General features: G+C 59.8%; 320 protein-coding genes, 3 tRNA genes, 2 rRNA genes, 1 other RNA gene, 9 pseudogenes and 1 riboswitch (2 of these 336 running past the window's edge). Of the genes and pseudogenes, 159 read left to right on the forward strand and 176 right to left on the reverse strand.

Annotated features, from left to right (window positions below):
- The 6 genes from ACZ9BE_RS18270 to ACZ9BE_RS18295 all read left to right on the forward strand — a co-directional run.
- A protein-coding gene (locus ACZ9BE_RS18270) for a SpvB/TcaC N-terminal domain-containing protein (protein WP_476249774.1) crosses the window boundary here: on the forward strand, positions 1-3,197 show its 3' portion. The gene continues 1,285 nt to the left of window position 1, outside the view; 3,197 of the gene's 4,482 nt are visible here — the last part of the coding sequence; the start codon falls outside the window, past its left edge; the stop codon is at positions 3,195-3,197.
- Positions 3,194-5,830, forward strand: coding sequence for an RHS repeat domain-containing protein (locus ACZ9BE_RS18275; protein WP_476249775.1), 2,637 nt, complete (start codon positions 3,194-3,196; stop codon positions 5,828-5,830). Before ACZ9BE_RS18270 ends, ACZ9BE_RS18275 begins: the two co-directional genes overlap by 4 nt.
- 84 nt (positions 5,831-5,914) lie before the next feature.
- Positions 5,915-7,675, forward strand: a complete 1,761-nt coding sequence (locus ACZ9BE_RS18280) for an ATP-binding protein (RefSeq protein ID WP_476249776.1) — start codon at positions 5,915-5,917, stop codon at positions 7,673-7,675.
- Positions 7,675-9,003, forward strand: coding sequence for a sigma-54-dependent transcriptional regulator (locus ACZ9BE_RS18285; RefSeq protein WP_016773449.1), 1,329 nt, complete (start codon positions 7,675-7,677; stop codon positions 9,001-9,003). Before ACZ9BE_RS18280 ends, ACZ9BE_RS18285 begins: the two co-directional genes overlap by 1 nt.
- A gap of 377 nt (positions 9,004-9,380) precedes the next feature.
- Positions 9,381-10,700, forward strand: coding sequence for an MFS transporter (locus ACZ9BE_RS18290; RefSeq protein ID WP_024014128.1), 1,320 nt, complete (start codon positions 9,381-9,383; stop codon positions 10,698-10,700).
- 135 nt (positions 10,701-10,835) lie between these two features.
- Positions 10,836-11,465 (forward strand): flavin reductase family protein, encoded by a 630-nt coding sequence (locus tag ACZ9BE_RS18295; protein ID WP_071173402.1) that lies wholly within the window; start codon positions 10,836-10,838, stop codon positions 11,463-11,465.
- On the opposite strand, the gene ACZ9BE_RS18300 is transcribed toward ACZ9BE_RS18295, so the two are convergent.
- Both ACZ9BE_RS18300 and ACZ9BE_RS18305 read right to left on the reverse strand, forming a co-directional pair.
- Positions 11,466-11,708, reverse strand: a complete 243-nt coding sequence (locus ACZ9BE_RS18300) for a hypothetical protein (protein WP_041479831.1) — start codon at positions 11,706-11,708, stop codon at positions 11,466-11,468.
- A gap of 43 nt (positions 11,709-11,751) precedes the next feature.
- The gene (locus tag ACZ9BE_RS18305) at positions 11,752-12,105 is read right to left on the reverse strand and encodes a putative quinol monooxygenase (protein ID WP_041479832.1); all 354 of its coding nucleotides are present in this window, start codon (positions 12,103-12,105) and stop codon (positions 11,752-11,754) included.
- 396 nt (positions 12,106-12,501) lie between these two features.
- On the opposite strand from ACZ9BE_RS18305, the gene ACZ9BE_RS18310 reads away from it, so the two are divergent.
- Positions 12,502-13,431, forward strand: coding sequence for an AraC family transcriptional regulator (locus ACZ9BE_RS18310; protein WP_476249777.1), 930 nt, complete (start codon positions 12,502-12,504; stop codon positions 13,429-13,431).
- A gap of 617 nt (positions 13,432-14,048) precedes the next feature.
- On the opposite strand, the gene ACZ9BE_RS18315 is transcribed toward ACZ9BE_RS18310, so the two are convergent.
- Together ACZ9BE_RS18315 and ACZ9BE_RS18320 are read right to left on the reverse strand one after the other, a co-directional pair.
- Entirely contained in the window at positions 14,049-15,497 is a 1,449-nt protein-coding gene (locus tag ACZ9BE_RS18315; RefSeq protein ID WP_476250144.1) for an aldehyde dehydrogenase family protein, read from the reverse strand.
- A complete protein-coding gene (locus tag ACZ9BE_RS18320) occupies positions 15,497-17,134 on the reverse strand; it encodes a 5-guanidino-2-oxopentanoate decarboxylase (protein ID WP_476249778.1) in 1,638 nt (545 codons plus the stop codon). The genes ACZ9BE_RS18315 and ACZ9BE_RS18320 overlap by 1 nt, the downstream gene beginning before the upstream one ends.
- 218 nt (positions 17,135-17,352) lie before the next feature.
- Between ACZ9BE_RS18320 and ACZ9BE_RS18325 the strand changes: the two genes are divergently transcribed.
- Complete coding sequence (locus ACZ9BE_RS18325) at positions 17,353-18,234, forward strand: LysR substrate-binding domain-containing protein (RefSeq protein ID WP_460064966.1); 882 nt, start codon at positions 17,353-17,355, stop codon at positions 18,232-18,234.
- 452 nt (positions 18,235-18,686) lie between these two features.
- Here the strand turns inward: ACZ9BE_RS18325 and ACZ9BE_RS18330 are convergent, their stop codons facing one another.
- Both ACZ9BE_RS18330 and ACZ9BE_RS18335 read right to left on the reverse strand, forming a co-directional pair.
- Complete coding sequence (locus ACZ9BE_RS18330) at positions 18,687-19,301, reverse strand: NAD(P)-dependent oxidoreductase (protein ID WP_252876816.1); 615 nt, start codon at positions 19,299-19,301, stop codon at positions 18,687-18,689.
- Between the two features lie 45 nt (positions 19,302-19,346).
- The gene (locus tag ACZ9BE_RS18335) at positions 19,347-20,225 is read right to left on the reverse strand and encodes an MBL fold metallo-hydrolase (protein WP_056789950.1); all 879 of its coding nucleotides are present in this window, start codon (positions 20,223-20,225) and stop codon (positions 19,347-19,349) included.
- 113 nt (positions 20,226-20,338) lie between these two features.
- On the opposite strand from ACZ9BE_RS18335, the gene ACZ9BE_RS18340 reads away from it, so the two are divergent.
- Complete coding sequence (locus tag ACZ9BE_RS18340; protein ID WP_476249779.1) at positions 20,339-21,244, forward strand: LysR family transcriptional regulator; 906 nt, start codon at positions 20,339-20,341, stop codon at positions 21,242-21,244.
- 218 nt (positions 21,245-21,462) lie between these two features.
- Positions 21,463-21,639, forward strand: coding sequence for a hypothetical protein (locus ACZ9BE_RS18345; RefSeq protein ID WP_016773438.1), 177 nt, complete (start codon positions 21,463-21,465; stop codon positions 21,637-21,639).
- Positions 21,640-21,769: 130 nt separating this feature from the next.
- Here the strand turns inward: ACZ9BE_RS18345 and ACZ9BE_RS18350 are convergent, their stop codons facing one another.
- Positions 21,770-22,660, reverse strand: coding sequence for a helix-turn-helix domain-containing protein (locus ACZ9BE_RS18350; RefSeq protein WP_024014136.1), 891 nt, complete (start codon positions 22,658-22,660; stop codon positions 21,770-21,772).
- A gap of 175 nt (positions 22,661-22,835) precedes the next feature.
- Between ACZ9BE_RS18350 and pobA the strand changes: the two genes are divergently transcribed.
- Together pobA and ACZ9BE_RS18360 are read left to right on the forward strand one after the other, a co-directional pair.
- A complete protein-coding gene (gene pobA, locus ACZ9BE_RS18355; protein WP_476249780.1) occupies positions 22,836-24,029 on the forward strand; it encodes a 4-hydroxybenzoate 3-monooxygenase in 1,194 nt (397 codons plus the stop codon).
- Positions 24,030-24,107: 78 nt separating this feature from the next.
- On the forward strand, positions 24,108-25,625 hold the full coding sequence (locus tag ACZ9BE_RS18360) for an MDR family MFS transporter (protein ID WP_476249781.1): 1,518 nt from the start codon (positions 24,108-24,110) through the stop codon (positions 25,623-25,625).
- Positions 25,626-25,748: 123 nt separating this feature from the next.
- Here the strand turns inward: ACZ9BE_RS18360 and ACZ9BE_RS18365 are convergent, their stop codons facing one another.
- The 4 genes from ACZ9BE_RS18365 to ACZ9BE_RS18380 form a co-directional block, all read right to left on the reverse strand.
- Positions 25,749-26,597, reverse strand: coding sequence for a cache domain-containing protein (locus tag ACZ9BE_RS18365; RefSeq protein WP_095181439.1), 849 nt, complete (start codon positions 26,595-26,597; stop codon positions 25,749-25,751).
- 134 nt (positions 26,598-26,731) lie between these two features.
- Complete coding sequence (locus ACZ9BE_RS18370; protein WP_041479843.1) at positions 26,732-27,589, reverse strand: ATPase; 858 nt, start codon at positions 27,587-27,589, stop codon at positions 26,732-26,734.
- A 116-nt stretch (positions 27,590-27,705) separates the two neighbouring features.
- On the reverse strand, positions 27,706-28,698 hold the full coding sequence (locus ACZ9BE_RS18375; RefSeq protein WP_041479844.1) for an NAD-dependent epimerase/dehydratase family protein: 993 nt from the start codon (positions 28,696-28,698) through the stop codon (positions 27,706-27,708).
- A gap of 99 nt (positions 28,699-28,797) precedes the next feature.
- Positions 28,798-29,685, reverse strand: coding sequence for a LysR family transcriptional regulator ArgP (locus tag ACZ9BE_RS18380; RefSeq protein WP_056789967.1), 888 nt, complete (start codon positions 29,683-29,685; stop codon positions 28,798-28,800).
- A 96-nt stretch (positions 29,686-29,781) separates the two neighbouring features.
- On the opposite strand from ACZ9BE_RS18380, the gene ACZ9BE_RS18385 reads away from it, so the two are divergent.
- From ACZ9BE_RS18385 to ACZ9BE_RS18425, 9 genes are all read left to right on the forward strand, one after another.
- A complete protein-coding gene (locus ACZ9BE_RS18385; RefSeq protein WP_056789970.1) occupies positions 29,782-30,384 on the forward strand; it encodes a LysE/ArgO family amino acid transporter in 603 nt (200 codons plus the stop codon).
- Positions 30,385-30,560: 176 nt separating this feature from the next.
- Entirely contained in the window at positions 30,561-31,157 is a 597-nt protein-coding gene (locus ACZ9BE_RS18390; protein WP_016773431.1) for a superoxide dismutase, read from the forward strand.
- A 329-nt stretch (positions 31,158-31,486) separates the two neighbouring features.
- Positions 31,487-33,538 (forward strand): putative bifunctional diguanylate cyclase/phosphodiesterase, encoded by a 2,052-nt coding sequence (locus ACZ9BE_RS18395; protein WP_016773430.1) that lies wholly within the window; start codon positions 31,487-31,489, stop codon positions 33,536-33,538.
- A 210-nt stretch (positions 33,539-33,748) separates the two neighbouring features.
- Positions 33,749-35,101, forward strand: coding sequence for an imelysin family protein (locus tag ACZ9BE_RS18400; RefSeq protein ID WP_056789973.1), 1,353 nt, complete (start codon positions 33,749-33,751; stop codon positions 35,099-35,101).
- A 278-nt stretch (positions 35,102-35,379) separates the two neighbouring features.
- Positions 35,380-36,804, forward strand: coding sequence for a di-heme oxidoreductase family protein (locus ACZ9BE_RS18405; RefSeq protein ID WP_476250145.1), 1,425 nt, complete (start codon positions 35,380-35,382; stop codon positions 36,802-36,804).
- 27 nt (positions 36,805-36,831) lie between these two features.
- Positions 36,832-37,896 (forward strand): imelysin family protein, encoded by a 1,065-nt coding sequence (locus ACZ9BE_RS18410; RefSeq protein WP_252876822.1) that lies wholly within the window; start codon positions 36,832-36,834, stop codon positions 37,894-37,896.
- Between the two features lie 14 nt (positions 37,897-37,910).
- On the forward strand, positions 37,911-39,011 hold the full coding sequence (locus tag ACZ9BE_RS18415; RefSeq protein WP_056789981.1) for a DUF1513 domain-containing protein: 1,101 nt from the start codon (positions 37,911-37,913) through the stop codon (positions 39,009-39,011).
- A gap of 256 nt (positions 39,012-39,267) precedes the next feature.
- Positions 39,268-40,416, forward strand: coding sequence for an efflux RND transporter periplasmic adaptor subunit (locus ACZ9BE_RS18420; RefSeq protein WP_476249782.1), 1,149 nt, complete (start codon positions 39,268-39,270; stop codon positions 40,414-40,416).
- 13 nt (positions 40,417-40,429) lie between these two features.
- Positions 40,430-43,456 carry a multidrug efflux RND transporter permease subunit gene (locus ACZ9BE_RS18425; RefSeq protein ID WP_476249783.1) on the forward strand — a complete coding sequence of 1,009 codons (3,027 nt, stop codon included), beginning with the start codon at positions 40,430-40,432 and terminating at the stop codon, positions 43,454-43,456.
- Between the two features lie 177 nt (positions 43,457-43,633).
- On the opposite strand, the gene ACZ9BE_RS18430 is transcribed toward ACZ9BE_RS18425, so the two are convergent.
- The 5 genes from ACZ9BE_RS18430 to colR form a co-directional block, all read right to left on the reverse strand.
- Positions 43,634-43,861 carry a hypothetical protein gene (locus ACZ9BE_RS18430; protein WP_041479852.1) on the reverse strand — a complete coding sequence of 76 codons (228 nt, stop codon included), beginning with the start codon at positions 43,859-43,861 and terminating at the stop codon, positions 43,634-43,636.
- A gap of 2 nt (positions 43,862-43,863) precedes the next feature.
- A complete protein-coding gene (locus ACZ9BE_RS18435) occupies positions 43,864-44,580 on the reverse strand; it encodes a lipopolysaccharide kinase InaA family protein (RefSeq protein ID WP_041479853.1) in 717 nt (238 codons plus the stop codon).
- 3 nt (positions 44,581-44,583) lie between these two features.
- Positions 44,584-45,252, reverse strand: coding sequence for a class I SAM-dependent methyltransferase (locus ACZ9BE_RS18440; protein WP_041480029.1), 669 nt, complete (start codon positions 45,250-45,252; stop codon positions 44,584-44,586).
- Positions 45,253-45,401: 149 nt separating this feature from the next.
- On the reverse strand, positions 45,402-46,685 hold the full coding sequence (locus tag ACZ9BE_RS18445; RefSeq protein ID WP_041479854.1) for a sensor histidine kinase: 1,284 nt from the start codon (positions 46,683-46,685) through the stop codon (positions 45,402-45,404).
- Complete coding sequence (colR, locus tag ACZ9BE_RS18450) at positions 46,675-47,358, reverse strand: two-component system response regulator ColR (protein ID WP_041479855.1); 684 nt, start codon at positions 47,356-47,358, stop codon at positions 46,675-46,677. Before colR ends, ACZ9BE_RS18445 begins: the two co-directional genes overlap by 11 nt.
- Before the next feature lie 207 nt (positions 47,359-47,565).
- On the opposite strand from colR, the gene ACZ9BE_RS18455 reads away from it, so the two are divergent.
- Positions 47,566-48,309, forward strand: a complete 744-nt coding sequence (locus ACZ9BE_RS18455) for a phosphatase PAP2 family protein (protein WP_041479856.1) — start codon at positions 47,566-47,568, stop codon at positions 48,307-48,309.
- Positions 48,310-48,499: 190 nt separating this feature from the next.
- Here ACZ9BE_RS18455 and groL read toward each other — a convergent pair whose 3' ends face one another.
- The 4 genes from groL to ACZ9BE_RS18475 all read right to left on the reverse strand — a co-directional run bounded on the left by groL (position 48,500) and on the right by ACZ9BE_RS18475 (position 52,023).
- On the reverse strand, positions 48,500-50,146 hold the full coding sequence (groL, locus tag ACZ9BE_RS18460; protein WP_016773419.1) for a chaperonin GroEL: 1,647 nt from the start codon (positions 50,144-50,146) through the stop codon (positions 48,500-48,502).
- Positions 50,147-50,196: 50 nt separating this feature from the next.
- Positions 50,197-50,490: a co-chaperone GroES gene (locus tag ACZ9BE_RS18465; protein ID WP_007916610.1), complete on the reverse strand. Its 294-nt coding sequence runs from the start codon at positions 50,488-50,490 to the stop codon at positions 50,197-50,199.
- 259 nt (positions 50,491-50,749) lie between these two features.
- On the reverse strand, positions 50,750-51,226 hold the full coding sequence (locus ACZ9BE_RS18470) for an FxsA family protein (protein ID WP_016773418.1): 477 nt from the start codon (positions 51,224-51,226) through the stop codon (positions 50,750-50,752).
- A 71-nt stretch (positions 51,227-51,297) separates the two neighbouring features.
- Positions 51,298-52,023, reverse strand: coding sequence for a HugZ family pyridoxamine 5'-phosphate oxidase (locus tag ACZ9BE_RS18475; RefSeq protein ID WP_476249784.1), 726 nt, complete (start codon positions 52,021-52,023; stop codon positions 51,298-51,300).
- Positions 52,024-52,186: 163 nt separating this feature from the next.
- Here ACZ9BE_RS18475 and ACZ9BE_RS18480 point away from each other — a divergent pair, with 163 nt between their 5' ends.
- Positions 52,187-52,945, forward strand: a complete 759-nt coding sequence (locus ACZ9BE_RS18480) for an SDR family oxidoreductase (protein ID WP_095181795.1) — start codon at positions 52,187-52,189, stop codon at positions 52,943-52,945.
- A 132-nt stretch (positions 52,946-53,077) separates the two neighbouring features.
- Here the strand turns inward: ACZ9BE_RS18480 and apbC are convergent, their stop codons facing one another.
- A complete protein-coding gene (gene apbC / locus ACZ9BE_RS18485) occupies positions 53,078-54,172 on the reverse strand; it encodes an iron-sulfur cluster carrier protein ApbC (protein WP_024014150.1) in 1,095 nt (364 codons plus the stop codon).
- Between the two features lie 319 nt (positions 54,173-54,491).
- Here apbC and metG point away from each other — a divergent pair, with 319 nt between their 5' ends.
- The 8 genes from metG (at position 54,492) to ACZ9BE_RS18525 (ending at position 61,291) form a co-directional block, all read left to right on the forward strand.
- Positions 54,492-56,543, forward strand: a complete 2,052-nt coding sequence (gene metG / locus ACZ9BE_RS18490) for a methionine--tRNA ligase (protein WP_095181794.1) — start codon at positions 54,492-54,494, stop codon at positions 56,541-56,543.
- Positions 56,544-56,657: 114 nt separating this feature from the next.
- On the forward strand, positions 56,658-57,227 hold the full coding sequence (locus ACZ9BE_RS18495) for an Rnf-Nqr domain containing protein (protein ID WP_476249785.1): 570 nt from the start codon (positions 56,658-56,660) through the stop codon (positions 57,225-57,227).
- A complete protein-coding gene (rsxB, locus tag ACZ9BE_RS18500) occupies positions 57,224-58,228 on the forward strand; it encodes an electron transport complex subunit RsxB (RefSeq protein WP_476249786.1) in 1,005 nt (334 codons plus the stop codon). The genes ACZ9BE_RS18495 and rsxB overlap by 4 nt, the downstream gene beginning before the upstream one ends.
- A complete protein-coding gene (locus ACZ9BE_RS18505) occupies positions 58,215-59,198 on the forward strand; it encodes an RnfABCDGE type electron transport complex subunit D (protein WP_252878816.1) in 984 nt (327 codons plus the stop codon). Before rsxB ends, ACZ9BE_RS18505 begins: the two co-directional genes overlap by 14 nt.
- Positions 59,195-59,800, forward strand: a complete 606-nt coding sequence (locus tag ACZ9BE_RS18510) for an RnfABCDGE type electron transport complex subunit G (RefSeq protein ID WP_476249787.1) — start codon at positions 59,195-59,197, stop codon at positions 59,798-59,800. Before ACZ9BE_RS18505 ends, ACZ9BE_RS18510 begins: the two co-directional genes overlap by 4 nt.
- Complete coding sequence (locus ACZ9BE_RS18515) at positions 59,797-60,369, forward strand: Rnf-Nqr domain containing protein (protein ID WP_476249788.1); 573 nt, start codon at positions 59,797-59,799, stop codon at positions 60,367-60,369. Before ACZ9BE_RS18510 ends, ACZ9BE_RS18515 begins: the two co-directional genes overlap by 4 nt.
- Positions 60,366-61,004 (forward strand): endonuclease III, encoded by a 639-nt coding sequence (gene nth / locus ACZ9BE_RS18520; RefSeq protein ID WP_476249789.1) that lies wholly within the window; start codon positions 60,366-60,368, stop codon positions 61,002-61,004. The genes ACZ9BE_RS18515 and nth overlap by 4 nt, the downstream gene beginning before the upstream one ends.
- A gap of 107 nt (positions 61,005-61,111) precedes the next feature.
- Positions 61,112-61,291, forward strand: a complete 180-nt coding sequence (locus ACZ9BE_RS18525; RefSeq protein ID WP_041479865.1) for a PA3496 family putative envelope integrity protein — start codon at positions 61,112-61,114, stop codon at positions 61,289-61,291.
- Between the two features lie 88 nt (positions 61,292-61,379).
- Here the strand turns inward: ACZ9BE_RS18525 and ACZ9BE_RS18530 are convergent, their stop codons facing one another.
- On the reverse strand, positions 61,380-62,006 hold the full coding sequence (locus ACZ9BE_RS18530; RefSeq protein ID WP_016773408.1) for a response regulator transcription factor: 627 nt from the start codon (positions 62,004-62,006) through the stop codon (positions 61,380-61,382).
- Positions 62,007-62,472: 466 nt separating this feature from the next.
- On the opposite strand from ACZ9BE_RS18530, the gene ACZ9BE_RS18535 reads away from it, so the two are divergent.
- Positions 62,473-63,174: a hypothetical protein gene (locus ACZ9BE_RS18535; protein ID WP_095181788.1), complete on the forward strand. Its 702-nt coding sequence runs from the start codon at positions 62,473-62,475 to the stop codon at positions 63,172-63,174.
- Between the two features lie 116 nt (positions 63,175-63,290).
- Here ACZ9BE_RS18535 and ACZ9BE_RS18540 read toward each other — a convergent pair whose 3' ends face one another.
- Both ACZ9BE_RS18540 and ACZ9BE_RS18545 read right to left on the reverse strand, forming a co-directional pair.
- Positions 63,291-64,508, reverse strand: coding sequence for an argininosuccinate synthase (locus ACZ9BE_RS18540; protein ID WP_007953201.1), 1,218 nt, complete (start codon positions 64,506-64,508; stop codon positions 63,291-63,293).
- 129 nt (positions 64,509-64,637) lie between these two features.
- On the reverse strand, positions 64,638-65,552 hold the full coding sequence (locus tag ACZ9BE_RS18545) for a flagellar protein MotY (protein ID WP_016773406.1): 915 nt from the start codon (positions 65,550-65,552) through the stop codon (positions 64,638-64,640).
- Between the two features lie 160 nt (positions 65,553-65,712).
- Between ACZ9BE_RS18545 and pyrC the strand changes: the two genes are divergently transcribed.
- Together pyrC and rnt are read left to right on the forward strand one after the other, a co-directional pair.
- Positions 65,713-66,759 carry a dihydroorotase gene (pyrC, locus tag ACZ9BE_RS18550; protein ID WP_016773405.1) on the forward strand — a complete coding sequence of 349 codons (1,047 nt, stop codon included), beginning with the start codon at positions 65,713-65,715 and terminating at the stop codon, positions 66,757-66,759.
- Positions 66,756-67,433 (forward strand): ribonuclease T, encoded by a 678-nt coding sequence (rnt, locus tag ACZ9BE_RS18555; RefSeq protein ID WP_041479868.1) that lies wholly within the window; start codon positions 66,756-66,758, stop codon positions 67,431-67,433. The genes pyrC and rnt overlap by 4 nt, the downstream gene beginning before the upstream one ends.
- Before the next feature lie 74 nt (positions 67,434-67,507).
- Here the strand turns inward: rnt and ACZ9BE_RS18560 are convergent, their stop codons facing one another.
- Complete coding sequence (locus ACZ9BE_RS18560; protein ID WP_003227723.1) at positions 67,508-68,110, reverse strand: peroxiredoxin; 603 nt, start codon at positions 68,108-68,110, stop codon at positions 67,508-67,510.
- A 312-nt stretch (positions 68,111-68,422) separates the two neighbouring features.
- Between ACZ9BE_RS18560 and ACZ9BE_RS18565 the strand changes: the two genes are divergently transcribed.
- Both ACZ9BE_RS18565 and bfr read left to right on the forward strand, forming a co-directional pair.
- Positions 68,423-68,641, forward strand: a complete 219-nt coding sequence (locus ACZ9BE_RS18565) for a bacterioferritin-associated ferredoxin (RefSeq protein ID WP_003227725.1) — start codon at positions 68,423-68,425, stop codon at positions 68,639-68,641.
- Between the two features lie 201 nt (positions 68,642-68,842).
- Complete coding sequence (gene bfr, locus ACZ9BE_RS18570; protein ID WP_016773403.1) at positions 68,843-69,316, forward strand: bacterioferritin; 474 nt, start codon at positions 68,843-68,845, stop codon at positions 69,314-69,316.
- Positions 69,317-69,417: 101 nt separating this feature from the next.
- Here bfr and grxD read toward each other — a convergent pair whose 3' ends face one another.
- From grxD to ACZ9BE_RS18585, 3 genes are all read right to left on the reverse strand, one after another.
- A complete protein-coding gene (gene grxD, locus ACZ9BE_RS18575; protein ID WP_016773402.1) occupies positions 69,418-69,759 on the reverse strand; it encodes a Grx4 family monothiol glutaredoxin in 342 nt (113 codons plus the stop codon).
- Positions 69,760-69,856: 97 nt separating this feature from the next.
- Positions 69,857-71,962: a molybdopterin oxidoreductase family protein gene (locus ACZ9BE_RS18580; RefSeq protein WP_476249790.1), complete on the reverse strand. Its 2,106-nt coding sequence runs from the start codon at positions 71,960-71,962 to the stop codon at positions 69,857-69,859.
- A gap of 135 nt (positions 71,963-72,097) precedes the next feature.
- Complete coding sequence (locus tag ACZ9BE_RS18585) at positions 72,098-72,388, reverse strand: hypothetical protein (protein ID WP_041479870.1); 291 nt, start codon at positions 72,386-72,388, stop codon at positions 72,098-72,100.
- A gap of 406 nt (positions 72,389-72,794) precedes the next feature.
- Between ACZ9BE_RS18585 and argF the strand changes: the two genes are divergently transcribed.
- Positions 72,795-73,715 carry an ornithine carbamoyltransferase gene (argF, locus tag ACZ9BE_RS18590; protein WP_024014160.1) on the forward strand — a complete coding sequence of 307 codons (921 nt, stop codon included), beginning with the start codon at positions 72,795-72,797 and terminating at the stop codon, positions 73,713-73,715.
- Positions 73,712-74,821: an ABC transporter ATP-binding protein gene (locus ACZ9BE_RS18595; protein ID WP_095181785.1), complete on the forward strand. Its 1,110-nt coding sequence runs from the start codon at positions 73,712-73,714 to the stop codon at positions 74,819-74,821. Before argF ends, ACZ9BE_RS18595 begins: the two co-directional genes overlap by 4 nt.
- A 120-nt stretch (positions 74,822-74,941) precedes the next feature.
- Here ACZ9BE_RS18595 and ACZ9BE_RS18600 read toward each other — a convergent pair whose 3' ends face one another.
- Both ACZ9BE_RS18600 and ybaK read right to left on the reverse strand, forming a co-directional pair.
- On the reverse strand, positions 74,942-75,724 hold the full coding sequence (locus ACZ9BE_RS18600) for a PhzF family phenazine biosynthesis protein (protein WP_310218135.1): 783 nt from the start codon (positions 75,722-75,724) through the stop codon (positions 74,942-74,944).
- A gap of 99 nt (positions 75,725-75,823) precedes the next feature.
- Complete coding sequence (gene ybaK, locus ACZ9BE_RS18605; protein ID WP_095181783.1) at positions 75,824-76,294, reverse strand: Cys-tRNA(Pro) deacylase; 471 nt, start codon at positions 76,292-76,294, stop codon at positions 75,824-75,826.
- Positions 76,295-76,645: 351 nt separating this feature from the next.
- Here ybaK and ACZ9BE_RS18610 point away from each other — a divergent pair, with 351 nt between their 5' ends.
- The 4 genes from ACZ9BE_RS18610 (at position 76,646) to glpD (ending at position 81,754) form a co-directional block, all read left to right on the forward strand.
- Positions 76,646-77,497 (forward strand): MIP/aquaporin family protein, encoded by an 852-nt coding sequence (locus ACZ9BE_RS18610; RefSeq protein WP_041479875.1) that lies wholly within the window; start codon positions 76,646-76,648, stop codon positions 77,495-77,497.
- 77 nt (positions 77,498-77,574) lie between these two features.
- Positions 77,575-79,077 (forward strand): glycerol kinase GlpK, encoded by a 1,503-nt coding sequence (glpK, locus tag ACZ9BE_RS18615; RefSeq protein ID WP_024014162.1) that lies wholly within the window; start codon positions 77,575-77,577, stop codon positions 79,075-79,077.
- A 95-nt stretch (positions 79,078-79,172) separates the two neighbouring features.
- A complete protein-coding gene (locus ACZ9BE_RS18620; RefSeq protein ID WP_095181782.1) occupies positions 79,173-79,928 on the forward strand; it encodes a DeoR/GlpR family transcriptional regulator in 756 nt (251 codons plus the stop codon).
- A gap of 290 nt (positions 79,929-80,218) precedes the next feature.
- The gene (gene glpD, locus ACZ9BE_RS18625; protein WP_476249791.1) at positions 80,219-81,754 is read left to right on the forward strand and encodes a glycerol-3-phosphate dehydrogenase; all 1,536 of its coding nucleotides are present in this window, start codon (positions 80,219-80,221) and stop codon (positions 81,752-81,754) included.
- Positions 81,755-81,840: 86 nt separating this feature from the next.
- On the opposite strand, the gene ACZ9BE_RS18630 is transcribed toward glpD, so the two are convergent.
- The gene (locus ACZ9BE_RS18630; protein WP_056790359.1) at positions 81,841-82,728 is read right to left on the reverse strand and encodes a LysR family transcriptional regulator; all 888 of its coding nucleotides are present in this window, start codon (positions 82,726-82,728) and stop codon (positions 81,841-81,843) included.
- A gap of 105 nt (positions 82,729-82,833) precedes the next feature.
- Between ACZ9BE_RS18630 and ACZ9BE_RS18635 the strand changes: the two genes are divergently transcribed.
- The 9 genes from ACZ9BE_RS18635 (at position 82,834) to ACZ9BE_RS18675 (ending at position 91,918) form a co-directional block, all read left to right on the forward strand.
- Positions 82,834-84,186 carry an MFS transporter gene (locus ACZ9BE_RS18635; protein ID WP_476249792.1) on the forward strand — a complete coding sequence of 451 codons (1,353 nt, stop codon included), beginning with the start codon at positions 82,834-82,836 and terminating at the stop codon, positions 84,184-84,186.
- Positions 84,183-84,593, forward strand: coding sequence for a hypothetical protein (locus tag ACZ9BE_RS18640; RefSeq protein ID WP_056790039.1), 411 nt, complete (start codon positions 84,183-84,185; stop codon positions 84,591-84,593). The genes ACZ9BE_RS18635 and ACZ9BE_RS18640 overlap by 4 nt, the downstream gene beginning before the upstream one ends.
- Before the next feature lie 271 nt (positions 84,594-84,864).
- Complete coding sequence (locus ACZ9BE_RS18645; protein WP_476249793.1) at positions 84,865-85,779, forward strand: glutamate/aspartate ABC transporter substrate-binding protein; 915 nt, start codon at positions 84,865-84,867, stop codon at positions 85,777-85,779.
- A gap of 200 nt (positions 85,780-85,979) precedes the next feature.
- Positions 85,980-86,726 (forward strand): amino acid ABC transporter permease, encoded by a 747-nt coding sequence (locus ACZ9BE_RS18650; RefSeq protein ID WP_056790046.1) that lies wholly within the window; start codon positions 85,980-85,982, stop codon positions 86,724-86,726.
- The gene (locus ACZ9BE_RS18655) at positions 86,726-87,397 is read left to right on the forward strand and encodes an amino acid ABC transporter permease (protein WP_016773391.1); all 672 of its coding nucleotides are present in this window, start codon (positions 86,726-86,728) and stop codon (positions 87,395-87,397) included. Before ACZ9BE_RS18650 ends, ACZ9BE_RS18655 begins: the two co-directional genes overlap by 1 nt.
- Complete coding sequence (locus ACZ9BE_RS18660) at positions 87,394-88,128, forward strand: amino acid ABC transporter ATP-binding protein (protein WP_016773390.1); 735 nt, start codon at positions 87,394-87,396, stop codon at positions 88,126-88,128. The genes ACZ9BE_RS18655 and ACZ9BE_RS18660 overlap by 4 nt, the downstream gene beginning before the upstream one ends.
- 228 nt (positions 88,129-88,356) lie before the next feature.
- Complete coding sequence (gene aauS / locus ACZ9BE_RS18665; RefSeq protein ID WP_041479880.1) at positions 88,357-90,258, forward strand: two-component sensor histidine kinase AauS; 1,902 nt, start codon at positions 88,357-88,359, stop codon at positions 90,256-90,258.
- Positions 90,255-91,580, forward strand: coding sequence for a two-component response regulator AauR (gene aauR / locus ACZ9BE_RS18670; RefSeq protein ID WP_024014166.1), 1,326 nt, complete (start codon positions 90,255-90,257; stop codon positions 91,578-91,580). The genes aauS and aauR overlap by 4 nt, the downstream gene beginning before the upstream one ends.
- 8 nt (positions 91,581-91,588) lie before the next feature.
- A complete protein-coding gene (locus ACZ9BE_RS18675) occupies positions 91,589-91,918 on the forward strand; it encodes a GlpM family protein (RefSeq protein WP_177327026.1) in 330 nt (109 codons plus the stop codon).
- A gap of 18 nt (positions 91,919-91,936) precedes the next feature.
- Here ACZ9BE_RS18675 and ACZ9BE_RS18680 read toward each other — a convergent pair whose 3' ends face one another.
- The 3 genes from ACZ9BE_RS18680 to ACZ9BE_RS18690 form a co-directional block, all read right to left on the reverse strand.
- Positions 91,937-92,845, reverse strand: a complete 909-nt coding sequence (locus tag ACZ9BE_RS18680; protein ID WP_476249794.1) for a hypothetical protein — start codon at positions 92,843-92,845, stop codon at positions 91,937-91,939.
- A complete protein-coding gene (locus tag ACZ9BE_RS18685; RefSeq protein WP_024014168.1) occupies positions 92,842-93,537 on the reverse strand; it encodes a hypothetical protein in 696 nt (231 codons plus the stop codon). The genes ACZ9BE_RS18680 and ACZ9BE_RS18685 overlap by 4 nt, the downstream gene beginning before the upstream one ends.
- A gap of 107 nt (positions 93,538-93,644) precedes the next feature.
- A complete protein-coding gene (locus ACZ9BE_RS18690; RefSeq protein ID WP_056790057.1) occupies positions 93,645-94,679 on the reverse strand; it encodes an alpha/beta fold hydrolase in 1,035 nt (344 codons plus the stop codon).
- 217 nt (positions 94,680-94,896) lie between these two features.
- Between ACZ9BE_RS18690 and metR the strand changes: the two genes are divergently transcribed.
- Positions 94,897-95,814 carry a transcriptional regulator MetR gene (metR, locus tag ACZ9BE_RS18695; RefSeq protein ID WP_016773382.1) on the forward strand — a complete coding sequence of 306 codons (918 nt, stop codon included), beginning with the start codon at positions 94,897-94,899 and terminating at the stop codon, positions 95,812-95,814.
- 130 nt (positions 95,815-95,944) lie between these two features.
- Here metR and ACZ9BE_RS18700 read toward each other — a convergent pair whose 3' ends face one another.
- From ACZ9BE_RS18700 to ACZ9BE_RS18710, 3 genes are read right to left on the reverse strand one after another with little or no spacing between them, the layout of a single operon-like run.
- Complete coding sequence (locus ACZ9BE_RS18700) at positions 95,945-96,442, reverse strand: GNAT family N-acetyltransferase (protein ID WP_150638626.1); 498 nt, start codon at positions 96,440-96,442, stop codon at positions 95,945-95,947.
- 1 nt (position 96,443) lies between these two features.
- Positions 96,444-97,082, reverse strand: coding sequence for a LysE family translocator (locus tag ACZ9BE_RS18705; protein ID WP_476249795.1), 639 nt, complete (start codon positions 97,080-97,082; stop codon positions 96,444-96,446).
- Between the two features lie 23 nt (positions 97,083-97,105).
- Entirely contained in the window at positions 97,106-97,540 is a 435-nt protein-coding gene (locus ACZ9BE_RS18710; protein ID WP_095181775.1) for an NUDIX hydrolase, read from the reverse strand.
- A 214-nt stretch (positions 97,541-97,754) separates the two neighbouring features.
- Here ACZ9BE_RS18710 and ACZ9BE_RS18715 point away from each other — a divergent pair, with 214 nt between their 5' ends.
- Together ACZ9BE_RS18715 and ACZ9BE_RS18720 are read left to right on the forward strand one after the other, a co-directional pair.
- Positions 97,755-98,225 carry a DUF4234 domain-containing protein gene (locus ACZ9BE_RS18715; protein ID WP_150638622.1) on the forward strand — a complete coding sequence of 157 codons (471 nt, stop codon included), beginning with the start codon at positions 97,755-97,757 and terminating at the stop codon, positions 98,223-98,225.
- 275 nt (positions 98,226-98,500) lie between these two features.
- Positions 98,501-100,121 (forward strand): annotated as a pseudogene (locus tag ACZ9BE_RS18720) (FMN-binding glutamate synthase family protein).
- Between the two features lie 46 nt (positions 100,122-100,167).
- Here the strand turns inward: ACZ9BE_RS18720 and ACZ9BE_RS18725 are convergent.
- The 7 genes from ACZ9BE_RS18725 to ACZ9BE_RS18755 form a co-directional block, all read right to left on the reverse strand.
- Complete coding sequence (locus tag ACZ9BE_RS18725) at positions 100,168-101,586, reverse strand: glycosyltransferase family 39 protein (protein WP_476249796.1); 1,419 nt, start codon at positions 101,584-101,586, stop codon at positions 100,168-100,170.
- 21 nt (positions 101,587-101,607) lie between these two features.
- Entirely contained in the window at positions 101,608-102,543 is a 936-nt protein-coding gene (locus tag ACZ9BE_RS18730) for a lysylphosphatidylglycerol synthase transmembrane domain-containing protein (RefSeq protein ID WP_476249797.1), read from the reverse strand.
- 24 nt (positions 102,544-102,567) lie between these two features.
- Positions 102,568-103,308, reverse strand: a complete 741-nt coding sequence (locus tag ACZ9BE_RS18735; RefSeq protein WP_041479891.1) for an SDR family oxidoreductase — start codon at positions 103,306-103,308, stop codon at positions 102,568-102,570.
- Positions 103,305-104,621, reverse strand: a complete 1,317-nt coding sequence (locus ACZ9BE_RS18740) for an FAD-binding oxidoreductase (RefSeq protein ID WP_476249798.1) — start codon at positions 104,619-104,621, stop codon at positions 103,305-103,307. The genes ACZ9BE_RS18735 and ACZ9BE_RS18740 overlap by 4 nt, the downstream gene beginning before the upstream one ends.
- On the reverse strand, positions 104,618-106,057 hold the full coding sequence (locus tag ACZ9BE_RS18745; protein WP_056790362.1) for a UbiA family prenyltransferase: 1,440 nt from the start codon (positions 106,055-106,057) through the stop codon (positions 104,618-104,620). The genes ACZ9BE_RS18740 and ACZ9BE_RS18745 overlap by 4 nt, the downstream gene beginning before the upstream one ends.
- A 26-nt stretch (positions 106,058-106,083) precedes the next feature.
- Complete coding sequence (locus ACZ9BE_RS18750; protein WP_095181734.1) at positions 106,084-106,446, reverse strand: GtrA family protein; 363 nt, start codon at positions 106,444-106,446, stop codon at positions 106,084-106,086.
- A 237-nt stretch (positions 106,447-106,683) separates the two neighbouring features.
- On the reverse strand, positions 106,684-108,105 hold the full coding sequence (locus tag ACZ9BE_RS18755) for an amino acid permease (protein WP_095181733.1): 1,422 nt from the start codon (positions 108,103-108,105) through the stop codon (positions 106,684-106,686).
- Between the two features lie 474 nt (positions 108,106-108,579).
- Between ACZ9BE_RS18755 and ACZ9BE_RS18760 the strand changes: the two genes are divergently transcribed.
- The 3 genes from ACZ9BE_RS18760 to ACZ9BE_RS18770 all read left to right on the forward strand — a co-directional run bounded on the left by ACZ9BE_RS18760 (position 108,580) and on the right by ACZ9BE_RS18770 (position 120,036).
- Positions 108,580-109,038 (forward strand): REP-associated tyrosine transposase, encoded by a 459-nt coding sequence (locus ACZ9BE_RS18760; RefSeq protein WP_095181732.1) that lies wholly within the window; start codon positions 108,580-108,582, stop codon positions 109,036-109,038.
- Positions 109,039-111,738: 2,700 nt separating this feature from the next.
- Positions 111,739-114,858: a biosynthetic peptidoglycan transglycosylase gene (locus ACZ9BE_RS18765; RefSeq protein ID WP_476249799.1), complete on the forward strand. Its 3,120-nt coding sequence runs from the start codon at positions 111,739-111,741 to the stop codon at positions 114,856-114,858.
- Positions 114,859-115,044: 186 nt separating this feature from the next.
- The gene (locus ACZ9BE_RS18770; RefSeq protein WP_476249800.1) at positions 115,045-120,036 is read left to right on the forward strand and encodes a dermonecrotic toxin domain-containing protein; all 4,992 of its coding nucleotides are present in this window, start codon (positions 115,045-115,047) and stop codon (positions 120,034-120,036) included.
- Positions 120,037-120,127: 91 nt separating this feature from the next.
- On the opposite strand, the gene ACZ9BE_RS18775 is transcribed toward ACZ9BE_RS18770, so the two are convergent.
- From ACZ9BE_RS18775 to ACZ9BE_RS18795, 5 genes are all read right to left on the reverse strand, one after another.
- Complete coding sequence (locus tag ACZ9BE_RS18775) at positions 120,128-120,643, reverse strand: CS1 type fimbrial major subunit (RefSeq protein ID WP_056790095.1); 516 nt, start codon at positions 120,641-120,643, stop codon at positions 120,128-120,130.
- A 33-nt stretch (positions 120,644-120,676) separates the two neighbouring features.
- On the reverse strand, positions 120,677-121,420 hold the full coding sequence (locus ACZ9BE_RS18780) for a molecular chaperone (RefSeq protein ID WP_150638601.1): 744 nt from the start codon (positions 121,418-121,420) through the stop codon (positions 120,677-120,679).
- A gap of 44 nt (positions 121,421-121,464) precedes the next feature.
- Complete coding sequence (locus ACZ9BE_RS18785; protein WP_431078189.1) at positions 121,465-122,682, reverse strand: hypothetical protein; 1,218 nt, start codon at positions 122,680-122,682, stop codon at positions 121,465-121,467.
- A gap of 4 nt (positions 122,683-122,686) precedes the next feature.
- On the reverse strand, positions 122,687-125,209 hold the full coding sequence (locus tag ACZ9BE_RS18790; RefSeq protein WP_056790099.1) for a TcfC E-set like domain-containing protein: 2,523 nt from the start codon (positions 125,207-125,209) through the stop codon (positions 122,687-122,689).
- 113 nt (positions 125,210-125,322) lie between these two features.
- On the reverse strand, positions 125,323-125,811 hold the full coding sequence (locus ACZ9BE_RS18795) for a CS1 type fimbrial major subunit (RefSeq protein ID WP_041479903.1): 489 nt from the start codon (positions 125,809-125,811) through the stop codon (positions 125,323-125,325).
- Positions 125,812-126,306: 495 nt separating this feature from the next.
- On the opposite strand from ACZ9BE_RS18795, the gene ACZ9BE_RS18800 reads away from it, so the two are divergent.
- Together ACZ9BE_RS18800 and ACZ9BE_RS18805 are read left to right on the forward strand one after the other, a co-directional pair.
- The gene (locus ACZ9BE_RS18800) at positions 126,307-126,882 is read left to right on the forward strand and encodes a PadR family transcriptional regulator (RefSeq protein WP_016773362.1); all 576 of its coding nucleotides are present in this window, start codon (positions 126,307-126,309) and stop codon (positions 126,880-126,882) included.
- The gene (locus tag ACZ9BE_RS18805) at positions 126,879-127,664 is read left to right on the forward strand and encodes a siderophore-interacting protein (RefSeq protein WP_056790103.1); all 786 of its coding nucleotides are present in this window, start codon (positions 126,879-126,881) and stop codon (positions 127,662-127,664) included. Before ACZ9BE_RS18800 ends, ACZ9BE_RS18805 begins: the two co-directional genes overlap by 4 nt.
- 121 nt (positions 127,665-127,785) lie before the next feature.
- On the opposite strand, the gene ACZ9BE_RS18810 is transcribed toward ACZ9BE_RS18805, so the two are convergent.
- Together ACZ9BE_RS18810 and ACZ9BE_RS18815 are read right to left on the reverse strand one after the other, a co-directional pair.
- Complete coding sequence (locus ACZ9BE_RS18810; RefSeq protein WP_095181724.1) at positions 127,786-128,424, reverse strand: Pr6Pr family membrane protein; 639 nt, start codon at positions 128,422-128,424, stop codon at positions 127,786-127,788.
- A 1-nt stretch (position 128,425) separates the two neighbouring features.
- The gene (locus ACZ9BE_RS18815) at positions 128,426-128,656 is read right to left on the reverse strand and encodes a VF530 family protein (protein WP_016773359.1); all 231 of its coding nucleotides are present in this window, start codon (positions 128,654-128,656) and stop codon (positions 128,426-128,428) included.
- A gap of 298 nt (positions 128,657-128,954) precedes the next feature.
- Between ACZ9BE_RS18815 and ACZ9BE_RS18820 the strand changes: the two genes are divergently transcribed.
- On the forward strand, positions 128,955-130,316 hold the full coding sequence (locus tag ACZ9BE_RS18820; RefSeq protein ID WP_476249801.1) for a carbohydrate porin: 1,362 nt from the start codon (positions 128,955-128,957) through the stop codon (positions 130,314-130,316).
- 222 nt (positions 130,317-130,538) lie between these two features.
- Positions 130,539-132,950, forward strand: coding sequence for a glucose/quinate/shikimate family membrane-bound PQQ-dependent dehydrogenase (locus ACZ9BE_RS18825; protein WP_476249802.1), 2,412 nt, complete (start codon positions 130,539-130,541; stop codon positions 132,948-132,950).
- 205 nt (positions 132,951-133,155) lie between these two features.
- On the opposite strand, the gene ACZ9BE_RS18830 is transcribed toward ACZ9BE_RS18825, so the two are convergent.
- On the reverse strand, positions 133,156-133,344 hold the full coding sequence (locus ACZ9BE_RS18830; protein WP_041479908.1) for a hypothetical protein: 189 nt from the start codon (positions 133,342-133,344) through the stop codon (positions 133,156-133,158).
- 396 nt (positions 133,345-133,740) lie between these two features.
- On the opposite strand from ACZ9BE_RS18830, the gene lon reads away from it, so the two are divergent.
- The 4 genes from lon (at position 133,741) to cmoB (ending at position 138,656) form a co-directional block, all read left to right on the forward strand.
- Positions 133,741-136,155, forward strand: coding sequence for an endopeptidase La (gene lon / locus ACZ9BE_RS18835; RefSeq protein ID WP_122602379.1), 2,415 nt, complete (start codon positions 133,741-133,743; stop codon positions 136,153-136,155).
- Between the two features lie 216 nt (positions 136,156-136,371).
- Positions 136,372-136,764, forward strand: a complete 393-nt coding sequence (locus ACZ9BE_RS18840) for a protease inhibitor I42 family protein (protein WP_024014192.1) — start codon at positions 136,372-136,374, stop codon at positions 136,762-136,764.
- Between the two features lie 195 nt (positions 136,765-136,959).
- Positions 136,960-137,703 (forward strand): carboxy-S-adenosyl-L-methionine synthase CmoA, encoded by a 744-nt coding sequence (gene cmoA / locus ACZ9BE_RS18845; RefSeq protein WP_016773355.1) that lies wholly within the window; start codon positions 136,960-136,962, stop codon positions 137,701-137,703.
- Positions 137,700-138,656: a tRNA 5-methoxyuridine(34)/uridine 5-oxyacetic acid(34) synthase CmoB gene (gene cmoB / locus ACZ9BE_RS18850; protein ID WP_056790120.1), complete on the forward strand. Its 957-nt coding sequence runs from the start codon at positions 137,700-137,702 to the stop codon at positions 138,654-138,656. Before cmoA ends, cmoB begins: the two co-directional genes overlap by 4 nt.
- Positions 138,657-138,822: 166 nt before the next feature.
- Here cmoB and tadA read toward each other — a convergent pair whose 3' ends face one another.
- The 7 genes from tadA to treP all read right to left on the reverse strand — a co-directional run bounded on the left by tadA (position 138,823) and on the right by treP (position 148,227).
- Entirely contained in the window at positions 138,823-139,323 is a 501-nt protein-coding gene (gene tadA / locus ACZ9BE_RS18855; protein WP_056790123.1) for a tRNA adenosine(34) deaminase TadA, read from the reverse strand.
- Positions 139,323-140,699, reverse strand: a complete 1,377-nt coding sequence (locus tag ACZ9BE_RS18860) for a multicopper oxidase family protein (protein WP_252868226.1) — start codon at positions 140,697-140,699, stop codon at positions 139,323-139,325. Before ACZ9BE_RS18860 ends, tadA begins: the two co-directional genes overlap by 1 nt.
- Before the next feature lie 117 nt (positions 140,700-140,816).
- Entirely contained in the window at positions 140,817-141,107 is a 291-nt protein-coding gene (locus ACZ9BE_RS18865; RefSeq protein WP_056790130.1) for a PTS sugar transporter subunit IIB, read from the reverse strand.
- A 2-nt stretch (positions 141,108-141,109) separates the two neighbouring features.
- Complete coding sequence (ptsP, locus tag ACZ9BE_RS18870; RefSeq protein WP_476249803.1) at positions 141,110-143,638, reverse strand: phosphoenolpyruvate--protein phosphotransferase; 2,529 nt, start codon at positions 143,636-143,638, stop codon at positions 141,110-141,112.
- 50 nt (positions 143,639-143,688) lie between these two features.
- On the reverse strand, positions 143,689-144,912 hold the full coding sequence (locus ACZ9BE_RS18875) for a carbohydrate porin (RefSeq protein WP_476249804.1): 1,224 nt from the start codon (positions 144,910-144,912) through the stop codon (positions 143,689-143,691).
- Positions 144,913-145,019: 107 nt separating this feature from the next.
- Positions 145,020-146,666: an alpha,alpha-phosphotrehalase gene (gene treC, locus ACZ9BE_RS18880; protein WP_310218208.1), complete on the reverse strand. Its 1,647-nt coding sequence runs from the start codon at positions 146,664-146,666 to the stop codon at positions 145,020-145,022.
- Positions 146,667-146,784: 118 nt separating this feature from the next.
- Positions 146,785-148,227 (reverse strand): PTS system trehalose-specific EIIBC component, encoded by a 1,443-nt coding sequence (treP, locus tag ACZ9BE_RS18885; protein ID WP_041479919.1) that lies wholly within the window; start codon positions 148,225-148,227, stop codon positions 146,785-146,787.
- 235 nt (positions 148,228-148,462) lie between these two features.
- Between treP and treR the strand changes: the two genes are divergently transcribed.
- The 3 genes from treR to ACZ9BE_RS18900 all read left to right on the forward strand — a co-directional run bounded on the left by treR (position 148,463) and on the right by ACZ9BE_RS18900 (position 154,706).
- On the forward strand, positions 148,463-149,167 hold the full coding sequence (treR, locus tag ACZ9BE_RS18890) for a trehalose operon repressor (protein WP_056790138.1): 705 nt from the start codon (positions 148,463-148,465) through the stop codon (positions 149,165-149,167).
- 83 nt (positions 149,168-149,250) lie between these two features.
- Entirely contained in the window at positions 149,251-151,461 is a 2,211-nt protein-coding gene (locus tag ACZ9BE_RS18895; RefSeq protein ID WP_476250146.1) for a TerD family protein, read from the forward strand.
- Positions 151,462-151,577: 116 nt separating this feature from the next.
- A complete protein-coding gene (locus ACZ9BE_RS18900) occupies positions 151,578-154,706 on the forward strand; it encodes a membrane-targeted effector domain-containing toxin (protein WP_476249805.1) in 3,129 nt (1,042 codons plus the stop codon).
- A gap of 77 nt (positions 154,707-154,783) precedes the next feature.
- On the opposite strand, the gene guaA is transcribed toward ACZ9BE_RS18900, so the two are convergent.
- The 4 genes from guaA to ACZ9BE_RS18920 all read right to left on the reverse strand — a co-directional run bounded on the left by guaA (position 154,784) and on the right by ACZ9BE_RS18920 (position 159,496).
- On the reverse strand, positions 154,784-156,361 hold the full coding sequence (gene guaA, locus ACZ9BE_RS18905; RefSeq protein WP_016773344.1) for a glutamine-hydrolyzing GMP synthase: 1,578 nt from the start codon (positions 156,359-156,361) through the stop codon (positions 154,784-154,786).
- Positions 156,362-156,441: 80 nt separating this feature from the next.
- Positions 156,442-157,911 carry an IMP dehydrogenase gene (gene guaB, locus ACZ9BE_RS18910; protein WP_016773343.1) on the reverse strand — a complete coding sequence of 490 codons (1,470 nt, stop codon included), beginning with the start codon at positions 157,909-157,911 and terminating at the stop codon, positions 156,442-156,444.
- A 105-nt stretch (positions 157,912-158,016) separates the two neighbouring features.
- Positions 158,017-158,565 carry a sugar ABC transporter ATPase gene (locus ACZ9BE_RS18915; protein ID WP_041479923.1) on the reverse strand — a complete coding sequence of 183 codons (549 nt, stop codon included), beginning with the start codon at positions 158,563-158,565 and terminating at the stop codon, positions 158,017-158,019.
- Positions 158,566-158,728: 163 nt separating this feature from the next.
- Complete coding sequence (locus ACZ9BE_RS18920; RefSeq protein WP_476249806.1) at positions 158,729-159,496, reverse strand: sulfite exporter TauE/SafE family protein; 768 nt, start codon at positions 159,494-159,496, stop codon at positions 158,729-158,731.
- 219 nt (positions 159,497-159,715) lie between these two features.
- Here ACZ9BE_RS18920 and xseA point away from each other — a divergent pair, with 219 nt between their 5' ends.
- The 3 genes and pseudogenes from xseA (at position 159,716) to leuA (ending at position 164,064) form a co-directional block, all read left to right on the forward strand.
- Positions 159,716-161,095, forward strand: a complete 1,380-nt coding sequence (xseA, locus tag ACZ9BE_RS18925) for an exodeoxyribonuclease VII large subunit (RefSeq protein ID WP_252882629.1) — start codon at positions 159,716-159,718, stop codon at positions 161,093-161,095.
- A gap of 3 nt (positions 161,096-161,098) precedes the next feature.
- Positions 161,099-161,921, forward strand: a pseudogene (locus ACZ9BE_RS18930) (peptidoglycan DD-metalloendopeptidase family protein).
- A gap of 463 nt (positions 161,922-162,384) precedes the next feature.
- A complete protein-coding gene (gene leuA / locus ACZ9BE_RS18935) occupies positions 162,385-164,064 on the forward strand; it encodes a 2-isopropylmalate synthase (RefSeq protein ID WP_016773339.1) in 1,680 nt (559 codons plus the stop codon).
- 178 nt (positions 164,065-164,242) lie between these two features.
- On the opposite strand, the gene ACZ9BE_RS18940 is transcribed toward leuA, so the two are convergent.
- The 21 genes from ACZ9BE_RS18940 to trmJ form a co-directional block, all read right to left on the reverse strand.
- Positions 164,243-165,034: an amidohydrolase gene (locus ACZ9BE_RS18940; RefSeq protein ID WP_353188312.1), complete on the reverse strand. Its 792-nt coding sequence runs from the start codon at positions 165,032-165,034 to the stop codon at positions 164,243-164,245.
- Complete coding sequence (locus ACZ9BE_RS18945) at positions 165,022-166,170, reverse strand: pyridoxal phosphate-dependent aminotransferase (RefSeq protein WP_252878850.1); 1,149 nt, start codon at positions 166,168-166,170, stop codon at positions 165,022-165,024. Before ACZ9BE_RS18945 ends, ACZ9BE_RS18940 begins: the two co-directional genes overlap by 13 nt.
- Before the next feature lie 291 nt (positions 166,171-166,461).
- Complete coding sequence (gene der / locus ACZ9BE_RS18950; RefSeq protein ID WP_476249807.1) at positions 166,462-167,934, reverse strand: ribosome biogenesis GTPase Der; 1,473 nt, start codon at positions 167,932-167,934, stop codon at positions 166,462-166,464.
- Between the two features lie 135 nt (positions 167,935-168,069).
- Positions 168,070-169,221, reverse strand: coding sequence for an outer membrane protein assembly factor BamB (gene bamB / locus ACZ9BE_RS18955; protein ID WP_016773335.1), 1,152 nt, complete (start codon positions 169,219-169,221; stop codon positions 168,070-168,072).
- Positions 169,214-169,855, reverse strand: coding sequence for a tetratricopeptide repeat protein (locus ACZ9BE_RS18960; protein WP_056790153.1), 642 nt, complete (start codon positions 169,853-169,855; stop codon positions 169,214-169,216). Before ACZ9BE_RS18960 ends, bamB begins: the two co-directional genes overlap by 8 nt.
- A 41-nt stretch (positions 169,856-169,896) precedes the next feature.
- Positions 169,897-171,186: a histidine--tRNA ligase gene (hisS, locus tag ACZ9BE_RS18965; protein ID WP_310218227.1), complete on the reverse strand. Its 1,290-nt coding sequence runs from the start codon at positions 171,184-171,186 to the stop codon at positions 169,897-169,899.
- Between the two features lie 22 nt (positions 171,187-171,208).
- Positions 171,209-172,318 carry a flavodoxin-dependent (E)-4-hydroxy-3-methylbut-2-enyl-diphosphate synthase gene (gene ispG / locus ACZ9BE_RS18970; RefSeq protein ID WP_016773332.1) on the reverse strand — a complete coding sequence of 370 codons (1,110 nt, stop codon included), beginning with the start codon at positions 172,316-172,318 and terminating at the stop codon, positions 171,209-171,211.
- A 3-nt stretch (positions 172,319-172,321) separates the two neighbouring features.
- Positions 172,322-173,341 carry a RodZ domain-containing protein gene (locus ACZ9BE_RS18975; RefSeq protein WP_095181707.1) on the reverse strand — a complete coding sequence of 340 codons (1,020 nt, stop codon included), beginning with the start codon at positions 173,339-173,341 and terminating at the stop codon, positions 172,322-172,324.
- Complete coding sequence (pilW, locus tag ACZ9BE_RS18980; RefSeq protein WP_073473307.1) at positions 173,341-174,099, reverse strand: type IV pilus biogenesis/stability protein PilW; 759 nt, start codon at positions 174,097-174,099, stop codon at positions 173,341-173,343. The genes ACZ9BE_RS18975 and pilW overlap by 1 nt, the downstream gene beginning before the upstream one ends.
- Before the next feature lie 12 nt (positions 174,100-174,111).
- On the reverse strand, positions 174,112-175,260 hold the full coding sequence (gene rlmN / locus ACZ9BE_RS18985) for a dual-specificity RNA methyltransferase RlmN (RefSeq protein ID WP_024014215.1): 1,149 nt from the start codon (positions 175,258-175,260) through the stop codon (positions 174,112-174,114).
- Between the two features lie 28 nt (positions 175,261-175,288).
- The gene (gene ndk / locus ACZ9BE_RS18990) at positions 175,289-175,714 is read right to left on the reverse strand and encodes a nucleoside-diphosphate kinase (protein WP_024014216.1); all 426 of its coding nucleotides are present in this window, start codon (positions 175,712-175,714) and stop codon (positions 175,289-175,291) included.
- An 88-nt stretch (positions 175,715-175,802) separates the two neighbouring features.
- Positions 175,803-176,003: a Fe-S cluster assembly protein IscX gene (gene iscX / locus ACZ9BE_RS18995; RefSeq protein ID WP_315435904.1), complete on the reverse strand. Its 201-nt coding sequence runs from the start codon at positions 176,001-176,003 to the stop codon at positions 175,803-175,805.
- A gap of 14 nt (positions 176,004-176,017) precedes the next feature.
- The gene (gene fdx, locus ACZ9BE_RS19000; RefSeq protein ID WP_076564048.1) at positions 176,018-176,359 is read right to left on the reverse strand and encodes an ISC system 2Fe-2S type ferredoxin; all 342 of its coding nucleotides are present in this window, start codon (positions 176,357-176,359) and stop codon (positions 176,018-176,020) included.
- A complete protein-coding gene (gene hscA, locus ACZ9BE_RS19005) occupies positions 176,359-178,224 on the reverse strand; it encodes a Fe-S protein assembly chaperone HscA (RefSeq protein WP_457265365.1) in 1,866 nt (621 codons plus the stop codon). The genes fdx and hscA overlap by 1 nt, the downstream gene beginning before the upstream one ends.
- Before the next feature lie 50 nt (positions 178,225-178,274).
- Complete coding sequence (gene hscB, locus ACZ9BE_RS19010; RefSeq protein ID WP_056790165.1) at positions 178,275-178,796, reverse strand: co-chaperone HscB; 522 nt, start codon at positions 178,794-178,796, stop codon at positions 178,275-178,277.
- An 8-nt stretch (positions 178,797-178,804) separates the two neighbouring features.
- Entirely contained in the window at positions 178,805-179,128 is a 324-nt protein-coding gene (iscA, locus tag ACZ9BE_RS19015; RefSeq protein WP_003227904.1) for an iron-sulfur cluster assembly protein IscA, read from the reverse strand.
- A gap of 34 nt (positions 179,129-179,162) precedes the next feature.
- Positions 179,163-179,549, reverse strand: coding sequence for a Fe-S cluster assembly scaffold IscU (gene iscU / locus ACZ9BE_RS19020; protein WP_003227907.1), 387 nt, complete (start codon positions 179,547-179,549; stop codon positions 179,163-179,165).
- Between the two features lie 100 nt (positions 179,550-179,649).
- Entirely contained in the window at positions 179,650-180,864 is a 1,215-nt protein-coding gene (locus ACZ9BE_RS19025; RefSeq protein WP_016773324.1) for an IscS subfamily cysteine desulfurase, read from the reverse strand.
- Between the two features lie 50 nt (positions 180,865-180,914).
- Positions 180,915-181,406 (reverse strand): Fe-S cluster assembly transcriptional regulator IscR, encoded by a 492-nt coding sequence (gene iscR / locus ACZ9BE_RS19030; protein ID WP_016773323.1) that lies wholly within the window; start codon positions 181,404-181,406, stop codon positions 180,915-180,917.
- 240 nt (positions 181,407-181,646) lie between these two features.
- Positions 181,647-182,423: a serine O-acetyltransferase gene (gene cysE, locus ACZ9BE_RS19035; protein ID WP_024014221.1), complete on the reverse strand. Its 777-nt coding sequence runs from the start codon at positions 182,421-182,423 to the stop codon at positions 181,647-181,649.
- Positions 182,424-182,426: 3 nt separating this feature from the next.
- Positions 182,427-183,197 carry a tRNA (cytosine(32)/uridine(32)-2'-O)-methyltransferase TrmJ gene (trmJ, locus tag ACZ9BE_RS19040; RefSeq protein WP_041479930.1) on the reverse strand — a complete coding sequence of 257 codons (771 nt, stop codon included), beginning with the start codon at positions 183,195-183,197 and terminating at the stop codon, positions 182,427-182,429.
- Positions 183,198-183,342: 145 nt separating this feature from the next.
- On the opposite strand from trmJ, the gene suhB reads away from it, so the two are divergent.
- Entirely contained in the window at positions 183,343-184,161 is an 819-nt protein-coding gene (gene suhB, locus ACZ9BE_RS19045) for a type III secretion system regulator SuhB (protein ID WP_016773320.1), read from the forward strand.
- Positions 184,162-184,403: 242 nt separating this feature from the next.
- Here suhB and ACZ9BE_RS19050 read toward each other — a convergent pair whose 3' ends face one another.
- The 6 genes from ACZ9BE_RS19050 to queA all read right to left on the reverse strand — a co-directional run bounded on the left by ACZ9BE_RS19050 (position 184,404) and on the right by queA (position 190,508).
- On the reverse strand, positions 184,404-184,952 hold the full coding sequence (locus tag ACZ9BE_RS19050; RefSeq protein ID WP_039761427.1) for a glycine zipper 2TM domain-containing protein: 549 nt from the start codon (positions 184,950-184,952) through the stop codon (positions 184,404-184,406).
- A gap of 121 nt (positions 184,953-185,073) precedes the next feature.
- Positions 185,074-185,988: a protein translocase subunit SecF gene (gene secF / locus ACZ9BE_RS19055; protein WP_041479932.1), complete on the reverse strand. Its 915-nt coding sequence runs from the start codon at positions 185,986-185,988 to the stop codon at positions 185,074-185,076.
- A gap of 9 nt (positions 185,989-185,997) precedes the next feature.
- Complete coding sequence (gene secD, locus ACZ9BE_RS19060) at positions 185,998-187,866, reverse strand: protein translocase subunit SecD (protein WP_016773318.1); 1,869 nt, start codon at positions 187,864-187,866, stop codon at positions 185,998-186,000.
- 65 nt (positions 187,867-187,931) lie between these two features.
- Positions 187,932-188,270, reverse strand: coding sequence for a preprotein translocase subunit YajC (gene yajC / locus ACZ9BE_RS19065; RefSeq protein WP_016773317.1), 339 nt, complete (start codon positions 188,268-188,270; stop codon positions 187,932-187,934).
- A gap of 43 nt (positions 188,271-188,313) precedes the next feature.
- A complete protein-coding gene (gene tgt, locus ACZ9BE_RS19070) occupies positions 188,314-189,429 on the reverse strand; it encodes a tRNA guanosine(34) transglycosylase Tgt (RefSeq protein ID WP_160768392.1) in 1,116 nt (371 codons plus the stop codon).
- A gap of 14 nt (positions 189,430-189,443) precedes the next feature.
- Complete coding sequence (gene queA, locus ACZ9BE_RS19075) at positions 189,444-190,508, reverse strand: tRNA preQ1(34) S-adenosylmethionine ribosyltransferase-isomerase QueA (protein WP_016773315.1); 1,065 nt, start codon at positions 190,506-190,508, stop codon at positions 189,444-189,446.
- A gap of 108 nt (positions 190,509-190,616) precedes the next feature.
- Here queA and ACZ9BE_RS19080 point away from each other — a divergent pair.
- From ACZ9BE_RS19080 to ACZ9BE_RS19130, 11 genes are all read left to right on the forward strand, one after another.
- Positions 190,617-190,701 (forward strand) — tRNA-Leu (locus ACZ9BE_RS19080).
- A 164-nt stretch (positions 190,702-190,865) separates the two neighbouring features.
- Positions 190,866-192,107 (forward strand): tyrosine-type recombinase/integrase, encoded by a 1,242-nt coding sequence (locus ACZ9BE_RS19085; RefSeq protein ID WP_065895838.1) that lies wholly within the window; start codon positions 190,866-190,868, stop codon positions 192,105-192,107.
- Between the two features lie 265 nt (positions 192,108-192,372).
- On the forward strand, positions 192,373-193,221 hold the full coding sequence (locus ACZ9BE_RS19090; protein ID WP_476249808.1) for a hypothetical protein: 849 nt from the start codon (positions 192,373-192,375) through the stop codon (positions 193,219-193,221).
- A gap of 95 nt (positions 193,222-193,316) precedes the next feature.
- On the forward strand, positions 193,317-193,598 hold the full coding sequence (locus ACZ9BE_RS19095) for a helix-turn-helix transcriptional regulator (protein WP_476249809.1): 282 nt from the start codon (positions 193,317-193,319) through the stop codon (positions 193,596-193,598).
- Positions 193,595-193,900: a hypothetical protein gene (locus ACZ9BE_RS19100; protein WP_065895840.1), complete on the forward strand. Its 306-nt coding sequence runs from the start codon at positions 193,595-193,597 to the stop codon at positions 193,898-193,900. Before ACZ9BE_RS19095 ends, ACZ9BE_RS19100 begins: the two co-directional genes overlap by 4 nt.
- Before the next feature lie 528 nt (positions 193,901-194,428).
- Positions 194,429-194,713 (forward strand): hypothetical protein, encoded by a 285-nt coding sequence (locus ACZ9BE_RS19105; RefSeq protein WP_476249810.1) that lies wholly within the window; start codon positions 194,429-194,431, stop codon positions 194,711-194,713.
- Positions 194,710-194,982 (forward strand): DUF3077 domain-containing protein, encoded by a 273-nt coding sequence (locus tag ACZ9BE_RS19110; protein ID WP_476249811.1) that lies wholly within the window; start codon positions 194,710-194,712, stop codon positions 194,980-194,982. The genes ACZ9BE_RS19105 and ACZ9BE_RS19110 overlap by 4 nt, the downstream gene beginning before the upstream one ends.
- Positions 194,979-197,894 (forward strand): DUF927 domain-containing protein, encoded by a 2,916-nt coding sequence (locus tag ACZ9BE_RS19115; protein ID WP_476249812.1) that lies wholly within the window; start codon positions 194,979-194,981, stop codon positions 197,892-197,894. The genes ACZ9BE_RS19110 and ACZ9BE_RS19115 overlap by 4 nt, the downstream gene beginning before the upstream one ends.
- A gap of 227 nt (positions 197,895-198,121) precedes the next feature.
- A complete protein-coding gene (locus tag ACZ9BE_RS19120; protein WP_065895851.1) occupies positions 198,122-198,964 on the forward strand; it encodes a chromosome segregation protein SMC in 843 nt (280 codons plus the stop codon).
- Positions 198,965-199,029: 65 nt separating this feature from the next.
- Positions 199,030-199,218, forward strand: coding sequence for a hypothetical protein (locus ACZ9BE_RS19125; RefSeq protein WP_476249813.1), 189 nt, complete (start codon positions 199,030-199,032; stop codon positions 199,216-199,218).
- Between the two features lie 64 nt (positions 199,219-199,282).
- Positions 199,283-199,648, forward strand: a complete 366-nt coding sequence (locus ACZ9BE_RS19130; protein WP_476249814.1) for a histone-like nucleoid-structuring protein, MvaT/MvaU family — start codon at positions 199,283-199,285, stop codon at positions 199,646-199,648.
- 65 nt (positions 199,649-199,713) lie between these two features.
- Here ACZ9BE_RS19130 and ACZ9BE_RS19135 read toward each other — a convergent pair whose 3' ends face one another.
- On the reverse strand, positions 199,714-199,971 hold the full coding sequence (locus tag ACZ9BE_RS19135) for a bacteriocin immunity protein (RefSeq protein ID WP_476249815.1): 258 nt from the start codon (positions 199,969-199,971) through the stop codon (positions 199,714-199,716).
- Positions 199,968-200,084 (reverse strand): annotated as a pseudogene (locus tag ACZ9BE_RS19140) (HNH endonuclease signature motif containing protein); the annotation flags it as partial. The gene ACZ9BE_RS19135 and the pseudogene ACZ9BE_RS19140, both read right to left, overlap by 4 nt.
- Before the next feature lie 354 nt (positions 200,085-200,438).
- Between ACZ9BE_RS19140 and ACZ9BE_RS19145 the strand changes: the two are divergent.
- On the forward strand, positions 200,439-201,194 hold the full coding sequence (locus ACZ9BE_RS19145) for a Rab family GTPase (protein ID WP_476249816.1): 756 nt from the start codon (positions 200,439-200,441) through the stop codon (positions 201,192-201,194).
- A complete protein-coding gene (locus ACZ9BE_RS19150) occupies positions 201,191-201,808 on the forward strand; it encodes a hypothetical protein (protein ID WP_476249817.1) in 618 nt (205 codons plus the stop codon). Before ACZ9BE_RS19145 ends, ACZ9BE_RS19150 begins: the two co-directional genes overlap by 4 nt.
- 519 nt (positions 201,809-202,327) lie before the next feature.
- Here ACZ9BE_RS19150 and ACZ9BE_RS19155 read toward each other — a convergent pair.
- Positions 202,328-204,529, reverse strand: a complete 2,202-nt coding sequence (locus ACZ9BE_RS19155) for a S8 family peptidase (RefSeq protein WP_476249818.1) — start codon at positions 204,527-204,529, stop codon at positions 202,328-202,330.
- A complete protein-coding gene (locus ACZ9BE_RS19160) occupies positions 204,522-205,613 on the reverse strand; it encodes an AAA family ATPase (protein ID WP_476249819.1) in 1,092 nt (363 codons plus the stop codon). The genes ACZ9BE_RS19155 and ACZ9BE_RS19160 overlap by 8 nt, the downstream gene beginning before the upstream one ends.
- A gap of 1,090 nt (positions 205,614-206,703) precedes the next feature.
- On the opposite strand from ACZ9BE_RS19160, the gene ACZ9BE_RS19165 reads away from it, so the two are divergent.
- Positions 206,704-207,660 carry an HNH endonuclease gene (locus ACZ9BE_RS19165; protein ID WP_476249820.1) on the forward strand — a complete coding sequence of 319 codons (957 nt, stop codon included), beginning with the start codon at positions 206,704-206,706 and terminating at the stop codon, positions 207,658-207,660.
- Positions 207,661-207,928: 268 nt separating this feature from the next.
- On the opposite strand, the pseudogene ACZ9BE_RS19170 reads toward ACZ9BE_RS19165, so the two are convergent.
- Together ACZ9BE_RS19170 and ACZ9BE_RS19175 are read right to left on the reverse strand one after the other, a co-directional pair.
- Positions 207,929-208,286: pseudogene (locus ACZ9BE_RS19170) on the reverse strand (DUF7079 family protein).
- 170 nt (positions 208,287-208,456) lie between these two features.
- Positions 208,457-208,675, reverse strand: a complete 219-nt coding sequence (locus ACZ9BE_RS19175) for a DUF6429 family protein (RefSeq protein ID WP_460142324.1) — start codon at positions 208,673-208,675, stop codon at positions 208,457-208,459.
- Between the two features lie 221 nt (positions 208,676-208,896).
- Between ACZ9BE_RS19175 and ACZ9BE_RS19180 the strand changes: the two genes are divergently transcribed.
- Positions 208,897-209,226 (forward strand): hypothetical protein, encoded by a 330-nt coding sequence (locus ACZ9BE_RS19180; protein WP_016773313.1) that lies wholly within the window; start codon positions 208,897-208,899, stop codon positions 209,224-209,226.
- A 34-nt stretch (positions 209,227-209,260) separates the two neighbouring features.
- Here the strand turns inward: ACZ9BE_RS19180 and ACZ9BE_RS19185 are convergent, their stop codons facing one another.
- The gene (locus ACZ9BE_RS19185) at positions 209,261-210,010 is read right to left on the reverse strand and encodes a hypothetical protein (RefSeq protein ID WP_476249821.1); all 750 of its coding nucleotides are present in this window, start codon (positions 210,008-210,010) and stop codon (positions 209,261-209,263) included.
- 115 nt (positions 210,011-210,125) lie between these two features.
- Here ACZ9BE_RS19185 and ACZ9BE_RS19190 point away from each other — a divergent pair, with 115 nt between their 5' ends.
- From ACZ9BE_RS19190 to ACZ9BE_RS19200, 3 genes are all read left to right on the forward strand, one after another.
- Entirely contained in the window at positions 210,126-210,491 is a 366-nt protein-coding gene (locus ACZ9BE_RS19190) for a hypothetical protein (RefSeq protein WP_016773311.1), read from the forward strand.
- A gap of 100 nt (positions 210,492-210,591) precedes the next feature.
- Complete coding sequence (locus ACZ9BE_RS19195) at positions 210,592-211,326, forward strand: hypothetical protein (RefSeq protein WP_071173532.1); 735 nt, start codon at positions 210,592-210,594, stop codon at positions 211,324-211,326.
- 71 nt (positions 211,327-211,397) lie between these two features.
- Positions 211,398-213,317: an alkaline phosphatase D family protein gene (locus ACZ9BE_RS19200; protein ID WP_323620563.1), complete on the forward strand. Its 1,920-nt coding sequence runs from the start codon at positions 211,398-211,400 to the stop codon at positions 213,315-213,317.
- Positions 213,318-213,440: 123 nt separating this feature from the next.
- Here the strand turns inward: ACZ9BE_RS19200 and ACZ9BE_RS19205 are convergent, their stop codons facing one another.
- A complete protein-coding gene (locus ACZ9BE_RS19205) occupies positions 213,441-214,613 on the reverse strand; it encodes an aspartate aminotransferase family protein (RefSeq protein WP_095181696.1) in 1,173 nt (390 codons plus the stop codon).
- A gap of 102 nt (positions 214,614-214,715) precedes the next feature.
- Here ACZ9BE_RS19205 and ACZ9BE_RS19210 point away from each other — a divergent pair, with 102 nt between their 5' ends.
- Both ACZ9BE_RS19210 and ACZ9BE_RS19215 read left to right on the forward strand, forming a co-directional pair.
- On the forward strand, positions 214,716-215,642 hold the full coding sequence (locus ACZ9BE_RS19210; protein ID WP_476249822.1) for a LysR family transcriptional regulator: 927 nt from the start codon (positions 214,716-214,718) through the stop codon (positions 215,640-215,642).
- 134 nt (positions 215,643-215,776) lie between these two features.
- Entirely contained in the window at positions 215,777-216,478 is a 702-nt protein-coding gene (locus ACZ9BE_RS19215; RefSeq protein ID WP_016773307.1) for a hypothetical protein, read from the forward strand.
- Positions 216,479-216,950: 472 nt separating this feature from the next.
- Here the strand turns inward: ACZ9BE_RS19215 and ACZ9BE_RS19220 are convergent, their stop codons facing one another.
- From ACZ9BE_RS19220 to hmpA, 10 genes are all read right to left on the reverse strand, one after another.
- The gene (locus ACZ9BE_RS19220) at positions 216,951-217,442 is read right to left on the reverse strand and encodes a RidA family protein (protein ID WP_016773306.1); all 492 of its coding nucleotides are present in this window, start codon (positions 217,440-217,442) and stop codon (positions 216,951-216,953) included.
- A 186-nt stretch (positions 217,443-217,628) separates the two neighbouring features.
- Positions 217,629-217,943, reverse strand: a complete 315-nt coding sequence (locus ACZ9BE_RS19225; protein ID WP_041479944.1) for a helix-turn-helix domain-containing protein — start codon at positions 217,941-217,943, stop codon at positions 217,629-217,631.
- Entirely contained in the window at positions 217,940-218,284 is a 345-nt protein-coding gene (locus ACZ9BE_RS19230) for a toxin (RefSeq protein WP_476249823.1), read from the reverse strand. Before ACZ9BE_RS19230 ends, ACZ9BE_RS19225 begins: the two co-directional genes overlap by 4 nt.
- 115 nt (positions 218,285-218,399) lie before the next feature.
- Entirely contained in the window at positions 218,400-219,287 is an 888-nt protein-coding gene (cyoE, locus tag ACZ9BE_RS19235) for a heme o synthase (RefSeq protein ID WP_016773305.1), read from the reverse strand.
- A 10-nt stretch (positions 219,288-219,297) separates the two neighbouring features.
- A complete protein-coding gene (gene cyoD, locus ACZ9BE_RS19240) occupies positions 219,298-219,633 on the reverse strand; it encodes a cytochrome o ubiquinol oxidase subunit IV (RefSeq protein ID WP_011335842.1) in 336 nt (111 codons plus the stop codon).
- The gene (gene cyoC / locus ACZ9BE_RS19245) at positions 219,633-220,256 is read right to left on the reverse strand and encodes a cytochrome o ubiquinol oxidase subunit III (protein ID WP_016773303.1); all 624 of its coding nucleotides are present in this window, start codon (positions 220,254-220,256) and stop codon (positions 219,633-219,635) included. Before cyoC ends, cyoD begins: the two co-directional genes overlap by 1 nt.
- A 3-nt stretch (positions 220,257-220,259) precedes the next feature.
- Positions 220,260-222,290: a cytochrome o ubiquinol oxidase subunit I gene (gene cyoB / locus ACZ9BE_RS19250; RefSeq protein WP_041479948.1), complete on the reverse strand. Its 2,031-nt coding sequence runs from the start codon at positions 222,288-222,290 to the stop codon at positions 220,260-220,262.
- Between the two features lie 3 nt (positions 222,291-222,293).
- Positions 222,294-223,235 carry a ubiquinol oxidase subunit II gene (gene cyoA, locus ACZ9BE_RS19255; protein WP_024014231.1) on the reverse strand — a complete coding sequence of 314 codons (942 nt, stop codon included), beginning with the start codon at positions 223,233-223,235 and terminating at the stop codon, positions 222,294-222,296.
- Positions 223,236-224,062: 827 nt separating this feature from the next.
- Positions 224,063-224,572 carry a disulfide bond formation protein B gene (locus ACZ9BE_RS19260; protein WP_041479949.1) on the reverse strand — a complete coding sequence of 170 codons (510 nt, stop codon included), beginning with the start codon at positions 224,570-224,572 and terminating at the stop codon, positions 224,063-224,065.
- Between the two features lie 222 nt (positions 224,573-224,794).
- Positions 224,795-225,976, reverse strand: a complete 1,182-nt coding sequence (hmpA, locus tag ACZ9BE_RS19265) for an NO-inducible flavohemoprotein (RefSeq protein ID WP_460142328.1) — start codon at positions 225,974-225,976, stop codon at positions 224,795-224,797.
- Positions 225,977-226,140: 164 nt separating this feature from the next.
- On the opposite strand from hmpA, the gene norR reads away from it, so the two are divergent.
- The 5 genes from norR to ACZ9BE_RS19290 all read left to right on the forward strand — a co-directional run bounded on the left by norR (position 226,141) and on the right by ACZ9BE_RS19290 (position 231,106).
- Positions 226,141-227,703, forward strand: coding sequence for a nitric oxide reductase transcriptional regulator NorR (gene norR, locus ACZ9BE_RS19270; protein WP_056790187.1), 1,563 nt, complete (start codon positions 226,141-226,143; stop codon positions 227,701-227,703).
- Positions 227,704-228,413: 710 nt separating this feature from the next.
- Complete coding sequence (locus ACZ9BE_RS19275; RefSeq protein ID WP_016773296.1) at positions 228,414-229,316, forward strand: chemotaxis protein CheV; 903 nt, start codon at positions 228,414-228,416, stop codon at positions 229,314-229,316.
- A 3-nt stretch (positions 229,317-229,319) separates the two neighbouring features.
- Entirely contained in the window at positions 229,320-229,802 is a 483-nt protein-coding gene (locus tag ACZ9BE_RS19280; protein ID WP_476249824.1) for a GNAT family N-acetyltransferase, read from the forward strand.
- Positions 229,803-229,946: 144 nt separating this feature from the next.
- Positions 229,947-230,273 (forward strand): hypothetical protein, encoded by a 327-nt coding sequence (locus tag ACZ9BE_RS19285; RefSeq protein ID WP_056790191.1) that lies wholly within the window; start codon positions 229,947-229,949, stop codon positions 230,271-230,273.
- 83 nt (positions 230,274-230,356) lie between these two features.
- Positions 230,357-231,106 (forward strand): YkgJ family cysteine cluster protein, encoded by a 750-nt coding sequence (locus ACZ9BE_RS19290; RefSeq protein ID WP_476249825.1) that lies wholly within the window; start codon positions 230,357-230,359, stop codon positions 231,104-231,106.
- A gap of 135 nt (positions 231,107-231,241) precedes the next feature.
- Here ACZ9BE_RS19290 and ACZ9BE_RS19295 read toward each other — a convergent pair whose 3' ends face one another.
- Positions 231,242-231,481, reverse strand: a complete 240-nt coding sequence (locus ACZ9BE_RS19295) for a hypothetical protein (RefSeq protein WP_016773292.1) — start codon at positions 231,479-231,481, stop codon at positions 231,242-231,244.
- Positions 231,482-231,888: 407 nt separating this feature from the next.
- On the opposite strand from ACZ9BE_RS19295, the gene ACZ9BE_RS19300 reads away from it, so the two are divergent.
- The 7 genes from ACZ9BE_RS19300 to ACZ9BE_RS19330 all read left to right on the forward strand — a co-directional run bounded on the left by ACZ9BE_RS19300 (position 231,889) and on the right by ACZ9BE_RS19330 (position 241,924).
- Positions 231,889-233,049: an efflux RND transporter periplasmic adaptor subunit gene (locus ACZ9BE_RS19300; RefSeq protein WP_476249826.1), complete on the forward strand. Its 1,161-nt coding sequence runs from the start codon at positions 231,889-231,891 to the stop codon at positions 233,047-233,049.
- Complete coding sequence (locus ACZ9BE_RS19305; RefSeq protein ID WP_476249827.1) at positions 233,046-236,159, forward strand: multidrug efflux RND transporter permease subunit; 3,114 nt, start codon at positions 233,046-233,048, stop codon at positions 236,157-236,159. Before ACZ9BE_RS19300 ends, ACZ9BE_RS19305 begins: the two co-directional genes overlap by 4 nt.
- A gap of 7 nt (positions 236,160-236,166) precedes the next feature.
- Positions 236,167-236,844, forward strand: coding sequence for a heavy metal response regulator transcription factor (locus ACZ9BE_RS19310; protein WP_016773287.1), 678 nt, complete (start codon positions 236,167-236,169; stop codon positions 236,842-236,844).
- Positions 236,834-238,198 carry a heavy metal sensor histidine kinase gene (locus tag ACZ9BE_RS19315; RefSeq protein ID WP_423665217.1) on the forward strand — a complete coding sequence of 455 codons (1,365 nt, stop codon included), beginning with the start codon at positions 236,834-236,836 and terminating at the stop codon, positions 238,196-238,198. The genes ACZ9BE_RS19310 and ACZ9BE_RS19315 overlap by 11 nt, the downstream gene beginning before the upstream one ends.
- Before the next feature lie 299 nt (positions 238,199-238,497).
- Entirely contained in the window at positions 238,498-238,719 is a 222-nt protein-coding gene (locus tag ACZ9BE_RS19320) for a hypothetical protein (RefSeq protein ID WP_016773285.1), read from the forward strand.
- A gap of 152 nt (positions 238,720-238,871) precedes the next feature.
- The gene (locus ACZ9BE_RS19325; protein ID WP_476249828.1) at positions 238,872-240,230 is read left to right on the forward strand and encodes an OprD family porin; all 1,359 of its coding nucleotides are present in this window, start codon (positions 238,872-238,874) and stop codon (positions 240,228-240,230) included.
- Between the two features lie 185 nt (positions 240,231-240,415).
- The gene (locus ACZ9BE_RS19330; RefSeq protein ID WP_460142335.1) at positions 240,416-241,924 is read left to right on the forward strand and encodes a sensor domain-containing diguanylate cyclase; all 1,509 of its coding nucleotides are present in this window, start codon (positions 240,416-240,418) and stop codon (positions 241,922-241,924) included.
- Positions 241,925-242,073: 149 nt separating this feature from the next.
- Here ACZ9BE_RS19330 and lpxC read toward each other — a convergent pair whose 3' ends face one another.
- From lpxC to rsmI, 18 genes and pseudogenes are all read right to left on the reverse strand, one after another.
- A complete protein-coding gene (gene lpxC / locus ACZ9BE_RS19335) occupies positions 242,074-242,985 on the reverse strand; it encodes a UDP-3-O-acyl-N-acetylglucosamine deacetylase (protein ID WP_007916984.1) in 912 nt (303 codons plus the stop codon).
- Positions 242,986-243,097: 112 nt separating this feature from the next.
- Entirely contained in the window at positions 243,098-244,294 is a 1,197-nt protein-coding gene (ftsZ, locus tag ACZ9BE_RS19340) for a cell division protein FtsZ (RefSeq protein WP_016773283.1), read from the reverse strand.
- A 105-nt stretch (positions 244,295-244,399) separates the two neighbouring features.
- Positions 244,400-245,659 (reverse strand): cell division protein FtsA, encoded by a 1,260-nt coding sequence (gene ftsA / locus ACZ9BE_RS19345; RefSeq protein ID WP_016773282.1) that lies wholly within the window; start codon positions 245,657-245,659, stop codon positions 244,400-244,402.
- A 15-nt stretch (positions 245,660-245,674) separates the two neighbouring features.
- Entirely contained in the window at positions 245,675-246,541 is an 867-nt protein-coding gene (locus ACZ9BE_RS19350) for a cell division protein FtsQ/DivIB (RefSeq protein ID WP_039761388.1), read from the reverse strand.
- Between the two features lie 4 nt (positions 246,542-246,545).
- Positions 246,546-247,520 carry a D-alanine--D-alanine ligase gene (locus ACZ9BE_RS19355; RefSeq protein WP_476249829.1) on the reverse strand — a complete coding sequence of 325 codons (975 nt, stop codon included), beginning with the start codon at positions 247,518-247,520 and terminating at the stop codon, positions 246,546-246,548.
- Positions 247,517-248,977: a UDP-N-acetylmuramate--L-alanine ligase gene (gene murC / locus ACZ9BE_RS19360; protein WP_024014243.1), complete on the reverse strand. Its 1,461-nt coding sequence runs from the start codon at positions 248,975-248,977 to the stop codon at positions 247,517-247,519. The genes ACZ9BE_RS19355 and murC overlap by 4 nt, the downstream gene beginning before the upstream one ends.
- Positions 248,970-250,040, reverse strand: coding sequence for an undecaprenyldiphospho-muramoylpentapeptide beta-N-acetylglucosaminyltransferase (gene murG / locus ACZ9BE_RS19365; protein ID WP_353188635.1), 1,071 nt, complete (start codon positions 250,038-250,040; stop codon positions 248,970-248,972). The genes murC and murG overlap by 8 nt, the downstream gene beginning before the upstream one ends.
- A complete protein-coding gene (ftsW, locus tag ACZ9BE_RS19370; RefSeq protein WP_016773276.1) occupies positions 250,030-251,247 on the reverse strand; it encodes a putative lipid II flippase FtsW in 1,218 nt (405 codons plus the stop codon). The genes murG and ftsW overlap by 11 nt, the downstream gene beginning before the upstream one ends.
- Positions 251,244-252,590 (reverse strand): UDP-N-acetylmuramoyl-L-alanine--D-glutamate ligase, encoded by a 1,347-nt coding sequence (gene murD, locus ACZ9BE_RS19375; RefSeq protein WP_476249830.1) that lies wholly within the window; start codon positions 252,588-252,590, stop codon positions 251,244-251,246. Before murD ends, ftsW begins: the two co-directional genes overlap by 4 nt.
- Positions 252,591-252,595: 5 nt before the next feature.
- Positions 252,596-253,678 carry a phospho-N-acetylmuramoyl-pentapeptide-transferase gene (gene mraY / locus ACZ9BE_RS19380; protein ID WP_016773275.1) on the reverse strand — a complete coding sequence of 361 codons (1,083 nt, stop codon included), beginning with the start codon at positions 253,676-253,678 and terminating at the stop codon, positions 252,596-252,598.
- Positions 253,678-255,045, reverse strand: coding sequence for a UDP-N-acetylmuramoyl-tripeptide--D-alanyl-D-alanine ligase (locus ACZ9BE_RS19385; RefSeq protein WP_423665168.1), 1,368 nt, complete (start codon positions 255,043-255,045; stop codon positions 253,678-253,680). Before ACZ9BE_RS19385 ends, mraY begins: the two co-directional genes overlap by 1 nt.
- The gene (locus ACZ9BE_RS19390; protein ID WP_039761379.1) at positions 255,038-256,501 is read right to left on the reverse strand and encodes a UDP-N-acetylmuramoyl-L-alanyl-D-glutamate--2,6-diaminopimelate ligase; all 1,464 of its coding nucleotides are present in this window, start codon (positions 256,499-256,501) and stop codon (positions 255,038-255,040) included. The genes ACZ9BE_RS19385 and ACZ9BE_RS19390 overlap by 8 nt, the downstream gene beginning before the upstream one ends.
- Positions 256,501-258,240 carry a peptidoglycan D,D-transpeptidase FtsI family protein gene (locus ACZ9BE_RS19395; protein ID WP_174823877.1) on the reverse strand — a complete coding sequence of 580 codons (1,740 nt, stop codon included), beginning with the start codon at positions 258,238-258,240 and terminating at the stop codon, positions 256,501-256,503. Before ACZ9BE_RS19395 ends, ACZ9BE_RS19390 begins: the two co-directional genes overlap by 1 nt.
- Positions 258,240-258,533: a cell division protein FtsL gene (gene ftsL / locus ACZ9BE_RS19400; protein ID WP_016773269.1), complete on the reverse strand. Its 294-nt coding sequence runs from the start codon at positions 258,531-258,533 to the stop codon at positions 258,240-258,242. Before ftsL ends, ACZ9BE_RS19395 begins: the two co-directional genes overlap by 1 nt.
- Positions 258,530-259,478: pseudogene (gene rsmH, locus ACZ9BE_RS19405) on the reverse strand (16S rRNA (cytosine(1402)-N(4))-methyltransferase RsmH). Before rsmH ends, ftsL begins: the two are co-directional and overlap by 4 nt.
- A complete protein-coding gene (mraZ, locus tag ACZ9BE_RS19410; protein ID WP_007917012.1) occupies positions 259,475-259,930 on the reverse strand; it encodes a division/cell wall cluster transcriptional repressor MraZ in 456 nt (151 codons plus the stop codon). The pseudogene rsmH and the gene mraZ overlap by 4 nt, the downstream one beginning before the upstream one ends.
- A 402-nt stretch (positions 259,931-260,332) precedes the next feature.
- Positions 260,333-260,686: RNase P RNA component class A (gene rnpB, locus ACZ9BE_RS19415), an RNA gene on the reverse strand.
- 73 nt (positions 260,687-260,759) lie between these two features.
- Positions 260,760-261,665: a 16S rRNA (cytidine(1402)-2'-O)-methyltransferase gene (rsmI, locus tag ACZ9BE_RS19420; protein WP_016773267.1), complete on the reverse strand. Its 906-nt coding sequence runs from the start codon at positions 261,663-261,665 to the stop codon at positions 260,760-260,762.
- A gap of 177 nt (positions 261,666-261,842) precedes the next feature.
- Here rsmI and ACZ9BE_RS19425 point away from each other — a divergent pair, with 177 nt between their 5' ends.
- The 4 genes from ACZ9BE_RS19425 (at position 261,843) to ACZ9BE_RS19440 (ending at position 265,286) form a co-directional block, all read left to right on the forward strand.
- Positions 261,843-263,654 carry a penicillin-binding protein activator gene (locus ACZ9BE_RS19425; RefSeq protein WP_016773266.1) on the forward strand — a complete coding sequence of 604 codons (1,812 nt, stop codon included), beginning with the start codon at positions 261,843-261,845 and terminating at the stop codon, positions 263,652-263,654.
- Positions 263,654-264,016 carry a YraN family protein gene (locus ACZ9BE_RS19430; protein WP_122603711.1) on the forward strand — a complete coding sequence of 121 codons (363 nt, stop codon included), beginning with the start codon at positions 263,654-263,656 and terminating at the stop codon, positions 264,014-264,016. Before ACZ9BE_RS19425 ends, ACZ9BE_RS19430 begins: the two co-directional genes overlap by 1 nt.
- A gap of 101 nt (positions 264,017-264,117) precedes the next feature.
- The gene (locus ACZ9BE_RS19435; protein ID WP_008082788.1) at positions 264,118-264,711 is read left to right on the forward strand and encodes a phosphoheptose isomerase; all 594 of its coding nucleotides are present in this window, start codon (positions 264,118-264,120) and stop codon (positions 264,709-264,711) included.
- The gene (locus tag ACZ9BE_RS19440; RefSeq protein WP_024014250.1) at positions 264,708-265,286 is read left to right on the forward strand and encodes a BON domain-containing protein; all 579 of its coding nucleotides are present in this window, start codon (positions 264,708-264,710) and stop codon (positions 265,284-265,286) included. The genes ACZ9BE_RS19435 and ACZ9BE_RS19440 overlap by 4 nt, the downstream gene beginning before the upstream one ends.
- Positions 265,287-265,439: 153 nt before the next feature.
- Here the strand turns inward: ACZ9BE_RS19440 and ACZ9BE_RS19445 are convergent, their stop codons facing one another.
- From ACZ9BE_RS19445 to rplM, 7 genes are all read right to left on the reverse strand, one after another.
- Positions 265,440-265,853: a ClpXP protease specificity-enhancing factor gene (locus tag ACZ9BE_RS19445; protein WP_016773263.1), complete on the reverse strand. Its 414-nt coding sequence runs from the start codon at positions 265,851-265,853 to the stop codon at positions 265,440-265,442.
- 16 nt (positions 265,854-265,869) lie between these two features.
- Positions 265,870-266,487 (reverse strand): glutathione S-transferase N-terminal domain-containing protein, encoded by a 618-nt coding sequence (locus ACZ9BE_RS19450; RefSeq protein WP_007961620.1) that lies wholly within the window; start codon positions 266,485-266,487, stop codon positions 265,870-265,872.
- 146 nt (positions 266,488-266,633) lie between these two features.
- On the reverse strand, positions 266,634-267,416 hold the full coding sequence (locus ACZ9BE_RS19455; RefSeq protein ID WP_122747823.1) for a cytochrome c1: 783 nt from the start codon (positions 267,414-267,416) through the stop codon (positions 266,634-266,636).
- Entirely contained in the window at positions 267,416-268,627 is a 1,212-nt protein-coding gene (locus ACZ9BE_RS19460) for a cytochrome b (RefSeq protein WP_150741841.1), read from the reverse strand. The genes ACZ9BE_RS19455 and ACZ9BE_RS19460 overlap by 1 nt, the downstream gene beginning before the upstream one ends.
- Positions 268,627-269,220: a ubiquinol-cytochrome c reductase iron-sulfur subunit gene (petA, locus tag ACZ9BE_RS19465; RefSeq protein ID WP_041479967.1), complete on the reverse strand. Its 594-nt coding sequence runs from the start codon at positions 269,218-269,220 to the stop codon at positions 268,627-268,629. Before petA ends, ACZ9BE_RS19460 begins: the two co-directional genes overlap by 1 nt.
- Before the next feature lie 273 nt (positions 269,221-269,493).
- The gene (rpsI, locus tag ACZ9BE_RS19470; RefSeq protein ID WP_003228056.1) at positions 269,494-269,886 is read right to left on the reverse strand and encodes a 30S ribosomal protein S9; all 393 of its coding nucleotides are present in this window, start codon (positions 269,884-269,886) and stop codon (positions 269,494-269,496) included.
- Positions 269,887-269,900: 14 nt separating this feature from the next.
- The gene (gene rplM, locus ACZ9BE_RS19475; RefSeq protein WP_003228062.1) at positions 269,901-270,329 is read right to left on the reverse strand and encodes a 50S ribosomal protein L13; all 429 of its coding nucleotides are present in this window, start codon (positions 270,327-270,329) and stop codon (positions 269,901-269,903) included.
- Between the two features lie 244 nt (positions 270,330-270,573).
- Here rplM and ACZ9BE_RS19480 point away from each other — a divergent pair, with 244 nt between their 5' ends.
- On the forward strand, positions 270,574-271,614 hold the full coding sequence (locus tag ACZ9BE_RS19480; protein WP_056790225.1) for an NADP(H)-dependent aldo-keto reductase: 1,041 nt from the start codon (positions 270,574-270,576) through the stop codon (positions 271,612-271,614).
- Between the two features lie 156 nt (positions 271,615-271,770).
- Here the strand turns inward: ACZ9BE_RS19480 and ACZ9BE_RS19485 are convergent, their stop codons facing one another.
- Positions 271,771-272,907 (reverse strand): acyl-CoA dehydrogenase family protein, encoded by a 1,137-nt coding sequence (locus tag ACZ9BE_RS19485; RefSeq protein ID WP_476249831.1) that lies wholly within the window; start codon positions 272,905-272,907, stop codon positions 271,771-271,773.
- Between the two features lie 250 nt (positions 272,908-273,157).
- Between ACZ9BE_RS19485 and ACZ9BE_RS19490 the strand changes: the two genes are divergently transcribed.
- The 5 genes from ACZ9BE_RS19490 to ACZ9BE_RS19510 all read left to right on the forward strand — a co-directional run bounded on the left by ACZ9BE_RS19490 (position 273,158) and on the right by ACZ9BE_RS19510 (position 279,527).
- Complete coding sequence (locus tag ACZ9BE_RS19490; protein ID WP_163012735.1) at positions 273,158-274,054, forward strand: GlxA family transcriptional regulator; 897 nt, start codon at positions 273,158-273,160, stop codon at positions 274,052-274,054.
- Positions 274,055-274,237: 183 nt separating this feature from the next.
- Positions 274,238-276,187, forward strand: coding sequence for a flavin monoamine oxidase family protein (locus tag ACZ9BE_RS19495; RefSeq protein WP_476249832.1), 1,950 nt, complete (start codon positions 274,238-274,240; stop codon positions 276,185-276,187).
- A gap of 176 nt (positions 276,188-276,363) precedes the next feature.
- Positions 276,364-277,251: a nitrilase family protein gene (locus ACZ9BE_RS19500; protein ID WP_038860996.1), complete on the forward strand. Its 888-nt coding sequence runs from the start codon at positions 276,364-276,366 to the stop codon at positions 277,249-277,251.
- Positions 277,252-277,265: 14 nt separating this feature from the next.
- Positions 277,266-278,471, forward strand: coding sequence for a hypothetical protein (locus ACZ9BE_RS19505; protein WP_476249833.1), 1,206 nt, complete (start codon positions 277,266-277,268; stop codon positions 278,469-278,471).
- Between the two features lie 69 nt (positions 278,472-278,540).
- Entirely contained in the window at positions 278,541-279,527 is a 987-nt protein-coding gene (locus tag ACZ9BE_RS19510; protein ID WP_476249834.1) for an asparaginase, read from the forward strand.
- A gap of 44 nt (positions 279,528-279,571) precedes the next feature.
- Here the strand turns inward: ACZ9BE_RS19510 and zapE are convergent, their stop codons facing one another.
- The 3 genes from zapE to ACZ9BE_RS19525 form a co-directional block, all read right to left on the reverse strand.
- The gene (zapE, locus tag ACZ9BE_RS19515) at positions 279,572-280,666 is read right to left on the reverse strand and encodes a cell division protein ZapE (protein ID WP_016773254.1); all 1,095 of its coding nucleotides are present in this window, start codon (positions 280,664-280,666) and stop codon (positions 279,572-279,574) included.
- 90 nt (positions 280,667-280,756) lie between these two features.
- Complete coding sequence (locus tag ACZ9BE_RS19520) at positions 280,757-282,112, reverse strand: tryptophan--tRNA ligase (RefSeq protein ID WP_150638824.1); 1,356 nt, start codon at positions 282,110-282,112, stop codon at positions 280,757-280,759.
- 24 nt (positions 282,113-282,136) lie between these two features.
- Positions 282,137-282,766 (reverse strand): alpha/beta hydrolase, encoded by a 630-nt coding sequence (locus ACZ9BE_RS19525; RefSeq protein ID WP_160768466.1) that lies wholly within the window; start codon positions 282,764-282,766, stop codon positions 282,137-282,139.
- A 144-nt stretch (positions 282,767-282,910) separates the two neighbouring features.
- Between ACZ9BE_RS19525 and ACZ9BE_RS19530 the strand changes: the two genes are divergently transcribed.
- Positions 282,911-283,345, forward strand: coding sequence for a Z-ring associated ZapG family protein (locus ACZ9BE_RS19530; RefSeq protein WP_016773251.1), 435 nt, complete (start codon positions 282,911-282,913; stop codon positions 283,343-283,345).
- Between the two features lie 255 nt (positions 283,346-283,600).
- Here the strand turns inward: ACZ9BE_RS19530 and ACZ9BE_RS19535 are convergent, their stop codons facing one another.
- From ACZ9BE_RS19535 to ACZ9BE_RS19565, 7 genes are all read right to left on the reverse strand, one after another.
- Positions 283,601-284,335, reverse strand: a complete 735-nt coding sequence (locus ACZ9BE_RS19535; RefSeq protein ID WP_041479972.1) for a YiaD family glycine zipper/OmpA-like lipoprotein — start codon at positions 284,333-284,335, stop codon at positions 283,601-283,603.
- Positions 284,336-284,455: 120 nt separating this feature from the next.
- Complete coding sequence (locus ACZ9BE_RS19540; RefSeq protein ID WP_024014263.1) at positions 284,456-285,100, reverse strand: MBL fold metallo-hydrolase; 645 nt, start codon at positions 285,098-285,100, stop codon at positions 284,456-284,458.
- Positions 285,101-285,160: 60 nt separating this feature from the next.
- The gene (locus ACZ9BE_RS19545; protein ID WP_095181671.1) at positions 285,161-287,896 is read right to left on the reverse strand and encodes a winged helix-turn-helix domain-containing protein; all 2,736 of its coding nucleotides are present in this window, start codon (positions 287,894-287,896) and stop codon (positions 285,161-285,163) included.
- A gap of 253 nt (positions 287,897-288,149) precedes the next feature.
- Positions 288,150-289,514, reverse strand: coding sequence for a DUF1329 domain-containing protein (locus tag ACZ9BE_RS19550; RefSeq protein ID WP_024014265.1), 1,365 nt, complete (start codon positions 289,512-289,514; stop codon positions 288,150-288,152).
- Between the two features lie 27 nt (positions 289,515-289,541).
- Entirely contained in the window at positions 289,542-291,431 is a 1,890-nt protein-coding gene (locus ACZ9BE_RS19555) for a DUF1302 domain-containing protein (protein WP_056790239.1), read from the reverse strand.
- 337 nt (positions 291,432-291,768) lie between these two features.
- The gene (locus ACZ9BE_RS19560) at positions 291,769-293,451 is read right to left on the reverse strand and encodes a fatty acid--CoA ligase (RefSeq protein WP_476249835.1); all 1,683 of its coding nucleotides are present in this window, start codon (positions 293,449-293,451) and stop codon (positions 291,769-291,771) included.
- Between the two features lie 267 nt (positions 293,452-293,718).
- Entirely contained in the window at positions 293,719-294,348 is a 630-nt protein-coding gene (locus tag ACZ9BE_RS19565) for a LysE family translocator (protein WP_056790244.1), read from the reverse strand.
- A 286-nt stretch (positions 294,349-294,634) separates the two neighbouring features.
- Here ACZ9BE_RS19565 and ACZ9BE_RS19570 point away from each other — a divergent pair, with 286 nt between their 5' ends.
- The 3 genes from ACZ9BE_RS19570 to ACZ9BE_RS19580 all read left to right on the forward strand — a co-directional run bounded on the left by ACZ9BE_RS19570 (position 294,635) and on the right by ACZ9BE_RS19580 (position 297,469).
- Positions 294,635-295,600, forward strand: coding sequence for a 2-hydroxyacid dehydrogenase (locus ACZ9BE_RS19570; protein ID WP_460138348.1), 966 nt, complete (start codon positions 294,635-294,637; stop codon positions 295,598-295,600).
- Positions 295,601-295,633: 33 nt separating this feature from the next.
- On the forward strand, positions 295,634-296,632 hold the full coding sequence (locus tag ACZ9BE_RS19575; protein WP_056790248.1) for a class I SAM-dependent methyltransferase: 999 nt from the start codon (positions 295,634-295,636) through the stop codon (positions 296,630-296,632).
- A 39-nt stretch (positions 296,633-296,671) separates the two neighbouring features.
- Positions 296,672-296,796, forward strand: a riboswitch (yybP-ykoY riboswitch).
- A gap of 88 nt (positions 296,797-296,884) precedes the next feature.
- Positions 296,885-297,469: a TMEM165/GDT1 family protein gene (locus ACZ9BE_RS19580; protein ID WP_016773243.1), complete on the forward strand. Its 585-nt coding sequence runs from the start codon at positions 296,885-296,887 to the stop codon at positions 297,467-297,469.
- A 157-nt stretch (positions 297,470-297,626) separates the two neighbouring features.
- Here the strand turns inward: ACZ9BE_RS19580 and ACZ9BE_RS19585 are convergent, their stop codons facing one another.
- Positions 297,627-298,445 (reverse strand): M48 family metallopeptidase, encoded by an 819-nt coding sequence (locus ACZ9BE_RS19585; RefSeq protein ID WP_016773242.1) that lies wholly within the window; start codon positions 298,443-298,445, stop codon positions 297,627-297,629.
- A 1,340-nt stretch (positions 298,446-299,785) separates the two neighbouring features.
- Here ACZ9BE_RS19585 and ACZ9BE_RS19590 point away from each other — a divergent pair.
- Positions 299,786-299,983: pseudogene (locus tag ACZ9BE_RS19590) on the forward strand (HAMP domain-containing protein); the annotation flags it as partial.
- Between the two features lie 111 nt (positions 299,984-300,094).
- Positions 300,095-300,838: a methyl-accepting chemotaxis protein gene (locus ACZ9BE_RS19595; protein ID WP_371915155.1), complete on the forward strand. Its 744-nt coding sequence runs from the start codon at positions 300,095-300,097 to the stop codon at positions 300,836-300,838.
- A 205-nt stretch (positions 300,839-301,043) separates the two neighbouring features.
- Here ACZ9BE_RS19595 and ACZ9BE_RS19600 read toward each other — a convergent pair whose 3' ends face one another.
- Genes ACZ9BE_RS19600 through ACZ9BE_RS19610 form a run of 3 tightly spaced genes read right to left on the reverse strand, consistent with a single transcriptional unit; the run spans position 301,044 to position 302,155 of the window.
- A complete protein-coding gene (locus ACZ9BE_RS19600; protein WP_039761324.1) occupies positions 301,044-301,667 on the reverse strand; it encodes an SOS response-associated peptidase in 624 nt (207 codons plus the stop codon).
- A gap of 35 nt (positions 301,668-301,702) precedes the next feature.
- A complete protein-coding gene (locus tag ACZ9BE_RS19605) occupies positions 301,703-301,963 on the reverse strand; it encodes a putative signal transducing protein (protein WP_041479982.1) in 261 nt (86 codons plus the stop codon).
- A 9-nt stretch (positions 301,964-301,972) separates the two neighbouring features.
- Positions 301,973-302,155 carry a CPXCG motif-containing cysteine-rich protein gene (locus ACZ9BE_RS19610; protein ID WP_041479983.1) on the reverse strand — a complete coding sequence of 61 codons (183 nt, stop codon included), beginning with the start codon at positions 302,153-302,155 and terminating at the stop codon, positions 301,973-301,975.
- 138 nt (positions 302,156-302,293) lie between these two features.
- Here ACZ9BE_RS19610 and ACZ9BE_RS19615 point away from each other — a divergent pair, with 138 nt between their 5' ends.
- Positions 302,294-303,460 (forward strand): 1-acyl-sn-glycerol-3-phosphate acyltransferase, encoded by a 1,167-nt coding sequence (locus tag ACZ9BE_RS19615; protein WP_041479984.1) that lies wholly within the window; start codon positions 302,294-302,296, stop codon positions 303,458-303,460.
- Between the two features lie 132 nt (positions 303,461-303,592).
- On the opposite strand, the gene ACZ9BE_RS19620 is transcribed toward ACZ9BE_RS19615, so the two are convergent.
- Entirely contained in the window at positions 303,593-303,871 is a 279-nt protein-coding gene (locus tag ACZ9BE_RS19620; RefSeq protein ID WP_016770663.1) for a hypothetical protein, read from the reverse strand.
- Between the two features lie 193 nt (positions 303,872-304,064).
- Between ACZ9BE_RS19620 and ACZ9BE_RS19625 the strand changes: the two genes are divergently transcribed.
- Positions 304,065-304,271 carry a hypothetical protein gene (locus ACZ9BE_RS19625; RefSeq protein ID WP_095181665.1) on the forward strand — a complete coding sequence of 69 codons (207 nt, stop codon included), beginning with the start codon at positions 304,065-304,067 and terminating at the stop codon, positions 304,269-304,271.
- 349 nt (positions 304,272-304,620) lie between these two features.
- On the opposite strand, the gene ACZ9BE_RS19630 is transcribed toward ACZ9BE_RS19625, so the two are convergent.
- A complete protein-coding gene (locus ACZ9BE_RS19630) occupies positions 304,621-305,205 on the reverse strand; it encodes a YajG family lipoprotein (RefSeq protein WP_039761315.1) in 585 nt (194 codons plus the stop codon).
- A gap of 205 nt (positions 305,206-305,410) precedes the next feature.
- Here ACZ9BE_RS19630 and ACZ9BE_RS19635 point away from each other — a divergent pair, with 205 nt between their 5' ends.
- Positions 305,411-305,644 carry a hypothetical protein gene (locus ACZ9BE_RS19635; protein WP_039761314.1) on the forward strand — a complete coding sequence of 78 codons (234 nt, stop codon included), beginning with the start codon at positions 305,411-305,413 and terminating at the stop codon, positions 305,642-305,644.
- Between the two features lie 704 nt (positions 305,645-306,348).
- Positions 306,349-307,857, forward strand: coding sequence for a malate dehydrogenase (quinone) (mqo, locus tag ACZ9BE_RS19640; RefSeq protein WP_476249836.1), 1,509 nt, complete (start codon positions 306,349-306,351; stop codon positions 307,855-307,857).
- 137 nt (positions 307,858-307,994) lie between these two features.
- Here mqo and ACZ9BE_RS19645 read toward each other — a convergent pair whose 3' ends face one another.
- The 3 genes from ACZ9BE_RS19645 to ACZ9BE_RS19655 form a co-directional block, all read right to left on the reverse strand.
- Entirely contained in the window at positions 307,995-308,282 is a 288-nt protein-coding gene (locus ACZ9BE_RS19645; protein ID WP_041479985.1) for a PA4642 family protein, read from the reverse strand.
- Between the two features lie 63 nt (positions 308,283-308,345).
- Positions 308,346-308,825: a hypothetical protein gene (locus tag ACZ9BE_RS19650; RefSeq protein WP_236168902.1), complete on the reverse strand. Its 480-nt coding sequence runs from the start codon at positions 308,823-308,825 to the stop codon at positions 308,346-308,348.
- A 178-nt stretch (positions 308,826-309,003) separates the two neighbouring features.
- Positions 309,004-309,561, reverse strand: a complete 558-nt coding sequence (locus ACZ9BE_RS19655; protein WP_016773231.1) for a hypoxanthine-guanine phosphoribosyltransferase — start codon at positions 309,559-309,561, stop codon at positions 309,004-309,006.
- 165 nt (positions 309,562-309,726) lie between these two features.
- Between ACZ9BE_RS19655 and upp the strand changes: the two are divergent.
- Together upp and ACZ9BE_RS19665 are read left to right on the forward strand one after the other, a co-directional pair.
- A pseudogene (upp, locus tag ACZ9BE_RS19660) lies at positions 309,727-310,367 on the forward strand (uracil phosphoribosyltransferase).
- 2 nt (positions 310,368-310,369) lie between these two features.
- Positions 310,370-311,644, forward strand: coding sequence for a uracil-xanthine permease family protein (locus ACZ9BE_RS19665; RefSeq protein WP_016773229.1), 1,275 nt, complete (start codon positions 310,370-310,372; stop codon positions 311,642-311,644).
- A 106-nt stretch (positions 311,645-311,750) separates the two neighbouring features.
- Here the strand turns inward: ACZ9BE_RS19665 and hemH are convergent, their stop codons facing one another.
- Together hemH and ACZ9BE_RS19675 are read right to left on the reverse strand one after the other, a co-directional pair.
- Entirely contained in the window at positions 311,751-312,776 is a 1,026-nt protein-coding gene (gene hemH / locus ACZ9BE_RS19670) for a ferrochelatase (protein ID WP_476249837.1), read from the reverse strand.
- Positions 312,777-312,789: 13 nt separating this feature from the next.
- Entirely contained in the window at positions 312,790-313,692 is a 903-nt protein-coding gene (locus ACZ9BE_RS19675) for a TIGR01777 family oxidoreductase (protein ID WP_476249838.1), read from the reverse strand.
- A gap of 197 nt (positions 313,693-313,889) precedes the next feature.
- Between ACZ9BE_RS19675 and ACZ9BE_RS19680 the strand changes: the two genes are divergently transcribed.
- The 12 genes from ACZ9BE_RS19680 to ACZ9BE_RS19735 all read left to right on the forward strand — a co-directional run bounded on the left by ACZ9BE_RS19680 (position 313,890) and on the right by ACZ9BE_RS19735 (position 324,012).
- Positions 313,890-314,876 carry an NAD(P)/FAD-dependent oxidoreductase gene (locus tag ACZ9BE_RS19680; RefSeq protein WP_252884827.1) on the forward strand — a complete coding sequence of 329 codons (987 nt, stop codon included), beginning with the start codon at positions 313,890-313,892 and terminating at the stop codon, positions 314,874-314,876.
- Complete coding sequence (locus ACZ9BE_RS19685; protein WP_041479991.1) at positions 314,873-315,088, forward strand: TIGR02450 family Trp-rich protein; 216 nt, start codon at positions 314,873-314,875, stop codon at positions 315,086-315,088. The genes ACZ9BE_RS19680 and ACZ9BE_RS19685 overlap by 4 nt, the downstream gene beginning before the upstream one ends.
- A gap of 214 nt (positions 315,089-315,302) precedes the next feature.
- Positions 315,303-316,265, forward strand: coding sequence for a YbgA family protein (locus ACZ9BE_RS19690; protein ID WP_041479992.1), 963 nt, complete (start codon positions 315,303-315,305; stop codon positions 316,263-316,265).
- Positions 316,265-317,206 carry a MerR family transcriptional regulator gene (locus ACZ9BE_RS19695; RefSeq protein WP_056790272.1) on the forward strand — a complete coding sequence of 314 codons (942 nt, stop codon included), beginning with the start codon at positions 316,265-316,267 and terminating at the stop codon, positions 317,204-317,206. The genes ACZ9BE_RS19690 and ACZ9BE_RS19695 overlap by 1 nt, the downstream gene beginning before the upstream one ends.
- Positions 317,207-317,222: 16 nt before the next feature.
- Positions 317,223-318,668, forward strand: coding sequence for a deoxyribodipyrimidine photo-lyase (phrB, locus tag ACZ9BE_RS19700; protein WP_476249839.1), 1,446 nt, complete (start codon positions 317,223-317,225; stop codon positions 318,666-318,668).
- A complete protein-coding gene (locus ACZ9BE_RS19705) occupies positions 318,661-319,083 on the forward strand; it encodes a nuclear transport factor 2 family protein (RefSeq protein ID WP_476249840.1) in 423 nt (140 codons plus the stop codon). Before phrB ends, ACZ9BE_RS19705 begins: the two co-directional genes overlap by 8 nt.
- Positions 319,080-319,862 carry an SDR family NAD(P)-dependent oxidoreductase gene (locus ACZ9BE_RS19710; protein ID WP_016773219.1) on the forward strand — a complete coding sequence of 261 codons (783 nt, stop codon included), beginning with the start codon at positions 319,080-319,082 and terminating at the stop codon, positions 319,860-319,862. Before ACZ9BE_RS19705 ends, ACZ9BE_RS19710 begins: the two co-directional genes overlap by 4 nt.
- Entirely contained in the window at positions 319,859-321,106 is a 1,248-nt protein-coding gene (locus ACZ9BE_RS19715; RefSeq protein WP_016773218.1) for an NAD(P)/FAD-dependent oxidoreductase, read from the forward strand. Before ACZ9BE_RS19710 ends, ACZ9BE_RS19715 begins: the two co-directional genes overlap by 4 nt.
- Positions 321,103-321,918, forward strand: a complete 816-nt coding sequence (locus ACZ9BE_RS19720) for a DUF1365 domain-containing protein (RefSeq protein WP_476249841.1) — start codon at positions 321,103-321,105, stop codon at positions 321,916-321,918. Before ACZ9BE_RS19715 ends, ACZ9BE_RS19720 begins: the two co-directional genes overlap by 4 nt.
- Positions 321,905-323,170, forward strand: a complete 1,266-nt coding sequence (locus ACZ9BE_RS19725) for an SAM-dependent methyltransferase (protein WP_150638780.1) — start codon at positions 321,905-321,907, stop codon at positions 323,168-323,170. Before ACZ9BE_RS19720 ends, ACZ9BE_RS19725 begins: the two co-directional genes overlap by 14 nt.
- Complete coding sequence (locus ACZ9BE_RS19730; protein WP_041480000.1) at positions 323,163-323,654, forward strand: DUF2878 domain-containing protein; 492 nt, start codon at positions 323,163-323,165, stop codon at positions 323,652-323,654. Before ACZ9BE_RS19725 ends, ACZ9BE_RS19730 begins: the two co-directional genes overlap by 8 nt.
- A 52-nt stretch (positions 323,655-323,706) precedes the next feature.
- On the forward strand, positions 323,707-324,012 hold the full coding sequence (locus tag ACZ9BE_RS19735; protein WP_024014290.1) for a YkgJ family cysteine cluster protein: 306 nt from the start codon (positions 323,707-323,709) through the stop codon (positions 324,010-324,012).
- 133 nt (positions 324,013-324,145) lie between these two features.
- Here the strand turns inward: ACZ9BE_RS19735 and ACZ9BE_RS19740 are convergent, their stop codons facing one another.
- The 6 genes from ACZ9BE_RS19740 to hemA all read right to left on the reverse strand — a co-directional run bounded on the left by ACZ9BE_RS19740 (position 324,146) and on the right by hemA (position 329,505).
- Positions 324,146-324,664, reverse strand: a complete 519-nt coding sequence (locus ACZ9BE_RS19740; RefSeq protein WP_016773213.1) for an acyloxyacyl hydrolase — start codon at positions 324,662-324,664, stop codon at positions 324,146-324,148.
- A gap of 111 nt (positions 324,665-324,775) precedes the next feature.
- Positions 324,776-325,567: a glutamate racemase gene (murI, locus tag ACZ9BE_RS19745; protein ID WP_150638776.1), complete on the reverse strand. Its 792-nt coding sequence runs from the start codon at positions 325,565-325,567 to the stop codon at positions 324,776-324,778.
- Complete coding sequence (locus ACZ9BE_RS19750) at positions 325,560-326,315, reverse strand: molybdopterin-synthase adenylyltransferase MoeB (RefSeq protein WP_150638774.1); 756 nt, start codon at positions 326,313-326,315, stop codon at positions 325,560-325,562. Before ACZ9BE_RS19750 ends, murI begins: the two co-directional genes overlap by 8 nt.
- Positions 326,309-327,139: a peptide chain release factor N(5)-glutamine methyltransferase gene (gene prmC, locus ACZ9BE_RS19755; RefSeq protein ID WP_150638772.1), complete on the reverse strand. Its 831-nt coding sequence runs from the start codon at positions 327,137-327,139 to the stop codon at positions 326,309-326,311. Before prmC ends, ACZ9BE_RS19750 begins: the two co-directional genes overlap by 7 nt.
- Positions 327,140-328,222 carry a peptide chain release factor 1 gene (prfA, locus tag ACZ9BE_RS19760; RefSeq protein WP_016773210.1) on the reverse strand — a complete coding sequence of 361 codons (1,083 nt, stop codon included), beginning with the start codon at positions 328,220-328,222 and terminating at the stop codon, positions 327,140-327,142.
- A complete protein-coding gene (gene hemA / locus ACZ9BE_RS19765) occupies positions 328,219-329,505 on the reverse strand; it encodes a glutamyl-tRNA reductase (RefSeq protein ID WP_016773209.1) in 1,287 nt (428 codons plus the stop codon). Before hemA ends, prfA begins: the two co-directional genes overlap by 4 nt.
- Positions 329,506-329,687: 182 nt before the next feature.
- Here hemA and ACZ9BE_RS19770 point away from each other — a divergent pair, with 182 nt between their 5' ends.
- The 8 genes from ACZ9BE_RS19770 to ychF all read left to right on the forward strand — a co-directional run bounded on the left by ACZ9BE_RS19770 (position 329,688) and on the right by ychF (position 336,610).
- Complete coding sequence (locus tag ACZ9BE_RS19770; RefSeq protein WP_476249842.1) at positions 329,688-331,412, forward strand: tetratricopeptide repeat protein; 1,725 nt, start codon at positions 329,688-329,690, stop codon at positions 331,410-331,412.
- Between the two features lie 3 nt (positions 331,413-331,415).
- A complete protein-coding gene (gene lolB, locus ACZ9BE_RS19775; protein ID WP_016773207.1) occupies positions 331,416-332,033 on the forward strand; it encodes a lipoprotein insertase outer membrane protein LolB in 618 nt (205 codons plus the stop codon).
- A gap of 3 nt (positions 332,034-332,036) precedes the next feature.
- Complete coding sequence (ispE, locus tag ACZ9BE_RS19780) at positions 332,037-332,888, forward strand: 4-(cytidine 5'-diphospho)-2-C-methyl-D-erythritol kinase (RefSeq protein ID WP_122706695.1); 852 nt, start codon at positions 332,037-332,039, stop codon at positions 332,886-332,888.
- 37 nt (positions 332,889-332,925) lie between these two features.
- Positions 332,926-333,000 (forward strand) — tRNA-Gln (locus ACZ9BE_RS19785).
- Between the two features lie 45 nt (positions 333,001-333,045).
- A complete protein-coding gene (locus ACZ9BE_RS19790) occupies positions 333,046-333,987 on the forward strand; it encodes a ribose-phosphate pyrophosphokinase (RefSeq protein WP_003171603.1) in 942 nt (313 codons plus the stop codon).
- Positions 333,988-334,128: 141 nt separating this feature from the next.
- On the forward strand, positions 334,129-334,731 hold the full coding sequence (locus tag ACZ9BE_RS19795) for a 50S ribosomal protein L25/general stress protein Ctc (RefSeq protein ID WP_056790308.1): 603 nt from the start codon (positions 334,129-334,131) through the stop codon (positions 334,729-334,731).
- A 171-nt stretch (positions 334,732-334,902) separates the two neighbouring features.
- On the forward strand, positions 334,903-335,487 hold the full coding sequence (gene pth / locus ACZ9BE_RS19800; protein WP_016773203.1) for an aminoacyl-tRNA hydrolase: 585 nt from the start codon (positions 334,903-334,905) through the stop codon (positions 335,485-335,487).
- A gap of 22 nt (positions 335,488-335,509) precedes the next feature.
- Complete coding sequence (ychF, locus tag ACZ9BE_RS19805; protein ID WP_016773202.1) at positions 335,510-336,610, forward strand: redox-regulated ATPase YchF; 1,101 nt, start codon at positions 335,510-335,512, stop codon at positions 336,608-336,610.
- Positions 336,611-336,754: 144 nt separating this feature from the next.
- Here ychF and ACZ9BE_RS19810 read toward each other — a convergent pair whose 3' ends face one another.
- The gene (locus ACZ9BE_RS19810) at positions 336,755-337,972 is read right to left on the reverse strand and encodes an MFS transporter (protein ID WP_476249843.1); all 1,218 of its coding nucleotides are present in this window, start codon (positions 337,970-337,972) and stop codon (positions 336,755-336,757) included.
- A gap of 347 nt (positions 337,973-338,319) precedes the next feature.
- Here ACZ9BE_RS19810 and ACZ9BE_RS19815 point away from each other — a divergent pair.
- From ACZ9BE_RS19815 to ggt, 6 genes and pseudogenes are all read left to right on the forward strand, one after another.
- Positions 338,320-340,378: pseudogene (locus tag ACZ9BE_RS19815) on the forward strand (methyl-accepting chemotaxis protein).
- A gap of 115 nt (positions 340,379-340,493) precedes the next feature.
- Positions 340,494-340,570 (forward strand) — tRNA-Met (locus ACZ9BE_RS19820).
- Between the two features lie 226 nt (positions 340,571-340,796).
- Entirely contained in the window at positions 340,797-342,044 is a 1,248-nt protein-coding gene (locus ACZ9BE_RS19825) for an S-type pyocin domain-containing protein (protein ID WP_081932599.1), read from the forward strand.
- Between the two features lie 9 nt (positions 342,045-342,053).
- Positions 342,054-342,323, forward strand: a complete 270-nt coding sequence (locus ACZ9BE_RS19830) for a bacteriocin immunity protein (protein ID WP_130888171.1) — start codon at positions 342,054-342,056, stop codon at positions 342,321-342,323.
- A 50-nt stretch (positions 342,324-342,373) separates the two neighbouring features.
- On the forward strand, positions 342,374-342,622 hold the full coding sequence (locus ACZ9BE_RS19835; protein ID WP_056790321.1) for a bacteriocin immunity protein: 249 nt from the start codon (positions 342,374-342,376) through the stop codon (positions 342,620-342,622).
- A gap of 216 nt (positions 342,623-342,838) precedes the next feature.
- A complete protein-coding gene (ggt, locus tag ACZ9BE_RS19840; protein ID WP_252878889.1) occupies positions 342,839-344,671 on the forward strand; it encodes a gamma-glutamyltransferase in 1,833 nt (610 codons plus the stop codon).
- Positions 344,672-344,724: 53 nt separating this feature from the next.
- Here ggt and ACZ9BE_RS19845 read toward each other — a convergent pair whose 3' ends face one another.
- The 4 genes and pseudogenes from ACZ9BE_RS19845 to ACZ9BE_RS19860 all read right to left on the reverse strand — a co-directional run bounded on the left by ACZ9BE_RS19845 (position 344,725) and on the right by ACZ9BE_RS19860 (position 348,286).
- Positions 344,725-345,324 carry a flavin reductase family protein gene (locus ACZ9BE_RS19845; RefSeq protein ID WP_095181647.1) on the reverse strand — a complete coding sequence of 200 codons (600 nt, stop codon included), beginning with the start codon at positions 345,322-345,324 and terminating at the stop codon, positions 344,725-344,727.
- Positions 345,325-345,541: 217 nt separating this feature from the next.
- Positions 345,542-346,102, reverse strand: a complete 561-nt coding sequence (locus ACZ9BE_RS19850; protein ID WP_241663599.1) for a methyl-accepting chemotaxis protein — start codon at positions 346,100-346,102, stop codon at positions 345,542-345,544.
- Positions 346,082-346,858, reverse strand: a pseudogene (locus tag ACZ9BE_RS19855) (PAS domain-containing protein); the annotation flags it as partial. The gene ACZ9BE_RS19850 and the pseudogene ACZ9BE_RS19855, both read right to left, overlap by 21 nt.
- 114 nt (positions 346,859-346,972) lie before the next feature.
- Positions 346,973-348,286: an MFS transporter gene (locus ACZ9BE_RS19860; protein WP_315435708.1), complete on the reverse strand. Its 1,314-nt coding sequence runs from the start codon at positions 348,284-348,286 to the stop codon at positions 346,973-346,975.
- Positions 348,287-348,628: 342 nt separating this feature from the next.
- Between ACZ9BE_RS19860 and ACZ9BE_RS19865 the strand changes: the two genes are divergently transcribed.
- A complete protein-coding gene (locus ACZ9BE_RS19865; protein WP_476249844.1) occupies positions 348,629-350,047 on the forward strand; it encodes a short-chain fatty acid transporter in 1,419 nt (472 codons plus the stop codon).
- A 60-nt stretch (positions 350,048-350,107) separates the two neighbouring features.
- On the opposite strand, the gene ACZ9BE_RS19870 is transcribed toward ACZ9BE_RS19865, so the two are convergent.
- Positions 350,108-350,398 (reverse strand): nucleotidyltransferase family protein, encoded by a 291-nt coding sequence (locus tag ACZ9BE_RS19870; protein ID WP_042609686.1) that lies wholly within the window; start codon positions 350,396-350,398, stop codon positions 350,108-350,110.
- A 217-nt stretch (positions 350,399-350,615) separates the two neighbouring features.
- Here ACZ9BE_RS19870 and ACZ9BE_RS19875 point away from each other — a divergent pair, with 217 nt between their 5' ends.
- Positions 350,616-351,788: a hypothetical protein gene (locus ACZ9BE_RS19875; protein WP_252876898.1), complete on the forward strand. Its 1,173-nt coding sequence runs from the start codon at positions 350,616-350,618 to the stop codon at positions 351,786-351,788.
- A gap of 174 nt (positions 351,789-351,962) precedes the next feature.
- Positions 351,963-352,487: an SET domain-containing protein-lysine N-methyltransferase gene (locus ACZ9BE_RS19880; protein WP_110646141.1), complete on the forward strand. Its 525-nt coding sequence runs from the start codon at positions 351,963-351,965 to the stop codon at positions 352,485-352,487.
- A 9-nt stretch (positions 352,488-352,496) separates the two neighbouring features.
- On the opposite strand, the gene can is transcribed toward ACZ9BE_RS19880, so the two are convergent.
- Positions 352,497-353,141: a carbonate dehydratase gene (can, locus tag ACZ9BE_RS19885; RefSeq protein ID WP_252876899.1), complete on the reverse strand. Its 645-nt coding sequence runs from the start codon at positions 353,139-353,141 to the stop codon at positions 352,497-352,499.
- Positions 353,142-353,281: 140 nt separating this feature from the next.
- On the opposite strand from can, the gene ACZ9BE_RS19890 reads away from it, so the two are divergent.
- Positions 353,282-353,686, forward strand: coding sequence for a serine kinase/phosphatase (locus tag ACZ9BE_RS19890; protein WP_095181643.1), 405 nt, complete (start codon positions 353,282-353,284; stop codon positions 353,684-353,686).
- A 119-nt stretch (positions 353,687-353,805) separates the two neighbouring features.
- Here the strand turns inward: ACZ9BE_RS19890 and rimI are convergent, their stop codons facing one another.
- Both rimI and ACZ9BE_RS19900 read right to left on the reverse strand, forming a co-directional pair.
- Positions 353,806-354,258 carry a ribosomal protein S18-alanine N-acetyltransferase gene (gene rimI / locus ACZ9BE_RS19895; RefSeq protein WP_039761243.1) on the reverse strand — a complete coding sequence of 151 codons (453 nt, stop codon included), beginning with the start codon at positions 354,256-354,258 and terminating at the stop codon, positions 353,806-353,808.
- A complete protein-coding gene (locus ACZ9BE_RS19900) occupies positions 354,251-354,997 on the reverse strand; it encodes an energy transducer TonB (protein ID WP_252880174.1) in 747 nt (248 codons plus the stop codon). The genes rimI and ACZ9BE_RS19900 overlap by 8 nt, the downstream gene beginning before the upstream one ends.
- Before the next feature lie 242 nt (positions 354,998-355,239).
- Between ACZ9BE_RS19900 and mksB the strand changes: the two genes are divergently transcribed.
- From mksB to mksF, 3 genes are read left to right on the forward strand one after another with little or no spacing between them, the layout of a single operon-like run.
- Complete coding sequence (gene mksB / locus ACZ9BE_RS19905; RefSeq protein ID WP_160768349.1) at positions 355,240-356,520, forward strand: Mks condensin complex protein MksB; 1,281 nt, start codon at positions 355,240-355,242, stop codon at positions 356,518-356,520.
- Positions 356,510-357,211: an Mks condensin complex protein MksE gene (gene mksE, locus ACZ9BE_RS19910; RefSeq protein WP_016773189.1), complete on the forward strand. Its 702-nt coding sequence runs from the start codon at positions 356,510-356,512 to the stop codon at positions 357,209-357,211. The genes mksB and mksE overlap by 11 nt, the downstream gene beginning before the upstream one ends.
- Positions 357,208-360,048, forward strand: coding sequence for an Mks condensin complex protein MksF (gene mksF, locus ACZ9BE_RS19915; RefSeq protein ID WP_041480021.1), 2,841 nt, complete (start codon positions 357,208-357,210; stop codon positions 360,046-360,048). Before mksE ends, mksF begins: the two co-directional genes overlap by 4 nt.
- A 175-nt stretch (positions 360,049-360,223) precedes the next feature.
- Here mksF and ACZ9BE_RS19920 read toward each other — a convergent pair whose 3' ends face one another.
- The 5 genes from ACZ9BE_RS19920 to ACZ9BE_RS19940 all read right to left on the reverse strand — a co-directional run.
- Positions 360,224-362,527, reverse strand: a complete 2,304-nt coding sequence (locus tag ACZ9BE_RS19920) for a PqiB family protein (RefSeq protein WP_016773187.1) — start codon at positions 362,525-362,527, stop codon at positions 360,224-360,226.
- Positions 362,520-363,143: a paraquat-inducible protein A gene (locus tag ACZ9BE_RS19925; RefSeq protein ID WP_056790346.1), complete on the reverse strand. Its 624-nt coding sequence runs from the start codon at positions 363,141-363,143 to the stop codon at positions 362,520-362,522. Before ACZ9BE_RS19925 ends, ACZ9BE_RS19920 begins: the two co-directional genes overlap by 8 nt.
- Positions 363,130-363,789, reverse strand: a complete 660-nt coding sequence (locus ACZ9BE_RS19930; RefSeq protein ID WP_024014315.1) for a paraquat-inducible protein A — start codon at positions 363,787-363,789, stop codon at positions 363,130-363,132. The genes ACZ9BE_RS19925 and ACZ9BE_RS19930 overlap by 14 nt, the downstream gene beginning before the upstream one ends.
- A 146-nt stretch (positions 363,790-363,935) precedes the next feature.
- A 5S ribosomal RNA gene (rrf, locus tag ACZ9BE_RS19935) occupies positions 363,936-364,051 on the reverse strand.
- 154 nt (positions 364,052-364,205) lie between these two features.
- Positions 364,206-366,293, reverse strand: a 23S ribosomal RNA gene (locus ACZ9BE_RS19940) (it continues 806 nt past the right edge of the window).

The raw sequence follows: 366,293 nt of genomic DNA on the forward strand, positions 1-366,293 counted from the left end.
AACTGATCGGTTACGGCCCATGGGCTCTGCTGGACAAGATCCCGGTGGCAGATCGTAACCGCGCCGTGGCGCAACTGCTGGATCTGACCGGCGATGGGCGCCTGGACCTGATCATCGCCCGGTTGGGTTACTGCGGGTTCCATGCGCTGAATGCGCAGCGACAATTCGAATTGTTCAGCGCGTTCGACACGTTTCCCCGGGAACACCAGGATCTGACTTTGACCATGGGGGATTTCAGCGGGGACGGCCTGATGTCAGCGGCCAGCATCAGCCACGATCGTGTGAGGCTCTATGCCAGCCTGCGCGAAAAAGGCTTCGCCGCCGCACAGGAAATCCCCCATGCATACGAAGACGACCGTCTGCCGGTGTTCAGTAACTCGCGAACCGAGCTGGTGCTTCTGGGCAATCTGCTCGGCAGCGACATGCCCGAGCTGTGTCGCATCCGCCATGACGAAGTCCGCTGTTGGCCGAATCTTGGTCATGGCAAATTCGGTCAAGGTCGCAAGATCAGTGCCCTGCCCTTCACCTACGACGAATTCGACGCCGCACGAGTGCGTCTGGCCGACCTCGATGGCTCCGGCGCGCCCGCGCTGATCTATCTGCGATCCGAAGGATTCGACATTTACCTGAACCGGGGCGGCAACGGTCTGGAGCAGATTCCCGTCAGCGTGCCGTGGCCCGAAGAGGTGCACTATGACCGCTTGTGCCAGGTCAGTTTCGCCGACCTGCAAGGCCTCGGTTGCGCCAGCCTGATTCTGACGGTGCCGCATATCCAGCCTCGGCATTGGCGCTACGATTTTGTTGCAGCCAAGCCCTATCTGCTGGTCAACAGCAACAACAACATGGGTTACTCCAGCAGCGTGACTTATCGCAGTTCGGCTCAGGAATGGCTGGATGAAAAGGAGCGACTGCTGGCACTTGCGCGTGCACCGATATGTCATCTGCCGTTTCCGCTGCCCGTGGTGAAGAAACAGGAGCAACACGACGAGATCACCGACAACCGGTTGACCCAGTCATTCACCTGGCGCGAAGGGTTCTACGACGGCAGGGAACGGGAGTTTCGCGGGTTCGGCTATTTGCAGCAACTTGACTGCGAGATTGGAGCCGATCCTTCAGAGCCTGGCTTCAACGAGCCGGTGCAAACATGCACCTGGTTTCACAACGGGCAGGAAATGAATCGTTCCCGCGAGGATTATTTCAACGCGGACGTGGACGCCTGCCCGTTGGGCGAAACCCTGTTCAGTCGTTATCACCCCAAAGGTGAAATCGATGAGCCTGTCACCCCGGAAGATGCCGACAGTCGCTACCGGATTGCGCAGGCACTGGTCGGCTCGGTCGCCCGAACGGAGACCCTTGCCTACCAGGAAGATTCGCAGGTACCTGGCGCTGCCAAGCTGTATTCGGTAGAGGAAAAGCGTTATCTGGTGCGCGAGGTGCGGCCCCAGGGGCCATATGCCGCAGCCGTTCTGCTGCCCCTTCAGGTTGAAGCAATCAGCTATCAGTACGACGGCTTTATCAATGACCCGCTGTGCCGCCACGATGTCAGCCTGCGCTGGGACGCTTATGGCGCCGCGACCCATGCACTGACGGTGAGCTATGCGCGCAGGTTGACCGCCCAGAGCCCGCCACCCTTCACCGAGGACCACCTGAATCAATGGTGGTCCGACGCTCACGACGAGGCGCAGCAATACTTTTACATCAGTGAGACCCGTGCGCGTCTGATCAATCTGCCAGAGCCGCAGCAATGGCGACTGGGCTTGCCCTATCAGGAACGGGGCGACGCGCTGAAATTGGCCAAAGGTACGCTACCCGGCGAGCTGAACCCGGCACAGATATCTTTCGAATCGTTGAGAACGCTGCAGGATTCGCAAGAATGGGCCATCGAACGGGTACTGACTTCCCAATCCATACAGCACTATGTGGACGTAGAGGGTATTGAACTGGAAGACGGCGTCGCCGGATTCGAAGCCCTGTCGCATTCTCTGGAGCTTGCCCTGCTGGACAAGACCGCGCTGGAGGCTTACAGCATTGTGCCGGATCTGAACATTCGCGAAGCCCTAGAGGCAATTGGTTACTCACCCATGCCGCGGCTGTTCGAAGCGACGCCGAGTGAGGAACAAGATCTTTGGTCGTCGCGGTTCAATCTGGCTCGGTACGGCGACTTGCAAGCGTTCTATAAAGTGCTCGATTTCAACGAAACGCCAAGCCATGGCGTGACCAAAGCCGAATACGATCAACACTGGCTGACGGTCATGCGCATGGAGTTGCCCGACGGTTGCGCCGTGCAGGTCGCGGAATTCGATTACCACGCCCTGAAACCCAAGCGAATCACCGACGCCAACGACAACACTGAAGAAGTCATCCATGAGCCTTCCGGCCAGCCGCTGGTCATCAGCTTTCACGGTACCGAGAATGGCAAACCTGCCGGATTCGACAAGCTGACCGATGACTGGACCTTGCCGGCCCCCAGTCCGGAACAGGCCATCCAGTATCCGGAGGACACTGTAAAAAACGCAGCCAGCACCCTGCACAAAAACCTGTTCAGCTGGATGGGCCTGATACCCGCCTCCACGCTTCAAACCCTGTCAATCAAGCAGGGCGATCTGTTGCCCGGCGGGCAGATCCGCGCCAGCGCACGTCGCCGGCTCGCGCAAAGCCTCAATCTGACGCCTGAAGACCAGCAATTGCTCGAGGCCATTGAACTGGCGTACCGAGAGCCGGTACACACCGTGGTGCTCAGTGCCGACCGCTATCCCTACGACACCGTCAAGGCACAGATCCAGATCGTCAAAACCTGCATCGATGGCTTTGGTCGGGTACTGCAAACCCAGCAGAAGGTCGACCCCGGACTGGCTTATGTGGTGGGTGAGGATGGTCAATTGCTGATCGAAGAAGGTGAGCAACCGACGCAGACACGCTGGCGTATCAGCGAACGCGTCGAATACAACAACAAAGGTCTCGCGCAGCGCCAATACCGGCCGTTTTTCGCTAACACGCACCGCTACGTCAATGATCAATCGCTGCGCCAACTCGGGCTCTTCGATCAGCTGTTCTATGACGCAACGGGACGTCCGATCAAGCTGATCAACGCCAAGGGCGACTTTTCCCGCGAGACGTATCATCCCTGGTATCACACCAGCGAAGACTTCAACGACACCGCTGAAGAGGTGGTGTCTACGCGTGGGTCAGGCGCATGAGCGCCTCCACACATTGGCGCACGCCTTTGCTGACCGTCAGCGACGGACGTGGCCTGCCAGTCCGTCAGGTCGCTTATTTGCGTACCGTGGCAGAGGACGCGGTCACCGCTGTTGTGACGTTTCAGGAACACGATGTGGCCGGACATCCGGTCGCGCAACAGGATCCGCGCCTGCCCATTGCAAACACCACCACTGTTTATTCCATCAATGGCGATGCGGTGTTCACCGACAGTGTCGATAGCGGCTGGCGTTTGCTGCTGCCGGGGCCGGCCGGGGAGCCTCGGCAGCAATGGGACGCGCGCGGCCATGTCTGGCAATCGACCTTTGACGGGCAATTGCGCGTGGTGCAGCTCGAAGTGTCGGGAAACGGCGAAAATCAGCTCGATACCTTCACTTACGCTCCGGGCTCTGCCGGAGCAGACTCCAACCTGCGCGGCCGGTTGATCCAGCAGACAGATCCGTCAGGCTCGCTGGATATCACCAGCTATGCCCTCACCGGACAGGCACTGGTGGAAAAGCGCACATTTGATGATCACCAAGCGTTCACCAGCCATCAGGTGTTCAGTCCGCTTGGCGCCGTGCTTGAACAGACCGACGCCGGCGGCCATCGCAGAACCTCGCGCTATGGGCTTGCCGGGCAACTCAGGCAAATGCACTTGCAAGTGAAGGCGAACATCACGCAAGTCCTGGAGGATGCGCACTACAACGCCAATGGCCAGCTCATCGAGCAACAGGACGGCAACGGTGTGCTCAACGAATGGACCTACGATCCAGCCGACGGACGCTTGCGCACGCGGATCAGTCATAAGCCCGGCCAACCCGCATTGCAGGATCTGCAATATTTCTACGATCGCGTCGGCAATATCATCCGCATCGAAGACCACGCCTTCGAGCCCACCTGGTTCGCCAATCAACGGGTCGACGGCCACCGTGAATTCAGCTACGACTCCCTGTATCGCCTGATCCGTGCGACCGGTCATGACGACGCCCTGCCCCCGGACATTCCCGGCCTGCCGCGACCGCCCGACGAGCGAAACCGCCTCAATTACACCCAGACGTATAGCTACGACGATGGCGGCAATCTGACCGAGTTGCGTCATCAGCGCGACGGCAACAGTCGCACCCGCACGATGCGCATCGACGACAAAAGCAATCGCGGGGTGCGTTGGCAAACAGGTGACGAGCCGCCGGACTTCGACATCTGGTTCGACCCGCACGGCAATCAACGCAAGCTGCGCCACGGTCCGTCATTGCACTGGAACAGCCGTGACGAGCTGGAGCGCGTGGATCTGGTTATCCGTCAGGACAGCGATAACGATGCCGAGTATTACCAGTACAGCGCGGGCCAGCGGGTCCTCAAATGTCATGAATGGTTCACCGACAAGGTCCGCCACTTCCACCAGGTGCGTTACCTGCCAGGGCTGGAAATTCGCAGCAAGGACAACGGCGAAGTGCTGCACATCATCAGCCTCGGTAACGCGCGCTGCCTGCATTGGGCGCAACGTTCGACGCCGATAGACGACCAGATGCGCTACACCCTCGAAGACCACCTCGGCTCTTGCGTGATGGAGCTCAATGAAGACGCTGTGGTCACCAGCGCAGAAGGCTATTACCCGTTCGGCGAAACCGCATGGATGGCGCCGGAATCGGAAATCGAATACCGCTTTATCCGTTATTCCGGCAAGGAAATGGATGTCAGCGGTTTGTACTACTACGGCGCCCGTTATTACGCGCCGTGGTTGCAGCGCTGGGTCAGTGCTGATCCGGCGGGGGATGTGGACGGTTTGAATCTGTATGGTTTTGTCGGTAACAACCCGATCGTCCATGTCGACCAGACCGGTGCCTTCAAAGTGGTGTTTGACCTGGTCAGAAAAGCGGTCGGTATCTTTGATCAAGCGCAAACTGCGGCGGAGCAATTGCACAACCTGACCACCGAGTTCGATGGCCTGATTCCTGAAGGCCAGAACATCGAGGAGGTGCGCAAAAGCATGACGTTCGGCAAATTCATCACCTCCCGGGCCGGCATCAAATCGGTCTTTTACGGTATCGGCAAAGGCATCGCCATCGGCAGTGTCATCGGCACCGTGGTACCCGGAATCGGCAACGCCATCGGTTCCGGCGCAGGGGCAATCGCGGGGGCAATAGTGTTTCCGGTATTGCGTTACCACTTTTTCAAGAAGGGTTTGAAAGCAGCGCAGACACTGCACACCCAAGAGCTCAAGGACGGGCTGAAAACGCTGGGCGACGGCGCTGCAAAAGCCGTAGACGGCGCGAGGGCTCTTCTCGATGGAGGTGCTGCGCTTATCGACAGCATCAAGACTTTCACGGATAACCTCAACAGCTACTCCGAGCACATCCAGAAGATGTTCTACGCCCAACTGGACGCACTGGATGCAGAAAAACAGCGTCAGGTCATGAAGCTGTCCAGGAATGGTGTAGACCCGTTCGAAGCCATCGACAAGGTCATGCAAACCGCTCAGGCGACTATCGAAGCGCCAAGCGAGGCGCAAGGCGTGACAGAACGCCTGCAGCAACTGGAGCGCTCGCTCGCTGCCGAACCTCAGGCAAGACCGGTGCCGAAGCCGAGGTTGAATCTTGTGCATCGACGTCAGGTACAGGAGACAGCTGTCTAGCAGACACGGCCGGCGCGAACAGCGCGCCCGGCCACCTCGGCCCATGCTATCGTGCCCGCCCGTCCTGCCGACCTTTCATCCAGCATGCTGCCGACTTCCCGTACCCTGCGTCTGTCGTTGTATTCCCTGCTGATCATCGCCGGCACGGTCATTGCCGCGACGCTCGCGATGCGCCACGCGGAACGTCAGGCGCTGGAAGAAGACGCCGCCCGCGCCAATCAGCAACTGGGGTTGTACGCCAACTCCTTGCACACCCTGATCGACCGCTATCGCGCCCTGCCCGCCGTACTGGCGCTGGATCCGCAATTGCGTTCGGCCCTGGCCGGCCCGGTCGATGCTGCGCAGCAAGCGGCATTGAATGTGAAGCTGGAAAAGATCAATGGCGCCGCGCAATCCTCGACCCTTGAACTGCTCGATCACACCGGCCTGGCCGTGGCCGCCAGCAACTGGCGCTTGCCCAGCAGTTACGTTGGCCACAATTACGGCTTCCGCCCCTATTTCAGCCAGACCCGCACCCAAGGCACCGGGCGTTTTTACGCGGTAGGCGTGACCAGCGGCATTCCCGGGTATTTCCTTTCCAGCGCCGTACTTGGCGACAACGACGAGTTTCTCGGCGCGATGGTGGTCAAGCTGGAGTTTCCCGAACTGGAGCGCGAATGGAGCCAGGGCAGCGACACGCTGCTGGTCAGCGATGCACGCGGGATCATCTTTATCGCCAATCAGCCGCGCTGGCGTTATCGCGCCTTGCGAGCATTGAGCGCTGATGATCTGGCCGAGATCAAAACCACCCGCCAGTACGACAAGCAATCGCTGGTTCCGCTGACCCATTTGCCGCTGCGGCGCTTCGATGACAACAGCGATCTGCGCCGGGTCGAAGGTCCGCAGGGCACGGCGGATTATCTGTGGGAATCGCTGCCGCTGACGACCGAGGGCTGGACCCTGCATCTGCTGCGTCGTCCGCAAGTGGCCTTCGAGGATTTGCGCAACGCCGCGCTGGCCGCCGCTGGCGTGTGGCTGGCGCTGGTGTTCCTGTTGTTGTTCCTCAATCAGCGCTGGCGGCTGGCCAAGGTCCGTCAGCGCAATCGTGAAGAACTCGAGCGCTTGGTCGAGGAGCGCACCCGCGACTTGCGTACCGCGCAGGAAGGTCTGGTGCAGTCGGCCAAACTCGCCGCGCTGGGGCAGATGTCTGCGGCGCTGGCCCACGAAATCAATCAACCGCTGACCGCCCAGCGCATGCAACTGGCAACTCTGCGCCTGCTGCTCGAACATGGCCGCGTCGATGACGCCTACAAGGCGCTGAAACCGGTGGACGACATGCTCACGCGCATGGCCGCCCTCACCGGCCACCTCAAGACCTTCGCCCGCAAAAGCCCGAGCGGCTTGCGCGAACGTCTGGATCTGGCGACGGTGGTCGATCAATCGCTGCAACTTCTCGATGCGCGACTGCGTGACGAACAGGTCAGTCTGGTGCTGCATCTGACCCGGCCGGCGTGGGTACGCGGTGATGCGATTCGTCTGGAACAGGTGCTGATCAACCTGCTGCGCAATGCGCTGGATGCGATGCACGGCAAAGCCTGCAAGCGTCTGGAAATCCGTCTGGAGGCTGATGAACAATTGTGGCGGCTGAGCGTCAGCGACAACGGCGGCGGCATTGCCGAGGAACATGTCGGCCAGGTGTTCGATCCGTTCTTTACCACCAAACCGGTGGGTGACGGTCTGGGCCTGGGGCTGGCAGTATCCTTCGCCATCGTGCATGAATCCGGCGGACGCCTGAGCGTCGAGAATGGCGACCACGGCGCGGTGTTCAGCCTGACCCTGCCAATCGATCTGGAGGCACATATCTGATGCTCAATTCGGTGATGGTGGTCGACGACGAAAGCAGCATTCGCGACGCCGTTGAACAGTGGCTGAGCCTGTCGGGGTTTCAGGTGCAATTGTTCAGCCGTGCCGAAGAATGCCTTGCCGCGCTCCCGGAACATTTTGCCGGGGTGATCCTCAGCGACGTGCGCATGCCCGGCATGGACGGTTTGCAACTGCTCGCCGAAGTGCAAAAGCGCGACAGCGATCTGCCGGTGATTCTGCTCACCGGCCATGGCGATGTGCCGATGGCGGTCGAAGCCATGCGCGATGGCGCCTACGACTTTCTGGAAAAACCGTTCAGCCCGGAAACCCTGCTCGGCAGCCTGCGCCGGGCGCTGGACAAACGCCGCCTGGTCCTGGAAAACCGCGCCCTGCACGAACTGGCCGACAACCGCGCAAAGCTCGATGCGACGCTGCTTGGCGTGTCCCGCGGCTTGCAGACATTGCGTCGGCAAGTGCTGGATCTGGCGACGTTGCCGGTCAACGTGCTGATCCGTGGCGAAACCGGCAGCGGCAAGGAACTGGTCGCGCGTTGCCTGCATGATTTCGGCCCGCGCGCCGGCAAACCTTTCGTGGCGCTGAACTGCGCGGCGATCCCGGAGCAACTGTTCGAGGCCGAGCTGTTCGGCCATGAGAGCGGCGCGTTTACCGGCGCCTCGGGCAAACGCATCGGCAAGCTGGAATATGCCGATGGCGGCACGCTGTTTCTCGATGAGATCGAAAGCATGCCGCTGGCCCAGCAGGTGAAATTGCTGCGGGTCTTGCAGGAGCAGAAGCTTGAGCGGCTGGGGTCGAACCAGAGCATTCGCGTTGATTTGCGTATCGTCGCGGCGACCAAACCGGACCTGCTCGACGAAGCCCGCGCCGGACGTTTTCGTGAGGACCTGGCTTATCGCCTCAACGTCGCCGAACTGCGCCTGCCGCCGCTGCGCGATCGCCGCGAAGACATTCCGTTGCTGTTCGAGACCTTCGCGCAGAATGCCGCTCAGCGTCTGGGCCGGACCTTTCCGCCGTTGACCGGTGCGCAGCTCAGTCACCTGCTCAGCCATGACTGGCCGGGCAATGTGCGCGAACTGGCCAACGTCGCGGAACGTCAGGTATTGGGGCTGGATGAACCGGTCGCCGGAATCGATCCGGGGCAATCGCTGGCGGCGCAGCAGGAAGCGTTCGAAGCGCAATGTCTGCGCGCGGCGTTGACCCGGCACAAGGGTGATGTGAAAGCCGTGCTCGAAGAACTGCAACTGCCGCGCCGCACGTTCAATGAAAAGATGCAGCGGCATGGGTTGAGTCGGGAGATGTTTCTGGCGGAGTGAGGCAGAGATTTGTGGTGTAGCTGAAATCCATCCCCCTCACCCCAGCCCTCTCCCCCAGGGGGGCGAGGGGGGAGGGAGCCGATCTCCATGCTTTCCCGAATCTGTATTCGACTCGATATTGCAGGTCGATGTAACCCACGAGAACACCTCGGTCAGTCCCCTCTCCCTCTGGGAGAGGGCTAGGGTGAGGGGCTTTTGATTTCACGCGGTAAGCGGAAATCCGCTCACTCAGCCCAATCAGTCGGCACAAATCCGCTCACTCCTCCCCGCTACCCCCTCTAAACCGGCCCCTCACCCTTTGGCACACCTCCTGCTATAGCCCTGGCAGGCTGCGTTCCGACGCGCTCCACAAAAACAATTAAACGAAGGATCCTTCAATGGATAACTCCAACGCCCTGCCCCTTGGGTCGGCTGCCGTGCCGGCCAAACCGAGAACCACCGCCAGCCGGATCAAATCGATCTTCAGCGGCTCTGTCGGCAACATGGTCGAGTGGTACGACTGGTATGTGTATGCCGCCTTCTCCCTGTACTTCGCGAAAACCTTTTTCCCCGCCGGCTCCACCACTGCGCAACTGATGAACACCGCAGCGATCTTCGCCGTGGGTTTCCTGATGCGTCCGATCGGTGGCTGGCTGATGGGCATGTACGCCGACAAGGTCGGGCGCAAGAAAGCGCTGATGGCCTCGGTGTACCTGATGTGCTTCGGCTCGCTGCTGATCGCCCTGAGCCCGAATTATGAAACTATCGGCATCGGCGCGCCGATCCTGCTGGTGTTTGCCCGCCTGCTGCAAGGCCTGTCGGTCGGCGGCGAGTACGGCACCTCGGCGACTTATCTGTCCGAGATGGCGACCAAGGAACGTCGCGGCTTCTTCTCCAGCTTCCAGTACGTGACCCTGATCTCCGGGCAGCTCATCGCCCTCGGCGTATTGATCGTGCTGCAAAACATGCTGACCACCGAACAGCTCTACGCGTGGGGCTGGCGTATCCCGTTCGCCATCGGTGCGCTGTGTGCGGTCGTGGCGCTGTACCTGCGTCGCGGCATGGAAGAAACCGAGTCGTTCACCAAAAAAGAGAAATCCAAGGAAAGCGCAATGCGCACCTTGATGCGCCACCCGAAAGAGCTGTTGACCGTGGTCGGCCTGACCATGGGCGGCACCCTGGCGTTCTACACCTACACCACCTACATGCAGAAATACCTGGTGAACACGGTCGGCATGAGCATCTCCGACTCGACCACCATTTCCGCCGCCACGCTGTTCCTGTTCATGTGCCTGCAACCGATCATCGGTGGCCTGTCGGACAAGATCGGTCGTCGCCCGATCCTGATCGCCTTCGGTGTGCTCGGTACGATCTTCACCGTGCCGATCCTGATGACCCTGCACACCATCCAGACCTGGTGGGGCGCGTTCTTCCTGATCATGGCGGCGCTGATCATTGTCAGCGGCTACACCTCGATCAACGCGGTGGTCAAAGCCGAATTGTTCCCGACCGAAATCCGCGCCCTGGGCGTTGGCCTGCCGTACGCACTGACCGTGTCGATCTTCGGCGGTACCGCCGAATACATCGCGCTGTGGTTCAAGAGCATCGGCATGGAAACCGGTTACTACTGGTACGTCACCGCGTGCATTGCCGTGTCGCTGCTGGTGTACATCACCATGAAAGATACCCAGAAGCATTCGCGGATCGTCACTGACTGATCGCACCGCATCGCTGGCAGGCCACAAAATCTGTGTCCTGCCACGAACCCTACGGGGTCTCGCGTCTGGCTGGAAATATGCGCTGGGTCCTTGCACTATGGCTGCATCCGAATGCAGCTCAGGAATCCGCTCCCCATGCCCGATGACATCCACTTCTACGAACCCGCCAACGGCCACGGCCTGCCTCACGATCCGTTCAACGCCATCGTCGGCCCGCGCCCCATCGGCTGGATTTCCTCGCAGGATGCCGAAGGCCGACTCAATCTCGCGCCGTACAGTTTCTTCAACGCCTTCAACTACGTGCCGCCGATCATTGGTTTTTCCAGTGTCGGGCGCAAAGACAGTCTGAACAATATCGAGCAGACCGGTGAGTTCGTCTGGAACCTCGCCACCCGCCCGTTGGCCGAGCAGATGAACCAGAGCTGCGCGATGGTCGCGCCCGAGGTCAACGAGTTTGAACTGGCGGGGCTGACCACCGTGGCGTCAAAGGTGATTTCGGTCCCACGGGTCGCCGAGAGTCCAGTGTCCTTCGAGTGCAAGGTCACGCAGATCATCCAGCTGCAACGCGCCGATGGCGAAACCGTGCCGAGCTGGCTGATCCTCGGTGAAGTAGTCGCGGTGCACATCGCCAAATGGCTGCTGAAGGACGGCATCTATGACACCGCCGCCGCACAACCGATTCTGCGTGGCGGCGGGCCGGCGGATTATTTCCAGCTGGGGCCTGAGGCGCTGTTCAAAATGTGGCGCCCGGGGGCGCAGAAGTAATTACCAGATCAGCTCGGCGTCATCGGTGACGCCCTTGAGCTTGTCCAGTTCGTTGATGGCTGCATCATCGGCAGCAATGGCGCCGGGGAACACCTGCTCATTGAGCAATTTGTGAAAGCGTGGGGCGCCGCCATCGACCAGGGCTTTGACCGCGATCGCCGCGTAATAACCCTTGTTGCCGCCCAGCTCGACGGGGACGACTGCGGAGACTGCTTCGAAGCGTTCAAACTCTTTACGTGCCATGTCGCGGATCCTGGCTCAATCAAATAAGCCGGACATTAAACCCTCAACCGGCGAGTTTGTGTATCGGCGCCGCGCATTGACCGAGGGCCTGCGCGGCGGAAACGTCCCTGAACGTGTGGAAGTCGAGGCTGTTGACCACCAGGTCCTGCACCAGCTCGGCGAAGACTTCCATCGACGGACTGTTGAAATACGCCGTCATCATTTGCTGACTGCTCCAGTAGCCGCTGACCAGCCACAGGTCGGCGTCGCACTGCGATTGTTGCAGGGAAAAACTCAGGCAGCCGGGCGCCGCGCGCGAGACTTCGATCAATGCGCTCAGGCGCACACCGAGTTCCGCCGAGCGCCCGGGCTGGGCACGAACGAAGGCCATATGACTGACAGGCATCTGCTTGGACATGATCAACCCTCCATGAAATCGCGTGGCAGCCGGGGGACGGGCTGCGACTGAAGCAAAGATTAAGGGCCGGGCCGGCTGCGCCGTTAGTCGATTCCTGCCTTCGCGTTGCACAATCCTGCGAGACTGCGCAGACGACCTGTAACAACCTGTAAACCCGCGCAACACGTCTGTCATACGCGTTTTGTGTAGGAGCTGCCGAAGGCTGCGATCTTGTGCTTTTGCCTCGAAGATCAACGGATCGCAGCCTTCGGCAGCTCCTACGGAATCGTATGGCGGGAGGCATGTGCGCACCTGCGGGCAGAATCAGGCAAGCATTTGGCAGAATGTGTCTACCGCCGCCGCTTGCACAAACATATGCTCTGCTGCATTCCCCCTCACTTGCCGAGGATGCCGTGCATGACGTCATTCGATCGTTTTCAAGCCGAACCCAGCGCCGACATGGAAAAGCAGCGCGCGGAGCTGGCCGCGATCATCCGCCGCAACACCAGCGACGATGGCAGCTACCAGACCGCCATCGGCTCACTGGTGATGTCGCGTCACACCCAGTCCCATGACTTTGCCCCGGTGCTCGCGCAGCCGGCGCTGTGCATCATGGCGCAGGGGCGCAAAGAGGTCCGCCTGGCCGACGAGTTCTTCAACTACGACCCGCTGAATTATCTGGTGGTGTCGGTTTCGATGCCGCTCAGCGGGCGCGTGGTCAATGTCTCGCCGGAAGAACCGATCCTCGCCGTGCGCCTCGACATTGATCCGACCGAAATCACCGCGCTGATCGCCGACGCCGGCCCGATGGGCGTACCGACGCGGCCGACCGGACGCGGTCTGTACGTGGAAAAAATCGACAGCGCCATGCTCGACGCGGTGCTGCGGCTGGCGCGGCTGCTCGACGCGCCGAAAGACATCGCCATGCTCGCGCCGCTGATTCGCCGGGAGATTCTCTATCGCCTGCTGCGTAGTCCACAGGGTCATCGTTTGTATGAGATTGCGATTGCCAACAGCCAGAGCCATCGCATCAGCCAGGCAATCAAATGGCTCAACGGCAATTTCGAGCAACCGCTGCGCATCGATGATCTGGCGCGGGAAGTGAACCTCAGCGTGTCGACGTTGCATCATCGCTTCAAGGCGATGACCGCGATGAGTCCGTTGCAGTACCAGAAGCAGCTACGCCTGCAAGAAGCACGGCGGCTGATGTTGACCGAAGGCCTGGAAGCCTCGGCAGCAGGATATCGGGTGGGCTATGAAAGTCCGTCGCAATTCAGCCGCGAGTACAGCCGACTGTTTGGTGCGCCGCCGTTGCGGGATCTGGCGCGGTTGCGGCTTACGGTGTGACTCCATAGAAGCCCCTCACCCTAGCCCTCTCCCAGAGGGAGAGGGAACCGATTGGGGGATATTGGAGAGGTTCAGCGACTTGCGATATCGGTGCTGAATCCGGAATCAGCCAAGCCAGGCCAACCCGCCGTTGGATTGATGACCTTCAAATCCATAATCGACTCGGTTTTTCAGGTCGACGGAGAACGCAAGACACCTCGGTCAGCTCCCTCTCCCCCAGAGGGAGAGGGAACCGATTGTGGGATATTGGAGAGGTTCATCGACTTGCGATATCGGTGCTGAATCCGGAATCAGCCAAGCCAGGCCAACCCGCCGTTGGATTGATGACCTTCAAATCCATAATCGACTCGGTTTTTCAGGTCGACGGAGAACGCAAGACACCTCGGTCAGCTCCCTCTCCCCCAGAGGGAGAGGGAACCGATTGGGGGATATTGGAGAGGTTCAGCGACTTGCGATATCGGTGCTGAATCCGGAATCAGCCAAGCCAGGCCAACCCGGCGTTGGGTTGATGACCTTCAAATCCATAATCGACTCGGTTTTTCAGGTCGACGGAGAACGCAAGACACCTCGGTCAGCTCCCTCTCCCCCCGGGAGAGGGCTGGGGTGAGGGCAGGCTTCTACACCGCGCGCACGACGTGCTTGATCTCCAAAAACGCCGCCAACCCCCAAGGCCCCAGTTCGCGGCCGACACTGCTCTGCTTGTACCCACCCCAAGCCGTCTGCGGGAAGATCACCTGCGGAGCATTGATCCACACCAGCCCTGCCTGCAACGCATTGGCCACACGATCTGCTGCGGTGGCATCGCGTGTCACTACGCTCGCGACCAGGCCGAACTGGCTGTCGTTGGCCAAGGCAATCGCTTCAGCCTCGCTGCCGAAACCGCGCACACACACCACCGGGCCGAAAATCTCTTCACGCCATAACGCGCTGTCCAGAGGCACGTCGGTGAACACCGTCGGTTGCAGAAAATACCCGCGCGGCAAATGCGCCGGACGATTACCGCCGCACACCAACCTCGCCCCGGCGCTCAAACCGCGATCAATATGCCCAAGCACCCGTTGGTACTGCGCCTGATTGACCAGCGCGCCCATCTCCACGTCCGGATCGAACGGATCGGCCACTCGAATCGCCTCTGCGCGCTTTTGCAGACGCTGAAGAAATTCGTCCATCAATTCCTCGGCAACCAGCACCCGACTGGTGGCCGAGCACATTTGCCCGGCGTTGAAGAACGCCCCACCACAAGCCAGTTCCACCGCCAGCTGCAGATCGGCATCCGCCAGCACCAGCAACGATGATTTGCCACCCAGCTCCAGACTCACACCCTTCACGGTTTCAGCAGCGCGTTGCATTACCTGCACGCCAACCGCATTGCTGCCAGTGAAGGAAATCTTGGCGATGCGTGGATCGGCCGACAACGGCGCGCCCACCGCCAGACCAGTGCCGCAGACCAGATTGAACACGCCGTCGGGCAAACCGGATGCAGCGATGATCGCGGCCAGTTCCAGCTCCGGCAACGGCGTCACTTCAGAAGGTTTCAGCACCACGCAGCAACCGGCGGCGAGCGCCGGGGCGAGCTTCCAAGCGGTGGTGACCATGGGGAAATTCCACGGCACGATCAGCCCGACCACACCGCATGGCTCACGACGCAGGCGTGCGCTGAAGTCATCGCTGGGCAGCGGCACGTTGCTGTCCTGACCGGCGTCGAGGCCTTCGGCGAGTTCGGCGTAATAGTCGAAAGTGGCGATCACGTCATCGACATCGATGGCCGCTTCGAACTGCGGTTTACCGTTATTACTCGACTGCAGATTCATCAAGTGATCGCGACCGTTGCGCACGCCGTTGGCAATGTTGCGCAGGATCGCAGCGCGTTCGGCGCCGGTGGTTGTCGACCAGTGTTTGAACGCCTCGGTCGCCGCGCTGATCGCCTGGTCGACGGCCTGTTCGTCGCCGCCATTGACGGTGGTCAGCAGCGCTTCGGTAGCGGGGTTGATCACCCGCAGATGTTCGCGGCCCGACGACCATTGACCGTTGATGTAGAGCCCGTCGAGTGTGGTTGGAAAGCTGATCATTGGGCCACCGCCTGCATCCACTGGTTCTGGTCGATTTCAATCAGCGTCGGGCCTTGCCGGTCCGTCGCTTTACGCAGCGCTGCGCGCAATTCGTCGATATTGCTGATGGCTTGCGCGGCGCAACCGAGGCCCTTGGCCACGGCGACGAAGTCCGGGGTGTAGATGTCCACGCCAACCGGTTCGATGGCGCGGTTGACCATGTACTTTTTGATCTCCTCGTAACCCTGGTTATTCCACAGCAGCACGATCACCGGCACCCGTGCTTCAACGGCGCTGGCCAGTTCCGGCAGGGTGAATTGCAAGCCGCCGTCACCGATCAGGCACACCACCGGCGGGCGCGCGCCGTTATCGAGTTGTCCACCGAGCCACGCACCGATCGCCGCCGGCAACGCATAGCCGAGGGTGCCGTAACCGGTGGATGCGTTGAACCAGCGACGTGGACGCTCGGGGTTGAAAGTGAGGTTGCCGGTGTACACCGGTTGCGTGGAGTCGCCGACGAACACCGCGTCAGGCAGCTCGTGCAGCACGGTTTCGAGGAAACGCGTCTGCGCCAGCGTCGGCGCATCCCAGCTCGCCGCCAATTCATCACGCAGACGCGCGGCGCGAACCTGGCCCCAATCATTGCGGCGCTCGGCCAGAGGTTGGTGCGACAAGGCGCTGAGCAATGCTTGCGCGGCGTTGCGCGAATCAGCGACCAGTGCGACGTGCGGCGGGTAGTTGCGCACGGTCTGATCGGCATCGATGTCGATGCGCAGCAGCTTGCCGGGAATCTCGAAGCCGCCGGCGAAAGTGACGTCGTAATCGGTCTCGGCCAGCTCCGTGCCGATCGCCAGCACCACGTCGGCTTCAGCGACCAGTGCGCGAGTGGCGACCAGGCTTTGCGTCGAACCGATCAACAACGGATGGCTGGTCGGCAGCATGCCTTTGGCGTTGATGGTCAGCGCCACTGGAGCGTCGAGCAGTTCGGCGAGTCGGGTCAGCTCCGGCGCCGCGTCGATAGCACCGCCGCCAGCGAGAATCAGTGGACGTTGCGCACTGGCGAGCAGTTCGCTCATGCGGGCCACGGCTGCCGGTGCGGCGCCGGCGCGATCGATATTCACCGGCAGGCTGGCGAGCAACTCATCGGCCTCTTCCACCAGCACGTCCAACGGAATTTCGATGTGCACCGGACGCGGTCGCCCGGCCTGGAACAGCGCGAAAGCGCGAGCAAGCACCACCGGCAGTTCGGCAGCGGACATCAGCGTGTGCGAGAACGCTGCGACGCCGCCGACCAGTGCGCTCTGGTTCGGCAGCTCATGCAACTTGCCGCGGCCACCACCCAACTGGCTGCGCGACTGCACGCTGGAGATCACCAGCATCGGAATCGAATCGGCGTAAGCCTGGCCCATGGCCGTGGTGATATTGGTCATGCCCGGACCGGTGATGATGAAACACACACCGGGTTTGCCGCTGGTACGCGCATAGCCGTCAGCCATGAACCCGGCGCCCTGTTCGTGGCGAGGCGTGACGTGGTTGATGCTTGAACGCGCGAGGCCTCGGTACAGCTCGACGGTGTGCACACCGGGAATGCCGAACACCTGCTCGACCCCGTAATTTTCCAACAGCCTGACCAGTACTTCGCCGCACGTTGCCATATTGATTGCCCTTTCATTCACTGAACACTCCCTGTGGGAGCGAGCCTGCTCGCGAATAAGCGGTCCAGCCAACATCCGTGTCGAACCTTGAACCGTCTTCGCGAGCAGGCTCGCTCCCACAGGGTCCGTGGAGTGCCCATTGGAACGGTGCGCAACTGGCAGCAACAATCGATTAAAAGTCATACTAGCCATGTCGCCACGTCATACCTCGGATCGCCATGAAACGCCTGCCACCCCTGCCCGCCCTGCATACGTTCTGGATCACCGCGCAATGCTGCAATTTCACTCGCGCCGCCGAGCAGTTGCACATCACTCAGGGCGCGGTGAGCCGGCAGATCGCCGGGCTGGAAGAACAGCTCGGTTATCCGCTGTTCATCCGTCTGGCCCGAGGTCTGGCGCTGACGGCCGAAGGCCGCGAATGGCTGCCACAAGTGGAGAAGGTTTTCGGGCTGATCAGTGAAGCGACCGAGCAGATCGGGCTCAAACACCAGACGTTGCAACTCAAGGCCCCAAGCTGCGTGATGCGCTGGCTGCTGCCGCGCCTGCTGCAATGGCAGAAGGAACGCCCGGACGTGCCGGTGAAATTGACGGCCTCGCTGCAACACGGTGTGGATTTCCAGCGCGAGCAATTCGACGCCGCGGTGATCTACGGTCCGCCGCCGGACAATTCGCCAGGCGCACTGCATCTGTTCGACGAGCAACTGACACCGGTCTGCTCGCCGCAACTGCTCAAAGGTTCGCCGGCGCTGAATTCACCAAAGGACCTGCAGGAACACTTGTTATTGCACCCGACCCACGACATTCAGGACTGGTCGGTGTGGCTCGATGCGGCGGGTTTGCAACTGGCCAATCTAAGCAGCGGCCAGCATTTCGAAACGCTGGATCAGGCGATGTCGATGGCCTCCCATGGCACGGGCGTGGCGATCGGGGACTGGTCGCTGATTGGTGATGATCTGAACGCCGGGCGACTGGTGATGCCGTTTGCGTTGAAGGTGAAAACGGGGCTGGCGTATTACGTGGTGGTGCCTGCTGGAGCCGAACCCTCGCCGCAACTTGAGGAACTGATGCTCTGGCTGGTTGAGCAGGCTCATTTGCGCTGAAGCCTCTCCCCTCACCCTAGCCCTCTCCCCAGGGAGAGGGAACTGATTGGGGATACTCAAGAAATTCATCGACCTGACACAGCCACGCCGAATCCATAATCGACACGGCCGTTCAGGTCAATGCGTGACCCAAGACAACTCGGTCGGCTCCCTCTCCCCAGGGAGAGGGAACTGATTGGGGATACTCAAGAAATTCATCGACCTGACACAGCCACGCCGAATCCATAATCGACACGGTCGTTCAGGTCAATGCGTGACCCAAGACAACTCGGTCGGCTCCCTCTCCCCAGGGAGAGGGAACTGATTGGGGATACTCAAGAAATTCATCGACCTGACACAGCCACGCCGAATCCATAATCGACACGGTCGTTCAGGTCAATGTGTGACCCAAGACAACTCGGTCGGCTCCCTCTCCCCCGGGAGAGGGCTGGGGTGAGGGGAAAAGGCTTGACTCAATACCCGACGGTATAACGCTGGCGCGAATGCTTCGGCGTTTCCACTTCGTCAATCAGCGCAATCGCGTAATCGGCAAATGTGATCCAGCTGCGTCCTTCGGCACTGACCAACAGATGATCCTTGCCGACGCGGAATGTGCCACTGCGCTCACCCTCGACGAACTCCGCCGACGGCGACAAAAAGGTCCAGTCCAGTTCCTGCTCGTGACGCAACGCATCAAGAAACTCAGCACCTGCGCTCGCCTCGGCTTTGTATTCGGCCGGGAAACCGGCACTGTCGATCACCCGCGTGTCATCCGGCAGCAACAGCGAACCGGCGCCGCCGACCACCAGCAAGCGCTTCACGCCCGCCTGCTTCACCGGTCCGACAATCGCCGAGGCCGGGACGGTGGCGAAATGCGCTGCGCTGATCACTGCGTCGTGACCGGCCACCGCCGCTTGCAACGCTGCCGAATCCAGTACGTCGAGGCTCTTGCTGACGACACCGGCACGGCTGCCGATCTTCGAGGTATCGCGGGCAATGGCGGTGACGCTGTGGCCGCGACGCAGGGCTTCTTCCAGCAATTGGCTACCGGCACGGCCGGTGGCGCCAATGATTGCGATCTTGCTCATGACATTCTCCAGTTGGCTTGAAAATGCTGCGTGTTCAGGTTCGGCTTACCACTGCATCTCGCCCTTGGCGACTTTCGCGCTGAGCTCCAGCGAGCTTTCCTCGCCCAGCTGCGGGTAGCGTTTTTTCATCGCCGCGATCAGTGCAGCGGAGTCTTTGGCCTTGGCGGTTTCGGCATCGAAGGCCTTGATGTAATCGGCGGTGAATTTCACGCTGGCCAGCGAGCGGCTGCTGTCACCCAGGTAATGACCGGGCACCACGGTTTGCGGTTTCAGGCTTTCGATGGTGTGCAGGGTGTGCAGCCAATCGGCGTGGGATTGCGCGGTCTGGGTGTCGGCCATCCACACATGAATGTTCTCGGCGACCACTACGCCACCGACCACTGCTTTGAGCGACGGGATCCATACGAAGCTGCGATCCGGTTGCTTGCCGTCGAGGCCGATCACCTGCAATTGCTTGCCTTCAAGGGTTAGGCTGTCGCCCTTGAGCACGTCCGGGACGATGGTTTTCGCCGGCACATCGGCGCCCATTTTCGGCCCCCAGTAGGCCAGTTTGCCGTCGACGGTGTGCTTGATGTGATCGACGGTCGGCTGCGAAGCCAATACTTTGGCTTGCGGGAATGCCTTGGTCAGGGTGTCGAGGCCAAAGTAGTAATCCGGGTCACCATGGCTGATGTAGATGGTGGTCAATTGCTTGCCGCTGGCGCGGATCTTTTCCACCACTTGCTCGGCCTGGGATTTGCCGAATTGCGCGTCGACCAGAATCGCTTCTTTCTCACCGCTGACCAGCACCGAGCTGACCGGGAAAATCGCCTGGGTGCCCGGGTTGTAGACATCGAGGCTCAGCTCGGCGGCGGATGCATGGGCGGCAAAGCCGAAAAATGCTGCGGCGAGCAGAACGCGTTTGAAGGGGGTGAAGCCGATCATGTGTTGCTCCGGATTGCGAATGCCAGTCTGGCGATGCAACAGAGCTTAGTTGCCAGACTCAGTACAAAAAATGCGATGCTTGGACATAGTTTGTTTCTGAAAGCGGGCAAATCATGGATCGGCTTCAAGCAATGCGGGTATTCGTCACGGTCGTGGACCTGGGCAGCCAGTCGGCGGCGGCCGACCACCTCGACCTGTCGCGGCCGGTGGTGTCGCGCTATCTGGCGGAGCTGGAAGACTGGGTCGGTGCGCGACTGATGCACCGCACCACGCGCAAATTGAGCCTGACCGCCGCCGGCAGTGAAATCCTCCCGCGCTGCCGGCAGATGATCGACCTGTCGCACGACATGAAGGCCGCCGTCAGCGAACCCCATGACGCGCCGCGCGGATTGCTGCGGATCAGCGTCAGCACCTCGTTTGGCCAAGCGCAACTGGCCGATGCGGTCGCGGCGTACGTCAGGCTTTACCCCGGCGTGAGCATCGATCTGCAAATGCTCGACCGCACGGTGAATCTGGTCGATGAACGCATCGATCTGGCGATTCGCACCAGCAATGATCTTGATCCGAATCTGATCGCCAGACGCTTGACCGTGTGCCGTTCGGTGGTCTGCGCAGCACCGGCGTATCTGCTTGAGCATCCGGCGCCGTTGCGGGTGGAGGAACTGAGCCGACACAACTGCCTGACCCATTCCTATTTCGGCAAGAGCCTGTGGCATTTCGAGGAGGATGGCGAACCGGTTTCGGTGCCGGTGCAGGGCAATATCAGCGCCAACGAGGCCAGCACCCTCCTGCGCGCAACCCTGGCCGGCGCGGGCGTGGCGATGCTGCCGACCTACCAGGCTGGCGTGCATATTCACAGCGGCGAACTGCTGCGCTTGCTGCCACACGCAGAACCGCGCCAGATGAATATCTACGCGGTGTACGCCTCACGCAAACACATGCCGGCGGCACTGCGCATCATGCTCGACTTTCTTGTGCAGCGCTTTCCCGAGGCCCCGGCCTGGGATGCCGGCCTGTAAACCCGATCCCTTGTGGGAGCGAGCCTGCTCGCGAAGAGGCCAGTACATTCAACATTGATGTCGCTTGGACCACCGCCTTCGCGAGCAGGCTCGCTCCCACATAGGCATCAATTCGCTGAATGGCCGGCTAAATCCTCAAGCGCACTCGCTGGCAAGTACGCGCCGCTGACCTATGCTCAAAGTAATACCGCAAGGTAGACGTTCAGAGGTCGAACACCATGAACATCAAAACAAAAAGATACGCCGCCATCTTCATCACCTGCGCCGCCACGCTGGCGCTGTACGGCACCGCTGCCTGGCGGGTCGAGCAGTTGCGCCAGCTGCCGCGTGAGTATGCGAGCTGCAACTATGAGCGGTGTATTCCGCACAATGCCACGCTGAACGCATTGCGCTGATAGACCTGCGCTGGAATGCAACTGCTGTGGGAGCGAGCCTGCTCGCGAATGCGCTGTGTCAGCCAGCCTAGTTGCTGAATGAACGACCGTATTCGCGAGCAGGCTCGCTCCCACAGGGCTCATCAGCGCATCAGGATTGTTGCTCGGCCTTCAAGCGGTCGCGGAATGCCTTTGGCGAAATCCCCACCCGGCGACGGAACAGGCGCGTGAAGTTGGTCGGATCGGAAAACCCCAACAGCTCCGACATCTCGTAAATCGTCATGCTGGTGTAGGTCAGCAGGCGCTTGGCTTCCAGCAACTGGCGCTCGTGCATGATCTGCAACGCCGGTTGCCCGGCCAGTTCACGGCAGGTGCCGTTGAGGTGCGACACGGAGATGCCCAGGCGATGGGCGAGGTCTTCGACCTTGACGTGCTGGCGGTAAGTCTCTTCCACCAACTGAATGAAACCGTTGAGGTATTCGCGTTGGCGCTGCGGGCGCTGACTGGCCTTGTGGCGGACGATCGCCTGACGGCTGACCCAGACCATGATCACGCTGACCAGCGAATGCATGAGCATTTCCCGCGCCGGTTGATGACCGTTGTACTCGGCCTGCAAGGCTGAAAACAGGCTGTTGAGATAATCGCCATCCTTGCCGGCCGGGTAGTTCTCCGCCCGGGCCAACGCGTGTACCGAATCGCCCAATTGCGCCTGCAAATGATTGATCAGCGGCGTGGCCAAGGTGACGATGAAGCCTTCAACATCCTCGGAAAAACGAAACCCGTGCACCGATAACGGTGGCAGCACCTGTATCGCCGGAGTCTCAAGCTGCGTGCGCTGGCCTTCGATTTCGAGCTCTGCCTGACCTTTGAAAACGAACAGCAGCTGGCACAGATCCGCATGGCGGTGAGGTTTGATTTCCCATTGATGTTCGCGACTGCGCGAGGAAATGGTTTCACAGTGCAGCAAGTCCGGGGTCGGCCAGTCCAGGCTTTCACCGTAGAGCTTGAACACCGGAATAGAAGGCAGGGCAGGCTTGTTCATACTTCAATCCAGGCCTCTGGTTTTTGGGCGATAATCGCACCGATTGGCAGAATGTACAGGTATCGGCTCAGTTTTCACCTTCAATTGACAAACCCGCAAGGGAAAAATGCAAGCACTCGATCCATAAAATCATTCACCGGCTGTTGCTGCGTGAAGCTTGCGAGTCATAAAAACAATGAAAACCCTGAAAACCCAAGTCGCCATTATCGGCGCCGGTCCTTCCGGACTGCTCCTCGGCCAGTTGCTGCACAACGCTGGCATCGAAACCCTGATCCTCGAACGCCAGACGCCTGATTACATTCTTGGGCGCATCCGTGCCGGTGTGCTTGAACAAGGCATAGTAGAGCTGCTGCGTGAGGCCGGCGTCGGTCAGCGAATGGATGCCGAAGGCCTGGTTCATGGCGGCTTCGATCTGGCGCTGGACGGGCGTCAGGTGCACATCGATCTGCACGCGCTGACCGACGGTAAAACAGTAATGGTCTACGGTCAGACCGAGGTCACCCGCGACCTGATGGCCGCTCGTCGGGACGCGGGGGCACCGACAATTTATCAGGCGAGCAATGTCGTTCCCCACGGCATGAAAAGCGACGAAGCTTTCGTCACCTTCGAAAAGGACGGTGAAAGCTGGCGCGTCGATTGCTATTACATCGCCGGTTGCGATGGTTTCCACGGCGTCGCGCGGCAGTCGATTCCGGCCGATTGCCTGAAGATCTTCGAACGGGTCTACCCGTTCGGCTGGCTGGGCATTCTCGCCGACACGCCGCCGGTTCACGACGAATTGGTCTATGCCCGCCACGAGCGTGGCTTCGCTTTGTGCAGCATGCGTTCGGCCACCCGCACCCGCTATTACCTGCAAGTCCCGGCAGATGAAAACGTCGATGACTGGAGCGATCAGCGTTTCTGGGATGAGCTGAAAAAACGCCTGCCGGATGCCCTCGCGGAAAAACTGGTGACCGGCCCTTCGATCGAAAAAAGCATCGCGCCGCTGCGCAGTTTTGTCGTCGAACCGATGCAATACGGCCGGATGTTCCTGGTCGGCGACGCCGCCCACATCGTCCCGCCCACTGGCGCCAAGGGCTTGAACCTGGCGGCCAGCGATGTCAGCACGTTGTTCAATATTCTGCTGAAGGTGTATCGCGAAGGCCGCACTGATCTGCTGGAAAAATACTCGGAAATCTGCCTGCGCCGGGTGTGGAAAGCCGAACGGTTTTCCTGGTGGATGACGTCGATGCTGCATCGCTTCGACGATCACGATGAGTTCAGCCAGCGCATCAGCGCTTCGGAACTGGACTATTTTGTCAGCTCGCAAGCCGGGCAAAAAACCATTGCAGAAAATTACGTCGGGCTTCCGTACGAGGCTATCGAATAGCTTCCTACCGACTTACACTGCGAGCATCCACCCGCGCGCGATGGCCGCGCGGGTCCATCAATGCCCGCAGGCTCGCCCGTGACCACTCTCAATCAACCTGAAACGCCCAAACCGGCCATTCGCAGCGTGCTGGTCGCCTTGATGATGGCGATCTTCCTCGGTGCGCTGGACCAGACCATCGTCGCCGTGTCGATGCCGGCGATCTCCGCGCAATTCAAGGACGTCAGCCTGCTGGCCTGGGTGATTTCCGGTTACATGGTGGCGATGACCGTGGCGGTGCCGATCTACGGCAAACTCGGTGACCTGTACGGGCGACGCAAACTGATGTTGTTCGGCATGGGCCTGTTCACCCTCGCCTCGCTGTTCTGCGGCATGGCGCAGAGCATGGAACAACTGGTGCTGGCGCGGATCCTTCAGGGCATCGGCGCCGGCGGCATGATCTCGGTGAGTCAGGCGATCATCGGCGACATCGTCCCGCCACGTGAACGCGGGCGCTATCAGGGTTACTTCAGCAGCATGTACGCCGTGGCCAGCGTCGCCGGCCCGGTGCTCGGCGGCTACATGACCGAATACCTGTCGTGGCGCTGGGTGTTTCTGATCAACCTGCCGCTGGGGCTTGGCGCGTGGTGGGTGGCACGGCGCAACCTGCGCGGCTTGCCGATTCCGCAGCGCAAACCGGTGATCGATTATCTCGGTACGGTGTTGATGATCATCGGCCTGACCTCGTTGTTGCTCGGTATCACCGAAGTCGGCCAGGGCCATTCATGGCGTAGCAGCGAAGTGCTCGGCCTGTTCGCTGGTGCCGTGGTGGTATTGGCGCTGTTCGTCTGGCATGAACGCCGGGCGCGGGAGCCGTTGCTGCCGATGCACTTGTTCACCAATCGCAGCGCGCTGCTGTGCTGGTGCACGATTTTCTTCACCAGTTTCCAGGCCATCTCGCTGATCGTGCTGATGCCATTGCGTTTCCAAAGCGTCACCGGGGCTGGCGCCGACAGTGCGGCGTTGCACTTGCTGCCATTGGCGATGGGCTTGCCGATCGGCGCCTATTTCGCCGGTCGCCGCACCTCGATTACCGGACGCTACAAACCGCAGATTCTCACCGGGGCGATCCTCATGCCGATCTCGATTCTCGGCATGGCCTTCAGTCCGCCCCAAGCAACCTTGCTCAGCGGTTTGTTCATGTTGCTCAGCGGCATCGCCGGCGGCATGCAGTTCCCGACCTCGCTGGTCGGCACACAAAACTCGGTGGAACAACGCGACATCGGCGTCGCCACCAGCACCACCAACCTGTTCCGCTCACTGGGCGGCGCGGTGGGCGTGGCGTTGATGTCGGCGCTGCTGCTGGCGTTGCTGCACGATTCCAGTTTCGCCCATCTGGCGAACAGTTCGCTGATCAGCGAAGGGCATTCGGGCAACGTCCTGCTCGATGGCCTGAACGCCGCACCCGGCGAAGCGCAGAACGCTTTGCGCGCGGAACTGCTGGTGACCTTCCGCCACTTGCTCTGGGTCAGCACGGCAGTGTCGTTGCTGGGGCTGGCAGCGGCGATTGCCATGCCGAACAACCTGCTGCGCGGACGGGAGCACGGCGCGAAATAATTGCCGCAACAAATACCACTGTGGGAGCGAGCCTGCTCGCGAATGCGCGGTGTCAGCCGACACATAGCTGAATGACACACCGCTTCGCGAGCAGGCTCGCTCCCACAAGGGAACGGTGTTCTCTCAAGGGCTGTAGTAGCCCACCGCGACGAGGAAATGCCCGACCTTTTTCAGGTACGCATGCTTGTCCTCGATCTTGCCGGTCACCGGGTTTTTCCAGCGGTATTCGTATTCGCCTTCATCCTGCTTGCCGATCAGCGCCAGAATCGGCTCGCCCACTGGCTTGCCTTCCGGGTCCTTGACCTTGCCAAAATCAGTGTTGATCAAGCGCAGATTGGTGCCGTGGGCGACATAACGCTGGTTGTTCAGATCGACCACGAAGACATACAGGTCATCCTGCAGGTATCCGCCCTTGAGCGAGTTGATCGCAACCAGCGTGCCCTTCTCGTCCTTGCCCAGATCCGTCGCGGCTTTGTCCAGCAAGGCCTTGGCCTGCTCAGCCGACGCCCGTGGCAAGTAGTAACCCACCGCGAGAATCCGCTGCCCGACGCGCTGATAAAACACATGCTTGCGCTCGACCTTGCCGTCGGCCCAGTTCTGCCAGCGGTATTCGGCCTGCTGGATGCCGTTGCCTTCCGGCACTTTCAGCGCATCCTTGAACGCCTTCTGCAGATCCGGCCCGAGGACTTCGCTGACATCACGGCCGATCAGCGCCGATGACGGCCCGCCACTGGCAAGCATGACGCCTTTGGTGTCGAGGACGAACACGTAGCGATCCTTGTCGACGAACTCACCTTGGCGGCTGAAGGCGGCGAAGGCCTTGTCGCCATTGTCGTGGTAGTAGGCCAAGGCTTTTTCCAGCAGGGCGATGGCCGCCTGACTGTCATCCTTGGCGGCGGTGGCGGCGCTGGCCTGGCCGAAACCGGCCAGCAGAATCAGGCCGAGCCAGGCCACTTTATGCAAAAACCCCATAGCGCATCCCTCGTTCTTTTTGGTGTCTCAAGAGCGTAGACGGCTTGGGCTGATGTACGAGTATTCAGAATGATGCAGGGGATTACAGGCCGCTGTGGTGGGGGGACAAAGCCCTCCGGGCAACAGATCAGTCGCTACGGGCGGGAATTGATCTGCTGCTGGAGATTCTGGATCTGCGCCTGCAAGGTGTTGAGGTTGCGGGTCATCTGCGCGCGGAACGCATCGAACTCGGCGGTATTGCCGCCACCCTGTGGCGCTGCCGGGCGATTGTCCTGCTGACTTTTCAGCACCACGATGTCCTGCTCCAGACGATCGATCGCCGCGCTCGGGTTGCCCTGTTTCTTCAGCGCGGCGATATCGGCACCGAGGCTTTTGAACTGGGCGTCGAAGGCTTTCAACTGCGCATCGACCTTGCTGGTATCGGCCGGGGTGCTTTTGATGGTCGCCAGCTCGGCGCTCAAGGCTTTGACCTGAGCCTGCAACTGCGTATTGGCGTTCTGCTGTTCGGTGGTCTGCGCGGTCATTTGCGCCAGCCGCTTGTCCAGCTCACTGGCCTGCCCGGCCACGCCTTGCTGTTGCTTGCTCTGGTCGAGCAGCTTGCCTTCGAGTTGTTTGATCTGCAGCTTCAGCGCTTCGCTGTCACTGTTGACGTTGCTCTGGCTGGCGACAACCTTGCCGGAAATATCCTGCAGGCGCCCCGCCGCTTCTTCGCTGATGCGGGCGAAGCTCTCCTGGGTGGCGACCAGTTGCTGTTCCATCAGCGAGATCTGCTGGAAGCTCCACCAGGCCAGACCGATGAAGGCGAAAAACAACGCACCGACCAGCGCCCACAGCGGCCCGGTGCTGGCGGCCCTGACCTTGACCACTGGCGCCGTGCGCGAATGCACGGAAGTGCGGGGGCCGGGCGCGATGTCATCGTCGTCGAACGGGTCAGCGCGCAGGCTTGGCACGTTATCGAAATCGTCGTCGTGGGCATCGTTTCGCATGGACATTGAGGCAACCTTTGGCAAACGCGGTGATGGCTAAATGCTGCGAAGTATAACCGCCGCAGCCGCAGGCATTGACCCTCAACCCGCAAGGCGGTTCATTGCCGCCCGGCCGAATCGTTTCAACGGATGTCCTGGGCTTTCCACCACGCACAGAACTCATCGAGGGCAGCCCAGAGGCTGACTTTCGGATCGTAGTCGAGATAATGCCGGGCGCGGCTGATGTCGAGGGTGAAATTTTTTTTCATGACCTGCATGCCCAGGCGCGACAGGGTCGGCTCCGGGCGTCCCGGCCAGAGCATGCACGCGCCTTCGTTGAGCGCCGCGACGCTGTACGCGAGACCGTAGGAGCGATATTTGCGCACCTGATCGACGTCCATCCGCCGCATCACGTAATTGACCACGTCCCACAGCGGCACCGGCGTACCGTTGCTGATGTTGTAAGCCTTGCCGAGCGCAGAACCTTGCGCCAACAGGCTGCTGAGCATGGCTTCGTTGAGGTTCTGCACGCTGGTGAAATCGACCTTGTTCAAGCCATCGCCGATGATCGCCAGCCGGCCCTTGCGTTGCATCTTCAGCAGGCGCGGGAAGATGCTCATGTCGCCGGCACCGGTCACGAAACGCGGGCGCAGGGCGATGGTTTCCAGACCGAATTCCTGGGCACCGAAGACTTTCTGCTCGGCCAGATACTTGGTCGCGGCGTAGGGATGCTTGAAGCGTTTGGGCACTTGCTCTTCGGTCAGACCGAGATGGTCGCGGCCATCGAAATAGATCGACGGCGACGACAGATGCACCAGCCGCCGCACCCGCTGCTTGAGGCAGGCTTCGACGACGTTTTCGGTGACTTCGACGTTGCCCTGATGAAAGTCCTGATAACGCCCCCACACGCCAACCGCACCGGCGCAATGCACCACGGCCTCGACATCGCTGCACAGATCCCGCACCAGATCGGCGTCGCTCAGATCGCCCGGCACGAACTCCGCGCCCCGGCGCACCAGATGTTCGACGCTCTCGGCCCGGCGACCGTTGACCCGCACTTCAAGGCCCTGCTCCAGGGCGAAACGCGCAAAGCGCCCGCCAATAAAGCCACTGGCGCCGGTAACCAAAATCTTCATCAAAAACTCCAGGGAAGCAGCTGCAAGCTTCGAGCTTTCAGCTGCAAGTTGAAACGGTACGTGTTCTTGCCGCATGCAGCTTGACGCTTGTTGCTGCGTTCAAGCCACTAGCCATTGCTTTGAGGAGCGCAGCAGTTGTTCGGTCAGTAGATTGAGCAACTGGCCGCCATTGCGCCAATGATGCCAGTACAGCGGCACGTCGATCGGTTTATCTGGCAGCAATTCGCGCAGCACCCCGCGTTGCAACTGTTCGCGCACTTGCAGTTCCGGCACCAGCCCCCAACCCAGACCGGCTTCGGTCAGGCGGATGAAGCCTTCGGAGGACGGGCATAAATGGTGCTCGAACGCGCCGTCGACACCCAACAGCGCCAGATAGCGATGCTGAAGGAAATCGTCCGGACCAAACACCAGCGCCGGGGTGCGCGGCAGCTGTTCGGCGCGCACGCCATCGGGAAAATGCCGAGCGAGGAAGGCTGGACTGGCCAAGGCGCGATAACGCATGGCGCCGAGCAATACGCTGCGTGCGCCGGCCACCGGCCGCTCGCTGGCACACAGGCATGCGGCCACTTCACCGGCACGCATGCGCTTGAGGCCAACGGTCTGGTCTTCGACGATCAGGTCGAGCAGCAAATGCTGCTCGGCGCAGAAATCGCCGACGGCCTCGGCCCACCAAGTGGCGAGGCTGTCGGCGTTGAGGGCGATGCGCAGGCGATCGGGCAGGCCTTCTTCGTCCAGCGCCGGCACCACTGATTGCAAGTCGCGCTCGAGCAGACGCACCTGCTGCACATGGTTGAGCAAGCGTCGGCCGATCTCGGTCGGCGATGGCGGTGTTTCGCGCACCAGCACTGGCTGGCCGACCCGCGCTTCAAGCAATTTGATGCGCTGGGAAATCGCCGACTGCGACAGGCCGAGCACCTGTGCGGCGCGATCGAATCCGGCCTGCTCGACCACAGCGGCGAGCGCGGAAAGCAATTTATAGTCGAACATCAGTTTTCCTAATGGGCGATCAGCACTATTGGTTTTTCTTATACAGCGTCACACCGGAGAATAGCCAGCAAGCACTCTCTTTCAAGGATCTCTCCCATGTGGCAAAGCTACGTAAACGGCCTGTTGGTGGCGTTCGGCCTGATCATGGCGATCGGCACGCAAAACGCTTTTGTCTTGGCGCAAAGCCTGCGCCGTGAACACCATTTGCCGGTGGCGGCATTGTGCGTGGTGTGTGACGCAATTCTGGTCGCGGCCGGGGTGTTCGGCCTGGCGACGATCCTCGCGCAGAACCCGACCCTGCTGGCGATCGCCCGTTGGGGCGGTGCGACGTTTCTGATCTGGTACGGCAGCCAGGCACTGCGCCGGGCCTGCTCGAAACAGAGCCTTGAGCAAGGCGAAAACCAGAGCGTGCGTTCGCTGCGCGCAGTGATGCTCAGCGCGCTGGCGGTGACCTTGCTCAACCCCCACGTTTATCTCGATACGGTATTGCTGATCGGCTCGCTGGGCGCGCAGCAATCGGTGCCGGGCGCTTATGTGGTCGGCGCGGCGAGTGCATCGTTGCTGTGGTTTTTCACCCTGGCCCTCGGCGCGGCGTGGCTGGCACCGTGGTTGGCCCGCCCGAGCACGTGGCGCATTCTCGATCTGGTGGTGGCGTTGATGATGTTCGCCGTCGCCGCGCAGTTGATCATCGCCGGATGATTAATTCGCAAAGGCTCTGGAACCTCTATCCCACACAGTTGTTGCGTGGTTAAGGCGCGACCCCGGTGCTATGATCCGAACCCTGCGCCGCAAAGAGTAAAAACTCGCCGGTGCATTTCCGGCCGCCCGTGATCGGCCTTGCGCTCACCGCAACAGACCTGATTAGGAGAATCATCATGGCTTTCGAATTGCCGCCGCTGCCTTACGCACACGATGCCCTGCAGCCGCACATCTCCAAGGAAACCCTGGAGTTCCACCACGACAAGCACCACAACACCTATGTCGTGAACCTGAACAACCTGGTGCCAGGCACCGAGTTTGAAGGCAAGACCCTGGAAGAAATCGTCAAGACTTCTTCGGGCGGCATCTTCAACAACGCCGCTCAGGTCTGGAACCACACCTTCTACTGGAACTGCCTGGCGCCAAACGCCGGCGGTCAACCAACCGGCGCCCTGGCAGATGCCATCAACGCAGCGTTCGGTTCGTTCGACAAGTTCAAGGAAGAATTCAGCAAAACCTCGATCGGCACCTTCGGTTCCGGCTGGGGCTGGCTGGTGAAAAAGGCTGACGGTTCCCTGGCCCTGGCCAGCACCATCGGCGCCGGCAACCCGCTGACCAGCGGCGACACCCCGCTGCTGACCTGCGACGTCTGGGAACACGCTTACTACATCGACTACCGCAACCTGCGTCCGAAGTACGTTGAAGCGTTCTGGAACCTGGTCAACTGGAAGTTCGTTGCCGAGCAGTTCGAAGGCAAAACCTTCACCGCTTAAGCTGCGCGCCAGATGAAAAACCCGGCTTCTGCCGGGTTTTTTTATGCCCGGCGCATGGCGTTTCTCGCACGGTAAAAGCAGCTTCGCGCCGTTTGCCGCCAGCCCCCAGCGGTCTACCATCACAGACAGGAAAAAATCTTTGGCCCAGTGCTCAAGTTGAAGGCAATTGCAACCGACACAGTTAATTCAGAGCTATTACTCAAATGACGACATTGCGGCCAGGATCACGGCGACTTTTCCCGTGCCCGATTGTCCCTTTGACTGCCAACCCGGGATTGCCAATACTCATGGCAACTTGACGCTACCCGCACGGAACAAGGAATAACCCTTTGAAGCTGGAACTCAAGAACAGCTTGTCGGTGAAGTTGCTCCGGGTCGTGCTCCTGTCGGCATTGATCGTAGGCGTAGTCTTGAGCTGCGCGCAGATTGTCTTCGATGCCTACAAGACCCGTCAGGCGGTTGCCGGCGACGCCGAGCGCATCCTCGACATGTTCCGCGATCCATCGACCCAGGCCGTGTACAGCCTGGACCGGGAAATGGGCATGCAGGTGATCGAAGGGCTGTTCCAGGACGACGCCGTGCGTCAGGCCTCCATCGGCCACCCCAACGAAGCCATGCTGGCGCAAAAATCCCGCGAACTGCAGCATTCCAATAGCCGTTGGCTGACCGACCTGATTCTCGGTCAGGAACGCACCTTCACCACGCAACTGGTCGGCCGTGGCCCCTACAGCGAATATTACGGCGACCTGAGCATCACCCTCGACACCGCCACCTATGGCGAAGGGTTTATCGTCAGCTCAGTGATCATTTTCATTTCCGGCGTACTGCGTGCGCTGGCGTTGGGGCTGGTGCTGTATCTGGTCTATCACTGGCTGCTGACCAAACCGCTGTCACGAATCATCGAGCACCTCACCGAGATCAACCCGGATCGTCCCAGCGAGCACAAGATTCCGCAGATCAAGGGCCACGAAAAGAACGAACTGGGCCTGTGGATCAACACTGCCAACCAGTTGCTCGAGTCCATCGAACGCAACACCCACCTGCGCCACGAAGCGGAAAACAGCCTGCTGCGCATGGCCCAGTACGACTTCCTTACCGGTCTGCCGAACCGCCAGCAATTGCAGCAGCAACTGGACAAGATTCTCGTCGATGCCGGCAAATTGCAGCGCCGCGTCGCGGTGTTGTGCGTCGGCCTGGATGACTTCAAGGGCATCAACGAGCAATTCAGCTACCAGACCGGCGACCAATTGCTGCTGGCCCTGGCCGATCGCTTGCGCGCCCACAGCGGTCGCCTGGGCGCCCTCGCTCGCCTGGGCGGCGATCAGTTCGCGCTGGTGCAGGCCGATATTGAACAGCCTTACGAGGCAGCGGAACTGGCGCAGAGCATTCTCGATGACCTCGAGGCGCCCTTCGCCCTCGACGATCAGGAAATCCGCCTGCGCGCGACCATCGGCATCACCCTGTTCCCCGAGGACGGCGACAGCACCGAGAAGCTGTTGCAGAAAGCCGAGCAGACCATGACCCTGGCCAAGACCCGCTCGCGCAATCGCTATCAGTTCTACATCGCCAGCGTCGACAGCGAGATGCGCCGTCGTCGCGAGCTGGAAAAAGATTTGCGCGATGCGCTGATCCGCGACCAGTTCTACCTCGTCTATCAGCCGCAGATCAGCTATCGTGACCACCGCGTGGTCGGCGTCGAAGCGCTGATTCGCTGGCAACATCCGGAACACGGTCTGGTGCCGCCGGACCTGTTCATTCCGCTGGCGGAACAGAACGGCACGATCATCGCCATCGGCGAGTGGGTGCTCGATCAGGCCTGCAAGCAATTGCGCGAATGGCACGATCAAGGTTTTGTCGATTTGCGCATGGCGGTGAATCTGTCCACCGTGCAACTGCACCACGCCGAGCTGCCACGGGTGGTCAACAACCTGCTGCAAATGTACCGCCTGCCGCCGCGCAGTCTGGAACTGGAAGTCACCGAAACCGGCCTGATGGAAGACATCACCACCGCCGCCCAGCACTTGCTCAGCCTGCGCCGCTCCGGCGCGCTGATCGCGATCGACGACTTCGGCACCGGCTACTCGTCCCTCAGCTATCTGAAAAGCCTGCCGCTGGACAAGATCAAGATCGACAAGAGCTTCGTGCAGGACCTGCTCGATGACGACGATGACGCGACCATCGTTCGGGCGATCATTCAACTGGGCAAGAGCCTCGGCATGCAGGTGATTGCCGAGGGCGTGGAAACCGCCGAGCAGGAAACCTACATCATTTCCGAGGGTTGCCACGAAGGTCAGGGCTACCACTACAGCAAACCGCTGCCGGCGCGGGAGCTGGGTATTTACCTCAAGCAGGCGCAACGCAGCAACGCGGCTATTTTATAAGATCGCAGCCTTCGGCAGCTCCTACATTTGAAATGCGTTCCTCCTGTAGGAGCTGACGAGTGCAACGAGGCTGCGACTTTTGATTTTCATGCGCAAATAAGAAATATTTCCAAGCACGCCTTTACACATAATGCGAAAGATTTGCATTATGTCGCAGTTTTGCGCGCCCCCGGCGCCAGTCCATTCAACTACCGAAGCAGGATGTTCGCCATGATTCGTATGCCTCTGGCTACCGCCAGTCTGCTGGCCATCGCTATTTCCCTCGCCGGTTGCGGCGAAGGCAAGGACAAAGAAAAAGCCTCCGAAATGACTCCGGCTTCCAGCAGCGCTGCTCCAGCCCCTGCCGCTGCACCGGCTCCTGCTGCCGGTAAAGTTGACGATGCTGCCGCCAAGGCCGTGGTCGCGCACTACGCCGACATGGTCTTCGCCGTTTACAGCGATGCCGAATCCACCGCGAAAACCCTGCAAACTGCGGTCGACGCGTTCCTCGCCAAGCCGAATGCTGACACCCTGAAAGCCGCCAAGGCTGCCTGGGTTGCCGCGCGCGTGCCGTACCTGCAGAGCGAAGTGTTCCGCTTCGGCAACACCATCATTGACGATTGGGAAGGTCAGGTTAACGCCTGGCCGCTGGACGAAGGCCTGATCGACTACGTCGACAAATCCTACGAGCACGCACTGGGTAACCCGGGCGCCAGCGCCAATATCATTGCCAACACCGAAGTGCAGGTCGGCGAAGACAAAGTCGACGTGAAAGAGATCACCCCGGAAAAACTCGCCAGCCTCAACGAGCTGGGCGGTTCCGAAGCCAACGTCGCCACCGGCTACCACGCGATCGAATTCCTGCTCTGGGGCCAGGATCTGAACGGCACCGGCCCTGGCGCTGGCAACCGTCCGGCTTCGGACTACCTGGAAGGCGCCGGCGCCACCGGTGGTCACAACGAGCGTCGTCGCGCCTACCTGAAAGCCGTGACCCAACTGCTGGTCAGCGATCTGGAAGAAATGGTCGCCAACTGGAAGCCGAACGTCGCCGACAACTACCGCGCCACCCTGGAAGCCGAGCCAGGCGAAACCGGCCTGCGCAAAATGCTCTTCGGCATGGGCAGCCTGTCCCTGGGTGAACTGGCGGGCGAGCGCATGAAGGTTTCCCTGGAAGCCAACTCCCCTGAAGACGAGCAGGATTGCTTCAGCGACAACACCCACTACTCGCACTTCTACGACGCCAAAGGCGTGCGTAACGTTTACCTGGGCGAGTACACCCGTGTTGACGGCACCAAGATGACCGGCGCCAGCCTGTCGTCGCTGGTGGCCAAGGCCGATCCGGCTGCCGACACCGCGCTGAAAGCCGATCTGGCCGCGACCGAAGCGAAGATCCAGGTCATGGTCGATCACGCCAACAAGGGTGAGCACTACGACCAGTTGATCGCTGCCGGCAACACCGCTGGCAACCAGGTCGTTCGCGACGCCATCGCCGCGCTGGTCAAGCAGACCGGCTCGATCGAAGCCGCTGCGGGCAAACTGGGCATCAGCGACCTGAACCCGGACAGCGCCGATCACGAATTCTGATCGCAGCGTCCGCGTCAAAAAGAGGCGACCTTCGGGTCGCCTTTTTCATACCCCATGTTCACAGTCCCCTGTAGGAGCTGCCGAAGGCTGCGATCTGTTGATCTTGATTTTTGAAGATCAAAATCAAAAGATCGCAGCCTTCGGCAGCTCCTACAGGGGGTTTGCGTCGCTCTGCAGATTTGCGCTGTATCAAGCAAACGATAATTCCTCTTATTCAAACTCCCCCGCCCTGTTAGACTTTGCGCCTTTGTTTTCGCCCGTTTGCAGGATGTCTGATGCTGTCGTTGCCGCTTCGCTTGTCCGCACTGTTGCTGGCCCTGGGCCTGAGTGCCTGCGATGACGCCCCGCGTTTCACCAAGGCCGAGCCGGGGGAAGCGCGTTCGGGCGGTGCGGCGACCGTGCGCAAGAGCGATCAGAACGCCTTCTCCCTGCCATCGGCCAACTTGCCGCCCTCGCGGCGCGTGGACTTCAGTGTCGGCAACAGTTTCTTTCGCAGCCCGTGGGTGATCGCGCCGTCGACCACCACGGCGCGCGACGGTCTCGGCCCGTTGTTCAATACCAACGCCTGCCAGAATTGCCACATCAAGGACGGTCGCGGTCATCCGCCGGCACCTGATGCAAGCAATGCAGTGTCGATGCTGGTGCGCCTGTCGATTCCCGACGCGCCGCAATACGCCAAAGTCATCCAACAGCTCGGCGTAGTGCCGGAGCCGGTATATGGCGGGCAGTTCCAGGATATGGCCGTGCCCGGCGTTGCCCCGGAAGGCAAGGTGCGGGTGGATTACACGCCGGTGCCGGTACGCTTCAAGGACGGCACTGAAGTCGAGCTGCGCAAACCGACCTTGCAGATCACTCAACTCGGTTACGGGCCGATGCACCCGGACACGCGTTTTTCCGCGCGGGTGGCGCCGCCGATGATTGGTCTGGGCCTGCTCGAAGCGATCCCTGAAGAGGCGATCCTCGCCAACGCCGCCGCCCAGGCGAAAGAGAACAACGGCATCAATGGCCGACCCAACCAGGTCTGGGATGACCAGTTGCAGAAAACCGTCATCGGCCGGTTCGGCTGGAAAGCCGGGCAACCGAATCTCAATCAACAGAATGTTCACGCGTTCTCCGGTGACATGGGCCTGACCACCAGCCTGCGGCCGTTCGACGATTGCACCGAGGCGCAGACTGCCTGCAAACAGGCGCCGAACGGCAATGGCCCGGACGGTGAACCGGAGGTGAGCGACAACATTCTGCGGCTGGTGCTGTTCTACAGCCGCAATCTCGCAGTGCCGGCGCGCCGTGGCGTCAACGATCCACAGGTGCTGGCCGGCAAGAATCTGTTTTTCCAGGCCGGTTGCCAGTCGTGCCACACGCCGAAATACACCACGGCCGCCGATGCCGCCGAACTGGAATTGGCCAATCAGGTGATTCGTCCATACAGCGACTTGCTGCTGCATGACATGGGCGAAGGCCTGGCGGACAACCGCACGGAATTTCAGGCCTCCGGCCGCGACTGGCGCACCCCGCCGTTATGGGGGATTGGTCTGACGCAAGCGGTCAGCGGTCACACCCAGTTTTTGCATGACGGCCGCGCACGCAACCTGCTCGAAGCGGTGCTCTGGCATGGCGGCGAAGCGTCGGCGGCGCAGCAACAGGTTTTGTCTTTCAATGCCGAGCAGCGCGCTGCGTTGCTGGCTTTTCTGAACTCACTTTAAATACTGTAAAAGCATCGGGAGCCCGACATGTTCCGTCCCAAGTTACTGTTCACCAGCCTTGCCGCGCTCGCCCTCGGCGCCTGCTCGCCGCAGGACCCGCAAGCGGTCACTTCGGCGGCGATCGCCAAATCGGTGATCCTGCCGACCTACACTCGCTGGGTCGAAGCCGACCGGCAACTGGCGGTCAGCGCCCTCGCCTACTGCCAGGGCAAAGAGACCCTGGAAACCGCCCGTGCCGACTTCCTTCACGCGCAGAAAGCCTGGGCCGAGTTGCAACCGCTGTTGATCGGGCCGCTGGCCGAGGGCAATCGCTCGTGGCAAGTGCAGTTCTGGCCGGACAAGAAAAACCTCGTCGGCCGTCAGGTCGAGCAACTGGTCGTGGCCCAGCCGCAGATCGATGCCGCAGCGCTGGCCAAATCCAGCGTCGTGGTGCAGGGCCTGTCGGCTTACGAATACATCCTCTTCGACGCCAAGCCTGACGTCGCCAACGACGCGCAAAAAGCCAAATACTGCCCGCTGCTGATCGCCATCGGCGAACGCCAGAAGCAACTGGCGGAAGAAATCCTGCAGGGCTGGAACAACACCGACGGCATGCTCGCGCAGATGAGCAAGTTCCCTAACCAGCGCTACGCCGACTCCCACGAAGCGATCGCCGATCTGCTGCGCGTACAAGTGACGGCACTGGATACCCTGAAGAAAAAACTCGGCACGCCGATGGGCCGGCAAAGCAAAGGCGTGCCGCAGCCATTCCAGGCGGATGCGTGGCGCAGCCAGTCGTCGCTGTCGGCGTTGGAAGCCAGCCTTGCCGCAGCCAAAACCGTCTGGGAAGGCGTCGACAACAAAGGCCTGCGCGGTCTGCTGCCGGCCGAGCAGAAACCGTTGGCGGACAAGATCGACGCTGCTTATGCCGCCTCGCTTAAACTGTTCGACAGCACCCAGCGTTCGCTCGGCGAAATGCTCGAGGACGACGCCGGTCGACAGCAACTCAACGATATCTACGACAGCCTCAACGTCGTCCATCGCCTGCATGAAGGCGAGCTGGCCAAGGCGCTGGGCATCCAACTGGGCTTCAACGCCAACGACGGTGACTGATGAGGGCGAGTGCCATGCTGCGACGTCAGGTTCTGACTTTAGGTAGTGCACTGCTGGGAGCAGTGACGCTGGGCGGCTGGACGCTGTTCAAACGCAAGGATCAGAGCCCGCTGCTGCTGTCGGCGCGCGACGATACTGACGGCAAGCATTACGCCGTCGGCTATCGGCTCGACGGTACGCGAGTGTTCGCCACCCACGTCGGCCAGCGTTGTCACGACATCATCAATCATCCGACGCAGCCGCTGGCGCTGTTCGTCGCGCGGCGTCCGGGAACCGAGAGTTACCTGATCGACCTGCGCGACGGCAAGCTGCTGCAGACCGTGACCTCGCAGCCGGACCGGCACTTCTACGGCCACGCCGTGGTGCACAAGGACGGCGAATACCTGTACGCCACCGAGAATGACACGAGCGATCCCGGCCGTGGCCTGCTCGGCGTGTACAAGTTCGAAGGCGAACGGCTGGTGCACACGGGCGAGATTTCCACTCACGGTCTCGGCCCGCATCAGGTGTCCTGGATGCCCGACGGCGAGACGCTGGTAGTGGCCAACGGTGGGATTCGCACCGAGGCGGAAAGCCGCGTCGACATGAACCTTAACGCCATGGAACCGAGCCTGGTGTTGATGCAGCGCGACGGCACGTTGCTGAGCAAGGAAACCCTCGCCCAGCAGATGAACAGCGTCCGCCACCTGGGCATCGCCAGTGACGGCACCATCGTCGCCGGTCAGCAATTCATGGGGCCGTCCCACGAGCGTTCGGAGCTGTTGGCGATCAAGCGACCGGGACAAGCGTTCGTGGCGTTCCCGGTGGCCGAGCAGCAGTTGCAGGCGATGGGGCACTACACCGCCAGCGTCGCGGTGCACAGCGATCTGCGTCTGGTCGCGTTGACGGCGCCGCGCGGCAATCGTTTCTTTATCTGGGATCTGGACAGCGGCGAACTGCGCCTCGATGCGCCTTTGCCTGATTGTGCCGGCGTCGGTGCGGTAAAGGATGGCTTTGTCGTGACCTCGGGGCAGGGCCGTTGCCGTTACTACGATTGCCGCCAGGAACAACTGCTGGCCAAGCCGCTGGAATTGCCGGCGGGGCTCTGGGACAACCATCTTCATCTGATGGCCTGATACCCTCCCATTTTTGAGATGGCCCCCCATCCTGTGGCGAGGGGATTTATCCCCGTTGGGTGGCGCAGCCGCCCTTAAAACTGCAATTGCGGTATGACTGATGGATTCAGGGGGCCGCTTCGCAGCCCAACGGGGATAAATCCCCTCGCCACAGGGTTCATATCCGGCCTTCACGTAATAACTGCCAGTTGGAATCCCCACCTGACTCGGAGTAATGTGCCCGCCTGTCTCATGATTTATCCAAGGAACTGGAAATATGCTGCGTCGCCGCATGCTGATCATGTTGGGTGTTGTTTTGCTGATCGTCCTGGTACTGGGCGGATACAAAGCCTTTTCGATCTACACGATGATCCAGGGCTTTTCCAAGCCGAAGCCGCCGATCAGCGTCGCCGTGGCCACTGCCGGCGAACAGCCGTGGCAGATGCGCCTGCCCACCGTCGGCACGCTCAAGGCGCTGCAAGGTGTCGACTTGAGTCTGGAAGTCGCCGGCACCGTCACTGAACTCAAATTCGAATCCGGGCAGAAGGTCAAGGCCGGGCAACCGTTGCTGCAACTCGACAGCGCCGTCGAAACCGCCCTGCTCGAAACCGCCAAGGCTGATCTGGGTCTGGCGCAACTCGACTTCGGCCGTGGCGCGCAACTGGTCGACAGCCGTGCGATCTCCAAAGGCGAGTACGACCGCCTCTCCGCCGTGCTGCAAAAGAACAAGGCCACGGTCAACCAGCTCAACGCGTCGCTGGCGAAAAAGCGCATCCTCGCGCCGTTCAGCGGCACTATCGGCATCCGCCAGGTCGACGTCGGCGACTACCTCGCCAGTGGCACCAAAATCGCCACGTTGCAGGACTTGAGCAGCCTCTACGCCGACTTCTACGTGCCCGAACAAGCGGTGCCGAAACTCGCTATCGGCCAGCCCGTGCAGTTCACTGTCGCCGCTTATCCGGGACAGAACTTTGTCGGCAAGATCAGCGCGATCAACCCGATCGTCGAAAGCACCACGCGCAATATTCTGGTCCGTGCCACCCTCGCCAACCCCGACGGCAAGCTCCTGCCGGGGATGTTCGCCAGCCTTGAAGTGCTGCTGCCGAATCCGCAGAAGCACATCGTCGTGCCGGAAAGCGCGATCACCTACACCCTGTACGGCAACTCGGTTTACGTGGTCGGGCAGAAGAAGGCCGAGGACGGCAGCGTCGCCAAGGATGACAACGGCCAACCGCTGCTGATTGCCGAGCGGCGCTTCGTCGAGACCGGTGAACGCCGCGATGGCCTGGTGATGATCAACAAGGGCGTGCAGAGCGGCGAACAAGTGGTAACGGCGGGCCAGATCAAACTGGACAACGGCGCCCACATTGCCATCAGCGACGACAAGACCCTCGGCGAGCAGAACAGTCCGCCTCGCGCCGACTGATCAAGGAATCCCCATGGCTTTTACCGATCCGTTCATCCGCCGCCCGGTGCTCGCCACCGTGGTCAGCCTGCTGATTGTGCTGCTGGGCTTTCAGGCCTGGAGCAAGCTGCCGCTGCGCCAGTACCCGCAAATGGAAAACGCCCTGATCACGGTGACCACGGCTTATCCCGGGGCCAACGCCGAAACCATTCAGGGCTACATCACCCAGCCGATGCAACAGAGCCTGGCCAGCGCCGAAGGCATCGATTACATGACCTCGGTCAGCCGGCAGAACTTCTCGGTGATCTCGATCTACGCGCGCATCGGTGCCAACACCGACCGCTTGTTCACCGAACTGCTGGCCAAGGCCAACGAGGTAAAGAACAAGCTGCCGCAGGACGCAGAAGACCCGGTGCTGAGCAAGGAATCCGCCGACGCTTCGGCGCTGATGTACATCAGTTTCTTCAGCAAAGACCTGAGCAACCCGCAGATCACCGACTATCTGTCGCGGGTCATCCAGCCGAAACTGGCGACGCTGCCGGGCATGGCCGAAGCGGAGATCCTCGGCAATCAGGTGTTCGCCATGCGCCTGTGGCTCGACCCGGTGAAACTCGCCGGCTTCGGCCTCAGCGCCGCCGACGTGACTGCGGCGGTGCGCCAGTACAACTTCCTCTCCGCCGCCGGCGAAGTGAAAGGCGAGTACACCGTCACCAGCATCAACGCCAACACCGAACTGAAATCCGCCGAGGCCTTTTCGGCGATTCCGCTTAAGGTCGATGGTGACAGCCGCGTGCTGCTGCGTGATGTCGCGCGGGTGGAAATGGGCGCGGAAAACTACGACTCGATCAGCTCGTTCGGCGGCACGCCGTCGGTGTACATCGGCATCAAGGCCACCCCCGGCGCCAACCCGCTGGACGTGATCAAGGAAGTGCGCAAGCTGATGCCCGAGCTGGAAGCGCAGCTGCCGCCGAACCTGAAAAGCGAGATCGCCTACGACGCCACGCTGTTCATTCAGGCCTCGATCGATGAGGTGGTGAAGACCTTGTTCGAAGCGGTACTGATCGTCATCGTCGTGGTGTTCCTGTTCCTCGGCGCGTTGCGTTCGGTGGTGATCCCGGTGGTGACCATTCCGCTGTCGATGATCGGCGTGATGTTCTTCATGCAGATGATGGGTTACTCGATGAACCTGCTGACGCTGCTGGCGATGGTGCTGGCCATCGGTCTGGTGGTGGACGACGCGATCGTCGTGGTGGAAAACATCCACCGGCACATCGAGGAAGGCAAGACGCCGTTCGACGCAGCCCTGGAAGGCGCCCGGGAAATCGCCATGCCAGTGGTGTCGATGACCATCACCCTGGCGGCGGTGTATGCGCCGATCGGTTTCCTCACCGGGCTGACCGGAGCGCTGTTCAAGGAGTTCGCCCTGACCCTGGCCGGCGCAGTGGTGATTTCCGGCGTCGTCGCCCTGACGCTGTCGCCGATGATGTGCGCGTTTCTGCTGCGCCACGAAGAGAATCCCGGCGGCCTGGCCCATCGTCTCGACCGAGTCTTTGAAGGCCTCAAGCGCCGTTATCAAAGCATGCTGCATGGCACGCTGAATACTCGGCCGGTGGTGCTGGTGTTCGCGGTGATCGTGCTGTGCCTGATTCCGGTGTTTCTCAAGTTCACCAAGTCGGAACTGGCCCCGGACGAAGACCAGGGCATCATTTTCATGATGGCCAGCGCGCCGCAGCCGACCAACCTCGACTACCTGAGCACCTACACCGACGAATTCATCACCATCTTCAAGGAGTTTCCCGAGTACTACTCATCGTTCCAGATCAACGGCTACAACGGCGTGCAGGCCGGTATCGGCGGCTTCCTGCTCAAGCCGTGGAACGAGCGCAGCCGCACGCAGATGGAAATCCTTCCCGAGGTGCAGAGCAAACTGGAGAGCATTCCCGGCCTGCAGATCTTCGGTTTCAACCTGCCCTCCCTGCCCGGCACCGGTGAAGGCCTGCCCTTCGAATTCGTGGTCAACACCGCCAATGACTATGAACTGCTGCTGCAAGTCGCCGAGCGCATCGAGAAACGCGCCATGGAGTCAGGCAAGTTCGCCTTCGTCGACCTCGATCTGGCGTTCGACAAGCCGGAAGTAGTGGTCGATATCGACCGCGACAAGGCTGCGCAGATGGGCGTGTCGATGCTAGACCTCGGCAGCACGCTGGCGACCTTGCTGGGCGAGGCGGAGATCAACCGCTTCACCATCGACGGGCGCAGCTACAAGGTCATCGCCCAGGTCGAACGGGCCTACCGCGACAACCCGGACTGGCTGAACAATTACTACGTGAAAAACACCCAGGGCGAATTGCTGCCGCTGTCGACGCTGATCAAGGTCAGCGACCGCGCAAGGCCGCGCCAGCTCAATCAGTTCCAGCAGCTCAACGCGGCGAAGATTTCCGGTTTCCCGCTGGTGAGCATGGGCGAAGCCATCGATACCGTGCTGCAGATTGCCCGCGAAGAAGCACCGGCCGGGTTTGCCTTCGATTACGGTGGTGCCTCGCGCCAGTACGTGCAGGAAGGCAGCGCATTGTGGGTCACATTCGCTCTGGCGCTGGCGATCATCTTTCTGGTGCTGGCCGCACAGTTCGAAAGCTTCCGCGATCCGTTGGTGATTCTGATCACCGTACCGCTGTCGATCTGCGGCGCGCTGATCCCGTTGTTCCTCGGCTGGTCGAGCATGAACATCTACACCCAGGTGGGGCTGGTGACGCTGATCGGCCTGATCAGCAAGCACGGCATCCTGATCGTCGAATTCGCCAACCAGTTGCGCAAGGACAAGGGCCTGAGCGCCCGTGACGCGGTGGAGGAAGCGGCAGCAATTCGCTTGCGCCCGGTGCTGATGACGACGGCGGCAATGGTGTTCGGCATGGTGCCGCTGATTCTGGCCACCGGGGCGGGAGCCGTGAGCCGTTTTGATATCGGCATGGTGATTGCCACAGGGATGTCGATTGGCACGTTGTTTACGTTGTTCGTGCTGCCGTGTGTTTATACCTTCCTTGCTAAGCCAGATGCCAGATAAGCACATTTCCCTGTGGGAGCGAGCCTGCTCGCGAATGCGGTATTTCAGTTGCATTGATGTCGACTGACACACCTTCGCGAGCAGGCTCGCTCCCACAGAGGACGATATGTATCTTGAAAGTTGTGGAATAAAAAAGGCCTCGCAATTGCGAGGCCTTTTATTTGGGCTTGAATCGTTTCAACTGGCTGGCCTCATCCCTTGGGACAGTCCGAACATGAACAACAGCAGATCATGATCGGGCTGGGTCGCCACGGAAGCCTTGGCCACCCGTGGAACCGAACAATGAGCGTCGTTCCCGGACGCCCCTATGACCTGCATGCGCGGCTGCTCCCAGGCAGCCACCGCCAGTGAAGCAACTGCCAAGGCCCCGATCAGGAACAAACCTCGTGCAATTTCGAGTTTCATCGCTATAAACCTTTGATAGCGCTGCCAAACGCCGTCTCATAAAAGTAGACGAGTTTCTTCCAGTCGGCATCGCGGAACGACGAATGGCGACGCAGTTGCTTCATGTCATGCTGCGCGGCGCGATAGGGGGTCAGACGCTGGCGGCACTTCTCCAGATCGATCAACGCCACTTCAACCTTCGCCGCTTCGCCCTCGCCGGTGACCCGAACGAAAACGTGCTTGATGTAAATGCAGCTGTGCTGCCAGCGGCCCTTGTGCATGCGCGCCAAGTTTTCGGCGAGGTCCTTGAGGACTTTCTCGTAAACCACGTCGCCACACTGATCGCGACCACCGGCAGCGGCCAGCCAGTGTTCCAGTTCCTGGAAACCATCGAGCGATTTGGTGACAAGCAGCGCGCGCCATTTGTACTGCGGATCCGGCTGGGCGCCGCAAAAGACGATCTGCGGTACGCGCACGCCGAGTTTGCTAACGCCAGTCAGGGCGTCGAGTTCGCGCAATACGGTCGGGCGACCGAAGGGATGCAACCAACTGCGATAGATGTGCCCGGTCTGGCGCTTGGCGTACAAAAGCTGCCCGTCACGGTCGACGATGCGCTGCACCCCGCTTTCGCCACCACGGCGCACATTGGGCTCTTCAACCCATTCGCCGCGCTGGTTCCAGTAATAATCGAAACGATCCTGGGGAGCGACATCCGCTTCAACCGCTGCTTGCACTGCCATCCTCTACCTCTTGCGTAATACGTAAACTCGCCACATCGCATAGAGCGGTATGAAGTCCAGTTGTTCCTGAATGCGGAAACCCGCCTGTTCAAATTCTTTCTCGATCGTCGCCGCCGGAATCAGAAACCGATTCTGGTAATCATGACTTGGCCGATCCCGCTCGGCGCGCTTGCGCTTCCAGGCCTTGAAATTGCCGTCGACCCACAACGAAACAATCACGCTGTCGCGGGTCACCCGCTCGAACTCGCGCAGGATCACCCGACGGTGCTCGGCCTCGCCGATGTGGTGCAACAGACGCATGCAAAAGATGCTGTCGACCGAGTTATCCGGCAGAGCGATATCGAATGCCGAGGTGTGCAGCGGTTGTACACGCTTGACCACCTCGGCCGGTTGTCCCTGCATCGCGGTCTTGATCATCGACTCGGAATTGTCCGCGCCGATGATCACCCGGTTGGGCTTCTCCGCGAGCATTGGCCAGAAACGCCCGGCACCGCAGGGCAGATCCAGCACCAGCCCGGGATCTCCCGCCAGCGCCAAGGCCTTGCGACCGACTTGCTCATCGCGCAAGTGCGACAGGCGGCGACCGAGGCTTTGCTGGTGCTTGCGCAGATATCGTTGTGCGTGTTGGTCGTCGTACTTTTCGGAAAAATCGAGCTTGATCGGGCCGGCCATCATCTGGACTCCTGTTCTGATGACGCCACCTTAAACAGCGGCGTGTCAGCGTCAGGTCATCCAATTGTGAAAAATCTGTCAGGTAAATCCGTAAATTATTACAACGTTATACAGGATTCAGACAGGTGTACGGGAGTAGCCTCGAGCCACTATTTGCTGGCATTCACGCCAAGATCTACCTCGAATCGGCAGCCATTGGGGTCCATCGTGCTCAAGCTGACCGTCCAGCCCTGGTTTTCGCAGATACGCTGCACAAGCGACAAACCCAGGCCCAGCCCTTCGCCACGCTTCTCGCTGCCGCGCACAAAGGGCTCGAACATCGCCTCGCGTTTTTCCTCGGGAATGCCCACGCCCGAATCCTCAACGACGAAACCGTTGGCGGTGAGCGTCAGGCGAATGAAACCCTGTTCGGTGTAATGCAGTGCGTTACGCAGAAGGTTACCCATCACCGCGTTCAGCAAGGTCGCGTTGTAGCGAGTATCCGCTGGTGTGCCCGGCTCGAATATCAGTGTCAGCCCCTTGCGCTCGATCGGCTCACGCCACAGGCACAGCAGGCTCTCGGCCACTTGTGTGAGGTTCTGCTGGGGCGCCGCTGCGGCCTCTTCGTTCTGCGTGCGCGCCAGCATCAGGAAGGTCTGTACCAGTTCGCGCATCTCCTCGCTGGCCCGGGCAATGCGCTCGACCTGGGCGCGACCGCGCTGATCGATTCCGGGGTTTTCCAGCAGCAGTTCGCAGGAACTGGCCAGGACCATCAGCGGCGTGCGCAATTCATGGCTGACGTCGCTGGTGAACAGACGTTCGCGGGTCAGTGCCTGACGCAAGCGCCCCAAGGTGGCATCGAACGCCACCGCCAGTTCACCGACTTCATCCGCCGCGTAGTCCGGCGCCAAGGGTGGCGCCAGCCCGAGCAGCTGGTCGCGATGACGGACCTGCCGCGCCAGGCGCACCACCGGCGCCATCACCTTGCGCGCGAGCACCCAGCCAAGAAACACCGCCAGCGCCAGACTGAGCACGAAGCCCACCAGCACCACCGCAAACAGCACGCGCTCGCGCTCTTCGAAATCGCTCTGGTCCTGCAGCAAGACATAACGCCGACCATCCACCACTTCGACCATGGCGTGATAGGACAGCTGCTCGCGAAAGACCTCATGGAAACCGGCATCGAGGTGACGCAGATCCTTGGGCAGGTCGAAATCCCCAGGCCCGCCACTGAAATAGAACAACTGATCCGGCTCGGGCCGATGGCTCCAGTCGGAGACATTGTCCATCAGCAGCAAACGTTGCAGGTCGCCGCCCAATCCCGCCGAAATCAGTTTCTCTTCCACCAGGTGCACCGTCGCAACGATGCCCATGGCGAAAGCGCCGGCGACCAGTGCGCTCATCAGCGCAAAGGCGATGATGATCCGCTGGGAAAGACTCTGCTTAAACTCCATCTCGCCCCTCGGCCAAGCGATAACCGACACCGTGCACGGTGTGCAGCAGTGGCTTGGCGAATGGCTTGTCGATCACCTGGCGCAATTGGTGGACATGGCTGCGCAGGCTGTCGCTGTCCGGGCAGTCATCGCCCCACAGCGCTTCTTCAAGAATCTCCCGACGCAGCACGTGCGGGCTCTTCTGCATCAACACCGCGAGCAGCTTGAGGCCGACCGGGTTGAGCTTGAGCAGCTTGCCTTCGCGGGTCACTTCCAGGGTGTCGAGGTCGTAGCTCAGGTCACCGACCTGCAACGCCCGGCGACCGCCGCCCTGAGCACGGCGCATCACCGCTTCGACGCGGGCCGCTAGCTCAGACAGCGCAAACGGTTTGATCAGGTAATCGTCGGCGCCGGACTTGAAGCCTTGCAGCCGGTCGTCGAGTTGATCGCGGGCGGTGAGCATGATCACCGGCGTGTCACGCCGGGCGTCTTCGCGCAGGCGTTTGCACAAGGTGTAGCCGTCGATGCCGGGCAGCATGATGTCGAGCACGATCAGATCGTAATGCTCGGTCGCCGCCAGATGCAGACCGGACAGACCATCCTGGGCGCAATCGACGGTATAGCCCTTGAGGCCCAGGTAGTCGGCCAGATTGGCCAGGATGTCGCGGTTGTCTTCGACCAGCAGAATTCGCATGGGCACCTCCTCCGAACGGGGTAACGGCCGTCTTGGCCCGCGCAGCTTACGGCCAAGAGCGGCTGAGGGCTAGGGGCGTTTTTCGATAAACCTGCGCTGCGCGCTGCGACGTTTTTTTCACTTTCGGTTAACAAATCGCCGACGCCAGCGCGCGCAGACTCCGCGCGATTACGCTCTCTCCTCCGTTCATCGACCAAGGAACCTGCCATGGTGTCGACCTCTGCCCTTCCCGCTTCAAGACCGCTCAACTGGTGGTTGTGTCTGGGCATTCCCGCAGCGGCGGCGATCATTTTGCTGTTGCTCGAACTGACCGATCTGGACATGGTTCTGGCGCAAATGTTCTACGACCCGGTCGCGGGGGATTTCATCGGGCGGCACAGCTATGTGCTTGAAGACATCCTGCATGACCGGGCAAAACAGCTGGTGATCGGCTTCTCGGTGTTTGCCATTCTGGGTTTCATCGGTGCGTTTTTCATCGAACGGCTGAAACCGTTCAAGCGTGAATTGGGCTGTCTGGTGCTGTCGCTGGGGCTGGCGACTTCGTTTGTTACTCCAGTCAAAGCCGTCACCGCCGTGCAGTGCCCATGGAGCCTGGAGCAATTCGGCGGTCACGAGACCTACAGCAAACTCATGGAACATCGCCCCGCCACGGACAAGCCGGGACGTTGCTGGCCGGGTGGCCATGCGGCGACCGGGTTCACCCTGTTTGCACTGTTCTTCGTGCTGCGCGACCGCCGTCCACGACTGGCGCGGCAGGCGTTTGTGTTCGCCTTTGCGCTGGGTTCGGTGTTCTCGATCAGTCGCATGATGCAAGGCGCGCACTTCTTTTCGCACAACGTGTGGACGGCGATTTTCTGCTGGCTGATTTGCCTGGGGGCTTATTACTGGGTGCTGTATCGCCCGGCTGGCAAGACTTCGACGGCGATGAACACACAGCCGATCAATGCCTGAAATAAAGCACCTGTGGGAGCGAGCCTGCTCGCGAATTGTCGGCTCAACTGGCTTGCATGTCGGATGACAGACCGCTTTCGCGAGCAGGCTCGCTCCCACAGGGGGATACCAGTGAGCTTCGAAATTGGGGTAATAAAAAACCCCGCTGACTTTCGCCAGCGGGGTTTCGCGTTACAGGGCCAGGGCTGGCTTACATCATGCCGCCCATGCCACCCATGCCGCCCATGTCTGGCATACCGCCGCCAGCTGCACCTTCTTTCTTCGGTGCGTCGGCAACCGCTGCTTCGGTGGTCAGGATCAGACCGCCGATCGAGGCTGCAGCTTGCAGAGCCGAACGGGTTACCTTGGTTGGATCCAGGATGCCCATTTCGATCATGTCGCCGTATTCGCCGGAAGCAGCGTTGTAACCGAAGTTACCTTTGCCGTTCTTCACTTCGTTGACGACTACGCTTGGCTCGTCACCGGAGTTGGCAGCGATCTGACGCAGCGGCGCTTCAACAGCGCGACGCAGCACAGCAATACCAACGTTCTGGTCAGCGTTGTCGCCGGTCAGCTCGGTCAGTGCTTCCAGAGCACGGATCAGCGCCACGCCACCGCCAGGTACCACGCCTTCTTCAACGGCTGCGCGGGTTGCGTGCAGGGCGTCTTCAACGCGGGCTTTCTTCTCTTTCATTTCAACTTCGGAACCAGCGCCAACCTTGATCACTGCAACGCCGCCGGACAGCTTGGCCAGACGCTCTTGCAGTTTTTCACGGTCGTAGTCCGAGGAAGTTTCGGCAACCTGGGCGCGGATCTGGGCGATACGGCCTTCGATGTCTGCCTGCACGCCAGCACCGTCAACGATGATGGTGTTTTCCTTGGACAGGGTTACGCGCTTGGCGTTACCCAGGTGCTCCAGGGTGGTGCTTTCCAGGCTCAGACCGATCTCTTCGGAGATAACGGTACCGCCGGTCAGAACAGCGATGTCCTGCAGCATGGCCTTGCGACGGTCGCCGAAGCCCGGTGCCTTGACGGCAGCGACTTTGACGATGCCACGCATGTTGTTCACAACCAGAGTCGCCAGGGCTTCGCCTTCAACGTCTTCGGCCACGATCAGCAATGGACGGCCGGCTTTGGCAACGGCTTCCAGCACTGGCAGCATTTCGCGGATGTTCGAGATCTTCTTGTCGACCAGCAGGATCAGCGGGCCGTCGAGCTCGGCAACCATGGTGTCCGGCTTGTTGACGAAGTATGGCGACAGGTAGCCACGGTCGAACTGCATGCCTTCTACAACCGACAGTTCGTTTTCCAGGCCCGAGCCTTCTTCGACGGTGATCACGCCTTCTTTACCGACTTTTTCCATGGCTTCGGCAATGATGTCGCCGATGGAGTTGTCGGAGTTGGCCGAGATGGTGCCGACCTGAGCGATGGCTTTGAAGTCAGCGCATGGCTTGGACAGGGCTTTGAGCTCTTTGACAATGGCGATGGTCGCCTTGTCGATGCCGCGCTTAAGGTCCATCGGGTTCATGCCGGCAGCGACGGCTTTCAGGCCTTCGTTGACGATCGACTGAGCCAGAACGGTAGCGGTGGTAGTACCGTCACCAGCGTCATCGTTGGCACGGGAGGCAACGTCTTTGACCAGCTGCGCGCCCATGTTTTCGAAGCGGTCATCCAGTTCGATTTCTTTGGCGACGGAAACGCCGTCCTTGGTGATGGTCGGAGCGCCGAAGCTCTTCTCGATAACCACGTTACGGCCTTTCGGGCCCAGGGTCGCTTTTACCGCGTCAGCCAGAACGTTGACGCCTTTGAGCATCTTGGTGCGGGCGGCATCGCCGAACTTAACTTCTTTAGCAGCCATGATCGATATTCCTTAAATACTTTGTAGTAACGGGAAAATGAACGGGAGTATCAGCCTTCGATAACCGCGAGAATTTCGTTCTCGCTCATTACCAGCAGGTCTTCGCCATCGACTTTCACAGTGTTGCTGCCGGAGTAAGGACCGAACACAACCTTGTCGCCTTCCTTCACGGACAGTGCACGCACTTCACCGTTTTCCAGAGCTTTGCCCGGGCCTACAGCGAGAATCACACCGTGGTTGGCTTTTTCAGCAGCCGAACCTGGCAGGACGATACCGCCAGCGGTTTTCTTTTCTTCTTCGCTGCGACGGATGACGACGCGGTCATGCAGAGGACGAAGCTTCATTGTCGATCTCTCCTAATTGTGGTTTTCATCGGCCGGTGTAGTCCCGGCGGGTTTAACGAATCCGGCCTGCGCCGGTTGCGGTCCGTCGAGCGAACCGCGCAAGTCTGTCCGGTTTGAATACCGGAAACCTTTCGGTGACCGATACATAGGGGCGTACAAGCCGATTACAAGGGCTGGCGGAAAAAATTTTTCATCGCCACCCAGTAAAAAAGCGCCATAAACGAGCACGGCACCCGAGGGTGCCGTGTCGATGCTGATATCACTTGTTGTCGCGGTGTTCGAACTCGCCTTCGATCACATTCGGCTCTCGACCGAGCGGCTCGCGCGGGGCCGGGCCGCCACGGGGTTGCAGGTCGTCGGCGAAGGCGCGCTGACGCATGGCCTGATCTTCGGCGCGCTGGCGCATCTTGTTCGCCAGCAGACGACGGGTGACCGGCAACAGCATCACCAGACCGACGACGTCACTGATGAAGCCGGGAATGATCAACAGGCCACCGGCCAGTGCCAGCATCAGGCCTTCGAGCATGGTCTGCGCGGGCAACTCGCCGCGATTCAGGCTTTCCCGGGCACGCAATGCGGTGGCCAGACCGGCGACGCGCAGCACGAACACACCGAACATCGAGCCGAGAATGATCAGCAGCAGGGCCGGGAAGAACCCGATAGAGCCTGCCACTTTGACGAATACGAACAGCTCCAGCACTGGAAACAGCAGAAAGAGCAACAGAAAAGGGCGCATCAAAGTTTCCTCAACGCAAGAAATGCCTTGCAGTAAGCCCTAGATGACGTCGCCCTTGCGTGAATTCAAGCTTAAATTTGCGCTTTTTTCGGCCAGGACTGGGCGTGAGCCAGAGAAACCAAGGCCTCGCGCACTTGTGTCGGCGTATTACATGGCGCCGCGAAGGGCAACCAGTAGACGGCCTGACCGATGCGCAGGTGCATGCCCTCGCTGTCGATGCCGGCCAGTTGCGCCGGCACACTGTTCGGCAGCCCGGCCAGCTCGACGTAATGGGCGATGGCCTTGGCATGATCGCTGTTCATGTGCTCGACCATGCTGATTTCAGCCTTGCCGGCGAACGGGTTGGCCAAGGTCAGATCGTCGATCCAGTGGATCGCACCAAAGCCGCCGATGTAGCGATGGCGCACCGGATCGAGCACCCAGAAGTCGAAGTCGTGGGCCTGGTGATAATTCTGCGAGTCGGGGAAATAGCGGTAGTAGCGTTCGGCGGCAGCCTCAATCGCTGCCGGTTCTGCGAGCTTCTGCGCTTCGGCCAGATAAGTCAGCCGCCCGACCGCCTGCACATCGTCGGCCTCGCGCTCGCCCACCAGCATCGAACACTTCGGATCTTTCTGCAGGTTATGCGTGTGCTGGGCGATGCGGCTGATCAGGATCAGCGGCCGGCCCTGCTCGTCCAGGCAATACGGCACAACCGAGCCAAAGGGAAAACCCGGCATCGATTTGGAGTGGGTCGACAGCACTCCCCGGTATTCCTTGAGAAGCAATTCTCGGGCATTCTTCGCCACTTCAGCGCTCAATTTGTGACTCCTTAATTAGGTTCCGTCTAGAAAACGGACAGGCGCGCAGCGAAAAGTAACCGGCGCGCATCGGGCAAATGTTCGTGTGCTACCAGGCCTGACCGGTGCCGATCGAGCGTTGCCGACAACAAAAACAACTCAGACCTGCCAGCGGGACATGCGAATGCAACTCAACGACAAAGTAATCATTATCACCGGCGGTTGCCAGGGTTTGGGCCGTTCCATGGCCGAGTATTTCGCCGGCAAGGGCGCGAAGCTGGCCCTGGTCGATTTGAATCAGGAAAAACTCGACGCCGCCGTGGCCGCCTGTAAAGCCAAGGGTGTCGAAGCGCGCAGCTACCTGTGCAACGTCGCCAATGAAGAACAGGTCGAGCACATGGTCGCGCAAGTGGCCGCAGACTTCGGCGCCATCCACGGCCTGATCAACAACGCCGGGATTCTGCGCGATGGTCTGTTGTTGAAGGTCAAGGACGGTGAGATGACCAAGATGAGCCTGGCGCAGTGGCAGGCAGTGATCGACGTCAACCTGACCGGCGTGTTCCTCTGCACCCGTGAAGTCGCGGCGAAGATGGTCGAGCTGAAGAACAGCGGCGCGATCATCAATATTTCGTCGATCTCCCGCGCAGGCAACGTCGGGCAGACCAACTATTCCGCAGCCAAGGCCGGCGTCGCAGCGGCGACCGTGACCTGGGCGAAGGAGCTGGCGCGTTACGGCATTCGCGTGGCGGGCATCGCACCGGGCTTCATCGAAACCGAAATGACTTTGGGCATGAAACCGGAAGCGCTGGAGAAGATGACGTCGGGGATTCCGCTCAAGCGCATGGGCAAGCCCGAAGAGATCGCCCATTCGGCGGCGTATATCTTCGAGAACGACTACTACACCGGGCGGATTCTGGAGATGGATGGCGGGTTGCGTATCTAAGTCCCATTACACAAGCCAATGTGGGAGCGAGCCTGCTCGCGAAGGCGTCGTATCAGGCAACTGATGAGTTGGATGACACACCGCTTTCGCGAGCAGGCTCGCTCCCACAGGTTTTTCAGCGCTGCCGATGGATCAATCGTCGCTGATGGTGATGTTCGGCATCGCCGGTGTCGCCGCTTCCTGCAACACGATCCGCGCGCCGACGTGGCGGGCCAGTTCCTGATAGACCATGGCGATCTGGCTGTCCGGCTCGGCGATTACGGTTGGCTTGCCGCCATCGGCCTGTTCGCGGATCAGCATCGACAGCGGCAGCGAGGCCAGCAATTCGACGCCGTACTGGGTGGCCAGTTTCTCGCCACCACCTTCACCGAACAGATGCTCGGCATGCCCGCAGTTCGAGCAGATGTGCACGGCCATGTTTTCCACCACGCCGAGCACCGGAATGTTGACCTTGCGGAACATTTCCACGCCTTTGCGTGCGTCGAGCAGTGCCAGATCCTGCGGCGTGGTGACGATCACCGCACCCGCCACCGGGACTTTCTGCGCCAGAGTCAGCTGAATGTCGCCGGTGCCTGGCGGCATGTCGATGACCAGATAATCCAGATCGCCCCACGCGGTTTGCGTAACCAACTGCAGCAGCGCCCCGGAAACCATCGGCCCGCGCCAGACCATCGGCGTGTTGTCGTCGGTCAGGAAGGCCATCGACATGACTTCCACGCCGTGAGCCTTGAGCGGCACGAACCACTTCTGATCCTTGACCTCAGGACGGGTGCGCTCGGGAATGCCGAACATGATGCCCTGGCTCGGGCCGTAGATATCGGCGTCGAGGATGCCGACCTTGGCACCTTCCCGTGCCAGCGCCAGCGCGAGATTGGCAGCGGTGGTGGATTTGCCCACGCCGCCCTTGCCGGAAGCGACGGCGACGACGTTCTTGACGTTGGCCAGCCCCGGAATCTGAGCCTGGGCCTTGTGCGCGGCGATCACGCTGGTGACCTCGACACGGGCGATGACCACGCCGTCGAGGTTTTCGATGGCCAGTTGCAGCAATTGCGCCCAACCGCTCTTGAACAGTCCGGCGGCGTAGCCGATTTCCAGCTGCACATTGACGCGGTCACCGATGATCTCGATGTTTTTCACGCAACCGGCGCTGACCGGGTCCTGGTTCAGGTAAGGGTCGGTGTATTGGCTGAGGACGGCTTCCACCGCTGCGCGAGTGACGGCGCTCATGGGCAACTCCGATAACAAGACTGGAAAGAATGGCGGCTATCGTACGCTGGACACCGATTTGAGGCGAACAGATTACTTGCGCTGAAAAGCCACCGTGGTGAGGGGATTTATCCCCGTTCGGCTGCGCAGCAGTCGTAAAGCCATTGCACTCGGACTATCTGATACATCGAAGTTTGCGGTTTTCGGGCGGCTTCGCCACCCAGCGGGGATAAATCCCCTCGCCACAAGAACACTCAAAGTACCCAGTGGCGCAGGGGTGAAAAATATGCGCCGGCGCTTTATAGTGGCCGACCTCCGTTTCATCAAGTAGCGAAGCCCCATGTCCGAGCCACGCAAGATCCTCGTCACCAGCGCCCTGCCCTACGCCAATGGTTCGATTCACCTTGGCCACATGCTGGAATACATCCAGACCGATATGTGGGTGCGCTTCCAGAAGCATCGCGGCAACCAATGCATTTATGTCTGCGCCGACGACGCCCACGGTTCGGCGATCATGCTGCGCGCGGAAAAGGAAGGCATCACCCCGGAACAACTGATCGCCAACGTGCAGGCTGAACACAGCGCCGACTTTGCCGACTTCCTTGTCGATTTCGACAATTTCCACTCCACCCACGCCGAAGAAAACCGTGAGCTGTCGAGCCAGATCTACCTCAAGCTGCGCGACGCCGGGCACATCGCCCAGCGCTCGATCACCCAGTATTTCGACCCGGAAAAGAAAATGTTCCTGGCCGACCGCTTCATCAAGGGCACCTGCCCGAAATGCGGCACCGAAGACCAGTACGGCGACAACTGCGAAAAATGCGGCGCGACCTACGCACCGACCGACCTGAAGGATCCGAAGTCGGCGATCTCCGGCGCCACCCCGGTGCTCAAGGATTCCCAGCACTTCTTCTTCAAGCTGCCGGATTTCCAGGAAATGCTTCAGGCCTGGACCCGCAGCGGCACCCTGCAGGACGCCGTGGCCAACAAGATCGCCGAATGGCTGGATGCCGGCCTGCAGCAGTGGGACATCTCGCGCGATGCGCCGTACTTCGGCTTCGAGATCCCGGGCGAGCCGGGCAAGTATTTCTACGTCTGGCTGGATGCGCCGATCGGTTACATGGCCAGCTTCAAGAACCTCTGCAACCGTACGCCGGAGCTGGACTTCGACGCGTTCTGGGGCAAGGACTCGACCGCCGAGCTGTATCACTTCATCGGCAAGGACATCGTCAATTTCCACGCGCTGTTCTGGCCAGCCATGCTCGAAGGCGCCGGCTACCGCAAGCCGACCGGCATCAACGTGCACGGCTACCTGACCGTCAACGGCCAGAAAATGTCCAAGTCGCGCGGCACCTTCATCAAGGCCCGCACTTATCTGGATCATCTGTCGCCGGAATACCTGCGCTACTACTACGCGGCCAAGCTTGGCCGTGGCGTCGACGACCTCGACCTGAACCTCGAAGACTTCGTGCAGAAGGTCAACTCCGACCTGGTCGGCAAAGTGGTCAACATCGCCAGCCGTTGCGCCGGGTTTATCCACAAGGGCAACGGCGGCCTGCTGGTCGACAACAATGCCGCGCCGGAGCTGACCGAGGCTTTCCTCGCCGCCGCGCCGAGCATTGCCGACGCCTACGAGGCCCGCGACTTCGCCCGCGCCATGCGTGAAACCATGGCCCTGGCTGACCGTGCCAATGCGTGGATCGCCGACAAGGCGCCGTGGTCGCTGAACAAGCAGGAAGGCAAGCAGGATGAAGTCCAGGCGATCTGCGCCACCGGCATCAACCTGTTCCGCCAGTTGGTGATCTTCCTCAAACCGGTACTGCCGCTGCTGGCCGCTGATGCCGAGGCGTTCCTCAACGTCGCGCCGCTGACCTGGAATGACCACACCACCCTGCTGGCTAATCACCAGCTCAACGAATTCAAACCGTTGATGACCCGCATCGACCCGGTAAAAGTGCAAGCCATGACCGACGCATCGAAAGAAGACCTGACCGCCAGCCAGACCGACACCGGCGAAGCCAAGCCTGCGGGCAACGGCGAACTGGCCAAGGATCCGCTGTCGCCGGAAATCGATTTCGACGCCTTTGCCGCCATCGATTTGCGCGTCGCTTTGATCGTCAAGGCCGAACACGTCGAAGGCGCCGACAAGCTGCTGCGCCTGACCCTCGACATCGGTGACGAGCAACGCAACGTGTTCTCCGGGATCAAGAGCGCCTACCCGGACCCGTCCAAGCTCGACGGTCGCCTGACCATGATGATCGCCAACCTCAAGCCACGGAAAATGAAGTTCGGTATTTCCGAAGGCATGGTGATGGCGGCGGGCCCTGGTGGTGAAGAGATTTACCTGCTGAGCCCGGACAGCGGCGCCAAGCCGGGTCAGCGCATCAAGTAAGAGGTTGCCGTAAAACGATCCCACCGACGTGCTCTGCATGCCGGTGGGATTTTTCATATCTGGCCCGATAGTGCCTACCCTTAAGAGACACCCGCCCGTTTCGCTGGCAGAACCATGACCGAACTCGTGTTAACGCTGATCAGTGCTGCGCTGCTCAACAACTTCGTGTTGCACTGGCCGCTGGGCGTCGCTCCGTTGCTGGCGGGGAGCCGACGCCAGGTCCATGCGCTGGGGTTGGCGACGTTGTGCCTGATGGTGGTGGTCGGCGTTATCGGTCAGGCGATCTGGCAGTGGATATTGGTGCCGTTGCAGCTTGAAGCGCTGCGCCTGTTCGTGTTTCTGCCATTGAGTGTGTTGTTGATCGCGCCGCTGCTGAAACTGCTGGCGCGCGGCCTGCCCGATTGGCCGTTCGCTGGATTGTGGCCGCTGCTGCTGGGCAATGCCGGGGTACTCGGGCTGGCCTTGATCAATGCGCAAAACGATCATGACCTGCTGCACGCGACAGCTTTGAGTCTGGGTGCAGGGCTGGGTTTCTGGCTGGTATTGAGTGTGTTCTGCGACCTGCGCGAGCGTACGGTCGACAACGATATTCCCCTGCCCTTTCGCGGCCTGCCGATCGATCTGATCAGCGCCGGACTGGTCGCAGTGATTTTTCTCGGATTCAGTGGATTGATCAAAACATGAGTCTGATTCAACGCATCGATGCCCTGCTGCCGCAGACCCAATGCGGCAAGTGCGGCCATCCCGGATGCAAACCGTATGCGCAAGGCATTGTTGACGGCGAGCCGATCAACAAGTGCCCGCCGGGCGGCGAGGAGACCATCGTCGCCCTGGCCGAGCTGTTGAAAATACCGGTCCTGGAACTGGACATCAGCCGTGGCCCGGCACCGCCGCAAATCGCCTTCATCCGCGAGGCCGAATGCATCGGCTGCACCAAATGCATTCAGGCCTGCCCGGTCGACGCCATCGTCGGCGCGGCAAAACTCATGCACACGGTGCTGATCGACGAGTGCACCGGTTGTGATCTGTGCGTTGCGCCGTGCCCTGTCGACTGCATCGAAATGCATCCTTTGCCTGCGAACACGATCCCAGTGGTTGGCGGTCTCGCATTCGATCTCGAAGAACAGCGCGCCCGCGCTGAAAAGCGTGACCATGCGCGCCAGCGTTTCGAGCGACGCAACCAGCGCTTGCTGCATGAAGAACAGCAAAAGCAGGCTGAACGTGAAGCGCGAGCCGCGCGTGCGGCACAACCGCAAGTATCGACCGGCGACCCGGTGCAGGCTGCGCTGGAGCGGGTGCGTGCGCAAAAAGCCGCGAACGCAGATGCGGCGCTGAAGAAGGCCAAGGTCGATGTGGCGATGAGTCGCGCTCAATTGCACAAATCGCTGAAAGCCTTCGGTCACCCGCCGACGTTCGAGCAGCAGTCGCAACTGATCGTCCTGCAGCAACAATTCGAAGCCGCCGAGCAGGCGCTGGCGAATCTGGAAAGCAGCCAAACGGTGATTCCCGCCGTTCCCGCAACTACCAACGACGCCGAACTGAAGCGAGCCAAGATCCAATTGGCCATGCGCCGCGCCGAGTTGAAAAAAGCTCAGGCAGCGGAGGCTGCGCCGGAGCAGATCGCAGCACTGGAGCAAGCCGTGAGTGACGCCGAGCGCCGGGTGCAAGACCATGCCGCCCCTTGAGCCAGTGGACGATCGCCTGCAACAGGCGATGAACACCGTGCTGCTGGCCGCTGTGCCGGGTCTGCTCGCATTATTCTGGCTGTATGGCTGGGGCGTGTTGATCAACCTTTCCCTGGCGGTTGTCAGTGCTTTGCTCGTCGAAGCGGGCGTCGCCTGTCTGCGTAGGCAAGCGGTGCAAGCGGCAATGCGTGATGGCAGCGCGCTGGTCAGTGCGATGTTGCTGGCCGCCGCGCTGCCGGCTTATTGCCCTTGGTGGCTGACGGTCATTGCGACCGCTTCAGGTCTGTTGTTCGGCAAACATCTGTATGGCGGCGTCGGCAAAAACCCGTTCAACCCGGCGATGCTTGGCTTTGTCCTGAGCATGGTGCTGTTCCCGCAAGCGATGACCCATTGGCCCGCTCATGGCCTGGACTTTCTTGCGGCGCTGCAACAGGTTTTCAGTCCAGCGCAGGCGCCGGACGCGTGGGTGCAAGCCACGGCACTGGACAGTCTGCGCATCAATAAAAGCCTGACCATGCAGGAGCTGTTCGCCAGCAACCCGGCCTTCGGCCGCTTCGGCGGGCGCGGTGTGGAATGGGTGAATCTGGCGTTTCTGCTCGGCGGCCTGTGGCTGTTGCAGCGGCGGATCTTTTCCTGGCACGCACCGCTGGGGATGCTCGCCAGTCTGTTCGTCATCAGCCTGTTGTGCTGGAACGGCTCGGGGTCGGATTCCCATGGTTCGCCGCTGTTTCACCTGCTCAGCGGCGCGACCATGCTCGGTGCATTTTTTATTGTGACCGAGCCGGTGTCCGGCGCGAAAAGCGCCCTTGCCCGCCTGCTGTTCGGTGTTGGCGTCGGCCTGCTGACTTATCTGATTCGCACGTGGGGTGGTTACCCGGACGGCGTCGCGTTTGCGGTATTGCTGATGAATCTTCTGGTGCCGGCACTCGAACGCTTCGCCCTCAGCCGCCAGTCGAAGGTGAACGCGTGAATCGCTCAGCGAGTGTCGCGACGGTGGTGCTGCTGGCACTCGTTGGCGTGAGTGCGACATACGTGTTGCAGCGCAGCAGTGCACCGCAGATTGCCAGCGAGCAGCGCTTGCTCGACAGCCGAAAATTGCTTGATGTCATGCCTGCCGCGCTCTACGACAATCAGCCGCTGGAGCAACCGCTGACGCTCGCCGAGCCTGCTTTGCGCCATAGCACGCTGTCGGGCGGCTATCGAGCGACCCGCTCCGGTCAGACAGTCGCGGTGCTGTTGCGCAGTCGCAGAGAAGGTTACGCAGGTACTCTGGAACTGCTGATTGCCATTGATGCTAATGGCAAACTTTTAGGCGTGAAAACCCTTGAGCAGCGCGAAACGCCAGGATTGGGTGGTTACATCGGTGCATGGCCGAATGCCTGGCTTCAGGCCTTCGTCGGCAAATCCCGTACTGAGCCGACAGACGCCGGTTGGGCGCTGAAAAAGGATCAGGGGCAGTTCGATCAGATCGCTGGCGCGACCATTACCTCCCGTGCCGCCATTGACGCAATTCATGACGCACTGCGTTATTTCGATGAGCATCGGGCGCTGCTGTTGGGGACTGGCCCATGAAGCGCACGGTGAATTTATTGATGCTGGTGCCCCTACTGGGCGCCACACCAACATTCAGCGCTGCACTGGGGATAACCTTGATGCTCGGCGTGGTGCTCGGTGTATTTGCCGTCTGCATGTCGCCGCTGCGCGAGCGCCTCACGGGCACCCGTGCATTGCTCGCCAGCCTGATAATCGCCGCGACGTTGACCAGTTGCGCGGATATTGTGGCGCAACGCTGGTTTTTGCCATGGCAGCAGACGTCTGAGCTCTACATAGGGCTGATCGCCTTGCACTGCGTCGTGTTTGAATACCACGGTGCCTTCCGCGAGCCCGTCGCTGTCAGCTTCAAACGCTTCGCCATGTTCGGCGCGCTCATGCTGGTAGTCGGCGGGCTGCGCGAGATCATCGGTTATGGCAGCCTTGGCCGAGGCCTTTCGGAGCATTGGCCAGGTCTGGTTTTGTTCCCCGAAGGGCTGCGTCTGATTACGCTGGTTCCCGGCGCTTTGGTTTTACTGGGCCTGCTTCTCGCCGCCCGTCAGGCGTGGACACGCCGCAATTCTGTCATCAAGGAAACGCATCGCCCATGAATGCTGCAAAACGTCTTGAGATATTTCGCCGACTGCACGAAGACAATCCCGAGCCGAAAACCGAACTGGCCTACTCTTCGCCGTTCGAGCTCCTGATTGCGGTGATTCTTTCGGCGCAGTCCACCGATGTCGGCGTCAACAAGGCGACTGCCAAACTCTTTCCCGTCGCCAATACACCCGCCGCGATTCATGCGCTGGGTGTCGAGGGGCTGTCCGAGTACATCAAGACCATCGGCCTCTACAACAGCAAGGCGAAAAACGTCATTGAAACCTGCCGTTTGCTGGTTGAGCATCATGGCGGTGAAGTCCCGCAAACCCGGGAAGAACTGGAAGCCCTGCCGGGCGTCGGACGCAAGACCGCCAACGTGGTGCTCAACACCGCTTTCCGCCAATTGACCATGGCGGTCGACACGCACATTTTTCGCGTCAGCAATCGCACCGGCATCGCGCCGGGGAAAGATGTGGTGGAAGTAGAAATGAAGTTGATGAAGTTTGTACCGAAAGAATTCCTGCTCGACTCTCATCACTGGCTGATTTTGCACGGCCGTTATGTTTGCCTGGCGCGTAAACCGCGCTGCGGCAGCTGCCGCATCGAAGATCTATGCGAATACAAACATAAAACTTCTGACGATTGAGCGGTCATCGGCTTTTCGCATCCATCGATTGAAAAAATCTTTTTTACCCGCCGCAGTAATGTCGATATAAGGAGCGCCAAAGGCAGTCTTAGCCGGGAGTTGACTTCATGAGTACCGACACAGAGCAACTGGATGTAGAAGAGGATCTTATTGCCACCGACGCCGATGAGGTCGAACCGGTGGTTGAAGTGGCCAAGACCAACCTTAGCAAGCGTCGCACAATCGACAACCTGCTTGAGGAGCGCCGACTGCAAAGGCAATTGGCCGACTACGATTATGATCTGTGATATCTGAAGGCCTCCCTAGACGGAGGCTTTTCATTTTCTGCGACAACCGAGCTTGATCGGCCCATGACGTTCTCAGCTGTCGAATCGTTCAAACCAGGCCGTTGCGCTGCGCCAGCTCGATCAGATCAACCAGAGAACGCGCATTGAGTTTCAGCAACAGGCGAGTCTTGTAGGTACTCACAGTCTTGTTGCTCAAAAACATGCCATCGGCGATTTCCTTGTTGGTCTTGCCGCGCGCCAACTGCTGCAACACCATCATTTCCCGCCCGGACAGACGATCAACCATGTCCGCTTCACTCGCATTGCCCAGACTGGTGCGCACAGTGTGCAGCGCCTGATTGGGAAAATAACTGTAGCCGGACAGAACTGCCTTGATCGCACTGAGCAATTCGGTCAGATCCTGCTGTTTGCACACGTAACCCGCTGCGCCCGATTGCATGCAACGCATTGAAAAATGGCCGGGAGCCTGGGAAGTCAGCACCAGCACTTTCACCGGCATGGCAGTGGAGGTCAGGCGCGCAATAACTTCCAGTCCGTCGAGTTTGGGTATTCCAATATCCAGGATGACAAGATCGGGTATTTGTTCACGAGCAATTTGTAGTGCATCAACGCCATTATCCGTTTCTGCAATGACTTCGTAGCCATGCCGTTCCATCAGCATACGTACCGCAAGTCGAATGACGGGGTGGTCATCCACGATCAGCACTTTATTCATGGGCAAGTCCAGTTTTCGCTGTTCGAATTTTTAGAACACGCACGATATCCCAGTCACTTGCTTCAAGGCATGGCAACTTTTACACGCATTTGCATCCAGAGACATTCCCTACAGGCATTGAGGATAATTCCCACAAATTCGCTGCCCTTGCCCCATTGCAACCGCCTTCCGATCTTTCATACACCGGCGGAGTTTGATCTTCATGCAGTCGAGTCCTACGCCATGGTGGGTCGTTGGAAAACTTCAACAGGCGCAATTACGAACCTTCATACACGATGATTTACCTGTCAAATTGGCCTTGGGCAAGCACTGGGACATACGACGTAACGAACCGACACAACCACCTGTTCGACACAACATCGTTGATTCTATAAAACTTTAGTTAACAGCCGCGCACTTACACAAGCGCCTTTACTATCGCTGAAACAACCAACTTAAACTAGACAAACCATGTAGAAGCAGAACAATGCTAAAGATAAAAAACAAAATCACCAACCCCATGACAGTCATCGCCATATTTGCAATTCTTTCGGAAACCTCGGCGGCGGTATCGTTACCATTTCTCGATAACAAGGACCGGGAAATTTACGTCTGGTTTCTGATCAGTTTCCCCTTTTACTTGTTATTCCTGTTCTTTATCACTCTCAACTTCAATCATCGCTCGCTTTACTCGCCTTCAGACTTCGGCAAAGACAAAAGCTTTTTGAAAACCACTCAAAATAACCAGAGGGACGAATCCTTTCGCGAAGCAGGCGAGCGTTGTGCTTTTGAGCTGACCAGTTGCATCGTGTCGGGTAAAACCGGGCCAGGCCGAGTGCCGATTCCCTGCAGAGTTCACAACGCGCCGGACCCACCGCTCGGTCCACGCGACCCATCCCATCCGGTTATGCAGAATATCAAGCTGTCACCCTGGGTAAGTGAACTGAACATCATTGACGCAAGAGAAGTTGATGCAGCGAAGGAATTCGATGCCATCTTCGAAACGCTAAAAGGCGTCGATAAAAAGCACGCGCGGGTTCTCGTATTTCTTTGTAATCATGCGTCGGACGCGCTTGCCCACTCCGCATTGCAACAGATCAGGCAGGCCAAGAAAGGCTCAGGAGCCACACTGTGCATCGTATATAACCTGTGTTCGCAGACGGTGACATTACTGGGACGAACCAGCTGAACCGGGTCAAGACTGCGCGCAGATACACGAGGGAGCCTGATGAACCAGAAAAAAAAGATGAAAAAAAGGCGGCCCTCAACAGGCCGCCATTTTTATTGCGCGTCGGTCTGAGCCACTCAGAACAACTTGCGGCCCTTGTTGGCAGCAATGCGCATGCGCAGCGCGTTGAGCTTGATGAAGCCCGCCGCATCGGCTTGGTTGTAAGCGCCGCCATCTTCTTCGAAGGTGGCGATGTTGGCGTCGAACAGCGAATCGTCGGACTTGCGGCCGGTGACGATGACGTTGCCCTTGTACAGCTTCAGGCGCACTACGCCGTTCACGTTGACCTGCGAAGCGTCGATCATCTGTTGCAGCATCAGACGCTCAGGGCTCCACCAGTAGCCGGTGTAGATCAGGCTGGCGTACTTGGGCATCAGCTCGTCTTTGAGGTGAGCGACTTCGCGGTCCAGAGTGATCGATTCGATGGCGCGGTGAGCGCGCAGCATGATGGTGCCACCCGGGGTCTCGTAGCAGCCACGGGACTTCATGCCGACATAACGGTTTTCGACGATGTCGAGACGACCGATGCCGTGCTCGCCGCCGATCTTGTTCAGCGTCGCCAGTACGGTGGCCGGGGTCATTTCGACGCCGTCCAGCGCGACGATGTCGCCGTTGCGGTAAGTCAGTTCCAGGTATTGCGGGGTGTCGGGAGCCTTCTCCGGGGAGACGGTCCAGCGCCACATGTCTTCTTCGTGCTCGGTCCAGGTGTCTTCCAGCACGCCGCCTTCATAGGAGATGTGCAGCAGGTTGGCGTCCATCGAGTACGGGGATTTTTTCTTGCCGTGGCGTTCGATCGGGATCGCGTGCTTCTCGGCGTAGTCCATCAGCTTCTCGCGCGACAGCAGGTCCCACTCGCGCCAAGGGGCGATCACTTTCACGCCTGGCTTGAGCGCGTAGGCGCCCAGTTCGAAGCGCACCTGGTCGTTGCCCTTGCCGGTGGCGCCATGGGAAATGGCGTCGGCGCCGGTTTCGTTGGCGATTTCGATCAGGCGCTTGGCGATCAGCGGACGGGCGATGGAGGTACCCAGCAGGTACTCGCCTTCGTAAACGGTGTTGGCGCGGAACATCGGGAACACGAAATCACGCACGAACTCTTCGCGCAGATCGTCGATGTAGATTTCTTTGACGCCCATGGCCTGAGCCTTGGCGCGGGCCGGCTCGACCTCTTCGCCTTGACCGAGATCGGCGGTGAAAGTCACCACTTCACAGTTATAAGTATCCTGCAGCCACTTGAGGATCACCGAAGTGTCCAGGCCGCCGGAATACGCCAGAACGACCTTGTTTACGTCCGCCATGCCATCACTCCACGGGGTTCTACGGAAAGCCGGGGAGTCTACCGCTCAAACGCGATAATTTACAGAGGCGCGACAGCTTAAGACGACAAAGCGACAGAATCTGTCGAGAGCGCGACGATGACCGGCGAGTCAGGAAGTCGTTGCGGCGGTGGCTGGCGTACTCGCTTGCGGCGCTGGCGCAGGAGCTGTGGTCGGTGCCACACGCGACAGTTTCACGTTGACCCGGCGATTCTTCGCACGATTGGCCTTGCTGGTGTTCGGCACGATCGGATACTGCTCGCCGTGGAAACGCACGGTGATCTGCGATTCCTGAATGCCGTTGGCCTTGAAGAAATCCACCACCGCCAGCGCGCGGCGGCGCGACAATTCGCGGTTGGTCAGACGATTGCCGCTGTTGTCGGAATGGCCGTCGAGGTCAATGTGGTTCACCGTCGGGTCGGCCTTCATGTATTCGAGCATCACTTGCAGCTTGGCCTTGGCAGCCGGGTCCAGCTCAACGCCTTCGCCGGGAAAGCCTATCTGCGACTGCTTGATCTGGTCGAAATTCTGCGGCAGCAATTTCGCCACGCAGCCTTGATAGTCGTTGAACGCCTTGCTGAATTTCACCGGCAACAAACGCACTTCCGACACCCGGCCATCGCCAGACGCACGGCGAACTACCGGGCTACGGCCGTCCAGCAGACCGCTGATCAGCCCACCGGCCTGGGATTGCGAGCTGTTGAACAACACATTGCCACTGCCCAGCCGTACCGAGCCCAGATTGATATCGCCGCGCCCCGGCTGCCACGGTGCAGCGGCAGCGAGCAACGTCGCCGAGCCGCCACCAAGCATGGCGTTGTAGGCATTCAGGCGAAAGATCGCCTGCTCACCGGCCTTGCGCACGAACTCGCCCGAGCCGAAATCAGTGATCGGTTGCGTCAGGCGGCATTCGAACTGGTCGCCGGCGACCGTCCACTCAATGTTCTCCAGACGGGTCTGGTAAGTCAGCGCCATCGCGGGAAGGCTGGCAAACACACTGAGCAGGGCTAAATAACGCTGGCGCACGGGAGGCTCCATTGGCTTGTGAAACACAAACACCGATTCACACAATGTTTACGGCATACCTTCGGGATATCGGACGCTTGTGGCAAAACTTGATAGCGGGTGCCTGCAAGAGTCTTTTCCGGTAGCATTCGCCTCAGTTTGACCCGCCTGGAATCCCCTCATGTCCGACCGCCTGACCCTGCTGCGTCCCGACGACTGGCACATTCATCTTCGCGATGGTGCCGTGTTGACCAATACCGTTGCCGATGTGGCCCGCACCTTCGGGCGCGCGATCATCATGCCGAACCTGGTACCGCCGGTGCGCAACGCCGCTGAAGCCGACGGCTATCGTCAGCGCATTCTCGCTGCCCGCCCGGCCGGCAGTCAGTTCGAGCCGTTGATGGTGCTGTACCTCACCGACCGCACCCAACCGGAAGAAATTCGTCAGGCCAAGGCCAGCGGTTTCGTCTACGCCGCCAAGCTTTACCCGGCCGGCGCGACCACCAATTCCGATTCCGGCGTGACCAGCATCGACAAGATCTTCCCGGCGCTGGAAGCCATGGCCGAAGTCGGCATGCCGCTGTTGATCCACGGTGAAGTCACCCGTGGCGACGTCGATGTGTTCGACCGCGAAAAAATCTTCATCGATGAGCACATGCGCCGCGTGGTCGAGCGCTTCCCGACGCTGAAAGTGGTGTTCGAGCACATCACCACCGGTGACGCCGTGCAATTCGTCAACGAGGCTTCGGCCAACGTCGGCGCGACCATCACCGCGCACCACCTGTTGTACAACCGTAATCACATGCTGGTGGGCGGGATTCGGCCACATTTCTATTGCTTGCCGATCCTCAAGCGCAACACCCATCAGGAAGCCTTGCTCGATGCCGCCACCAGCGGCAGCGCCAAGTTCTTCCTCGGCACCGACTCGGCGCCCCACGCCCAGCACGCCAAGGAAGCCGCCTGCGGTTGCGCCGGTTGCTACACCGCCTACGCCGCCATCGAGATGTATGCCGAAGCGTTTGAACAGCGTAATGCGCTGGACAAGCTCGAAGCCTTCGCCAGCCTCAACGGCCCGCGTTTCTACGGCCTGCCGGCAAACACCGATCGCATCACCCTGGTTCGCGAAGAATGGACCGCCCCGACCAGCCTGCCATTTGGCGAGCTGACCGTTATCCCGCTGCGCGCCGGTGAAAAACTGCGCTGGCGCCTGCTGGAGGAACACGCGTGAGTGAAGAGCATTTCGACGATGAGCTGGACGGTCAAAGTGGTGGCGGCGGTTCCCGTCACCCGATGGCAGCGCGTTTTCGCGGCTACCTGCCGGTTGTCGTCGACGTAGAAACCGGTGGCTTCAACGCAGCCACCGATGCCCTGCTGGAGATTGCCGCGACCACCATCGCCATGGATGAAAAGGGTTTCGTCTACCCGGATCACACCTACTTCTTCCGCGTCGAGCCATTCGAAGGTGCGAACGTTGAAGCGGCAGCGCTGGAGTTCACCGGGATCAAGCTTGATCATCCGCTGCGCATGGCCGTCAGTGAAGAAACCGCGCTGACCGATATTTTCCGTGGCATCCGCAAGGCCCTCAAAGCCAACGGTTGCAAACGGGCGATTCTGGTCGGGCACAACAGCAGCTTCGATCTGGGCTTTCTCAACGCAGCAGTCGCGCGGCTGGACATGAAGCGCAACCCGTTCCACCCGTTCTCCAGTTTCGACACGGCGACTCTGGCGGGTCTGGCGTACGGTCAGACAGTGTTGGCGAAAGCCTGTCAGGCCGCCGGCATCGATTTCGACGGTCGTGAGGCGCACTCGGCGCGCTACGACACCGAAAAGACCGCTGAGCTGTTCTGCGGCATCGTCAATCGCTGGAAACAGATGGGCGGCTGGGAAGACTTCGACGACTGATCCTCGGCGAACAAATCCCGCGCATAAAAAAACCGGCCACATGGGCCGGTTTTTTTCTACCTCGACGTTGCGCCTTACAGGGCAGCAGCGTTTTCGGTCAGGTAAGCCGCAACGCCTTCTGGCGAAGCGTTCATGCCTTTGTCGCCTTTCTTCCAGTTGGCCGGGCAGACTTCGCCGTGCTCTTCGTGGAATTGCAGCGCGTCGACCAGACGGATCAGCTCTTCCATGTTACGGCCCAGCGGCAGGTCGTTGATGATCTGCGAGCGAACCACGCCTTTGTCGTCGATCAGGAACGCGCCGCGGAAAGCCACGCCGCCTTCGGATTCAACGTCGTAAGCCTTGGCGATGTCGTGCTTCATGTCGGCAGCCATGGTGTATTTCACCTGGCCGATGCCGCCATTGTTCACTGGAGTGTTGCGCCAGGCGTTGTGGGTGAAGTGCGAGTCGATCGACACAGCGATCACTTCAACGTTGCGCGCCTTGAAGTCAGCCATGCGGTTGTCCAGAGCGATCAGCTCGGACGGGCAGACGAAGGTGAAGTCCAGCGGGTAGAAGAACACCAGGCCGTATTTGCCTTTGATGGCCGAGGACAGGGTGAAGCTGTCAACGATCTCGCCATTGCCGAGTACGGCCGGGACGGTGAAGTCTGGGGCTTGTTTGCCTACGAGTACGCTCATTGATATCTCCTGGTGTAGAAACTTGAAGTTCAGGGTCCGGGCCAGCCTGTCACCCTCAGGCGACAGCCCTGTGACACGAACCCTCTTCGCAAGGGACGATCATCATACACTGCGTGTTTGGCCTGTCCGTAACGGATTTTCCCTGTTCGGTTATCCACTGCGTATTCATTGGGTAAAGCGAGTGCCTGGAAAATACCGTTCGTCAGGCGCAGGCAAATTGGCTGGGAAGCGTTCCGAAAGCACTTTGACAATCATTCTCGTTAACATTAAGATCCATCGCAATTGAGTCACAACCAGCGACGGTTCTTACTTATGTATGTTTGCCTCTGCACTGGCGTCACCGACGGACAGATCCGCGAAGCGATCTATGAAGGTTGCTGCAGCTACAAAGAAGTTCGCCAGGCCACCGGCGTCGCCAGCCAGTGCGGCAAATGCGCCTGCCTTGCCAAGGAAGTGGTCCGCGAAACTCTGACCAAGCTGCAAACCGCCCAGGCCGCGATCCCTTACCCGGTAGAATTTACTGCTGCGTAAATGCCCCCATTTCAAAGAACCGGACTTCGCGTCCGGTTTTTTTATGCCTGAAAATCAATTGCTTAGCGTCCAGACGCGGAACACAAACATTCTTATTCCGATTAATTTTCATTTATTATTCAATAACTTAGGTTTGACACTTATAAACACCAAGCTCAAACTCCGCCTTATATACAGTTAATACAGGGCAGGACTCCGATCATGAAAGGCGACATTACAGTCATCCAGCATCTCAACAAGATCCTTGCCAATGAGCTGGTCGCGATCAATCAGTACTTTCTGCATGCACGCATGTATGAAGATTGGGGTCTGAACAAGCTCGGCAAGCACGAATACCACGAATCCATCGACGAGATGAAACACGCGGACAAGCTGATCAAGCGCATCCTGTTCCTTGAAGGCCTGCCGAATGTGCAGGACCTGGGCAAGCTGCACATCGGCGAACACACCCGCGAAATGCTCGAATGCGACCTGCGCATTGAAAAGACCGGCCACGCCGACCTGAAAGCCGCCATCGCCCATTGCGAAACCGTTGGCGACTTCGGCAGCCGTGAACTGCTCGAAGACATTCTTGAGTCGGAAGAAGAACACATCGACTGGCTGGAAACCCAGCTCGGCCTGATCGACAAGATCGGCCTGGAAAACTATCTGCAGTCGCAGATGGGCGAAGAGTGATCTGACCCTCGCAAGATACTAAAAAGCCCCGCCCTCTTTCGAGGTGCGGGGCTTTTTTATCGCCGGGATTTCAGAGGTTGCGAAATCCCTGCAAGAGCGAATCAGGCTTCGGACTTGTTCGCCGCTGCCGCTTCGACAGCCGCCTTGATGGTGCTTTGCAGCGAACCGTCTGCAGCCATCTCGGTCATGATGTCGCTGCCGCCGACCAGCTCACCGCCGACCCACAGTTGCGGGAAAGTCGGCCAGTTGGCGTACTTCGGCAGGTTGGCGCGGATTTCCGGGTTCTGCAGGATGTCCACGTATGCGAACTTTTCACCACAGGCCATCACGGCTTGCGCAGCTTTTGCGGAGAAGCCGCACTGCGGGGCATTCGGCGAGCCTTTCATGTAAAGCAGAATGGTGTTGTTGGCAATCTGCTCTTTAATCGTTTCGATGATATCCATGGAGCACCTCGGCTGAACTTTCCGACTCAGAGGTCGGCACGGTGGCGCATTGTAACGGAATCCCGAGCGCCATGCTCGGTCTCCCCGACAGACCCGCTCAGGCCGCCGCCACGGTCACCGGCACACCGTTCAACGCCGCGTTGCCCGACAGTTCGTCAAGCTGACACTCGTCGGTCAGGTCGTTGGCGCTTGACCCCGGCTGGCCGCTGGCGATCGCCATCTGCACGCCCGGGCGCGCGTGGCCCCAACCGTGCGGCAGGCTGACCACGCCTTTCATCATGTCGAGACTGGCGAGCACTTCCACCTCGATCTGCCCGACCCGCGAACTCACCCGAACCCGCTGCCCATCGGCCAGACCACGGCTGGCCAGGTCATCCGGGTGCATCAGCAACTGATGCCGTGGCTTACCCTTCACCAGCCGATGGAAATTATGCATCCACGAATTATTGCTGCGTACATGGCGGCGACCGATCATCAACAATTCATCGGCTGCCGGCGCCTGCAACGTGGCAAAGCGTGCGAGGTCGGCGAGAATTTCCGGCGGTGCGGCCTGGATACGCTGATTCGGCGTTTTCAGACGTGACGCCAGATTCGGCTTCAGCGCCCCAAGATCAATGCCGTGCGGATGATCGAACAGCGTCGCCAGCGACAACTTGTGCTCGGACGCATCGCCGTAGCGGCCCATACGCAGGCCCATGTCGATCATCTTCGCCGGCGGCATCGTCGGTTTCAGTTCTTTACCGGTTTTCTCGGCGAAGGCCTTGGCCAAACCGACGAAGATCTCCCAGTCGTGCAGCGCACCCTCGGGCTTGGCGAGGATCGCGCGATTGAAGCGGGTCACGTTACGCACCGCAAACAGGTTGAAAGTGGTGTCGTAGTGATCGTTTTCCAGCGCCGAGGTCGACGGCAGGATCAGATCGGCATAGCGCGTGGTTTCGTTGATGTACAGGTCGATGCTGAGCATGAAGTCGAGGCCGTCCAGCGCCTGTTCCAGTTGCCGGCCGTTGGGTGTCGACAACACCGGGTTGCCGGCGACGGTGATCAGCGCGCGGATCTGCCCCTCGCCCTCGGTGAGCATTTCTTCGGCCAGCGCCGAGACCGGCAACTCGCCGCCGTATTCAGGACGCCCGGAAACCCGGCTCTGCCATTTGTTGAAATGCCCGCCCGAGGTCGACGCCACCAGGTCCACCGCTGGCTCGGTGCACAGGGCACCGCCAACGCGGTCGAGATTGCCGGTGACCAGATTGATCAACTGCACCACCCAATGACACAAGGTGCCAAAGGCCTGGGTCGAGACGCCCATGCGTCCATAGCAGACGGCGCTTGGCGCGGCAGCGAAGTCGCGGGCGAGCTGCCGAATCTGCTCGGCAGGCACCGCGCAAAGTGGGCTCATGGCTTCGGCGCTGAACGCCGCCACGGCGTTTCGCACTTCGTCGAGGCCATCGACCGGCAAATGGCTGTCGCGGGTCAGGCCTTCGCTGAACAGCGTATTGAGCATGCCGAACAACAGCGCCGCATCGCCGCCCGGGCGGACGAACACGTGCTGATCAGCCATCGCTGCGGTTTCGCTGCGGCGCGGATCGACTACCACCACTTTGCCGCCGCGCGCCTGAATCGCCTTCAGGCGCTTCTCGACATCCGGCACGGTCATGATGCTGCCGTTGGACGCCAGCGGATTGCCGCCGAGAATCAGCATGAAATCGGTGTGGTCGATGTCCGGGATCGGCAACAGCAGACCGTGGCCGTACATCAGATAGCTGCTGAGGTGATGCGGCAATTGATCGACTGAAGTGGCCGAATAACGATTGCGGGTTTTCAGCAACCCCAGGAAGTAATTGCTGTGGGTCATCAGGCCGTAGTTGTGCACGCTCGGATTGCCCTGATACACCGCAACGGCGTTCTGGCCGTGACGTTCCTGAATCGCCGCGAGTTTCTCGGCCACCAGCGCAAACGCCTCGTCCCATTCGATCGGCAGCCATTCGCTGCCGACGCGGCGCATTGGCTGACGCAGCCGGTCGGGATCGTTCTGAATATCTTGCAGGGCCACGGCTTTCGGGCAGATATGGCCGCGGCTGAAGGTGTCGAGGGCATCGCCCTTGATCGAGGTGATCGCGACATCGCCATCGGTTTCCGTAGTTTCGATGGTCAGCCCGCAAATGGCTTCGCACAGGTGGCACGCACGGTGGTGAAGAGTCTTGGTCATGGCCAGTCTCTGTCTTGTTCGGGGGCAGGCGATCACGCCCGCGGGAACAAAACTATGGCCCGTGCGCGGAGCAGGCGCCAGCGACGTTCGTCTCGTGAATCGATGGTTATCAGGGCAGCCGATAAACCGTCGCGATCAGTTCGAAGGCAACTGCGGCGGTGCGGCCAGCTGGATTTCCTGGATGGTTTCGATCTGCTCGTGGGCGACGTGGACGCCGGTGAGCTCGCCGATCAACCGCCAGTGCTCATCGAGCCCGGCGCTGATGGTGGCCATGCGATCGATCATGTGTCGGCCGGCGGATTTGACCACTTCGTCGTCACTGCGCAGCAACTCGAAAGACATCGAGGTGACTGACGCGGTGAGATGGGTCAGAGAGCGAGCCGTGTGGCCCAGCAGCTCCATTAACAGTTGTTCTTTCGATTCCATGCGGAGGCTTCCTGCGTCGCTCGAAACTTATTTATAACCCAGCACTTTGCTTTAGCAAATGTTTCAGTCTGAACATCCGACCAAGCGAATCGGTGGCGCAGCGTTCGCAAACCGACCAGGATCGCTGCGTTGCCGTCGCGGCGCATTGCCAAGCGCGGCGGCGCCAGTGTACAAAGAGGCTCACCGCTGTACTGAATCCGGCTTCAACATGCGTGTTCGAAATGCTCGGTCCGCGCTCCGAATCCCGCTGACAAAAGTACCCTATTGGAAAAACGCGACATTTAGTGTCAATATCGCGCCTTCCCCTATTTCGTCGCCCCGTGCGGCTTACGCCGCAGGTCTCGCCCGTTGTTCCGTTAAACAAGGCTTTGAGCATCTGCGGTCTGTAGCAAAAAGGTAGTCAATGATGAGCGCAAGGCACTTTCTCTCCCTGATGGATTGCACGCCCGAAGAGCTGGTCAGCGTGATCCGTCGAGGCGTTGAGCTCAAGGACCTGCGTAACCGCGGCGTACTGTTCGAGCCTCTGAAAAACCGCGTGCTGGGGATGATTTTCGAAAAATCCTCGACCCGTACCCGGATCTCCTTCGAGGCCGGCATGATACAGCTCGGCGGCCAGGCAATCTTCCTGTCCCCGCGCGACACCCAACTGGGCCGTGGCGAGCCGATCAGCGATTGCGCCATCGTCATGTCGAGCATGCTCGATGCGGTGATGATCCGCACCTTCGCCCACAGCACCCTCACCGAATTCGCCGCCAACTCGCGCGTGCCGGTGATCAACGGCCTGTCCGATGATCTGCACCCGTGCCAGTTGCTCGCCGACATGCAGACCTTCCTCGAACACCGAGGCTCGATCCAGGGCAAGACCGTGGCCTGGATCGGTGACGGCAACAACATGTGCAACAGCTATATAGAAGCGGCGATCCAGTTCGACTTCCAGCTGCGCGTTGCCTGCCCGGAAGGCTACGAGCCGAACCCGGAATTCGTCGCTCAGGCTGGCGATCGCGTGACGATTGTCCGCGATCCGCAAGACGCCGTGCGTGGCGCGCATCTGGTCAGCACCGATGTCTGGACTTCGATGGGTCAGGAAGAGGAAACTGCCAAGCGCCTCAAGCTGTTCGCGCCGTTTCAGGTCAACCGTGCCTTGCTCGACCTCGCTGCCGAGGACGTGCTGTTCATGCACTGCCTGCCGGCGCACCGTGGCGAAGAAATCAGTCTCGACCTGCTCGATGACCCGCGCTCCGTCGCCTGGGATCAGGCAGAAAACCGTCTCCACGCACAGAAGGCCCTGCTCGAGTTCCTCGTTGAACCGGCATATCACCACGCATGAGCCATGAATTACTGCTGAACCTGCGCAACCTCGCTTGCGGCTACCAAGATCAACGCGTGGTGCAGAACCTCAATCTGCACCTCAACGCCGGCGACATCGGCTGCCTGCTCGGCTCGTCTGGCTGCGGCAAGACCACCACCCTGCGCGCAATCGCCGGTTTCGAACCGGTGCATGAAGGCGAAATCACCCTCGGTGGCGAAACCCTGTCCAGTGCCGGTTTCACCCTGGCGCCGGAGAAACGCCGGATCGGCATGGTGTTTCAGGACTACGCGCTGTTCCCGCACCTGAGCGTGGCCGACAACATCGCTTTCGGCATTCGTAAGCACCCGAACAAGGCGCGCGTGGTCGAAGAGCTGCTGGAACTGGTCAACCTGAAAAACCTCGGCAAGCGCTTCCCCCACGAATTGTCCGGCGGTCAGCAACAGCGCGTCGCCCTCGCCCGCGCCCTGGCGCCGGAGCCGCAGTTGCTGCTGCTCGACGAGCCGTTCTCCAATCTCGATGGCGAACTGCGCCGCAAGCTCAGCCATGAGGTGCGCGACATTCTCAAGGCTCGTGGCACCAGTGCGATTCTGGTCACCCACGATCAGGAAGAAGCGTTCGCCGTCAGCGATCACGTTGGCGTGTTCAAGGAAGGTCGGCTGGAACAGTGGGATACGCCCTACAACCTCTATCACGAACCGGCGACGCCGTATGTCGCCAGTTTCATCGGTCAGGGCTATTTCATTCGCGGCCAGCTCGTCACCCCGGAATCGGTGCAGACCGAGCTGGGTGAACTGCGCGGCAACCGCGCTTACACCTGGCCGATTGGCGGTGCAGTGGATGTGCTGTTGCGTCCGGATGACATTGTTTATGCACCGGACAGCCCATTGAAGGCGCAGATTGTCGGCAAGACATTCCTCGGCGCGGCGACCTTGTATCGCCTGCAACTGCCGACCGGCGCGCAGCTGGAATCGATCTTCCCCAGCCACGCCGATCATCTGGTTGGCGCGCAGGTCGGGATTCGCGTAGCGGCGGATCACCTGGTGCTGTTCCAGGCATCCGGCAGCACGGCGGCGCAGATTCCGGCGGTGGAAAACGGCGTCCGTCGGTTCAGCACCAGCCTTTGATCCGCACTGGATAAAAATTGTGGGAGCGAGCCTGCTCGCGAATGCGGTGTTTCAGTCGCCGAAGATGTTGACTGAAAGAGCGCTTTCGCGAGCAGGCTCGCTCCCACAGTTGGTATTGCCTCAGCCTAAAAACAGGGTACCGCTGGCCACAAGCGTCGCATTGCCGCCAATCTTCACCCGCTCACCTTCCAGCCGACAGAACAACTCCCCGCCCCGCGCCGAGCGCTGGCACGCGGTCAGGTTCGATTTGCCCAGACGTTTGGCCCAGTACGGAATCAGGCTGCAATGGGTCGAGCCGGTCACCGGGTCTTCATTGATACCGATCGCCGGGGCGAAATAGCGCGAGACGAAGTCGTGCTGATTGCCACGCGCGGTGACGATTGCACCCAGCCATGGCAGTTTCGCCAGTGCCGCCATGTCCGGTCTGCAGTCGAGCACGGCCTGCTCCGATTCCAGCACCACGAACAGTTCGTTGGAGCCGAGCACATCAACAGCCTCGACACCCAGCGCCCGCTCGACATCCAGCGTCACGCCGATTTCCGAAGGCACGATGGTCGGGAAATCCAGCCACAAGCGGTCGCCTTCGCGGCTGACACTCAGCGGCCCGGACTTGCAGATGAAGTCGATGCGCTCGGCACTTTCCTTATGGATTTCGAACAGTACAAACGCGCTGGCCAGGGTCGCATGCCCGCACAGCGGCACTTCAGTAGTCGGAGTGAACCAGCGGATATGCCAGGCCTGACCTTCGCGCACCAGAAACGCAGTCTCCGCCAGGTTGTGTTCGGCGGCGATCTTCTGCATCAAGTCATCGGCCAGCCAGCTGTCGAGCCGATAGACCATCGCAGGGTTGCCACTGAACGGCCGATCACTGAACGCGTCGACCTGATGAAACGCAAGCTGCATGATTTTCTCCCTGAATTGGTCGACCGAGCATGCAACGGCGGCCCGGATCAGTGCCAGTGACAGAAGCGCAATTTTTTCTTCATACAGCTGGCGCGCATTTTAAGCCCGGCCGATATCGGCGAACTGCGCCTGGGTGTGCTCAGCCAATACTGCCGGCGCCAGTTCCACTTCCAGTCCTCGCCGCCCGGCACTCACATAGATAGTCGCGAACCCCTGAGCGGAATTGTCGATGAAGGTGCGCAGGCGTTTCTTCTGCCCGAGCGGGCTGATGCCGCCCAACAGGTAGCCGGTGGAGCGTTGCGCGGCAGCAGGATCAGCCATTTCGGCTTTCTTCACTCCAGCGGCATGGGCCAGGCCCTTGAGGTCGAGCGTTCCGACGACCGGCACCACAGCTACCAGCAGTTCGCCTTTTTCACTGGCGGCCAGCAAGGTTTTGAACACTTGCGCCGGTGCGAGCCCGAGCTTCTCCGCCGCCTCCAGCCCATAGGACGCGGCCTTCGGATCATGTTCGTAACTGTGCACGCGATGTTCGGCACGAACTTTTTTCAACAAGTCCAACGCTGGGGTCATGGCAGCTCCGGGTTCGGCAATCTTTGAAAAAACCTGCGGCGGATTCTAGGTCATCGTTGGGCAAAAGGCTCTATCCCAAGCCGCGAATCCCGTGGCTTCGCGCTGCATTCAAGCAGTTCGCGGCGCTGATCATTCACACGGCGAATAGTTTTATTGTGACCGGCGGTTCACTTTCGACCTTTGACAGGTTTGTTTCTTGTCTATATTTTTTCGAATCTGAATAATGTAAGAATCATGCTCAACGCAGTACCCAGCAGTAACCCGGGAACCGAATGGGGATTCCGACCCGGTGAAGATCGCGCCCTGCTCCGTTGGCAAGGCGCCACACAAGAAAAAGAACCGAGGTTTTCAATGACAGCTGCTTTACCGCAACCATCGCTTTCCGGCCAATGCATGGCCGAGTTTCTGGGCACCGCCCTTCTGATCTTCTTCGGCACCGGTTGTGTCGCCGCGCTCAAAGTCGCAGGTGCCAGCTTCGGCCTGTGGGAGATCAGCATCATCTGGGGCGTCGGCGTGAGCATGGCGATCTACCTCACCGCCGGGGTTTCCGGCGCGCACCTGAACCCGGCAGTGAGCATTGCTCTGGCAATCTTCGCGGACTTCGAAAAGCGCAAACTGCCGTTCTACATCCTTTCGCAGATTGCCGGCGCCTTCTGCGGCGCATTGCTGGTCTACACGCTCTACAGCAATCTGTTCTTCGATTACGAACAAACCCACCAGATGATTCGTGGCTCGGCCGCCAGCCTTGAATTGGCGTCGGTGTTCTCGACCTACCCGAACCCGGTGCTTTCGACGGCCCAGGCCTTTCTGGTCGAGATGATCATCACCGCGATCCTGATGGGCGTGATCATGGCCCTGACCGATGACAACAACGGCCTGCCACGCGGCCCGATGGCGCCGTTGCTGATCGGTTTGCTGATTGCCGTGATCGGCAGTGCGATGGGTCCGCTGACCGGTTTCGCAATGAACCCTGCGCGTGACTTCGGTCCGAAACTGATGACTTTCTTTACCGGTTGGGGTGAAATTTCCTTCACCGGTGGTCGTGATATCCCTTATTTCCTGATTCCGATTTTTGCACCGATTGTCGGTGCCTGCCTCGGCGCTGCCGGGTATCGCGGGCTCATCGCCCGTCACCTGACCGGCGCCACACCTGCTACAAAGGATGCAGAACCGGCCATTGACGGCAAACCAAGAACTTCTTGAAACAGTCGGCGCCGGCTCCTGCCCATCCGAGCCTGCGCCACGGCCCACTCTCGTTTTTTTCGTCCAAGGCAATCGACATGACCGACATTCAGAACAAGAACTACATCATTGCCCTTGATCAGGGTACGACCAGTTCGCGCGCGATCATCTTCGACCGCGACGCGAACGTAGTCTGCACCGCGCAGCGCGAATTCGTTCAGCATTACCCGCAGGCCGGTTGGGTCGAGCACGACCCGATGGAAATCTTCGCTACCCAGAGCGCGGTGATGGTTGAAGCGCTGGCCCAGGCCGGCCTGCACCATGACCAGGTTGCCGCGATCGGTATCACCAACCAGCGTGAAACCACCGTGGTCTGGGACAAGACCACCGGCCGCCCCGTGTATAACGCGATCGTCTGGCAGTGCCGCCGCAGCACCGAGATCTGCCAGCAGCTCAAGCGCGATGGCCACGAAGACTACATCCGCGACACCACCGGCCTGGTCACCGACCCGTACTTCTCCGGCACCAAACTGAAGTGGATCCTCGACAACGTCGAAGGCAGCCGCGAGCGTGCGCGCAACGGCGAGCTGCTGTTCGGCACCGTCGATAGCTGGCTGATCTGGAAATTCACCGGCGGCAAGGTGCACGTCACCGACTACACCAACGCCTCGCGCACCATGCTCTTCAATATCCATTCGCTGGAGTGGGACTCGAAGATGCTGGAGATCCTCGACATCCCGCGCGAGATGCTCCCGGAAGTCAAAGCGTCCTCGGAAATCTACGGCCGCACCAAGAGCGGCATCGCCATCGGCGGTATCGCCGGCGACCAGCAAGCGGCACTGTTCGGGCAGATGTGCGTCGAGCCGGGCCAGGCGAAAAACACCTACGGCACCGGTTGCTTCCTGCTGATGAACACCGGCGACAAAGCGGTGAAATCCCAGCACGGCATGCTCACCACCATCGCCTGCGGCCCGCGCGGCGAAGTGGCTTATGCTCTGGAAGGCGCCGTGTTCAACGGCGGTTCGACCGTGCAGTGGCTGCGTGATGAACTGAAAATCGTCAACGACGCCCACGACACCGAATACTTTGCCAACAAGGTCAAGGACAGCAACGGTGTGTATCTGGTGCCGGCATTTACCGGTCTCGGCGCGCCGTACTGGGACCCGTATGCCCGTGGCGCACTGTTCGGCCTGACGCGCGGCGTACGTGTGGATCACATCATCCGCGCCGCGCTGGAGTCGATCGCCTACCAGACCCGCGACGTACTCGACGCCATGCAACAGGATTCCGGCGAACGCCTCAAAGCCCTGCGCGTGGACGGCGGTGCGGTGGCGAACAACTTCCTCATGCAGTTCCAGGCCGACATCCTCGGCACCCAGGTCGAACGCCCGCAAATGCGCGAAACCACCGCACTCGGCGCGGCTTATCTGGCCGGCCTGGCCTGCGGTTTCTGGGGCAGCCTGGAAGAACTGCGCGGCAAGGCAGTGATCGAGCGCGAGTTCGAACCGAGCCTTGACGAAACCGAGAAAGAGAAACTCTACAAAGGCTGGAAAAAAGCCGTCAGCCGCACCCGTGACTGGGCGCGTGAGGACGCTGAATAAGCCAACCTTGAGTTACACATAGGTATCTAGCTGGTCGGGAGCGGATTCCTGCGGCATCATGGGCAAATTTTGCTTGGCAGCCCAAAGGAAGCCCCATGAATCTGCCTCCCCGTCAGCAGCAAATCCTCGAGCTGGTCCGCGAACGCGGCTATGTGAGCATCGAGGAAATGGCCACGCTGTTCGTTGTCACCCCGCAAACCATCCGCCGCGACATCAACCAGCTCGCGGAAGCCAACCTGCTGCGTCGCTACCACGGTGGCGCCGCGTACGATTCCAGTGTCGAAAACACCGCGTATGCCATGCGTGCCGATCAGATGCGCGATGAAAAGCAACGCATCGGTGAAGCCATTGCCGCGCAGATCCCCGATCACGCCTCGCTGTTCATCAATATCGGTACCACCACCGAATCGATCGCCCGCGCCCTGCTCAATCACAGCCACCTGAAAATCATCACCAACAACCTGCACGTCGCCTCGATGCTCAGCGCCAAGGATGATTTCGATGTGCTGCTGACCGGCGGCAACGTGCGCCGCGACGGCGGTGTGGTCGGTCAGGCGAGCGTGGACTTCATCAATCAGTTCAAGGTCGATTTCGCCTTGGTCGGCATCAGCGGGATCGATGAGGACGGCAGCCTGCTCGACTTCGATTATCAGGAAGTCCGGGTCAGCCAGGCGATCATCGCCAACGCGCGACAGGTGATTCTGGCAGCGGATTCGAGCAAGTTCGGGCGTAATGCGATGATTCGACTGGGGCCGATCAGCCTGATCGATTGTCTGGTCACCGATCAGCAGCCGGTACCGGCGCTGACGCAGTTGTTGAGTCAGCACAAGATTCGTCTGGAAGTCGTCTGAACCCTCTCCCTCGCTGACCGAACCGACGCCTTCGCGAGCAGGCTCGCTCCCACTCTTGGAATGTATTGCAAAATGTGGGAGCGAGCCTGCTCGCGAAAACAATCGATCACACAACACATCTTCTGCGCCCTTGCGCGCGTTCATGTTCGAAAATTTTCTTTTAATCGCCCTTCGATGAGTTTTTTCAATCGAACGCGACTGGCTGCGCGCGTGTTTATGGGCTACCATTTTCGCAAATGAACATTTATGTTCGATTTCCAAGACAAAATCAAAAGAACCGAGGCCAGCCGATGTCCACCTCTACCTTGCGTACTCCCCCTCTCTCCGAGATCTATGACGTTGCCGTGATTGGCGGCGGGATCAACGGCGTTGGGATCGCAGCGGATGCCGCCGGTCGCGGTCTTTCGGTGTTCCTTTGCGAAAAAGACGACTTGGCCAGCCACACCTCGTCGGCCAGCAGCAAGCTGATCCACGGTGGCCTGCGCTATCTGGAACATTACGAATTCCGTCTGGTGCGTGAAGCGCTCGCCGAGCGTGAAGTGTTGCTGGCCAAGGCGCCGCATATCGTCAAACCGATGCGTTTCGTACTGCCACACCGCCCGCACCTGCGTCCGGCGTGGATGATTCGTGTCGGCCTGTTCCTCTACGACAACCTTGGCAAACGCGAAAAGCTGCCAGGTTCGAAAAGCCTGAAATTCGGCGCCGACAGCGCGCTGAAAAGCGAAATCAAGAAAGGCTTCGAATACTCCGATTGCTGGGTCGATGACGCCCGCCTCGTGGTCCTGAACGCCATGGCCGCCCGTGAAAAAGGCGCGCATGTGCATACCCAGACCCGCTGTGTCAGTGCCCGCCGCACCAAAGGTTTGTGGCATCTGCATCTGGAGCGCGCCGACGGCAGTTTGTTTTCGATCACCGCCAAAGCACTGGTCAACGCCGCCGGCCCATGGGTGGCCAAGTTCATCCGTGACGACCTGAAGATGGAATCGCCGTATGGCATCCGTCTGATCCAGGGCAGCCACATCATCGTGCCGAAACTGTACGAAGGCGAACATGCGCATATTCTGCAAAACGAAGATCAGCGCATCGTTTTCACTATTCCGTACCTGAACCACTTCACTCTGATCGGCACTACCGACCGCGAATACACCGGCGACCCGGCGAAAGTAGCGATCACCGAAGGCGAAACCGATTACGTGCTGAAAGTGGTCAACGCCCACTTCAAGAAGCAGCTCAGCCGCGAAGACATCCTGCACAGCTACTCGGGCGTTCGGCCGCTGTGCAACGACGAATCCGACAACCCGTCTGCGGTCACTCGCGATTACACCCTGGCGCTGTCGGGCAACGCCGAGGAAGCGCCGCTGCTATCGGTGTTCGGCGGCAAGCTGACCACTTACCGCAAGCTCGCCGAGTCGGCGATGGCGCAGTTGATGCCGTTCTTCACCCAGATGCGCCCGAGCTGGACCGCGACCGCCACCCTGCCCGGCGGCGAAGACATGACCACGCCAGAGGCCCTGAGCGCGCGGATTCGCGACAAGTTCGATTTCGTCCCGACCGAAATCGCCCGGCGCTGGGCCGTCACCTACGGCAGCCGCACCTGGCGCATGCTTGAAGGCGTGCAAACGCTGGCCGATATGGGCGAGCACATCGGCGGCGGGCTCTACACCCGCGAAGTCGATTACCTGTGCAGCGAAGAGTGGGCCACTACGGCGCACGACATCCTGTGGCGCCGCACCAAGCTAGGCTTGTTCACCACAGCGGAGGAACAGCAGAAGCTGTCGACGTATCTGGGCAAGGTTGAGCAGAGCCGGAAGATCGAGGCGGCTTGATCTTCGCCCTATCGTTTGAACGAAAGCCCCTGAATCGAGAGATTCAGGGGCTTTTTGCTAAGCCCGCAAGGCCCGGCTCCACTCCCTCACGACCCTAAATGTGCCAAAAGAAAATCGATAAACACCCGCGACTTGGGCGGCAGGTGCGGCGTGTCCGCAAACACCAGGCTGATCGGCTGTGAGGGCAGCGAGTATTCCGGCAGCACACGTACCAGATGCCCACGGTCCCTATCGTCTTCAACCATCCACGCCGGCAGCACCGACACGCCCAGCGACGACAAGGTCATCGAACGAATCGCAGTCGATGAATTCGACTGGAAATGACGGCTACCATTGATTTCGACTGCTTCCCCCACACCATCGCGTAAAACCCACTGCGTCGGCGCTAACAGATTGCTGTTGGCAATCCACGGCACGGCATTGAGATCCTGCGGTGTTTTTACCGGGTAGCGGAGCAGAAACCCTTCAGTAGCCACCAGCACAATTTCATAGTCGGCCAGTTTCCGGCTCTTGAAAGCCGAGTCCGCCAGGTTGCCCAGGCGAACCACCAGATCGAGCCGGTCGGCAAGCAGATCATTGAGCGAGGAGTTGAAGTCGTAGCACAGGCGGATGTCGGGATAACGCTCGGCGAACAGCGGAATCAGCGGCAGGATGAATCGCTCGCCGTATTCACTGGTGGAACTGATCCGCAGCGTTCCCGAAACGCGGTTTGTGCGGTGCAATACCCTGTCAAACGCTGTGTCGATATCGGCAACGATGGTTTTGAATTCGTTGTAAAAGCTTTGCCCAGCCTCGGTCAGGGTCACGGCACGACTGTTGCGCAGCAACAGGCTGGTCGACAACGCTGCCTCCAGGGCCTTGATGTGCAGACTGACCATGGCCCGGCTGAGATTCAGATGGCTGGCAGCCTTGGTAAAAGAACCCAGTTCGGCAATCGCCAGAAACGTCTGCACCCGGTTCAAGTGCGTGTGCAGAGCGCCCTGAGTCACGGTTCAATCCCTTCAAACATTGTGTTCAGCTCCATTGCATCGACGATCGGAGTCTATCGCCCCTATGCTCGACGACAAAGGGGAAACACCATGAGTTACCGCTATAAAGTCGCGTCGATTTTCCTGCTCGGCTTCTTTATCGATTGCATCAACATCTTCATGTCGGCGGTGGCGCTGCCCAGTCTGTCAGCTACCTTGCAGGTCAGCAGCGCTTCGGTGGCGTGGGTCGCCAACGCGTACATCCTCGGACTGACGTTGATCATTGCGCTGAGCACCTGGCTGGCCGCGCGTTTTGGCAGTCGTGAAATCCTCACCGCTTCAATGCTGGTATTCAGTGGCTCGGTGTGGCTGTGCGGCCAGGCCGACAGCTTCCATGAACTGGTGATCTGGCGCTTCGTTCAGGGCATCGGCGGCGGCTTGTTGATCCCGGTCGGACAGGCACTGACGTTCAATCTTTTTCATGGCGAGCAACGCGCGAAAATATCCACGCTGATCATGGCCGTTGCCCTGATTGCCCCGGCGATGTCACCCACCGTCGGCGGCCTCATTGTCGACATCAGCTCCTGGCGCTGGGTGTTCTACAGCACCCTCCCGTTTTCGCTGCTTGCCGCCGGGCTGTCGTGGTGGTGGATCAGGGAAGGCAAACCCGCCGAGCTTCAGCGTCCGGACATCAAAGGCCTGTTGCTGGTCAGCGCGGTGCTCGCCAGTTTGCTGATGGGTATGTCGCTGTACGGCGGCGATTACCCACCGCTGGCAGCGCTGGGTTTTGTCATCGCGGGCCTGACATTCATCGCGCTGTATCTGCTGCATTACCGCCGCTGCAGTAACGCGATCATCGACTTGAGCCTGCTCAGGAGCAGAAAACTCAGCACCTCGATCTTCATCTATTACGCAATTCCGGGGGTGTTCACCGGTGTCAACCTGATGAGTATTTTCTTTTTGCAGAACACCCTGCACTTCAGCGCCCGGCTGACCGGAATGTTCATGATCCTCTATGCCATCGGTGCGTTCATCGCAATGATCCTTTGCGGTCGCGTCTACAACCGGATCGGCGCCAGACGCCTGTTCACCCTCGGCATGCTGTTGCACAGCGCCGGCATCGCCACCCTGGTGCTGGTCAATGCGCCAACTGATCTTTGGCTCATCATGATCGCCTACAGCCTGATGGGCATTGGCGGTGGCATCGGTGCCAATACCGCGCAAACTACCTCACTGATGGACTTCACCGGCGGCGATACGCACAAGGCCAGTGTCATCTGGAACATCAATCGGCAGATGTCTTTCAGCCTCGGCGCCGCACTGTTTCTGATGATCTTCAACGTGCTGCTCCCGCCGCTCGGCACCACGCCGGCCTATCAAGCGACCTTCGCGATTGCCGCGCTGGTCGGGCTGCTGCCGTTGCTGCAGATGAATCAACTGCCCTGCGCAAAGGAACGCCCATGACATACGATCTGATCGAACAAGCCGAACACAGTATCCACCACGTCCACGAGCTGATCCTTCGGGTATTCACTGATGCCGACGGCGCTGGCGCCGCGAGCATCGAGCCGTTGATGCAGGCATTTGCTGAGGATTTCAGCATGGTTGGTATTTCGGGGGACGCATTGACCCGCGTCGAAGTAGAACAACTGTTCAAAGGAGCCGTAGGCGCCAAGGCGGGACTCGATATCGAGATCAGCGATTTGCACACGGTGTGGCAGGAGGACGACATGCTGGCTGTGAGCTACGTCGAAACCCAACGCTTGGACGGCGCTCAACACTCGCGGGTCGCAGTGGCGATCCTGAGCGGACAACCTGAAGGGGTGAAGTGGGTGTATTTGCATGAAACGCCACTGAGCCGGCAAGTCTGAGACCAGGCCACAAGATATTCGGTTTTCCGAACGCGACTCCACAGTCGATTCGGTTAACCGGATCATGCCTTCATAAAATTACCGCCATAAAACTTTAATAACGTTATAAAACAACCGCTTAACTGAGTTCGACTGCTCTGGCACGAGTCATGCTCTACACTCTCTCGACGAATGCCTGCTGTGCCAGCACTTCAGGAGCCGTCAGGCATTCGAAGCACAAAAAGGGCCGACAAACTGGCTCCATAAAAAAAACAATGTCGAGGAAAATTTGATGCGCATCGTTCCCCATATCCTGGGCGCAGCCATTGCTGCCGCTCTGATCAGCACGCCAGTTTTCGCCGCCGAACTCACCGGCACCCTGAAGAAGATCAAAGAGTCCGGTGTCATCACCCTGGGCCACCGTGACGCCTCCATTCCGTTCTCCTATATCGCTGATGCGTCCGGCAAGCCGGTCGGCTACTCGCACGATATCCAGCTGAAGATCGCCGAAGCGATCAAGAAAGACCTCGACCTGCCGAACCTGCAAGTCAAATACAACCTCGTCACCTCGCAGACCCGTATCCCGCTGGTGCAGAACGGCACCGTGGACGTCGAGTGCGGTTCGACCACCAACAACGTCGAGCGTCAGCAGCAGGTCGACTTCTCCGTCGGCATCTTCGAAATCGGTACCCGTCTGCTGTCCAAGAAAGACTCCAAGTACAAGGATTTCGACGATCTGAAAGGCAAGAACGTCGTAACCACCGCCGGCACCACCTCCGAGCGCATCCTCAAGGCGATGAACGCCGACAAGCAGATGGGCATGAACGTCATCTCCGCCAAAGACCACGGCGAGTCCTTCCAGATGCTGGAATCGGGCCGTGCCGTTGCCTTCATGATGGATGACGCACTGCTGGCCGGCGAAGCCGCCAAGGCCAAGAAAGCCGCCGATTGGGAAGTGACCGGCACGCCACAGTCGTACGAAATCTACGGCTGCATGATGCGCAAAGGCGACGAGCCGTTCAAAAAGGCTGTGGATGACGCGATCAAGGCCACTTACGCTTCGGGCGAAATCAACAAGATCTACGAGAAGTGGTTCATGCAGCCGATTCCGCCAAAAGGCCTGAACCTGAACTTCCCGATGAGCGACGAGCTCAAGACCCTGATCGCCAATCCGACCGACAAAGCGGCTGACGACAAGAAGTCCTGATTTTCTGACTAACCTTATCCCCTGAGGAGGCGCCTGCCTTTTCAGGGGATGGTCACTCCCTGCTGGCATTTTTCTGGAAACACTCGAACCGGTGGCTGTCGAGCCGATCGCGTGTGCCCGGTCTTTGAAAAAAGACTGGGGAGGGAACGGAGTTCCCCAGGCGGGCACTTGTACATCGATCGAATCGAGGGGAGACCCTAATGAATTACAACTGGGACTGGGGCGTGTTCTTCAAGTCCACCGGTGTGGGCAGCGAGACCTATCTCGACTGGTTCATCTCCGGTCTGGGCTGGACCATCGCCATCGCCGTCGTGGCGTGGATCATCGCCCTGCTGCTCGGCTCGCTGCTGGGCATCATGCGCACCGTGCCGAATCGCATCGTATCGGGCATCGCGACCTGCTACGTCGAGCTGTTCCGTAACGTGCCGCTGCTGGTGCAGCTGTTCATCTGGTACTTCCTGGTGCCCGATCTGCTGCCGCCGGATCTGCAGGAGTGGTACAAGCAGGACCTCAATCCGACCACCTCGGCCTACCTGAGCGTTGTCGTCTGCCTCGGTCTGTTCACCGCCGCCCGTGTCTGCGAGCAAGTGCGCACCGGTATCCAGGCACTGCCTCGGGGTCAGGAATCCGCCGCCCGCGCGATGGGTTTCAAGCTGCCGCAGATCTACTGGAACGTGCTGCTGCCCCAGGCCTACCGGATCATCATTCCGCCGCTCACCTCGGAATTCCTCAACGTGTTCAAGAACTCCTCCGTGGCGTCCCTGATCGGTTTGATGGAATTGCTGGCGCAGACCAAACAGACTGCCGAGTTCTCGGCCAACCTGTTCGAAGCGTTCACCCTGGCAACGCTGATCTATTTCACCCTCAACATGAGCCTGATGCTGCTGATGCGCCTGGTCGAGAAGAAAGTCGCGGTGCCCGGCCTGATCTCCGTGGGGGGTAAATAATGGAATTCGATTTCAGTGGCATCGTCCCGGCCATTCCCGGTTTGTGGAACGGCATGGTGATGACCCTCAAGCTGATGGCCATGGGCGTGATCGGCGGGATGATTCTCGGCACGATCCTCGCGCTGTGCCGTCTGTCGCACAACAAGCTGCTGTCGAGCATCGCTGGCGCCTACGTCAACTATTTCCGCTCGATCCCGCTGCTGCTGGTGATCACCTGGTTCTACCTGGCGGTGCCGTTCGTGCTGCGCTGGATCACCGGCGAAGACACGCCGATCGGCGCGTTCACCTCGTGCGTCGTGGCGTTCATGATGTTCGAAGCGGCGTACTTCTGCGAAATCGTCCGGGCCGGTGTGCAGTCGATTTCCAAGGGCCAGATGGGTGCTGCTCAGGCACTGGGCATGAACTACGGGCAGATGATGCGCCTGATCATCCTGCCGCAGGCGTTCCGCAAGATGACCCCGCTGCTGCTGCAGCAGAGCATCATCCTGTTCCAGGACACCTCGCTGGTCTACACCGTGGGCCTGGTGGATTTCCTCAACGCCTCGCGTGCCAGCGGCGACATCATCGGCCGCTCCAATGAGTTCCTGATTTTCGCCGGTCTCGTGTACTTCATCATCAGCTTCGCCGCCTCGCGGTTGGTCAAGCGTCTGCAAAAAAGGTTCGCCGTATGATCTCTATCAAAAACATCAACAAGTGGTATGGGGACTTCCAGGTGCTGACTGATTGCAGCACCGAGGTCAAGAAAGGCGAAGTGATCGTGGTCTGCGGCCCGTCGGGTTCCGGCAAGTCGACGCTGATCAAATGCGTCAACGCCCTGGAGCCGTTCCAGAAAGGTGATGTCGTGGTTGACGGCACGTCGATCGCCGACCCGAAAACCAACCTGCCGAAACTGCGTTCGCGCGTGGGCATGGTGTTCCAGCATTTCGAGCTTTTCCCGCACCTGACCATCACCGAAAACCTGACCATCGCGCAGATCAAGGTGCTCGGCCGCAGCAAGGAAGAGGCGACCAAAAAAGGTCTGCAGTTGCTTGAGCGCGTCGGCCTGTCGGCGCACGCCCACAAGCATCCGGGGCAACTGTCCGGTGGTCAGCAACAGCGTGTGGCGATTGCCCGTGCGCTGGCGATGGACCCGATCGTCATGCTGTTCGACGAACCGACCTCGGCGCTCGATCCGGAAATGGTCAACGAAGTGCTCGACGTGATGGTGCAACTGGCTCACGAAGGCATGACCATGATGTGCGTGACCCACGAAATGGGCTTCGCCCGTAAAGTGGCCGACCGGGTGATCTTCATGGATCAGGGCAAGATCATCGAGGACTGCCCGAAAGAGGAATTCTTCGGCGACATCAGCGCCCGCTCCGAACGCGCGCAGCACTTCCTCGAGAAAATCCTGCAGCACTAAAAGCAACACACCCGCACCCTGTCTGTGGGGTGCGGGCAGCCTGACAATGAGATCCCTTGTGGCGAGGGGATTTATCCCCGTCCGGCTGCGCAGCAGTCGTAAACCCTGTGCATGCGGTCTTTCAGTTAAATCGCAGTGATGGTTTTGGGGCCGCTTCGCGGCCCAACGGGGATAAATCCCCTCGCCACAGGCACAAACAAGTGTTGTGGTTGACCCAAGGCATCTGTGATGAAATGCGACCCCACTCTTTATCGCGCTGCAGAGCCATCACTTGCCGTGAAGCCCCGTCTGATCCGTCATCTGTTCCTGCCGCCGCTGATCATCGCCCTGATGGTCGGACTGGGTTTTATCGGCTTCTGGACCAGTGAACACTTCGGCATCCGCAGCCTCGGCGAAAACGGCCAGCGTCAGCTGGAACTGCACGCCCGCGCGGTCGAAAGCGAGATCAGCAAATACACCTACCTGCCCAGCCTGCTGGAACTCGAAACGAGTGTGCCGCAGTTGCTGGCCGATCCGACTCCGGAGCACCGGCAGACGGTCAACGATTACCTCGAGGGCCTGAACCGCCGCAGCCGCAGCCGGGCCATCTACGTGATGGACACCACCGGCCGGGTCATGGCCACCAGCAACTGGCGCGATGTCGACAGTTATCTGGGTGAAGACTTGTCCTTCCGCGCCTATTTCAAAGACGCCGTGCGCGGCCAGCCCGGGCGCTTCTACGGCATCGGCAGCACCAATGGCGAACCCGGTTACTACCTCGCCCACGGCCTCGAAGAGCACGGCAAGATCATCGGTGTCGCGGTGGTCAAGGTGCGTCTGGAAGCCATGGAAGAACGCTGGCAGCGGGCGCGACTGGAAGCGTTCGTCAGCGATGAGAACGGCATCATCATTCTCTCCAGCGATCCGGCCAGGCGGCTGAAATCGGTGATCCCGCTCAGCGATGAGATCAAGGAAAAACTCGCCCGCAGCCTGCAGTATTACTGGTTTCCACTCAACGAACTGCAACCGCTGGCCCGCGAGACACTGGCCGAAGGCGTGGAGAAACTGACTTTCCCGGCCAACAGCGAATTGCAGCCCGACGAAGACGACATCAGTTATCTGGCGCAAACCCGACTGCTGAGCGACACGCCGTGGAATTTCACCCTGCTCACGCCATTGCAGGACCTGCGCCGCGAAGCCATCAACCAAGGCATTCTGGTGGCGGTGGCGTTTGCCCTGTTCGCCTTCCTGCTGATTGCCTGGAACGAGCGGCGCAAAGTCCTCGCCACCCGCCTCGCCGCCCGCGAAGCATTGCAGGAAGCCAACAGCCAACTCGAACGTCGGATTACCGAACGCACTGCCGATCTGCGCGCCAGCAACGAACGCCTGAAGAGTCAGATCCGCGAGCGCCGTCAGGCCGAGGAGACGTTGCGCCGCGCCCAGGATGAACTGGTTCAGGCGGGCAAACTCGCGGCTATCGGTCAGATGTCGACCAGCATTGCCCATGAATTGAACCAGCCCCTGGCGGCGATGCGCACGCTGTCGGGCAACACCGTGCGCTTTCTTGAGCGCGGCCAGCTCGACGTCGCCAGCACCAACCTCAAGACCATCAACGACCTGATCGACCGCATGGGCCGGATCACCGCCAGCCTGCGTTCGTTCGCCCGGCGCGGCGACAACAAGGGTCAGGCCAGTCTCGGCAAAGCCGTCGACGCCGCGTTGCAAGTGCTCGGCGCGCGCGTGGAAAACACCGCGCTGCAGATTCACCGGCAGTTTGCCGATGTGCAATTGCTGATCGATCAGACCCGTCTCGAACAGATCCTCGTCAACCTGATCGGCAACGCCCTCGACGCCATGCACGCGCAACCGCAGCCGCAGCTGTGGCTGGAGGGTGAAGAATTCAACGGCAAGTACCGCTTGCGGGTGCGTGACAACGGCCACGGCATCGACGCCGAAGCGCGCAAGCATCTGTTCGAACCGTTCTTCACCACCAAACCCGGCGAGCAAGGCCTGGGACTGGGCCTGACCCTGTCCGCCAGCCTCGCCGCCGCCACCGGCGGGCACCTGGGTGTCGAACACCCGGCCGGCGGTGGCACCACTTTCGTCCTCAGTTTACCGTTGGTAAGCCCTCTTTCTGCCGAGCCAATATGAACCCTGAACTCAGTGTGCTGATTGTCGAAGACGACCCCCATGTGCTGCTCGGCTGCCAACAGGCGCTGACCCTCGAAGACATTCCGTGCATCGGCGTCGGCAGTGCCGAAGAGGCGCTGGCGCAGGTCGGCGACAACTTTGCCGGCATCGTCATCAGCGATATCCGCCTGCCGGGCATCGATGGCCTGGAATTGCTCACCCGCCTCAAGCAGCGTGATCGCAGCCTGCCGGTGGTGCTGATAACCGGCCACGGCGACATTTCCATGGCTGTCGGCGCGATGCAGAAAGGCGCCTACGACTTCATGGAAAAACCGTTCTCGCCGGAACGCCTGGTCGATGTCGCGCGGCGGGCGCTGGAGCAACGCAGCCTCGCCCGTGAAGTGTCATCGCTACGTCGGCAACTGGCCGAACGCGATTCGCTGGAAGGGCGGATTATCGGCCGCTCACCGGCGATGCAGAACCTGCGCGAGCTGATCGCCAACGTCGCCGACACTTCGGCCAACGTCTTGATCGAAGGCGAGACCGGCACCGGCAAGGAACTGGTCGCTCGTTGCCTGCACGATTTCAGTCGGCGCCACAGCAAACAGTTTGTCGCGCTGAACTGCGGCGGCCTGCCGGAAAACCTTTTTGAAAGCGAAATCTTCGGCCACGAAGCCAACGCCTTCACCGGCGCCGGCAAACGGCGCATCGGCAAGATCGAGCACGCCGACGGCGGCACGCTGTTCCTCGACGAAGTGGAAAGCATGCCGCTGCCGTTGCAGATCAAGTTGCTGCGCGTATTGCAGGAACGCACCCTTGAACGCCTCGGCTCGAACCAGAGCGTGGCCGTGGATTGCCGGGTGATTGCGGCGACCAAATCCGACCTTGATGAGTCGAGCAAGGCCGGGGAATTTCGCAGCGACCTGTACTACCGCCTCAACGTCGTGACCCTGGAATTGCCACCGCTGCGCGAACGCCGCGAAGACATCCTGCAACTGTTCGAGCATTTCACCCAGCAGTCGGCGCTGCGCTTCGACCGCGCGCTGCCGGAGCTGGACAACCAGACCCTGTCGAACCTGATGAGCCACGACTGGCCGGGCAACGTGCGCGAACTGCGCAACGTCGCCGAACGCTTCGCCCTCGGCCTGCCGGCTTTCAAGAAATCCGGGGCCAGCGCCGGCCAGGGTCTGGCGTTTGCCGAAGCGGTGGAAGCGTTCGAGCGCAATCTGCTGGTCGACGCCTTGCAACGCAGCGGCGGCAACCTGACCCAGGCCAGCCAGGAACTGGGCATGGCCAAGACCACGCTGTTCGACAAAGTCAAAAAGTACGGGCTGAGCCACTGATGGATCTGATTCTCAAAGCCGCGATCGGCGCCGCAGTGGTGCTGATCCTCGCGGCACTGTCCAAGACCAGAAACTACTACATCGCCGGTCTGGTGCCGCTGTTCCCGACCTTTGCCCTGATTGCGCACTACATCGTCGGCAAGGGCCGCTCGGTCGACGATCTGAAAACCACGATCGTGTTTGGGATGTGGTCGATCATTCCCTACTTTATCTATCTGGCGACGCTGTACGTGATGGTCGACCGCATGCGCCTGGAAGCGTCGCTGGCCGTGGCGGCGGTGGCGTGGCTGATGGCGGCGACGGTATTGGTGAGCGTGTGGGTCCGGCTGCATGCCTGAACCCACGCGCATCTGCCTCTATCGACCGTAGACTCGGGCCAGTTGCGCGGACGACAAGGCATCCTCGAACGGCACCGGCACTGACTTCACCGCACCGTAGAGATTGCGGTAGCGCCAGTAGTTGCCGTTCTGCGCCAATTGATAACCGCGCTCGACCACGCGCTGGCCGTCGAGCACGTAACGCAGGGTTTCCTGCGCGGCGGGCGGTGGCGCCGGTTGCATCAGGTCGGCGCTCAATACGCGCATGGATTCATCAATACATTCATCCAGCACGGCGGTGACCTTGGCCAGGTCAAGGGCGCCGTCATCGATGCATTGCTTGCCGCAACGACGGATCGGCTGACTGGCCACTTCGATGCGCATGCGGTACAGCGGCGAGCCGGCGATATCCTGTAATTGCACCTGATTGACCAGCACGAAACTGCCGCGATCGGGCGTCAGCATCAGCTTCGGTTCGATCAGCAACCGTGCCGTGACCGCACCTGCCCCCTGCTTGAATCCGGAGACTTGCGACGCCGCCTGAAAACGCTGTTGCAAGCGCTCCTGCAACGGCACGCCGGCGAGCAGGTCGGCCAGCGGCCGCGATTCGTTCAGCGCGGCTTTTTCGGCATCGCGCTGTAACGTACCGGAACCCATTTGCGTGTTGATCAGACTGGCCACCAGAATGCCCGCCAGCCCGGCGCCCGCACCGGAGCTCGACACCAGCGTGTAACTGGAATTCGCCGCGTTCACTGCCGCCTTGCTGTCGATCACCGTGCTGGCGCCGACAAACTCCGCCGGCAGTTGCACGTCGACCTTCAGTCCGTGTGCCTGCACATAGCTCATGGCCGCCTGATCCTTGAAACCGGCCTCGGGTGCCGGTTTCTGCGCACAGCCAGGCAACGCCAGCAGCGAGATCGCCGCGAGGGTCAGCGCCAGACGTTTCATTGCGCGAACGGGGCGATCATTTGCTGACGGCTGTTATCCATCGCCTGATAAAACGCGTTGGACAGATTGGTGTAGGACGGCTCGTCCCACTCACCTTGCGCGGCTTGCACAGCGGCGAATGGCTGGTACCACAAGAGTTTGTTGTCCGACAGATCGATCACCATGCCCTGGCCGCCGACCTGGGCCATCGGCACGCTGGTGGGCACGATGCTGTAGTAGCTGCGGGTGGCACCGGTGGCATAGATCGACACCAGCAACAGACGGTCGATGCCGTGGGCAGCTTTCATCGGCGACAGGTCCTTGGTCATGTAGCCCTCGCGGAAATCGACTTCCTTGAAGGTCTTCAGATCGACCTTTTCATCAATGCGCTTGGCCTTGTAGCCCTTGGCTTGCAGCTTGGCGACGATGGCGTCGGGCAGGGTTTCCAGGTCGCGCACCTGCCAGGTCTCGACATTGGCGCTGAGCTTGCTGTTGACGCCGGCATTGATGGCGTAATCGAGGATGCCCTGATTGCCGGTCAGCGCCAGCACCGGCGACGGTACGACGGTAATGGCCACACCGATGGTCGGCTCTTTGGCATCCCAGAACTGTTTGTCCAGGGCCACGGGCGGTTGCACATGGGCGCAGCCGGTGAGAGTCAGTACGGCGAGCAGAGCCAGCGCGGCCCATTGACGTGTAGCGCGAAAAATCATGGATCAAGTCCCTATGTCTGAAAACGTTCCTGCGCCTTATCGGCAACAACGCGGCAAACAATAGTGGCACATTGATATTTTTTTGGCGACAGGATGCTGGCGCACTCTTACAGCAGATTGTTCGGCGCCGGCGGATCGACCCGAGCCCAATGCGAAGTGTCCTCGCGATGCGCCTGCAAATACGGCAGCACCGCCGCCAGCAACGGCTCCTTGAACGCCTCCTGAAAGCGATGCGCCAGTCCCGGAATCAGTTTCAACTGACTGCCCTGAATGTGCGCCGCCAGATGCACGCCGTGCATCACCGGCAGCAGCGGATCTGCCGTGCCGTGCACCACCAGGGTCGGTACGCGCAGCTGATTGAGCAATGCCACCCGGCTCGGTTCGGCAAGGATTGCCATGATCTGGCGCTTGACGCCTTCGGGGTTGAACGCGCGGTCGTAGGACGCCGCCGCCTGTTGCAACAGCGCTTGGCGATCATCCGTCACCGCCGGGCTACCGAGTGCCGCAAGCAGATCGGCCTGTTGCTCCAACGCCACTTCGCGGTTCGGCGCACCTCGGCGCGAGAGCAACTGCACCAGCGCCGCACTTGGTGCCGGCAGGCCTTCAGCGCCGGAAGTGGTCATGATCAGCGTCAGGCTTTCCACCCGCTGCGGCGCCATCGCCGCCATGTGCTGAGCGATCATCCCGCCCATGCTCGCGCCGAGCACGTGGAATTGCTCAACCTTCAGCGCCGTCATCAAACCCAGCGCATCGTCGGCCATGTCAGTCAGGCTGTAGGGCGCCGAAACCGGCAAACCGAGTTTGTAACGCAGCACTTCGAAGGTCAGGTTGGCCTCGATCGGCGCTTGCCGCCAGGTCGACAATCCGACGTCGCGGTTGTCATAGCGGATCACCCGGAAACCCTGCTGACACAGCGCGACCACGACTTCGTCCGGCCAGTGGATTAACTGCCCACCCAGGCCCATGACCAGCAACAGCGCCGGGTCCGATGCGCGGCCGATACTTTGATAGGCAAGACTGACCTGCGCCAGCTCGGCGTGCTCGGTCGGCACGTTGACATCACAGCGTCCGGCTGCAAACGAGCCGGCCCCGAACAAAAGCGCGGCCAACGCGGCCGCGACTGAAAAAACTCTCTTGAACATGAAAAATACCAAAACGCAGCACCCCAGTAGAGCGCGAGTCTGATGAAGTTCGTGCGAGCGCGCTGCCACAGTTGCATGACAGTTTGATGAAGAGTGCCGAGCGGTCGTCTGTCGATTACCCCGCCGGATCCTGGCCGCCAGATCGACAAAGCCACCGTCATGAGACAAACTCACCTTCCCCGCATTCGTCACAAGTTTTCTTCATGGAGCCCCGCCGGTGCTTGAAATCCGACATCTGAAAACCCTGCATGCCCTGCGCGAGGCCGACAGCCTGGTGGATGCCGCTGATCGCCTGCATCTGACGCAATCCGCTCTATCGCATCAATTCAAAGAGCTGGAAGAGCGCATGGGCATGCAGTTGTTCGTGCGCAAGACCAAACCGGTGCGCTTCACCAGCGCCGGTTTGCGCCTGCTGCAACTGGCCGACGCCACCCTGCCGCTGTTGCGCGCCGCTGAACGGGACATCGGTCGGCTGGCCGGTGGCACCGCCGGGCGTCTGCACATGGCTATCGAATGTCACAGCTGCTTTCAGTGGCTGATGCCGACCATCGACCAGTTCCGCGATGCCTGGCCGGAAGTCGAGCTGGACCTGGCTTCGGGTTTCGCTTTCGCCCCGCTGCCGGCACTGGCGCGCGGCGATCTGGATCTGGTGGTGACCTCCGATCCGCTGGAAATTGCCGGCATCACTTACGTGCCGCTGTTCACTTACGAAGCCATGCTCGCGGTGGCCAATCAGCATGCGCTGGCGAGCAAGCCGTACATCGTTCCTGAAGATTTGCTGACGGAAACGCTGATCACCTACCCGGTCGAGCGTGATCGCCTGGACATCTTCACCCGCTTCCTCGAACCGGCCGACATCGAACCTGCGCAGGTGCGCACTTCAGAACTGACGGTGATGATGATGCAACTGGTCGCCAGCGGCCGTGGCGTCTGCGGGATGCCGCACTGGGCGCTGCATGAATACAGCTCGCGCGGCTATGTGAAGGGCAAACGGTTGGGTGAGAAAGGCTTGTTCGCGACGCTGTACGCGGCGATTCGCACGGACATGCTCGACGCGCCGTACATGCGCGATTTCCTGCTGACCGCCAAGGACACTTCGTTCTCGACCCTCGATGGGGTCAGTGCCGTACGCTGATTTTTCCGAGCAAGAGTTCCCCCTGTGGGAGCGAGCCTGCTCGCGAAAGCGGTGGATGATTCAGCGATGATGTCGGCTGGACGGACGCCTTCGCGAGCAGGCTCGCTCCCACAAGGATTGTCGTGGTGGGTCAGAGCTGGCGCCACATGTGGATCTTGTCGAAGTAGTCTTCGCCCACCCGCACGGCGAGTGGCTCGAGGCCGAACTGAATGAAGCCGCAACGCTGGTACAACTGAAAAGCCGCGTCATTGCCGGCGGTGACAGTGAGCTGCAGTAGCTTCAGCGCCGGATGCTTTTGCGCTTCGACCAGTGCCGCCTGCACCAGATCAAAGCCCAGCCCCTTGCGACGAAAATCCGCCGAGACATACATGCCGAACAGCGTGGCCTTGTGTCGTGCCTTCTCGCGAGGTTCAAAGGCCAGGCCGACAATCCCGGCCAACGTCCCGGCATCGAATGCCCCCAGCACCACATCGAGCTTGCTGGTCAGGCGCCCTTCCCACCAACTCAATGGCATCACCGCGCGCTCGCGTACGCTGGAGGTGAACGCCTGCGGATGACGGTCGTAGGCTTGCAGCATCAGTTCGCGGTAAGCCAAGGCGTGGCTGGCGTCCAGCCGTTCGATCCACATGTCAGGCAGTCCGCCGTTGTTCGAGCATCAGCCGTACGGCAAGGCCACCGAGGACCATGCCCATGAAATAGCGCTGCATCGCCAACCACGTCGGGTTGCGCACGAACCACGAAGCGATGCCTGCGGCGAACAGCGCGATCAACAGATTGACGCTGAAGCTGACGCCGATCTGCGTGAGGCCGAGGACGATGCTTTGGGCGAACACCGAGCCGTGCTCAGGGCTGATGAATTGCGGAAACACCGACAGATAGAACACGGCGATCTTCGGGTTCAGCGCGCTGGTGAGAAAGCCCATGGTGATCAGCTTGCGCGACGAGTCCGGCGGCAATTGCTGCGCTTCGAACGGTGAACGCGCGCCGGGTTTCAGCGCTTGCCAGGCCAGCCACAGCAGGTACAGCGCACCGGCCCATTTCAACACTTCATAAGCCATCGGCACGGCAAGAAACACTGCCGTCAAACCGACCGCCGCAGCGAACATATGCACGAAGAACCCGCCGACCACGCCGAGCAGCGACGTCACCCCCGCGCGGCGTCCCTGACAGATCGAACGCGAGATCAGGTAGATCATGTTCGGCCCCGGCGTCAGCACCATCAGCAGCGCGGCGGCGGCGAAGATCAGCAGGTCTTGCAACGGGATCATGGCAACGTCCTTTGCGGGAATGATCAGGCGAGTGCAGTCAGTGAACGGCGATAAAACGGCAGGATGTGCTCGCGTGTCAATGGCGCCAGCTCGAGCGCCGGATCAGTGGCCGGATCGACCCATATGACTTCCTCGATTTCCGCCGCCGGACACACGTCAGTATCGATGGTCAATTGGAAAATCTCCGCGTGCACGATGAAGCCCGGCTCGTTGGCGGCGGGGGCGGAAAAACTGTTGAGGAAAATCGCCTGCGCCGGGTCGATCTGCAACCCGAGTTCTTCTTCCAGCTCACGGGCCAATGCGTGTACTGGCAACTCGTGGGCTTCGATCTTGCCACCCGGTTGCATGAAGGCCGTGGTGCCGCGCTTGCGCACCAGCAGGGTCTGGCCTTGGGCGTTGAGCAACAGGGCGGCGGCGATATGGATGATGCAGGGCGAAACGGCGGATGTCGGCGTCATGAGTCGAAAAATGCCTTGTGCGAAAAGATCGCAGGATCCCACGCCCGACGCGCCTGCGTCATCAGAAGATCCCTACAAGAAGCATCCGTGATCAGCCTGACTCTGACGACAAGTCCGCCCAAAGGCTCGGAAATTTCCCACTCGCGAATTTGGTAGCGTTATTCATCGCTGCCCGGCAGCCATTCGCTACATCGCCTAAGAGGGAAAACGCTGCATGTCTGACATTTCGACGCTCAAGGAAAAGAACAATCTCAAGACGCTCCATTTCATTCTCCTGACCGTAGTCACCATGGGTCTCTACTCGGTTGTATGGCTGCACAAAACAACAACCGTGGTTGAGGAGGTCACTCAAATCAAGACACTGAGCCAGACCGGTCTGGTCGTTTATCTGGCGCTCTGTGGTATCGGAGGGATCTTTTTCACCGTGTCTGATCCGCGGTTCATGGCGACGGGGTATGCGATGACGGTCATTGCCCAGCTCATCGCCATTGCTTGGTGCTTTCGAGTTCGCAGAGCCTTGCGCGCCTACACGCTGACCCAACACAACTTCGAACCGCGAATGAACCGCTTGTATTCAGTCCTGTTCGCCTTCTATCACATCAATTACTGCATCAACGATATGGCCAGGGCCAAGCACAAACATGACCAGAAACGGCAAACGCCTCAGGAATCGGTCGCGGCATAAACAAAAAGGTAATCGTCGATTTCGCGTGCAAGTTCGCTTCTACCTTTCACTGCAATTCCTTGTGCGAGCTTGCTCGCGAAGGCGTTCGTCAATGCCACAAGTTTGCCCACCAGTATTGCTGCATGGCTGCTTCTCGCGTTCAACAGCCAAGTCAACTGGCATCGTAAGCGAGACGGCTCCGATGTAAGCGAGGAGAGGGACGTCTGCCTGTTCACGGTTCCGTCGTTGGCGCAATATGCCTGCCAGCCACAAACAATCCGAACCAAGGAAACCGTATGAGCCTGTCGCTGCTGAGCCGCTACGCCTTCTTTGCCGTCTGCGTGATTTTCACCCTCGCCAGCCTGCCCTTTCTCGAACATGACTGGCTGTGGCCGATCACCGCCGCCACCGCTGTGCTGAGCCTGCTCGGCGTGTTCGACCTGTTGCAGACGCGCCATGCAGTGCGCCGCAATTATCCGATTCTGGGCAACATCCGTTATCTGGTCGAAGGCATCCGCCCGGAGATTCGCCAGTACCTGCTCGAGTCCGACAGCGATGCCCTGCCCTTCTCCCGCGCGCAGCGTTCGCTGGTGTACTCGCGAGCGAAAAACGAAACTGCCGACAAACCGTTCGGCACGCTGATCGACGTCTACCAGTCCGGCTTCGAATTCATCGGCCATTCGATGCGCCCGGCGCCGTTGAGTGACCCGAACGGTTTCCGCGTCATTGTCGGCGGTCCGCAGTGCACGCAGCCGTACTCGGCATCGATCTTTAATATCTCGGCAATGAGCTTCGGCTCGCTCAGTGCCAACGCCATCCGCGCCTTGAACCAGGGCGGCCAAACTCGGCAACTTCGCCCACGACACAGGCGAAGGCAGCATCAGCCCGTATCACCGCGAACACGGTGGTGATCTGACTTGGGAACTGGGCAGCGGCTACTTCGGCTGCCGCACCAGCGACGGCCGTTTCGACCCTGAGCGCTTCGCCGTGCAGGCGCAGAATCCGCAAGTGCGCATGATCGAAATCAAGATGAGCCAGGGCGCCAAACCCGGCCATGGCGGGATCTTGCCCAAGCATAAGGTCACCAGGGAGATTGCGGAAACACGCGGCATCCTGATGGGCGAGGACTGCGTCTCGCCGTCGCGCCACAGTGCGTTTTCAACGCCGATCGAGATGATGCAGTTCATCCAGCAACTGCGCGAATTGTCCGGTGGCAAACCGGTGGGCTTCAAATTCTGCCTCGGCCATCCGTGGGAATTCATGGGCATTGCCAAGGCCATGCTGGAAACCGGCATTCTTCCGGACTTCATCGTCGTCGATGGCAAGGAAGGCGGCACTGGCGCAGCCCCTGTCGAATTCACCGACCACATCGGCGTGCCGATGCGCGAAGGCCTGCTGTTCGTGCACAACACGCTGGTCGGCCTCAACCTGCGCGACAAGATCAAACTCGGTGCGAGCGGCAAGATCGTCAGCGCCTTCGACATCGCCAGCGTGTTGGCCATCGGCGCTGACTGGGCCAACTCCGCGCGCGGCTTCATGTTCGCCATCGGCTGCATCCAGTCGCAGTCGTGCCACACCAACAAATGCCCGACCGGCGTTGCCACCCAGGACGCCTTGCGCCAACGCGCTCTGGTGGTACCGGACAAAGCCCAGCGCGTCTACAACTTCCATCGCAGCACGCTCAAAGCACTGGCGGAAATGCTCGCGGCGGCCGGGCTTGAGCATCCGTCGCAACTGTCGGCCAAGCATCTGGTACGACGCATGTCGGCGACCGAGATCAAACTGTTCTCGCAGTTGCATGTATTTCTGAAACCGGGGGAATTGCTTACCGGCGAAGTGAATGGCGAGTTCTATTCGCGGATGTGGCAGATGGCGCGGGCGGACAGTTTTGAGCCGAGCGAGGTCGTCGCTGCGTAACTGCTCAAAGGTGTGCATTTCCATTCGGAATGCCCACCGCTACCGATCATGGTTCAAATGTACGGATCTTGAATAATCGCACATGACCTATTTCTTCCTTATCGATAATTTTTGCTTCGTACCTTTCTAGATTTTTGATTCCCTGAGCAAAACCAGGACCATAGTTCGTCTCCAGAACATAAAATTCTTTCGGGTGACTGGGCAACGACAAATCAGTTTTCAGCTTCTCTAAATTACTAACAAGCCGCGGAGATCCCAGCAACTTGAAATAGACACCAAACTGAATCGCATCAAGCGAATAGATTGGCAACACGCTTGACTTATTCATTACAGAGATGACGATATCTCTCATGTGCGTCTCGCGTGAGTACGGATTTTCAGGATCCCTCAGATAACTGATATCCCTGAATAAAGGCGTAGCAGAAAATGTCATCAATACCACCAGCATTAACACTTTTACTGGCACATCTCTTATATTGCCAACTGCGTACGCAGCCACCAGCAATACGGCGGGCAGAAGAAAAATAAAATTGCGTTGAGTTGTCACCGGGCGTAAGTAAACAGAACAGACATAGGGCACCACAATTCCTACTACCCCCCAGAACACAATCAGCCTGCAAGCAATTGCGCTTTCAGGATTTTGAGCCATCGACGCCAGCCCTGAAATTAAAATTACAGCGAGCAAAGCGGCCAGAAACGTATCTCCGAAATACAACAGGAAAACCTTGAAGAAAAAAACAGTTTCGGGTGGTTGAATCCAGAAATCCCGTGAAAAGCTACTCTCAGCGTACGATAAACCAGGAATTACGGTTAATGCGGCAAAAAATCCGGCGCAAATGAACCTGTATATAACTTGGCTGTGGACCTCGCTGCGCAAGATCATGTGAAGCAACACAAGCACTTGAGCAAAGACCGGCAGATAACCGAAGTAATGAGTATTTATCAGCGCGGCGGAAGTCAGCCAATAGCAAAAAAAATCCTGCCCTCTGCCTCGACTTAAGCAGCGCAAGAAGATCACAAAAGACAAAACGGTAAGCAACGACAGAAGCGCATAAGAGCGAGTCTCTTGCGAATACTGAACCAAGAAACTATTGACCGCTGCCAACCACGCAACGATGAGCCCTACTTGTTCATCAAACAATTTGCGCCCGAGGAGGAATACAGAGGGAATCAACAGCACGCCGATTACCGCAGAGAGATACCGCCCTGTGTGTTCGCCAAACCCGACAGCCTGATAATAAGTCCACAGTAAAATCTGATAAAAGGGAGGATGAACGTCACTCAATGTAGTTCGATACACGTCAAAGAATCCATTTTGCGGATCGCTTACCGATACACTGAAGGCCTCATCCAGCCACAGGCCAGTAGCATCGATGTTGCGCAACCTTACATACAGGCCAAATCCAATTGCGCCAATCAGACACAGGTACATTGCCAATTTGTACTTTCGCGACGCAGTGTCCATTGTCATCTCCTCAGTAGTTACTCAGCCATGATCAAAACCGGCTACCGACCTCTTCCATAAAAGTGCAAGCATTCCCACCCCGACCGCCAACCACAACGTTACCAGCCGTAACAAAACCGTCGCCGCGATCGCATCTGCCAACCCGACTCCGCCTGAAACCAGCAGCGCTAGCATCGCTGCTTCGGCACTGCCCAAACCGCCCGGCATGAAACTCAGAGCCCCCGCCAACATGGCCACCGCATAAATAAAGATCGCCAACGTTAGGCCCACGTCCGCGCCCATCGCCTGCAAAATCCAGTAAAACGCCAATGCTTCAAGCCCCCAGGCCAGCAGGCTCAATAGCGTTGCGCCCATGAAGCGACGAGGGGAATGACAGCGGCGCGACTGACGCAATACCTGAACGGCATGCCCCAGCAACCGCGAGAATCTGTCGTGCCGTTGCTCAGTGCGACGATAAATCGCGCTGACAAGGCTTGGCGAAAACATCATCGATGTACCGCATACCAAGAGGACGAAACTGGCAATGATCATCGACAACCATTCCGGATGCGCGCTCAAGCCGAACAACGCCAGGCCCGTCATCGCCAGCAGGTCCGCAAGCCGCTCACTGAACAGCGCGGCAAAGCTCTGTGCGTAAGGCACCTCCAAACGTTTGAGCAAAACACCGCGCAACGCCTCCCCGGCCTTGCCGGGAGTCGTCGTCAGGGCGAATCCGGCCAGGTAGATGTTCAAGCTCGGCCGCCAAGGCAACCGGTGACCCAAGGCAGACAGATAACCCTGCCAACGCAAAAAACGCAGACCGTATCCAAGCAAAACCACGCAGACGATTTGCCCGCACTGCCACCAACCCACTCGACTGACCGCCGCGCTCACCGCCGACCACCCACCCCACAGGGAAACAGCGAGATAAGCGAGGGCGGAGCAAATCACCGAGCCAATCAAAACGCGGTAACGCACACCCGGATAACCTCAGTGTCTGATTCACAGGTTCAGCCTCTTGAACAGCGGCTGCGGCATCACCCGAATCAGCCACATGATCACCGCCCAAAAGCCGGGCACATACAGCACCGCCACCTGTCGATTGATCCCTCTGACTATTCGCCGGGCAACCGTATCCGGTTGCGCTACAAGCACGGAGGGCAGCGCCAACCCTCGCGTCATGGGCGTGTCGACTAACCCAGGCTTTATCGTGATCACATGCACACCCGCTTTGAACAAGCGTACCCGCAAGCCTTCGCAGAACGTGGAAACGGCCGCCTTTGCCGCGCCGTACAGGTAATTGGAAGGTCGTCCTCGATCCCCGGCAACCGAGGAAATGACCGCCAGCGTGCCGTGCTGCTGGACAACCATGCGATTTGCCAACAGCGTCAACAGCGCGATCATTGAACTGCCGTTATTGGCGAACTGCTCCATGGCCTGTTCAACGTGTTGTTCGCACGCGTACTGATCTGGCAGCGAGCCATAGGCAATCAGACAGATATCCACCGTCTGCAACGTCGCCAGGCATTTCTCGTACATGACCGGATGTGCCGCGATATCACTGGCGTCCATGACGTACGTGGTCACGGCTCTGGCACCTCGAACCTGAAGATCGACGCTGGTTTGCTGGAGTTTTTGCGCATCCCTGCCGACCAGGAACAATTCGCTGCGATCAGCCGCCCACAATCGTGCGCAAGCGCAGGCAATCGCCGAGGTGGCGCCCACAATCAGTATTTTTTTCATCGAGTGACTCGCTGCCAGAAACGGGACATCAGGGTCGGATCGCGCATCGCTTCCAACTGCTCCCAAGCGGGATAGGCCTGGCGAAAATCGCTGCCGCTCATGTGAGCGTCCTTGGCCGGATACAAGCGCCCCCCGGCTTCACGGACGATGGCATCGAGACGCGACAGAAGTTTTCTCGTCAGTTCATCGTTCTGTGGAAAGTCCAGCGCCAATGAAGTACCGGGCATAGGAAAGGAAAGCCATCCCGGCGAAGGAATGTCGCCACAACGCTTGAGCACCGCGAGGAAGGAGCCACTGCCGCTACGCGCAATCGACTTGAGTAATTCGGCCAGTGCCACGGCTGCAACCGAGGCCGGCAATACGCACTGAAATTGCTGGAAACCTCTGCGTCCGTAGATGCGATTCCAGTTTTCGATACGGTCCAACGGATAGAAGAACGAGCTGTAGGCAACCTTTTGATGTTGTCCGTTCGTTGGCTGCCGTTTCCAGTAGTGATAGTTGAACAGTTTCAAGGTGAGCGAATTGATTAGCGATACCGGAGGGCGGATCGGGACAGACAGAGAACGTGGTGCAGCGACCTCAAGGGGCCCCGCCTCGCAATGATCCCCAGCCGTGTAGCATCCGCGCCCTAGCGCATTGCCCTTGGCCAGGCAATCGATCCACGCGACGCTGTATTCATGCCGCGCATCCATGTCGGCCGACAGGGCAAAAAAGTCATCCAGACAGTCAAAACGCACCCGTGTGCTGTCGATCAGGCTGGACTGGATTTTGCGCAGACGAATGCGCACCCAGGTAATCACGCCCGTCAGGCCGAGCCCGCCGATGGTGGCGGCAAACCACTGTGGGTTTAGCGTCGCCGAGCACACCATCGGCGATTGCATGGAACGGTGCAGCCCGAAACACACCAGCGAATGGGCAAACGTGCCGCAGCGATGGTGATTTTTCCCGTGGACGTCATTGGCCACCGCCCCACCCAGCGTTACATGCCGCGTACCGGGTGTGACGGGCAAAAACCAGCCACGGGGAATGGCGAGTTGTAAAATCTCGCCCAGTGTCACGCCGGCTTCAGCGCAGATCTCACCCTTTTCCCAGTCGCCTTCAATGAAGCGCTTCAGGGGACGTAATTGCAGCACGTGATCGCTTGCGGCCATGCAGCTATCGCCATAGCTGCGGCCATTGCCAAACGGCAAAGTTGTCCCGTGTGATTCGATCAACTGCTGCCACTGCGGTCCGATATCCGCTTGCCAGTGACAGGGACGACCGCTCTGCGGGGCATGGGGATAGTTTCCCCAGGAAGCCAGCGAGGCCGTCATGCCGCCACCCAGAAAATCAGACAGAACACTGTTCCCATCACCAGACTCAAGCGATCACGCAGTGCGAAAACCACCGGATCCTCATTCATGCGGCCGCGATGCGTCAGCAGCCAGATACGAGTGATCCAGAACAGCATCAATGGGCAGGCAAACCAGAGCCATCGGGGATATGCATACAACTCGGTAGTTGCGCTGTCATGGATGTAAAGCGCCAGCACCAGGACAGCGAGATAACCGGATGCGGCCCCCAAAGAGGAGAGCATTGCCAGGTCCGCAGGAAAGTAGTCGCGGCCGCCGGTCTTACCGGTGATGCCGCCGTGCAGCGCCAGCAACAGCTCGGCATAGCGCTTGACCAGCGCGAGGCTCAAAAACATGAACATGGAAAAAGCCAGCATCCACCCCGTCAGGTCGAGCCCGAAAGCGGCGCCACCGGCAATGATGCGCAAGGTGTAAAGCAGCGCCAAAGCGATGACATCCAGCGCCATCAACCTCTTGAGCACCAGCGAATACACCAGCGTCAGGCCGTAATAGCAGGCCAGCACGGCAATGAATGGGTGAGGCAGCCACAACCACGCGCCGATGAACGACACTGACAACAGCAGGGGGAAAATCAGCAGACCGGACTGGATGGATAACGAACCATTGGCGAAGGGTCGATTGCGTTTGCTCGGGTGCCTGCGATCATCGTTCAGGTCGAGCAAGTCGTTCAGAAGATAGACGCTGGATGCACACAAGCCGAAAAGCATGAAGGCCAGCAAGCCGCGCCCCAATAAAAGCGGGTTGGCCACTTGATGCGCTGCAAGCAGGGGAACGAAAATCAGCACATTCTTCATCCATTGATGAATGCGCAAGGCTTTGTACAAACTTCTGAAATACGTAACGCGAGAGTGAACCACCTGGGCTACGTTATCCAGATGCCGGGCGGCACGTTGGACGCCCGCTAGCGGATTGACGATATAAGCTTGCCTGGCCGACCGCCAGATCGGCAGATCGTCCAGCGAATTGCCGATGTAATCGAAACTTTTCTCCCCATATAACGCCACCAGCGCATCACGTTTGTTCGTTCCCGAAAGGTTCTGCTCGAGGGTTGAACCCAGAACGTCATCAAACACCTGCAGATGCTCGGCGATCCGCACTGCCAATGTGTAATGACTGGCTGTGGCGAGAACAATTTTCCGACCGGCGTTGCGCTGTTCCTCGATCATCCGGAGTACGTCGGGATCATAGGGCAAAGTCGCGAGATCGACGTCCGATGTCATTGCCAGTCGATCTTTCAGATACGCCTTGCCGTGCCAGAGCCAGGGAAAGAGTTTCAGGCAGTGCAATGGTTTGCTGCGGACAAAGGACATCACGCATTCGAACAGCAGATCAGATTTGACGAGGGTACCGTCCAGATCAACTACGAAGGGCATTGAAGCAGCGCAGGACGCTGACATCGGCAGTACGTCAGGCGGAGAGACGTTCATGCCCGTCGCCCTGGAAAAAGGACAAAGCGGAAAACGCAGTACCCTAAAACAATATTCACCAGCGAAAACGAAGCGACCGTCACAAGCCCCGACAAGCGCCAGACATCCCCAATGACACCCACGCCAAAACTCACGCCGCCCATCAGGCCGATGAACATCAGATAGGGAAATACCGGCGTTTCCCTTTCAAAGATATAAAGCATGTTCAGATAGAAAGAGAGCGCAGCAGCTACGCAGAACGCCGCAAAGTTGCTGGCCGCCTGACTCAGGGCGGCCGCCTGACAGAGCACGAAAAATATCTGCCAATGGATGAGCGCATCGGCCACTCCGATGGCGGTGGTTGCAGAGAATCCTTTCATGGTGAGGGCCAGCCGCTGCCAGAGGACGGACCTCCAAACTAGGCCAGAGCTTGAAGACGGTCTACTGTCAGAAATTACAGGTCGAGGGCTTTATCCGACCAGCGGTCATCTTGTCGTACTCACGTGTCAATAGCTCTTCCCGTGCGATTTTAAGGCGTTGACCGTTAATCGCCTTGCCCATAAAACCCAAAAGCCCCGATCTCTCGATCAGGGCTTCGTTGTTTACGCACTTAAGGTTCAAGAAACCGAACGCACCGAACCTTGCGTCACTTGCGTCGGCTGCAACTTGAACACGTAAAACAACACCGTCAGCAGCACAAGAAACGCCGGTCCCACATACAGCGCCACGCGGGTGTCCGGGAAGTACGCCATCAGGCCGACCACCAGTACCAGAAACGCCAGCGCGAAGTACGAGCTGACCGGGTACAGCCACATCTTGTACTTGAGCCCGGCACGTTCGCTGGCGCTCAGGCCTTTGCGGAATTTCAGCTGGGCGAGGAGGATCATCACCCAGGTCCAGATCGCACCGAAGGTGGCGATCGAGGTGACCCAGACGAAGACTTTTTCCGGTACCAGATAGTTGAGCATTACGCCCAGCAGCAACACCGCGATCGACAGCAGCAGTGCCCGGCGTGGCACACCGTTGTTCGAGGTCTTGGCGAAGCCCGCCGGGGCCTGACCGTTCTGCGCCAGGCTGTAGAGCATGCGCCCGGTGCTGAAGATGCCGCCGTTGCACGACGACAGCGCCGCAGTAATCACCACGAAATTGATGATGCCGGCGGCGGTCTTGATGCCCAGACGCTCGAAGGTCATCACGAACGGGCTGCCCTGGGTGCCGATTTCATTCCACGGGTAGATCGACAGGATGACAAACAGCGCGCCGACGTAGAACAGCAGGATCCGCCAGAACACCGAGCCGATCGCATCGGGAATGGTCTTCTGTGGGTTTTTCGCTTCGCCGGCGGTGAGGCCGATCATCTCGACGCCGAGGTAGGCGAACATGACCATTTGCAGTGACATCAGCACACCGGTCACGCCGTTGGGCATGAAACCGCCGTGCGCCCACAGGTTGGAAATGCCCAGCGCCACGCCATCGTTACCGAAACCGAAGGCGATGATGCCGACGCCGCCAATGACCATGGCGATGATGGTGACGATCTTGATCAGGGCGAACCAGAATTCGAATTCGCCGAAGGCTTTGACTGCGATCAGGTTGATCGAGCCCATGCTGATCAGCGCTGCCAAGGCCCAGATCCAGCGCGGCACATCGGGGAACCAGATGCCCATGTACACGGCCACGGCGGTGATTTCCGCGACGCAGGTCACCAGCCACAGAAACCAGTAGTTCCAGCCGGTGAGAAAGCCGGCCAGCGGACCGAGATAATCCTGCGCGTAGCGGCTGAACGAACCGGCCACCGGGTTATGCACGGCCATTTCACCGAGGGCGCGCATGATCACCAGGATCGCCAGACCGCCAAGGATGTAAGAGAGCATGATCGCCGGCCCGGCCATCTGGATGGCTTTGGCCGAACCGAGAAACAGACCGACGCCGATACAGGCACCGAGCGCCATCAGGCGGATATGCCGTTCGCCGAGTTCACGTTTGAGCGGACCGCCCGAAGCGGTGTCGCCGTGCGGCAGAGGATTGCCAACTGGCATAGGGGTACAACCTCGTCTTGTTATTGGATATGACCACCGGGTTTCGAAGCATCGGCCGATAGGCCTTGGCTGGGCAGGAAACCGCGTCGGCTTCGTGGGCAGACGCGTCTTGCAGGGCAGGCCTGAAAGATCAGCGGGGCGTGCAGTATAAAAAGCTCAGGGCAGGATTTTTCACTCTAAAAGTCACAACATTCAGCGACAACTCTCGGCAATAGTGGGTTCTGCGGAGAGGCATTACCTGCATTACGTAGGAAAAGTCGCCACTGAAAAAGCCGCGAAGTATTGCACAGCCTTGGTGCAGCGTCATGTTCCAGCCCCGGTGCATTTGATTCACCGCGCGATGTCTCCCCTCGCGCTTGATCACGGATAAATCGCCCGGCGGATTCAGAAATTTCGCTCAACAGTTGCAGCGCCGACCGGGGCGGCCAACCACTAACCTTTGAAAAAGTCAGGAGCATATGCAAGGAAGCTCACATGCCAGTTCGTCCCAATTCCCACCGTTTGCGCCAAGGTCGTTTCTCGGAAAACGGTCGTGCCTACTTCATCACCTCTGTCATCCACGAACGCCAGCCTGTATTTGCAGATTGGCGGACAGGCCGATTACTGGTTGCAGAACTGCGCCGGGCTCATGAGCAAGGAGTCGCGCAGTCCATCGCCTGGGTTGTCATGCCTGACCACTTTCATTGGCTGATGCAATTGCAACGCGGCTCACTTGGTGAAGTCATTGGCGGTGTAAAGGCTCGCTGTACGCATGCGGTTAACAGAAACACCGGACGTCACGGACCGCTGTGGCAAACCGGCTACCATGACCGAGCGATCCGTGACGGCGAGGACCTGGAGCCCATCGCCCGCTATATCATCAATAATCCCTTGCGAGCCGGGCTGGTCGATAACCTCGGTGATTACCCGCTTTGGGATACCTGCTGGCTCTGAGCGCAACAGCTCTCTGGAATAAGTGCATCTATTGTGGCGAGGGGATTTATCCCCGCTCGGCTGCGCAGCAGTCGCAACTTGCTCACATGCGGTGCGCCTGTAGAAACCGTGCTGGCAGGTTTTGGGGCTGCTTTGCAGCCCAGCGGGGATAAATCCCCTCGCCACAGGGAGTCCTCGCATGACTGATAAATCTGCTAGCCACAGGGAATCCATTGCTCGCACAGACACATCATGAGGATGTGAACAGCATCCTTGTGGCGAGGGGATTTATCCCCGCTCGGCTGCGTAGCAGGCGCAACTTGCTCACATGCGGTGTGCCTGTAGAAACCGTGCTGGCAGGTTTTGGGGCTGCTTTGCAGCCCAGCGGGGATAAATCCCCTCGCCACAGGGAGTCCCCGCATGACTGATAAATCGGCTAGCCACAGGGAGTCCATCACTCGCACAGACACATCATGAGGATGTGAACAGCATCCTTGTGGCGAGGGGATTCATCCCCGCTCGGCTGCGTAGCAGTCGCAACTTGCTCACATGCGGTACGCCTGTAGAAACCGTGCTGGCAGGTTTTGGGGTTGCTTTGCAGCCCAACGGGGATAAATCCCCTTGCCACAGGGAGTCCCTGCAAGACTGATAGATCTGCTAGCCACAGGGAGTCCATCGCTCGCACAGACACATCATGGGGATGTGAGCAGCCTTTTTGTGGCGAGGGGATTTATCCCCGCTCGGCTGCGCAGCAGGCGCAATTTGCTCACATGCGGTGGGCCTGTAGAAACCGTGCTGGCAGGTTTTGGGGCTGCTTTGCAGCCCAGCGGGGATAAATCCCCTCGCCACAGGGAGTCCTCGCATGACTGATAAATCTGCTAGCCACAGGGAATCCATTGCTCGCACAGACACATCATGAGGATGTGAACAGCATCCTTGTGGCGAGGGGATTTATCCCCGCTCGGCTGCGTAGCAGGCGCAACTTGCTCACATGCGGTGCGCCTGTAGAAACCGTGCTGGCAGGTTTTGGGGTTGCTTCGCAGCCCAGCGGGGATAAATCCCCTCGCCACAGGGAGTCCCCGCATGACTGATAAATCGGCTAGCCAACTGAATCCATGCCCACACAGACACATCATGAGGATGTGAACAGCATCCTTGTGGCGAGGGGATTTATCCCCGCTCGGCTGCGTAGCAGGCGCAACTTGCTCAGACTCGGTGTGCCTGTAGAAACCGTGCTGGCAGGTTTTGGGGTTGCTTCGCAGCCCAACGGGGATAAATCCCCTCGCCACAGGGAGTCCCTGCATGACTGATAAATCGGCTAGCCAACTGAATCCATGCCCACACAGACACATCATGAGGATGTGAGCAGCATCCTTGTGGCGAGGGGATTTATCCCCGCTCGGCTGCGTAGCAGGCGCAATTTGCTCACATGCGGTGGGCCTGTAGAAACTGTGGTGGCAGGTTTTGGGGCTGCTTTGCAGCCCAGCGGGGATGAATCCCCTCGCCACAGGGAGTCCCTGCAAGACTGATAAATCGGCTAGCCACAGGGAGTCCATCGCTCGCACAGACACATCATGGGGATGTGAACAGCATCCTTGTGGCGAGGGGATTTATCCCCGCTCGGCTGCGCAGCAGTCGCAACTTGCTCACATGCGCTGTGCCTGTAGAAAGCGTGCGGGCAGGTTTTGGGGCTGTTTTGCAGCCCAGCGGGGATGAATCCCCTCGCCACAGGGAGTCCCTGCAAGACTGACAAATCTGCTAGCCACAGGGAGTCCATCGCTCGCACAGACACATCATGGGGATGTGAACAGCATCCTTGTGGCGAGGGGATTTATCCCCGCTCGGCTGCGTAGCAGGCGCAACTTGCTCACATGCGGTGTGCCTGTAGAAACCGTGGCGGCAGGTTTTGGGGCTGCTTTGCAGCCCAGCGGGGATAAATCCCCTCGCCACAGGGAGTTCCTGCATGGCTGATAAATCGGCTAGCCGCCTGAATTCCTCACACTGACAACATCCCGGCATGTGAACAGCCTCTTTGTGGCGAGGGGATTTATCCCCGCTCGGCTGCGCAGCAGGCGCAACTTGCTCAGACTCGGTGTGCCTGTAGAAACTGTGGTGGCAGGTTTTGGGGCTGCTTTGCAGCCCAGCGGGGATGAATCCCCTCGCCACAGGGAGTTCCTGCATGGCTGATAAATCGGCTAGCCGCCTGAATTCCTCACACTGACAACATCCCGGCATGTGAACAGCCTCTTTGTGGCGAGGGGATTTATCCCCGCTCGGCTGCGCAGCAGTCGCAACTTCCTCAGACTCGGTGTGCCTGTAGAAACCGTGCTGGCAGGTTTTGGGGCTGCTTCGCGGCCCAGCGGGGATAAATCCCCTCGCCACAGGGAGTCCCCGCATGACTGATAAATCGGCTAGCCGCCTGAATCCCTCACACTGACAACATCCCGGCATGTGAACAGCCTTTTTGTGGCGAGGGGATTTATCCCCGCTCGGCTGCGTAGCAGGCGCAACTTCCTCAGACTCGGTGTGCCTGTAGGAACCGTGCTGGCAGGTTTTGGGGCTGCTTCGCGGCCCAGCGGGGATAAATCCCCTCGCCACAGTGTGTGTTCCAGTTATTCAGACAAGCCGTCTCCTCCGCTCTGCACATTTTCTTCACCGGCTCCAACCACCGTCTAAGCTTCAGACAAGTCCGATCAATCTGCGTGAATGGATCAGTCGACTATGGGCGCTTTGTGGCAAACCGATTCGAGTAAAACCGTGGTTCAGACTGAACGTGTGAATGAAGCGCCTGTCCCTGAAAAACCCCGTCGTCAGCGGCACGGGTGGAAGGCTTTCTGGTTGCTGTTTTTGATCATTGCGGTGGTGGTGGGACTCGCCGCGTCCAAGGAAATGCGCACTTCGCGCTTTCAGGCGCGGGAGCTGAGCCAGTACGCCGCTTCGCTGACCTACAAACTGGAACCCGGTCCCAGCGAAGCGATTCGTTATCCGGGCAACGGCCCTTTCGATCTGCGCCTGGGTTACAGCTCTCTGGACGAATTCCTCCCGCGCCTGCTCAAGCGCAATTACGTGATCACCGAGCAGACGCGCTTCTCCCCCGCCCTGCTCGGTTACACCGACAAAGGCCTGTTCGTGCCGTATTCGGAAAAGATCCAGGCGGGGTTGTCGATCACCGACTGCCGAGGCGCGCCGCTGTATCGATACAACTATCCGCAGCAACTGTATGCCGACTTCGCGGCGATTCCGCCGGTGGTGGTCAGCAGCCTGCTGTTCATCGAAAACCGCTTTCTCCTCGACCCGAAACAGCCGCTGGCCAACCCGGCGGTGGACTGGCCGCGTTTCGGCATGGCCGCGTGGTCGCAAGTGGCGAAGTTGCTGCACCTGCCCGGGCAATCGGCCGGCGGCAGCACCCTGGCAACGCAACTGGAGAAGTATCGCCACTCACCCGATGGCCTGACCGTGTCGGGCGCGGAGAAGATCCGCCAGATGATTTCCGCCAGCGTGCGCGCCTATCAGGATGGCCCAGAGACCCTCGGTTCGCGGCAGAACATCGTGCGCGACTACCTCAACAGCGTGCCGCTCTCGGCGGTGCCCGGCCACGGTGAAGTGCACGGCATGGCCGAAGGTTTGCGGGTCTGGTACGGCAGTGATTTCAACAAGGCCAACGAGCAACTGAACAGCCCGAAGACCGACCCGCAGACCATGGCCGCCAAAGGCCTGGCCTTGCGTGAAATGCTCTCGCTGATGATCGCCCAGCGCCGCCCTTCGCATTACCTGACCAAGGGTCGCGACGAATTGGCCAGCCTCACCGACAGCCACCTGCGCCTGCTCAAGCAGAACGGCGTGATCGACAGCGCCCTCGCTGACGCTGCGCTGGCGAGCACCGTGTCGTATCGCGACTGGCAGACCCAGCCAACGATGCAGCCGATTGAAACCAACAAGGGCATCAGTGTTGCCCGCAGCCGCTTGGCGAGCATGCTCAATCGCCCGCTGTACGACCTCGATCGCCTCGACCTGTCGGCCACCAGCACCCTGCAGGGCGATCTGCAAACGCAGGCCACGGCTTATCTGAAAAAACTTGCCGACCCGGCCTACGCAGCAGAAATCGGTCTGCTCGGCGAACGCTTGCTGACACCCACCAGCACCACGCAAGTGCGTTACAGCTTCACCCTCTTCGAACTGACCCCGGACGGCTCGCGGGTGCGCGTGCAGACCGACAGCACCGATCAGCCGTTCGACATCAACGAAGGCAGCAAGCTTGAACTCGGCTCGACGGCGAAAATGCGTGTGCTGACCACGTACCTGCAAATCGTCGCCGAGCTGCACGACAAATACGGCGCGATGGGCGTGGCAGAATTGAAAAAAGTCGAAGTGCCCGATCAGGACCGCCTCAGCCGCTGGGTCATCGACTACCTGATCCAGAACAAGGATCACGACCTGTCGAAGCTGCTCGGCGCCGCGCTGGATCGCAAATACTCGGCCAGCCCCGGCGAGGCGTTTTTTACCGGCGGTGGGCTGCACAGATTCAACAACTTCCGCAAAGAGGACAACGGTCGCCTGCCGACCCTGCGCGATTCGCTGCGCGAGTCGATCAACCTGCCGTTCATTCGCCTGATGCGCGACATCGTCCGCTACACCACCTACTCAGGCCCCAACGGCGAATTGCTCAAGGATGATCGCGATCCGCGCCGTCAGGAATACCTGGCCAGTTTCGCCGACCGCGAAGGCACCTCGTTCCTGCTCAAATTCTGGAAAAAGTACAAGAACAAGGACACCCAGGCGCGCCTGGAAACCTTCCTCGACAGCATCCGCCCGACGCCGATCCGCATGGCGGCGGTGCATCGCTATCTGCTGCCGGAGGCCAGTCAGGAAGACTTCAACCGTTTCGTGCGCTCGCGACTCAAGGGCACCAAGCTCAACGAAAAACTCACCGACGACCGTCTGATCCGCCTCTACGATTCCTATGGCCCCGGCAGTTACGATTTGCCTGACCAAGGCTTCATCGCCAAGGTGCATCCGCTGGATCTGTGGATGATGGGTTACCTGCTGCATCACCCGGAAGCGACCTTCAGCGAGATCGTCAAGGCCAGCCATTTCGAGCGCCAGGAAGTCTACAGCTGGCTGTTCAAGAGCCGGCACAAGGGTGCGCGAGACAGTCGTATTCGCACCATGCTCGAGATCGAAGCGTTCCTCGACATTCATCAGCGCTGGCAGAAACTCGGCTACCCGTTCGATCACCTGGTGCCATCACTGGCCACCGCCATCGGCAGTTCCGGCGACCGTCCCGCCGCGCTCGCCGAGCTGATCGGCACCATCCTCAATGACGGCGTGCGCATGCCGACGCTGCGCATCGACAGCCTGCACTTTGCTGCCGATACGCCGTATGAAACCAGGCTGATCAACGACCCGCACGTGGGCAAACGCGTGATGCCGGTTGAAGTGGCCCGGGCCATGCGCGAGGCGCTGTCGCAAGTGGTCGACGCCGGTACCGCCAGAAGGCTGTCCGGCAGTTTCAAACTGCCCGACGGCACACCGCTGGCCATGGGCGGCAAGACCGGCACCGGCGATAACCGCATTGCGGCGATCGGGTCTGGCGGGCGGATCATCAGTTCGAAGTCGATCAACCGCACGGCGACCTTTGTGTTCTACATCGGCGACCACCATTTCGGCACCCTCACCGCGTTCGTCCCGGGGCGCTCGGCGGAGAACTTCAAGTTCACCTCGGCTCTGCCCACGCAGGTACTCAAAGGCATGGCGCCGATTCTCACGCCGTATCTGCAACCGGGCAGCGACTCACAGTGCCAACCGCCACAGGCGCCCGTGGTGGCATCGGCGCTGCACTGAGCGAACGTGGTCTGCACGTCGCGCCGAAGGCCATCGGCGCAAAAGGTGGTATTCGTGCATTGTTCCGATTCGAATTCTTGTCGCATCGCTGAGGCGATCACACGTTTGGCTCCCGATCTTTGAACTTTTGTTTTGCCCTGCCGCCGGTACGCTGATCATTCCTCAAACAATCAAGGATGATTGGCCATGTCTGACTCCCCTCAGCCTGCCGAAGCCGCCGACAAAGGCCGGCATTACGCGTTCATCGAATCGGCTGTCAGCGCGCCGTTCAAAACTGCAACGCTCAGCCGCAGCCTGGCACTCGCCGCCACGCCACTGAAGCGCGAACCCTGGTACAGCGCACCCGGTACGTATGCGAGCAGACTCGCCGCCGCCAATCTCAAGGCCTGGGACTCGCAGAACAAGGTCGATCATCTGCTGGCCAGGACCGACCTGTACGCCTTCGCCGAGCCGCTGCTCAAAGCAAGGATCAAGCAATGCCATGGCATCGAGCCGGACGTCAGGAAGACCTGGCTGCGCCTGTATATCCCCGCCAGCAGTCCCTGGTATGCAATCGACGTGGTCGACGGTTCGACGACCCGTACGGTCTCACTGCTCGATGCCGCTCTGCACAACTTTGCCGCCAACGAGACGGTCGGCGCAGGCTCGGACTACATCAGCCAGCCTGATGCGCGCGGCCACTTCGACGTCTTGCCGCTCAAAAACCAAATGCCCATCAGCCAGTTCCAGACACTGTGTCGCGACCTCGACCTGGGCGGGCAATATGCCAGGCACTTGCAGGGCTACTTGCTGCCCGGCGAAGCGCTGGCCGAGAGCCTTCTGCAATACAAGATCGGCACCAGCCTCAAAGACGCCCTCGCCGTCGCGGCGCACATCGCCTTGCTCAAGGCAGAGATCCAGTACGACACCTTCAGGATGGTGCTCGGCTTCAGCACAGAGGAAAACCCGCGCTTGCGTCTCAACAACCGTTCGATTCGCTGCAATGACCTGTCCATGCTCGGTACCCGCCTGACCGGCATTCTGTTGCTGATGCACGGCCACCCCGACAGTCGTGGGGTTCGACGCCTGATCGTCTACGTGCCGCACGATCCGGATCATCCACTCAAGGAGTACGAGTCGCTGGCGGCGTTTCGTGACGAACTGACCCGCCAGTTGCGCGAGGACCGCCTGAGCGCCTCGACCGGGCATACGTACCGGCAATTCTTCAGCCAGTTCGTCGATCAGCAGCAACGTGGGCATTTTTTTGCCGAACTCGAACAGCGGTTGTTCGTCGTCCGCCATCACGAACGCGAGCAGAGCACCGACCAGCGCCCGGTGTGGCGCAAGGACCCGGTGGAAAAGCCCAGGTTGCAGTTCACGCGCTTGCCGTTGCAGGGCGATTACTGGCGGCACGTCTATCAGCAGAAACTCAACAAGGTCATCAATGATGCGCGGCAAATCGCTGTCTCGACCGCCGATGCCGATAGCAACGCACGCTGGGCATGGTGGGACAACTTCAAGCGGATCGTCTCGGACATCTTCAACGTCGCCCTGCTGATTGCCACGCCCTTTGTGCCTGGTCTGGGCGAGGTGATGATGGCCTATACCGCCTATCAACTGACCAGCGATGTAATTGAAGGCATCGTCGATCTGGCCGAAGGCGTCTGGGAGGAAGCTGCCGGACATGTCATCAGTGTGGTGACCGATGTCATTCAACTGGCGGCGTTCGGCGCCGGCGCGCAGATTGGCGAAACGTTGCGGATAAAACTCTCACCGCAGGTCGATGCCATGCAACAGGTCAAATTGCCCGACGGCAAACCAAGCCTGTGGCATCGCGACCTCAGCCCTTATGCACGTGACGAGCTGAGCCTGGCAGCGCAATCGAAGCCCGATCGTCACGGCCTGCATCAACATGCCAGCGCCAGCGTCCTGCCGCTGGAAGGCAAGCTCTACGTGGTGGAAAAAGCCTCCGCCGATGCCACCAGCAAAACTCACCGGATCAAACATCCGAATCGAGAAAATGCCTACCAGCCAAGGATCGAACACAACGGTCACGGCGCCTGGCTGCATGAAGCAGAATCGCCAGGCGACTGGCCCGACGCCCGGCTGATGCCTCGCCTGGGCCACAGCGTCGAGCGCTTTACGCCTGTGCAACTGGAGGACATCCGGCGCAGCAGCGGCACCAGCCACGATGAACTGCGTCGCATGCACAGCGACAACAGCCCGCCACCGCCGCTGCTGGCCGACACGGTCAGGCGCGTCAGTGCATACGAGGATGTCATCGAGGCTGTGCAGAACCTGCGTAACGGCAAACCGATCGATGCCGATGCGGTATGGCTGGAGCCGATGCTGACCAGCCTGCCGGGCTGGCCGCCGCGACGCGCGCTGGAGGTTTTCGCGCGTCAGGACCTGACCGGCTACTCGCATAAATACGGCAACCCGCTGGCGTCCGAAGCCGACACGTTGCGCATCAGCCAGGCTGATCTCAACGCCGGACACTTGCCCGAGCGGGTCGCCGGGTTCCTGCGCGACGACGAGTTCAATCATCTGCTCGGCCCGATGGTCACTGCCGAGCAACGGGTCGAGGTCCTGCGCAGTCAACTGGCCGACGCACTCAATCAGCAGCGCAGCGCCGTCGCCCGCCATCTGTACCAGGCCGGGCAGCGCAACGGCCACGCCGACATTGCCGTGATCAGACAGTCGTTTCCGGATCTGCCATTGCCCTTGGCCGAGACGGTTCTGAGCCAGGCTCGCGTCGCCGAACGGCAACGCATCAGCGACGAACAGCACTTGCCGCTACGCCTGAAGAATCAGGCCCGAGAGCTGGATTTCGAGGCGTCGGCCAGTCGCGCGTACGACGGTTTTTACCGGGACGATCTGATGACTGAACAGACCGAACGCCTGGCGCTCAATACGCTGAAAATCCACACCGACACCTTTGCCGACCTGCGCATCGAAGTGTTCGACGGCAGCCCGCACGGTCCGTTGCGCTGCAATGTCGGGCCGCAGGACGCCAGTACTGTAAGGCAGCTGCTGAGGCGTGGCGAAGGCCGTTATGAAGTGCGCGACGCCAAGGGTCAGGTGCTGCATGACAGTAGCGATTTCCACGAAGCCATCCTGCGCGCCGTACCGCTCGAAACGCTGGCGAGTACCGGTTATCAGCGCGGTCAGGGCCGCGCCTTGAAACTGTGGATCATGGAACAGTGCGCCCCGCCAGCCGAACGCCGTATTGCTCTGGCGCAACCGCCGATCCGAACGGTCGCCCCCCGCGAGACGGAGATTCTTCTACGCGGCTGGCCCTGGGCGGCAAAAACCCCGGAACAGCGGCTCAGACAGTTGTACCCGAAACTCAACGACAGAGAGGTCGCGGGTTTCCTGGCGGCGCTGGAAAAAAAGGGCAACAGCGAACGCGCCATCGCCGACCTTGAGCGCGAACGCGAAGTGCTCGACAACGCCCTCGACAGCTGGCGCAGCAGTTACACCCCCGTCATTGAAGACAACGGGGAACTGATCGCGCTGCCAACGGATTTCGTCCGCGAGGGCGGCTTGTACATCGAGCAGCAGTTGAGGAAGTGCTTCAAACGCGAGAACGAACGGCCCGGCGCACGCAATCCCCATCCGGAACACGGCTATACGCTGGACCTTTCAGCCGAACTGCCGCTACCGAACCTTGAGTCATGGTGGCGCGACTTGCGACGGCGTCCCGGGATGCAGCAATACTTCGAGCGGATTACCGGACTGAACATCACCAACATTGCGCTTTCAACCACACCGGACAGCCTGCTGGCGAGTTTCCCGAATCTGCGGCAATTGAGCGCCCAACGCTGCGGTTTCAAGGAGGTGCCGGCTGCCCTCGGGAAAATGCATCAGTTGCAGACGCTGGACCTGTCGCACAACAGCATTGAACTGACCTATGACTCAAGCACGCGCCTGAGCAATCTCACCCGCTTGCACAGCCTGAATCTCAATGGCAACAACCTGCGTGTGCCGCCGGATATCGGGCGCATGGAGCAACTGGTCGAACTGAACCTGGTCAATACGCGCATTCGCGATTGGCCGGCAGGATGGCTTGAAGTCGATGGACAGATACGGCAGCGCCCGAAGGGGTTCTACCTGGACATGCGAGACAATCCGCTGGACACCCTGCCCCGGGTCGAACCCGGTAGCGATCAGGCGCGCCTGCTGGCTCGCGCACGGATCAGTGTTGCCAAATTCGACAGTGACCAGTTGCGGCGTCTTGGCGAGTATCGCCAGTCGGTAGGGTTGAGCGTCGTGCCCGGTTATTCATCCGCCGCCGCCGATGAGCTTGATTACTGGAAGTTGATGCCCGCCAATGCGGATCCGTCCCACCCTTCGGCAGCCTTCAGCCGCTACCGCGAGCAGTCCTGGCATGACCTGATGGCCGAGCCTGATTCCGCCGGCTTTTTCAGCGTGATCCGCAAGCAACGCGAATCCGCCGATTACGGGACTGACGCGGGGCGGCGGAATTTGACCGCACGGGTCTGGGACATGGTCGACGCGGCGGCGCTCGACGAACATCTGCGCAAAAAGCTCTTCGAGCAGAACGTGTCTGCACAGGATTGCGCTGATCTGGGCCAGCAGCTGTTCAATTCACTGGGGCTCAAAGTCCTGGTATCCAAGGCCTACAACGAAACGGCATCGGCCTCGCAGCTGGAAGACAGACTCGTGCGTCTGGCGCGCAGCGCGGCGCGCCTTGATCGGGTCAGCGATGAGGCCGCCATGGAGGTCAGTCGCCAGCAGCAGCAACACCTGATTGATCCGCGCCTGCCGGCCCCGGACGAAATTCAGATTCATCGGGCGTTCGAAGCGGGCCTGGGCGAGCGTCTGGATTTGCCCTGGCAAGCGGGGGGCATGCCTGTGCAGCCTCGGGCCGGGGTAAGCGAGGAAAAGCTCAACGCTGCCTACCAGAGAATCATCCAGCGCGAACAGGGGGATGGCCTGGTCAACGGCATGATCGATCTCTATACCGATCCTTTCTGGGAGGATTACCTGCGCAATACCTATCCTGACCGTTATCAGGAGAACCTGCGCCTGTACGAAGAAAAATTCCGTCAGCTCGACAGCCAGGTGTTCAGCAGCGACCGGGAGTACAGGAAGCTGGCCGACAAAATCAGCTACGAGCGCAACGAGCTATCCCGCGCCTTGAGTCGCGAAGCCCTCGACAGGGCCGGACTCTGAAACCATCACACGGCATTCGGCGAGCGTTTCAGGCTGGCCGAATCTGCCAACGGACCCTGGTCATGCTTGCGATACCCACCGCGTACGACATTCAGGCATCAGCGTCATTGCCGTTTGGCGCGCTGGCGCTAAACAACAGCACGACGTTGCCGCTGTAATGACCGGGGCGGTAGCCACCCGGCGGTTTGATGGGTTCGATTTTCAGCAGCACACGTTTACCGACAGCCGCCTCTTCTTCCGAAAGCACTTGTTGCGGAATGATGTGCGAACTCAGCACGACGTCATTGAACGTCACCCGCAGCTCAATCACTTCACCCGTTGTGCCGGTATCAAGGAATGGCTCGGTGGCCAGACGCGCCTCGATGGCGCTGCTGTCATGCCGCATGTCAAAAGATTTTTCCAGATTGCCCAAGCTGTCCGTGGCATGGTGCCAGGCCAGCACCTGCGGACGGTGAATCCAGTCCGGTTGTGCCGGAATGATGTAGAAGGGCCGGCTGGGAATGGTCAGCGACACTTCGAAGGTGTGCTCCTCCCGGGCGGCCCACGTCACTGCCGCGGTCAACGCGGCGGCGACCGCCAGCAGGGCGGCGGTGCATTGCTTGATCATGTTGGCTACCTGATGCGTGAATGGAAAACCGGCCTAGCGGCTGGCGACTTTCATGGTTTTCTTGTCGCTGCCTTCGATCAGAAAGAAGCGGTACTCACGGCCCTTTTCCTTGTTGAAGGCAAAGGATTTGCCCGCCAGCACATGGTGTTTGGTGGTCGCCCCGCAATCGCTTTCCTTGCTCAGCGAACAGCTCTTGAACTCATCGACGATCACCACGGTATTGCCGTTGTTGCGCAGTTCGTAGCGACTCTCGGTTTCGTTGATCGCCGTGGCGTAACGCGCGTCTCTTGGGCGGACAAAGAAGATCGTGCCAAACCCGGTCATGACGTTGACGCCGGCCGACAACGACTTTTTGTAATCCTCCCGCTCTTCACCGGTGACGACAAAATCGTCTTCCTTTTCCGGCACCACGGGCACGAAGCGCACGCGGAAATAGCGTTCTCGATCCCGTTCGCCCATGTACAGCAAGCGTGTGCCCTGCATGCCTTGCGCCGGGACGATCAGCCGCGCCGGGCTAGCCATCAGGCCGTTGCGCGAGGCGCCATCGGCGGCGTTCTCGACAGCAATTTCCTTGGGCGTGCCGGCGTCGTCGTAAACGATTTCGAGCACATTGATCTTGACGAATGCGGTGGCGTCGCCGCTGTTGAAAACCCGTTTGAGATAGGTGCTCTTGTCGGCTTCCAGATAGTCGTAAACGGTGCCGACATTGATCTGCGGCCCGGCCTGCGCCGTCAGGCAAAAAACGCTGAGCAGGCCCAGCAAAAGACCACGGTTCATCGTGTTGAACTCCATGAACGTTGAGTGAAAGCGGACCGGGACGCTCATACTTCCGAATCCCAGATAATGGTGACGTTGCCGCGCAAACGGTCGTTCTTGCCCGGCCTGAGCAGGAAATCGATTTCTCTCGAGTCCATGTCGAAATGCAGATAGCCAGGCTTGCGCTCGACATACATTCCAGGCTGAAAAGGCGCTGACCAGCGATTGAAATCCAGGGGGATCCGGTTGACCTGACCGCCGCCGGGGCCAATGATGCCCGGCGGCAGACTCATCCTGACTTGAACCCGAGAGCTATCGCCCTTCGGGCTACCCAGGTTGCAGACATTTCCGCCTTGGGAATTGCACAACAACATGACCTTGAAACGCGAAGAGGCCGAAATGTAGAAGACCTGGTCGGCAAATATCCGCGTGGGTTTGCGTCCGCTGTTGATCCATGGCTCCCAGCCACCTACGGGCTCAAGCGTGACCCGAGTGCCGCCGGGGGGCAGGTCGACCTTGAGGGTGTGTTGCACGTCGAGGACGAAATCCAGGGTCAGCGTGGGGTCGTCGGGCTGCAGCAAGAGGCCGCCCAGAACAAAATCGCGGCCGCCTCCCAAGGTGTAAGTAACCGAGCCGGTATATTGCCCGGTAGACATGCCCAACGGATTGGGAGTCCTTAATTCATAAGCAAAATCCATCTTGTCGAAAGCTATTGACGGGAGACGGTAAGCGACATTTTTGGAGCAGCCAGCTTGCACCGGGGTCTTCCAGAAGAAGCGATAACTGTGCGTACCGTAGGACGCCACACCGCTGTAACGGCAGGGTTCCGGCACATAAACCCAACCGCTGGAGTCCCATAATTTGTCATGCGCTTCAGCCACGTCTGACACGCCGGTGATGCTGGTCGCGGAATCGCCCAGAATGTACGTGGAGCCGATACCGATGATGCGCACTTCGACGGTTTCGGTTTCCTGCGTTTGCATATTGGTAACTGTCAATTGTCGCCAGTCGGCCGGGGCTTTCACCAGCATCGGTTCACCGCGTGAGATGAAGCGTGTGGAGTCGAACCGTACAGGCATCTCGATGCTGAAAATGTTGTGGTCGGCGCATTGCGCCGGGTAGCTTGCGCAGTAGCCGGTGTTGGGGGTTTTGTTCACGAACAGATTCTTGCCTGGCTGCGTCGGGTCAGGCTGAAACGTCGCACGGATTTCCTGATTGAATCCATGGGCGGTGGACATGGCCAACGCCAGCGTCAGCGCGCAGCCTGCCTGGAAGATTTTCATATGCTCAGCCTGCCTTCATTTCGGTGGTAGTGACGTCGGCGAGGGTGTCTGGGGTGCAACGCAGATCGCCGATCATCAACACGTCGTTTTCGCTGCGGTGGTCGGCCTCGTTCAAGCGGAACTGACACAACAACTGGTTGCCCTGGCGCACTTCCAGGGTGGGTGAACCGGCGTTCATTTCCATCGAGAAGAAACCGTCGACTTCGGTCACGCCACGGCTGGCGTGGTTGATCACGTGGTGGCCCTTGAGCGGCCGCCCGCTTGCATCGACCAGGCGACCGAGCACGGTGAGGGTTTTCATCACGCGAACCTTGCGATACTCGATGCCGCCCTTGTTCAGGTGATAGCGGGTTCGCGCCGGTTCGATGGTGGCGGCCGGTACGGTGTTGCCTTCGAAGTCGAAGCTCACCGAGCTGTTCTGATAAGCGGTGATCGGAATGAAATTGCGCCCCGGCTTCAGCGCCGCACCGCCGCCGCTGTAGTCGTCGGCGCGCAGGACGATGTCGTCGATATCCGACTCGACGTCGACGATCATTCCCGCACCGCGCACGTCGCTCTGGCTGGTCAGCAGCATCTTTTCACCGCCGACCACCAGTGTGCTGTCGAGGTTGAGCCCGCCGGTGAAGTTGCCGTTGTAGGAAGAGCGCTGGACGAAGGCGTCGCCGTTTACCGCGTCGGTGCGGAAATTGGTCAGGCTCGACATGCCCAGGCCGTAAGTGTCGGTAAGCGCCGTCACCGAGACGCTTTGCAGCACGTGATCCTTGAAATCCTTGCGCCAGCCGAGCGAAGCATTGTTGTCGCGTTTGCCGTCGCGGGCCGTGCGTGAACCGATGCTGCCGGTGAGCTGCTGACCGGGAGCGCCCAACGCCAGGTTGATGCTCAGATCGACGCCGCGATTGCGCGCATCGCCACTGCTGAAACTGCCCGGCCGATCAAAGACCGACAGGCGCCAACTGGCATCACTGCCCAGCAATACGGCGCGCTGGGTCCAGCCCAGATCCACGCCCACGCCTTCGACATTGCCTTCGCTATGCGAGACCCGGGCATTGACCGAACTCTTGCTGCTCAGCCGATGGTTGAGCGCCAGTGACGAATTGCTGGTCTGGCCGACAAACACGTTACGTGGACGAACGCGCGTGCCGTCCGGCAGCGTGTCGTAGGTGTTGGTGGTGTCGAGCCAGCTGCGGTTGTGGCTGATCACCAGACTGCCCGCGCCATAGTTGTAAAGGCTTTGCAGGTCCAGACCGGTGCCGTAATCCTCGGTCTTGTAGACATTGGCATACAGGCTGACGTGGTTGGCCAGGGTCCAGTCGATGGAAGTACCGTATTGCAGTTTTTCGCGGATCTGCCGCGCCGACGCGCCGACAATCACCCGTGGGTGCAGCAGGTAATTGACCGCCGCACCGGCGGTGGGACTGCCGCTCGATTGCGTGTCCCAGTTGCTCAGCAGTTTGCTTTCTTCACCGGCAAACACGTTGTAGCGCCAGCGTTCGTCAAGGTTGCGCCAGTTGCTGGGCTTGTACACCAACTCCTGGGTGGTGGAGGTGATCTGGCCGTCTTCGATCAGGCGCACTTCCACTTCATAAATACCGCCGGGCAGCGGCCGGGTGTCGAGGGTCTGCAAACCGGCCGGCACCGATTGGGTATTGATCAACAGACCGTCGCGCCAGATCTCCACCGAACCCTGCCGGTTGGCTGTCACGTAGATCGGGTAAACGCTGGGCATCGGGCTGTTGATCGCGAGGCTGTCGGAGCTGCCGTACATGAGGCCGACCGCCGTATCGGGGCTGGTGCCAAACGTGCGCGGCTGGCGCGTGAGTCCTTCGGAATTGGGGGTGAAATAGCCCAGGCGCAAGAAGCTGCCTTGCAGTTCGCGCTGGGTGTGCAGCTCGTGCACGGCGTGGTAGAGCTTGTCGTCGGGGCCGCCGAGCCGGGCCAATTGCAGATTCAGCGTCTGGCTCCAGTTGCCCAGGCTCGAACTGGCTTCCAGGCCGAAGCGTCCGCCGAGGTCCTGATCCTGGCCACCGTTCAGGTTGAGCTGGTTGCGCACCATCAGGCCGCTGCTACCGCCGCTCGGTTGCTCGTAATAACGCTTGGCTTGAAGGTCGCGTTCGGCGTTTTCGGTGACGATCGATACCAGCGAACTTTCCAGGTTGTAATGCACCGCGAGAAACTGGTCGGGGCAGGAACCGCTGCACGCACCTAATGGCACGCCGGGTTTGAGGTAGCTTGCCCATTTTTCCCGTTCAGCGGGGCCGAAGCGGTTTTCGCTGGTGTCGGTGAATTCGAGAAGGGTGATGCGATCATCGCGGGACAACACCACCATGGCCTCACCCAACGGCTGTTGGTCGACTTCGACCCGCACCGCCAGAGGCACATCAAAGAAATGCTCCTCGAAATCCGCTGGCAAGCCTTTGGCCTGCGCCAGCAAACTGCGTGGCGTCGTACCGGCGGTGTTGGATGCGACGGCTGCGCTGGCACAAAACAACAGCGCAAGCGCAGCCGCGATGGGTGTCATCGGGAACATGAACTCGTACTCTGATTGACTGACAATGAAAGTCCGTCGGGGCAAACATCACTGCCTGCCCCGTCGGTTGACGCCACTGCTGAAAAGCGAGCGTTTTGGACCTGATCAGTCGATCAGTTGCCGCCAACCGGTGGCACGGCGTCGAAGATCATCGCCACGGAACCGGTGTAGTCACCCGGCTGGAAGTTGCTGCCTTTGGCGGAGATTTTCAGCGGGGCGCGGTAGTTCACATCCGACTCGGATTCACCGACGACCATTTGCGGGGTCAGGGTCAGTTCCTTGTTGTTGAGCATGACCTGCAGGTCGATCGAGGTATTGCCGGCAACCAGTTTCGGCAGGCTTTCCAGACTGGCGTGAACCGAACCGTTGTTATTGCGCACGTCGAAGAAACCGTTGACGTCGGCCATCTTGCCGGTGGTCGGCTGATAGCTCATGTCCTGGTCTTTGTTGACCAGATCCGGATCAGTCGGCACCACATAGAAACCGTTGGTTGGCACATGAGCGATCAGGCTGATGGAGTGCGACGCTTCGCCCGCAGCGAAGGCAGTGGAGGACATTGCCAGAAGAGCCAGTGGAGCAGCGATTGCGATTTTCTTGAACATCGTTCAGTACCTGTTTGCTTTATATAGGGGGTGTCATTGAAAGTTCACAAACCATTTGCTCATCGACCGCCAGAGCAACTTGAACTTTCAATGGCGAGCATCATCGGCTGTTGCCTCTGGAATGTAAGCAGGCAACTTCCGACAAACTCGTAGTTAAACAACCTCACACCCCGCCAGAAAAAAGAACAAAAAACAGATACTTGCAACATTCGCTGTAAGTTGCGCCCTACACACAGTTACAGGCAAAAAACCATACAGCAACTTAGCCGCTTTAACGCGGCAACTTGCGAGGAATTAGAACATATACTCAAGTACAACTAGAGCGATAACTTTAACTTTACGGTCACCGCTTTGATTTATTGATCAAAAAACTTTTTCCGGCTCTTTTTCGCTTTGACCGCTCGTCCGTCAAGCTCAGGACAAGGCCAAAAACGTCTTGCGCAACCCTTAAGATATATCTTAAGTTGTATCTAAATACGACGAGAGAGAAGCGAAATGAGAGACCATCATTCACCCCATCGCGAGCACGGCGATGGCCGCGACGGCTTCGAGAAACGCCCCGGTCGCGAACGCGGCGGTCGCGGCCCGCGAGTTTTTGCCCCCGGCGACTTGAAATTGCTGTTGCTGGCGCTGATCGCCGAGCAGCCCTGCCACGGCTACGACCTGATCCGCCAGATCGAAGGCATGTTCGATGGCGCTTACAGCCCGAGCCCCGGGGTGATCTACCCGACCCTGACCTTTCTGGAAGAGAGCGATTTGATTGCCGGTGATGCCGAGGCCGGCAAAAAGCGTTACAGCGTCACCGACGCCGGTCGTTTGTCTTTAAGTGAACAAGCGGTGGCGCTCGACGGCGTACGCATGCGCATTGACGTCAGCAAGCGCTCGCTGCGCGGCCATGATCGTCCGCCGGAAATCCACGAAGCGGTGCACAACCTGCGCCATGCCTTGCAGCTGCACCACGGGCGCTGGAGCGCCGAGGAAATCCTGCGCGTGCGCGACCTGCTCAACGACACCGCCAAAGCCATCGTCGACGGCCCTGCCGTTCAACCTGCCACGGAGAAAGCCGAATGACTGCAGTCGATACTCAAACCATTCACCGCGTGATGCACGAAATCAAACGGCGCAAGCTTGAAGTGCTGCGCGTCACCGACCTGACCCCACGCATGCGCCGCATCACCCTCGGCGGGCCGGAACTGGCCGGGTTCATCAGCCTGGGCACGGACGATCACGTCAAACTGCTGTTCCCGCAGAACGCCGAACAAGCGGCGGCGCTGGAGACGATGCAACTGGGCGCCGGCAAGGACAACGGGCCGATGCCCGAGATGCGCGACTACACGCCGCGTCGTTACGACCTGGAAAAAATGGAGCTGGACATCGATTTCGTCCTGCACGGCGACGGCCCTGCCTCGACCTGGGCCGAGCAGGCACAACCGGGGCAGTTCCTGCACATCGGCGGGCCACGCGGGTCGATGATCGTGCCGGACATCTTCGACAGCTATCTGCTGATCGGCGACGAAACCGCCCTCCCCGCCATCGCCCGCCGCCTCGAACACCTCGCGGCGAATCGCAAGGCGCTGGTAGTGATCGAAGTGGAAAACGGCGCTGAGCAGCAAGTGCTGGAAAGCGCAGCGCCGTTCAATGTGATCTGGGTCCTGCGCGAAGGCGGCAAGGACAACCTGCTGGCTACCGTCAAGCAATTGCAGGTGCCCAAGGGCAATCTGTACGCATGGGTGGCGACCGAAACCAAGGTCTCACGGCAGATCCGCCGGGTCCTGATCGATGAGCATGGGCTCGATGAACAGTTCATCAAGGCGGTCGGCTACTGGCGCGCCGAGGGCTCTGAGGAAGAGTGATCTCTTCCTGACCCATATCACCCTTGTGGGAGCGAGCCTGCTCGCGAAGGCATCGGCACAGTCGAAAGATTTGCTGGCTGACGCACCGCATTCGCGAGCAGGCTCGCTCCCACACTGGATCTCAACTTCGTGCGGACAATTTGCGGTCGAGGCCGATAATCAGCACCCCCACCAACACAAACCCCACCAATATCCCCCCGGCATTCGCCAGCACCTGTGGATAACCCAACACCGCTACATCAATGAACGGGTACGCATAAGCGCCGAGCAGATGCCCGCGCAGCAAGGCATAGATGAAGTACACCAGCGGATAGATCAGCCACAGCGGCAGATGCCACAGGCGCAACGTGCCTTTGGGGACGCAGCGCCACCAATAGCCGAGAAACAGCAATGGCATGACGTCGTGGAGCAACTCATCGGCAACAAACTGCCAGCCTTCGGGGTGCCACAAATGCCGTAACAGAATGCTGTAGGCCAGACCGACGACGGCGATACTCACCGCGATTCCACTGCTGACCCACGGCTGCAGAAACCAGCGCCGTGCGGCGGATTCGCGCTCGGTGACCGCGCAGGTCAACACCGTCGCCACCAAGGTGTTGGTCAATATGGTGAAGTAGCTGAAGAAACTCACCAGCCCGCCCAGCAGGCTGGCGCCGATGCTCAATCGTGCGAAGAAGATCAGGTACAGCTGAATCGTCAATCCGGCCCAGCCCAACACGGCCAGGCCGGTGATCAGGCGTCGGCGCCTCGCGCTGTCCATCTCAGAGCGGTCGCTTGGTGCGCATCAGCTTCACGTACAGGCGCTCGACCTTTTCCCGCGCCCACGGGGTTTTACGCAGGAAGGTCAGGCTCGACTTGATGCTCGGATCGCTTTTGAAGCAACGGATGTCGATACGCTCGGCCAGCCCCGACCACTCGTAGTGAGTCACGAGTGCATTGAGGATCTGTTCAAGGGTCACGCCGTGCAGCGGATCGGGGGATTGTTCGTTCATGCCGGGCCTTTGGGCGAAGTGATATGCAGAAGCCGCGCACCTTAGCCGAGGGGCAGAGCAGGTGGAAGGCCTTCCTGCAAATGTAGGCCAACCCGGGAAGATCGCAGGCTGTGGCCCGACTCACAATGCGCCCGTTTGCCGCACTGTTACCAAATCCGAAATGCTGCATGTCTGCAAAAGCGCTTTCTCAATTTGTTACAGATCATTATCCTGCCGCCCTTCCGCTGAAACGCTTCACTGCCTGCGACAATCTGAAGCGTTCGGCCTGCACCTGAAAACATCAAAAAAAGACTTCTTCATGCCTGACTTTTCCTTCTCCCGAGACAGCGCTATCTCTGCCCTGCGCACCCTTGGCGGCTGCACCGCCCTCGGCCTTGCCACTTGCGCCCACGCGGCGCCGGCCTTCGACAGTGAATCACCGTATATGCTCGGTGACTGGAACGGCACGCGCACAGAACTCGCGGAAAAAGGCTACGACTTCAAACTCGATTACACCGGCGAAATGGGCAGCAATCTGCACGGCGGCTATGACCACGACCGCACTGCCCGCTACAGCGACCAGTTCGGCCTCGGTACCCATCTGGATCTGCAAAAGATCCTCGGTTGGAACGACGCTGAATTTCAGCTGACCATCACCAAGCGCAGTGGCAACAACATCAGCAACGACCGCATCAACGACCCGCGCGTTGGCGGATTCACTTCCGCCCAGGAAGTCTGGGGTCGTGGCCAGACCACGCGCCTGACGCAGATGTGGTATCAGCAGAAATTCTTCGATCAGAAGCTCGATATCAAGGTCGGCCGTTTCGGCGAAGGCGAAGACTTCAACAGCTTCCCTTGCGACTTCCAGAACCTGGCCTTCTGCGGCTCGCAGGTCGGCAACTGGGTCGGCGGCATCTGGTACAACTGGCCGGTCAGCCAATGGGCGCTGCGGGTCAAATATCACCTGACGCCCGAGCTGTATGCGCAGGTCGGCGCCTACGAGCAGAACCCGTCGAACCTCGATCGCGGCAACGGCTTCAAACTCAGCGGCAGCGGCACGCAAGGCGCGATCCTGCCGGTCGAACTGGTGTGGACGCCGAAGCTCAACGGTCTGCCGGGCGAATACCGCGCCGGTTATTACTACAGCAATGCCAAGGCCTCTGAAGTCTATAAAGACCGCAATGACCAACCGGCAGCGCTGAGCGGCGAAGCCTATCGCAGTGCCTCGAGCAAGCACGGCGTATGGCTGGGCATTCAGCAGCAAGTCACCAGCATCGCTAGCGACCACTCCCGTGGTTTGAGCCTGTTCGCCAACGCGACGATGCATGACAAGAAAACCAACGCCATCGACAACTACGTGCAGGCCGGCCTGACCTACAAAGGCCCGTTCGACGCCCGCGCCAAAGATGACATCGGTTTCGCCCTGGCCCGCGTCCACGTCAACCCGGCCTATCGCAAGAACGCCGAGGCGAGCAACCGCGCCAACGCCGTCTACGACTACGACAATCCGGCGTTCCTGCCACCGCAGGACACCGAATACAGCGCCGAGCTGTATTACGGCGTGCACGTGACCAACTGGCTGACCGTGCGCCCCAACCTGCAATACATCCGCCACCCCGGTGGCGTGAACGACGTCGACGACGCCCTGATCGGCGGGATCAAGATCCAGTCGTCGTTCTAAAAAACGCCACAAGGCCCTGTGGGAGCTGGCTTGCCAGCGATAGCAATCTGTCTGGCGCTTTCAGTGTTGGATGTGCAATCGCCATCGCTGGCAAGCCAGCTCCCACAGGGATCCATGAAATTCGTTAGCCGAACAAGTTTTTATCTGAACCATGCCTGCGCCAGATCGTCATCTAAAGTGACTACAGCGCGGGACTACATAAACGTCACGGAGAATCACACTATGAGCACCGAAAGTGCTTCGAGTCGGGGCCGTCTGCTACCGGGCCTGCTCGGCATCCTGCTTCTACTGATGGGCCTGGCCATGCTGGCCGGGGGAGTCAAGCTGAGCATGCTCGGCGGCTCGCTTTACTATCTGCTGGCCGGTATCGGCATCGCGCTGAGCGGCATTCTGCTGCTGATGCGCCGCCGCGCGGCACTGGGCCTGTACGCCATCGTGCTGTTTGCCAGCACTGTCTGGGCATTGTGGGAAGTCGGTCTGGACTGGTGGCAACTGGTGCCACGTCTGGCGCTGTGGTTTGTCCTCGGCTTCGTGATGCTGCTGCCGTGGTTCCGTCGTCCGCTGCTGCTCAACGGCCCGGCGAAAATCGGCACTGGCGGTCTGACCGTGGCGGTGATCCTGGCCGGCGTTACCGCCCTGGCCAGCCTCTTCACTCATCCAGGCGAAACCTTCGGCGAACTGGGCCGCGACAGCGCCGACATGACCAGCACCGCACCGGCCATGCCGGATGGCGACTGGCAAGCCTACGGTCGCACCGAGTTCGGTGACCGCTACTCGCCGCTCAAGCAGATCACCCCGGAAAACGTCGGCAAGTTGCAAGAAGCCTGGCGCATCCAGACCGGCGACCTGCCAACTGCGGATGACCCGGTCGAACTGACCAACGAAAACACCCCGCTCAAAGCCAACGGCATGGTCTACGCCTGCACCGCGCACAGCAAAGTGCTGGCACTGGACCCGGACACCGGCAAGGAAATCTGGAGCTTCGATCCACAGATCAAGAGCCCGGTCGGCTTCAAGGGCTTCGCCCACATGACCTGCCGTGGCGTGTCGTACTACGACGAAGCCGCCTATGCCAAGTCTGAAAACGCTGGCTCGGCCGTCATCTCCGAAGCCGGCCAGGCCGTTGCTCAGGCCTGCCCGCGTCGTCTGTACCTGCCTACTGCTGACGCCCGCCTGATTGCGTTGAACGCCGACACCGGCAAAATCTGCGAAGGCTTCGGCACCAACGGCGTGGTCGACCTGACCCAAGGCATCGGCCCGTTCACCGCCGGTGGCTACTACTCCACCTCGCCAGCGGCGATTACCCGTGATCTGGTGATCATGGGCGGTCACGTCACCGACAACGAGTCGACCAACGAGCCATCGGGCGTGATCCGCGCCTTCGACGTGCGCGACGGTCACCTGGTGTGGAACTGGGACAGCGACAAGCCGGACGCCACCGAGCCATTGGCCCCGGGCGAAACCTACAGCCGCAACTCGGCGAACATGTGGTCGCTGGCCAGCGTCGATGAAAAACTCGGCATGGTCTACCTGCCACTGGGCAACCAGACCCCGGACCAATGGGGCGGCAATCGCACCCCGGGCGCCGAGAAATTCAGCGCCGGCCTCGTCGCCCTGGACCTGGCCACCGGTAAAGTGCGCTGGAACTACCAGTTCACCCACCATGACCTGTGGGACATGGACGTGGGCAGCCAGCCTACCCTGCTCGACATGAAAACCGCCGACGGCGTGAAACCTGCGCTGATCGCCCCGACCAAACAGGGCAGCCTGTACGTCCTCGACCGTCGTGACGGCACGCCGATCATTCCGATCAAGGAAATCCCGGTTCCGCAGGGCGCCGTGAAAGGCGACCACACCGCACCGACCCAGGCCCGTTCGGACCTCAACCTGCTGGCCCCGGAACTGACCGAAAAAGCCATGTGGGGCGCGAGCCCGTTCGATCAGATGCTGTGCCGCATCCAGTTCAAGGAACTGCGTTACGAAGGCCAGTACACCCCGCCATCGGAACAGGGCAGCCTGATCTATCCGGGTAACGTCGGCGTGTTCAACTGGGGCGGCGTCTCGGTCGACCCGGTTCGCCAACTGCTGTTCACCAGCCCGAACTACATGGCCTTCGTCTCGAAAATGGTCCCACGCGAGCAAGTCGAAGCCGGCAGCAAGCGCGAGAGCGAAACCTCGGGCGTGCAGCCAAACACTGGCGCGCCATACGCGGTGATCATGCACCCGTTCATGTCGCCACTGGGCGTACCGTGCCAGGCCCCGGCCTGGGGCTACGTCGCCGGTATCGACCTGACCACCGGCAAAGTCGTGTGGAAACGCAAGAACGGCACCAGCCGCGACAGCTCGCCAATCCCGATCGGCTTCACCCTCGGCGTACCGAGCATGGGCGGTTCGATGGTTACAGCCGGCGGCGTCGGCTTCCTCAGCGGCACCCTTGACCAGTACCTGCGTGCTTATGACGTGAACACCGGTAAAGAGCTGTGGAAATCGCGCCTGCCAGCCGGCGGTCAAGCGACTCCGATGACCTACACCGGCAAGGACGGCAAGCAATACGTGCTGCTCGTTGTTGGCGGTCACGGCTCGCTGGGCACCAAGATGGGTGACTACATCATTGCGTACAAACTGCCGGAATAAGCGGTAGCGGCGGTAAAAAAGAAGGCGCCACCCTGTGAGGGATGGCGCCTTTTTGCATGGAGGCGTGCCCAACATGCTCCATTCGCACCAAGGTGTATGGCATCAATGAAGTCTGTCCACTTCGCCTTGGGCAATTCGGTGCTTTCAAGAAAAAATCAAAAGATCGCAACCTTCGAACGCTTGTCGTCAGCGTGACCCGACAGAATCAAAAGGCTTTTCCTCCATTTGCCATCCGTTGCAATCGATCGATGATCAGTTGCTCGGCATGCTTGCGGGTTTCCAGCAACAAACTCTTATCCGTTTCGCTGTAGATCACCTGGAAACGCAAACCCGGCGTGTCGGAAGAATATTCGCGAATGATGAAATCCCTGTATTTCGTATCGGTATGACTCATGGTTCGATTCCTTGACGTTGGTAAATTCTCGAACACCTCTCTGTCGTTCGAGATTGAACCGCAATCTTCGGCCGATTGAGTCAGTTGTCTACTGTCAGAAATTACAGGGACTCAAGGCCAGTTCGAAATAAGCCGAACGGAATCCATCAAAACTCCATTTAATAGTTAAAGCTAACCAACACTCGCGTTTTTCGCTAGTTATGCACAGACATTGTTAGATTCCACTAGGCATCCGTGCCGACCTGAAGGATCTTGCCACCGGCCCAAAGGCCGCCAAGGCTAACAAGGTCAAAAACTTTGCAAACCTGAACACACAAGCAGAAACACACCCGCCCCATTGAAACCACCCCACCCCTGCCCCATCTAAGACCCCATACCCCATTGCGCAGGTGCCCCATGACCGACCAGCAAGATCGCCCGGACAACCACGACGATTACGAAACCGACCACATCGAACACACCTCTTCCGGCACCGGCCTGGCGCTGCCCGGGCAAAACCTGCCGGACAAGGTCTACATCATTCCGATCCACAACCGTCCGTTCTTCCCGGCCCAGGTCCTGCCGGTCATCGTCAACGAAGAACCGTGGGCCGAAACCCTCGAACTGGTCAGCAAATCCGAACACCACTCCCTGGCCCTGTTCTTCATGGACACGCCCCAGGAAGACCCGCGCCACTTCGACACCGGCGCCCTCCCCGAATACGGCACGCTGGTCAAGGTTCACCACGCCAGCCGCGAAAACGGCAAACTGCAATTCGTCGCCCAGGGCCTGAGCCGCGTGCGCATCAAGACCTGGCTCAAGCACCATCGCCCGCCGTACCTGGTCGAAGTCGAATACCCGCACCAGCCCACCGAGCCGACCGACGAGGTCAAGGCCTATGGCATGGCGCTGATCAATGCGATCAAGGAATTGTTGCCGCTCAACCCGCTGTACAGCGAAGAGCTGAAGAACTACCTCAACCGCTTCAGCCCCAACGACCCGTCGCCGCTGACCGACTTCGCCGCCGCGCTGACCTCCGCCACCGGCCCCGAGCTGCAAGAAGTGCTCGACTGCGTGCCGATGCTCAAGCGCATGGAAAAAGTTCTGCCGATGCTGCGCAAGGAAGTCGAAGTCGCGCGCCTGCAGAAAGAAATTTCCGCCGAAGTCAACCGCAAGATCGGCGAGCATCAGCGTGAGTTCTTCCTCAAGGAGCAACTCAAGGTCATCCAGCAGGAACTCGGCCTGACCAAGGACGACCGCAGCGCCGACCTCGAACAGTTCCAGCAGCGCCTCGAAGGCAAAACCCTGCCGGCCCAGGTGCAGAAACGCCTCGAGGAAGAAACCCACAAACTGTCGATCCTCGAAACCGGCTCGCCGGAATACGCCGTCACACGCAATTATCTGGACTGGGCAACATCAGTGCCGTGGGGCGTGTACGGCGAGGACAAACTCGACCTCAAGCACGCACGCAAAATCCTCGACAAGCACCATGCGGGTCTGGACGACATCAAGGATCGCATCCTCGAATTCCTCGCCGTTGGAGCTTACAAAGGCGAGATCAGCGGCTCGATCGTGCTGCTGGTCGGCCCGCCGGGCGTGGGTAAAACCAGCGTCGGCAAATCCATCGCCGAATCCCTCGGGCGGCCGTTCTACCGCTTCAGCGTCGGCGGCATGCGCGATGAAGCCGAAATCAAGGGCCACCGCCGCACCTACATCGGCGCCCAACCGGGCAAACTGGTGCAGGCGTTGAAAGACGTCGAAGTGATGAACCCGGTGATCATGCTCGACGAGATCGACAAGATGGGCCAGAGCTACCAGGGCGACCCGGCCTCGGCGCTGCTGGAAACCCTCGACCCGGAGCAGAACGTCGAATTTCTCGACCACTACCTCGACCTGCGCATGGACTTGTCGAAAGTGCTGTTCGTCTGCACCGCCAATACCCTCGATTCGATCCCCGGCCCGTTGCTGGACCGGATGGAAGTGATTCGCCTGTCGGGCTACATCACCGAAGAAAAAGTCGCCATCGCCAAGCGTCACTTGTGGCCGAAACTGCTGGAAAAGGCTGGCGTATCAAAAGGCAGCCTGAGCATCAGCGACAGCGCGCTCAAAGCACTGATCGATGGCTATGCCCGCGAAGCCGGCGTGCGGCAGCTGGAAAAGCAGATGGGCAAACTGGTGCGCAAAGCGGTGATGAAGCTGATCGACGATCCGAAAGCGGTGATCAAACTCGGCCCGAAAGATCTTGAAGCCTCGCTGGGCCATCCGGTGTTCCGCAACGAACAAGTGCTGTCCGGCACCGGGGTGATTACCGGTCTGGCCTGGACCAGCATGGGCGGTGCGACATTGCCGATCGAAGCCACGCGGATTCATACGCTTAACCGGGGCTTCAAGCTCACCGGGCAATTGGGCGATGTGATGAAGGAATCGGCGGAGATCGCCTACAGCTACGTCAGCTCGCACCTCAAGCAATTCGGTGGTGATGCGAAGTTCTTCGACGAAGCCTTCGTCCACCTGCATGTACCGGAAGGCGCAACGCCGAAGGACGGTCCGAGCGCTGGCGTGACCATGGCCAGCGCCCTGCTCTCGCTTGCACGTAATCAGCCGCCGAAAAAAGGCGTGGCGATGACTGGCGAACTGACCCTGACCGGGCATGTATTGCCGATCGGCGGCGTGCGCGAAAAGGTCATCGCAGCGCGCCGGCAGAAGATTTTCGAATTGATTCTGCCGGAGCCGAACCGGGGTAACTTTGAGGAATTGCCGGATTATCTGAAGGAAGGGATTACCGTGCACTTTGCCAAGCGGTTTGCGGACGTGGCGAAGGTGCTCTTCTGACAATCATGTAGTGCCTGATGTACCGCTATCGCTGGCAAGCCAGCTCCCACAATGTTCAATGTGCCCACAAATCTTGTGGTCAACCGAGAAACCTGTGGGAGCTGGCTTGCCAGCGATGGCTTCAGTGCTGCCAACACGGAACTCCCTGACCGTCACACTTTGTCCCATCTTCAGTTATGCTCGCCGTTCGTCGTAACCGCCGGAGCTGCTGACCTTATGTCCCCCACTCGCCTGTTTCTCCCCCTCGCCCTTTCCTTGCTGGCGGCCTGCGCCACGCAACCGAAACACAACGTGACCGTGGAAAAACAAAGCGAATGTCCCGTGCGGCTCAACGTCGGGCAAAACCTGATCATCAGCCTGCCAAGCAACCCGACCACCGGCTACCGCTGGGCGATTCAGGATTCAGCTGGCGGCGTGTTGCGCGCCCTCAGCCCCGAGGTTTACAGCAATCCGGAAGATGCCGGCGTGGTTGGCGCAGCGGGGGTTTCGACCTGGCGCTTCCAGGCCTTCGCAGCAGGCACCGGGCGTTTGCGCCTGACCTCGCAACAACCGTGGGCACCGGAAGTGCTGCCTGTTGAGACCTTCGACTGCGCCATTTCGGTGAACTGACTGCAGCTTCTTCGCGAGCAGGCTCGCTCCGACAGATCACCGCGCCCCCCCTGTGGGAGCGAGCCTGCTCGCGAAAGCCATATCCCGGACGGCGAAAATTACACCCGGTTCGGTGCTTTATCAGACAACCCAAGCATCCCCGCGCCAGTTTGGCTAAAATGCCGGCCTTTTCCACCGACACCGCCGGACGCCGCCGTGAGCAAAGAACCCGATCGCCTATTCGCCCAGCCTTTGGCCCAGGTGCCTGACTTCGCCTTCAATGAAGACGTGGTGCGGGTGTTCCCGGACATGATCAAGCGCTCGGTGCCGGGTTACCCGACCATCGTCGAAAACCTCGGCGTGCTCGCGGCGCAGTTCGCCCAGCCGAACAGCGTGCTCTACGACCTCGGCTCGTCGCTCGGCGCAGTGACTCAAGCCCTGCGCCGCCATGTGCGCACCGACGGTTGCCGGGTCATCGCTGTGGATAACTCGGCGGCGATGGTCGAGCGCTGTCGCGAATACCTCAACGGTCAGGATTCGATGTTTCAGGAACTGCTGCCGGTCGAGGTGATCGAGGGCGATATCCTCGCGCTGGAGTTTCAACCGGCCTCGGTGGTGGCGCTGAACTTCACCCTGCAATTCATCGCCCCGGACCAGCGCACCGCGTTGCTCTCGCGGATTCGCCAATCGTTGTTGCCCGGCGGCGCGCTGATTCTCTCGGAAAAGCTGCGCTTCAACGATGCCGAAGAGCATGCGCTGCTCACCGATCTGCACGTAGCGTTCAAACGCGCCAACGGCTACAGCGAACTGGAAATCGCCCAGAAGCGCAGCGCCATCGAAAACGTCATGAAGCCCGACAGCCTCGAAGAACACCGCGAACGCCTGCTGGCCGCCGGGTTCTCGAAAGTCGTGCCGTGGTTCCAGTGTCTTAACTTTGCCTCGTTGATTGCCTTGCCATGATTGATCTGTCCCCCCTCGCCCGGCGTCTGGCCGGTACACCGCTGGCCGAATGGGCCAACACCCTGCAAGCGCAACTCGACAAGAAAATGGACAAAGGCCACGGCGATCTGGAGCGCTGGCAAAGTGCGCTGGACGCCTTGCCGAAGATCCAGCCAAGCGAAGTCGACCTGCTCAACGGCCTGAAACTCGACACCGATTGCGACGACGACACCCGCGCGCAGATGCGCACCGCGCTGATGGGCCTGTCGCCGTGGCGCAAAGGGCCGTTCGATCTGTTCGGTGTGCATGTGGACACCGAATGGCGTTCGGACTGGAAGTGGTCGCGGGTCTCCCCGCACCTCGACCTGAAGGGCAAACGCATCCTTGATGTTGGTTGCGGCAACGGCTACTACATGTGGCGCATGCTCGGCGCCGGCGCCGACAGCGTGATCGGGGTCGACCCGAACTGGCTGTTCTTCTGCCAGTTCCAGGCGGTGCAGCGTTACTTGTCCGAGCCGAATGCCTGGCACCTGCCGTTCCCGTTCGAAGACCTGCCGCCGAATCTGGAAGGCTTCGACACAGTATTTTCCATGGGCGTGTTCTATCACCGTCGCTCGCCGATCGAGCATTTGCTGGCGCTGAAGGATTGCCTGGTCAAGGGCGGCGAACTGGTGCTGGAAACCCTCGTGGTCGAAGGCGACAAGCATCAGGTGCTGGTGCCGGAAGATCGCTACGCGCAGATGCGCAACGTGTGGTTTCTGCCGTCGGTGCCGGCGCTGGAATTGTGGCTGCGGCGCGCCGGGTTCACCGATATTCGTTGTGTGGATGTCAGTACCACGACGGTGGAAGAACAACGCGGGACCGAGTGGATGAAGTATCAGTCGCTGAGTGATTTTCTTGATCCCGAGGACCACAGCAAAACCATTGAAGGGCTGCCGGCGCCGATGCGGGCAGTTATCGTCGCCAGGAAGTAAGCGTATTTTCCCATGACCGCGGTGGGCCTACCCCTCACCCCAGCCCTCTCCCCAGGGAGAGGGAGCTGATTACTGAGCTTTTCAAAACTTGAGTCCGACTCGGTATTTCAGGTCGGCGGATTTGGTCCATTCAACTCGGTCGGTCCCCTCTCCCTCTGGGAGAGGGTTAGGGTGAGGGGTTTTTAGTGCGTCTGGCGCGGAAAAACTCGGTCAGCACCGCACCACATTCTTCAGCCAACACCCCGCCCTCATACAACACCCGGTGATTCAAAAAGCCCTGGGTAAAAAACTGTCCCTGACTCTGCACAATCCCGGCCTTGGGTTCCAGCGCGCCGTACACCACCCGCGCCACCCGCGAATGCACGATCAGCCCGGCGCACATGCTGCAAGGCTCCAGCGTCACATACAGCGTGCTGCCCGGCAGGCGATAGTTATCCACTGCCTGCGCGGCGGCGCGGATCGCGACCATTTCGGCGTGGGCACTCGGGTCGCTGGTGCTGATCGGGCAATTGAAGCCGCGACCGATGATCACGCCATCCTGCACCAGCACCGCGCCCACCGGCACCTCACCGAGGGCGGCGCCCTGCGCGGCGAGGGTCAAGGCTTCGCGCATGAAGTCGCGGTCGCGGCTGCGGTCGATGATCGCCGCCGGGCGGATCTGGCGCATCACTTCACCTCGATCGCGGCCATCAGGCCGGTTTCCATGTGGTCGATGACATGGCAGTGGAACATCCACACCCCCGGGTTATCCGCCACCAGCGCCACTTGCGCACGCTCGTTCTTGCCCAGCAGATAGGTGTCGGTGAAATACGGCACGACTTTGTGCCGGTTCGACGCGATCACCTTGAAGCTCATGCCGTGCAGGTGGATCGGGTGCTGGTACTGGGTCATGTTCTTCAATTCGAAAATATAGCTCTGGCCCAGTTTCAGGCTGGCAATCGGTCGGTCAGCACAGGTCTTGTCGGTGATGTCCCAGGCCTTGCCGTTGATCTGCCACAGGCTCGGCGGCTTGCCGTTTTCGGTGTTCACCGAGACCGAGCCGACCCATTCGAAATTGAAGTTGAGTTTCTCGGCATTGGCCAGATCCGGCTCGGCCACCGGGTTGGCCGGCAGGGCCTTCGGCCAGTCCGTCGGCGCGTCGGTGTTGGCGACCGAACGTAGCGTGCCAAGGCGCACCGGGCCGTTGCGCAGCGACAACTCTTCACCGGCCGCCGGCGCCTTGATCGCCAGGCAAATGCGCATGCCGGGGCCGAGCCAGTATTCCTTGCCCAACGGGCGCGGCTCGACCGGGTTGCCATCCAGCGCGTAGATCTTCGCGTCGACACCGGGAATGTTGATGCGATAGGTCAGGGTGTTGTCGAGGTTAAGCAGACGTACCCGAGTGACCTGCCCGGCCGGCAGATCAATCACCGGCAGCGGCACACCATTGATCGTCGACAAGCGCCCGGCGGTACCGCCACGGGCCGCTTCGCGGGGGATGCTGAATTCGACGAACTGACCTTGCTCGTCGACATGCCAGTTCTTCAGGCTCAGGGTTTTCTCGTACTTGAAACCGGTCGGCTCGCGTTCCTCGATGATCAGCGGCCCGACCAGCCCGCGTCCGAGTTCTTCGCTGCTGCTGACATGCGGGTGATACCAGTAGCTGCCGGCGTCCGGCACACGGAATTTGTAGTCGAAGTATTCGCCCGGCAGCACCGGCAGTTGCGACACGTAAGGCACGCCGTCCATTTCCAGCGGCAGGCGGATACCGTGCCAGTGAATGGTAGTCGCCACCGGCAAGTGATTGATGAAACGCACCCGCAGCCATTCACCCTGACGCACACGCAACTCGGTGCCCGGCGCCGACGGGCCGAACGCCCAGGCTTCGGTCTTGTGGCCCGGCACCAGCTCGACATCGAGCGGCGCGGCGATCAGTTCATAGTCGTGGCCGGCCTCGGCGTCGGCCATCTTGCCCAGCCAGTAACGCGACGCGCCTCCCGCGCCCACGCCAACGACAACAAGACCGGCCAGGCCACCGAGGATTTGGCGACGGGTAAAGGACATGAACTCAACTACCTCACGTATCAGCGACAGACCCCGAGGGATCCGCAAAAGGCGAATACGATACACCCGCAGTTGAGAAACAGTAAGGGCGACCTGCGGCCGCACGTCTTGTCGGCCTTATACGCGCAGCCCGGTAATCAGGTGCAGCACGCCGCCCTCAAGCGGCATGACGCCCGCCACACCGGCCAGACTCAACGCCTGACGGTCGACACAGGCCGCGTCGTGCAGCGCCACGCGCACCCGAGTCAGCGCCACCGGGTGCTGCGACTTGAGGTTATCCACACCGCCCAGCGCCGCAACAATCTCGGCGCTCAGGCCGGCAATCGGTTCGGCGACGGCTTTCACCTCATCCGGGACTAGATCCGGCGTCAGCGCTTTCCAGAATGCCTGCTGCAATTTGTCGAACATGTTCAATTCTCCATAACCGGCGAGGCATCGACTTTCGCCCCATGAAACTGCTGCAAGGCTGCGCGCACGTCGGCGGCGCTTTCCAGGTTCGAAACCTGTTCGGCGATGATTCGACAGTCGGCCAGATCCACTTCGCGGACCGCCGACTTGATCGCCGGAATCAACGGCACGCTCACCGACAGTTCATCCACACCCAGCCCCAGCAGCAACGGCACCGCAAGGCGTTCAGACGCCATCGCACCGCAGACGCCGACCCATTTGCCGTGGGCATGCGCAGCCTTCACCGTCATCGCGATCAGGCGCAGCACCGAAGGGTGAAAGCTGTCCGCCTGACTGGCCAGACGCGGATGATCGCGGTCCATGGCCAGGGTGTATTGAGTGAGGTCGTTGGTGCCGATGGAGAAAAAGTCCACGTGCGGCGCCAGCACATCGGCCATCAGCGCAGCGGCAGGCACTTCGATCATGATTCCCAGCTTTGGCAGATGCGCCAGGCCCAGCACCCGCGCTTCTTGCTCGAGAATCTGCCGCGCCAGACGCAGTTCGGCCAAATTCGTGACCATCGGCAACATGATGTGCAGACGCGTCAGTTCACAGCAGGCGAGGATTGCACGGAACTGCTCGCGCAACAGTTGCGGTCGCTCAAGGCACAGACGAATGCCACGCAAACCGAGGAATGGATTGGTTTCGCTGTCCATCGGCACATAAGCCAGCGGTTTGTCGCCACCGACATCGAGGGTACGCACCACCAGATTGTGTGCCGGCCCAATGGTGCGCGCGATGGCGCTGTAGGTGGCCAGCTGTTCGTCATGGCTCGGCGCTTGCTGACGGCCGAGGTAGAGAAACTCCGAACGCAGCAGCCCCACACCATTGGCGCCCAGCTCCATGGCCTGGGCGGTTTCTTCCTGCGAGGCAACGTTGGCGGTGACTTCGATGTGCTGACCGTCACGGGTGCAGGCCGCCTCGCTGGCCTGGGCCAGTTCCTGCTGATGACGCTGGCGCTGGCGCTCATGCCGCGTGCGCAACTGATCGATGGACTCGGCGTCCGGGTGCAACTGCAATTCGCCTTTGTCGGCATCGAGCAGCACCCGCGTGCCGTTGCCGAGCCCGAGCATTTGCAGCGGCATGCCGCAAATCGCCGGCAAGCCACAGGCCCGCGCGAGGATCGCGACATGGCTGGTGGCGCCGCCGCCAACGGTGGCAAACCCGAGCACCTTGCGCGTATCGAGCCCGGCAGTTTGTGAAGGAGTCAACTGATCGGCGATCAGAATGGTGTCGTCCGGCAACTCCAGCGTCTGCTCGTGAACACCGAGGATCAGCTTCAGCACGCGCTGGCCGACATCATCCAGATCCGCCGCGCGCTCGGCCAGCAAGGCATTGCCCAGCGAGCGAAACATCGCCGCCGTTGCATCGGTGCTGGTTTTCCAGGCAAACGCCGCGCTTTTGCCCGCGTCAATCAGCGCCCGGGCCTGATCCAGCAGGCTCGGGTCGGCCAGCAGTTCCTGATGCGCCTTGAAGATCTCCGCTTGCGCCTGGCCGCTGGCGGTGTCGCGCAGATGTTGCAGGGCCATGTCGGCTTCGATCAGGGCCTGGCTCAACGCCTCCAGTTCAACTGGCGGCTCGGCGCCGAACTCGTTGACCAGAAGCGACGCTTCGACGATCTGCATGACTTGCCCCAACGCCGAACCGGGCGAGGCGCAGACACCGCGCAGGATGTTCGGCATTTCTGCTGCGTCGGCTTCGACCGGTGCAGGCGCTGTGACCGCTTCGCCACAGCCTTCGCTCAGCAAGCGTGTCAGCGCATCGACGGCGGCTACGGCATCTTCGCCTTCGGCGCTGACCTGCACACTGTCGCCATGAGCCGTTTGCAACGCCATGATCGCTACCAGGGATTTGCCGTTGGCTTGCGCTTGCAGCTTGTGCAGATGGATGGTCGCTGAAAATGCCTTGGCCGCTTGAGCGAATACTGCCGCCGGCCGCGCGTGCAGGCCATTGGGATTGGGCAAGTTGATCGGCTGCGAGAACACCGCGTCCCCCGGCAGCGGCGCTGGATGTTCGCCGACGGCTGCGCCGACCACGACGTCCAGCACTGGCTGGCCCACCTCGACCAACCCGGTTGAGCCAACGAGTGAACCGAACGGCTCGCCGCTGACCACCAGCATCAAGGTCAACAAACTGCGCGCGTGCAGGGCAATGTAGTCAGCATCGAAGTCGATCAGCGCCTGCCCCGCTTCGACCCGCTGCCCCACGTCAACGCGGCGGGTGAATCCTTCGCCGGCGAGATTCACCGTGTCCAGGCCGATGTGCATCAACACCTGCACACCCGCATCACTGGTGATGGTGAGCGCATGCCCGCTGGTCTGCACATCGCTGATCACACCGGCCAACGGTGCGCAGAGCGTTGACGAAGTCGGGTCGATGCACAAACCGTCGCCGATGATCCGCCCGGCAAACACCGGGTCGGGCACCTGGTCCAGCGCCATCAGCACGCCGGATAAAGGAGCCAGCAGCTGCAATTGTTGGGGTGTGGCCATGAGATCACCTGAGCTTGTATTGATTGAATGAGCGGTCGCAGCCGCTTTGCTTATTTCCACCAGTATTCAACCTGCAGCCCGACATTGGCCCCGTGCCGTGCGTTGCCGAACGCGCCGGTGTCGGACAGCGCCGAACCTTTGGCCAACAGGTTGGCGGCACGCTTGGCTGCCTGGTTCCAGCTGGCATAGGTGTAATACAGACGCACCTCGGGCCGCGCCCAGAATTCCGGGCCTTTCGGTGACCAGGTCGGTGCAAAGGTGAACTTGTTCAGCTTGCGCGTGCCGTCCGCCGCCTCGACCTGATCGTGACCCAGTTCGGTGACCAGTTTGAACTGCTCGCTCAGCGCATAGGCCGGGCGCACACCGAGTGACAGCCAGTTCTGGTCGGCGCCGCCCTGACGAATATCTTTCTGATACACCGCCTGGAATTGTCCGCCAAAACGTGGCGTCAGTTGCCAGTCGAAGAACTCGACGATGCGATAACTCTTGTTGCGGTCATCGAGCCTGACGTTACCGGTATAGCCCAATCCGGTGCCCGGCCCTTCACCGTATTGCAGCGCCAGTTTGTTCTTGCCGCCGAGGAAGTCCTGCTGCACGTGCTGAGTGGTAATCGCCCAGCCACGGTGGGCGTCGCGGCTGTCGGGCTTGTCGATGTAGCTGAGGCCGAACTCAAGTTCACCGCCCGGGTTACTGTTGAAACCGCCGACGTTGAAGTCGTGGCGGTTGATGTAATCCTTTTGGTAAAGGTTGTCCTTGCGCGAAAAGGCGTAGCTGTATTTCAGGCCACCGAGCAACACGTCTTCAATGCCTGCACCGGTGGCGCTCTGGTTCCAGTAATAGAAATCGGAAATATGGATGTCGTTACGTTTGTAGTAGCGCCGACCGGCCCACAGCGAGCCGCCGTTGAGCGCGGGCATCGCCGACCATTGCGCGTAAGCCTGCGGCAAACGAATCGAGCCGTTGTCTTCCTTGAACGTCAGGCTGCGGTCGTAACGGTTGTACAGCGATGCCATGCCGTCGACGCTCAGCACCGAGCCGTCGTCGAGGGTGTACAGATCCTGGCGCAGCTCGAGCTCACCGTACTGCTCGCACTCGTTACCGAGGCGATATTTGGTCTGCGCGCCGGGCAACTGGAAACACGACTGGCTGCTGCTGTTGACCGAAGTACCGACACCGCTGCGCAGATAGCCGCCGAACTCCAGCGCCTGTGAGGACGTGGGCATTGCCAGACAAATCCCCGCGACTGCCAGGCTGTAATTTATGGTTGCTCTCATATATGCCACCCGTTGTTTTTATTGTGTGGTTGCAGGAATTCAGCGCGCACAAATCCCCCGCGCAGCGTTCTGCGTGTTTTTTCAAAGGTTGTTATTCAGTTAAAAAATCAGGGGTCGGTCAGGTGCAGCACGAAGGATTCGTAAGGTCCCAACTGCAGCAAACTCGTGCGTTGCGGGCAGTCCGGGTAGTTGCTGATCAGCAGGCGCTGCTCCTGGGCTTCGTCGATCAGCGCCGGTAGCTCGACCTCACAGGCAGTGCCATAGAAATTGTTCACCACTAACAAGCGTTCTCCCGTCCCCTCGCGCAGGTACGCCCAGACCTGTGGATGCTCCGGCAGTAGTTGGCGATAGACGCCGTCGGAGATCAACGCTTCAGTGCGGCGCAAAGCGATCAGGCGCCGATAGTGATGCAGCACCGATTCCGGGTCGTGCAGTTGATGCGCGACGTTGATCTGTGCGGCATTGGCCGGCACACCGATCCATGGTTCGCTGCGAGTGAAGCCGGCGTTGTGCCCGGCGTGCCAGTGCATCGGCGTGCGCCCGTTATCGCGGGACTTCTGCATGATCGCCGCCATGTTGTCGAGGTCGCTTGCCCCGGCTTCACGCTTGAGGCGAAAGATATTCAGGGTCTCGACGTCACGGTATTGCTCGATGCTCTCGAACCCCGGATTGGTCATGCCCAGTTCTTCGCCCTGATAGACGAAAGGCGTGCCCTGCAGAAAGTGCAGCGCGGTACCAAGCATCTTCGCCGACAGCTCGCGGTATTCGCCGTCATTGCCGAACCGCGAGACCACGCGTGGCTGATCGTGGTTACACCAGAACAGCGCATTCCAGCCGCCACCCGCCTGCATGCCGGTCTGCCAGTCGGAGAGAATCTGCTTGAGCTGGAGGAAATCGAAATCGGCGCGCACCCATTTCTGCAGATTCGGGTAATCGACCTTCAGGTGATGAAAGTTGAAGGTCATCGACAGTTCTTTCGACTGCGGATTGGAGTAACGAATGCAGTGTTCCAGACGTGTCGAAGACATCTCGCCGACGTTGATCAGCTCATGCCCTTCGAAGACTTCGCGGTGCATCTGCTGCAAGTAGGTGTGCACGTTCGGCCCGTCGGTGTAGAAGCGCCGACCATCGCTGTCGTCTTCGGGAAAGTCCGCCGGTTTGGAGATCAGGTTGATCACGTCCAGACGAAAACCACCCACACCCTTGTCGCGCCAGAAGCGCATCATCTTGAACACTTCGTCGCGGACCTTGGGGTTGTCCCAATTGAGATCCGCCTGGGTGTGGTCGAACAGGTGCAGATAATACTGGCCGGTCTGCGCTTCGTACTCCCAGGCCGAGCCGCCGAATTTGGATTCCCAGTTGTTCGGCTGGTCGCGCCAGATATAGAAGTCGCGGTAAGGGTTGTCGAGGCTGCTGCGCGCCTGCTGGAACCACACATGCTCGATCGAGGTGTGGTTGACCACGATGTCGAGCATCAACTTGATCCCGCGTTTGCCCGCTTCGGCGATCAGCAGTTCACAGTCGGCCATGCTGCCGTAGCTCGGATCGACCGCGTAGTAGTCGCTGATGTCGTAGCCGTTGTCGCGCTGCGGCGAGCGCAGGAACGGCGTGATCCACAGGTAATCGACCCCCAGCCATTGCAGGTAATCGAGCTTGGCGACGATGCCGAGCAGATCGCCGGTGGCGTTGCCGGCATGGCTGTGAAAGCTCTTCGGGTAGATCTGGTAGATCACCGAACGTTGCCAGTCTTGCATGGCGGATTTCCCTCTTGAATTTTACGATCTCTGTAGGAGCTGCCGGAGGCTGCGATCTTTCGATTTTGAAAGGCAAGATCAAAAGATCGCAGCCTCCGGCAGCTCCTACAGTTCAATTTCAGGCAACCCGGTAACCCGGGCGGACGATCTTCATGCTCAGCACGCAGGTCAGGGCAAACGGCACGAGCATGGCAATCAGCATCCCGATGACGAACATCGGGATGAACTGCGGAATGATCGAGATGAAACCGGGCAGGCCACCGACGCCGATGGCCGAGGCCTGGATCTTGTTCAGCGAGAGGAACATGCAGCCCAGCGCCGAACCGGCCAGCGCGGCGTAAAACGGAAACTTGTAGCGCAGGTTGACACCGAACATCGCCGGCTCGGTGATGCCGAAATACGCAGAAATCGCCGAGGTCGAGGCCATGCTCTTGTCCCGCGCATTGCGCGTCATCCAGAACACCGCCAGGGCCGCACTGCCCTGCGCCAGATTGGACATGACGATCATCGGCCAGATGAAGGTGCCGCCCTGGCTCGAGATCAATTGCAGATCCACGGCGAGGAACATGTGGTGCATGCCGGTGATTACCAGCGGCGCATACAGCAAACCGAAAATCAGACCGCCCACCAACGGCGCCAGATCGAACAGCATCACCAGCCCTTCGGTGATGTAGATGCCGATATGCCGGGTCACCGGGCCGATGATCGCCAGCGCCAGCACACCAGTGACAACGATGGTGGTGATCGGCACCACAAGCAATTGCACGGCGTTGGGCACTCGCGCGCGCAGCCATTTTTCGATGACGCTCATCACGTACGCCGCCAGCAGGATCGGCAAGATCTGCCCCTGGTAGCCGACCTTTTCCACCTGGAACAGGCCGAGGATGTCGAAGTACGGCAGTTGCTGCCCGTCCAGCCCGGCCACGGCCTTGCCGTAATTCCAGGCATTGAGCAGGTCCGGGTGTACCAGCATCAGACCGAGGACAATGCCGAGGATTTCGCTGCCGCCGAAACGCTTGGCCGCCGACCAGCCCACCAGCGCCGGCAGGAACACGAACGAGGTATTGGCCATCAGGTTGATCAGACTCCACAACCCGTCGAGATTCGGATAGGCATCCAGCAGGGTCTGGCCCTCGATGAACATGCCCTTGGCACCGAGCAGGTTGTTGATGCCCATCAACAGGCCGGCAATGATCAGCGCCGGCAGGATCGGCATGAATACATCGGAAAACACCCGCACCAGCCGCTGCATGGCGTTTATCTTCTCGGCGCTTTTCTGTTTAACGTCGGCGATGGTCGATGCCGCCAGGCCCGTCTGCTGGCGCAGTTCGGCATAAACCTTTTCAACATCACCCGGGCCGATGACCACTTGATACAAGCCGCCGGTGAAGAACGAACCCTTGACCAGATCGACGCCATTGAGCGCGGCCACATTCACCAGCGCGGGGTTCTTCAGCGCCAGGCGCAAACGCGTCACGCAATGCGCCGCCTGCTCGATGTTGTCGCGGCCACCGAGGCTTTCCAGCAGCTCCTTGGCGATGTTCGGATAGTCATGGCTCATGCTTGTTCTTCCGTCGTGGATTGTTGTTATTGGCAGCACGCCGAGAGGAAAAATACTCGTCTGTACGAGTTAATGCAACAACTCGTCTGTACGAGTTTGCATCCGTGGATGAACGTCAGAAAAACGCGGATTCTTCCTACTCTGACCTAAGATGTTTTCCTTCGTCCGCATGGACAAACCCCTACCCTGCCCTTAAGGTTCGGGGTTTTGAGCACCGTCGGCACAGAGTCCAGCCATGAGCAAATACAACCAGATCTACAGCGATTTGCTTGCCAGCATCACCACGCAACGCCTGGAGCGCGGCGCCCGGCTGCCTTCCGAAACCGAGCTGATGGACACCTATCAGGCCAGCCGTGGCACGGTGCGCAAGGCCATCGACCAGTTGCAGGAGCGCGGTTTCGCTCAGAAGATTCACGGCAAAGGCGCGTTCGTGCTGTCGACCAACCCGATCGAATTCCAGCTCGGCGGCATCGTCAGTTTCCAGGAGACCCACCCGCGACTGGGCAACGACGTCAGCACCGAAGTGGTCGAGATGTGTCAGGTGCCGCTGGAAGGTGCGCTGCTCGAACACATCAATGCCGAACCCGGCAGCCCGATCACCCGGATCAAACGGGTGCGGCGCATCGACGGCAAACGCGTCATCCTCGACATCAACCACTTCGTCAGCGAGGTGATTCCCGACCTGTCTGCAGACATCGCCGAACATTCGATCTACGCCCACATCGAACAGACCCTGCAACTGCAGATCGCCTACGCCCAGCGCACCATCGAAGCCGTGCCGTGCAGCAAGGACGACCACCACCATCTGGACCTCGACGGCCAGAGCCATGTCATCGTGGTCAGCAACCAGACCTTCCTGCAGGACGGCCGCCAGTTCGAGTACACCGAATCGCGGCATACGCTGGACAAGTTCTATTTTTCCGATGTGGCGCGGCGCTGACGTTCGCCAACAGGCGAGCCCATTTCAAAATATGTGATTGGCTGACAAGCCGCGATGACCTCCGGTAGTATGCCGCCGTGGCTATGGAACACCTTCCTTCTATCCTCCATGAACTAGGGGTTCCGCTCTCCACACCGCGCCTGCTTATTGCAGGCGTTTTCGTATCGATTGCACAGGTGAGCATCGGCTCACTGGAAACGGCGACCAAGGAAGAAATCATGATCAATCAGGAGCTGTTCCTGCGGCGCCGTACAAAACTTCACGTCCCTGCCGGCTCTGGCGGAGCCACGCGCGCGCAGGTCGCATCAGCGGTCAAAGAAGTCGCGGCGTTTCGATATGTACTCTCTGAACCGCTGATCGAGCGAATCGGCATGCTCTCTGCGGTAGAACTCAAGAACTGGCTGCGTGAAGTCATTCGAGTCCTGCGCCGTCGCAGCGGTGCTCATGTACATCACCGACCGTTTTATCCTGACTTCCCCAATCAAGTCCTCGAAGCGACAGAGGCGGAGTTGTATCTCAACGCCGTCATTCACTACCACACACTTCGGCGCCTGCCACCCAGCGAACAGGTTCGGCCAGCCATGCTTGAAGGCAACTTCATCCATTGGGTCATCGAACCGGGAAGTGTCAGCGAGTTCGAGGCATTGCTCGAGCCGCTGGTCTCATCGCGCACCTCGCTGTCCGAAGAGGAAGCTGCGGATGTCAGCTGGTTTATCCGAACGTACAAAAGCGATGTGTTCCGTCTACTGCCCGAGACCGTTCCGTTTCGCGAGATTCGCGCGCTCGTTGGCGGCGCGCTAATCCTGCATATCGGCGACGATGCACAGGTTGAGGCTTTCCTTGAGCAAAATGTCGAAACGGCGACGGACGTGCTGCGCGTGGCGATCGCACTGCATGGTGGAGACGTGTCGCTGGCGACAGCGTTGACGCGCTTTAGCAAAATGAAACGTTCGATGCGTCGCAAGCTGTTGCGCCTGCTCGACCGCATGCCCAACGCTACCGAGGATGTGATGCGCCAGGCCGAACGCTGGAAACGTCTGGCCGAAGTCCTGCATCCAGGCGATTACGCTGAGAAGTATCCGCGAGCATTTGCGGCCATCACCGCAGCGCGACGCAATGATCCGCCGGCCTCGTTCGGGTCGCGTGTCGAAACCATGCTTGCCCAACGCCAGATCGCCGCGCTTACGTCGGTGCTGCAGGATCGTCCCGGAGAATTCGCGCGCCGTCTGGACGTGATGTTACGGCGTGCCACAGAACCGGACGCGGTGCTCGACGCCTTTGCGGCTGTCGCGGCGCAAGTGTCCTCACCTGTGCTGCTGCAATTACTGGCCCAGGTAAATGCCCCGCGCCCCCTGCCCTTGCGAGCGTTCACACCTAAAGGAGCGCTGGCGAAAGTCTTCGGCACTGCTGATCGTCGAGAGTCGATCGCACCGCAGGTATTGGCACGTGCCGCACAGATTTGCGAGAACGCCCTGATCGCACGTTTCGCGTCGCTGCCACCGCTGGGCCGCTGCTTTGTCGATCCGGCATTGCGCGAATACCGGGTGCCATTGGCACAGCGCGCCGCAGCGAAGTCACTGCGAACACTTGTACGCGGCAGTCGCTTGCCAATGCCCGATACGCGATTCATTCGCCTATTCCTGTGGTGGAAGAACGGTCGTGACCGCACGGACATCGACTTGTCCGCCGCCTTCTTCGACAGCGACTTCGTCTTCAAGGAAGCGGTCGCCTATTACAACCTCAAAGGTTATGGCGGTTACCACAGCGGCGACATCGTCGACGCGCCTAATGGCGCTTCCGAGTTCATCGACCTCGACCTTGATGCTCTCGTCAAAAAGGGCGTCCGCTATGTCGTCACGTCCCTCAACTCATTTACCTGGCAGCCATATTGTGACCTTCCTGAATGCTTCGCGGGCTGGATGGCCCGCGCCGATACGGCATCTGGCGAAGTGTTCGAGCCGCGCACCGTAGTCGACCGCATCGATATCGCCTCCGACACGAGTATCTGCCTGCCATTCGTGATGGACCTGGTGGAACGTCGCATGATCTGGGCCGATCTGGGGCTGACTTCATCGCCCCGCTGGAACAACGTCGACAACAACCTCAGCGGAGTTTCGTTGATGCTGCGCGCCCTGGTGCATACACCAAGGCCGGACCTGCACACGCTTTTCGATTTACACGTGCGAGCACGAGGCGAACGAGTGGCCTCTGCAGAGCAGGCGCAGAGGGTGTTCGCACCTGAACAAGGGCTGACTCCGTTCGATACGGATCTTATTCGGTCTGAATATCTTTGATATCTGCGAAGGCATTGGCTCACTTTCAAAAGGACAACACGCGATAACCGGCTAACACCCTCCCCTTGAGCGCATGGGCCATCTTCTGCCTTTGTGTCTCAAGGATGAACACCCGAATGACCACTGCCGAACGTCGTCTGCTGCCAAACGCAGCGGACAAAACCGCCCTCAAAGCCATCGCCACTACCATTGTGCAGAACTGCCCAAGCCTGCTGGATGAGGCCCGGCTAGTCGCGATCGAACTGCTGACCGCCAAGGGCCTATCTGGCCTTGATCCCGACCAGGTTTATTTCCATCGTTTCAAAACGGCGCAAAGCAGCACGCTGACCTTTACCGGTTGGGAGCACTTGCTCGAAAAGCCTTATGAAACGCTCACCCTCACGCAACTGGTCGTCCATCGATTTCGCGCCACCGACCAAGACAACGCAGATTTGCTGGGCCTTTACTGCGGCTTCTACTCGGATGGCCCGGGCGCGGAGAATTTCAATCAGAGCAACGAAGTGCGACTGCTTGGCAGCGATGTGCTGAAGTCATTCTGGGCCGTTGATTTCAGCACGCGTTACAGCGGTCAATTGACCAAATTCTGGCAAACCTCGGCGGACGATTTCCGCGCCATGGCCAAGTGCAATTTTCTCAGTCAGGCGGTGCAGGCGCTGCAACAGGGGGACGTTGACGGCAATGACTTTCAACGCATCGTCACCTCGTTGATCGGCCCCGTTACCTGGCCGGTGACCCTGCAAATGCTCCGATCGACGTACCCGGTCGGCGCGCAGGTGCGCACGCTGGATCTGGACGGTCACGTCGCCACCAACGTGCTGCGTCTGGTCGAAGACAGTGGCCGACAGACCCTTTACCTGCCGGGACAGGCCCAGGCCTTTCGGCTGATGGACACTGCCGCGGATCTGCACTGGTGGCTGCTTGAGCAGATGAATTCAGAGCAGAAACGCTCTTTGTTTCTCAAGCACTTCTCGCTGGCTGACAGCAATCACATCACCGAGAACCTCACTGATCTGATGAACCGTTTGGTGAGCACCTGGGGCCACAGCGATCATCGGATGATCAACCGCAGCAACGTTGCGATCAGCGGTGACGCCTTCACGTGGTTAAGCGAGTCGACCCGCACGGGCATGGTTGCCGAGGCGCATCTGGTGCTCACGTCCAACAGTGACCTGCGCAAGAAACTCTGGACCGGCTATCTGAGCGCCGGGCTGAAAGTGTTCGGCCCGATGGCGGCCGTGGGCTGGCCTGCAGCTTTGCCGTTGATTGGGGCGGGCGTCGTCAACACGGGGCTGAACATCGATCAGGCGATCAACGGCATTACGGCGACCGAGCGTAGAGCCGGGGTTATCGGTGCGGTGCTCAGCGCGATCGAAACCGTATTCAATATTCCGTTCCTGATTGGCACTGGCGCGCAGTTGGAAGTTGGGCCACAGGTCGAGTATGCCGAGGCTGAAGAGATGCGCGGGCTGATCGAACTTACTTCGGCTGACTCACGGTTATTGCCGCCTCTGGATCCCCCGCCCGTCAGGTCGTCCAACGAAACTGCCAGCGAATTGGCAAACGAAATCCCCGGCGAATCGACATTCGTCGACGTCACTGAGCCATTGATTACGCCTGCTCCGCGGCAAGGTTCGACTTTTGCGCAAGTACCGGCCAGCTATCGATGCAACGAGTTACTTGCGCAACACGCTGTAGAGGCGACGCCGGGGAAATACGAAGGCATCTACCGCCTCGACAAAGAACCCGGTCATGCCATCGAAATGGATGGCGCCGCCTATTACGTGCGCTACTTCGCCGACTCGCAGGACAGTGGCAACTGGGCAATCATCAATCCCGAGCGTCCCAATCAGTTCGCTTACTCGTTGCCGGTCCGCCTGGGAAGCGCCGGCAAGTGGGAGCGCATGCCAGCGCTGCGGCTGCGCGGAGGCGGTCAATGCGTGGGCAAGGCATGTTTGCCGGAGACTGATGTGAGCTCAACCGAGGCAACACCGTCGGTCGACCTGCCACGCGTCGAACCGCTTCCAGGCGTTCCGTGTCCGCTACGCCCGGTTACGAAGCTCAAGGGTATCTCAGAGACGGAAATACCCGGGATGAGAAGATGGGCAATGAACTTGCCCAACGCCTCCGCCGAGACCACAAGCGCCGGGCGCCGCTATCTGCTGGCGACCGACCGCTACGTGGCCCATTTCGGCGAACAACGCACGGCTCTGCTGAACGACGCCGAAGCATTCTACCGGGAGTTGAAATGGATCAACCTGCCCCAGCGCCCGGTCATTCCGCCCGTCAGTCCGCAGATGGAGATCAATGAGTTGATTGATCTCATCTTTGCCAGTACCGATGGACTGGCCGTCGGTGAAACCCTCGATCGCATCGCCAGCACGCGCTTCATGATCGAGAACATGCCAACGTTCGCGCGGCATATCAAAACGCTCTACGTGCGTGGGTTGCTGAGTGATTTCGCCCAGGATGACCTCAACCATTTCTACCTGTCGGGTGACATGTCAGAAGACCTCAGTACCTATTTGTCCAGCCTGGGCACTGACCCTGAGAACCGGTTCAACATGCTCGAATTGATCCGGGCTGCCCAAGCCAATGGCGTCCGGGTTCATGGACTGGATGCAGCAGAAACCTGCACGCTGAAAGTCCCGCTCACGTCGATCGAAGAGCAGATGATCAAGGCGCGCCTCGCAACGCAGATCATGGAGCGTGACAAGCTCCTCAACAGACCCGGCAAGTGGGTGGCTCTGGTCGATGCCACGAATACCAATACCTTCAGAGATCTGGCAGGCATAAGCGAACTCCGGGGCGGCATCGGTTTGCGCATCGAAGAAGTCTGGCCCGACGAGGTGGCCGACCTCAGGATCGACCCGGGAGTGGAAGTCGCTCGCGGCCCGTTTTACAACGGGGCGACGACAAACAGCGCCTTCGACCCTCTGTTCGCTGACCTGCGATTGCAGGTCAAGGCCCCCGTGCCGCCATGGAATGATGCAACGCTGGAAAAGCTTCTGCCTCGCAATGGCATGTTCGTGATACGGAAAACAGAACCAAGCACATACACACTCGTGCGGCGCAACAGCGCCAGCAACATCGTGCAAACAAGGGTGCATTGCACCGCAGATGGCCGGTTTTATATCTGGGACCAGTCGATGCGCCGCATCACCGGCATGGTCTTCCGCGACATCGCCGCAGTAGCCGAGCGCCTGATCGAGCTCGGCATGACCCTGCAAAGTCGTTTACCCGCCTGATCAGTTATCAGGGCTCTGAAACGAAAAAACCCTTGGCTTCACGCCAAGGGTTTTTCGTTATTCGAACCGCAGCAGGATCATTCCCACTCAATCGTCGCCGGCGGCTTGCTCGACACGTCGTAAGTGACGCGCGAAATGCCTTCGATTTCATTGATGATGCGGCCGCTGACAGTTTCCAGCAGTTCGTAAGGCAGGTGTGCCCAACGCGCGGTCATGAAGTCGATGGTTTCCACGGCACGCAGGGCCACGACCCAGGCGTAACGACGGCCATCGCCAACCACGCCAACCGATTTCACTGGTTGGAAGACCACGAACGCCTGGCTGACCTTGTGGTACCAGTCGGCTTTGCGCAGTTCTTCGATGAAGATGTGGTCGGCGCGACGCAGCAGGTCAGCGTATTCCTTTTTCACTTCACCGAGGATGCGCACGCCCAGGCCCGGGCCCGGGAACGGGTGACGGTAGACCATGTCGTACGGCAGGCCCAATTCCAGGCCCAGACGACGCACTTCATCCTTGAACAGTTCGCGCAGTGGCTCGACCAGTTTCAGGTTCATCTCTTCCGGCAGGCCGCCCACGTTGTGGTGCGACTTGATCACGTGGGCCTTGCCGCTTTTCGCGCCAGCCGACTCGATCACGTCCGGGTAGATGGTGCCCTGAGCCAGGTACTTGATGTTGTCCAGCTTGCAGGATTCGGCATCGAACACGTCGATGAAGGTACGGCCGATGATCTTGCGCTTCTTTTCCGGGTCGGCTTCGCCGGCCAGGTTGTTGAGGAACTGCTCCTCAGCGTTGGCGCGGATCACCTTGACGCCCATGTTCTCGGCGAACATGGCCATCACTTGCTCGCCTTCGTGCAGACGCAGCAGGCCGTTGTCGACGAAGACGCAGGTCAGTTGATCGCCGATGGCTTTGTGCAGCAGCGCGGCAACCACCGAGGAGTCAACGCCGCCGGACAGACCCAGCAGCACGTTGTCGGTGCCGACCTGAGCGCGGATGTTGGCGATGGCGTCTTCAGCGATCTTCGACGGCGTCCACAGGGCTTCACAACCGCAGATGTCGAGGACGAAGCGCGAGAGGATGCGCCCGCCCTGCTTGGTGTGGGTCACTTCCGGGTGGAACTGCACGCCGTAGTAGGCGCGGTCGTCGTTGAACATACCGGCGATCGGGCAGCTCGGGGTGCTGGCGAGGATGTGGAAGTCTTCCGGCATCTTGGTGACTTTGTCACCGTGGCTCATCCACACGTCGAGGCCGAACAGGCCGTCGGCGTCGATGTGGTCTTCGATGCCGTCGAGCAGGCGGCTCTTGCCGACCACGTCAACGCGGGCGTAACCGAACTCACGCAGTTCGGAACCTTCAACCTTGCCGCCCAGTTGCTCGGCCATGGTCTGCATGCCGTAGCAGATGCCGAACACCGGAACGCCGAGGTCGAACACCGCCTGCGGGCAGCGCGGGCTGTTGGCTTCGTGCACGGACTCGGGGCCGCCGGCGAGGATGACGCCTTTAGGGGCGAATTCGCGGATCGCATCTTCGTCCATGTCGAACGGGTGCAGTTCGCAGTACACGCCGATCTCGCGCACGCGGCGGGCAATCAGCTGGGTGTATTGCGAACCGAAGTCGAGGATCAGAATGCGGTGAGCGTGAATGTCGAGGGCCATGACTCATTCTCATGTAGTGAATCAGAAACAACTCGGGGCTGAATGAACAGCCCCGGTGATTTAACGTTTTGCTGGAAGCCTTAACCTACGCGGTAGTTTGGCGCTTCCTTGGTGATCTGCACGTCGTGAACGTGGGACTCGGCCATGCCGGCACCGGTGATCCGCACGAACTCGGGCTTGGTACGCATTTCTTCGATGTTGGCGCTGCCGGTGTAACCCATCGAGGAACGCAGACCGCCCATCAACTGGTGAATGATCGCGCTCAGGGTGCCTTTGTACGGCACACGGCCTTCGATGCCTTCCGGAACCAGTTTCTCGGCGCCTGCCGAGGAGTCCTGGAAGTAACGGTCGGACGAGCCCTGAGCCTGGGACATGGCGCCCAGCGAACCCATGCCGCGATAAGCCTTGTACGAACGGCCCTGGAACAGTTCGATCTCGCCCGGGGCCTCTTCGGTACCGGCGAACATCGAGCCCATCATCACGCAGGACGCACCGGCCACGATGGCCTTGGACAGGTCACCGGAGAAACGGATACCGCCGTCGGCGATCAACGGTACGCCAGTGCCTTCAAGGGCAGCGGCGACGTTGGCGATGGCACTGATTTGCGGTACGCCGACACCGGCGACGATACGGGTGGTGCAGATCGAGCCAGGGCCGATACCGACCTTGACTGCGTCGGCGCCCGCTTCGGCCAGCGCCTTGGCAGCAGCGCCGGTGGCGATGTTGCCGCCGATCACCTGCACTTCAGGGAAGTTCTCTTTGACCCAGCGTACGCGGTCGATCACGCCTTTGGAGTGACCGTGTGCGGTGTCGACCACCACCACGTCCACGCCGGCATTGACCAGTGCAGTCACGCGATCACCGGTGTCTTTACCGGTGCCGACCGCAGCGCCAACGCGCAGACGACCTTGATCGTCCTTGCTGGCCAGCGGGTAGGCTTTGGCTTTTTCGATGTCGTTGACGGTCATCATGCCTTTGAGGGCGAATTTGTCGTCGACGATCAGCACGCGCTCGATGCGGTGCTTGTGCAGCAGTTCACGGACGTCGTTCTTGTCGGCGCCTTCCTTGACCGTGACCAGACGCTCTTTAGGCGTCATCACTTCGCGGACAGTGGCTTCCAGACGGTTTTCGAAACGTACGTCGCGGGAGGTGACGATGCCGACCAGGTCGCCATCGTGCAGGACCGGAACGCCGGAGATATTGTGCAGACGGGTCAGTTCGAACAGATCACGCACCGTGGCATCGGCCTCGATGGTGATGGGATCCTTGACCACACCGGCTTCGAACTTCTTGACCTTGCGCACTTCGGCAGCTTGCTGCTCGATGGTCATGTTCTTGTGGATAATGCCGATGCCACCTTCCTGAGCCATGGCGATTGCCAGACGGGCTTCAGTAACGGTGTCCATGGCGGCAGAAACCAGAGGAATATTCAGTTCGATGCCACGGGTAAGACGGGTCTTGAGACTGACTTCGTTGGGAAGTACCTCGGAATAACCGGGCACTAGGAGAATGTCGTCGAATGTCAGAGCTTCTTGGCTGATACGCAGCATCGCGGGGGCTCCCGAGCGGGAAAATGGAAGCGCGCCATTATAGTCAGACACCCCCTGCTGTTCAATGTAAAACTCAGCCTAATTGATAGATGGAAAAGCCCGGCCCTACAGCTCCACCTTGACCCAAGAGACAGGTTGATCGAGCCAATCGGCGAACTCGTCGATAAAGCTCTGCTTGAACCCCGCCTCCAGCCAATTGTTGAAAATGAAGCCGAGGTTGGAAAACGCGCATTCCTGCAGAAACAGGAAGCCGTTGATGTCGTCCTCATGTCCGCATTCGGGGCAGGTGAAATTGTCGGTGCGGCCTGGAAACCAGTCTTCAAGACTCTCGAACAGCGCCTCGCCCACTTCGCGGCGACATTCGGCGCAACCGGCCTCTTCGAGAAAGCCTTTGGCCGGGGTGTAGATGCAGCGTTTGGTGACGATCTCCAGGCCATTGACCGGCTCGCCGAACGGCAGCGCTTGCGGGTGCAGCACCACGGCGCGAGCACCATCAGCGATGGCGTGGGCCATACGGTTGCCGGTGCGGCCGCAGGTGGTCAATTGTTCTTCGATGATGTTCTTGCGCACCAGCCAGCGCACGATCGCCCGCGCCCGGGGCTCGTGCACCGGCAGGGTGGAGATTTTCGGGACGATAATGCTTTGCGAGTTCATGGTGGAGCCTGCTGCCAGTATTTAAGATTTCCAATGTGGGAGCGAGCCTGCTCGCGAAAGCGCAGTGTCAGGCTGCATTTTTGTTGCTGACCCACCGCATTCGCGAGCAGGCTCGCTCCCACAAGGAACTGCGGCCGGCAGCTTAATCCCTGAAGAAATCCGGTCAAGTGCTGAAATAGCGCACCATCAACGCGATCCCGCTGGCCAGCACCAGCCAAGTCACCAGCCGCACAAACGCCTCGCGCGACAATCTCATGCTCAGCCGCCTGCCGATCCACAAGCCCAGCGCCATGGCCGGCAACAGACACAGCGCCAGCATCAACAAGGGTAGCTCGGCATACACACCGGCGATGACAAACAGACTCAAGCGCACCACGGTGCTGCAACTGATCAACGCACTTTGCGTGGCCCGCGCCGCGTCCTTGGGCAGGCGGCTGTTCAGATAGATCGCGTAAAGAAAGCCGCCACTGCCAAACAACGCGCCGAACAAACCGCCCACTGTGCCCATCGGCACCGCCCACGCCGCTGACAACTGCGCGGGCCGCGCTTTCACCCACAGGCTGTAAACCGCATAAGCGCTGATAAACAGCCCCATCAAAAGCAGTAACAGATCGGATTTCAGATTCAGCAGGAAGATCACCCCCAACGTGCAGCCGATCGCCATGCACGGCAGCAGCCTGAGCAATTCCGGCTTGGCGACGTCGCGCCGCGAGGGCAGCAGATTGCCGAATGCCGCGACGAAATCCAGCAGCACCAGCAGCGGCACGATTTTCGATAGCGGCATGAACAGAATCAGCATCGGCCCCGCGACCAGCGCCGTGCCGAAACCGGCGATGCCGAAGACGATGTAGGCCAGGGCAATGGCCAACCCGATGACCGCCCAACCGCCAGCGCCCCACGACCACGCCCCCAACAGCTCCATCACGCTCATCGTCCGCATCCTTTATAAGACCGCGCTGACTGTAGCCAGTAGCGGGCAGCACGACCAGATATCAAATTGATCCCATGTGGGAGCGAGCCTGCTCGCGAAGGCGGAGTGTCATTCCCGTTGTTGTCCGCTGACACAATGCTTTCGCGAGCAGGCTCGCTCCCACAGGGTTTTGTGCGGCGTCATGGTGATTGGCGGGCAAATGCCTTTAAACTGCGCCCCATGATTAAAGATCCCTTTGCAAGACTTGGCCTGGACCGTGAAGTCCTGACCGTCAGCCAGCTCAACGGCCGCGCGCGGGTGTTGCTTGAAGACGTGTTCAGCAACATCTGGGTCGAGGGCGAAATCTCCAACCTCGCGCGCCCGGCGTCCGGCCACGTCTATTTCACCCTCAAGGACAGCGGCGCGCAGGTGCGTTGCGCGCTGTTCCGGCAGAACGCCGCGCGCGTACGTCAGGCGTTGAAGGATGGTCTGGCGGTCAAGGTGCGCGGCAAGGTTTCGCTGTTCGAAGGCCGTGGCGACTATCAGCTGATCCTCGACACCGTGGAGCCGGCCGGTGACGGCGCGCTGCGTCTGGCCTTCGATGCGCTGAAGGAAAAGCTCAGTGCCGAAGGCCTGTTCAGTGCCGAACGCAAAGTGCCGCTGCCCGCGCATCCGCAGCGCATCGGCATCATCAGTTCGCCGACCGGCGCGGTGATTCGCGACATCATCAGCGTATTCCGCCGCCGTGCGCCGCAGGTGCAACTGACCCTGATTCCAACCGCTGTGCAGGGCCGCGAGGCCACCGCGCAGATTGTCCGCGCGCTGAAAATGGCCGATGCCCGTGGCTTCGACGCGCTGATCCTCGCCCGTGGCGGCGGCTCGCTGGAAGACCTCTGGTGCTTCAACGAAGAAGCGGTGGCGCGCGCGGTCGATGCCTGTGTCACGCCGATCGTCAGCGCCGTCGGCCATGAAACCGATGTTTCGATCAGCGATTTTGTCGCCGACGTCCGCGCCCCCACGCCCTCGGCCGCCGCCGAACTGCTCGCCCCGGATTCCAGCCATCTGATCCGTCAGGTCGAGAGCCTGCACCGGCGTCTGGTGATGCGCATGCGTGACCGCTTGATGCGTGATCGCCTGCGTCTGGAAGGCATGGCCCGACGGTTGCGGCATCCCGGCGAACGTCTGCGCCAGCAGGCTCAGCGTCTGGATGATCTGGACATGCGCATGCGCCGGGCCTTCGAACGCCATCTCAATACCCGCCGCGAACGCCTGATCCGTCTGGAAACCCGCCTCGCCGGGCAACATCCGGGACGCCAACTGGCGATGCTTCGCCAGCGCCTCGACAGCCTCGCCGAACGTTTGCCCCGAGCCATGCGCGATGCTCTGAAACAGCGTCGTCAGCTATTGCACAGTCAGATGCAGACCCTGCATGTGGTCAGCCCATTGGCGACCCTCGGTCGCGGTTACAGCATCCTGCTCGACGAGCGTGGCCACGCGATCCGCAACGCTGCGCAGACCCACACCGGCCAGCGCCTGAAAGCCAAGCTCGGCGAAGGCGAACTGCAAGTGCGCGTCGAGGACAATCACCTGACGCCCGTCACCCTCTCTTTACTGGACTGATCCATGCCGCGTTTTCTCGCTCCGCTGCTGTTGCTCTGCCTGACCTTCAACGCCCACGCCGACAGTTACATCACTCGGCTGCTGAACAAACCGGTGCCGGGCGGCGTCGCCGTGGTGGATCTGGGCACCGCCGCGCAGGCGCCGAAAGCCACTTATCAAGGCAAACCGGTATTGGTGGTCAAAGAGCAGAACAACTGGCTGGCGATCGTCGGCGTGCCGCTGACGGTCAAACCTGGCTCGCAGCAGATCAGCAGTGGCGGGCGTAACCTGCCGTTTACCGTGGGCAGCAAGAAATACCCGGAACAGCACATCACCCTGAAGAACAAACAGCAGGTCAATCCGAACGCCGACAACCTTAAGCGCATTGAAAGCGAACTGGCGGAACAGATCGCGGCTTATCGCAGTTTCAGCCCGAACACGCCGAGCAATCTGCTGCTGGACAAACCGCGTCAACGGGCCGCTGTCGAGCAAGTTCGGTGTGCGTCGTTTCTTCAACGGCGAAGAGCGCAATCCTCACGCCGGCCTCGATTTCGCAGTGCCAGCGGGCACGCCGATCAAGACCCCGGCGGCGGGCAAGGTGATTCTGATCGGCAATTACTTCTTCAACGGCAACACGGTGTTCGTTGACCACGGCCAGGGCTTTATCAGCATGTTCTGCCACATGTCGAAGATCGACGTGAAGAACGGCCAGCAACTGGCCCGTGGCGCGGTGGTGGGCAAGGTCGGCGCGACCGGCCGCGCGACCGGGCCGCATATGCACTGGAACGTCAGCCTGAATGACGCGCGGGTGGATCCGGCGATTTTCATTGGTGCCTTCCAACCTTGAATATGTGTTGAGGCGACCGGCCTTTTCGCGAGCAGGCTCGCTCCCACACTGGATCTTACTCACAACACAGATCCCCTGTGGGAGCGAGTCTGCTCGCGAAGGCGCCCTATAACACACTGCCATACTCAATGAATCTCCAAAAACTCAATTGCGCCCCAATCTAGCCTTACGCAAACATCAACAACTTCCACCGCCTTAAGCGCAATAAATTCCTGCAAAATCCCGCATTCCGGATATTCCTCTCAATTTTTTTCGACTGCTTGCCATCCTTTCCCCTCGCGGTTAGGGTTGAAGCCATGAAAACCTCTCACACCCTCATTCAGCTTCGCCAGCACCGCAGCCTGTGCCTCGTCAGCGCACGACTGCCAGGCTGAATCGCTGCGCCTCGTCCCACGCTTTTCCAAGAACATTCGTTCAACCGGCAGGCCGCCTCTTTTCGGCCCAGACAACAAGGAATTTCCCGATGAGCATGCTCAAAGACCCGTCTTCGAAATACCGCGCGTTTCCCGTCATCAACCTGCCGGATCGCACATGGCCGTCGAAGACCATCGACGCCGCGCCGATCTGGTGCAGCTCCGACCTGCGTGACGGCAACCAGTCGCTGATCGAGCCAATGGACGCGGCGAAGAAGCTGCGCTTCTGGAAAACCCTGGTGCAGGTGGGCGTGAAGGAGATCGAAGCGTCGTTCCCGGCCGCGTCGCAAACCGACTTCGACTTCGTGCGTACGCTGATCGAAGAAGGCCACATCCCGGACGACACCACCATTCAGGTGCTGACCCAGGGCCGTGAAGATCTGATCGAGCGCACCTTCGAATCCCTGCGCGGGGCGAAGAAAGCCATCGTTCACCTGTACAACGCCACTTCGCCTTCTTTCCGTCGCATCGTCTTCAACCAGGACAAGGACGGCATCAAGGCCATCGCGGTCAACGCTGCCAAGCTGTTCGTCAAATATGCAGCCATGCAGCCGGAAACCGAATGGACCTTCGAATACTCGCCGGAAACCTTCAGCGCTACCGAGCTGGAATTCGCCAAGGAAGTCTGCGATGCAGTGATCGAGGTGTGGAACCCGACGCCTGAGCACAAGATGATCCTCAACCTGCCGGCCACGGTTGAATGCGCGACGCCGAACGTCTACGCCGACCAGATCGAATGGTTCGGTCGCAACATCAACCGTCGTGACAGCGTGATCATCAGCCTGCACACCCACAACGACCGGGGCACCGGCGTGGCCGCCACCGAGCTGGGCCTGATGGCCGGCGCCGATCGCGTCGAAGGCTGCCTGTTCGGCAACGGCGAGCGCACCGGTAACGTCGACCTCGTCACCGTCGCGCTGAACATGTACACCCAGGGCGTCGACCCTGAGCTGGACTTCTCCGACATCGACGGCGTGCGCAAGGTCGTCGAAGAGTGCAACCAGATCCAGGTGCACCCGCGTCATCCGTACGTTGGCGACCTGGTGCACACCGCGTTCTCCGGCTCGCACCAGGACGCAATCCGCAAGGGCTTCGCCCAGCAGAAACCGGACACCCTGTGGGAAGTGCCGTACCTGCCGATCGACCCGGCCGACATTGGCCGCAGCTACGAGGCGGTGATTCGCGTCAACAGCCAGTCGGGCAAGGGCGGCATCGCTTACTTGCTGGAGCAGGAATACGGCATCAGCCTGCCACGGCGCATGCAGATCGAGTTCAGCCAGGTCGTGCAGCGTGAGACCGACCGTTTGGGCCTGGAGATGACGGCCAAGCAGATTCACTCGCTGTTGATCAGCGAATACCTGCAGGCCAACACTCCTTACGCGCTGGTCAGCCATCGTTTGCAGGAAGAGAACGGCAACAGCGCCGTCGAAGTCGAAGTGGCCAGCAAAGGTCAGGGCGAAACCAACCTGCACTGGCGCGGCAAGGGCAACGGCGCGCTGGAAGCACTGGTCGCCGGCCTGCCGATTCCGGTGGAAATCATGGACTACAACGAACACGCGATCGGCGCGGGCACCAATGCCAAAGCAGCGGCCTACATCGAACTGCGGGTGAACGGTGAACGTGCGGTGCACGGCGTGGGTATCGATGAAAACATCACCACCGCCAGCTTCAAGGCATTGTTCAGCGCACTGAACCGCTCGCTGAGCCAGCCAGAGGCGAAAGCGGCGTAATCCGACCGCTGAAATGCGAAAGGCCCCGGAGTGTGAGCTCCGGGGCCTTTTTTGTAGATCAAAGGATGCGATCGTTCCCATGCTCCGCGTGGGAATGCCTCAAGGGACGCTCCGCGTCCAGTGATGCGGAGCGTCACGGGCTGCATTCCCACGCAGAGCGTGGGAACAATCGGCTGCGTTAGGTGAACTCGAAAGTGTCGGCATCCAGGTTCGCCGGAAAGCGCTCGCGATACGCCGCCAACGGCGCCGCTTCCACAATCACCTTGAACACGCCATCCGCCTCCCCCGCCGCCAGCAACGTCTCGCCCTGGAAATCCAGCACCTGACTGTCGCCGGTATAGGCGAAGCCTTTGCCATCGCTGCCCACCCGATTTACCGCTGCCACGTAGCAGAGATTTTCAATCGCTCGTGCCGGCAGCAGGCGGTTCCAGTGCAGACGCCGTGCGCCCGGCCAATTGGCGGTGTACAGCAGCAGATCGGTGTCCTGCGCATCGCGGCTCCACACCGGGAAGCGCAGGTCGTAGCAGATCAGCGGACGAATCCGCCAACCCTTGAGCTCGAACTGCACCTGCCGCTCGCCGGGCGTGTAATGGTTGTGCTCGCCGGCCATGCGGAACAGGTGACGCTTGTCGTAATGCAGCACTTCGCCGTCCGGCCGCGCCCAGAGCAAGCGGTTGCGATGGCTGCCGTCAGCCGCCTGAATGATCACGCTGCCAGTGATGACCGCATCGAACTTCGCCGCCTGCGCCCGCAGCCATTTGCTGGTCGGGCCGTTTTCGGGTTCAGCGAGGGTTTCCGATTCCATTGAGAATCCGGTGGTGAACATCTCCGGCAGGATGATCAGATCGGCGCCCCGGGCCTGCTCCAGCAGCAGCTCGAAATGCTCGAGGTTGGCCTGGCGATCGTGCCAGGCCAGGCTGGTCTGGATCAGCGCCAGGGTCAGGTCTGGCAATGCACTCAGATCACGCATAGTTTCGCCGCCGCTTCACGCAGCGTCTCCTCGCGTTTGGCAAAGCACAGGCGTATCAGGCGCTGGCCTTGCGGTGGATTCTGGTAGAACACCGACACCGGAATGCTCGCGACACCGTGCTCGCGAGTCATCCACATGGCCATCTCAACATCGTTCAGATCAGGACGGATCTGCGAATAATCGACCAACTGGAAATAGGTGCCGGTGACTCGGGTAAAGCTGAAGCGCGACGGCGCAAGCAGATCGCAGAACAGATCGCGCTTGGCCTGATAGAAACCCGGCAGCTCTTCAACGTGTTCCGGGTGCTCGGCCATGTAATCGGCCAGCGCGTATTGCAGCGGCGTGACGCCACAGAAACTGACGTACTGATGCACCTTGCGCAGTTCGGCTGTCAGGGCTGGCGGGGCGACGACATAGCCGGTTTTCCAGCCGGTGACGTGGTACGTCTTGCCGAACGAACTGACCACGAACGCGCGCTGATACAGCTCTTCATGGGCCAGCACGCTGACATGCGGCACGCCGTCGAAGACCAGGTGTTCGTAGACTTCGTCGCTGATCAGATAGATGTCGCGATCACGGATCAACGCCGCCAGTTGATCGAGCTCGGCGCGGCTGATCAATGCGCCGCTCGGGTTGTGCGGGGTGTTGATGACGATCATTTTCGTCCGCGGACTGAGGGCCGCTGCGAGTTGATCGAAATCGATGGAGAAATCGTCCGGATTCAGTTGCACATGTACGCTACGACCACCCGCCAATTCCGTCGCCGGTGCGTAGCTGTCGTAGCACGGATCGAAGACGATGACTTCATCGCCGCTGTGAATCACTGCCTGAATCGCGCAGAAGATTGCCTGAGTCGCACCGGGCGTTACCGTCACTTCATGATCGGCATCGACAGTCACGCCATAGCTGCGGGCGATCTTGGCCGCGATCTGCTGACGCAACGCCGGCAATCCGGTCATCGGTGAATACTGGTTATGGCCACTGGCGATATGCCGCCCGACCGCATCACGCAACGACTGCGGGCCGTCGAAATCCGGGAAACCCTGGGACAGGTTGATCGCGCCGGTCTGCGCCGCGAGCTGAGACATCTGCGTGAAAATAGTGATGCCGACATTCGGCAGCTTGCTGGTGATCATCGGGGGTTCTCTGCTCAACACCCGGCTCTGACGACGGCGCGGGAGAGCCCGAGGATAGCCCATCCGGCGCCCATAAAAAAAGAGCGCCAAACGGCGCCCTTCTCTCATTGAACAAACCCAATCCTGTGGCGAGGGGATTTATCCCCGTTCCGGCTGCGAAGCAGTCGCAAACCCGTTGAATGCGGTTTGACTGATACACCGCGGACACAGGTTTAGGGGCTGCTGCGCAGCCCATCGGGGATAAATCCCCTCGCCACAAAAGCCCCACACAAAATTGTGCAGGGCCTCGGATCACTTCTTGTCGCGGCGCTTCTTGCTGGCTTTCTTGTTGTGCGACATCAAGCGACGCTTCTTGTTGACCTGGCGGTCGGTCAGCGTGTTCTTGTTGCCTTCGTACGGGTTCTCGCCGCCCTTGAACTCGATGCGGATCGGCGTACCGACCAGCTTGAGTACACGACGGTAAGTGTTCTCCAGATAGCGCACGTACGACTTCGGCACTTTCTCGATCTGGTTACCGTGGATCACGATGATCGGCGGGTTCGCACCACCCAAGTGAGCGTAACGCAGCTTGATCCGGCGGTTGTTGACCATTGGCGGCGCGTGCTCGCCCACCGCATCTTCCAGAACCTGGGTCAGACGGTTGGTCGGCCAGCGGGTAACAGCGGACTTGAACGAGTTCTGCACCGAAGCGTAGAGGTTGCCCACGCCCGTTCCGTGCAACGCCGAGATGAAGTGAATGTCGGCGTAGTCGACGAAGAACAGACGACGTTGCAGCTCGACTTTCACAAAGTCGCGCTCGCTCGGCGTCATGCCATCCCACTTGTTGATCGCGATGACCAGCGCACGACCGGATTCGATCGCGAAGCCCAGCAGGTTCAGGTCGTGATCGACCACACCCTCGCGGGCGTCCATCACGAAGATCACCACGTTGGCGTCTTTGATCGCCTGCAGGGTTTTGACCACGGAGAACTTTTCGACTTCTTCGTGGATCTTGCCGCGCTTGCGCACACCGGCGGTGTCGATCAGCGTGTACTTCTCTTCATTGCGCTCGAACGGAATATAGATGCTGTCGCGGGTGGTGCCCGGCTGGTCGTACACGATGACCCGGTCTTCACCGAGCATGCGGTTGACCAGCGTCGACTTGCCGACGTTCGGACGACCGATGATGGCGATCTTGATCCCGTCTTTTTCGCTCGGACCAGGAATGCGCTTGGCTTCCTCGCCTTCGGCAACGACTTCTTCCTCTTCACCTTCAGCCGGCTCGTCATCATCGCGCGGGAATTCGCTCAGGGCGGCTTCCAGCAGTTGCGTGATGCCACGGCCGTGGGCGCCAGCGATCGGGATCGCGTGGCCCATGCCCAGCGGGGCGAATTCGGCGCGGGCCATTTCCGGATCGATGTTGTCGACCTTGTTGGCCACCACGTGGGAACGCTTGTTACGTTTGCGCAAATGCTCGGCGATCATCTGGTCGGCAGCGGTAAAACCGGCCTTGGCATCTACCAGAAACAGCACCACATCGGCTTCTTCGATGGCCAGCAGCGACTGCTCGGCCATTTTTTCGTCCATACCATGTTCGTCACCGGAGATACCGCCGGTGTCGATCAGAATGTAGGAACGCCCTTGCCACTTGGCCTCACCGTACTGGCGATCACGGGTCAGACCGGACAGGTCGCCGACGATGGCGTCACGAGTCCTGGTCAGGCGGTTGAACAAGGTGGACTTGCCGACGTTCGGTCGGCCCACCAGGGCGATTACGGGAACCATGCGGCTCTCCACTTCGTTATTTCAGAAAATACAAAAGCCGCTGCGAGGCAGCGGCTGGTGCTCGGGGCAACACCCGGGGGCGCTGCAAACCCTGCTGATGCAGGGCCGCTTGGGGATGAACCCCAAGCATAGTTGTTACTTGATGGTCAGGGCTTCCAGTTTGCCGCTGTTGCCATACACATAAATCGTGTCGCCCACCACCAGCGGACGAGCACGCAGGCCGTCGCTGTCGATGCGCTCACGGCCGACGAAACGACCGTCGACCTGACTCAGCAGATGCAGATAACCTTCCAGGTCACCCACAGCTACGTAGCTGGAGAACACTTCCGGTGCCGACAGTTGACGGCGAGCCAGCGAATCGTTGCTCCACAGTGCGGTGGTCGAACGCTCGTCGACGCCTTCAACGGTGCCCGAGGACAGGCTCACGTAGACGCTGCCGAAACCCTGAGCGATACCCGCGTAGCTCGACGCATCGCGCTGCCACAGTTGACGACCGCTTTCCAGGTCCAGTGCCGCAACGCGACCCTGATAGCTGGCCACGTACAGCGTGCCGCCCGACAGCAGCAGACCGCCGTCGATGTCGACGACGCGCTCCAGCTCCGAACGACCTTGTGGAATGGCGATGCGTTGTTCCCACACCGGCACGCCGTTGGAGATGTCCAGCGCGACCACTTTACCGGTCGACAGGCCAGCTACGGCCAGGCGGTTGGTGACCAGCGGAGCACTGGTGCCACGCAGGGTCAGGACCGCCGGGGTGCTGTCATACACCCAGCGCTGGTTGCCGGTGGCAGCGTCCAGACCGATCAAACGATCGTCCTGGGTCTGCACGACGACCACGTCGCCATTGTTGGCCGGCGGCGCGAGCACTTCACTGTTGACGCGGGCACGCCACTTCTCTTCACCGTTGCTGGTGTCCAGAGCGACGACTTCGCCACGCAGCGTACCGATCAGTACCAGACCGTAACCCACGCCGACGGCGCCGGAGACAGGCAGTTCCAGATCCTGGTCCCACTTCACGTCGCCGTTGCTGCGATCCAGCGCCATCACCACACCAGTCACATCGGCGGCGTAGATGGTGTCACCGTCGATCGCCGGCACCAGCATGTTGTAGGTTTCGCCCTGACCGTCACCGATCGAGCGGCTCCACTGCTTCTGCAGAACGACTTCTTCTTTGAAGTCGGTCAGTTCGGCCGGTGGCAATTCTTTCTTGCTGTTGCTGCTGCAACCCGCGGCCAGAAGGGCCAGAGCCAGCAATGCTGCATGCTTCCAACGGATCACGTCACGCATCCCCTTTGGCCAGGTCGTCGAGCTTGATTTGAAGGCCACCGACCGCCGCTTCATCCGACAGTGCCGCCTTGGCTTTTTGATACGCCTTGTTCGCGTCATCGGTACGGCCCAAGCGCACCAGCAGGTCGCCCTTGAGTTCTTCGCGAGTGGCCAGGAACGCTTTGTCGGCATCGCCGTCGAGCAGTTTCAGGGCGTCTTCGGCCTTGTCCTGCGCGCCGAGCACCTGCGCCAGACGCTGACGGGCGATTTCGCCCAGCGCCGGGTTGGCCGGTTTGTCGACGATGGCTTTGAGTTCGGTTGCCGCGTCGTCCAGCTTGCCGCTGTCGACCGCCACTTTGGCGACGAACAGGCTGCCGTATTGCGCATAGGCAGAACCGCCGTACTCGCTGTTGAGCTTGCCGGCCAGATCCGCAACGCGGGCGGCATCAGGCTTGCCGTCAGGCGTCAGCGTGGTTTCCAGCAATTGCTGATAGAGCACCGAGGCGCCTTGCGACTGGTTGCTCTGGTACTTGTGCCAGGCCTGCCAGCCGAACACGATGACCAGCGCCAACAGGCCGCCGGTGACCAGAGGTTTGCCGTTGCGTGTCCACCAGTCCTTCAAATCCGCCAACTGTTCGTCTTCGGTACTCGACACCCCAATACTCCTTAATCGCTAAATCGGCTGTTAAGACAGCTTCAACCCTGCACGACGCAGGTGGCCAGGTGAGCGGCAAGCGCATCCCAGGCAATGCTTTGTTGTTCGCCCTGGCCACGCAGGGGTTTGAAACCTACCACTTGCTGGGCCATTTCGTCGTCACCGAGGATCAATGCGTACAGCGCACCGCTCTTGTCGGCCTTCTTGAACTGGCTTTTGAAGCTGCCGGCGCCGGCATTGACTTGCAGGCGCAGGTTTGGAAGTTGATCGCGAACACGTTCGGCCAGGGCCAGACCGGCCCGCTCGGCCTCTTCACCGAAGGCGCAGAGGTAGACGTCGACCTGACGGGAAATTTCTTCCGGAATCTGCTCAAGGGTTTCGAGCATCAACACCAGACGCTCGATGCCCATGGCGAAACCGACGCCTGGGGTTGGCTTGCCGCCCATCTGCTCGACCAGGCCGTCGTAACGGCCGCCCGCGCACACGGTGCCCTGGGCGCCGAGCTTGTCGGTGACCCATTCGAAAACGGTTTTGCTGTAGTAATCGAGGCCACGCACCAGTTTCGGGTTGAGCACGTAAGGAATGCCGACGGCATCCAGACGCGCCTTCAGGCCTTCAAAGTGAGCGCGGGACTCGTCGTCGAGGTAATCGGCCATTTTCGGCGCATCGACCAGCACGGCCTGGGTGTCGGCATTTTTCGTGTCGAGCACGCGCAGCGGGTTCGTTTTCAGACGACGCTGGCTGTCTTCGTCGAGCTTGTCGTGGTGCGCCGAGAGGTACTCGACCAGCGCTTCACGATAGCGACCACGGGATTCGCTGGTGCCGAGGCTGTTGAGTTCGAGCTTGACCGCATCACGGATGCCCAGCTCGCCCCACAGGCGCCAGGTCATGATGATCAGCTCGGCGTCGATGTCCGGACCGTCGAGGTTGAACACTTCCAGACCGATCTGGTGGAACTGGCGATAACGGCCTTTTTGCGGACGCTCGTGGCGGAACATCGGGCCGATGTACCAGAGTTTCTGCACCTGACCACCGCCGGTGATGCCGTGCTCAAGCACGGCGCGCACGCAGGCCGCAGTGCCTTCCGGACGCAGGGTCAGGGAATCACCGTTGCGGTCTTCGAAGGTGTACATCTCTTTTTCGACGATATCGGTGACTTCGCCGATCGAGCGCTTGAACAGCTCGGTGAACTCGACGATCGGCATGCGGATCTGCTTGTAACCGTAGTTATCCAGCAGACGCGCCACAGTGCCTTCGAAATAACGCCACAGCGGGGTCTGTTCGGGCAGGATGTCGTTCATGCCACGAATGGCTTGCAGAGACTTGCTCACAAAATTTCCTTAATTCGTTCGATCAGCCGCGCGCGATAACGGCAGCGTCAGCTTCGACCTTTTCGGCCGCTTTCTGGCGGATCAGCTTTTCCAGCTCGTCCACCAGATTGTCATTCGTCAGCTTCTGCGACGGCTTGCCGTCGATGTAAATCAGGTTTGGCGTGCCGCCGGTCAAGCCGATATGGGCTTCCTTGGCTTCGCCGGGGCCGTTGACCACGCAACCGATGACCGCGACATCCAGCGGCACCAGCAGGTCTTCAAGGCGCCCTTCCAGCTCGTTCATGGTTTTCACCACATCGAAGTTCTGCCGCGAGCAGCTCGGGCAGGCGATGAAGTTGATGCCACGGGAACGCAGATGCAAAGACTTGAGAATGTCGTAACCGACCTTCACTTCCTCGACCGGGTCGGCCGCCAGCGAGATGCGGATAGTATCGCCAATCCCTTCGGCGAGCAGCATACCTAGGCCCACGGCGGATTTCACCGTGCCCGATCGCAAACCGCCGGCTTCGGTGATGCCCAAGTGCAACGGCTGAACGATTTCTTTCGCCAGCAGGCGGTAGGCTTCGACGGCCATGAACACGTCGGAGGCTTTCACGCTGACCTTGAAGTCCTGGAAATTCAGGCGTTCGAGGTGTTCAACGTGGCGCAGCGCGGATTCGACCAGTGCCGCCGGGGTCGGCTCGCCGTATTTCTTTTGCAGGTCTTTTTCCAGGGAACCGGCGTTGACGCCGATCCGGATCGGAATGCCGCGATCACGCGCCGCATCGACCACGGCACGCACGCGGTCTTCGCGACCGATGTTGCCCGGATTGATGCGCAGACAGTCCACACCCAGTTCGGCCACGCGCAAGGCGATTTTGTAGTCGAAGTGGATGTCAGCCACCAACGGCACTTTGACCAGTTGCTTGATCTTGCCGAACGCCTCGGCGGCGTCCATGTCCGGTACCGAGACGCGAACGATGTCGACGCCGGCGGCTTCCAGACGATTGATCTGCGCCACGGTCGCGGCGACGTCATTGGTGTCGCTGTTGGTCATGCTCTGCACAGCGATCGGCGCGTCGCCGCCCACCGGTACGTTGCCGACCCAGATCTTGCGCGATTCGCGACGTTTGATTGGAGATTCGCCGTGCATGACTTATTGACCCAACTTCAGGCGAGCAGTCTCGCCACTGGTGAACGGAGCGATATCGACCGGTTGGCCGTTGTAGCTGACCTGTGCCGCGCGGGCAACGCCCAGACGTACGGCGAGCGGCGGCTTGCCGGAAACACTCACGCTGTCGCCTTTATGCTTCAGGCCGCTGAAAATCACTTTGCCACGGCCATCGGTCACCTGTGCCCAGCAATCGCCGGTGAACTGCAACTGCACCTGGCCTTCGCCGGCAACCGGAGCAGCTGCTTCAGCGCTTGGCGCTTGAGCAACCGGCGCGGTCGGGGCAGGTGTCGCTGGGACATTCGGCGCTGGAGTGGCCGGAGCCGCCACCACTGGCGCAGGCGTCTGTGCCGGTGCGCTTGGCGCAACTGCCGGGGCAGCTGGCTCGGTCGCTGGCGCAGCAGATTCGGCGCCGGTCGATTCAGCACTGGTTTCCGACTGCGGCAAGGCCAGCGTTGTCGAACTGTCGGCCTGATTTTCGGCGACAGCCTGATCTTCCGGCTCGTCGATCGGGTGGATCTGCGTGGTGCCGTCCGCGCCTTCGACTTCGACGTGTTCCGGCGCCAGGCTGGTCAGATCGCGGGTGCGCTGCGAGGTCTGATCCTGCCACCAGACGAAACCGCCGCCGATGACCGCGATCAGCAGCAACAGGCTGACGATACGCAAAATGGTGTGGGAAACCCGCACCGGCTCTTCGATACGACCGAGGGCGTGAACGTTGCTGCCCTGGGAATCGGTGCCGGTGGACTGGTCGAATTGCTGAACCAGAACGGTCTGGTCCATGCCGAGCAATTTGGCATAGGCGCGAATGTAACCGCGAGCGAAGGTATGCCCCGGCAGCTTGTCGAAAGCGCCGGCTTCAAGATTGCTCAGGGACGTCACGGTGAGGTTGAGCTTGAGGGCCACTTCGGCCAGCGACCAGCCATTGCTTTCGCGGGCCTGGCGCAGGGTCTCACCGGGATTTACGCGATTCGCTGCTACAACTTCGGGATGCGCCGCTTTCATCATTGCTCCGACAGGTATTGCTGATATTCCGGCGTACCGGGATAGAGTCGTTTTAATTGCAGACCGTAACTGGCTGCCTTGTCGCGATCTTCAAACACTTTTGCCAGCCGAACGCCGAGCAATAGACTACGTGCATTTTGTTCGGTGAGCTGGCTGAAACGGTCGTAATAGTCACGCGCGGGCACATAATGCCTGTCTTCGAAGGACAACTCAGCCATTTCCAGCAATGCGCGCGGTTGTTGGCGATTCAGGCGCAGGGCTTTTTCCAGCTGTTGCTGGGCCAGATCACGCTGGCCAAGCTTGGCGGCGGTCATGCCGAGGTTTTCGAAGACCCGCGAGCGCTCAGGATACAGGGTATCGGCGGCCGCTTGTTCAAAACGCTCGTAGGCTTCCTTGTAGCGCTGTTCTTCGTAGAGAAAACTGCCGTAGTTGTTGAGGATGCGTGCATCGGTGGGACGTGAGGACAAGGCCTTGCGAAAGTGCTCGTCGGCAAGTGCCGGCTCCATCTCGGCCTGAAACACCAGACCGAGGGCCGCATTGGCGTCAGGGTCGGAACCGTCCAGCTCCAGCGCTTTCTTCAACGGCACCTTGGCGCGCTCGGTCATGCCCTGCTGCAGGTAGCCCAGCCCCAGCTGCACGTAGGCAGCCCGCGCTTCATCGCGGCCCTTGCTGGTCTTCATCGGGTTGTAGTCACCCGACAGGACACAGCCAGCGCACAGGCTGGCCAACAGCAACAGCAGCGCAAAGCGCAGGGACATAGAGATCCTCTCTTAGTTAGTGTTCGCGGCGTTCTGTGCCAGATCGCTGTCGGCGCTCAACTCGCGCACGGCGATGTAACGTTCGCTGCGACGGGTGCGATCCAGCACCTGCCCTACCAATTGACCACATGCGGCGTCGATGTCTTCACCACGGGTGGTGCGCACGGTGACGTTGAAACCGGCCTGATGCAACTGATCCTGGAAGCGGCGGATGGCATTGTTGCTCGGCCGCTCGTACCCGGAGTGCGGGAACGGGTTGAATGGGATCAGGTTGATCTTGCACGGGATGTCTTTAAGCAGCTCGATCATTTCCACTGCGTGCTCAAGCTTGTCATTGACGTCCTTGAGCAAGGTGTACTCGATGGTCAGCACACGTTTCTCGCCAAGGGCGGACATGTAGCGCTGGCACGACTCGAGCAGCATCTTAAGCGGATATTTCTTGTTGATCGGCACCAATTGGTTACGCAATGCGTCATTCGGTGCATGCAGGGACAACGCCAGGGATACGTCGATGTGCTTGGCCAGCTCATCGATCATCGGCACCACACCCGAGGTGGACAGGGTCACGCGGCGCTTGGAGATCCCGTAGCCGAGGTCATCCATCATCAGATGCATGGCGGCGACGACGTTGTCGAAGTTCAGCAACGGCTCGCCCATGCCCATCATCACCACGTTGGTGATGGCGCGGTCGACGGTGGCCGGGACGCTGCCGAAAGATTTGTTGGCAATCCACACCTGACCGATGACTTCGGCGGCGGTGAGGTTGCTGTTGAAGCCTTGCTTGCCGGTGGAGCAGAAACTGCAATCCAGGGCACAGCCTGCCTGGGACGAAACGCACAAGGTGCCGCGTTTGCCCTGGGGAATGTACACGGTCTCGACGCAGCTGCCGGACGCCACGCGCACCACCCATTTACGGGTGCCGTCGCTGGAGATGTCCTCGCTGACCACTTCCGGACCACGCACTTCAGCAATGGCCTTGAGCTTGTCGCGCAAGGCTTTGCTGACGTTCGTCATGGCGTCGAAATCATCGACGCCAAAGTGGTGAATCCATTTCATTACCTGACCGGCACGGAAACGCTTCTCCCCGATTGAGTCGAAGAATTTTTCCATTTCCGGCTGGGTCAGACCCAGCAGGTTTGTTTTAACAGTCGATGTAGTCATGGATTCACCTTCACTCTGCAAGCAATGCTTAGCGAGTGGTTACTTCAGTAGCTGCGAAGAAGTAAGCGATTTCGCGAGCGGCAGCAGCTTCGGAGTCCGAACCGTGAACGGCGTTGGCGTCGATCGATTCAGCGAAGTCAGCACGGATGGTGCCGGCAGCAGCTTCTTTAGGGTTGGTAGCGCCCATCAGCTCACGGTTGCGAGCGATAGCGTTTTCGCCTTCCAGAACCTGAACGACAACCGGGCCGGAAGTCATGAAAGCAACCAGGTCACCGAAGAAACCGCGCTCGCTGTGCTCAGCGTAGAAGCCTTCGGCTTCGGCTTTGGACAGTTGCTTCAGTTTCGAAGCTACAACGCGCAGGCCAGCGTCTTCGAAGCGAGTGGTGATCTTGCCGATCACGTTTTTAGCAACGGCGTCAGGCTTGATGATGGAGAAAGTACGTTGAACAGCCATGGTGTAACTCCAGAAACGGTAATTTGCGAAAAATTAAACCCGCGAATTATACGCGGGTTCTTTGGTATTGCCTAACCTGCGAGGACGATCAGTCGACTTCTTCGATCCAGAGCGCCTGAACCGCTTCCAACACCTTCTCGCCGACACGGCCGGAGGTGTTGTCGAAGTCAGGCAGTTCCATGATCCATCGCTGCAAGTCGACGAAATTGACATAAAGCGGATTTACATCCGGCTTGGCTTCCGCCAATTCTTCTGCAATGCGTTGAACATCATTCCAACCGTAGCTCATGACAGTCTTACCAGTCAGTGCGGCGCTTCCGCCGCATGGTTAAGCGAATATTTCGGAATCTCGACGGTGAGGTCTTCCTCACCGACGATGGCCTGGCAAGCCAGACGCGATTGCGCCTCAAGGCCCCAGGCACGATCAAGGAAATCCTCTTCCAGCTCGTCAGCCTCTTCCAGCGAGTTAAAACCCTCGCGGATGATGCAGTGGCAGGTGGTGCAGGCGCAGACGCCTCCGCACGCGCTTTCCATCTCGATATGGTGTTCGTGGGCCAGTTCGAGAATCGATGTGCCGGGCGCAGCCTCGACCACCATGCCTTCAGGGCAGAACTTCTCGTGGGGCAGAAAAATGACCTGCGGCATCAGATATCCTCGATTTCATTCAGGTTGCGCCCCGACAGAGCGGCTTTCACCGTCAGATCCATGCGGCGGGCAGCAAAAGCATCGGTCACTTGCGACAGACGCTTGGTCTGCTGCTCGATGGCGTAGCCATCGGGACCTTTCATCAGTTCGGCCAGTTCCTGCATTTGCAGTTCGATGACCATGCGCTCTTCGGCGTCGAGCAGACGCTCGCCATCGGCCTCCAGCGCGCCCTGCACCGCTTCGAGCAGGCGCTGGGCATCGACTTGCTGCTCACGCAGAACACGGGCGACCTTGTCGTCATTGGCGTGCTGGAACGAATCCTTGAGCATCTTGGCGATTTCGCCATCGGTCAGACCATAGGAAGGTTTGACCTGAATGCTCGCCTCAACGCCCGAGCCCAATTCACGGGCAGACACGCTGAGCAGACCGTCGGCGTCGACCTGGAAGGTCACGCGAATTTTCGCCGCACCGGCCACCATCGCCGGAATGCCGCGCAATTCGAACCGTGCCAGAGAGCGGCAATCGCTGATCAGCTCGCGCTCACCCTGCAACACGTGGATTGCCATGGCCGACTGGCCGTCTTTATAGGTGGTGAAATCCTGAGCGCGGGCGACGGGAATGGTGGTGTTGCGCGGAATCACCTTTTCCATCAGACCGCCCATGGTTTCCAGCCCCAGGGACAGCGGAATCACGTCGAGCAGCAGCAGTTCGCCGCCATCGCGCTTGTTGCCAGCCAGGGTGTCGGCCTGGATCGCGGCCCCGATGGCCACCACTTGATCCGGATCGATTTCCGTCAATGGCTGACGACCGAAGGCTTCTGCAACGGCTTCACGAACACGTGGCACGCGGGTCGAACCGCCGACCATGACCACGGCGTGGACATCTTCGAGTTCGATACCGGAATCGCGAACCGCGCGGCGGCAGGCTTTCAGACTGCGCGCGACCATTGGCTCGATCAGCGCATCGAAGGCTTCGCGGGTCAGCGGCGCTTTCCAGTCGCCGTAGGCCACTTCAACACTGGCTGCATCGGTCAAAGCTTCTTTGGCCGCGCAAGCGGTTTGCAGCAGATTGCGTTGTGCGCCCGGGTCGAGATCCGCGGACAGGCCAGCGCTCTCAATGATCCAGCCGGCAATCGCATGATCGAAGTCATCGCCGCCCAGCGCGCTGTCGCCGCCAGTGGCCAGAACTTCAAAGACGCCGCCAGTCAGACGCAGAATGGAAATATCGAAAGTACCGCCGCCCAGGTCATATATCGCCACCAGACCTTCGGCGTGCTGATCCAGACCGTACGCTACAGCGGCAGCGGTCGGCTCGTTGAGCAGACGCAACACGTTCAGACCGGCGAGTTTGGCCGCATCTTTGGTGGCCTGACGCTGCGCATCGTCGAAGTAGGCAGGAACGGTGATTACCGCGCCAACCAGTTCGCCACCCAAGGTCGCTTCAGCGCGCTGACGCAGGACCTTGAGGATATCCGCGGAGACTTCAACCGGGCTTTTCGGTCCTTGCACGGTGTCGATGAACGGCATGTGCGATTCGCCGCCGACAAAGCGGTACGGCAGTTGCTCGCCCAATTGCTTGACGTCGGACAGACCACGACCCATCAAGCGCTTGACCGAGAGCACGGTGTTAAGAGGATCGGAGGATGCCGCCAGCTTGGCGGACTCACCGACTTCGACGCGGTCGGCGTGATAACGCACGGCGGACGGCAGGATGACCTGCCCGTTGGCGTCGGCCAGCGGTTCGGAAAGACCACTGCGCAGCGCAGCGACCAGCGAATTGGTAGTACCCAAGTCGATGCCCACAGCCAGACGGCGCTGGTGCGGTTGAGGACTTTGGCCGGGTTCGGCGATCTGCAGTAGAGCCATGGTGATCAGGTCTTGTCTGTCTGTCAGCGTGCAATCAGGGCAGCACTGGGTTAATCGTCGAGGCGCTCTTCCAGCTGGCGCACTTCGTAGGTGAGCTTGTCGAGGAACTGCATGCGCCGCATCAGGCGTTCGGCCTGTTCACGTTGCGCTGCATCATCCCAACAGGCTGCGAAGCTTTCGTTGAGCTGTTCCTGAGCCGTCTTCAAACGACGCTTGAATACCGCGACACCGTCGAGGTCGGCGCTGTCCTGCAGATCTTCGAGCTCTTCGCGCCATTGCATCTGCTGCAGAAGAAACTCGGGATCGTGGACGGTGACTTCCATCGGCACTTCATGCCCGCTGATTTTCAGCAGGTAGCGTGCGCGCTGGGCCGGGCTTTTGAGCGTCTGGTAGGCGTCGTTGAGCCGCGCCGATTGCTCGAGTGCCGAGCGCTGCTCGCGCTCGGAAGCGTCGGCAAAGCGGTCAGGATGGACGCCGCGCGCCAACTCACGGTAGCGCGTGGCCAACTGCTCGAGGTCCAGGCGGAAGCTCGGTTGCAGCTCGAATAAAGCGAAATGACAAGGAATACCCACGACCAGCCTCAGATGTTGAAGCTTTCGCCGCAGCCACATTCACCGCGCACGTTGGGGTTGTTGAACTTGAAGCCTTCGTTCAACCCTTCCTTGACGAAGTCGAGCTCGGTGCCGTCCAGGTAGGCCAGGCTTTTCGGGTCGATGATCACTTTTTCGCCGTGACTCTCGAACACCTGATCCTCCGCCACTACCTCGTCGACAAACTCCAGCACGTAGGCAAGGCCGGAACAGCCTGTGGTGCGAACACCCAGACGAATCCCTTCACCTTTGCCGCGCCCATCGAGGGAGCGCCGCACGTGTCGAGCAGCCGCTTCTGTCATGCTGATAGCCATCGTTGACTCCTTACTCGTCGCCGAATCTTGAAATTCAGATCAAGCCTTTCTTCTGCTTGTAATCGCGGACAGCCGCTTTGATAGCGTCTTCTGCGAGCACGGAGCAGTGGATTTTCACTGGCGGCAAAGCCAGTTCTTCGGCCAGCTGAGTGTTCTTGATGGTTTCGGCTTCGTCCAGGGTCTTGCCCTTCATCCACTCGGTGGCGAGGGAGCTGGAGGCGATTGCCGAACCGCAACCGTAGGTCTTGAACTTGGCGTCTTCGATAACGCCCTGATCGTTGACCTTGATCTGCAGACGCATCACGTCGCCGCACGCCGGAGCGCCGACCATGCCGGTGCCGACATCAGGATCTTCCGCGTTCATCTTGCCGACGTTGCGCGGGTTTTCGTAGTGGTCGATGACCTTTTCGCTGTAAGCCATGATTCTCAATCCTCACTCATCAGGGCCGCTCTTGAGACCCTGCAACTGCGCTGCGTTAACGCCGCGTCGCTACAGGATCTGTATCCGGCGGCTTCTATAGTTAGTGTGCCGCCCACTCGATTTTCGAGATATCGACGCCGTCTTTGTACATGTCCCACAGCGGCGACAGAGCGCGCAGCTTGGTAACGGCCTCGCAGACTTTCTGCGCGGCGTAGTCGATTTCTTCTTCGGTGGTGAAACGGCCGAAGGTAAAGCGGATCGAGCTGTGTGCCAGTTCGTCGTTGCGGCCCAGGGCGCGCAGTACGTACGAAGGCTCCAGCGACGCCGAGGTGCAGGCCGAACCGGACGATACCGCCAGATCCTTGAGTGCCATGATCAGCGACTCGCCTTCAACGTAGTTGAAGCTCAGGTTCAGGTTGTGCGGAACGCGGGCGGTCAGGCTGCCGTTGACGTACAGCTCTTCCAGATGCTCGACCTGCTTGTAGAAACGGTCGCTCAAGGCTTTGATACGGACGTTTTCGGCAGCCATGTCTTCTTTGGCCACACGGAACGCTTCGCCCATGCCGACGATCTGGTGGGTCGCCAGAGTGCCGGAACGCATGCCACGCTCGTGACCGCCGCCGTGCATGGTCGCTTCGATGCGCACACGCGGCTTGCGGCTGACGTACAGCGCGCCGATGCCTTTAGGGCCATAAGTCTTGTGGGCAGAGAACGACATCATGTCGACTTTCAGCTTCTGCAGGTCGATCTCGACCTTGCCGGTGGACTGAGCCGCGTCGACGTGGAAGAGCACGCCTTTGGCGCGCAGCATCTCGCCGATTGCAGCGATGTCGTTGATGGTGCCGATTTCGTTGTTGACGTGCATCACCGACACCAGAATGGTGTCTTCGCGCAGTGCGGCGTCAATCATTGCCGGGGTGATCAGACCGTCTTCGGTCGGCTCGAGGTAGGTCACTTCGAAGCCTTCACGCTCCAGCTGGCGCATGGTGTCGAGGACTGCCTTGTGCTCGATCTTGCTGGTGATCAGGTGCTTGCCCTTGGAGGCGTAGAAATGTGCCGCGCCCTTGATCGCCAGGTTGTCGGATTCGGTGGCACCGGAGGTCCAGACGATTTCGCGCGGGTCGGCATTGACCAGATCGGCCACCTGACGACGAGCGTTTTCGACGGACTCTTCAGCCTTCCAGCCGAACACGTGGGAACGGGACGCCGGGTTACCGAAGTTTCCGTCGACCAGCAGGCATTCACTCATTTTCTGCGCAACGCGCGGATCAACCGGGGTGGTTGCAGAGTAATCAAGGTAAATCGGCAATTTCATGGACTATCTCCTAAATCAGGGCTGGCGTGCCGCGGGTAGCTCTTCGGCTGTCATTCGACGGCGGACGCTTCAATCTTGTCCAGGCGTGGCGCCTTGCTGCTGCAACGGCGCTGGTCCTGACGCTGGGCCACTTCTTGTACCTCACGGCGAGTGACAAGGTCGGCCAAGCTGATACCGCTCAGAAATTCGTGAATCTGCAGGCTCAAGTCGCACCACAGATGATGGGTCAGACAGGTATCACCGGAATGGCAATCGCCCTGGCCCTGGCACTTGGTGGCATCGACCGATTCGTTCACCGCATCGATCACCTGGGCGACCTGGATGCCCTGCATGTCGCGGGACAACTGGTAGCCACCACCCGGACCGCGAACGCTGGAAACCAGGTTGCTGCGGCGCAGCTTGGCAAAAAGCTGCTCGAGGTAGGACAGGGAGATGCCTTGGCGCTCGGAGATATCGGCCAGAGACACCGGCCCGTGCTGCGCGTGCAACGCCAGGTCAAGCATGGCGGTCACGGCGTATCGGCCTTTTGTAGTCAGTCGCATGGACAGTTACCACGGAGTTCGGAATGGGCGGGAGTATGCAATTCCCGAGCATTTAAGTCAACTATAAGACCTAGTGCTTTAGTCGGGTTTACCCGCAAAAGAGCGCGCGCACTATAGCAAAGACGGGCTGCGGACAGCCAGCGAAACCGCGTGATCGTTCTTCGCGAGCAGGCTCGCTCCCACATTGGAATGCACTGCTCTTGTGGGAGCGAGCCTGCTCGCGAAAAGCAGCGCCGCGGTTCAGCCGGCTTTCGATTCGTCCTTGCCCTTGACGCAAGCGAAGTCTTCTTCACGCAGTTCAGGCAGATCTTTCGCACAGTAATTGCTGCCCAGATCCTTCAGCGCGCCGCACATGCCTTCCAGACGCCCGTCAACCGCTTGCAGATGGTCGAGCAACTGGCCAATGGCGCGAGCCACCGGGTCGGGCATGTCTTCGCTGACACCGTAGGCGTCGAAACCGATCTTTTCCGCCATGGCTTTGCGCTTGGCGTCCTGCTCTTCGTCGGTCTTGACGATGATCCGCCCCGGAATCCCCACTACAGTGGCGCCCGGCGGCACCTCCTTGGTCACGACAGCGTTGGAGCCGACTTTGGCACCAGCACCGACTGTGAACGGTCCAAGCACCTTGGCGCCAGCGCCGACCACCACGCCATCACCCAGCGTCGGGTGGCGCTTGCCTTTGTTCCAGCTGGTGCCGCCGAGGGTCACACCCTGATAGATAGTCACGTCGTCGCCGATCTCGGCGGTTTCACCAATGACGATGCCCATGCCGTGGTCGATGAAGAAACGCCGACCGACCTTGGCGCCCGGGTGAATCTCGATCCCGGTCAGCCAGCGACCAAAGTTCGACACCAGCCGCGCCAGCCATTTCAGCTCGTTGCGCCAGAGCATGCCGGCCAGACGATGAATCCAGATTGCATGCATGCCGGGGTAGCAGGTCAGGACTTCAAAAGCGTTACGCGCCGCCGGGTCTCGATGGAATACGCTCTGGATATCTTCACGCAAACGCTCAAACATCATTCAATCCTTCCGCTTTAGAAGCTCGCCACGGGCCGCTTTCTGGGTTTCCGTGAGGATGCCACGCAAAATATTCATTTCCGCCCGGCTGACCGAGCTGCGTCCGTACAACCGGCGCAGGCGCGCCATCAAGTGCCGTGGCTTTTCCGGATCGAGGAATTCGATGGCGACCAGCGTCTGCTCCAGGTGCTCATAGAATCGCTCCAGCTCATCCATGGTCGCCAGCTCGGCGCTTTTCACCGAGGCCACTTCTTCTTTCTCGACCTTGCTCGGCTGACCCTGTGCGGCCAGCCAGGCCATGCGCACTTCATAACTCAACACCTGAACCGCCGCCCCGAGGTTCAGCGAACTGAACGTCGGGTCGGAAGGGATGTGCACGTGAAAATGACATCGCTGCAGCTCTTCATTGGTCAGGCCGGAATCTTCACGGCCGAACACCAAAGCAATCTCGGCGCCCTGCCCGGCTTCCTCGACCACCTTGTTGCCGCATTCGCGCGGATCGAGCAGCGGCCAGGGAATACGCCGGTCGCGGGCGCTGGTGCCGAGCACCAGATTGCAGCCGACCAGAGCATCTTCCAAGGTGGCGACGACTTGCGCGTTTTCAAGGATGTCACCGGCACCAGAGGCGCGGGCATCGGCCTCGTGGTGCGGGAAGACCCGCGGATCGACCAGCACCAGCCGCGACAGACCCATGTTTTTCATGGCGCGCGCGGCCCCGCCGATGTTGCCGGGGTGGCTGGTGTTGACCAGGACGACACGAATGTTCTGCAGCAAGGGAGGCGCTCTCGGACACAGGAAAGGGGGGCAAATCTTACAGAACAGCCTACCGTTAAGCTATGAAAGCGAACAGCGTCCTTCACCTGAAGAAAAGTTCTGATAGAATGCGCGGCTTTCTTTAACAACCTTAGGTGACACATCCATGCAGCCCATGCTGAATATCGCGCTGCGCGCCGCCCGCAGCGCCAGTGAACTGATCTTCCGCTCCATCGAGCGCCTGGATACCATCAAGGTCGACGAAAAAGACGCCAAGGATTACGTATCCGAGGTCGATCGCGCCGCTGAACAGAAAATCATCGATGCCCTGCGCAAGGCTTACCCGAATCACTCGATTCAGGGTGAAGAAACCGGCCTGCACGCTGGCACCGGCATCGAAGGCGAAGAGTACCTGTGGATCATCGATCCGCTGGACGGCACCACCAACTTTCTCCGTGGCATTCCGCACTTTGCAGTGAGCATTGCCTGCAAATATCGTGGCCGCCTGGAGCACGCAGTGGTTCTGGACCCGGTTCGCCAGGAAGAATTCACCGCCAGCCGTGGTCGCGGCGCTCAACTGAACGGTCGTCGCCTGCGCGTCAGCGGTCGCACCAGCCTCGACGGCGCTTTGCTCGGCACTGGCTTCCCGTTCCGTGACGACCAGATGGACAACCTCGACAACTACCTGGGCATGTTCCGCGCCCTGGTTGGCCAGACTGCCGGCATCCGCCGCGCCGGTTCGGCGAGCCTGGACCTGGCTTACGTAGCTGCCGGTCGTTTCGATGCGTTCTGGGAATCGGGCCTGTCCGAGTGGGACATGGCTGCAGGCGCCCTGCTGATTCAAGAAGCCGGCGGTCTGGTGAGCGACTTCACCGGTGGTCACGACTTCCTTGAGAAAGGCCACATCGTTGCCGGCAACACCAAATGCTTCAAGGCAGTGCTGACGGCGATCCAGCCGCACCTGCCGGCCTCGCTGAAGCGCTAAGCTTTCCGCGAAACCAAAAAGCACCCTTCGGGGTGCTTTTTTTATGCCTGCAATTCCAAACAGCACAATTCCCTGTGGGAGCGAGCCTGCTCGCGAATGGGGCGTGTCAGCAAAGAAAATATCCACTGTTAGACCGTATTCGCGAGCAGGCTCGCTCCCACAGGTGAGAATCGCGCGCTGCCCTGAATCGCGAGCACAAAAAAAGCACCCCGCAGGGTGCTTCTTTTCACAACTGTGGAGCCTTACTGTCCCGGCTCATTCTGCGACAGGATCAGCTTGCCTTCCTTGTCGACCGGAATCTGGTTGCCCGGATCGCGATCCATCCGCACCTTGCCTTCCTTGCCATCGAGCGAGTAACGCACGTCGTAGCCGACGACCTTGTCGCTGATGTCATTGACCGTGTTGCAGCGAGTTTGCGTAGTGGTGTAGGTGTCGCGGTTCTGCATACCTTCCTGCACCTTGTTACCGGCATAACCGCCGCCAACTGCACCGGCCACGGTGGCAATCTTCTTGCCGGTACCGCCACCCACCTGATTACCCAACAAACCACCGGCTACGGCACCGATCGCCGTGCCGAGAATCTGGTGTTGATCCTTGACCGGCGCCTGCCGGGTCACGGTTACATCCTTGCATACTTCACGTGGAGTCTTGATCTGTGTCTTGACCGGCTCAACGGCTAATACTTGCGCATACTCAGGGCCGCTTTTAACCAGGCTGTAGGTGGCAACAGCACCCCCGGCTGTGACACCGACAGCACCCAATACCGCACCAACCAGCAACGACTTGTTCACATGAACCTCCTGACCATCACATGCGGGACGCGCCCGCGCTTCTCCCAGCCTTGGAGCACAAAAAAAGGCGCGAGTTCAACTCGCGCCTTTTGTTGGCTGACAGCCGGGAAATCGCTGGCCGTTATGGACGGTCGTCGACTTCCTTGTCGGTGTTGGCCGGAGGAATCAGATCCTCGGTGGTCAGGTTCAGCCAGATCAGCACCACGTTGGCGATGTAGATCGACGAGTAGGTACCCGCCAGTACACCGATGAACAGCGCGATGGAGAAGCCGAACAGGTTGTCGCCGCCGAAGAACAACAGTGCCGCGATGGCCAGCAGCGTGGAGATCGACGTCGCCATGGTGCGCAGCAGGGTCTGGGTGGTCGAGATGTTGATGTTCTCGATCAGCGTCGCCTTGCGCAGCACACGGAAGTTCTCACGTACCCGGTCGAAAACCACGATGGTGTCGTTCAGCGAATAACCGATGATCGCCAGCACCGCCGCCAGCACCGTCAGATCGAAGGTGATCTGGAAGTACGAGAGGATACCCACGGTCACGATCACGTCGTGGATCAGCGACACAATGGCGCCGACCGCAAACTTCCACTGAAAGCGGAACGCCAGGTAGATCAGGATGCCGCCGAGCGCCAGCAGCATGCCGAGGCCGCCCTGGTCGCGCAGTTCTTCACCAACCTGCGGGCCGACGAACTCGACTCGCTTGACCGTCGCCGGGTTGTCGCCGCCGACTTTCTGCAATGCGTCTGCGACCTGATGGCCCAGCTGCGGGTCTTCACCCGGCATGCGCACCAGCAAGTCAGTAGTGGCGCCGAAGTTCTGCACCACGGCTTCGTGATAACCGGAGGTCGCCAGTTGCTCGCGCACCTTGGTGACATCGGCCGGACGCTCGTAGGTCAGCTCGATGAGCGTACCGCCGGTGAAGTCCAGACCCCAGTTCATGCCCTTGGTGGCGACGCTGAACAAGGCAATGACGGTAAGCAACACGGTGACGCCGAACGCGAAGTTGCGAACGCCCATGAAGTTGATTGTACGTAACATGGCAGCCCCTTAAATCCACAACTTCTTGAAGTCACGTCCGCCAAAGATCAGGTTGACCATTGCGCGGGTCACCATGATGGCCGTGAACATCGAGGTAAAGATCCCGAGGGACATGGTCACTGCGAAACCCTTCACCGGGCCGGTGCCCATGGCGAAGAGAATGCCGCCGACCAGCAAGGTGGTCAGGTTGGCGTCGAGAATCGCGGTGAATGCCCGGCCGAAGCCTTCGTTGATTGCCCGCTGCACAGTCATGCCGGCGGCGATCTCTTCACGAATCCGCGAGAAGATCAGTACGTTGGCGTCGACCGCCATGCCCATGGTCAGGACGATACCGGCGATACCCGGCAGGGTCAGCGTGGCGCCCAGCAACGACATCAATGCCAGCAGCAGCACCATGTTCACCGCCAGCGCGACGGTGGCGATGACGCCGAAGAAGCGGTAGATGGCGATGATGAAGAGCGATACGAACAGCATGCCCCACAGGGAAGCGTCGATACCTTTGGTGATGTTGTCAGCACCCAGGCTCGGACCGATTGTGCGCTCTTCAGCGAAGTACATCGGTGCAGCCAGACCACCGGCACGCAGCAGCAGTGCCAGTTCGGACGACTCGCCCTGACCGTTTAGGCCAGTGATGCGGAATTGCGCACCCAGCGGCGACTGAATGGTCGCCAGGCTGATGATCTTCTTCTCTTCCTTGAACGTCTGCACCGCAACGTCTTTCTCGACGCCATCAACCACTTGCTTGGTGTAAGTGGTGACCGGACGCTGTTCGATGAAGATCACCGCCATGCTGCGACCGACGTTGGAACGGGTCGCGCGGCTCATCAGCTCGCCACCGTGGCCATCCAGACGGATGTTCACTTCAGGCGTGCCGTGCTCGCCGAAACCGGCCTTGGCGTCGGTGACCTGGTCACCAGTGATGATCAGACCACGCTCGATCTGCGCTGGCGGACGGTTGCCTTCGCGGAATTCGAACGACTCGGAAGTGGCTTTCGAAGCGCCCGGCTCGGCGGCCAGACGGAACTCAAGGTTGGCCGTCTTGCCGAGGATACGCTTGGCTTCGGCAGTGTCCTGCACGCCCGGCAGCTCAACCACGATGCGGTTGGCGCCCTGACGCTGCACGATCGGTTCGGCAACACCCAGCTCGTTGACGCGGTTACGTACCGTGGTCAGGTTCTGCTTGATGGAGTATTCACGGATTTCCGCCAGCTTGGCCGGGGTCATCGCCAGACGCAGCACCGGTTGACCGTTGAGATCGGCCGGAACAATGTCGAAATCGTTGAAATTCTTGCGGATCAGCGCACGGGCCTGTTCGCGGGAATCTTCATCGCTGAAGCCCAACTGAATGGCACCGCCCAGTTGCGGCAGGCTGCGATAGCGCAGCTTCTCTTTGCGCAGCAGGCTCTTGACGTCGCCTTCGTAGACTTTCAGGCGCGCATCGAGGGCTTTGTCCATGTCCACTTCGAGCAGGAAGTGCACACCACCGGACAAGTCCAGACCCAGCTTCATCGGGTGCGCACCGAGGTTGCGCAACCATTGCGGCGTGGTCTGTGCCAGGTTCAGCGCGACGACGTAGTCATCACCCAATGCCTTGCGCACAACATCCTTGGCCGGCAGCTGGTCTTCAGCCTTGCTCAGACGGATCAGACCGCCCTTGCCGCCTGCCGTCAGCGTAGCCGCCTTGACGTTGATGCCGGACTCTTTCAGCGCTGTGCTGACGCGAGCCAGATCGGCGTCATTGACCTGCAGAGCCGTGCTGGCGCCGCTGATCTGAATGGCCGGGTCATCAGGATAAAGATTGGGAGCGGAATAAATCAGACCGATCGCCAGCACCGCCAGGATCAGAATGTATTTCCACAGAGGGTATTTGTTCAGCATCACGCCGCCCGTTATGAACGCGGGGCGCCTTGCGCGCCCCGTCGATTGAGTAGAAGTTGTTGCTCTTAGATCGCTTTCAGCGTGCCTTTTGGCAGCGTGGCGGCGATGGCGCCTTTCTGGAACTTCATTTCCACGGTGTCGGAAACTTCCAGAACCACGAAGTCATCGGCAACCTTGGTGATCTTGCCGGCGATGCCGCCAGTGGTCACGACTTCGTCGCCCTTCTGCAGGCTGCTCAGCAGGTTCTTCTGCTCTTTGGCGCGCTTGGCCTGTGGACGCCAGATCATCAGGTAGAAGATGACCAGGAAGCCGACCAGGAAAATCCACTCGAAGCCGCCGCCCATTGGGCTTGCAGCAGCCGGTGCAGCTGCGTCAGCCATGGCGTTAGAGATAAAAAAGCTCATTTAGCACTCCAGTTGCAAATGTTGAATCTTGGGGTCAGAAAACTCAGTCCAAAGGCGGGACGGGAAGTCCGCGTTTGGCGTAGAAGGCATCGACAAAGGCGGCCAATGTACCCTGTTGAATAGCCTCGCGCAAACCAGCCATGAGCACCTGATAATGGCGCAAGTTATGGATGGTATTGAGCATGCTGCCGAGCATTTCGCCGCACTTGTCCAGGTGATGCAGATAAGCGCGCGAGAAGTTCTGGCAGGTGTAGCAATCGCAGGTCGGATCCAGCGGCGATTCATCATGGCGATGGAACGCGTTACGGATCTTCAGCACACCGGTATCGATGAACAGATGCCCATTGCGGGCATTACGGGTTGGCATCACGCAATCGAACATGTCCACCCCGCGGCGCACACCCTCAACCAGATCTTCCGGTTTGCCAACGCCCATAAGGTAACGAGGTTTGTCAGCGGGCATCTGGCCCGGCAGATAATCCAGCACCTTGATCATTTCGTGCTTCGGTTCGCCCACCGACAGACCGCCGATGGCGAGGCCGTCGAAGCCGATCTTGTCGAGGCCTTCGAGCGAGCGCATGCGCAGGTTTTCATGCATGCCGCCCTGGACGATACCGAACAGCGCCGCGGTGTTGTCGCCGTGGGCATTCTTCGAACGCTGCGCCCAGCGCAGCGACAATTCCATCGATACGCGCGCGACGTCTTCGTCAGCCGGATACGGCGTGCATTCGTCGAAGATCATCACAATGTCGGAACCGAGATCGCGCTGCACCTGCATCGACTCTTCCGGGCCCATGAACACTTTGGCGCCGTCGACCGGAGAAGCGAAGGTCACGCCCTCCTCCTTGATCTTGCGCATCGCGCCGAGGCTGAACACCTGGAAGCCGCCGGAGTCGGTGAGGATCGGGCCTTTCCACTGCATGAAATCGTGCAGGTCGCCGTGCTCCTTGATCACCTGAGTGCCAGGACGCAGCCACAGGTGAAAGGTATTGCCCAGAATGATTTCCGCGCCCGTGGCGACGATGTCGCGCGGCAGCATGCCCTTGACCGTGCCGTAGGTGCCGACCGGCATGAACGCCGGGGTCTCGACGGTGCCACGGGGAAAGGTCAGGCGACCACGACGAGCCTTGCCATCGGTGGCCAGCAGCTCAAAGGACATTCGACATTCGCGACTCATTCTGTTTCCTCTGGGCCTGTCTGTTCAGGGGCAGTTGGAGCGGGATTGCGGGTGATGAACATCGCATCCCCGTAACTGAAAAAGCGGTAGCCGTTTTCCACGGCGGCCTTGTAGGCGGCCATGGTTTCGGGATAACCGGCAAACGCCGAAACCAGCATCAACAGCGTGGATTCCGGCAAATGGAAATTGGTCACCAGGGCATCGACCACATGAAACGGCCGGCCCGGATAGATAAAGATGTCGGTGTCGCCACTGAACGGCTTGAGCACACCATCGCGCGCCGCGCTCTCCAGCGAACGCACGCTGGTGGTGCCGACCGCAATCACCCGACCGCCCCGCGCACGGCACGCAGCGACTGCATCGACCACATCCTGGCCGACTTCCAGCCACTCGCTGTGCATGTGGTGATCTTCGATCTTCTCGACGCGCACCGGCTGGAACGTCCCCGCGCCGACGTGCAACGTCACGAACGCAGTCTCGACGCCCTTGGCGGCAATCGCCTGCATCAGCGGCTCATCGAAATGCAGCCCCGCCGTCGGCGCAGCGACCGCACCCAGACGCTGGGCGTACACGGTCTGATAACGCTCGCGATCCGAGCCTTCATCCGGGCGGTCTATATAAGGAGGCAATGGCATGTGCCCGACGCGATCGAGCAGCGGCAACACTTCCTCGGCAAAACCCAGCTCGAACAGCGCATCATGACGCGCGAGCATCTCGGCTTCGCCACCGCCGTCGATAAGGATCTTCGAACCCGGTTTCGGCGACTTGCTGGAGCGGACATGAGCCAGCACGCGGTGCGCATCGAGCACGCGCTCAATGAGAATTTCCAGCTTGCCGCCGGACGCTTTCTGCCCGAACAGCCGCGCCGGAATCACCCGGGTATTGTTGAACACCATCAAATCGCCCGGGCGCAAATGCTCAAGCAAATCAGTGAATTGACGGTGTGCCAGGGCGCCGCTCGGCCCATCAAGGGTCAGCAGGCGACTACCGCGACGCTCGGCCAACGGATGGCGGGCGATCAGCGAATCAGGAAGCTCGAAAGTAAAGTCAGCAACGCGCATGATGGGGTTCGTCTAGCAGGGCCGGAAAGTCTAGCGGAAATATCGAAAATTGACCATGAAACGTGATTGACCAACGGTAATCACCTCTCTATACTTCGCCGCCATTGAGCCCTGATGGCGGAATTGGTAGACGCGGCGGATTCAAAATCCGTTTTCGAAAGGAGTGGGAGTTCGAGTCTCCCTCGGGGCACCACATAGCAGTATCTGAGAGTCTCTACCAGCCTCTCAGACCCAGAGAAACCGGCCACTTGGCCGGTTTTTTTGTGCCTGTCTGTCTACCCCTGTCTCCCCTTATCCGTTGTATCCCTGTATCCCTGCTTGTATCCTGAGAAAAATACCGAACTTTGGGATACAAGGATGAAGCGCGCAGATATCAAGCGCCGCCCTCTCGCTGATACGACACTTGCGGGATTGGAGCCGGAATTAAAGGAATACCGAGAGCTGGACGGAAACGGCCTCTACTTCAGGGTAAAACCTGATGGTGGTAAATCCTGGCAGCTCCGCTACAAACGTCCGGCGGGCAACTGGGCTTGGATGGGGCTCGGGGGTTACCCGGAAGTAAGTGGTGCGTTAGCAAGGGACAAAGCTGCTGAACTGCGCAAGGTAGTGAGCAGCGGGGCCGATCCTCTCGAACAAAAACGCTCTGCCAAAGCGGCAATTGATGCCGCTAAGACTCGTACCTTCCGAGCCGCTGCTGAAGCTTGGCTCAAGGCCAAGGAAGAAAAGGGACTCGCTCCCTCCACCCTTAACAAAATCCGCACTTACCTCGACAAAGACATACTCCCTGCGCTGGGAGATAAGCCCCTGGACGAAATCACTCGTACTGACTGTGCAGAGCTCCAAGCTTCACTCGAAGCCCGGGACGCACACAACGTAGCGGAAAAGTGCCGCACGTGGATCAATCAGATATTCGGACGAGCCATCGGCTTAGGCCTCACGGAAAACGATCCTGGCAGTCGCCTGCGAGATATTGCAGCTCAAGCCCCGAAGACTCAGCAGCATCCTCATTTGCTGGAGCCTGAGTTGGCAGAGTTCCTCCAAGCACTCAAAAACACACCCAGCAGGCTGACGGCCCGAACTGCCGCATGGCTCTGCATCTGGACCGCATCCAGACCGGGCATGGTTCGGTTAGCTGAATGGAAAGAGTTCGACCTAGATAAAGCGATATGGACGACGCCTGCTGCCAAGATGAAGATGCGCAGGGACTTCGTTTGCCCACTCCCTAAGCAAGCGCTTTCCGCTCTCAAAGAACTTCATTGCCTCACAGGTCGTAGTCGTTGGCTGTTCCCTGGGGTGGGCGCTAAGAATCCAACGATTAGCGAAAACACCATCAACAAGGTCTTCGCGACGGTTGGTTACAAAGGTCGCTTGGTAGGTCATGGTACTCGTCATACCGCCAGCACTCTGCTCAGGGAACACGGCTGGCCGAAAGAGCATGTCGAAGCGCAGCTTGCTCACAAAGAAGAGGGAATATCCGGGGTATACAACAAGGCTCAATACCTTGAGCACCGGGTGAAGATGATGCAGTGGTACGCAGATCACCTTGATGCGTTGGTGAGCGAGAACGTTATCAATCGCAAGTTCGGGAAAGCAGTATGACTCCACATATGCGTACCCCCTTAAAAATCCATGTAACAGGTGTTACTCGTGTAACGACCTTCGGCAAACGCCCGAATTCATTGACTCTTACGCGCGTTACACTCATGAGCGACTTCCCGTACACCTTCTTTGACGCCGACCAAACGTGTAACGCCAGATCGACCCCGTATTTGCTGCTGGCAGACCTAGGGCTAGGCGTGCGCCGCTGGATAAGATTGCACGACACAGGGCGCGGGACTGAAACAAATACTAAGGGTCAACAACGATGCCGATGAATGCGAGCGAGATCGGGGAAAGCATTCAATGGCCAAGTTCAACAGCCGATCTGGTTGAGTACTTATCTGCTCAACCGCTGTACTCCCTCTGTCGCGAACAGATCCTGCATGTTTGTCAGTTGATCGACCAATGCCGTCTGCGCATCAACCGAGCCGGGCTCGGCGATACTCTGAATTCCTTGTGCATCAAGGTGACGCAGAACGAGGAAACGATTTCAGAAAATGCCATGTCAGCCCCTCCCGCATTTCTGGCGAACACCGTTCGCCAACATGGCCGGAGTGAATTCGTCACAGACGATCAGGCACACGCGGTGTACATCATGGCCTGCGCGGTGAAAGCCTTAGAGGTTTTGAACGATTGGATGTTCGACGTCGAACGGACAGCCCTGCCTAAGGGAATACCTATGCCTGACTGGCCGTGGGACTTTTATTGCGAGTACGTAGAGGGACAGGTTAACGAGGATGACCGCATAGATGCGTTGGACTTATACGTTATCCACTTGGAACCGATTACCTATTTGCCCGCGTTACGTCGCGACGAATTGAGACCTCTGGCCCTTAGCGCAATTCGAGAAGCGACCCGACGAAAGGGCGGTCTCCTTAGTGGGAAAGATCGGGTCGCCGATATGAGCGAACGCGATATAGCCCTTGTCGAAAAGGCTCGCGCTCTACTGCATGACGGCATGTCACGACGCCATGTGACCACAGAAGTACACCGCTGGCTTACTCAACAGGTCGCTAAGCCATACAAGCAACGACCTAACTGGATTTCCCACGAAACGGATAAAGCATTGTCCCGTAAGCGCGTGGAAGCCATTCTTAAGCAACACAAGGTCTAGTTCACCTGAAATTTCAAATGGAAGTTAACTCCTTCAAAGATTCCATCGCCTAGATCATTGCTCTCGTCAGTCCAAATCTATCGAGAGCAATGCCTATGAACACCTCCGTTAGCGATTTTCTCCACCAGACACCCGCCAACTCCCCCTCCGTTTTTGATGCCGCCTCTACATTGATCCGCATGCGCGAGGTGGAAGGCATCGTGGGAATGAAACGTTCAACCATCTACAAACTGATGCAGCGCACCGAATGCGGCTTTCCGCAGCCCGTCAAACTGAGCAATAGCAACGCACGCGGCGCCCCTGTCGCCTGGGTCCTTTCCGAAGTTCAAGCGTGGGCGCGCAGCCGCATCGAGGCACGTGATCAGGTGGCTGCATGAGCCACAAGACTGCAAACAACGCTCTGATGCACCCCTTTTCCGTGTTGCGTCGGATCGGTTTCTCGTCTCGCGTCATGCAGCGTCTTGAACGCTACCGCAGCCAGCAGGACAGGCAAGGTCGCGTTGTCAGCGTGCTCAGCTGGGCCGACGGCACCTGGTGCGCCCTCTCCCTCCATTGCGAAAAGACCAGAGCCGTTGTCGTCGACGAAGGTCAGCAGGTCGAGGCTTACGAAGACGCCCGCTCCATGCTCAACGGCGGATTCCTGCCCCTTCTCTCCCTGCGCTGGGAAGTCCATGCCTGAAACGAAAACGCCTCCGGGGGCGATCCGGAGGCGTTGAGGTCAATCTACATGCCCGAACAATTTATGCCGCACCTGAAAAATCCGCAAGCCATCAGCGCAGTTGCACTTTCGAAACACGGACGTTACTCTCTGGCCGTCGCTGCAAATTCAGCGACCGGGTTTGGCGACCCGAGTTACTTGGCGCACAGGCGCCCCATCCGACAGCAGGCGCTTTTTTTGTGCCCGCCGTTTCGTGTTATGGCAGCTGTGCGTGGGAGACCTTCGGGTCTGCCGGGTTCCAAGTTCCCGGTTCGCCAACCTGCGCACAGCTGCCACCCTAAATCGTTTGGCGACGATCAGTGGCAGCTCCATCTTCAAACTTGGAGTGTCACCTATGCCTGCCCTTAATCCGTCCAAAATTCGCGCCGCTGCACACCGTGCAATGGCTCTCGCCGCTTTACACGCCAACTCCAGCCTCGCCACACGCCTCTCCCGCTACAACGCTCACATGGCCAAAGCCCGCGCGCTCGAAACTGCAGGCGGTGCCCAATGAACAACGCCCTGAGTTTTGCCCTGCCCGAAGATCTGCTCTGCGTGAATCCAACCGCAGAAGCCGGCGTACCTATCGACGCCATCAACTGCGCCATCGACCGCGCTGACTCGGTACTCACGCTGCTGGAAGATCACTTCGAAAACGAATCCTCACGCCTTGCCAATCACGTCATCGCCGCCGTCCTCTGGGACGTGCGCGGCACCCTTGGCCTGATCAAAACGCTGGCTATGCACGGTGACAACACTTCGGCCCCTGCGGTGCAGAAAGGTGGTGCGCTATGAGCATTTCCACGACACCGGGCCACGCTACCTTTTCTCGCGTTAACGCCACCGACCTGAAGCTGTTTCGGGTGAATGCCGGAGTACCAGTCGAAGACGCGCTGGAGATGGTGTCGTTGCTGCAGCATAACGCGAACCAGCTCAGTTTCGACGCGGCCATGAGTGACCACGGCGAGCGTTTCAGTTGGCCCGCCTTGTACCTGGGCGAGATGGCCAAAGCCCTGATCGACGACATCAACGACGCGTTGTTTCTGCCGAGGGCTGACGTATGAGCCAACGACCGAACAACACCAAACGCCCGAGCTTTGCCGACGTGAAAGCCGCCGCGCTGAAAGACATTGATCGTGTCTTGTCGCACTGGCTGCCCAACGGCAAGCGCGTGGACGGCGGCAAGGAATACACCGCTCCGAATCCGACTCGCAGCGACAAGCGTGCCGGTTCGCTCAAGGTCAATTTGATCAAGGGCACCTGGGCGGATTTTGCCACCGGCGACAAAGGCGGTGACCTGATCGATCTGGTGCGCTATCTGGACGGCGGCACCGACGTTGAAGTCTGCCACAAACTGGCGGATTGGCTGAACGTTGCACCCGGCGCCGCCAAGATCGAGGTCGCCCCGAGTAAGCCCAAGGCGCCGACATGGAATGCGATCCAGCCGATCCCGACCGAGGCCATGAACAAGTGCCCGGCCAAGCACCGTAATCACGGTGTACCGTCCAAGGTCTGGATCTATCGCGACGCACAGGGTCATCCCCTCATGGCGTTGTATCGCTTTGACCTCGGACCCGATGAGGACGGCAAGCCGAAGAAGGTCTTTGCGCCTCTGACGTGGTGTCAGCGCTCCGATGGTCAAACCAAGCAATGGCGCTGGCAGGGGCTGCCGGATCCACGTCCGCTGCTACGCCTTGATGAACTGGCCCGGCGCGCTGACGCACCGGTGGTTCTATGCGAAGGCGAGAAAGCGGCCGATGCCGCTGCCGAACTGCTGCCTAACCACGTGGCCACCTGCTGGCCGAACGGCTCCAACTCCTGGCACAAAGCCGACTTGACGCCGCTCAAGGGACGCGACGTTTTGTTGTGGCCGGACAACGACGACAGCGGTAAAGCCTGCATGGACACCGTCGCAGAGAAGCTGCGCGAAATCGGCGCCGCATCGGTCCGGTTCATCGAGCTGGAGGTGTTCAAACGCAAGCCTACGTTGAAGAACGAACACGCTGCATTCGCCAAAGGTGGTCAATGGGATGACGGCGACGATGCCGCCGATGCCCTCTACAAAGGCTGGACCGCCGGCCACTTCACCGCGCTGGAAAGCGGCGGCGAGCTGTTCGGTGTGATCGAAGAAAAACCGATGGTTGCCCAGGTCGAACCCAAGCCGGAACCAGAGCCGGAAGCGAAACCTAAAGCAGCAGCCAAGCGACCGGCAAAATCGAAAAACGACCTGATGCCCGGTGGCTTTCGCCTGACGCCCGAAGGTGTGTTTTATGCGGGCGACGACGGCGAAGCACGCCCGGTATGTTCGCCGCTGGCGATCCTTGCGCGTACCCGTGACGAGAAGGGCCACAACTGGGGCTTGCTGGTCGAGTTCGACGACCCCGACGGTACTAAGAAACGCTGGAACATCCCGGCACGCACCATGACCGGCGACTTTGGCAAGGACGTGCTCGGTCCGCTGGTGGACATGGGGTTGCGTCTAGCCGGCAGTCGTTCGGGGCGCAACGCTCGCAACGATTTGCAGAGTTACCTGGGCGGCTTCGACAGCGCGCAACGTGCGCGTCTGGTCACTCGTTTGGGTTGGCATGACAACGCCTTTCTGTTGCCCGAGCAGCAGGTCGGCATGCACGCGGAACACCTGCATTTCTACGAAGCGGGTGCACAGCTTCCGCCGATCAGCGAAGCGGGCACGTTGGAACAATGGCAACAGCAGATCGGCGCGCTGTGCATCGGCAACCATCGTTTGGCGTTTGTCGTCGGCGTGGCCTTCGCCGGCCCCCTGCTGCATATGCTCGGCCACGAATCGGGCGGATTTCACCTGTACGGCGACAGCTCCGGCGGCAAGACCACGCACCTGCAAGTTGCCGCCTCGATCTACGGCGGGCCGCGTCTGGTGCGCTCGTGGCGCTCGACCGACAACGCGCTGGAGTCGATCGCTGCCGCGCACTCCGACGGACTTCTGGTGCTCGATGAAATCGGCATGTGTGATGCACGCATCATCGGCGAGACCGTGTACATGCTCGGCAATGGCACTGGTAAGGCCCGCGCCAATGATCGAGGCCAAGCAGGCCGGCAGGTGCAGGAGTGGCGCCTGCTGTTTCTCTCCACCGGCGAGAAGACCTTGGCCCAGCACATGGCCGAAGCCAACAAGGAGCTGAAAGCCGGCATGGAGGTGCGAATGCTCGCTGTCCCGGCCGATGCCAGCAAAGGCCTTGGCATGTTCGACACGCTCAACGGTTTCGAGGATGCCGCCGCCCTATCCGACGCACTCAAGGCTCGCGTAGCGAACTACTACGGCACACCTCTTACCGCCTTCCTGACTGCGCTGTGCGAACCCGGCAAGCGCCACGGCTGGGCGGCAATCCTGCGCCGCACGCTGGAAGGCTTCATTGCTAAGTCGCTCCCTGCGTCCGCGAGTGGACAGGCACACCGCGCCGCTGCTCGCTTCGGCCTCGCTGCCGCAGCTGGCGAGCTGGCCACCGCGATGGGCATCACAGGTTGGCCGGACGGCACGGCCACCACCGCCGCTCGCGTGTGCCTGAACGCATGGCTCCACGAGCGCGGCGGTGCCGGAAACTTTGAGGGCGATGCGATCTTGGCGCGGCTGCGCCAGGTCATCGAACGCTTTGGCGAAAGCCGCTTCACCCGCTGGGAGTCAGCAGCGGCCAAGATCGATGAACACGGCCCCCGCACCATCGACCGCCTCGGGTTTCGCAAGACGCTGGAGCACGGCATGGGCGACACCATGCACACCACCAACACCTATTACGTGCTGACCGAGGCGTGGCGCTCGGAGATCTTCCGAGGCATGAACCTCACGGCTGTGAACAAGGAGCTACTGCAGCGCGGTGTGCTGGAACCGAGCAGCGACGGCAAAGCATCGAGTCTGGTTCGTTTGCCAGGGCTCGGCCAGCAACGCTGCTACATCGTGAAGGCGATTCCGGGAACGGATGACGGCGAGGCTCGGGCTGCCTGAGGGCATCTCCGCTGATCGAGGTAGCGCCGGCTGATTCCCGGCCTCGCCAGCCGCTCATGCAACCCAAACTCAAATTTGAAGGAACAAGACAGATGAACGAATTCCAAACCTCCACCGAACAACACGAACTGCTGGCCAATGATTCAGATAGCCATGCGATAGGGCTTTCACTGCCCGAAGCAGTCAGCAGCGAAGCGGTAGCCGTATGCGAAAAGAAGCGCGTCTTGCTGGACAAAATCGCAGAGCTGAAGACCCATCGCGATAGCCTCCTGAGTGAGGCCGCACAACATTACGTGCAAATAGCGCCATTGGAAGCGCTCTTGGAAAGCGAGGAGGAACTCGATGCAGATCGACTGTATGAAGTTCGAAAACAGTACAACACCCTCAAAATTCCTTACGACTCCTGCAAGACACGCGCTAGCTACGCAGACGCTCGAATTCGACGACGTGAGCAGCTGGTCAATCATGAAACCCTGATGGCGGGCTACGTCGAATCGATGACGAACTGGAAAGCTGACGAGCAAGAGCTCAACGAGAAACGCGACAGCCTCAGCACCCGCTTGGCGCAGATCCAGCAGCAGGCAGAAGAGGACATGACCAAGGCTCGGCAAGCCGAAACCGATGCGGCAACCGCCTATGCACAAGCCGTGGCCTGGGGCGACACCGAGGGTGAGAAGACCGCCAATGCCGATGCCCAGAAAGCTGCAAAGAATCTGGCGACTGCGAGCGAGCACCATCGTCGGCAACTTCTGATCATTGCCGCGCTGGAGCAGGAGCTCGTCATCGTGGATCAACACATCGACGAGGCGCGGAAAGAGCACAAAACCATCGAACGAAGGGCGTTGCTCCTGGCGCGGACTGTTCTTGAGGAGCAGTGGAACGAGAAAGCTCAAGAGCTGCTGGAGATGGGCGGCAAGCTCTGGTCTGCCATTGATCTTGTCGGCGGCGAGCAAATCAGTCTCAGGAAACTAATCCTTCCTGAAGAAGGCGAAAACTTCAGGAACTGGACCAGTAGCGATTTGTGGGAGCGCGCCTCCAAGTACTCGTTGCAAGACGTTCTCTCGTTGTAATGCGCCAAACCACCCGAAACAGCCTACCAACGTAGGCTGTTTAAAACTCCATCAGGACAAAGATCATGATCACGCCAATACAAAGCAGTGCCAACTGGACGGACACCTTGAAGGCGCGCAAAAACCACCTGACCACGCTGATGAAAATCGTGGACATCAAAACAGGTAAGGTCTCGAATGTTCAGACCCTGACCGTCAACTTGATCAAGAACGAAATGAGCTACATCGAAGATCAGTTGAAGGAGCGAAAGTGAGCTGAACTCCGTGCTGTAATACACTTCAGATAGATATCGCTAAAACACAACTCAAGGAATGCACATGTCCAAACTTGCCGAATACCGCCAGCTTGAAAAACACCTCGCCGAACAGCTCCAGGCGTTGGAGGCACTAAAAAGCGACGGAGCGCTGAAAAAGGAAATTGAGTTCGAAACGAAGCTACGCGAGCTGCTTAATCAGTACGGTTTCAGCCTGAAGCACATCATCAATCTACTTGACCCGCGGAGCAGCTCGCGCCGCCAAGCGCCTGCCCAAGCGACCGCTACTCGCAAGCCTCGCCAGCTGAAGACTTACAAGAACCCCCACACCGGTGAAGTGGTTGAAACCAAGGGCGGTAATCACAAGACGCTGAAGGAGTGGAAAACCAAGCACGGCGTCGATGAGGTTGAAAGCTGGCTGAAAAAGTAAACTAGCGTCACCTGAAAAAGGGCCCGTCCGGGCCCTTTTTAGTTCCAACTACGTCCTTCTCCACCTTACTCTTTGAAGCCTCGCAAACCCTGCGATAAGCTCCAAGCTTTGACGGTTCTCAGAATGCCTTTCGACGAATCGTCCTCGCCGTCTTTTGGATGAAAAATCCAGTCAGAGGCCGCAGGATTGCCAGTCACCTCAATGAAATTTTCCAGCAACTCGTCCTGATAATCTTCGGTGCCCGCGGCGCTGCAGATTTCTCTGATCAGTTCGAGAAACTCGCTCTCCGAGTATTCGGAAAGGCTGCTTTTGAGTGCGATCATTTCAAGCTCCGGTGTGTATCAATATGGCATTTGGGTGTCATAGCGCTGAGGTTGTCGACATCGTAAATCTCGCCGCCTTTGGAAACTGGCACCCCGTGATGAAGCTCAGAGGATCGACGCTTAAAGGCTGCATTGAGTTAGTCGACTGATCGGATTCGATTCTCATCGTCACCTCGTGAGAACGCCATCCGGCATAATAAATATCGTCTTAGATCCCTTTTTTGCCTAGGTTGCGCACGACGACGTAGCTTTCCCCTCCCATTCAGAGCCAGTTTTGCTAAGATACTCTCGAGACTGTAGGTTGGACGCTAATCGGGTCGAAAGGCGCTACCGGAGGGGAATACTCCCCCGCTCAGATTACATGCTTATAATTCAACTAAATATCGGGAGCAATATAGTTGGCAAACTCAAGGAAGTGGAAGACTTGGTATCCTAGATTCAAAGAAAAAGTTGAAAGCACGAGCGGTATGGTTGCACTACTTTCTGGTGCTGCAACCATAACAGGCGCTATAGCAGCAGTCCCTATCGCTACTACCATTGCGGGTGCTACTCTGGCCGGAAGCATACTTTATGTAGCCTATCGAAGCATTCCACCAAAATCTGTACAAGTCTCTCAACTTCTAGGCCGACAACTTTCGATTGACGATTTGGTATCACTTGAGGAAAACTTAGTTCGAGTGGTTGTCGTGGGCGCATCACAATCCGGAAAAAGCACCTTCTTAAAAAACGCTCAACAGCTTTCAACAAATCCTTCACGAACGAACACGGTAAAAATCGAAATTCTTATGCTGCCTGGTAACCCACCACAGTACGTTGCTCTTCTGGACGCCGACGGGAAGGAATTCGTCCAACAATTTGAAATATTAAAAGATGCTGATTTACTAATCTTATTTGTCGATCATAACGCCAGCGCAACCGATCCTTCAAAGTCAATAGAGAGACTCGCAGATCATAATAGATTCATAGAACAAGTTGAACCTGTTATCAGACGCGGCAGACCACTACCAAAATTACATTTACTATTTAATAAGCGGGACCTATGGGAGAACGGTGCCGAAGCGCAGCAACTATCTGATTGGTTTGATAACCATGTATCTGACTGGAAGAGAATCAATATCGCCACTGAATTAACATTTAGTTCGCACAGCAATAAAGACACAAGCGACATGGCCAATATGATGGGCATTATTAGAACCTTCGTTTCTAGCAGGACTACTCCATGAGCTCAAAATTCGAACGCTTTGGGAGCAATCCAGAATTCGACTCAAGACGCGGACTAGCGAAGGTATTTGAATATGATTCACCGATTGAATTCATACTAATAGCCACTACCGAGTACGGCAGAGAAGTAGTTGCAAGATCAAAGGGCGCAAAAATCGATCTGCTATACTACTCAAATTTTAGCGGAGATAAATACTTTGATACAAAAACTACCAAAACAAGCTTAATCGATATTTTTTATCCGTCCCTAGACAATTTATCTCCTTTTTCGGTCGACTCACGTCCTGTGCCTCCGTCTAGAAATCAGACCTACGATGATCGTAATTCTAGCTTTACCTTTGTGTGGCGAGGCGTAGGTGACAACGATCTCACTGAAGAGATTGTACGCTTCCTAGATGATATAGCTCCTTTATTAGTTAGATCTCTTTCAGGAGAATCAGAGGGAGACATTGAATGGCTGCTCTCTCCAATAGTGGCTAAATGCGCAGAATCGCTAGCCAAAACGAGAAAAAACAGACTAGCTAAAGCAGCCAGACTCAAGATCATGATAGGGACGGTCTTAGGATACACACTCATTGCCGTCGCAGCTTATTTCTATCTCTATATATTCAGATAGATTACTAACCGTCAACTTATGCAATCAACCAATAAAAGATGCATACAAACCTTTAAGTCGCTTACAAATACATGAATATTTTCTTCGCACTAAAAAATCTTTACACCTCCTCTACAAGCAGCTCGACATATCGCGCCACAGCCCTCGCTTTATACGGATATGGGAGTTTGACAATTCTTACCTTCGGCTTCCCAAACTCATAACGAGGGTTCGATTCCCTTCAAGGCTTCCTCGCTTCAGCTTCGTATCTGTTAACGCGTCTGTTACTGGTATAAGGGCCCGGCAACGAACAAAACCTGACACCTCTTCAAATTGCAACCTGCCCTTCCAACTGATCAGACATGACCGTATAACTCTGACTTATCATTTCTTTCCGGACTGCCTAAACGTCGCCTTTCGGCCAGAAAAGGATGCTCAATGATTTTCATCAAAACAGCGAGGTGCATCATCCTGATGCACCTCGGTTTAGGGCATAGAATCCAATCAGAGCCCTTTTATCAAGAACTCTGATTGTCGTTGTTAAGTTGTAATTGTTGACTCTACCGTGACTTCGACAGGTTGTAGGACTTGATACTTCTGTCTGATCAAGTTGTAGATATCCGGTATATCGTCCGCTTGAACGCTCACAATCAACGCGTAATTAACGTCTGGTGCGGAGCTAGGGGAAACACCACGACTGTTCTCCCGTGCGTGATATTCGATATCGAAAACAGGCCCAATCAGAGAGTCCTCACCGTCAAAGCTCCTGTCACGGTGTAGGCAAGTTTCCCATTTATGAGCGTCATCCCGAAACTGTCTCTCAGTCATTTTGTACTGTGAGCTGCGCCCAAAAAAGTCTTTGCTTGTCTCGATTCCAGCACCTGCCTTAGGGCGGAAAACTACGCCCATTCCTGAGCGGGTGTAGTTAATAGCGTGCTCTGGATCGGTGTGCGCTTGAATGCAGAACGTGGCTTTGATCTGCGCCTTGCCAGTGATTGGAATATCTGGGAACGGAATAGGGCACCGTAGGTACTGCCCTTTTTCCAGTTGCCCTTGGAAAATGATTGTGGCTGCCCCGTCCGGGCACTCAAGTAGAGTTAGCGCATTTTCTTGGAAACGCCCCCAGCCCACTTCATTTCGACTGATCTTACGCTTGTGCTCGACATGGTGCACAAGGAGGGCTTTTAAAGCGATTGCCGTCATCTCATAGGATGTCGAGCAAGCTATGCCTGCCGCAGTTCTCAAGGTCAACGGCGCGGAGTAGCTGGTTCCTTGGACACCGACAGCACACCCCATAAGAGGGTTAAATACCTTAAAGGGCTCAGTGTTGGAGCCGCCGAAAGCGACACCGTCTGGTTTCACGTAACCAGGGCTCCTGCCTGGGCCAATGCAGCTATAGTCTGCTCTTTTCCATTTGGAGCAGCTGGTATCCGCGGCCCCAATTGCCAAAGCATTTACCATATCCCCTGGGGGCTGAATCCTGTTGGCTCCATCCACGTCGCCATCGTTGCCGACCGCAACGGTGGCAAGGATACCGTGTCGCGAACAAACCTGGTCTAGCGTTGCCGTCCAGGCGTGCACTTCTTCGTCGTTAATAGGCATCCGGGGGCCAAGGCTCAGGTTGGCGAACTTGTACTCGCCTGAGTCGAGCGCATCTCGGATCTTTATCAGTACGTCGAATAGATCGGGATCCCGGCCGGAAATGGGTGACAGCACGCGGTAATGGTGCACATTCATGTATGGGCGTTTGAGCTCGTCAACCTCTGATGCGAGCCTGCCAAACAGAAAGGTTGAGGTGACTTCGTTGCCATGCATCAATAACTGGCCGTTTGTCTCGTCTGTGTCCTCGTAATAGTACTCGGTCGCCCAACTGGCGAGATCCGTTGTACCTAGGCCGCCGTCAAAGATCGCAGCGGCCTTGTCCGGGGCGATGGCAGTTTGATTGGGCAGTGTTGTGCTATAGCTGGCAAGCGTTGAGCGGGCCAAGGTTGGGTGGGCGATGCGCAGCTCAGGCATGGGGCGCGCGACGCGCAGGAAGGTATGGCTGGCAATGTCCACAATTGCCTCTGACGAGGCATAGACAGGGATGAACGTTAGGCCTCCAACTTTGATCCGCCGCTTCAGGTCAGCTTTGCCCGAATGAGCTTTTACAAAATCAGCGAAAGAGGCCACGATGTCTTCTTCATCGGATCCAGCGTGCAGGGCGACTTCGAAAGCATGCGGCCCATCTCCCTGTGGAAGCTGACCACGAATCTTGCTCTCGTTGCTGATCCAGTGGATCGATTCGATTTCCTTGAGCTCTTTCTCCACCGTACTGGTGATGGAACTCGACTTAAGTAACTTATGCAAGTTGGCGACGGCATTCTCGGTGCCAGCAATGAACAAGGTCGCGGTTGCTTGAACCTTTCCGGCATCACGGACATCCGTAACCTGCCTCGGAATAATCGATGTCTCTTTGCTGCCCACATCGCGGAGCCCGGCTTTTTTGAGGATACTCTTAGGGAAATAAGATCTGCCTAAAAATGCCGGGTGCAGCGTAAGTTCAAAAACACCTTCTCCGCGTGGCTTGGCGGCTTTTGGAAGGGCTGAAAGAGAGCGCTGAACCTGTTCCAAGGATGAAGAGATCTGGTTACGGACCTCTTCGAGGGTATAGGGAAACTTCTTTGGTCCAGAGCCGCGTTTGATTGTTTGGGCTGTTGTCAGCGATTCGCCTTTTCCTAGGAGCAGATTTCTTTCAGTCATGTGCATTCTCCTTGAATTCTTTTATGACTTTTCCAACGGTTGGATGCGAAACATTCAGCTCGCTTGCGATTTTTCGCTGAGAGAATCCCTGCAAGGAGAGCTGGATAATCTTCATGTCTCTGGTGCTCTGAGCCGGCGCTCCAGAGGCTAGATTCTTAAGCGAGACATCGATGATGGTTTCATTTAGTGAGCGCTGATCAAGAACTGCCCGCTTTCTTGCTGTGAGTACGATTCTGTTGATATCAGAAAAAGAACTTCCCAGCAGATGTGCGGCCAATTGCTGGGCGATCTTTGGAGAGACCTCCGCGTCCATTAGAAGCCCCTCAATTAGCTTGATAGGGGGATTTTCAAAGTGAATGATTGTTTCAAACCTTCGCCAGGCCGCAGGGTCCAGCATGTCTGGGTGGTTCGTAGCGGCGATTAGGATGGAGGTTGATGGCCACTCATCAATGGCCTGCAAGAGGACATTAACAAGTCGTTTGAGCTCACCAACGTCTTTTTCGTCATCTCGCCTTTTGGCGATCGCATCGAATTCATCCAAGAACAAAATGCAAGGGATGCCCTTGGCATGCTCAATAACTGCTTTGATATTCGTACCTGTCTTACCCAACAGACTGGACATTACTGATGCTAGGTCGAGGGTGAAAATGGGGAGTTGGAGCTTGCTAGCTATCCAATGTGCCGCCAGCGTTTTACCTACACCAGGTGGGCCAGTGAAGATCATCGATCGTATAGGCTCCAGTCCTGCGATGAGGAGTTCCTTCTGATTCTCTCTCTCTTGAATGATCTCCAGTAGTTGCTGCTCTACAACGCCCTCCCACTTAGGCTCAAAGTTGAGGCCGGCGTCTACCCCCTCTTTTAAAAGGCTGCGACGAGAGTCTGCATCTACAGGTGTTGCCATGCGAGGTGCACCCCGCATTCCGCTGTCGGCGGTTAGCAGCTCGGCAAGACGAGAGGCCAGCTCTGGCTCGGCCTTTTTGAGTTTGCTGGCGATCTGGCGGCCTATGAGGGCAAAGGCCGCTGCATTGCCTCGAACACCTTGTTGGTAAAGTGACTCAAGGTCTTTTTCGGCTATGGTTACCATTCTTCTCCTTTATTCTTCGCCACTGCGAAGCGCTGGTAAATTGACTTGGCATAAAATTACCACGTCGTTACCATTTCTTCCAATAACTCTTGAGGAAGGGGTTGATCTACCGCGTTCTCGTGGAGAGTGTTTAGGGAAGAGGCTCTAATGGAGGTCGCATATTCGTAGGCACCTAAAAACCCCAAGCATTCGCGATCAGTGTGGCCGTCTAGTGGGGGGCTTCCTTGCCAGGGGGCATAAGCTGATTTGAAAGGAGCAATCGTGTCTGAATCGCCCCTGCTTTCCCTGACCCTTTCGAGCGGCTGCTTTTGGCTGTGGATTCAACCGGTCGATGGAATAGATTGGCTAATCGCTCGCACAGCTGACGGCCTGATGATTAAAGAACGCTAACCGCATCTAATGGGCGGGCTGGGAGCGGGAGCACTCTGTCCCCTTCTGCATCATTGGAATGACCTCGCTCATTCATTTCTCATGCATCAGAAGCGTTACACCAGATAGCAGAGTTACACGCCTCACGACTAGTGTACGAAGTCGGTGTAGCATAAAAATATCCAATAAATACAACATGTTATGGAAACTCGTTACACCAGTTACATGAGTTACACCACATTTCGAGGGATGTATCCCCCACACCCCGGAAGCATCAATCCCACCAGCGAACGTCAGGTGTGTGCCCCTCCGTGTGCCTGGGGCCCCTGAGGTTTTCCTTTAGACACGGGGTCGGAAACCCGCAGGACCTTGTTAGCGGGAGAACTCCCAGCTTAGTGAACGAGTGAACCCGGTGAACTGCCGGTTCACCTGTGCATTTGCCCTACGGAATGACGTCTTTGGGGTCACCATTACCGAAACGGTAACGATGGCTGTTTTTCAACGTGATTCTTTCAATTTCAATGACTGAAATTTCAGTAACTCTTGAGTCCTCCCACTAACGAAACCTCGCGGGTTTCCGACCCCGTATGAAGAAGAAAACCTCAGGGGCCCCCGGCATAAAAAACGCAGATTGCCCCAGATCTCAAACTTCGTTGCACTACTCTACTTGAGATAGTCATTGGCTCCTGCCGAGCCACCCACCGCTGACCGGTATACACGAATGGAATCCTCAAACCAGAAACGCGCCTTCCGTACTCCTGAAAGTATCCAAGCCGAAAAGGAAACGCGGGGAATGCTCAAACCTTTTCTGGAGGGTAGAGGGTTCACCGGAGTTAATGACGTCCGTAAAGGGCACTCTCAACTGCTTTCTGCGACCAGCCCTGAAGGCGTTACATTCAGTGCTCGTGTTCGATTGTGCTGGCGCTGGGAGGGCCATCCAGAGAAGTTCTCCGCAGCCCAGTTACGCGCACGGTTAAGCCACGGAGACTGGGATAGAACAATCGCTGAGATCGTTGATCGCGAAGCACCACAAGGCATTACACATGCGCTTCTAGTGCAACGCTACAAAAGTGATATCAAGTTCGCTGCCTTGATTCCCGTGTCGGCTATGACCGGCATCATCAACGGGCAGAAACAAATGAGCGCAGAACTCATAGCTGCTGGGAGACTAGGGCGCCTCAAAAAAAATCATTCGGTTAACGGAGACAGCCCGACGATGTGGTTAATGGATAGCCGCTTTGAGGAGGCGCACAAAGTTGCCGATGTCCTTTGGCAGTGGGAAGGAGTGGAGGATCTAGCTAAGCGACCGCTTTCCAACGATCTCGTTGGTGTTATTAACGACACCTTCAGTGATCTGCCAGGCCTTGATTTATCGCTCCTGGGTCGTGACGAAGCGTCACGTTTTCAATCGACGGTATCTAGAGTTGCTAGAGATCCAAACGTCCGAAAAGCGGTGATTGAGCGTTGCAATGGACGCTGTGAGCGTCCTGGATGTGGAGCAAGCCGTCCTTATGCTGGCTTTCTCGATGTGCACCACATCTTGGGTGTCGAGGTCAGTGATCGCGTTTTTAATTGCGTTGCCCTTTGCCCAAATTGCCATAGAGATGCACACTTCTCGGCGGATCGGGAGAAGTTGAATAGCGCATTGTTACTCATAGCTGATCGTCAGCAGGACTAGCGCTGTATCCCTGCTTGTATCCCTTTACCGACAAATGCTCTGAAGACCACATATTATATGGTGCAGTCGAGTCTCCCTCGGCACCAACACAGAGAAAAAGGTCTTGCGAAAGCAGGGCCTTTTTTTCGTCTGGTGGAAAGTGGTTGGTGCAATGCCGACCACTAAAGCCCCGCCCGACGATTGAGCTTGAAGCGACCTGAATCACCGCATAGGTGAAACAAAAGGTGGCTTTTACCATCGAGGAATACCAAACCGCATGCAACCGTCCTCATAGCCTAGAGTCTATCTCCTTCCACATGTAGTCATAGTTGTACTCCAACCAACGCACCAACAATCTGTCGTACTGCCTGCGAAACCAATTGCGCCGTCGCGCCGCGAGCCTCTCCTCTATCTCGGATCTGAGCCAATCAGGGTCGAACCCAGTCCATACAGTGGGCAGAACTGCAGCAATGTTTGTGAAACCACACTGGTGCTACTTCTGAATAAAAAATCTTGTAGAGCACCGCTGGATCAACGCCCTTGAGCTGACGAACGACGTAGTCGTAATCAGTGGGGAAATGATTGAAAGGCTCCGATAAGGCATCTCTGACCCTAGTCAGTTGTGGTTCATTCAGATGATGTCCCAATGCAAAAATCCTCCGATTCCTTATCCAGTAACTCGCTACCGTTTCGTCTGCAGATCTGCGTGTAACCGCACCGACGACAATCGTATGCATATCGCTATGGCGAGCCATGGCCAAAACTGACGTCATTTTGCCGAGCAACAGCTCAAGTCCATAATCGGGCGCTGCCCAACCTATTCCTTAGCCCCAAACATCCGCTCAGCAATCTCCCGCCCCCGCTCCATCCCTTCCTTCGTCAACCATATCGACTTGTTCCTGTTCACCGGATTACTGATCAAACCCTGTTCGTGCAAGCGGTTCATGATCTCGAAGTCATAGCCCTTCCACGCATTGCCGGCGTCGGAGCTATAGGCTGCCAGGAGAGCAAGGACGGCGTCGTCGATCAGTTTCATGTCGTATTCCATGATGGTCACTCCGCTGATGTTCAGTGTTTGTAATCAAAGCGTCGTATCAAAGTGGATGTCAATGCTGCGCGAGCTTGTAGGTTTTAGATGCCCGATTGCTGGTTGCCTCGACTGCGATCCCCGCCCGTATAATCACGCCCGCACGGCAAACCTCCTCTGGCGTTTTGCGCATTGGTTTCAAGCCTTCCACTTCACTGACAGACATCCCCATGGAAACCTCACTGGAAACCGTCGCCCTCTTCTCCCTCAAACTCGCCTACGAGGAAGAGGGGCTGAGCCCGATCCTGCGCGATGACATGGTCATGGGCGATTATCAGAAAGACGTTTTCGAGTTACTGGTGAAACGCGGCGATGTCGAGGCCATTCAGTTCAAGATGAACGAATGCCTGAACCTGGCGCTGGATGCCTTGGGTGGGGTCGAGAAGCCGTTGGGGAGGGAGTTGCGCAAGTTGTCGGCGGAGTTGGCTCAGGCGCGGTCGGTGGAGCAGCTGGGGCAGCCGCTGCTCGCACTGAAGGGGTATCTGCGCGACATTCTTTGAATGCCGCGCTACAGCCACGCCAGTATCTCTCCTGTCAGCGACGTGCTTTCAGCACTCGAATATCTGTTGGGAAGCCGTCAGCGCCCACCAGTTTTTTCCAGCCCATGTATTGAAATTCGCCGTTGGGATCAATGTAGTCGCCCTTCTCTGGCTGCCCTCCGCCAACTATCGCAACACGCTTCACTTCGCCACAGCCGCCATCCGACGGTCGCACTGTGTAGATCACATACGGCTTCACGTATTGCGTGGCGCGGAAGTATTGGCCGCAGATTTCGTCGACGGTGATGAGCATGGTTTTCAGACGGGCTTCGCCGTCGGTGTCTTCGTGCAGTTTCAGGAAGGAGATGTCGCCGACGTCGCTGTAGCCGAGGGAACAGGCGCGTTGATAGGCGGGGGAGTTCTGGTGCGCAATTCGGCCCTCCTCCACACCGCGTTGCATTTGCGCGGCGAACTCGGCTTTGCCTTGGGCCAGGGTTGCCTCGGCATGGCCCGCGACGTTTTCGCAGTGGGCATACTCGCTGGAGTCGAGGTGTTGCGGTAGCAGGTTAAGGCGGCGCTCGTTCATGGAGGCGAGGCTGTCTTGCAGGCCGGACGTTAGTGCATAGGCAGCGGAGACGCGACCGCTCTGGACGTCGGCGATTGTCTCCTGCATGCGCTGGCAATTGGCGAGGTAGTAATCCCAGCTGGCTTGCGGGTGTTCTTTCGCGAAGCAGAAGGCTGGGGTAATGGAGACGGCAAGGGTGAGAGCGCCGAGCAGTTGCAGCAAACGGGTTGTGGAAAACATGGGTAGTCCATTACAGAGAAGGCATGGCGCGACGCTACTATTTTGCTATCGTTCCGTCCACTCTCAACAGGCGAACAAGTTGTCGCCTCTGTCTCGTGGCAAGGAAAGAAATCCGATGGATGCTGTGTTGTGTTTAGTGGTCATGGCGGCAATGTGGTTCTGGGTGGTGCGACAGCGCGGGCACTGGAATCTGTTGTTGGCAAACCTCGCCGGAGCGGGCAGCGCCGTGGTGGCGGGCATTGTCTTCACACTGCTTTATGACGGTCTGTTCGGCACCACCATGGCAGCGCCGGGACTGCATAACAGCCTGGTGGTGTTCATGACCAGCGCGGGCGTTCTGGCGGGTGTGTGGTTGTGGATCGCCAAGCGTCGACAGCCGGCGCATCCGGTTGCACGTCAACTGCTCGCGGGCGCCTGTGGCGTTGCCGCCGGCATGGTCACGTTGATTTTTCTGGCGGCGAATTATTTTCCGCAACCGTAGCCGGACGGCGCGTCTATTTTGCTATCTTGCCGCGCATCGTTGGGGCTCGCTGATCGTCTCGCGCCGCGCTTGGATTGTTGAAAGGTAAGGAAAGGATCAAATGGAGTTTTTGCGTTTTCTGGCGTTCGTCGCTGTCTGGGGTTTCATGTGGCGCTGGGTGGTGAAGAACCGCGGCAGCTGGAACATTTTCTACGGCAACATCGTTGGCGCGGCGGGTGGGTTCATTGTCGGGCTGGTGATGTTGTCGATCACCTTTTCGCTGTTTCCTTCGTCGTTCGATCACGAGGCGCAGGCGCAAAACACGCCAGTCGTCGAGTCGACCTCTGTACTGCCTGAAGCCGAGGCAGTCACGCCCGCCACCGAACTGAAAGATGCGCCGGTTTTTGCTGCCATCGAAGCGGATGACAAGCCTTCCCCCCCGGACTCCGCACTGTTGCCGAATAACGTCAGCCGGGCACCGAAATCAATGGCGGTACAGACGGTGCTGAATCAAAGCGACTACGAGGGTCGCATGGCCCTCGCCGCGCTGAACAAGAAGTTGCGCGGCGACGCACAGGCCGACAAGTCGATGATCGCGTATGTCATGTGCAGCCCGTTTGTCACCAGCACCCTGCGTTATCCCGCTTCGGCGCGTTTTGCTGACAGCAAAGCGCTGGTCAGTCATCGCTACAAGGATCAGGTCTACAGCTTCAGCAACAGCGTAACTGCGCGCAACATGAATGGCGACGATGTCACCTACCGTTTCGATTGCTCCGTGCAGGAATTGCCACGGGTTGATGCGACGGCTGGGGAGTGGCGTCTGCTGGCGCTGAAACTGCAAAAAGCCGACTCTTAAGGCTGATTTAAGGGATCAGGGCGCCGGCTGCGCTATCATCGCCGGCCTGTGCGCCTTGAACTTTGCCCTCAATGTTTTCAACACCTGATGACCTGATCTCGCTGCCTCCTGTACTGGCCGGTCCGTTGCTGCGGCGGCTGGAGCCGACGCGCGTGGTGCTGTGGCTGGTGGGCTCGCGTGAACTGTCGCTGACCTTGCGCCTGCAAGGTGTAGGAGATATTCCGCTCGACTCGCAGAAATGCACGGTCATTGCCGTAGGCCGTCATGCGTTCGTGCATCTGATAGACGTTCAGCTTGAAAGCGCCCTGCCCTGCGACACGTTTATCGCTTACGACCTGCTGATCGACGACGCCATCGGTATGGCTGAGTGGGCGCCTCATCTGCTTTACCCTGGTGCCAGCTGCGCGAACCTCGTAGTGCGTTCGCGGATCGACCAATTGCTCCACGGCTCCTGCCGCAAGCCGCATCATCCGGCAACCGACGGTTTGCTCTGCGTCGATCAATTGCTGGCCGACGAAGCCGATGCGCAACACCGTCCGGCGCTGCTGATGATGAGTGGTGATCAGGTCTATGCCGACGATGTTGCCGGGCCGATGCTGCGGGCGATTCATGCCTTGATCGAGCGTCTGGGTCTGTTCGATGAGCACCTTGACGGTGCCGTGGTCAGCGACAGCGCCAAGCTCTACCAACACCCGGCCAGCTACTACCACCGTGCGGATTTGTTACCGGCGCTAGAGAGCAACGAGACCTTGCGCGAGCGATTTTTCGGTGGCGCGCGTAAGCCGATTTTCACCAGCAGCAGTGCCGACAATCACCTCGTGACGTTCGCCGAAGTCATGGCCATGTACATGCTGGTGTGGTCGCCGACGCCGTGGTCGCTGATCAATCCGAGCGCGCCGACGCTGACGCCGGAACGCCGCAAGCGCTACAACCTCGAGCAGACGCGCATCGATGCCTTCAAGGCGGGCCTGGGCAATGTCGCGCGGGCACTGGCGCATCTGCCGAGCCTGATGATTTTCGATGATCACGACATCACCGATGACTGGAATCTCTCCGCGCAATGGGAGGAAACCGCCTACGGCCATCCGTTCTCCAAACGCATCATCGGCAACGCGCTGATTGCTTATCTGTTGTGTCAGGGCTGGGGCAACAATCCTGATGCCTTCAAGGACGTGCTGGAGCAGACCGCGCAACTGAGCGCCAGCGGTGACGACGGCTATCTGGACATGCCGGTGCAGGACGATCTGATTGATCAGTTGCTGCGTTTTCAGCAGTGGCATTTTGTGTTGCCGAGCAGTCCGGCACTGGTGGTGATAGATACGCGCACCCGGCGCTGGCGCAGCGAGATGGCCCTCAAGCAACCGTCGGGCCTGCTCGACTGGGAAGCCTTGAGCGAACTGCAACAGGAACTGCTCGATCACCCTTCGGCGATCATCGTGTCGCCGGCGCCGATCTTTGGCGTGAAGCTGATTGAAACCGTGCAGAAAGTGTTCAGCTGGTGCGGTTATCCGCTGCTGGTCGACGCGGAAAACTGGATGGCCCATCGCGGCGCGGCGCAGGTGATCCTGAACATTTTCCGACACTCGCGCACACCCGGAAACTACGTGGTGCTGTCCGGCGATGTGCATTATTCCTTCGTCTACGAAGTCCTGATCCGCCACCGCAAGGCCGGCCCACGGATCTGGCAGATCACCAGCAGCGGCATCAAGAACGAATTCCCACCAACGCTGCTGGAATGGTTCGACCGCCTCAACCGCTGGCTCTACTCACCGCGCTCGCCATTGAACTGGTTCACCAAACGCCGCCTGATGCGCATCGTCCCGTATACGCCGGAACATGCCGAGGCCGGGGAACGGTTGTGGAATTCGGCGGGGATCGGACAGGTGTTTTTCAATGAACAGGGGCAGCCGAGCGAGATTGTTCAGCACAACTCGAATGGGGCGGAGAAGACGAGGATGCTGGCGCCGGAGTTTAAAGATGTGCCGGACTAAAGCCATGCGCTGATCTGTGGGAGCGAGCCTGCTCGCGAAGGCGCAATTTCAGTCGACATCTACTGTGAATAGTCGACCGCTTTCGCGAGCAGGCTCGCTCCCACAGGGTTTTGCGCAGACCAATCAATGTGCGGCCAGAGCCCGCCCAACCCCTCTGACAATCATCCCCACCTCGCGCTCATCAATCGTCAGCGGCGGGAGCAACCTGATGGTCTTGCCACGAGTCACGTTGATCAACAAGCCGTGATCCCGCGCAGCGATCAGCGTCAGGTCGCGCACCGGTTGTTTCAGTTCGATACCGATCATGAGGCCCTGCCCCCGGATTGCCAGCACGTTCGGGTTGTCTGCCAATTCGGCGCGCAAGCGTTCCAGCAGCCGTGCGCCCTGCACCCGCGCATTCTCCAGCAAACCTTGTTCTTCGATGATGTCCAGCACCGTGCAGCCGACCCGGCAGGCCAGCGGATTGCCGCCGAAAGTGCTGCCATGGCTGCCCGGGGTGAACAGGTCGGCCGCCCGGCCACGGGCCAGGCAGGCGCCGATCGGCACGCCATTGCCCAAGCCTTTGGCCAGGGTCATGACATCGGGCACGATGCCTTCGTGCTGAAATGCAAACCACTGCCCAGTACGGCCAATGCCGGTCTGGATTTCATCGAGCATCAGCAGCCACGCGTGGCGATTGCACAGGTCGCGCAGGGCCTTGAGATAACCCGGCGGTGCGACTTGTACGCCGCTTTCGCCCTGAATCGGCTCGACCAGAATCGCCACGATGCGCGCGCCGTGTTTGCGCTGTATTTGCTCCAGCGCGGCGAGATCGCCGAACGGCACTTTGACGAAGTCCCCCGGCAGTTCGTTGAAGCCCAGCCGCACCGCCGGGCCATCGCTGGCGGACAAGGTGCCAAGGGTGCGGCCATGAAACGCGTTGGCCATGACCACCACCAGCGGCTGCTCGATGCCTTTGCGCCAGCCGTACAGACGCGCCAGTTTCAGCGCCGTTTCGTTCGCTTCGGCGCCGGAGTTGTTGAAGAACGCGCGCTGCATGCCCGACAACACCGTCAGCCGTTTGGCCAGTTGTTGCTGCCAGTCGATGCTGTACAGGTTTGAGGTGTGCAGCAGCAGCCCCGCTTGCTCGCTGATCGCCGCGACGATGCGCGGATGCGAGTGGCCGACGTTGGTCACTGCCACACCGGCAACAGCGTCCAGATATTCGCGCCCCGCCTGATCCCACAGGCGCGTGCCCAGGCCCTTGGTGAAACTCAGGGCCAGTGGTTGGTAGGTGTTCATCAGGGCGGCGGTCATGACGTGAAACTCCATTGCAGGTCGGTGTATTTGCAGTATGGTTAGCCACCTGAGCTGGATAAACCCGGAAAAACTTCAATCATTTAAAAGCCGAGCTTGATAATGGATTTGTTTCAGTCGATGGGCGTGTACGTCAAAGTGGTCGAAACCGGGAGCATGACGGCCGCCGCTGCGAAGTGCGAAATGTCGACGACGATGGTGGGCAATCATCTGCGCGCGCTGGAGCAACGGCTCGGCGTGCAACTGCTGCAACGCACCACGCGCCGCCAGCGCCTGACCGAATTCGGCAGCGTCTATTATCAACGCTGCCTGGAAGTGCTTGGCCTAGTGGCCGACTCCGAACGCCTTGCCGAACAAGCGTCGGACGAGCCGCGCGGTTTGCTGCGTATCACCGCGCCGCTGACCTTCGGCGTCGAACGACTGACCCCGGCGCTCAGCGAATATTCCTTGCTGTATCCGCAAGTGAAACTCGACGTGGTGCTGACCAACAGCCGTCCGGATCTGCTGGAGAACGGCCTCGATGTCGCATTCCGCCTGGGCAATTTCGACCAATCCAACCTGATCGCCCGGCCCTTGATCGACTACACCCTGACGGTCTGCGCCTCCCCTGATTACATCGCGCGGCGCGGCATGCCGCACACGCCACAGGATTTGCAGCAACACGATTGCCTGTCCTTCGCCTACCCGGCTGGGGATGACTGGCAATCGGTGGAAAAACGCTGGCGTCTGAGCGGCCCGGAAGGTGAAGTCCTCGTCGACGTCAGCGGGCCGATGTTGATCAACAGCTCCGCCGGTTTGCACCAGGCAGCGCGCAACGGCATGGGCATCATGATGCTGCCCGACGCGCTGGTGGAACAGGATCTGCGCGACGGCAAACTGGTCAGGGTAATGACGGACTACCAACCGCCGAGCAGGCCGATGCATCTGCTGTATGCGCAGGATCGCTATCGACTGCCGAAGCTGAGACGCTTTGTCGAGTTTGCGATGCGTACGTGGGGGAAACCCGCTGACGCCATGCCCGGAAAATAACGCACGCCGGGAAAAATCCCGACCACCAGACCGTTGCTCCGTGACAACGCCGCCCCGCTCCCCTAAATTAGTCGGCCTGAAAAAGACCTCGTGCTTTCTCGCCTCAACTCAAGTTAAAAAGTAGTGAAATTTCAATGTCCGATTTCAACACCGCTGAATCCGTAGTCACCCAGTCGTCCAAAGCGGAATACGAAAACTCCATCAATCTTTCACAACACCTGCCTCAAGCCAAAATCATCAGCGAGATGGTCCTGGACGCGTTCCAGTCGACCCGCGAAAGCGACCAGATCCGCGAATTGCGTGCGGCGATCCGTCAGGCGCATGACAGTTTTGATGACGACAAGGCGTACGAGCTGATGGGCGAACTCAAGCGCCTGAAAGACGCCGAGGCAGCCGATATTGCCGCGCTGGAAGACCTGAGCAGCAAGTTCTCGATCGGACGCATTCTGTCCAGCTTCAAGGACGATCCGGCATTTCAGGAAATCGTCTATGGCCTGGCGCTGAAGGTGCTGAATCAGACCCATCAGGCGATCAGCAATCCGAGCGGCGGCAAGAGCAAAGCTGCGAAGAAGAAAGAAGTGGAAATCTTCACCATCAGCAAGGACGGCGCCAGCGTGACCCTGCCAATGCGCACCCCGCGTTCGCGTCTGAACGTAGATCGTGAGGCACTGGAATTCCTCGGTTTCACTTTCGTGGGTGAAGGCGATGAAGCCGAGCTGGAAAGCGAAACCTTCGTCGATAACGCCGGTACCGAACAGGCGGTGAACCGCAAGAACATCATCACCGCGCTGCAGCAGCAGACGGCGTTTGATGGTTACAGTATCGCGGCGCAGTAATAGCGCAGCCGCTGTACGAAAAAGCCCCGCACTGAGATTCAGGCGGGGCTTTTTGTTGTCCGGCTTGTGATTCGTGAGGAGGCGAAAATCGTCGCCCCTCACCCCAGCCCTCTCCCGAGGGAGAGGGAGCCGACTTGTGTGATTTTCAAACCTGAGTTCGGCTCGGTATTTCAGGTCGGCGTATATCTTGAAAGCCCCTCAGTCAGTCCCCTCTGCCGAGGGAGAGGGAGCCGACTTGTGTGATTTTCAAACCTGAGTTCGGCTCGGTATTTCAGGTCGGCGTATATCTTGAAAGCCCCTCAGTCAGTCCCCTCTCCCGAGGGAGAGGGAGCCGACTTTTGTGATTTTCAAACCTGAGTTCGGCTCGGTATTTCAGGTCGGCGTATATCTTGAGAGCCCCTCAGTCAGTCCCTTCTCCCTCCGGGAGAGGGTTAGGGTGAGGGCAAACCGCTACCCCCCCCCCCCCCCCCCCTCAAGCCGAAGGATGCAACGCCGCAATCATGTCCACTTCAATCGCCGCATTCTTCGGCAACTGATACACGCCGATGGTCGTGCGCGTATGCCGCCCGGCATCGCCCAGCACATGGCTGAACACATCCGAAGCGCCGTTGGCCACTTCGCTCAGGTCCACAAAGTCAGCAGTCGACTTCACATACACCGTGACCCGCAACAACGCACGAATCTTGTCCAGCGAACCCACCGCATCGACAATCAGCGCCAGGCAACGCATGGCGCTGATGCTCGCCGCGGCTTGCGCATCCTTGAGGTTCAATTCCAGCCCCACGCGACCGGGATACAGGATCTTGCCATTGACCCGCGGCACCATGCCGCTGATGTAGAGCTCGTCGTGATGACGGATCAGCGGCGCGTAATTGCCACCGGCGGTGTTCTCGCCATAGATGTCATAGTTGAGTTCTTCGGCCAGGGCGATAAAACGCTCATCGCAGGTCATCCGTTCGGTCATTGCGCCCAGCCTTTTGATCAATGCACGTGTTAAGACAGTCGAGCACCGGAGATGGCTTGGAGCTACTACTGTCGGGGTTGGATCCAAATCTATGGCGTTTGCCTAAGTTGTGCAACCAGCGTAGATGGAACAAAAGGCCCTAAACCTTTCGGATGCCCCGGACCACAAGCTGGTCTTCAGCGGCGCTCAAACAGTGTTCAAGCGCTCAACCATATCTGGAAATTTTTCAACCAGTCGTATCAATAAGGCTGCTTGAGCATTGGGCTTCGACTTTTCCTGCTCCCAATTTCGAAGGGTGTTTGGACTTGTCCTGATTCGACTGGCAAAAACAGCTTGAGACATATGCAGTTTTTCTCGAAGAGCAACAATTTCCTGTGCGCCCACTTCAGGTACAGGCTTGTCCTCAAGCACTGTATTGCGCAGTGTGATCTTGCCCTCGCGTTGAGCCGCCATCTCATCAACGCCCTGCATTAACTCTGCAAACAGGTCGCGTTTTTTCATGGGGTACCTCGTTTTTTCAACTCTTTATCAATGGCTGTCCTGAGTGCCCTCTCTTGCTCGGCAGTCAGCTTCTCAAGCTCATCTTTGTCGTAAATGGCGAACATCCAGAACTGACCATCATTCATAAGCCAATAGTAGAGAACCCGCAAGCCGCCCCGTCTTCCCTTGCTACGGCGAGAATCAGCCCAGCGCAGCTTACGGAAGCCACCCGTTCGAGGCATTACATCGCCCGCAAGCGGATTGCTCTGAAGGTAGTTCTGCAATGTTCGATATTCGTCGTCCGTCAGATAGCGGCCAACGCTTTTGGTAAATATCGTTGTTTTAAAAAAGATTGTTCGCATAGCCAAACTATAAGCAGCTTGACTATAGACAGCCTATCAACAAATCGCTGCTCGAATAAACAAAAAACCCCGCACATCTCTCAACGTGCGGGGTTTTTCCTGAAGCTTGCAAACCTTACGGCGCGTACGTCAGCAACAGCTCTGTCGGCACCTTGAAGTCCAGGGACATCATGACGCTCAACGCAGTGATGGTGAAGATCGAGAACACGAACAGCTTGCGTGCCCAGACGGTGTCATCAACTGCCTTGTAGCCGGTCCAGGCCATGTACAGCCAGTACATGCCCATGGCGGCGGCGACGGCGAGGTAGCTCATGCCAGCGTAGCCGCTGAAGGTCAGCATCAAGGTCGCCACGAGGAACGCCAGAATGTAGAGCAGGATGTGCTTCTTCGCCACTTGAATGCCGCGTTTCACTGGCAGCACCGGAATCGATGCGGCCAGGTAATCATTGAAACGGAAAATCGCGATGGCGTAGGAATGCGGCATCTGCCACAGGCTGAACATCACCAGCAGGGTCAGTGCGGCCATGTCGAAGCTGTTGGTCACGGCAACGTAACCGATCACTGGCGGCATGGCGCCCGACAGACTGCCCACCAGCGTGCCGTGAACCGACTTGCGCTTGAGGTACAGGCTGTAGAAGCCGACGTAGATGATGAAGCCGATTACTGCGAACAAGGCAGCCAACGGGTTGGCCACCTTGTACAACAAGGCAACGCCGAGAACACCCAGAATGGTCGCGTAAACCAGGGCCAGTTTCAGGGAGATGAGGCCCTGGACCAGTACACGGTTCTTGGTGCGTTCCATCTTCAGGTCGATGTCGCGGTCGATGCAGTTGTTGAACACGCAACCGGAGGCCACGACCAGGGAAGTACCGATCATGGCGGCCAGAAACACCGCCAGATCGACATGCCCTTTCGAGGCCAGGAAGAACCCGCCTGCCACAGAAAGCACGTTACCGAAAATGATCCCCGGTTTGGTGATTTGGATAAAGTGCTTGAGCGACATCGGGTCTACCTCACTTCGCCATCATGTACGTGTGGATGCTGAACATGATCCACAGCGACAGGCCAACCAGCAGCACGATCACAATCGCCGTAAAGACGAATGCGATCACGTTGTTACGCTGTGCAATGGAACGGTCCAGGTGCAGGAAGTAATACAGGTGAACGATTACCTGGATCACTGCGAACAGCAGAACGATTGCCAGCGTCGTCGACTTCGGCAGGGTCGGGTACATCACCAGACCGAACGGAATGACGGTCAGGATTACCGACAGGATGAAGCCGATGGCGTACGACTTGACGCTGCCGTGGCCAGCATCGTGGCTGTCATGGGAGTGTGCATTAGCCATTACAGAGTCCCCATCAGGTAAACAACGGTGAAGACGCAAATCCAGACCACGTCCAGGAAGTGCCAGAACAGGCTCAGGCAGCTCAGACGGGTCTTGTTGGTCGACGTCAGGCCATGCTTGTTGACCTGATACATCATGATGCCCATCCAGATCAGACCGGCCGAAACGTGCAGACCGTGGGTGCCGACCAGGGTGAAGAACGCCGACAGGAAGCCCGAACGGCTAGGACCGAAGCCCTCGGAGATCAGCAGGTGGAACTCGTTGATCTCCATGGCGATGAAGCCCGCGCCGAGCAGGAAGGTCATGAACAACCAGCCCAGGACCGCCTGCTTCTTGCCCTTGTACAACGCCAGCATGGCGAAGCCGTAGGTGATCGAACTGAACAACAGCAGAGCGGTTTCGCCCAGCACGTAAGGCAGTTCGAAGATGTCGTGGCCCGACGGGCCACCGGCAACGTTGTTTACCAGTACTGCGTACACCGCGAAGATCGACGCAAACAGAATGCAGTCGGTCATCAGGTAGAGCCAGAAACCGTATACGGTCATCTCGCCCGAGTCGTGGTGATGGTCATCGTGCCCATGGTCACCATGGGCGTGTCCAACATTGGTCACTAAGTTCGACATGGTTTAAGCCTGTTCCAACGAGGTTTCAACACGGGTGGCATTGGCCGGGATTTTCCCTGCCGCGACCAGACGCTTGTGCTGCTCGGCTTCGATACGCTCGATCGTTTCAACCGGAACCATATAGCCCTGGTCGTCACGTGCAGCGTGGATCACGAAGTAAACGACGGTGCCCACCAGGCTCGCGATCGCCAGCCACCAGATGTGCCAGATCATCGCGAAACCGAAGACGGTCAACAGCGCGCCCATCACCACGCCAGTGGCGGTGTTGTTCGGCATGTGGATCGGCTCGTACTTGGCCGGACGCTGGTACGCAGTACCGTTTTCCTTGGCTTCGGTGAACGGGTCGATGCAGTCAGCCTTAGGCAGCACAGCGAAGTTGTAGAACGGTGGTGGCGACGAGGTCGACCATTCCAGGGTGTGTGCATTCCACGGGTCACCGTGATCGCAAACGTTCTCTGGCTTGTTGCGGTCGCGCACACTGACGTACAGCTGGATCAGTTGGCAGGCGATACCCACAGCAATCATCACCGCACCGAACATGGCAACGTACAGGTACGGTACCCACTCAGGGTTGGTGGTGGCGTTCAGACGACGGGTCATGCCCATGAAGCCCAGTGCATAGAGCGGCATGAACGCGACGAAGAAGCCCGAGATCCAGAACCAGAACGCTGCTTTACCCCAACCTTCGTGCAGCTTGAAGCCGAACGCTTTCGGGAAGTAGAACGCGAAGCCAGCGATGTAACCGAATACCGCACCGCCGATGATCACGTTGTGGAAGTGCGCGATCACGAACAGGCTGTTGTGCAGCACGAAGTCAGCACCCGGGATGGCCAGCAGTACGCCGGTCATGCCGCCGATGGCGAAGGTCACCATGAAGCCCAGTGTCCACATTACCTGGCTGGTGAAGCGCAGACGGCCCTGGTAGATGGTGAACAGCCAGTTGAACAGCTTCACACCCGTCGGGATGGAAATCAGCATCGTCGCCAGACCGAAGAAGGCGTTGACGCTCGCACCCGAACCCATGGTGAAGAAGTGGTGCAGCCAGACCATGAAGCCCAGTACCGAGATCGCGCCCGAGGCGTAGATCATCGAGTGGTGGCCGAACAGTTTCTTGCCGGTGAACGCCGAGATCACTTCCGAGAAGATGCCGAATGCCGGCAGGATCAGGATGTAAACCTCAGGGTGGCCCCAGGCCCAGAACAGGTTGACGTACATCATTGGATTGCCACCAAGTTCATTGGTGAAAATGTGGAAATCCATGTAACGGTCAAGGGTCAGCAGTGCCAGGGTAGCGGTCAGGATCGGGAACGAAGCCACGATCAGAACGTTTGCCCAGGTGCAGGTCCAGGTGAAGATCGGCATGTCCATCAGTTTCATGCCAGGGGTACGCATTTTCAGTACGGTCGCGAGGAAGTTGACCCCGGTTAACGTCGTACCCAATCCGGATAGCTGTAGCGCCCAGATGTAGTAATCCATACCCACGCCAGGACTGTATTGCAGACCCGACAGCGGCGGATACGCAACCCAACCGGTCTTGGCGAACTCGCCGACGCCCAGGGACAGGTTGATCAGCACAACGCCGGACACCAGCAGCCAGAAGCTCAGGGAGTTCAGGAACGGGAACGCAACGTCACGCGCGCCGATCTGCAGCGGCACTGCAAGGTTCATCAGGCCGGTGAAGAATGGCATCGCCATGAAGATGATCATGATCACACCGTGAGCGGTGAAGATCTGGTCATAGTGTTCAGGTGGCAGGTAGCCAGGCGAACCCTCGGTGGCCATGGCCAGCTGGGTACGCATCATGATCGCGTCGGCAAAGCCGCGCAGCAGCATGACCATGGCGACGATGATGTACATCACGCCGATTTTCTTGTGGTCGACCGAAGTCAGCCACTCGGTCCACAGGTACGTCCACTTCTTGAAGTAAGTGATCGCAGCGAACAGCGCCAGACCACCGAGGGCGATCATGGCGATGGTCACCATCACGATCGGCTCGTGGAATGGGACTGCTTCCCAACTTAATTTACCAAACATCGTTTACTCCTCTGCCCCGGCAGCTGAATGCGAACCCGCGTCAATATCCGTGGCCGCCACTTCTTTCTCTTTCTTCTCGTGCTTCAGCGGCTTGCCCGGCTTCATACCTTCGTACTTGTCGACGATGATCTGGAACTGGTTCGGCGTGACCGACGAGTAGAGTTCGACTGGGTTGTTCTGGCTCGGTTTGGCCAGGGCCGCGTATTCAGCCTGATCAAGCTGTTTAGGCGACTTCTTGACTTCACTTACCCAGGCGTCGAAATCTTCCTGAGTGGTGGAGATAGCCTTGAATTTCATACCGGTGAAACCGGCACCGCTGTAGTTGGCGGAGATACCGTCCATTTCAGCGTTGCGGTCAGCGATCAGGTGCAGCTTGGTCTGCATGCCCGCCATCGCGTAGATCTGGCCGCCCAGGCCCGGGATGAAGAACGAGTTCATCACGGCGTCGGAGGTGATCTTGAAGTTGATTGGCGTGTGTGCCGGGAACACGATCTTGTTGACCGTGGCAATGCCTTGTTCCGGGTAGATGAACAGCCACTTCCAGTCCAGCGCAACGACTTCGATGGTCACAGGCTTGACGTCAGACTCGATCGGACGATACGGGTCCAGCTCGTGAGTCGAGATGTAAGTGATGTAGCCCAGGGCGATGATGATCAGCACCGGGATGGTCCAGACGGCCACTTCGATCTTGGTCGAGTGCGACCACTTCGGCGTGTAGACGGCGTTCTTGTTCGAAGCGCGGTACTTCCAGGCAAACAGGAAGGTCATGACGATGACCGGCACGACGACCAACAGCATCAGCAGCGTGGCGGTGATGATCAGGTTGCGCTGTTCCAGGCCGACCTGGCCCGTTGGATTGAGCAAGGTCATGTTGCAGCCTCCCAGCAACAACGTGCCGAGCAGCGGCACTAGGCCTAGTAATCTGGGGTACCTGTTTTTACTCATCTCACGACCTCTAAAGCAGCTTGCGCAATGCAGTTGGGTTTTGATCGCCAACACTTCACCCTGCCAAGGGTTGGCATTTTCTTTGGATTGAATAAGGGCCGCCCGTCGCGCGTCTCACGCTCGACAAAACCTTGGGACAGCGTTCAGTTCTTATTCGAATTCGTGGTCAAAGGCCTTGTTACAGACCAATTCCATTTGGTGCGGAAAATTGGAAAGGCACCGACACCAGGGTGTCTCGAAAGCCTCGCGGCTCGCTCGACACCCGACCTCCTGATCAGTTCCTTGATAAAGGCTGAACAGCGTCGGGAATTCAGTGCGGGCGATTGTAGATAGGTAGCGCCCTATACACCATGTCTTATCCCGAAATAATTTTTATCACTCAGAGCAACAATCCATCGCCATTTTTGCAAAAGTTGCGCAAGTTATCGAAAGCGTTTCTCAATAAAAGCGGCAAAATCTGCCAGCGTAACCGCCTCAAATCAGACAGCTCTGCACTCGATCTACAAACGCTGGAGCGGCGCAAAGCCCGATGTTCCAAGGGCTTCGTCCATCTGCCGGCGCCTGTTAAAACTGCCTGCTCTGGTACGTCCGTGCTCAAGCCCGAAAACACTAAAACTGGCCAATGTTTTTATGTAACAGGCGGCCGATCCGCCGCTTCCCGAGTCCTTGCGACAGCCCCTGTGTGACAACATGTCGCACATTTGCCGCACGCTTCATTGCCGTTCGTCACGGTGTTTTCACAAACGCTCTGAAATGCAAAACGCCCCGATTTTCATCAACGAAAATCGGGGCGTTTTGTTTATCGGCAGCTCTGCCGAGAAGTTGACTCAGCGCAGCGCTTTTCGATTACGCGAGGTCAGCAACGGCACCAGAATCACCACCAGCACGAACGCCACCAGCGCCCACTGTGCCAGCGACAGGCCGAGGATCGGCGGATACGGCGTCGAGCAGAAACCGTCGACCTGGAAGCCCAGCGGGAAAATTTTCGCCAACGGCAGATCATCGACAATCGGTTGCAGCACATCGACGCCACAACTCACCGCCGGATAGAACTGCGTATAGACGTGATGCCCGGCCACACCGGCCCCGGCAATCGCACAGATCACTACCAGTGTCTCGAACACGGTGATGCTGCGACGGCTACGCATGCCCGCACCGATGAACGCGAACACTGCAATCAGCAACAGTGCATAGCGCTGCAGAATGCACAGTGGGCAAGGTGCTTCGCCGAGCACGACCTGCATGTAAAGTGCGCCACCGATCAACGCCAGGCAGATGATCCCCAGCAACACCAGATAGCGCCGCTCACGCCCCAACCGCATCGTTTCCTCGCTCATTGCCTTTCCTTTGTAAGTCCATGGTCCAGCCGGCCGGCGGCTGAAATTGTCGCAAGTCTACACCGGGGCAATAAACGATAGAGCGGTTAAGGAATGATTAACCAACATGGCTTCGCGGCGCGCAGAAGATTCGCGAGCAGGCTCGCTCCCACAATGGATCTGCGTCGAACGCAAATCCGGTGGGAGCGAGCCTGCTCGCGAACGAGACAAGGCGGTCTCGGATCACTCCAGAGCAGCAGCCGGGCCGAAGAACTCGTAACGGCTCTGCTTCTCCGGCACGCCCAACGCTTTCAGGTGCCGTTTGATCGCGCCCATGAACCCTTTCGGCCCCAGGAAGTAAGCATCGACATCACGCTGCGCCGGCAGCCACTCGCCGAGCAGCTCCTGGTTGAGCATCCCAACCTTGTCCGCCGCCGGGCTGACGCCATCTTCTTCGGCGTAGCAATAGAAGCGTTTGAGCTGCGGATGACGCGCCGCCAGCCCATCGACCCAGTCACGGAATGCGTGGACGCTGCCATTGCGCGCGCAGTGGATAAAGTGCACCGGACGTTCGGTGGCCAGCGCTGCTTCCAGCATCGCCAGCGTCGGGGTGATGCCGACGCCGCCGCTGATCAGCACCAGCGGCTTGTCGCTGGCCGCCAGGGTGAATTCGCCCGACGGCGGGAACAGCTGAATGCTTGAGCCGACGTGCAGTTGATCATGCAGGTAGTTTGACGCGCGACCGTTCGGTTCACGCTTGACGCTGATGCGGTACTGACCATTGTTGGCCAGTGCCGACAGCGAATAGTTGCGACGGATTTCTTCGCCGTCGAGCATCAGCTTCATGCCGATGTACTGACCCGGTTCGGCCGCAAGAATCGGCCCTTTGTCCGCCGGTTCGAAGTAGAACGAGGTGATTTCCGCGCTCTCTTGCACCTTCGCCGCGACGATGAATTCACGCGCACCGCGCCAGCCGCCGACCGCTTGTTCCTTCTGGTCATAGATCGCGGTTTCCGCGCCGATCAGGATGTCGGCCAGTTGCCCGTACGCAGCGCCCCAGGCACTCATCACCTCAGGCGTGGCGATCTCTTCGCCGAGCACTTCGGAAATGGCGCGCAGCAGGCAGGTGCCGACGATCGGGTAATGCTCCGGCAGGATCTGCAGGGCGACGTGTTTGTTGATGATCTTGGCTACCAAATCGCCCAACTGGTCGAGCTGATCGATGTGCCGGGCGTACATCAGCACGCCGTTGGCCAAGGCACGCGGCTGATCGCCACTGGCCTGATGCGCCTGGTTGAACAGCGGGCGCACCTGCGGGTATTCGGAGAGCATCATGCGGTAGAAATGCGTGATCAACGCCTCGCCGCCGCTTTCCAGCAGAGGCACGGTGGATTTGATGATGGCACGATCCTGGACGCTAAGCATAAGGTGACTCCTGGGCTTTCTGGAAAGATTGCCTTAGGGATATCAGCTTTCATGCCAACTAATTAATCTTTTAAATTCAATAGCTTGAAACCTTCATAGTCATTTCGACACAAATGAACGTATAGTCATCGCGACTACACCTTGTCTCTTTGACTACAAAAATCATGACCGCCAAATCCTTGCTTACCGCCCTGCTGCCTCTGGTCGCCGACCTCTCCCGCGAACTGCCCGAGGGTGAGCGCTACCGGCGTTTGCTCGAGGCCATGCGCGCCTTGTTGCCCTGCGATGCCGCCGCGTTGTTGCGTCTGGATGGCGAATCATTGGTGCCGCTGGCGGTGGATGGTTTGAGTACGGATACCCTCGGCCGCCGCTTCAAGGTCAGCGAGCATCCGCGCTTCGAAATTCTGCTGGCCGGCGCCGGGCCGACGCGTTTTGCCGCCGACAGCGACTTGCCCGATCCTTATGACGGTTTAGTCGATGGCCTCGACGATCATCTTGAAGTTCACGACTGCCTCGGCTGTCCTTTATTCGTCGATGAAAAACTCTGGGGCCTGATCACCCTCGACGCGCTGGACCCGGAGCGTTTCGAGCCGATCGAACTCGACGCCCTGCAAGCCTTTGCCAGCCTCGCCTCGGCCACGGTCAACGCCGCCGAACGCATCGAACGTCTGGCCACCCGCGCCGAAGACGAGCATCAGCGCGCCGAGGTCTACCGTCAGGCCAGCGGCCAGCAGCACCGCGAAATGATCGGCCAGAGCAAGGCGCATAAACGTTTGGTGGAAGAAATCAATCTGGTCGGCGGCAGTGATCTGACTGTTCTGATCACCGGCGAAACCGGGGTCGGCAAAGAGCTCGTGGCCCAAGCCATCCACGCCGCCTCCGCGCGCGCCGACAAACCGATCATCAGCCTCAATTGCGCCGCCCTGCCCGACACGCTGGTGGAAAGCGAACTGTTCGGCCACGTGCGCGGCGCCTTCACCGGCGCCACCAGCGATCGGCGTGGCAAGTTCGAACTGGCCAATGGCGGCACGCTGTTTCTCGATGAAGTCGGCGAGTTGTCGCTGACGGTCCAGGCCAAGTTGCTGCGCGTGCTGCAGAGCGGTCAGTTGCAGCGCCTGGGTTCGGACAAGGAGCATCAGGTCGATGTGCGTCTGATTGCAGCGACCAATCGCGATCTGGCCGAGGAAGTGCGCAGCGGTCGCTACCGTGCCGACTTTTATCACCGCTTGAGCGTGTATCCGCTGCGGGTGCCGGCGCTACGCGATCGTGGGCGTGATGTGTTGCTGCTCAGTGGCTTCTTTTTGGAACAGAACCGCTCGCGCATGGGCCTCAATAGTCTGCGTTTGAACAGTGATGCTCAGGAAGCGCTGCTGGCCTACACCTGGCCGGGGAATGTCCGGGAGCTGGAGCATTTGATCGGGCGCAGTGCGCTGAAGGCGCTGGGTAACTGCAAAGTGCGGCCGAAGATTTTGAGTCTGAGCGCGGCGGATCTGGATTTGCCGCGTGAGGTTGTGGATAACGTGGTTGCGCCTGCCAATGCTGACTTGGTCAACGTGATGCCGATGATCGGTGGTGATTTGCGCAGTGCCACCGATGAGTTTCAGCGGCGGTTGATCGGTGCAGCGCTGGAGCGTCATCAGGATAACTGGGCAAGTGCGGCGCGGGAGTTGGGGGTGGATCGGGCGAATCTGGGGCGCATGGCCAAACGACTAGGCATGAAGAGCTAAAAGCACACCCTCACCCTAGCCCTCTCCCAGAGGGAGAGGGGACTGATGGGGGGATATTGAAGAATTCCACTGACGTGAAAGATTTCTTCCGAATCCATAATCGACTCGGTCGTTCAGGTCGGTGTAAAACGCCAGACACCTCCGTCGGCCCCCTCTACCTCTGGGAGAGGGGACTGATCGGGGGATATTGAAGAATTCCACTGACGTGAAAGATTTCTTCCGAATCCATAATCGACTCGGTCGTTCAGGTCGGTGTAAAACGCCAGACACCTCCGTCGGCCCCCTCTACCTCTGGGAGAGGGGACTGATCGGGGGATATTGAAGAATTCCACTGACGTGAAAGATTTCTTCCGAATCCATAATCGACTCGGTCGTTCAGGTCGGTGTAAAACGCCAGACACCTCCGTCGGCCCCCTCTACCTCTGGGAGAGGGGACTGATCGGGGGATATTGAAGAATTCCACTGACGTGAAAGATTTCTTCCGAATCCATAATCGACTCGGTCGTTCAGGTCGGTGTAAAACGCCAGACACCTGCGTCGGCCCCCTCTACCTCTGGGAGAGGGCTGGGGGTGAGGGGCAGTGATAGAGAGAACAGCGATCAACTCAAGCCGACTAGCCGACAACTAACCTAAAGCCCACCCCTTTAACGCCGATAACACGGCATCAAAGGTTTCTGGCGATTTCCACTCTCGCCCCACAGAAGGTTCTTATGTCCTCCACCAAAGCCCGCGCAGATTCACTTTCGCTTCTGCTGTTTACCTTGCGCAGCGGCAAGCTGATGGCGATCAACCTGCTGAAAGTCAGTGAAATCATTCCCTGCCCGCCGCTGACCAAGCTGCCGGAGTCGCACCCGCACGTCAAAGGCATCGCCTCGCTGCGCGGTGCATCGCTGTCGGTGATCGACCTCAGCCGCGCGATCGGCGAGCGGCCGCTGGAAGATCCCAACGGTGGCTGCCTGATCGTCACCGATGTCAGCCGTTCCAAGCAGGGTTTGCATGTGCAGGCGGTGAGCAAGATCGTCCATTGCCTGACCACCGACATCAAGCCGCCACCGTTCGGCTCCGGCGGCTCGCGTGCCTACATCACCGGCGTGACCTCGGTGGACGGCACGCTGGTGCAGGTGCTGGATATCGAAAAAGTCATCCACAGCATCGCCCCGGCGCAGATCGAAATGGCGCCGACCGACCTGACCATGGAAGACGCCGAAGTGCTCGGCAACGCGCGCATTCTGGTGGTCGATGACAGCCAGGTGGCCCTGCAGCAATCGGTGCACACCCTGCGCAACCTCGGCCTGCAATGCCACACCGCGCGCAGTGCCAAGGAAGCCATCGACTGCCTGCTCGACCTGCAAGGCACCGCGCAGCAGATCAATCTGATCGTCTCCGACATCGAAATGTCGGAAATGGACGGCTACGCCTTCACCCGTACCCTGCGCGAAACCCCGGATTTCGCTCACTTGTACGTCTTGCTGCATACCTCGCTCGACAGCGCGATGAACAGTGAAAAAGCTCGCCTGGCCGGTGCCAACGCGGTGCTGACCAAGTTCTCCTCGCCGGAGCTGACCCAACGCCTGATCGAAGCCGCCAAGCACGTCGCGGCCAACGGGCACTGAGTCTTGGCCGAAACGTTTTGCTTTCTGCTGCGCCGCGACTTGAGTGGACCTCTGCCGGATGCTCAGTGGCCGGACGGGATTGAGCTGTCCGTCTACCGCGAGGAACTGGCGCCGGCAGTGCATCAGTTGATGCAGCTCGGACATCTGGAGGGTGGCGGTCGAGTGCCGTCACTGCACGACTGGCGTCAGCGCTTTGCCAGCGACCCCGAATACGATCCAGCGCTGTGTTTCGTTGCCTGCGATGCCGAGGGCGTGGTGGGCGTGGCGCAGTGCTGGACCAGTGCGTATATCAAGAATCTGGTGGTGCACCCGCGAATGCAGGGCCGGGGGCTTGGACGCGCGTTGTTGTTGCATGCCTTCAGCGTCTTTCAACAGCGGCGCGAGGGATTTGTCGATTTAAGGGTTCTGGAGGACAACCTGCGGGCGCGGCGGTTGTATGAAAATGCCGGGATGGTTGTGGTTCGGCGCGAGCCTGTGCCCGACTGATCTACCGCTTTCGCGAGCAGGCTCGCTCCCACAGGTGGATTGCATTTCAAACTGTGGGAGCGAGCCTGCTCGCGAAGGGCAGCACTGGCAACTTCCGCTATCCGACAGACTCCAACCTTGGCCATAACCAAGGATGCCCCAACCATGAAAGCCATCACCCTGGCGCTGCTCAGCCTCATCGCCCTCGCCTCCCAGGCCCATGCCTCCAGCCCCGACGCCTGGGCTGCCTATGACAAGACCGTCCTCGCCAGCTGCACCAAGGCCAGCGGCCTGAAAAACGTCAAACCGGTCGGCACACCGGCGCAATTCGACGACCGCGTCGGTTACACCGCCGTTCTGCTGCAAGGCCAATACCCGCAAAAACACATGAAAGGCCAGCAAGGCAGCGAGCTGTGCCTGTACAACAAACAGTCGAAAACCGCGTACGTCACCGAGTGGGATTCGATTCGCCCGACCGCCAAACCTCAGTGAATGGCGCACAACTTGCTTCGACCCGGCCCTGTGCGGTGGTTTTCCGCCACCGTTTCACACCCTGATTGAAGACAGATCGCTCAATGAATACGACGTTTTCCTGCGTAGGTTGCGGCAAATGCTGCACCGATCACCATGTCCCGCTGACGCTCGCCGAAGCCCGCATGTGGGCGGCGGATGGCGGTCAGGTGATCGTGCTGGCCGAGGCTTTTCTCGGCAATGGCCTGGGGCTGCCAGCGCAACAGCGCGAACATGCCGAGCGCCGTTCGGCGGTGGTCCGCAGTGGCACTACTGATGCTCACGTGGCGATCACCTTTGCCGCCTACAACGTCGGCCCCTGCCGGAATCTTGACGACGAAAAGCGCTGCCGGATCTACGAGCGTCGCCCGCTGGTGTGCCGGATTTACCCGGCGGAAATCAATCCGCACATCCCGCTCAATCCTGCTGCCAAGGATTGCCCACCGCAGTCCTGGGAACAGGGACCGGAGCTGATCGTGGGCGGCGAGTTGGTTGATCGGGAACTGCTGGAGTTGATTCAGCGTTCGCGTCAGGCGGATCGGGATGAGATCAAACTCAAGGATGCGATCTGCGCAACCCTGGGAATTCGCACCACGGCGCTCAAGGGCGACGGGTTCACCGCGTACTTGCCGAACATGGATGCCTTTGCGGCAGTGATCGACCAAGTGAGCGCGCAACCGCTAGCGGCGCAAACCAGTGAATGGCTGTTTCATTTGTCCGGCGATGACGTGGCCGGACAGGTGCTGGCTGCGGGTGGGCTGGTGGTGACTGAACCGGCGCAGACTTATGGGTTTATTTCATTGCGCGCGGCTTGATCTGACATTTGTGCTGTAGCGGCTGTCGCATTCGCGAGCAGGCTCGCTCCCACATTGGATCTGCGCCAAACACAAAACCTGTGGGAGCGAGCCTGCTCGCGAAGAGGCAAGCACAAGCACCATCACTTTCCGATGTCAGCGCTTGCCCATCGACCGACGCGTCCCCGGCGGCGCCATGCCCGGGGTTTTGGTGTGGCCATTCTTCGCGCCATTCTTGTACCACGGCTGATTCGAGCCTTTCGCCGAGGCAAGCTCGCCCGGCTTGAACGGGAACTTGAACGCCGGGATCTCGGCCTTGGTTTCGCTGGCGTCAGCCACTTCAGCCGGGACGTCGCTCACAGCGTCGTCAACCGGCGGTTGGGTCGGGGAAGTCATAAAAGCTCCGGGAACAAAAAGTCGGCCCGATCAGTGAGCCGCAAAGGCGCGCAGTATACCTGTGCGCTCTGGCTCGGCATCTGAAGATTTGCACCGTGCGCTGAACGGTTTTCCCCTCCCCCTAACCCTCGCCCTGGGGAGGGGACAGACCGAGGTGTTTACTCGAGGTTCGCCGACATGGGATACCGAGTCGAACTCAGGTTCGAAAAGCCCACAAATCGGCTCCCTCTCCTTGGGGAGAGGGCTGGGGTGAGGGGCGAATCCAACACAAGACCATCGCCGCACACTGCTACTCCCCATCTATACAAACGAAACTGACAATCCTGACAGCCAGCCGTCACCCTGCCGACCGCCTGAGCGGTTTATAACTGGTCAATCTGCCCAAACTCCAGACTTCGGCGCCGCGCATGTCCATCCAGAAAAACAAAATCCTGCTGGCCACTCTCCTGATTCTGCTGGCAGCCGCCGGCCTGTGGTTCGCGCTGAAACCGGCGCCGGCCAAACTGGCTACACCGACTGCCATCCCGGTGCGGGTGGTGACGGTCAGCGCCAAAGACGTGCCGCGCTACACCAGCGGCATCGGCTCGGTGCTCTCGCTGCACAGCGTGGTGGTGCGTTCGCAGATCGACGGCATTCTGACGAAAATTCTGGTCAAGGAAGGCCAACTGGTCAAAGCAGGCGACCTGCTCGCCACCATTGACGACCGCTCGATCCGCGCCAACCTCGACCAGGCCCGGGCGCAGTTGGGCGAGAGTCAGGCGCAGTTGCAGGTAGCGCTGGTCAATCTCAAGCGCTACAAACTGCTCAGCGTCGACGACGGCGTGTCGAAGCAGACCTTCGACCAGCAGCAAGCGCTGGTCAACCAGCTCAAAGCCACGGCACAAGGCAATCAGGCCTCGATCGATGCGGCGCAGGTGCAGCTGTCCTACACGCAGATTCGCTCGCCGGTCACCGGGCGCGTCGGTATTCGTACGGTCGATGAAGGCAACTTCCTGCGCATGACCGACACCCAGGGCCTGTTCACCGTCACGCAGATCGACCCGATCGCCGTCGAGTTCTCCCTGCCGCAGCAGATGCTGCCGACCCTGCAGAGCCTGATCAGCGATCCGCAACGCGCACCGGTCAAGGCGTACATCGGCGCCGACACCGATGGCGAAACCGGCAATCTGCTCGGCGAAGGTCAGCTGACCCTGATCGACAATCAGATCAACGCCAACACCGGCACCATCCGCGCCAAGGCCGAGTTCGCCAATGCCAGCCAGAAGCTCTGGCCGGGTTTGCTGGTGACGGTAAAAATTCAGACCGCTGTGGATAAAGATGCGTTGGCGGTTCCGCCCACCGTCGTACAGCGTGGCCTCGAACAACACTTCGTTTACCGCGTGAAGGGCGACAAGGTCGAGGCAGTGCCGGTACAGATGATTTATCAGGGCAGCGGTCAGGACATCATCAAAGGCGTCAACGCCGGTGACGTACTGGTGACCGACGGCCAGTCGCGGCTCAAGCCGGGGTCGAGCGTGCAAATCATGAGTGAGCCGCCGCAAGTGGTGCAGGGGGAGCCCAAGCCATGAACTCGCATAAAGGCATCTCGACCTGGTGCATCGATCACCCGGTAGCGACGATTTTGCTGACGTTCGCTCTGGTACTGGTCGGCGTAATTGCCTTCCCGCGTTTGCCGATTGCGCCACTGCCGGAAGCGGAGTTTCCTACAATTCAAGTGTCGGCGCAGTTGCCCGGCGCCAGCCCCGACACCATGGCTTCCTCGGTGGCGACGCCGCTGGAGGTGCAATTCAGCGCCATCCCCGGCATGACCCAGATGACCTCGAGCAGCGCGCTGGGCTCAACCCTGCTGACCTTGCAGTTCACTCTCGACAAAAGCATCGACACCGCCGCCCAGGAAGTGCAGGCGGCGATCAATACCGCCGCCGGCAAGTTGCCCAAAGACATGCCGACGCTGCCAACGTGGAAGAAGGTCAACCCGGCCGATAGCCCGGTGCTGATCCTCAGCGTCAGCTCGACGCAAATGCCCGGCACCGAACTCAGCGACCTGGTGGAAACTCTGCTCTCGCGTCAGATCAGCCAGATCGACGGCGTCGGCCAGATCAACATCACCGGTCAGCAACGCCCGGCGATTCGCGTACAAGCTTCGGCGGACAAACTCGCGGCGATTGGCCTGACGCTGGCCGACATTCGGCTGGCGATTCAGCAGACCAGCCTCAACCTGGCCAAAGGTGCGTTGTACGGCGAATCGAGCATCTCGACGCTGTCGACCAACGATCAGTTGTTCCACCCCGAGGACTACAGCCAACTCATCGTTTCCTACAAGGATGGCGCCCCGGTTCACCTGCGCGATGTCGCCAACGTCGTCAACGGTGCGGAAGATGCCTACGTGCAGGCCTGGGCCGGTGATCGACCCGGCGTAAATCTGGTGATTTTCCGCCAGCCCGGCGCCAACATTGTTGAAACCGTTGACCGCATTCAGGCCGCCCTGCCCGGCCTCGAAGCGATGCTGCCGGCCTCGGTGCAGGTGAAAACCCTCATCGACCGCACGCAGACCATCCGCGCCTCGCTGCATGAAGTGGAAATCACTTTGCTGATCGCGATCCTGCTGGTGGTCGCGGTCATGGCGCTGTTCCTGCGCCAGTTATCGGCGACGCTGATTGTCTCGGCGGTACTCGGTGTCTCGCTGATCGCCAGTTTCGCCCTGATGTACGTCCTCGGCTTCAGCCTGAACAACCTGACGCTGGTGGCGATCGTCGTCGCGGTCGGCTTCGTTGTGGACGATGCGATCGTGGTGGTGGAAAACATTCATCGCCATCTCGAGGCCGGTGACGATATGCGCGAGGCGGCGATCAAGGGAGCCGGCGAGATTGGCTTCACCGTCGTTTCGATCAGTTTCTCGCTGGTGGCGGCATTCATTCCGCTGCTGTTCATGGGCGGTGTGGTCGGGCGCCTGTTCAAGGAATTCGCCCTGACCGCGACGTCCACCATCATGATTTCCGTGGTGGTGTCGCTGACGCTGGCGCCAACCCTTGCTGCGCTGTACATGCGCAAACCGGTGCATCACGCCAGCGCCAAACCGGGTTTCAGCGAGCGCTTGCTCGGCTGGTACGAAAAAGGCCTGCGCCGCGCCCTCGATCATCAGAAACTGATGATTGGTGTGTTCGGTCTCTCGCTGGCGCTGACTGTTGCCGGTTACATTTTCATTCCCAAGGGATTTTTCCCGGTGCAGGACACCGGTTTTGTCCTCGGCACCACCGAAGCCGCTGCGGATATTTCCTACGGCGACATGGTGAAAAAACACTTGGCGATGGCCGAAATCGTTGCAGCCGATCCGGCGGTGCAGGCGTTCTCGCACTCGGTGGGTGTTTCAGGCAGCAACCAGACAATCGCCAACGGGCGCTTCTGGATCGCCCTGAAAAAACGTGGCGATCGCGATGTCAGCGCCAGCCAGTTCATCGATCGCATCCGCCCGCAACTGATGAAAGTCCCCGGCATCGTCCTTTATTTGCGCGCCGGGCAGGACATCAACCTCAGCTCCGGCCCTAGCCGTGCGCAGTACCAATACGTACTCAAGAGCAACGACGGCGCGACCCTCGCCACCTGGACCCAGCGCCTGACCGAGAAACTGCGCAGCAACCCGGCGTTTCGCGACATTTCCAACGATCTGCAACTGGGCGGCAGCATCACCCACATCAGCATCGATCGCAGCGCAGCGGCGCGTTTCGGCCTGACGGCAAGCGATGTCGACGAGGCGCTGTACGATGCGTTCGGCCAACGGCAGATCAATGAATTCCAGACTCAGGTCAATCAGTACAACGTGATTCTGGAACTGGATACCAAACAACGCGGCAAGGCCGAAAGCCTCAACTATTTTTACCTGCGCTCACCACTCAGTGGGGAAATGGTGCCGCTCTCGGCGCTGGCCCGATTCGACGCGCCGACCATCGGCCCGCTGTCAATTGCCCATGACGGCATGTTCCCCGCCGCCAATATGTCATTCAACCTCGCCCCCGGCGTGGCATTGGGCGATGCGGTGATTCAGCTCAATCAGGCCAAGGCCGAGATCGGCATGCCCACCGCGATCAGCGGCAATTTCCAGGGCGCGGCGCAGGCGTTCCAGAGTTCGCTGGCCAGCCAGCCATGGCTGATTCTGGCGGCGCTGGTGGCGGTATACATCATTCTCGGCGTGCTTTATGAAAGCTTCGTGCATCCGCTGACGATCATTTCGACCCTGCCGGCAGCAGGCCTCGGCGCGGTGATCATGCTGTGGATCTGCGGCCAGGACTTTTCGATCATGGCGTTGATCGGGCTGGTGCTGCTGATCGGTATCGTCAAGAAGAACGGCATCCTGATGATCGACTTCGCGCTCGAGGCGCAGCGCCAGCGTGGTTTGGCGCCGCAGGAGGCGATTTTCGAAGCGTGCATCACCCGGTTCCGGCCGATCATCATGACCACCCTCGCCGCCCTGCTCGGTGCGTTGCCGCTGATGCTCGGCTACGGCACCGGCGCCGAACTGCGCCAGCCGTTGGGCATTGCCGTGGTCGGCGGTTTGCTGGTCAGCCAGATGCTGACGCTGTTCACCACGCCGGTCATATACTTATGGCTCGAGCGGCTGTTTCACCGGCACTCACACCCACCAGCCCCAACGCCCGCAACGGCACTGGCGACCACAGACTGAGGCGGTCATGCGCGTTCTGATTATCGAAGACGAAGAAAAAACCGCGGACTATCTGCACCGGGGCCTGACCGAACAGGGCTACACCGTGGACCTTGCCCGCGACGGCGTCGAAGGCCTGCATCTGGCACTGGAATGCGACTACGCCGTGATCGTCCTCGACGTCATGCTGCCGGGGCTCGATGGCTTCGGCGTACTGCGCGCATTACGTGCGCGCAAGCAGACCCCGGTGATCATGCTCACCGCCCGCGAGCGCGTCGAAGATCGCATCAAGGGCCTGCGCGACGGCGCCGACGATTACCTCGGCAAACCGTTTTCCTTTCTCGAACTGGTCGCCCGCCTGCAAGCGCTGACCCGGCGCAGCGGCGGCCACGAACCGGTGCAAGTGACCATCGCCGACCTGTGGATCGACCTGATCAGCCGCAAGGCCACCCGCGCCGGCACGCGCTTGGACCTGACGGCGAAAGAATTTTCCCTGCTCAGCGTGCTCGCCCGGCGCCAAGGCGAAATTCTCTCGAAAACCGCCATCGCGGAAATGGTCTGGGACATCAATTTCGACAGTGACGCCAACGTCGTCGAAGTCGCGATCAAACGCCTGCGGGCCAAGCTTGACGGGCCGTTCAACGAAAAACTGCTGCACACCATTCGCGGCATGGGTTATGTGCTGGAGAGCCGTGGTGTCCAGTAACTCGATTGCCTTGCGCCTCAGCGGCATGTTCACGCTGGTGGCGCTAGTGGTGTTTCTGTTGATTGGCGGCGCGCTGTATCAACAGGTCGACAAGGGCTTGGGATTGTTGCCCGAAGCCGAGCTGGATGCGCGGTACAGCGTGCTCGAATCCACCGTCGGGCGTTACGGCACGCCGGAGCATTGGGTAAAGATCAACAACAAGCTCAAACTGCTCGGCGAGGAAGACAAGCGCATCAGTTTCTGGATCAGCAGCGGTGATCCGCGCTACGAATACGGCAATCTCACCCCGCAGATTCGTGCCGCCATCAATGGCCCGTTGGGCATGCACGATCTGCAACTGCCCGATCAACCCTACCCACTGAAAGTGCTGGTCAGTCAGTTCCCGGCCAAGGATCAGCGCCCGCCGTTGCGTTTCATGATCGGCATCGACACCGAGACATTGCATCAGACCCAGCATCACTTGCTCATCGCCCTGATCAGTCTGGCGATTGTCGGTGTACTGTTGGCCTCGGCGCTGGGCTATTGGGTGGCGCGCATTGGTCTGAAACCGCTGATCAAGCTGTCGCAGGAAGCCCAGCGTCTGGCCCCACCACTGCGCGCCGGACGCTTGCGCCTGTCGCCGCTGCCGCCGGAACTGGAGCAGTTTGTCGAATCGTTCAACTCAACTCTGGAACGGGTTGAACTGGCCTATTCGCGGCTGGAATCGTTCAACGCCGACGTAGCCCATGAACTGCGTTCGCCGCTGACCAACCTGATCGGCCAGACCCAGGTCGCACTGACTCGCGGGCGCTCCGCCGAACACTATTTCGAAGTGCTGCAGTCCAATCTCGAAGAGCTGGAGCGACTGCGCTCGATCATCAACGACATGCTGTTTCTGGCCAGCGCCGATCAGGGCAACAAGGCGACCAAACTGACCTCGACGTCACTGGCTGATGAGGTGTCGACGACACTGGACTATCTGGATTTCATTCTTGAGGACGCGCAGGTTGAAGTGCAGGTCAGCGGCGATGCGCAAGTGCAAATCGAGGTCGCGCACCTGCGCCGGGCGCTGATCAATTTGCTCAGCAACGCGGTGCAGCATACCGATCCGGGCCAGGTGATCGAGGTGCGCATCGAGGTTGAAGAACACCAGGTGAGCATTGGCGTGGCCAATCCCGGGACGCCGATTGCCAGCGAGCATCTGCCGAGATTGTTCGAACGGTTTTATCGGGTCGATGCTTCGCGCAGCAACAGCGGCAATAACCACGGCCTGGGGCTGGCGATCGTCAAGGCGATTGCGCTGATGCATGGCGGGGATGTGTTTGTGCGCAGTGACCGGGGCATGAACACCTTTGGCATCCATCTCCCGGTCTGAATGCTCAGCCAAGCCCTGTGGCGAGGGGATTTATCCCCGCTCGGCTGCGCAGCAGTCGCAAATCCTGTGCACAAGGTCCAAGAATCTTTGAGGCTGGAATTCTTGGGGCCGCTTCGCAGCCCAACGGGGATAAATCCCCTCGCCACAGGCCACCATCACGCACAGACCGGGTTGTTACCCGTGCCGATCTTTGCTTTTGCTGTAACAGTCATTTATGAAAATCGCGCTGTTTCCCAACCCCCGGCAACCTTATCTTTGCCCGCACCAAACAGCACTCGCCAAGCGAGAAGGTTTTCAAGATGTCCAACAGTATGGGTATTGCCAGCGCATTCGTTTTGTCCTCATTGATCCTGTCGCCGATGGCGATGGCTGAAGAATCGCAAGCGTTCGTGGCGCACAACGTCGCTCGCGCGCAGGCATTCGATCAGCATCAGGCCGAAGTGATGGCCAAGGCTCAAGACGCGACGCAATCCCCGCAGGCCGCTACTTCCCAGGCTCAAGCGCTCGAGAAAGACAGCTGAGTCGCACCGCGAAAGGTTTCCCTCGACGCGGTTGTTTGGCTCTTCCCGTTCAACCGTCGTCACTCCAGGCCGCTGCCATTCAGCGGCCTTTTTTCGTTGTGGTCTGAAAGCCGTCTGGCGCGTCTGAAAAAACAAGAAACATCAAGCCGCTCATGAACCAGAGCGGCCCGCTGACCCAAGGAGCTCCACCGCACGTGTTTTACCCTGCCCGCCTCACCCCGCTGTTCATTGCAATTGCCGCAACGATTGCTCCCGCCGCCCACGCCGACGAGCCCGCTGAACAAGGTTTCGTCGAAGGCTCAAGCCTCAGCCTCAATGCCCGCAACTACTACATGAATCGCAACCGCTTGCAGAAAGCGGACGACAACATTGAATGGGGGCAAGGTTTTCTCGGGGTTTTCGAATCGGGTTATACCGAAGGCACGGTCGGCTTCGGCGTCGATGCTCATGCCATGCTCGGCTTGAAACTCGATGGCGGAGGCGGTACCGACGGTTCGAGCATCCTGCCGATCAGCGACGGCAACGGCAAAGCGCCGGGCTCGTTTTCAACCGCCGGCGGGACCCTGAAGCTGCGAGCATTCGATACCGAACTGAAGGCCGGTGACCTGTTCCTCACCAACCCGGTGATTGCCGGCGGCGACACGCGGATGCTGCCGCAGACCTTTCGTGGCATCAGCCTGAGTAACCGCAGCTTCGACGGCTGGCTGATCGAAGGTGGCCAGGCCAGTTTCACCAAGCCGTATAACCAGAGCGGTCATACCCGAATCGGCACGTCCTACGGCACGCTGGCCGATGGCGATGACAGCCAACACTTGAACTGGGCCGGAGTGGCCTGGAGCGGCGTTGAAGGCCTGACGAGCAGCCTTTACGCGTCCGAGCTCAAGGACATCTGGAACCAGTACTACTACGACCTGGATTACACTTGGCACTTGAACGATCTGGTCAGCCTCAACCCGGGCCTGCACTTCTATCACACGCAAGACACCGGTGATGCGTTGCTCGGCGATATCGACAACAACACTTGGAGCCTGCACTTCACCGTTGGCGTCGGTCATCACAGCGTTACCGCCGCCTTTCAGCGGGTCAACGGTAATACGCCGTTCGACTACATCAGCCAGGGCGACAGCGTTTATCTAGACAACTCGCAGCAGTATTCGGACTTCAACGGTCCGAACGAACGCTCCTGGAAGCTCAAGTACGCTTACGACTTCACTGGCCTCGGCATGCCCGGATTGACCTCGGCGCTGTCCTATTCGCGCGGCACGGTGGACCTGACCAAAGCCGACCCGAACAGCGCAGGCTATTCCAGCTGGTACAGCGCCGACGGCCATAACGCCAAGCATTGGGAACGCGACATCGATTTGCAGTACGTCGTGCAAAGCGGCCAGGCCAAGGATCTCGCGGTGCGCCTGCAATGGGCCACCAACCGTGGCGGCAACGGCTACGGCGCGATTGATTCGGATACAGATGAATACCGCGTGATCATCGACTACCCGGTCAACCTCTTCTAAGATCGGCGCTGCGTTTTTCAGATCCTGTGATCTACCCTGTGGGAGCGAGCCTGCTCGCGAAAGCTGATTGTCAGTCAACATCTGTGTTGAATGACACACCGCTTTCGCGAGCAGGCTCGCTCCCACAGGTTCGTCCGGCGTCAGCCCAACTAAGCTTATGAAACCACTTCAACCGGCTCCCCATCATGATCGCCAGCCGCACGCCTTCCATCACAGGCCTTACCGGTCGCCCCGAGCGCCTGCTGATACTCGGCAGCCTGCTGACCGTGATTGCGATGGTGTGCATCGTCACCTTCCTGTTGATCCGCGAGTACGCCAGTGCGCAGGAAGTCGCGACGCGCCGCGCCACGACCATTGCGCAATTGATCGACGCCGATGTGCTGCGCACCGTCGAGCTGTACGACCTGACGCTGCAAGGCCTGATCGCCGCCGCTCAGCGTGACGACCTGCAGAACGTCTCGCCGCAGATCCGTCATCTGGCACTGTTCGATCGCTCTGCCACCGCGCGTTTCAAGGGCGACATCCTCCTGCTCGACAAGCATGGCGAGGTGATCGCCGACTCCTCGCGCATCGAACCGAAACCGGGCAATTTCGCCGACCGCGATTATTTCCTCGCCCATGCGTTCAACCGTGACATGGGCATGTTCATCAGCCGCCCGTTCAAGACCCGTTGCGATTGCGAAGAGGCCGATCAGTGGCGGATCAGCTTCAGCCGGCGCATCTCCTCGCAGACCGGTGAATTCCTCGGCGTAGCGGTGGCGTCGCTGAAACTCGACTACTTCGACGACCTGTTCAAAAGCCTCGACATCGGCACCGACAGCACACTGAACATCATCAACAGCGATGGCGTGCTGCTCGCGCAGAAGCCCTATTTGCAAAGCGATTCGGTCGGCAAGAGTTTCGGCAACCGGCCCAACGTCGTGCGGATTCTCAACGATCGCGATGGCAGCGGCAGTTTCACCAGTACCTCGAGCATGGATAAACAACGCCGGCTCTATACCTACTCGCGGGTGGGCAATCTGCCGTTGACGGTGATGGTCGCGCTGTCCAGCGAGGAGGTGTTCGGCACTTGGCGGCGCACGGCGATCCTGATCAGCGGCGCCACCGGCGTGTTGTGCCTGGGGCTGTTGTGGCTGACCTGGCTGCTCGCTCGGGAACTGCGTTTGCGCCATCGCGCCGAACGCGAACTGGCGCAACTGGCTGCCACCGATGATCTGACCGGCGTTGCCAACCGACGCATGCTCGACCAGACCCTGCGCCACGAATGGTTCCGCGCGCAGCGCTCCGGCCAGCCGCTGTCGGTGATGATGATCGATGCTGACCACTTCAAGGCCTTCAATGACCGCCATGGCCATCAGGCTGGGGATCAGGTGTTGCGCGAACTGGCCAAGGTAATCACCGCGAACGTGCGGCGCCCGGCGGATCTGGTCGCGAGGTATGGCGGTGAAGAGTTTTCGGTGATTCTCGCCGAAACCGACAGCGCCGGGGCGCAGCAGATCGCCGAGCAGATTCGCCAGGCTGTGGAAAACTTGCCCTGGGTTGAAGGCGCTGAGCGGGCGATGACCGTGAGTATCGGCATCGCCACATGGACGACGGCGAGCGAGATGACCCTGGAGCAGTTGCTGTTTGCGGCGGACAAGGCGCTGTATCAGGCCAAGGAAGGCGGGCGCAATCGCGTTGTAGTGTCAATTTAAAGTCAAAAGATCGCAGCCTTCGGCAGCTCCTACATCTGAAATGCGGTATCCCTGTAGGAGCTGCCGAAGGCTGCGATCTTTTGCTTTTGAAAGGGCATAAAAAAAGGCCATCCGAGGATGGCCTTCAAAAAACTAGAGAGGTTTTTTACTTACACCGCCGCAACCGGGCGCATGTAAGAGATTGGTGCGGTGCTGGCGTCTTCGAACGTCACCACTTCCCAAGCATCTGTCTGCTCAATCAATTTGCGCAGCAGCTGGTTGTTCAGTGCATGACCGGACTTGAAGCCTTTGAACTCACCAATCAGGCTGTTGCCCAGCAGGTACAGGTCGCCAATCGCATCGAGGATCTTGTGCTTCACGAATTCGTCTTCATAACGAAGACCGTCTTCGTTCAACACGCCATCAGCGTCGACCACGATCGCGTTTTCCACGCTGCCGCCGAGTGCGAGGTTGTGCTTGCGCAGGTACTCGATGTCACTCATGAAACCAAAGGTACGGGCGCGGCTGACTTCTTTTACGAACGAAGTGCTGGAAAAATCCACGCTTGCACTCTGGGTGCGGTCCCGGAATACCGGGTGATCGAAATCGATCTCGAAGCTCACCTTGAAGCCTTCGAAAGGGACGAAAGTGGCGCGCTTGTCGCCGTCTTCCACTGTCACTTCACGCAGGATGCGGATGAATTTCTTGGCGGCGTCCTGTTCTTCCAGGCCTGCCGATTGAATCAGGAATACGAAGGGTCCAGCGCTGCCATCCATGATCGGGACTTCGGACGCGGAGAGCTCGACGTAGGCGTTATCGATGCCCAGGCCAGCCATGGCCGAGAGCAAGTGCTCTACCGTGTCCACTTTGACGTCGCCATTGATCAGCGTCGTCGACATAGTGGTTTCACCGACGTTTTCCGCGCGGGCAGGAATCTGCACCACAGGGTCGAGGTCAGCGCGACAAAACACAATGCCAGTGTCGACAGGCGCAGGCTTGAGGGTCAGATAGACCTTCTCGCCGGAATGCAGGCCTACACCTGTGGCACGGATAATATTTTTCAGTGTGCGTTGTTTAATCATGGCTTGGGCCGCTTCAGCGCAAATTGCGAACTGGTATCAACAAAGGCTGGCGATGATAGCAGACCATGCCTTTGCTGAACACCAATCACCTTCATAGCCCTGATACATTCCATCAATCGGCCTGACGACGCAGGAATGCCGGAATGTCCAGGTAATCCAGGTCATCCTGCGGATTCATCTTCGCGGCAGCCGCAGCACCGGCCTGAGCCTGGTTGCGCATGACGGTCGGACGGTCCAGATCACGGTAGTTCACCGCTGGCTGCTCCTGACGGGCCGGAGCCGGTTGTTGCACCTGCGCCGAGGCCATGGAGGTGTGAACGGTGTTGTCGATGACCTTTACAGGCTTCTCGATTTTCGCGCCCAGACCGGTGGCAACTACGGTTACGTGCAGCTCGTCGCGCATGTCCGGATCGATGACGGTACCGACCTTGACCATCGCGTGCTCGGAAGCGAAGGCTTCGATGATCGAACCCACGTCGGAGTACTCACCCAGGGACAGGTCAGGACCGGCGGTGATGTTCACCAGAATGCCGCGCGCGCCTTGCAGGTTGACGTCTTCCAGCAGCGGGTTGCGGATTGCCGCTTCGGTAGCTTCACGTGCACGGTTCGGACCGCTGGCGCAGCCAGTACCCATCATCGCCATGCCCATTTCGCTCATCACGGTGCGTACGTCGGCGAAGTCGACGTTGATCATGCCCGGACGCTTGATGATGTCGGAGATACCGCGAACGGCACCGGCAAGAACATCGTCAGCCTTGGCGAAAGCCGACAAGAGGCTTGCGTCTTTGCCGAGGATGGTAAGCAGTTTTTCGTTCGGAATGGTGATCAGCGAGTCGACGCTTTCCGAAAGCATGCGAATGCCTTCGTCGGCAATCTGCATACGCTTGCGGCCTTCGAACGGGAACGGACGCGTCACGACCGCAACGGTCAGGATGCCCATTTCCTTGGCCACTTCGGCGATGATCGGCGCTGCACCGGTACCGGTACCGCCGCCCATGCCGGTGGTGATGAACACCATGTTGGTGCCGGCCAGCACTTCAGCGATGCGCTCACGGTCTTCCAGAGCGGCTTGACGGCCGACTTCAGGATTGGCGCCGGCACCCAGGCCCTTGGTCACGCCGGTGCCCAGTTGCAGGATGGTCCGCGCGCCGATGTTTTTCAGCGCTTGAGCATCGGTGTTGGCGCAGATGAACTCAACGCCTTCGATGTTGCTCTTGACCATGTGATTGACAGCGTTGCCGCCGCCACCGCCGACACCGATAACTTTGATTACCGGGCTTGCGGGGATGTTGTCTACGAGTTCGAACATTTTCCCTCTCCTTACATTCTCTAGTTTTTTCGCCTACTGCTGTTTGTTGCGGTGTATCTACTGCAGTTGCTTGCCGCTTGAAGCTTGTCGCTCCAAGCTGCTTTTTTAAAAATTGCCCTGAACCCACTTTTTCAGTCGGTCCAGCAGCGGCGCCTGAGGCTCTTCGCTGCTGTAGCTGTCGCGGCTGCCGATGCCGGAGAACGAAACTCCATCGGACTGCTTTTGCAGGCCGTACATCAACAAGCCGACGCCAGTGGAATAAATCGGGTTGCGCACCACGTCATCCAGACCTTTCACGCCATGCGGTACACCGAGGCGCACCGGCATGTGGAAGATTTCTTCGGCCAGTTCAGTGGCGCCTTCCATTTTCGACGTACCGCCGGTGAGCACGATGCCCGCCGGGATCAGGTCTTCGTAGCCGCTGCGACGCAGCTCGGCCTGGATCAGGGTGAACAGTTCGTCGTAACGCGGCTCGACCACTTCGGCCAAGGCCTGACGCGACAGCTCACGCGGTGGACGGTCGCCAACGCTCGGCACCTTGATGGTTTCACCGGCACCGGCCAGTTTGGCCAGGGCGCAGGCATAACGGATCTTGATCTCTTCGGCGTACTGGGTCGGGGTGCGCAACGCCATGGCGATGTCGTTGGTCACTTGATCACCGGCAATCGGGATCACCGCGGTGTGACGGATCGCGCCTTCGGTGAAGATCGCGATGTCGGTGGTGCCGCCGCCGATGTCGACCAGGCACACGCCCAGTTCTTTCTCGTCGTCGGTCAGCACCGAGTAGGCCGAGGCCAGTTGCTCGAGAATGATGTCGTCGATTTCCAGACCGCAGCGACGCACGCATTTTTCAATGTTCTGAGCAGCGTTGACGGCGCAGGTGACCACGTGAACCTTGGCTTCCAGACGCACGCCGGACATGCCCAGCGGCTCGCGCACGCCTTCCTGGTTATCGATCACGTAATCCTGCGGCAGGGTGTGCAGCACGCGCTGGTCAGCCGGGATCGCTACGGCCTGAGCGGCGTCGAGCACACGCTCAAGGTCGGCCGAGCTGACTTCGCGATCACGGATCGCGACGATGCCGTGGGAGTTCAGGCTGCGGATGTGATTGCCCGCAACGCCGACGAACGCCGAGTGAATGCGGCAGCCGGCCATCAGTTGGGCTTCTTCGATCGCGCGCTGGATCGACTGCACGGTGGATTCGATGTTGACCACCACGCCCTTCTTCAGGCCGCGGGACGGATGCGTGCCGATCCCGACGATTTCCAGCTGGCCGTCGTCCGCGACCTCGCCTACCAGCGCCACCACTTTGGAGGTGCCGATATCCAGACCGACGATCATTTTGCCGCTTTGCACGTTTGCCATGGGTCCTGCCTCTTCTTAATTCTTTGCGACAGCGGGTTGGGCTGTCGTCGGCGCTACGGGTTCCCGCCAGCCAACAGCGAGGCCGTTGGCGTAGCGCAGATCGATGCGCGCAATGTTCGTAATCTGCTCTTTCAGCGTCTTGTCATAGATGGCGATAAAGCGGCGCATCTTTTCCACCAGGTTGCCGCGTCCCAGCAGCAACTCTATGCCGGGGCCGGAACTGCCGGCACCGGTGGTCAGGAACCAGCTGCCGCGTTCACGCAATTCCAGGCGTGCAATCGAAAAACCCAGCGGGCGCAACATCTGGCTCAGCACCTGATACTGCTGCATCACCTGCTGCTGAGCCCGTTGTGGGCCGAACAGCTGCGGCAGGTGTTCGTAGTTCGCCAGTTCCTTGGGCGTGAACGCCTGGCCCTGGTTGTTGAGCAACGACTCGTCGCCCCAACGCGCCACCGGCAATTGCTCTTCCAGGCGGATCACCACCTGATCCGGCCACACCCGACGCACTTCGGCGTGGGCGATCCACGGCATCTGCTCGAGCTCGGTACGCATACCGGCGAGATCGATGGTGAAGAAGCTCGACGCCACGAACGGCGCGATCCGCTGCTGCACCGCCTGCTGGCTGATGTAGCTCAAGTCGCCCTGCACCGCGATCTTGCTGATCGGCCGGTCGGCGTACGGCAGCAGACGCTGCGCGCCTTCGTAGGTGCCAAAGCCCAGCGCCACCAGCAGCACTGGCCAGAACAGGCTTTTCAGAAAGCTGAAATTGGCTTTCGGCAGGCGCGCGGACATCGGCTCTTTCGCCACCATTCGGCTGGCACCCCGCGGCACCGGCTTGCGGCCGGGTGCGGGTGGCTGATGTCTGAGATGAGCGCCTTGCATGGTCTTAACCTCGCGCCTCTGTTGCGCCTGCGTCTTCAACGCTGGCGGCCAGAATGGCCAGAACCAGTTGCTGGAAATCCAGACCGGCAGCCCGCGCCGCCATCGGCACCAGGCTGTGATCGGTCATGCCCGGTGCGGTATTGACTTCGAGGAACCAGAACTGCCCGTCGGCGTCCTGCATCACGTCCGCCCGGCCCCAACCGGCGATACCCAGCGCCTCACAGGCCTTGGCCGTGAGTTCCATGAGTTCCTGTTCCTTGGCCGCATCCAGCCCGCTCGGAATGCGGTACTGGGTATCGTTGGCGATGTACTTGGCGTCGTAGTCGTAAAATGTGTGCGGTGTACCCAGGGCGATTGGAGGCAACACCTGGTCACGCAGGGTGGCGATGGTGAACTCCGGACCTTGAATCCATTGCTCGACCAACACTTGCGAATCGTAGGTACTGGCCGCTTTCCATGCGTCGATCAACTCGGACGCAGAATTCACTTTGGCCATCCCGATACTTGAACCTTCATGCGCCGGTTTGACGATCAAAGGCAGGCCCAGTTCCGTCGCTGCGGAAATACAATCGGCTTCGCTGCACAGCACGGCGTGACGCGGCGTCGGAATCCCGAGACTGTGCCAGACCTGCTTGGTGCGCAGTTTGTCCATCGCCAGTGCGGAAGCAAGAATGCCGCTGCCGGTGTAAGGGATGCCCGCGCACTCGAGCAGGCCCTGCATGCTGCCGTCTTCACCGCCGCGACCGTGGAGAATGATGAACGCGCGGTCGATCTTTTCGCTGAGCAGACGCCGCAGGAAGTCTTCACCGACATCGATGCCGAACGCATCGACGCCAGCGCTTTGCAGCGCCTCGAGCACGGCGTTGCCGGATTTCAGCGAAACCTCACGCTCGGCACTCAGGCCGCCGAAGAGCACGGCGACGCGGCCGAAGTCTTTCGGCGCGATGGTGGAGAACAGATTGGCGTAGGCAGCAGTCATTTCAACTTCCCCTCGACCGGCGCCGCCACGGCGCCGGCGAACAATTCACTTTTCAACAGCTTCGGCGCGAGACCGCCGATATCACCAGCGCCCTGGCACAGCAGAATGTCGCCGGCGCGCAGCAGCGGCTTGACCAACGGCGCCAGGTCAACGCCACGCTCGATGTAGATCGGGTCGAGCTGACCGCGCTGGCGGATGCTGTTGCACAGCTTGCGGCTGTCGGCGCCCGGGATCGGCTCTTCGCCGGCCGGATAGACTTCCATCAGCAGCAGCACGTTGGCGTCGGCCAGTACATTGACGAAGTCGTCGTACAGATCACGGGTGCGGCTGTAGCGGTGCGGCTGGTAGACCATCACCAGACGACGCTCCGGCCAGCCACCGCGCACGGCTTTGATCACCGCAGCGACTTCGGTCGGGTGGTGACCGTAGTCGTCGACCAGCATCACGTTGCCGCCGTCCACCGGCAGTTCACCGTAGACCTGGAAGCGTCGGCCAACACCCTGGAAGCCCGACAGGCCCTGAACGATGGCTTCATCGCTGACGCCTTCGTCGGTGGCGATGCAGATGGTCGCCAGCGAGTTGAGCACGTTGTGGTTGCCGGGCATGTTCACCGACACGTCCAGCGGCTCGCGATCCGGGCGCAGGACGGTGAAGAAGGTCTGCATGCCCTGCTGACGGACATTGATCGCGCGCACATCGGCGTCTTCGCTGAAGCCGTAGGTCACGGTCGGACGCTTGACCAGCGGCAGGATTTCGCGCACCACCGGATCGTCCAGGCACATCACCGCCAAACCGTAGAACGGCAGGTTGTGCAGGAATTCGACGAAGGTTTTCTTCAGTTTGTTGAAGTCACCGTCGTAGGTCGCCATGTGGTCGGCGTCGATGTTGGTGACCACGGCCACCAGCGGCTGCAGATGCAGGAAGCTCGCATCGCTTTCGTCGGCTTCGGCGATCAGGTAACGGCTGGTGCCAAGCTGGGCATTGGTGCCCGCTGCGTTCAGACGACCACCAATCACGAATGTCGGGTCCAGACCACCGGCCGCGAACACCGAAGCGATCAGGCTGGTGGTGGTGGTTTTGCCGTGGGTACCGGCGACGGCGATGCCGTGGCGATAGCGCATCAGCTCGGCGAGCATTTCTGCGCGCGGCACCACTGGAATGCGGCGCTCAAGGGCAGTCGCCACTTCCGGGTTGGACGTGTTTACCGCGCTCGACACCACCAGCACGTCGGCGGTAGCGGCGTTCTCGGCACGGTGACCGATGAAGATCTGCGCGCCGAAGGTTTCCAGGCGCTCGGTGACCGGCGAGGCTTTCAGGTCGGAACCGGAGACTTGATAGCCCAGGTTCAACAACACTTCAGCGATACCGCACATGCCCACGCCGCCGATGCCGACGAAGTGGATGCGACGGATGCGGCGCATTTCCGGTTGTGGCATGGCTTTCTGATTCTCAACCATGGGCCACCTCCAGACAGGTATCGACCACGCTACGGGTGGCATCGGGTTTGGCCAGTCGGCGGGCCGCTTGGGCCATTGCTTCGAGTCGTTGCGGTTGCATCAAGACCTCTGTCAGGCGCGCGGCAAGATCCGCGGCACCAGTCGTTCTTTGCGGCATCAGGAAGGCAGCGCCTTCGCGGGCCAAATAATCGGCGTTGCGGGTCTGGTGATCGTCGATCGCGTGGGGCAAGGGCACCAGCATCGAGGGCAGACCGGCGGCCGCCAGCTCACTGATGGTCAACGCGCCAGCGCGGCACACCACCAGGTCAGCCCAGCCATAGGCCTGGGCCATGTCTTTGATGAACGGCTGCACCTGCGCTTCCACACCCACGGCGCGGTAACGCTCGGCAGTCACTTCATCGTGATTTTTGCCGGCCTGATGAAACACTTCCGGGCGCAGGTCGGGAGCGACTTGGGCCAGGGCTTCAGGCAGCAATTTGTTCAACGGTTCTGCGCCCAGGCTGCCGCCAAGGATCAGCAAACGCGCTTTGCGCCCGGTCAGCGCCGGTCGCGATGTCTCGAGGAACAGCTCGCTGCGCACCGGATTACCGGTGGTACGGCGGCTGTCCGACAGAGTAAAGGTGTCGGGGAACGCTTCACACACTCGGGCGGCGAACGGCACCAGCAACCGATTGGCGGTGCCGGCGACAGCGTTCTGCTCGTGAACGATCACCGGCACGCCAGCCAGTTTCGCGGCAAGACCACCAGGGCCGGTCACATATCCGCCAAAGCCAACCACGCACACCGGTTTCAGGCGGCGCATGATCGCCCGCGCCTGCCACACCGATTTCAGCAGCATCAGCGGCGCCTTGAGCAGCGACAGCTTGCCCTTGCCACGCAGACCGCTGGCGTTGATCCGGTGCAGTTCAAGCCCAGCCGCCGGGACCAGTTCGTTTTCGATCCCCCGTGGCGTGCCGAGCCAGTGCACGGTGTAGCCGCGCGCCTGAAACTCGCGGGCACAGGCCAGCGCCGGGAACACGTGGCCGCCGGTACCGCCGGCCATGATCAATACGTTAGCGCCCATGAGTCGGCTCCTCGGCGAAGTCGCTCTCCTGGAATTCCATCTCTTCGCTGCCCAGGTGGGTTCGACTCTCCCACTCGATGCGCAGCAACAGGCCCAGACAGGCGCAGCAGATCACCAGCGAGCTGCCGCCGTAACTGAGGAACGGCAAGGTCAGACCCTTGGTTGGCAGCAGGCCGACGTTCACACCGATGTTGATCAGGAACTGACCAATCCACAGGAACGACAAGCCGTAAGCCACGTAAGCGGCAAAGAACTGCTTGGCCTTCTCCGCCCACAGGCCGATGTACATGCCGCGAATACACACGAACACGAACAGCGCGACGGTGCACAACGAACCCACGGCGCCCAGTTCTTCGGCAAGTACCGAAAACACGAAGTCGGTATGCGCTTCCGGCAGATAAAACTGTTTCTGCACGCTGTTGCCCAGGCCGACGCCCAGCCACTCGCCGCGACCGAAAGCGATCAAGGCCTGCGACAACTGATAACCGGCGCCGAACTGGTCGGCCCACGGGTCGGCGAAGTTGGTCAGACGCGCCATTCGATACGGCTGCATCTGGATCAGCAAAACCACCGCGCCAACCGCCAGCACCACCATCAGCGAGAAGCGGAACAGCCCGACCCCGCCAAGGAACAGCATCGCCGCCGCCGCGCCCATCATGACTACGGTGGCACCGAAGTCCGGTTCCATCAGCAACAGACCCGCCATCGGCAGCAGGACGATGAACGGCTTGAAGAAGCCCATCCAGCTCTCGCGCACTTCTTTCTGCCGGCGCACCAGATAACCGGCGAGGTAGATCACCACGAACACCTTGGCGATTTCCGACGGCTGCACGTTGAAGAAGCTGAAACCGATCCAGCGCATCGAACCGTTCACTTCGCGGCCGATGCCGGGGATGATCACCATCACCAACAGGCCGAACGCACCGATCAGCATCATCCAGCCGAGGCGCTGCCAAGTGGCGATCGGGATCATCATGGTGACAATGCACGCGCCCAGACCCAGCACCACATAGATAAGGTGGCGAATCATGTAATACAGCGGACTGCCCGACTGCGCCGCCGCCACTTCGGTGGACGCCGAGGCGATCATGATCAGGCCGAGACCGAGCAGCGCCAGGCAACCGGCGAGCATCGGGAAGTCGAGGTCGATGCCACGCCCGGTGATCAGCGGCGACGGGTACGGCTTGATGATGTTTCTCAGGTTCATGCCAGTTCCTCCACAGCGCGGACGAACCGGTGACCACGGTCTTCGTAATTCTTGAACATGTCGAAACTGGCGCAGGCCGGCGACAGCAGCACCACGTCACCCGGCTGGGCAGCTGCGCGGCATTGCGCGACGGCGTCGACCAGCGAGGTCGCGCGGATCAGCGGCACGGCATCGCCAATGGCTGCGCCGATCTTGTCGGAGTCGCGGCCCATCAGGACCACAGCGCGGCAGTTGGCCGCCACCGGATCGCGCAGATCGTTGAATTCGGCGCCTTTGCCGTCACCGCCGGCGATCAGAATGACCTTGCCGTCGATGTCCGCACCGAGGCCTTCGATCGCGGCCAGAGCGGCGCCAACGTTGGTGGCTTTGGAGTCGTTGTAATAGGCCACGCCGTCGAGATCGCGCACCCACTGGCAACGATGCTCGAGGCCGGCAAACGTACGCAATGCAGAGAGCATGGCGTCGAACGGCAGACCCACAGCGTGACCCAGTGCCAATGCGGCGAGCGCGTTGGACTGGTTATGCGCACCGCGAATCTTCAGTTCACGCACGGGCATCAGGTTCTGGAATTCGAAGGCGAGGTACTTCTCGCCGTCTTCTTCGCGAATGCCGAACGCTTTGAAATCCGGTTTGCTCAGGCCAAAGGTCCAGCATGGCTGGCCTTCGCCGATCAATGGACGGCTTAGGGCGTCCTGACGGTTGACCACAAACTGCTTCGCGCCCCGGAAGATCCGGTGCTTGGCCAGGTGATAGGCTGGCAGACCGCTGTAGCGATCCATGTGGTCTTCGCTGATGTTCAGTACGGTGGCGACTTCGGCGTTGAGCTGGTCGGTGGTTTCCAGCTGGAAACTCGACAACTCCATGACGTACAACTCGACATCGTCGCTGAGCAGATCCAGCGCCGGCGTGCCTAGGTTGCCGCCAACGGCGACGCGCTTGCCGGCCGCAGCCGCCATCTCACCGACCAGCGTGGTCACGGTGCTTTTCGCGTTGGAGCCGGTGATCGCGACGATCGGCGCCCGCGCGTAACGCGCGAACAACTCGATGTCGCCAGACATTTTCACGCCACGGGCAGCGGCGGCTTGCAGGGCCGGGGTCGCCAGCGCCAGGCCGGGGCTCACGTAGAGCTCGTCGGCACGGCAGAGGAATTCGACGTCCAGCTCGCCACAACGCACTTCCACGTGCGGATAGTCACGCTTGAGCATGGCCAGTTCCGGTGGATTTTCCCGCGTGTCGGCCACAGCAAACGACGTGCCCCGGTTCGCCAGGAAGCGAACCAGGGACATGCCGCTCTTGCCGAGGCCGACAACGATGCGGAAGTGGTCAGAAGCGATCAGAGACACTCGTTCTACCTCAGCTTCAGGGTGGCAAGGCCGACCAGGACGAGAATCACGGTGATGATCCAGAAACGGACGATCACGCGCGGCTCAGGCCAGCCCTTGAGTTCAAAGTGGTGGTGAATCGGCGCCATGCGGAACACGCGGCGACCGGTCAGCTTAAAGGAGGCAACCTGAATGACCACTGACAGGGTTTCCATCACGAACACGCCGCCCATGATGAACAGGACGATTTCCTGACGAACGATCACCGCGATGGTGCCCAGTGCCGCACCGAGTGCCAGGGCACCGACGTCGCCCATGAACACTTGCGCCGGATAGGTGTTGAACCAGAGAAAACCGAGACCGGCACCGATCAGCGCACCGCAGAACACAATCAGCTCGCCCGCACCCGGTACGTAAGGAATCAGCAAATACTCGGCGAATTTCACGTTACCCGACAGGTAGCAGAAAATCCCCAGACCGCCGCCGACCATCACCGTCGGCATGATCGCCAGGCCGTCGAGGCCGTCAGTCAGGTTGACCGCGTTGCTCGAGCCGACAATGACGAAGTAGGTCAGCACGATGAACCCGGCGCCCAGCGGAATGCTGTAGTCCTTGAGCATCGGCAGGATCAGTGTGGTTTCCACCGGCGTCGCGGCAGTCATATAAAGGAAGATCGCAGCGCCGAGACCGAACACCGACTGCCAGAAATACTTCCAGCGGCTCGGCAGGCCACGGGAGTTCTTCTCGATGACTTTGCGATAATCGTCGACCCAGCCGATGGCGCCGAACAGCAGGGTCACCAACAGCACCACCCAGACGTAGCGGTTGCTCAGGTCAGCCCAGAGCAAGGTGCTAACGCCGATCGACGATAGAATCAGCGCGCCCCCCATGGTCGGGGTGCCGGATTTGGACAGGTGCGATTGCGGGCCGTCGTTGCGCACCGATTGGCCGATCTGACGGTTCTGCAGAGTACGGATCATCCACGGGCCATAGCACAGCGACAAGACCAGCGCGGTCAGCACACCGAGAATCCCGCGCAGGGTCAGGTACTGGAAGACCGCGAAGCCTTTGTAGAACTGTTGCAGATACTCCGCTAGCAGCAGCAGCATTAATGTTTCTCCAGACTGGACCCGCACAGAGCCGCAACGATGTTTTCCATCGCTGCGCTGCGCGAACCCTTGATCAAAATGGTGGTGTTTGTGTCCTGCTCGGCGGCGAGGGCCTGGATCAGCTCGGCCTGGGTGCCGAAGTGCTGCGCCTGCTCACCGAAAGCGTTTACCGCGTGGACCATGTTCGGCCCGACCGCGTAAAGCGCAGAAACCTTGCCTCGGGCGTACTCGCCCACGTCGCGGTGCCCCTGCTCCGCCCAGTCGCCCAACTCGCCGATATCGCCGAGCACCAGGACGGTGCGGCCGGAAAAGCCGGCGAGTATATCAACGGCCGCGCACATCGAGGTGGGGTTTGCGTTGTAGGTGTCATCGATCACGCGCATGCCGTTTTTCGCCAGTTGCGCGACGGTGCGCCCCTTGACCGGTTGCACCGCGCCCAGCCCGGTGGCGATGCCGAACAGCGACACGCCCAAGGCGTGGGCAGCAGCGGCGGCAGCCAGGGCATTGGCGACGTTATGGGTACCGAGCAGGTTCAGTTGCACGCGCTCGCTACCTTCAGGGGTGTGCAGGTTGAACGCCGGGCAACCGCGGGCATCAGTGGCCAGATCGCTGGCGTGGAAATTCGCCTCGCTGTTGCTCAGGGCGAAGGTCAGCACCTGACGACCGGCAGCGCGGGTCCTCCAGATACCGAAGGCCTTGTCATCGAGGTTGAGCACGGCGATGCCATCGGCGGCCAGGCCTTCGATGATTTCACCTTTGGCTTCGACGATTTTTTCCGGACCGCCGAACTCACCGACGTGAGCGGTGCCGGCGTTGTTCAGGATCGCTACGTGCGGCTTGGTCAGGCCGACGGTGTAAGCGATCTCGCCCAGACGTGAAGCGCCCAGTTCGATGACAGCCGAGGTGTGTTCCGGCGCCAGTTCGATCAGGGTCAGCGGCACGCCGAGGTCGTTGTTCAGATTGCCACGGGTCGCCAGCACCGGACCGCGCGTGCGCAGGATGCTCGCGAGCATTTCCTTGACCGTGGTCTTGCCACTGGAACCGGTCACCGCCGCCACTGGCTGGGTGAACGCAGCACGGTTCAACGCGCCGAGTTGGCCGAGGGCCTGACGGGTGTCCTTGACCAGCAATTGCGGCAACGCGCTGTCGGCGACTTCACGCTCGACCAATGCAGCGACGGCGCCTTTGCCAGCGACGTCGTTAAGGTAGTCATGACCGTCGAAACGCGGGCCGGTCAGGGCGATGAACAACTGGCCGGGCTGAATGGCGCGGCTGTCGATACTGACGCCGTCGAAACTCGCGTCAGCGCCGATCAAACGGGCTTCGAGGGCGTTGGTCAGTTCACTAAGTGTCAGAGCCTTAAGCATGGGCCACCTCCCACGCGGTCAGAGCATGATCAGCCTCGACCAGATCGGAGAAGGCATGGCGCACGCCGTTGATTTCCTGATAGTCCTCGTGACCTTTGCCGGCGAGAACAATCACGTCGTCAGCGGTCGCGCCGGCGATAAGTTGTGCGATGGCCTGGCCGCGACCGGCGACGAAAGTGACTTTATCCACAGCGGTGAAACCGGCGCGGATGTCGTCGAAAATCACCGCAGGATCTTCGGTGCGCGGGTTGTCGTCGGTGACCAACACCTGGTCAGCCAGACGCTCGACCACTTCGGCCATCAACGGACGTTTGCCGCGATCGCGATCACCGCCGCAGCCGAACAGGCACAGCAATTGGCCTTTTACGTGCGGGCGCAGTGCTGTGAGAACTTTTTCCAGTGCATCCGGGGTGTGGGCGTAATCGACCACCACCAACGGCTGCGTGCCACCACCCAGACGCTGCATGCGACCGGCCGGGCCTTCGAGCTTCGGCAGCACCTTGAGAATTTCGTCGAGGGCGTAATCCAGACCGAGCAAGGCGCCGACTGCGGCCAGCACGTTACTCAGGTTGAAACGACCAAGCAGCGTACTGCGCAGGTGATGCTCGCCCTGCGGCGTGACCAGCGTGGCGCGTACACCATGGTCGTCGAACTGCGCTTCGCGGCAGAACAGGTAGGCACTGCTGTCGAGCAGACTGTAGGTGATCAAACGCGACTCGCGCTTTTCCGCCGCCAGTTGCCGGCCGAAATCGTCGTCGAGATTGACCACGCGGCACTTGAGGTCATTCCAGGCGAACAGCTTGGCCTTGGCCTCGGCGTACGCCTGCATGGTGCCGTGATAATCCAGATGATCGCGGGACAGGTTGGTCATCACCGCCACGTCGAACGCCAGCGCGGTGACCCGGCCCTGATCCAGACCGTGGGACGAGACTTCCATGGCCACGGCTTTGGCACCGGCCTTTTTCAGGTCACCCAGGGTCGCTTGCACGGCAATCGGGTTCGGCGTGGTGTGCAGGCCGCTTTCAAGCGCGCCGTAGAAACCGGAACCCAGCGTACCGACGATGCCGCAATGCTGGCCGAGCAGATCCAGCGCCTGCGCGACCAATTGGGTCACGCTGGTCTTGCCATTGGTGCCGGTGACACCGATCAGGTTCAGGTGATGACTCGGCTCACCGTAAAAACGCCCGGCAATGTCCGAAAGTTGCGCCGCCAGACCCTTGACCGGAATCAGCGGCACGTCAGTGATCGGCAGCACGGTGGCGCCTTCGACTTCATAAGCCACGGCAGCCGCGCCGCGTTGCAAGGCATCGGCGATGTGCGCACGGCCATCGAAGCGGCCACCGGGCACGGCGAGAAACAGATCGCCGGCGCGCACGTTGCGGCTGTCCAGCGCCAGTTCACGGATCAACAGATCGTGGCCGGCGTGGGGAAATATCTTGTTCAGACTTAATGACATCAGCCGCGCCCTCCATTGGCTTTCAGCGGAACGACCGGGGTGGCGTTGGCCTGTTGGGTGGTCGGCAGGTTGTCCGGGGTCACGTTCATCAGACGCAGGGTGCCGGACATCACACGGCTGAACACCGGCGCGGACACCAGACCACCGAAGTACCCGGCCTTGGTCGGTTCATCGATCACCACAACGATGGCGTAACGCGGATCGCTCATCGGGCCGAAGCCGGCGAACAGCGAACGGTAGGAGTTTTCTGCGTAGCCCTTGGTGCCGACCGAAGTCTTGCGCGCGGTACCCGACTTGCCGCCGACGTGATAAGCCGGCACCTGCGCACGGAACACGCCGCGCGGCGCTTCGATTACCTGCTGCAACATGCCCTGCATGGTTTTCGCCACGGCTTCCGGCAGCACTTGGGTGGTCTGCGGCATCTTGTCGGTTTTGATCAGCGTCAGCGGCGCGAGACGACCGTTGTTGGCCAGTGCCGAGAACGCGTGCACCAACTGGATCGCGGTCACGGAAATACCATAGCCGTAAGACAAGGTTGCAGTTTCAGCCTTGCGCCATTCGCGGTAGTTGGGCAGATTGCCGACACGTTCGCCGGGGAAGCCCAGGCCGGTGTCCTGACCGAGGCCGACTTTCTGCGCGAGACGGAAAATGGTTTCGCCGCCGATATCGAAGGCGACCTTACTCATGCCGACGTTACTGGAATTGATCAGGATGCCGGTCAGATCGAGCACTGGCCCTTCGGTCTTCGACACGTCTTTAATGGTGTATTTGCCGATCTGCAACGAGCCCGGATACACCTCGACGGTGTCGCTCGGTTTCCAGCGGCCGGTTTCGATTGCCGCGCTCATGGAAATGGCTTTCATGGTCGAACCCGGCTCGAACACGTCGATCATGGCGCGGTTGCGCATCATCGCCGGTTGCAGGTTGCGACGGTTGTTCGGGTTGTAGGTCGGCTGGTTGACCATGGCCAGGATCTCGCCGGTCTTTACGTCCATGATCACCAGACTGCCGGCCTTAGCGCCGTTTTCGATGATCGCGTTGCGCAGCTCGCGGTTGGCCAGGTATTGCAGACGCAGGTCAATCGACAACGCCAAGGGCTTGCCGGCCTTGGCGTTCTTGGTGACTTGAACATCCTTGATCAACCGGCCACGGCGATCCTTGATGACTTGTCGTTTGCCCGGCACCCCGGCCAGCCATTCGTCATAGGCGAGCTCGACGCCTTCGCGACCGTGATCGTCGATGTCGGTAAAGCCGACCATGTGCGCGGTGACTTCACCGGCCGGGTAGAAGCGGCGGAATTCTTCGATGCCATAGACGCCCGGCACTTTCAGATCGAGCACAGCCTGACCCTGCTCGGGGGTCAGCCCGCGCACCAGGTAAATGAATTCTTTGTTGGCCTGGGCTTCGAGTCGCTCGCTCAGGGCTTTCGGGTTCTGGCCCAGCGCGGCGGCGAGTGCCGGCCACTTCTCTTTGGCCGACTGCATTTCCTTGGCGTTGGCCCACAGCGTGGTCACTGGGGTACTGACAGCCAGAGGCTCGCCGTTACGGTCGGTGATCAGGCCACGGTGCGCCGGAATCGGAATATGCCGCAGGCTGCGCGCATCGCCCTGCCCTTTGAGGAAGTCACGGTCGACCACTTGCAGGTCGATGATGCGCCAGCAGATCGCCGCGACCATCAGACCGAGCAGCGCCACCATCAGGCGGAAGCGCCATGGGAACAGCGCGCCTTCGAGTTTCATCATGGCGCCACCATCTTCACGTCAGCCGCGCCAGGTATGTGCATCTTCAGTTGTTCGGTGGCCAGCACTTCGATGCGGCTGTGCGCAGTCCAGGTGCTCTGCTCGAGAATCAAGCGGCCCCACTCGGCCTGCGCCTTGTCGCGCACGCTGAGTTCGTTATAAAGGGTGTTGAGCAACTGCCGGTTCCAGTGCGCGCTGTACGACACGGCAATGGCCGAAAACAGCACGCCGATAAACAGCAGCAGCATCAGAAAGCTGCCGCCGGGCAGTGGTTTGGCGAAAAGCTTGCTCACCGCAACTTCTCCGCGACACGCATGACGGCGCTACGGGAACGTGGGTTGGCTTTGAGTTCGGCGTCGGAGGCCGTCTGCGCTTTGCCGTGGATTTTGATTTTCGGTTCGAAGGCGACGTGGCGAACCGGCAGGTTGCGCGGCAGGTTGTCGACTTCGCCTTTCACCAGCTTGCGCATGAACAGTTTGACGATGCGGTCTTCCAGCGAGTGGAAGCTGATGACCACCAGACGGCCGCCAACTTCCAGCGCTTCCAGTGCGGCGTCGAGACCGGCCTCCAGATCGCCGAGTTCGTTGTTGACGTGAATGCGCAACCCCTGGAACGCGCGGGTGGCCGGGTTCTTGCCCTTTTCCCACGCCGGGTTGGCGACTTTCAGCACTTCGGCCAGATCGGCGGTGCGCTCAAACGGCTTGATGTCACGACGCTCGGCGACGGCACGGGCCATACGCCCGGAGAAACGTTCTTCGCCATATTCCTTGAACACCCGGGCGATTTCTTCCACCGGCGCGGGTGTTGACGAATTCGGCAGCGCTGATGCCACGGGACGGATCCATGCGCATGTCCAGCGGCCCGTCATTGAGGAAACTGAAGCCGCGCTCGGCGTCATCGAGCTGCGGCGACGACACGCCGAGGTCGAGCAGAATGCCGCTGACCTTGCCGGTCAGGCCTTGCTCGGCAACCACCGAACCGAGCTCGGCAAAGCTGCGCTGCACAACGACAAAGCGGCCGTCTTCGGCCGCTAGCGTTTGCCCGGTGGCAATCGCTTGAGGATCCTTGTCGAATCCGATGAGTCGACCGTCCGGCCCGAGCTGGCTGAGGATCAACCGGCTGTGCCCGCCGCGCCCGAACGTGCCGTCCAGATAGCAGCCATCAGGACGTACGGCGAGAGCCTCGACGGCTTCGTCAAGCAGTACGGTGATGTGGTTAAAGCCGCTATCAATAGTCACAGGATCAAATCACGCAGTTCATCAGGCATCGCGCCCGGTTGTTGAATAGCAGCAAGGTCAGCGGCAGATACCGCATTCCATGCATCCTCGTCCCACAATTGGAACTTGTTCAGTTGGCCGACCAGCATCGCGCGCTTATCGAGCTTGGCGTATTCGCGCAAACGCGGCGGAACCAGGAAACGACCACTGCCATCGAGTTCGAGGTCGACGGCATTACCAATCAATAAACGTTGCAGGCGACGGTTCTCTTCGCGAAGCGAAGGGAGTGCGCGCAACTTGGTTTCAATAATTTCCCACTCATCGAGCGGATAGACACACAGGCACGGATCAACGGCATCAATGGTCACGATCAATTGGCCGGAACTGCGCGAATCGAGCTCGTCACGGTACCGGCTCGGCATGGCGAGACGGCCCTTTGCATCGAGACTGATAGCGTTAGCTCCGCGAAACACGTCAGCGTTTCTCCAATTTTTATCGTTTTGAGCTCAAAAAACCCACTTCATGCCACTTTCCGCCACTTGCGCACACTATAGGAATGCGCCCACCACACCGTCAAGGCGCGGATTAAAGGAAAAGCCTTACAGAACGGAGATTTAGCGACGTAAAAGGAGGCTCAACGAGAATCTGACGTGAAGTTTTGGTCAATAACTTGATGCAGCACTGAAAGCTGCGCTCGAAAGTTAAAGTAGTTTGTTAAGAGTAAGATTTTTTCGGTATTACAAAGGCGCTTCGGCTGTTGATTGAAGCAGGGTGGGAAAAGGCTATTACCGCGTTTGCCGCTGCCGGAATTTCAGACCAGGCCGGCTGATATTACACAGCCGCGTCTTTTTTGTTTCAAGCAGGGAAAGAAAAAGGTGGAGAGTCGATCTGTAAGCCGGGTTCTGTCTTGAACAGTCATTCGTCTACGATGGCCATCACTGGACATCTTTAGCAACCTACCCGGTCCCAGCGCGGGCCACGCCTTGGGACCCTATTTGGTCTTGCTCCAAGTGGGGTTTACCTAGCCACGAACTGTTGCCAGACGTGCGGTGCGCTCTTACCGCACCTTTTCACCCTTACCGGCGCTTGCGCGCTTAGGCGGTTATTTTCTGTGGCACTTTCCGTAGGCTCACGCCTCCCAGGCATTACCTGGCACTTCGCCCTATGGAGCCCGGACTTTCCTCCCCCCCCTAATTTTCATAGAGGGCAGCGACTGTCCGATCGACTCTCCGCCGCGAAGGTTAACGGCAGAGCGCCGGAAGAACAAGCGCTAAAACCCTCAGGAACGCCATGGGCGACGGCTTACACGCCTTTCTGTTTATCCAGCGCCACCTGATACAACACGTTTTTGCGCTCGCCAGTGATTTGCGCTGCCAGTGCGGCGGCGCGCTTGAGCGGCATTTCCTCAAGCAGCAAATCGAGGATGCGCATGGCTTCGCTGCTGACCGCGTCCTCCGACTCCGGCGCCGTCCAGCCGGCCACCAGAACCACGCACTCGCCGCGCTGCTGATTGCTGTCGGACTCGACGAACGCACGCAGTTCGCTGAGCGGCAGGCCTTTGAGGGTTTCGAAGGTTTTGGTGATTTCCCGCGCCAGCAGAGCCTGACGCTCGCCGCCAAACACTGCTTCCATATCCTGCAGGCATTCGAGAATGCGATGCGGCGCTTCATAGAAAATCAGCGTGCGCGGTTCTTCTTTAACCGCTTCCAGACGCGCTTTGCGTCCGACCGACTTGGCCGGCAGGAAACCTTCGAAGATAAAACGGTCGGACGGCAATCCCGCCGCCGACAGCGCCGCGATCAAAGCGCAGGCACCCGGCACCGGCACCACGTTGATGCCGGCGGCACGGGCCTGACGCACCAGGTGATAACCCGGATCGGAGATAAGCGGCGTGCCGGCATCGGAGATCAGCGCGACGTTGTCGCCCGCCAGCAATCGGGTAATAAAGCGGCTACCCTCATCCCGTTCGTTGTGTTCGTGACATGCGGCCAGCGGCGTACCGATGCCGAAGTGCTGCATCAGGCGCGCCGAATGCCGGGTGTCTTCCGCTGCAATCAGCGCCACTTCACGCAGGATTTTCAAGGCCCGGGCGCTGATGTCGTCCAGGTTGCCGATGGGCGTCGCCACCACATAAAGCGAGCCAGCAGCGGAATTCAAAGGACCTGGAGCAGTCAAAGCGCACACCTCGTGATCGGTAAAAGCGGCCATTGTAGCGCGTCATGAGGCTTGCGATGCGCTCCCGCCGAGTGCGGTTTTTCGCCCGGTTGTGCGCTGCCGCAACATTTACTCCAGCTAAATTGACCGATTCACGCCAGTAACATCGCGCCCCGGCCAGTGCTTGGGTACAATTCCACGCTAATTTGATCGAGTATCAGGAACACTTACATGATCGCTTGCCTGCGGCTGTTCACTGCCCTCTGCCTCGCTGCCTTGTTGGCCGCGTGTGCCAGCTCCCCTTCCTCCAGCCTTGGCGAACTTCCACGGACTCCGGACGCCAGCATCGAGCAACTGCTCGAACAGGCTGCCCAGGCTAAAACCCCGGAACAAGCCGCCCTGCTGCGCCTGAGCGCAGCAGACCAGGCTTATCGCCAAGGCAATGCCGGCCAGTCCGCGCAAATCCTGCAACAAGTGCCGGTGGAGCAACTCAAGCCAGGCCAGCAGATTTTCGCCAATACGCTGTCCGCCGAACTGGCCATGACGCGCAATCAGCCTAAAGCTGCGCTGACCGCCCTGAGCCATCCGAGCTTCCAGAAGCTCAGCGAAATGCCGGAAGAGCAGCAAGTGCGCACTGGCACTGTTCACGCCCGCGCCCTTGAAGCCGATGGCCAGACGCTGGCCGCTGCCCGTGAGCGTGTGTTCATTGCACCGATGCTGGAAGGCGAAGCGGCGAGCAAGAACCACGAAGCGATCTGGACCCTGATCGCGTCGCTGCCAACCGATCAATTGCAACCGAACAACACCGACGATCTCGGCGGTTGGATGGCTCTGGCGCAAGCGGTGAAAACCGCAGGCACGCTGGAACAGCAACAAGCCGCAATCGACAACTGGCGTGCGCAGAATCCAAAGCACCCGGCGGCTGTCAACCTGCCGCTGCCATTGACCAAACTCAAGGAACTGGCCAGCCAGCCACTGAGCAAAATCGCCCTGCTGCTGCCACAGGACGGCCAATTGGCGTCGGTCGGCAAAGCGCTGCGTGAAGGCTTCATGGCCGCGCATTATCAGGCGCAACAGGCCGGCCAGAACCCACCTGCCATCGAGTTCTACGACAGCTCGAAGCTGACCTCGATGGACGAGTTCTATCGCAAGGCCCAGGCTGACGGCGTGCAACTGGTAGTCGGCCCACTGGAAAAACCACTGGTCAAGCAACTGAGCACTCGCCCGCAACTGCCGATCACCACCCTGGCGCTGAACTACAGCGAAGGCGAGCAAGGCCCGGCGCAACTGTTCCAGTTCGGTCTCGCTGCTGAAGACGAAGCTCGCGAAGTTTCCCGTCGCGCTCGTGCCGACGGCCTGCATCGCGCCGCGATCATGGTGCCGAAGGGCGAATGGGGCGATCGCGTCCTGCGTGCCTTCAGCCAGGACTGGCAAGCCAATGGCGGCAGTATCGTTGCCACCGAGCGTGTCGATCAGCCGGTGCAACTGGCCCAGCAGATCGCCGACATGTTCCAGCTGCGTCAGAGCGAAGCTCGCGCCAAGAGCCTGCAGAATGTTGCCGGCACCAATGTCGCCGCCCAGCCTTCGCGTCGCCAGGACATCGAATTCATCTTCTTGGCCGCCACGCCGCAACAGGCCCAGCAGATCAAGCCGACCCTGAACTTCCAGTACGCCGGTGACGTGCCGGTCTACGCGACTTCCCACGTGTACAGCGCCAGCGGCGACGTCAATCAGTACAACGACATGAACGGCATTCGCTTCTGCGAAACCCCATGGCTGCTGGAAACCAGCGATCCGCTGCGCCAGCAGGTGGCTGCGCAATGGCCGCAAGCCAATGGCAGCCTCGGTCGCCTGTACGCCATGGGCGCCGACGCCTATCGCCTGGCACCGCGTCTGGGCCAACTCAAGGCCCTGCCGGACAGCCGCATCGAAGGTCAGTCGGGCAGCCTCGGCATGACCCAGACCCAACGCGTAGTGCGCCAGCTGCCATGGGCACAGTTCGTCAGCGGTCAGGTGCAGCGCCTGCCGGACACACCGCGCTGATGCCCGACAGGTCACGCTCGCAAAGCGGCAAGGATGCCGAGCGCCAAGCGCTCGAACATCTGCAACAACAAGGTCTGCACCTGTTGGCGCAGAACTGGTTATGCAAACGCGGCGAGCTTGATCTGGTCATGCTTGATGGCGATACAGTAGTATTCGTTGAAGTTCGCTACAGAAAAAACACTCAATGGGGTGGCGCGCTCGCCAGTATCGACGAGCGCAAGCAGCAGAAACTGATCTTTGCAGCACAGTATTTTCTTCAGCGCGAGTCGCGTTGGGCCAATTCCCCCTGCCGCTTCGATGTGGTGGCGATCGACAGCCACCCGAATCAGCTGAACTGGTTGCAGAATGCTTTCGACAGTTGATCGCCTGCACCCTGCCCTGTTTTCGTCCGACACATTTTGCTCTTTGCTTTGCCGGCTGCACATTCACGTGCCGAACAGCCGCGCCACTTAAGGTCACACAGATGGACATGCAATCCCGAATTCGCCAGCTTTTCCAGGCCAGTATCGACACCAAGCAACAGGCGATGGACGTACTTGCACCGCACATCGAGCAAGCCAGCCAGATCATGGTCAACGCCCTGCTCAACGAAGGCAAAATGCTCTCGTGCGGCAACGGTGGTTCGGCCGGCGATGCCCAGCATTTTTCTTCGGAGCTGCTCAACCGCTTCGAGCGCGAGCGTCCGAGCCTGCCGGCGATTGCGCTGACCACCGACACTTCGACGATCACCTCGATCGCCAACGATTACAGCTACAACGAAGTGTTCTCCAAGCAGATCCGCGCCCTCGGCCAGCCGGGCGATGTATTGCTGGCGATTTCGACCAGCGGCAACTCGGCGAACATTATTCAAGCGATCCAGGCCGCACATGATCGCGAAATGATTGTCGTAGCTTTGACCGGACGCGATGGCGGCGGCATGGCGTCGCTGCTGTTGCCCGAGGACGTCGAGATTCGCGTACCGGCCAACGTCACTGCACGTATTCAGGAAGTCCACTTGCTGGCGATCCATTGCCTTTGCGATCTGATCGACAGCCAACTGTTCGGGAGTGAAGAATGACCCCTAATCGCCTTGGCCTTCTGGCCTTGACCCTGTGCCTCGGCATCAGCGGCTGCACTTCGGTGGTGAATGCCAGCCGTGAAGCGCCGATCGAAGACGACCGTGGCACGCGCACCTTCGGCAGCAAGATCGACGACTCGCTGATCGAAACCAAAGCGGGCGTGAACATCGCCAAGGCCGATCCGGCACTGGACAACGACTCGCACATTGTCATCACCAGCTTCAACGGCGTGGTCCTGCTCGCCGGCCAGACTCCGCGCGAAGACCTCAAGGCCAAAGCCGAACAGGCCGCCGCCAACGTCCAGCGCGTGAAGAAGGTGCACAACGAACTGCAAGTGCTGCAACCGTCCTCCCTGCTCGCGCGCCAGAACGACGCGTGGCTGACCACCAAGATCAAGACCCAGATGCTCACCGACGCCAGCATTCCTGGCTCGCGTATCAAGGTCGTGACCGAGAATGGCATCGTCTATCTGCTGGGCCTGCTGACCAAACAGGAAGCCACTCAGGCAACCAATCTGGTTCAGGGTGTGTCCGGTGTGCAGAAGATCGTGAAGCTGTTCGAATACATCGACTGACCTGATTACGCAGGAGTTGTGTAGGAGCTGACGAGTGCAACGAGGCTGCGATCTTTTGATCTTGCTTTTAAAAATCAAAAGATCGCAGCCTCCGGCAGCTCCTACACGACCAATGCAGACACAAAAAAGGCGATCCATCCGGATCGCCTTTTTTTATTTCACAACCTTCAAGCTTGGCCGGCCACTCGGACGTGGCGGCTCGCTGCCCGGTGGCGGCGAGTCGTCATCCGGATCAATGTCTTCCTCGTCGTCCATCGGCAACTCGAGGTCAAACACCATGCCCTGGCCGTTCTCCCGGGCGTAGATGCCCAGGATCGCGCTGATCGGCACGTAGAGACTGTGCGGAACACCGCCGAAGCGGCCTTCGAACGTCACCACGTCGTTGTCCATGTGCAGATGACGCACGGCACTGGGCGAGATGTTCAGGACGATCTGGCCGTCACTGGCAAAACCCTGTGGCACCTGCACCGCCGGGTACTCGGAGTTGACCAGCATGTGCGGGGTGCAATCGTTATCCACAATCCACTCGTAGAGCGCGCGGACCAGATAAGGTCGACTGGAGTTCATAGCGGCTCCTTAAGCCTTAGCGCATATCGCGTTCGACACCAGACAGACTTGCCTGGAAAGCCTCACGCGCAAACTGACGCTCCATATAATCAAGCAGCGGCTTGGCCGGCCGCGGCAGTTCAATACCCAGAATCGGCAAACGCCAGAGTATGGGTAATAGGCAGCAATCCACCAGACTTTGTTCCTCACTGAGGAAGAACGGTTTGTCGGCAAACAGCGGCGAAACGCCGGTCAGGCTTTCGCGCAGTTCCTTGCGCGCCACAACCCGTGCAGCCTCTTTGCTCTTGGGATCCAGAATCAGATCCACCAGCCCGCACCAGTCACGCTGAATCCTGTGGATCAGCAGACGACTGTTGGCCCGCGCCACCGGATAAACCGGCATCAGCGGCGGGTGCGGGTAACGCTCATCCAGATACTCCATCACCACGGTCGACTCCCACAACGCCAGGTCACGATCGACCAGCGTCGGCAGACTGCCGTAAGGGTTCACCTCAATCAGTTTAGGCGGCTGGCGGCCCGCTTCCACGTAGATGATTTCGGCGCTGACACCCTTCTCTGCAAGCACGATGCGCACTCGGTGGGAATAGTGGTCGGCGGGGTCGGAGTAACAGGCCAACCGATTGGTCACGCCCATGGCGATCCTCCTCGCTTGTTGAATTTGTCGGAACCGGAAAAACGCGCGCGCCCAGAGAGCACCTCCCGCAGGGTCTGACTGAGCAGACCCTGCTTTAGCGGAGGCGCCCTTGGGCGCGCGCGATTAACAGCAATGCTTGAAGCGTATCAGTGCACGTCTTTCCAGTATTCACGCTTGAGCAGGTAGGCGAACACAAAGAAGAACGCCAGGTACAGCAAGACATAAGTACCGATGCGCTGATGTTGCAGCTTAACCGGGTTAGCCGAGTAAGCCAGGAAGGTTACCAGATTCTTGACCTTCTCATCGAACTGCTCTTCGTTCAGAGCACCGGACTTCGGCACGATGGTCAACTGATCACACGCTTCATGAGTCAGCGGCGTGCCGGTCAGCGGATCGTATTGCTTCTTGCCGTCCTCCACGATCTGCACCTGCTTGCAGCCGACGACCTGCCGACCTTGCAGGCCGACCAGCACGTTAGGCATGCCGACGTTCGGGAAGACCTTGTTGTTCACGCCCCATGGACGCGCCGGATCTTCGTAGAACGACTTCAGGTAACCGTAGAGCCAGTCGGTGCCGCGTACCCGCGCTACCAGAGTCAGGTCCGGCGGCGCTGCGCCGAACCAAGTCTTGGCGTCGGCCGGCTGCATGCCGATGTTCATGTGGTCGCCAATCTTGGCACCGGTGAATACCAGCTTCTCCAGCATCAACTCGTGCGGGATGCCGAGGTCATCGGCAACGCGCTCGTAACGCTGGAACTTGGCGCTGTGGCACCCCATGCAATAGTTGGCAAAGGTCCGTGCACCATCCTGCAGGGCGGCTTTGTCGGAGACGTCGATATCGACACTTTCCAGTTCCGGACCATGGCCCCCGGCAGCAAAGGACAGGGAAGGCAGCGCAGCAAAAATCAGAGCAAGAAATAACTTTTTCATCAGCCAGTCACCCTTTCCGGAACCGGTTTGGTCTTCTCGAGCCGGGTGTAGAACGGCATCAGAATGAAGTAGGCGAAATACAGGAAGGTGCAGACCTGCGACAGCAACGTGCGCCCCGGCGTCGGCGCAAGAACGCCGAGGATGCCGAGAATCACGAAAGAAATGCAGAACACCACCAGCCAGATTTTGCTCAACCAGCCCTTGTAGCGCATCGACCTCACCGGGCTGCGATCCAGCCATGGCAGCACGAACAGCACCGCAATCGCCGCACCCATGGCGATAACGCCCATGAGCTTGTCCGGTACCGCACGCAGGATTGCGTAGAACGGAGTGAAGTACCAGACCGGGGCAATGTGCTCAGGCGTCTTGAACGGGTTAGCCGGCTCGAAGTTTGGTTTTTCCAGGAAGTAGCCGCCCATTTCCGGGAAGAAGAACACAATGAAGCAGAAGATAAACAGGAACACCACAACGCCGACAATGTCCTTCACCGTGTAGTACGGGTGGAAGGCGATGCCGTCCAGCGGGATGCCGTTTTCGTCTTTGTGCTTCTTGATATCGACGCCGTCAGGGTTGTTCGAGCCCACTTCGTGCAGCGCCAGGATGTGCAGCACCACCAGACCGAGAATCACGATCGGCAGCGCGACAACGTGCAAGGCGAAGAAGCGGTTCAGGGTGATTCCGGAGATCAGGTAGTCACCACGAATCCACTGGGTCAGGTCATCGCCGATCAGCGGAATCGCGCCGAACAGCGAGATGATCACCTGGGCGCCCCAGTACGACATCTGGCCCCACGGCAGCAGGTAACCCATGAACGCTTCGGCCATCAGCGCCAGGTAGATCAGCATGCCGAACACCCAGACCAGCTCGCGCGGTTTCTGGTACGAACCGTAGAGCAGGCCGCGGAACATGTGCAGATAGACGACGATGAAAAACGCCGAAGCGCCGGTCGAGTGCAGCAGACGCAGGATCGAACCGTACTCGACGTCGCGCATGATGTATTCGACGGAAGCAAACGCCTCTTCTGCGGACGGCGTGTAGCTCATCGTCAGCCAGACACCGGTGACGATCTGATTGACCAGCACCAGCAGCGCCAGCGAACCGAAGAAATAGAAGAAGTTGAAGTTTTTTGGTGCGTAATATTTGCTGAGATGGTCTTCCCACATTTTGGTCGCGGGAAAGCGCGCATCAACCCAATCCATGAACTTGCTCATCACGCTTTCTCCGTATCGACGCCAATGACAATCAGCTCATCGGTCTCATAGGAATGCGGGGGAACTGGCAGGTTCAAAGGCGCAGGTTGCGACTTGTAGACGCGGCCAGCCAGATCGTAGTGGGAGCCGTGGCACGGGCAGAAATAGCCGCCTACCCAGTCCTTGCCCAGATCCGCAGGTGCCACTTCGGGACGGAAGGTCGGTGAGCAACCCAGGTGCGTACAGATCCCGATCAGCAGGAGAATTTCCGGCTTGATCGAACGTACTTCCGGGTCGACATAAGTGGGTTGCGTGGAGTTTTTGGAGGTCGGATCGGAGAGCTGACCCTCGATCTTCTTGAGATTCCCCAGGATTTCCTCGGTACGGCGGACAATGAACACCGGCTGGCCGCGCCATTCAGCAATCATCTGCTGGCCTGGCTCGATTTTGCTGACATTCACTTTCACCGGTGCACCGGCAGCTTTCGCCTTGGCACTGGGAAACCATGACCCCACGAACGGGACCGCAGCCCCCACCGCTCCTGCAGCACCCACCACGGATGTGGCTGCCACCAGGAAGCGACGCCGGCCTGCATTCACGCCGTCATTGCTCATTCAGTCCTCTCCCATCAGCTTTTTTGGCCTGTTAAATCAGGCGTCTACTAAATAAATCAAATGTTACTTATAAAAATTTTGCCCGAATGGTAATGAAAACCCCCAATTCTGACAAGGTTAATTCCCCGGGGCTCAACCCCTCAAGCCTTGGAGTATAGGGGGTCTACGGCTGTGGCAAGTTGTCACAACGCAATTCTTTGATAAATCGCACGCATAAAAAAACGCCCGCTTCCGTGAGGAGGCGGGCGTTCTTTTTTGAACGTGGAAGCGGAATTAACGCTTCGAGTACTGCGGACGCTTACGCGCTTTACGCAGACCAACTTTCTTACGTTCAACTTCACGGGCGTCGCGGGTAACGAAGCCAGCTTTGCGCAGAGCGCTACGCAGGGTTTCGTCGTAGTCCATCAGAGCGCGGGTGATGCCGTGGCGGATTGCGCCAGCCTGACCACTTACACCACCGCCGATCACGGTGACGTAGATGTCGAACTTCTCGACAGTCTCGGTCAGCTCCAGCGGCTGACGAACTACCATGCGGGCAGTTTCGCGGCCGAAGAAGTTATCCAGCGAACGGTTGTTGATGGAGATGTTACCAGTACCCGGACGCAGGAAAACGCGTGCGGTTGCGGTCTTGCGACGGCCAGTGCCGTAATTTTGAGTCGCCGACATAATGAACTATTCCGTTAAATCTTCAGTTCTTGGGGCTGCTGAGCAGTATGAGGGTGTGCAGCGCCCGCATAGACTTTCAGCTTACGGTACATGTCGCGACCCAGTGGGTTTTTAGGCAGCATGCCTTTAACCGCGGTCTCGATCACGCGCTCAGGGGCTTTGGCGATCAGCTTTTCAAAGTTGATCGACTTGATGCCGCCCGGGAAACCGGAGTGGGAGTAGTACATTTTGTCAGTGGTTTTAGCGCCGGTAACACGGATCTGCTCGGCGTTGATGACGACGATGTAGTCGCCGGTGTCAACGTGAGGAGTGTACTCAGGCTTGTGCTTGCCACGCAGACGGCTCGCGATTTCGGTGGCCAGACGACCCAGGGTCTGACCAGCAGCGTCGACGACAAACCAGTCGCGCTTTACTGTTTCCGGTTTAGCAGTAAAAGTTTTCATTCTTTATAGCCTCAGGGGCCGCCTGTAAATAAGACGGCGGATCTTACTGAATAGTGCGTACTTTGACAAGTCAAAGGCAGCCGGATACAGACGCTTTCGGGGGCTCGGGTCGGCGCGTCCGTTCAACGGCAAGATTCTTCGGCGGCGGCGCATCACTTCCACTGCAGAAAGAGGTCGGCAATTATGCAGATTGCGAAAAATTTTTCAACCTGCTTTTATGATTGTTTTGCCCAAGGAGCACCCGATGGACTATCGCCAGCTAGGCCGTACCGATCTGAACGTGAGTGCAATCTGCCTCGGCACCATGACCTGGGGCGAGCAAAACACTGAAGCTGAAGCCTTCGCCCAGATCGAAAGGGCCAAGGAAGCCGGGATCAATTTCCTCGACACTGCCGAAATGTATCCGGTGCCGCCCAAAGCCGAAACCTACGCCACCACCGAGCGCTACATCGGCAATTACTTCAAGAGTCGCGGTGACCGTGCCGACTGGATCCTCGCCAGCAAGATCGCCGGCCCCGGCAACACCATCGACTACATCCGCGACAAGAACCTGCGCCACAACCGCCAGCACATCACCGAGGCGCTGGACGGCAGTCTCAAGCGCCTGCAGACCGATTACATCGATCTGTATCAACTGCACTGGCCGGAACGCAGCACCAACTTTTTCGGACAGCTGGGCTACAAGCACAAGATCGAAGCCAACCTGACGCCACTGGAAGACACCCTCGAAGCCCTCGACGAACAGGTGAAGGCCGGCAAGATCCGCCACATCGGTCTGTCCAACGAGACGCCGTGGGGCACCATGCGCTTTCTGGCTCTGGCCGAAGCTCGTGGCTGGCCGCGTGCAGTGTCGATCCAGAACCCGTACAACCTGCTCAACCGCAGCTTCGAAGTCGGCTTGGCCGAGATCGCCATCCGCGAACAGTGCGGCCTGCTCGCCTATTCGCCGCTGGCGTTCGGTTTCCTCTCCGGCAAGTACGAGGGTGGCGCCCGTCCAGCGAAAGGACGCCTGAGCCTCTACAGCCGCTTCAGCCGCTATTTCAACCCGCAATCCGAAGCGGCGTGCAGCCGTTACGTTGCATTGGCCCGTGAACACGGCCTGGACCCGGCGCAAATGGCACTGGCCTTCGTGACCCAGCAACCCTTCGTCACCAGCAACATCATTGGCGCAACGACGCTTGAGCAACTGGACAGCAACATTGCCAGTTTTGATCTGAAACTGTCCGATGAAGTGCTGGCCGGGATCGAGGCGATTCACAAGGATCATCCGAATCCCGCGCCGTAACTGACCGCCAAAAGCTTCGCGAGCAGGCTCGCTCCCACAGGTACCGTGATCCCCTGCGGGAGCGAGCCTGCTCGCGAAGGGGCCAGTCGGATTACCTCAACAGCGGAACGCGGAGCGTCCCCGGCGGCATTCCCACGCAGAGCGTGGGAACGATCATCAAAGCGACCGCGCAATAATCTCCTTCATGATTTCATTGGTGCCTGCATAGATCCGCTGCACCCGCGCATCCGCCCACGCCCGGGCCACCGGGTATTCCCACATGAAGCCGTAGCCGCCATGCAGTTGCACGCATTCGTCGAGCACTTTGCATTGCAGGTCGGTGCCCCAATATTTGGCCATCGCCGCCGTCGGCACATCGAGTTTGCCTTGCAGATGCAACTCCAGGCAGCGGTCGACAAAAACCCGGCCGATCTGGATCTCGGTAGCCATCTCGGCCAGTTTGAAGCGGGTGTTCTGGAAATCGGCAATCGACTTGCCGAACGCCTTGCGATCACGGGTGTAATCCAGCGTCCATTGCAACGCCGCTTCAGCCGAGGCCAGGCCGCCAATCGCCACGGTCAGGCGCTCTTGCGGTAACTCCTGCATCAGATAGGCAAACCCGGCCCCCGCCTGGCCGAGAAGGTTCTCCTTCGGCACGCGCATGTCCTGGAAGAACAGTTCCGAGGTGTCCTGCGCCTTCATGCCGACCTTCTCCAAGCGCTTGCCCTTCTCGAAGCCCGGCGTATTCGCCTCCACCAGGAACAGGCTGGTGCCCTTGGCCCCGGCCTTCGGGTCGGTCTTGGCCACCACGATGACCAGATCAGCCAGAAAGCCGTTGGTGATAAAGGTTTTCGAGCCGTTGATCACATATTCGTCACCGTCGAGCACCGCCGTGGTTTTCACCCCTTGCAGGTCGGAACCCGCCCCTGGCTCGGTCATGGCAATCGCCGTGACCATTTCGCCCGAGACCAGTTTCGGCAGGTACTTGTGCTTCAGCGCTTCGCTGCCGTAATGCAGGATGTACGGCGCGACGATATCCGAGTGCAGGGAAAAGCCGATGCCGGTGAGTCCCAGGCGCCCGACTTCCTCAATAACCACGGTGCTGTAGAGGAAATCCGCGCCCAGCCCGCCGTACTCCTCCGGCAGATGCGAACAAAGCATCCCCGCCTCCCCCGCCTTGTTCCACAGTGCGCGATCGATGTGCCCCTGCTTCTCCCACTGCGCGTGATACGGCACGGCCTCTTTTTCGAGGAAAGTTCGCACGCTGTCGCGGAACAATTCGTGCTCGGAGCTGAACAGGGTTCTGGGGATCATGCGGCACCTTTCTTTGTTGTTGGAGGGATTCGGCTCTCAGAGACTAAGCCCGACTCCCGCTACGGGACACTGGACACATCCGACAAAAAATAAGACGATCCAGCCGTCTGGTGACCACTTTCCCTTATAAAAACAAAACAAAAGTTGAATTATGTCTAAGCACGTCTCCCCGCCCTTGCGGCGCGTCAGCATCCTGGCCATCGACCGGGTTTTCGCTTACACCCTCATGCAAGCCAAGGATTTTTTCCATGTGGCCAGCCTGCGTTACGGCAAACAACTGGGCCACGGCCTGACACCGGCGTTTGAAACGCGCCTGGTCAGCCCGGATGGCAAACCGGTAAAAAGCTTCAGCGACGTGGTCATGCCGGTCGACGGTGGCCTGGAAAACGCCGATGTGATCATCCTCCCGGCGTTCTGGGACGACTTCGATACCCTGTGCGGCCGTTACCCGCAAATCCTGCCGTGGCTGCGCGAACAGCATGCGCGCGGCGCGGTGTTGTGTGGCGAAGCCACCGGGGTGTTCTGGCTCGCCGAAGCCGGGCTGCTCAACGGCAAGGAAGCGACCACCTACTGGCGCTTCTTCAATGCCTTCGCCGAGCGTTTCCCCAAGGTCTATCTGAATCAGGACAAGCACCTGACCGACGCCGACAATCTCTACTGCGCCGGCGGTACTACCTCGGCCTGCGATCTCTATATCTATCTGATCGAACGCTTCTGCGGCGCGAACGTGGCGCAAGCCGTGGCCCGCGACATTCTCTACGAAGTGCAGCGCAGCTATTCGCCGGGACGTATCGGTTTTGGTGGGCAGAAGCTGCATCAGGACGTGATCATCCTGCAGATCCAGCAATGGCTCGAAGAACATTTCGCCGACAAATTCCGCTTCGAAGACGTCGCCCGCGAGCACGGCATGAGCATCCGCAACTTCATGCGCCGCTTCCAGACCGCCACCGGCGACAAACCGCTGCACTACTTGCAACGCCTGCGCATCGAGACGGCCAAGGGCTTGCTTTCGGGCACGCGCAAGAGCATCAAGACCATCAGTTATGAGGTCGGTTACGACGATGCGAGCTTTTTTGCGCGATTGTTCCGCCAGCACACCGAACTGTCGCCTAACCAGTATCGGCAACAGTTTCAGCAGGCTGCGTAAACTTCCGCCAGACTGACGTCCCTGTGGGTGTAGTCCTTCCACGGGGACCGACTTGTAAGTTGTGATTCGTCCGACACAAATGAACGAAAACAGAACAGCGTCTGGCTGTGTTTTACGACTGTTCGGACGTGCCTGCGCCGACCAGACTACTTCCCAAGCACATCGCATCAGGGAAGATCAACAGTGACCATCGGCTCCAGCTACAACTATCCCTCACGGGCTCCTGGCCTTGAAAAACGCAAAAAACGTTCGCCACAGAACAACTGGAAAGCCCGTTTCCCCAATCCGCCGGACCTGTGTTTTGACTACCGCGCGTTACTGGAGCAGCCAGGCGGAATCGCCCGAGCGACTGATTCGAGCCATCGAATCTGCATCATCGGCGCAGGCATCACAGGCCTGACGGCAGCGAGAGAATTGCTGCGCTGCGGCTTCACCCAGATCACGCTGATCGAACAGTCCTCGCGAATCGGCGGCAGGCACCTGACCGTTCCCGGCAGTCCTCAATCCAAGGCCAGCCATACCCCGTTCGAAATGGGTGCGATGCGTATGCCTTTGTTCAATCGCGAAGGAGAATCGCCGAAGGAAGGTCGTTCGCTGATGGCCTACTACGCGACGATATTCGACCTGGCCCTTTCAGACTTTGCCAATCCCGGCAGCCAATGGGTCAAATCAACCGGCATCTATCTGCGCGAGGGCAGCCTGTCAGAGCAGGCTACGCCGCAAATGCTTATCTGGAAAAACGCCGACGGTCAGACCCGTCCTCCCGGCGAGAAGCTGCAAGCGGTGTATGCAAAATGGAGAGCGTTCGCCGACCGCATGACCCGGCACGTTTGCGACAGTTATGCGAGCGAGGAATGGGAGTCCGTGTGGGCAGCTATTGTCGCCAGGTATCACGCCATTTCCTTCCGTGATCTGGTGAGCATGCCGGTGCTGCAACGCTGGGAAAAAGACGCGCCGGGCGATTTTGGCGGGATGGGAATGTCGCCAGAGGAATCGGCCATTTTTTATGCCATCGGCATCGGTGACGGCAGCTGGGGCGCATTTTATGATGTCTGTGCACTGTACCCGCTGCGCACTGCCATATTCGGGTTCAGCAGTCACTTGCAACTGGTGCTGGGTCGGGTAGATGAAAAAGGCGATCCTCTGCCTGACTCACCGCATATCCGCAGCAATGCGGTTTTCGATTCAACCGGGCTGCAGTTCGAAGGCCCGCGCTACCTCGGTCTCGCGGCGCTGAGTGAAAGCCTTATGTTCATCAAACCTGATGAAACAGCGAAGTCTTTCCACGAACACAGCCTGCAATACCGCGAAGGTTTGCTGACTGATAGCGCCGTCACTCGGCTGAAAAAGCTCGACAGCGGTAAAACCCGTGTCTACTACAACTGGAAGCAAAGTCGCCCCCATCAGGCCCAGGAACATTTCAGCGATTATGACTCCGTGATCATGACGCTGCCTTCGTGGTTGATCGAAACACGAATCAGGCTTGAAAACTTCACGGCACAAATGCTGCCGTTCGAAACGATCAATGCGTACAAGACTGCACATTGGGAAACCAGCTGCAAAGTGTTCGCGCCGCTGAAGAAATCCTTCCTGTCCGGCAATACCGCCATCCCCCAAGCGATCGTCACGGACAGTTTTATCCACGATGTTTATACCTACCGCTATAACGATCACTACAGCTACGACTGCATTCTTCTCAGTTACACCTGGGAAGATGACGCTACCAAACTCTGCTGTTTCAGCGACAAGGAGCTGGTCGCCAAATGTGCCGAAGAACTTGATCGAATCCTGATGAACTGCAGCAATATCGGGCAGCGCATCTCGCCTTTCATTGGCCTGAATCAGGCCGTCGTACAGCGCTGGATCACCGATAAGAACTCACTGGGGTGCGCCAAACTTTACCGCCCCGGCGCCTACTACGACGCTGTAAGCCTGATGAAATACAACCGCGACTATTCCAGTGTTTCCGGGCTGTATCTTTCTGGCGAGTCGTTTTCAGTGGATGCCGGCTGGACCGAGCCCTGCTTTCGCGGTGCCATCGATGCGGTGATTCATATTTGCGAAAAAACCTCGGCGCAGTTCAATGGCGGCTTCCAGATAACCGACTATCCACACTACCAGGCCGGACCATGAAGTTTTCAGTCACGCAATTCAGCGTCCTGAACGTGCATCGTCGATATGTGTTTAATCGTCCTAGGAGGCGTACTACAACTTAACCGGAAAGCGCCGACTTACCTTCCAGTGCTGACTCGACTCTTATGTTCCCCGCCACCCGATGGCGTGAAAACAACAATAAGGGATCATGAAAAATGAGTGAGTCAACAAGCCCTGTTCGTGTTGCGGTTGTGCAATGTGATCCGCAGGTCGGTACGCAAAATCGTGCAGCGAATCTGAGTAATAGCCTGGAGTTGGCACTGCAGGCGGTCAATGGCGGTGCCAACCTCATCGTTTTGCCCGAGCTGACAAACACCGGTTATTTCTTTCGCACTCGACAGGATGCGTTCGATCACGCCGAATCGGTTCCGGATGGGCCGAGCGTGAGCCGATGGGAGGATTTTGCCCGCCAGCATCAGGTGTATCTGGTAGCAGGGCTGACCGAGCGCGAAGGGGCACGGTTGTACAACACAGCCGTGTTGTTGGGACCTGACGGTTTCATCGGCAAATACCGCAAGGCGCACCTGTGGAATCTGGAGAAGCTCTGGTTCACCGCAGGCGATAGCGGTTTCCCGGTGTTCGAAACGCCGATCGGTCGTATCGGTCTGCTGATCTGCTGGGACATCTGGTTTCCCGAGGTCCCGAGAATCCTCAGCCAGCAGGGCGCGGACATTATCTGCAGCCTGAACAACTGGGTCTGGACACCACCGCCCTTGTTCGATGACGCCGGCAAGTGCATGGCTTCGTACCTGACCATGACCGCGGCGCACGTCAACAATGTGTTCATTGCGGCGGCCAGCCGAATCGGCGAAGAGCGTGGCGCTCGTTACCTTGGATGCTCTTTGATTGCTGGCACTAACGGCTGGCCGATTGGCCGCGTGGCGTCCGCCGACCAGCAGGAAATCCTCTACGCCGATATCGACCTGACCAGCTCGCGCAGTGCGCCAATCTGGAACGACCTGAACGATTTGCACCGTGATCGGCGCTGTGATGTCTACGATCGAATGCTCGGTTACACCCAGCATCCGTGCCTGCCGCGTTAACCGGAGGCCGGGCTATGGACATTCACGCAAAGCAACGCAAAACAATCGTGGCCAGAACCGCGATGGACAGCACCATTATCGGCCTGATTCTGGGTGCGACGGTTTTGATTGGCTGGCTATCGCTCACCCATCATTCGTTGTGGTCGGCGCGCTGGCCGGACTACAGCCATATGGTTTCGAGTTTTCCCGACGCTGCTGCCTGGCTGCGTTGGGTGCTTGGAGATATCAGCGAGGTGGCGTTTTATAAACACGAGTTTGCCTCGATTGGCCTTCTGGCCGGTGCATATCTGGGCTATTGGGCTAATCGAACGGGAAAAGCCTGGCAAGGCTTCACGATCTGTTACGGCAGCGGGCTCTGGCCGTGGCTGGTGACAAGCTCACTACTGGGTCTGGTGCTGAGCAATTTGCTGTGGGGCTGGACCGTCACCGCGACCAGTTGGCAGCCCACCTTCGCGGCATTCGTGTCGTTGCCTGCCGCAATGGTATTGATGTTCGGTGCAGGCTGGAAGGTCGCGATCAACGGAGCCATCATGGGCGCCCTGTTCGTGACACCTCTGTGTCAGCTGATGGTCAATTACGTATGCAACCCACTCGGTCTGCCCGTGGTGATTGGCAATGTTTCGGGCATGGCCATCGCCAGCATCGGCGCCTTCGTGCTTTGTCGCTACGTGCCAAGCCTGGTGAGACCAGCGGAGCCCGAGCCGGCTGCCGAGGAAGTCAGCATGACCGTGTCCGGCAAGGCGCCGGGTTATGGCGTGGTATGGAGCATGCGCCGGGTCTTGGCGGATTTCTCCGAGGCACCTTTCTTCGGCAATGAATGGGCGAGCCTGGGACTGATTGTCGGTGCGTTGCTCGCATTTACACTCAACCCGATGAGCCCGGTCTACGGCACTGGTCTGCTGCCGCAATTGCTGGTCGGTCAGGCGCTGACCTCGGCACTGGGCGTGGTGATCTGGCGCAGGCAGTGGATGGAGCGCGGTTGGTATCCGACTTATGTGCCGCTGGTGTCCGTTGTTCCGGCTGCGATCCTTACCTTCGGCGGCGCTTGGCAAGTGATCATCTCCAGTGCGCTGCTCGGCGCCCTGATCGCCCCGCCACTGGCCTGCGCCCTCGCGCAGCGGCTGCCAGGCTTCATGCATGGCTTTATCGGTAACGTGTTGTCGATGGCTCTCAGTACGCTATTGATCCTGCCAATCGTCGGATGGCTGGCCAGCCACTGATCTTTCCCCTGCCCCGGCTGGCATCTGGATAGTCCCCGGTACAGTCGGTCTTTCTTCGCGAGGTATCACATGGAACTGCCAAAACTGGCCATTGCCGCGCTCGGCGGCACTGTCAGCATGCAATCGACGCAAAACGGCCAAGGCGTCGTTCCGGCGGTGTCCGGCGAAGCGTTGCTGAACACCGTGCCGGAGTTGAATATGCTCGCACGAGCAACCGTCGAGACTTTCGGTCTGTTACCCAGCGCTTCGCTGGATTTCGAATACCTCTTGGACGTATTGAACTGGGCCAACGCGCAGATCAGCCAAGGCGTGGCCGCAGTCATCATCATCCAGGGCACGGACACTCTGGAGGAATCCGCCACTTTCTTCGATTACCTGTGGGCGCACGACGAGCCATTGGTGCTGACTGGCGCCATGCGCTCTGCCATGCAAGCGGGGGCTGATGGCCCGGCAAACCTGCTGGATGCTGGTCGCGTTGCGTTGGCGGCATGCAGTCATGGGCGCGGAGCACAGGTGGTTATCAACGGCGAGATTCACCGCGCCAGTAGCGTGCGCAAAGTCGATTCAATGGCCATGCACGCCTTCGCCTCGCCCTTGACCGGCCCTGCTGGCTTGATAGTGGAAGGCGCTCCGCGCTACTTCCATGCGCCGGTTGCGCGCCATGTTTTGCCGATGCCCCGAGACACCCGCCAGAATATTGCTTTGCTGGAAGCTTCGCTCGGTGCAGACAGTCTGCTGCTAGAGAAGGTTGTGGAGCTAGGTTACGCCGGCCTAGTGATCGCTGGCTTCGGTGCCGGCCATGTTTCAGCGGACTGGGCCAACGTCATCGAAGGCATTGCCCGACATATTCCGGTGATCATCGCCACCCGCACCGGTTGTGGCGCGACGGCGCAAGTGACCTATGGCTTCGTCGGCAGTGAAATCGATATGACGCGTAAAGGTGCCGTGATGGCTGGGTTCCTATGCCCGCGCAAAGCAAGAATTCTGCTCTGGCTTCTGGTTGGCTGCCAACTGCAATCAACGTTGGCAACCTGCCTCGCTGAACTGGCCCCATAAAAAAAGGCCTGCAATCGCAGGCCTTTTTTTTGCCGAGACTCCGCTTAAGGCTTGTGCGCCCGCGACAGAAACTCGTGGGATTGCATCTCCAGCAGTCGGCTCAGCGTGCGCTGAAACTCGAAGGTCAGGCGTCCGCCGGTGTACAGATCCTTCAACTCGACTTCAGCAGAAATGATCAGTTTGACGTTGCGATCGTAGAACTCGTCGACCATGTTGATGAAGCGCCGGGCGATGTCGTCGGTGGTGACGCTCATCTGCTCGACGCCGCTAAGCAGCACGGCGTGGAAGATCTTGCCCAGTTCGATGTAGTCGTTCTGGCTGCGCGGGCCGTCGCACAGTTCGCGGAAGTCGAACCAGGCCACGTCGTCGCAGGTGCGCAGAGCGCGGATTTCGCGGTTCTCGATGATCAGCACATCGTTTTCCACCGCTGCCGTGCACTCCGGCGTCAGTGCCTTGAAGCTCTTGCGCAGGCTTTCGTGGGCGGCTTCGTCGAGCGGATAGTGGAACAGCTCGGCTTGCTCGAGGTGACGCAGACGATAGTCAACACCGCTGTCGACGTTGACGATCTCGGTGTTCTGCTTGATCAACGCGATGGCCGGGAGGAAGCGCGCGCGCTGCAGGCCATCCTTGTACAGGCCGTCCGGCACGATGTTCGACGTCGCGACCAGGGTCACGCCGTTCTTGAACAACTCTTCCATCAGCGTGCCGAGGATCATCGCGTCGGTGATGTCGGAGACAAAGAATTCATCGAAGCAGATCACCCGCGACTCGGCCGCGAAGCGCTTGGCGATGATGGTCAGCGGGTTCTTCTCGCCGCCCAGGGTCTTCATTTCTTCGTGCACACGCTTCATGAAGCGGTGGAAGTGCGTGCGGGTCTTTTCCTTGAACGGCAGCGCTTCGAAGAAGGTGTCGACCAGGTAAGTCTTGCCGCGACCGACGCCGCCCCAGAAATACAGGCCCTTGACCGGTGCCTGATCCTTTTTGCCAAACAGCTTGCCGAGCAAGCCCGGCTTGTTCTGGTCGGCGGCGATCAAGTCGTCGTACAGACGCTGCAAGTGACGCACAGCAGTTTCCTGCGCGGCGTCATGGAAGAAGTCCGGGCGTTTCAGATCAGCTTGATATCGTTCTAGGGGCGTCATAATTCGTTAGCAAGGCAACAAAAACGGGCCGTCACTGTAGCGACGGCCTGTGGGAATGGCAATCGGCCCTTAGTCGGGTCGTGCCGCCGATCAGTCTTGAGCTGGAGTCAGTGCGACGCGCAACGCCTCGATGGCGGCGTCCCGCGCACCGATGCTGGCAAACGCCGGGCTGTCGCCCACGCACTCACCGGCCAGCCAGACGCTGAAGCTCAGGTCATCAGTACGCACATCCAGCGACTCGCCGGACTGCAACTGTTTGGTCACCTGGCCGGCAGTCTTGCCGTCGGCGAAGTTGCGCGACAACAGCAATTGCTCGCCATCGGCCGCCAGCAGACGGAAACGGAAGCTGCCGTCGTCCTCGCGGAAGCTGACGAAACGTGCGGCTTTCGCGGCTTTCTTCTTGGTGGTCGCGGCGACCTGAACCTGATTGACGAAAGAACGCAGGCCAACGGCTTCACGCAATTCATTGAGGAACGGCGTGGCCACGGCGCGGGCCTTCTTCGCACCAATCTGCAGAATGTCTTCCAGATCCGCAGGACGCTCGATCAACTGGTGATACTTCTCGCGCGCCTCGCCCAGCTCATTGTCGAGCAACTGGAACAGGCGATTCTTCGCCTCACCCCAGCCCAAACCACCGAGCAGTTCGCTGCGGAACTCGTCAGCCTGCGCCGGAGTGGCGAAGGCCTGGAACAGAGTGAACAGGTGCGAGTTGTCCGGATCTTTCGCTTCGCCCGGGGCCTTGGAGTCGGTGACGATCCGCGAGATCGCGTCCTTCATTTCTTTCGCGCTGCTGAACAGCGGAATGGTGTTGTCGTAGCTCTTCGACATCTTGCGACCGTCGAGGCCTGGCAAGGTCGCCACACTTTCTTCGATCAGCGCTTCGGGCATGGTGAAGAACTCTTTGCCCTGGCCGAACAGATGGTTGAAACGCTGACCGATATCGCGGGCCATTTCCACGTGCTGAATCTGATCGCGACCGACCGGCACCTTGTGCGCGTTGAACATCAGGATGTCCGCCGCCATCAGCACCGGATAGCTGTAGAGGCCCATGGTGATGCCGGCATCCGGGTCTTCACCCGTCTCAACGTTCTTGTCCACCGAGGCCTTGTAGGCGTGCGCGCGGTTGAGCAGGCCCTTGGCAGCGACGCAAGTCAGCAGCCAGGTCAGCTCGGGGATTTCCGGGATGTCGGACTGGCGGTAGAACGTCACGCGGTCGACATCGAGGCCACCGGCCAGCCAGGTCGCGGCGATTTCCAGACGCGAGCGCTGGATGCGCAGCGGGTCATCGCATTTGATCAGGGCGTGGTAGTCGGCCAGGAAATAGAACGAATCGGCCTGGCTGTCGCGGCTGGCGAGGATTGCCGGGCGAATGGCCCCAGCGTAGTTGCCCAGGTGCGGCGTGCCAGTGGTGGTGATGCCGGTGAGAATGCGGGTACGGTTGGTCATGGGTAATCGCTTGTCAGACTGCAATCAATTCGAGAGACGCGGCAGCAGCAGATCCTTGAGATCGGTCAGCTTGCCGTGAAAAAAGTGTCCGCATTCTGCCACTTTCAGCAGCTCATGGGGGCGCTGGAGTTGTTCCGACCACTGGTAGACCAGTTGCGGATCGATGACTTCATCGGTTTCCGGCTGGATCACGGTCAACCCGCCGTGCTGCGGCAGTTGATCCTGCTCGCCCAGACGCATCACCGCCGGGGCAACCATGAACAGGTGCTCAAGCTGCACGCCCTGGGCTTCGAGACGGCCGCCGAGACTTGCTGCAACAAATCCGCCGAAGGAGAAACCGAACAGGGTCAGCGGCAGATCCGGGTGTTTTTCCCGCAGCCATGTGGCGGCGGCCTGGGCGTCGTCGACTTCACCGGTGCCCATGTCATGCGTACCCTGGCTGGCGCCGACGCCGCGATAGTTGAAACGCAAGGTGATCAGGCCTGCATCGCGCGCGGTGCGCTGCAGGGTCGAGACGACCTTGTTGAGCATGGTGCCGCCCTGCACCGGATTCGGATGGCAGATCAGCGCGATGCCGCGCGGCTGCTCGTTATCCAGATACAAAGCCTCAATTTGGCCGACAGGGCCGTCAATCACTACAGGGGTTTCACGCATCAGCAAGGGAGGAACTCCGTGACCTCGAATCGGGTCGACTCGTCTAGCAAATTGTCTGTGCCAATCTATTGCGAGTGAATCGCGGTATACAGCGCAGGTTCGAGCCGTTAACGTAAAGCAAAGCCGTTTATAGAGGAAGGACTCGTGGAACACTCGCTCTTAGTTTGGTTGTTACCGACTCTTGCCCTGGTTGTGGGTGTCGCCATTGGATTCCTGATCGCGCGCGTTGCGCCGAACGCCGCACCGAGCCGCACGCAGCGTCAACTGGATGATATCCAGGAGCGTTTCGACAGTTATCAGAACGAAGTGGTCACGCACTTCAACAGCACCGCGATGCTGGTCAAGAAGCTGACCCAGAGCTATCAGGAAGTGCAGGATCATCTCGCCGAGGGCGCCAATCGTCTGGCCCTGGACGAGCAGACCCGCCAGCGCCTGATCGCCGCCCTGCACGCCGACGCAGCGCAGGCACCACGTGAACGCCTGACGCCACCGCGCGATCAGGAACCACCGCGTGACTATGCACCGAAATCGCCAAATTCCCCTGGCATGCTCGATGAACATTATGGTTTGAAGAAGTAAGCAGTCTTCGCTGCGAACAAAAAGCCCCCGGACATTGCTGTTGTCCGGGGGCTTTTTTGTATCGGCTGATTTTGCGGTCACAACGCTGGCCTCTTCGCGGGCAAGCCCGCTCCCACAGGGGTCAGGTGTGGAACACAGACTTTGTGGCCACCGCCAATACCGGTGGGAGCGGGCTTGCCCGCGAAGAGGCCGGCACTGCCCAGACAAAAAAATGCCCGATCACAGGACCGGGCATTTCTTCATTCAGGCAATCGCTTATGGATACTGCTGCACCGTACCCGGCTGTTGCTGCTGACCACCATACTGCTGGCCCGGAATCGCCTTCAGGTTGACTTCAACGCGGCGGTTCTGCGCGCGGCCGTTGACGTCGCCGTTGCTGGCAATCGGGTTATCCGGGCCGGCGCCACGGGCCGACAGGTTGGCACCGCTGACACCTTGCGAGGTCAGGTAGGTCGCCACGCTCTGCGCACGACGCTGGGACAGGTCCATGTTGTGCTGGCGGCTGCCGGTGCTGTCGGTGTAACCGACGATTTCGATCTGGTTCTGGTTGAACTCCTTCAGCGAGTTGGCCAGGTTGTTCAACGGCTGGTAGAAACTCGGGGCAATGTTCGCCGAATCGGTGGCGAAGGTGATGTTGCCCGGCATGATCAGCTTGATCTGATCGCCCTGCCGCTGCACTTCAACGCCAGTATTGGCCATGCTCGCGCGCAGTTTCTTTTCCTGCTGGTCGGCGTAGTAGCCGTAGCCGGCAGCGGAGGCACCGACGACAGCAGCGCCGATCAAGGCGCCCTTGCCACGGTTGTCGTGACCGATGGCGGCACCGGCGAGTGCGCCGGCCAGCGCGCCGAGGCCACCGTATTTGGCGGTTTTGCTCATGCCTTGCGAGCCACCGTCGGCCTGACCCTGATTGTCATACGGATTAGGCGAGGCGCAGCCGGACAGCACGGCCACGGCAGTAGCGACAATAATCAAACGACGCGTGGTGAACATGGAGAGCTCCTGGTTTTCTGCATTCTGTGGTGCAGCGGCCACTGATCAATCAATGGACCTGCGCGGGCGTTGGATCATGACAATGCCTAAAAATTCCGCCCGCTGCCCGTGACAAAAAATTCAGGCACGCACAAACGGGTTCTCACGCATCTCATCACCCAGACGCGTGTCCGGACCGTGCCCGGTGACAACCGTTGCGTCCTCGTCCAGCGTATACAGCCGCTGTTTGATCGAACGCACGATGGTCGCCTGATCGCCACCCCACAAATCCGTACGCCCTACCCCGCGACGAAACAGCGTGTCGCCGGCTATCAACAGCTTAGCCTCGGAAAACCAAAAGCTCATGGACCCGGGTGTATGTCCCGGCGTGTGCAGTGCCACACCGCAACCGCAGGCTAGTTCTTCGTCATCGCTCAACCAGCGATCCGGCGACGGCACCGGGGTGTAAGGCACGCCGAACATCTGGCATTGCATTTCAAGGTTGTCCCAGAGGAATTGATCCTCCTTGTGCAGATGCAGGGTCGCGCCGGTTTTCTCCTTCATCTGCCCGGAAGCGAGAAAGTGATCGAGATGCGCGTGGGTGTGGATGATGCTGACGACTTTCAGGCCATGGGCATCGAGGCGCGCCATGATCAGGTCCGGGTTGCCGCCGGGATCGACGACGATGGCTTTTTTTGTGATCGGGTCGCCGATGATCGTGCAGTTGCACTGGAGCGGGCCGACGGGGAAGGTTTCGCGGATAAGCGCAGGGCTGGGCGTGGTCATGGAAAAATCCTGGACAGGGTCAACGCCGTTGGCAACGGCCGATGGCGAATTTTACCGTCGCTAGAGCAATAACCCCAACGCCTTCGCCCGCGCCACCGCCTGCGTACGCCGCTCAACCCCGAGCTTGCTGTTGATATGGCTGGCATGGGTTTTCACGGTGTGCAGGGAAATGAACAACTGCTCGCTGATTTCCTGATTGGAACAGCCTTGGGCGATCAGGCGCAGCACGGCCAATTCCCGGCTGCTGAGTTGTTCGGTAGTTGAGCTTTCTACGCTCGGTCGCGGCGCGGCTGTTGGGAACTGTGTGAGCAATTGCTGGCTGACGGCGTGGCAGGAAAGCGCCTGCAATTGCCCGCGCATCCAGTCGGCATGACTTTTCAGCAGCGCATCGAAGGGCTGGAATACGCCGCCGGCCGCAGCTTCCAGCGCCTGACTCAACACCTTGCGCGCATCGGGCTCGCGTCCACTGGACAGCAACAGCGCCACCTTCTGCGTCAACGCCATCACGCTCAGCAACTGCCGCCCGGTCCGCTGGCCGTTTTCATGCAACACGTTCAGCCGCCCTTCGGCGAGCATCGGTTGCCCCTGAATCACATCGAGCAGCGCCTGTTGCAGTTCCACATGCAGTGGCAGTTGCGGATGGAATTCCGGTGGCGCCGCAGCGTGTTCGCCGGTGTAGGTCTGGCCCAGGCGTGCAAGCCACGCCTCGGCGAGATCAATCCGGCCCTGGGCCAGCCACAGCTCGCATTTGACCAGGGTGATCATCGCCAGATAGTAGATCGGCGGCACGTCCCAGATGTGCATCAGGCGTTCGGCTTCGGCGAGTTCGGCGAAGGCCTTGGCGAACTCGCCGCTGGCGCCGTCGAGGCGGGCAATCACGCAGTGGCCGATCAGCACGCTGATGTCGCGACAGGCCCGCGCTTCGCCGATGCCGGCGAGTAGGCGTACGCGTGCAGCCTGCGGCTGCAAACGCATCGCCAGCAGGAAACCTTCATACAACGTCAGCCGCGCGCGCACGGCGTACAGGCGTTGCGGCGACAGACCGCGCAGCCGCTCCAGGCCCTGATGCACTTCATCCAGCGCACGCAGAATCTCGCCCCGCGATTGCAGAACCCGCGCCCTGTCGTAATGCGCCAGTGCTTCGAATAATGGATTGCCGACCCGTTGCGCCAGCTCGAGGGATTCACGGTTCAGCCCACGGGCGCGCCACAGATCGCCGTCGGCGATCGCCAGATTGGACAAGGTCGACAGGCACATCAGCCGCTGGCCATAACGCTTGGCCGGCAGGCTCTCCAGCGCTTCACTGCAATAGCGCAGAGTCAGTTCGCGATGGCCGCGTCCGCGAGCGATGATCCCGCTCAGCGCCAGCCATTGCGCCAGCATGGATTTCTGCGCAGTGGCTGAAGGTGCTGGCAGAAAGCGGCTCAAATGGCTGGCCAGCTCTTCAGCGGCGTCGAGCTGACAGGCCAGCCCCAGCGCCCAGCTGTAGAGCACGATCAGCCGTGGCGTGCTGATCAGCAGGCTGTCGGGCAAGTCCATTTTCCAGCGCAGCAGCATGCCGACGTTCTGCTCGGCGAGCAGCTGTTCTTCGGACAGGTTCTGTACCAGATTCGCCGCGACGTCGAGATGCCCGGCACGCAACGCCTGCTCCACCGCTTCGTCGAGCAGGCCTTGCGCATTGAACCAGCGGCAGGCGCGCAAATGCAGGGTAGCGTTGGGCACCATCGCCTGGGCGATTGGCCGGCTGCGCAACAAGTCAGAAAACAAATGGTGATAGCGGTACCAGTGACCGTGCTCGTCCAGCGGCACCAGAAACACCTGATGGGCGAGCAGAAAGCGCAGGATCTCGGCGCTGTCATGGGCTTCGCGGACCGCGTCGCACAGCTCGCTGCAAAAGCGTTCCTGCGGAGCGGTTTCGTAGAGAAACGATTGCACTTCGGCTGGCAGGCAATCGATGACTTCTTCGAGCAGATAGTCGCGAATCAGCCCTTCGCCGCCGTTCAGTGCTTGCGGCAGCGCGGCATCGTTGCCCGCCTCGGCCACCGCCAGCAGCCAGAAGCGCAGGCCGGCGACCCAGCCTTCGCTGCGCTGGATCAGGCTTTCCAGTGCTTCGCCGCGCAGTGAGCTGCTGTGGCGATCGAGCAAGGTCAGGGCCTCGTCGTGGGTCAGGCGCAAATCCTGTTCGTGCAGCTCGAGCAACTGCCGCGACAGGCGCAGACGCGCTAGATGCCAGTCCGGGCGCTGACGGCTGGTGACCATCACCAGCAAGCCATCGGGCAGATGATTGAGGAAAAATTGCAGGCAACGATCCAGCACCGGCCCTTGGGCGAGGTGGTAGTCGTCGAGCACCAGCAGCAGCGGTGCAGCAGGATCGAGATGCAGCGCCAGCTCATCAAGCAGACCGTCGAGCCATTCTTCAAAAGCGAATGGCTGATGACGCTGACGCATTTTCAGCAGACCAAGAGCGCCAGCGCCCAAGGCCGGAAAGTAGTCCTGCAGACCTTCGAGCAAGCGCTCAAGAAAGCGTCCGGGATCGCTGTCACGTGGACTCAAGCCCAGCCAGAGACTTTGCCAGTGCGCCGGCAGGCTCTGACAGAACTCCACCGCCAGCGAGCTTTTGCCGAACCCGGCCGGGGCGCTGACCAGCAGCAACCGACCTCCGAGCCCGGCCTGCAGACGCTGGCAAAGGCGCGGCCGCAAGACATAGCCATCAGGCAGCGGCGGGCGGAAAAAACGCCCGTCCAGTGCTGCGACGGTGATGCTTGCGGGACCCGGAAGTGGGGACAGATCAGTCATGGCCGGCTCTTGTTCGAAGGCGATTGGCGGCGTTGCAGATGTCCGCAGCCTAGCCTTAAACGAAGAGGTAATGAAGGTCGCTGCTACAAATGGCTACAAAAAGCCTACACAGCGCCGCCAAAATCCGGCATCACCGACCAATCGCGACCACGATGAATCCGTGTAGGAGCTGCGGCGTGAAACCGCACGCAAAAAAACGCCCCGAACCGGTCGGGGCGTTTTCACGAGGATGCGGCCTCGGGTTTACGCAGGTTTAGCGAACACCATCCTGACGCAGAGCGGCCGGGGTGAAGTCGCTGGTGGTAGCGGTGAAGCCGAAGTCATACGCCTGCTTCTCTTCGTTCTTCATGCCCAGTGCCAGATAGCGGCCGGACTGCAGGTCGTAGAGGGTTTCGAGGGCGTACCACGGCACTTGCTTGTCGTAGTAGTTCTCGGCATGTGCCTCGGCTACACGCCACAGTTGGCCACGACCGTCATAGTGGTCGATGACCGCTGCCTGCCAGGTGTCCTCGTCGATGTAGAAGTCACGCTTGGCATAGATATGGCGCTGGCCTTCCTTCAGGGTCGCGACCACGTGCCAGACGCGGCGCAGCTCGTAGCGAGCCAGGTCCTGGTTGATGTGACCGGCCTTGATGATGTCCGAGTACTTCAGTTTCGGATCGTCGAGCTTGTAGCTGTCGGAGGCGATGTACATCTCTTTCTTACCTTCGAGCTTCCAGTCGTAACGATCCGGCGCGCCGTTGTACATGTCGAGGTTGTCCGAGGTACGCAGGCCGTCGGCGGCAGTACCCGGGCCGTCATACGACACTTGCGGTGCACGGCGCACACGACGTTGCCCGGCGTTGTAGACCCACGCCGAACGCGGCTCTTTGACCTGGTCGAGCGTCTCGTGCACCAGCAGTACGCCACCGGCCAGACGCGCCGGCGCGGTCACTTTCTGCTTGAAGTAGAACAGGATGTTGCCCGGGTTCGCCGGATCGTAGTCCTTCATCTTGTCGCGGAACACGAACTGATCCTGGAAGTACACCAGGCTGTACGAGCCGTTCGGTTGCGGCGTGGCCTGGGTCACCAGACGGGTCACGCTGCCGCCGCGATAGCGGGTGATGTGGTTCCAGATCACTTCCACACCGGTTTTCGGGATCGGGAACGGCACGGCGGTATCGAAGTTTTCCAGACCGTTGCCGCCGGACACCAGGTTGGTGCTGGTGGCGTTCTTCTTGATCGCGGCGAACACGTCATCCGGCACGGTGGCGCCGCGATGGGACGGATAGACCGGCATCTTGAAGGTTTCCGGGTAGCGCTTGAACATCGCGTACTGGCCCGGCGCAAGCTTGTCCTTGTACTTGTCGACATCCTTGGCGGTGATGGTGAACAGCGGCTGCTCACTGGCGTAAGGGTTGGACAGGAAGCCCTTGCTGTCGACGCTGCCGGCATTTTTCGGCAGCGGTTTCCAGGCCGGGATCGAACCGTCGGCATTACCGGCCATTTCCGCGCCCATCGGCGTCAGGCTCTTGCCCAGTTTATCCGCTTCGGCAGCAGGCACCGCCGCCATGACACTGGTCGCCAGCAGCGACAGGCCCAGAACACCGGCGTGGAACAGACTCTTTGTTATTTTCATAAATTCGTTCGTCCTGAAATGCAGTGCTTAGAAGTTCACGCCGAAGCTGAGCGCCACGAAGTCGCGGTCATCCACGGTGGTGTACTTGCCGTCGAAGAAATTGGTGTAAGCCAGGCTCGCGGTGTAGGTGTTCTGGTATTCGGCGTCGACGCCCAGGCTGACCGCTTTGCGACCTTCCTCGAAGTTGCCGCCAGGGCCTGGCGAGTAACCGCTCACGTCGTGGGACCAGGCCACGTTCGGCTTCAGGTTCACGCCAGCGAACACGTCGTTGTATTCCCAGATCGCCCGACCACGGTAGCCCCACGACATCGACGTGGTGAAGCCGTCGTTTTCGCAATTGCGGCTGCGGTTGTTCTGCGGCGAACCGGGACCTGCGCCGTTGATGGTGCTGTTGTTGAGGATGTTGGCGCAGGTATCGACTGTGCCAGTAGCCGGCAACTCACCCGGACCGTAGACCGGGTCGCGGCCATAGCGCTTGTCGGAACGGCTTTCCAGGCCACCGACGTAGGTTGCACCGACTTCACCGACGAGGGTCAGACGGCTGGCGCCCATGACCTGATCGAAGAAGTGCGTGAACGTCGTCTGGATCTGGGTGATTTCCTTGCGCTCATAGCCATGCAGATCCTGACCCGGCACGCCGGTCAGCAGCGAAGCGTTGGTCAGCGCGCCGCCCAGTGGACGCACGCCGGCAAACAGGATGTCGGTGGAGTTCAGTTGCACCGGCGCGTTCGGACGGTAGCTGATCTCACCGCTCCACGCCGTACCGGTAGGCAGAGTGGTGGAGAAGCTCAGACCGTAGAGGCGAATGTCTTCCGGGTATTCGATGAAGTAATTCGAATTGCCCGCGACCAGCAGCGGTGCGAGTGCGGCGAACGGCCCCGGCAGCGCGGCGGCAGTGTTGTAGACCGACTGGGGTGCGCCGGTTGCACTGAAGATCGGCGCACGGCTGTGGTAGTTCATGAAGTAGGCGCCGAACTCGGTGTCGAGTGGCTCGAACATGTATTTGAGGGACGCGCCCCACTGACCGCTGTCGCGCGCGTCACGGTCCGGCCCACGGCGCACCAGCACGCCTTCTTGGTCGACGTTCACACCGTTGGCGGCCAACGGCCCCAAAGCGATCGCCGGAATCTGCGAACGCTTGTTCAGTACGCGCAGATTGCTGTCGCAACCGTCAGCAACGATGTCCGGCTGGGAGAAGAAGGTGCCGCAGTTGTCGACGACGGTCTGGTCCCATTCCAGTTGGTAGAACGCTTCGGCCGAGAGGTTATCGGTGAGGCTCTGCGACACATAGAACATGTTGACCGGAATCAGGCCTTCCTTGATCTCGGCGCCCGGACGACGGAACGCGGAGACGTCGATCGGGTTGATCGAGTTGATGCCACCGCCGATGAAGGTACTTTCACCCCAGCTCACTACCTGCTTGCCCAGACGCACGGAGCCCGGCTGATCGGCAATCGCGTAGTTGTGGTAGACGAAGGCGTCGAGGATCTGCCCGCCGGAGGACTTGGCGCCCTCTTTGCGGTTGCTGTCGCTGATGTCCTTGAATTCGCGGCTCTCGTCCTTCAGTTCGAAGTCGTACCAGTATTTGCCACGGACGAACACGCCGGTGTCGCCGTATTTCAATTCAAGGTCATGGATGCCCTTGAAGATCTTCGAAAAGGTTTCGCCGCTCTTGAAGTTGGCGTGCCCGTCATCGGAAGTCTGCGACAGGCCACGGCCGCCGTTGTTGACGCCGATAAGGTTCTTGTTCGGGCTCTGAGTAGACCAACTGGCGCCGATCGACAGGGACGAGTCGAACTGGCCTTCGATTTCACCGACGTTGAAACTGACGCCGAATGCAGGCCCGGCGAGCGAGGAGGCAAGACTGACCGCCAGAGGCAGTTTCGCCCGGCGCCAGAACTGGTTTACTGAGGTCATCGACGCTACTCCATGTGCATTATTGTTATGGCAGTGAGTACTTTTAAAAACGCTGTGGAGGACCGGGCGCCAGGGCTGCCCGAAATCGCTCCAGAGTTGCTCGCCCCGATCAGTGCGTGTGCTCCGTTTCTAAAAAGTCCTTGAGCGGACTATATCCAGCGGGTGGTAGTGCTTGATCCCTCTAAAGTGTGATTTGCAGCCGCCAACCACTCTGGAACAGTCCTTTCGCCAGTCCGACACACGTCGGCAGGGCAAGGATGGCTGATTTTTTCGATTTCACAAGCCAAGCGCTTGCTTGGTGGGTCTGGCGCGCCGGTTTCGGCGCGCCAGCAGACACTCAAAGTGTCGAAAGGAAGGTGCTGTTGTTGGCCTGCCACTCGGTAATGTCGAGGCGGATGCGCTTCTTGTCGAGCTTGCCGACGCTGGTCTTGGGAATTTCGGTAACAAGGGCGATCTGACTGGGGATCGCCCATTTGCTCAAGTGTCCCAGCTCGACGAACGGCTTGAGGTGTTCCTTCAGTTCCCGTGCGCCGATCACCTGCCCTTCGCGGACCACCAGCAAGGCAAACGGGCGCTCGCCCCACTGCGGATCGGCGATGCCCACCACTGCTACTTCGCGTACCGCCGCATGCCGGCTGATGAGGTCTTCGAGGTCAAGGGAGGAGATCCACTCGCCGCCGGTCTTGATCACGTCCTTGATGCGATCACGAATATCAATCACGCCCATGCTGTCGAGCGTGGCGACGTCACCGGTGTGCAACCAGCCACCGGCCCAGAGCTCGGCGCCCTTCTGCGGTTCATTGAAATAGCCTTCGGTCAGCCACGGCGCGCGCAGCACCAGTTCGCCTTGGGTTTCACCGTCGGCCGGAAGGAAGTTGCCGTCGCCGTCGACAATCGCCGCTTCGACCAACGGCCCCGGTACACCGGCCTTGATCCGGTAAGTGGTGCGCTCGTCTTCGCTGCCGGCCATCAGTTCGTCGTTGAGGTGCGCGCAGGACACCAGCGGCCCGGTTTCCGACATGCCGTAAGCGGCTGTCAGCTGAATGCCACGGGCCTTGGCGTTTTCATAAAGACTGCGATTGAGTGCGCTGCCGCCGATGACGATCTTCCAGCCGCCGAAGTCGGCACCCTGCGCGGCTTTGGCGTTGAGCAGCATCTGCAGGATGGTCGGCACGCAATGGGAAAAGGTGACCTTCTCCTTGCGCCACAACTCCACCAGATACTCCGGATCGTAGCGCCCCGGATAAACCTGCTTGAGCCCGAGCATGGTCGCCACGTACGGCAAACCCCAGGCGTGGACATGGAACATCGGCGTGATCGGCATGTACACATCGTTGGTGCCGAGCAGGCGTACGCTGTCGATCGAACCCATGATCGTCGCCACGCCCATGGTGTGCAGCACCAGTTGCCGATGGGTGAAATACACGCCTTTCGGATTGCCCGTGGTGCCGGTGGTGTAGAACGTGGTGGCGACCGAGTTTTCGTCGAAGTCCTGGAAATCGTATTGCGCACTCGCAGCGGCCAGCAGTTGCTCGTATTCGCCGACGAGGTTCGGCAGCTCTGCAGTTTTCTCCGGGAGATCGGTCAGCAGCAGGGTTTTCTCCACCGTGGTCAGCTGCGGCGCGATGGCCTGATACAGCCCGACGAACTCGCTGTTGACCAGCACGAAGCGGTCCTCTGCGTGGTTCATGGTGTAGAGGATCTGCTCCGGCGACAGGCGCACGTTGATGGTGTGGATCACCGCGCCGATCATCGGAATGGCGAACATGCATTCCAGGTAACGGTGGCTGTCCCAGTCCATCACCGCCACGGTGTCACCGGCCTTGACGCCGGCAGCCGTCAGCACGTTGGCCAGCCGCGCAACCCGCTCGATCAGGGTCGGATAGCTGTAGCGCAACTGGTCGCGGTAGATGATTTCGCGGGTTTTCTCGTAACGGGCGCCGGACATCAGCAGCCGTTTGATCAGCAATGGATACTGGTAGGCCCCATCGGCCGGCGGAATGACCCGAGTCTGCAACATAAGAATCCCTTTTCTGACTGCACGGTGTTGGCGGAGAGATTCGTACTCTAGTGCGCCTGCCTGACAGTCAAATCAGCCAAAGGAATGATTTGCAGAGCCGTACAAATGCTAGCTTTGCGCCAGCACCCAGGTATCGGGAAATTGGATATGGCCACTGTAGCAGCTGCCGAAGGCTGCGATCTTTTGATTTGCTTATGAAAAGACAAGATCAAAAGATCGCAGCCTCGTTGCACTCGTCAGCTCCTGCAAGAGAACAACGCGGCCCGGTCAGTGCATTTCGGTGAACGCGATTTTCACGCCGAGAGCGATCAGCACCGCGCCCATAGTGCGGTCGAACCAGTGGCCCATGCGCGCGAAGCCCGCGCGCACGCGGTGTTGGCTGAACAGCATCGCCACCAGACAGAACCAGATCGCCGTTGCCACCGCCAGGTAAACGCCGTAACCGGCCTGCACGGCCAGCGGCGTGTGCGGATTGATCACCACGGTGAACAGCGAGAGGAAAAACAGCGTGGCTTTCGGGTTCAGGCCGTTGGTGACGAAGCCCGAGGTAAACGCGCCCCGCGCGGTGCGTACGCCGGTTTCCCGGTGCAAGTCATCGGTGACGGTTTTCGCCGGTTGCGCGCGCAAGGCCTTGAAGCCGATGTAAAGCAGATACGCGGCGGCGGCCCACTTCAGCGCGTTGAACAGCACGATCGATTGCGACACGATCAGACCGATGCCGAGCAACGAATAGCCGACATGCAGGAAAATCGCCGAGCCCACGCCCAGCGCGGTCCAGGTGCCGGCGCGACGCCCGTGGGTCACGCTCTCGCGCACGACCACGGCAAAGTCCGGGCCGGGGCTGGCAACGGCGAGCAGATGGATCAGGGCAACGGTCAAGAACTCGGTCCAGTACATGGGGGCTCCTTTGGGGCAGCTTGGTCAATAAAAAATCTGAAAAGAACGCAGTCCTGTGGCGAGGGGATTTATCCCCGATGGGTTGCGAAGCAGCGCTAAAAACTTCTGCCTGGCCCGCAGGCAGTGATTTTGCGACTGCTGCGCAGCCGATCGGGGCGGTGCGACGTTTCGCTAAATCCCCTCGCCACAAGGTTATGTGTCCGCTGCGGGGTCAGCGTAACGATTTGTTTCATCTGGTAGGCTCGGCAGGGTACGCCCTCCGCTCACAGCACAAAAGGTACAGTTGATGACGAACACGCGCCGCGCGGTATTCCTTGATCACCCTTCGCTGGATCTCGGCGATCTGGACCTCGGTCCGTTGCGCGAATGCTTCAGCGACTTGCAGCTGTTCGCCCAGACGTTGCCGGAACAGGTCAGCGAACGCCTGCACGGCGCCAGTGTGGCGATCACCAACAAAGTCGTGATCGACGCCGCTGCAATGGCTGCCAACCCGCAACTGAAACTGATCCTGATCAGCGCCACCGGCACCAACAATGTCGACCTCACTGCCGCCCGCGCTCACGGCATCACCGTGTGCAATTGCCAGGCTTACGGCACGCCGTCGGTGGCGCAACACACGATCATGCTGTTGCTCAACCTCGCCACGCGCCTGGCCGACTATCAGAAAGCTGTGAGCGCAGGCCGCTGGCAGCAGGCGAAACAGTTCTGCCTGCTCGACTACCCGATCGTCGAACTGCAAGGCAAAACCCTCGGCCTGCTCGGCCATGGCGAGCTCGGTGGCGCCGTGGCGCGATTGGCCGAAGCGTTCGGCATGCGTGTGTTGCTCGGACAGATTCCCGGGCGCCCGGCTCGGCCGGATCGCTTGCCGCTGGAAGAACTGCTGCCGCAGATCGACGCCCTTACCCTGCACTGCCCGCTCAACGAGCACACCCGGCATTTCATCGGCGCCCGCGAACTGGCCTCAATGAAGCCCGGCGCATTTGTGGTCAATACCGCCCGCGGCGGCCTGATTGATGAGCAGGCGCTGGCCGACGCTTTGCGCAGCGGTCATCTCGGCGGTGCGGCCACCGATGTGTTGAGTGTCGAGCCACCGACCCAGGGCAATCCGCTGCTCGCCGCCGATATCCCGCGCCTGATCGTCACCCCGCACAACGCCTGGGGCAGCCGCGAGGCGCGCCAGCGTATCGTCGGGCAACTGAGCGAAAACGCCCAGGCGTTCTTCAGCGGTGAGGCGCTGCGGGTCGTCAGTTGATAAACTGCGGCACTTTTTTTTCAAGGAGCAGTTATGGATCCGCGCAGTGAAGTACTGCTTCGTCAGGCCGAGTTATTCCAGGGTTCGCTGCTGTTGGCCGGCCTGCCCGCCGATGATTTGCTCGGACGCCTGCCCAACGCGTTCGGCTGGTGCTGGCACGCTGGCGATCAAGCCGCACTGGACGCGCGTTTCGAGGGCCGCAGTCAGTTCGGCGTGAACGTGCCCGAGCGTGAGTTCGACAGCGCTGTGGTGTTTCTGCCCAAATCCAAGGACCTGACCGATTACATCCTCAACGCCGTGGCGTCGCGTCTGGCCGGGCGTGAGGTGTTTCTGGTCGGGGAAAAACGCAGCGGCATCGAAGGCGCATCCAAACAGCTCAATCCGTTCGGCAAGCCACGCAAACTCGACAGCGCCCGGCACTGCCAGCTCTGGCAAGTCACCGTGGCCAATGCGCCTGAAGCGAAATCCCTGGAAAGTCTTGCGCAGACCTACGAACTGCCCCTGGCCGAAGGGCCGTTGAAAGTCATCAGTTTGCCGGGCGTGTTCAGCCACGGTCGACTGGATCGCGGCAGCGCCCTGCTGCTGGAGCATCTGGACAAACTGCCGAGCGGCCATCTGCTCGACTTCGGTTGCGGCGCCGGCGTGCTCGGGGCTGCGGTGAAACGTCGCTATCCGCACAATCAGGTGACGTTGCTGGATGTCGACGCGTTCGCCGCCGCCAGCAGCCGTCTGACCCTGGCCGCCAACGGTCTGGAGGCGGAAGTGCTGACCGGCGACGGCATCGATGCCGCGCCAATGGGTTTGAGCGCGATTCTGAGCAATCCGCCGTTCCATGTCGGCGTGCACACCGATTATTTCGCTACGGAGAACCTGCTGCGAAAAGCAGCGAAACATCTGAAAAACGGTGGCGAACTGCGCCTTGTGGCGAACAGCTTTCTCAAGTATCAGCCGTTGATCGAGGAGCACTTGGGCGTGTGTGCGATCAAGGCTGAAGGCAACGGTTTCCGGATTTACCGGGCCAAGCGCGGTTGAAAATTTGTTCTTGCCCAATCGGATTTGCCTAGGCAGAATCCGCTCCGTCCTAGGGGAGTAGTCTCCCACGAGCGCCAAGCTCGTCCGGCATACGTCAACATACTTGATCCTCAGATCATGGCGTATGCGACCCAAGCGTCCGCACCAGACGGATCGCAGGGTTTGACAAGACCTATGACACGCACACCTTACCCGGGGCGGGAAGGCTGTACGTGTCATAGCCGTGTCGACCCGCCCCTTAGGAAATCCCTGATGCTGGACTCGCTACTCGTTCCCACCGCTATCGTTGCCTTGGCCGAAATCGGCGACAAGACGCAACTGCTCGCGCTGATTCTCGCCGCTCGCTTTCGCAAACCCTGGCCGATCATTGCCGGGATTGTCGCCGCGACTTTGGCCAACCACGCAGCAGCCGGTGCGGTAGGCGCCTGGTTCGGCAGTTTCTTCTCCGACGCCGTTCTGCACTGGATCCTCGCCGCCAGCTTCGCCGCCACGGCACTGTGGACACTGGTCCCGGACAAGATGGATGACGACGAGGCCAGCACGGCGCGCAAGTTCGGGCCGTTCCTGACCACACTGATCGCATTCTTCCTGGCGGAAATCGGCGACAAGACCCAGATCGCCACGGTGATGCTCGCCGCGCAATATCCGGAACTCTGGCTGGTGATCATCGGCACCACAGTGGGCATGCTGATTGCCAACGTGCCGGTGGTATTGGCGGGTAATTTTGCCGCAGAGAAACTGCCGCTGACCCTGATCCGCCGCCTCGCGGCTTCGGCGTTCATGATTCTGGCGATTGTTGCGGTTTATAAAGCGATGCAGAGCAGCGGCTGGGTTTAACCCCGTCTACTGAACTACCCAAAACCTGTGGTGAGGGGATTTGAAGGATCGTTCCCACGCTCTGCGTGGGAATGCCTCAAGGGACGCTCCGCGTTCCAATGGGACGCAGAGCGTCCCGGGCTGCATTCCCACGCAGAGCGTGGGAACGATCATTGGCTCAGGACTTCGGGGCTTTTTCGTACAACGGCATCACCTTCGGAATCGCTGCCTGCAACGCAGCAATGCGGCTGCTCGATGCCGGGTGAGTACTCATGAATTCCGGTGGCGCGCCTTCGGAAGCCTTGCTCATCTTGTCCCACAGGGTGATCGCCGCGTTCGGGTTGTAACCGGCGCGGGCGGCCAGTTCCAGGCCGATCAGGTCGGCTTCGTTTTCGTTGGCGCGGCTGTTGGGCAAGGTCATGCCGTAGTTGGCCACGGTGTCGGCCAGCGCCAGGCTGTCCTGACCCAGACCGAACAAAGCGCCGGCGCCCTGCTTGGCCATTTCCATGCCATAGGCTTTGGACATCGCCTCACGGCCGTGCTCGCGCAGGGCGTGGGCGATTTCATGGCCCATGACCGCAGCGATCTCATCGTCGGTGAGTTTCAGGCTATCGATCAGCCCGGTGTAGAAGATGATCTTGCCGCCGGGACCGCAGTTGGCGTTGAGCTCATCGCTCTTGATCAGATTGACTTCCCATTGCCACTGCGCCGCGTCCGGGCGGAAGGTTGGCGCCTGGGCGATCAAGCGGTTGGCGATGGTCTGCACGCGTTTGGCTTCCGGGCTGGTCTTGTCCAGCACACCTTTGCTCGACGCCTCGCCGACAGTCTTCTGATACGACTGTGCGTACATCTGGTCGACCTCTTGCGAGGACAGCATGCTGAACATGTACTGCTTGCGCTCCACGCCCACGGCGCCGCCGCTGGTGGTGTTGACCGACTGACAACCGGCCAGCAACAGCGCTGCGCTCAAAGCACTTACCACTAATGTCTTGTTCATTCAAAAGCTCCCTGAAAACCTGAGGCGTATCCTAGGCGGCTAATTGTATTGGCGCCAGATACAACGGACGCATTGCGCGTACATCCACCTAAGGCCGCAAGACTGGCTGGAAATTCCTCAACGCGCATTGAATCCGCCGTGCACCGATCCATCAGCGACATCGCGCGGCGATTCCGACCAGCGTCTCTCATGGCCGCGCCCACCCCGCCGATAAATCCCTCGCAGATTGTCCTCTTGCGTGCGGAGCTCCCATGAAGTTCAAGTCGATCCAGTTTTCCGTCGCCGCTCTGGCCGGCGCCATCGTCCTCAGCGTGGTCGCGGCGCTGGTGCTGTACGCGCTGTTCTCCGGCGCCCGCACTCAAGAAATGGTGCAACAGCGCACCCAGGCGCAGTTCGAGCAAGTCATCGAACAGCGCCTGACCTCGCTGGCGCAGACCCAGGTCAGCCAGATCCAGCGCGAACTCGAAGCGCCGCTGCTGATTGCCGGCGGTCTGGTACGCGTCAACGCCCTGCTCGGCACAACCGCCGCCGATGGCCAGCCGCGCCTGAGCGTCAGCCGCGAGCAACTGATCAGCCTGATCAAGGAAAACGTAGAAAAGAACCCGAAGGTTCTCGGCACCTACATCGGCTGGGAAAAAAACGCACTGGACCACAATGACGCGGCCTACATCGGCAGCGCCGTGGTCGGTATCGATCCAGCCAATGGACGTTTCCTGCCGTGGTGGTTCCGCAATACCGACGGCAGTCTGGGCGTGGACAAACTGGCCGATGTCGACGATCAGAAAACCTTGTCCACCGGGGTGCGCGCCAGCGAGTACTACCTGTGCTCGAAAGAGACGAAGAAAGCCTGCGTGATCGACCCGGCACCGTACAAGGTCGGCGACAAGATCGTCATGCTCGCCTCGTTCATTGAACCGATCATGGTCAACGGGGCGTTCCAGGGCATCGTCGGCGCCGACCTCTCGGTGAACTTCATTCAGGACATGCTCCTCGCCGCCAACCATAAGCTTTACAGCGGCGCCGGTGAAATGGCCCTGGTCGGCGGCAATGGGCGGATCGTTGCCTATACCAAGGATTCGAGCAAATTCGGCGAAAAAGTCAGCGACATTCTCGACGCCGAACAGGCCAGCAATCTCGCCAACCTCAAGCGCGACGAGGTCACCTATGCGGTGAATCAGGCCAAGGGCCGCATCGAACTGTACCTGCCGTTCGGCATCGGCCAGACCGACGCACGCTGGACGCTGATGCTGCAATTGCCGCTCAACGCCGTCATGGCCGATCTGCAAAACCTCCAGGCCGACCTTGATGCCCAGCGCAAATCCGACACCTTCGGCATGGCCATGGTCGGTCTGATCATCGCTGGCATCGGCCTGCTGGTGATCTGGCTGGTGGGTCACGGCATCGCGCGGCCACTCAAGCAAATGGTCGCCATGCTCGATGACATCGCTCAGGGCGAAGGCGATCTGACCCGGCGCTTGAGCAGCGACCGCAGCGATGAACTGGGCTCGATTGCCAAAGGCTTCAACACCTTCCTCGGCAAGTTGCAGGCGATGATCACCCAGGTGGTGACCTCGGTGCAGAGCGTCAGCGATTCCTCGGAACACACCGCCGACATCGCCATCCGCACCAACATCGGCGTGCAGAAACAAATGGCCGAAATCGATCAAGTGGCGACAGCGGTGCAGGAAATGACCGCTACCGCCCAGGACGTGGCGCGCAACGCCACCCAGGCAGCACAAGCGGCAAGCCACGCCGATCAGGCCGCCAGCCAGGGCATGCAGATCGTCCGCGACACCTCGAATTCGATTGGCGTACTGGCGGTGGAAATCGGCAAGGCTGTCGAGGTGGTGCAGACGCTGGCCAAGGACAGCGAAAACATCAACGCCATCCTCACTGCCATTCGCGGCATCGCTGAACAGACCAATCTGCTGGCACTGAACGCGGCGATCGAAGCCGCGCGCGCCGGCGAGCAGGGTCGCGGTTTTGCCGTGGTCGCGGATGAAGTGCGCAATCTGGCGCAGAAAACCCAGAAGGCCACCGAAGAAATCCAGAGCATGATCCAGCAGTTGCAACAGGGCACCCGCGATGTGGTGCGCGTCATGGAAGACAGCCAGAACCGCACCGACGAAAGCGTGCAACACGCGGCGAAAGCGGCCGAAGCGCTGGAAACGATCACCCAGGCCGTGTCGGTGATCAACGACATGAACACGCAGATCGCCAGTGCGGCAGAAGAGCAAAGCGCAGTGGCCGACGACATCAACCGCAATGTGATCAACATAGGTCAGGTGGCGAATGAAGTGGCCGGCGGTGCGGATGAATCGAGTTCGGCGAGCGCCGGGTTGACCAAACTGGCGGAACAGCAGCGGCGGTTGATCAATCAATTCAAGGTCTGAAAGATCAAGAGCCCCTCACCCTAGCCCTCTCCCGGAGGGAGAGGGGACCGACCGCGATGTCTTGCGCTATACATCGACCTGAAAAAAACAGTCGATTATGGATTCACAACAGATCGTTCAGGTCGGTGTACCTCTGAAGTATCCCCATTCGGCTCCCTCTCCCTCCGGGAGAGGGCTGGGGTGAGGGGCTTTTGATCCACGCAAATCAAGCCGGGGTCAAACACTCCGGCCCATTCAACTTCGGATCATTCACCAGATTCGCCAACACCCGCTCACGCAGCGCCGCCGGTTCACTGGCGAGCAAACCCTGCAACACATGAAGCGGCGTTTCGGGATCAAGCCAGGCAGCCTGCCCCGCTTCATCGAGAATCAACGGTCGCCGCTGACTCGCCGCCGATTGAGTGATTACCGCCGTGCTCAGCCAGACCTGTTCCTGCACCGGATACGCTTCCCAGATCGCGGCGAAAAACAACGACGAGCCCTCCCCCGGCGTCAACCAGTACGGCCGCTTGCGCTGAGTGCCGCGCCATTCGTAGAAACCGTTGGCCGGCAGCAGGCAACGCCGCAGACGCAGCGCCTCACGAAACATCGGCTGCTCGGCCACGGTTTCGGCGCGAGCATGGGCCGGGGTCTTCGACAGATCGGTCAGCCACGGCGGTGTCAGGCCCCAGCGCGCACGGGCCAACGTGCGCTGGCCGTCTTCGTCGGCACGCAGCATCAACACCGAATCATTGGGGGAAATGTTCCACTGCGCCTGTTGATCGGCGGGAAAACCTGGCAGGGCCGCAAAGTCGCGGTTCCAGCGAAACAGGGCATAACGTCCACACATGGGGCAACATAACTCTGAATAAAACCAGCGCCAGCCTAACAGACCAGCGTCCCGGGGAAGCTCTCCGGTTCGTCGCCGTGTAGCGGCAGCGCGGCATTGTACAAGTTGATCAGCTCGCGGGCGTATTCGGCCTGATCGTTATCCACCGACAGCCCGAGCAGGCCGAAGATCGGCAGTTCACCCGTACCGCCCACCAGATCACAGCCGATCAGGTGCGCCTCGATTCCTTCGTTGGCGAGCATGCCCTTGAGCATCTCGCCTTCCATCAGGTTCGCCGGTTCGTAGATGCGCTGCATACGCGGCCCTCACTCGTTTTCGCTGAAGACTTCCAGATGCCACTCGTCCTCATGGACTTGCAGGACAAAGGTGATCGGACGACAGCACACCTGGCAATCCTCGATATACGTTTGATCGCCGCCGGACAAATCCAGCGTGGTCTCGACTTCCTCACCGCAATACGGACATTCATACCGTGCATCTTCCAGCATCGCGGTCTCCCAAGTGACTTGTGCGTATAATCGCCGGTCTATTTGCAGGGCTATTTTTGTCTGGCTACTTTTCAGACCGTGCCCTGCGGGTTTTCGATCAAACCCTTTACTTACCCTAGCCGTTTCCAACAAGAGAGCATGATGGGCGAATTCGATGCCATCCGACCTTACGACGACAGCGAAGTACCTGCGGTACTGGCAAGGCTGCTCGGCGACAAGGCGTTTCTAGATATCCTCACCCACTTCCGCTTCCCGCGTTTTGCCGGTGCCTTCGGCTGGATGCTCAAACCTCTTATAGCCCATCGGCTGCGTCGTGAGTTTGCCGACGTGAATTCCGTGGCTACCTTACAGGACAAAGTCGAGTTCTACGTCGACCACACCATTGAGCGCGCCACCGACGGCGTGACGTATACCGGTGTCGAGCAGTTCAAGTCCGGCAGCGCCTACCTGTTCATCGCCAACCACCGGGATATCGTCATGGACCCGGCCTTCGTCAATTACGCCGTGTACCACGCCGGCCTGCCGACGCCGCGCATCGCGATTGGCGACAACCTGCTGCAGAAGCCTTTTGTCAGTGACCTGATGCGCTTGAACAAGAGCTTCATCGTCCACCGTTCGATCACCGGCCGTCGCGAGAAAATGGCGGCGTATCAATTGCTGTCGGCGTACATCAATCACTCGATCCGCAACGATTGCGCCTCGATCTGGATTGCTCAGGCTGAAGGTCGGGCGAAGGACGGCGACGACCGCACCGAGTCGGCGATCCTCAAGATGTTCCACATGAGCCGCAAGGACGAGCCGTTCGGCGAAGTGATCCGCTCGCTCAACGTGACGCCGGTGTCGATCAGCTATGAGTACGACCCCTGCGACCAGGCCAAGGCCCGCGAACTCTACATCCGCGCCACCACCGGCACCTACGCCAAGGCGCCGGGCGAGGATGACGTGAGCATTGCCAAGGGCATCACCGGCTACAAGGGCCGGGTCCACGTGAACTTTGCCGCGCCGATCACTGAGGTGTTCGAGGACACCAAGCAATTGGCGATCGAGATGGACAAGCAGATTCTCGGCGGCTACCGGTTGTTCCCGGTGCATTACCTGGCGTACGCGCAGTGGGCGGATGCCGATCCGCAACTGAATGTGCCGACGGCGGCCGAGGTGTTCCCGGCTGACGAACTGGCCAAGGCGCAGGATGAGTGGCAAAGCCGTCTGGACGCCTGCCCCGCTGAGCATCGTCCGTACCTGGTGCTGCAATATGCGACGCCGGTGCGCAATCAGTATCGGGTCAAGGCTGGGTTGCCGCTGTAGGCAACGGCTGTGGCGAGGGGATTTATCCCCGTTGGAGTGCGCAGCGCTCCCAAGTTTTTACCTGAGAAAAACGGGACCTGCTACGCAGTCCAGCGGGGATAAATCCCCTCGCCACAGGGTTTGCTTTTGCTTTCAGAAGCGCGTGCTGATCCACGAGACGATCAGGGCCAGGCCCAGGCAAGCAAATCCAAAGCGATAGAAAAACCGGTTCATGCGCAACGTCGCCCAATCGAGCATCGGCTCGGCATTGGGCTGCGCCTGGCGCTGTGCCGCCAGACTGGCCTGGGCGCGTTGCTCACGGCGGCGGGTCGCGTGCAGCAGCCAGCTGCCCGGAAAGGCCAGGAGCAAGGCCAGCAGGTTGATCAACTTGGCGGGATGGGCGGTAAACAGCGTCATCAAGTGCAGCGACATCACAGACCTCGAACTTAACCGGTGTGGCAGACGCCAGACCGACGACCGCGGCGCGGATTCTACCCAAACCCTGACGTCCTGCCCCAGCCTTTGCGACAAATAACCTGATAATCGACCGATGGCTGTCCTGTGTCATGGCATCGTCACGTGGATGCTTCACCCTGCGCGCCTCGAAACCCGAATGGAATGCGACATGCTGCACGCGGAAAACCAGGATCGCCTGTACCTCATCACTCCTTACGACGACCAGCAAAGCCTGATCGGCAGCCTTGCCTTCAACGTGCAGGATCGGCACTGGCTGGTGTATTGCGCGCTGGGCGGGCATCAGCATGCGGACTTGCCCGAGACGGATTTGCTGACCGGAGTGAGCGTGCTCGATTTTTATTCTCAGGCTGCCTGAACGTCAAAAGCACCCTCACCCTAGCCCTCTCCCAGAGGGAGAGGGGACTGACCGAGGTGTTTGCGGTAGATACGCCGACTTGAGATACCGCGCCGAATTCAGGTTTTGAAGCACACGCGATCGGCTCCCTCTCCTTGGGGAGAGGGGACTGACTGAGGTGTTTGCGGTAGATACGCCGACATGAGATACCGCGCCGAACTCAGGTTTTGAAGCACACGCGATCGGCTCCCTCTCCCTCGGGAGAGGGCTGGGGTGAGGGGAATCGATTTCCCATACGATACAAATCTCAGATCCACAAAAAAGCCCGGAACCATCACTGGCCCCGGGCTTTTTTATATCCGCTGCAAGCTTACTCAGCGAGCACCTGACCCACGGTCGGGTCCTTGAACAGACGCGTCAGTGCGTCACTCAATACATCGCTGACCAATTTGGTATTGGTCTCCTGATTCGGCGCCATGCCGAAGCGCTGGTCCAGCGACGCACCGTAACGGCCGCTGTAACGGCGGTTGGCGTTCTGCACGTCGGAGCGGAAGGTCGCGCCGATGGTGGCTTCGGTCACGTACATGCCTTCTTTCGGCGACTGGTATTTCAGCTCGGCCAGGGTCACGGTCAGCTGCGGCGCGTTAGGTGCGCTGGTGGTCGGGGTGAAGCCGAGCAGACGTACGGCAGCTTCGGCCTGGGCCTGCAGCTTCGGCAGGATCTGCTCGCGCTGCACGGTGATGGCGCTGGTTTCCGGATACAGACCGCCACGGGTACCGAGGGTCGGCGACGGACGACCGTCGACCACACGCACGATGACCGGCTGGCCGCGACCGACCGCTGGCAATTGCGTGGTCAGCTTTGGCTCCGGATTCAGTTGTTGCGGGCTGTGGGCGCAGCCGGCGAGGGTCAAACCGGCGACAGTGATCAAACCGAACAACAGGCGTTGCAACATGCTCTTCTCTCCAGAATCAGGCACAAACAGGCCGGCAGTATAGCGGTGGGCCACTGCGCGTAACCAGCGTCGCACAGTGAATACTGAAATGTCTGACAAACCCCGCTGAAAGCGGTTCCTGTCACACATTCTTCACCGTCCATACACCGCGACGTCACGGCCCACCGGCAAGCTTCACAGCAGTCCTCCTTCAAGGAACTCTGCCATGCGTTATCTGATCTCGCTGTTCGCCCCACGCCCGCTGCATCGCAGCTTTGCCCTGCTCGACCGCAACGGTCATTGCCAGGCCTTCAAGCAGTGCAGCCTGCAACCGATGGGCGACGGCTGGGTGGAAATCGAAGAAATCCGCCTGACCTGGCTGAACCAGCCGCTGCCCGCCAGCGCCCGGGTCGTACCGCGACAAATGCGCGCACGGGGTCAGGTGCAGTTGAGCATCTGACCGGATGCCTAATAAAAGTCATTAAACACGAGCAACTGCGCGCATTTCTTCGCTACAATCTCCCCCCGATTATAAGGACGTCTCCTGATCGGGCCCCGCAACAGCGTCAATGCGCATGCATCGACATCAAAATCGCCCACAGAGAGCCGCCCACACAGATCGAGTGAAGTTGGCGCGCTTGCCTGTTCTTCCGGCAAAAACCCGCTTTTCGCGAATCTGCAGAGCTGTCATTCGCTCGGCCACCGCGTTGTTTTGCCCTAGCGGGCAGGTGCCAGGCCAAGGCAGCCCTTTTTTGAGGTTCACGTCTTCAAAAGAGCGTGAAAAAAACGGGTTTTCACAACTTCACAAGAGTGTGGCGAGCAAATGAATAGTTTTGCGTCTGAACATGCACCATTAGCGTCTGAAACAGCCCAACGACACAGGACCGGGTATACCTCGAACATCGGAGCCTGAAGCCTGTCCGCTACGGATTTGGTTGCACGAAAACGGATGACTCGACCATAAGTCGAATTGCCAGCCCTGCGCGAAAATGCGTTCATGGAACGCTTGAAACCAGGCCGCACGCATCCGTCGAAGTTGCGAAAAATTGCGAAGATTCGGACATGGCCCACCTGACCACGGATAGCCCGGGCCCACTGACCTGCCCTGGAACGCCTGGCAGCCATGCCGACAATTTGGTGCTGCAGATTTGGGAGACGCGTTAAATGGCGCATAACGAAGCAGTCGACGTAGTTCTGGTAGGGGCCGGCATCATGAGTGCCACCCTGGCCGTACTGCTCAAAGAGCTCGACCCCGCGATCAAGCTGGAAGTCGTCGAGCTGATGGATTCCGGCGCCGCCGAGAGTTCCAATCCGTGGAACAACGCCGGTACCGGTCACGCCGGCCTGTGCGAGCTGAACTACACCCCGCAGGCTGCCGATGGCAGCGTCGACATCAAGAAAGCCGTGCACATCAACACCCAGTTCGAGGTGTCGAAGCAGTTCTGGTCGTACCTGACCAAAAAGGGCACGTTCGGCTCGTGCAAATCCTTCATCAGTCCGGTACCGCACCTTAGTTTCGTTCAGGGCGAGAGCGGTGTGTCGTTCCTCAAGGAACGCTTCAATGTCCTGAGCAAGCACCACGCGTTTGCCGACATGGAGTACACCGAAGACAAAGGCAAGATGGCCGAGTGGATGCCGCTGATGATGCCGGGCCGCTCGCCGGACGAAGTCCTCGCCGCCACCCGTGTGATGAACGGCACCGACGTCAACTTCGGCGCCCTGACCAATCAGTTGCTCAAGCATTTGAGCAGTGCCCCGGACACCCAGGTCAAGTACTGCAAGCGCGTGACTGGCCTCAAGCGTAACGGCGCCGGCTGGACCGTCAGCATCAAGGACGTCAACAACGGCAACACCCGCGAAGTCGACGCCAGGTTCGTCTTCCTCGGTGCCGGTGGCGCTGCCCTGCCGTTGCTGCAGGCTTCGGGCATCGAAGAAAGCAAAGGCTTCGGTGGCTTCCCGATCAGTGGCCAGTGGCTGCGCTGCGATAACCCGGAAGTGGTCAAGCACCACCAGGCCAAGGTTTACAGCCAGGCGGCCGTAGGTTCGCCACCGATGTCGGTGCCGCACCTCGACACTCGCGTCGTCGACGGCAAGAAATCCCTGCTGTTCGGGCCATACGCCGGTTTCACCACCAAGTTCCTCAAGCATGGCTCCTTCATGGACCTGCCGATGTCGGTGCGCGCCGGCAACATCGGGCCGATGCTGGCGGTGGCGAAAAACAACATGGACCTGACCAAGTACCTGGTCAGCGAAGTGATGCAATCGATGGAACAGCGCCTGGAATCCCTGCGGCGTTTCTACCCGCAGGCGAAAGCCGAAGACTGGCGCCTGGAAGTGGCCGGGCAACGGGTGCAGATCATCAAGAAGGACCCGAAAAAGGGCGGCATCCTGCAGTTCGGTACCGAACTGGTCGCGGCGAAGGACGGCTCCCTCGCCGCCCTGCTCGGCGCTTCGCCAGGCGCGTCGGTGACCGTTTCGATCATGCTCGAGCTGATCGAGAAGTGCTTCCCGGCCAAGGCGTCCGGCGAGTGGGCAAGCAAACTGGCCGAGATCTTCCCGGCCCGTGAAAAGGTTCTGGAAACCGATGCTGCGCTGTATCGCAAGATCAACACGCAGAACAACATCGCCCTGGAACTGGTTGAAGAAAGCAGCGAGACCCCAAGCTACGCTTGATCTTGCCGCATAAAAAACGCCCCGATCGGGGCGTTTTTTCATGGCCTTGAAAAGCAAAAGATCGCAGCCTTCGGCAGCTCCTACACAGGTTTTGTGTTCAACCTGTAGGAGCTGCCGCAGGCTGCGATCTTTTGATCTCAGGAGCGGGACTTTTCGATCAGCTCGATGTAGTCCGGGGCGTTGCGCTGATCGGCGATCAGGTCAACAAAGGTCTTGCCCTGCTCATCCTTGCCATCAACGTCATAACCCGCCGCAACGAAGAAGCCCAGAAAGCGCTCGAAATCATCGATGCGCAAACCGCGATAGGCCTTGATCAGTTTGTGCAGCGACGGCGAAGTGGCGTCGACCGGCTCAAAATCGAGGAACAGCTTGATCTGCTCATCGCCGATCTCGTCACCAATCACTTGTTTCTTATCTTTACGCATTGCCGACTCCAGCTCGCAGACATGACACGGGGCGGGCAGTTTACCCTTGCCCGGCCGCCCGGCTCAACGCGGACGAATCGCCCCGGTATGAAGATCGGCCCAGATATGGCCATTGGCATAACTGAGGAACTGCACATACACCGTGTCGTTGCGCAGCAGATCCATCACCACGCGGTATTGAGCGAGCGGATAGAACAGCGTCAGGGTTTTGCTTTTATCGTTATATGCCGGTTTCTTCAGGCTTTTGCTTTCGCCGTCGAAACTCACCAGCACCTGGTTGATGTTCGCACCTTTGTTCAGAGACTTGCCCTTGAGGCGGATCAACAAGGACGAGGTGACCGGAATCGGCTGCTGATTGGACTGGCGCTGCGCACCGACCACCACCGAATATTCGCTGACCTGCAGCAGTTGCTGCTGCTCGGGTTCAGCGTCGCGCAGGGTCAGATCGTCCGGCGGCAGGAACTGGCTGTGCATCGGCGCAGCGGACAGCGGCAGGCTGATGGACAGCAACAGGGCGGCGAGGCTGCGGATCAAGAGGCGCATGACAGCTCCGGGGGCGGGGCCGAGCACTCTAGCATGGCTGTCGCGCAAGGATCAGCACACATAAAAACAACTGTGGGAGCGAGCCTGCTCGCGAAAGCGGTGTGTCAGTTTTCAATGATGCTGACTGACACGACGCCTTCGCGAGCAGGCTCGCTCCCACAGGGGGCAATGCAGGTTCTTACATGCCTTTAACGGCGTAAATCCCGTTGGCATTGCGCCAGTAGCCTTTGTAGTCCATGCCATAACCGAAGATGTAGCGGTCGATGCACGGCAGGCCGACGAAATCGGCTTTCAGGTCAGGACGTGCCTTGCGGTCGTGGTCCTTGTCGATCAGCACGGCGGTGTGCACTTTGCGTGCGCCGGCGTGTTTGCAGAAGTCGATGATCGCGCCCAGGGTGTGACCTTCATCGAGGATGTCGTCGATGATCAGCACGTCGCGGTCGATGAACGAGACTTCCGGCTTGGCTTTCCAGAACAGGTCGCCGCCGCTGGTTTCGTTGCGATAACGGGTCGCGTGCAGGTAGGACGCTTCCAGCGGGAATTGCAGATGCGTCAGCAGTTTGCCGGAGAAGATCAGGCCGCCGTTCATCACGCAGAACACCACCGGATTGCTGTCAGCCAGTTGTTCGTTGATTTGTGCACCGACGCGAGCGATGGCCGCCTCGACTTCAGATTCGGTGTACAGGCAGTCAGCCTCTCGCATGATTTGACGGATATGCTCGAGATCAGCGGACATGGCGCTCTCCAGGGGGTTGGCGGAATTGGAAAAGCGGGCAAAGGTACGCATCCCGCGAGGTCGAATCAAGCTCTTATGGACTAACGTACAGAATGTCCTATAGGACATCACCCTCGGATAGATTAATCTAGGCCGGTTTTTTTGCCCGCCGCCGGAGCCTTTCCCATGCCCATCCTCGAGATCCGCCATCCGCTGATCCGTCATAAACTCGGCCTGATGCGCCGCGCTGACATCAGCACCAAGAATTTCCGCGAGCTCGCTCAGGAAGTCGGCGCCCTGTTGACCTATGAAGCTACAAAAGATCTGCCGCTCGAATCCTACGACATTGCCGGTTGGTGCGGCACCGTGTCGGTGGAGAAGATCGCCGGCAAGAAGATCACCGTCGTGCCGATCCTGCGTGCCGGTATCGGCATGCTCGAAGGCGTGCTCAGCCTGATCCCGGGCGCCAAGGTCTCCGCTGTGGGCGTTGCCCGCAACGAAGAGAGACCCTGCAAGCGCACACCTATCTGGAAAAACTGGTACCGGAAATCGACGAGCGCCTGGCGATGATCATCGACCCGATGCTCGCCACCGGCAGCTCCATGGTTGCCACCATCGACCTGCTGAAAAAGGCCGGTTGCCGCGACATTCGCGCCATGGTCCTGGTGGCCGCGCCGGAAGGCATTGCTGCGGTCGAACAGGCGCACCCGGACGTGACCATCTACACCGCGTCCATCGATGAACGCTTGAACGAGCACGGCTACATCATTCCTGGGCTTGGCGACGCCGGTGACAAGATCTTCGGCACCAAGCAGAAGGACGCGTGACCATGCAGCAAGAGTTCAACGATCCGCTCTGGCGCACGGTGCTGTCCGGCGCGCAGATGCTGTTCGTGGCCTTCGGCGCCCTGGTGCTGATGCCGCTGATCACCGGCCTGGACCCGAACGTGGCACTGTTCACCGCAGGTCTGGGGACGATCCTGTTCCAGATCGTCACCGGCCGTCAGGTGCCGGTGTTCCTCGCGTCGAGCTTCGCCTTCATCACGCCGATCATCCTCGCCAAGGGCCAGTTCGGCCTCGCCGCGACCATGGGCGGGGTGATGGCGGCCGGTTTCGTCTACACCTTCCTCGGCCTGGCCGTGAAGATCAAAGGCACCGGCTTCATTGACCGCTTGCTGCCACCGGTGGTGATTGGTCCAGTAATCATTTCCATCGGCCTGGCCATGGCGCCGATTGCCGCGAACATGGCGATGGGCAAGGCCGGCGACGGCACCGAACTGATCCACTATCAGACGGCGATGATGATTTCCATGCCGGCGCTGCTGACCACGCTGATCGTGGCGGTCTTCGGCAAGGGCATCTTCCGTCTGGTGCCGATCATTTCCGGCGTGCTGGTGGGCTTTGCCATGTCGTTCTATTTCGGCGTGGTCGATACGGCGAAAATTGCTGCAGCGCCATGGTTCGCCCTGCCGCACTTCACCGCGCCCGAGTTCAACTGGCAGGCGATTCTGTTCATCGTTCCGGTGGCGCTGGCCCCGGCGATCGAACACATCGGCGGCGTGATTGCCGTGGGTAGCGTGACCGGTCGCGATTACCTGAAGAAGCCGGGCCTGCATCGCACCCTGCTCGGTGACGGCATCGCCACCACGGCCGCCGGCCTGTTCGGTGGCCCGCCCAACACCACTTACGCCGAAGTGACCGGCGCGGTGATGCTGACCAAGAACTACAACCCGAAAATCATGACCTGGGCGGCGATCTTCGCCATCACCCTAGCGTTCATCGGCAAGTTCGGCGCGCTGCTGCAAAGCATTCCGGTGCCGGTAATGGGCGGGATTCTGTGCTTGCTGTTCGGTTCAATCGCGGCAGTGGGCATGAACACCCTGATCCGCCACAAGATCGACCTGGGCGAAGCGCGCAACCTGGTGATTGTTTCGGTGACGCTGGTGTTCGGTATCGGCGGCGTGCTGGTTGGCACCGGCACCGGTCCTGATGACTTCGGCCTCAAAGGCATCGCGCTGTGCGCGGTGGTGGCGATTGCGCTGAACCTGATCCTGCCGGGCAATGATGGCTGGAAGCAGAAGAAGGCGGATGAGCCGCTGATCTAAGGCTTTCGGATCTTCATCGCCTGACAGATAGCATTCGCGAGCAGGCTCGCTCCCACAGGTCTGGAATGCATTTCAACCTCTGGGAGCGAGCCTGCTCGCGAAGCTTTTAAAGGGCCAGCGGCGCTCGTTCGCAGAGGGTCGCCAGCGCCTTGGCCCATTGCGGGTCGTCGTTCAGGCACGGCACCAGCACCAACTCCTCGCCCCCCGCTTCGCGGAACTGTTCCTTGCCGCGATCGCCGATCTCTTCCAGCGTCTCGATGCAATCGGCGACGAACGCCGGGCACATCACCAGAATCTTTTTCACCCCGCTTTTGGCCAGTTCATCCAGCCGCGCTTCGGTATACGGCTCGATCCATTTCGCCCGGCCCAGGCGTGACTGAAACGACACCGACCATTTGCCGTCCGCCAGCCCCATGGTTTTGGCGAAGGCGGCGGCGGTACGGAAACACTGCGCGCGATAACAGGTCGCCAATACCTCCGGCGAGGCGGTCTGGCAGCAATCGGCGCCCTTGAGGCAGTGATTGCCCGTCGGGTCGAGTTTGCTCAGATGGCGCTCAGGCAAGCCGTGAAAGCTCAGCAGCAGATGATCGTAGTCCTGCTGCAGATGTGGTCGAGCGCTGGCGGCCAGTGCCTCGATGTATTCCGGCTGATCGTAGAACGGTTGCAGGATCGACAACTGCACGTCGAGTTTCTTCTCGCGCAGCACGCGCCGGGCTTCTTCGATCACGGTGGTCGTGGTGCTGTCGGCGAACTGCGGGTACAGCGGCGCCAGAGTGATCTTCTTATGTCCCGCTTTGACCAGACGCAGCAGACAGGTTTCGATCGACGGCTCGCCATAGCGCATCGCCAGATCCACCGGGCCGTGTTTCCACGTCCGGGTCATCTGCTCCTGCAAGCGGCGGCTGAGCACCACCAGCGGCGAGCCCTCCTCCCACCAGATCGAGGCATAGGCGTGTGCCGATTGCTCGGGACGCTTGATCAGGATCAGCGACACCAGCAACCGCCTCAGCGGCCATGGCAGGTCGATCACGTAGGGGTCCATCAGAAATTGATTGAGGTAGCTGCGCACATCGGCCACCGAGGTGGAGGCCGGAGAGCCCAGGTTGACCAGAAGCAAAGCGTGATCGGTCATGCAACGTCCTATTTCAGAGGCGGCTGGAGAGATCATCCAGAGCCGCGCGTAAATCCGTAAAGCGGAAGCTGAACCCCGCTTCGAGCAAGCGTGCCGGCGTCGCGCGCTGGCCGCCAAGCAATAACAGTGACAGCTCGCCGAGCATGACTTTCAGCGCCAGGGTCGGCATCGGCATGAACGCCGGGCGGTGCAACACACTGCCCAGAGTCTTGGCAAATTCGCGGTTGCGCACAGGTTTCGGCGCGCAGGCATTATAAGGACCGCTCGCCTGATTCCGGTGCAGAAGAAAATCAATCAGGGCGATTTGATCGTCGATGTGAATCCACGGCATCCACTGCCGACCATTGCCCAAAGGCCCGCCCAGCCCGAGCTTGAACGGCAGCAACAGCCGCGACAAAAAGCCGCCCTCAGCCGACAGCACCAGACCGGTTCGCACCAGTACCACGCGGATGCCGAGGTTTTCGGCGCGCAGGGCGGTTTCTTCCCAGGCGATGCACAACTGACTGGCGAAGTCGTCGATGCCCGGCGGTGATTCTTCAGTCAACTCGCGTTCGCCACCGTCGCCGTACCAGCCGATCGCCGAGCCGGAAATCAGCAGCGACGGTTTCTGCGCGCGAGTTTCCAGCCACGCCAGCAGCGTTTCCGTCAGGGTGATGCGGCTGCTCCACAGCAACGCCTTGCGACGATGGGTCCAGGGGCGGTCGGCAATCGGCGCGCCGGCGAGATTGACGATCGCATCCAGCGGCTCTTCGCCGAGGTCCTCCAGACGGGCAATCCCGCGCACCTGCGAGCCGCAGATCTGCGCGACTTTTTCCGCGCGGCGACTCCACACCGTCAGCCGATGGCCCTGCTCCAGCCAGTGCCGGCAGAGCTGACGTCCGATCAAACCAGTACCGCCGGTCAGCAATATGTGCATGACATCTTCCTCGCGTGGCGTTTAACCCGGATCACTAGTCTATTTTTATAGGCAGGGATCTTTTCGATCGGGCAGGCTCTATGGTTTAACAATAGGCCAAGCTGTCAGAACGAGAACGCTAGAAGTTATACCAAAAAACAGAATTGTACAGGTTTCATCGACGGCGTAGTCTGTACAGAAAGGTAAACGAGGCCCCTATGACTGTACCTATCGCAATCATCGGCACCGGCATCGCCGGGCTCTCCGCCGCTCAGGCTCTGACAGAGACCGGGCATACCGTTCAACTGTTCGATAAAAGCCGCGGCAGCGGGGGGCGCATGTCGAGCAAGCGCAGCGACGCCGGCTCGCTGGACTTGGGCGCTCAATACTTCACCGCGCGCGACCGGCGCTTCGTCACCGAAGTGCAGCGCTGGCAGAGCCGGGGCTGGGCCGCCGAGTGGGCGCCGCAGCTGTACACCTTCCAGGGCGGCCAACTGAACATGTCGCCCGACGAGCAGACCCGCTGGGTCGGCACGCCGCGCATGAGCGCCATCACCCGTGGCCTGCTCGATGGCCTGGACGTGCAGTTTGCCTGCCGCATCACCGAGGTCTATCGCGGCGAAGAGCACTGGCATCTGCAGGACGCCGACGGCTGCACCCACGGCCCCTTCAGCCATGTGGTGATCGCCACACCGGCACCGCAAGCCACCGCGCTGCTGGCCGCCGCACCGAAACTTGCCGGCGTCGCTGCCGGGGTGAAAATGGAGCCGACCTGGGCCGTCGCCCTCGCCTTTGAAACCCCGCTGGATACGCCGATCGAAGGCTGCTTCGTACAGGACAGCCCGCTCGACTGGCTGGCGCGCAACCGCAGCAAACCCGGGCGCGACAGCACTCTCGACACTTGGGTGCTGCATGCAACCAGCGCCTGGAGCCGGCAACACATCGACCTCTCCAAGGAAGCAGTAATCGAACATCTGCACGGTGCTTTTGCCGAACTGCTGCACAGCGCCATGCCTGCGCCGACCTTCAGCCTCGCCCACCGCTGGCTCTATGCGCGCCCCGCTACCGGCCACGAGTGGACCACGCTGGCCGACGCCGACCTGGGCTTGTACGCCTGCGGCGACTGGTGCCTGTCGGGCCGCGTTGAAGGCGCTTGGCTGAGCGGTCAGGAGGCTGCACGTCGCTTGCACGAACACCTGCAATGAATCGCATCAATCCGCGCAAATTGCTGCTGTCGAAGTGGACAGCAGCCCATCCGCAAAATCGCGAAAAACATTTTCTGGTCACCGAACTGATCCGCGACGAGGAAGGTACGGTGCTGGAAGTTGAATTGCAGGCGGTGTTGACCCAGCGTAGCGAGCGGATGGATTGGCAGGTGCTGAAAGACAGCGAGCACTGGTTACTGGGCTGGAAATAGATTTCCCTTGTGGGAGCGAGCCTGCTCGCGAAAGCGCTGTATCAAATGCAATTTCATTCACTGGCCCACCGCTTTCGCGAGCAGGCTCGCTCCCACATATTCAGCGCTGTAGAAAAATCTTATACAAATCATTTGACTTGTACATCCATCGATCTATGCTGAGGAAAAGTTGTACAGAGATAACTCTCTGTACAGGTATAGATTCGAGGTGCTCATGTCTACTGCTTCCCTGTCCAAGCCGAAGATCGCCATCAGCGCCTGCCTGTTGGGCGAAGAAGTGCGCTACAACGGTGGGCACAAGGAATCGCGGCTGTGCAGCCGTACCCTCACCGAATATTTCGATTTCGTCCCGTTGTGCCCGGAAGTCGCCATCGGCATGGGCATTCCCCGTGAGCCGATTCGGCTGGTCGGCGACCCTGAGCAACCCGAGGCAGTCGGCACCGTTGACCGGACCATCAACGTAACCAGGCCGCTGGCCGAGTACGGCGAGAAAATGGCCGCCGAGTTGCAGGACCTGTCCGGCTACATCTTCATGCAGCAGTCGCCCTCCTGCGGGCTGGAACGGGTCAAGGTCTATCACGACAACGGCGCGCCAGTGAACGGTGGCGGACGCGGCATCTATGCGCAGGCATTCTGTGCACAGCATCCGGATCTGCCGGTGGAAGAAGCCGGGCGCCTCAACGATCCGGTGCTGCGGGAAAACTTCATCACCCGCGTCCTGGCCTACAGCGCCTGGCAGCAAGTGCTCGCCGAGGGCCTGAGCCGCCGCGCCCTCACCGAGTTCCATTCGCGCTACAAGTACCTGCTGATGGCGCACAACCCGCTGCAATACAAAAACCTCGGCAAGATGCTCGGCAACATGGCCGACAGCGATCCCGCCGAACTCGGCCCGCGCTATTTCAGCGAGCTGATGGCCGCGCTGAAGAAATGCGCCACTCGCGGCACCCATTGCAACGTGCTGCTGCACCTCAGTGGTTATTTGAAACAATCGCTGAGCGCCGAAGACAAACAGGAAATGCAGCAGATCATCGGTCAGTACCGCCAGGGCATCGTGCCGCTGGTGGTGCCGTTGACCTTGCTCAAACACCACTTTCGACTCCATCCGGACCCGTACATCGCGCAGCAGGTTTACCTGCAGCCGCATCCGGAAAACCTCAGTCTGCGAAACGCGATCTAATGAACGATAAAACCGACAGCAGCGCCCAGGAAGACCTCGGCGCCGACTTCAAGAAAGCCCTCGACGAGGGCTGGTTGCCGATTCGCGAAGTCGCGCGGCAGACAGGCGTCAACGCCATCACCCTGCGCGCGTGGGAACGTCGCTATGGGTTGGTGGTGCCTCAGCGCACGCCCAAGGGCCATCGACTGTATAGCGCTGAACATGTGCAGCGGATCATGGCCATCCTTACCTGGCTCAACCGTGGCGTTGCGGTCAGCCAGGTCAAGCCACTGCTCGATGCGCCGCAGGCCTTCACGGAAACCGTGGAAAACGATTGGCAGCGTCTGCATCAGACCTTGCTGTCGGCGGTCACATCGCTCAATGAGCGCGCGCTGGATGACAGCGTCAATCAGGCCATCGCCTTGTATCCGCCACGGACGTTGTGCGAGCAATTGCTGATGCCGCTGCTGGCCGAGCTCGAACAGCGCTGGCAGGGCCAGTTCGGCGCACAGATGGAACGGACGTTTTTCTTTTCCTGGTTGCGCAGCAAATTCGGCGCACGCATCTACCATAACAACCGTCAGCTGCATTCGGCGCCGCTGTTGTTGATCAATCATTCCGACCTGCCGCTGGAGCCGCATCTGTGGCTGTGCGCATGGCTGATCAGCAGTGCCGATTGCCCGGTGCAAGTGTTCGACTGGCCACTGCCGGCCGGTGAACTGGCGCTGACCGTCGAGCATCTGCAAGCCCGTGGCGTGCTGCTGTATTCGAGCAAAGCCATGCAACTGGCGCAGTTGCCCAAGCTGTTGGCAAACGTCAATTGCCCGACCTTGATTGCTGGCCCCACGGTGCACATTCACCACACCGAGTTGTCCGCACGCACCGCCCAGACTGCCGATCTGTTCCTGGCTGAAGATCCGCTTGCCGCACACCAGGCGCTGCTCGAGCGCGGATTGATTTGATGATGGGTTTAATCACATGCAACTGATCTGGCTGCGCAGCGACTTGCGCCTACATGACAACACAGCCCTCGCGGCCGCCGCAGCGCGCGGCCCGACCGTGGCGGTGTATCTGGTGAGTCCGCAGCAGTGGCTGGAGCACGACGATGCGCCGTGCAAAGTGGATTTCTGGCTGCGCAACCTGCGCGAACTGAGTCAGAGCCTCGGCGCGCTGAACATCCCGTTGTTGATTCGCAGCGCACCGCACTGGGATCAGGCACCGGCAGAATTGCTCAAGCTGTGCCGGCAATTGAAGGTCGAGGCGGTGCACGCCAACGAGGAATACGGCGTTCACGAAAGCCACCGTGATGAAGCCGTGGCCGAAACGTTGCGAGCCGAAGGCATCGAATTCCACAGTTACCTGGATCAGTTGCTGTTCAAACCCGGCACAGTGCTGACCAAGACCGGCACCTACTTCCAGGTGTTCAGTCAGTTTCGCAAAGTCTGCTACGAACGCCTGCATCGCTCGATGCCGGCACTGGTCAAGGCACCCGGCAAGCAGGCCGCGCTGGATATCGCCAGCGATGCAATTCCGGAGGCGGTAAAAGGTTTCGCCACACCGAGCGAATCCCTGCGCGCCCTGTGGCCGGCCGGCGAGCAAGAGGCGCGACGCCGCCTCGATACCTTCACCGACGCGCAGATCGACTACTACCGCAGTGAACGCGACTTCCCGGCCAAACCTGGCACCAGCCAATTGTCGGCGTATCTTGCCGCCGGCGTGATCTCGCCACGCCAGTGCCTGCACGCTGCACTGCAAAGCAATCAGGGCGAGTTCGAAAGCGGCAAGGTCGGCGCAGTGACCTGGATCAACGAGCTGCTGTGGCGCGAGTTCTATAAACACATTCTGGTCGGCTACCCACGCGTCTCCCGGCATCGCGCCTTCCGCCCGGAAACCGAGGCGCTGGCCTGGCGCGATGCGCCGGAAGAACTCAAGGCCTGGCAGGAGGCACGCACCGGGCTGCCGATCATCGACGCGGCGATGCGTCAACTGCTGGAAACCGGCTGGATGCACAATCGCCTGCGCATGGTCGTAGCGATGTTCCTGACCAAAAACCTGCTGATCGACTGGCGCGAGGGCGAACGCTTTTTCATGCGCCACCTGATCGACGGCGACCTGGCGGCCAACAACGGTGGCTGGCAGTGGAGCTCATCGACCGGCACCGACTCGGCGCCGTACTTCCGTATCTTCAACCCGTTGAGCCAGTCGGAAAAATTCGATGCCGAAGGCGTGTTCATCAAGCACTGGTTGCCGGAACTGGCCGGGCTCAACAAGAAGGAAGTGCACAATCCGGCGGCAGCCGGAGGACTGTTCGGCGTGGCCGATTATCCGGCGCAGATCGTTAACCTCAGCACTTCACGCGAGCGTGCGCTGACAGCGTTCAAGAACTTGCCGTCGCGCCAGCCTGTGGGCGGCAGCGATGAGTGAATTCCTGCGCAGCTTCGCCCGCGAGTTTTCCGGGTTGAACAAGGACAACCTGCATCGCCTCGGCGAGCTGTACAGCGAAGACATTCATTTCACCGATCCGCTGCACGAAGTTCAGGGCTTGGCACAACTGCGGGATTACTTCAGTGAGCTGTACGCCAACGTCAGCGATCTGCGTTTCGATTTTCACGGCTTTGACCAGATCCGCGAAGGTGAGGGTTACCTGCGCTGGGTCATGAGTTATCGCCATCCGCGCCTGGCCAACGGTCGGGAAATCAGGGTCGGTGGCTGCTCGCACCTGCTCTGGCGCGACAAGGTTTATCGCCATCGGGATTATTTCGATGCCGGGGCGCTGCTGTATGAACACTTGCCAATATTGGGCCGGGTGATTGCCTGGCTGAAAAGGAGAATGGGATGAGTCGTACACCTCCACGGCGGTATTGGTTGACCGGCGCCAGCAGTGGCATCGGTGCAGCCTTGTGTGAGGACATTCTGAAAAGCGGCGCGCACCTGGCGGTCAGCTCGCGCTCGGCCGCGCCGCTCAAGGTTTTGTCCCAGCGTTACCCGGGCCAGGTGCTGGTGGTGCCCGGCGATCTGACCAACAGTCAGACCGTGCGCGAAATCGGTGAGCAGATCGCCGAGGCCTGGGGATCGCTGGACAGCGTGATTCTCAACGCCGGCACCTGTGAATATGTCGACGCGCGCCAGTTCGATTCGTCGATCATCGAGCACGTGGTGCGCACCAATCTGCTCGCCAGCAGCTATTGCATCGAGGCCGCCCTGCCGCTGTTGCGCAAAGGCACCGCGCCGCATCTGGTCGGCATGGCCAGCTCGGTGACTTACCTGCCGCTGCCACGGGCCGAAGCCTATGGCGCATCGAAGGCCGGGCTGCGTTACCTGTTCGAATCGCTGCGCATCGATCTGGCGGATGAAGGTATTGAAGTCACCATCATCAGCCCGGGTTTTGTCGAAACACCGCTGACCGAAAGGAACGATTTCCCGATGCCGCTGAGCTGGCCCGCAGATAAAGCGGCGCGGCACATCTTCGCCAAACTCAAGGACCGTCCGCTGGAAATTGCCTTCCCGGGGCTGTTCATGGCCGCGCTGTGGCCGCTGTCCAAGCTGCCCGCTCGCGCGCAACTGGCGATCGGCAAACGCATGGTGCGCAAGAACCCACCGCAGCGGGACCCGATATGAAAATCGCCGTAATTGGCAGCGGTATCGCCGGGCTCACCTGCGCCTACCTGCTGAACCGCCGCCACGACATCACCGTGTTCGAAGCGAGTGACTGGGTCGGCGGCCATACCCACACCGTACCGGTCAGCGTGGCCGGGCAATCGTTCGCCATCGATACCGGTTTCATCGTGTTCAACGACTGGACCTACCCGAACTTCATTCGCTTGCTCAACCAGCTCGGCGTGGCGTTCAAGCCGACCGAAATGAGCTTTTCGGTAACCGACCCGGACACCGGCGTCGAGTACAACGGCAACAACCTCAACAGCCTGTTCGCCCAGCGCAGCAATCTGTTGTCGCCGGGGTTCTGGGGCATGCTGCGCGATATTCTGCGCTTCAACAAAGAAGCGCAGCGCGACCTGATCGAACTGCGCATCGCCGCCGATACGACCCTCGATGATTACCTCAAGGCTGGCGGCTACGGCGAGCGTTTCATCCTGCATTACATCGTGCCGATGGGCGCGGCGATCTGGTCGATGCCGATGGCGGAAATGCTCAATTTCCCGCTGCAATTCTTCCTGCGCTTCTTCAAGAATCATGGCCTGCTCTCAGTCAGCGATCGTCCGCAGTGGCAGGTCATTGAAGGCGGATCCAGTGCTTATGTGGCGCCACTGACCGCTTCGTTCAGCGACAGGATCCGCCTGAACTGCCCAGTCAAGCGAGTCGAGCGCAACCAGCACGGCGTGGTTATCCACAGCCCGGCCGGCCTCGAACATTTCGACAAAGTGGTGTTCGCCTGTCACAGCGATCAGGCGCTGAACCTGCTGGCCAACCCGAGCGACGCCGAGCGCTCGATTCTCGGCGCCCTGCTCTACGCAGACAACGATGTCGTGCTGCACACCGACACGCGCCTGCTGCCGACGCGCAAACTGGCCTGGGCCAGCTGGAATTATCGCCTCGGGGGCGCCGGCCATACGCGCGCGGCGGTCACCTACAACATGAACATCCTGCAGGGCATCGAAAGCGACACTACGTTCTGCGTCAGCCTCAACCAGACTGCCGGCATCAGCCCGGACAAGGTACTGGCCCGCTATACCTACGCCCACCCGCAATACACCCTCGCCGCAGCGGCCGCGCAAAACCGTTGGGGCGAACTCGATGGCGAGCAGCACACACATTATTGCGGCGCCTACTGGGCCAACGGCTTTCATGAAGATGGCGTGGTCAGCGGGCTGCGCGTAGCCGCCGCGTTCGGTGAAACCCTGTGAACAGCGCTCTGTACAGCGGCGTCATCGGCCACCGACGTTTTTCGCCGCGCCGCCACGAATTCCGCTACCGCATCGGTTTGCTCTACCTCGACCTGAGCGAACAGGACGCCGTACTGGCCCTGTCGCCACTGGCCGGGCGCAGCCGCTTTGCGCCGTTCTCGTTTCGCGAAACCGATTACCTGAAAGCCTTCACCGGCAAGGGCATGCGCCTGATCGACGCGGTGCGCCAGCAGGTCGGCGCAGCCATCGGTCATGAGCCACAAGGCGCGGTGTGCCTGCTGACCCAGCCGCGCAGTTGGGGCCTGTCGTTCAATCCGGTGAGTTTCTTCTATTGCCATGAAGCCGACGGACAACTCGCGGCGATCGTTTGTGAAGTAACCAATACGCCATGGCGCGAGCGTTTTCATTACGTGTTGCCGGCGCAGACGCCGACCAGTCTGGTGGATTTCCACCAACATTTTGCTGTAGCCAAGGCGTTTCACGTTTCACCGTTTCTGCCCCGCGACCTCGAATACCGCATGAGCTTCAGCCCGGCCGCGCAAAGCCTGGGTGTGCACATGGCCGATTGGCAGGGCAGCGAGAAACTGTTCGACGCCACACTGAATCTGCGCCGCGAACCGCTCGATCGTCGCAGCCTGCATCGCTATCTGCGGCGCTTCCCGTGGATGACCGCAAAAACCGCCTTGGCGATTTATTGGCAAGCACTGCGACTGCTGCTCAAGCGCGCGCCGATCTTCCCTCACCAGGCTGCCGACGGCAGCTTTAAAACCGCCACTGTGCCTCCGAAGGAGCCGCACCATGAAATCCTCTAGCCTGCCGCTCGGTCGCTTCAGCACCAACGGTTTGACCGGCTCGCTGCTGCGCCGTGGCGTGTTGCGCCAATTGGCCCAGCTCAAACACGGACAATTGATGGTCGTCGAGGATGGCGAACAAATGCTTTTCGGCACCCCGGGCAGTGCTCTGCTTGGTGAAGTCCATGTGCTCGATCCGGCCCTGTGGGGCATGGTCGCCAGTAGCGGCTCGATCGGCGCCGGCGAAGCATTCATCCACGGCTATTGGAGTTCGCCGGACCTGACTGCTGTGGTGCGCGTGTTCGTCAGCAATCTCGATGTACTCGATGCCATGGAAGGTGGCCTGGCGCGTCTGGGCCGGCCCTTCGTGCAAGGGCTGCACTGGCTCAATCGCAACACGCGCAAGGGTTCGCAGAAAAACATCGCCGCGCACTACGACCTCGGCAATGAACTGTTCGAACAGTTTCTCGACCCGACCATGATGTATTCCGCCGCCCAGTTCCTTTCGCCGAGCGACACCCTGGAACAGGCGCAACTGAACAAACTCGAGCGCATCTGCCAGAAACTCGCGCTCAAACCCAGCGACCACCTGCTGGAAATCGGCACCGGTTGGGGCAGCATGGCCCTTTACGCAGCGCAGCATTACGGTTGCCGCGTGACCACTACGACGCTGTCGAAAGAGCAGTTCGCGTTCACTGCCAAGCGCATCGAACAACTCGGCTTGCAGGATCGCGTCACCCTGCTGCTCAAGGACTACCGCGACCTCAGCGGCGAGTACGACAAACTGGTATCGATCGAGATGATCGAGGCGGTCGGCCATCGGTTCCTGCCGACCTACTTCAAGCAATGCGCGCAGTTGCTCAAAAGCAACGGCCTGATGCTGCTCCAGGCGATCACCATTCGCGAACAACGCTACGAACAGGCCAAGCGCAGCGTCGACTTCATCCAGCGCTACATCTTCCCCGGCGGCGCCCTGCCCTCGGTGCACAAGATGCTCGATGTGGTCGGCCGCGAAACCGACATGAACCTGCTGCACATGGAAGATTTCGGCCTGCATTACGCCAAGACACTGCGCCTGTGGCACGAGAACTTTCGCCTCGCCCATGGTCGTCTGAACGAATTGGGCTATGACGATTATTTCCTGCGTTTGTGGGAGTTTTACCTGTGCTATTGCGAGGGCGGGTTCCTCGAACGCACCATCGGCACCGCGCAATTGCTGCTGGCCAAACCGGCGGCGATGACCGCGCCGCTGCTCGGACGCTTCGATGCGTGAGCGAATCGCCAATGCCGTGCTGTTTCAGCTCGGCTGGCTGGCCTGCGTGCTCGGCGGCAACAGTTTATGGCTGTTGCTGGCACTGGCGGCGCTGGTGATTCATCTGCGCTGGATCAGCAGTTGGGCGGCGGAAGGTCGTTTGATACTGTGCGTGGTGATTGTCGGCACGGCGGTGGACAGTGTTCTGCGTTATCTCGGCGTGTTCCGCTTTGCAGACGCCTCGCCGCTGATTCCGCTGTGGCTGATGCTGCTATGGGCACTGCTCGCCACCACGTTGCGCCACTGCCTGGCCTGGAGCGCGCGGCCATGGTGGCTGGCCAGCGGACTTGGCGCGGTGGGCGGGGCATTGTCGTACTACGGTGGCGGACGCTTGGCCGGCGTGCATTTCCCTTACGGCGAAGTGTCGACGCTGATCGTCATCGGACTGCTCTGGGCAGGGCTGTTCCCGCTGTTGCACTTGATGGCACGGCGTCTGGCGCCGTGAGCGTCCGTCAGCGCTTTCACACCCACCGCGATCACTGCCTTACACTGCCCCGATGAAAACCATCCCACACACACAAATCGCCGAACCGGCGGTCACCTGCTCGACCTGTGCGGCGTGCTGCTGCCAGCTCGAAGTGATGCTGATCACCGACACCGGCGTGCCTGATCGCTTTATCGATACCGATGAATGGGGCGGCGAAGTGATGCTGCGTCTGGACGACGGCTGGTGCGCGGCGCTGGATCGCGACAGCATGATGTGCACAATCTATGAACGACGCCCGCTGATTTGCCGCGAGTTTGAAATGGGCGCGCCGGAGTGCATCGAAGAGCGCCGGGGAATTGCTACAGCCTACCGCTGATTTCTTTGACGGCGCAGAAACAACTGTGGGAGCGAGCCTGCTCGCGAAGGCGGTGTGTCAGCCACCATTTGAATTGGCTGACACTCTGCTTTCGCGAGCAGGCTCGCTCCCACGTTGGTTCCGCGTAGGCGGATTACAGCGGCATTGTGTAATGCAGCGCGTAGCTTTCTACACCATCGTTGTCGCTGGACAGGCCGGCGTTGGAGTAGTGCGTGGCGCGGATGCCGACTTCGTGGCCGCCGTTGAAGCGCAGGCCGACACCGATGCGGTCTTCGAACTGGAAGGAGCCGCCCAGGTTGTTGCTTTCGTATTCGGTGTTGGAGAAGAACGCCACGCCGATACCCGCTTCCACGTATGGCTTGACCGACTGGCCGGCAAACTCGTAAACGAATACAGGTGAGAACGACAGGCTGTTGTTGCTGGAAGTCTTGTCACCTTCCCAGTACGTGTAGGCACCGCTCCAGTAGCCGGTCAGGCGACCGACGTCGCTCTGCAGCCAGCTCTTGTCCCAGTCGAAATTCATGCCTAAGCGATACGTCATTGTCGAATCGCTGGTACCGCCGACGGCGAATTCAACGCCAGCGGCTTGTGCAGAAATGCTTTGCCCCATCAGTGCGGCCGCAATCGCGGCCAAGCAGAATAGTCGCTTCACTTTGAAACTTCCTTTTCCGGAACGATCGTTTGGTTTTTAGTTGCTGCTGTCGCTATAGAAATCCGCGCTTGGTCAGAAGTTCAGCGTTTTTTTAGTTATTTCACATTTTTTTTACAAGTCGAAGTTTTGCACATTCGACGCAGTTTGGCCCAGCAACGGTAGGATTTTTCTGAGAGATTGCGGATCGCCGCTGGTCCAGAACTTCACCGGCTGGCTCGGACGTTGCGCCAGCAGATCACGCTCCGCGAGCAAGCGTTGCAACTGCCGGGCCACGGCAGCTCCGGTATCGATCAGGCTGACATCGTCGGCGATCATCGACCTGAGTAGCGGCTTGAGGAAGGGATAATGGGTACAGCCAAGAATGATCGTGTCGCAGTTTTGCGCCAGCAATGGAGCGACGTAACCTTGCAATAAAGTGCGTAATTCGGCGCTGTGCAGATCACCCGTTTCGATCAGTTCGACCAGTCCCGGACAGGGCTGGGTGATGACTTTTATGTCAGCCGCGAAGCGATCGAGCAACGCGGCAAACTTCGCGCTCTGCAACGTGCCGGTCGTGGCCAGGACGCCAACCACGCCGCTTCGTGTGGCCGCTGCGGCCGGTTTGACCGCCGGTTCCATGCCGACAATCGGCCAGTCGGGGAAATCGCGACGCAGATCGGCAACCCCCGCCACGGTCGCGGTATTGCACGCCAGCACCAAAGCTTTGGCCCCCTGCTCGCGAAAAAACCCGGCCATCACGCTGCAACGCTCGCGGATGAATTCCGGGGTTTTCTCGCCGTAAGGAATGTTCCCGCAATCGGCGACATAAAGCAGCGATTCGTTGGGCAGCAAGCGCTGGATTTCGCCGAGGACCGACAAGCCGCCGACCCCGGAATCGAACACGCCGATCGGCGCTTCACGCATGGCGGGCGCCACAGACGCTGCAGCCCGGATCGCGCTTGACCCGCAGCTCACGGAATCGCGAGCCCAAGGCGTCGATCAACAACAGTCGCCCCACCAATGGTTCACCAAAGCCGACCAGCACCTTCAACGCTTCCAGCGCCTGCAAACTGCCAACCAGACCGACCAGTGGCCCGACCACGCCGGCCTCGCTGCAGGTCAGTTCGGCTTCGCTGCCGTGACCGTACAGGCAGTGATAGCAAGGGCTGTCGGCACGTCGTGGATCGAACACCGACAACTGCCCCTCCAGACGAATCGCCGCGCCGCTGACTAATGGCTTGCACGCGGCAACACAGGCGGCGTTGACCGCCTCGCGCGTGGAAAAGTTGTCCGAACAATCGAGCACCAGATCCACCGCCGCCACCGCTGCGGCGAGAGAATCGGCGTCCAGCGCCTGACGATGGGCGACCAGTTGAATCTCGGGATTGATCGCGCCCAGGCGCTTGAGCGCCGAGTCGACCTTGGACATGCCGACACTGTCGGTGTCGTGAATGATCTGCCGTTGCAGATTGGTCAGATCGACCGTGTCGAAATCCGCCAGATGCAATTCGCCGACGCCCGCCGCTGCCAGATACAACGCCACTGGCGCGCCGAGGCCGCCAAGGCCGACGATCAGCACGCGGCTGCCTTTGAGCTTCAGTTGCCCGTCGATGTCGATGTGTTGCAGCAGAATCTGCCGGCTGTAGCGCAGCAATTCCTGATCATTCAGCACGGCAGGCGCCCCAGACTGATGCGTTGATGGCCGCCCAGATCGGTGCGGCTATGGACTTCTTCAAAGCCACGGGTAAGCAGCAGATCACGCACGGCTTCGGCCTGATCATAGCCGTGTTCGAGCATCAGCCAGCCGCCGGTTTCAAGATGATCCGGCGCCTGCACAACAATCAGGCGCAGATCATCGAGGCCATCTTCACCGGCGACCAGCGCACTGGCCGGTTCGAAGCGTACATCGCCCTCGACCAGATGCGGATCGGCGGCGGCAATGTACGGCGGGTTGCTGATGATCAGTTGAAAGCGCTGGCCTGCAAGTGCGCTGAACCAATGGCTGTTCAGCACCGTAGCGTTGTTCAGGTGCAGACGCTGGCGATTGCGTTCGGCCAGGGCCACGGCTTCAAGCACACGATCCACGGCGGTGACTTTCCACGCCGGCCGTTCGCTGGCCAAGGCCAAAGCAATCGCGCCACTGCCGGTGCCCAGATCAAGAACCTTGGCCGGAGTTGCCGGCAGCAGCTCAAGGGCTGCCTCCACCAGCAATTCGGTGTCGGGACGCGGAATCAGCGTGTGCGGCGCGACTTCCAGATCCAGCTTCCAAAAGCCCTGCTGGCCGAGAATGTAGGCCACCGGTTCACCGCTACGCCGCCGTTGCAAATACTCGGCAAAGGTCAGCGCCGCTTCACTCGGCACGATGCGCTCGGGCCAGGTATGCAGGAAGCTGCGCGACTTGCCCAGTGCGGCGGCGAGAAGCAATTCAGCGTCCAGACGCGCTGTGGGCGAGTCCGGCAACTCGGCAGCGCGCAACAGGCTGGCGATGATGGTCATTTATTCACCTATCGCTGCGAGTTGGTCAGCCTGATATTCGGCCAGCAACGGCTCGATCACAGCTTCGACGCCACCGGCGAGAATTTCATCCAGGGAATACAGGGTCAGGTTGACGCGATGGTCGGTGACCCGGCCCTGGGCGTAGTTGTAGGTGCGGATACGCTCGGATCGATCGCCGGAGCCGACCAGCAACTTGCGCTCACTGGCAATCGCGTTGGCTGCCGCTGCGTTTTGCTGATCGTTGAGCTTGGCCGACAGCCACGCCATCGCCCGGGCGCGGTTCTTGTGCTGGGAGCGCTCTTCCTGGCATTCGACGACAGTGCCGGTCGGGATGTGGGTAATGCGGATCGCCGAATCGGTGGTGTTGACGTGCTGACCACCGGCCCCGGAGGAACGGTAAGTGTCGACGCGCAGATCCGCCGGGTTGATCTCGATGGCTTCGCGCTCGTCCGGCTCGGGCAACACCGCCACGGTGCACGCCGAGGTGTGGATCCGGCCCTGGGATTCGGTGGCGGGTACGCGCTGAACGCGGTGCGCGCCGGACTCGAATTTCAGCTTGCCGTAAACGTTGTCGCCTTCAATGCGCGCGATGACTTCTTTATAGCCACCGTGTTCACCTTCGTTCTCCGAAAGGATCTCGACACGCCAGCCACGCCGCTCGGCATAACGCGAGTACATGCGGAACAGGTCACCGGAGAAGATCGCCGCCTCGTCGCCACCGGTGCCGGCGCGAATTTCGAGGAAGACGTTGCGCCCGTCATTCGGATCTTTAGGCAGCAACATGCGCTGCAGATCGGATTCCAGCGTGACCAGCAACTCCTTGGCTTCGCGAACTTCTTCCACGGCCATTTCGCGCATGTCCGGGTCGTTGTCCTTGAGCAGCGCCTGCGCGCCTTCAAGATCGCTTTGTACGCCGAGCAGCTTTTTATAGGCGGCCACTACCGGCTCGAGTTCGGCGTATTCCTTGGAATAGGCGCGGAATTTGGCCTGATCGGCAATGACTTCACCGTCGCCGAGCAGCGCGGTCAGTTCCTCGAAACGGTCCTGGAGAATGTCCAGCTTGTTGAGCAGTGACGCTTTCATTGCGGTTTTTTATCCGAAAAACTATCCGGTGAGCCCTCAAGGGCAAAGAGTTCCTGGGCCATGGCCAGCGCATCGAGGCGGCCTTCGGCAGACAGCTTTTTCAACTGCACGCTGGGCGCATGCAAGAGTTTGTTGGTCAGGCCACGGGCCAGTTGCCCGAGAACGTCTTCGGCGTTGCCGCCGTTGGCCAGCAGACGCAGGGCTTTTTGCAATTCCTCGTCACGCAAGCGCTCGCTCTGTTGACGATAGGCCTTGAGCACATCGACTGCCGCCAGTTCGCGCAAGCGCACCATGAAATCGTCGGCGCCGACCGAGACCATCTCCTCCGCCGCTTGCGCAGCGCCCTGACGGCTCTTGAGGTTCTCGGCGACCACTTCGTGGAGATCGTCGACGCTGTACAGGTAAACGTCGTCGAGCTCGCCGACTTCCGGCTCGATATCGCGCGGTACCGCAATGTCGACCATGAAGATCGGCTTGTGCTTGCGCAGCTTCAGCGCACTTTCCACCGCACCCTTGCCGAGGATTGGCAACTGGCTGGCGGTCGAACTGATGACGATATCGCTGCGCACCAGCTCCGCCGGAATGTCCGAGAGCAGCACGGCGTGAGCGCCGAATTGCTCGGCCAACTGGCTGGCGCGCTCCAGCGTGCGGTTGGCAACGACGATGCGCTTGACCCCCAGCTCATGCAAATGGCGCGCGACCAGCGTAATCGTCTCGCCGGCACCGATCAGCAGCGCCTGGCTGCGTTGCAGATCGCTGAAAATCTGTTTCGCCAGGCTCACTGCGGCAAACGCCACCGACACCGGGTTCTCGCCGATCGCGGTATCGGTACGCACTTGCTTGGCGGCATTGAACGTCGCCTGAAACAGCCGCCCCAGCAGCGGACCGATGGTACCGGCCTCGCGGGCCACGGCGTAGGCCGATTTCATCTGACCGAGAATCTGCGGTTCGCCCAGCACCAGCGAGTCGAGCCCGGAGGCGACGCGCATCATGTGACGAACAGCCGCATCGTCTTCATGCACATAGGCACTGGCGCGCAGTTCGTCGAGGCTCAGATGGTGATAATCGGCCAGCCAGCGCAGCACGACATCGGCCGAGAGCTGATCCTGTTCTATATAAAGCTCACTGCGATTGCAGGTGGAGAGGATCGCGGCTTCGCGGCTGTCGGTCAGTCGGCAGAGCTGCTGCAAGGCCTCCACCAGCTGCTCAGGGGTAAAGGCCACGCGCTCGCGGACGTCTACTGAAGCAGTCTTGTGGTTAATACCGAGTGCAAGGAAGGCCATTCAAGGTCGCTGGTGGTGACGTGAAGCCGGCAATTGTCCTACTTCGAAAGATTCAGAACAACTACCGCTGACTATTGTCCCAATCGTCAGCCCCTATAATGGCCACAATTGAGTCTCGGTTATGTTTGGCCGAAGGCTTGTGTCATGATGATCCGACCGCAGGTTAGTCGTCCTCTTCCTATATGAATAGATCTTCCGCGTTGCTCCTCGCTTTTGTCTTCCTCAGCGGCTGCCAGGCCATGGCGCCCGTTGCGCCGGATGGCACCCCGCCGGTCGAAGACACCACGCCCGCACCTGAAAAGCCCAAGGTTTACGGCTCGTTCAGCGAGGAAACCGTGTTCAGCCTGCTGAGCGCCGAACTCGCTGGCCAGCGCAATCGTTTCGACATTGCCCTGGACAATTACGTGACCCAGGCCATCAACACCCAGGATCCGGGCGTTTCCGAGCGTGCGTTCCGCATCGCCGAATATCTGGGCGCCGATCAACCGGCCCTCGACACCGCGCTGATCTGGGCCCGCAATGCCCCGGACGATCTCGAAGCGCAACGCGCCGCCGCCGTGCAACTGGCCCGCGCCGGGCGTTACGACGACTCCATGGTCTACATGGAGAAAGTCCTGCAGGGCAAGGGCGACACCCATTTCGATTTCCTCGCGCTGTCGGCCGCCGACACCGATCAGGAAACCCGCAACGGCCTGATGAAAAGCTTCGACCGTTTGCTTGAGCGCCACCCGAACAACAATCAGCTGATTTTCGGCAAGGCTCTGCTGCTCCAGCAGGATGGCGACAATCAAGGTGCGCTGACTCTGCTTGAAGACAATCCTCCGGAAGATGGCGAGATCGCACCGATCCTGCTGCGTGCGCGCCTGCTTCAATTGCTCAACCGTGGCGACGAAGCGCTGCCGCTGTTGCAAAAAAGCATCAGAAAATACCCGGAAGACAAGCGCCTGCGCCTGACCTACGCGCGCATGCTGGTTGAACAGGACCGCATGGACGACGCCAAGGCAGAATTCTCCACGCTCGTTCATCAATACCCGGAAGACGATGAACTGCGTTACTCGCTGGCACTGGTGTGCCTGGAAGCCAAGGCGTGGGATGAGGCCAAGGGCTATCTGGAGGACCTGATCGCTCGCGAAAGCCACGTCGATTCAGCGCATCTGAATCTCGGCCGGATTGCCGAAGAGCGCAACGACCCACAAGGCGCGCTCATCGAATACGCCCAGGTCGGCCCGGGCAATGACTATCTGCCGGCACAGCTGCGTCAGGCCGATATCCTGATGAGCAACGGCAAAACCGCCGAAGCGCAGAGCAAGCTGGCGGCCGAGCGTGACGAGCAACCGGATTACGCGATCCAGCTGTATCTGATCGAATCGGAAACCCTGTCGGCCAACAAACAGGACGACAAGGCCTGGAAGGTTCTGCAACAAGCGCTGCAGAAATATCCGGACGATCTCAATCTGCTTTACACCCGCGCCATGCTCGCGGAAAAACGCAATGATCTGGCGCAAATGGAGAAAGACCTGCGCCTGATCATCAAGCGCGACCCGGACAACGCCATGGCGCTGAATGCGCTGGGCTACACCTTGTCCGATCGCACCACCCGCTACGCTGAAGCGAAAACGCTGATCGAGCAGGCGCACCAGATCAATCCGGAAGACCCGGCGGTACTCGACAGCCTCGGCTGGGTGAACTATCGCCTGGGCAATCTGGACGATGCGGAGAAATACCTGCGCCAGGCGCTCGAGCGTTTCCCCGACCACGAAGTCGCCGCGCACCTTGGCGAAGTCCTCTGGGCCAAGGGCAATCAACGCGAAGCCAAACAAGTGTGGGGCAAGTTCCTCAAGGATCAGCCCGACAGCACCATTCTGCGCAGCACCATCAAGCGCCTGACCGGATCCGAGAATCTTTAAACCATGCTTTTGCGCCACGTTATTGTTTTCAGCTTCATCGCCCTGCTCGCCGGCTGCTCGGGTTTCGGCACTCGCGAATCGGTCGAGGGCCACGGCAGCCCGGCCCAGTGGGCGGCAAACAAACAGCAACTGACCGGCCTCGACGGCTGGCAGATCGACGGCAAGATCGGCATCCGCGCGCCGAAGGATTCCGGCAGCGGCACGCTGTTCTGGCTGCAGCGTCAGGACTACTACGACATTCGCCTGTCCGGCCCGCTGGGTCGCGGCGCGGCACGCCTGACCGGGCGTCCGGGCAAAGTATCACTGGAAGTCGCCAACCAGGGCCGCTACGAATCGCAATCTCCTGAAGCCCTGCTCGAAGAACAGCTGGGCTGGAAACTGCCGGTGTCGAATCTGGCCTGGTGGGTTCGCGGCCTGCCAGCCCCGGAAAGCAAGAGTCGCTTGAATCTGGACGCCGACAGCCGTCTGGCCAGCCTTGAGCAGGACGGCTGGAAAGTCGAATACACCGCCTACACCGAACAGAATGGTTACTGGCTCCCCGAGCGCATCAAGCTGCACGGCACCGACCTCGACGTGACGCTGGTGATCAAGACCTGGCAACCGCGCAAGTTGGGGCAATAAAGCATGACCGCTGCACGCCTGACCCTGCCCTCGCCGGCCAAACTCAACTTGATGCTGCACATTCTCGGTCGCCGTGAAGACGGTTATCACGAATTGCAGACGCTGTTTCAGTTCCTCGATTATGGCGATGAAATCACTTTCGCCGTGCGCGATGACGGCGTGATTCAGCTGCACACCGAGTTCGCCGGCGTGCCCCACGACAGCAACCTGATCGTGCGCGCGGCGAAGATGTTGCAGCAACAGTCCGGCTGCGCGCTCGGTATCGACATCTGGATCGACAAGGTGCTGCCCATGGGCGGCGGCATCGGTGGCGGCAGTTCGAATGCGGCGACGACTTTGCTCGGCCTCAACCATCTCTGGCAGTTGGGCTGGGATGAAGATCGTCTGGCGCAACTGGGCCTGTCACTCGGTGCCGACGTACCAGTGTTCGTCCGTGGCCATGCGGCATTTGCCGAGGGCGTCGGCGAGAAACTGACCCCGGTCGACCCCGAAGAACCGTGGTATCTGGTGCTCGTGCCGCAAGTCGCTGTTAGTACGGCAGAAATTTTTTCCGATCCTTTGTTGACACGTAACACACCGCCCATTAAAGTGCGCCCCGTTCCCGAGGGAAACAGTCGAAATGACTGCTTGCCGGTGGTAGCAAGGCGTTATCCAGAGGTACGTAACGCATTGGATTTGTTAGGTAAATTTACCGAAGCAAAGCTCACCGGAACTGGAAGTTGTGTGTTTGGGGGCTTCCCAAGCAAAGCTGAAGCTGATAAAGTCTCGGCCCTTCTGACAGAGACCCTTACAGGGTTTGTAGCGAAAGGAAGCAACGTTTCGATGTTGCATCGCAAGCTGCAGAGTCTGCTCTAAAGGAATCAAGTGCCCGGCACTTGAAAGCAACAGATACAGGGGCGTCGCCAAGCGGTAAGGCAGCAGGTTTTGATCCTGCCATGCGTTGGTTCGAATCCAGCCGCCCCTGCCATTTTCTCTACTCATCCAGGTTACCCTCAGCCTCTAGGTACTGCGCGTGTCCAAGATGATGGTCTTTACGGGGAATGCCAACCCCGATCTGGCTCGGCGTGTCGTACGTCAGCTGCATATCCCTCTCGGTGACATCTCTGTCGGCAAGTTTTCCGACGGCGAAATCACAGCCGAGATCAATGAAAACGTTCGCGGTAAAGACGTCTTCATTATTCAGCCGACCTGCGCTCCGACCAACGATAACCTGATGGAACTGGTAGTGATGGCTGATGCCTTCCGCCGCTCCTCGGCTACTCGTATCACTGCTGTTATTCCTTATTTTGGTTATGCCCGTCAGGATCGCCGTCCGCGTTCCGCACGTGTGGCTATCAGCGCGAAAGTCGTTGCTGACATGCTTACCGTAGTCGGCATCGACCGTGTTCTCACGGTTGATCTGCATGCTGACCAGATTCAGGGCTTCTTCGATATTCCGGTAGATAACATCTACGGCTCCCCGGTTCTGGTGGATGACATCGAAGATCAGCGCTTCGAAAACCTGATGATCGTGTCCCCGGACATTGGTGGCGTCGTGCGTGCACGGGCTGTTGCCAAGTCGCTGGGCGTCGATCTCGGGATCATCGACAAACGCCGTGAGAAAGCCAATCACTCTGAAGTGATGCATATCATCGGTGATGTCGAAGGGCGTACCTGTATTCTGGTCGATGACATGGTCGATACCGCCGGCACCCTGTGCCACGCGGCCAAGGCCCTGAAAGAGCATGGCGCAGCCAAGGTCTTTGCCTACTGCACACACCCTGTGCTGTCGGGCCGGGCCATCGAGAATATCGAAAATTCCGTGCTGGACGAGCTGGTGGTCACTAACACCATCCCGCTGTCCGCTGCAGCACAAGCCTGTGCACGTATCCGTCAACTGGATATCGCACCGGTTGTTGCCGAAGCGGTTCGCCGCATCAGCAATGAAGAATCGATCAGCGCGATGTTCCGTTAAGGGCCCTGCCCTTCGCGAAATGTCTCGTTGACGAAAAGCGCCCCGCCCCGGCATTCCTGTCGGGGCGGGGCTTTTTTGCCCATACCGTGTTCGGCGCTGGTCGCAAACGCCACTCGGTCATGGCTATTTTGGAGATACAAAATGAACGATTTTACTCTGAATGCTGAAGTGCGTTCCGACCTGGGGAAAGGTGCGAGCCGCCGCCTGCGTCGTCTCGCCGCTCTGGTTCCAGCTGTTGTTTACGGTGGCGACAAAGCCCCTGAATCCATCAGCATGCTGGCCAAAGAAGTTGCCAAACTGCTCGAAAACGAAGCGGCTTACAGCCACATCATCGAGCTGAACGTTGGTGGCACCAAGCAGAACGTCATCATCAAGGCGCTGCAGCGTCACCCGGCCAAAGGCCACGTGATGCACGCTGACTTCGTACGCGTTGTTGCCGGCCAGAAACTGACCGCCATCGTGCCTGTACACTTTGTTGGCGAAGAAGCTCCAGTGAAGAAAGGCGGCGAAGTTTCGCACGTTGTTGCTGAAATCGAAGTGACCTGCCTGCCAAAAGATCTGCCTGAGTTCATCGAAGTCGATCTGTCGAAAGCAGAAATCGGCACCATCATTCACCTGTCGGACCTCAAAGCTCCTAAAGGTGTTGAGTTCGTTGCTCTGGCACACGGCGATGACAAGGCTGTTGCCAACGTCCACGCTCCACGTGTTGCTGCAGAACCTGCCGAAGAAGGCGAAGCAGAGTAATTCACTCTGTCATGCCGGAGTGAGCAAGTAACATCGCGGACTGGAACGTAGCGAGAAAGCGGGCGAGAACGCGGAGTTTACATCCATGGTAAATGAGCATTTTTCGTCCACTTTCGCCGCTTTCCCCGATCGCGGCGATGTTATCCACCACTCCAAGGAAGGGCCCCTATCGTGACTGCCATCAAACTGATCGTTGGCCTGGGAAATCCAGGCGCTGAATACGAACAGACCCGGCATAACGCAGGGGCCCTTTTTGTTGAGCGCATCGCCCACGCACAGAATGTGAATCTTGTGGCCGATCGCAAATATTTCGGCCTGACCGGGCGCTACTCGCATCAGGGTCAGGATGTTCGTCTGCTGATTCCCACCACCTACATGAACCGCAGCGGCCAGGCCGTGGCGGCACTCGCCGGTTTCTTCCGCATCAAGCCTGAAGAAATCCTCGTGGCGCATGACGAACTCGACTTGCCTCCGGGCGTTGCCAAGCTCAAGCAGGGCGGCGGCCATGGCGGTCACAACGGGTTGCGCGACATCATTGCGCAACTGGGCAATCAGAATACGTTCTACCGCCTGCGGCTTGGCATCGGCCACCCGGGCGTTGCCAGTATGGTTTCAAATTTCGTCCTGGGTCGTGCGCCACGCGCCGAACAGGAAAAACTCGATGCCAGCATCGACTTTGCCCTCGGCGTGCTGCCGGATATCCTCGCCGGGGAATGGAACCGCGCGATGAAAAACCTGCACAGCCAGAAGGCCTGACTTTTACCCGAGGGGAAACACCATGGGATTCAATTGCGGCATCGTCGGCCTGCCTAACGTCGGCAAGTCCACCCTGTTCAACGCCCTGACCAAATCCGGTATCGCGGCGGAGAACTTCCCCTTCTGCACCATCGAGCCGAACAGCGGCATCGTGCCGATGCCGGATCCGCGCCTGGAAGCGCTGGCGGCCATCGTCAATCCCAAGCGCATCCTGCCGACCACCATGGAATTCGTCGACATCGCGGGCCTCGTCGCCGGCGCCTCGAAAGGTGAAGGCCTGGGCAACAAGTTCCTGGCCAACATCCGCGAAACCGACGCTATCGCTCACGTGGTGCGCTGCTTCGAAGACGACAACGTGATTCACGTTTCCAACAGTGTCGACCCGAAACGCGACATCGAAATCATCGACCTGGAACTGATCTTCGCCGACCTCGACAGCTGCGAGAAACAACTGCAGAAAGTCGCGCGCAACGCCAAGGGCGGTGACAAGGACGCCGTGGTTCAGAAGGCTCTGCTCGAGCAACTGATCGCGCACTTCACCGAAGCCAAACCGGCACGCAGCCTGATGAAGAACATGAGCGCGGACGAGAAAGCCGTGATCAAGGGCTTCCACCTGCTGACCACCAAGCCGGTCATGTACATCGCCAACGTTGCCGAAGACGGTTTCGAGAACAACCCGCACCTGGACGTGGTCAAGGCCATTGCCGAAGAAGAAGGCGCCATGGTGGTTCCGGTGTGCAACAAGATCGAAGCGGAAATCGCCGAGCTCGACGACGGCGAAGAGAAGGACATGTTCCTCGAAGCGCTGGGCCTGGAAGAGCCTGGCCTGAACCGCGTGATCCGCGCCGGTTACGAAATGCTGCACCTGCAGACCTACTTCACCGCCGGTGTCGAAGAAGTCCGCGCCTGGACCGTCAAGGTCGGTGCCACCGCACCACAGGCCGCCGGCGTGATCCACACCGACTTCGAAAAAGGCTTCATCCGTGCCGAAGTCATCGCCTACAACGACTTCATCCAGTACAAGGGCGAAGCCGGCGCCAAAGAAGCCGGCAAATGGCGCCTGGAAGGCAAGGATTACATCGTCAAGGACGGCGACGTGATGCACTTCCGCTTCAACGTCTAAGCAACAGCCGCACAAGAAAAAGCCGCGTTTGATACGCGGCTTTTTTGTGCCCGAAAGATTGTTAAAAGATCGCAGCCTTCGGCAGCTCCTACAGATGTACATCTATCCCCTGTAGGAGCTGCCGAAGGCTGCGATCTTTTGATCTCAAGCTTTTTTAGTACGCGGGAAAAAGATCGCCAACACACCAAACAACGGCAGGAATGAGCAAAGGAAATACACGTACTCAATCCCGTGCACATCCGCCAGATGCCCGAGCAGCGCCGCGCCAATCCCGCCGAAACCGAACATCAGGCCGAAGAAAATCCCGGCAATCATCCCGACATTACCCGGCACCAGTTCCTGCGCGTACACCACGATCGCCGAGAATGCCGACGCCAGAATGAAGCCGATCACCACGCTGAGAATGCTGGTCCAGAACAGATCGACATGCGGCAGGATCAGGGTGAATGGCGCCACCCCCAGGATGGAAAACCAGATCACTGCCTTGCGCCCGATCTTGTCGCCGATAGGCCCGCCGAAGAACGTCCCCGCCGCCACTGCGCCCAAAAACAGGAACAAGTGCAATTGTGAACTCGCCACCGACAGGTCGAACTTCTCGATCAGGTAGAAGGTGAAGTAGCTGGTGAAACTGGCCATGTAGAAATATTTGGAGAACACCAGCAGCCCCAGGACCACCAAGGCACTGGTCACCCTGCCCTTCGATAAGCCGTGCGTCGCGGCTTGGCCGGCCTTGAGCTTGAACAAGTTGAGGTGATTGGCGTACCAGCGGCTGATGCGGTACAGCACGAACAGCGCAAACACCGCGAACAGCCCGAACCACGCCACATTGCCCTGGCCGAAGGGAATGATGATCGCCGCCGCCAGCAATGGGCCGAACGCGGAGCCGGCATTGCCGCCGACCTGAAAGGTCGATTGCGCCAGACCAAACCGGCCGCCCGAGGCCAGCCGGGCAACACGCGAGGCTTCCGGATGAAAGGTCGACGAGCCAATGCCGATCAGCGCCGCCGCCAGCAGAATCAATGGGAAGCTGCCGACCACCGACATCATCAGAATGCCGATCAAGGTACACACCGTGCCCGCCGGTAACAGCCACGGTTTAGGGTGCCGGTCAGTGTGATATCCGACCCACGGCTGCAACAGAGACGCGGTCAACTGGAAGGTCAAGGTGATCAGGCCGACCTGGGTAAATGTCAGGCCATAGTTGGCCTTGAGCATCGGGTAGATCGACGGCAGGACCGACTGGATCAGGTCATTGATCAGATGCGCCAGCGCCACCGCGCCGATGATGCGCATCACCAAGGGGCTGCTTTGCGGAGCAGCGGTCGCCGAGGCAGCGGCGGTCTGAACGTTGCTGATAGCCATGGAAAATTCCGGACAGCAGATGGGTGCCCGCAGGCAGGTGCGTCAATGTGCCATTTTTCGGTGCGCTCGCGCTATCCCCTTAGCCAGCTAACTAACCAACATTCCTATCTCGCGTAGGAGCTGGTGGCGAAGGTGATAGCTCAACGCCATGGTCTGAATCTTGCCTTGCTTCTGCCCTTGAACACGATCGCCTTACAAAGGCGCTCGACAATGGGAAGTTTCGCTACAGAGCCGGCCTACAGAGCGGGCGAGGGTGAACTTTCGAGGCCTTTTAGAGGGCACAGGTCGCAGCCGAAAGGTTCGCGATGCACGCCAATGGTGCGTGGTGTCCAGAGGAGTCATGAGGCATGCAGGCTTTCCTTTCACCGGGGATCAAATTGCTGGGGCGGTTTGGCTTCGCAGGTAAATTCCAATTGTTGTTTCTGCTGTTCATTCTGCCGCTGGCCGGCAGCCTGTTGATGATCGGCCATGACTATCGCGAGAAGCTCAATCTGATCTCGGGCGAACGTGCCGGCGTGCGTCAGCTGCTCGCGCTGGATGCGCTGGACAACCTGCTCGCCGCTCAACGCGACCGCGCCGCCCGCTGGCGCGCCACCGAGACCAATCGTCAGCCTACACCGGCCACCCTCGCCGCCATGGCCGCCTTCGACGGCGTGCAACCGGCAGTGCTGCAAGCCACCACAGAGCTGGGCAATGCCCTGAACCAGCAAGGCGCCGACGGCGCAATCCTCGAACGCTTTCAGGCGCTGCAAACCGCACTCAATGGCCTTGATTCGAAAAGCCTGAGCAGTGTCGGCTGGTGGCCGGACGGTTATGACCGCTTCACCAATGCCCTGGGCGCGCTGCAAGCCTTGCGCGAGCAGATCGTCATGGACAATCGCCTGACCCTCGCGCCGTGGCTGGAAACCTACCTGCTGACGCAGATTTCCACGCAGCACGCGCCGGACCTGATCGAGCGTGTCGGCCGTCTCGCCGCGGTCGGCCAGGCTTCGGTGGTCTCCGGGCAGTTCACCCTGCAGAGCCGCCTGCAGTTGCGCGACCTGCGCAGCCGCATTGGTGACGCCCGCGAGCAACTGGTGAAAACCGCCGGCCTGCTGGAGGCGCGTCTGCCAGCCGAGCTGCAAGCCTGGGCCGGCCAGTATCACGACAGCCTGAAACACCTCGACAGCGGCCTGAAAGTCCTCGACGACGGTGTGTTTGGCGGCAGCATCAACCTAAAGCCAGAGGACTTCGAACGCAGCCTCGACGCGCTGCTCACCGACCTCGCTTCCCTGCGCCAGCAATCCCTGGTCGCGCTGGATCAGCGGCTCGATGCGTATTACAGCTCGGCGATCCGCCAGTTCATTGTTGTCGCCGCAATCTTCGGTTGCCTGCTGTTGGCCGCGTTATACCTGTTCGTTTGCCTGCAAGCCTCGATCCGCCGTAGCGCCAGCGGCATCACCTTGCTAGCCGAAGCCTTGCGCGACGGTAACCTGAGCCTGCAAGTGCCGGTGGTGGGGCGCGATGAGCTGGCAGCGATCAGCACCGCGCTCAACGTCGCTGTGGTGCAATTGCGCAGCAGCATGCTCGGCCGTCGACCACGAGACCTCGCAGTTGAGCAACGCGGTGCGCAGCCTCAACCAACACTCCAGCGGCGCCCTGAGCGAAGTCGAAGCGCAGCAATTGCAGATCAGCCAGATCGCCGCTGCCGCCACGCAATTGGCCGCCACCTCGCAAGGCGTCGCGCAGAGTTGCGAACAGGCCTCCGGCAGCGCCCAGCAAACCCGGCGCATCGCCGCCGACAGCAGCCGCGACAGCCAGCGCACCACGGCGAGCATTCAGCAGCTCAATCAGCGCCTGAACGACACCGCCGCCGCGCTCGGCCGGGTCAGCGAGCAAGGCCAGCAGATTCAACTGGTCGTGGACACCATTCGCGGCGTCGCCGAGCAGACCAACCTGCTCGCGCTCAACGCCGCCATCGAGGCCGCCCGCGCCGGCGAACAGGGTCGCGGCTTTGCCGTGGTCGCCGACGAGGTGCGCAGCCTCTCGCAACGCACGCAATCGTCCACCGCGCAGATCGCCGGCACCGTCGACAGCCTGCGCGCCACGGTCAACGAAGCGGTAAGCCTGATGGAAGCCGCCTGTGGTCAGGCGCAATCGGATGCCGAAGCGGTCACCGGACTCGGCGAACGCCTGGGAGAAATCGCCAGCGCCGTACAGAGTGTCACCGACACCCTGGCGCAAATCGCCACAGCGGTTGAAGAACAGGCCAGCACTGCCGACGAAGTCAGCGGCAATATCCAGCAGGTCGATCAAGCGGCGGTGCGTTTGCTCGAAGGCGCACGCGCCGTAAACCTCGCGGCGGACACCTTGAGCCAGGGTAGCGAGGCCCTGAGCGCCAATACCGCCAGATTCCAACTGCGCTGACGCCCTCCCCGGCCCCGATTTTCGGGGCTGGAGGATAAGCAGTTGAAAACAGGAAGAAATATTTTCGATTTACGCTTGACGCTTTGCCATTTCAGGGGAATAATGCGCGCCACTTGGCTACATAGCTCAGTTGGTTAGAGCATAGCATTCATAATGCTGGGGTCCGGGGTTCAAGTCCCTGTGTAGCCACCAAGTACTAAAAACGGCTTACCGAAAGGTAGGCCGTTTTTTTATGCCTCGAGAAAAGTCCTTTTCCTCCCGCTCCCTGCATGCAATTCAGATGCCTCCGTAAGAAAAAAGTAGATCTCTGGTACGAAACGGATCTTTCGTAGCATCAGCCACCTGTCGCTCTCTCCCCGAATCGCTCCTATACCGACAAGCTCCCCTGGCTCGATTCAGCGCCATACAGGGAGTTGGCATGCCTCAATACAAATACCTCCTCGACGATGACTGGTTATTAAATCCGTATAGCGGTGGCAGGGCCTGGTTTACTTTGCTTCCACCGAAAGCGCCGGAGCCGGTGTACATCGAGAAGGATGAGTGGCCTGCGCCCAAGCCACGCGAAGACAGGGTCTTTGCCAAGTCCTGCACGCCGGACAACTGGTGTCGCACGGACGCTGGCACTGCCGAGGAGCCAGCCAGCAACTTCGGCAAGATCATGGTCGCCGGCGCCATGCTCATGCCATCCGCCAGCACCGCGGTCGCGACGGCGATAGGTGCTGACCTGGCTTTGGGGCGTCTGGCCGGCGGCGGGATTTTGCAACAGCGCCTGAACTGGGCCATCCGTGGCGCCGGCGGGCCGGCCAGCGTCTTTGTGCTGGGAATGCTGCCGAGCAAAATGGCCGACGGCACGCTTCACACCGACGAAGAACTACGCCGCATGAGCCGCGCCACCACGCGCGTGCGTTTCCAGTTTCGTCGTGATGCCGAAGGTGTTCTGCGGGTCTACGGCATCCACTCCGGCGCCTCTGGCGACGACGCCGTACGCACGGTGAACGTCAAGTGGAACGCCGACAAGACCGCCATGGAGGCCAAGCTCAACGGCATCACCATTCTCTGGACGCCGCAACGCGGGCCGTTGGGGTCGATGCCTCCGCTGGTTTATCCCGACCACGGTGAGGCACTCGGCCCGATCCTCGTCCACCCGATCCCAGACAACACCGATAGCCAGATTGAGGGTCTGCCGGGCGAGGATGTAACAGCCGAGGATTGTATTCTGGTGTTCCCGGCGGACACCGGGCTGAAGTCGTTGTATGTGGTTTATTCAAGGCCGGCGAGGCAGACGCCTGGGATCGTTACGGGGGTGGGTGAGGATGTGGGCGGTATTTGGCTTGACCATGCTCAAGCTCAGGGTGGCGCCCCTATTCCGACCAGCATCGCGGATAAACTCAGAGGGAGCGAATATTCTAGTTTTGATTCGTTTAGGCGGGCTTTTTGGGCCGTTGCCTCAAAAGACAGCGCAGTGGCACAACAGGTCAGCGAAGATAATCTACGACGTATGCGCAACGGAAATGCGCCCCGCGCCCGCTTAGGTGATGCAGCAGGGAAAAGGATCTCTCATGAGATTCATCATGTGGAACCGATATCCGAAGGTGGTGATATCTACAACGTAGATAACCTAAGGGTCTACACACCCAAAAACCATGTCGACGTACACCGTAAATAAGGGCATAGCATGAGCGACCCATTTATCAAAAGCAGCTTTTCCGACTATACCGAGCAGGATTTCATTGATCTCATAGATGAAATAAGAAAGGAGGATATAGCGCCGACAGATCTCCGTGCAGATGCATTGATTCTGCACTTCAACAAGATAGTAGGACATCCGAGCGGGATGGATCTGATCTACTACCCCGAGCCCGGAGCAGATACAACATCTGCCGGAATAGCTCGTACAGTCATGGCATGGCGCGAAGCGAATCGACTACCTGGGTTCAAGACATGAATCCTGCCGCCCGTTTCATTTGAACTGTGGAACTTCAACTTGAGAACGTTATGACTAAGATATCCGACTACACCGAAGCAGAATTCTTGAAATTTGTGCAATCTGTTCTTGCAGCCAACACAAGCCCAGACGAGATTCTCGATCCGCTGTTGTTTGAATTTGTACGTCTGTGTGAGCACCCAGCGGGCACTGACCTTATCTATTGGCCCGAGGATATGAAACAACAAACAGCCGAGAGCATTACCGAAATCGTGAAAAAGTGGCGCTCTACCCATGGTCTGCCGGGCTTCAAGCAATGAGTTTCTGACTCACTAACCCTGCATCACTCTCAAGAAGATCGCATCGCCTGAGTTACCGCTTTCGCGAGCAGGCTCGCTCCCACAAGGGTATCGTTTTCGGCCGAACGATTGGCGCGGCCGCTGAGCGGGAGGGCTGTAATCCTCACGCAGTTTGCACCCCGCCGGCCCGCTCGATAAAGTCCCCGAAGACTTTTACCCCACGGACGGAGAGCCCGCGTGTTTCCAGCCCAGCCCTTGAAGCGCTTTCGCCTGCCAGCCCTGACACTGCTTGTCAGCGCTCTGACCCTCACCGCATGCAACGCCCCGCCCTCTTCTTCGTTGCCGCTGGCACCGGAAGCCGCTTCCGGTTATCGCACTGATCTGCAAACCCGTCATGCCAATAAACACATGGCCGCTGCTGCCAATCCACTCGCGGCCGAAGCCGGGCGGGAGATGTTGCGTCAGGGTGGTTCGGCGATTGATGCGGCGATTGCGATGCAGGCGGTGTTGACGCTGGTTGAGCCGCAGTCTTCCGGGATCGGTGGCGGGGCGATGATTGTGTTGTGGGATGGCAAGCAGGTGCGCACCTATGACGGCCGCGAAACGGCGCCGGCCGGGGCCACCGAGAAGCTGTTCCTGAAGGCTGACGGTAAACCGATGGCCTTTACGCAAGCGCAGATCGGCGGGCGCTCGGTCGGTACGCCCGGGGTGTTGCGGGCGCTGGAGCTGGCGCATCGACAACACGGTCGCTTGCCATGGGCGAAGCTGTTTGAGCCAGCGATCAAACTGGCCGAGCAAGGCTTTGCGATTTCCCCGCGTCTGCATTCGCTGCTGACTGCCGATCCACTGATACGCCAGTCGCCAGACATGGCTGCGTACTTCCTGAATGACGATGGCAGCGTCAAAGCTGTCGGCACGCGCCTGCAGAACCCGAAGTTGGCGGCCGTGTTCAAACGTATCGCCAGCGAAGGTGCCGATGCGCTGTACAAAGGTCCGATCGCCGAAGAGATCGTCGCCAGGGTTCAACAGCACGCCAACCCCGGCAGCCTGTCGCTGAACGATTTGCAGCGTTATCAGGCCAAGGAGCGCGCGCCGCTGTGTACCGACTACAAGCGTTGGCAGGTCTGCGGCATGCCGCCACCGTCGTCGGGCGGGATCGCCGTGGCGCAGATTCTCGGCACGTTGCAGGCGCTGGAGACTCGCGCCCCACGCCTGTCGCTGACCCCGCTCAAACCAACGAAAACCGATAAGCCGGCCGGCATCGAACCGGTGCCGCAAGCAGTGCACCTGATCGCCGAGGCTGAACGTCTGGCCTATGCCGATCGTGCGCAATACGTGGCCGACACCGACTTCGTCCCGGTGCCGGTCAAAGGTCTGCTCGATCCGGCCTACCTGGCCAGCCGCGCCAGCCTGATCGGCGAGCGCAGCATGGGCAGCGCCAAACCGGGCACACCGCCGGGCGTGCAGGTTGCCTACGCACCGGATCGCTCGCCGTTGCGCATCTCGACCTCGCAAGTGGTGGCGGTGGATGACCTCGGCGGCGCCGTGTCGATGACCACCACCATCGAAGCCGCGTTCGGCTCGCACCTGATGGTTCAGGGTTTTCTGCTGAACAACCAGATGACCGACTTTTCGTTCATCCCCGAAGAGAACGGGCAGAAAGTCGCCAACCGCGTCGAACCGGGCAAACGCCCACGTTCGTCGATGGCGCCGACACTGATCTTTGATCGCAACACTGGTGAATTTGTCGCCACGGTCGGCTCGCCCGGCGGCTCGCAAATCATCGAATACGTGGCGAAAACCACCATCGGCCTGCTCGACTGGAACCTCGATGCACAAAGTGCAATCAACCTGCCCAACTTCGGCAGCCGCAACGGTCCCACCGAACTGGAACAGGGACAGTTCAGCCCGGTGCTGATTCAGGCGTTGAAAGACAAAGGCCACACGGTCAGTGAAATCGACATGACCAGCGGCACCCAAGCGATCGTGCGGGTGAAGGATGCGCAGGGCAAAGCGACCTTGACGGGGGGGGCCGATCCTCGGCGTGAGGGAGAAGCGTTGGGGGACTGAAACACCGCATTGAAAAAGGCCTGCCGAGCAGCAGGCCTTCTCCCGGGAGTAAATCAGACCGCCAACGTCTTGCCATCCACCCCGTCCCCAATCTTCAGGAAATGCCCGCCCGCAACGTGATGCAGCGTGCGCAATCCATCCTGCCCTTCGAAATGCCAGCGCCCATCGCTGAACACACGCTCGTCGGCCTGGGCGGCGATGACTTCGGCGAGGAACAGGTCGTATTGCTCGTGATTACGCGGCTCCGGCAGCAGGCGGCATTCGAGCCAGGCAACACAACCCTCGAGCAGCGGCGCTTCAACCTGTTCGCCGACAAAGGTGTGCAGGCCGTACGACTGAAATTTGTCGTGCCCCTGGTTGCGTGTGATTTCCAGGCCGGACGTATTGCCGACGGTTTGCACGATATCGGCCTGATTGACGCAAGGCACGTTCAGCACAAAGGTGCCGGAGGCTTCGAGCAACTGGCGGGTCCAGGTGGATTTGTCGAGGACGACGGCGACTTTCGGCGGTTCGAAATCCAGCGGCATGGCCCAGGCGGCGGCCATGATGTTGCGCTGCCCGTCGTGAGCGGCACTGACGAGAACGGTCGGCCCGTGATTGAGCAGGCGATAGGCTTTGTTCAGGGGTACCGGACGGCGTTGGGAGTCGCTCATGGGGATCTGCTCCGGGGGAAAAGGAGCCGATTGTAGCGCTGTCACTGGAGAATCACAGAACCTGTGGGAGTGAGCAGATGCGGCGCTGCCCCTCGGTGATCGTTCCCACGCTCTGCGCGGGAATGCATCCTGTGACGCTCTGCGTCACGCCAGCGAAGGAACGCGGAGCGTCCCGGGCGGCATTCCCACGCAGAGCGTGGGAGGGATCAGTGCGGTGTCAGTGAGAGAGCTGATTGGCAAACTGCCCCACCGCATCCACCACTTTCTGCGCACCGTCCTGAATCTCGACAATCACCGTGCCCGCCTCCGCCGCCAGCGCCAGGCCCTGTTCAGCCTGGAGCTTGCCGTCGGTCATCAGAGCCACGGCATTGCGGGCCATTTCCTGGTTCTGCCGTACCACGCCGACGATTTCGTCCGTCGCCTGGCTGGTGCGCGAGGCCAGTTGCCGGACCTCGTCCGCGACCACGGCAAAACCACGGCCCTGCTCGCCGGCCCGGGCGGCTTCGATGGCAGCGTTGAGCGCCAGCAGGTTGGTCTGTTCGGCAATGCCGCTGATGGTTTTGACGATCGTGCCGATCACCAGCGACTGCTCGTTCAGCGCCTCGATACCTTCGCCGGCGGCTTGCATGTGACGCGACAAATCACGCATCACGTTCACCGCTTCGGTGACCACCGTGGTGCCCCGTTGCGCGGTGCTGTCGGTTTGTTGCGAGGTGCTGTAAGCGATGCTGGCCGCGTCGGCAACCGCCTGCTCGCGGTTGACCTGATCAGTAATCACCGTGGCGAACTTCACCACTTTGTACAGTCTGTCGTTGGCATCGACCACCGGGTTGTAGGACGCTTCCAGCCACACCGTACGACCATGGCTGTCGATACGCTTGAAGCGGCCTGCGACGAATTCGCCACTGTTCAAGCGCCGCCAGAAGTTCTGGTACTCGGCGCTGTTGTACTCTTCCGGGGCGCAAAACGTGCGGTGATGTTTACCCTTGATCTGCGCCAGGCTGTAACCCATGCCGTTGAGGAAGCGATCATTGGCGCTGAGCACATTGCCGTTGAGGTCGAATTCAATCACGGCGGTGGAACGCACCAGCGCACCGATCAGGTTCTCATGCTCGCGGGAGGCTTCGATGGTGCGGGTCAGGTCGCTGGCGTAGAAGGAGATGTGTCTGATCCGGCCATCGGACGAGCGCACCGGTTGCACGATGGAACGCAGCCACGCCTCGTCGCCATTGCCACGCAACAGGCGCACGGCGCCGGCAAAATGCTCGCCACGGCTCATCGAGTTTTTGAAGCGCTGATGGAATTCGTCGGTTTTGACGTGGGCCGGGACGATGTCTTCGATTGCCCGGCCGATCAGGTCCTGGCTCTTGTAGAACATTTCATCGAGAAAATTCTGGTTGACCGAACGAATCGGCCCGTCGGGCTCAAGGGTCAGCGCGAGCATTTCGCTTTCCAGGCTTTCCTTCACTTGTACAAGACTGGAGAGTTCTTCGCGCAGAGCGGCCAGCTCTTGTTTCAAGCGTTTATTAAACATGGGAAAGCACCGATGGCAGGGTAGTTAGCGGATACAACCTAGCCATCGGCCTTGCACAGCTTTTCTGAAGCCAGCGCCAGACCCGTCAGTCGAAAATAATCCGGCGCTTGCGGATCAGGCAGCGCCGGCCGCCTGACACGGTCCGGTACGTGGCATGCGCGCACCGAAATACGCCGCCGTCACACCCCCCACCGCGCCCATCACTGCACAGAAGATCACGCAGATCCATGGGCTCCACGGCATCAGACCAATCAGCAACAGCGGCGTGATACTTGCCCAGGCGGCGTAGGCAATGTTGTAGGTGAAAGAAATGCCCGACACGCGAATCCGCGCCGGAAACAACCCGACCATCACCGAAGGCACCGCGCCCACTACCCCACAAGCCAGGCCGGCGACCGCATAGGCAATGCCGATCCAATGGCCGCCCATGATCAGGCAGCCATACAACACGCCAATGCCCAGCGGCAGCAACAGGCTGTACAGCATGACCGTGCGCCAAGCGCCGATGCGGTCGACCAGCAGTCCGGCGATCACGCAGCCGATATTCAGAAAAACGATGCCCAAGGCACTGAGGCCGAAGGTGTGGCTGGCGGTCATGCCGAAGGTTTTCTGCATCATCGTCGGGGTGATGACCACGAACACCACCACCGCCGAGGTCAGCACACAGGTGAGCAACATGGCCGGCAGCATGGCCAGACGATGTTCACGCAGCACCGTGCGCAACGGCAGTTCGACCCGCGCCTCGCGCTGCGCTTCCATGGCCATGAACACCGGGGTTTCGCTGAGCCAGCGGCGCAGGTAAACGCCCACCACGCCGAACACGCCGCCGAGCAGAAACGGATAGCGCCAGGCGTAATCGAGAATTTCGGCAGGCGTGAAAACCTGTGCCAGGAAGGTCGCAGTGAGTGCGCCGATCAAGTAACCGAACGTCAGGCCGGCCTGCAGAAAGCCCAAGGCGTAACCGCGATGGCCGGTCGGCGCATGCTCGGCGACGAACACCCAGGCACTCGGCACCTCCCCCCCCACCGCAGCGCCTTGCAGGATGCGCAGCGCCAGCAACAGCAAGGGCGCGAAATAGCCGATCTGTGCGTAGGTCGGCATGATCCCGATCAGCAGACACGGCAGCGCCATCATCAGGATGCTCAGGCTGAACACCTTTTTGCGGCCCAGACGGTCGGCGAAATGCGCCATCAGAATCCCGCCCAACGGCCGCGCCAGATAACCGGTGACGAAGATGCCGAAGCTTTGCAGCAAACGCAGCCACTCGGGCATTTCCGGGGGGAAGAACAACTGACTCAGGGTCAGCGCGAAGAATACGAAGATGATGAAATCGTAGATTTCCAGCGCCCCGCCAAGCGCAGCAAGGCCGAGGGTCTTGTAGTCGGCACGGCTGAACGGCGCCGGTCGGGCTGGAGAATTGGCAGTCATGACAAAGAACTCAGGCATCGGCAAAAACCAAGGCGCCCATGGTCTACGCAAAAGCACGGATCGACAACCCGTCAGACCATAGTCTCGGTTTGCGAAAACCTGCTCAACAAAAGGGCGGCGCTTGATTTACTGTTAGCGCCTGTCCAAGGGACCACGCCAACACCGACCAGCCGCCCATGTGGGAGCGAGCCTGCTCGCGAAAGCGTCAGTTCAGACAACCTGATGCTGAATGTGCCGACGTCTTCGCGAGCAGGCTCGCTCCCACAGGGTTCTCTGTGGCTGTCGAGCCGGGCGACTGCTCCCACGGATCAAAATAACCATAAAAAATCCGAGGTACTTCCTGTGGCCGTTGATATCGAAGATAGCCGCTCCGCGCGCTTTGCCCTGCGCTGTTCCAGTTTTGCCGAACGCTGGTTTCCCGATTCCTGGGTATTCGCCGCGTTGGCCGTGATCATCGTTGCGCTGGCCACTCTGGCCATGGGCGCCAAACCCACCGCTGCAGCGATGGCCTTCGGCGACGGCTTCTGGAGCCTGATCCCGTTCACCATGCAGATGGCCTTCGTGGTGATCGGCGGCTACGTCGTCGCCAGCTCTCCGCCCGCAGTCAAACTGATCGACAAACTGGCACGCATCCCGAAAAACGGCCGCTCCGCCGTGGCCTGGGTGGCATTGATTTCGATGGTCGCATCTTTGCTCAACTGGGGTCTGTCGCTGGTATTTGGCGGGCTGCTGGTACGCGCCCTCGCCCGCCGCACCGATCTGAAGATGGATTACCGCGCCGCCGGTGCCGCTGCTTACCTGGGCCTCGGCGCGGTGTGGGCGCTGGGCTTGTCATCGTCGGCCGCACAGTTGCAGGCCAACCCGGGCAGCCTGCCGCCGTCGATCCTGTCGATCACTGGCGTAATCCCGTTCACCGAAACCATTTTTCTCTGGCAATCCGGGGTCATGCTGCTGGCGCTGATCGTGATCTCGATCATCATCGCCTACGCCACCGCGCCCGGGCCGAACTCGGCACGCGACGCCAAGGCCTGCGGCATCGACCCGGCGTTCAACCTGCCGCCGCTGCAACCGCGCACTCGCCCCGGTGAATGGCTGGAACACAGCCCGTTGCTGATCATTGTGCTGGCGCTTCTGGCGGCGGGCTGGCTATTTCACGAGTTTTCGACCAAACCGGCGATCACTGCGATTTCCGGCCTGAACACCTATAACTTCCTGTTCATCATGCTCGGCGCGCTGCTGCACTGGCGCCCGCGCAGCTTCCTCGATGCGGTGGCCCGTGCGGTGCCGACCACCACTGGCGTGTTGATCCAGTTTCCGCTGTACGGCTCGATCGCCGCGCTGATGACCACGGTCAAAGGCGCCGACGCGCAAACCCTCGCGCATCACATCTCGACTTTCTTTGTCAGCATCGCCTCCCACGACACCTATGCGCTGCTGATGGGCGTGTATTCGGCGATTCTCGGTTTCTTCATCCCGTCCGGCGGCGGCAAATGGATCATCGAAGCGCCCTACGTGATGCAAGTCGCCAATGACCTGCAGTACCACCTCGGCTGGGCGGTGCAGATCTACAACGCCGCCGAAGCCCTGCCGAACCTGATCAATCCGTTCTATATGCTGCCGCTGCTGGGCGTGCTCGGGTTGAAGGCGCGGGATTTGATAGGCTTCTCGTTTGTGCAACTGCTGGTGCACACGCCGCTGGTGCTGCTGCTGTTGTGGGCGCTGGGGACGACATTGGCGTATACGCCGCCGGTGATGCCGTAAGTCGATAAAAACGCACCTGCTCAAGGGCAGGTGCTCTCAAAACTTGGTTTGATCGCTGCTTTAGACGGGTCGCGCCTGATCAAGCACCTGCTGACGAAATTTCACTGGCAGGTCGCCGGGGGTCAGCACCTCGACCGCAACACCCAGCAGGTCTTCAAGCTCAACCTGAAGTCCGCCCAGATCAAAAAGCGTCGTGCCGGGCAGTGGGTCAACCAGCAGATCGAGATCGCTGCCGTCCAGATCCGTCCCCAGCAATGCTGAACCAAATACACGCGGGTTGGCCACGCGAAAGCGCCCGATCACTTCGCGGACGGCGGACCTTTGCATGTCGAGAGCAGTAGAAGGCTTCATGACTCACCCTTGGAAAATTCGATGTCGCTGCAGTCTAGCAGTGCGGACGCGCACCAGGCAGCGTGCTTGTTGGCACAGCCGTAACAATATGTGCGCTGCTTGGGTAATACCGCATTCAGGCAAGAATCCACACTCAACCGCTTTTCTGTCAAACACCACTGATCCACTATGAAGCGCCCCCAAATCGAGGGGAACCCACGCTGAAAAGGATCTGAGCATGTTCAAACTCGCAGGACTTACCCTCGTTGCACTGACGCTAAGCGCCGCCGTCCACGCCGATGTCGACGTAAAACTGGGCAGCACCGAGCGCGTCACCCGCCTCTTCGCCTACCCCAACAATTGCAGCGTGATCTGCTTTCGCAATTGGACGCTGGAGCAGACCGTTGCTCACTACCTGAGCCAGAGCGTCCAGCGCGACGGTTACGCCGATGCCAAGGTGCTGGTGAAAACCGACAACGATCAGCTTTACGCCGAGATCACCGGAGTGCCGGACGGCTATGACAAGCCGCTGTCGGCGTTGCTCGACGCCGGCGACCTGGCTTATGCCGGCGCCAGCAAGCTCAATGCCGATGGCAAGTGGGCCTACAGCTGGTATCTGTTCCTGCCGCTGGGCATGGCTCTGGAAAATCGCAAGAGCGTCGAGTTGCTGCACTTCCCGCCTGACTACTCGCTGACCCAGGCGCAGGACTATCTGCGCTCGAACACCACCGATCGCTGGGCGACGTTGCTGACCGATAACGGCATCCCTGCCGGGCAGACGCCGGCTTATCAGACCATCATCGACATCGCGCCGATCGCCGCGCCGTCCAATGCCGGCGGGGATCTGGAGGACGTCTACGACTACTTCAAGGATTACCAGACCACGCTGGTCAAGCAGTTCAGCCAGACCGCCAGCGGCACGACGCTGCCGATGGTTGCGTTCGGGGCGCCGGTGCGCAACTGGATCAAGGAACAATACGGGCCGACCTTGGGGGTGCTGGGGCTGGCGAGCATCAGTCCGGCCGAAGGAGTGAATGTGCCGGTGCTCGGCTCGAATCATCCGAGCTATATCTGGTACGCCGCCGATCCGAAAAGCTATACCGGCGACGATGCCCAGGCGAAGGCTGACGCGGCGGGCTTGAAAGTCATGGGCCAGGATTTGAGTGCTGCCTGCTGGCAGGCGGCAATGGGCAGCAAACCGGGCAGCGATGCGCAGGCCACGCTGAACAGTTGCACGCAAACATGGCAGGTGACGCAAAAGGTCAAAACCTGCGAGTTGTTCTATACCTCGATCCGCAACCTCAGCGCTGAACAAGCGGCTGCCAAGTGCGCCACGCCACGCATCAAGACACAGCTGCAACAGCTGAAAGCGCCACTGCCTGCGGCCGCCGTGCCCGCACCAACTCTGTAATCGCTACTGGAGTCCCCCGTGTCAGCCAATGCTGACGCGGGCCAGCGGTGATCGCGCCTGTCAGGTTTGACAGTAGACCGCTACCTTCAATTGCGCGACGCTTGGATCCAATCATGCCTCGCCTGGCGGGGCATGGGCACAACTCGGAGGCAACACTCAACAACAAGGATCGTTATGAACAATCAAGCCATGGGCCGGCACCTTCCACGCGATACAGAAGGCATCTATCCGTTCGCCGGACTTCCGGTGCGGCTGGGCTTCCCATCCTGCCAGGACTTTCAGATTATCCACGACGAACGTGGCATGGCCACGGCGGTGGTCGCGCGCCGCGAGTTTCTGCGCATTAGCCGAATGTGCCGGGTTTCCGGGCAATTGCTGCCCTATCGCTGTCGACAGACCCGTCAGTTGCAAACCGGCATCCACGTTTACGATCCGCGCTTTTGCGGTGTGCTCGAGCACGCCTGCGACCCGAATGTATTTCTCGACATGAGCGAATTGTGGCTGTGGGCCTTGAAAGATATCCACAGCGGCGAACATCTGAGCATCGATTACGCATCGACCGAAGACAAACTGCTACGCCAGTTCGCCTGCGATTGCGGTTCGTCGCGCTGCCGTGGCTGGATCACCGGTTACGACGAACCACCCACGCCTGAAGGCCAGCGCTTTTTACAGCGCTGGCGGCATCCAGGCCGTAACTGAACGCCGCGGTTACGGCGCGCCGACCGGACGCAAGCGGTATTGCGGCGGCAACTGTTCGAAACCACTGATGGTGGTATTGAGACTTTTCCAGCGGCCGTCCTTGATGCCGTAGATGCAGCCGTGGATCGACAGCGGCTGTCCGCGATGCCAAGCGTTCTGAATGATGCTGGTGTGCGCGACGTTGGCCACTTGCTGGATCACGTTGAGTTCGCACATGCGATCGACCTGCTCTTCTTCGGTCGGCAGCTTGGCCAGCTCTTCGCGCTTTTCGTAATAAAGATCGCGGATCGACCGCAGCCAGCCATCGATCAGGCCGAACTGGCGATCCTGCATCGACGCGCGCACGCCGCCGCAGCCGTAGTGGCCGGTGACGAGGATGTGTTTGACCTTGAGCACATCCACCGCGTACTGGATCACCGAGAGGCAGTTGAGGTCGGTGTGCAGCACGACGTTGGCGACGTTGCGGTGTACGAACAGATCGCCCGGCAGCATGCCGACGATTTCGTTGGCCGGCACGCGCGCGTCGGAGCAGCCGATCCATAGATATTCCGGGGTCTGCTGGCGCGCCAGTTTGGCGAAGAAGTCCGGGTCTTCCTTGGTGATCGCGTCAGCCCAACGCTCGTTGTTATCAATCAGGTCTTGTAGATCGTGCATGGATAAGGCCTCAAGAAAGATGCGCAGGTTTGATAGACGACCACCCGTCGAAGTCACGCCGCCAGCGCAAAGTGTTTTCGTTGGAATTCTCGCGCGCCCGGTGAGTCCACTCAGTAAGGCCCACAGTATGAGGAATTGCCATGACTGATTCACGACGCCCTTATGATGCGGTGCAACCGGAACCCATCGACGATAACGAAGACCGCATGGGCTCGGTGCACGAGCTGGATTTCGACGACGAAGAGCCCAGCGCGAAAATCGGAGATGAGCTGCCCGAGCGTGAACGCGAAAAATTGATGCCGGCTGAGCGAGTGCGTGAGGCGGGTATGACCGGGGCTTCGGTGGATGATCATCAGCCGACCGACGATGACCTGAGCCCGGAAACGTTGATTCGCGAGGATGGCGCGCGCGATGCCGATGAACTCGGCGAGGGCAATCCGGCGGATTGGGATTTGAGCGAGGTCAGTGAAACCGACATCGGAGGCGGTGACGGGCTGGATGAAGCGGAACTGGCGGATCTGGATCCGCTGGATGGCAAGCGCTGACCCGCTGACTTGAAATTCGCCCCCTGTAGGAGCTGCCGAAGGCTGCGATCTTTTGATTTTGCTTTGGATCTTACAAAAACAGGATCAAAAGATCGCAGCCTTCGGCAGCTCCTACAGGCCTAATCCACCAAGGTACAGGCCATCACCACCGCATCCTCACGCCCACCCACCGCCGGGTAATAATCGCGACGCCGGCCGATCTCGTTGAAGCCATACCGCTCATACAACTTGAAAGCAGCAGTATTGCTGTCGCGCACTTCGAGAAAGCACTCCCGCGCTTCAGCCGCATACGCCCGCGACATCAAATGCTCAAGCAACGTCAGGCCCAACCCGCGCCCCTGATTTTCCGGCTTGACGGTGATATTGAGCAGGTGCGCCTCATCAAGAATGATCTGCACCACGCCATGGCCAACCTGTTGCTGGCCTTCGAACATCAGCCAGATCTGGTATTTGCCCAGGCCATCGAGAAAAATCCCCCGGGTCCACGGATGGCTGTACGCGGCGTATTCGATCTTCAACACAGCGTCCAGATCTGCCTCGGTCATCGGGCGAAAGGTTACAGCCTCACTCATCGGATTGTTTCCAGCGCGCCATCAGCCGACGCATGGCTTGCCACACAGCGGCCTTGCGCTGTGGCTCTTCCATTAACAGTTCCAGACCGGGAATCGCCCAGGCCAGGCCCAGACCTTCGATCTGCAATTCACTATTGAACGCTTCGGCGTCCGCTTCCCCGGCAAACTTCAGCGCCGGCAGGCCGATCAGCCATAAACAGGCGCAGGGTGCTGCTTCCATCTGCACCGAGAGGAAGCCTTGCACGAAGTCGCGCGCCGCTTCCGGGCCTTGATCCAGCGTGCCGCGATTGAGCCACGGCCAGCGCACCGGTTCGCCGACGATCTGCGGCGCATCCGGCAAACCGGCGGCGCGCAGCATATCCTTGAGCAGCAGGTAGGCCGGATCGCGACTCTGAAACGCTTCGCCTGTGGGTAACTCGACCAGCAGCAGGCAGCGCCCGGCGCGCAGCAGTTGCAGGGCAAAACGCGGCGGCGGCACTGGCGCAGGCTTGACCACCACCGGCGTCTCGTCGATCTCTTCCACCGGTTTGGCGCCGTTGCGGGTACTGGCCAGCGACGGACGCGGCACTTCGATTTTCGGTCGCTCGACCTGACGCGCGGCAGGCTGCGCCGGTGCTTCGGCCTGAGGCGCCGGAGCAACCGGCACCTCGAGCTCGGGCTCGGGCATCTCCAGCAGCTCGGGCCGCGACGGTGCGGCGAAAGGCAGTTCGGTGCGCGGCAGCCAGTTGACCACCTGCATGGCGTTCAAATAGGCGCGGCGGCGGGACTCGATAAGCAAAGGTCGGCCACTTGTGGATAACGGAAAGTGCGCTGATTCTACCGCCCTTCGCACAAGATCGCTCGCTGTTGATCGATACCCCGCGCTGCGCTGCGCCGCTGCCCTTTGGCCAAAGAATGCGACAGCCCGTCCCGAGAGTGAATCGCCGCGCCTGTGATGCAGTACAATCGCCGCTTTTAATCGCCAACCAGCCGGCCATTCCGATGATCGAACCCAAGCGCGTCTTGCGCGCCCTCGCTGAACACTGGGCACTTCTGGAGCCACTGTGCGAGCACTTCGACCAAGGCACCCTGAGCCTCAACGAACTGCGCACGCAACTGGCCGCCCAACAACTCGATAGCACGCCGCAGGACATCACCAGCCTGCTCGACGTGTGGATTCGCCTCGATATTCTGGTTCCGGTGGCGAAAAGCCCGAACCGTTTCGAGCTCAACGCGCAGATCCACGACTTCCTCGCCTACCTGCGCCGCGAACACCGCCTCGGCCTGTGCCTGGAAATCGAAGCCTACCTGCGTCACCTTGAGCGTCTGGCCGGTTATATCCAGGACGCTTTCGACGTCCGTGACGGCAACGATCTGGCGCGCCAGTTGCGTTTGCTCGACATGCGTGTGCGCGACGTACTGAAGAAACTCGACAACGATGAACAGGCCCTGGTGGCCGTGGCCGAACGGGCGAAGACCAGCGACCGGCAGATTCCGCTGCGTCAGCGTTACGCCGAAGTCCTGGCGACGTGGGACGAATACGTCGAGCCGATGATCGATCTGGTCAACGCCGATGGCGCCTTCGAACAAGGCGTGCGCAAGGTCGAAACCGTGCTGCTGAAGATGCTCAGCGAACAGCAGCGCCTCGGCCATCTGGTCGATGACGACATGCTCCTGCGCACCCACGCGCGCATCCTCGAAATGCAGACCAGCGCGCAACTGACCCTGCGCCATGCCCGCGAACTGCTGCTGCCATTGCGTGAAGAAGCGCGTCGGCACAACGCCGTGACCCGTGGCGCCGCACTGGCGCTGGCGGCGATCCGGCGTAAAGGCATCGACGCCGTGCCGCAAGCGGCGATGCCACTGTTCACCCGCCCGCAAAGCACCTTCCTGGGCAGCGCCAGTCAGGTCGAAGCCTACGTCTACGCGCTGGCGCGTTTCGAGCCGAAACCGGCGCGCTTCCCCAAGGCGCACAAAACCCAGAAGGCTGGCGACGCCCCACGTGCACCGCGCACCGTGCGCGAGATGGTCGATCGTTGCGAAGAGTCCCTGCCGATGCCGGACCTGATGACCTGGCTGCTGGAGCAGGAACCGGACGGCGCCACCGACGAATTGCTTTACTGGTTCTCGCGCCTGTCGCGGGAAAAACGCTTCAAGCGCGAGCGTCTGGAACGCCGCGAATACCATACTCACGAGCACCAGGTCAGCCTGCGCTCCTTCGCCCTGCTCTCGGCCAGCGATACCGCCGCCGAGGATTCTGCGAGCATCCCAAATGCATCTTGATCTTTCCGAACTGTCGCAACTGGCGCCGATCTTCCGCGAGTTGTTCAAGGGTTACCACGTCAGCCGCCGTGATCCTGAGCTGTACGCACAACTGTCGAACTTCCAGGATCAGTACCGCACGCTGTTCAAGGCGCTGGGCTTTGAACTGGTCTGCGACACCCGTGGTTTCTACTATTTCGTGCCGGACATGGCCGCCGCAGCGGTGAACAAGACCGCCCAGCGTCTGGCGCTGTTCACCTTCATCCTCGTCGAGCACCTGGCCGATCAGGGCCGCGACCCGATTGCCGTGCTCGACGGCGGCAGCCTCGGCCGCGAAGAATTGCCGTCGCTGCTGGACAAGTACCGCGACCTGTTCATCCAGGCCGAAGTGCAGACTGTTGAAGAACTCGAAGAAAAGATCATGCGCCGCATGACTCAGCTCGGTTTCGCCGGCGAAGAAAACGGTGTCTACCGCTTCCTGCCGCCGATGCACCGTTTCCTCGACGTGTGCCTGTCGGTACAACAGGACCGCGACCTGGCAGCCAGCGTCCACAGCGTTCTGCCGCTGCCGGCGCCGGTGCTGATCGACGAAGAAGCTGAAGCGAAATTCCTCGAAACCGACGATCCGCTCGATCTTTCCGAATTTGAAGAAGAAAGCGAAGAAGACGCACTGGCCCGCGCCATTGCCGAAGAACAGGAGTCCGATGCATGAGCCAGGAACGCTACGGCATCCGCCGCTTTGCCCTTTTGAACACCGCCGGTTACAGCCTCGGTCTGTTTCCGCTGGAAGAACCGCTGTCGGTTTACGGCGCGAACAACCTCGGCAAGTCGGCGTCGATCAACGCTTTGCAGTTCCCGATTCTGGCACGCATGTCGGACATGAGTTTCGGTAAATACAGCCTCGAACAATCGCGGCGCTTCTACTTCGCCTCCGACACCAGTTATATCCTCGTCGAAGTCAACCTGCCCCACGGCCCCCACGTGATCGGCGTGGTCGGTCGCGGCCCGGGCGGCGGTTTCGGGCACCAGTTCTTCGCCTACGCCGGCAAGCTCGACCTGGCGCATTACCAGAAAAACGACACCTGCCTGCGCCAGAAAGAACTGTTCAGCAATCTCGAAAAAGAAGGCCTGAAAGCCTACGAACTCAAGCCGGATGAACTGCGCCGCTTGCTGGTTGGCGGCCACACGTCAATCCCGCTCGACCTGACCCTGATCCCGCTGCGCTCCACCAGCGAGCAAAGCCTGAAGACCTTCCGCGCGTTGTTCATCAACCTGCTGCACATGCGCGAAATCACCGCGGCCAAGCTCAAGCAACTGTTCCTCGATGCCTTCGAACACAGCCTGCGTTCGGGCAGCGTCGATTACATCGCCGCGTGCGAAGAAGCCTTCCGCGATGTGCGGCGCATGGAGCAGGACTACAACTCGCTGGTCGCCGCCGGCCCGTTGGTTGAAGCGCTGGCCAACGGCGTGAAACAGCGCGACGTGCTGCGCGGCAAACTGCATCGCCTGTCGCCGCTGCTCGATTCCTTGCTCGGCACCTGGTCGGACTACGCCACGGCGCGCAAGGAAGAGCTGACCATCCAGGCCGAGCACTACCGTCGCGAGCAGGACGATCTGCAGAACGATCAACGCGGTGGTACTCAGGAACTGATGCGTCTGGAACGGGAAATTTCCGGTATCCAGCGCTGGCTCGGCGAGCTGTCGGTGCTGAAGAACCGCTTTGCCCTGGTCGATGACGTCAAAGTGCTCGAGCAACAATTGCTCGCCGCCAAGGATGCACACGACGAACTGGCCGGTGCCTTGGCGCAGTCGCGTCAGTTCAGCGCCGAAGATCTGGAAGAGCGTCTGCGCGATCTGGAAAAACGCCTGAAGTCGGTGAAGCAACAACTCGATCACGCCGACAACAACAGCTACGCCCGCCTGCGCGAAGAGTTCTCGCAGCAGGACGTCGAGCGCCTGATGCGCCTGTTCAACAGCGCGCTCTTCAGCCTGCCGCTGGGTGAACACGGCATCACCCTCGACGAGAACGGTGAGTGGGTCAAATCGGTCGAGCTGATTCTTGATGGCTTCAAGGGCGAGCGCTTCGAAGTGCCGGGCCTGTCGATCGACATCTCGCACATTGAGCCGCCTGCCTTGCAGGCTCTGGCTGACCGCGCCGCGTTGCGCGATCAGAAAGAGCGTCTGGAAAAAGAGCTCAAGCAACTGAAAACCCAGCAGGCCGTGGCCGCCGACCGCGCCGCGAGCAAGACCCAGACCGAAGCGCTGTACCAGCAGGTGCTGGACGCACAGAAGGCGCTGGAAGATTTCCGTCGCACCCAGACGCTGAGCGCCGAAGAAAGCGACAAGCTTGAGCAACTGGCGCAGATGGAAGCCGCGCAGGACGAACTCAAGCGCTCCAGCGATGCGTTCACCGAGCGCGTCCAGCAACTGTCGGCCAAGCTGCAACTGGTCGGCCGGCAGATCGCCGATATGGAGGCCAAGCAACGCACCCTCGACGACGCGCTACGTCGTCGTCAGTTGCTGCCAGCGGATCTGCCGTTCGGCACGCCGTTCATGGATCCGGTCGATGATTCGATGGACAACCTGCTGCCGCTGCTCAACGATTATCAGGACAGCTGGCAGGGCCTCCTGCGTGCCGATGGCCAGATCGAAGCGCTGTATGCGCAGGTGCGTCTGAAAGGTGTGGCCAAGTTCGACAGCGAAGATGATATGGAGCGGCGTCTATCGCTGCTGATCAACGCTTACGCGCACCGCACCGATGAAGCCCTGACCCTCGGCAAGGCGCGGCGCGCGGCGGTCACCGACATCGCCCGCACTCTGCGCAACATCCGCAGCGATTACGACAGCCTCGAGCATCAACTGGCGCTGTTCAACCGCGAGATCAACAAGCGGCAGGTTTCCAACCTGCAGAGCTTCCGCATCGTCCTCGCACCAAACAAGGAAGCACTCAAGCACATCGACCAGATCATCCACAGCGCCGGGCAATATGAGGAAGGCGAAACCCTGTCGGTGTTCGATCTCAGCCAGAGCGCCGAGCAGGACAACAAGAACGAAGAGGCCAAGGAATATCTGGCGCGGCTGGTGGCAGCGAACCACAACCAGCTCGGCCTCAAGGACTTGTTCGAACTGGCCTTCGAGATCACCAAGGTCAACGGTCAACCAGTCATCCACACCGACATCGACGGCGCGGCCTCCAACGGTACGACCATGACCATCAAGGCGCTGACCAACATGTACTTGTTGCTGCACTTGATGGATCGCGATCTGGCCGGCCGCGTGCGTCTGCCATACTACCTCGACGAGGCGGCGGACATCGACGAGAAGAACCAGGCGGCGCTGCTGGAAACCAGTCTGCAACTGGGCTTCGTGCCGATTCTCGCAAGTGTGAAGCCGCAGGTCTGCGCCAGTGTCGCAATCGACCTGGAAGGCGGCAGCGGCCCGGCCGGGATCTACATCGATGAAGCGGACTGGAAGTACATCCGCCGCCATGATGTGGTCAAGGCCACGCTGAATGTGCAGGCGGATGAGCCGGAGCTGGATGCGGTTTGATCGGCTTTAGCTGAAGGCAAAAAGGGCCGCGATCTGCTGGGATCGCGGCCCTTTTTTATGGAGTGGATTTTGTGTTGATTTGGCTGGCCCCTTCGCGAGCAGGCTCGCTCCCACAATTGGAATGCGTTCCCCTGTGGGAGCGAGCCTGCTCGCGAAGGCTATTCAATAGGCGCCACTACTTACCCAGCTGAATCTTCGGCGCCCAGGTCAGCCATTCATCCTCGAACTTGTCGAACAACGGGAACGTCTGCTCGGCTCGCGCCGGATTGCCCATGCGCTCGCCATCCGGGGTGGCGAAGGCAATGCCACCCTGAATCAGTGTCTCCAGCGACTCGGTGCGCACCGTCACGCCCTTGAACAACCCATAATCGAAGCCCACGCCGCTGGTGTTCCAGAAGCGGCTGCCGCTACGCACCAGTGGCGCGTACTTCGGCTCGATCAGGATGTGCACCAACACACGGTCAGCCGTTTGGCCCAACTCATAACCGGTGACCTTGCCAACCGTGATTTCACGGTAGGTCACTGGTACGCCGGGCTTCAAGGAACCGCGACGTGCGGCGCTCAACACCAGACTCAGACCCGCTTCTTGCTTGGTGACTTCCGGCGCCTCGGCCAAGGCAACGAAGTTCTTCTGCGGGCCGAGATTTTTCGCTGCCGGCTGGACTTCGATGTATTTACCGGTGACCAGCGTTTCCAGATTCTGCGTCTTGATCAGGCCCAGCTCCGGCTTGACCACCCAGAACTGACTGCCGACTCGCGCGATCTTCTCCGGCACTTCAGTGATGCGAGCGGTGAGGATCACCGACTGCATGTCGTCGGTCAGATCGACGCTTTCAATCTTGCCTACGTCCAACCCCTTGAAACGCACTGGTGTACCGCTGCTCAAACCGTCGGCGCGATCGACTTTGATGGTAACGACCGCACCTTTCTTGTTCGCCTCATCGTGATCGGCGAACAGACGGAAGCGCGGGATACGTTTCTTCAACGGCGCATTGGCTTGTGGGGTTTCGAAGGCAATACCACCGGCCATCAGGGTTTGCAGGGATTCACTCTTGACCTGAATGCCGCCGGTCAAGCCACCCGTGAGGGTAATGCCGCTGACGTTCCAGAAGCGCGTCGAGGCGTTGACCAGGTTTTCGTATTCCTTCTCGATGTGCACGCCGATGACCAGCTGCTTCTTGGTTCGGGAGAACTGGTAGCTCTGCACCGAACCGACCTTGACCTGCTTGTACAGAATCGGACTGCCGACATCGATCGAGCCCAGCGAATCGGTAAACAACACCAGATGCAGGCCTGGCGAACGCAGGTCCAGCGGTGGTGCTTTCGGTCGCGCCTCGAATTCGCGTTTCGGCGCAGCGCCTTTATCGCCCGGACGCACGGCGATGTAGTTACCTTTCACCAGCGCCTCCAGGCCGGTAATACCGGCAAGGGATATCGACGGCTTGACCACCCAGAACTGCGTGCCCTCAACCAGATAGTCTTCGGCCAACGGATCCAGAGTCAGCTCGGCTGTTGCACTGTTCAGGTCCGGATCGACTTTGAGCGCTTTCAGGTTGCCGACCTGAATGCCTTTGTACATCACCGGCGTGCGACCGGCTTGCAGGCCCTCGAAATCGCTGAGTTTGACCTTCACGCGAATGCCGGCAGCGGCAGCGTCGAAGTCTTCATAGAGACGGAATGGCAGGCTCGGGTCGGTCGCCGGACTGTCCTTGCGATTCTCCGGCGTGGCGAAGGCGATGCCCCCAGCGACGATGCTGGCCAGGGATTCACTGCGCACTTTCACGCCGGACAGGTTAGCGTCGATGCTGATGCCGCTGGCGTTCCAGAAACGAGTATGTTTGCGCACCAGTTTGGCGTAGGTCGGCTCGATGAACACCTTAAGTTCAACGGTGCTCTGATCCTCGGACAGCACGTAGCTTTTGACCTGACCGACCTTGATCTGTTTGTAGAACACCGGGCTGCCGCGATTCAACGAGCCTAGGCGATCGGCCTTGATGGTCAGGTGCAGACCGGGCTTGGCGTCGGACAGCGGCGGCTCTTCGGCCAAAGCCTTAAACTTGCGAACCGGCTCGCCTTCACCGGGACTGATGGCGACATAGTTACCCGAGACCAATGTTTCCAGACCGGTGATACCGGCCAGGGTCACGCTCGGTTTGACCAGCCAGAACCGCGTGCTGGTCTTCAGGTACTGCTCAACATCCTTGTTCATCTCGATGGTGGCGATAACCCCTTTCGAGTTGCCCTCATCGTCCAGCTTGAGCGTCTTGACCTTGCCGACCGGCATGCCTTTGTAGACCACTTCAGTCTTGTTGGCCTGGATGCCTTCGCCGCTTTCAAAGCGCACCTGAATCTCGATACCGGTCTCGGAATAAGCACGCCAGCCGAGCCAGCCGCCGATGATCAGCGCGATCAGAGGCAGCACCCAAATGGCCGACCAGTTCGAAGCCGGTCGGGTTTTCGCTACAGGCAAATCAGTCATGGTCGTCGTCCGACTCCGTGTTATCCCAAATCAGTCGGGGATCGAAAGTAACTGCGGCGAGCATCGTCAGAATCACCACAGAGGCGAAGGCGACGGCGCCCAGATTGGCTTCGACACTGGCTATCCGGCCGAAGTTGACGACCGCCACGAGAATGGCGATCACGAAAATATCGAGCATCGACCAGCGGCCAATGAACTCGATGAAACGGTACATCCAGATACGCTGACGGGCCGACAATGGCTGCCGACGCTGCACGGAAAACAGCAGCAGCGCGATGCCAACCAGTTTGAACGTGGGCACCAGAATGCTGGCGATGAACACCACGGTGGCGATCGGGATCATGCCGTGCTGAACCAGTTCAATCACGCCGGACATGATGGTGCTCGGTTCACCCTGGCCCAGAGAACTGACCGTCATGATCGGCAAGACATTCGCCGGAACATAGATAATGGCTGCCGTGATCAACAGCGCCCAGGTGCGGGTCAAGCTGTTGGGGCGGCGAGCGTGAACCTGCGCGCCGCAGCGGGTACAGCTCTGCTCGTCGACGTCAGCTTCCTGCTTGTTCAGCTCGTGGCATTCGGTGCACACCAGAATGCCCGCATCAATCGCCCGCATGGGCATCCTCTCCTGATAATGCCTGCCAGATCTGATGCGGTGACATCACCACCTCCAGCCAGACTTGCACCAATAACAAGCCAATGAAACATGCCAGCCCGAGGCCGACGGTAATTGCTGCCATATCCGCCAGCTTCACGATCGCGACAAGCACGCCCATGAGGTAGACCTCGAGCATGCCCCAGTCTCTGAGGTGGTGGTAAATACGATAGAGCAACAAGCCATAACTACGGCCGACATTGAAGCGGATCGTCAGTAGGACAAACAGCTGGCACAACAACTTCAGTAACGGTATGGCCATGCTGCAAAGGAAGACGACGATCGACACACCTTGCATGTCGGTGCTGAACAGGCCGACTACGCCACTCCAGACCGTATCCTGCGAGGATTGCCCGAGGATATTGAGTTGCATGATGGGTAAAAAGTTTGCCGGCACGTAAAGTAATAACGCGGCAATCACCAGGGCGAGGCTGCGCTGCACCACGTTATGGCGATGGGCGTACAACTCATAACCACAACGCGGGCAGAGTGCTTTCTCACCATGGGCAAGTGTCGGCTTGCGCATCAGCAGGTCGCACTCGTGGCAGGCTATCAAGTCTTCCAGCGGTAAATCTGACAGCCCGGGGGCGTCAACCGATTCTGACATACAGGCTCTGGCTCCGATAAAGATGGGGCTATTCTAGTGTTCTGCTTCGAAAATAACTGTGCAATTTTGTTCGCCATAGCGCTGAAACTTTCTCGCAGGCAAAACAAAACCCCAACTGCTTTCGCAATTGGGGTTTCGGAATTTAATCTTGACGATGACCTACTCTCACATGGGGAAACCCCACACTACCATCGGCGATGCATCGTTTCACTGCTGAGTTCGGGATGGGATCAGGTGGTTCCAACGCTCTATGGTCGTCAAGAAATTCGGGTACTGACTCGGGACCAGACGGCCTCGCTTCAGCAAATTGGGTATGTGACAGCTAGGTGTTTGTGAATTTCGAACTTTCGGTTCGTTTCGTCTTCACACACCGCAATCTGGCGCCTTTTCAGGTCAGCAAATTGCTTGGGTGTTATATGGTCAAGCCTCACGGGCAATTAGTATTGGTTAGCTCAACGCCTCACAGCGCTTACACACCCAACCTATCAACGTCGTAGTCTTCGACGGCCCTTCAGGGAACTCAAGGTTCCAGTGAGATCTCATCTTGAGGCAAGTTTCCCGCTTAGATGCTTTCAGCGGTTATCTTTCCCGAACATAGCTACCCGGCAATGCCACTGGCGTGACAACCGGAACACCAGAGGTTCGTCCACTCCGGTCCTCTCGTACTAGGAGCAGCCCCTCTCAAATCTCAAACGTCCACGGCAGATAGGGACCGAACTGTCTCACGACGTTCTAAACCCAGCTCGCGTACCACTTTAAATGGCGAACAGCCATACCCTTGGGACCGGCTTCAGCCCCAGGATGTGATGAGCCGACATCGAGGTGCCAAACACCGCCGTCGATATGAACTCTTGGGCGGTATCAGCCTGTTATCCCCGGAGTACCTTTTATCCGTTGAGCGATGGCCCTTCCATACAGAACCACCGGATCACTAAGACCTACTTTCGTACCTGCTCGACGTGTCTGTCTCGCAGTCAAGCGCGCTTTTGCCTTTATACTCTACGACCGATTTCCGACCGGTCTGAGCGCACCTTCGTACTCCTCCGTTACTCTTTAGGAGGAGACCGCCCCAGTCAAACTACCCACCATACACTGTCCTCGATCCGGATAACGGACCTGAGTTAGAACCTCAAAGTTGCCAGGGTGGTATTTCAAGGATGGCTCCACGCGAACTGGCGTCCACGCTTCAAAGCCTCCCACCTATCCTACACAAGCAAATTCAAAGTCCAGTGCAAAGCTATAGTAAAGGTTCACGGGGTCTTTCCGTCTAGCCGCGGATACACTGCATCTTCACAGCGATTTCAATTTCACTGAGTCTCGGGTGGAGACAGCGCCGCCATCGTTACGCCATTCGTGCAGGTCGGAACTTACCCGACAAGGAATTTCGCTACCTTAGGACCGTTATAGTTACGGCCGCCGTTTACCGGGGCTTCGATCAAGAGCTTCGCGTTAGCTAACCCCATCAATTAACCTTCCGGCACCGGGCAGGCGTCACACCCTATACGTCCACTTTCGTGTTTGCAGAGTGCTGTGTTTTTAATAAACAGTCGCAGCGGCCTGGTATCTTCGACCGGCATGAGCTTACGGAGCAAGTCCTTCACCCTCACCGGCGCACCTTCTCCCGAAGTTACGGTGCCATTTTGCCTAGTTCCTTCACCCGAGTTCTCTCAAGCGCCTTGGTATTCTCTACCCAACCACCTGTGTCGGTTTGGGGTACGGTTCCTGGTTACCTGAAGCTTAGAAGCTTTTCTTGGAAGCATGGCATCAACCACTTCGTGTTCTAAAAGAACACTCGTCATCAGCTCTCGGCCTTAAGATCCCGGATTTACCTAAGATCTCAGCCTACCACCTTAAACTTGGACAACCAACGCCAAGCTGGCCTAGCCTTCTCCGTCCCTCCATCGCAATAACCAGAAGTACAGGAATATTAACCTGTTTTCCATCGACTACGCTTTTCAGCCTCGCCTTAGGGACCGACTAACCCTGCGTCGATTAACGTTGCGCAGGAAACCTTGGTCTTTCGGCGTGGGTGTTTTTCACACCCATTGTCGTTACTCATGTCAGCATTCGCACTTCTGATACCTCCAGCAAGCTTCTCAACTCACCTTCACAGGCTTACAGAACGCTCCTCTACCGCATCACCCGAAGGTGATACCCGTAGCTTCGGTGTATGGTTTGAGCCCCGTTACATCTTCCGCGCAGGCCGACTCGACTAGTGAGCTATTACGCTTTCTTTAAAGGGTGGCTGCTTCTAAGCCAACCTCCTAGCTGTCTAAGCCTTCCCACATCGTTTCCCACTTAACCATAACTTTGGGACCTTAGCTGACGGTCTGGGTTGTTTCCCTTTTCACGACGGACGTTAGCACCCGCCGTGTGTCTCCCATGCTCGGCACTTGTAGGTATTCGGAGTTTGCATCGGTTTGGTAAGTCGGGATGACCCCCTAGCCGAAACAGTGCTCTACCCCCTACAGTGATACATGAGGCGCTACCTAAATAGCTTTCGA

It is taken from the genome of Pseudomonas sp. TE9122 (assembly GCF_056278925.1).

Bases quoted from the DNA above. Each gene is read 5' to 3' on its own strand.
- ACZ9BE_RS18275 (WP_476249775.1), top strand. From the start codon at position 3,194: ATGAGCGCCTCCACACATTGGCGCACGCCTTTGCTGACCGTCAGCGAC.
- ACZ9BE_RS18280 (WP_476249776.1), top strand. From the start codon at position 5,915: ATGCTGCCGACTTCCCGTACCCTGCGTCTGTCGTTGTATTCCCTGCTG.
- ACZ9BE_RS18285 (WP_016773449.1), top strand. From the start codon at position 7,675: ATGCTCAATTCGGTGATGGTGGTCGACGACGAAAGCAGCATTCGCGAC.
- ACZ9BE_RS18290 (WP_024014128.1), top strand. From the start codon at position 9,381: ATGGATAACTCCAACGCCCTGCCCCTTGGGTCGGCTGCCGTGCCGGCC.
- ACZ9BE_RS18295 (WP_071173402.1), top strand. From the start codon at position 10,836: ATGCCCGATGACATCCACTTCTACGAACCCGCCAACGGCCACGGCCTG.
- ACZ9BE_RS18300 (WP_041479831.1), bottom strand. From the start codon at position 11,708: ATGGCACGTAAAGAGTTTGAACGCTTCGAAGCAGTCTCCGCAGTCGTC.
- ACZ9BE_RS18305 (WP_041479832.1), bottom strand. From the start codon at position 12,105: ATGTCCAAGCAGATGCCTGTCAGTCATATGGCCTTCGTTCGTGCCCAG.
- ACZ9BE_RS18310 (WP_476249777.1), top strand. From the start codon at position 12,502: ATGACGTCATTCGATCGTTTTCAAGCCGAACCCAGCGCCGACATGGAA.
- ACZ9BE_RS18320 (WP_476249778.1), bottom strand. From the start codon at position 17,134: ATGGCAACGTGCGGCGAAGTACTGGTCAGGCTGTTGGAAAATTACGGG.
- ACZ9BE_RS18325 (WP_460064966.1), top strand. From the start codon at position 17,353: ATGAAACGCCTGCCACCCCTGCCCGCCCTGCATACGTTCTGGATCACC.
- ACZ9BE_RS18330 (WP_252876816.1), bottom strand. From the start codon at position 19,301: ATGAGCAAGATCGCAATCATTGGCGCCACCGGCCGTGCCGGTAGCCAA.
- ACZ9BE_RS18335 (WP_056789950.1), bottom strand. From the start codon at position 20,225: ATGATCGGCTTCACCCCCTTCAAACGCGTTCTGCTCGCCGCAGCATTT.
- ACZ9BE_RS18340 (WP_476249779.1), top strand. From the start codon at position 20,339: ATGGATCGGCTTCAAGCAATGCGGGTATTCGTCACGGTCGTGGACCTG.
- ACZ9BE_RS18345 (WP_016773438.1), top strand. From the start codon at position 21,463: ATGAACATCAAAACAAAAAGATACGCCGCCATCTTCATCACCTGCGCC.
- ACZ9BE_RS18350 (WP_024014136.1), bottom strand. From the start codon at position 22,660: ATGAACAAGCCTGCCCTGCCTTCTATTCCGGTGTTCAAGCTCTACGGT.
- pobA (WP_476249780.1), top strand. From the start codon at position 22,836: ATGAAAACCCTGAAAACCCAAGTCGCCATTATCGGCGCCGGTCCTTCC.
- ACZ9BE_RS18365 (WP_095181439.1), bottom strand. From the start codon at position 26,597: ATGGGGTTTTTGCATAAAGTGGCCTGGCTCGGCCTGATTCTGCTGGCC.
- ACZ9BE_RS18370 (WP_041479843.1), bottom strand. From the start codon at position 27,589: ATGTCCATGCGAAACGATGCCCACGACGACGATTTCGATAACGTGCCA.
- ACZ9BE_RS18375 (WP_041479844.1), bottom strand. From the start codon at position 28,698: ATGAAGATTTTGGTTACCGGCGCCAGTGGCTTTATTGGCGGGCGCTTT.
- ACZ9BE_RS18380 (WP_056789967.1), bottom strand. From the start codon at position 29,685: ATGTTCGACTATAAATTGCTTTCCGCGCTCGCCGCTGTGGTCGAGCAG.
- ACZ9BE_RS18385 (WP_056789970.1), top strand. From the start codon at position 29,782: ATGTGGCAAAGCTACGTAAACGGCCTGTTGGTGGCGTTCGGCCTGATC.
- ACZ9BE_RS18390 (WP_016773431.1), top strand. From the start codon at position 30,561: ATGGCTTTCGAATTGCCGCCGCTGCCTTACGCACACGATGCCCTGCAG.
- ACZ9BE_RS18400 (WP_056789973.1), top strand. From the start codon at position 33,749: ATGATTCGTATGCCTCTGGCTACCGCCAGTCTGCTGGCCATCGCTATT.
- ACZ9BE_RS18410 (WP_252876822.1), top strand. From the start codon at position 36,832: ATGTTCCGTCCCAAGTTACTGTTCACCAGCCTTGCCGCGCTCGCCCTC.
- ACZ9BE_RS18415 (WP_056789981.1), top strand. From the start codon at position 37,911: ATGCTGCGACGTCAGGTTCTGACTTTAGGTAGTGCACTGCTGGGAGCA.
- ACZ9BE_RS18420 (WP_476249782.1), top strand. From the start codon at position 39,268: ATGCTGCGTCGCCGCATGCTGATCATGTTGGGTGTTGTTTTGCTGATC.
- ACZ9BE_RS18425 (WP_476249783.1), top strand. From the start codon at position 40,430: ATGGCTTTTACCGATCCGTTCATCCGCCGCCCGGTGCTCGCCACCGTG.
- ACZ9BE_RS18430 (WP_041479852.1), bottom strand. From the start codon at position 43,861: ATGAAACTCGAAATTGCACGAGGTTTGTTCCTGATCGGGGCCTTGGCA.
- ACZ9BE_RS18435 (WP_041479853.1), bottom strand. From the start codon at position 44,580: ATGGCAGTGCAAGCAGCGGTTGAAGCGGATGTCGCTCCCCAGGATCGT.
- ACZ9BE_RS18440 (WP_041480029.1), bottom strand. From the start codon at position 45,252: ATGGCCGGCCCGATCAAGCTCGATTTTTCCGAAAAGTACGACGACCAA.
- ACZ9BE_RS18445 (WP_041479854.1), bottom strand. From the start codon at position 46,685: ATGGAGTTTAAGCAGAGTCTTTCCCAGCGGATCATCATCGCCTTTGCG.
- colR (WP_041479855.1), bottom strand. From the start codon at position 47,358: ATGCGAATTCTGCTGGTCGAAGACAACCGCGACATCCTGGCCAATCTG.
- ACZ9BE_RS18455 (WP_041479856.1), top strand. From the start codon at position 47,566: ATGGTGTCGACCTCTGCCCTTCCCGCTTCAAGACCGCTCAACTGGTGG.
- groL (WP_016773419.1), bottom strand. From the start codon at position 50,146: ATGGCTGCTAAAGAAGTTAAGTTCGGCGATGCCGCCCGCACCAAGATG.
- ACZ9BE_RS18465 (WP_007916610.1), bottom strand. From the start codon at position 50,490: ATGAAGCTTCGTCCTCTGCATGACCGCGTCGTCATCCGTCGCAGCGAA.
- ACZ9BE_RS18470 (WP_016773418.1), bottom strand. From the start codon at position 51,226: ATGCGCCCTTTTCTGTTGCTCTTTCTGCTGTTTCCAGTGCTGGAGCTG.
- ACZ9BE_RS18480 (WP_095181795.1), top strand. From the start codon at position 52,187: ATGCAACTCAACGACAAAGTAATCATTATCACCGGCGGTTGCCAGGGT.
- apbC (WP_024014150.1), bottom strand. From the start codon at position 54,172: ATGAGCGCCGTCACTCGCGCAGCGGTGGAAGCCGTCCTCAGCCAATAC.
- metG (WP_095181794.1), top strand. From the start codon at position 54,492: ATGTCCGAGCCACGCAAGATCCTCGTCACCAGCGCCCTGCCCTACGCC.
- ACZ9BE_RS18495 (WP_476249785.1), top strand. From the start codon at position 56,658: ATGACCGAACTCGTGTTAACGCTGATCAGTGCTGCGCTGCTCAACAAC.
- rsxB (WP_476249786.1), top strand. From the start codon at position 57,224: ATGAGTCTGATTCAACGCATCGATGCCCTGCTGCCGCAGACCCAATGC.
- ACZ9BE_RS18505 (WP_252878816.1), top strand. From the start codon at position 58,215: ATGCCGCCCCTTGAGCCAGTGGACGATCGCCTGCAACAGGCGATGAAC.
- ACZ9BE_RS18515 (WP_476249788.1), top strand. From the start codon at position 59,797: ATGAAGCGCACGGTGAATTTATTGATGCTGGTGCCCCTACTGGGCGCC.
- nth (WP_476249789.1), top strand. From the start codon at position 60,366: ATGAATGCTGCAAAACGTCTTGAGATATTTCGCCGACTGCACGAAGAC.
- ACZ9BE_RS18525 (WP_041479865.1), top strand. From the start codon at position 61,112: ATGAGTACCGACACAGAGCAACTGGATGTAGAAGAGGATCTTATTGCC.
- ACZ9BE_RS18530 (WP_016773408.1), bottom strand. From the start codon at position 62,006: ATGAATAAAGTGCTGATCGTGGATGACCACCCCGTCATTCGACTTGCG.
- ACZ9BE_RS18535 (WP_095181788.1), top strand. From the start codon at position 62,473: ATGCTAAAGATAAAAAACAAAATCACCAACCCCATGACAGTCATCGCC.
- ACZ9BE_RS18540 (WP_007953201.1), bottom strand. From the start codon at position 64,508: ATGGCGGACGTAAACAAGGTCGTTCTGGCGTATTCCGGCGGCCTGGAC.
- pyrC (WP_016773405.1), top strand. From the start codon at position 65,713: ATGTCCGACCGCCTGACCCTGCTGCGTCCCGACGACTGGCACATTCAT.
- ACZ9BE_RS18560 (WP_003227723.1), bottom strand. From the start codon at position 68,110: ATGAGCGTACTCGTAGGCAAACAAGCCCCAGACTTCACCGTCCCGGCC.
- ACZ9BE_RS18565 (WP_003227725.1), top strand. From the start codon at position 68,423: ATGTATGTTTGCCTCTGCACTGGCGTCACCGACGGACAGATCCGCGAA.
- bfr (WP_016773403.1), top strand. From the start codon at position 68,843: ATGAAAGGCGACATTACAGTCATCCAGCATCTCAACAAGATCCTTGCC.
- grxD (WP_016773402.1), bottom strand. From the start codon at position 69,759: ATGGATATCATCGAAACGATTAAAGAGCAGATTGCCAACAACACCATT.
- ACZ9BE_RS18580 (WP_476249790.1), bottom strand. From the start codon at position 71,962: ATGACCAAGACTCTTCACCACCGTGCGTGCCACCTGTGCGAAGCCATT.
- ACZ9BE_RS18585 (WP_041479870.1), bottom strand. From the start codon at position 72,388: ATGGAATCGAAAGAACAACTGTTAATGGAGCTGCTGGGCCACACGGCT.
- argF (WP_024014160.1), top strand. From the start codon at position 72,795: ATGAGCGCAAGGCACTTTCTCTCCCTGATGGATTGCACGCCCGAAGAG.
- ACZ9BE_RS18595 (WP_095181785.1), top strand. From the start codon at position 73,712: ATGAGCCATGAATTACTGCTGAACCTGCGCAACCTCGCTTGCGGCTAC.
- ACZ9BE_RS18600 (WP_310218135.1), bottom strand. From the start codon at position 75,724: ATGCAGCTTGCGTTTCATCAGGTCGACGCGTTCAGTGATCGGCCGTTC.
- ybaK (WP_095181783.1), bottom strand. From the start codon at position 76,294: ATGACCCCAGCGTTGGACTTGTTGAAAAAAGTTCGTGCCGAACATCGC.
- ACZ9BE_RS18610 (WP_041479875.1), top strand. From the start codon at position 76,646: ATGACAGCTGCTTTACCGCAACCATCGCTTTCCGGCCAATGCATGGCC.
- glpK (WP_024014162.1), top strand. From the start codon at position 77,575: ATGACCGACATTCAGAACAAGAACTACATCATTGCCCTTGATCAGGGT.
- ACZ9BE_RS18620 (WP_095181782.1), top strand. From the start codon at position 79,173: ATGAATCTGCCTCCCCGTCAGCAGCAAATCCTCGAGCTGGTCCGCGAA.
- glpD (WP_476249791.1), top strand. From the start codon at position 80,219: ATGTCCACCTCTACCTTGCGTACTCCCCCTCTCTCCGAGATCTATGAC.
- ACZ9BE_RS18635 (WP_476249792.1), top strand. From the start codon at position 82,834: ATGAGTTACCGCTATAAAGTCGCGTCGATTTTCCTGCTCGGCTTCTTT.
- ACZ9BE_RS18640 (WP_056790039.1), top strand. From the start codon at position 84,183: ATGACATACGATCTGATCGAACAAGCCGAACACAGTATCCACCACGTC.
- ACZ9BE_RS18645 (WP_476249793.1), top strand. From the start codon at position 84,865: ATGCGCATCGTTCCCCATATCCTGGGCGCAGCCATTGCTGCCGCTCTG.
- ACZ9BE_RS18650 (WP_056790046.1), top strand. From the start codon at position 85,980: ATGAATTACAACTGGGACTGGGGCGTGTTCTTCAAGTCCACCGGTGTG.
- ACZ9BE_RS18655 (WP_016773391.1), top strand. From the start codon at position 86,726: ATGGAATTCGATTTCAGTGGCATCGTCCCGGCCATTCCCGGTTTGTGG.
- ACZ9BE_RS18660 (WP_016773390.1), top strand. From the start codon at position 87,394: ATGATCTCTATCAAAAACATCAACAAGTGGTATGGGGACTTCCAGGTG.
- aauS (WP_041479880.1), top strand. From the start codon at position 88,357: ATGAAATGCGACCCCACTCTTTATCGCGCTGCAGAGCCATCACTTGCC.
- aauR (WP_024014166.1), top strand. From the start codon at position 90,255: ATGAACCCTGAACTCAGTGTGCTGATTGTCGAAGACGACCCCCATGTG.
- ACZ9BE_RS18680 (WP_476249794.1), bottom strand. From the start codon at position 92,845: ATGAAACGTCTGGCGCTGACCCTCGCGGCGATCTCGCTGCTGGCGTTG.
- ACZ9BE_RS18685 (WP_024014168.1), bottom strand. From the start codon at position 93,537: ATGATTTTTCGCGCTACACGTCAATGGGCCGCGCTGGCTCTGCTCGCC.
- ACZ9BE_RS18690 (WP_056790057.1), bottom strand. From the start codon at position 94,679: ATGTTCAAGAGAGTTTTTTCAGTCGCGGCCGCGTTGGCCGCGCTTTTG.
- ACZ9BE_RS18700 (WP_150638626.1), bottom strand. From the start codon at position 96,442: ATGTGGATCGAACGGCTGGACGCCAGCCACGCCTTGGCTTACCGCGAA.
- ACZ9BE_RS18705 (WP_476249795.1), bottom strand. From the start codon at position 97,082: ATGATCCCGTTGCAAGACCTGCTGATCTTCGCCGCCGCCGCGCTGCTG.
- ACZ9BE_RS18710 (WP_095181775.1), bottom strand. From the start codon at position 97,540: ATGACGCCGACATCCGCCGTTTCGCCCTGCATCATCCATATCGCCGCC.
- ACZ9BE_RS18715 (WP_150638622.1), top strand. From the start codon at position 97,755: ATGTCTGACATTTCGACGCTCAAGGAAAAGAACAATCTCAAGACGCTC.
- ACZ9BE_RS18725 (WP_476249796.1), bottom strand. From the start codon at position 101,586: ATGGACACTGCGTCGCGAAAGTACAAATTGGCAATGTACCTGTGTCTG.
- ACZ9BE_RS18735 (WP_041479891.1), bottom strand. From the start codon at position 103,308: ATGAAAAAAATACTGATTGTGGGCGCCACCTCGGCGATTGCCTGCGCT.
- ACZ9BE_RS18740 (WP_476249798.1), bottom strand. From the start codon at position 104,621: ATGACGGCCTCGCTGGCTTCCTGGGGAAACTATCCCCATGCCCCGCAG.
- ACZ9BE_RS18745 (WP_056790362.1), bottom strand. From the start codon at position 106,057: ATGTCAGCGTCCTGCGCTGCTTCAATGCCCTTCGTAGTTGATCTGGAC.
- ACZ9BE_RS18750 (WP_095181734.1), bottom strand. From the start codon at position 106,446: ATGAAAGGATTCTCTGCAACCACCGCCATCGGAGTGGCCGATGCGCTC.
- ACZ9BE_RS18755 (WP_095181733.1), bottom strand. From the start codon at position 108,105: ATGCCAGTTGGCAATCCTCTGCCGCACGGCGACACCGCTTCGGGCGGT.
- ACZ9BE_RS18760 (WP_095181732.1), top strand. From the start codon at position 108,580: ATGCCAGTTCGTCCCAATTCCCACCGTTTGCGCCAAGGTCGTTTCTCG.
- ACZ9BE_RS18765 (WP_476249799.1), top strand. From the start codon at position 111,739: ATGGGCGCTTTGTGGCAAACCGATTCGAGTAAAACCGTGGTTCAGACT.
- ACZ9BE_RS18770 (WP_476249800.1), top strand. From the start codon at position 115,045: ATGTCTGACTCCCCTCAGCCTGCCGAAGCCGCCGACAAAGGCCGGCAT.
- ACZ9BE_RS18775 (WP_056790095.1), bottom strand. From the start codon at position 120,643: ATGATCAAGCAATGCACCGCCGCCCTGCTGGCGGTCGCCGCCGCGTTG.
- ACZ9BE_RS18780 (WP_150638601.1), bottom strand. From the start codon at position 121,420: ATGAACCGTGGTCTTTTGCTGGGCCTGCTCAGCGTTTTTTGCCTGACG.
- ACZ9BE_RS18785 (WP_431078189.1), bottom strand. From the start codon at position 122,682: ATGAAAATCTTCCAGGCAGGCTGCGCGCTGACGCTGGCGTTGGCCATG.
- ACZ9BE_RS18790 (WP_056790099.1), bottom strand. From the start codon at position 125,209: ATGTTCCCGATGACACCCATCGCGGCTGCGCTTGCGCTGTTGTTTTGT.
- ACZ9BE_RS18795 (WP_041479903.1), bottom strand. From the start codon at position 125,811: ATGTTCAAGAAAATCGCAATCGCTGCTCCACTGGCTCTTCTGGCAATG.
- ACZ9BE_RS18800 (WP_016773362.1), top strand. From the start codon at position 126,307: ATGAGAGACCATCATTCACCCCATCGCGAGCACGGCGATGGCCGCGAC.
- ACZ9BE_RS18805 (WP_056790103.1), top strand. From the start codon at position 126,879: ATGACTGCAGTCGATACTCAAACCATTCACCGCGTGATGCACGAAATC.
- ACZ9BE_RS18810 (WP_095181724.1), bottom strand. From the start codon at position 128,424: ATGGACAGCGCGAGGCGCCGACGCCTGATCACCGGCCTGGCCGTGTTG.
- ACZ9BE_RS18815 (WP_016773359.1), bottom strand. From the start codon at position 128,656: ATGAACGAACAATCCCCCGATCCGCTGCACGGCGTGACCCTTGAACAG.
- ACZ9BE_RS18820 (WP_476249801.1), top strand. From the start codon at position 128,955: ATGCCTGACTTTTCCTTCTCCCGAGACAGCGCTATCTCTGCCCTGCGC.
- ACZ9BE_RS18825 (WP_476249802.1), top strand. From the start codon at position 130,539: ATGAGCACCGAAAGTGCTTCGAGTCGGGGCCGTCTGCTACCGGGCCTG.
- ACZ9BE_RS18830 (WP_041479908.1), bottom strand. From the start codon at position 133,344: ATGAGTCATACCGATACGAAATACAGGGATTTCATCATTCGCGAATAT.
- lon (WP_122602379.1), top strand. From the start codon at position 133,741: ATGACCGACCAGCAAGATCGCCCGGACAACCACGACGATTACGAAACC.
- ACZ9BE_RS18840 (WP_024014192.1), top strand. From the start codon at position 136,372: ATGTCCCCCACTCGCCTGTTTCTCCCCCTCGCCCTTTCCTTGCTGGCG.
- cmoB (WP_056790120.1), top strand. From the start codon at position 137,700: ATGATTGATCTGTCCCCCCTCGCCCGGCGTCTGGCCGGTACACCGCTG.
- tadA (WP_056790123.1), bottom strand. From the start codon at position 139,323: ATGCGCCAGATCCGCCCGGCGGCGATCATCGACCGCAGCCGCGACCGC.
- ACZ9BE_RS18860 (WP_252868226.1), bottom strand. From the start codon at position 140,699: ATGTCCTTTACCCGTCGCCAAATCCTCGGTGGCCTGGCCGGTCTTGTT.
- ACZ9BE_RS18865 (WP_056790130.1), bottom strand. From the start codon at position 141,107: ATGTTCGACAAATTGCAGCAGGCATTCTGGAAAGCGCTGACGCCGGAT.
- ptsP (WP_476249803.1), bottom strand. From the start codon at position 143,638: ATGGCCACACCCCAACAATTGCAGCTGCTGGCTCCTTTATCCGGCGTG.
- ACZ9BE_RS18875 (WP_476249804.1), bottom strand. From the start codon at position 144,912: ATGAGAGCAACCATAAATTACAGCCTGGCAGTCGCGGGGATTTGTCTG.
- treC (WP_310218208.1), bottom strand. From the start codon at position 146,666: ATGCAAGACTGGCAACGTTCGGTGATCTACCAGATCTACCCGAAGAGC.
- treP (WP_041479919.1), bottom strand. From the start codon at position 148,227: ATGAGCCATGACTATCCGAACATCGCCAAGGAGCTGCTGGAAAGCCTC.
- treR (WP_056790138.1), top strand. From the start codon at position 148,463: ATGAGCAAATACAACCAGATCTACAGCGATTTGCTTGCCAGCATCACC.
- ACZ9BE_RS18895 (WP_476250146.1), top strand. From the start codon at position 149,251: ATGGAACACCTTCCTTCTATCCTCCATGAACTAGGGGTTCCGCTCTCC.
- ACZ9BE_RS18900 (WP_476249805.1), top strand. From the start codon at position 151,578: ATGACCACTGCCGAACGTCGTCTGCTGCCAAACGCAGCGGACAAAACC.
- guaA (WP_016773344.1), bottom strand. From the start codon at position 156,361: ATGGCCCTCGACATTCACGCTCACCGCATTCTGATCCTCGACTTCGGT.
- guaB (WP_016773343.1), bottom strand. From the start codon at position 157,911: ATGCTGCGTATCAGCCAAGAAGCTCTGACATTCGACGACATTCTCCTA.
- ACZ9BE_RS18915 (WP_041479923.1), bottom strand. From the start codon at position 158,565: ATGAACTCGCAAAGCATTATCGTCCCGAAAATCTCCACCCTGCCGGTG.
- ACZ9BE_RS18920 (WP_476249806.1), bottom strand. From the start codon at position 159,496: ATGAGCGTGATGGAGCTGTTGGGGGCGTGGTCGTGGGGCGCTGGCGGT.
- xseA (WP_252882629.1), top strand. From the start codon at position 159,716: ATGATTAAAGATCCCTTTGCAAGACTTGGCCTGGACCGTGAAGTCCTG.
- leuA (WP_016773339.1), top strand. From the start codon at position 162,385: ATGAGCATGCTCAAAGACCCGTCTTCGAAATACCGCGCGTTTCCCGTC.
- ACZ9BE_RS18940 (WP_353188312.1), bottom strand. From the start codon at position 165,034: ATGCGTGATCTGAGTGCATTGCCAGACCTGACCCTGGCGCTGATCCAG.
- ACZ9BE_RS18945 (WP_252878850.1), bottom strand. From the start codon at position 166,170: ATGATCACCAGCAAGCTGCCGAATGTCGGCATCACTATTTTCACGCAG.
- der (WP_476249807.1), bottom strand. From the start codon at position 167,934: ATGGTTCCCGTAATCGCCCTGGTGGGCCGACCGAACGTCGGCAAGTCC.
- bamB (WP_016773335.1), bottom strand. From the start codon at position 169,221: ATGCGTGACGTGATCCGTTGGAAGCATGCAGCATTGCTGGCTCTGGCC.
- ispG (WP_016773332.1), bottom strand. From the start codon at position 172,318: ATGCACGGCGAATCTCCAATCAAACGTCGCGAATCGCGCAAGATCTGG.
- ACZ9BE_RS18975 (WP_095181707.1), bottom strand. From the start codon at position 173,341: ATGAAAGCGGCGCATCCCGAAGTTGTAGCAGCGAATCGCGTAAATCCC.
- pilW (WP_073473307.1), bottom strand. From the start codon at position 174,099: ATGTCCCTGCGCTTTGCGCTGCTGTTGCTGTTGGCCAGCCTGTGCGCT.
- rlmN (WP_024014215.1), bottom strand. From the start codon at position 175,260: ATGACTACATCGACTGTTAAAACAAACCTGCTGGGTCTGACCCAGCCG.
- ndk (WP_024014216.1), bottom strand. From the start codon at position 175,714: ATGGCTGTTCAACGTACTTTCTCCATCATCAAGCCTGACGCCGTTGCT.
- iscX (WP_315435904.1), bottom strand. From the start codon at position 176,003: ATGAGCTACGGTTGGAATGATGTTCAACGCATTGCAGAAGAATTGGCG.
- fdx (WP_076564048.1), bottom strand. From the start codon at position 176,359: ATGCCGCAGGTCATTTTTCTGCCCCACGAGAAGTTCTGCCCTGAAGGC.
- hscA (WP_457265365.1), bottom strand. From the start codon at position 178,224: ATGGCTCTACTGCAGATCGCCGAACCCGGCCAAAGTCCTCAACCGCAC.
- iscA (WP_003227904.1), bottom strand. From the start codon at position 179,128: ATGGCTATCAGCATGACAGAAGCGGCTGCTCGACACGTGCGGCGCTCC.
- iscU (WP_003227907.1), bottom strand. From the start codon at position 179,549: ATGGCTTACAGCGAAAAGGTCATCGACCACTACGAAAACCCGCGCAAC.
- ACZ9BE_RS19025 (WP_016773324.1), bottom strand. From the start codon at position 180,864: ATGAAATTGCCGATTTACCTTGATTACTCTGCAACCACCCCGGTTGAT.
- iscR (WP_016773323.1), bottom strand. From the start codon at position 181,406: ATGCGACTGACTACAAAAGGCCGATACGCCGTGACCGCCATGCTTGAC.
- cysE (WP_024014221.1), bottom strand. From the start codon at position 182,423: ATGTTTGAGCGTTTGCGTGAAGATATCCAGAGCGTATTCCATCGAGAC.
- suhB (WP_016773320.1), top strand. From the start codon at position 183,343: ATGCAGCCCATGCTGAATATCGCGCTGCGCGCCGCCCGCAGCGCCAGT.
- secF (WP_041479932.1), bottom strand. From the start codon at position 185,988: ATGTTACGTACAATCAACTTCATGGGCGTTCGCAACTTCGCGTTCGGC.
- secD (WP_016773318.1), bottom strand. From the start codon at position 187,866: ATGCTGAACAAATACCCTCTGTGGAAATACATTCTGATCCTGGCGGTG.
- yajC (WP_016773317.1), bottom strand. From the start codon at position 188,270: ATGAGCTTTTTTATCTCTAACGCCATGGCTGACGCAGCTGCACCGGCT.
- tgt (WP_160768392.1), bottom strand. From the start codon at position 189,429: ATGTCCTTTGAGCTGCTGGCCACCGATGGCAAGGCTCGTCGTGGTCGC.
- queA (WP_016773315.1), bottom strand. From the start codon at position 190,508: ATGCGCGTTGCTGACTTTACTTTCGAGCTTCCTGATTCGCTGATCGCC.
- ACZ9BE_RS19085 (WP_065895838.1), top strand. From the start codon at position 190,866: ATGAAGCGCGCAGATATCAAGCGCCGCCCTCTCGCTGATACGACACTT.
- ACZ9BE_RS19090 (WP_476249808.1), top strand. From the start codon at position 192,373: ATGCCGATGAATGCGAGCGAGATCGGGGAAAGCATTCAATGGCCAAGT.
- ACZ9BE_RS19095 (WP_476249809.1), top strand. From the start codon at position 193,317: ATGAACACCTCCGTTAGCGATTTTCTCCACCAGACACCCGCCAACTCC.
- ACZ9BE_RS19100 (WP_065895840.1), top strand. From the start codon at position 193,595: ATGAGCCACAAGACTGCAAACAACGCTCTGATGCACCCCTTTTCCGTG.
- ACZ9BE_RS19105 (WP_476249810.1), top strand. From the start codon at position 194,429: ATGAACAACGCCCTGAGTTTTGCCCTGCCCGAAGATCTGCTCTGCGTG.
- ACZ9BE_RS19110 (WP_476249811.1), top strand. From the start codon at position 194,710: ATGAGCATTTCCACGACACCGGGCCACGCTACCTTTTCTCGCGTTAAC.
- ACZ9BE_RS19115 (WP_476249812.1), top strand. From the start codon at position 194,979: ATGAGCCAACGACCGAACAACACCAAACGCCCGAGCTTTGCCGACGTG.
- ACZ9BE_RS19125 (WP_476249813.1), top strand. From the start codon at position 199,030: ATGATCACGCCAATACAAAGCAGTGCCAACTGGACGGACACCTTGAAG.
- ACZ9BE_RS19130 (WP_476249814.1), top strand. From the start codon at position 199,283: ATGTCCAAACTTGCCGAATACCGCCAGCTTGAAAAACACCTCGCCGAA.
- ACZ9BE_RS19135 (WP_476249815.1), bottom strand. From the start codon at position 199,971: ATGATCGCACTCAAAAGCAGCCTTTCCGAATACTCGGAGAGCGAGTTT.
- ACZ9BE_RS19145 (WP_476249816.1), top strand. From the start codon at position 200,439: ATGGTTGCACTACTTTCTGGTGCTGCAACCATAACAGGCGCTATAGCA.
- ACZ9BE_RS19150 (WP_476249817.1), top strand. From the start codon at position 201,191: ATGAGCTCAAAATTCGAACGCTTTGGGAGCAATCCAGAATTCGACTCA.
- ACZ9BE_RS19155 (WP_476249818.1), bottom strand. From the start codon at position 204,529: ATGACTGAAAGAAATCTGCTCCTAGGAAAAGGCGAATCGCTGACAACA.
- ACZ9BE_RS19160 (WP_476249819.1), bottom strand. From the start codon at position 205,613: ATGGTAACCATAGCCGAAAAAGACCTTGAGTCACTTTACCAACAAGGT.
- ACZ9BE_RS19165 (WP_476249820.1), top strand. From the start codon at position 206,704: ATGGAATCCTCAAACCAGAAACGCGCCTTCCGTACTCCTGAAAGTATC.
- ACZ9BE_RS19175 (WP_460142324.1), bottom strand. From the start codon at position 208,675: ATGAAACTGATCGACGACGCCGTCCTTGCTCTCCTGGCAGCCTATAGC.
- ACZ9BE_RS19180 (WP_016773313.1), top strand. From the start codon at position 208,897: ATGGAAACCTCACTGGAAACCGTCGCCCTCTTCTCCCTCAAACTCGCC.
- ACZ9BE_RS19185 (WP_476249821.1), bottom strand. From the start codon at position 210,010: ATGTTTTCCACAACCCGTTTGCTGCAACTGCTCGGCGCTCTCACCCTT.
- ACZ9BE_RS19190 (WP_016773311.1), top strand. From the start codon at position 210,126: ATGGATGCTGTGTTGTGTTTAGTGGTCATGGCGGCAATGTGGTTCTGG.
- ACZ9BE_RS19195 (WP_071173532.1), top strand. From the start codon at position 210,592: ATGGAGTTTTTGCGTTTTCTGGCGTTCGTCGCTGTCTGGGGTTTCATG.
- ACZ9BE_RS19200 (WP_323620563.1), top strand. From the start codon at position 211,398: ATGTTTTCAACACCTGATGACCTGATCTCGCTGCCTCCTGTACTGGCC.
- ACZ9BE_RS19205 (WP_095181696.1), bottom strand. From the start codon at position 214,613: ATGACCGCCGCCCTGATGAACACCTACCAACCACTGGCCCTGAGTTTC.
- ACZ9BE_RS19210 (WP_476249822.1), top strand. From the start codon at position 214,716: ATGGATTTGTTTCAGTCGATGGGCGTGTACGTCAAAGTGGTCGAAACC.
- ACZ9BE_RS19215 (WP_016773307.1), top strand. From the start codon at position 215,777: ATGTCCGATTTCAACACCGCTGAATCCGTAGTCACCCAGTCGTCCAAA.
- ACZ9BE_RS19220 (WP_016773306.1), bottom strand. From the start codon at position 217,442: ATGACCGAACGGATGACCTGCGATGAGCGTTTTATCGCCCTGGCCGAA.
- ACZ9BE_RS19225 (WP_041479944.1), bottom strand. From the start codon at position 217,943: ATGAAAAAACGCGACCTGTTTGCAGAGTTAATGCAGGGCGTTGATGAG.
- ACZ9BE_RS19230 (WP_476249823.1), bottom strand. From the start codon at position 218,284: ATGCGAACAATCTTTTTTAAAACAACGATATTTACCAAAAGCGTTGGC.
- cyoE (WP_016773305.1), bottom strand. From the start codon at position 219,287: ATGTCGCTCAAGCACTTTATCCAAATCACCAAACCGGGGATCATTTTC.
- cyoD (WP_011335842.1), bottom strand. From the start codon at position 219,633: ATGGCTAATGCACACTCCCATGACAGCCACGATGCTGGCCACGGCAGC.
- cyoC (WP_016773303.1), bottom strand. From the start codon at position 220,256: ATGTCGAACTTAGTGACCAATGTTGGACACGCCCATGGTGACCATGGG.
- cyoB (WP_041479948.1), bottom strand. From the start codon at position 222,290: ATGTTTGGTAAATTAAGTTGGGAAGCAGTCCCATTCCACGAGCCGATC.
- cyoA (WP_024014231.1), bottom strand. From the start codon at position 223,235: ATGAGTAAAAACAGGTACCCCAGATTACTAGGCCTAGTGCCGCTGCTC.
- ACZ9BE_RS19260 (WP_041479949.1), bottom strand. From the start codon at position 224,572: ATGAGCGAGGAAACGATGCGGTTGGGGCGTGAGCGGCGCTATCTGGTG.
- hmpA (WP_460142328.1), bottom strand. From the start codon at position 225,976: ATGCTTAGCGTCCAGGATCGTGCCATCATCAAATCCACCGTGCCTCTG.
- norR (WP_056790187.1), top strand. From the start codon at position 226,141: ATGACCGCCAAATCCTTGCTTACCGCCCTGCTGCCTCTGGTCGCCGAC.
- ACZ9BE_RS19275 (WP_016773296.1), top strand. From the start codon at position 228,414: ATGTCCTCCACCAAAGCCCGCGCAGATTCACTTTCGCTTCTGCTGTTT.
- ACZ9BE_RS19285 (WP_056790191.1), top strand. From the start codon at position 229,947: ATGAAAGCCATCACCCTGGCGCTGCTCAGCCTCATCGCCCTCGCCTCC.
- ACZ9BE_RS19290 (WP_476249825.1), top strand. From the start codon at position 230,357: ATGAATACGACGTTTTCCTGCGTAGGTTGCGGCAAATGCTGCACCGAT.
- ACZ9BE_RS19295 (WP_016773292.1), bottom strand. From the start codon at position 231,481: ATGACTTCCCCGACCCAACCGCCGGTTGACGACGCTGTGAGCGACGTC.
- ACZ9BE_RS19300 (WP_476249826.1), top strand. From the start codon at position 231,889: ATGTCCATCCAGAAAAACAAAATCCTGCTGGCCACTCTCCTGATTCTG.
- ACZ9BE_RS19305 (WP_476249827.1), top strand. From the start codon at position 233,046: ATGAACTCGCATAAAGGCATCTCGACCTGGTGCATCGATCACCCGGTA.
- ACZ9BE_RS19310 (WP_016773287.1), top strand. From the start codon at position 236,167: ATGCGCGTTCTGATTATCGAAGACGAAGAAAAAACCGCGGACTATCTG.
- ACZ9BE_RS19320 (WP_016773285.1), top strand. From the start codon at position 238,498: ATGTCCAACAGTATGGGTATTGCCAGCGCATTCGTTTTGTCCTCATTG.
- ACZ9BE_RS19325 (WP_476249828.1), top strand. From the start codon at position 238,872: ATGAACCAGAGCGGCCCGCTGACCCAAGGAGCTCCACCGCACGTGTTT.
- ACZ9BE_RS19330 (WP_460142335.1), top strand. From the start codon at position 240,416: ATGATCGCCAGCCGCACGCCTTCCATCACAGGCCTTACCGGTCGCCCC.
- lpxC (WP_007916984.1), bottom strand. From the start codon at position 242,985: ATGATTAAACAACGCACACTGAAAAATATTATCCGTGCCACAGGTGTA.
- ftsZ (WP_016773283.1), bottom strand. From the start codon at position 244,294: ATGTTCGAACTCGTAGACAACATCCCCGCAAGCCCGGTAATCAAAGTT.
- ftsA (WP_016773282.1), bottom strand. From the start codon at position 245,659: ATGGCAAACGTGCAAAGCGGCAAAATGATCGTCGGTCTGGATATCGGC.
- ACZ9BE_RS19350 (WP_039761388.1), bottom strand. From the start codon at position 246,541: ATGCAAGGCGCTCATCTCAGACATCAGCCACCCGCACCCGGCCGCAAG.
- ACZ9BE_RS19355 (WP_476249829.1), bottom strand. From the start codon at position 247,520: ATGACTGCTGCCTACGCCAATCTGTTCTCCACCATCGCGCCGAAAGAC.
- murC (WP_024014243.1), bottom strand. From the start codon at position 248,977: ATGGTTGAGAATCAGAAAGCCATGCCACAACCGGAAATGCGCCGCATC.
- murG (WP_353188635.1), bottom strand. From the start codon at position 250,040: ATGGGCGCTAACGTATTGATCATGGCCGGCGGTACCGGCGGCCACGTG.
- ftsW (WP_016773276.1), bottom strand. From the start codon at position 251,247: ATGAACCTGAGAAACATCATCAAGCCGTACCCGTCGCCGCTGATCACC.
- mraY (WP_016773275.1), bottom strand. From the start codon at position 253,678: ATGCTGCTGCTGCTAGCGGAGTATCTGCAACAGTTCTACAAAGGCTTC.
- ACZ9BE_RS19385 (WP_423665168.1), bottom strand. From the start codon at position 255,045: ATGCTTAAGGCTCTGACACTTAGTGAACTGACCAACGCCCTCGAAGCC.
- ACZ9BE_RS19390 (WP_039761379.1), bottom strand. From the start codon at position 256,501: ATGTCATTAAGTCTGAACAAGATATTTCCCCACGCCGGCCACGATCTG.
- ACZ9BE_RS19395 (WP_174823877.1), bottom strand. From the start codon at position 258,240: ATGAAACTCGAAGGCGCGCTGTTCCCATGGCGCTTCCGCCTGATGGTG.
- rsmI (WP_016773267.1), bottom strand. From the start codon at position 261,665: ATGGCCGCTTTTACCGATCACGAGGTGTGCGCTTTGACTGCTCCAGGT.
- ACZ9BE_RS19425 (WP_016773266.1), top strand. From the start codon at position 261,843: ATGATCGCTTGCCTGCGGCTGTTCACTGCCCTCTGCCTCGCTGCCTTG.
- ACZ9BE_RS19430 (WP_122603711.1), top strand. From the start codon at position 263,654: ATGCCCGACAGGTCACGCTCGCAAAGCGGCAAGGATGCCGAGCGCCAA.
- ACZ9BE_RS19435 (WP_008082788.1), top strand. From the start codon at position 264,118: ATGGACATGCAATCCCGAATTCGCCAGCTTTTCCAGGCCAGTATCGAC.
- ACZ9BE_RS19440 (WP_024014250.1), top strand. From the start codon at position 264,708: ATGACCCCTAATCGCCTTGGCCTTCTGGCCTTGACCCTGTGCCTCGGC.
- ACZ9BE_RS19445 (WP_016773263.1), bottom strand. From the start codon at position 265,853: ATGAACTCCAGTCGACCTTATCTGGTCCGCGCGCTCTACGAGTGGATT.
- ACZ9BE_RS19450 (WP_007961620.1), bottom strand. From the start codon at position 266,487: ATGGGCGTGACCAATCGGTTGGCCTGTTACTCCGACCCCGCCGACCAC.
- ACZ9BE_RS19455 (WP_122747823.1), bottom strand. From the start codon at position 267,416: ATGAAAAAGTTATTTCTTGCTCTGATTTTTGCTGCGCTGCCTTCCCTG.
- ACZ9BE_RS19460 (WP_150741841.1), bottom strand. From the start codon at position 268,627: ATGAGCAAGTTCATGGATTGGGTTGATGCGCGCTTTCCCGCGACCAAA.
- petA (WP_041479967.1), bottom strand. From the start codon at position 269,220: ATGAGCAATGACGGCGTGAATGCAGGCCGGCGTCGCTTCCTGGTGGCA.
- rpsI (WP_003228056.1), bottom strand. From the start codon at position 269,886: ATGTCGGCGACTCAAAATTACGGCACTGGCCGTCGCAAGACCGCAACC.
- rplM (WP_003228062.1), bottom strand. From the start codon at position 270,329: ATGAAAACTTTTACTGCTAAACCGGAAACAGTAAAGCGCGACTGGTTT.
- ACZ9BE_RS19480 (WP_056790225.1), top strand. From the start codon at position 270,574: ATGGACTATCGCCAGCTAGGCCGTACCGATCTGAACGTGAGTGCAATC.
- ACZ9BE_RS19485 (WP_476249831.1), bottom strand. From the start codon at position 272,907: ATGATCCCCAGAACCCTGTTCAGCTCCGAGCACGAATTGTTCCGCGAC.
- ACZ9BE_RS19500 (WP_038860996.1), top strand. From the start codon at position 276,364: ATGAGTGAGTCAACAAGCCCTGTTCGTGTTGCGGTTGTGCAATGTGAT.
- ACZ9BE_RS19505 (WP_476249833.1), top strand. From the start codon at position 277,266: ATGGACATTCACGCAAAGCAACGCAAAACAATCGTGGCCAGAACCGCG.
- ACZ9BE_RS19510 (WP_476249834.1), top strand. From the start codon at position 278,541: ATGGAACTGCCAAAACTGGCCATTGCCGCGCTCGGCGGCACTGTCAGC.
- zapE (WP_016773254.1), bottom strand. From the start codon at position 280,666: ATGACGCCCCTAGAACGATATCAAGCTGATCTGAAACGCCCGGACTTC.
- ACZ9BE_RS19520 (WP_150638824.1), bottom strand. From the start codon at position 282,112: ATGACCAACCGTACCCGCATTCTCACCGGCATCACCACCACTGGCACG.
- ACZ9BE_RS19525 (WP_160768466.1), bottom strand. From the start codon at position 282,766: ATGCGTGAAACCCCTGTAGTGATTGACGGCCCTGTCGGCCAAATTGAG.
- ACZ9BE_RS19535 (WP_041479972.1), bottom strand. From the start codon at position 284,335: ATGTTCACCACGCGTCGTTTGATTATTGTCGCTACTGCCGTGGCCGTG.
- ACZ9BE_RS19540 (WP_024014263.1), bottom strand. From the start codon at position 285,100: ATGACCACGCCCAGCCCTGCGCTTATCCGCGAAACCTTCCCCGTCGGC.
- ACZ9BE_RS19545 (WP_095181671.1), bottom strand. From the start codon at position 287,896: ATGACTGATCTGTCCCCACTTCCGGGTCCCGCAAGCATCACCGTCGCA.
- ACZ9BE_RS19550 (WP_024014265.1), bottom strand. From the start codon at position 289,514: ATGAAAATAACAAAGAGTCTGTTCCACGCCGGTGTTCTGGGCCTGTCG.
- ACZ9BE_RS19555 (WP_056790239.1), bottom strand. From the start codon at position 291,431: ATGACCTCAGTAAACCAGTTCTGGCGCCGGGCGAAACTGCCTCTGGCG.
- ACZ9BE_RS19560 (WP_476249835.1), bottom strand. From the start codon at position 293,451: ATGTTGCAGACTCGGGTCATTCCGCCGGCCGATGGGGCCTACCAGTAT.
- ACZ9BE_RS19565 (WP_056790244.1), bottom strand. From the start codon at position 294,348: ATGTACTGGACCGAGTTCTTGACCGTTGCCCTGATCCATCTGCTCGCC.
- ACZ9BE_RS19570 (WP_460138348.1), top strand. From the start codon at position 294,635: ATGACGAACACGCGCCGCGCGGTATTCCTTGATCACCCTTCGCTGGAT.
- ACZ9BE_RS19575 (WP_056790248.1), top strand. From the start codon at position 295,634: ATGGATCCGCGCAGTGAAGTACTGCTTCGTCAGGCCGAGTTATTCCAG.
- ACZ9BE_RS19580 (WP_016773243.1), top strand. From the start codon at position 296,885: ATGCTGGACTCGCTACTCGTTCCCACCGCTATCGTTGCCTTGGCCGAA.
- ACZ9BE_RS19585 (WP_016773242.1), bottom strand. From the start codon at position 298,445: ATGAACAAGACATTAGTGGTAAGTGCTTTGAGCGCAGCGCTGTTGCTG.
- ACZ9BE_RS19595 (WP_371915155.1), top strand. From the start codon at position 300,095: ATGGCCGAAATCGATCAAGTGGCGACAGCGGTGCAGGAAATGACCGCT.
- ACZ9BE_RS19600 (WP_039761324.1), bottom strand. From the start codon at position 301,667: ATGTGTGGACGTTATGCCCTGTTTCGCTGGAACCGCGACTTTGCGGCC.
- ACZ9BE_RS19605 (WP_041479982.1), bottom strand. From the start codon at position 301,963: ATGCAGCGCATCTACGAACCGGCGAACCTGATGGAAGGCGAGATGCTC.
- ACZ9BE_RS19610 (WP_041479983.1), bottom strand. From the start codon at position 302,155: ATGCTGGAAGATGCACGGTATGAATGTCCGTATTGCGGTGAGGAAGTC.
- ACZ9BE_RS19615 (WP_041479984.1), top strand. From the start codon at position 302,294: ATGATGGGCGAATTCGATGCCATCCGACCTTACGACGACAGCGAAGTA.
- ACZ9BE_RS19620 (WP_016770663.1), bottom strand. From the start codon at position 303,871: ATGTCGCTGCACTTGATGACGCTGTTTACCGCCCATCCCGCCAAGTTG.
- ACZ9BE_RS19625 (WP_095181665.1), top strand. From the start codon at position 304,065: ATGCTGCACGCGGAAAACCAGGATCGCCTGTACCTCATCACTCCTTAC.
- ACZ9BE_RS19630 (WP_039761315.1), bottom strand. From the start codon at position 305,205: ATGTTGCAACGCCTGTTGTTCGGTTTGATCACTGTCGCCGGTTTGACC.
- ACZ9BE_RS19635 (WP_039761314.1), top strand. From the start codon at position 305,411: ATGCGTTATCTGATCTCGCTGTTCGCCCCACGCCCGCTGCATCGCAGC.
- mqo (WP_476249836.1), top strand. From the start codon at position 306,349: ATGGCGCATAACGAAGCAGTCGACGTAGTTCTGGTAGGGGCCGGCATC.
- ACZ9BE_RS19645 (WP_041479985.1), bottom strand. From the start codon at position 308,282: ATGCGTAAAGATAAGAAACAAGTGATTGGTGACGAGATCGGCGATGAG.
- ACZ9BE_RS19650 (WP_236168902.1), bottom strand. From the start codon at position 308,825: ATGCGCCTCTTGATCCGCAGCCTCGCCGCCCTGTTGCTGTCCATCAGC.
- ACZ9BE_RS19655 (WP_016773231.1), bottom strand. From the start codon at position 309,561: ATGTCCGCTGATCTCGAGCATATCCGTCAAATCATGCGAGAGGCTGAC.
- ACZ9BE_RS19665 (WP_016773229.1), top strand. From the start codon at position 310,370: ATGCAGCAAGAGTTCAACGATCCGCTCTGGCGCACGGTGCTGTCCGGC.
- hemH (WP_476249837.1), bottom strand. From the start codon at position 312,776: ATGACCGATCACGCTTTGCTTCTGGTCAACCTGGGCTCTCCGGCCTCC.
- ACZ9BE_RS19675 (WP_476249838.1), bottom strand. From the start codon at position 313,692: ATGCACATATTGCTGACCGGCGGTACTGGTTTGATCGGACGTCAGCTC.
- ACZ9BE_RS19680 (WP_252884827.1), top strand. From the start codon at position 313,890: ATGACTGTACCTATCGCAATCATCGGCACCGGCATCGCCGGGCTCTCC.
- ACZ9BE_RS19685 (WP_041479991.1), top strand. From the start codon at position 314,873: ATGAATCGCATCAATCCGCGCAAATTGCTGCTGTCGAAGTGGACAGCA.
- ACZ9BE_RS19690 (WP_041479992.1), top strand. From the start codon at position 315,303: ATGTCTACTGCTTCCCTGTCCAAGCCGAAGATCGCCATCAGCGCCTGC.
- ACZ9BE_RS19695 (WP_056790272.1), top strand. From the start codon at position 316,265: ATGAACGATAAAACCGACAGCAGCGCCCAGGAAGACCTCGGCGCCGAC.
- phrB (WP_476249839.1), top strand. From the start codon at position 317,223: ATGCAACTGATCTGGCTGCGCAGCGACTTGCGCCTACATGACAACACA.
- ACZ9BE_RS19705 (WP_476249840.1), top strand. From the start codon at position 318,661: ATGAGTGAATTCCTGCGCAGCTTCGCCCGCGAGTTTTCCGGGTTGAAC.
- ACZ9BE_RS19710 (WP_016773219.1), top strand. From the start codon at position 319,080: ATGAGTCGTACACCTCCACGGCGGTATTGGTTGACCGGCGCCAGCAGT.
- ACZ9BE_RS19715 (WP_016773218.1), top strand. From the start codon at position 319,859: ATGAAAATCGCCGTAATTGGCAGCGGTATCGCCGGGCTCACCTGCGCC.
- ACZ9BE_RS19725 (WP_150638780.1), top strand. From the start codon at position 321,905: ATGAAATCCTCTAGCCTGCCGCTCGGTCGCTTCAGCACCAACGGTTTG.
- ACZ9BE_RS19730 (WP_041480000.1), top strand. From the start codon at position 323,163: ATGCGTGAGCGAATCGCCAATGCCGTGCTGTTTCAGCTCGGCTGGCTG.
- ACZ9BE_RS19735 (WP_024014290.1), top strand. From the start codon at position 323,707: ATGAAAACCATCCCACACACACAAATCGCCGAACCGGCGGTCACCTGC.
- murI (WP_150638776.1), bottom strand. From the start codon at position 325,567: ATGCGTGAAGCGCCGATCGGCGTGTTCGATTCCGGGGTCGGCGGCTTG.
- prmC (WP_150638772.1), bottom strand. From the start codon at position 327,139: ATGACCATCATCGCCAGCCTGTTGCGCGCTGCCGAGTTGCCGGACTCG.
- prfA (WP_016773210.1), bottom strand. From the start codon at position 328,222: ATGAAAGCGTCACTGCTCAACAAGCTGGACATTCTCCAGGACCGTTTC.
- hemA (WP_016773209.1), bottom strand. From the start codon at position 329,505: ATGGCCTTCCTTGCACTCGGTATTAACCACAAGACTGCTTCAGTAGAC.
- ACZ9BE_RS19770 (WP_476249842.1), top strand. From the start codon at position 329,688: ATGAATAGATCTTCCGCGTTGCTCCTCGCTTTTGTCTTCCTCAGCGGC.
- lolB (WP_016773207.1), top strand. From the start codon at position 331,416: ATGCTTTTGCGCCACGTTATTGTTTTCAGCTTCATCGCCCTGCTCGCC.
- ispE (WP_122706695.1), top strand. From the start codon at position 332,037: ATGACCGCTGCACGCCTGACCCTGCCCTCGCCGGCCAAACTCAACTTG.
- ACZ9BE_RS19795 (WP_056790308.1), top strand. From the start codon at position 334,129: ATGAACGATTTTACTCTGAATGCTGAAGTGCGTTCCGACCTGGGGAAA.
- ychF (WP_016773202.1), top strand. From the start codon at position 335,510: ATGGGATTCAATTGCGGCATCGTCGGCCTGCCTAACGTCGGCAAGTCC.
- ACZ9BE_RS19810 (WP_476249843.1), bottom strand. From the start codon at position 337,972: ATGGCTATCAGCAACGTTCAGACCGCCGCTGCCTCGGCGACCGCTGCT.
- ACZ9BE_RS19825 (WP_081932599.1), top strand. From the start codon at position 340,797: ATGCCTCAATACAAATACCTCCTCGACGATGACTGGTTATTAAATCCG.
- ACZ9BE_RS19830 (WP_130888171.1), top strand. From the start codon at position 342,054: ATGAGCGACCCATTTATCAAAAGCAGCTTTTCCGACTATACCGAGCAG.
- ACZ9BE_RS19835 (WP_056790321.1), top strand. From the start codon at position 342,374: ATGACTAAGATATCCGACTACACCGAAGCAGAATTCTTGAAATTTGTG.
- ACZ9BE_RS19845 (WP_095181647.1), bottom strand. From the start codon at position 345,324: ATGAGCGACTCCCAACGCCGTCCGGTACCCCTGAACAAAGCCTATCGC.
- ACZ9BE_RS19860 (WP_315435708.1), bottom strand. From the start codon at position 348,286: ATGACTGCCAATTCTCCAGCCCGACCGGCGCCGTTCAGCCGTGCCGAC.
- ACZ9BE_RS19870 (WP_042609686.1), bottom strand. From the start codon at position 350,398: ATGAAGCCTTCTACTGCTCTCGACATGCAAAGGTCCGCCGTCCGCGAA.
- ACZ9BE_RS19875 (WP_252876898.1), top strand. From the start codon at position 350,616: ATGTTCAAACTCGCAGGACTTACCCTCGTTGCACTGACGCTAAGCGCC.
- ACZ9BE_RS19880 (WP_110646141.1), top strand. From the start codon at position 351,963: ATGAACAATCAAGCCATGGGCCGGCACCTTCCACGCGATACAGAAGGC.
- can (WP_252876899.1), bottom strand. From the start codon at position 353,141: ATGCACGATCTACAAGACCTGATTGATAACAACGAGCGTTGGGCTGAC.
- ACZ9BE_RS19890 (WP_095181643.1), top strand. From the start codon at position 353,282: ATGACTGATTCACGACGCCCTTATGATGCGGTGCAACCGGAACCCATC.
- rimI (WP_039761243.1), bottom strand. From the start codon at position 354,258: ATGAGTGAGGCTGTAACCTTTCGCCCGATGACCGAGGCAGATCTGGAC.
- ACZ9BE_RS19900 (WP_252880174.1), bottom strand. From the start codon at position 354,997: ATGCAGGTGGTCAACTGGCTGCCGCGCACCGAACTGCCTTTCGCCGCA.
- mksB (WP_160768349.1), top strand. From the start codon at position 355,240: ATGATCGAACCCAAGCGCGTCTTGCGCGCCCTCGCTGAACACTGGGCA.
- mksE (WP_016773189.1), top strand. From the start codon at position 356,510: ATGCATCTTGATCTTTCCGAACTGTCGCAACTGGCGCCGATCTTCCGC.
- mksF (WP_041480021.1), top strand. From the start codon at position 357,208: ATGAGCCAGGAACGCTACGGCATCCGCCGCTTTGCCCTTTTGAACACC.
- ACZ9BE_RS19920 (WP_016773187.1), bottom strand. From the start codon at position 362,527: ATGACTGATTTGCCTGTAGCGAAAACCCGACCGGCTTCGAACTGGTCG.
- ACZ9BE_RS19925 (WP_056790346.1), bottom strand. From the start codon at position 363,143: ATGCGGGCGATTGATGCGGGCATTCTGGTGTGCACCGAATGCCACGAG.
- ACZ9BE_RS19930 (WP_024014315.1), bottom strand. From the start codon at position 363,789: ATGTCAGAATCGGTTGACGCCCCCGGGCTGTCAGATTTACCGCTGGAA.